The organism is Paracoccus aestuariivivens (genome assembly GCF_009711225.1).
GTDB classification, from domain to species: Bacteria; Pseudomonadota; Alphaproteobacteria; order Rhodobacterales; family Rhodobacteraceae; genus Paracoccus; species Paracoccus aestuariivivens.
The window spans coordinates 1-400,214 of record NZ_WMIE01000002.1 but is presented as its reverse complement, the minus strand read 5'-3'; the positions used below and the strand labels follow the sequence as shown (position 1 = coordinate 400,214).

Below are 400,214 nucleotides of genomic sequence, written 5' to 3'. Positions count from 1 at the left end.
TTCTGCATTCGGTCTCTCCCCCATTCTTGAGGCTCGGCACCAGCCGACCTGGTGCAACCCTCGAACGGAGAATGCCGCGGGAGAGGCCGCCAACCCAGTCAGCTCACCTCCCGATCATCGGGTCTAAAGCGTTCGGACCGGCGCTTCGCACGCACGATAACGGGACAGGCTATACCTCCACCATCAGGCCCGCCTTTGGCTCGCGCGTCATCGCAACTTGAGCGCAGCCAACTTTACAGTCTCCGCTCGTCGCTATAGCCAAGGCGCACAGGCACAGATCGCTAGCTTATTGGAAGGCGCTCTGATTGCCCTCGTCGCGCAGATGAGGGTCGGAACCGACAAATGACATACATCAAGGGCTGACTTATGACCTCACGCAAACGTTCGCGCCATGTTGCTCTTGTGCTGGCCGGCGCCGCTACTTTGGCTTTGACAGCCTGCGAGGATGACCGCGTCGATGCGCAGGCGTTCCCTGATCTGGAAAGCTGCATCGCGGCGACTAAGGATAACGGCCTGTGGTTCACCGAGGACGACTGCCGCAAGAACTTCGAAGCCGCACAGAAAGAGTTCGTCGAAACCGCCCCGCGCTATGCCTCGAAAGAATTGTGCGAACAGGAACACGGTGCGGGCAATTGTGGCGACGATCAGGCCACAGCCCAACAGTCTGGCGGAGGCTTTTCCTTCATGCCTTTGCTCATGGGCTATATGATGGGATCGATGATGTCACGGGGCGGCGGCATCTTTTCGCAGCCGATGGTTCGCACGGCCAGCGGTGGCTATTCGACCCCAAAGGGCGATCAAAGCTTCGCCACCAACCGCGGCGCGGGCAAGGTCTCGCCGCAGACATTCCAACGCGCTCCGACGACACTAGGTAAACCGCCAATGTCCGCCAGTCAGGTGCAACAGCGGGGCGGCTTTGGCGCAGCCCGCACGGCGCGCCCCTCGATGGGGGGCGGCGGGCGGATGTTCGGGGGATAAGGCTTCAAGCCTCGGGCAGGTTGGTCGGGAAAATGATCTGCATCGGCAGGATCGTCGAATAATCCTGCCGAGAGGATTGCAGCTGATCCAGCAGGACTTCGAACATGGTCTGGTGACGATGGGTCAGAACCGCCGTCATCAATCCCTGCTCAAGTGCTTTTCGCGTGCCGGGACTTAGTCCGTGACCGATCAGGGCAACCTGGCCCGCGCATCCGGCACGGCGCAGCGCCAAGGCGATTCCCTCGGATGATCCGCCGACATTATAAATTCCGCAGAGATCCGGAAATCGGTCGAGCAAATCCTCGGTCAGGCGGGCGTTCGTAAAGGGATCGTCCTTGCCTTCGATAGTCCCTGCCAATGTCAGGTGCGAATAGTCGCGCAGGATCAATTCCTGAAACCCCAACTCGCGTTCGACATGGGCACGGAATTGTCGCGTCGCCGCAATGACGGCCAGCTTACCATTGGCATGGCCGTGCATCCGTGCCAGCAGAAACGCGGCGGTGCGACCCGCAGCCAGATTATCAATCCCGATATAGGTTTGTCGCTTGCTGCCCGTGATGTCGCTGATCAAGGTGATCACCTGCTTGCCGGATGCGACCAGCGCGTCGACCTCGTCGCGCACGTCGGGGTGATCGACGCCGAAAAAAGCGATCGCATCACAACGCTTTCCAAGACGGCGCAGATTGCGCGCAAGCTGGGTCGGGTCAATACAATCCAGCATGAAACTATGGATGCGCGCGCCGCGATCGCGCGCCTTCGCCCATAGCCGCATGTCGTGGTTGAGCTGACGCAGAAAGGCATTGGCGGTATGCGGCAGGATGACAGTCAAGCGTAACCGGTCGGGTCGGGTCAGTCGGGCAAGGGCGGCCTCGGGCAGATAGCGGCTTTCGGCGGCTGCGCGCAGGACACGCTCGGCGGTAGCCGGACGGACATTCGGACGACCATGCAGCACACGATCCACCGTCGCCTCGGAGACTCCGGCCAGGCGGGCCAGATCGCGCAATCCGGGCCGGTTGTTCATTATGACCTCAAAACCCGTCAAAATATTTGCGTTGCCAGTTTTTTGCCCCTTCCGTAAGCCTTTGGTCAAGCATGGGAAGGGGAGTCCCGTGCAACGCACTGTATGGGAGGAATAGATGACGACTTCGACCCGCCTGACCCGGCGCGGCCTGATGGTGGCCAGCGGTGCCGCCCTTGCCACCGCTTTCATCGCCAAAGGGGCCCGCGCAGCCACCACATTGCGCTATGGCCACATGCACACGCCGAATTCGATTGCCGGCGCGCAGGCGCAATGGTTCGCCGATGCGGTTACCGAAAAAACCGGCGGAGAACTGGTGATCCAGATTTTCCCGAACTCACAACTTGGCAAGTTGCAGGAACTGGCCGAGGCCGTCTCGACCGGAACCATTGCCTTCTCGCATAACACCGCGGGCGCAATCGGGTCGCTTTACGCCCCATTCGCGGCCTTCGACACGCCCTATCTGTACCGCGATGTCGATCACCTGATGAAGGTCATGGCAACCGACAGTCCCGTGATGCAGGAGTTGAACGAGGGGCTGATCGGAGCCTCGGGAACGCGCGCGCTTTACGCCTTCTATTTCGGGACGCGCCAGTTGACCGCCAATCAGGAGGTCAAGAAGCCCGCCGATCTGTCGGGCGTCAAGATCCGCTCGATCCCCTTCCCGATCTACATGGCCACCGTCGAAGGCCTGGGTGCCGTGCCTGTGCCAGTGGACTGGTCCGAGGTTCCGACCGCACTGGCAACCGGCGTGGTCGCCGGACAGGAAAACCCGTTGAACGTCCTTGTGACCGCAAACCTCGCCGATGTTCAAAGCCACCTGATGCTGACGGGTCATATCTCGGCGGCGCAGGTAGTGATGATGAACGACGATGTCTGGAACGGTCTGTCCGACGCCCATAAAACGGCCGTCGCAGCCGCCGCCGAGGAGACCCGTGCCCGTGCTTCGGCCGAGATGCTGGCCTCGGAGGAAAAGGACCTCGCCACCTTGCGCGAAAAAGGTATGACGGTCATCGGCGAGACCGAAGGGCTTGACGCTGCCGGTTTCCGCGACAGCGTCAAGGCGCGGATCTCGAAGGAATTCGACAGCCAGTATGGCGATCTTTACGGCAAGATCTCCGCGGTCGCCTGACATGTCCGATCCGCATACGAACCTGCCGGCACCCGTTCCCCGGGTGCTGGATGTCCTGTCACGCGCGCTGCTGACCGTGACCACCGGACTGATGCTGCTGATCGTGGCTCTGCTGGTGGCGCAGGTAGCCGCGCGAAACATCTGGCAGATCGGCCTGCCCCGCGCCGAGGAAATCAGCCGTCTGGCCGGCGTTCTTGCCGTCTATCTGACCGCTCCGGTCTTGGCGCTTCGCGGCCAGCATGTTGCGGTCGATGTCTTTACCAGCGCGATGCCTCGCCTGCCCCGCAAGCTTTGCCAACTGCTGGCAGAGGTCGCAACACTCGCGTTTGCGGCGCTGTCGATCTGGGGAGGCTGGCTGTATCTGCAGCGGGCGTGGAAGTTCAAAACTCCGGCATTGGGGCTGCAGAATATCTGGCTTTTCGCCCCCGTGATGTTCGCTTTTGCGCTGCTGATCGTCATCACGCTTTGGCGCATCCGCGAGTTGATGCGCGACAAAGGAACCAACGAATGACGCTGACCCTGCTTCTGGCCTTCGCCGTTCTTCTGGTGATTGGCGCGCCGATTGCGGTCAGCCTTGGCCTTTCCGCCGGTCTGACCATCCTGATCTATCAACTGCCTGCCGGCGTAATGCTGCAACGGGCCGTAAACTCGATCGACAGCGGACCGTTGCTGGCCGTGCCCATGTTCATCATGGCGGCAAGCCTGCTGACGGCGACCGGCGTGACGAGCTACATGTTCGATCTGGTCCGCATGATCGTCGGCCGCGTGCGCGGTGGAATGGCGCATGTGAATGTGCTGCTCTCGCTGATTTTCTCGGGTATGTCGGGGGCTGCGCTCGCAGATATCGGAGCCCTTGGCGGCATGCAGGTGCGCGAGATGGTTGCGCAGGGCTATACCCGCCGCTTCGCCGCCGGAATCACCATCGCTTCGGCGACGATTGGCCCGATCTTTCCGCCTTCGATCCCGCTGATCATTTTTGCGACCGCGGCAGAGGTCTCGGCCGTCAAGCTGCTGCTGGCGGGGATCGTCCCGGCGATCCTGATTGCCGCGATGCTGATGGGCTACATCGCCCTGATCGCCAAGCGTCAGGGCCTGCCCCGCGACGATGTTCGCCCCACGCTTCCGGCCTTCCTGCGGCTTGCGGTGATCTCGTTCCCTGCACTCCTGACGCCGGTTCTGCTGATCGGCGGGCTGTTGTCGGGTGTGTTCGGCCCGACCGAGGCTGCGGGGCTGACCGTCGCCTATGCCATCTTTATCGGGCTGTTCATCTATCGCAAATTACGGCTGTCCACGTTGGTCGAAGCGGCCCGCGAAACGGTGCTGTCGACGGGTAATATCCTGTTCGTCGTCGCGGCAGCCTCGGTATTCGCATGGGTTCTGACGATGGATCAGGTGCCGGCCCGCGCCAGCGCGTGGCTGCTGGGCGTATCGGACAATCCGCTTGTCCTGCTTCTGATCCTGAACGTGGTCCTGCTGATCGCGGGAATGGTGCTGGAAGGGATCGCCGCGATCCTGATCATAGCGCCCATCGTCACGCCAGCACTGATACAGGCGGGCGCACCGGCCGAGCAGATCGGCATCGTCATGGTCCTGAACCTGATGATCGGGTTGCTGACCCCACCCGTCGGCATGAGCCTGTACATGATGTCGATCGCCGCGAAGATGCCCTTTAGCGAGGTCGTGCGCGGGGTCGCCCCCTTCTTTCTTCCGCTATTCGCAGCCCTTGCCATGGTCACGCTTTTCCCCGGCCTGACCGCCTGGCTGCCCAACTTCCTGATGGAGTAACCCATGAGCCGCTTTCTTGGCCCGATCCGCCAGCTTGGTTTCGTCGTCCCTGACATCGAAGAGGCGATGGATCACTGGTCCCGCGTGATGGGTGTCGGCCCGTTCTACTACAACCCGGCCGTTCCGATCGAAGACTACCTGTATGACGGTGTCAGCCACCAGCCGCAAAACTCGGTCGCATTGGCCAATGCAGGCTACATTCAGGTCGAACTGATCCAGTGCCGCAATGACGTGCCCTCGATGTACAAGGATTTCCGTGAAGCGGGGAACTGGGGGCTACAGCACACCGCCTACTGGACGCAGAATTACGACCGCGACCTTGCACGGATGCAGGATGAAGGCTTCCGGGTCCGCATGTCGGGTCGGGTCGGCGTCGATGGCCGTTTCGCCTATTTCGACCGCGAGACCCATCCCGGGACGGTCATTGAACTCTCGGAGGTCAAGGGCCCCAAGGGCAAGCTGTTCGACCTGATCCGCAGCGCCTCGGAAGACTGGGACGGAGCCGAGCCCGTCCGCCCCTTCCCTGACCTTGCGACGCTGTGACCGCGATGATCCGCGCAACCTATCATGTCGAGACGCCCTGCCCGATTGCCGAAGTTGCGGCGATGATGGCTGGCGAGCAAAGCGCCGGAACCTTCGTCAGGGTCGAAGGCGAGACCGACGAACTGCGCCAACGCTTCGGGGCGGTGGTCATTGAAACCGCCGAACTGGGTCAATCCCAGACTCCCAGCCTGCGCAGCGCATGGGCCGAGCGGAAGGGCCTGACCGGCCCGCGCGGCGTCTACCGCGTCGTGATCGACTACCCCGAGGATAATGTCGGGGTGAACCTTCCGACACTGGCCTCGGTGGTCGCGGGCAACCTTTACGATCTGGGCGAGGTTACCGGTCTGAAGCTTGTCGATGTCGCGCTGCGCCCCGAGTATCGCGTCCGTTACGAAATGCCTGCGCAAGGCATTGCGGGAACGCGCGCCTCGGTCGGTGTCCAGGGGCGGCCGATTTTCGGGACGATCATCAAACCGAATATCGGCCTGTCGCCCGACGAAATCGCAGGACTGGTCGACCGCCTTTGCGAGGCAGGCGCCGATTTCATCAAGGATGACGAGATCGCGGGCACTCACCTCCATGCTCCGGTCGATGCCCGTATCCGTGCCGTCATGGATCGCGTGCGCCGTCATCGTGACCGTACCGGACGGCTGGTCATGGTGGCCTTCAACATCACCGACGAAACCGACAACATGCGCCGCCACGCCGATCTGATCGAAGCCGAAGGCGGTAGCTGCGCCATGGTTTCGCTGAACTGGTGTGGACTTTCCGCCGTTCAGACCCTGCGTCGCCATACGGGACTTGCCATCCACGGCCATCGCAATGGCTATGGAGGCATGGGACGCCATCCGCTTTTGGGTATGGGTGTGCGGGCATATCAGGCGCTTTACCGGCTGGCAGGGATTGACCACATGCATGTGCATGGCATGGGAGGAAAGTTTTCTGATCTGGACGAGGACGTGACCGCAGCAGCGCGACATTGTCTCGAGCCGATGGCGGACCAAGATGATCGGGTGATGCCGATCTTTTCCTCGGGCCAATGGGCGGGAACCTTGCCGCACACGCTGGCTCAGATCGGCTCGGACGATCTGATGTTCCTGTGCGGCGGCGGCATCATGGCCCATCCGCAGGGCCCCGCCGCCGGACTTGCCAGCCTGCGTCAGGCCCATGAGGCGACACGCCTTGGCGTTCCGCTTGCCGAACACGCCCGTAGCGAACCCGAGCTTGCCGCCGCCCTTGCCCGTTTCGGCGCGCAAGGCTGAGGGCCTAGGCCATGACCTATGTCTTTGTCGCCGACGACTTCACCGGTGCATCGGACACATTGGCGACACTGGCCCGCGCGGGTTTCCGCGCGCGGCTGTTTCCTGTCGTGCCCGACCCCACCCAGATCGAAGGGCTGGATGCCTTCGGCATCGCGACCCACGCCCGTTCACTGACGCGAGGCGACATAACGGACCTTGCAGCGCGGATCGGGGCAGCACTGGCCAAGCTGGCCCCGCGCTTTCTGCACATAAAGGTCTGCTCGACCTTCGACAGCAGTCACGAAACCGGAAACATGGCATTGCTCGCGCATGGCTTGGCTGCAGCGACAGGCATCCAACGCATTGCCGTGATCGGGGGGCAACCGTCGCTGGGGCGCTATGCAGTTTTCGGGACGCTTTTCGCACGCGGACCCGACCGAGCGGTCCACCGCATCGACCGCCATCCCGTCATGTCCTGCCATCCGGTCACGCCGATGCACGAAGCCGACCTGATACGGCATCTGGGCCAGCTCGGCCTGACCGGATTGGTGCGCATTGATCGTGGAGCCGTCGAGACCGCACCTTTTCCGCGTTTCTACGATGCGCTCGATCAGCGCGATGTCGAAGCAGCAGGTCGCTCGCTGCTGGCCGAACATGAACCGGTGATCGTCCTGGGCGCCTCATCGGTTGCCGAGGCATGGATCGCCAACCAATCCGAACGACCAGTATCAACAATGCGGAATCTGGAACGAACCGGGCCGGTTTTTGCCTTTGCCGGTAGTCGTTCGTCCGCGACGACGGCGCAGATCGCCTCGGCCAAGGGGATTTCGCGCCTGCCAATCGCCCCCGGCGATCTTGCGGCAAACAGCCCCGCACGGGCAAATGCACTGGCTTGGGTCCGTGAACGACTGTCGCGCGGACAGGATTGCCTTGTCTACCTGACAGCCGAGGCCACGGCGACCAGTCCTGCAACTCTCGCCTCGGCCAGCGCCGATTTCGTTCTGGAAGCCTTACGCGATCTCGCGGTCGCGGGATTGACCGTGGCGGGCGGCGATACCTCCAGCGCCGTGATTACAGCACTCAGACCCGAAAATCTGGATTATGCCTGCGATCTTTGCGCCGGAGTGCCGATCCTGACGGCGCGGGTGAACGGGCTGACGCTGCCGGTGGCCCTTAAGGGCGGCCAGATGGGTGGGGCGGATTTCTTCGAGCAGGCAATCGCGCGGTTGAAGGGCCAGTCTTGAACCTCGGGCGGGAAAAGAGCAGTCTGCCGGCGATTTTGACCCGCTGCCCCGAGGAAACTATTATGACCCCCGAGATCCAATCCCAGAAAAGCCGTGCCCTCTGCCAGCTCGCCCCTGTGATCCCTGTTCTCGTGGTCAAGGATGCCACCAAGGCCGAAGGTCTGGCGACCGCACTCGTCGCAGGCGGACTTCCGGTCCTTGAGGTCACGTTGCGCACCCCCGCCGCACTGGACGTGATCCGCGAAATGTCCAAGGTCTCCGGCGGGCATGTCGGTGCCGGAACCGTCCTGACCCCCGAGGACGCCAAGCGTGCCAAGGATGCGGGCGCAAGCTTCGCCGTCGCGCCGGGCCTGACCGAGACACTGGTCCGCGCCTGCGAGGAACTGGAACTGCCGCTTCTGCCCGGCGCGGTCACTGCCTCGGAAGTGATGCGCGCGATGGAGTTCGGCTATTCGATGCTGAAATTCTTCCCCGCCGAAGCAGCTGGCGGCGTGAAGTCGCTCAAGGCAATTGGCGCTCCGCTGCCGCAAGTCAGCTTCTGCCCGACCGGAGGCATCACCTTGGCCAGCGCGCCGGAATACCTGTCGCTGTCGAACGTGATCTGCGTCGGCGGCAGCTGGATTTCGCCGGATGCAGATGTCGCGGCAGGAAACTGGCAAGCGATCACGAACCGCGCCAGCGAGGCCTACGGCCTGCGCTGAACATGGACAGCGCCGGCGCGAGACGACGGACCCGCAGGAATATCGTTGTCCTAATCTTCGCGCAGGCGGTGCTTGGGGCCCAGCTGTCGATGATCTTTAACGTCGGCGGCTTGGCCGGACAAATGCTAAGCCCGAATCCCTGCATCGCGACGCTGCCGCTATCGATGATGGTGCTGGGTTCGGCGCTGTCGGCTAGGCCTCTTGCCGGTTTCATGCGTCGGCATGGCAGACGCGCGGGTTTCCTGCTGGCATGTGGCCTGTCCGCCCTTGGTGCGACACTGGCGGCTCTGGCGTTGATCGGCGGGAATTTCTGGCTATTCACCGCCAGCGCGACCCTGACCGGCAGCTATATGGCGGCACAGGGCTTTTTCCGCTTTGCCGCAACGGATTGCGCCCCGCCCGACATGCAGGCCAAAGCGATCTCGTGGGTGCTGGCGGGTGGTCTTATATCGGCTTTCACCGGCCCGATGCTGGTCAAGCTGACCTCCGAGGTGACGGCGATACCGTTCCTTGCGACCTACGCGGCGATCATCGGGCTGAACCTGCTTGGACCGGTGATCTTCGCCTTTCTGGATATCCCGAAGCCGACCGCCATTCCTGCAGGTACAGCGCATGGGCGGCCATTGGCCGAACTGATCCGAGTACCGCAAATCGCTGTCGCAACGATCTGCGCGATGGTCGCCTATTCGCTGATGAATCTCGTGATGACCTCCGCACCGCTCGCGATGATCGGTTGCGGCTTTCAAACGACCGAGGCGGCCAGCGTCGTATCGTTCCACGTCCTAGCGATGTTCGCGCCGTCTTTCTTTACCGGCCATCTGATCGCACGTTTCGGTGCGACGCCGATCGTGATGGTGGGCTTGCTACTGCTTGCCTTGGCAGGCGGAACCGCGCTGGCCGGAGTGGATCTGGCGCATTTCTACGGCACGATGGTGCTGCTGGGCTTGGGTTGGAATTTCGGCTTCATCGGAGCGACCACGATGCTAACGCGCGCCTATCGCTCCGAAGAACGCGAGCGAGTTCAGGGATTGAACGATGCCGCCGTTTTTGGTGGCGTGTTCCTTGCCTCGCTTTCGTCGGGCGGATTGATGAACTGCATCGGCGGATCGGCGCGCGAGGGATGGTCGGCAGTCAATCTTGCCATGCTGCCGTTTCTGGTTCTGGCCGGTGGCGCACTGCTTTGGCTGGCGCTGCGCCCGCGGGATCGCGCCGAATAGGGGGATCAGAGGCGCTGCGCCCCCGGTCCACTCGACAAACGGATCTCAAAAAAGCGACTTCTGATCCTTCGACGACTTGCCAGCACGCGTGGGCTTGGTCGGCCCGCTGTCCGGGCGCACGGGTGTGCGGCCATCGGCAAACTCGATTTCGAAACGAGGAGTCTCGGCAGCTTGTTTTGCCGAAGTGATCAGGCCCGAAGGTCCATGCACGACAGCAAATCCGCGGCGCAGCGTCTCGGTATAACCCAAGGTCTGGCGCAATCGGTCAAGCCGCTCCAGACGCTCGCGGCGCGGCGGCAAAAGCCGGACCGCGGCAGCTTGCAACCGCAGCAAAAGCATTGAAAGCTCTTGCTTCTGCCGCGCAATATTCCGGCCCGCATCGCTAATCGTACGAGCGCGGGCGCGGGTCAGACGGGTTCCGATCTGGGTTAACGTCTCGCGCCGTCTCGCCTCGTCTCGGATAACTTCACGCTGTAAACGCTGTTGAATTGCGGTCAGGCGGTCGCGACGGTTCACCAAACCGCTACGCAGGACCGACAGCGAAAACGGCAACGCATTCAGCCTGTCGCGGCGGGTTCTGACAAAGCCCTTGAGCGCGGGCTCAAGCCGTTCGGCAAACAGATCGAAGCGTTGGCGTGCCGGATCAATCAGCGCCTGAGGCCGGCCCAATGCACGGGCCAGATCGGTCAGCCGCTGGCGTTGGCGTTGCTCTCGGGTCTGGTTCGCGCGGATCATCCGCGCCGAGCTTTCGGCCAATCGCGCAGCCAGATCGGCGCGAACCGGAACCGCCATTTCCGCTGCCGCCGTCGGGGTCGGCGCGCGGCGGGCCGAGGCAAAATCGATCAGCGTCGTATCGGTTTCATGCCCCACCGCCGAGATCAGGGGAATCTTGCTGGCAGCGGCGGCGCGAACGACGGATTCCTCGTTGAAGCCCCAAAGGTCTTCAAGACTGCCGCCCCCGCGCGCGACAATGATCAGATCGGGACGCGGGATCGGGCCGTCGGGATCAAGCGCGTTGAAACCCTGGATCGCGTTGGTGACTTGCGGCGCACAGGCCTCGCCCTGAACCGCAACCGGCCAGATCAGCACTCGGGTCGGAAAACGGTCGCGCAGTCGATGCAAGATATCGCGGATCACCGCACCCGAGGGCGAGGTCACAACCCCGATCACCCGTGGCAGATAGGGCAACGGACGTTTACGCGCTTCATCGAACAGCCCCTCGGCGGCAAGGGCCTTGCGGCGTTTCTCCAGCATCATCATCAACGCGCCAGCACCGGCGGGTTCGATCTCGTCGACGATCAGTTGGTATTTCGACTGGCCGGGGAACGTGGTCAGACGACCGGTGGCGATGACCTCGATCCCCTCCTCGGGACGGGTCGAAAGTCGGGCGGCCTGCCCCTTCCATGTGACGGCCGCAATGATCGACCGGTCGTCCTTGAGATCGAAATACAGATGCCCCGAGGAAGGGCGCGAAACGCGGCCGATCTCGCCGCGCACGCGGACGCGGCCAAACTCGCCTTCGAGCACGCGTTTGACCGCACCCGAAATCTCGGAAACGGTGAATTCTGGGGCGTTGCTGCCAGCCGGTGGGTCTTCGAACAGTTCCATGCCCCGGTTCTGGCGCGAGGCCACGCCGGGATCAAGAGACCTTTGCCGGAAGTTTCGGATTGATCCGAAGCGGGCCAGTTCCTAGAAGGCGCGAGATATCCGCAAAAAGGGCCTGTGCATGAATATCCTGATCCTCGGCAGCGGCGGGCGCGAACATGCGCTAGCTTGGGCGATCCGTCAGAATCCGAAATGCGACAGGCTGTTTGTCGCGCCCGGAAATGCCGGAATGGCCCCCTTGGCCGAGTTGGCCGATCTGGACATCCTGTCGGGCAGCGCCGTCATCGCGTTCTGCGAAGAAAATGCGATTGATCTGGTTGTCGTCGGACCCGAGGCTCCCTTGGCTGCCGGTGTCGCTGACGATCTGCGCGCGGCGGGAATTCTGGCCTTTGGTCCGTCAAAGGCAGCCGCCATGCTGGAAGCCTCGAAAAGCTTCACCAAGGAAGTCTGCGATGCGTGTGGCGCCCCGACAGCCGCTTGGGCGCGCTTTGATGCCGCCGAGCCGGCCCGCGCCTATATCGCCGAGAAAGGTGCGCCCATCGTCATCAAGGCAGACGGTCTGGCCGCAGGCAAGGGCGTGACCGTCGCTATGTCTGAATCCGAAGCCATCGCCGCCATCGACGACGCCTTTGGCGGAGCGTTTGGTGCTGCGGGCGCTGAGGTGGTGATCGAGGAGTTCATGGCAGGCGAGGAGGCCAGCTTCTTCATCCTTTGCGACGGTGTTGACTGCCTGCCCATCGGCACGGCTCAGGACCACAAGCGCGTCGGCGATGGAGATACCGGACCTAATACCGGCGGGATGGGGGCATACTCCCCTGCTCCGGTCCTGACGCAGGCCATTCAGGACGAGGTGATGGCCCAGATCGTGCGCCCGACCGTTGCCGAGATGGCCCGTCGCGGAACGCCCTTCCAGGGCATCCTTTACGCGGGACTGATGATCGAGAACGGCCATGCCCGATTGGTCGAATACAATGTCCGCTTCGGCGATCCGGAATGTCAGGTCCTGATGTTGCGTCTGGGCGCTCAGGCCCTGGACCTGATCCTTGCCTGCGCCGAAGGGCGTCTGGCCGAAACCGATGTCACATGGGCCGATGACCACGCCCTTACTGTCGTTCTGGCGGCGAACGGCTATCCGGGCGCATACGAGAAAGGCACCCCGATCAACGGGCTTGCCGATCTGTCCGAGGATTCCTCGCATATGGTGTTCCACGCCGGAACCGCTTTGCAGGACGGAAAACTGGTCGCGACGGGCGGGCGTGTTCTGGCGGCGACCGGACGCGGCAATACCTTGGCCGAGGCACATGAGCGGGCCTATGCGCTTGCCGACGCAATCGACTGGCCGGGCGGTTTCTATCGTCGCGACATCGGCTGGCGCGCACTCTGAAGGCGCGCCTGGAACCGCGAAGTCGGGTAAGGGCTTCAGAAGCAAGAACAACGGGCGGCGGTACATTCCTGTGCCGCCGTTTTCATATGTAATGGCAAAATTTTGGTCGCGAAGTAATTTCGGTCTTTTCAACTCGAACCAGCCGGTCTTATAGTTCGCGCCATGACTCGGAAGCGAAACATCGCCATTGCTCGGGACGCGCAAATCAGCGCGCCCTTCGTCATGAGCCCCCGCGGTCTCCTTCTTCTTACGCTGCGCTGAGCGGGTCTTCCGGGCCGCCGCTCAGCTTGGTTCGCGCCCGGACCAGACGAGCGTAAAGAAGGATTCCCGAAATGACCGACAAGAACCGCGTACTGATTTTTGACACCACCCTGCGCGACGGCGAGCAGTCGCCCGGCGCCACCATGACCCATGCCGAAAAGCTGGAAATCGCCCAGATGCTGGACGAAATGGGCGTGGACATCATCGAAGCGGGCTTCCCCATCGCATCCGAGGGCGATTTCGCCGCCGTGAGCGAGATCGCCAGACGCAGCCAGAACTCGGTGATCTGCGGTCTGGCCCGCGCGCAATTCCCCGATATCGACCGCTGCTGGGAAGCGGTGAAGTTCGCGAAACGTCCGCGCATTCACACTTTTATCGGCACGTCGCCGCTGCACCGCGCTATTCCCAATCTGGACATGGACCAGATGGCCGAGCGCATTCACCAGACCGTGACCCATGCCCGCAACCTGTGCGACAACGTGCAATGGTCGCCAATGGACGCGACCCGCACCGAACATGATTACCTGTGCCGCGTCATCGAGATCGCGATCAAGGCCGGTGCCACCACGATCAACATCCCTGACACCGTGGGCTATACCGCGCCGCGTGAATCCGCCGACCTGATCCGTATGCTGCTGGAGCGTGTGCCGGGCGCGGACGAGATCGTCTTTGCAACGCATTGCCATAACGATCTGGGCATGGCGACGGCGAACTCTCTGGCCGCAGTCGAGGCAGGCGCGCGCCAGATCGAATGCACGATCAACGGTCTGGGCGAGCGTGCGGGCAATACCGCGCTGGAAGAGGTGGTGATGGCGCTGAAAGTCCGTCACGATATCATGCCCTATGACACCGCCATCGACACGACCAAGATCATGGGCATCTCGCGCCGCGTGAGCCAGGTCTCGGGCTTTGCGGTCCAGTTCAACAAGGCGATTGTCGGCAAGAACGCCTTCCTGCACGAATCCGGCATCCATCAGGACGGCGTGCTGAAAAACGTCGAGACCTTCGAGATCATGCGCCCCGCCGATATCGGTCTGAACGAGGCCAATATCGTTCTGGGTAAACATTCGGGCCGCGCCGCCCTCCGCTCGAAGTTGAACGATCTGGGCTATGAGGTGGGCGACAACCAGTTGAAGGACGTTTTCGTCCGCTTCAAGGCACTCGCTGACCGCAAGAAGGAAGTCTATGACGACGACCTGATCGCACTGATGCAGGACAGCGCCGCCAATACCGACAGCGACTATCTGCAGGTCAAGCACCTGCGTGTGGTCTGTGGCAGCGACGGCCAGTCGGCGGATCTGACCATGATCGTCGGAGACGAGGAAAAAACCGTCCATGCCGAGGGCGACGGGCCGGTCGATGCCTGCTTCAACGCCGTTAAGGCGATCTGGCCGCATTCCGCGGTTCTGCAACTGTATCAGGTCCATGCCGTCACCGAAGGCACCGATGCGCAAGCGACCGTCAGCGTCCGGATGGAGGAGGACGGCCGCATCGCAACCGGTCAGGCCGCCGATACCGACACCATCCTCGCCAGCGTCAAGGCCTATGTCGGCGCGTTGAACCGCCTGAAGGTCCGCCGCGAGATGGTCGGGGAAGGTGCCGACGCCAAGCATGTCAGCATGTATTCGCACTGATCCTATACAGACCTGATGAACCCTTGGAAGGACGGCCTGATGCCGTCCTTTTGCATTCGGCGAAGGTCAGATCGACGCCTTCAAGGCGCGGATAATTGTCATTCAGCGCCCCCAGAAGCAGCGAGCATGGCGGCGGCAATTCGGGCAAGATCGGAATCCGGAACTCGAGTCTCTGGTCGGTCTAGGATCTGATCGTCGGCTAACACAGATTCTCGAACGCGTGGAAACGACGGGCAAGCCGCTCGGGCCAGAACAGGTTCAGCGCATGCTCTGCCAGAAATTTCGCCTCGTTTTCGGGGGCCTTCATCGTTCTGACCCAATCACATCGCACCCAAACCGAAAAACGGCAAATTCCAACAATATCGTCTTGCAAAAGAAAGCCTTTTCAGAACCTCGCGTCCGCGTGAGGAAGTCCAATGAACACCCATTTACCCGTAAAACGTGTGGCCTTTTTCAACGAAGCCCGTGCCAAAACGTCTCCGCTGAAATTTCGGGTTTTCGATTGCAAGGCCACGTCATATACGTCCGACAACTTCGACGAGGAGACTCATCGGGGCAATGGGACAATGGCCGTCGGCAAAACGACGGCAAACGGCCGTCATGGCAGGGACGGCAGAAGGGATATCATCATGGCCTTTGGCGGGTTGTTTTCCACCGACATCGCGATTGACCTCGGGACTGCGAATACGCTGGTCTATGTCAAGGGCAAGGGCATCATCCTGAACGAGCCTTCGGTCGTGGCCTATCACGTCAAGGACGGCAAGAAGCAGGTTCTGGCGGTGGGCGAGGATGCCAAGCTGATGCTTGGCCGTACGCCCGGCAGCATCGAGGCGATCCGCCCAATGCGCGAGGGTGTCATTGCCGACTTCGACAGCGCCGAGGAGATGATCAAGCATTTCATCAAGAAGGTCTTCCGCCGGACGACATTCTCGAAGCCGAAAATCATCGTCTGTGTGCCGCATGGCGCCACCCCGGTCGAGAAACGCGCGATCCGCCAGTCGGTCCTGTCCGCAGGCGCGCGCAAGGCCGGCCTGATCGCCGAACCGATCGCAGCCGCCATCGGCGCGGGCATGCCCATCACCGAGCCGACCGGCAGCATGGTTGTCGATATCGGCGGCGGCACCACCGAAGTAGCTGTCCTGTCGCTGGGCGACGTGGTCTATGCACGCTCGGTCCGCATCGGCGGCGACCGTATGGATGACGCGCTGATCAACTACCTGCGCCGCAACCACAACCTGCTGGTGGGCGAATCCACCGCCGAGCGCGTCAAGACCCAGATCGGCACCGCCCGCATGCCCGATGACGGCCGTGGCGCGACGATCATGGTTCGTGGCCGCGACCTGCTGAACGGTATCCCCAAAGAAATGGAGATCACCCAGGCAATGGTCGCCGAAGCGCTGGCCGAGCCGGTACAGCAGATCTGCGAGGCCGTCATGGTCGCGCTGGAAGCCACCCCTCCGGATCTGGCAGCCGATATCGTTGATCGCGGCGTCATGCTGACCGGCGGTGGCGCGATGCTGGGCGAGCTTGATCTGGCCTTGCGCGAGCAGACCGGCCTATCGATCAGCCTTGCCGACCAGCCGATGAGCTGCGTGGCGCTTGGCACCGGCAAGGCGCTCGAGTTCGAAAAGCAACTCCGTCACGTCATCGACTACGACAGCTGATCGGGGACCGACTTTGGCACGCAAGGGCCCTGATTATGTGGCTCCGGTCCGGCGTATTCTCGTTGCGCTGCTGACTTTGCTTCTGCTGTCGATTTTCCTTTTCTGGCAAATCGACAGCCCCCGTGCCGAGCGGATCCGATCCATGGTGATCGACCGTTTCGTCCCGGGCTTCGAATGGGCGATGGCCCCGGTGACACGGCTCAGCCGCATGGTCGCCGGGTTCGAATCCTATGCCCGCCTTTACGAGCAGAACCAGGAACTGCGGCGCGAGTTGCAGAAGATGTCGTCCTGGAAAGAGGCCGCCGTCCAGCTCGAGCAGGAAAATGCCAAGCTGCTGGCGCAGAACAGCGTCCGGATCGACCCTGCGTTGACCTCGGTTTCCGGCGTGGTGCTGACCGACAGCGGAACGGCGTTCCGCCAATCCGTGCTTCTGAATGTCGGATCGCGCGACGGTATCCTAGACGGCTGGGCGACGATGGACGGGCTCGGCCTTGTCGGCCGGATCTCGGGCGTCGGCGAAACGACCAGCCGTGTCATGCTGCTGACCGACCCTTCAAGCCGCATACCGGTCAACATCCTGCCCTCGGGCCAGAATGCGCTGCTGACAGGTGACAACACATCGTTTCCCGCGCTGGATTTCATCGAAAGCCCAGAGAACCTGCGTCCGGGTGATCGGGTGACCAGTTCGGGCGATGGCGGGGTCTTTCCGCCCGGCCTGCTGGTCGGTCAGGTCGCTCAGGCAAGCGACGGACGGCTGCGGGTGCGACTGGCTGCGGATTACGGACGGCTGGAGTTCCTGCGCGTGTTGCGCAGCCACCCGTCCGAGCGGTTGGCCGATACCGGCCTGCTGATCCCGCCGCCTCCGGCGGAGTTCATCGGCCCGCCATTGCCGCCCGCGATGGACGTCGATCCGGCTGCGGTCAAACCGGACGAGGCTGCCGCCCCTCCTGACGCTCCCGCCGACGAGCAAAGCAATGATTGAGCAGGCAAGGCGCAATCGGCTGGCCGGACAGATCCTGTTCGTCCTGCTGTTTCTGGCCATCCTGTTCCTGCGGTTGATGCCGCTCAATCCCGGGCGGGTGGTCTGGCCGGGACCGGATCTAGCGATGTGCCTGACGCTTGCCTGGACGCTTCGCCGCCCCGAGCAGGCTCCGGTCCTTGTCATCGCGCTTCTGTTCCTGCTTGAGGACATCCTGCTGCTGCGTCCCTTGGGTCTATGGGCGGCTGTCGTGGTCATGGGTACGGAAGCAGCACGACGCCGCGAGCAGCATTGGCGCGAGTTGCCATTCATGATTGAATGGCTGCGGGTGGCAACGCTGATGGCGATGATGATGCTGACCTATCGGTTTGCGCTCGCACTGTTCTTCCTGCCCCGTCCGCCACTGGGACAGGCCATCTTGCAATTCATCGCCACAACGGCGGCATATCCGCTGGTCGTGGGCCTGATGCGCTGGCCGCTGGGTCTGCGACGGGGGCTTTCCGATTCCGAAACGAGGCAACGCTAGAGCCATGCGCAAGTCGCAAAAGGAAATCGCCGAAAGCAGCCGCTCGATCTCGCGGCGGGTGCTGATGCTGGGTGTCATTCAGGCAGCCGTCATCAGTACGCTGGGCCTCAAGCTGCGGTCGATGCAGCTGGAACACGCCGATGAATACCGGCTGCTGTCGGATGGAAACTCGATCAAGATCCGCCTGCTGCCTCCGGCACGTGGGCTGATCCTTGACCGCAACGGCACGGTGATCGCGGGAAACGAGCAGAACTATCGCGTGACGCTGACGCGCGAAGACGCGGGCGATATTTCGACGGTCGTGGCGCGACTGCGCCGCATCATCCCGATGAACGACCGTCAGGCCGCCGATCTGATGGCCGAGATCCGACGCCGCAGCGCCGTCACTCCGGTCATGGTCGCGGATAGACTCACCTGGCAGGAATTCTCGTCTATCGCGCTGAACGCACCCGCCCTGCCCGGCGTGACACCAGAATCGGGCCTGTCGCGCAGCTATCCCCGCGGAGGCGATTTCTCGCATGTGCTGGGCTATGTCGGGCCGGTTTCCGATTACGACCTGTCCAAGATCGAAAACCCCGACCCCGTCCTGCGCCTTCCCGAGTTCCAGTTGGGCAAGATCGGGATGGAGGCCAAGCTTGAAGAACCTCTGCGCGGCAAGGCCGGCAACCGCCGCGTCGAGGTCAACAGTGCCGGCCGCGAAATGCGCGAACTCTCGCGTCAGGAAGGCCAGCAGGGCGCGACCGTCCAGACCACGCTGGACGCGCGGCTGCAAAACTTCGTCGCCCAGCGTCTGGGACAGGAAAGCGCCGCCGCCGTCGTTATCGACATCACCAATGGCGACATCGTGGCGATCAACTCGTCGCCCGTATTCGATCCGAACAAATTCGTGCGCGGCATCAGTTCGGGTGATTACAAGGAGTTGATGCAGCACGACCATCGGCCACTAGCCGACAAGACGGTGCAGGGGGCGTATCCGCCGGGTTCGACATTCAAGATGGTCACGCTTCTGGCCGGACTGGAAGCGGGGGTGATCAACCCCGGCTCGCGGTTCTTCTGCCCCGGCTATACGCAGGTCGCGGGTCGCAAGTTCCACTGCTGGAGCAAGGGCGGCCACGGCACGGTGGACGCGATCCGCAGCCTCGAACATTCATGCGACGTCTACTACTACGAACTCGCGCAAAAGGTCGGGATCGACCGCATCGCAGCGATGGCACGCCGTCTTGGGATCGGGGTTCGCCACGATCTGCCCATGTCCGCGATCACCGAGGGCATCGCCCCTGACCGCGCATGGAAAATGGCCCGCTACCAGCAGGAATGGCAGGTCGGCGATTCACTGAACGCCTCGATCGGGCAAGGCTATGTTCTGGCCTCGCCGCTACAGCTTGCGGTGATGGTCGCGCGCGTGGCCTCGGGCAAAGAGGTGATCCCGCGTCTGGTCCGCGCCATTGACGGCGTGGTGCAACCTGTACCGGAATTCGTCGATCTCGGGCTGAACCCGCTGAACCTGCGCACTGCGCGGGGCGGCATGGACGCGGTGATGAACTCCAGCCACGGAACGGCGCGTCGTGCGCGTATCGTGGCGCCGGAATGGCAGATGGCGGGCAAGACCGGAACCAGTCAGGTCCGAAACATCACCGCTGCCGAGCGCGCACGCGGCGTCATCTCGAACGATCAGCTGCCGTGGAACCGGCGCGACCACGCGCTGTTCGTCTGTTTCGCCCCCTACGAGATGCCCCGCTATGCCGTTTCGGTCGTGGTCGAGCATGGCGGCGGCGGCTCGGCGGTCGCGGCCCCGATTGCGCGTGACATTCTGCTGTTTGCCTTGGCTGACGGGCTACCGCCGCTGTCGGCCTATCCGGACGGCGAGCGTGCCAAGGTCGAGGAAATGTGGTCGAAGATGAACCTCATGCCCGAACCGCCCAACAAGACTGCCCGAGCGAAGGCCTGAGATGAGCTATCTGGACTACACGGTCGAGCGCGTCCCAACCGGATGGCGCAAGATCTTCTACCTTAACTGGCCGTTGGTTTTTCTCGTTACAGCAGTGAGTTGCATCGGATTCCTGATGCTGTACTCGGTCTCGGGCGGGGATATCGACCGCTGGGCTATGCCGCAGATGGAGCGTTTCGCGGCAGGCATGGCGATTATGTTCGCGCTGGCCTTCGTGCCGATCTGGTTCTGGCGATCTATCTCGGTCGTGTCCTATGTGACCTGCGTCCTGCTGCTGGTCGCTGTGGAGTTGATGGGCCATGTCGGTATGGGCGCGCAGCGTTGGCTGATCATCGGCCCGATCCGCATCCAGCCGTCAGAGCTGACCAAAATCGCTTTCGTGATGACGCTGGCGGCCTATTACGACTGGCTGCCGGTCGAGAAAGTCTCGCGCCCACTTTGGGTGCTGATACCGGTGCTGCTGATCTTGACCCCTACGGCGCTGGTACTGATGCAGCCCGACCTTGGCACCTCGATCATGCTGATCGCGGGCGGTGGCATCGTCATGTTCGTGGCAGGTGTGAGCCTCTGGTATTTCGGCGCTGTCATCGCCATCGTCGTCGCCCTGATCACCGCCGTGATGGAGAGCCGCGGCACCGACTGGCAATTGCTGCACGAATACCAGTTCCGCCGCATCGACACCTTCCTTGACCCCGGATCGGACCCGTTGGGCGCGGGTTATAACATCATGCAGGCCCAAATCGCACTTGGCTCGGGGGGCTGGTCGGGGCGCGGCTTCATGCAGGGCACGCAGTCGCGGCTGAACTTCCTGCCCGAGAAGCACACCGACTTCATCTTCACCTCGCTGGCCGAAGAATTCGGCTTTGTCGGCGCGGGGACGCTGCTGATGCTATACGTCCTGATCCTGGGCTTTTGTCTGCATTCGGCCCTGACAAACAGGGACCGGTTTGCCAGTCTGATGACCATCGGGATCGCGGGGACGTTCTTCCTGTACTTCTCGATCAATATGGCCACGGTGATGGGGATGTTGCCAGCCAAAGGCTCGCCCTTGCCGCTGGTCAGTTACGGAGGAACCTCGCTGATGATCTTGCTGATGGGTTTTGGCATCCTGCAATCCGCCCATGTCCATAGGCCGCGTTGATGCGGGTGCTGTTTGCCGCGCCCGCGCGTCTGTGGGACGATTGGGCACCGGCGCTGCGAGCCGCCTGCCCTGAAATCGACCTGTGCCGCGATGGAGATCCGGCAAGCTTCGATGCGCTGATCTACGCGCCGGGCTACCCCGAGGATGGCAGCCAACTGGACTTTTCGCCCTTCGTCAACGCGCGGGTGGTGCAAAGCCTCTGGGCGGGGGTCGAGCGGATCGTGACCAACCCGACATTGACCCAGCCGCTTTGCCGGATGGTCGATCCGGGGCTGGCTCAGGGTATGGTCGAGTTTTGCACCGGATGGGCCATGCGGGCACATCTGGGCATGGATCTGTATCCACAAGACGGGGTCTGGCGTCAGGGCGAAACGCCACCACTGGCCGCTGACCGCCGCATCACCGTGCTGGGCATGGGCGAATTGGGTCGGGCAGTCGCATCGACACTGTCTGGCCTTGGTTTCGACGTGACAGGCTGGTCGCAATCCGGCCGCGCGGTTCCGGAGATCAGCGTATTCTCCGGCGAGCGGTTGGATGACGCCATTTCCCGCGCCGAAATCCTGATCTGTCTGCTGCCGGATACGGCCGCAACCCGCGATCTGCTGAACCAGACGCGCCTTGGCCTGCTGCCACAGGGTGCCACTATCATCAATGCAGGGCGCGGCACGCTGATCGACGAAGCCGCGCTGCTGCATGTCTTGGACGAGAACCCGAGCGCCCGCGCGGTGCTGGATGTGTTCCGCACCGAACCCCTTCCCGCGGGTCACCCGTTCTGGAACCATCCCCGCGTCACGGTGACGCCCCATATCGCCGCCGAGACCCGTCCGGCAACTGCAGCTCATATCGCCGCGCAGAACCTGCGCCACGCGATGCGCAACGAGCCGTTAATCCACCTTGTCGATCGCCACCGCGGATACTGATCCAAACTGGTACATTGATGCAACTTGCGGGCTAGATTATCCCGTTGGATAAAGGCCTTGGCAGGTACAAACGAAACTGCTCCGAAGGAGTGATGGCATGGTGATAACCCCTGTTCTTCTGGCTGGCGGATCGGGCACACGGCTTTGGCCGGTGTCGCGCAAAAGCTTCCCCAAGCAATTCGCCCCCTTGATCGGAGAGGAATCGCTGTTCCAGGCCTCGGCCCGCCGCCTTGCCGGAGACCGCTTTGGCGCACCGCTGGTGATGACCAATGCCGATTTCCGCTTCATCGTGGCCGAGCAGCTGGACCAGATCGGCATCACCCCCTCGGCCATCCTGATCGAGCCGTCGGGTCGAAACACGGCCCCTGCCATCCTGACGGCTGCATTAAGCGTCGCGGCCACCGATCCTGATGGACTGCTGCTGGTTGCGCCCTCGGATCACGTCGTGCCCGATATCGAGGCCTTTGGTCGCGCGGTCGATCTGGGCGTGCCAGCGGCACAAGCCGGACGCATCGTGACCTTCGGCATCACGCCGACCCGCCCCGAAACCGGTTACGGCTATATGGAGGCCGAGGCCGCGGGCGAAGGACCGGTGGTTCTGAAACGCTTTGTCGAAAAGCCCGATCTTGCCAATGCCGAACAGATGATCGCGCAGGGCAATTACCTGTGGAATGCGGGGATCTTCCTGTTCTCGGCGCGTACGATGATCGACGCCTTCCGCGCCCATGCGCCGGAGTTCATGCCTCCGGTTCTGGCTGCTCTGGACGAGGCAAAGCGCGATCTGGGCTTCCTGCGCCTTGCGCCCGAGCCGTGGAACACCCTGCCCGATCTGTCGATCGACTATGCGGTGCTGGAAAAGGCCGACAATCTGTCGGTCGTGCGTTTCTCGGGCCATTGGTCCGACCTTGGCGGCTGGGATGCCGTCTGGCGTGAAGCTCAGGACGGCGCTCCAGCCGAACGCGGCGCGGTCAGCGACGAACGCTCGACCGCGATCGATTGCGACAATGTCCTGCTGCGCTCGCAGGACGAAGGCATCGAGGTTGTCGGCATCGGCCTGAAAGACGTGATGGTCGTCGCCACCAATGACGCGGTTCTGGTTGCCGGAATGGACCGCGCACAAGAGGTCCGCAAAGCCGTCTCGGCGCTGAAGTCGAAAGGCGCGCGTCAGGCCGAAACCTTCCTGCGCGACCACCGCCCTTGGGGCTGGTTCGAGACGCTGGCATTGTCGGACCGCTTTCAGGTCAAGCGCATCGTCGTCAACCCCGGCGCGGCGCTGTCCTTGCAATCGCATTTCCACAGATCGGAACATTGGATCGTGGTCAGCGGCACCGCGCGGGTCACGGTGGATGATCTGGTGACCTTGGTGACCGAGAACCAGTCGATCTATGTGCCTTTGGGGGCGGTTCACCGCATGGAGAACCCCGGAAAGGTTCCGATGGTCCTGATCGAGGTGCAGACCGGCGCCTATCTGGGCGAGGACGACATCGTCCGCTACGAGGATGTCTATTCGCGCGGCTGAGGCCGCAGCAGCCGCCGATACAGCAGGTCAAGGAACACCCCTGCCTCGACATAGGGATCATGCTCCGGGCCAAGCACGGCCCGGACCTGCACCTCGAAATCCGCGTAATGCTGGGTCAGCGCCCAGATCGAGAACAGCAGGTGGTGCGGATCGACCTGAGCAATCCGGCCATCCGCAATCCAGCGTGCGATCAGCGCGGATTTCTCGTCGACCAACTCGCGCAATTCGCCGCCAAGGATGGGGGCGAGGCGTTCGGCCCCCTGAAGCACCTCATTGGCAAAAAGGCGGCTTTCCTGCGGATAGTCGCGCGACAATTCCAGCTTGCGCTTCGCATAGGCAAGGATCTGGTCCTGCGGGTCGCCCTCTGCACGTAATTCGCGCAAGGGGTCCAGCCACAGATCCAGAAGTTCGCGAAGCAAGCTTTCGTGGATCGCGTCTTTGGACTGGAAATAATACAGCACATTGGGTTTCGACAGACCCGCCGCGTCGGCAATCTGGTCGATGGTCGTGCCCGCGAATCCCCGTGCTGAAAATTCGCGCAGCGCGGCGGTCAGGATCGCCTCGCGGTTCTTTTTCTGGATACGACTTTGGCGAAGAGGCTTGTCCTGCATAGGTTTTCCCTGAAAAGCGCGGGCCCCTCCGAAAGGCAGAAATCGCGGCGCTTGACTGACCATGGCCCCGTGCTAGCGTGATCCTGACCAGATGGTCAATAATTTGCGGCGAATGGGTCAGCGCGCCTTTTAGGCATGGCGCGTCCCAAGACCGATCCCGCCGACCGTCCGCAGAAGACGGCGGCAAGACAGGAAGGACGACGAGATGACCTCTGCCCCCGGCGGGTTGGATACGGCTGTCATGCCCGCAGCCAATATGAAGATCGACGGCGACCGGCTGTGGGACAGCCTGATGGAGATGGCCAAGATCGGCCCCGGCGTCGCGGGTGGCAACAACCGGCAAGCCCTGACCGACGAGGATGGCGAAGGCCGCCGCTTATTCCAATCTTGGTGCGAGGAAGCGGGCATGGCGATGACCGTCGACCAGATGGGTAACATGTTCTTCCGCCATGAGGGGACTGAGCCGGATCTCGATCCGGTCTATATCGGCAGCCATCTGGACACCCAGCCAACGGGCGGGAAATATGATGGCGTGTTGGGCGTGCTGGCGGGGCTTGAGGTCATCCGCTCGATCCGCGATCTGGGTGTACGGACCCGCCGTCCCATCGTGGTGACTAACTGGACGAACGAGGAAGGCACGCGCTTTGCCCCTGCCATGCTGGCCTCGGGCGTTTTTGCGGGCGTGATCGATCAGGATTACGCCTATGCCCGCCATGACGCCAAGGGCCGGACCTTTGGCGAGGAACTGGCCCGCATTGGCTGGAAGGGCAACGAGAAACCCGGCGACCGCAAGATCCACGCCATGTTCGAATACCATATCGAACAAGGCCCGATCCTTGAGGCCGAGAACACCCAGATCGGCGTCGTGACCCATGGTCAGGGCCTGCGCTGGATCGAATGCACGGTGACTGGCAAGGGCCAGCACACCGGCTCGACACCCATGCGGATGCGCCGCAATGCGGGACGCGGATTGGCGCAGTTGACCGAGTTGGTCCACGAGATCGCGATGAAGCATCAGCCTGCTGCCGTGGGAGCAATCGGCCATATCGACGTCTATCCAAACAGCCGCAATATCATAGCAGAAAAGGTTGTTTTCACGGTAGATTTCCGCAGCCACCTGCTACCGATCCTGTCGGAGATGGTCGAGGAATTCAACGCCAAGGCGCCCGCAATCTGCGAGGCTTTGGGTTGTACCTTCTCGGCAGAAACCGTCGGCCAATTCGATCCCCCTGCCTTCGATCCGGCTCTGGTCGGGCGGGTGCGTTCCGCCGCCGAGCGGCTGGGCTACAGCCACATGGATATCGTCTCGGGCGCGGGACATGACGCCTGCTGGGTGAACAAGGTCGCGCCGACGGTGATGATCATGTGCCCCTGTGTCGACGGTCTGTCCCATAACGAGGCCGAGGAGATCAGCCCCGATTGGGCCGCAGCTGGCGCAGATACGCTGCTGCATGCGGTGCTGGAAACAGCAGAGATCGTCACATGACAGCGCGGGGCACGGCCTCGCACTCGGGAATATTTTTACACGGAAGAAGGGATGAGGGATGAGCACGGTCATCAGGGGCGGCACCATCGTCACGGCGGATCTAAGCTACATGGCGGATGTGCTGATCGAGGACGGGCGCATCGCCGCCATTGGCGCGGGGCTAGCCGGCGACAAGGTTCTGGATGCCTCGGGCTGCTATATCATGCCGGGCGGGATCGATCCCCATACCCATCTGGAGATGCCCTTCATGGGCACCTATTCCGCCGATGATTTCGAATCCGGCACGCGGGCTGCGCTGGCAGGCGGTACCACCATGGTGGTGGATTTTGTTCTGCCCTCGCCCGGTCAAGGTCTGCTGGACGCGCTGAAGATGTGGGACAACAAGTCCGGCCGCGCGCATTGCGACTACAGCTACCACATGGCGGTGACATGGTGGGGCGAGCAGGTCTTTGACGAGATGGATGAGGTGGTGAAGCGCGGCATCACCAGCTTCAAGCATTTCATGGCCTATAAGGGCGCGCTGATGGTGAACGACGACGAGATGTTCTCGTCCTTCCGCCGCGTCGGCGATCTGGGCGGCGTGGCTTTGGTCCATGCCGAGAATGGCGATGTCGTGGCCGAGCTTTCGGCGCGGCTGTTGGCCGAGGGGAATACCGGTCCCGAGGGCCATGCCTATTCCCGCCCCCCTCAGGTCGAGGGCGAGGCCACAAACCGCGCCATCATGATCGCCGACATGGCGGGCGTGCCGCTTTACGTCGTGCATACATCTTGCGAGGACGCACATGAGGCGATCCGCCGCGCGCGGCAACAGGGCAAGCGAGTCTGGGGTGAACCGCTGATCCAGCATCTGGTGCTGGACGAAAGCGAGTATTTCAACGCGGATTGGGACCATGCGGCGCGGCGTGTGATGTCGCCTCCGTTCCGCAACAAGCTGCATCAGGACAGCCTGTGGGCCGGGTTGCAATCGGGCAGCCTGTCCTGCGTTGCCACCGATCATTGCGCCTTTACCACCCAGCAGAAGCGCTATGGGGTCGGTGATTTCACCAAGATCCCGAACGGGACGGGCGGCCTTGAGGATCGAATGCCGGTGTTGTGGACGAAGGGCGTTGGGACCGGGCGGCTGACGCCGAACGAGTTCGTGGCCGTCACCTCGACCAACATCGCCAAGATCCTGAACATGTATCCGAAGAAAGGCGCGGTTCTGATCGGCTCGGATGCCGATCTGGTCGTATGGGACCCCGAGGCGGAAAAGACCATCAGCGCCGGGACGCAGCAATCTGCCATCGATTACAATGTCTTCGAGGGGATCAAGGTCAAGGGCCTGCCGCGTTTCACCCTGACACGTGGTGTCGTCGCCGTGACCGAAGGCAAGGTCGACAGCCACGAAGGCCATGGCGAATTCGTCGCCCGCGAGGCACGGCCCGCCGTCAACCGCGCGCTATCAGCTTGGAAGGAACTGACCGCGCCCCGCCCGGTCGAGCGCTCCGGCATTCCGGCCAGCGGGGTCTGAGTTGTCGGTCATCGAGGCGCAGGGCGTCAGCCTGACTTTCCAGACCGCCGACGGCCCGGTCCATGCCCTGAAGGACGTGGACCTGACCATCGGCAAGGGCGAATTCGTCAGCTTCATCGGCCCATCCGGCTGCGGCAAAACCACCTTCCTGCGCACCATTGCCGCGCTGGAAACCCCGACCGAGGGCCGCATCCGCGTCAATAGTCTTGACGCGGATGCGGCGCGGCGGGCGCGGGCGTACGGTTATGTGTTTCAGGCTCCGGGGCTTTACCCGTGGCGGACGATTTCAGGGAATATCTCTCTGCCGCTTGAAATCATGGGCTTTTCAAAGACGGATCGCACGGATCGCATCGCCCGCGTGCTGGATCTCGTCGAACTGTCCGGCTTTGGCGGCAAGTTCCCTTGGCAACTTTCCGGCGGGATGCAACAACGCGCCAGTATCGCTCGTGCGCTGGCCTTCGACGCCGATATCCTGCTGATGGACGAACCCTTCGGCGCGCTGGACGAGATCGTGCGCGACCGCCTGAATGCCGCCCTACTGGAGCTGTGGGCCAAGACCGGCAAGACCATCAGTTTCGTCACCCATTCGATCCCAGAGGCGGTGTATCTCTCGACCAAGATCGTCGTCATGTCGCCGCGCCCCGGCCGCATCACGCGCATCATCGACAGCACTCTGCCGCACGAACGGCCCTTGGAGATCCGCGACACGCCCGAATTCATCCGCATCGCGCAGGAGGTCCGCGAGGGGCTACGCGAGGGGCACAGCTATGACTGAGTCCGCCTGCACAGCCCGTCCTCCGGGCGTACACCGCCTGTACACCGTTCGTGCACCGTTCTTCGGGGGGCACGCATGAACCGTGTCGTGCCGGTGCTGACGGTCCTGACGGCGCTGCTGCTGGTCTGGTATGTCGGGGCGGTGGCGCTGAACGCGCCTTGGGCGCGCGATCAGGCGTCGCGGGCGGGAGATAGCCTGACCCTGCCCGCATTGGTCCATGCCACCATGATGCAGGAACGTCCGGTCCTGCCCGCGCCGCATCAGGTTGCCAAGGGCGTCTGGGACGGGGTCGCGGGGCAGAAGATCACCTCGAAGCGCAGCCTTGTCTGGCATGCGGGCATTACCCTGTCGGCGACGCTGGCGGGGTTTGCGATTGGCAGCCTTGCGGGCATTCTGCTGGCTGTCGGGATCGTGCATAGCCGCGTCATGGACCTGTCGGTAATGCCATGGGCTATCGCCAGCCAGACCGTGCCGATCCTTGCCATCGCACCCATGGTCATTGTGGTCTTTGCCAGCATGGGGGTCACGGGATTGGTGCCCAAGGCGATGATCGCGGCGTGGCTATCGTTCTTTCCGGTGCTGGTCGGCATGGTGAAGGGGCTACGCACCCCCGACCGGATGCAGATGGACCTGATGCATAGCTGGAACGCCTCGGGCACGCAGGCCTTTTGGCGGCTGCGGTTGCCCTCGGCCATGCCCTACCTGTTCGCCAGCCTCAAGGTCGCGATTGCTGCGGCGCTGGTCGGCACTATCGTCGGCGAATTGCCCGCCGGTGCGACGGCGGGATTGGGGGCAAGGCTGCTCTCAGGCAGCTATTACGGCCAGACGATCCAGATCTGGGCCGCGCTTTTCGCTGCTGCCGCCTTGGCCGCCGCGCTGGTCGCTGTGGTCAGCGGGATCGAGCGTGTCACCTTGAGGAGAATGGGGCTGGCGCGATGAGTGCCGCCCTGCCCCTGATCGCGGTCTGGCTGGGCGCGCTTGGCCTGAACACATGGATCGCGCGGCATCGCGGCCCGATCCCCGCGATGCTGGTCCCGCTGATCTTTGGCGCGACCATCCTGATCCTGTGGGAGATGGCCTGTCGCAACTTCGCTATCCCTTCGGTGATCCTGCCCGCCCCCAGCCAGATCTGGGCTGCGTTCACCGGCAACCTGCCGCTGCTTTGGGGGGATTTCACCCAGACCATCCTGAAAGGCGCGCTATCGGGCTGGCTGATCGGCGCAGCCGCCGCAGTGGCCACTGCTATCGCTATCGACCGCTCGCCCTTTTTGCAGCGCGGCTTGCTGCCTATCGGGAATTTCGTCGCAGCCCTGCCGATTGTCGGCATCGCGCCGATCTTTGTGATGTGGTTCGGCTTTGACTGGCAGTCCAAGGCCGCCGTCGTCGTGGTCATGGTCTTCTTTCCGATCCTTGTGAACATGGTCGCGGGGCTGAAGGCGACCGACGCTCTGGCGCGTGACCAGATCGCGACTTGGGGGGCGAGCTACGCTCAGGCGCTGGTGAAACTGCGCCTGCCCGCCGCGATGCCCTTCCTGTTCAACGGGCTCAAGATCACCACGACTCTGGCGCTGATCGGGGCCATTGTGGCCGAGTTCTTTGGCAGTCCGACCCGTGGCATGGGCTTTCGCATCTCGACCGCTGTCGGCCAGTTGAACATGCCGCTGGTCTGGGCCGAGATCCTTGTCGCAGCCATTGCCGGAACAGCATTCTATGGAGTTGTCGCGCTGGTCGAGAAAAAGGTGACCTTCTGGCACCCTTCGCAGCGCCAATAACCGGGGCCAATGCCCCCAACAGTGGAGAGAGTGATGAAGAAATTCCTGATCTCGGCGGGTCTCGTGTCGCTGATGGCGGGTGCTGCCTCGGCTGCGGATGATCTGACGCTGCAATTGAAATGGGTGACGCAGGCCCAGTTCGGCGGCTATTACGTCGCCAAGGACAAGGGCTTCTACGAGGAAGAGGGCCTGAACGTCACCATCAAGCCGGGCGGGCCGGATATCGCTCCGGTGCAGGTTCTGGCCGGAGGCGGTGCGGATGTCACCGTCGAATGGATGCCCGCCGCCCTTGCCGCCCGCGAAAAGGGCCTGCCCATCGTCAATATCGCCCAGCCCTTCAAAAAGTCGGGGATGATGCTGACCTGCCTGAAGGAAAGCGGCGTCGCCGATCCCAAGACCGATTTCAAGGGCAAGACCTTGGGCGTCTGGTTCTCGGGCAACGAATATCCGTTCCTGAGCTGGATGAACCATCTGGGCCTGAAAACCGATGGCAGCCCCGAAGGCGTTACGGTCCTGAAGCAGGGCTTCAACGTCGATCCGATCCTGCAAAAACAGGCCGCCTGCATCAGCACCATGACCTATAACGAATATTGGCAGGTGATCGATGCGGGGATCAAACCCGAGGATCTGGTGACCTTCAAATACGATGACCAAGGCGTCGCCACGCTGGAGGACGGGCTTTACGTTCTGGAAGAAAAGCTGAACGATCCCGCGATGGAGGACAAGCTGGTCCGCTTCGTTCGCGCCAGCATGAAGGGCTGGAAATACGCCGAGGAACATCCCGAGGAAGCCGCCGAGATTGTCCTAGAAAACGACGAGACCGGCGCCCAGACCATCGAGCATCAGGCCCGCATGGCCGGAGAGATCGCGAAGCTGACCGCCGGATCGAACGGCGCGCTGGATGAGGCGGATTACAAGCGCACGGTGGACACGCTGCTGTCGGGCGGATCGGATCCGGTGATCTCGAAGGCCCCCGAGGGCGCATGGAGCAGCGCGATCACCGACAAGGCGTTGCAATAAGTCCCGTTGAAGGACCGGAAAAGCGGAGGGATAGCCCCCCGCTTTTCCGTAAGGCCGGACGGGTTACTCGTGGTCCGGCAAAGCTGGCAGGGTGCGCAGGTACAGCACGATGGCGTCCATGTCCTCGGGTGTCATTTTCGCCAGATAGGGATAGGGCATCGGTGGCAACATCGTGGTTCCGTCCGGACGCTGCCCACGAAGCATATTCTTGATTTCGTCGTCGCTATAATCGGCCAAGCCGTCCGGTCCATTGGTCAGGTTGGCCGCGACCGACACATTCCACGGGCCGTGGAACTCGAAGCCACCCGCGCCGAGACGGGTGTCCAGCAGCGGTCCCTGCGGTCCCATCGGGGTGTGGCATTCCATGCAATGGCTGACCGGACCGGCGAGATAAGCGCCGTATTCGACACTGACCCCGCGGGGCGGAGGCGTCACACTATCGACCGGAGGGCCATAGGCAGGTGGCAAGGGGATATTGTACTCGGACTTGCCCGGATCGTGTTCGACCGCGGGAATGCTGCGCAGATACAGGACAATCGAGGCCAGATCCTCGTCGCCCAGACCGCGATACATCGCAAAAGGCATCGGCGGGCCGATCAGAGTGCCATCGGGACGTAGCCCCTCGCGGATGGCGTGGACCAGATCGGCATCGCTCCAACCGGCGATCCGCGAGCCGGGGGTGATGTTCGGCGCGATGGCGGTGAAGGCCGGATTTTTATCGACCAGCCTGCCGCCCAGATCCTGACTCATATCGAAGCCGTTCGGCCCGATCGGAGTGTGACAGTTCCCGCAGCCAGCGGGCCCCTGCACTAGATATTCACCGCGCTCGAGACTAGGGGCCGCAATACCGGTATCAGGCAACAAGGCAACGGCAAAAAGCAGTGCAAAGCGGCGCATGGACAAATCCCCAGAAGGATGGACTGCCCCGTAATCTACCACGAGGCCCGACCGCAGCAGCTTGCGATCTGGACCTGCGCAGATATCTATTGGGTCAGGATTTCCATGGTTTGCCGCGAATCCGCCGACAAAAAATCCCGTCTGGCATCTTGCGGTTTCCCTCGGTGCGGGCCACAGCAGCGCCATGACGAAATCTACCGCCAAACACAGCATGATCGACGACGCGCAGGGGCTTGCCTATGGCAGCTTCATCGCATCGGTCGGTGTCGTTCTGATGACCCATATGGGCTTTGTCACGGGCCAGACCGCAGGGCTTGCGATCCTGATCTCGTACGCGACCGGCTGGGGTTTCGGTCCGGTATTTTTTGTCGTCAACCTGCCGTTCTATTGGCTGGGCTGCAAACGCTTCGGGCTGGCATTCACGCTGAAAAGCTTTGTCGCGGTTGCGATGCTGTCGGTGCTGGCCCAGTTCCTGCCGCAGCATCTGCAATTCGGTCATGTCCACCCCGCCGTCGCCGCGATCCTGCTGGGCTGCCTGACGGGATCGGCGCTGCTTGCGCTGTTCCGGCATGGTGCCTCGCTGGGCGGAATCGGCATTGTCGGGCTGTACATCCAGGATGCGACGGGATTTCGCGCGGGCTGGACGCAACTGATTTTTGACGCCTGCCTGTTCGCTTGCGCATTGTTGGTGCGCGACGTCAGGACCGTCGCCTTGTCGTTTCTAGGCGCGTTGGTCCTGAACCTTGTCATCGCCTTAAACCACCGGCGCGACCGCTATATCGTCGGCTGACGGCCCTTAGGCCGTCACCCCCAGCGCACGTTTGACATTGGCGGTCCAGCCAAGCAGGCGCAAATCGCCCTGAACAATCGCCGGACGTTTCATCAGCGACGGCTTGGCCGACAACATCTGAAGCGGCGTGCCTGCGCGTTCGTCCTCGGACATGGCGCGCCAAGTCAAGCTGGCGCGGTTCACCAGCTTTTCTCCGAATTCCGGGATCATCTTCTGCCACGCGTCCAATGGCAGAGGATCGCTTTTGACATCGTGGAACGAGACGGTCCAACCGGCGGCTTCAAGCTCGGTCTGGGCCTTTTGGCAGGTCGAGCAATGGCTCAACCCGTACATGGTCAAGGATTTGGTCATCAGATCAACGGCACAAGAGGAACATTGCAGGCGGACAAAGCCAGCACAGCCAACAGGGAAAGTGCAAGTCTCAAGGGAGGGCTCCGGATAGAATTCTGGCGGACTTATCGCGCGACGCGACCGGCGCGTAAAGCCATGCCGCTAGTGATCGTCATGCAATCGCGCCCTGATGCGGCGCATCGCGAACCAGACCGCCAGCACCACCGCCGGAGTCAGCACCGCAGTCAGTACCGCCTTGTCCAGATGTATCGCATGGGCAAGCGGATACAGCGCATAACCCATCAGCCCGACCGCATAATAGCTGATCGCCACAACCGACAGTCCCTCGACCGTGTGCTGCAGGCGCAGTTGCAGATCAGCGCGACGGTCCATGCGCTGCATGATCTCCTGGTTCTGGGCACCGCGCCAGACATCGACGCGGGTGCGCAGCAACTCGCCCGCGCGTTCGGCCCGATCCAGAAGTGTCGCCAGCCGCCGTTCGGTCGATTTCACCGTCCGCATGGCAGGCAGATAACGGCGGGACATGAACTCGGTCAGCATCTGTCCGCCCATGAACCGCGACTCGCGCAAGGCCGCGACGCGCTCGGTCACGATGGCTTCATAGGCTGCGGTCGCGCCAAAGCGGAAGCTGTGCTGGGTCGCAGCGTTCTCGAGCCGCGTGGAGACCGACAACAGGTCGTGCAGTACCTCGTCGGCGGGCCGGGAATCGTCGGTCATGCTTTGAAGGATATCGCTGAGCTGGACCTCCAGCCCGTTCATCTGCTCGCTCAGGATGCGCGCGCGGCCCAGACCCAGCATCGACATGGCGCGATAGGTTTCCAGATCCAGCAGCCGCTGGACGATGCGGCCGATCCGGCCCGAGGCGGTTCCGGGGCGAACGAAGACGGCAAACCGCATCCAGCCGCCCGAATCTATGCGGAAATCACCCGCCACCACGGCGGATTCGTCCAGCACCCAGACCGACGCGATGCTGTCGGCAGCGAACCATTCGGCAAGCCGCGGCGTGATCTCGCGCGGGTCATCGGGCAAAAGATCGACATGGACGATCACCGCCGCGACCCGCTTTCCCGGAGCGGCCGATTGCCATTCCAGCGGAAACACCTCGCCCACAGACGGGTCGAAAGGCCGCGGAGGAAGGCCGCGGGCGAAAGCCGTATAGGTCACGAACTCGGTATGGCTTTCCCAGCGCAGCTTGTGGCGTCCTAGCTGGGCGGCGTAATGCCCCGCCTGCGGATCGGGACTGGGCGAGCCGTGACGCCGGCATAGCTCGGCCAGATGGGCGACATCCAGCGACCGGTCGCGGCTGGCAGCGTCGCGCGGCTCTTTGATAGCAAGGAAAACAGCGGTGCAAGGCGCCTCGAGCCGCGGCGACGGCCGGGCGTGGAGTTCATTGACCAAGGCATAGCGCAGCGGGTGTTCGGCATCGTCATTCATGGGCGAATGATTAGCAGCCGCCCGCAAGCCCGCAAGAGGAAAGGCTTTCCGCCAACTTCGGGGCCTGCTGGCTCCTTGGCTCATCACTTCGTGAACGATGCACGATTGTTGACCGCGCCGGTTGCAGGCAAAATATAGCAAAACAACGCCGAGGGGACAGAGATGAGACGCTGGCTATCCGGATTCATTGTCGTCGGGTTGATGGTCGGGCTGTCCGCCTGTGCGCCCAGCAAGTTCAAACGCTATTCGGGCCCACCCGTCACCGAGGTTCTGGTCCAGAAAAGCGACCGCAAGATGTATCTGCTGAGCGGGAACCGCGCGCTCAAGGTCTATGACATCGGGCTTGGCAACGAGCCGATCGGCCACAAGCAGATCGAGGGCGACGGCAAGACGCCCGAGGGGATGTATTTCATCGACCGGCGCAATCCTGACAGCAAGTATCACCTGTCGATCGGCGTCTCGTATCCGGATGTGGTCGATCAGGCCACTGCAGCCGCGCTCGGACAGCGGCCCGGCGGCGATATCTTCATTCACGGCCAAGGCCCCGAAGGTCGCGCCCTTTCAAAGTACCGGCGCGACTGGACTGCGGGTTGCATCGCCGTCCGCGACGAGGAAGTCGAGGATATTTACGCAATGGTCCGGAACGGCACACCGATTCTGATCCGGCCCTGAAACGGAACGCAGGCCCCCTTCCCGGGGGCCTTTTTCGTTAACGAAGGTTAACAGAACTGACCTGTTCAAATGGTCAGATAGGCACGGTCTTCCATACAGGTTATTTCTTAATCGAAATTCCGACGTGCCGAAGGCCATGCAACTACCTCCTATCATTTCTGCAGAACAAATCGATTCCGAAGACACCGCTGGCTATGTGCCGGCGGCCATCGAGTCCGTCTTGCGTTTCGGTCCGAAATCCAGATGGCGTGCCGGCGCCATCGTACGGAGTTCGTCCGAACGTTCGCAGGCCGTAGCGACACGCTGCGCCCTGCTCATCCCGCGTAGGGGAAAGCGCACGCGCAAGCTGGCGCTGCATCCTGCGCTGCCCGCCGAAGTCGTCAAATCCATGCTCCAGGCTCTTTGATCACCACCAATAACTGAAGCGGCAAAAGAGAAAGGCGGGCCTGTTGGGGCCCGCCTTAATCATTCCTGAGAGACGTTTTCAGTCGATCATCGGCAGCAACGCGTCGATGGACTTCTTGGCATCGCCATAGAACATCCGCGTGTTGTCCTTGTAGAATAGCGGGTTCTCGATCCCCGAATAGCCGGTGCCTTGTCCGCGCTTGCTGACAAAGACCTGCTTGCCCTTCCAGACCTCCAGCACGGGCATACCGGCGATGGGGCTGTTCGGGTCTTCCTGCGCGGCAGGGTTCACGATGTCGTTCGAGCCGATGACGATGACCACATCGGTATTCGGGAAGTCCTCGTTGATCTCGTCCATTTCCAGAACGATGTCATAGGGAACCTTCGCCTCGGCCAGAAGCACGTTCATATGCCCCGGCAAACGACCGGCAACCGGATGGATGGCGAAGCGGACGTTCTTGCCCGCAGCACGCAGCTTGCGGGTCAACTCGCTGACCGATTGCTGGGCCTGCGCCACGGCCATGCCGTAGCCCGGAACGATGATGACCTCGTCGGCTTCGTTCAGCGCGGCGGCCACGCCTTCGGCGTCGATGGCGATCTGTTCGCCCTCGATCTCCATCGCGGGGCCGGTCTCTCCGCCGAAACCGCCAAGGATGACGCTGACGAAGTTCCGGTTCATCGCCTTGCACATGATATAGCTCAGGATCGCACCCGAGGAGCCGACCAGCGCACCGACCACGATCAGCAGGTCATTGCCCAGCGTGAAGCCGATAGCTGCCGCCGCCCAGCCTGAATAGCTGTTCAGCATCGACACGACGACCGGCATATCCGCGCCACCGATCCCCATGATCAGGTGGTAGCCGATGAACAGCGCGCAGGCCGTGATCAGCAGCAGCCACAGCACCGGAGCGCCAACGGTGCAGTAAAGCACCAGAGCCAGAGCCGACAGTGCCGCAGCGCCCGCGTTCAGCATATGGCCGCCCGGCAGCTTTTTCGGCTTGCCGTCGATTTTGCCCGCCAGTTTGCCAAAGGCTACAATCGAGCCGGTGAACGTCACGGCGCCGATGAAGATGCCCAGAGCGACCTCGACCTTGAGCATGGCCAGTTCCGCCGGAGTCTTATGCGCCAGCACGGCCGCAAAGCCGTGGAACTCGGCGGCGGCATCCGCGGCGCGCGCACGCAGCATCCGCGACAGTTCGAACTGGGCGTTGAAGCCGATCAGTACGGCGGCCAGACCGACAAGGCTGTGCATCGCTGCGACCAGTTGCGGCATCTCGGTCATCTGGACGCGCTTGGCCACGAACCAGCCGATCGCGCCACCGATTGCCAGCATCACCAGCGAAAGCAGCCAATTGCCCGCTCCGGGACCGAAAAGGGTCGCGACAACGGCAAGCGCCATGGCCGCAATTCCGTACCAGACCGCGCGCTTGGCGCTTTCCTGTCCCGAAAGCCCACCTAGCGACAGGATGAACAGGACGGCGGCAACCACATAAGCGGCGGTGGTGATTCCGTACTCCATCATCCCCTCCTTACGACTTCTGGAACATGGCGAGCATCCGGCGCGTGACCATGAAACCGCCAAAAATGTTGATCCCCGCCATGAGCACCGAAAGCGCGCCCAGCAGAACGATCAGCCACGAGCCCGAACCGATCTGCAACAGCGCCCCCACGATGATGATCGAGGAGATCGCATTGGTGATCGCCATCAGCGGCGTGTGCAGCGAATGGCTGACATTCCAGATCACCTGGAAGCCGACGAAGCAGGCCAGCACGAAGACGATGAAATGCGACAGGAACGAGACCGGAGCAAAGCTGCCGACCAGCAGCATCAGCACCGCTCCGATCCCCAGCAGGGTATATTGCGATCTGGTCTGGGCCTTGAAGGCCGCGAGTTCGTTCGCGCGTTTTTCCTCGGGGGTCAGTTCCTTGGCCTTTTCGCGCGGTTTCTGCGCCGCGATGGCCGCGACCTTGGGCGGCGGCGGTGGCCATGTAACATCGCCGTCATGCGCGACGGTCGAGCCACGGATGACGTCGTCCTCCATGTTCTGGACCAGCTTGCCATCCTTGCCCGGCGTCAGGTCGGCCAGCATGTGGCGGATGTTGTTGCCGTAAAGCTCGGAGGCCTGCGCCCCCATCCGCGACGGGAAATCGGTATAGCCGATGATGACAACGCCGTTTTCGGTTACGAAGCGTTCGTCGGGGACGGTCAATTCACAGTTGCCGCCGCGTTCCGCCGCAAGGTCCACAATGACCGAGCCGTTTTTCATCGCCGCGACCATATCGGCGGTCCACAGCTTCGGCGCATCGCGGCCCGGAATCAGCGCCGTGGTGATGACGATGTCCATCTGAGGCGCAAGCTCACGGAACTTCTCGAGCTGTTTTTCGCGGAATTCGGGGCTGGAGGGGGCGGCGTAGCCACCCGTCGTCGCGCCATCGGTCTGGGCTTCGGCGAAGTCCAGATAGACGAACTCGGCCCCCATGGATTCTATCTGCTCGGCGACTTCGGGGCGCACGTCGAAGGCGTAGACCTGCGCGCCAAGGCTGGTCGCGGCCCCGATCGCGGCAAGACCCGCGACACCCGCGCCCACCACCAGAACCTTGGCCGGCGGCACCTTGCCCGCAGCGGTCACCTGACCGGTGAAGAAGCGGCCGAAGTTATTCGCCGCCTCGATCACGGCGCGGTAGCCCGCGATATTGGCCATCGAGGACAGCGCGTCCATCTTTTGCGCGCGCGAGATCCGCGGCACCATGTCCATCGCGATTGCGGTGATGCCCTGCTCGCGCGCGACTTCCAGCAGATCCGCGTTCTGCGACGGATAGAAATGCGAGATCAGCGTCTGGCCATGGCGCATCTGCTTGATTTCGGCTTCGCTGGGTGGCCGGACCTTGACGACGACATCGACGTCGTTGACCAGCGCGGCAGATGTCGGCTCGACCGTGATTCCCGCCGCCTCATAGGCAGCATCGGAGAAACCCGCGCGAACCCCGGCTCCGGTTTCGACATAGACCTCGTGGCCCAGTTTCTTCAGATGGGCCGCGGAAGCCGGAGTGACGGCGACCCGCGCCTCTCCCTCGTAATTTTCTTTCAGAGCGCCGATCTTCACGAGGGCACCTCCCCTGTTAGCGTCTTACAGGCGGTTTTCTAGCATCGCGCAATTATCTTTCACAAGGGCGTGACCTCATGTCTCATCCGGAAATCGGACGTAGCGTCACATCGGGTTTTGCAATCAACACCCGCTGCCCCAAACAAATACGCCCCGGTTCCTCCGTCCTAAGACGGCGGAGCCGGGGCGAAAATGCGACCATCGGACCCGATCAGGCCGCCTGTTCGGCTTTGGCCTGCAGGCGACGTGCGTGCAGGACCGGCTCGGTATAGCCCGAGGGCTGGACCCGCCCGAGGAAGACCAGATCGCAAGCGGCCTGGAAGGCCACCCCGTCGAAACCCGGAGCCATGGCGCGATAGGCCGCATCACCTACGTTCTGGCGGTCCACGACCTGCGCCATCTTGCGCATAGTATCCATGACCTGCGATTCGGTGACCACGCCATGCAGCAGCCAGTTCGCCAGCGACTGCGCCGAGATGCGCAGCGTCGCGCGGTCTTCCATCAGACCGACATCGTTGATGTCCGGCACTTTCGAGCAACCGACACCCTGATCGACCCAACGCACCACATAGCCAAGGATGCCCTGACAGTTGTTTTCCAACTCGCGGGTGATATCGGCATCGCTGTAATTGCGACCACCGGCCAGCGGGATGGTCAGCAAATCATCCAGCCGCGCCGGACGTTTCAACGCGGCAATCTCAGCCTGACGGGCATGGACATCGACCTTGTGGTAATGCGTCGCGTGCAAGGTGGCAGCGGTCGGGCTGGGAACCCATGCGGTATTCGCGCCCGATTTCGGATGCGCGATCTTTTGTACCAGCATCTCGGCCATTAGATCGGGCATTGCCCACATGCCCTTGCCGATCTGCGCCTTGCCGGCCAGTCCGCAGGCCAGACCGATATCGACGTTGCGATCCTCGTAGGAACTGATCCACGGCTGGGACTTCATCTCGCCCTTGGCCAGCATCGCGCCCGCCTCGATCGAGGTGTGGATCTCGTCGCCGGTACGGTCAAGGAAGCCGGTGTTGATGAAGGCGACACGGTGCTTGGCGGCGCGGATGCATTCCTTGAGGTTCGCACTGGTGCGGCGCTCCTCGTCCATGATGCCCAGCTTGACGGTATGGCGCGGCAGGCCGAGCACATCTTCGACATGGTCAAAAATTTCGCTGGCAAAGGCCACTTCGGCAGGGCCGTGCATCTTGGGCTTCACCACATAGATCGAACCGGTGACCGAGTTCTTCGGTCCTTCTCGATCCAGATCGCGCATGGCGCAAAGCGCGGTAACCATCGCGTCCAGAAGCCCCTCGAAGACCTCGTTGCCCTCGCGGTCCAGAACGGCGGGGGTCGTCATCAGGTGGCCGACATTGCGCACCAGCATGATCGCGCGGCCCTTATGCGTCACGGTCGATCCGTCGGGCGCAGTGAAACTGACATCGGGGTTCAGCGCGCGGGTAAAGCTTTTGCCGCCCTTCGTGACCTCTTCGGTCAGGGTGCCGTCCATCAGGCCCAGCCAGTTGGAATAGGCCAGCGACTTGTCCTCACCATCGACGCAGGCGACCGAATCCTCGCAATCCATGATCGCCGACAGCGCGGATTCCAGCACGATGTCCGAGATCCCGGCCTTGTCCTGCCCGCCCACCGGCGTTGAAGCGTCGACCACGATCCGGATCAGCAGCCCGTTGTTTTTCAGGAACACGTCCGAGGGCTTGGCCGCATCGCCGATATGACCTGCGAACTTGCCCGCGTCGCCCAGCGCCGGAGCGAGAACACCGTCCTTCACCGACAGCGCGGCGATATCGGCCCACGAGCCTTCGGCAAGCGGCACGGCCTGATCAAGGAAATCCCTGCCCCACGCGATCACGCGTGCACCGCGACCGGCATCGTAACCCTTGCCCTGCGGCAGATCGCCCAGCGCATCGGTGCCGTACAGCGCATCGTACAGGCTGCCCCAGCGGGCATTGGCGGCGTTCAGCGCATAGCGCGCATTGGTGATCGGTACGACCAGCTGCGGACCTGCGACGCTGGCGAATTCGGGATCGGTTGCGGGGGTTTCGATCTGGAAGGCTTCACCCTCGGGGACGAGATAGCCGATCTCGGTCAGGAAATCGCGATAGGCTCCGGCGTCGGCAGGCTCACCACGGCGACCGAGATGCCATGCGTCAATGGTGGATTGCAGTTCGTCCCGCTTGTCCAGCAATGCCCGGTTCCGAGGGCCGAAATCATGCAGAAGCGTCGATAGCCCTTCCCAGAAGCGGCGCGGCTCCACACCGCTGCCCGGCAGGGCACGATCATTGATGAAGCTGGCCAGAGCTTCGTCCACCCGCAATCCTGCTTTCTCGACCCGCGCCATCTCGATCCCCTTCTGCGTCACTGATATGTTAGTTTCGGTGCACATTGGTATGCCAAAGCCGACCTCCATACAACCTTACGCACTATAAACACCTGATTGAAGGTCATTACTGACCAAATAGAAAACCGCCGCCGGGAATTCCGGGCGGCGGCTGTTTTTGCCCAAAACGGGATCAGTTTGCCGGAGGTGTCGTCGTAGCAGGCGGCGTCGTGGTTGTGGCCGGAGGCGTTGTCGGCTCGACGGTGATGGCATCCTCGACGGCTTTTTCGGCGTCATCCATCGCAGCACCAGCAGCACCTGCCGCATCGGAGGCGGCTTTCTCGGCGGCATCTACGGCATCGGACGCAGCTTCACCCGCAGCATTCGCCGCGTCGCTCGCCGCATTGGCCGCATCGGTTGCAGCTTCACCGACCGCAGCACCGGCGGCATCTGCCGCGTTCTGGGCGGCGTTGGCCGCATCGGTCGCAGCCTCACCCGCAGCGTTTGCCGCGTCGCTCGCGGCATCGGCAGCGCCGCTTGCCGCATCAGCCGCCGCTTCGGGCGCTGTCGTCGTCGCGGCCGGAGCGCTGGAGGTCTCGGCAGGCGTGGTCGTCGTCACGGCTGCGGGTTCGGTCCCCGTCGTCACGCTATTCGAATTCGTGAAGTACTGGACGACGAAATAGGCAATCGCCAAAGCAAGCAGGATGCCGATGATCAACGGCAAGGGCGAGGCACGACGTTCCACAGGCTCGACATAGGTCTGGTTCACCTGATCCGCATAAGGCGGATCTACAGGGTCTTTCCTGTTCGGATCATTCGGATCGTAATTGGCCATCTGGGCTCTCCTCAGCACAAGTTACATCGGGTCACCGCCAAGGATTGCGCCGCAGGGCAATTTTCCCGGTGGGTTGCGACCCGGATATCCTGCGATTAACAATCGAGTTTCCACGCGAGTTCCGTATCTTGCGATTTTTTTGAAGGTCCCCGACATGACCGCAACCCAATATCTCTCCGACTGGCGCCCCTTTCCCTTCGAGATCCTCGAGACTCGACTGGAGTTCCGGCTTGATCCGAACGCAACGCGCGTGCGCTCTCAGATCGATTTCAGACGCCTTGAGCAGGGCGATCTCGTTCTGGACGGTGTGGGGCTGAAGACCCTTTCACTGGCCATAAACGGACAGGCTTTGGACCTGTCGCTGATCCGCGAAGCCGAGGGCAAGCTGATTGTCCCCGCTGTCAGCCTGCCCGATAGCTTTACCTTCGAGGCCGAAGTCCAGATCGACCCCGAGGCCAATACCGCCCTTGAGGGGCTTTACCTGTCGGGCGGCATTTTCTGCACCCAATGCGAGGCCGAGGGCTTCCGCCATATCACATGGTATCCCGACCGCCCCGATGTGATGGCCCCCTTTACCGTGACGGTGCACTCCGACATGCCCGTGCTGCTGTCGAACGGGAACCCTGTCAGCGTGGAAAGCGGCAAGGCCGTCTGGCAAGACCCGTGGAAGAAGCCCGCCTATCTGTTCGCCCTTGTGGCGGGTGATCTGCGCGCCATCCCGGACAGCTTCACCACTATGTCGGGCAAGCATGTCGATCTGAACGTCTGGGTCCGCCCCGGAGACGAGCCGCGTGCGGGCTATGCGATGGAATCCCTGATCCGTTCCATGAAATGGGACGAAGAGGCTTACGGGCGCGAATACGACCTCGATGTCTTCAACATCGTCGCCGTCGATGACTTCAACATGGGCGCAATGGAGAACAAGGGCCTGAACATCTTCAACTCGAAGCTGGTCCTTGCCACTGCGGAAACCGCGACCGATGGCGATTACGAGCGCATCGAGGGCGTCATCGGGCACGAGTATTTCCACAACTGGACCGGCAACCGCATCACCTGCCGCGACTGGTTCCAGCTTTGCCTGAAAGAAGGTCTGACGGTTTTCCGCGACCAGCAGTTCACCTCTGACATGCGCTCGGCTGCGGTGAAACGCATCCATGACGTGCAGACCCTGCGCGCGCGCCAGTTCCGCGAGGATGCCGGGCCGCTGTCCCATCCCCCGCGTCCCGACCACTACCAAGAGATCAACAACTTCTACACCGCCACCGTCTACGAGAAGGGCGCCGAGGTCATCGGTATGCTCAAGCGGCTGATCGGGGACGACCAATACCGCAAGGCGCTGGACCTGTATTTCGACCGCCATGACGGGCAAGCCTGCACCATCGAGGACTGGATCAAGGTCTTCGAGGATGCGACATGCCGTGACCTGACCCAGTTCAAGCGTTGGTATACCGATGCGGGCACGCCGCGCCTGTCCATGACCGAGAAATGGGCCGATGGCGCGCTGACGCTCGATTTCGCCCAGCACACCGCCGCGACACCCGGACAGCCCGACAAGCCCGCCCGCGTCATTCCTGTGGCGCTTGGTCTGATCGGGCCGAATGGCGACGAGGTTCTGCCGACCACCGTGCTGGAGATGACCGAAGGCCAGCAAAGCTTCCGTTTCGACGGTCTGGGCGCGCGGCCGGTCGTGTCGCTGCTGCGCGGCTTCTCGGCCCCCGTCACCGTCGCACGCGAGGTCACCGCGGACGAACAGGCGTTGCTGCTTGCCCATGATACCGATCCCTATGCCCGTTGGCAGGCCGGTCACGATCTGGCGCTTGATGGCCTGATCGCGCGTTCGAATGGCGACGAAGGCGGGGCCGAGTTCATCCGTGCCATTGGTGGCGTCCTTGACGATGCCGAGGCCGATCCGGCTTTCGCCGCGCTTTGCCTTGCCCTGCCCGGTGACGAGGAAATCGCGACGACCATCGCAGCCTCTGGCACGGTTCCCGATCCTGACGCGATCCACGCCGCGCGTCGGGCCCTGACGCTGGATATCGCCAAGGCGCATAGCGACGCGCTGTCCCGTCTTTACGACGCGATGGCCCCGCGTGGCCCATACCAACCCAATGCCGATGGTTCGGGGCGCCGCTCGCTACGGCTGGCCTGCCTTGCCTATCTGAGCCGCCTCGACAACGCCGGACGGGCTGCGGCGCTGTTCGCAGAGGCGGAGAACATGACCGAACGTCAGGGCGCGCTTGAACAACTGATCGCCGCCGGACGCGATCAACAGGCACTAGCCGCATTCGAGGCCGAGTTCCGCGACAACCGCCTTGTCATGGACAAATGGTTCATGGTGCAACCCCTGCGCGCCGCATCGGATCAGGCCGTGGCGCGGGCGACCGAGCTGGCGAAGCGGGCGGATTTCGACTGGAAGAACCCGAACCGCTTCCGCGCGCTTATCGCGGGGCTGACCTCGAACCATGCCGGATTCCATGCCGCCGATGGCTCGGGCTACGACTTCCTTGCGGATTGGCTGATGCGGCTTGATCCGGTGAACCCGCAGACCACGGCGCGCACATGCTCGGCCTTCGAGACGATCACGCGCTATGACGCGGGGCGCCAAGCCAAGGCGAAAGCCGCCTTGCAACGCATCGCCGCCATGCCGGGACTTTCGCGCAACACCTCCGAGATGGTTACGCGTATCCTTGCCGCCGCCACCTGAGGTGGCAAGAAGCACCCTTGCAGCCGCCTCGCGGGCACGGCAATACTGCCGGTATGGATGCCCGCGAGGACATGAGACAACGACTTGATCCGCTGATAAACGAGCGGGCGTCTTGGCTTTTTTCCGGCAAGTGGCATCACAATCTGGCGCGGCAGGCATTGATGTGGCTGCTGCGCTATCCCCAGACCATCGAACTTGGCGCCGAATACCGGGATCTGCCCACCGACGAGATCATGCGTCGTCTGGCGCAACTGATCGTGCGGGATCTGACCGTCGATGGTCTGGAAAACATTCCCGCGACCGGACCCGCGCTGATCGTTTCGAACCATCCGACCGGAATCGCCGACGGGATCGTGCTGAACGCGGTTATCTCGGCGGTGCGCGACGATCTGTTCATCTACGCCAATCACGACATCATGCGCGTCCTGCCCCAATGTGGCAGCCTGATCGCGCCGGTCGAATGGCGCACCGAAAAGCGCAGCCACGCCAAAACCCGCGCGACGATGGACTACACGCGCCAGGCGCTTGGCCGTGGACGGATCGGATTGATCTTCCCCTCGGGTCGCCTTGCGAAACGTCGGGGCCTGACGCTGCACGAACGCCCGTGGATGGCCAGCGCCGCCATGATCGCGAAAAAATTCGACGTGCCGGTCATTCCCATCCATGTCAGGGCGCGGAACTCGACGCTGTTCTATCTGCTCGACGCGATCCACCCGACCGTCAGAGACGTCACGCTGTTCAATGAAGTTCTGAACAAGACCTCGCAGCCCTACCGTGTCACCATCGGCACGCCGATCCAGCCGTCCAGCCTGCCCGCCCGCAGCGAGGACGGGATCGCGATCCTGCGCGACGCCGTGCTTTCGCTGCCCGAGCCGACCGCGAACGCGGCCCGCCTGTCGCAGATCCGCAGGCTTTCGCAGGGCCGCCAGCACCTGTCGGATCCACGCCCGATCAAGTGAGTTGCAGGCGCGGCTCCGCGCCTGCAAAAGTCGCTATCTATGCCCTAGATCACCAGATCGTCGCGATGGATCAGCGCGGCACGTCCGGGGTAGCCCAGAATGGCTTCGATCTCGTCACTGCGGTGTCCGGCAATCGCGCGGGCCTCGATCGAGGAATAGCGGACCAGACCCGAGGCCAGCGTACCGCCGTTTCCGTCAAGGACCACGACCGGATCGCCCCGACCGAATCGGCCCTCGATCCCTGTCACGCCAGCGGGAAGCAGCGACTTGCCGTTACGCAGCGCATCGACCGCCCCCGCATCGACCCTGATCTGCCCTTTGGGCTTCATCGCCGCGATCCAGCGCTTGCGTGCGGCCTGCGGATCGGTATCGGGCAGGAACCATGTCACGCGGGCACCATCGGCCACGGCCCTGAGCGGATGCAGGACCGAGCCTTCGGCAATGGCCATGGCGCAACCACCGGCGACAGCGGTGCGGGCCGCCATCAGCTTGGTTTTCATTCCGCCCTTGCTGAGCCCCGAGATGGGATCGCCGCCCATCGCCTCTATTTCCGGCGTGATCTGCCCGACAACCGGCAGATGGTATGCGGTCGGATCGGTTTTCGGGTTGGCCGTGTAAAGGCCATCCACATCCGACAACAACAGAAGCTGGTCCGCCCCGCAGGTCACCGCGATCTGGGCGGCAAGGCGGTCGTTGTCACCGAAACGGATCTCGTCGGTGGCGACCGTGTCGTTTTCGTTCACGATCGGCACGACACCCAACCCCAGCAAGGTCTGCATGGTGGCGCGGCTGTTCAGATAGCGGCGGCGGTCCGTCGTGTCGTCCAGCGTGACCAGAAGCTGCGCGGTCTTGACCCCCAAAGGCACCAACGCCTCTTCATAGGCGCGGGCAAGGCGGATCTGGCCGACCGCAGCGGCGGCCTGCGATTGCTCGACACGCAGCGGACCGGCGGGCAGGCCCAGAACCTTGCGGCCAAGGGCGATGGCCCCCGAGGACACCAGAACGACATCCGTTCCGCGCGCGCGAGCGGCTGCGACATCGTCGCAAAGCGCCTTCAGCCACTCGGCACGCAGACCGTCACTATCGACCAGAAGCGCCGAACCGATCTTGACGACAAGTCGCTGCGCCTGCCCCAGTTCGGGGGTTAGGGCTGCCACGGTTTCTCTTCCTCGTCGGCGACGGGTTTGCGGCTGGGCTCGATCTCGGTCCACAGCGCGCGCAGGACATCGGTGACGCCCTCACGCGAGACGCCGGACATCAGATGGACCGGACCGCCGATCTCGGCCTCGAGCGCGGCACGTTTTTCCGCGATGGTCTCGGCATCCATGGCGTCGATCTTGTTCAGCGCCGTGACACGCGGCTTGCGGGCCAGTTCGGGCGAATAGGCCGCCAATTCGTTCAGGATCGTGCGCGCATCGACCGCGACATCATCCGCCGTGCCGTCGATCAGATGCAGCAGCACGCGCGAACGCTCGACATGGCCCAGAAACTGGTCACCCAGACCGCGACCTTCGGAAGCGCCTTCGATCAGACCAGGAATATCGGCGATCACGAATTCATGCGCGTCAACGCCGACGACCCCCAGATTCGGATGCAGCGTCGTGAAGGGGTAATCGGCGATCTTGGGGCGCGCGTTAGACACAGCCGAAAGGAACGTCGATTTGCCGGCATTCGGCAGACCCAGCAGACCCGCGTCGGCAATCAGCTTCAGGCGCAGCCACAGGGTCCGCTCGATCCCCGGTAGACCCGGATTGGCATTGCGCGGAGAGCGGTTGGTCGAGCTTTTGAAATGAAGGTTCCCGAAGCCGCCATTGCCGCCTTTGGCCAACAGCACGCGCTGGCCCGGCTCGGTCAGGTCGAACAGGACGGTCTCCTGATCCTCGTCAAGGATCTCGGTCCCGACCGGCACACGCAGGACCGCATCGTCCCCCGAGGCGCCGGTGCGCTGCGAACCCATGCCGTGCTGACCCGAATTGGCGAAGAAATGCTGCTGGAAGCGGAAGTCGATCAGGGTGTTGAGACCCTCGACCGCTTCGGCCCAGACATCCCCGCCGCGACCACCGTCGCCACCATCGGGACCGCCATATTCGATGAACTTTTCGCGACGGAAGGACACGCATCCCGCGCCTCCGCCACCCGAGCGGACATAAACTTTCGCGAGATCGAGGAACTTCACAACGCTATCCTTGGCAAAAAACTGAAGCAGAGCGTGGGATACGCCCTTGGCCCGCTTGGTTCAAGGGCGGCGTGACTTTTCGGCGGGGCTGATGATAAATCCCCCGAGCCTTTCCCAAAGCCCCGAGTCACCCATGCCCTTCGCGACCTATACCACGCTTGTTACCGCAATCGTCCTTGAAGTGATTGGCACCAGCTTTTTGCAGCGCAGCCAGCAATTCACGCAATGGCTGCCGACGCTGATGATGGCGATCTGCTATGCGGGTTCATTCTATTTCCTGTCACAGACGCTCAAGATCATGCCCCTTGGCATCGCCTATGCGGTCTGGAGCGGGCTTGGCATCGTCCTTGTCTCGATGATCGGGTTTGTGGCCTTTGGCCAAAAGCTGGACCTGCCCGCCGTGCTGGGGCTTGCCCTGATTGTCGCGGGCGTCGTGGTCGTGAATGTCTTCTCGAAAAGCATCCAGCACTGAGCCTGCCCTTAACATTTGCGCAATGAAGGCTAGATAAGGTCGAAAGGAGGGTCACGATGATCCACTTCAACAACAGCTACGCCCGCCTGCCCGAAGGCTTCTTCACCCGCACTGCGCCGACGCCGGTGCGCGACCCGAAGCTGGTCGCGCTGAATCTGCCCTTGGCCGAACGCCTTGGGCTTGACGCGGAATGGTTGCAATCGCCCGAAGGCTTGCAGGTGCTGGCCGGAAACGCGGTCGCCGAAGGCTCGGAGCCCATCGCGCAGGCTTATGCCGGTCACCAGTTCGGCGGCTTCTCTCCGCAACTGGGCGATGGTCGCGCGGTGCTTTTGGGCGAGGTCATCGCGCCCGACGGCGCGCGTTTCGACATCCAGTTGAAGGGCGCCGGCCCGACCCCCTTCTCGCGCCGTGGCGACGGGCGGGCTTGGCTGGGTCCGGTCCTGCGCGAATATCTGGTCAGCGAATTCATGGCCGCATTCGGCGTGCCGACCACCCGCGCCCTTGCCGCCGTCACCACGGGCGAGCAGGTCATCCGCGAGACGCTTCTGCCCGGCGCGGTCCTGACCCGCATCGCCGCGAGCCATATCCGCGTCGGCACCTTTGAATTCTACGCCGCCCGTGGCGACCGCGAGCGTCTGCGGCTGCTGACCGAACATGTCATCGCCCGCCATTATCCCGACGCCTCGGGTGCCGCCGACCTGCTGCAACGCGTGGTCGAGGCGCAGGCCTATACGATCTCGTGCTGGATGGGCCTCGGCTTCATCCATGGCGTGATGAACACCGACAATATGTCGGTCTCCGGCGAGACGATCGATTACGGCCCCTGCGCCTTCATGGATGGCTACCAGCCCGACAAGGTGTTTTCCTCGATCGACGCTTACGGGCGTTATGCTTGGAACGAGCAGCCGAATATCGCGGTCTGGAACCTTGCGCAGTTGGCCAGTTGCCTCGTCCCTTTGATGGGCGACAGCGACGAGGCCGTGGCCGAGGCCACCCGCATCGTCCATAGCTTCCCCGCACTTTACCAGCGCGAATGGCTGAAGCGTTTTGCCGCAAAGCTGGGCATCTCGCAGCCACGCCCCGAAGATCGCGCGTTGATCGAGAAATTGCTATCGCTGATGGCGCAGGAGCAGGTTGATTTCACCCGCGCATTTGCCGGATTGTCGGATGGCAAAGCACGGGACGAATTCATTGACCGCGACGCCTTCGACCAATGGGCCGCAGAATGGCAGGCCCGTATCGCCGGACTGCCGGATGCCGCCGAATTCATGGCCCGAGCCAATCCGCGCCGCATCCCGCGCAACCACCGGATCGAGCAGGCCATCGCATTGGCCCGGGACGAAGGCGATTACAGCCTGTTCCACCTTCTCGACGCTGCCCTGCGCCAGCCCTTTACCGACCGCGCGCAATGGGATGCGCTGGCCTTGCCGCCCGAGCCCGACGAAGTGGTGCAGCGCACCTTCTGCGGCACCTGAGCTAAGTTAGTCGCGATGTCTCCTCGCTCCGACCGGCTGAGACTGGCCAGTTACAACCTGCATAAATGCCGCGGCATGACCGGCCCCCGTGCACCCGAGCGCAATCTGAAGGTCATCTCGGACATCAAAGCCGACGTGATCGCGCTGCAAGAGGTGGACTTGCGCCTTGGCAACCGTCCCGAGGCCCTGCCCCGCGCCGCTATCGAGAATGCGACCGGTCTGATTCCGGCGGATTTCCTACCGACCGGAGCGACATCCCTGGGTTGGCACGGCCAGACCATCCTGATGCGCCCCGAACTTGCGGCGCAGGCCACCATCCGCCGCCTGCCCCTGCCGGGGATCGAGCCACGCGGCGCTTTGGCCCTGCGTCTGCCCGGCGTCACCATCATCGCGGTGCATCTGGGCCTTGTCCGTTCGTCGCGCCGGGCGCAACTGCGCCGGATCGTGGCACAGGCCGGACGTTTCGGAAATGACCGGCTGATCCTGACCGGCGATTTCAATGAATGGCATGACAATCGCGGGCTGGAGGCGCTGGAACCCATGCATGTCCTTGCCCCCGGCCCCAGTTGGCCCGCACCCTTCCCGCGCTTGCGCTATGACCGCATCGCCGTCTCGCGCGGGATCGAGGTGATGGATTCCGGCGTCTGGGACAGCGAGATCGCGCGTCAGGCCTCGGATCACCTGCCGATCTGGGCCGATCTGGCGCTGGAACCATGGTCTGCCGCGCCCGAGCCCGGAATTTCCGGTCGTGTGAGCGATAACCCTGCCGAATGAAGCTTTTCTGCATCTGCGAAGGGCGTTAGACAACGGCCAAACTTTGTCACGAGAGGGACGGAACATGACCGCCATCATCGACATTTTCGCGCGCGAGATCCTCGACAGCCGCGGCAACCCGACCGTCGAGGTCGATGTCACGCTGGAGGACGGCACCATGGGCCGCGCCGCCGTGCCCTCGGGCGCCTCGACCGGCGCGCATGAGGCCGTCGAGAAGCGCGATGGCGACAAGTCGCGCTACATGGGCAAGGGCGTCCTTGAAGCCGTCGCCGCCGTCAATGGCGAGATCGCCGAGAACCTGATCGGCGAAGACGTCACCGACCAGATCGGCATCGACCGGTTGATGATCGAGCTGGACGGCACTCCGAACAAATCGCGTCTTGGCGCGAACGCCATCCTTGGCGTCTCGCTGGCGGTGGCGAAAGCCGCAGCCGAGACCTCGGCCCAGCCGCTTTACCGCTATGTCGGCGGCACCGGTGCCCGCATCCTGCCGGTCCCGATGATGAACATCATCAATGGCGGCGAACATGCCGACAACCCGATCGACATCCAGGAATTCATGATCATGCCGATTTCGGCATCGAGCATCCGGGAAGCCGTGCGCATGGGTTCCGAGATTTTCCACACGCTGAAAAAGGAACTGTCGGCGGCGGGCCTGTCGACCGGGATCGGCGACGAGGGCGGCTTTGCCCCGAACCTGTCTTCGGCCCGCGATGCGCTGGACTTCATCCTGAAGGCCATCGAAAAAGCCGGCTACACCCCGGGCGATGACATCATGCTGGCGCTGGACTGCGCCTCGACCGAGTATTTCAAGAACGGCAAATACGAGATGAAGGGCGAGGGCAAATCACTGACCTCGGCTGAAAACGTCGCCTACCTGGAAGCACTCTGCAACGACTACCCGATCCTGTCGATCGAAGACGGTTGCGCCGAGGATGACTGGGAAGGCTGGAAACTGCTGACCGAAACGCTGGGCGACCGCGTGCAACTGGTCGGCGACGACCTGTTTGTGACCAATCCCGAGCGTCTGGCCGAGGGCATCGAGCAAGGCTGCGGCAACTCGCTGCTGGTCAAGGTCAACCAGATCGGCACCCTGACCGAGACGCTGGACGCCGTCCGCATGGCCGACCGTGCGGGCTATACTTCGGTGATGTCGCACCGCTCGGGCGAGACCGAGGACGCGACCATCGCCGATCTGGCGGTTGCCACCAATTGCGGCCAGATCAAGACCGGCTCGCTGGCCCGTTCGGACCGGCTCGCGAAGTACAACCAGCTGATCCGCATCGAGGAAATGCTGGGCGCATCGGCCGAATATGCCGGGCGTTCGATCCTGCGCGGGTGATCTGCCAGCGCGTGGAAAGCGGAAAGGGCGGCCAATTGGCCGCCCTTTTCATATCCACCAGCGATGGGTCAGCGTGAACATTCCCAAGGCGTAGCGTTTACGGAACTCTGACGGGACGGTCGCTGCCAGTGCCTCGATCCCCTTCGGGGCGGCCTCGAGCGCGGGTTTGACGCCTGCTCCGGCAAACTGAACCGGCGCGATACGACGCGGCACGGTTTTCCGGATGTCGCGCGCCTTCGTCAGCGCGATCCGCGCACGTCCCGCAAGATCGCCCAGTACTTCAGGCGATTTGTCCCACAACCCAAGACCCAAGCCCTGAAGCGCAGGCAGGGCCAGAAGCCAGTTCGCTAGCCCCACTCCTTCGGCTTGCGCGGCAATCGCAGGCATCGCCGCCAGCGGCGCATCGAGCGCCTCGGCGGCGAATTGGGCCAATGGCACCGATGTCGCGCGGATATAGGCCTGAACGCCATCTGCACCGTCATGCGGCTCGCGCGCGGTGTCCCGCCGGCGCGGCTCGGCAATCGCGGCAAAGGCGACAGCGCGCGTTCCCCATGCCTGGGCCAATGGTGTCAGCAATTCGTGGGTCTGCTCTTTGCCTTCGCCGATATCCTCGAGCCGTTCGATCCACCATTGCAGGCGCATTTCTGCAATCAGCGGCTCGTTCGATGCCAATGGTGCGCGCGCCAATTCGAGGTTCAGCGCATAAAGCGTCAACAGTTTTGGCCGCGCCTCGACCGGAGCCAATAGGCAGATGCCGAAACGATCCGGATCCTGTTCGCGTAGCAACTTCGCGCAATCGTCAAGGCTCATGCGGCTTGCACCCCGTCGCGGATCAGCTTCCAGCGGATCGCATCGACCAAAGCCTCGAAGCTGGCATCGACGATATTGTGCGAGACGCCGACCGTAGACCAGCGGTTTCCCTGCCCGTCCGCGCTGTCGATAATGACGCGGGTCACGGCATCAGTGCCGCCCGCGGTAATGCGGACGCGGAAATCGACCAGTTGCATGTCCTCGATATGGGACTGATACGGCCCCAGATCCTTGGCCAGCGCCCGAGACAGCGCGTTGACCGGACCGCGATCCTGCCCTTCTTCGTCCATGCTTTCGCTGACCGACAACATCCGCTCGTCGCCGATCCGGACCACCACGACCGCCTCGGAAACCGTGATCCGCTTGCCCACGGCGTTCTTGCGACGCTCGACGGTCACGCGATAACGCTCGACCGAAAACAGTTCCTGCAATTTTCCAAGTTCGGCCAGCGCGAGCAGCTCGAAACTGGCCTGAGCCCCGTCATAGGCATAGCCCTGATCCTCGCGCGTTTTGACCAGATCAAGAATACGGGCCAAAGCGCGATCGTCGCGCTCGACAACGATCCCCGCATCGGCAAGGCGGGCGCGCAGGTTTGACTGCCCCGCCTGATTGGACATGGGGATGATGCGTTCATTGCCGACGACCGAAGGCTCGACATGTTCGTAGGTCGCGGGATTTTTCAGGATCGCGCTGGCATGCAGTCCGGCCTTATGCGCGAAAGCCGAAGCGCCGACATAGGGCGCCGCGCGGACAGGGGCACGGTTCAGGATCTCGTCCAGACGGCGCGACATACGGGTCAGACCGGCCAGAGCCCCGTTCGATATACCGGTTTGCAGCGTTGTGGAGTACGGTTCTTTCAGCATCAGGGTCGGGATCAGGGTCGTGAGGCTGGCATTACCGCAGCGCTCGCCCAGACCGTTCAGCGTCCCTTGGATTTGACGCGCACCGGCATTCACGGCCGCCAAGGTACAGGCAACGGCGTTTCCGGTATCGTCGTGACAATGGATGCCCAGATAATCGCCGGGAATACCGCCCGCGATCACGGCACGGGTCACCTCGGCGACCTTCTCGGGCAAGGTGCCGCCATTCGTGTCGCATAGCACGACCCAACGCGCACCCGCGTCCAGCGCCGCGCACAAGCACGTCAGGGCATATTCCGGATCATCGGCATAGCCGTCGAAGAAATGTTCGGCATCGAACAGCGCCTCGCGGCCCTGCGCCACAAGATGCGCGACCGAGGCGCGGATGTTCTCGACGTTCTCGTCAAGGCTGATCCCCAGCGCCTCGCGGACATGGAAGGGGTGGGTCTTGCCGACCAGACAAACCGCGCCGGTTCCCGCATTCGTCACCGCCGCCAGCACATCGTCATTCTCGGCCGAGCGGCCCGCGCGCTTGGTCATGCCAAAGGCAGTCATGGTGGCGCGGGTATTGGGCGCATCGGCGAAAAAATCGCTGTCGGTCGGGTTCGCACCCGGCCAGCCGCCCTCGATATAATCGACGCCAAGCTGGTCGAGCATCTGCGCGATCTCGGCCTTTTCGCTGGCCGAAAATTGCACGCCTTGTGTTTGCTGCCCGTCGCGGAGCGTGGTGTCGTAAAGGTAAAGCCGCTCGGTCACAGAAGCGCCCCCAGCTTAGCCGGGTCAAGACGCGGACCGGCGAGCAGTTCGACGCCGGTCTTGGACATGCGGACCTCGATCCCTGCATCGGTCAGCGCGATTTTCAGCGCGTCGACGCCCGAGAAGTCCTTGGTCTGCATCGCGGCAGAGCGCAGATCCGTAAGGCGGATCGAGAGTTCCTCAAGCGCGCCCTCGACCGAGAAGTTCACATTCGCGATGCTCGTCAGGTCGTGCTGCATCCAGCCGCCCATGTCAGCTTCCAGCAGACCGAGGAAACGCGCCGAGGCCAACAGCAAGGCCGGATCGTCCTTAAGGCCGTAAAGCACCGAGATCGCACCGGCAGTGTTCAGGTCGTCGGCAAGCGCCTCGATCACGCGGGGATCGGGGGCGGCGGCCGGCTGCACGTCCTTGGTCAGGACGCGCCATTCCCACAAAGTATCCTCGGCGGCTTGGGCCTTTTCGCCGGTCCAGTCCATCGGCTTGCGGTAATGGGTCGAGAGCAGGACAAAGCGGATTACCTCGCCCGGCACGCGCTTTTCCAACAGGTCACGGACGGTGAAGAAATTTCCCAAGGACTTGGACATCTTCTTGCCCTCGACCTGCAGCATCTCGTTATGCAGCCACGTGCGGGCGAAATCGCCATGCGGATGGGCGCAGCAGCTTTGCGCGATCTCGTTTTCATGGTGCGGGAATTGCAGGTCGATCCCGCCCGCATGAATGTCGAAGCTTTCGCCCAGAAGCTCATAGGCCATGGCCGAGCATTCGATATGCCAGCCCGGACGACCCTTGCCCCAAGGGCTGTCCCAACCCGGCAGGCCGTCATCCGAGGGCTTCCAAAGCACGAAATCCATCGGATCGCGCTTGAAGGGCGCGACCTCGACCCGCGCGCCCGCGATCATGTCATCGACCGAACGGCCAGACAGGCGGCCATATTCGGGATAGGAGCGCACATCGAACAGGACATGCCCCTCGGCCGCATAGGCGTGGCCGCTGACGATCAGGCCCTCGATCATCTCGATCATCTGGGGGATGAAATCGGTCGCGCGCGGCTCATGATCCGGGCGGGTCGCGCCAAGCGCGTCCATATCGGCATGATACCAGCTGATGGTTTCTTCCGTGCGCTCGCGGATCAGGTCTTCAAGCGTGCCCTCGGCGCCGCGTTCCTTTCGGGCGACGGCGGTCGCGTTGATCTTGTCGTCCACGTCGGTGAAGTTGCGCACGTAGTTCACATGCTCCGCGCCAAAGACATGGCGCAAGAGCCGCACCAGCACGTCGATCACCACGACGGGGCGGGCATTGCCCAGATGGGCGCGGTCATAGACGGTCGGCCCGCACAGATAGAGCCGCACATTCTGCGGATCAATCGGGGCGAAGACCTCTTTCCCGCGGGTCTTGGTATTCGTCAGTCTGATATCGACCATGACTTCCCTCGAATTGGGTATCCCGAACCTATCCCGGCGCGGGCGTCATTGGTCACGAAGGAACGCCCGCCTGAAATTTCAGCCGGTAATAATGCAACGGATGGTGGCGGCGTGCAGCTTCATGCCGTTGCCATAAACCATCGTCTTGCCTCTGCCAAGAGAGGCTGCAAAACTCGTGCCATGAGCCGAGAACTGGTCAATGAAATATGTTCCGCACAGCCGGGGGCCGAATGGTCCGACCCCTGGGGCGGAGGGCATGACTGCTGGAAAGTCGGAGGCAAGACTTTCGCGGTGACCGGAACCGTAGGAACGCATGTTTCGGTCAAGACCGACAGTCCCGAACTGGCCACCTTCCTGATCGAGACCAATGTCGCCGAGCGCGCGCCCTATCTGCATCGCAGTTGGGTTGCCTTGCCGCTGGATTCCGCGCCGGATGAATTGGCGCACCGGATCAGGCATAGCTACAGAATCGTGCGGGAGCATCTGCCGAAAAAAGTTCAGGCCGGCCTGCCGCCGGTCTAGAATGCGCCCGCCCGATCCGGTTGGACGGGCGGGCCGCGTCTTGTCTCCGGTTCAGCTTGGAATCTGCGCTGCGAGTTGCTGCAGCAAAGTGTCCATCTGTTTGCACAGTGCATCTTCCGTTGTCTTCTGCTCGGTCGCCGCCTCGGAGAGGCTGCGTTCGACGCCCATGGCAGATACCGTCCCGCTTTTACCCTTGGTTTCGGCGGCATCCCCCTTGGCCGTGTCGCCAGCGGGAATCATCGCCAAAAGCTTGGTCTGGGTCTCGACCGCTTTTGCGTCGATAAAGCCTTTATCCTGACAATAAGTCAGTACACCCAACTGATTGCGCGCGCTTTCATAGGCGGCGCTGGTATCAGGCGGCGTGGGCGAGGTCGCCTGCGGCGTCTGCGCAGTGGCCTCGGCCGGATCGGGGGATGCAGGCACGGTCGCCTGTGCCAAAACCGTCGTTGCGGTGATGGCGGTAAATGCCAGTGCAGGAAGAATGGCGGATCGTGCGATCATTCCAGATCTCCGTCAGTTGCTTATACGAGGAACCTCGCACGGCCTTTCTGACACCGCAAATCACAGATGGCAATTTCCCGCTTAGATTGAGTGCGATCAGCGGAAAAGTACCAGTGACCCCGGCGACCAACTCACCTTTGCGCGAGTTCCGACATCCTGCACTTCCCGACCAAAGACGTTACGCATCGCGATCCGCACCGGACGGGCCTTGCCATCGAAGCTGGCCGAGCCATCAAGACGGACATCGTAATAGGTCATATCACCGTAATATACGACCTCGTCGATCACGCCTTCGGTGATCCGGCCCTGCGCAACCTGCCCTGCCCCGACCATCGAGACCGCTTCCGGCCGGAAGCCGACCTGCGGTCCGGCATCACCCGGATCGGAATGGCTGACATTGGCCGAGGGGATCTCGACGCGGCCAAAGCCCGGCACCTCGACCTCGACCCCGTTCGGCGTATCGCCCAGTACATGGGCAGGCAGAAAGTTCATCACGCCGATAAAATTGGCAACCCTACGGCTTGTCGGACGGGCATATAGCGCCTCGGGGCCGTCAAGTTGGGCAATCTGGCCATCGAACATGACGGCGATTCGGTCGGACATGACCAAAGCCTCTTCCTGATCATGGGTCACGAGAACGAAGGTGATCCCGACCTGCCGCTGCAGCTTGATCAGTTCGACCTGCATCTGTTCGCGCATCTTGCGATCAAGCGCGGATAGCGGCTCGTCCAGAAGCAGAACTTTGGGTTTCAGGATCAGCGCCCGCGCCAAGGCGACGCGCTGCCGCTGACCACCCGACAGTGCATGCGAGGCGCGCTTGCCATAGCCCTTGAGGCCGACCATCTCCAGCGCCTCCTCGACCGCAGCGGCCTTCTCGGCCTTGCTGCGCGGATCGCGGCGCAGACCGAAGCCGACATTCTCGGCGACAGTCAGATGAGGAAAAATCGCATAGGACTGGAACACCATATTGGTGGGGCGGCTGTTGGCGGGTACGCCCTCCATATCCTGTCCGTCGATCAGGATCACGCCGGACTGGATATCCTCGAACCCCGCGATGGTGCGCAGAAGCGTCGTCTTGCCGCATCCGGAAGGCCCGAGCAGCGAGAAGAACTCTCCCGCACGGATCGTCAGGTCGATCCCGCGCAAAGCATGGTAGTCGCCGTAATGCTTCTGGATCGCCCTGCATTCGATCATCGGTCGCGCGGCGGCGGTGCGGGCACGATGCGCGGCGGTACTGCTGGAAGTGGTCACAGGAAGCCTCCGGTATCCTTGGCGCCGGTCTTGGCGATGCCGCGACGGCGGAAATATTCGGCAATGGTCAAAAGGATGATCGACATGAGCACCAGCACCGTTCCCAGCGCCATGATCATCGGGATCTGTTTCGGGAAGCGCAGCTGGCTGTAGATATAGGTCGGCAGCGTCGGCTCATTCCCGGCAAGGAAAAAGGCGATGATGAATTCATCGAGGCTGATCGTGAAACTCATCAGCAAGGACGAGATGATACCCGGCATGACCAGCGGTAGGATGACCAGCCGGAACGCGCTCCATTTCGTTTCGCCAAGGTCATAAGCGGCTTCCTCCAGCGAACGGTCGAGCGAATTGAACGCCGTTGTCAGGATCACCGTGGCATAGGGCATGCAGATCAGGGTGTGGCCCAATATTACGGTCAGGATGTTCAACTGCACTCCAAGCGACAGCAGCACGACCAGCAGCGAGATCGACACGATGATTTCAGGCAGCACCAGCGGCAGCATGATCAGGCCCATGATCGGACCTTTGGCCGGAAACTCGAACCGCGTCGAGGCACGCGCCGCGAAAACACCAAGGCAGGTGGCAAAGATCGACGAACAGACCGCGATGGTCAGCGAGTTTCCCAAGGCCCGTCGCATCGAGGCATTCTCGAACATCTGCAGGAACCACTGGGTGGTGAAACCCTTCAGCGGAAACGCGATGATCGTGCCCGAGTTGAACGCGAATATCGGCAGCAACACGATCGGCGCATACAGGAACAGCAGGTAGCAGATCGCGTAGGCGCGCAGACCCCCGCCCTTCATTGCCGCACCTTCAGGAAGCGACGGTTCATGGCGACGAAAATCAGGCTGAACACGGCAACGATCAGCATCGCCGTCACCGCCAGCGCCGAACCCAGCGGCCGGTTATCAAGATCGAGCATCTGCGACTGGATCAGGTTCGCGATCATCGGGATCTTGCCTCCGCCGATCAGCGCCGGGGTGACGTAATCACCGATGGTCGGGATGAACACGATCAGCGACGCCGCAACCACGCCCGGCATCGCCAAGGGCAGCGTCACACGCCAGAATGTCATGGCACGGCTTTCGCCCAGATCGCGGCCAGCCTCAAGCAGCGAGCGGTCGATCTTTTCCAGAGCTATGAAAATCGGCAGGATGGCGAAGGGCGCATAGGCGTGTGCCAGCGTGATTACCATCGAATTGATATTGTACAGCAGGAAGCTCAGCGGCTGCTCGATGATGCCCAGCGTTTTCAGGCCGGAATTGACCACGCCATTATAGCCGAGGATGACTTTCCACAGAAAAACGCGGATCAGATAGCTGGTCCAGAACGGGATGGTAATCAGGAAAAGCCACATCGACTTTTTCGAGGGCGAGACGACGAAGCTCAGGAAATAGGCCACCGGAAATGCCAGCACCACGGTCACCAAGGTCACCAGCGCCGCCACCCCGAGCGAGCGCAGCATGACCGTTCGCACGATCGGGTCGGTCCATACCGCGCGGTAGTTATCCAGCGTGAACTCGCGGATGACGGTCAGATATCCGTCCTTGAGAAACGAGTACGCCAGAATGGTCAGCAGCGGCGCTGCCATGACCAGAAGGGCGTATCCCAACGGTGGCGCGATCAGGGTCAGGCCCTGAGCACTTTGTGATCGGTTACCTGAAGCCATCCCCGGTCCTTAAACTGCAACCCTGCCCGTTTGTTACGCAAGTTTTCATAACAAATTGTCAAGTGAAAGGAACTTCGAACCAACTGACTGCGACACTATTCAGTCTGCCTGAAACTTCACCAATACCTCGCGCCGATGTGGGGCACGGCGATGCTCGACAAGGTAGATCCCTTGCCAAGTCCCAAGCACCATCCGGCCCTTTTCGACCGGAACTTGCAGGCTGGTCGGCAACACCGCCGCCTTGAGATGGGCGGGCATATCGTCCGGCCCCTCGGAGCGGTGGGTGATCCATGCCATCGACGCATGGTCAGCAGAGGGTGCAATCCGGTCAAGCCAGTCCAGCAGGTCGCGCCGCACATCGGGATCGGCATTTTCCTGAATGAGCAGCGAACAAGAAGTGTGCCGCACGAAAACCGTGACAACCCCGTCTGTTGCCCCGTTCAAGACCAGAAACCTCTCGATCTCGTCAGTGATATCGTGGCAGGCAGCGCCTTGCGTCGCAACGATCAGGCGAAACAGCGTCATTCTGCAGCCTCTTCGGGCGCTGACAAAGTCGCGCCGTCATGATCCAGCCCGATCCGCTTTTGCGTCCGTGCGCCCAATTCGCGCAGCATCTCGGCCTGCCGGATGACATTGCCCGAGCCGCGCGTCAGCCGATCAATCGCAACCGCATGGCTTTTCTGCGCCTTGTCCAGCGCAGTGCCAACCTCTTCCATCGCGGCGACGAAGCCATGCAGCTTATCGTAAAGCTGCCCTGCCCGACCGGCAATCAGCGCGGCATTCGATTCGCGGCGCTCGACGGTCCAGATGTGATCGACCGTGCGAAGCGTCAGCATCAGCGTCGTCGGAGTCGCAAGCCCGACACGGTTCTCCATCGCATAGCGGGCAAGATCGGGATCGACCCGCAGGGCCTCGGAAAAGGCACCTTCGACCGGAATGAACATCAGGACATAATCGACCGAGCCTTCGTCCAGTGCCTGATAGCCTTTCGCGGCAAGCTGGGCGACGTGACCGCGAACCGACGCGACGTGACGACGAAGCGCCACTTCGCGCAGGTCCGGTTCTTCGGCATTCACCGCCTCTTCATATGCCACCAGCGAGACCTTGCTGTCGATCACCAGCACCTTTTTCTGAGGCATTTTCACGATCACATCGGGACGCCACAATTTGCCGTCGGCATCGCGCTGACTGGTCTGGGTCAGATAATGCGTCCCCGAAATCAGGCCGGAATCCTCAAGAATACGCTCAAGAATCATCTCGCCCCACGCGCCGCGCTTCTGGCTGTCGCCTTTCAGCGCGCGGGTCAATGCGACCGCCTCGTGCGAGATCTGCTCCGAGCGTTTGTGAAGAAATTCGATCTGCTCTTTCAGACGGGCGCGTTCCTCATCCGTCGCCTTGTTGCGGGCCTGCAATTCGGTCTGGAAACGGTTCACCTGCTCTTTGAACGGGGTCAGCAAGGCGTTCAACTGGTCGCCATGAGACTTCTGCATCTCGGCCCCCTGACTGCGCAGACTTTCATTGGCCATCAAGCGGAATTGACCGGTCATTTCCTCGCGCAGTTCGCGCAGGGTCTGGATGTCACGCTCGGCCGATTCGCGGTCCTTGTCGGCAGCAAGACGGGCCTCGGCCAATTCGCGCTGCAAATTTGACAGGTTGCCGCGCTCGCGGTGCAGTGCGTCGGTCAGTTCATCGCGTTCTTCGATCAGTTCCTGCAGTCGCTCCGACAGGCTCTCGGTCCGTGTCTCGCTGCGGCTCAAGGACAGAAGTTGTTCGCGTAGGGCTATGCTTTCCTGATCGAGACGATGGCGCAGATCCGTTTCGGCGGCCTGGAACCGCGCCGACAGCAGGCGGACATTCTCGCGGGAGCGGCGGACCGACCGCCACAGCGCGCCGACCAACCCGACCAAGACAATCAACAAGACCTGAAGATTTCCACTATCCTCAAGCCATGCAGGAATATTTTGCCCCACTGCTCGCACCCTTCAGGGCCGGCCCAGACCGGCCGTTTTTATGCCTTTGGAACGAGTGTTCACTTTTTACCCCGTGAAATCAAGGGTTCCGGCAGGCATGGGCCCGATACTGGCCGACGCCCGACCTGTTCCGGTCTCTAGCCGGATTTTTCGCGAAAACGAAATTGCATGAACTGCAGAAGGCCGGTGGCGAACAGTTTCAGATCGCTGACCTGAATACCTTGATCGGCCACATAATCGAACAACGTACCTGCGCTCGAAGTCCCGAAGCCCATTTGCCAATTCGGGAACCGCCGTTCGGTCTGGTTGCCACGCCACAGAAATTCGACATCGCGGTGGCGCTGGTCGCGGACAATCATCTGCCCGACATCGTCCAAGGGAAGCGCTGGTCCCTCGAGCCATTGGTAGAACCGGCCATCCTCAAGATGCAGATAGCCGGTTAAACCCAGTTCGAGATTCCGCGTTCTGGCCTCATGTAGAATATCCGCACATTGCGTTGATCTTGCGGTCAACTCTGTCCGGCTTCGATAAAGGAAGAACGCGGTCTCCAAATTATTGATCCAAGAACGACCGCAATTTACGCGAACGGGAAGGGTGCTTGAGCTTGCGCAGCGCCTTGGCTTCGATCTGGCGAATCCGTTCGCGGGTCACCGAGAACTGCTGCCCGACCTCTTCCAGCGTGTGGTCGGTGTTCATGCCGATGCCGAAACGCATCCGCAGAACCCGCTCCTCGCGAGGGGTGAGGCTGGCCAGAACGCGGGTCGTGGTTTCCTTCAGGTTTTCCTGAATGGCGGAATCCAGCGGCAGGACCGCGTTCTTGTCCTCGATGAAATCGCCGAGCTGGCTGTCTTCCTCGTCCCCGATCGGGGTTTCGAGCGAGATTGGCTCCTTGGCGATTTTCATCACCTTGCGAACCTTCTCCAGCGGCATCTGCAGCTTTTCTGCCAGTTCTTCCGGGGTCGGCTCGCGGCCGATTTCGTGCAGCATCTGGCGACCGGTGCGGACCAGCTTGTTGATCGTCTCGATCATATGGACCGGGATACGGATCGTGCGGGCCTGATCCGCGATCGAGCGCGTGATCGCCTGACGGATCCACCAGGTCGCATAGGTCGAGAACTTGTAGCCGCGGCGATACTCGAACTTGTCCACGGCCTTCATCAGACCGATATTGCCTTCCTGAATAAGATCAAGGAATTGCAGACCACGGTTCGTGTACTTTTTAGCAATCGAGATCACCAGACGCAGGTTGGCCTCGACCATTTCCTTCTTGGCCTGACGGGCCTCTTTCTCGCCGCGCTGGACCTGGTTCACGATGCGGCGGAATTCTTCGATATCCACGCCGACGTGCTGGCCGACCATGGCCATATCGCCGCGCAGGTTTTCGACCTGCGTGCGGGATTTCTCGAACAGAACCTGCCAGCCACGGCCTTTATTGGCCTCCATCCGGTCGATCCAGGTCGGGTCCAACTCGGCACCGCGATAGGCGTCGATGAACTCGCGACGGTTGATGCGGGCCGCGTCGGCCAGTTTCACCATGCCCGAGTCGATGGTCACGATGCGACGGTTGATGCCGTAGATCTGGTCGACCAGAGCCTCGATCCGGTTGTTGTGCAGGTGAAGCTCGTTCACCAGCCCGACGATACGCGAGCGCAGGTGTTGATAGGCGATCTCTTGTGCCGCCGAGAACGTGCCATCCTCGTTCAGCGTGGCGGACATGCGGTTGTCCTGCATATGCGCCAATTCTTCGTAACCGTTCGCAATCGCTTCGAGCGTTTCGAGGACTTTCGGCTTCAGCGAGGCTTCCATCGCCGAAAGCGACAGGTTCTGGCCGTCCTCGTCCTCTTCCTCGTCATCGGCGCGGCGCATCGGGTTGCCGTCGGCGTCGTATTCCTGCTCGTCGCGGGCAGCGCCGTTGCCGGCAGCACGCGGAGTCGCATCGGCCTCGGGGAGAACGACGTCTTCTTCGCCTTCCTCGTCCATCGAACGGCCGAAGGTGGTTTCAAGGTCGATCACGTCGCGCAGCAGGATGTCTTCGTCCAGAAGTTCCTGACGCCACATGGTGATGGCTTTGAAGGTCAGCGGGCTTTCGCAAAGACCCGCGATCATCGTGTTGCGACCAGCCTCGATCCGCTTGGCGATGGCGATCTCGCCCTCGCGCGAGAGCAGTTCGACCGAGCCCATCTCGCGCAGATACATGCGGACGGGATCGTCGGTGCGGTCCAGCTTCTCGGTTTCGGTGGTGGCGATGGCGACTTCGCGCGAGCCCGAGCCGGTCGTGGCCAATTGGCCGGCCGAATCGTTCTCGTCGGTTTCTTCATCCGATTCGACGACGCGGATGTCCATTTCGGACAGCATCGACATCACGTCTTCGATCTGGTCGGAACTGACCTGTTCCGGTGGCATGACAGCGTTCAGCTGATCATAGGTGATGTAACCGCGCTCACGCCCTTCGGCGATCATGCGTTTCACCCCAGCCTGACTCATATCCAGCGAGTGATCGTCGTCCTTGGTGTCGGGCTTCTGGTCGTCGTCATTGGCTGCCATGCTGGCTCCCTTAAGCGGTGATTCGCGAATCAGCGAATCGGGATCGGCGTATCGGCCGTTTCTAACCAAGTCGCGGACAGAATCAAAGCCCGCCCCATGGTGAAAGACCCTGGTGATTCGGCGCTGCCGATTCGCACGGCGGCGCACAGTGTCATCGGCGCGGTTTGCGCCATATTTCGTTCTCGAGCGCGGCTTTCAACTGCGCCGAAAGCGCTGCGCGGTCCTCGCCCAAATCGGACAGATCGGCAAGCGAGGGATGGTCGGCCTGCTGACGGGCACGGGCGGATTGCGCCACCCGCCAGGTCAGCCCCTCATCGGCAAGACCCTCGATCTCGGCTTCGGCGCGGGCGATTTCATCGCGGGCCGCACGGCGGGCCTCGATCCGGTCCAGAGCATTGGCCAGAATCCCTCCTGCCGAATCGTCCGGACTGGGGCGCAGAATGGCCGGAGCGGTCCTGACATGGGGCTCTGCCATGATGCTTTCAAGGGCGCGCTGCCCCGCCTGCGACTGGCTTCCGGCCAGCAAATCATGGACCAAGGCCGCCCGCTCGGGATCCGCTGGCTCCAACCGTTCCAGCCGCGGTTCGACCGGCTCGATCAGTTCCGGATGGGTAGCGCAGATCGCAAGGATCATTGCCTCGATCATCATTTCGGCGGTGCGATCATCCGCATCGGGCGAGGATAGCCACGAAGCCCGCGTCGATGCGACCGGCGCGACCGGCAGCACCTCTCCGCGCATGCCTTTGGGTTGCCAGGTCTGGCGTGGCCGCGCGGTCTGGGGCTCGCGGCGACGCTGGCCGAACAGCTCCCATTTCATCTGCTTGAGTGCCGAAAAGTAATGGTCGCGGGTGTCCTTGTCGGGGATTTTCCCGATTGCGTCCCCCAGCGCCTTGTCCAGCGCAGCCTTGCGTTCGGGACTGTCGAAAACCTTGCCATCCGTCTCGCGCCGCCACAGCAGATCGACCAATGGCTTGGCATCATCCAGCACCGTGGACATCGCGCCCGCCCCACGGGTCCGAATCAGATCGTCGGGGTCCTGCCCCTGCGGTAGAAATGCGAATCGCAACGCCTGCCCCGGTGCGGTCATCGGCAGCGCGAGGTCGATCAACCGGATCGCCGCGCGCAGGCCTGCGGTATCGCCGTCCAGAGATATCACCGGCTCGGGCGAGATCCGCCACATCAGGCGCAACTGATCCTCGGTGATCGCGGTTCCCAGAGGGGCGACCGCGCCATCGAAACCGGCGCGAACCAGCGCGATCACATCCATATAGCCTTCGGCGACGATCAACGGCTTGCCCTTGGCGACCGCCGCACGCGCCGGACCAACGTTGTAGAGGTTCCTGCCCTTGTCGAACAGAACAGTTTCCGGTGAGTTCAGGTACTTGGCCCGCGCATTCGGGTCCATCGAACGGCCACCGAAGGCGATGCAACGCCCGCGACCGTCGCGGATCGGGAACATGATCCGGCCACGGAATCGGTCAAAGGGCGCGCCACCGTCGTCAGGTTTCGCCGCCAGCCCCGCGTCGATGATCAGCGCGTCGGAAATACCCTTTGATCGCAGCGCGTTGAACAGGCCCTGACGCTGATCGGGGGCGTAGCCGATACCGAACTGCTCGCAGGCCGCATCGTCCAGCCCGCGCCGCGCCAGATAGGCCCGCGCCTCCGAGGCAAGCCCCATGCCAAGCTGCATCCGGTACCAGCGGACGGCTTGCTCCATGACCTCGACCAGTTCGGTGCGACGATCAGCGCGTTCGACCTGCCGCGGATCGCGCTCGGGCATTTGCAGACCGGCTTCTGATGCCAGAAGCTGCACCGCCTCGATGAAGCTCATCCCTTCGGCTTCGCGCAGGAAGGTCAGCGCATCCCCTTTGGCATGGCAACCGAAGCAGTAATAAAACCCCTTCTGGTCATCGACATGGAAAGACGCGGTTTTCTCGCCGTGGAACGGACAAGGCGACCACCAATCCCCCTTGGCCTGATTCGAACGGCGCAGGTCCCAGACGACCTTGCGCCCGATCACGCGTGAAAGGGGAATGCGGGCACGGATTTCATCAAGGAACTGGGGCGGAAGACTCATGCCCTCTTATATCCGCTCGCGCACCGGACTTGAAAAGGGAAATCAGGCCCCGACCGCGCCGCGAACCAGATCCCAATAGATTGCGACGACACGTTCCTGGTCCAGACGCCCGTCCTCGCGGTACCAATTGGTGACACCGGTCAGCATCGAGATCAGCGCCATCGTCGCCAGTCTGCGGTCGGGCAGTTTCATCGTGCCCTCGGCCTCGCCCGAGGCGAGAATCGCTTCCAGCGCATCCTCGTATTCACGCCGCAATGCTGCGATGGCGCGGCGATTCTCGGGGGCAAGGCTGCGCAGTTCCATATAGGACAGGAACACCGCCTCGGGGCGCTTCAGGCTGGTCTGGATGTGGAAGCGCAGGAAAGATTTCAAACGATCAAGTGCGGGAAGCGCCGGATCATCGGACCATTCGGCCAGCAATTCCTCCATATGGCCGCGCAGCAAATCGGCCAGCAATGCTTGCTTGTCGGCCGTATAGGCGTAAAGCGTACCGACCTGCACACCGACATCGGCCGCGATCTGGCGCATCGAGACGGCATCATAGCCGTGGCGCGCGAAAAGCCGTAACGCCGATTCGCGAACCAGCGGGCCGGTAATTTCTGCTTTGGAACCATGTGTTCGGGCCATGCCATGTTCTATGGTGCGGGCAATGGCAGGAAAAGACCGCATCTTGTATCCGGTCGCAACGCGCGACTATTGTGACACCCAACCGGACGGGGGAGAACATGACGGCGAGACAGATCGGTTGGGTGCTGGCACTGCTGGCACTGACAGGCTGCGACGACCGCATCGGGGACTATCCTGCCCTGCTTCCGACCAACCAGATTCTGGCCGAGCCTGCTTTGCCCGCCCATGCCGCAGATGCGGCCAAAGATCCCACCGCCACAACCGATGCCCTACGCGGCCGCGCGGCCGGCCTGACAGCCAGAGCCGCAGGACCCGTAGCGCATGATCCAGATCTGGCAGATCGGGCCGACGCCTTGCGGGCGCGAGCCAATGAACTGAGCAATGCCTCGCTGGATGCCTGCCCCAAGGGCGCGCCCTGCGATGACCCCGACATGCCACAAGACATCGACCAATAGGAGTAAGGCCAATGCCCGTGATCACCTGTATCGACGATCTCAAGACGATCTATCGTCGTCGGGTGCCGAAGATGTTCTACGATTATGCCGAAAGCGGCAGCTATACCGAGAGCACCTTCCGCGAAAACACCACGGACTTTGCCAAGATCAAACTGCGCCAGAAGGTTGCGGTCGACATGACGGGCCGCACCACCGATAGCACGATGATCGGGCAAAAGGTCGCCATGCCAGTCGGGCTTGCCCCGGTCGGTCTGACCGGCATGCAATCAGCCGATGGCGAAATCAAGGCTGCGCAAGCTGCCAAGAAATTCGGCGTGCCCTTTACGCTTTCGACCATGTCGATCTGCTCGATCGAGGACGTGGCCGAGGCGACGCAACATCCTTTCTGGTTCCAGCTTTACGTCATGCGGGATCAGGAATTCCTTGAGGCGATCATCGAGCGGGCCAAGCGGGCCAACTGCTCGGCGCTGGTGCTGACGCTGGATCTGCAAATTCTGGGGCAGCGCCACAAGGATCTAAAAAACGGCCTGTCCGCTCCGCCCAAGCTAACCCTACCGGTGATGATGGATCTAGCGACCAAATGGCGCTGGGGTCTTGAAATGCTGCAAACCAAGCGGCGTTTCTTCGGCAACATCGTCGGCCATGCGAAAGGCGTCGGCGACACGTCCTCGCTGATGAGCTGGACCGCCGAGCAGTTCGATCCGCAGCTTGATTGGGGCAAGATCGCCCGCATACGCGAGCTTTGGGGCGGCAAGCTGATCCTGAAAGGCATCAACGATCCCGAGGACGCCCGCATCGCCGCCGATTTCGGAGCAGACGCCATCGTCGTCAGCAACCACGGCGGACGACAGCTTGATGGCGCGGCAAGCTCGATCCGGATGCTGCCGGACATTGTCGAGGCCGTCGGCGACAAGATCGAAATCCATCTGGATAGCGGCATCCGCTCGGGTCAGGACGTCCTCAAGGCGCTCGCGATGGGTGCCCACGCGACATATATCGGTCGGGCCTTTATCTACGGTCTTGGCGCGATGGGCGAAGCGGGCGTCACCAAGGCGCTGGAAGTGATCCGCAAGGAGCTGGATATCTCGATGGCGCTTTGCGGCGAGCGTGACGTCAAAAACCTGGGGCGTCACAACCTGATGATCCCCAAGGATTTTCTGGAACCCTACCTGTAATCTGCCAGTCAAGGCTCCTGCATGGGAGCCTTTGACGTCCGCGTAGCAACCGCTGTTTTCCAGTAACGCATCAACACGGGTCGCAGCAGGACAAATACTTCTGCGACCAGCACAGATCCGACGACACCGACCAGCAAATATATCCAGATGTTGTCGATCCCGAAATGTCGCATCACCTGGATCAGAAAGATGTGCAGGAAATATATGCTGGACGACCACAGGCTTAGATCGACCGCAGGTTTGGGAAGATCAAGCCTGAGAAACCCGATGAACAGCAGGGCGACCGCAGGATAGGAAAGCAGAGGCAGTTCGGGAATTGCGGGCAACTTTGGCCCGTACATGAAAAACGAGATCGACGCCTCGAACAACCGAAGCGTGAAAAGAACGAACACGAGAGTCCAGACCACGCTGGTGCGTGGCAATGCCTCGATCCCCCGTTCGGCGACAAACTTTGCGATCAGGTAACCGATCGCCGCGAAGGGGAAGATCACCGTCAGCCCGTTCCGGACAACTTCCGTGGACAATTGCCAGATCGGGGCGAATGTCATCACCGCCAGCGTGATTTCCAGAATGCCCGCCAGCACGGCCCCCACGATTAGGGGCTTCACGCCACTGCCCGTCCTCTCCCCCACCCAGAGAAGCGCCAACAAGATCAGCGCCGCATGCAGCAGGCCCGCGACATACCAAAGATGCATCGGGCCCCAGAACATGTTCCAGAGGGCTTCGGACCACGGCATGTCGCCCCGCATCCACATCGGCGCGTAAAAGACAGTCCAGAACACATAAAGGAACACCAGCCCGCTCAGCCATTTATTGGTCTTTCCGCGCTGGTGAATGAAGAATAGCAGGAAACCGGACAGGATCGAAAAGGCCGGAACCATGCTTCGCAATAGCCCGATGCCGGTCACGAAGCTCCACCCGACGAGGTGGTTGTTGATCAGGATCGAATGGCCAAATACGACCCCGATCGCAAGGAACAGCTTCAGGTAATCGACCGAATAAAATCTCGCTAACATAATTACGCCCTGACCAAGCTGTCGGCCAACATGGCCCCACACGCTATGAGAGCGACTCCTTTTCCATTTTGGCAATAGGATTCGTTCTTCCCATTTTACCGGAGTTGGTCTATAGGCCCCCATTCCGGCCATGCACCCTTGGAGGATGGCCGCAATTTGTCACATGTAAGGAATACCGAAATGGCCAAAGAGATCCCTGATCTGGTCGTCGAGGCACGCGCGGGGACAGGCAAGGGGGCCGCCCGCCAAGCCCGTCGCGAAGGTAAAGTGCCCGGCATCGTTTATGGCGACGGCAAAGAGCCGCAGCCGATCCAAGTCGAGTTCAACTCGCTTCTGACCAAACTGCGCGCAGGCCGCTTCCTGTCGACGCTGTGGAACCTGAAAGTCGAAGGCCAAGAGGACGTTCGCGTCGTCTGCCGCGGCGTTCAGCGTGACGTGGTCAAAGACCTGCCGACGCATATCGACTTCATGCGCCTGCACCGCGACACCCGCGTGAACCTGTTCATCCACGTCACCTTCGAAAACCATGAAGCTGCTCCGGGCCTGAAGCGCGGCGGCACGCTGGTTGTGGTCCGTCCCGAAGTTGAACTGATGGTCACCGCGTCCGAGATTCCGGATCACATCACCGTTGACCTGACCGGCCGTCAGATCGGCGACACGATCCACATCAACGACATCGAGCTGCCGAAAGGCGTCAAGCCGACGATCGACCGCAACTTCGTCATCGCGAACATCGCAGCTCCCTCGGGCCTGCGTTCGGAAGACAATGCGGAAGCCGCCGAAGGCGACGCAGCCGAGGCATAAGCCTTGCGTTGACGCGTGCGGATTTCACGCGACCGGATTGGGCGGCATCCTTGCGGGTGCCGCCCTTTCTCTTGCCGGATACGGGTGCTATGACGCCCGCCTGACGCGAAGGGGTAAGACATGGAACCGATCCACATCATCGGCGCGGGCCTTGCAGGGTCCGAGGCGGCTTGGCAGATCACGCGCGCGGGCGTGCCCGTCGTGCTGCACGAGATGCGCCCCTCGATCGAGACCTTCGCCCATCGTACCGGCGATTGCGCCGAGATGGTCTGCTCGAACAGTTTCCGCTCGGATGACGACCAGATGAACGCCGTGGGCCAGTTGCATTGGGAAATGCGCGCGGCTGGTGGTCTCATCATGTCCATGGCCGACCGCCACCGCCTGCCCGCAGGCGGCGCTTTGGCCGTTGACCGCGACGCCTTCTCCGCTGCCGTGACCGAAGCCCTGCGTAACGAGCCGCTGGTTACCTTCGCCCCCGGCGAGGTGACAGAACTGCCGAGTGACGGTCGCTGGATCGTCGCCACCGGCCCGTTGACTTCACCGGCTCTGGGCAATTCGATCCTCGCTGCGACCGAGGAAGGCTCGCTCGCCTTTTTCGACGCCATCGCCCCCATCGTCCATGCCGAGACCATCGACATGTCGATCTGCTGGCTGCAAAGCCGCTACGACAAGGGCGAGACCAAGGAAGAGCGCACCGCCTATATCAACTGCCCGATGACGCGCGAAGACTATGAGGGCTTCATCGATGCCCTTCTCGCCGCCGACAAGACCGAGTTCCATGAGGGCGAGACCGCCGGCTATTTCGACGGCTGCCTGCCGATCGAGGTCATGGCCGAGCGCGGCCGCGAGACCCTGCGCCACGGTCCGATGAAACCCGTCGGTCTGACGAACACCCATAAGCCGACAGAAAAAGCCTATGCCGTTGTCCAGCTTCGCCGCGATAACGCCTTGGGCACGCTGTATAATATCGTCGGCTTCCAGACCAAGATGAAGTACGGCGCGCAGACCGAGGTCTTCCGCCGCATCCCCGGCCTGCAGAACGCCAGCTTCGCCCGTCTGGGCGGCATCCACCGCAACACTTTCCTGAACTCGCCGCGCCTGATCGACGACCGGCTGCGTTTGCGCTCGCGTCCGAACCTGCGTTTCGCGGGTCAGGTCACTGGCGTCGAAGGCTATGTGGAATCCGCCGCGATGGGGCTGCTCGCCGGTCGCATGGCCGCGGCCGAGGCGCTTGGCCGCGATCTTCCGCCGCCGCCCGTGACCACCTCGATGGGCGCGCTGGTCAATCACATCACTGGCGGCGCGGATGCAAAGACCTTTCAGCCGATGAACGTGAATTTCGGTCTTTATCCGCCGCTGGACGAAATGCGTGGCGGGCGCAAGGGCCGCAAGGATCGCTATCCGGCCTATACCGACCGCGCGAAAGCCGATTTCCAAGGCTGGCTCTCGGGGCAGAATTGAACCGCACGCGGTTCGCCCCCTCGCCCACCGGTCCCTTGCATCTGGGCCATGCCTTCGCGGCACTGACGGCAGCAAAACTGGCCGATTCCGGCCAGTTTCTGCTGCGGATCGAGGATATCGACCAAAGCCGCTGCCGCCCGGAATATGAGGCGATGATCTTTGAGGACCTGCATTGGCTGGGCCTAGACTGGCCCCTGCCCGCGATGCGTCAGTCCGACCGCCTGCCTGCCTATCAATCCGCTTTGGACCGCCTCACGGCACTGGGCCTAACCTATCCCTGCCAATGCCGACGCGCCGATATCCGCGCGGCGCTTGCGGCCCCGCAGGAAGGGGTCGAGCCGGTCATTGGTCCCGACGGCCCGGTCTATCCCGGCACCTGCCGACATCGGACAATGGCCGCGTCTGGCCCGGAAGACGCAATCCGCCTGAACATGGCCCGCGCGCTGGATCACCTGCGCGCTGATGGGATCGCCTTCGAGGATGAGAATATCGCCCCCCCGCACCACCTGTCAGCCGAACAGATGATCTCTGGCATCGGCGACGTGGTTCTGGCCCGTCGCGGCATGGGCACCAGCTATCACCTGTCAGTCGTGGTGGACGATGCCGAGCAGGGCATCACCTTGGTCACGCGCGGCAAGGACCTGCTGGATTCGACCTATATCCATGTCCTGCTGCAGCGCCTGCTGGACCTGCCCTTCCCGCGCTACCACCATCATCGCCTGATCCGCGACGATCAGGGCAAGCGGCTTGCCAAACGCGACGACGCCCGCGCTCTGCGGCTTTACCGCGAACAAGGCATGAGCGCCGCCGAAATCCGTCAGTCGTTGGGATTCTGAGGCTGCATGATCTCGACCTCGGCCCCCTCGCGGATCGCGGTATAGAAGCAGCTGCGACGGTTGGTGTGGCAGGCAGGTCCGACCTGCTCGACCAACACCAACAGGCAGTCGCGGTCACAATCGACCCGCATCTCCACCAACTTCTGCACGTGCCCCGAGCTTTCGCCCTTGACCCAGAAGCTTTGGCGCGAGCGCGACCAATAGGTGACTTTGCCGCTCTCCAGCGTGCGCGCCACCGATTCCGCATTCATCCATGCCATCATCAGCACCTCGCCGTTGCGATGGTCCTGCGCAATCGCCGGGATCAGGCCGTTCCCGTCGTATTTCAGTGTCGCAGCGTCGAACATCGGCTTTCCTTTCGGCTGGGTCGCCCCTATCTAATCGTGACCCGCACCAAGGAAAACCCCAAGGTCCGCCATGTCTGACAGCGATCTCATGCAGCTTTATTCCCGCCGGATTCTGGCACTTGCCTCGGATATTCCGCATCTGGGCAAGCTTGAGAACCCTGCGGGAAGCGCGCATCGCCGCTCACCGCAATGCGGAAGTTCGGTGACCGCGCATGTGGTGATGAACGGCGACCAGATCGCAGATTTCTCGCAAGAGGTGCGGGCCTGCGCATTGGGGCAAGCCTCGGCTGCGGTGCTGGGCGGCGCTGTCATCGGCCGCACACGCGACGAAATCGCCCATGCGATCGAGGAACTGACCGCGATGCTCAAGACCGAAGGCCCCGTCCCGTCCGAGCCCTTCGCGGAACTTGAAACCCTGCTGCCCGCCCGCGATTTTCCGAATCGTCACGCCTCGATCCTGTTGGCATGGCAGGCCACGCTGGACGCTATCGACGCCACGCAGGGCTGACGCAGCCGAAAAGAAAGGCCGACCCCGAAGGGTCGGCAGTTGCGCGCAATCTCACGACCCGGGGAAGGTCTGTGCGAAGCCGGGCGAGGGCTTCGCGAAGCGCGGGGCAGGACAAATACTTGGATCAGGCGACCATGCCCGTCGGGACGATGGTCGGAAGCGAGAATAGAAAAATCGCCATCAGCGAGATGGCAACGACACCAACGAGATCGGCAAGAGTTTCACGGCTCATGTCTGTTCTCCACGCTATGTTTGCACTTTGTTCTCACCGAATCGGAACAAAGTAAAGAACATTTTAAGAACATCGTGATTGACAGCTATCCGGCTGTGATCAGGCGTATCGCGCGGTCCTGTTCCATCAGCCAAAGCAGCAGCCTTACGGCCCGCCCGCGATCGCTCTCCATTTTGGGATCACGTTCTAGAAATGCCTGCGCATCCTTGCGGGCTATGGCCATCAACGCACCCTGTCGTTCAAGATCGGCAATGCGGAAACGCGGCAATCCGGATTGCGCCGTTCCGATCACATCACCCGCACCGCGCATGGCCAGATCTTCCTCGGCGATGCGGAAGCCGTCCTCGGTCTCGCGCAGGATGCCCAATCGACGGCGACCGGTCTCGGTCAGGGGCTCGTGATACATCAGCAAGCAGCTCGACGCCTTTGAGCCGCGACCGACCCGCCCACGCAACTGGTGCAACTGGGCCAAGCCGAAGTTCTCGGCCCGCTCGATCACCATGATCGTGGCTTCGGGAACATCGACGCCCACCTCGATCACCGTGGTCGCGACCAGAATGGCCGCCCGCCCCGAGGCAAAATCCGCCATTGCCGCGTCACGCTCATCGGCAGGCATCTGCCCATGAACCAGCCGGACCTGATCGCCAAAGCGGGCGCGCAGTTCCTTGAACCGCGCCTCAGCCGCTGTCAGATCGACGGCTTCGCTTTCCTCGACCAAGGGACAGACCCAATAGGCCCGCGCCCCTTCGTCGATAGCCCGTGCGAGATGTTCGATGATATCGCCCATCCGGCTGTCCGGGATCACGGTCGTCCTGATCGGCTGGCGACCCACGGGTTTTTCATCCAGCACCGACAGATCCATATCGCCGAACTGCGCCAGCGCCAACGAGCGCGGGATCGGCGTCGCGGTCATCACCAGCATATCGGGAGGAAGATGCGTGCCCTTGGTCCCCAGCTCCATCCGCTGGTTCACACCGAAGCGGTGCTGTTCGTCGATGATGGCCAAGCGCAGGTCGTTGAACTCGACCGTTTTCTGGATCACGGCATGGGTTCCGACCAATATGTCGATCCGGCCCTCGGCTAGGTCGGTCAGGATATTGGCCCGCGCGTCGCCCTTGTCGCGTCCGGTCAGCACCTCAAGGCGGACGCCCGCCAAACGGGCCAAAGGCTCCAGCGCACGGAAATGCTGGCGGGCAAGGATCTCGGTCGGCGCCATCATCACGCCCTGCCCGCCCGCCTCGACCGCGACCAGCAAAGACAGGAACGCGACCAAGGTCTTGCCCGCACCGACATCGCCCTGCAGCAACCGGTTCATCCGGCGCGGCTCGGCCATATCCTCGGCAATCTCGTGAACCGAGCGGGTCTGCGCTCCGGTCGGAGGCCAGGGCAGCCCCGCCAGAACCTTGCCGCGCAGACGACCGTCGCCATGGGTCGAAAGGCCGGTCTGACGCCTGCGATCGCGCCGGAGCAGCGCCAGCGTCATCTGATGCGCGAACAATTCGTCGTAGGCCAACCGCGCCCGCGCCGGATCGGTCGGCGACAGGTTCTGCGGTCCCTGCGGCGCATGGGCCTGCGTCAAGGCATCGACCCAACGGGGCCACCCTTCGCGCGAAACGACGCTAGGGTCGGCCCATTCCGCCACCTCGGGCAAGCGTGACATTGCGGCTGCCACGGCTTTTTGCACCACCCCTTGCGTCAGGCGACCAGAAAGCGGGTAGACCGGTTCGAACTCGGGCGGAGGCGCAGATTTTTCGGGGCCGACATGATCGGGATGCACCATCTGGGCCATGCCGTCGAACAATTCGATCTTGCCCGAGATCAGACGACGCGCTCCGACCGGAAACTGACCCTCGATCCACTCTTTACGCGCATGGAAAAAGACCAGTTGAATATCCCCGACCCCGTCCGAGCAATGCACCCGCCACGGCCGGCCTTTCGACGATGGCGGGTGATGCCGTTCGACGTTCAGGGTGACGGTGACAATTTCCGGCGGATGCGCCTCGGCCAGCCGCGTGATCGGACGGCGGCGGATGCCCGAATGCGGCAAGGTCAGCACGAGATCGCGCGGACGGGTCACGCCCATCTGCGCAAACGCCTCGGCTGCCTTGGGGCCGACGCCGGACAGGGTTTCGAGCCCGGCAAATAGCGGAAACAATGCGGGTGGACGTCCGCCTACCCCTTGGCGATCGCCAGCCATTCGTCCTCATCTATAACCTTGATGCCCAGATCGGCGGCTTTCTTTGCCTTGGAGCCAGCCCCCGGTCCAGCAATCAGCAGATCGGTTTTCGCCGAAACCGAACCCGCGACATGCGCGCCCAATGCCTCGGCACGGGCCTTTGCCTCGGCACGGGTCATTTTTTCCAGTGTGCCGGTAAAAACCAGCGTCTTGCCGGTAATTTCACTGTCGGTCGCACGCGCTTCGGGGGCAAGGATCGTCAAGAAACCGACCAGCCGATCAATCGCCGCGCGTTCCTTGGCATTGCTGAATGCTTCGGACAACGACATCACCAGAACGGGGCCGATTCCGTTTGCCGACAACGCATCCTCCCATGCGGCCCGCGCATCGGGAGGCAGATCGAACTGTTCCAGCACCGCAGCGCGCGCCTCGGAGATGCGGGCACGACGGCCTTCATGCTCGGCTGCTTCGCGCTCGGCCTCGGCAGCGAGATCGGCGGCGCGGTGGGCCTCGGCAGCAGGATGCAATCGATCCAGCGAAGCCGCCAAGGCGTCAAAACTACCATAGTGGCGCGCGACGTCCGCGGCCGCCACTTCGCCCAGATGACGGATGCCAAGCGCGAAAAGCAGCTTCGCCAAGGCGATCTGGCGCTGCTTGTCGATTGCGTTGAACAGGCTGGTCGCGCTTTTCTCGCCCCAGCCCTCACGGTTCTTCAACTGCCTTGGCTGGCCTGATCCAAAGCGATCCTGCAGGGTGAAAATATCGGCTGGCTCGGCGATCCAGCCATCGCGGAACAGCTCCTCGACCAGCTTCGCGCCCAGACCGTCAATATCGAACGCTGCCCGCGATACGAAATGCTTGAGCTTTTCGACAGCCTGCGCCGGACAGATCAACCCGCCCGTACAACGGCGGGCCGAGTCCCCCTCCTCGCGCACGGCGGGCGAACCGCATTCGGGACAGGTCTTCGGAAATGCGTAGCTAACGGCCTCGGCGGGGCGTTTCGCCAGATCGACATCGGCGACCTTCGGAATGACATCACCGGCGCGATAGACCTCGACCCAATCGCCGACGCGAATGTCCTTGCCGCCGCGGATCTCGCTGCCGTCAGCCCCGAGACCGGCAATGTAATCCTCGTTGTGCAGGGTCGCGTTCGAGACGACGACCCCCCCTACTGTCACGGGATGCAGGCGGGCGACCGGACTTAACGCACCGGTCCGACCAACCTGAATGTCGATTGCCTCAAGCCGGGTCCAAGCCCGCTCAGCAGGAAACTTATGCGCGATCGCCCAACGCGGCGTGGTCGAGCGCATCCCCATCCGGGCCTGATAGCCAAGGTCATTCACCTTGTAGACCACGCCATCAATGTCATAGCCCAATGTGGCGCGCATCTGTTCGATGCCTGACCAGACCGCGATCAGCTCGTCCACCGAATGACACAGCCGCATGTTGGGGTTGGTCCGGAAACCGAATTCGAGCATGCGCTCAACGGCCCCCATCTGCGTCACCGCCAAAGGCTGGCTAAGCTGGCCCCAGGCATAGGCGAAGAAGCGCAGCGGACGCGCAGCAGTCACCGCTGGATCGAGTTGCCGCAGCGAACCGGCAGCCGCATTGCGCGGATTGGCAAAGGTCCGGCCGCTATCCGAGGCGTTCAGTTTTTCGAAATCCTCGTGCGACATGTAGACTTCGCCACGGATCTCGACGACTTCGGGAATGTCGTCGCCAGAAAGCCGCTGCGGGATATCCGAAATCGTCCGCGCGTTGGGTGTGACGTTTTCGCCTAGCGCACCATCGCCGCGCGTCGCGGCCAACACGAGTTCGCCATGCTCGTAGCGCAGCGACAATGAAAGCCCGTCGATCTTGGGTTCGGCAGTCACTTCAACCGGAGCAGAGGACGGCAGGCTCAGGAAAGTCCGGATACGCTGGACGAATGCTTGGACATCTTCGGCGTCGAAGGCATTTTCCAATGACAGCATCGGAACGCTGTGCGCCGCCTTGGGGAAGCGGCCATCCGGTGCCGCACCGACCTTGGTCGTCGGGCTTTCCTGACTGGCATATTCGGGAAAATACTGTTCAAGCGCGGCCAGCCGACGCTTCTTGGCATCATATTCGGCATCGCTTAGCTCGGGAGCATCCTCGGTATGATAGGCCTGATCGGCTAGCAGCAACTCCTGTGTCAGATGCGCAATTTCATCCGCAGCAAGATCGGGGGCCATGCTTTCGGGCAATTCGGGCGCTGACCCTGCTGGTCCGGTCTCAGGGTGATCCTTATTGTCTTGGGCCATCCTTGCCTCCGCCACTAAGACCCGCGAAAGGTCGTTCTTCAGGGCCAAGGTGATAGCTTCTGGCGTAAGACCTTGTCCAGCGCCAGAGGTCAGGATCACGTCGTCAGGCGCGCAAGGCCAGGCGTTCGGGCGCTTGCGTCTCGGTGGCGGGATCGCGCAGCACATAACCGCGTCCCCAGACGGTTTCGATATGGTTTTCACCATTCAGCACCGCCGCAAGCTTTTTGCGCAACTTGCAAACGAAGACGTCGATGATCTTCAGCTCCGGCTCGTCCAGACCGCCATAAAGATGATTCAGGAACATTTCCTTGGTCAGCGTGGTGCCCTTGCGCAGACTCAGCAGCTCAAGGATCTGGTATTCCTTGCCCGTCAGATTGACCGGACGCCCTTCGACTTCGACCGAGCGCGCATCCAGATTCACGACCATGCCGCCCGTACGGATGATCGACTGGCTATGTCCCTTGGAGCGGCGGATAATAGCATGGATACGCGCCACCAGCTCATCCCGGTTAAAGGGCTTGGTCATATAGTCATCCGCACCGAAGCCGAAGCCGCGAAGCTTGCTTTCCGTATCGTCCGAGCCGGTCAGGATCAGGATCGGGCTGTCAATGCGCGACATGCGGATCTGACGCAGAACCTCCATTCCGTGCATATCCGGCAGATCAAGGTCCAGCAGGATCAGATCATAATCGTACAGGCGGGCCAGATCGATCCCCTCCTCGCCCATGTCGGTCCGGTATACGTTGTAGTTTGCGTGAGTCAGCATCAACTCGATGCTGCGCGCCGTGGTCTGATCATCCTCGACAAGAAGAATTCGCATGTCGTTGCCCCTCGTTGATCCGATTTCGGACTATTGGTTTCACGAAAGCGTTAATATCGCGTTACCGACGATCCAATCTCATCAAATGCAACTTAAGGTTGCTTAAATTTTTGCAACTGCGTGATTTTTAACGCATCCCTTCCATGGCGCTCGATCATATGCGCCCAGGTATCGAACTCCTCCTCGCTCAGATCGTAGCGTTTGATCACATCATCCTTGCTCAGCAGGCCGTATTTTACCGCCGCGACCACGATGGCTTTGCGTCTGGCGACCCATCGCATCCCGACTTCAGGAAGGTCGGCCAGCGTCAGGATCGAGCCGTCTGCCATATGCGCAGTCCGCGGACCGCGTGATTTCTTGACGAACATGTAAAATTCCCATCTTTCACATCTTCGCTTTTGCCAGAGAGTTCTTAAATGCGAGTGAAGCCAAAACGGTTTCCCATGTGCCCTGCCCTTGAGAATTCCGTCATTTTGCCTATAAATGTCGATAAATCCGGCGCGCATGATATCCGCCTGCGCCGCAAAAGGACGATCCATGACAAGCTGCAGCTCCGCCGCTCGCGCAGAAGCGCATGACACGCCATTGAACTCGCTCGGCTTTGCCAAGCCTCCGTCCGAAACCCGCGTGGTTGTCGCGATGTCGGGTGGTGTCGACAGTTCGGTTGTCGCGGCGATGCTGGCGGCCGAGGGCTATGACGTGATCGGCGTGACGCTGCAACTTTATGATCACGGCGCGGCTTTGGCCAAGAAAGGCGCTTGCTGCGCCGGTCAGGATATCCACGATGCCCGCCGCGTGGCCGAGCGTGTGGGCTTCCCGCATTACGTCCTCGACTATGAGAACAAGTTCCGCGAATCCGTGATCGAGGAATTTGCCGACGCCTATCTGGCGGGCGCTACTCCGGTCCCCTGCATCCGCTGCAACGAGCGGGTCAAATTCCGCGACCTGCTGCAAACCGCGCGCGAGCTTGACGCAGACTGCATGGCAACCGGCCATTACATCCGCCGCTTCTACGGTGAGAACGGCTCGGAATTGCATATGGCCGCAGATGCCAATCGCGACCAAAGCTACTTCCTGTTCTCGACCACCTCCGAACAGCTTGATTACCTGCGCTTCCCGCTGGGTGGCCTGCAGAGCAAGGCCGAGACGCGCGCGCTGGCCGCAAAATACGGCCTTGCCGTCGCAGACAAGCCTGACAGTCAGGATATCTGCTTCGTTCCCAATGGCGATTACGCCAGCGTAATCGAGAAACTGCGGCCCGGCGCAGCGGATCCGGGCGAAATCGTCGATCTGGACGGCAACGTGCTGGGCACACATCGCGGTGTCATCCATTACACGATCGGCCAGCGTCGCGGTCTGGGCATCGGTGGCCTTGGCGACCCGCTTTATGTCGTGCGACTTGAACCGGAAACCCGCCAAGTCGTCGTCGGCCCCAAACAGGCGCTTGCAACGAAAATCGTTCCCGTGACAGAGGTCAACTGGCTGGGCGACGAGCCGTTCGAAGGCGAGATCGCTGTGACCGCGCGCATCCGCTCGACGCGGCCTCCGCGTCCGGCGATCCTGCGCCCGACCGGAAAGAACCGCGCCGAGGTCGAACTTCTCGACCCCGAAGAGGGCGTCAGCGCCGGACAGGCCTGCGTGTTCTACGCGACCGAGGGGACGCGCGTTCTGGGCGGCGGCTGGATTACCCACCGCCGCGGCTGATCCTCAGGCGGCGGCCGCGAGCACTCTGATCCGCTCGACCATGGCGCGCAGCCCGTTCGAGCGTTGGGCCGACAGATGTTCCTCAAGCCCCAGCCGACGCAATTCGGATGTAGCGTCGATCTTGGCCACATCGGCAACAGGCACGCCCGAATACAGGGCGTGCAGGATCGCGACCAGACCGCGTACGATCAGCGCATCGCTGTCACCGTCGAAATCGAACCGACCGTCAGTGATGCGCGGCATAATCCAGACCTGACTGGCGCAGCCCTCGACCTTGGTGGCCGGAGCCTGCAAGGCGGGGTCCATCGCAGGCATCGCCTTGCCCAATTCGATGACATGGCGATAGCGCTCTTCCCAATCCTCGAGAAAATCGAAGGTTTCGGCGATTTCTTCAAAGGCGGGCGTGGCCATTTGGCTTCCTTTCGCATTCGTGCGACTTCCGGGCGGACTCGGGCATAGCGCTTCACTCGACCAAGGTCAAAGAGGCTTTCGCCTTTGTCGTCTTTGCCCTATCACTCTGCGGAAACTGGCAAGGAACGGGGGCAGCCAAATGCGGATCAGGACTTTGGGCCAAATTGGCTGCGTGATGCTGCTTGTGGCAGGGTGTGGCCGTTTTGGCGACAGCATGGGCGACAGCAGCTGGAACCCCGGAACATGGTTCGGCGGTTCGAATCAGCCGCAAAGCCTAGAGCCCGAAGGGGGCTATCCGACCACCAATCTCGATGGCCGGACCGGTATCGCGCATGTGGTTTCGGCCCGATGGGAACCGATGTACGAGGGCCGGCTGCTGGTCGTCACCGCCATTCCCGCGACCAAGGGTTGGTGGGATGTCGCGCTGATCACCGAGGAACCCTTGCCCAAGGGCCGCATCCGCGCCGACGACACCGGCGTCCTGCGCTTGCGACTGGTCGGCTATCCGCCGCAGCAGAATAGCGCCGCCAGCAGAAGTGCCGCCAATCCGGCCAGCGACACCATTACCGCCGCGTTGACAATCTCGAAAGAGGCGCTCGCCGGTATCAATCAGGTCGTCATCAGCGGCAGCGGAAATGCCGTTACCCTGAACAAGTAAAAAAGGGCGCCCTCGGGCGCCCTGATCCAACTCCAGTTCAGCCGATGGCCGTGATCAGGCCATCTTGCGCAGATAGGTCCAGGTCGGTACCCGCGCATTGCGCGCGATCGACCAGCTTTCGGCATCGCCAAGATATTCGAACCCGCTATTGGTCAGCACACGGGCCGAACCGGGATTGTCCTGAAATGCCTCGGCGAAAAGGGTCCGCGAGCCATGCGGGTTCGCCGCGACCAAAGCCGCCACAGCCTCGGTGGCGAAACCCGTGTTCCAGAATCCGGCGCCAACCCAGAAACCAAGCTCGGATTGGTCCGGTTCTATCCGCGTCAGAGACACGACGCCAAGCAGTTCAGCAAGCTTGTTCGCCGAGCCGTCGATTGCCCAGACATCTTCGTCACGCTCGGACGATATCGCGCGATTGACGTAAGCCTCTGACGCGCCCGGCGGCAGGGGATGGGGAATCGAGCGCGTGCCCTCGGCCACGCGGCGATCCTGAGTGTAATGCGCGATCAGTCCCGCATCCGACCGCCGCAGCGGCCGAAGAACGAAGCGTTCCGTCGCGATCTCGGTCTGCGGATGCAAAACCGGCGCGATCAGGTCAGTCATAGGTCATTCCTCCCTCGTACTCGAAATAGATATGCATGGTGTCCGGAATGCCGAAGGGGACCGGCTTGCGCCGATCCCCGAAATTTTAGCACCTGAGTGTTAAAACTGGTTTACTCGGCAGCCTCGAGATTGGCCGGCAGCACGGAAATGTAGGTGCGGCCCTTGAGGCCCTTGCGGAAAGTCACCTTGCCGTCGGTCAGCGCGAACAGGGTATGGTCGCGGCCCATGCCGACGTTCGCACCGGCCCACCAGGTGGTGCCGCGCTGACGCACGATGATGTTGCCTGCAACGGCAGCCTGGCCACCGAACAGTTTCACGCCAAGACGGCGACCGGCCGAGTCGCGACCGTTGCGGGACGAACCGCCTGCTTTTTTATGTGCCATGGGTCAGTCTCCTATGTCTTAGTTGGCGTCTGCAGCCGCGGCTTCAGCCTTGGCTTTTTTGGCTTTCGCCGGTTTAGCTGCAGCAGCTTCGACTTTCGTGCGCGCGCCGACGGCTGCTTTCACGTCCGACTTGTCAGCGCCTTTTTCCAGCAGCTCGGTGACGCGAACCAGCGTCAGTTGCTGACGGTGGCCACGGGTGCGCTGCGACGAGTGCTTCCGGCGGCGTTTGACATAGGTGATGACCTTGTCAGCCTTGATGTTGTCGATGACTTCGGCTTGCACACCGGCGCCAGCAACCAGCGGCGCACCGATGGTCGAACCGATCATCAGCACTTCGTTGAATTGCACTTTGTCGCCAGCTTCGGCGTTCAGTTTTTCAACGCGCAGCACATCACCGGCCTGAACCCGGTACTGCTTGCCGCCCGTTTTGAGAACTGCGAACATTCCGTCTTTCCTTGCTTCCATCGCGTCTTACGGCCCCTGCGTGACAGGTGTTCGTGGGTCTGGACCCGCCTTCGGACAGCGCACCCGCTTATCGGATGAGATTAAAATAACGCACCGGCAACGGGCAGATACCCGGCCGGTCGCGGGTATATGGCGGATCTGTCGCGGAAAGTCAACCGGATTGCGGCATGACACCGGCAAAGGTTAACGGCCTTGATCGACCAATTCTCCGGCCAGCGAGTTCGCCGCGCTATGGGTGATCCGGACCCTGACCAGATCGCCGACCTTCGCATCCGGAGCCTCGACGAAGACCGCATGCAGATAATCGGATTTACCGACCATCTGACCGGCCAGACGACCCGGTTTCTCGAAAAGAACGCCCATTTCGCGCCCGACCATGCCCTCTTGCGCGGCCTTTTGCTGGCTGCTTAGCAGGGCCTGAAGTTCTTGCAGGCGGGCATCGGCGACATCGCTATCCACCTCGGGCCGGTCATAGGCCGGAGTGCCCGGACGCGGAGAATATTTGAAGCTGAAGGCCGTGCCGAAATTCACGCGGGCCACCAGATCCAGCGTATCCTGATGGTCCTGATTGGTCTCGCCGGGGAAACCGACGATAAAATCGCTGGTCAGCATGATGTCGGGACGCGCATCGCGGATGCGGTCGATCAGGCGCAGATACTGGTCCACCGTATGCTTGCGGTTCATCGCCTTCAGAATGCGGTTGCTGCCCGATTGCACCGGTAGATGCAAATATGGCATCAGCTTCGGCTCGTTCCGGTGCGCCTCGATCAGATCGTCGGCCATGTCGTTGGGATGGCTGGTGGTGTAGCGGATACGGTCCAGCCCGTCGATTTCGGCGATGGCGCGGATCAGGCGACCGAAGCCCCATTCGCCCCCCTCGCTTGCCGCCCCGTGCCAGCCATTGACGTTCTGACCCAGAAGCGTGATTTCCCGCACCCCGCGTGAGACCAGATCACGCGCCTCGGAAAGGATACGGCTGACCGGACGGCTGACCTCGGCGCCGCGCGTATAAGGCACGACGCAGAACGCACAGAACTTGTCGCAGCCTTCCTGCACGGTCAGGAAAGCGGCGGGAGCCCGACGGGTCGCTGCGGGTTTCGGCAGATGCTCGAATTTATCCTCGGCAGGGAATTCGGTGTCCACGCCCCGACCAGCGCGCGCCATGGCCGGCAAGCGGTGGTAGGCCTGCGGGCCGACGACCAGATCGACGATCGGCATCCGGCGTTGGATTTCCTCGCCCTCGGCCTGCGCGACACAGCCCGCGACGCCGATCTTCAGGTCGGGGCGCTCGGCCTTGAGCGGCTTCAGGCGACCAAGGTCGGAGTACAGCTTCTCGGCCGCTTTTTCGCGGATATGGCAAGTGTTCAGCAACACCATGTCGGCTTGCGACTGATCCTCGGTCAGAACGTAACCTTCCGCGCCCATGGCCTCGGCCATGCGCTGACTGTCATACACGTTCATCTGGCAGCCATAGGTCTTGATGAAAAGCTTCTTGGCGGCCGGCTCGGGATCTTGAGCGGTTTTGCTGGCTAGGTCGGTCATGCCGTGCTGTCCTTGGAGTTCGGGCGCTGATACAGGATAGCGCCCGCTTTGGAAAGTCTGACAGGACATGACCGATCTGACCCAAATCCCGAATATCGGCCCCGCAACCGCGAAATCGCTGATCTCTGCGGGCATTCCCGATGCCGCGAGCCTGCGCAAACTGGGCGCACATGACGCCTATCGCGCGCTGCTGGCTTGTGGGGAACGACCGCATTTCATCGGCTATTACGTCCTGCACATGGCCCTGCAGGGCCGACCATGGAACGATTGCCGTGGCGAGGAAAAAGCCGCGCTCCGCCAGAGTTTCGACACATTGGTCGCCGAAACACGCGGCAAGGATATCTCGGGGATCGAGGCCGCATTGCGCGAAATCGGCCTGATCCCGTCTCAGCCATCGTCCCGTAACTGACGCGCAAGGAACAACGCGGCGCGGCGGTAGGCTTCGTCATTGTCGCCGCGAAAGTTCAGTTCCTTGTGATTCACGAGCTTTTCGGACCCGACATCGATCACGCTGGCAAAGACCTGCAGGATCAGCGTGCTGGTCTTTTGCACGATGATGAACAACCCGCGTTCTGCCCCCTTGTCGCGCAGCATCCCGACCAGACAAGCCGTCGTCTCGCGCGGGCAGGCCGAGGCAACCGCATCGCGACCCAAAATTTCTCCCGACAACTCGCTGGCCAGCACGTCGGCCATCATGTCCAGTCGCCGGATATGGTCCTGTTCCTGATCCTTCGTCTCGTGCGAGGTATCCAGCAACTTGATCGGCAGGATCAGAAGATCATCGGCGCAAGCCGGAGCCGCCCATGCCAAAGCCAAAGCCGTAAGCACTCTGCGCATGACATCCTCCGGATGATGCAAAGCCGTCAGATCCACTTTGCCCAACAAGGGTTAGCCCGCGCAATCCAGAGTTTCGTCTTATGACCGTGGCAGAATGATCCCCAAAGCAGCCGCATTCGGGCAGTCTGCCACCTCCCGTCTGCGCCCCATTGAACGGCTTGAGGCGCACGGATAGCCTGCCCGCAACATCGAACACGGAGGCAAATACCATGAACCAACCACAAAGCTGGGAAGCCCGCGCCGAGGAATACTCGCTATACGGTTTCACCGACATGCCCTCGGTGCACCAGCGTGGCACGGTCGTCGTCACCCATGGCGAAGGGCCCTACATCGTCGATGTGCATGGCCGCCGTTATCTGGATGCGAATTCCGGCCTGTGGAACATGGTCGCGGGCTTCGACCACAAGGGCCTGATCGAGGCCGCCAAGGCGCAATACGAGCGTTTCCCCGGTTATCATTCGTTCTTTGGCCGCATGTCCGACCAGACCGTGATGCTGTCCGAAAAGCTGATCGAGGTCTCGCCCTTCAACCGTGGTCGGGTCTTCTATACGAACTCGGGCTCCGAGGCGAACGACACCATGGTCAAAATCCTGTGGTTCATGCACGCCGCCGAAGGCAAGCCGCAAAAGCGCAAGATCCTGACGCGCTGGAACGCCTATCACGGCGTGACCGCAGTTTCGGCCTCGATGACCGGCAAGCCCTATAACTCGGTCTTCGGCCTGCCCCTGCCGGGCTTCCTGCACCTGACCTGCCCGCATTACTGGCGCTTCGGTGCCGAGGGCGAGACCGAGGAACAATTCGTCAAGCGCCTCGCCAAAGAGCTTGAGGACACGATCGAGCGCGAGGGCGCCGACACCATCGCGGGCTTCTTCGCCGAGCCGGTCATGGGCGCGGGCGGCGTGATCCCCCCGGCCAAGGGCTATTTCCAAGCGATCCTGCCGATCCTGCAGAAGCACGACATTCCGATGGTCTCGGATGAGGTGATCTGCGGCTTTGGGCGCACCGGCAACACCTGGGGCTGCCAGACCTATGACTACATGCCAGACGCGATCATCTCATCGAAGAACCTGACGGCGGGCTTCTTCCCGATGGGCGCGGTGATCCTTTCCGGCGCGCTTGGCGACCGCGTTCAGGCCGCCGTCGAGGCGATCGAGGAATTCCCGCATGGCTTCACCGCCTCGGGCCATCCGGTCGGCTGCGCTATTGCTCTGAAAGCCATTGACGTGGTGATGAACGAAGGTCTGGCCGATAACGTCAAGCGTCTTGCCCCCCGCTTCGAGGCCGGTCTGCAACGCATCGCGCAGAACCCGAACATCGGCGAATATCGCGGTGTGGGCTTCATGTGGGCGCTGGAAGCGGTCAAGGACAAGGCGACCAAGACGCCGTTCGACGGCTCGCTTTCGGTCAGCGAGCGCATCGCCAATACCTGTACCGACCTTGGCCTGATCTGCCGCCCGCTGGGCCAGTCGGTCGTGCTGTGCCCGCCCTTCATCATGACCGAGGGCCAGATGGACGAGATGTTCGAAAAGCTGGAAAAGGCGCTCGACAAGGTCTTCGCCGAAGTCGCCTAAGCCATCAGGGGCGATCTACCAAGGGTCGCCCCCTCCCAGAACCGCGCGGGCCATGACAACGCGCTGCGGTGCAAGTCCCGCAGATTGCGCGAATGCCAATACGCGCTGATCCTGCTCAAGCAGAAAATCCAGCACGAATTGCGCAAATTCCGGTCGTCCGGCCATCGCCGTCAAACCTGCGACATCCGTACCCGACTGGGCCATAAAAGCCGCGACCAGATCGCTATCGCCCGCGATATGGCTGAAGCCAGCATCGGCAATAGCGCGCGCTTCGGAAATATGCATTCGATCCTCGTGTTTTCTTGAACCGGCGCGACGGAAAGTCCCGACCGGAAACCGTTTTTTAACCAATATCCGCGAAACATGCGAACGAGGACAGCAGGTGTAAAGAACAACAATATGAATATCGCAGGGCGCATTCTGGTCGTGGATGGTGTGCCGACAAGCCGGATTACGATGAAGGTCAGGCTGATGTCGGCCTGCTACGAAGTTGCGGTCGCCTCGTCAGGTGTCGAAGCACTGAGAATGATTCCCGTCCTGCAACCCCAGATCGTTCTGATCGGCGCCAGCCTGCCGGACATGCCCTCAGACCAGCTATGTCTGGAACTGCGCTCCCGTCCGGAACGCGCGGATCTGCCGATCATCATGCAGGCGAAAGGCCCCGACCGGATCGCGGCGTTGCGTGCGGGTGCGTCGGCCCTGATCGACGATCTGGACGATGACCTGATCCTGCTGGCCCGTGTGCGCGGCCTGATGCGCAACGACCCCGCAGGCGAGGGTGCGGTCCTGCAAGGTTGCTTGGCCGAGCCCTCGACCGAGTTTTTACGCGACACCCGCTCGCGCGCAGTCTTTGTCTCGGGGCAACCGGCGACCGCGTTAGGCTGGCGACACGCGCTGCAAGGGCGATTGGACTTCAACATGAAGGTCTGCGATGCCGAACGCGCACTTTCGGATGCCGCGCGCGGTGATGTTCCCGAACTTTACCTGATCGCGGCCGATATGCACCAACCGGGCGACGGGTTGCGGCTGCTGTCCGAGCTGCGTTCCCGCCCGCTGTCGCGCGACGCGGCTTTCGTCATCGTCCTGCGCCCCGAACGCGGCGACATGACGGCCGTGGCGCTGGATCTGGGCGCGGGAGATGTGCTGCCTTCGGATATGTCGGGTCCGGGTGCTGCAACCGAAGCCGCGATCCGGATCGAGGCCCAGCTTTCGCGCAAGCGCCAAAGTGATCTTCGTCGTCAGGAAAACCAACGCAATATACTATGGGCGATGACAGATCCGCTGACCGGCCTACATAACCGCCGCTATGCGCTGCCGCGGCTGGCGCAGCTTTTCGACCAGATGATCGGCGAGGAAAGCTCACTGGCGGTCCTCCTGCTTGATCTGGATCGCTTTAAGCAGGTGAACGACAATCACGGCCATGCGGCAGGCGATGCCGTGTTGCGCAACGTCGCGCAGCGATTGGCGCTGGCGCTGCCGCCCGACGCCTTGCTCGCCCGCATGGGGGGCGAAGAATTCCTGATCGCCCTGCCCCACCATTCGGCACAATCCGCCCTGGCCGTTGCCGAGGAAATCCGGCTGCAAATCCAGTCGACTCCGGTCCGGCTGCCAAGCGAATGCCAGATCTCCGAAATCCAGGTCTCGCTTTCAGCCGGAGTCGCGGTTCTGGGTTGCGGTCAGGCCGAGATCGACATTCCCGCGCCGGAACATCTGCTCGCACATGCCGATCGCGCGCTGCTGAACGCCAAAGCCATGGGCCGGAACCGGATCGTGATCGCCGCCTCGGCTCTTGCCGCGTGATCTGCGACACAGGTCCGTCTTCCGTTTTGCCCCGCGCCTGCCTAGATTTAGGATGAGCGGGGAACCGGAGGACCGAGATGGCTCAACCCAATGCCGAAGGCGACAGGCGCGTGAAACCTGCAATGCTGCGCGGCGCCGCAAGACGTTGCCCGAATTGTGGCAAAGGACGCCTGTTCGACGGTTATCTGGCCGTGCGGAACCATTGCGATTCATGCGGCGAGGAATTGTTTCACCACCGCGCCGATGACGGTCCGGCCTATCTGACGATCCTGCTGGTGTCCCATCTGGGCGCCCCGCTATTGCTTGCGGTCTATATGGCATTCCGCCCCTCGGCGATCTCGATGCTGATCGGCTTCGGTCTTGGTGCGATCATTCTGTCACTGGTCTTGCTGCCAGTGATCAAGGGCGGCTTCATCGGCTTCCAATGGGCGCGGCGGATGCATGGATTTGGCGGTGAACGGCAGGCCGAAAAGGCAAGCGCCGCGTGACCGACATCCCCATTCGCGATGCCGCGACACTGATCGTGCTGGACCGTACAGCCCGTGGCGGTCCAGCCGTCCTGATGGGGCAAAGGGGGGCTTCGGCGGCCTTCATGCCCTCGAAATACGTGTTTCCCGGTGGCGCGGTCGATCCCGCCGATACTTCGGCCAAGATGGCAGGACCGCTTGATCCGGTGACGCGACGCCTGCTTGCCTCGGTCAGCAGCGACAGCCCGACCTCGTCCCCTGAGGCGCTGGCCGCCGCCGCACTTCGGGAACTGGCCGAGGAAACCGGCCTGATGACCGGCCCCACCGGAGCCGCACCGCAAGATTGGCAGCATTACCGCGACGCTGGCCTAAGCCCCGACCCTTCGGCACTGATCTATGTGTTCCGCGCAATCACTCCGCCCGGAGGAACGCGGCGCTTCGACGCCCGCTTCCTGCTTCTGGATGCCGAGAAACTTCATGGCGACCGCCATGATTTCAGCGCGGCCTGCGACGAGCTTTCGCATCTGCACTGGGTTCCCCTGACCGAGGCGCGGGCCTTGAACCTGCCGTTCATCACCGAGGTCGTTCTGGCCGAGATTGCCAGCATCGCAAAGCGACCGGGACCGCTTAGCGGCCCCGCCAACGTGCCATTCTTTGACAATCGCACCCGAGATCCGCGTTTCTGCTGGATCACCTGAGCGTTAGCGTCCGGTGAACTTCGCCGAGCGTTTTTGCATGAAGGCGGCAACCCCTTCGGCGAAATCGGCTGTACGGGCCATCTCGGCCTGCAGTTTCGCCTCAAGCGCAAGCTGGGCAGGCATATCATTCGCCGCGCTTTCCGCCAGTGCCCGCCGGATCGCAAGGAACGAACGGGTCGGGCCATTCGCCAACGCCGCCGCACGGCCCCGAATCCGGTCCAAAAATTCGGCGTCCGGAACCGCTTCCCAGATCATCCCCCAATCGGCAGCCTGACGAGCCGGAACCGGATCGGCGAAAAGCATCATGCCCATCGCCCGTGCGGTCCCGACATTGCGCGGAATGATATAGGTTCCTCCGGCATCGGGGATTAGGCCGATCTTGCTGAACGCCTGCACGAACACCGCGCTTTCCGTTGCAATGACCACATCGGCCGCAAGCGCCAGATTGGCCCCCGCGCCTGCCGCGATACCGTTGACCGCCGCGATCACCGGCACCGGTGCGCCGGTGATGGCCGCCAGCATCGGCTCGTATTCCTCGCGCAGGATACGTTCGACATCCAGCCCTGCGGTCGCATCGCCCAGATCCTGACCCGAACAGAAGGCCCGACCGTTTCCGGTCAGAACGACGCAGCGCGTGTCATCAGGCAACGCGCCTAGCGCCTGCGTCAACTCGGCCCGCATGGCACGGTTCAGCGCGTTCATGACCTCCGGGCGGTTCAGCGTGATCTGGGTGATGCCGTCCTGTTGTCCGACGGTGATGGTTTGATAGGTCATGGCTCCTCCGCGTGTTTGGGAGACATCCTGACCGTGGCACCGGTATCACGGAAGAGGCGACCCGACGTCAGTCCCGCATCAACCGCTCGAGCCGCGTCTTTTCCTCGGGGGTCAGCGTGGTTGCGTCAGATTCCGGATCATTGCGCGAGCGGATGAAGCGCCAGCCGATCAGAAGCGCCAGTAGCGCCATCACCGGTCCGGCCAGATACAGCAACCAGTTGATCCCCCGCGCAGGCGGCTCGAACAGGACATATTCGCCGAACCGGTCGGTGACGGATTTCACGGCTTCGGAATCGCTATCTCCCGCAACCAGCCTTTCACGTAGATACAGCCGCAAGTCGCGACTGATCGGAGCATTGGATTCGTCGATCGTCTCACCCTGACAGACCGGACAGCGCAAGATCTTGGAAATTTCCCGCGCCCGTGCTTCGAGCGCGGGATCGGACAACACCTCGTCGGGCTGAACGGCCCAAGACGGGCCCGTAAGCAGCAAGGCAAGGCAAAGGATCAGATAGCGCATCGGATCACTCCGCCGGACGGATGGCATTGGCGGTTCGCACCGCGCCCGCAGCCACCCGGTAGCGCCGGTCGCTCAGGCTGATCAACCCGCCCAAGGCCATCAGTGCCGAACCCAGCCATATCCAGCTTGCGAACGGTTTGATATAGCTGCGAACAGCCCAGCCTCCGCCCTGTTGCGGGTCGCCGATCACCAGATAAAGGTCGCGGAACAAGCGGTTCTGGATCGCAGCTTCGGTCGTGGGCATGGCCTGAACCGGATAGACGCGCTTTTCGGGATGAAGCAATGCCACCTGCCGCCCGTCTTTCGCCACACTCATGGTGGCAACCGTCGAATCGTAATTCGGGCCGGGCAGTTCCTCGACATTTTCCAGTGTGATATTATAGCCCGCGACAGTAAAGGTCTCGCCGACCTGAGCCACGCGGATGTCCTCGACCTGCCAAGCCATCAGCAGGCTCACACCGATGAAGGTCACGCCCAGCCCGCCATGTGAAATCGCCTTGCCCCAGTCTGCGCGGGGCAATCTGAAAAGTCGGGACCAGCCCGAATTGCCCGTCCGAAGCCACAGATCGACAACCGAACCGCCGATCAGCCACGCCCCCAGCCCCGCACCGATCACGGCAAGGGCGGAATGACCTGTCGAGACGGCATAGACAAGCAGCATGACCGCAACGGCAAAAACCAGCGCGCTGCGCAATGGCGCAAAGACCCGATCCAGTTTGCCACGCTTCCACGGAATGATCGCGCCCAAGGGCAGCACGATTGCCAAGGCGATCATGAAGGGGGTGAACGCTTTCTCAAAAAAGGGCGGCCCGACCGAGAGTTTGCGATCCCATAGCATCTCGGCCAGCAGCGGCCAGATCGTCCCGATGAAAACGACGAATGCCGAGACGGCAAGCAGGATGTTATTCAGGACCAGCGCCCCCTCGCGCGAGACGGGGGCAAAGGCCCCTTTGGCCTGCATCGATGTCGCGCGGGCAGAGTAAAGCGTCAGCGCCCCGCCGACGAAAACCGCAAGAATGGCGAGGATAAAGACGCCACGCTCGGGGTCGTTGGCAAAGCTGTGGACCGAGGTGATGACGCCGGACCGCACGATGAACGTTCCGATCAGCGAAAAACCGAAAGCCATGATCGCCAGAAGAATGGTCCAGCTTTTCAGCACCTCGCGCTTTTCGACCACGATCGCCGAATGCAGCAAGGCTCCGGCCAGAAGCCACGGCATGAAGCTGGCATTCTCGACCGGGTCCCAGAACCAGAACCCGCCCCAGCCAAGTTCGTAATAGGCCCACCACGATCCCAGCGCGATACCGATGGTCAGGAAAACCCAGGCCGCCAATGTCCAGGGCCTGACCCAGCGCGCCCAAGCGGCATCGACGCGCCCCTCGATCAGGGCGGCGACTGCGAAGCTGAACGCCATCGATAGGCCGACATAACCAAGGTAAAGAAACGGCGGATGGAACGCGAGACCCGGATCCTGCAGCAGCGGGTTCAGGTCACGCCCGTTGAAGGGGGCCGACTCCATCCGCAGGAACGGGTTCGACGTGAACAGGATGAACGCAAGGAAGGCGACGCCGATCGCGCCTTGCACCGACAGCACCCGCGCCCGAAGACTGGGCGGCAGGTTCGCGTCGAACACCGCAGCCGCCGCTCCAAACAGCGCAAGGATCAGCACCCAAAGCAGCATCGAGCCTTCGTGATTGCCCCAGACGCCCGAGATTTTATAGATCAACGGTTTGGCTGTGTGCGAATTCTCGAACACGAGCTTGACCGAAAAATCCGAGGTCACAAAAGCCATCGTCAACGCGGCAAAAGAGATCGCGATCAGCCCCATCTGGGCCACCGCAGCAGGTCGGGCGCTTTCGATCCAGCCGGTCCAGCCCTTGGCCGCGCCAATCATGGGCACGATCATCTGGAACACAGCCACAGCAAAAGCGAGGATCAAGGCAAAATGGCCAATTTCCGCGTTCATGTGCTCCTCCGGGCAGTTGCGCGAAGGATAACGGCGGCAGGGCATTCAGGCCAGCCCTCGCCGCCGCCTATCTGGTCGCAATCACGTCATTCCGTTGCGCGTGACGCGGCCCAGTCCCGCAGTGCGGCATTATCGGGGAAGTCATTCGTGACCACGACAGCCGCGACGGGGGATGGCATAGCCGCCTGAGGCGCTTCACGCGGCGGGATCGGGATCCGCGGGCGCGCACGAAAATAATGCGCCTCGCGTGCGCCAAAATAGAAACTGATGATGGCACCCAGCAGCCACCACAGCGGTTCGGGCACCAGATTTAGGTTCTCCATCCGCAGGCCGAAACCGACGGGCTCGATCATGGCATAGGCGAACAGCCCTATGGTCCCCAAGGTCAGAAGCGGCCTTGGCATCCGGTTCAATGCATTCATCAAGCCATCGAACCAGCCATGCGGAGCCGTTGCGAATTCTCCGGCCAATTCGGTCATGGCGCGGGCATAGGCTTCTTCGTTCAATTCCATGCGGCGCGTCGAGTTTTCGCGGAAAACTTCGGCCATGCCGGTCGCCGCATTAGCAACCGTGGTGACGGCGCTGCCTGCGCCCAGAAACCGGTCCATCATCCCCATGCGGCGACCCTTGATTGATGTTCTGCCATTGTCAGATGATAGCGGGCCGAGACGAACTCTTCCGCCCGCGTGATCCAACCGCCCTTGCCCCCCGAACTGCTACGGGCAAACTTTCGGCTGGCGGGTCGCGCATCGGCCAGCGCGTAATAATAATTGCGCCGCGCTATGCCATAGGCATCGGCCAGAAAGGCACGGGCCGCTATCTCGGCCAAACGCGCGGCTTCGATGGTTTTGGGTCCGACAACCCCGTCGTCGGTCGTTGTGAATCCCATCTGACTTAGCAGGCGTTGCAGGATCTTCACGGCCGTTGCACCAGCATTGACCTGCATATCAAAGACCGAGGCCTGCAAAGCGGCAGGAAGTTCGCCCAGTCTTGGCTTGAGGAAATAGTGGTCAACGAAGATGCGAACAGCATCGGCCTTGTTGATGGCCTTCAGATCCGCAAGGTCGATTTTGCTATCGCCGGTCCGGTCAAGACCCAAGCGGCGCAACGTCGCCAGAGTGACGCCGAAATTGGTCGGGCCACCCGGATCGTCGGGGTCGTTGACGTAGCCCCCCTCACGCGCGACGATCTCGGCAGCGATCTGCTCGACGGTCTTCATGTTCAGCCCCCTTTGGAAGAACTGTCCAGAAGGCTGTTCTTAGGCAATTAATCCTTGGTTAAGCTGCCGCGCGTTGCGTCAGGAATTCGGATCCTCGTACACGCCCTGCTCCTTGAGCGAGTCGATGACTTCTCGGGGCATGTAGTTTTCATCGTGCTTGGCAAGGATTTCGCTGGCGACAAAGGTCGCGCCTTCCATCTTTCCGGTACCGATCATGCCCTGACCTTCGGCGAACAGGTCAGGCAGGACGCCGGTAAACCGTACCGGAACAGAGGCGCCGCCGTCGGTCACGTTGAAGCTGACCGTCTCGCCATTGCCGCGCTGCAATGTGCCATCCTCGACCAGACCACCGAGCCTGAAAACTTCGCCCACAGCGGGCGGATTCTCGGCCATCTGACTGGGTGAGCGATACAGGTTGATCCCATCGCGGAACCCGTAACCGATCAGCCCCACAGCAAGGATCAACGCCACTGCCGTGGCGATGAGAACCTGAATGCGGCGCTTTTTCTTGAGAGATTTCATCGCATAAAACCTGATATCTCAGGCTGCTTCGAACTTGATGGGATAGCGCAGGAACTGTGTCGCTTTGCCCGAGACCCGAACCGGATCGCCAGTCGTCAGAAAGCGCGACACCGTGCCCGAACCAACAAGTTCGGGGTGCCGCTTCAAGTAATCCTCAAGGCTTTCCGCAACGAGATTCGGCTGGGAATAGACCTTCACATTCTCGCCCAAGGCATTCTGGAATGCAGCCTGAACCAAAGGATAATGAGTGCAGCCAAGGATCGCGGCCTCGGGCCGCGGCATACGGCGCATCAGGGCTTCGACATGGCTGGTCACCAGCGCCTCGGCAAGGATTTCATCGCCCATCTCGATCGCATCGACGACGCCGCCGCAGGGTTGGGCTTCCACATCGACACCAATGGCCCGAAACGCCAGTTCGCGCTGGAAGGCGCGGCTGGCCACGGTCGCGGGCGTTGCGAACAACGCGACATGCTTCACCTCGACCTCGCGCGGAGGAGAATTGTCGCCCCAGCGACGCTCGGTCAGCGCCTCGATCATCGGAACGAACACGCCCAACACGCGCTTGTTCGGCGGCAACCAGCTTTCCTGCATGCGCTTCAGCGCCGCTGCGGACGCCGTGTTGCAGGCCAGAATCACCAGATCGCAACCCTCGGCCCAAAGGCGTTCGACACCCGCGCAGGTCAGGTTGAAAATGTCGTCGGCATCGCGGACGCCGTAGGGGGTATGCTTGTTGTCACCCAGATAGACCAAGGGCAGATCAGGCAAACGGGCGGCGATGGCGTCCAGCACCGTCAGACCACCAAGACCCGAATCGAATACACCTACCGCCATGACTAGCCTCCTGCTCGCGACGGGTCTTTTTAGGACGCGCCGCGAGGGATTGCCATGATTTATGTCATTCGGCGGCCTGCGCCATAGGCGTCCCGCCCTGCCGGATGGCATCCAGCAACTCAAGGCGTCGCTGGGCGGCGATACCTGCGGCGGCATGCTTGACAGCACCGTAGCCGCGCACCGACAGCGGCAATTCGGCCAGTTCGCGCGCCAACGCCAATGTTGCGGGCGTCACCGCTGGCAGTACTTCACGCATATCGGCTTCGTATTCGGCGATGGCCGCACGCTCGGCCCGTCGCTCGGCCGTATAGCCGAACGGATCAAGCACAGTTCCGCGCAAGGACTTCATCCGCGCCAGCAACCGGAAGAAAGGCAACACCCATTGTCCGAACTCGCGTTTGCGCGGACGCCCATCCGGATCAAGCCCCGGCATGAACGGAGGGGCCAGATGGAAGCTCAACTTGGCCTCGTCCTCGAACTCCTCGGCGACTTGGGCGGCACTGGACAGGTGCAGGCGCGCGACCTCGTATTCATCCTTATAGGCCAGAAGTTTGCAATAGCCCTGCGCGACGCTGTCCCTCAGCGATGATGGCGCCAGTGCGACCAGTTCAAGAAAACGCCCTTTCAACGCCTCTCCCTGATAATCGACAAGGTGCGCCGCGCGGTAGGCAACCGGATCGATCGCAGCATCCGCCTTCCCGGGTTCGGCCATGAACGTGGCGGCATCTACCGGAGCCAGCATCGCCCAACGACCGATCTGGAAGGCACGCTGGTTCTCGGCCACTTTCGCGCCGTTTAGCTCGATCGCTTTCAGGATCGCCTGTTCGCTCAGTGGGATCAGTCCCTGCTGCCATGCCGCGCCAGTAACCAGCATGTTCGAATAGATCGAATCCCCCAGCAACCGCAGCGCTAGGGTCGAAGCGTCGAAAAACTCGACTTTCTCGCCCAGCCGGGCCTGCAACGACACCCGCAGCCGATCTGCCGGAATCTGGAAATCGCGGTTGCGGGTGAACTCGCCGGTGATGATCTCGTGATCGTTCACCACCGCGCCAGAGCGCCCCTTTGTCATCAGACCGATGGTTTTCGCGCCTGCCGTCACCACCAGATCGCCGCCGATCACACAATCCGCCTCGCCCACGGCGACACGGATCGCGCTGATATCTTCGGGGCGGTTCGCAAGCCGCAAATGGATGTGGACCGCGCCGCCCTTCTGCGCAAGGCCCGCCATCTCCATCATGCCCGCGCCCTTGCCGTCGATATGCGCAGCCTGAGCCAGCACCGCACCGATGGTCACAACGCCAGTACCGCCGACTCCGGTGATGACCACATTATGTGTGCCGTGGATCGCGGGAAGTTCGGGCTGCGGCAAATGCGGCAAGTCCAGTGCAGCGGCCTTCGGACGCCGCAGCTTCGCCCCGCGTACCGAGACGAAGCTGGGACAGAACCCCTTCACGCAGGAGTAATCCTTGTTGCAGCTGGATTGGTCGATAGCACGTTTGCGGCCAAGCACGGTTTCCTTCGGCACGATCGAGACGCAGTTCGATTGCACCCCGCAATCGCCACAACCCTCGCAGACTTCGGGATTGATCCAGACGCGCCGGTCGGGATCAGGGAACTTGCCGCGCTTGCGGCGGCGGCGTTTCTCGGCGGCGCAGGTCTGGATATAGACGATGGCGCTGACACCGCCGACATGCTCCAGTTCCTTCTGCACAGACATCATCGAGGCGCGTTCCTCGAACCGCAGGCCCGAGGGGAACTGGTTGCGGTCGATTTCCTCTTTCTCGTCATAGACCGCGATCACCGGAGAAACGCCCATCGCCTGCAATTCGCGCACGATCTGCGGAGCGGTCAGCCCACCCTCGTTCGGCTGGCCTCCGGTCATCGCGACGGCGTCGTTGAACAGGATCTTGTAGGTGATGTTGGCATTCGCCGCCTTGGCCGCGCGGATCGCGAGCGAGCCTGAATGGTTATAGGTTCCGTCGCCAAGGTTCTGGAAAATATGCTTCCTTTTGCTGAACGGCCCTTCACCGATCCAGTTCGCCCCTTCGCCACCCATATGTGTGAACCCCGAGGTGTCGCGGTCCATCCATTGCACCATGTAATGGCAGCCGATACCGGCATAAGCACGCGCACCCTCGGGCAAACGGGTCGAGGTGTTATGCGGACAGCCCGAACAGAACCACGGCGTCCGCGTCGCGATTTCGGGCGCGTTGTCGTTGCGGCGCACTTCCGTCAGTCGCTGCAACCCCGCTTTGATCGCTTCGGTCCCGCGACCTTCCTCGATCAGGATGTTGCCCAATTTTTGCGCAATCATCACAGGGTCGAGCGCGTAGCGGGTCGGGAACAATTCTTCGTGAGTCCGGTCGTGCTTCCAACCCAGAACACGACGCCCGTGGCGATTGTCGAAGATCGCTTCCTTGACCTGAATCTCGATCAGTTTGCGTTTTTCCTCGACGACGACGATGACCTCCAGACCCTCGGACCATTCCTGAAAGCTTTTCATGTCCATGGGCCATGTCTGGCCCACCTTGTAGGTCGAGATGCCAAGCCGGTCGGCCTCGGCCTCATCAATACCCAGCAGCGACAGGGCATGGACCAGATCCAGCCAGTTCTTGCCGGCTGCGACAAAGCCGATCCTCGCACCGGGTTTGTTCCAGACCGGATGGTCGATGCGGTTCGCGCGGGCAAAGGCCTCGGCAGCAAAACGCTTGTAGTCGATCATCCGCGCCTCTTGCGCGACGGGAGTATCGCCAAGGCGGATATTGAGCCCGCCCTGAGGCAGCGCAAAGTCGGGCAAGACGAATTTCAGCCGGAAGGAATCCCCATCGACGACGCTGGTGGCCTCGATCGTATCCTTCATGGTCTTGAGGCCGGTCCACACTCCGGCAAAGCGCGAAAGGGCAAAACCATAAAGCCCGAAATCAAGGATTTCCTGAACGCCTGCCGGAGAAAGCACCGGAATATAGGCGTCAACCATGGCCCAATCGGACTGGTGCAACACGGTCGAGCTTTCGCCGGTATGGTCGTCGCCCATCGCCATGATGACGCCACCATGTGACGATGATCCAGCCATATTGGCATGGCGCATCACGTCGCCCGTACGGTCGACACCCGGCCCCTTGCCGTACCACAGCGCGAAGACACCGTCATGCTTGCCCTCGCCGCGTAACTCGGCCTGTTGGCTACCCCAGATCGCGGTAGCCGCCAGATCCTCGTTTAGGCCGGGCTGGAAAAGAACCTGCGCTGCGGTCAGCTCCTTTTTCGACTTCATCATCTGCAGATCGACACCCCCCAATGGCGATCCGCGATATCCCGTCACAAGCCCTGCCGTATTCAGGCCAGCCGCCTTGTCCCGGGCCGATTGCATCAGCATCAACCGGACCAATGCCTGAGTCCCGTTCAGCAACACGTGTCGCTTGGTCAGGTCGAACCGGTCCGATAAAGAAAATTCCTGCATGTTCATCTTGCCCTCCCAAGCGCGATGACTGGTCTTCATGCATTATAGGTCAGCAAAACTGACCGATAAAGAAAATTTCTGCATGGGGTCGCATATTGTCCCATTGCACCTATGTGGTAAGCGTTGCGAAAATTGCATGGCTGATGCCACAAGAAAGCTGGATCATGGACTGGGACAAGTTGAGAATTTTTCACGCCGTTGCCGATGCGGGGTCGCTGACCCATGCTGGTGACGTCCTGCATCTTTCCCAATCCGCAGTGAGCCGACAGATCCGCGCGCTCGAGGATTCACTGGGAACGACGCTGTTTCACCGACACGCGCGCGGCTTGATCCTGACCGAGCAGGGCGAATTGCTGTTCGATGCCACGTCGTCGATGGTGCGCAAGCTCGACACAACCGCCGCGCGAATCAGGGATAGCGAAGAAGAAGTCTTCGGCGAATTGAAGGTCACGACCACCACGGGCTTCGGCACGATGTGGCTGGTCCCGCGACTGGCAAAGCTTTACGAACGCTACCCTGATCTGAAAATCGACCTGATGCTGGAAGAGCGCGTTCTGGACCTTCCCATGCGCGAGGCGGACGTCGCCATCCGAATGAAGGAGCCTGCGCAGCAGGATCTGATCCGCCGCCGCTTGCTGAACATCCGGATGCGGCTTTACGCGTCACCCGAATATCTCGAACGGATGGGCACGCCGCACACGATCGAGGATCTTCGCCAGCATCGTCTGATCTGCCAAAGCCCGCAAACGCCTCAGGTCAGTTCGGGTGCCGTGCTGGTGCAGACGCTGCTGACCCACAACATGACCTCCATGCTGATGGTGAATAACTATTTCGGCGTGCTTCAGGGCGTCATCAATCATGTCGGCATCGGCGTATTGCCGGACTACCTGACGGCGGACTTCCCGCAACTGACCCGCGTCCTGCCCGAAATCGAGTCGGGTGAAGTGCCCGTGTTCCTCGCCTTCCCCGAGGAACTGCGCACCTCGCGGCGGGTCAGCGCCTTCCGCGATTTCGTGCTGGAGGAAATCCAGTCGATCCGCAAACTGCAAAACGAGACGGACAGCTAGGCTGTCCTCTCGACCCGTTTCCACATCCTTAAAATCTGTCGGCCGATACAGCCATGCCGCACATGCATATCGGACATTCCTTTTGTTTTTGTTTTCATCCTTGAACGGTTCGCAAACTGCACATATCTGAGGCGTCGAAGGAGATGGTTTGAGGAAACTCTCATCACCTTCAACCTCCCTGTTGGACTTAGGCCGGGCTTTATGCCCGGCTTTTTTTTGCCCGACAGCCATCGAATTGCCGCAACCATGCAGGGATTGCGCCACTCTTTCCGGCATGGCTGACGCACAAGCTGCGTGCGGCCTCTTTCCTAATGCCCCGCCCCCGCATAAAAGGCGCCAAACTCCGGGAAAAGGGCGCCAGCATGAACGAACCGCAGATCACCGAGGACCTGATTGCTTCCCACGGTCTGAAGCCTGACGAGTATCAGCGTATCCTTGAGATCATCGGCCGCGAGCCGACCTTCACCGAGTTGGGCATTTTCTCGGCGATGTGGAACGAGCATTGCTCGTATAAATCCTCGAAGAAATGGCTGCGCACCCTGCCCACGACCGGCCCGCAGGTCATTTGCGGCCCCGGTGAAAACGCAGGCGTGGTCGATATCGGCGACGGTCAAGCCGTGGTCTTCAAGATGGAAAGCCACAACCACCCCAGCTACATTGAGCCTCACCAAGGTGCCGCGACCGGCGTTGGCGGCATCCTGCGCGATGTCTTCACCATGGGCGCACGCCCGATCGCGGCGATGGACGCTTTGTCCTTTGGCCGTCCCCAGCACCCCAAGACCGCGCATCTGGTCAAGGGCGTGGTCGAGGGCATCGGCGCTTACGGTAACGCTTTCGGCGTGCCGAACGTGGGCGGCGAAGTGCGCTTCCACCAATCCTATGACGGCAACTGCCTTGTGAACGCTTTTGCGGCAGGTCTGGCCGATGCCGACAAGATCTTCTACTCGGCCGCTTCGGGCGTCGGCATGCCGGTCGTCTATCTGGGTGCCAAGACCGGCCGCGACGGCGTCGGCGGCGCGACCATGGCTTCGGCGGAATTCGACGACACAATCGAGGAAAAACGCCCCACCGTCCAAGTCGGCGACCCCTTCACCGAGAAATGCCTGCTGGAAGCCTGCCTTGAGCTGATGCAGACCGATAGCGTGATTTCCATTCAGGACATGGGCGCGGCGGGTCTGACCTGCTCGGCCGTGGAAATGGGCGACAAGGGCGGCCTTGGCATCCGGCTGAACCTTGAAAATGTGCCGCAGCGCGAAGCCAACATGACGGCCTACGAAATGATGCTCTCGGAAAGCCAAGAGCGGATGCTCATGGTGCTGAAGCCCGAGAAAGAGGCAGAAGCCCGCGCCATCTTCGTGAAATGGGACCTCGACTTCGCCATTGTCGGCGAGACCATTGCCGAAGACCGTTTCCTGATCCTGCATCACAATGAGGTCAAAGCCGACCTGCCGCTGTCGAAACTGTCCTCCAGCGCGCCGGAATATGACCGTCCGTGGGTGGAAACGCCCGCTGCCGAGCCCCTGCCCGCCTTGCCCGCGATCACCCCCATCGCGGCGCTGAAAGCCCTGATTGGCTCGCCCAACCATGCACATAAGGGCTGGGTCTGGGAACAGTACGACACCCAAGTCGGCGCCGACACCGTCCGCCGTCCCGGTCTGGGCGCTGGCGTCGTCCGCGTTCATGGCACGCAAAAAGCGCTGGCCTTCACCAGCGACGTGACCCCGCGCTACGTCAAGGCGAACCCCTTCGAGGGTGGCAAGCAGGCCGTGGCCGAGGCTTACCGCAACCTGACCGCCTGTGGGGCGCTGCCGCTGGCCACGACCGACAACCTGAACTTCGGCAATCCCGAAAAGCCCGAGATCATGGGCCAGCTGGTCGGCGCGATCAAAGGCATCGGCGAGGCCTGCGCCGCGCTCGATTTCCCGATCGTCTCGGGCAACGTCTCGCTTTACAACGAGACCGACGGCAAAGGCATCCTGCCCACGCCCACCATCGGCGGTGTTGGCCTGATCGCGCATCTGGACGATCTGATCGCGGGCCTGCCCGCCGCAGGTGATGTCGCGGTGGTCATCGGTGAGACCAAGGGCCATCTCGGCCAGTCGGCTCTGGCCGCAGAAGCCTTTGGCATCGAGGCCGGCGACGCGCCGAATGTCGATCTGGCCGCCGAGCGCAAGATCGGCGAGTTCCTGCGTGCCAATGGCAAGCTGCTCTCGGCCTCGACCGACCTGTCGGATGGCGGTCTTGCACTGGCCGGTTTCGAAATGGCCGAAGCCGCTGGTCTGGGCCTTGCGCTGGACGCCTCGGACATCGCCCAACTCTTCGGTGAGGATCAGGCCCGCTACCTCGTCGCCGCGACCGAGGCCAATGCCGCAACCCTGCTGGCAGCGGCCAACGCCGCAGGCGTTCCGGCAGCCGTGGTTGGCCGCTTCGGTGGCGAGACGATCAGCCTTGGTGGTGATGCCGCCGCGCTGTCCGAACTTTCGGCAATGTATCGCGGCAGCTTCGTCGAGAAACTGAACCTCGAAGTCGCCTGAAGTGCCAAAGGCCGGGCCAAGCGCCCGGCCTTTTCTTTATCGCCGCCCCTGCTATTTTCGTCCCAACTGAAAGGGAACGACATGAGCGGCTGCGCCTGCGGAAATCACCATCATCACCATGACCCCATCCCCGGCGGGACCGAGATCCCCCTGACCCAACCGCTGATCGCGTTGTCGGGCCATCTGACCTGCGCCGACATGTCCCAGATGATGCTGGCACTGGACCTGCTGCCCGATCATGTCGCCCTGAGCCGCGCCGAGCCGGCCAATCTGCGTTTCGATCTGTCCCAGACCGAAGACCCACTGGTCTGGCGTCTGGATGAGCTTTTCGCCGATGCAGATGCCTTTGCCGCGCATCAGGCCCGCACCAAGGACAGCGTCTGGGGCAAGCGCAGCACCTCGATCAAACGCGACTTTGTCCGAACCGAGGCCCTGCCCCGCATCCGTGCCGAGCACCCGCAGGAGCACGCCTCGATCTCGGCGCTGCTACGCGCGGCCTTCGGCGGCGAGGATGAGGTGCGTCTAGTCGAGGCCCTGCGCCAGCAGGACGATCTGCCCTTGTCGTTGGTCGCGGATGCCGCCGGAACGATCGTCGGCCATGTCGCCCTGTCGCCCTTGCAGGCCGAGGCTCCGGCCTTTGCCCTCGCCCCCGTCGCGGTCCACCCTGCCGCGCAGGGTCGAGGCATCGGCGATGCCTTGGTCCGCGCCGCATTGAAGGCTGTCGAAGGCCACACTGTCGTGGTTCTGGGTGATCCGGCCTATTATAGCCGCTTCGGCTTTGCGCCTGCGGACTTGGCCTCGCCCTATGCCGGTCCGCATCTGATGTCATTGGGTCCGGCACTGCCCGCAGGCAGCGCCATCACCCATGCCAAGGCTTTCGCAGGTCTTTAACCAGCGTCGGAAACCTGATCCGAACCCGCCGGTTGCGCCGCTTTGGCCTGGCGCAACCGCACCCGCTTCACGCGACGAGGATCGGCGTCGATAATCTCGAACTCGACTCCGGTTTCATGCGGAATGACCTCGCCGCGCACAGGAACCCGTCCCGTCAACATAAAGATCAACCCGCCCAACGTGTCGATTTCTTCCTCGTCCGAGGACAGCCGCAGACCAGTCTCGGCCTCGACATCCTCTAGCGGAGCGCGCGCCTGCACCAGCCACTGGCCCGGCTTTTCGGCGACCAGAAGGCCGCCCTCGATTTCGTCATGCTCGTCTTCGATTTCACCGATGATCTGCTCGATCAGGTCTTCGATCGTCACAAGCCCGTCGACGCCGCCATATTCATCAATGACCAACGCCATATGGATCCGCTTCTGCTGCATCTGTTGCAGCAACACGCCAATCGGCATCGACGGGGGAACGTAAAGTAGCGGCCTCAGCGAAGGGCGCAGCGCAAAACGGGTCGGAGTCGCCGCACCGAAGCCGTATTTGAGTGCCAGATCCTTGAGGTGGATCAGGCCAAGCGGGCTGTCCAACGTCCCTTTGAAAACAGGAACACGCGAAAAGCCGTGCTCACGAAAGATCTCGACCAGTTCGGGCAGGGTCGTATTGACCGGAACGGCAACGATTTCGGCTTTCGGAATAGCGACGTCATCGACGCGCATCCGTCGCAGGTTGACCATGCCAAGCGCCGATTTACTGGGGCTGCTGCTCAAGGCAGCCTTCTCGGCAGATTCTTCGGCCTCGCTCTCGCCCCCGCCAAAAGCGCCAAGGATACGCCCCAGAAAACCACGCGATTGTGGAAGATCCCGCCCATCCCCGCCGACTCCATCGGGCCACGAGGCCGGGTCGGCAGCAATGGGGGTGTCGGGACTTCGGTCGTTTGTCATGTTTCCAGTTCCAGATAGGGATCGGGGATGCCCAGCTTGCCAAGTATCGACCGCTCGGCATCCTCCATGGTTTCGGCATCCTGATCGTCGATATGATCGTATCCGGCAAGATGCAGCATAGCGTGAACAAGCAGATGTGTCGCGTGATCCGCAAACGGCTTGCCTTGCGCTTCGGCCTCGCGCCAGCAGGTATCGAAGGAAATTGCGATGTCACCCAATTCGTCGATATCGGGCAACAAAGGCCGCGCGCCCGGAGCCCGCTCGTCGAACTCGATAGCAGGCCAACTCAGGACATTGGTCGGGCGGGGCTTGTCGCGGAATTCCGCATTCAGCCCCGCGATGCGCTCATCGTCGCAGCCCATGACCACGACCTGAAAATTCTCGAGGCCCAGCCATTCGCCAACGGCAAGGGCAGCGCGTTCGGACATGCCGTATAGGTCCGCGTCCGCCCAGCGTTCGTCTTCGATCACCAGATCGACGATTCCGCCGGCCTCGCCCTCGTCCTCGTCCCCGAAGGGGTCATGCATCGCTCTGGCCCCCGGCGGTGGCAATGAAACGCGGCTCACGGCGCGGGATGCGTTGCCCGCGATCATCCACGACCTCGCCCCGTGCAAGGGCCAATTCTGCCTCGGTATCGTAGGCTTCGATGATGCGGGCGACCAGCGGATGGCGTACGACATCCTTGGCAGTGAAGTAGCTGAAGCTGATACCTTTGATATCCTTGAGGATCTTTTCGGCATCAACCAGACCGGAATGCACGCCGCGCGGCAGGTCGATCTGGGTGCGGTCGCCGGTGATCACCATGCGCGAGCCCTCGCCCAGACGGGTCAGGAACATCTTCATCTGCATGGTGGTGGCGTTCTGCGCCTCATCCAGCACGACAAAGGCGTTGGACAGGGTGCGTCCACGCATGAAGGCCAGAGGCGCGATTTCGATGCGCTTTTCCTCCATCAGCTTCTGCATCTGCTTGCTGGGCAGGAAGTCGTTCAGCGCGTCGTAAAGCGGCTGCATATAGGGGTCGACTTTTTCCTTCATGTCGCCGGGCAGAAAGCCCAAACGCTCGCCCGCCTCGACGGCGGGACGCGACAGGATGATCTTGTCGACCAGCCCGCCGATCAGCATCGTCACGCCGACGGCGACGGCCAGATATGTCTTGCCCGTACCCGCCGGACCGATGCCGAATGCCAGTTCGTTGGCGAACAGGTTGCGAACATAATCCTTTTGCGCCTCGGTGCGAGGTTCGACCGTCTTTTTGCGGGTGCGCAGCTCGACGTGGCCGGTCTGGAACATCTCCAGCTGCTCGGCGGGCGTCATCGGCTCGGCGGCCTGTTCGACCCCCATGCGCAGCGCCGTCTCGATTTCGGGAAGCTCGACATGGCGGCCCTGCTCCAGACGGGCATAGAGCCCGCGCAGAACCTGCGCTGCCTCGGCTTGGGCATCGGCTGGGCCGACGACGGACAGAAGGTTGCCGCGGCGCAGGATGTGAACCTTGAGCGCTTCCTCGATCCGCGCCAGATGGCGGTCATGAGGGCCGCAAAGGTCGATCAGCAGCCTGTTGTCGTGGAACTCCAGCAGGGTTTCGCCAGCAGTGGATGTCGCGGGGGCAGTCGGGGAAAGACCCAAATTCGTCTCCGGTCAGGTCAAGAAGTACAGGTTCATGGTCGCAACTGCGCGGGATTCGCACAAGACCCGCAGGATGCGTGACGCGCAATTGCGCAGAGCATGTCACATATATAAGCAATCACGCCTCGGGATGCGAGTGGTTCGGCCTGGCATGGCCGGCGATGAAGTCCTGCAGATATTCATCTTGCGCGTGATCCATCTGCGACACATCGCCTTGCCAGCGCACGCGGCCACGATCCAGCAAGGCGACGCGGTCTCCGATACTGCGGACCGAGGTCATGTCATGCGTGATGGTGATCGCGCTTGCGCCGGTCTCATCGACGATGCTGCGGATCAGGGCATTGATCGCTGCAGCGCGGATCGGATCAAGGCCGGTGGTCGGCTCATCGAAGAAGATGACCTTCGGATCCGCGGCAATCGCCCGCGCCAGACCTGCACGCTTGCGCATCCCGCCCGATAGCTCCGCCGGAAAAAGATCGGCCACCTCGGGGCCAAGCCCGACGCGCGCCAGTTTCTCCAAGGCAATGGCGCGGGCCTGCGCCTTGCCCGTCTTGCGCAGCAAGCGGAACGCGACATTGCGCCAGATGGGTAGGCTGTCAAACAGCGCCGCGTTCTGGAACAGCATCCCGAACCCATCCATGAATGCCGCGCGCTGTTCCGATAGCGGCCGACCGTTCCACAGGATTTCGCCGCGATCAGGTGTCTCGAGGCCAAGGATGCAGCGCAGCAGCACCGATTTGCCCGTTCCCGAGCCGCCGATCACGACAAGGCTTTCGCCCTTGGTCAGGGACAGATCCAACCCGTCTAGCACCTGCTTGGCGCCGAAGCTTTTGGAAAGGCCGCGCACCTCGATCATCAGAAGAACAGCCCCGTCAGCAGGAAGTTCGCCGCCAGAATCCCGACCGAGGCCGCCACGACCGCGTTGGTCGTCGCCCGACCGACCCCCGCTGCACCGTTACCGGCGGTCATGCCGAACCAGCAACCCGACATCGCCACGACGAATCCGAAGAATGCGCCCTTGATGATCCCCGACACGACATCCCATTGCTCAAGATAGGCCCAGCTGTTCGACAGATAGGTCGAGGAGTTGAAGCCAAGTGCGTTCACCCCGATCAGCCAGCCCCCCATGATGCCGATGATGTCGCCCACTCCGACCAGAAGCGGCAGGCACAGGATCGCGGCCCAAAGCCTTGGCGCAACCAGCCAGCCCATCGGATCGGTCGATAGCGTTTCGAGCGCGTCGATCTGTTCGGTCACGCGCATGGTGCCAAGCTCGGCGGCAATGGCGCTGGCGACGCGCGCGGCCACCATCAGTCCGCCTAGCACCGGACCCAGTTCGCGGGCCATGCCGATGGCGACAATCGCCGGAACCACGTCCGAGGCCTGAAACCGTTCGCCGCCGGAATGGATCTGTAGCGCCAATGCGGCTCCGGTGAACAGGGCCGTCAGTCCGACCACAGGCAAGGACAGCCAGCCGATATGCAGCATCTGACGCGCAAGTTCCGAGGGATGGGCCGTGACACGGCTCAGCCCGCGCGCCGCAAAGATCGCGACGCGCCCTGTCATACGAGCCAGCCCGATACCGACCCGACCCGTAAGGCGAACTGGGTTCACCGATAGATCCGCGTGTAGCGTCGTCCCAGCGAGGTCAGGATCTCGTAGCCGATCGTGCCCGACAGCTCGGCCAGCGCATCGACGCCCTGATGGTCGTTCAGGATCTCAAGCTCTTTCGGCACATCCGGCAGATCGGTCACGTCAACCGTGATCAGATCCATCGAAATGCGACCGATGACAGGGCAAGGACGATCCTTGGCCCAAAGCTTCAACTTGCCCTGACGCGCCAACGCGCGGGCAAGACCGTCAGCATAACCCGCAGCGACAGTCGCAACCTTCGAGGGACGCTCGGCGGTCCAGTTATAGCCGTAGCCAACCGATTCACCGGGCTTCACGTCCCGCGTCTGGATCACCGGCAGCCCCAGCGTGACCACAGGCTTCGATTCCGCAAATGGCTGCCCGCCATAAAGACCGACCCCCGGACGCACGATATCGAAATGGAAATCCGGCCCAAGCAGGATTCCCCCCGTCGCCGCCAGCGAGCACGGAACAGTGACTCCCATGGTCATGGCGCGGAACGAGGCCAGTTGCTCTGCATTGGCGCGGTGATCCGGTTCGTCGGCACAGGCCAGATGGGACGAGATCAGGCGCGGACCGGCAGCCAGTGCCTCGGTCCGGATTGCGGCCCATTCGCCCGGCTCAAGACCCAGACGGTTCATGCCGCTGTCCAGCTGGATGCCGAACGGCCCGCGCGGGCGCAAGGCGCGGTCGCGGAAGAACTGCTCGGGGCTGTTCAGAAGCGGTGTCAGTCCGGTCAGATCCTCGCCTTCCAGATGGCCGGACAGCACGAAGATCTGCGCGTCATCGGCCAGATGGGGACGAATCGCACGCCCTTCGGATGCCAGAGCCACGAAGAAATCCCGTGCCCCCGCTTCGTATAGCGCCGGCGCGACGCGCTCGGCTCCAAGGCCATAGGCATCTGCCTTGACCACTGCCCCTGCCCGCGCCTTGGGCGCGAGATCGGCAAGGGCTTTCCAGTTGGCCTGAATGGCCGAAAGATCAATGATAAGTCCCATGTGCAACGCCATGCCCCTTGCCCCTTGCGCCGTCAAGGTCTTTGCGCCCATTGGCGTAAAAGCCTCAGCGCGGCTGTGTTTTGCGTGGCTTCCGCTTTTCCCTTTCCGCATCAGGGCGCAGGTTTTAACCTGACAGGAACCAAGAAGAACGGGCAGCAGGGACAGACCATCCGGCGCAAATAGGGCCGGATCAGGACCAATCCATCTGTCCAATCACCGGAAAAAGAACAATAATATTCCGACCTGACGACCGGCGATACCGAGGAGTGAAATGAAGGCACGTTCGACCACGCTTTGCGCAGCTTTCACGGCACTGACCTTGCCGGCAAATGCGGCGCAAACCGACAATGTCATCAAGCTTCCTTCAGGCGCCGAGGCGCGGTGGATGGAAACCTTGCATGACGACTCGGGCGGGTCCGGCCTGACCTATCGTTTCCGCTTCCTGATGAGCGATCTGGCCGATCGCGTTCCCTCGACAACCGGCCCGGCCAGCGAACCCGATGTCGACGCCGCGCGTGCGCCGGTAGAAATCGACACCGAATCCGAAGAAGTCTCGGGTGACGGCGACAGTCAGGACGGCCAATATATCGATGACGGCATGGTCGATCCGCTCACGCTGGACCTGAGTCCGGTCGAGGCCGACGACGCCGCCGAAGTCGAGGCCGACAACATGCTGGATGAACCCGCCCTGCCCGCGGCTCCCGACGTGCTGGCGCAAGATCCGCTTCATGACGATGTCGTGTGGCTATGCCAGAATTGGGTCCTGCCCCGCCTTGCCGGAACCGGACCCCGGCCAAGGGCGATCATGATCAGCATCGCCGACAAGGACATCCCGTTTGGTGCCTATGACCCCGACGTTCTCCAGCTATTCGAGGCATTCCGCTTGCCGCCGGATCGCGACGAATGTCAGTGGGAACCGTTCTGATGCGTGGCCCGCACGCTGATGTAACCCTGCCACAGCGCCCCGCGGGCCCGAACATGCCTGTCCGCCCCTTCTGTGCCTTTCCGCCAGATGCCGTTAAGGTCGTGCCGCGGCCGCAACAAACGGCCGAATCTCAAACGAGCAGTCGGGGCCAACGCGCCTCGCAATACAGGAGCACGACAGCATGTCGAAAAAACTTGCACTCGCTCTGGTTCTTATCGGTCTTGCCGCCGCTTGCGCCAAGAAAGAACCCGAAGTCATCACCCCTGCGCCGGTCACCACCGAGCCGGTTTACCAGGGCAAATACGGCGCCAACTAAGCGCCTGGCCAAGCGCGGGCTGCTTGGCGGCCCGCGACATTCGCGTCCGTCCCGTCGCCTGCCCGAATTTTTACAGCAGAAACGGGGTATCTCATGCTAAAGCACCGAGGCTTTCCCGGCCGACTTCCCTCGACCGACTTCCAGTTCACCATCCGTCGCGCCAACAAGAAGGGCGCAACGCCCTTGGTCCGCCGCGAGCGCTTCCGCGATCGCCGTGCGCCCGACCGAAAAGCCGACGAAGGCTTCATGGCGGCGCTGATACAGGTCTTTGGCGATGCCGAATTCGTGCGCGGCAATCTGGACGCCGGTCGCTTGTCCTGGCTCATCGGCCGCGAGGTGGTTCCGGTCGGAAAGCTGAACCCGACCGACTATGACCAACTGCTGCGCATCGACATGAAAAAGGCCGAAGCCAGCTTCCCGGCGCTGTTCGCATCAACGCCTGTCGCCTTCGAATGGGACGATATCGACTGGGGCGACGACGACGATTGGGACGAGGACGAGGACTGATGAGCGGATTGCCGCGTAGCGCTGATTCATCACATTGTTGTCTGTTTTTTCCGACAAGCCTACGTGTATTACTGCCCGCACCTTATTCACAAATGGCTCGGAATCGGGCCGAACGTACAGGCAAAGAGCAATGCAAAACTCCGTTATCCTTCGTCTCTCGGGCGCTGCACTTCTTATCGCTGGCCTCGCCGCCTGCGAACCCGGACCCTATGGTGGCTCGACCATGTCGCCCGACGCGCAGCGCGCTGCTGGCGGCGCGCTGGCTGGCGCTGCCGTCGCGAAGGTTCTTGACGAAAACGTTGCGACCGGCGCCCTCATCGGTGCTGCTGGCGGCGCACTTTGCGACGACGCCGGCGTCTGCCAACGCCGCTACTAATACAACCTTTTCGGATAGTCGCGGGGCCATACCGGTCATCGCGGCCCGAAATACGGAGCATATCCAATGTCGAAGAAAATCGCTCTCGTTCTCGGTCTTGGCCTCATGGGTCTGGCCGGCTGCACGCAAGGCATCAACCCGACGGACACCGACCGCGCCCTTATCGGTGCCGGCACCGGGGCGCTTATCGCTGACCTCTCGGGGCACAACGTTCTCGGCGGCGCCGCTGCTGGCGCAGCCGCAGGCGCGCTTTGCAACGACGTCAAGCTTTGCCAGTAACGGGCCGGTAAGCGGCACGCATCCCTTGCTGCCGCTTAACGTTCTTCCCAGCCGCCCCGGTCATGCGCCAGGGCGGCTTTTTCATGCGGGACCGCGATCAGGAACCGCCATGGGGTTTCGCTGCGCCGCACGAATCGGCAGCCGGTCGGGAAGCGTCTGAGCATGTTCGAACGGTTTCTCGATATGCTGAACCCGACCGTCGTGGCCTCGCTGGTTGCGGCCGCTGTGGCTGTTCTGGCGTGGCCGGTCAACGACCTGCTCAATCGCCGCCGTGCACGGGAGCTACGCTTCGAGCGGGTCAATGACGTCCAGCGCGCCTTGCTGGCCGAGATCCGCGCCCATGTCGTCAGCCTCGAGATGCAGCGCATGGAAAGCGACGAGGCCGAGGCACTGATCCGCCAACTCCGCGAGGGGCGCTATCTGCATCTGAGCCCGACCGAGGCGAATGACAGGATCTATGCCGCCATCATCAACGACGTCCATGTCCTGCCCTATTGGGTGATAGATCCGGTGGTGACCTATTACCGGCAGATCGCGGTGATGACTTCGATGGCCCGCGATGTGCAGCACCAGATAGAGACCAACCCCGTTCGCGCCGCAGAAATGTTCAGGGATTATCTGGAATTGACCGACGCGGCCCGCGACTCGGGTCAGGAGGCCATGCGGCGCCTGATCGCGAGTATTGTCGGAGGAGAGGCCGCAGCGCGCGAGTTGATCGAACGCGAGGAAGAGAACGCCCGCCGCCGCATCCTGTCCACGCTACCCGACGAATTGGCCGGACTGCGCGATAGGCTTGATCGGCGAAGTTGGTAGGTTCAGTAAGCGATCTTCGGACCCGAACGACCGGTAATCGGCTTGAGGCCAATGACATTGGTCATCTCGTTGGCGGTGCGGGCGCGGATCAGACGCTCGACAAGCGACTCGCGGGCAGGCTCGGCCTTGGGCCGCTCGGTCGGGACCGCAGCCGTTTCGGTTTTGCGCAGTGAGGTCGATTTCGCCATCGCTTTTCCCCGTTGCCACAGACGCGGAACGCGCCTTGATCCAAAGATAGTGGTCCGTGCGCGGATTCTCAATGAGAATGCGAAAATGCCTTGCGGAAATTCCGGGCCGTCAATGCATCGCCGCACGGCCGATTTCCTGCAACCGCAGCGGAAACTTGTCGATCGCACGCGAAATCTCGCGGGTGGACCACGGCGCGGGCTTGCGCTGCTTCACCTGACCATCCTTGTCGAGAAGTACCAACGAGAACCCCTCGGGCCGCAATTGACGCCGCCATGTCGTAGCTGCCGACGGATCGGCATCCGTGATCACCACGACATCCCGCAGAATCAACGAACGCGGATCACGCTTTAGCGCGGCGATTTGCTCGATATAGGCCGGATCGGCCGGAGTATCGGCAAAGATCACTACGGGGCGCGCCTGCCAGACGAAGTCGGAAGGCTCGGCCTCGGACGCGGAAAGGACGGTCAGCTGCGATTGCGCCCGCCCTTGCCCCTCGCCCACGGTATCGCGCGCGGCAGGAACCTCGCCGCGGACATAGGGCTGGTGGGCGCTGTCGCCACCTTGCGGCTTCGGTCCCATGGCAGCGATCAATGGCACAAGGGCAATCAGGACAAGTCGTTTCACATTCGCCAACTTTCTGTCATTGCCCCAATATAAGGCGCATCGGACCAGAGGAAAGGCCACAGGTCCACGCCGTAGGGTGATCTTACTGTTGCGATCGACCTTGCATCGGTATTTGTGAAACAAACGCAATGAATGAGCCGCCACAAAGGCGACGAGGCCCCCATGATCATCCGACCCGCCACGCAACAGGATCTGCCGGTGATCCTTGCCTTCTGGAATCCACAGATCCGCGAGACAACGATCACTTTCTCGTCCGAGGAAAAGACGCTTGCGGGACTTGAGCAGATGATCGCGACCCGTCGCGCTGCAGGGCGCGAGTTTCTGGTCGCCGAAACAGAAAACGGGGTCTTGGGTCTGGTCACCTATGACCAGTTCCGCGGCGGGAACGGCTATGTCCATGCCATGGAACACACGATCATCCTTGCGGACGGCGCGCGCGGCAAAGGCATCGGCCGCGCCCTGATGGCCGCAATCGAGAACCACGCCCGCGCGGGCGGAGCCCATACCATGGTCGCCGGAGTCTCGGGTGAGAATGACATGGCCATCGCGTTCCATCAGGCCGTCGGTTACGAACCGGTCGGACGGTTGCCGCAATCGGGCCGCAAGTTCGACCGCTGGCTGGATCTGGTCCTGCTACAGAAGATCCTGTGAGGTCCGCTTGCCAGTGACATGGGCCTGTGAAAGACTCGGCGAAAAATCGAGGACGGCATGAACGACGGTCGCAACGGCACGGTCAAGCAGATCATCTGCATCAAATGGGGCACGAAATTCGGTCCCGAATATGTGAACCGCCTGCACGGGATGATCACGCGCAACATCACGCCGCCATTCCGGCTGTTCTGCTTTACCGATGACGGCACCGGCCTGCACCCGGACATCGCCGTGCGGCCGTTGCCCGAGTTCGAATATCAGGCCCCCGTCAACACGCGGGGCAAATGGCCGAAATCACGGCTTTGGGGCGATCTGGGTGACGTGACCGGCGTCGTGCTGTTTCTGGATCTGGACGTGATCGTCACCGGCAGCCTTGACGACTTCTTCACCTTTGGCGATCCCGACGACACCATCGTCGGGCTGAACCCGAACACTCCGCTTGAGAAAATGGGCCAGACCTCGGTCTACCGGATGCGGGTCGGCAAGCTGAAACCGCTGCAGGATATTTTCCGCGCCGATCCCCAGGCCGCTGCCGATAAATTCAAATACGAGCAGCGCTTTGTCACCCGCAACGCTCCGGGCGGGGTGAAATTCTGGCCCAAAGGCTGGCTGGCGCATTTCCGGATGCATTGCGTACCGAACTTCCCGCTGAACTATTTCCGCGAGGCGCATATCCCGCGCGGGACCAGGATCGTCATTTTCCCGGGCAATCTTAACCCGCCGGACGCGATCCTTGGCCGTTGGGATCACAAGGACACGCATCGCGGTGCCAGCGACCACCTCCGGGCGGCATTCGACGGGCGGCGGCGCGAGAGTTTCTTCAAACACATCCGCCACTACCTGCGACCGGTCAGCTGGGTCGAGAAGCTGTGGCGCGAATAGGCGCCCCGCCGGAAACGCATTACACCCTGCCCGCCGATTACGCGGCGATGCTGGGGCAATGCGTGGCGAATTTCGGCTGGCTGGAAGAAATCATCAAACGCACGATCTTTGCCTTGGATAAGGCGCATCTGGCCGATGATCTGACCCATAAGCAGATGCAAAGCTGGATGGCGCGGATGGGCCATCTGGCCGACGATTCCATGGGTACGCTGATCGAACAACTCGACTCGGCCATGCGTCGCCACCCCGGTCTTGGGGACCGCGACGACATCACCGACCGGTTGAACGAGATCAAGCAAAGCCGCAATCTGCTATGCCATGCCTCGTGGCGACCGACCGAACTGCCCGATACTTGGCATCCGGCATTCGTCAGCACCAAGGGGCAGGTCTATGGCGAAGACCTGTCGCTGCAGGATCTGGACGCCATTCGCCAATCCACCGTCCGGATCGGGATGCAGGTTCTGCAGGTCATGCGCGCCACAGGCGTGCAGGGATACTGGGCCGGAGACGACCAGACCTAAGCGGCGCGTTGCAACACCGCCCGCCATCCGCTAACACCGCCTCACCCACAAATATGAGCTTCACATGTCCGCCCAGAACTCGGGGCAAAATGCCTCTCCGCTTCGTCTCGGCATCGCTGGTCTCGGGACGGTCGGTACCGGCACCGTCAAGATCATCCAGAAGCACGCCGAACTGCTTTCGGCACGCGCAGGTCGCCCGGTGACGATTACCGCCGTCAGCGCCCGCGACCGAATGAAAAACCGCGATGTCGATCTGTCCGCTTATGGCTGGGAAGCCGATGCCCGCGACCTTGCCGTGCGCGATGACGTGGACGTATTCGTCGAACTGGTCGGCGGCGACGAAGGCATCGCCCGCGAGGCCGTGACCGCCGCGCTGCAAGCCGGCAAGGACGTCGTCACCGCCAACAAGGCGCTTCTGGCGATCCACGGTCAGGAACTTGCGGAACTGGCCGAAGCCAATGGCTGCGTCCTGCGCTTCGAAGCCGCCGTCGCCGGTGGCATTCCCGTGATCAAAACCATGACCGAGTCGCTGGCCGGAAACGAGATCCGCCGCGTCATGGGCGTGATGAACGGCACCTGCAACTACATCCTGACCCGGATGGAAAACGCGGGCCTGCCCTATGAAACCGTCTTCGAGGAAGCGCGCCAGCTCGGCTATCTTGAAGCCGACCCGACGCTGGACGTGGGCGGGATCGACGCCAGCCACAAGCTGGCCATCCTGTCCTCGATCGCTTTCGGCACCCGTCCGGCCTTCGGCTCGGTCGAAATCGAGGGGATCGAGCGCGTCAGCATCGACGATATCCGCCGCGCCGCCGATATGGGCTATCGCATCAAATTGCTGGGCGTCGCGCAGATGACCGGTCGCGGGTTGGAACAGCGCATGTCGCCCTGCCTCGTGCCCGCCGACAGCCCGTTGGGCCAGCTTCAGGGCGGCACGAACATGGTCGTGATCGAAGGCGACTCGGTCGGCCAGATCGTCCTGCGCGGCGCCGGTGCTGGCGAAGGCCCGACGGCCAGCGCCGTGATGTCCGATATCGTGGAAATCGCGCGCGGCGTGCGTATGCCCGCCTTTGCCCAGCCTGCAACGAAACTCGCGAAACCCATCGCGGCCCGCACCGCGGTTCCGGCGGCCTATTACATCCGCCTTGCGCTGGCCGACAAGCCGGGTGCGCTCGCGAAGGTCGCGGCAGTCCTCGGCGATGCGGGGATCTCGATCGACCGCATGCGCCAATATGGCAAGCACGATCTGGAAGGCATCGCGCCGGTCCTGATCGTCACGCACAAGACCACGCCCGAGGCCATCGACATCGCCATCGAGGCCCTGCCCCGCACCGGTGTCATCACCGGCGAACCGGTCGAGTTGCGGATCGAGGAAGTCTGAAATCGAAACGCCCGCCGATCCGGCGGGCGTTTTCAGTTCTGGGACAAATGGCGCAGCCCGTGGGTCACATCCGCCCTGACCGCGATCCGCAGCCCCGGCTCGTCCCCTGCCCGCAGCGCGGCCAGAATGATGCGGTGATGGCGCGGCGGCTCTTGCCGCTTCACACGGCCGTAAAGCGCTCGCATGGTCGGTCCAAGTTGCAGCCAGACCGTCTCGAGGATCGCCAGCATCGCGGGGGCCTGCGCGCGCAGGTAAAGCGTGCGGTGGAATTCCAGATTGGTACGGATATAGCCCACCGCATCATGCGCCTCGGCGGCCTCGCCGATCGAGGCATTGATCAGCGCCAAGCGGTCGATCAGCGCCTGATGCGCGCGGGGCAAGGCGCGCGTCGCGAGTTCAGGTTCGATCAGGGCACGCAGGGCGGCCAGCTCCTCGATCCGCTCGACCGACAGTTCCGGCGTGGTGATCCGCCCCGAGGAGGACAGCGTCAGCGCCCCTTCGGCCACCAGCCGCCGCACCGCCTCGCGCGCAGGAGTCATCGAGACGCGATGCTCGGCGGCAAGGCCGCGCAGGGTCAGGGGCAAACCGGGCGGCAATTCGCCCAACATGATGCGACCGCGCATGTTGCGGTATAGCCGCTCATGCGCCGATGTTTCCGAGGTCCGGACAGGAGAAATACTCATCCGGCATCTGTGATCACAAATTAATGCGGCGTCAATCCGTCATTCGCGAAATCGCCACGCCAAAATTTCGTGACCATGCTTGCGCAGCCAACTGCGCTGTACCTGATAGCCGGGATACAGCCGCTCGGTCGCCGCCCAGAACGCATCCGAGTGATCCATATGCGCCAGATGCGCGACCTCATGCGCCGCCACATAGTCCAGCACCGTGGGCGGAGCCATCGCCAAGCGCCACGAGAACATCAGCCGTCCGTCATGCGTGCAACTGCCCCAGCGCGAGCGCGTGTCGCGCAGCGCCAAAGCGCGAAAGTGGCGGCCCAGATGGGCGGCGTGCCGGTCGCAGGCCGGAATAAGACGCGCATGGGCCAGATGCTTGAGATAAGCCGCAACCACCGTCCCGACGGGACGCCCCTTCGGAACCAGAAGCCGGTCGCCTTCGATGCGCGCGCTGCGGACAGGGGCCAGCGTGATCAGAAACGGCTGGCCTTCGATCGGGATCAGCGCGTCCGCAGCGGCGATACTGGCAGGGGGCATTTCAGCGCGGATGCGACGCAACCACTCGGCGCGGGATTCGGCGAATGCCCGTCCCTCAAGCAGACTGGCCCGCAAGGGAAGGGTCAGCACCACCTGCCCTTCGGCGCGGGTCACGCGCAAGGTCATCCGTCTCGCCCGCGACGACCGGCGCAGCAGGACCGGAATGTCTCCTCCGACAAGAATTCGCTCGTGCCGCTCTGGCATGGTCTTGTACCCGCTTCTGCCCTACTTTACCTATAGCGCCTTGACCGATGCCCGCCCGCAAGGGAAAAGGCTTTGACAGCCTGCACCACCTGTGGCAGGGGACAGCGGATTTATCTAACTGCGGCGGAAAGAGAATACCATGCCCAAAGAGGAATGGGGCACGAAGCGCCTGTGCCCCCACTGCGCGACCCGCTTCTACGATCTGACCAACGACCCGATGACCTGCCCGGCTTGCGGCAATGTCATCACCCTCGAAAGCCTGACCAACGGTCGTTCGCGTTCGCTGATCTCGGAAAAAACCGCAGCCCGCGGCAATGATCAGACCGATCTGGTCGATGACGACGATCTGGACGATGACGCCGACAATGGCGATCTGGACGATGATCTGCTGGACGATGACGATGACGATGGCGACGTTTCGCTGGACGACATCGCCGACGTTCCGGAATCGGACGACGACTGATCCGAAGCGCCGCAAGGCGCCAAGGACACCGCAGAATAATTCCCCGGCCAGCCTGTCTGACCGGGGTTTTTCATTGCCTTAGGCCCGAGACATGAAAAAGGGCGCCCCGAGGGACGCCCGTTTCACACCGGATGGGGATACCGATCAGGCCGCGCGGGTCACCAGAACCTCGCCAACGCGCTTCTGTGCGCCAGCCTCGTCGATACCGCCGACAGCCGCGACTTCGCGGGTCAGGCGGTCCAGAGCGGCTTCGTACAGTTGACGTTCGGAATAGGACTGCTCACGCTGGTCATCGCTGCGATGCAGGTCGCGCACGACTTCGGCAATCGACATCAGATCGCCCGAGTTGATTTTCTGTTCGTATTCCTGGGCACGACGCGACCACATCGCACGCTTCACGCGGGCCTTGCCTTTCAGGGTCGCCAGCGCCTGCTCGACCAGATCCGGGGTCGACAGGCTACGCATACCGATTTCGGAAGCACGCGCCGTCGGGACGCGCAGGGTCATCTTGTCTTTCTCGAACGAGATCACGAACATCTCGAGGCGCAGGCCAGCAACCTCTTGCTCTTCGATCGAAACGATGCGACCCACGCCATGGGTCGGATACACCACGAAATCATCGGGGCGGAATTCGGTCTTCTTGGCTTTCGACATTGAGCTTCCTTCGCAGCGGCGCCTGTGATCGGCGCAAAAAACCCAGAAGGCGGGATCACCCCGACCTTATGGGTCACCATAAACGTTTGTGCATTCCAGACCGGGGCAGTCGGTCTGGGTAAGGCAGCATCACCAAACAGGCCACAAAAGCAGCCTGTGCGGCGATTATGTCAGAAACATATCACAAAAATCGCCTCAAATCAAAGCGCAGCTCAATTCCGGCGATCACAAGTTTGGGGATAAGTATTCTCTTTGCATATCAAAGAGATGATTTTTATTCCTGACGAACTCTGCTAGGCCACGCTGCCCGAATCATGGGCGGCGTGACGTCAGGTCGGTTATTCGCGGCACGCGTTTCGACAACCGGTGCCTGCGTCGGATCAATCACCCTCGCCGGGCGCTTCCGAGAAGTACTTCTCGAGTTTACCGGTCTGGCCGTCCATTTCGGCATAGCCAGGCATCGGATCTTTCTTACGGGTGATCACCGGCCATTGCTCGGAATATTTCCGGTTGAACTCGACCCATTTGTCCATATCCGGCTCGGTATCGGGGCGGATCGCGTCTGCCGGACATTCCGGTTCGCAAACGCCGCAGTCGATGCATTCGTCGGGATGGATGACCAGCGTGTTCTCACCCTCGTAGAAGCAATCCACGGGGCACACCTCAACGCAGTCGGTGTATTTGCACATGATGCAGTTATCTGTGACGACGTAGGTCATGGCGGCAAGCTATCCTATTTCTTGGCGGCTAATTACGCTCGTGGACAAAATCATTCAAGGCCAGCCGGACGGAAAAGACCTGCATTGCCACAGTGCGTGAACTGGCAGAACGGCAGTCTAACCAAGTGACATTTTGTAGGAAAATGCTTCCCCCTGCCCGCTGCAGTCAGTGGTCCAGTTCTTCGTAAAGAACCGCGGCATCGGTGGCAGAGCCGCGACGCTCGCCCAACATCAGAACCCGCAGCACACGGACCTGACCATGCGCAGAAACCGTCACGGTATCGCCGTGTCGGACAATCTGCGCCGGTTTGAGACAGGGCTTGCCGTTGAGCCGGATCCCGCCCCGACCGATCGCATCGGCGGCAAGGGTGCGGGTCCGGAACAAACGGGCGTGATGCAGCCAGCGATCCAGACGGATGCTGGCTGCGAGTCCGGTTTCGCTCACGACTTGTTCTTGAGCGATGCCAGAATTGCGAAGGGGTTATCGGGATCGATCTTCTTTTCGGCTTTCGGAGGACGCGCCTCGAAGCTTTTCGGTCCCTCGTGGCGCGGCTTGCCCTTGCCTTCGAAACGCGGCTTGCCCTTGGGTCCACGTTCGCCACGGTTCTCGTCGCGACGCTTGCCACCCTCGCGGCCTTCGCGCGGCTTGCCTTGCGGCGCATCGCCGGACGCGGCTTCGCGGTCGCGACGCGGGCCGCGTTCGCCCTGCGCACGGCCACCTTGGCCCTGTCCACCACCCTGACGCTCGCCGCCACGCTCGGGACGACGGTTGCCACGCGGACGCGGAGCCCAGGTGAAGGTGTAGAACGTCTCAAGCTCGGCAGCGGCAACGGCGGTGTCCGCGGCTTCGGCATCCGACGCTTCCGGCTCGCCCGCTTCGGTTTCGGCGGCTTTGCGGGCGGCCTGCTCGGCTTCCCACTTGGCGCGGGTTTCGGCGGCCAGAACGCTTTCCTCTTCGGTCAGCGGGCGGTCGTGATCGGCAGACTCGGGCGCGGCTTCGACGACAGGTGCCGCTTCGACACGGGCCTTGGCGCGCTCGCCTTTTTCGGCGCGATACCCCAGACCCTGCATCAGGCCGGAGAACTGCTCAAGCGTCATGCCGGTGATCGACAGCATATCGGCAGTCGCTTCGAAACCGGCGCGGCTGTCCTGCGTGCGCAGCATGTCGGCCAGACGCTCCAGCATGTCGATGCGGATCGCGCGGTCGCCAGCCGGATGATAGCCCGACAGCGTGTAATAGCCCTTGGGAACCGAAGGCAGGTTCGGAATGGTCACCAGACCCGGAGGCGGGCTTTCGGGGAACTCGCCCATGCCCTGATCCAGCCCCCACAGCACCAGCCGCAGGCGCGTCGGCGCGGGCTTCAGCAGCGCGGGCTGGAAGATAGTGAACTGCCCGAAACGGACGCCATGCTTGCGCAGAAGCCCGCGCGAATCCTGATCCAGTTCCTTGACCTCGTTTGCCACACCTTCACGCGGCAGAACGCCCAGCGCCTCGACCAGACGGAAGGCGAAACCACGGGCCAGACCGGTCAGCGTTTCGTCATTCTTCAGCGTCAGCAGCGGCTCGAACGCGGTCGCAACCTTGCGGTCGATGAAGTGCTGCAGACGGCGACGCACTTTCTCGATGATTTCGGGACTGGCTTCTTCGTCCACGAAGGGCTCGACGCCGGGCTTCATCGCCTCGGAGCCCTTGACCAGCTTGCCGACCGCCGAACTGCCCCACATCAGGCCGCCCTGTTCGGTAAAATCCAGCTCGGTATCGGGAGCGTTATAGAACCTGTCGGCCCGAAGATGGAATTCGGGGCGCAATGCCTCATAGGCAGCGCGGGTCAGCATACGTGCCTCATCCCCGGTCGCACTCGGATCGGCGTGGAAGCGGAAACCTTCCAGACGGCCGGCGAATTCGCCTTCTACCGTCACTTCGCCCTTGTCGTTCACCTCGGCCACAAGGCTCTCCTTCTGCTTGAGCCGGCGCAAGAGCACTGATGTGCGCCGGTCCACGAATCTTTGCGTCAGTGCAGCATGCAGCGCATCCGACAAGCGATCTTCTACAGCGCGTGTCTCGGCGCGCCAATGGCTTTCGTCCGACACCCAGCCTGTACGCTGAGCGACATAGGTCCAGGTCCGGATAAATGCCAGCCGTTTCGACAAAGTGTCGATGTCACCTTGCACCTTGTCGATGCGCCTGATCTGCGTCTCCAGCCATTCGCTGGGCACGCCGCCTTCCTGCAGGAAGCCGTAGATCCGCGCCAGCAGCGTCGAATGCTCGGCCGGAGAGATGCCGCGAAAATCCGGAATCCGGCAGACATCCCATAGCAGACGCACATCTTTCGGATGGCGCAGACGATCCAGAATCTCGGGCATCGCTGCCAGAGATTTCAGCGCACGCAGATCGTCCGCCTCGCGGCCGCGCGTCAGCCATTCCGACTGCGGCGATGTTTCCAGACTAGCGATCAGCCGTTCGATCGTGCCGAATTCCAGCGCCGAATTGCGCCACATCAGACGACTGATCGGCTGGAAGCGGTGATTCTCGATGGCGTCGATCAGGCCCTCGTCCAACTGCCCCGCATCGCCGGTGACGCCGAAAGTGCCGGGTTCGGTATGCCGCCCGGCGCGTCCGGCGATCTGGCCCAACTCATGCGGGAACAGCGGGCGATAGCGGCGACCGTCGAATTTCTCGGTCCCCGAGAAGGCCACATGCTTGATGTCTAGGTTCAGGCCCATGCCGATAGCGTCCGTCGCCACCAGATAATCGACCTCGCCATGCTGGTACATCGCGACCTGAGCATTGCGCGTGCGGGGCGACAGCGCCCCCATGACCACCGCGCAACCGCCCTTCTGCCGCCGGATCAACTCGGCGGTGGCGTAAACCTCATCGACCGAAAAGCACACGATGGCCGAGCGCGGCGGCATCCGGCTGATCTTCTTCGATCCCGACCAGGTCAGCGTCGAGAACCGTTCGCGGCGCATGAACTGCACATTCGGGACCAGCGCAGCAATCGCGGGCCGCATGGTGTCGCTGCCCAGAAGCAGCGTCTCGTGCAGGCCCCGCATGTTCAGCAGCCGGTCGGTAAAGACATGGCCGCGCTCGGGGTCCGCACAAAGCTGGATCTCGTCGATGGCAACAAAGTCCGCACCGACCTCGGGCATGGCCTCGGTGGTGGCGACCCAGTATTGCACCCGCTCTGGGACGATGCGCTCCTCGCCTGTGACCAAAGCCACGACCGAGGGACCGCGTGCCTTCACGATGCGGTCATAGACCTCGCGCGCCAGCAGACGCAGCGGCAGTCCGATGACCCCCGTGCGATGTGCCAGCATCCGTTCGATTGCGTAATGCGTCTTGCCAGTATTGGTCGGGCCGAGAACGGCCGTGACCCTTGATCTGTCCTGCATGTCAGGCGTCCGTACCCTTTGTTTTTTCTTCCAGACGCTTCACGGCGTCGGCTGCATCTTCCTGATGCGGGTGGATCTTGAGGCTCGCGCGATACGCCGTCAGGGCGCGCGCGTCATCCCCCAATTCCTCGAACATGGTGCCAAGCTGGGTCAGCGCGCCGAAATGGCGTGGCTCCAGCGCCAGCACCTGCGCCATGTCCGCTATGGCGGGGCCAGTCTGGCCTTGCAGGTAGAACGCCACCCCCCGCAAGTACCACCCCGAGGCGAATTGCGGCGCATGATCGGTCAATGCGGTCAGATGGCCGATGGCTTCCTCGACATTACCGGCGTCCAGCGCCGCCTCGCCGCGCTTGTACAGCATATCCATACTGGCCGAGCCCGAACGCGACCAGATACGCAGGATATCGGTTTCCGCCCGTGCCCAAGTCTCGCCACCGGTCTGCCCCAATTCGCGGAACAGCAGGTCCAGATCCTCGCGTTCCTGCAAACGCGCTTCAGCGGTCGGTTCCGACGGTTCGGCAGGCGCGAAACCGGGATCGGCGCTTTCGCCTTCGGACGATTCGCCGTCCGGAGCTTCGTCATCGGGCATGATCTCGCCATCCGGGGCGGATTGCGCCGGTGGTTCATCCTGTCCGGGCAGCGGCAAATCCTGCTGCGCAAATACCTGTCCCGGCAACGCCAGCCACAGGCTGAACGCTGTCGTAACGGCAATTTGGTAATGGGGCCCTAGCCAACGCATATCCACTATGTAACTTTCCACCCAATCCATTTCCAGACACAGTCAGGGGAGAATTCTGATGAGCAAAGTGGTCAACGCAGCCGTTGCCGCCTTGGACGCCAAAGCCAAGGGCTTTGACGGCACCGCCAAATTCGTCATCGAGGGCGAAGGCAGCGTCTATATCGACGCAGACGGCGCCCGCGCGGACGACGCCGAAGCCGATGTGACCCTGACCGCCAGCCGCGAGACCTTCGAGGGCCTGCTCAACGGTGAAGTGAACCCGACCATGGCCTTCATGACCGGCAAACTCAAGGTTGACGGCTCGATGGGAACCGCGATGAAACTGGGTTCGATCCTGAGCTGAAGCCTGCGCGAGACATCGTGACGCCCGCCGAATTCCGCACCCTTCCCGGAGATTCCCCGCCGCAGGCGAAAGCCTTCTGGCTACGGACCGAAGACGGCGTGCGCCTGCGGGCGGCACTTTGGCGATCGGACAGCCCGCAAGGCAGCGTCCTGCTGTTTCCGGGCAGGACCGAATACATCGAGAAATACGATCCTGTCGCCCTGCAGCTTAACGCTGCGGGGTTTGATGTTATTTCGGCCGATTGGCGCGGTCAGGGCCAATCCGACCGCCTGATTGCCGATCCCCGCCCCGGCCATATCGCGCATTTCCTCGACTACCAGCGCGACGTGATCGAACTGGTCGTTGCGGCCAAGGAATTGGGCCTGCCCCGACCGTGGCACCTGCTTGCCCATTCCATGGGCGGTGCCATCGGATTTGCCGCGCTGCAAGACGGGCTTCCGGTCGTGTCGGCGGCCTTCTCGGCACCGATGTGGGGGCTGAACCGGACATGGCCGGTGCTGCAACTGGCGCGCCTGATCACTGCACTGGCCGAAAAGACCGGCTATAGTGAGTGTCCCGCTCCGGGCTCGGGCGGCTACGACCCCTTCGTGCTGCGCGCGTCGTTCCGCAAGAACCTGCTGACCACCGATGGCCCGCGCTGGGGCAGGATCGTGGCCGAGGCGGCATCCTGGCCCGAGCAGGCGATAGGCGGCGTCTCGAACCATTGGCTGTCCGAGGCATTGGCCGAATGCACCCGCATGGCCGCGCTGCCCTCGCCCGCACTGCCCGCCCTTGTCGGGCTTGGCAGCGATGAACGCATCGTCTCGCCGGACGCTATCCGCCGCCGCGTCCGGATGTGGCCGGAGGCGCGGCTGATGCTGCTTCCCGGCTGTCGTCACGAACCCATGATGGAGCGTGATCGCATCCGCACCCTTTTTCTTGATGCCGTCCTGACCCATTTCAGAACGGCAGCCCAGCGCCCCGATCCGCCAAACGGTGAGGGCAGCGGTATATAAGCACCCCTACGGGTTGCAGCTTGGCCCCGAACCCGTCAAATCTTGGGGCAATCGAAAGGACTGACCATGACGACCCTTGCCGCGATTCGCCTGTTGTCCCCGCTTTCCGGACGCAGCGTCCCCCATGATGACAACGCCCTGCCGGTTTCGGCGCAAGCCGTTGATCTGGGCGATCTGCCCGATTGGGATCTGACCGACCTGTATCCAGCGCCGGATTCGCCCGAACTGACGCAGGACATGGCCGATCTGCGCAAGGAATGTTGCCAGTTCTCGCGCGATTACGAAGGCAAGCTTGCCTCGCTGGACGGGCCGAAGATGCTGGAATGCATCGAACGCTACCAGCAGATCGACATCCTTGCCGGCCGGATCATGTCCTATGCGGGCCTGCGCTACTACCAGAACACCATGGACGGCGCGCGCGCCAAGCTGATGGGCGACCTGCAGGACCAGATCACCGAGCACACGACGAAGCTTGTCTTCTTCAGCCTCGAATTCAACCGCATCCCCGACACCCGCTACGAGGAAGTCTTTGCGGCGGCGAACGGTCCTGCCCGCTACAAGCCCGTCTTCGACCGTATGCGCGCCATGCGTCCCTATCAACTGTCGGACGAACTGGAACGCTTCCTGCACGACAATTCGGTCGTCGGTGCTGCCGCGTGGAACCGCCTGTTCGATGAAACCACCGCTGGCCTGACCTTCGACGTGAATGGCGAGGAACTCGGCATCGAGGCGACGCTCAACCTGCTGACCGATCACGACCGCACCAAGCGCGAGGCGGGCGCCCATGCGCTGGCCAAGGTCTTTGGCAAGAACATCAAGCTGTTCGCCCGCATCCATAACACGCTCGCCAAGGAAAAGGCGGTCGAGGACAAATGGCGCAAGATGCCGACGCCCCAGACCGGGCGGCACCTGTCGAACCATGTCGAACCCGAGGTGGTCGAGGCGCTGCGCAACGCCGTCACCTCCGCCTATCCGCGCCTCTCGCATCGCTACTACCGCCTGAAAGCGAAATGGCTGGGTCTGGACAAGCTGCAGGTCTGGGACCGCAACGCGCCCCTGCCCGGCGAAAGCCCGCGCCTTGTCGACTGGCCCGAGGCCCGCGCCACGGTCCTTGACGCCTATGCGGGCTTCTCGCCGAAACTCGCGGAACTGGCAGAACCCTTCTTCGACAAGGGCTGGATCGACGCGGGCGTGAAACCCGGCAAGGCTCCGGGCGCTTTCGCGCATCCGACCGTGACGACCGTGCATCCCTATGTGATGCTGAACTATCTGGGCAAACCGCGCGACGTGATGACCTTGGCGCATGAGTTGGGCCACGGCGTCCACCAGCGTCTGGCAGCAGGTCAGGGCGAGTTGCTGGCCTCGACGCCGCTGACGCTGGCGGAAACCGCATCCGTCTTTGGCGAGATGCTGACCTTCCGCGCGCTGCTGGCCAAGACCACAGATCCCGCCCAGCGCAAGACGCTTCTGGCCGGCAAGGTCGAGGACATGATCAACACGGTCGTGCGCCAGATCGCCTTCTACGATTTCGAATGCAAACTGCATGCCGCCCGCGCCCAAGGAGAACTCACCCCCGAGGATATCAACGCGCTGTGGATGTCGGTGCAGGGCGAAAGCCTTGGCGATGCCTTCGAGTTCATGCCGGGCTATGAAACCTTCTGGACCTATGTGCCGCATTTCGTGCACTCGCCCTTCTACGTCTATGCCTATGCCTTTGGCGACGGCCTCGTGAACGCGCTTTACGCGGCGTATGAGGAAGGCCTGCCGGACTTCCAGCAAAAATACTTCGCCATGCTCGCGGCGGGCGGCTCGCAACATCACAAGGAACTGCTGGCCCCGTTCGGTCTGGATGCATCGGACCCCGCCTTCTGGGACAAGGGCCTGTCCATGATCGAAGGCTTCATCGACGAGTTGGAAGCGATGGAGGCATGATCGCCCTTCAGGCATTGGGTCGGCACGAATACGACCGTGTCGCCCATATTGCCGTCGCCCCCGAGCAGGAAGGATTCTGCGGCACGATCGCGGGCCATTTCGAGATGGACGAGGCGGGTTGCGATTTCCACATCGTGACCCGTGACGATCATCCGGTCGGCTTCTTCAAGATCGATACCGCCTATCCGACCCGCTACGACTTCGCCCGCCCGGGCGAGGTCGGTCTGCGCGGCGTGATGATCGACCACAAGGAACAGGGCAAGGGCACCGGCAAAGCGGCGATGAAACTGCTGCGCTCCTACCTGCTGCGTAACTATCCTGTGGCGCGGACCTGCGTCCTGACCGTCAACGTCGTCAACCCCGTCGCTCGCGCGGTCTATCTTGCCGCGGGCTTTCAGGACGAGGGCGGCCTGTTCCACGGCGGTCGCATCGGCCCGCAACACATCCTGCGGCTGTACTTGTCCAAAATGGCGGTCGCCTAGTCCCGACCGCTCGCATATCCTGCACAAGCACGCAAACGGAGGAACGCCGTGATTAGGCGCATTTTTTCGGGCCTCATCGTCCTTATCATCCTTGCCACCATCGCAGTCGTGGTCTGGGGTCCCGCCTATGTCGAGCGCAGCCTCAATCCTGTCACCGGTCCCGCCGAGGGCTGGCCGGTCTCGCCTCAGGCGCAGGCGCTGCATGACAGCCTGACCATCGGCGACCTGCATTCGGACGCCCTGCTATGGGATCGCGACCTCCGCACAAGGGTCGATCGCGGCCATACCGACATCCCCCGACTGGCCGAGGGCAATGTCGCGCTTCAGGTCTTCACCACCGTAACGAAAAGTCCGCGCGGCCAGAACTATTCCCATAACGAAACCGAAGCGCCCGATAATATCACGCCGCTGTTCATCGGTCAGCTTCGTCCGGTCCATAGCTGGTTCAGCCTCAAGGAGCGCGCCTTGGCGCAAGCCGCAGACCTGAGCCGCGCCGCCGCGGAATCTCCCGAGCAACTGTTGATCATCCGCTCGCCCGAGGATCTGCAAACCCTGCTCGAAACCCGACGGAACGGGGCCAAGACCGTCGGCGCCATCCTTGGCATGGAGGGCGCGCATCCGCTTGAAGGCAAGCTCGACAACCTGCGCGTTCTTTACGGCGCGGGCTTCCGTTTGATCGGGTTGACGCATTTCTTCGACAACGAGATTGGCGGCAGTCTGCACGGCAAGGGCGGCCCGAATTCCGGCCTGACCGAATTTGGCCGCGAGGTCGTGCGCGAAGCGGTCGCGCGACGCATGATCATCGATCTGGCCCATGCCAGCCAACAGACGGTGCGCGACGTGCTGGCCATGCCGGGAACCCATCCGGTCCTGTCCCATACCGGCATCTACAGCCATTGCCCCAGCCCGCGTAACCTGTCTGACGAACTGGTCAAGGCCATCGCCGCCAAAGGTGGGCTGATCGGCATCGGTTACTGGTCAGATGTGGTTTGCGGCAATACGCCCGCCGATATCGCCAAGGCGATCCAGACCGCGATCCGTCTGGTCGGCGACGATCACGTCGCGCTCGGCTCCGATTTCGATGGCTCGGTCGATGCGCCGTTCGATGCCTCGGATCTGGCGGTACTGACGCAGGCGCTGATGGATGTGGGCCTGAATGACGACCAAATTTCGAAAGTCATGGGCGGCAATATGATACGCTATCTTGCCGAGACGCTCTAACCGCGTCAATCTCCGGAAAAATGTCGAGGAATCAATGCTGACCATCTACGGAGTGACGCGCTCGCGCGCCTCGCGCATCATCTGGCTCTGCCACGAACTCGGGCTGCCGTTCCAGCAGGTTCCTGTGATTCAGGCCTATCGCCTGCCCGATCCGGATTCGCCCTCGGCGCCGCTCAACACCCGCTCGGAAAGTTTCCTGAAACTATCCCCCGCAGGTGCGATTCCCGTCATCCGCGACGGAGAGCTGACGTTGTCGGAATCCCTCGCCTGCACCCTGTATCTGGCCCGCAAGCACGGTCAGCCCTTCGGTCCCGCCAATGCCTCCGAAGACGCGCAGATGCTGCAATGGGGGTTTTACGCCGTCTCATCGATCGAACAGGACGCGCTGACGATCCTTTACCTACACAAGCAGGGGCAACAGCAATCGGGGGCCGATCAAGCCGCGATTGCCAATGCCTCGGAACGTCTGATCCGTCCCCTGACCGTGCTGGAGGGCCATCTCGCCCGCCGCAGCTACCTTGTCGCCGACCGCTTCACCGTCGCGGATATCAACATGGCCGAGGTGCTGCGTTACGCACAGGGCCATCACGCGCTGCTCGACCAGTTCCCCTCGGTGACGGCATGGCTGAACGACTGTCAGGCCCGTCCCGGCTTCCGCAAGATGTGGAACGAACGCCTGAACGAACCCGAATAACGACAATCGCAGCGGGGGGTAGGCCCTCCGCTGCGACCCGATCGTGAACAGCTGACTCATCAACACCCGCCGCCTGCCGCATTCGGTCGCATCTGTCCTTGATGCACGTCAAATTTTACGCCGATATCGGCCTTACCCCTACCATCTGTTGCGGTCCCCGAATCTCGTGACGCTTCCCCTTGCTCCGCGCCCCCGCAACGTGAGATAACCCCGCCTCAGAAGAACAAGACGAGCAGGTGCGATGGCAGACGATCTTTTCCCGATCTCGGACAAGGCAACCGAGAGCTATTCCGCTGCCTCCATCGAAGTCCTTGAGGGGCTGGAACCCGTCCGCAAGCGCCCCGGCATGTATATCGGCGGCACGGACGAACGCGCGCTGCACCACCTCGTCGCCGAGATCCTCGACAACTCGATGGACGAGGCCGTCGCTGGCCACGCCTCCCGCATCGAGGTCGAGCTTTGCGCCGATTTCTCGGTCATCGTCCGCGACAATGGCCGCGGCATCCCGATCGACCCGCATCCGAAATTCCCCGGCAAATCCGCGCTGGAGGTGATCCTTTGCACCCTTCACGCGGGCGGCAAGTTCTCGGGCGACGCCTACCAGACCTCGGGCGGCCTGCACGGCGTCGGCGCATCCGTGGTGAACGCGCTGTCCGACAGCATGGTGGTGCAGGTCGCGCGCAACAAGGAACTGTTCCAGCAAAGCTTCTCGCGCGGCATCCCGCAAGGCCCGGTCGAGAAAATCGGCGCCGCCCCGAACCGCCGCGGCACCACCGTGACCTTCCACGCCGATGAGCAGATCTTCGGCCATCACCGTTTCAAGCCCTCGCGGCTGATCAAGATGGTGAAGTCGAAAGCCTACCTTTTCTCGGGCGTCGAGATCCGCTGGAAATCCGAGATCGACGACGGCGAAACGCCCACCGAGGCCACCTTCCACTTCCCCGGCGGCCTCGCCGACTACCTGACCGAGACGCTGGGCAAATCCTCGACCTATGCCGACCGCCCCTTCGCGGGCAGCGTGGATTTCAAGGAAAAGTTCAACGTCCCCGGCAAGGTCGACTGGGCGATCAACTGGACCCCCGCCCGCGACGGCTTCATCCAGTCCTATTGTAACACCGTCCCCACCCCCGAGGGCGGCACCCACGAAGCCGGTTTCTGGTCCGCGATTCTCAAGGGCATCCGCGGCTATGGCGAACTCATCAACAACAAGAAAGCCGCGAACATCACGCGCGAGGACCTGCTGACCGGCGGCTGCGCCCTTGTCAGCTGCTTCATCCGCGAGCCGGAATTCGTCGGCCAGACCAAAGACCGCCTTGCCACGACCGAGGCCACCCGCCTTGTCGAAGGCGCGGTCCGCGACCATTTCGACAACTGGCTGGCGGCGGATACGAAATCGGCAGGCGCGATCCTCGACTTCCTGATCCTGCGCGCCGAGGAACGCCTGCGCCGCAAGCAAGAAAAGGAAACCGCCCGCAAGACCGCCACGAAAAAGCTGCGCCTGCCCGGCAAGCTGGTCGATTGCTCGGCCACCAACCGCGAGGGGACGGAACTGTTCATCGTCGAGGGTGACTCGGCAGGCGGCAGCGCGAAAATGGCCCGTGAACGCCAGACCCAAGCCCTGCTGCCGCTCCGCGGCAAGATCCTGAACGTGCTGGGCGCGGCGTCCTCGAAGCTGGGCTCGAACCAAGAGATCAACGACCTCTGCCAAGCCCTCGGCGTCAGCATGGGCTCGAAATTCAACGTCGAGGATCTGCGCTACGACAAGGTCATCATCATGACCGACGCCGATGTCGACGGCGCGCATATCGCCTCGCTTCTGATGACCTTCTTCTTCACCCAGATGCGCCCGATGATCGACAAGGGGCATCTGTATCTGGCCTGCCCGCCCCTCTACCGCCTGACCCAAGGCGCGCATCGCGTCTATGTCGCCGACGATGCCGAGAAAGAGGCGATGCTGGCCAAGGGCCTTGGCGGCAAGGGCAAGATCGACGTGCAGCGCTTCAAGGGTCTGGGCGAGATGGACGCCAAGGACCTGAAGGACACGACGATGAACCCCAAGACGCGCAAGCTGATCCGGGTCTCGATCGATGAGGACGAAGGCGGCGAGACCGGCGATCTGGTCGAGCGCCTGATGGGCAAAAAGCCCGAGTTGCGTTTCCAGTTCATCCAGGAAAACGCGCAATTCGCCGATACCGAGAATCTCGACGTCTGATGACCCTGCTCGCGCCGCTTGGCCTCTACCTGCTGGCGGCGCTTGCCGAAATCGCCGGCTGCTTCGCCTTCTGGGCATGGCTGCGGCTGGACCGCTCGCCGCTATGGCTCCTCCCCGGCATGTTGTCGCTCGCGCTTTTCGCTTGGCTCCTGACCCGCGTCGACGTGGACTACTCCGGCCGCGCCTATGCGGCCTACGGAGGCATCTACGTCTTGGCCTCCCTCGGCTGGCTCTGGATCACCGAGGGCCAAATCCCAACGCGGTGGGATCTGCTGGGCGGAGCGTTATGCGTGCTGGGGGCTGTGGTGGTGCTAGTGGGGGCGCGGGCGTAATGAGGCGCCCGCGCGCCTAAGGGATTGCGTGACAAACCACACACTCTCTACTTGCAAACTCTATCCCGCCAAGGATCAGTTTCGAACCAGAATGAGTGCACGCCGCATAAGAAAACGAAACTATTCCGCTCCGTATGCGAACTGCGCCATATCGTACACATACTTATTGGCTGAACGTTGATCACGGATCAGGCCCCACTCTCCCGTGTCAGTGATGACTCGATTCATCGCAGTAGCAGTTTTCCTGCCCCAAACCCCGTCCGCTGAATACAGGCCCGCCCCCGAAGCGATGAGATTGTTTTGAACGGCTAGGCGTTCTTCGCGGCTTAGGCTGCGAAAGGCCGTTTCGATCATGTCCATTTTGGTCGCCGACGCCGAGGCAGGAAGTGGGGCGGCCGTTGTGGCTTGTGGAGCGGCACCTGAACCAACTTGACCTGTGATCATGCCAATGGCTGCTGCTGCCGCAAGTCCTTTCAATACGTCCTTCTCGGTCTCTCCAATGGCATGCGCCGGAGACGCGATCTGCCCAGCGAGCAATAGACCAGTGGACACGGACAAGAGCGTTTTGCGAATAGTCATTGTATTTCCTTAATTAAATCTTGTCGAAGTTATCAAAGAAAGACAATGCGGGTCCAGACTGATTTGCTGGGCTGTCTTGCGGTTGGACTCGTGCCTTTCCACAAATTCCGCACCTGACTGCGCCATTCGGGAATCCTGCCGCGACTTAATCACTCAAGTGCAAAGCACTCAAAACCGCATCCCCACCTCAAACCGCGCTTCTTCGGACCCGATCCCGAAGCTCGCGGCGCCCAAGGAAAACCCAATCAGCGCGCCCGTCCAGGCCTGTTCGGGCGTATGCTCTCCGGCATGGACGCGGCTCCAACCGGTCAGGCCCGCCGCGCCATAGGCCAGCGCGCCCGCTGCCTCCTCATCCTCGAAGCATTTCCCCGCAAGGTCCGAGGCTCCGAAAAACGCCGCCGCCGTATGGCCTGACGGAAAGCCCTTGCCCTCGCCCGAGGGGCGCTGCGAGATCGGCGAGCCGTCGAAATATTCCTTCATCCCCCAGACCAGGGCCGTCTGCAAAATGCCTCGGACCGCGAAATCCTCCAGCCGGTCCTGATCCGCCGCGCAAACCGCCGCCGCCAAGGGCAGCCCGTATTTCATCGTCGTACCGAATTGCTCGAACGGGTCTGCCGCAACTGGCCCCGCCAGACCAAGGACTGACACCGCCGCCACCGCCTTCATCACATTTTCCTCCGCTTTTTCGGTGTACGCCCTGTGTACAGCCGGTGTACGCGCGCTGCACAGATGTCACAGCAAAAATGCCAGCAAATGCTGGCATTCCCGCATCACGCTCCCTGCGCCGTGCATCACGCAACGCGCGCAGGCGTTGCCTCACTCGCCCAGACGGATCACCCGATCCATGCGGGCGGCGAGGTCCATGTTATGGGTCGCGATCAGGGCCGACAGGCCGGTCTCGCGCACCAGCGTCATCAGCACGTCGAAGACCTTGTCCGAGGTCGCCGGATCAAGGTTCCCCGTCGGCTCATCCGCCAACAAAAGCGAGGGCGCATTCGCCAGCGCCCGACAAAAGGCCACCCGCTGCTGCTCGCCCCCCGACATCTGTGCGGGGCGATGATCGGCGCGATGGCTTAAGCCCACGCGCCCCAGCAAATCCAGCGCCCGCGCCTGCGCGGCGCCCGATGACACGCCATTCGCCAATTGCGGCAGAACGATATTTTCCGCCGCCGAGAATTCCGGCAGCAGATGGTGGAACTGGTAGACAAAGCCAAGATCCTCGCGCCGCGCCTCGGTCCGGGCGCGGTCGGGCTGGCCGCTCATGTCGCGGCCATTCAAGAGAACCCGCCCGCTATCGGCCGTGTCCAGCAGCCCCGCAATATGCAGCAGCGTCGATTTCCCGGCCCCCGAGGGCGCGACCAAAGCCACCACCTCGCCCCGACCAACCGACAGCGACAGGTCCTGCAAGACCGCGACCGGGGCTGGCCCATCCTTACCATAGGTCTTTGAAATCGCGTCAAGAACCAAAACATCACTCATAGCGCAGCGCCTCGACAGGGTTCATGCGGGCCGCCCGGCGCGCGGGGAAAATGGTGACGATGAAGGACAAGGCCAGCGACAGCGCCACGGCCTTCGCAATATCCGCCCCGCGCAGTTTCGCGGGCAGCTCATAGATGCCGCGCACCGAAGGGTCCCATGCCCCTCCGCCCGAAAACCAGTTCACGAAGCTCATGATATGGTCGACATTCAGCGCGAAAATCACGCCCAACACGACCCCCGCGATCGTCCCGATCACCCCGGTAAACGCCCCGCACAGGAAGAAGACGCGCAGCACTGCGCCCTCGGTCAGGCCCATCGTCCGCAGGATGCCGATGTCGCGGCCCTTGTTCTTGACCAGCATGATCAGCCCCGAGGTGATGTTCATCGAGGCGATCAGCACGAGGATCGACAGGATGATGAACATCACGTCGTCCTCGACATCCAGCGCCTTGAGGAAGCTCCCCGAGGCATCGCGCCACGTCCAGACCTGCGCCCGTTCACCCGCCGTCTGGATCAGCGGCATGGTGAAATCGTCAACCTTTTCCGGATCTTCGACAAAGACCTCGATTTCATCCGCGACGCCTTCGCGGTTGAAATAGCTCTGCGCCTCGGGCATCGGCATGTAGATCCGCGTGCGGTCGATATCATAACGTCCGGCGGTAAAGACATAAGTCACGTCATAGCTCTCGACGCGCGGAGTCGTCCCGACCGCCGTCTGCGCCCCATCGGGCGAGATCAGTCGCACCCGATCCCCCACGCCTACACCCAACTCGCGCGCAAGACCCGAGCCGATGGCGATGCCCTTGTCGAAATCGTCGATATTGCCCATGCCGGTCTCGGGATCGGCGATGCGCGGGATCGCCTTCAGCGCGTCCAGCGTCAGGCCATAGACCTCGGCCACGTTGTTCGCGTCATTCTGGCTGGCCATGACCTGCCCGCGCACCACCGGGGTCGCGCGGGTCACGCCCGGCAGCGCCGCGATCTTGGCCGCAAGCCCATCGTAATCCTCGATCCGGCCGGGGGTGACATAGGTTTCCTCGGTCAGGTCGTTATAGATCGAGGTCGGGCTGTAATAGACCGTGCTATGGGCATTCGCGCCAAGGATCGTATCCACGAACTCGGCACGAAAGCCCGCCCGCACGGCCAAGGTCGCGATCAGCGCCATGACGCCCAAGGTGATCCCGATCAGGCTGATCCATGTCATCACGCTGACGCCGCCCTCGGCCCGCCTTGCGCGTAAGTAGCGCCAAGCGATCATGAATTCATAGCGCGAGAACGGAGCCGGACTGGCCATCGGTCACCTGTCAGTTGGGTCGCAACTGATTGGCGTGTCGGACCTGAATATGCAAGCCAACAACCGTGTGAAGGTCAGGCACTGACCCGAGGAGCGTCCAGCATCCGGCGGGTAAACAAATGCAGCGCCGCCTGGGCCGTCGCCAGCGGCGAACGATCCGGCAGCCAGCGCGACAGGTCGCCGCTCAGCATCTTGACCGTCAGCCCATGTGCAAAGGCATAGGCCACCGGGACCAGCAACCCGACATCCTCGTCAGGTGCCAGATGGCCATCTTCCTGCGCACGCCGCAAAATCCGCCCCATGAGCACGTGCAGGCCGTGTTCGTAGCGCGTCAGGTCGGGATACTCACGGAACTCGTCATCCGGCATCTTGCCGATAAGCTGGAATTCCCGCGGATGGTCATGCGCCCATTCCACATAGGCATCGGCAAGCGCCTCGAACTGCGTGAGCCAGCCCTCTTCGCTGACGGCAGCCATCGAGCGCACACATTGGTCATGCAGCAGCAGCATCGCGTTACGCATCGTCGCGTCAAGAAGTTCGCCCTCGTCGTCGAACATCGTTGACAGGCCGCCACGCTCGAGCCCGAGCCGTTTCTCGACTTCGGCAAGGCTTGGATGCATGCCGGTCGCCCCCGTCAATGCGGTAAACGTCTCGACGGCATCGACGTAAAGATTGCTCCCGGGCCGAACTGCGTAACCCATTGCCCATCCTCCAGTAGGACCGCCAAGCGCGACGGCCCATGCCTTTTGTCCACCCTCGGTCCATCTGGTCGAATTAACCAAGATTATGCATTGCGGCGCTGTTTTGAAACGAGAAACGCCGAAACCCCTGCCAACCGGCAAGATGCAGCCTAGACAAGCGGGTTGCTGCCGATAATCAGAACCTGCTGACGGTTTCCCTTGCCGGTTTTGCCCGTTACTGTTCGTCCAGTTGAAGCGGATTAGGAGTTCGGGCCATGCAGGTCGCCTTCCATTGTGGTGTCCACGGCACTGACCTCTATCGCATGGTCAAGACACTGATGCAGAACCGTGACTGGCTGCATGAGAACGGTGTCGAGCCTTTGACCCCGAACAAGCACCGCGATGTCTTCGGCGAAGCGCTTTCGGCACTGAAAGGCGGCGCGGCCTCGCCCGAAATGGAACAGGTGATGCTGGACGCCATCCTTGATACGGACGAGCCGCAGCGCATCGTCTTCAGCACGCCGACATTTCTGGGCAAGGCCGAACGCGCGATCTCGAGCGAGGGGCTGTACGCCACGGCGGGCACCAAACTGGCCGCACTGGCCAATCTTTTTCCCAATGCCGAGGTCGAGTTCTTCATCGGCATGAAGAACCCCGCCACGCTGATCCCGTTTGTCCTGAGCCAAGAGGGCAGCGGAACCTACGAACAGGTGATGGGCGCGACCCCGCCCGAGTCGCTTCGCTGGGCTCCGGCGATCAAGCGCATCGTCGCCGCAACACCGGGTTGCCATCTGGTCGTCTGGTGCCATGAGGACACCTCGCTGATCTGGCCCGAGGTCGTGCGCCGTGTCGCGACCATGCCCAGCGATGTGCCGTTGAAAGCGGGTCTACAGGTTCTGGCCGATATCCTGCACCCCGACGGGATCGAGATGGTCCGCGAGGAAATGTCCAAGCAGGATCGTCTGACGATCGAGACTCGCCGCACCATATTCGCGGCGGCGCTACAGCGTCACGCCCTGCCCGCGCAAATCGAGATGGAGGTCGATCTGCCGGGCTGGGATCAGGATCTGGTCGACCACATTAGCAATCTTTACGACGAGGATGTCGCTGAAATCGCGGAAATGGCCGAGGTCGAATTCATCGCGCCCTGACACCTTGCCACAAAAAAGAAAGGGGGCCGTGGCCCCCTTTCGTCAGATCATGCCAAGTGCAGCCTTGTACATGTCCATGATTGCCTCTTCCTCGGCGATGTCGTCCTTGTCGCGCTTGCGCAGCGCGATGACTTTACGCATCACCTTGGTGTCGTAGCCGCGTGCCTTGGCTTCAGCCATCAGTTCTTTCTGGCGTTCAGCCACGTCTGCCTTCTCAGCGTCGAGCGCTTCGAACTGCTCGATGAACTGGCGCAGCTCGCCGGCTGCGATGCCATAGGCGTTGTCGTCCTGCATGGTCCGCTCCTTTGTGGTAGGCAGCGGTCTAGGCCGTCTTGCAGGCTTGTGCAATCGCCGCTAGTCCGCTGCTGGACATTGGACGGAGAGCGGGAATGACGATCTGGGACGGGCTGATCTGGGGTGGCACGACACTGACGGTTCTGGGCCTGGCTGCGCTATGCTGGTGCATCCTGACCGCAGCGAAAGCCAAGGCGAAGCAAGCCGATGACGAGGCGATGCGCAAGATCATGCGCAAGGTCGTCACCGTCAACATGGCGGCGCTGGCAGCTTCGGTCTTTGGCCTGATGTTCGTGATCCTTGGCATCATGCTGGGCAAGTAACATGCGCGCCCTGATCCAGCGTGTCGCCGAGGCCGACGTCAAGGTCAGCGGCGAAAGCATCGGCAAGATCGACGCGGGTCTGCTGGTTCTGGTCTGTGCCATGCAGGGCGACCCGGACGACGCCCCCGAGAAACTGGCCGCCCGCATCGCCAAGCTGCGCATTTTCCGTGACGAGGCAGACAAGATGAACCGCTCGGTCACCGATATCGGCGGCGCGGTTCTGGTCGTCAGCCAGTTCACGCTGGCCGCCGATACCCGCACCGGTAACCGGCCCGGATTTTCCTCGGCCGAGGCTCCTGCGCGCGGCGAGGCGCTGTATCTTCGCTTTGTGGAAAGCCTGCGTAATCTGGGCCTTCCGGTTCAGACCGGCAGCTTCGGGGCGGATATGAAAGTGTCGCTGGTCAATGACGGGCCGGTGACGATCTGGATGGATTCCACAGACCGCGCTTGACTTTCTGGGCTTGCGGCCTCATTTGCTGGTCGATGCCGCCCGCTGCCGCGTGAGTAGCCGACGCCTTTGCGTCAGGTGGCCCTGACTTTCGGTTTCCCATTCACGCGGGGAGGCTAGCGGGCAATCCGTATCTCGCCCGCCCCTCGCAATCGCCGCGCATGACGCGGCCCCTTGTCATGCGCGCAGATACGCGGGCGGCATGGCCGAAAGATGTTATGACGAACGAAACCTCGCGCCCGAACCGTTCGGGCAAACCCCGCCACCATGGCGAGAACAAACCCCGTGGCGATCAGGGCGGCAAACCGCCGTTCCACCGCGATGGCAAGCCCAAACCCAACCCGAACCACCGTCGCATGCGCGCCGAGCCGGAAGAAAAATTCATCCGCCGCGCCATTCCCGATATCGACACGCCCTTCACCCAAATGGGCATTGATGCGCGCGTCGCGATCAACCTGCCTCCGATGGGCATCGAGGCCCCCTCGCCCATTCAGGAAAAAGCCATTCCCGGGATCGTCGCCGGTCGTGACCTGCTGGGCCTTGCGCAAACCGGTACCGGCAAGACGGCGGCCTTCGGCCTGCCGATGCTGACCCGCCTGCTGAATATCGGTCGTAAACCCGAGCCCAAGACCTGCCGCGCGCTGATCCTTGCGCCGACCCGCGAACTGGCCACCCAGATCGCCGAAAACATCGACGTCTATGCGGCTGGCACCGCCATCCGCCAGTTCCGCGTCGTGGGCGGCGCCTCGATCAATGTTCAGGTCATGCGCCTAGAACGCGGCGTTGATGTGCTGATTGCCACTCCGGGCCGTCTGATGGATCTGATCGAACGCGGTGCGCTGGATCTGTCGCAGACCAAATATCTGGTTCTCGACGAGGCGGACCAGATGCTGGACATCGGATTCATCCACACGCTGCGCCGGATCGCGAAAATGTTGCCACGCGAGCGTCAGACGCTGCTGTTCTCGGCCACCATGCCGAAGCTGATGGAAGAACTGGCCGAAAGCTACCTGACCGACCCGCTGAAAGTCGCCGTGAACCCTCCGGGTCAGGCTGCAGCGAAGATCGAGCAAGGCGTCCACTTCGTCAATCAGGGCGACAAGGCGACCTTGCTGGCCGAATATCTTGCCAAGCATCGCGACGAGTTGGCGATCGTGTTCGGCCGCACCAAGCATGGCTCGGAGAAGCTGTCGAAACTGCTGGAGAAATGGGGCTTCAAGGTCGCATCCATCCACGGCAACAAATCGCAGGGCCAGCGCGAGCGTGCGCTGTCGGGCTTCCGTAACGGCGAAACCAAGGTTCTGGTCGCGACCGACGTGGCCGCGCGTGGCATCGACATTCCCGATGTCGCCCATATCTACAACTACGACCTGCCGAACGTGCCGGAAAACTACGTCCACCGCATCGGCCGCACCGCGCGTGCCGGTCGCGACGGTCGCGCCATCGCGTTCTGCGCCCCCGCCGAGATGGGCGAACTTCGCGCCATCGAAAAGGCCATGAAAGCGCAGATTCCGGTGGTCGGTGGCGAAGTCCCGTTCGAGGCTAGCAAGATCCGCGAACGCGGCGGACCTGTCGGCCGTGGCGGTGCGCCGGGCAATGCTCAGGGTGCGCGCAAACGTCCGGCACGTCGCCCTTCGCGTGCGCCCAAGTCGGCTCACCACGACTAAACAATACGTGAGCCGCCGCGGGCAACGCGCGCGGCGGCTTGCGGCTCTTGTCAGGCCAAGGCTATCTGCCTGCATGGCCAAGCTTTATTTCCATTACTCCACCATGAACGCCGGCAAGAGTACGCTCTTGCTGCAAGCAGCGTATAACTACCGCGAGCGCGGCATGGAGACACTACTTCTGACCGCTGCGCTGGACAGCCGCGCAGGTCAGGGCGTCATCGCCAGCCGCATCGGAATTGCCGAGCGCGCAACCGCATTCAGCCCCGAAGCCGATCTCTTCGACCTGATCCAGACCAAAGGTCGGGATTGCGCCTGCGTGTTCATCGACGAAGCCCAGTTCCTGACCGAGGCTCAGGTCTGGCAACTTGCCCGCACCAGCGACGACCTTGGCCTACCCGTGATGTGCTACGGTCTGCGGGTGGATTTCCGCGGCCAGCTGTTCCCCGGCTCGGCCGCGCTGCTGGCCTGGGCAGACGACCTGCGCGAGGTCCGCACGATCTGCCACTGCGGTCGCAAAGCCACCATGGTCATCCGTCAGGACGAACAGGGCCGCGTCCTGCATGAAGGGGCGCAGGTCCAGATCGGTGGAAACGAAACATATGTCTCGCTCTGTCGCCGTCACTGGCGCGAAGCCATGGGAGAAGCCTGATGACTGCCGCAAATACCGCCCGAAGCTATGGTTGGGTCGCCCGCCTGTTCCATTGGAGCATCGCCGTGCTGATCCTGACCGCCATCGGGCTTGGCCTTTACGCAGGCAGCATGCCACGCGGCACCGAAGCCGAGTTGCAAGCGATCTTCGCCACCTTCTCGGTCCACAAGACCGTCGGAGTCGCCGCGCTGTTTCTGGCAGTCCTGCGCATCCTTTGGACCCTGACCCAGACGAAACCCCGACCATTGCATCCCGAACGCCTGATCGAGCACTTCGTCGCCGAAACCGTGCATTGGGCCCTATGGATCGGCATGGTGATCATGCCGCTGACCGGCTGGCTGCTGCATTCGTCGGCCCCGGGCGGGTTTTCTCGGATCCTGTGGCCGCTGGGGCAACGCCTGCCCTTCGTCCCCGAGGATGCCGCGCTGTCCGAGAGCTTTGCCCATTTCCACGAAACAGGCTGGTGGGTGCTTGCCGCGCTCATCGTGCTGCATGTCGCAGGCGCGATGAAACATGCGTTGGTCGACCGCGACGGCACGCTGAACCGTATGGCCGGACCTGCGGATCGCGCCCCCGAACCTCCGCATTCCGTATCAAGATCTTTCTTGCCCCATGCCTTGGCGGCAGTTGCGGCGCTTGCCTTGTGGACTGGCACCGTGATTGTTTCGGCCCAAGCCCCGGAAAAGGCGGACGCGCCCGTTGCCACGACGGCTCCCGCTTCCGGTTGGGTGGTCCAGCAGGGCACGTTGTCGATCGAGGTCAAACAAGGCGGCAGCCCGATTCAGGGCCAATTCTCGGGTTGGAGCGCTAACATCGCCTATGATCCCGAAACGCAGACGGGCAAGGTCGGGGTCGATATCGACGTGACTTCGCTGACACTCGGCGCGGTCAGCGACTCGGCCAAGGGACCGGATTTCCTGAACGCGCCGCAATTCCCGACAGCCCGTTTCGAGGCCGATATTCAGGCCGACGGGGCGTCACACATCGCCAAGGGCAACCTGACAATTGCGGGTAAGACGATCCCCGCCGAGATGCCATTCGAATTGACGGTCGATGGCGATTTGGCCAAGGCCAAGGGCGAGTTGCAGGTGGACCGCCGCGATTTCGGCATCGGCGCGAGCTATGCCGATGAAAGTACGGTGGGCTTTCCGGTCCTGATCCGCTTCGATCTTGAAGCCAAACAGCAATAATGAAAAGGGCCGCCCCGAAAGGGCGGCCCTTGGAATTCATGTAACAAGAAGGCCAGTCAGGCCATCCCTGAATTAGCCGACCAGTTCGAGGCCCGAGAAGAAGAAGGCGATCTCGCGGGCAGCAGCTTCCGGGCTGTCCGAACCGTGGACCGAGTTCTCGCCGACCGACAGAGCGAACTCTTTGCGGATGGTGCCTTCATCGGCGTTCGCCGGGTTGGTGGCGCCCATGACTTCGCGGTTTTTCAGGATAGCGCCTTCGCCTTCCAGAACTTGCACGACGACCGGCTCGGACACCATGAACTCGGTCAGTTCACCGAAGAAGGGGCGCTCTTTGTGCTCGGCATAGAACTGACCGGCTTGAGCCAGGGTCAGTTGGATGCGCTTCTGTGCGACGATGCGCAGGCCCGCATCTTCGAACTTAGCGTTGATCTTGCCGGTCAGGTTGCGCTTGGTGGCGTCGGGTTTGATGATCGAAAGCGTGCGTTCGGTCGCCATGTCAGATGTCCTTTTGCAAAGTCGGGCCAGATTGCCCTGAAATCCGCGCTCGGTTACCACGCGGGACGTGCGATGAAAAGGCGGCGCGGCATTGACGCGACACGCGCCTTGCTCCATGCCGTGCTTCATGCTGCGCATCGATGACATATCCTATTCAATCGCCGGTCGACCGCTTCTCGAGCAGGCTTCGGCTTCCATTCCCTATGGCCACAAGGTGGGCCTTGTCGGTCCGAACGGGGCCGGAAAAACGACGCTGTTCAAGCTGATCCGTGGCGAGCTGACTTTGGATGGCGGCGAGATCAGCCTGCCCTCGCGCGCTCGCATCGGCGGCGTCGCGCAGGAATCGCCTGGCAACGAGATCAGCGTGCTGGACACCGTGCTGGCCGCCGACACCGAGCGCGCGGAATTGCTGGCCGAATCCGAGCACGCAATCGACCCGACCCGCATCGGAGAGATCCACGCCCGCCTTGCCGATATTGACGCATGGTCCGCCGAAGCCCGCGCGGCGTCCATCCTGAAGGGGCTTGGCTTCTCGACCGAGGATCAGGCCCGCCCGACCAGCGACTACTCTGGCGGATGGCGGATGCGCGTGGCACTGGCGGGGGTCCTGTTCTCGCAGCCCGACCTGTTGCTTTTGGACGAACCGACCAACTATCTGGATCTGGAAGGCGCGTTGTGGCTGGAAAGCTATCTCATGCGCTATCCGCACACCGTGGTCGTCATCAGCCACGACCGCGATCTGCTGAACCGCGCCGTGAGCCACATCCTGCATGTCGAGGATCGCAAGCTGACGCTTTACACCGGCGGCTACGACACCTTCGCCCGCACCCGCGCCGAGAAACGCGCCCTGCAAGCCGCCGAGGCCAAAAAGCAGGACGCCCGCCGCGCGCATCTGCAAAGTTTCGTGGACCGCTTCCGCGCCAAGGCCAGCAAGGCCGTTCAGGCGCAGGCCCGCATCAAGATGCTGGCCAAGATGGAGCCGATCACGGCACCTGAAGAAGCCAAGTTCCACCGCTTCACCTTCCCGCAGCCCGACCAGTTGTCGCCGCCGATCATCTCGATGGAGGATCTGGCCGTCGGCTACGATGGCCGCGCCGTGCTGCGCAAGCTGAGCCTGCGGATAGATCAGGACGACCGGATCGCGCTGCTGGGCCGCAACGGACAAGGCAAATCGACGCTGTCGAAACTACTAGCCGAACGGCTTGATCCGCAGGAGGGCAAGATCGCCCGCTCGGGCAAGCTGCGCATCGGCTATTTCGCCCAGCATCAGGTCGACGAACTGGACCTGGACGAAACGCCATTGGATCACGTCCGGCGTCTACGCCCCGGCGAGACTCCGGCCAAGCTGCGCGCCCGTCTTGCCGGTTTCGGCCTGATGGAGGCACAGGCAGCAACCAAGGTCGGACAGCTTTCGGGCGGTCAGAAAGCACGGCTCTCGCTGCTGCTTGCCACGATCGACGCGCCGCATCTGCTGATCCTCGACGAACCGACCAACCACCTCGACATCGAGTCGCGCGAAGCCCTGACCGAGGCGCTTAACGATTACACCGGCGCCGTGGTTCTGGTCAGCCACGACATGCATCTGCTCAGCCTTGTTGCCGACCGGTTGTGGCTGGTCGATCAGGGCAAGGTCGAACCGTGGCAGGGCGATCTGGACGACTATCGCCGGATGCTGCTTGCCGGTGACGACAAGCCCGCCGCGAAGCCCGAGGAAAAGCCTGCGCCCAAACGTCCCTCGCGCGACAAGTTCATCGAATTGCGCGCCGACCTTCGCAAGGCCGAAGAGCGGATCGAGAAGCTGACCGAGATGACGAAGAAGCTGGACGCGATCCTTGCCGATCCCGCGACCTACGAGGATTCTCTCAGGGCCAAGCAATTCGGGCGCAAGCATGCCGAGGCGGTCGAAGCGATGCAGCGCGCCGAAAGCCTGTGGTTGCTGGCATTGGAGCGGCTGGAGCAAGCCGAAGGAACCTGAATGCAACAGTCGGGAAATATCGTGTTATCCCGGCTGTTCAACGGTTGTTGGTGAGATAAGAATCGTCAATAGGTTGCGGCAACAAGTTCCCGGATTAAATGATGCGCCACCTGTTTGCTATTGCCCTATTGACCGCCACATCGTTCGCTCTGCCAGCAAGCGCGCAATGGATCAATAATATCAGCGAAGCATCATTCGATGTCGGCGCCGGTATCAGCTATGGTCCAAGCTATTTCGGCTCGGACGATGCCGAACTGGGTCCGTGGGGAACGATGCGCAACCTGACGCTGGGTGTCGAGGACGGCACCGAAAAGCAAGGTTTCTCGCTGATCCCGTCCTTCGGCTATATCGGGGATCGCGACGCCAAGGACCATGACGAACTGGAAGGCATGGACGACATCGACTGGACCGGCGAAGTCGGTCTGCGTCTGAACTATGTCGCAGGCGACGCGACCAGCTACGGCGCAGTCCGCGTCGGCGTGGGCGGGCATGACGGTCTGGTCGGCGAAATCGGGACCAAATACCGTTTCATCGTCAACGACAAGCTGACCCTATGGACCACCGCCGAACTGCAACTGGGCGACGATTCGTTCACTGGAACCTATTTCGGCGTGACCGAGGATGAGGCCGCCGCCTCGCCCAATTTCGATGCCTATGATCCGTCTGGCGGGATCTACGCGGCCAATATCGCGCTTGAAGCGCGCTATAGCTTGACGCCCAAGACCTCGATTCTGGGCAAGGTCACCTTCGGACGCCTGCTGAACGATGCGGGCGACAGCCCGATCGTACAGGAACGCAACCAGCCGGAAATCAATCTCGGTATCGCGCGCCGGTTGAACTTTCGTTTCTAATCACGTCTTGCTTGCACACTGGACCCCGACGGTCCGGAGTCCTATATAATCCGCAAGCATTGACAGGACGTGCCGCATGACGACCGAAAATCTCAAGGAAGGTGATCCGTTGATCGCCCCCTCCACGACCGAGCACCCGCTTTATGACAGCGTGGTTGAGGCCTGCAAGACCGTCTATGACCCCGAAATCCCGGTCAATATCTTTGACCTCGGGTTGATCTATACGATCGACATCAACGATGAGAACGTCGTTCGCGTCATCATGACCCTGACTGCGCCGGGTTGCCCCGTCGCGGGCGAAATGCCCGGTTGGGTCGCCGACGCTGTCGAACCCCTTCCCGGCGTCAAGCAGGTCGATGTCGAGATGACCTTCCAGCCGCAATGGGGCATGGACATGATGTCCGACGAGGCCCGACTGGAGCTTGGCTTCATTTGACCGCGCGCGAGGACATGCTGGCCGGCCACACCTACGCGCCGGGTGACGGGGAATTGGTGGCCATGCGCAAAACCGCGCAGGGGCTGATGCGCGACTACAACCAGACCATCGTGGGCGACAAGACGCGCGCACGGACTTTGACCCAGTTGCTTGGCACATGGAACGGTGCGGTGATCCGCGCGCCGTTCTCGGTCGATTATGGCAAGCACATCCATTTCGGACCGGATTGCTTCGTGAATTTCGGCTGCGTTTTTCTGGATGTGTGCGAAATCCGCATCGGCGCACGTTGCCAGTTCGGGCCTATGGTGCAACTGCTAACCCCCGATCACCCGCGCGACGCCGACAAGCGCCGACGCGGCATCGAATACGGTGCGCCCATCACGATCGGAGACGATGTCTGGATCGGTGGTGGGGCGATCATCCTGCCAGGTATCACGATTGGAAACGGTGCCATTGTCGGGGCTGGCTCGGTCGTGACGCATGATGTGTCGCCCGGCGTGACTGTCGCCGGCAACCCGGCCAGAGTCGTTAAATCGGCTGAATGAATGAACGCCGCACTCGGGTGCGGCGTTTTCGTTTCAGACCCATTTCGCTAGCGGCGGCAGGCTCATCAGCACCGCATCGGCGTCATGGCCCGTGGCCAGACCGAATTTCGTGCCGCGATCATAGACAAGGTTATACTCGGCATACAGTCCGCGATGCACAAGTTGCACGTCGCGGTCGGCCTCGGTCCAGTCTTGCTTCATCCGCGCCTCGGCCAGCGGCAGGAAGGCCGGCAGAAACGCCTCGCCGACAGCTTTGGTAAAGGCGAAATCCGCCTGCCAGTCGCCGGTATTCAGGTCGTCGTAGAAAATGCCGCCCACCCCGCGGGCGCGTTGCCGATGCGGGATATAGAAATATTCATCCGCCCAATCCTTGAACCGGTCATAATAATCCGCGCCATGCGGAGCACATGCGGTTTTCAGGGTATCGTGGAAATGCGCGGTATCCTCGGCATATTCCAGACAGGGGTTCAGGTCGGTTCCACCACCGAACCACCATGCGGCAGGAGTCCAGAACATCCGCGTATTCATGTGGACTGCCGGTGCATGCGGATTGCGCATATGCGCCACAAGGCTGATCCCAGAAGCCCAGAAACGCGGATCGTCCTCGATCCCAGGCACGCCCCGCGCGGCCATGGCGCTGCGGGCAGAGGCGGACAATTCGCCATGAACGGCCGACCAGTTGACGCCGACCTTCTCGAATACGCGACCGTCACGCATGACGGACATCAGTCCGCCGCCACCGCCATCCGCTCGGCGGGTTTCGCGGACCTCGAATCGACCGGATGGAAGCTGATCAGGACCGCGATCCTCGAGCCCTTCGAAGGCCGCGACAATCCGGTCGCGCAATTCGCGGAACCAAGCCGCTGCGGTCTCTCGTTCAAGCTGCATCTGCATCGCGATATTCCCTGCATTCGTGAATTGCCCGGATCAGGAACCGGCCATATCCTGTTCCAAACAACTAGAGATACCGTCCATGCCCCGCAATATCGCGCTTGGTCTGCTGCCCGTCCTGATCCTGACCGCATGCGGCACCCCCCAAGAGCGGTGCATCGGACGAAATACCAGTGAATACAGAACTGTATCCCGTCTTCTTGCGGAGGTTGAAGGCAATCTCGCGCGCGGCTACGCTTGGGAGGAACGGCAGGTGGTCCGCACCGAGGTCGACGATTGTCCGTACTTCTTCGTTGATCGGGACGGAAACCGGCGCGTGGCCTACCGGACCTGCCTGCGCGACGTCACCGATATCGAGCGCTACCGAGTCCCCATCGACCCCGCATCCGAGACACGCAAGCGAGATAACCTTGTTGAAAGGAAAAAGGCACTGACCCCTTCCGCAGTCAATGCCGTCAATACCTGCAAAGCAGCCTTCCCCGAGGAGAAAAAGGGTTAGAAAGCGTCCTGTCCCAACGGATCGCAGATGCTGCGCCCGCCATCGACCCGCAGGATCTGGCCGGTGATGAAAGCAGCACCGTCGCTGGCCAGAAACTGCACTACCGGTCCCAATTCATCCGCCGCGGCGATCCGTCCCAACGGTGTCGCGGCCACCAGACGGTCGCGCAGCCCCGGATCCTCGCGCAGGTTCAGTTGAAGCTGGTTCGACAACATCGAGCCGAAAGCGATTCCGTTGACCCTGATCCGTTTCGATGCCAGCGCCATCGCCATTGAACGCGTCGCCTGCGCCTGCGCGGCGCTGGCAATCGAATATGCCAGCATCTGGGGCTGGGGCCGATCCGCAGCCAGTGACGTCAGGTTGATGATCGCACCGTTCTGCGAGGTGGCAACGCCCGACTCGGCATCGGCCTCGGCCTGCGCGACCATGCGTTTGGCGACCATTTGTGTCAGTTTCAGACCGGCCGTCATGTTCTCGCGCATCATGTCGCCCATGATCTCGTCGGTGATCGCCAACGGATCGCAGGGCTGCACGGCGCGATGTGCGTTTACAAGAATGTCGATCCGGTCGAACGCATCAATGGTCGCCGAAACCAGATTGGCCATCGTCAGCTTTTGCCCCAGATCGCCGGCAAAAGCGCGAATAGGCCCGTCAGTCAGGGCTTCACCGCTCAGCTCGGCTTCAAGCGCGCTTTCATCACTGTCGGCGAACATGACATTCGCACCCGCATCGGCCAGATGGCGGGCGATAGCAAGGCCAAGTCCCCGTGCCGCTCCGGTGACAATGGCGGTGCGGCCCTGTACTGATAGGCTCATCTGCGGCGCCCTTTCGGCGATGGCTGCGGTTTTCCCGGACGCTTCGCGCCGGTGGCAGTCAAGATTTTGAAGCGGGAATCTCCGCCCAGTTCCTGCACATCGCCAAATACGTCGCGCAGGGTCTGTTCATAAGGCAAATGCCGGTTTGCAACCATCCAGAGCCGCCCTGAACCTGTCAGCAACTTAGCAGCGGCACGGATGAAGCCAGCGCCCAGCTTGGGATTGGCAATGCGCCCCTCGTGGAAAGGCGGATTCATCACCACGCCATTCACCGGCTCGGGCAGGCGGAAATCCAGCGCGTCGGCCCAATGGAATTGGGCGCGCGGATCAGTGAGGTTGCGCTTGGCGCAATCCAATGCGACCGAATCGGCCTCGACCAGATGAAGCGTGCTAACGCCGGGATGTTTCAGGATCTGCGCCGAAAGCCAGCCCCAACCCGCACCCAGATCGACGATGCGGCTTGGCAGTTTTTCGGGCAGGTGCGCCGCCAACGCCTCGGATGCAGGGTCCGGCGCATCCGCCGAAAAAACACCGGGGCGGGTCACAAAGCCCGGAGCAGGCTCATGGTCGCGGGCGGCCCAATCTTCGGGAATCCAGTCGGATTTCGGCAAGGTTACGCGGAAGATCTTGCCATGGGCGCGGGAGTGCACCTCTTCGACTTCAGCAAGGCCGCGCAATTCTTTCAGAACCGCGTCAACACCGTCGGTTTTCTGTCCATCGATCCAAAGCGAGGCGCCGTCAGCCAGATGAGCCACGGCCTCGGCGATACGCGCGCGGGCTTCGGCTCGGGCGCGGGGAAGAAAGACAACGGCTGCGTCAAACTCGCCCTCGGCCTGACTGACGGGCGCGAAGCCCTGCCCTTTCAGCGCCTGAACATCGGGAAACATCCGCTGGACGATCTGCGTCCGTGCGGTGTCGAAATGGATCATATCGCTCTCGGCACTTGCGCCAATCAGCAACAAGCGACCTTCAGGCGGCAAGCCGCCAAATACGAGCTCCAGCCGGGAACCTGCCACGTTTTACTCTTTTTCCATTGTACATTGCAGCGGATGCTGCTGACGGCGCGCAAGCTCCATCACCTGCGCCACCTTGGTTTCGGCGATCTCGTGCGAGAACACGCCGACAACCGCCACACCTTTGCGATGGACGGTCAGCATGATTTCGATGGCCTGCGCATGCGTCATGTTGAACAGGCGCTCAAGCACATGCACGACAAACTCCATCGGAGTGAAGTCGTCATTCAAAAGCAGAACCTTATACAACGGAGGGCGCTTCGTGCGCGGCTTTGTCTTGACCGCAAGTTCGACATCCTCACGGTCATGGGGAAGATTGGTCATGAACGGATCTGTCACGTCGGCTGCAATGGGGTCAGTTTGATCAAGACACGAATATAGGGCCTTTCTGACCCGATGTAAGCCCCCGTTCGCAAATGCATTAACGTCTCCAGATGCCGGATTTACTGGGAATCAACGTAAAGTTACAGTTTTCGAACCACCGAAGCCGTGATATTGTCCAAATATTAATGAAGGGTCGGCATGTTGAACCGACCCTCAGAGGCAGAAGAGACCGGGACAGTGAGCAGAATCACCAAACAGGTCCGAGTCGGACTGATGATCCTATTTGCATGGGCCCTGCCCATGTCCGTTGCGGCAGCACCCTTCGCCGCTTTCGTGATGGATGCACGCTCCGGCAAGGAGATCTATTCGCAGAACGCCGATACGCGGCTGCATCCGGCCTCTCTGACCAAGATGATGACGTTGTATATGGCGTTCACCGCCATCGAACGCGGTCAGGTTCGTCTGGATTCCAAGTTCACCGTGACGAACCATGCGGCAGCGCAACCGCCGTCGCGGCTGGGTCTAAAGCCCGGCCAGAAAATTGAGCTGCGCTATCTGATCCGTGCCGCTGCCGTGAAATCGGCCAACGACGCGGCAACGACCATCGGAGAAAACCTCGCGGGATCCGAAGCCAAATTCGCCGCGCAGATGACGGCGATGGCCAGGGCTCTGGGGATGCGGAACACCAACTTCCGCAACGCCAACGGCCTGACGATCGAGGGCCATTATTCGACGGCACGCGACATGACCACGCTGGGTCGCCGCTTGTTCTACGATTTCCCGCAATATTACTCGATCTTCTCGCGGCGTTCGGCCGATGCCGGAATCGCGACCGTCTCCAGCACCAACAAGCGCTTCCTTGACAGCTACGAGGGAGCAGACGGCATCAAGACCGGATATACCCGCGCGGCCGGCTTCAACCTGACGGCCTCGGCCAAGCGCGGCTCGAAGCGGATCATCGCAACCGTCATGGGCGGCAATTCGACCGCGCATCGCAATCAGGTCATGGCCCAGCTTCTGGATGCCGGATTTGGAAGTGCGCCAAAAAACGTTCGCGAGGTAAAGCCCGCCGCACCTGAACTGCTGATGGTCGAGAAAAAAGTCGCCCGTCGCGTTCAGGTCGCCCGCGTCGAGCCGACGCCCGTTGCTGCGGCACCTGTGGCTCAGACCCCGGCGCTTTCTGCTTCGGACCGACCTGTTGCCCGCGCTTCGACGGTCGCAATCGTGACACCGGCCGCTATTTCGGCTGCCGTCGCCAAAGCCCAGGCGCGTAACCGAAAGACTGAGGGCGATGCCCGTCCTGCCCGCAAGCCGCTGCCGCCAGTCGCTTCCGCCTCGACGAAAGGCACCGACGATCTTGGCGCGACCTCTGCCCGCCCGAGCAGCCGCCCCGAAGGGGACGCCCCCGCCGATACGACCTCCGAGGAACAAATCCTCCGGCCGGTCGCATCGCCACTGCGTGACAAATCGGCAAGTCTCGCCCAGCCGGGAACGCCCTCGCTATTCATGCTCAGTGCGGCTCGGGCATCAGATGAGCCCGCCGAACAACCTGATTCCATCATCCTCGCCTCGCGTGAGCCGAACGGTATTGCAGCGCCCGAGGCGACCCAGATCGTCAACCGCAACAGTGCCAATGGCAGCGCCTATGGTGTTTCGCTTGGTCTTTACCGCTCGCAACGCGAAGCGGAACAACTCCTTCTGCGCACCGCCCTGCAAGAAAACTCCTCGCTGGGCAATGCAGCCAGCCGCGTCGAAACGAACTCGCGCGGATACGAAGCAATTTTCGTCGGTATCTCGAAAGAGATGGCGGAGCTGGCTTGCGGACGACTTGCTGCGCGTCAGCAAAACTGCACGGTGACCGGACCTTAACCGATCCCGAGGCAAACTGCGCAGATAAACTTCACCGCCCGGTCAATTGCCGGGCGGTTTGTTTTTGGACCGCTCCAGCCCCGTTCAGGGCTTTGGGTGCTCGTCCCAATCCTTGCGCAGGATACGCTCTGCATCGCCCTTGGGATCGTCATACTGCCTGCCGCGCAACGCCCAGATAAAAGCTGCCAGCCCAGCAGCGCCGAGGCCAAGTGAAACCGGAATGAGGATCGCCAGAATTTCCATGCCAACCCTTTCAGCGTAGTCGCAACGCGTTCAGCGTCACGCTGATCGAGCTTAGCGACATCGCCAATGCCGCCATCAAGGGAGTCGCGAACCCCAGAATGGCAAAAGGAACCGCGACTATATTGTATAGAATCGAGATGCCAAAGTTCTCTTTGATCCTCGACCTTGCGCGACGTGCAACAGCCAGCGCCTCGGCCACCGGAGCAAGATCATTGCCCAGCATCACCATATCCGAGGCGGTTCGCGCTGCATCCAGCGCCGAGGCGGGTGACAGCGAAACATGCGCGACGCTCAGTGCGGCGGTATCATTAAGGCCATCGCCGACCATCAGCACCTTTTGCCCCTGATCGGACAGGGCCCGCACCGCCTCGGCCTTGCCCTGAGGCGAAATGCCCGCCCGCCAATCCTTGATCTCGAGCCTGTCCGCCAGATCGCGTACGACCGGCGGAGCATCGCCAGACAGCAGCAGAACGCGCCTACCCGATTGCAGGATCTGCGCCACGCAATCCTTGGCTCCGGGTCGAAGGCGGTCGGCAAATTCCAGTCGAATCGCGGGTGAATCTCCCATCTGGAACCAACTGGCCGAAAGCGTCGCATCGCCATGACTGGCCCCGAGCCATTCCGCCCGACCAAGCCGGATAGGGACACCCTTCGCCAGCGCGCTTACTCCGTCACCCGGCAATTCGCGCAGATCGGTCACTTGGGCGGCACTGACCCCATCTTTTAGCACCGCCTGCGCCAGGGCCTGCGCCAGTGGATGGGACGAGCCTTGCGCCAGAACCAAGGCGAACGGGCGAAGCGCCACAGGCAACGGGTCCAGCGAGACAAGCTGCGGTACGCCCATCGTCAGCGTTCCGGTCTTGTCGAACACAACTGTATCGACCTCGGCCAGACGTTCCAACGCGGTACCATCCTTGATCAGCAAGCCACGCCGGAACAAACGCCCCGATGCCGCTGTCACCACCGTAGGGACCGCCAATCCCAGCGCGCAAGGACAGGTGATGATCAGCACCGCCGCCGCGATATTCACCGCGTGACGCAGATCACGGGTCACCCAGAACCAACCCAGAAAACTCGCAAATGCCAGCAGATGCACCATGGGCGAGTATAGCCGCGAGGCACGCTCGGCCAGCGAGGTATAGCGACCCCGCGCCGATTCCGCCGCCGCGACCAGCGCCGTCAAACGGGCGAGCGAACTGTCCCGCCCCGCCGCCGTGACGCGCATGATCATCTGGCCGGTCAGATTTCCCTCGCCCGCCGAAAGCGCCATGCCCGGAGCGGCGGGAACCGGAATACTTTCGCCGGTTAGCAGCGAGCGGTCGATGTCGCTCGTGCCCTGCACGATCTCTCCGTCGGCGGGAACGCGCGCGCCGGGGCGCAGCCGGATCAGATCGCCGGGGACAAGATCTGCGATCGGCACAGCCTCATCGCCCGAGGGAGTGATGCGGAAGGCGCGCGGCACCTCGAGCGCGGTCAGTTCCTCGGCAGCGGAACGCGCGACGGCGCGGGTGCGGTAGTCCAGATAGCGCCCGATCAGCAGGAAAAAGCACAGCATCACTGCCGCGTCGAAATAGGCGTGATGGCCGGAATAGATCGTCTCAAAGACCGAAATGGCGCTTGCAAGGATTAGCGCCAAAGAAATCGGCACATCCATCCCCAGCCGCCCCGCACGCAGCGAACGCCATGCGCTGGAGAAAAAGGGCTGTCCGGCAAAGGCGACGGTCGGCAGCGCAATCGCGCCCGAGATGAAATGGAACATGTCCCGCGTCGCGGCCTCGGCCCCCGACCAGACCGCAACGGACAGGATCATGATGTTCATCATCGCGAATCCCGACACGCCGATGCGCATCAGGATATCGCGCCCCTGCCGATCGGCGACCGAGGCGCTGAGTGCGGCAGGGTCAAGCTCGTGCGCCTCATAGCCCGCGCGCTCGACCACGTTGATCAGTTCCTGCGCCTCAAGGCCAGGTGCATCGACAGTCACGCGGCGCAGGGTCAAGTTCACGCGGGCATCGCGTACACCGGAATGACGGCGCAGCGCGCCCTCGACATCCGAGATGCAGGTCGCACAATGGATCGTCGGCAGAGACAGGATCAGATCGGGCTGCACCGCCCCTGCCCGATCTGCTAGCTGACGCGCCAAGGGGGCGGCATCACAGGCGGGACAGGCCGAAAGACGTGCATCGTGAAGCGAAGCGTCGCTCATCTAGTTCACCCGACTGCCGTGGTAATGATCGAGGCGCTGGCGGAACTCAGTCCCGTCGCGCGAAACCGCGCGGACATGAATGGTCCACAGACCCGAAGCCAGTTGAAGGGGCGCTACATATTGCCCGCCCTGATAGGTGAATTGCGGATGCTGGTCGTCCTTGACATAGGTCGGCCGCCCCACCGTCACCGCGAGGTCGCGGATCGGCGCGGGGTTGCCCTGAGCCTCGCGGATCGTCAGCACCAGCCGCGTCCCGTCATAGTCGGGCGTCACGGTCCAGCCCAAGGCCTGCTGGGCCTGCCTCTCGCGGTCAAAGACCTGCGAGGCGACATAGCTGTTCGCAACCTCAAGCCCCGGAAATGTGCCGACGGCCTTGACCGCCATGACGATATTGACCCCGATGATCGTGGCAAAAGCCGCGACAGTAATCGCCAGCACATGCTTGCCGGTAAGCTCTCGGGTCATTGCTCGCCCTTTCCGTGGAAGACGGTTTCGATATGGGATTTGACGCCATCGCTGGTATCCTCGACCCATAGGGTCAGTTCGGCCTGTCCGCCCTCGGCAAGGGTCGAGCCGGGCGCGGCGGTCAGATAGACGCGCTGGCTGTGGGTGGTGTCGGCAGGCACTGACAGGACCGTGCTTTCGATCCCTTCGAGCTGTAGCACCGCGCCCTCAGGCGCAGCACCATCCGGGCCAGTGACACTGATCCGGAAATCATGCGCCGCGCCCTGCTTGTTGCGCAGCCGCAGGACATAGGTATTGCGCAGCGCACCATCCGACATGGTGACGTAAAGCGGATTACGCACCGGCGTCACGTTCAGGTCAAAGGGAGAACGCATGAACAGCGCCACGACAAGCGCAATCCCGATGCCGGACCAAAGCGTGAAATACAGCAGAGTGCGCGGTCGCAGGATATGGCGGATAACGGGCTTCGGCTTCTCTCCGGCGCGCTCGGCAGTTTCGTCCTTGAGCGCCATATAGTCGATCAACCCGCGTGGCTTGCCTATCTTGGCCATGACATCGTCGCAGGCATCGATGCACAGCGCGCAGGTGATGCATTCCATCTGCTGCCCGTCGCGAATGTCGATGCCCATGGGGCAGACGTTCACGCAAGCCATGCAGTCGATACAATCGCCCTTGGTCCCGCCATCCGAGCGGGTGGCCTCGCCCTTGGCGATCTTGCCGCGCGGCTCTCCGCGCCAGTCACGATAGGCAACCGTCAGCGTGTCCTCGTCCATCATGGCGGCTTGGATGCGCGGCCATGGGCAGGCATAGATGCAGATCTGCTCACGCGCGAAGCCGCCAAAGACAAAGGTCGTCGCCGTCATCACCGCCATGGTGATATAGGCGACGGGATGCGCCTGTCCGGTAAACAGGTTGCGCAAAAGCGTCGGCGCGTCGGTGAAATAGAAAATCCATGCCCCGCCGGTCATCACCGCGATCACCAGCCAGATCGCCCATTTCGTCAGGCGCAATCGGATCTTTTGGGCGGACCAAGGCGCATTCCACAGCCGGATACGGGCATTGCGGTCGCCATCCACCCAACGCTCGGTCAGGATGAACAGATCGGTCCAGACAGTTTGCGGGCAGGTATAGCCGCACCAGACCCGCCCAAGGGCCGAGGTAAAGAGGAACAGCCCCAGCCCCGCCATGACCAGAAGGCCCGCGACGAAGTAGAATTCATGTGGCCAGATCTCGATCCAGAAGAAGAAAAAGCGGCGGTTGGCTAGGTCCACCAGAACCGCCTGATCGGGCAGGTTCGGGCCTCGGTCCCAGCGGATCCAAGGGGTGACGTAATAGATCCCCAGCGTCACCGCCATGATGATCCATTTCAGGTTGCGGAACCAGCCATGCACCCGCCGTGGAAAGATCGGCTCGCGAGCAGCGTAAAGTTGCGGTGGCTCAATGTCGGATTGCGACATGTCTGGCTCCTTTAGCGACGGGGTCCAGCCTAGTGGCGCGGCCCCCTCTCGCCTTGATCTGCGTCAACGGTCACGCATCAGATGAACGTTCCGGGCCCGTTGCGGGCCCGGGATCGCAAGCTTACTCGCCGCCGCCAAGGCCGTGGACATAGGTGGCAACGGCCCGGATATCGGCTTCGGACAGGCGGCCCGACCAAGCGGGCATGACGCCGAATGGCCCGTCATGCACGATACGCGTGATCGTCGCCGGATCCGAGCCATACAGCCAGACCGCATCGGTCAGGTTCGGCGCGCCCTGTGCACGGTCGCCCGTCGCGTCCTCACCGTGGCACGAGGCGCAGTTATCGGCAAAGACCTGCACCCCCTCGACCGCAAGCGCGGGGTCATGCGGCTTGCCGGCGAGTTCCAGAACATGGTTCACGACCTGCGAGATCTGGGTCCGGTCCAGCAGCGCATCGGTGCCGAAACGCGGCATCTCGGAATAACGGGTATCGCCATCCTTTGGATCGCGGATGCCGTGCTGGACGGTGGTATAGACATCTTCCAGCGTTCCGCCCCACAGCCAGTCATTGTCCAGAAGCGAGGGGTAGCCCGTTGCCCCTCCTGCCCCCGAGCCGTGACATTGCGCGCACCACGTCCGGAAGATCGCGCCACCGGCATTGGCAGTGTAATTCGCAAGCTCGGGATCGGCGGCGATCTGGTCCAAAGGCGTGTCGACCAGCTTGGCCTGAACGGGGGCGTTGGCCTCGGCAAAGCGCTGGATATCGGCGGCCACCTCGGCGCGGTTGTTCGTCCCCAGCAGACCCTGAGTCGCCCGCGTGACCAGAGGAATCGCGGGGTAAAGCAGCATATAGATGACCGCCCAGACCACCGTCGCGTAAAAGGTCCATAACCACCAGCGCGGCAGCGGGTTGTCATATTCCTCGATCCCGTCCCAGCTATGGCCGGTCGAAGGGACCTCGACGACGATCCGCGCGCCCTTGCGGTCGCGGACCACGCGGGTGCTGCCCGGCTTGTGCAAGGGTTCGCCATCCGGCCCTTCAGGAGGGTTGGCGGCAATCTGCGCCTCGTGCTTTTTGTCGGCGGCGACGCGCTCTAACTCGATGCGGTTGTCGGGGTTTTGGGGGCTGGTGTGCTCGTCTTTTTCGTCGGCCATCACTCGACCTCCTCTTCACCCTCGGGCGCGGGGCGTTTCTCGTTGCGGAAGATGCTTTCGGCGGCGTCGCGATGCAGGGGGCGCGATCCCGGACGCCACGCAAAGATGATGGCGCCAATGAAGAACAGGACCAGAGTCAGCAGGACCCAACTGTCGGCCAATTGGCGCAGGAAGGAATATTGCTCCATCCCATCCCCCTAGCGGTTCGCGTCCGGCTCGAAGGTCGAGAAGTCGACCATCGTGCCCAGAACCTGCAAATAGGCGACCAGCGCATCCATTTCCGACACACCCGCGCGGCGGTCGAAATTGCGCTGCTGCACGCCGGGATAGCGCTCCTCAAGCCCCGAGGCGTCGGCATCGGGATCGGCCTGCGCGCGGAAGTCGGTGATCGCGGCTTCGACCATTTCCTCGCTGTAAGGCACGCCGACGATCGCATCGGTCGCCAGACGGTCCCGCATGTTCGAGGGGTCGATCTGACGATCATGCATGAAGCCGTAAGCGGGCATGATCGATTCCGGCACCACGGCCTGCGGATTGGTCAGGTGGTCGATATGCCATTCATCCGAATAGCGCCCGCCGACCCGCGCCAGATCCGGCCCTGTGCGTTTCGAACCCCATTGGAACGGGTGATCATACATCGATTCAGCGGCCAGGCTGTAATGGCCGTAGCGCTCGACCTCATCGCGCATCGGGCGGATCATCTGGCTGTGGCAGACATAGCAGCCTTCGCGGACATAGATGTCGCGGCCCTTCAACTCCAAGGGCGTATAGGGACGCATCCCCGTCACCTTCTCGATGGTGTTTTCCAGATAGAACAGCGGCGCGATCTGCACGAGGCCGCCGATCGTCACCACGACGAACGAGAGAACCAGCAGCAGCGTGGCGTTCTTTTCAAGGATCTTGTGCTTTTCAAGGATTGCCATGATCGATCCTCACTCGGCGGGAACGGCGATGGTGGTCGCCTGCGTCTTGGGCTGGCGATTGACCGTGGCCCAAAGGTTGTAGCACATGATCACTCCGCCGGTCAGATACAGGACCCCGCCCAGCGCGCGCACCACGTTCATCGGGAATTTCGCGGCCACCGTGTCGGCGAAGGCGTTAACGAGGAAACCTTGGGCATCAACTTCGCGCCACATCAGCCCCTCCATGATCCCCGAGACCCACATCGAGGCCGCGTAAAGAACCAGACCGATGGTCGCGAGCCAGAAATGCCAGCTGACCAGAGCGTCGGAATAAAGCCGCTCGCGCCCCCAAAGCCGGGGCGTCAGGTAGTAAAGCGCGCCAAAGGTGATCATGCCGTTCCAGCCCAGCGCGCCGGAATGCACATGCCCGATGGTCCAGTCGGTGTAATGCGACAGCGAGTTCACGGCCTTGATCGACATCATCGGGCCTTCGAAGGTCGCCATGCCGTAAAAGCCCACGGCCACGACCATCATGCGCAGCACCGGATCGGTGCGCAACTTGTCCCAGGCCCCCGACAGCGTCATCAGGCCGTTGATCATGCCACCCCAACTGGGCATCCACAGCATGATCGAGAAGACCATCCCCAAGGTCGAGGCCCAGTCAGGCAGCGCCGTGTAATGCAGGTGGTGCGGACCGGCCCAGATATACAGGAAGATCAGCGCCCAGAAGTGGATGATCGACAGCTTGTAGCTATAGACCGGACGCTCGGCCTGCTTGGGGATGAAGTAATACATCATCCCAAGGAAGCCCGCGGTCAGGAAGAAGCCCACCGCGTTATGGCCATACCACCATTGCGTCATCGCATCCTGCACGCCCGAGAATAGCTGCACGGATTTCGAACCAAGGAAGCTGACCGGAACCGACAGGTTGTTGACGATATGCAGCATGGCGATCGTCACGATGAAGGACAGGTAGAACCAGTTCGCGACGTAGATATGGGGCTCTTTCCGTTTCAGGATCGTGCCTAGGAACACTGCCAGATAGGCGACCCAGACCACGGTCAGCCACCAGTCCACATACCATTCCGGCTCGGCATATTCCTTGGACTGCGTCGCGCCCAGAATATAGCCCGTCGCCGCCAGCACGATGAACAGGTTATAGCCCCAGAAAACGAACCACGCGGCATTCCCGCCCCAAAGCCGTGCCGCCGAGGTCCGCTGCACGACATAGAAGGATGTCGCGATCAGCGCGTTGCCGCCAAAGGCAAAGATCACCGCCGAGGTATGCAGCGGACGCAGCTTGCCGAAATTCGTGTAGCCGTGTGTCAGGTCGCTGAGGTTCAGGACTGGAAAGGCCAGTTGGAACGCGATCACCACGCCGACAAGAAATCCGACGACTCCCCAGAAGGCGGTGGCGACCACACCTGCCCGCACAACGCTGTCGAAATATTCGGTCTCGGGATGCGGTTCCAGCGCGGGCTGTTCATTTCCCATCTGCCGCAGCACACGGATGAACAGGAAACCTGCAACCAGCATGATGATCATGGCGTTGGCTATATAGGCCGGATCATCGGGGCGCGCCCAGTTGGCAGCAATGGCGGCAAGCACCGCGATCACCCCCAACACTATCAGCTTGATGGAGTCCAACATGCGAATCGTGTCCCTTCGTGCTCAGTCAGGGGCGCCAATTGCACGCGCTTTTGCGTTCATCCGACGGGCCCGACGGAATGAGGCTACACAGGAAACGTCTCACGGCTCTTTGATCTGCGTCAACCTTGACGGGGCCAAAGCCGTGTAATCTTGCACTATTGCCGAACAAATTTTCCGAAACGAGAGTATGTTCGGACTATCACGACGCCGCGTTTTTCGCGGAGAGAGGAGTGACCATGCCGTACAAGTCCATCCTGACAGTACTGACCAGCGATCAGCAGCACGACCAGCTGGAATCAGCCATCGCCATGACCCGTCGCGAAGAGGGTCATCTGGACGTTTTCTGCCTTGGCATCGACCATACCCAAAGCGGTTACTATTACGCCGGTGCCTCGGCCTATGTGTTCCAGGAATCAATCGATCAGGCTGTCGCAGCCGCGTCGAAGCTGGAGGAAAAGGTCCGCGAACGCCTGCATGCCGAAGATATCCGCTGGGCGGTCGATTCGGCGGTGGCCCAATTGGGCGGGCTTTCGACTCTGGTCGGGATGCGGGCGCGCTACGCGGACCTTGTCGTTCTCAGCCAACCTTATGGCCATGACGCGCCGACCGACTCCGAGGCGATTACGGAAGCTGCCCTGTTCGAAGGCTCGGTTCCCGTGCTGGTCGTCCCCGGCACATTGCACGAACCTTTCGGCCGCAAGATCCTGATCGCGTGGAACCAGTCTGCCGAGGCGATGACCGCGGTACGCCGTGCGCTTCCCCTGCTGCAAGCCGCGGATCAGGTCGAGATCACCGTCATCGACCCGTCGCCGAACGGCCCCGAACGCTCTGACCCCGGTGGAGCGCTATGCCAGATGCTGACCCGACAGGGCGTCAAAGCCGAAATCGCCGTTCTCGCCCGCACGATGCCCCAGATCAGCGAGATCATGAACCGCCGTGCCACGGAAATCGGCGCCGACATGATCGTAATGGGGGCCTATGGCCACTCGCGCTTCCGTCAGGCGATCTTGGGTGGCGCGACGCGCAACATGCTGGAAAAGGCCACTGTCCCGATTTTCATGGCCCGCTAGCAGGGTCAACTGGGCAAGCCGCCGTCCGAATCCTCGCCGCTTTCGATGACCAGGTCCTCGAATGACGGGATGATGACGCGGCGCTTGCCCTCAAGCTCGATAACACCTTCGCGCTTGAGCGTGTTCATCTGACGGCTGACGGTTTCAAGGGTCAGCCCCAGATAATCCGCCATCGCCTCTCGGGTCAAAGGCAGTTCTACGGCGAAGCGCCCCTTGGGTCGCTGCCGCGCCAAAGCGGCCTCGCGCCGCGCAAGGATGACAAGGAAAGAGGCGATCTTTTCGCGTGCGGATTTCCGGCCGAGCAGCAGCAACCAGTCGCGCGCCGCGTCCAGTTCATCCAAAGTCATCTCAAGCAGACGTCCGGCCAGATGCGGCGTCTCGGCCAGCAGTTTCTCGAACGGCTTGCGGCGGAAGCAGCACAACACGATCTCGGATGTCGCAGTAACGGTGTAGCTGGCGATCTGCCTGCCCGGACGGCCCAGAAAATCGCTGGGCAGCAGCAGGCCGACCATCTGGGTGCGGCCGTCTTCAAGCTGCTGGGTCAAGCCGGCCATGCCGGACACGACCGAGCCGACGAAGTCCATCTGGTCTCCAGCCCAGACGATGACCTGCCCCGCCTCGAAACTGCGATAGTATTTCATACCCTCCAGCTCGGCCAGATCGTCGCCTTCGCAATGGGCACAAACGGCTCGGTTACGGATTGGGCAAACATCGCAGGCTGGCTGCAACGTCAGTGTAGCTACGTCAGCGGGCATGATTTGATCTGGGTCAAGGAAAAAGGGGATCGTTAGGTCCAAAGATAGACATATGGAACAGCAATCGCAACTTCAGCGGCTGGGATTGTTCGACGCACGCGTGCCGCGCTACACCAGCTACCCGACCGCTCCGCATTTCGGTGTTAATGTTGACGAAACCCGCTTTCGCGAGTGGATCACGGCTATCCCCGAGGGGGCCGCGATCTCGTTATACGTGCATGTGCCATTCTGTCGCAGGCTCTGCTGGTTCTGCGCCTGTCGCACCCAAGGTACCCAATCCGAGGACCCTGTCCGGTCCTACGCCAAGTCGCTTCTTGCCGAATTCGACCTGCTGAAAGCGACTCTCGCGCCCGGAGTTAAGTTGTCGCGGCTGCATTGGGGCGGCGGCACACCGACCTTGCTGCCCGCCGATGTGATCCGCGAATTGTCGGCGGCGATCCTGTCGGCCTTTCCGCTGGCCGAGGGGGCGGAATTCTCGGTCGAGATCGACCCCAACGAAATCGACGAAGCCCGCATGGACGCGCTGGCCGAAGCCGGTCTGACCCGTGCGTCAATCGGCGTGCAGGATTTCGATCCCGAAATCCAGAAGGTGATCGGACGCGAGCAAAGCTTCGAGCTGACCAAGCGCGCCGTCGATATGATCCGTGATCGCGGCATCGCCAGCCTGAACGCCGATATCCTTTACGGCCTGCCGCATCAGGACCCGCAGCGCATCTCGAAGACGGTGCAGGACCTGTTGGCACTGTCGCCGGATCGCGTGGCGCTTTATGGCTATGCCCATGTGCCGTGGATGGCCAAGCGTCAGGTGATGATCCCCGAGGACAGCCTGCCCGGTCCGCATGAACGTCTGCATCTGTTCGCGCAAGCCCGCGAACTGTTCCTTGCCGATGGCTATGACGAGATCGGGATTGACCATTTTGCCCGACCCGGAGACGGTCTTGCCCGCGCACAACGCGAAGGCAAGCTACGCCGCAATTTCCAAGGCTACACCGATGATCAGGCCAAGGTGCTGATCGGACTGGGCGCGTCCTCGATTTCGCGATTCCCGCAAGGCTACGCCCAGAACACGCCAGCCACCGGCGGCCATGTCGCCCAGATCCGTGATGGCCGTTTCTCGACCAAACGCGGCCATGTCTTCTCGGCCGAGGACACCTGGCGCAGCCGCATGATCGAGGCGCTGATGTGCGATTTCGAGATCAGGGCCGACGAATTCATCCGCGATCACGGTTTCACCAATGAAACGCTTGCGGCGCTGTTCGCCCCCGTCGTCCAGAAATTCGGTGACATGGTTGAGGTCGACAGCGCCGGTCTGCATATCCCGTTGGCTGGCCGCGCCCTGACCCGAATGATCGCAAGGATGTTCGACGCCTATGATATGGCGGCGTCGGGTCACTCTTCGGCGATCTGAACCCTAGTGACGATTGCCATGGCCATGGTTATGGCCGTGATCGTGATCGTGATCGTGATCGTGATCGTGATCGTCGCTGTGTTGCGGATCACCGCAAGGCTCGCCCAGCCATTCGCTTTCGATCGTGGCGTGGTCGATTCCGAACTTGGCCTTCAGCATCGTCTTGGCGTTCCGTACAAGATCCGAGGGAATCGCCCCCGGCTCCATCACCAGATGGGCCGATAGTGCCGTGCGCTTTTCGTCGATCTGCCACAGATGCACATGATGCACACCGGTGACGCCCGCAATCCGGTGCAATGATTGATCGACCTCGTCATGGTTGATCCCCGCAGGGGCCGCCAGCATCAGCATCCGCGTGACAGGGCCGATTTCCATCCCGACATGCCACATGATCACGACCGAAATCGCCACCGTCAGAAGCGGGTCGGCAATCTGCCAGCCAAAGGCCCAGATCAGCAGGCCTCCCAGAATGACCGCGATCGAGACCGCCGCATCCGCCAGATTATGCAGGAACGCCGCGCGGATGTTGACGCTTTCCTGCGCCGCCCGCCAAACCAGTGCGGCTGTCGCAAGATCAATGACCAGCGCAAGACCGGCCAGTGCCATCACCAGCCCGCCCTGCACCTCAGGCGGGTCAAAAACCCGCCCGAAAGCCTCGATTGCCAACCAGACCGACACCGCGATCAGCGCGATGTAATTCACAAAGGCCGCAACGATTTCGGCCCTGCTCCAGCCGAAACTCATGTCCGGACTGGCGGGACGCCGTGCCAGACGTCGCGCACCGAATGCCAGAACCAAGGCCAGCGCGTCCGAGAAGTTATGCACTCCATCCGCGATCAGCGCCGTCGAATCCGCGACATAGCCGCCGATGACCTGCGCGAGCGTCAGGCCAAGATTGACGATGACCGCGATCAGGATCGTGCCGTCGCCTGCTCCGGCGGGCATATGCGAATGTCCTGGATGATCGTGGCCATGTGCCATATCGAAATCTCCTGCGCCACGACCGAACCATGACGGTGCGGTCGGGCAAGCTTCATGTTTTCCGAATTTCCGGCTGCCGCAGCGAAAGGCGCGGCAGCCCGAAACTCAATGGGCCTCCGCCCAGTTCGCGCCCACGCCCGCATCGACGATCAGCGGAACGTCAAGTTTGATGGCCGGTTCGGCTGCGTTTTCCATCACATCGCGGGCGATGCGGATCAGGTCGTCGACGGCACCTTCCTCGACCTCGAAGACCAGTTCGTCATGGACCTGCAGCAGCATCTTGGCGGGCAGGTCGCGGATCGCATCCGGCATACGGATCATGGCACGGCGGATGATATCTGCCGCCGCCCCTTGGATCGGTGCGTTGATCGCGGCGCGGCGCGCGCCACCTGCGGCGGGGCCGCTTTGGTTGATCCCCGGCGTCTTGATCCTACGTCCGAACAGGGTCCGCACGAAACCATCCTGCTTCGCCTCGGCCACGGTGCGGTCCATATAAGCGCGGATCTCGGGGAATCGCTCGAAATAGGTGTCGATAAAGGCCTGAGCCTCGGCGCGCGGGATACGCAGGTTGCGCGCAAGACCAAAGCCAGAGATACCATAGATCACGCCGAAGTTGATCGCCTTGGCGCGACGGCGGATCATCGGGTCCATGCCGTCGACCGGCACGCCGAACATCTGGCTGGCGGTCATGGCGTGAATGTCGATGCCGTCACGGAAAGCCTGTTTCAGCGCCGGAATCGAGGCGACATGCGCCAGAATTCGCAACTCGATCTGGCTGTAATCGAGGCTGATGATTTTCATCCCCGGTCCGGCGACAAAGGCCTCGCGGATGCGGCGGCCCTCGTCGGTGCGGACGGGGATATTTTGCAGGTTCGGATCGGTCGAGGCCAGACGTCCGGTCTGCGCCCCCGTAATCGAATAGCTGGTATGAACGCGGCCCGTATCAGCATTCACATGCGTGGGCAGCGCGTCGGTATAGGTCGATTTAAGCTTCGAGATGCCGCGCCAGTCCAGCACGCGCGCGGGCAGGTCGTGCCCCTCGGCTGCCAGATCCTCGAGCACATCGGCGCTGGTCGAGAAGGCCCCCGTCTTGCCCTGCTTACCGCCCGAAAGCCCCATGCGCTCGAACAGGATCTCGCCCAACTGCTTAGGGCTGCCGACGTTGAAGGGACCGCCGGCGAGGCCGTGGATCTCCTCCTCCAGCGCGGCCATTTTCTGGGCAAACGCGCTCGACATCCGACGCAGGTGATCGGCGTCGATGCGAATGCCCGCCATTTCCATCTCGGCCAGAACCGGAACCATGGGGCGTTCCAGAACCTCGTAGGCGGTCGCCACATGTTCGCGCGACAGCAGAGGGCGGAAGTGGTGCCACAGCCGCCACGTCACCTCGGCATCCTCGGCGGCATATTCGCCGGCCCTCTCGACCGGAACCTGAGCGAAGCCAATCTGCGACTTGCCCGAGCCGATCAGATCCTTGATCGGCACGCATTTATGCCCGAGATAGGTTTCCGAAAGCTCGTCCATGCCGTGGTTATGTTCACCGGCATTCAGGGCATAGGACATCAGCATGGTGTCCTCGATCGGGCCCATTTTCAGGCCCAGCCGCGCGAGGATCTTGCAGTCGTATTTGATGTTCTGCCCGATCTTCAGCACAGCCTCATCGGCCAGCACCGGTTTCAGCAGCGCCAAGGCGCGTTCAAGCGGCATCTGCCCTTCGGCCAGCGTCGGGCCACCGAACAGATCGCCCGCTGCACCCTCTCCGACATGGCCCAAGGGGATATAGGCGGCGCGGCCCGGACCGGTGCAAAGCGAGACACCGACCAAATCGGCCTGCATTTCGTCCAGCCCCGTCGTCTCGGTGTCGATGGCGACGATGCCCTTTTGCGTGATCTCGGCCAGCCATTCGGCCAGCACGGTTTCGTCGCGGATGATGGTGTAAAGGCTGCGGTCGATTGGCGGCAGTTCCACCTTGGCCGAGGCCGTCGCCACCGTGGCGGCTTCCACGATGACCGGAGCTTCGGCACCGAAACGGTCGGCAACGCGCTGGGTCAGGGTGCGGAACTCCATCCGGGTCAGGAAGTCCAGCAGCGCCTCGGGATCGGGATCGCGCAGTTCCAAGGATTCCAGCGTGAAGTCCAAGGGGGTATCGCAATCAAGCTGCACCAGTTGCTTCGAGATGCGGATCAGATCCGCATTGTCGATCAGGGTCTGGCGGCGCTTGGGTTGCTTGATCTCGACAGCGCGTTCAAGAAGTGTTTCAAGATCACCATATTCATCAATAAGTTGCGCGGCAGTCTTAATCCCGATTCCAGGTGCGCCCGGGACATTATCGACGGAATCGCCCGCAAGCGCCTGCACATCGACGACACGATCCGGCCCGACGCCGAATTTCTCGCGCACCTCGTCGGGGCCGATATCCTTGTTCTTGATCGGGTCGAGCATGCCGACGCCGCCGCCAACCAGTTGCATCAGATCCTTGTCGGAGCTGACGATGGTCACCCGCCCGCCCGCATCCCGCGCCTTGCAGGACAGCGCCGCGATAATGTCATCGGCCTCGTAACCCTCGGTCTCGATACAGGCGATATTGTGGGCGCGGGTCGCCTCGCGGGTCAGCGGGAATTGCGGGCGCAGGTCCTCGGGGGCCGGAGGGCGGTTGGCCTTGTAAAGCGGGTAGATGTCATTGCGGAAGGTCTTGGACGAATGGTCGAAGATCACCGCAAGATGGGTCGGCTGGTCCGACGGCTTGCCGCCTTGGATGTATTTCCACAGCATATTGCAGAAACCGGCGACCGCACCGATGGGCAATCCGTCCGATTTGCGCGTCAGCGGCGGCAGCGCGTGATAGGCGCGAAAAATAAAGGCCGATCCGTCGATCAGATGCAGGTGGTGCCCCTTGCCGAATGCCTCAGTCATATGCGCCGATCCTTTCCTGCATCTTCCGATGCCCCCTTCTGCCACGAAGGCCGCCAAGGGCCAAGTCCACGCGCCATGGCAGGCCCGCGACAAATGAAAAGGACCGCCGGATCAGCCCGACGGTCCCGAATAGCCTAGCGGCGATACTGCCGATCAGTGATCGTCATGCGCGTGTTCGCGGTCGATCACGAAGCGCTTGTCGCAATAGCCGCATTCGACCTCGCCCGAATCCTGCGGGATCGCCAGCCAGACGCGGGGGTGGCCCAAGCCACGCGCTTCATCTCCCTCGCACGCCACTTTCCAAGAGGTGACGGTCTGGGTCTCGGGGGCCGGGAGGGTCATGGCGTTTCCTTGAGCTCTGACGACAAACGGGTTTAAACAGGCGAGCATCATAATGACTGGAATGAACCGATGCCAGCCCCCCAAAGCCCTGACGACATCGCGAATGCAATCGAGATCCGCGGCCTGACCAAGACCTATGCGGCTTCGGGCAATGCGGCCCCGAAACTCGCGCTCAAGGGACTGGACCTGACAATCCCCGCCGGATCGATATTCGGTCTGCTAGGTCCGAACGGCGCCGGAAAGTCGACGACGATCAACATCCTTGCAGGTCTTGTACGGAAGACGGCCGGAAAAGTGACGATCTGGGGATTCGATCAGAACGTCAACCCGCGCCAGTCGCGCGCCGCCATCGGGGTCATGCCACAAGAACTGAACATCGATCCGTTCCTTTCCCCCCGCGCCAGCCTCGAGGTGCAGGCGGGCCTGTACGGCGTCCCCAAGCGCGAGCGCTGGACCGACGAATTGCTCGATCTGGTCGGACTGACCGAGCAGGCCGAAAGCTATACCCGCCATTTGTCGGGCGGCATGAAGCGCAGGCTTTTACTGGCAAAGGCGCTGGTCCACCGCCCCCAGATCCTTGTCCTTGACGAGCCGACCGCAGGAGTCGACATCCAGCTTCGCGACATGCTGTGGAAGAATGTGCGCCGCCTGAACGAGCAGGGCATGACGATCATCCTGACGACCCATTACCTAGAAGAGGCCGAGCAGATGTGCGACCGGATCGCGATCATCGACCGCGGCGAATTGCTGCTGTGCGAAGACACCCGCACGCTGCTTGGACGCGCCGATTCCAAGACGCTGATTGTCGATACCGGAGACAACCAGACCATCCCCGCGCTACCTGACGATATCCGCGCGACGAGGCGTCCCGACGGTCGCCTTGCGATGAGCTATACGCCGTCGCGCATTCCGACCGACATCCTGATCGACGCGCTTCGCAACGCGGGGCTGCCGATCAAGGATGTCGCGGTCGAGGCTCCGGATCTTGAAGACGTGTTCCTGCAACTCACGACCAGAGCCTGAAACAACATCATGCCGGATTGACCATCCGGCCGATATTGCGGCCCCCCAGAATGTGCATGTGGAAATGCGGCACTTCCTGCACGCCGTGCTCGCCCGCATTCGCGATCGCGCGGAAGCCCTGTCCCTGATCCAGATCCACTCCCAATTCGCGCGTCACCTGAGCGACGGCCCGGGTGAAGTCGACGATCTCGGCCTCGGAGGCATTGGCCGCGAAATCGTCGTAGCTGACATAGGCGCCCTTAGGAATCACCAGCACATGCACCGGAGCCTTGGGCATGATGTCATGGAAAGCCAAAGTATGTTCGGTTTCCAGAACGGTCTTGTTCGGGATCTCGCCACGCAGGATTCGGGCAAAGATATTGTTCGGGTCATAGGCAGGCATGCGCCCCTCCGGTCCTTAATCGGTGAATAGATATTCCGTGCTGGCAAGCTTATGCGCCGTGTCGGGCAGGACATCGAGGAAGCCCGCCAGTTGAACGGCATTTTCCTCGGTGCTGCGCCATGGGGCGATGGCGTAGAACTGTGCGAATTCCATATCGCGCAGTCGCTCTGATTCATGCTCCAGATCAGCGCGCACGGTCGGCAACAGCCGGTCGACAACCTCGGAGGGTGTCTCAGGTCCGGCCAGACCAACGCGGCCGATATGGCCCCTGATGTAACCCTCATCGAATTCGGAATCGATCAGAAGGATGCGGGTGTCTGCCTTGTCCTTCATCAGATCCTCGATCAGGTGCAGCGCCGAAGGGTCCAGACAGATCACCAGACGGTTCGATTCGAATTGCTCGAAAAGCAAGCGCAACAAGGCGCGCCGGTGGCGTTGGCGCTTGGCGACCGTTGTCTCGACTCCGCCCAGATCCGGCAGATTCGCCCGCCATTCGTTGAACAGATAATCCACCGCCGGAATTTCCGTGCTTTTGCGGATCGCATCGGTGAGGCGCTTCGCGACATGCCATTTTTTCGCGACCACAAGGCGCAACGAATTCTCGCGACCCAGACTGCTCTCGGTTTCCCAGAAGCGCGGCGCAAACCTGCGGCCAACCCGACCCCGTCCCGTCAGGAACTTGAACAAGCCCGTCGCCTCGTTAGAGATCGGAAAATGCACGCCTTTCGCCGCCCAAAGCGCGCCGAGTCGCTCGCGCAGGCGCAGAGCTTCGGGGCTGATCTTGCGGGCAAACAGATAGTTTTGCCCCATCAGCAGATCATACTGATCGTTATAAAATGTGACTGGCATACCGTAATCGGTAAAAACCAGATATGTCAGCGTTCGGGTGCGCAATTCCTTGCGGGCGACAACGTGACGGACGATGGTCTGGAAAAAGGTCTCGTCCGGAATCCAGGTTGTGGCAAAAAACCGCATCACATCGGGACGGCTTGCGCAAAAATTAAGCACCTTCTCGACCGTGCGGCGACGCAGGCACCACCATTGCGAACCGATCATGACCTGAATATCCGCCGGAATCGGCCGCTTCAGGTTGAAGCGTTTCTGGATCTCGTAGCTGGCATAGAAGCGCTTCGCCTGTGTGCGCTCATTGAACCAGTGCCGATAGATCAGACGTTCTTCCTTGAAACCGGTCTTGATCCAATCGGATTCGAAGAAATCGAATGACTCGATGTAGTCGCAATCCTCGGCGTCCAGAAACGCATGGGCATATTCAGCCGACTTGATCGGCATGCAATCGCCTGAAAGCATGTAGAAATGCGTTGCCTGCGGGAAGGCCCCGACTGCGGCTTTCACGGCCTCGAGCGTCGCACCGACCAGCGACCACTCGCCCCAACCGCATCGCCAGCGTTTCGCGGCAAATACCACCGAAGGATTATCGGCCAGCGCCTGCCGGATCAGATCAAAGTCGCGCGGATTTGCGCGGCCATCGAAATGGATGGAAACATAATCCCCCGAGGCCGCCAGCCGGTTCGCCTGTGCGATGACACCCTTGGGATCCTTGTGACAGAGTAGAATGAAGGCAATGCGCGCCATTTATCTCATCAGTCCGTTCATCACGTCAGTCGAACTCCACACGAGGTTGAAACTCCGCCAGCGATTTGCTTTCTGTGTCTAACGATTTTGGCAAGGTCGGCAACCCGACCCCAGCCCCAAAAAAGGAATAACTCATGGGCTTTCCCGGAACCTGGATGACTGAAAGCGAAAGCATGGTCTATCGCGTCGTCCCGAAATGCGCCTGCTCATCAATCGGTCAGATCATGTTTTATTCCGACCACGGGCGATATTTCGACGGAGACATCCACGATTCCACGAGCGGGCTTCATAAATGGAGCCAGGAAGCCAGCCAGTCCCCCATCGAGAAAACCGTGCGGTCGCATAACGCACTGACCTTCACTTGTGTCCGCAACCCCTACGCGCGCATCCTGTCGTCCTTCTTCGACAAGATCGCCGGCATCCAGCGCAACGGCAAAAGGTATCGCGGCAATCTGGTGCCGCAACTGATGCAGCGCTACGGTGTCGATGTTGGCAGCCCGGAAAACAACTTCGCATTCGACCAGATCGCCAGTTTCCGACGCTTCCTGCTTTTCGCACGCGATACCATCCGCTGGCGCCGCCCGATGGAGCCCGATATCCACTGGTCCGCAATGTCAGGCCATATTTCGACCTTCATCGTGAATGGCGGTCGTTACGACCAGATCTTCTTCACCGAGAAGTTCAATGACGGCATGCAGAAAGTCCTGAACGCCGCGCCGACTCCGGTGAAGCTCGACGTCAACGACGTGCCGAAATTCAACGAATCCGAAGGCCATGGCCCGAAGCGCGCCCATAAGGTCAGCGAATATTTCGACGACTTGTCGCGCCACCTCATCTGGGAAATCTACAAGAAAGACTTCCAGCTGTTCAAATATGACTTCGACAATCCGGACAACAAGTTCCCTAAGGGCGAAGTCGATATCAACGAAGTCCACGCCAAGCTGGGACGTTAGTCCCCGACCGTTTCCGACCGGCCGCGGGCAGTCACAATGACTGTCCCCGTGGCCCACATCATAGGCTGCGGCGCACCCAGCGCCGCATTTTCGAATACTCCAAGATTTCCCTTGCGATTCGGCAAATTTTCGCTATTTTCGCGCGTTCATTCGACCGGCGGGGGATGACCCGGACCGCGGCCCCCTGCGTGAGACATCGTTTCGTGCCTTGCGGCTGACGCTCCATTGGCCTATGCCCCGCCCCAGACCCGATATCAGAATCCGGGGCCATCGTGAGATTGCCCCCCGAACCACTTGAGGTTGTGACATGGCCGTCCCTCAGAACCGAGTTACCCGTTCCCGCCGCAACATGCGCCGTTCGCATGACGCTCTGGTCGCCGGCAACCCGAACGAATGCACCAACTGCGGCGAGCTGAAGCGCCCGCACCACGTCTGCCCGTCCTGCGGCCACTATGCCGACCGTGAGGTCGTGGCTCAGGCGAACGAAGTCGACCTGGACGAAGACGCGGCATAAGCGGACTTACCGAGGACATGACTTCGGCGGAGAATTCGACCGGCCCACGCTCCCCTCAACACCAGGGCAGCGTGGTTATATCTGTCGACGCTATGGGCGGTGATCGCGGACCTTCTGCGGTCGTGGCCGGTATCGCGCAGAGTGCCGAGAAAAATCCCGAGATCCGTTTCATTGTCCACGGTCCGATAGCCGAGCTTGAACGTCTGATCTCCCGTCGCGACGGGTTGGCTGCGCGTTGCGATATTCGCGATGCGGCCGGCGTCGTTACGATGGATGACAAGCCCAGCCAGGTGCTTCGCAAAGGCGAAGGCACCTCGATGTGGTCGACGGTCGAATCTGTCCGTAAAGGAGAGGCGACGGTAGCCGTATCCTGCGGTAATACCGGTGCCTTGATGGCGCTTTCGATGCTGCGGCTGCGCAAGCTGCCCGGCGTCAACCGTCCGGCAATTGCCTGCCTTTGGCCCTCGCGCAATCCGCAGGGGTTCAATGTCATGCTCGACGTCGGAGCAGACATCCGTGCCGATGCGCAGGATCTGCTGACCTATGCGCTGATGGGCGCATCCTATGCCCGCAACGGCCTTGGCCTCGCCCGTCCACGGGTGGGGCTTTTGAACGTCGGGACCGAGGAACACAAAGGTCGGGCCGAACTCAAGCAGGCCCATGAACTGATCGGTGCGGCTGCTGAAAGCGGCAGCTTCGAATATGTCGGCTTCGTGGAAGGCGGTGACCTGCCGTCCGACCGCGTCGACGTGATCGTGACCGACGGCTTCACCGGAAACATTGCCCTGAAAACCGGAGAAGGCACGGCCAAACTGGTCGGTGACTTTCTCAAGGAAGCTTTCGGCAATTCCGTGATGTCGAAATTCGCGGCCCTTCTGGCGATGACCTCGCTCAAGAGACTGCAAAAGCGGATCGACCCGCGTCGCGTGAATGGCGGGGTTTTCCTTGGCCTGAACGGTACTGTGGTGAAATCACACGGCTCTGCCGACGAAACCGGTATATCGGCGGCGATCAAGCTGGCTTTCCAGCTGGCGCAATCGGGCTTTCATGATCGCCTTGCCGCGCGGGTGGCCCAGTCCCTTGCGCATGAGGCAGCCGGGCGGACCGGCACTGAAAAAGAAGAATACAAGGGGACGTCCTGATGCGGCGTGCGGTTGTCCGGGGCACGGGTCATTACCTGCCCGAACGAGTGGTCGAGAACAGCTGGTTCGAAGACAAGCTTGAGACCAGTGACGAATGGATTCGGACGCGCACCGGTATCGAGCGGCGTCACTTTGCTGCCGACGACCAGCGCACCTCGGATCTGGGCATCGCCGCCGCGAAAGCTGCGCTGGAAAACGCAGGCATGACGGCCGACCATATCGATGCGGTCGTCGTGGCGACCTCGACACCCGATTTCACCTTCCCGTCAGTCGCAACCATGGTTCAGGCCGGAATCGGCATGAAGCGTGGCTTTGCATTTGACGTTCAGGCTGTTTGCGCGGGGTTCGTGTTTGCCTTGGCCAATGCCGACGCCATGATCCGTTCGGGTCAGGCCGAGCGCATTCTGGTCATCGGAGCCGAGACCTTCAGCCGCATCATGGACTGGAGCGACCGCGGAACCTGTGTCCTGTTCGGCGACGGCGCTGGCGCGATCATTCTTGAAGCTGTCGAAGGCAACGGAACCGTCGATGATCGCGGCATCCTTGCGACCGACCTGAACAGCGACGGCCAGTATCGCGAACTGCTTTACGTTGACGGAGGCGTTGCGTCGACCGGAACCGCCGGCCATTTGCGGATGCAGGGCAACCTCGTCTTCCGCCATGCCGTCGAGAAGCTTGCAAACACCGCCCATCACGCGCTTGATCTGGCGGGCATTGCTCCGGAGCAAGTCGATTGGCTGGTTCCGCATCAGGCAAACCTTCGCATCATCGAAGCAACCGCCAAGCGCATGCATCTGCCGATGGAAAAAGTCGTCCTGACGGTCGCCGATCACGGCAATACCTCGGCAGCGTCCATCCCGTTGGCGCTTTCGGTCGCCAATTCGCAAGGTAAATTCCAGCCGGGTCAGGTCCTTGTCGCCGAAGCTATCGGCGGCGGGCTGGCATGGGGTTCGGTCGTTCTGCGCTGGTAATCACCGCAGCTGCGAATCTTTCGAGCCGCGCCGGTTGATCCCGCCACTCGGGCGCCATGCCTTGTCATGGCCTGACTGGCAATTGACGCATAGATGCACTCCGGGAATCGCCTGACGGCGGGCCTCGGGAATTGGTTCGTCACATTCGGCGCAAAATTCCGCGCTTTCCCGCGCGCCTCGCAGCGAATTGCGCAGCCGCATCCTCTCGATCGCTTCCTGATTCGAGACGTCGATTTGGTCGTTCACCGCTTCATCGCGTGCCCATCCACCAGCCATCTCTGCCTCCTTCCTGCCTTTCGGTATGAAGATAGGATTGAATCCTGCCCTTACAAACCGCGATCAGATAGGAAATTGCGGGAAAGGCTAGAATAAGGCGAATGAATTCCGCTGTTTGGGAACCATGCATGGCCTGTTCCGGTTGACAGGTCACGGCAAAAAAATCATCCTTGGCATCAAGAGAGAGGTTTCCCCCATGAGCGAATCCACCCTGACCCGCATGGATCTGGCAGAAGCTGTATTCCGCGAGGTGGGTCTTTCCCGTCACGAATCGGCCCAACTGGTCGAAAGCGTCCTTGGCCACATCTCAGACGCATTGGTAAAAGGCGAACAGGTCAAGATTTCTTCGTTCGGCACGTTTTCCGTGCGCGACAAGAACGAACGGATCGGCCGCAATCCCAAGACCGGCGAAGAGGTCCCGATCACACCCCGTCGCGTTCTTTCCTTCCGCCCATCGCATCTGATGAAAGATCGGGTCGCCGCCGGAAACAAGAACGGTAGCTGATGGACAAATCGCCCGACGCCTTCCGTTCCATTGGCGAGGTCTCGAACCTCGTTGGCGTCGCGCCTCATGTCCTGCGCTATTGGGAGACGCAGTTCAGCCAACTGTCGCCGGTCAAACGCGGCGACGGTCGGCGTTATTATCGTCCCGACGATGTCCGCCTTGTCGCCGGCCTATGCCAGATCATGCGCGAGGACGGACTAAGCATACGTGGTGCCAAACGCATGATATCGGCGGATCGTGGCGCCGCCGTGCGCCGCATCGGTGCCGAACGGCTTGGTGAAGCTCAAGGTGAAAGCGCCGCACCTGTGGCAACAATCACCCCCGAGCCTCCGCCACCCGCCCCACGACGCAGTCCCGAGAAAAGCCTTCAATCGCTGCCGCTATTCGCTGAGCCTGTCGCACATCAGCCGCAGTCGTGGTTTGAACGGCTTTGCGCGACGTCACGGGCGCTTCGCGATCTGGAAAATAACAAAGCCACCCTGCCAGCGCCGGCAGCAGCGCTGCGCGAACGGCTGAACTCCGCCCTGTAAAAGCATGTTTTTTCGTGATTTCCGTCAGGCGGAATATTTTCTTGCCGATATCGGAATTAATCCCCAGAAATCGGCGCGCGCCCCCTTGTGCTGCCCGCCTGCTTCGCTCTATATGACCCCCGTCGGGCCGTGGCGCAGCCTGGTTAGCGCGTCCGTCTGGGGGGCGGAAGGCCGAGAGTTCGAATCTCTCCGGCCCGACCATTCCGAAAACGCCCATCTCTTTTCAGAGGTGGGCGTTTCCCCTTTTCCGAAAGGAATTTTCCTTGAACGGTGTTCTGCCCGACAGCGCCCTGCGCCAGTTGATCGAGAACGGGGCCATTTCGGCCGAACTTCCGATTCTTCCCGAACAGGTCCAACCTGCCAGCCTTGATCTTCGCCTTGGCACGACCGCCTGGCGGTTGCGCGCCTCGTTTCTCAGCGGCCGTGGCCGCAAGGTCAGCGAACGGCTCGCGGATTTCGAAATGCACCGCATGGATCTGACGGACGGCGCAGTGCTTGAAAAGGGCTGCGTGTATCTGGTGCCGTTGATGGAGCGTCTGACGCTGCCAAAGGGGCTAGATGCGGTCGCAAACGCGAAAAGCTCGACCGGACGTCTGGATCTGCTGACACGCCTTGTCACGGATGAAGGCACCGAGTTCGACCGCCTGCCCGAGGGCTATGACGGCCCGATCTATGCCGAAATCTGCCCGCGCAGCTTCTCGGTCCTTGTCCGCCCGGGCATGCGGCTGAACCAACTGCGGTTGCGGCAGGGTCAGGCGGTACTGTCGGACAACGATCTGCGCGCCCTGCACGCGCTAGAGCCGTTGGTGACGGGCGATGCGCTGATTGATGACGGCCTTGGTTTCTCGGTCGATTTACGGCCCACGCAAGGCGATCTGGTCGGCTACCGTGCGCGGCCGCATAGCGGCGTCATCGACCTTGACCGGATCGGGGCGTACCGAGCCTCGGATTTCTGGGACGAGTTGCATACCACCGACGGCCAGCTGATTCTGGACCCCGGCGCATTCTACATTCTGGTCAGCCGCGAAGCTGTCTCGATCCCGCCGGAATACGCGGCCGAAATGGCGCCCTATCTGGCGATGGTCGGGGAATTCCGCGTCCATTACGCAGGCTTTTTCGATCCGGGCTTTGGCCACGGCCAAGCGGGCCTTGGCGCACGCGGCGTGCTTGAAGTCCGCTGCCACGAGGCCCCCTTCGCGCTGGAACATGGACAGGTCGTCGGGCGGCTGGTCTATGAGCGGATGGCCGAACGGCCCCGGCAGCTTTACGGGACCGGAATCGCCTCGAACTATCAGGGTCAGGGCCTGAAACTTGCCAAGCAGTTCGTGGCGGGCTAACGGCCCAGCCTGCGGGTGATGCGCGCCGCCTGTCGGGCGCGCTTCACCATCTGCCGCGCGGATTTTTCGCGCTTGCGCTGCTGCGCCGTCTGCTTGCCGCCATCCGAGTTCATCTGGCGCAGCCCCTTGTTGATCCCCCAGTTCAGCAACCGGTTGGTCAGCATGCGGCTCATCATGTTGAAAAACTGATTCATATTCATGTTCTGACTCTTTCTGCCCTATTCGTCTTCGAACAGGTCTTCGGTACTCGGCTCATCGATCAGATCATCATCGAGGTCCGGTTGCAGCGGAATGCCCGCATCCCCCGGAGGCCGCGATTCCAGAAGTCCGGCAGCCCGCAGCTCTGCCAGTCCCGGCAAATCGCGCGCACTTTCCAGTCCGAAATGGTCAAGGAAATTCTCGGTCACCACGAAGGTCACCGGACGGCCGGGTGTCTGACGCCTACGCCCGACGCGCACCCAGTCCAGTTCGATCAGGTGATCCAGCGTGCCCCGACTGACCGCCACACCGCGAATCTCTTCGATTTCAGTGCGTGTCACCGGCTGGTGATAGGCAATGATCGCCAGAGTTTCGGTCGCCGCCCGCGACAGGCCGCGCTGCTCGACAGTCGATTCTTTCATCAGGAAAGCCAGATCGGCGGCGGTGCGGAACGCCCAGCGATCACCCACACGTGTCAATTGCACACCACGCGATTCGTAGCGCGCGCGCAGGCTTTCCAACGCCTCGGCCACATCGCTGCCTTCGGGCAGACGCGAGGCAATGTCGCGCAGGCTCAGGGGATCGGCACTGGCAAACAGGACAGCCTCAACCATCCGCTCCTGTTCGGAAAGCGACAAGGGCGCAGTTGCACCCGCATTCAGGGTTTCGGTCGTCGTCATTCTGTGCGCCTGCGGATCGTGATGGGGGCAAAAGTCTCGGTCTGGCGCAATTCGATACGGCCCTGCTTCGCCAATTCCAGTGTGGCGGCGAAAGTCGCCGCGGTGGCCGAGCGGACCCGCTCGGGGTCGTTGTCCCAGCCATCGGGCAGGAACGCAACAAGCGCCGTCCAGTCGCCGGAATAGCCGATCATGCCGCGAACGCGATCAAGCGCCTGTTCCATGGTGAAAACATTTTTGCGATCAAAGGCATAGGGCCGGAATTCATCCTTGGTGCGTAGTCGCGCATAGGCCCGCATCAGGTCGATCAGACTGGACTGCCATGCCACATTGCGCGTGCGCGTCACGGTCTCGGGGGCGCCGCGCGGGAAACGCTGATGCCCCAGACGATCACGCGCCATGAGCCGAGCAGCGGATTCGCGCATGGCCTGTAGACGTTCAAGCTGGAAAGCCAGATGTGCCGCCATATCCTCGGCCGAAGGGCCTTCGGTTTCCGGATCGGGTGGCAACAGCAAACGCGATTTCAGGAACGCGAGCCATGCCGCCATGACAAGGTAGTCAGCGGCAAGCTCGATCCGCAAGGCGCGGGCTTGCTCGACAAAGGCCAGATACTGGTCTGCCAGTTGCAGGACCGAGACCTGCATAAGGTCCACCTTCTGCGTTCGCGACAATGTCAGCAGCAGGTCCAGCGGACCTTCGAAGCCCGAAACGTCGACAACTAGCACTTCTTCGGCCTGCCGCTCGGCCACGCCCGAACTCTCCGCGACCGGAGGCGGCGGTGTCTCGCCCATGGCTTCCTTGTCGGGAACGGGCATCAGATAGGGAACTTTGGTCATATTGGATCAGGCCGATTGGATCGGCCGAGAATCGGTCATGGTGAACTGCAAGTCAATCTTATGCGGCAAGCCCGCCAAGAACGCGCAATTCGTCACGCATCTGCGCGGTTTCAAGCGTATCTGCGGATTTGCGCATGGCCAGCGCCCGTTCGCCGCGCCGCGCCGTCTGGACCGAGATCCGGCCCGCCGCCGCGACGATGCTTTCCATCTGAGCAAGCGTCTCGTTGCAGGACAGAACCAGATCGCAACCGGCGGCGATGGTCGCGGCAGCACGTTCTGCTGGAGTGCCCGACAGCGCCTCCATCCCGATATCGTCCGACATCAACAGCCCGTCAAATCCAAGGCGCTCGCGGATCAGCCTGATCACCGGTGCCGAAGCTGTCGCCGGTGCTTCGTCGATGGACGTGAAACGGATATGCGCCGTCATGGCCATCGGCAAATCGGACAATGTCCGGAACGGCGCGAAATCGGTCGCGTCGAGTTCGGCCAGATCCGCCTCGACGATGGGTAAGTCCTTGTGGCTATCGACACGGGCACGGCCATGGCCCGGCATATGCTTGATCACCGGAAGCACCCCTGCGGCCAGCATCGCGTCCGCCGCGATCCGGCCCAGCCGAATGACGGTTGCCGCATCCTTGCCAAGGCAGCGATTGCGCAGGAAGGGATGGGTGTCGTCGCGCGCGATATCCAGAACCGGCGCACAATCCGCGTCGATTCCCGCGTCACGCAACTCGCGTGCCATCAGATGATGATGCAGCCAGATCGCACGATCACCATTCGCCGCCTGATCCAGCGGCGCGGGCCAGTCAGTCCAATGCGGCGCACGCATACGCTGGACGCGACCGCCCTCTTGGTCGATCAGGATCGGAGCGTCACGTCCGATCGCATCGCGCAGATCCGAGGTCAGCCTCCGCAGCCTGTCGGGCGTGTCGATGTTCCGACCGAACAGGATAAAGCCCCATGGGTTGGCCGCACGGAAAAAGTCGCGCTCTGCCGCCGAAAGGTCGGGACCGGCAATACCGCCGAGGATCGTCGCACCAGTCATGTCGTCACTTCGCAGTTGCGGGGATGCAGTCGATGCCACCAGCGATCAGAGCCGCGCAAAACTTGCGGGCCTCATCCTTGGATTCAAAGCCACCGGCACGCAGACGCCAGAACGTGCGACCTCCACTTTGGGCCTCCTGCACGATGCGGGATTTTCCCGAGAACAGGTTTCCGAACTTGCCCGAAACCCGCTTCCACTCGCCCTTGGCCAACGCGTCGCTGTCAAACGCACCAATCTGGACCAGCGTCGAACCCGAAGCCACCTTGGCCGGAGCCGGTTCGTCAGGCTCGGCGGTCGGCGCGGCAGCGGGGCGGCTGGCAGCAGCGGCTGGCGCGGCATCCGTTGCCGTCGTCGCAGCAGCAGCGGCGACACGACGCGGGCGCGGCGTGGGACGGCTTGACTGCTGCACGGCAGCAGCAACCGGAACCGGCAGTTCGGCATGGGCCTCGGCCAAAGCCTGATTGATCGCGGTATCCTGCGTCTCGCGGCCAGCCAGATCGGTCAGAACCTCGTTCACCGGAGCCTCGGTCGTCGGAGTGTCGGAAACGGCAACCTCGTCCACGGCCTCGGGCTCGATGGTCGACTCGGCCAATGCCGCAGCCTCGCCATCGGGCAGAGGAATGACACGGGCGGCTTCATCGAGAAGCGGAAGCTCGACCGCGCTGGACGGTTCCTGCGTGGTTGCGCCGAACTGGCCCATCGCAAGATCCTGTTCGACAAGTCCGGTCGCGGCGGGCGCAATCGCAACTTCGTCGGCGACTTTCGCCGTACCGCCTGCTGCGACCGAGTTTACGGCCAGTCCGGTGCGGTCGGTCAACTCGCCACCCGGATCGGATGGGGCGCTGCGGGCCTCGCCTTCCATTGAACGGATCAGCGGCACGCCCGAGACGTCACGCACCGCCAGCTTGAAGCCCCAGACCGCCAGCACGACGATCAGCCCGACCGAGACCAGCGCGCCCACATAATGGGTCAGGCGCGACAGGCGTCCCAGCAGCGTTTGCGGTTCGACCATGACCCCACGATGCGCATCGGCATAGCGCGGGTCGTCCCAGTCCTCTTCGTGAAGTTCGTCTTCATAGCCGGAACTCTGCGCGTGTTGGCCATAGGGAAAGTCCTGCGCGTACCGCTGGGGTCGCGCGCCCTGAAACCCGCCAGAGCGGAAGTCTACGGTTGTCATTCCTGCCTGCCTGCCGGTTCGCCCGGTGTCTATTCGTTACACTGCTCGACACCGGCAGGGCACTGTTCTCAGCGCATCTCTTTGGCCGGAGTCACGCCCAAGATACCAAGACCGGCTGAAATGACAACGCCAACAGCCCGTACCAATGCGATTTTCGCCGATGTTGCGGCAAGATCGCCATCCTGCACGAAGCGCAGCGAGGTCTCGTCATTGCCGCGATTCCACAACGAGTGCAGTTCGGACGCGATATCATACAGATAGAACGCAATCCTGTGAGGTTCATGGGCGCGGGCCGCGATCTCGACGGTGCGTGGCCATTCGGCAACTTTTTTCGCTAGCTCAAGCTCGGCAGGATGGTTCAGCAGGGCCAGATCCGCACCGGCAAGCGCCGCGTCATCGGTCGCAACCCCAAGTTCGGACGCCTTCTTCAACACCGAATTGATGCGTGCATTGGCGTATTGGACGTACCAGACCGGATTGTCTTTCGACTGTTCCAGCACCTTGTCGAAGTCGAAATCCAGCGCAGCGTCGTTCTTGCGGGTCAGCATGTGGAAGCGGGTGACATCCGCGCCCGCCTGCTCGACGACGTCGCGCAGGGTGACGAACGTCCCCGCCCGCTTCGACATCTTAAAGGGCTCGCCGTTCTTGAACAGCTTCACCAGCTGGATCAGCTTCACGTCCAGCGGCACACGGCCATTCGACAGCGCAGCGACGGCTGCGGTCATCCGCTTGACGTATCCGCCGTGATCCGCGCCGAACACGTCGATCAGCTGATCGAAGCCACGGTCGATCTTGTCCCAGTGATAGGCGATATCGGGCGCGAAATAGGTCCATGCGCCGTCCGATTTCATCACCGGGCGGTCCACATCATCGCCATGCGCGGTCGAGCGGAACAGCGTCTGTTCGCGCGGCTCCCAATCCTCGGGGGTTTTGCCCTTCGGCGGCTCAAGCACGCCTTCGTAAATCAGTCCTGCAGCGCGCAGACGGTCGATGGCAGCCTCGATCCGGCCGGTGCCGTAAAGCGCCTTTTCGCTGCTGAACACGTCCATGCGGACGTTGAGCAGCGCCAGATCCCCGCGGATCATGTCCATCATCGCATTGGTGGCGAACTCGCGGATCTCGACCAGCCATTCGGATTCCGGCTTGTCGAGCAGGCTGTCGCCATATTTCGCCTTCAGCGCCTCGCCGACCGGGATCAGGTAATCGCCGGGATAAAGACCCTCGCGGATCTCGGGCTCAAGGCCGTTGGCCTCGCGGTAACGCTCATAGGCCGAGCGCGCCAGCACATCGACCTGCGCGCCGCCGTCATTGATGTAATATTCGCGCGTAACGTCATAGCCCGCGAAATCCAGCAGCGCCGCCAGCGCGTCGCCGAACACCGCGCCGCGCGTATGGCCGACATGCATCGGACCGGTCGGATTGGCGCTGACAAACTCGACGTTGATCTTTGTGCCGTCACCCAGCGTCGAGCGGCCGAAATCCGCGCCTTGCCCCAGCGCGACCTTCAGCACGTCAAGCCATTCGCCAGATGCAAGACGCAGGTTCAGGAAGCCCGGACCAGCCACCTCTGCGGCGCTGATCCGTGGATCGGCGGTAAGGCGGGTCGCAAGGACGTCGGCGATCTCGCGCGGCTTCTTTCCGGCAGGCTTGGCCAGTACCATGGCGGCATTGGTCGCCATGTCACCATGCGCGGCGTCTCGCGGCGGCTCGACGGTCACGGCTGCGGTTTCGAGGCCCGGGGGCAGCTCGCCCGCCTGTTCCATCTGGGCCAGCGCGTCGATCACGAGCGCACGGATATCCGAAAAGAGGTTCATGGCTTCCATCCATAATGTCGGTGCGGGATAACGCCTGCCCTTGGGGGCCGTCAACCGCAGCAATGCCAGAGAAACGGCACGAAAACGGGCATCATCGCCCTGACAACACATCCCGCGCGGAAGCTGCGGCGACCGATGCCACGGCTGGCATTGTCTCGGCAAGCGGGATTTCGCGCCCCTCCTCATCGGTCGGTTCGGATTGAAGCCCGGCATCGGATGGCATCAAGGCAATGATCCTGCTTCCCGGTCGGGGTTCGAGCCGCGCCCCGTCCGAGACAAAAACGACCTTGCCGCGTTCTACGACGGCCAGCGCGATGGCCTCGGGGCGGGCCGCGCGCCACTGCTCGATGGTGTAGGCCTCGGTCAGGCGCGTCGTGCGAAAGGTCCAGCCTTGCGCCAGAAGATCCAGATATTGCGAAAGCGTCCGGTTGCCATTGATGGCCCGACCGCCAAGTTGGCTGGGCAGCGCATGACGGGCAAGGTCTTCCTTGTGGCGCGTGACCTGCCAGATCGCCTCGCGTCCCAGATCCGGCGCAAGATCGGTCGCGACCAGCGTATTATATGCGTCATTGTCCGACGCCGCGAGCAGCGTGGTATAAGCGATGAATTCGACGCTGAGTTCGGCGGCATCCGACAGAATGTCGCCGTCGTAGCACGGAACGCCCTCGGATCGGGCCGAGCGCAAATGCACGCGGTTCGGATCGGCGATCAGGACGCGGACATCCGCCTTTTCCAGCGCTTTGGCCAGACCGGTTGCGAATTGCGAGCCTCCGACGATGATCAGCCCTGGCCTGTCGCCAGAGGTCAGACCCAGCCAACGCGCCATCGGGGCCAGCGTGAAGCCGTGCAGGACAACGGTCGCGACCACCAAAACAAAGGCCAAGGGGACCAGCAAGGCGCCGTCCTGTATACCTTCATGCAACAAACGCTCGGCGAAAATTCCCGAAACCGCGACCAGAACCACGCCGCGCGGGCCGGTAAAGCCGATCAGGAACTTCTCTTGCCATGGCATCCCTGTACCCGTCAGCGAAATGAATACGGTCAGGGGACGCACCACGAAGATGACGCTGAGCACAAAGGCCACCGCGCGCCAATCCAGCATCGCCAGCGTCTCGAAGCGAAAGTTCGCGCCCAGCAAGATGAAAACGCCAGAAACCAGCAAGATCGTTGCCGTTTCCTTGAAGCGGTGAATCTCGGTATAGCTGGGCAAGTCGGCATTGGCGATCAGCAGTCCCATGACCGTGACCGTCATCAATCCGCTCTCGTTCAGCACCGAATTGGCACCCGTAAATACGCCAAGGACCGTCACAAACAGCAGCGGGACTTTCATGTATTCGGGCACGAGATTGCGGCGGAACGCCCTAACAATGCCCCAACCCGCCGCCAGCCCCAGACCCAAAGCAAAGCCGACGCCAACGATCAGCGTCAGAAACGCCTCGGTCTGGCCGAGGTTCTCGTAGCGCACCAGAACGACAAGCAAAGCCAGAACGGCGGCCAAAGCCCCTAGCGGATCATTGACGATCGCCTCCCATTGCAGGGTCTGTGCCGGACGGGTGCGCAACCGCGCCTGACGCAGCAATGGTGCGATCACGGTCGGGCCGGTCACGATCATAATGCCGCCAAAGACGATGGCGGCCTCCCATTGCAGGCCAGCGACAAGGTTCAGCGCCAATGCCGACAGCGCCCAGCCCAGCGGCGCGCCGATATAGACAAGGTGACGTACAGCGGCCTTGGCGTCATGCAGTTCGCGAAAGTTCAGGGTCAATCCGCCCTCGAACAGGATTAAGGCCACGGCCAGCGAGATCAGCGGCTCGAGCAGCGGCCCCAGCACGTCCTCGGGCACGAAAATTCCCGTCACCGGCCCCAGCAGCAGACCCGCCGCCAGCATCAGGACGATGCCCGGCATCCGGAAACGCCATGCCAGCCATTGCGCGCCAACGCCCGCCACCCCGACGATTGCGAAAGCCTCCATCGGACTCAGCCCAGTCACTTCGGTCACCATCAATGCCCTCACAATCGGATCGGTCCGGAACGCCCGCCATCACTATAATGTTTCCTCACGCAAGGTCGGTCATTGTCAATCGGCGAGCAGATTGACGTCGCGCGGGTTTTCGGCTAGGCCCCTACCCGTCTGCATCCGGCAGACAAGGCGAGGGGCGTGCGGAGATTGCGTCCCGAACCGTCGCATTCGGACCTTCGATCATATCTTGGGACCGTTCGCGGCGATGGACGCAAGACTAGCGCAGACAGTGTTTCTGCGCATTTATACGAAAGCCCCGAATGACCAAATTTTCCGACCTGAAGCTGGACCCCAAGGTTCTTAAAGCCATCATCGAGGCAGGCTATGAAAGCCCGACTCCGATTCAGGCAGGCGCGATTCCTCCCGCTCTGGAAGGCCGTGACGTGCTTGGGATAGCCCAGACCGGAACTGGCAAGACCGCCAGCTTCACCCTGCCGATGATCACGCTGCTGGGCCGTGGCCGGGCGCGTGCGCGGATGCCGCGCAGCCTTGTGCTGTGCCCGACGCGCGAATTGGCAGCGCAGGTCGCCGAGAACTTCGACATCTATGCCAAGCACACCCGCCTGACCAAGGCGCTGCTGATCGGCGGCGTCAGCTTTGGCGAACAGGACAAGCTGATCGACCGCGGCGTCGACGTGCTGATCGCGACGCCCGGCCGCCTTCTGGATCATTTCGAGCGCGGCAAACTGCTGCTGACCGGCGTCCAGATCATGGTCGTCGACGAAGCCGACCGGATGCTCGACATGGGGTTCATCCCGGATATCGAGCGCATCTTCCAACTGACGCCCTTTACCCGCCAGACGCTGTTCTTCTCGGCCACTATGGCGCCGGAAATCGAACGCATCACCGACACGTTCCTGCACGCCCCCGAGCGTATCGAGGTCGCGCGTCAGGCCACCACCAGCGAGACGATCACCCAAAAGCTGGTCGAGATCACGCCCACCCGCAAAGACCAGACCGCCAAGCAAAAGCGCGAGCTGCTGCGTGCGATGATCCGTGCCGAGGGTGAGGAACTCAAGAACGCGATCATTTTCTGCAACCGCAAGACGGATGTGGACATTGTCGCCAAGTCGCTGAAGGCGCATGGCTTCGACGCCGCGCCGATTCACGGCGACCTCGATCAGCGTCACCGCATGGCGACGCTGGACGACTTCCGCGAAGGCAAGCTGCGCTTCCTCGTGGCGTCGGATGTGGCCGCGCGCGGGCTGGATATCCCGGCCGTCAGCCATGTCTTCAACTTCGACCTGCCCTCTCATGCTGAGGATTACGTCCACCGCATTGGCCGCACTGGCCGCGCCGGACGCCTTGGCACGGCCATCTCGATTGCGACCCCCATGGACGAAAAATACCTTACCGCCATCGAGACTCTGGTCAAGCAGGCGCTGCCCCGCACCGACCTTCCCGAAGGCTTCGCGCTGTCCACCGCCGCCCAGAATGCGCCGCGCCCGCAGCGCGAGAACGGCCGCCGCGAGCACCGGGGCCGCGATCGTGACCGCCGTGGCCGCCGCGACGACACCGAGCAACGCGCCGAGCACACCGAGGAGACCAAGCCAATCGAGAACCGTGCCCGCGAAGAACGCCGTGAGGAGCGCAAGGACGAACGTCGGGATGAGCGTCGTGACGACCGGCAACACCGCGGCCATGATCGTTCGGTCGAGCGTGGAACCGAACGCAGCCATGACCGCCGTGACGACCGTCGCGGCGACAACCGCCCGGACCGGCACGCGGTGATGGGCATGGGCGATCACATGCCCGAATTCATGACGCGCAGCTTCCGTCCGTCGGTTTTCGAGCCGGTCGAAGACAACCGCCCCGCTGCAGCCGAGCCCCGGTCCGAGGCCGCCGCCGCGCCCGAACCGGTCGCCGTGCAGGAAATGGTCGCGCCGGTCGAGGCTGTCGAAGCAGCCGCGCCCTCCAAGCCCAAACGGACCCGCTCGCGCAAAACTGCTGCGAAAGCAGTCGCGTCAGCGCCTGTCGAGGCCGTTGAAGCGCCCATCGCCCAAGAGGTCGTTTCCGAACCCGTTGTCGAACCCGTCGCGCCGGTCGTGCCGGTCGAAAAGAAGCCGGCCCGCACCCGCAAACCGCGTACGACCAAGGCAAAAGCCGCGGCTGAAACTGTAGCCGAGGCGCCTGTCGTGGAGGCGCCTGTCGTGGAAGCGCCGGTCGTGGAAGTGCCTGCTGTCGAAGCCGCACAAAACGAAGAAGCACCCGCGCCCGCAGCCGAAAAGCCCAAGCGCAAGCCCTCGACCCGCAAGGCGGCCGCCAAGCCTGCGGAAGCCAAAGCCACGAAGCCGCGCGCGCCGCGCAAGGCCTCGACCCGCAAAACTGCTGCCACCAAGGCCAACGTGGATGCCGCCGCACCCTCGGATGCCGAGGCTCCGGCCGCTGCTGCCCCGACGCCAACCGCCGAGGTCTGAGCGAATCCCATGCCCGCGCCGGCGCGAATGCCTGCATTTGACCGGCGCGGCCGCCCGCCGCTCCGGTCGCTTGCCTTTGATCTGGGCCTTGGCGCGATCGCCGCGCTGGGACAGGCACCATGGAACCTGTGGTTTCTGTCCGTCACCGCGCTTGGTGTTCTGTGCTGGCGGATAGGTCGGGCCAAGACCGCCCGTGACTCGGGTTGGCACGGCTTTGCCGCCGGTTTCGGGCAATTCGCCGTCGCCATGTCGTGGATTGTCGAGCCGTTTCTCGTCGAGCCCGATGTCTATGGCTGGATGGCCCCCTTTGCACTGTTTTTCATGGCCTCCGGCGGCGCGTTGTTCTGGGCCGCACCCGCATGGCTGTCCGGTCGCACGACTTTGGAGATGCAGCAACGCGGACTGAGTTTTGCGGCACTCATGGTCTTGTCGGACTGGTTGCGCGGCTGGATTTTCTCCGGCCTTCCTTGGGCGCTGACCGGCCATATCTGGATTGATACACCTGCAGCGCAGATGGCCGCGCTGTTCGGCGCCATCGGGCTTTCCGCGCTGACGATGCTTGCAGCTGCCCTGCCGACGATTTTCTGGCGGCAAGGCAAGGCTCCGCATCCCGCATTCGCTGGAACCGTTTTATCGGTTCTGCTGATCGGCACCGCCTGGACCTCGGGGATGGCGCGGCTTGGCCGGCCGATGCCTGCCGATACCAGTATCAACCTGCGCCTTGTCCAGCCGAACGCAACGCAGGCATTGAAATGGGACCCTTACTGGTCCGAAGTGTTCTTCCGTCGCCTTCTGGACCTGTCGGCCGCCCGCGATCCTGACCGTCCCGCCCCCGACACCGTGATCTGGCCCGAAACGGCGGTGAATTTCCTGCTTGAGCAATCGGCCAGCGCACCGCAGGACATCGCGTCCTATGTCGGCGCGCCGGTTCTGCTGGGGATCCAGCGTGTCGAGGGCGCGCGCTATTTCAACAGCCTGACCGAGTTCTCGGCCAAGGGAATCGGCGCGATCTACGACAAGTTCCATCTGGTGCCCTTCGGTGAATACACGCCGTGGGGCGATCTGATGTCGCGCTTTGGCATTCGGGCCTTCGCGGCGCAGCACGGTTTCGGCTATTCCGCTGGCCACGGTCCGGCGACGTTGCGTTTCGGCGGACTCCCTCCGGTCCAGCCGCTGATCTGCTACGAGGCCGTCTTCTCGCGCCACCTGCTTTCGGGCAACGACCGGCCCGAATGGTTGTTGCAGGTGACAAACGACGCGTGGTTCGGAAACCTGTCCGGCCCGTGGCAACATCTGGCGCAGGCCAGACTCAGGGCCATCGAATCCGGACTTCCGCTGATGCGTGCCGCGAATACTGGGGTTTCGGCAGTGATAGACGCGCATGGAGAACTGCGCGCGACGCTTGGCCTGAACCTTTCGGGGCGCATCGACAGCCCGCTGCCCGCCGCATTGCCCCCGACGCCGTGGTCGCGTTGGGGGGACTGGCCTACCCTGCTTGCAGCTCTGGCATGCGTCTTGCTTTCGGCACGGTATCGTAGGTTGACTGGCCGAAGGGGCTGATCTATCGCTTCGTTTTGACCGTCACAACGGCTTCCTGGCGTGGCGGCGTCAACTCAACGGAGCACTTCAATGGCCAGACAGAACTATGTGTTCACCTCGGAATCCGTCTCCGAGGGGCACCCCGATAAATTGTGCGACCAGATCTCGGATGCGGTGCTGGACGCGCTGCTGGCCGAGGATCCGGCCGCCCGTGTGGCCTGCGAGACTTTCGCCACCACCGGAACTGTCGTGATCGGTGGCGAAATCGGACTGACCGACCAGAAAAAGCTGGGCGAGTATATGGGCCGCATTGGTCAGATCGCCCGCGATACCATTCGCGACATCGGCTACGAGCAGGAAAAGTTCCACTGGAACACCTGCCACGTCCATAACTACCTGCACGAGCAATCCGCCCATATCAGTCAGGGCGTCGACCGCGACGGTGCAGGCGATCAGGGCATCATGTTCGGCTTTGCCGTAGATGAAACGCCCGAACTGATGCCCGCCCCGATCCAGTATTCGCATGCGATCCTGCGTCGTCTGGCCGAGGCTCGCAAATCCGGTGCCGAGCCGATGCTGGGTCCCGACGCGAAATCGCAGATCAGCCTGCGCTATGAAAACGGCAAGCCGGTCGAGGTGACGAGTCTGGTCCTGTCGCACCAGCACCGCGACGTCGAGCAAACCTCGGACGATATCCGCGCCATCGTCGAACCCTATATCCGCGAGGTTCTGCCCGCCGAATGGCTGACCGAGAATACCGAATGGTGGGTCAATCCGACCGGTACCTTCGTGATCGGCGGACCTGACGGCGACGCGGGCCTGACGGGCCGCAAGATCATCGTCGATACCTATGGCGGGGCTGCCCCGCATGGCGGCGGCGCGTTCTCGGGCAAAGACCCGACCAAGGTGGACCGCTCGGCGGCCTATGCCGCGCGCTATCTGGCGAAGAATGTCGTCGCGGCAGGTCTTGCCCGCAAATGCGTGATCCAGCTGAGCTATGCAATCGGCGTGGCGAAACCGCTGTCGATCTACGCCGATACTTTCGGCACCAGCGAGGTCCCCGAGGCGGAAATCGAACGCGCCATCTCGCGTGCCATGGACCTGACGCCCCGCGGCATCCGCGAGCATCTTGACCTGTGCCGCCCGATCTATCGCCGCACGGCGGCTTATGGCCATTTCGGCCGCGAGCCCGAGGCCGATGGCGGCTTCTCGTGGGAGCGTACCGATCTTGCCGAGGCGCTGAAGCGCGAACTTTGATCGCAGTAGACAAATAGAAAAGGCCCGGAGCATGCTCCGGGCCTTTTTCATGTGCCGCGCATCAGTCCTTGAAGCTGCGGCTGTCCTTGATCTGGTCCCATGCCCAGACGACTTCCTGCAAGCGGTCCTCGTCCGAACGGTCGCCCCCGTTCATGTCGGGATGCAGATCCTTGACCAGCGATTTATACTGCTTGCGGATCTCGGGACGGGTCCAGCTGTCCTTGGCCTCGAGGATCTCGAGCGCGCGACGTTCGGTCGGCGGCAGCTTGCGGGTGGCCTTGGTGCGGACTTCCGGGTTGGTGCCGTTCGCGCCAAGAATCTCCAACGGGTCGTCGATGCCGTGACGCGCCCATTTCTGTTCCTGCGTCGAGCGGCCAAAGGGCTTCGTCGGACGTTCCCAGACGGTCGCGTTGTCCAGAAACTCCTGGAACTCGGCCTCGGACTGACCCTGGAAGTAGTTCCAGTTCAGGTTGTATTCGCGCACGTGGTCCTTGCAGAACCAGAAATAGTCGTCGAGGTTGCGCGGAGATTTCGGCGCACGATACTGGCCGGGCTCGTTGCAGCCTTCCTTGTCGCATCTGCGGGTCGACGTCTCGAATGCGCCCGACATGCCACGCCGCCCCTTGGACCGTTTTTTCTTGTCCGAGGCCGCGGAAATGTCGAAGCCGAACGGGTCGCTATTGCTCATTTACCTGCCTTGTCCTGATCGGGAGGCGTAGTTTAGGCTATTTCGCGCGACATGAAAGGGCCTAACTTATGATTGCCGACGAGATGCGGGAACGCCTGCGTGAACTTGAGCCTTCGCGGCTGGAAATAATCGATGAAAGCGAAGGACATCGCGGACATGGCGGTTGGCGCGAAGGAGGCGAGACGCATTTTCGCATCCGGATGGCCAGCCCGCGATTTGCCGGACTGGGTCGGGTCGCACAACATCGACTGGTTCATGGCACTTTGGGCGATATTGTGCCCAGAATTCACGCGCTGGCGCTGGAGCTGGCGGAAAGCTAATCCGTTAGCGCACGCAGCCTTGCCGCGTTCGGACCCGCCGCGTAGAAGCCAACCAAGCCGTAATCACAAGGATTTTCAAGATGACCCCGCCCAAGGATTTCAACGACCGTATGCTGTCTCTGGGATTGGCCCGCGTCAGCGAGGCTGCTGCCCATGCTTCGGCCCGCCTGATCGGTCGCGGTGACGAAAAAGCCGCCGACCAGGCCGCCGTGAACGCCATGCGCGAACAGTTGAACATGCTGGACATCAAGGGCGTCGTCGTCATCGGCGAGGGCGAGCGCGACGAAGCCCCGATGCTGTATATCGGCGAGGAAGTCGGCACCGGCGAAGGCCCGGAAGTGGACATCGCCCTTGACCCGCTGGAAGGTACCACGCTGACCGCCAAGGACATGCCGAACGCGCTGACCGTGATCGCCATGGCCCCGCGTGGCACGCTTCTGCACGCGCCGGACGTCTACATGGAGAAACTGGCGATCGGTCCGGGCTATGCCAAGGATGTGGTCAGCCTTGAGATGTCCCCCGCCGAGCGTGTCCGTGCGCTGGCCAAAGCCCGTGGCGTTCAGGACAGCGACATCACCGTCTGCATTCTGGAACGTCCCCGTCACGAAGATCTGATCGCCGAAGTCCGCTCGACCGGCGCAGCGATCCGCCTGATCACCGATGGCGACGTCGCTGGTGTCATCCACTGCGCCGAGGCCGAACTGACCGGCATCGACATGTATATGGGTTCGGGCGGCGCCCCCGAGGGGGTTCTGGCCGCATCCGCGCTGAAATGCATGGGCGGCCAGATGTGGGGCAAGCTGCTGTTCCGCAACGACGACGAAAAAGGCCGCGCCTACAAGGCCGGGATCACCGATCTGGACCGCATCTATTCGCGCGACGAACTGGTGACCGCAGACGTGATCTTTGCCGCAACCGGCGTCACCAATGGCTCGATCGTGGCGGGCGTCAAGCGCGAGCCGGGCTTCCTGCAGACCGAAACGATTCTCATGCGCTCGAAAACCGGTTCGGTCCGCCGCATGATCTATCGCAACCCGATCAAGTAAACCGGACTCTGCGCACTTGAACGAAAGGCGGTCATGGGGGACAAGCACCCATGACCGCTTTTCTTTCCGTAGACTCGTCACTGACCGGCCGTTTCTGGCGCGGTCCCGATGCCACGCTGGACCGCGCCGCCGAGGCGCTTGCCCAGGACAGCCGCATACCCCTGCCCGTCAGCCGCGTTCTGGCGGCACGCGGCGTGGCCGCGCCCGAGGCCCAGTCCTATCTTGACCCCAAGCTGCGCGACCTGCTTCCCGACCCGCTGACCCTTCGCGACATGGACAAGGCTGCCGAGCGTATCGTCACAGCGGTCCTGAAACGCGAGCGGATCGCGATCTTTGCCGATTACGATGTGGACGGCGGCTCATCGGCGGCGCTGTTGATCGACTGGCTGCGCCAGCAAGGCTTGGCGGCCACGTTGTATATCCCCGACCGCATCGACGAGGGCTACGGCCCGAATGTCCCTGCCATCACGGGACTGGCCAAGAATCACGACCTCATCATCTGCGTCGATTGCGGCACGCTGAGCCACGAGGCATTGGCCGCCGCCGCTCCGCGCGACGTGATCGTACTGGACCACCACCAGGGCGGCGAGACGCTTCCCCCTGTTCTGGCTGTCGTAAACCCCAACCGTCAGGACGAGGATGGCGCACTGGGGCATCTTTGCGCTGCAGGCGTCGTTTTCCTGACCTTGGTGCAATGCAATCGCTTGTTGCGCGAAAGCGGGCAGCCCCAACCCGATCTGATCTCGTTGCTGGATCTTGTGGCGCTGGCGACCGTGGCCGATGTCGCGCCGCTGATTGGCGTGAATCGTGCATTTGTCCGTCAGGGCCTGACGGTGATGGCACGGCGCGAGCGGCCAGGGTTGATCGCGCTATCCGATGTCGCGCGCCTTGATTCGGCACCGACGGCATTTCATCTGGGCTTCCTTCTGGGTCCGCGTATCAATGCCGGAGGCCGCGTCGGCAAAGCCGATCTGGGTGCGTTGTGTCTGTCCTGCACCGATCCGGCACAGGCCGAACGCCTTGCCGCCCAGCTTGAGGATCTGAACCGCGACCGTCGCGCCATCGAAGCCGCCGTTCGCGAAGCGGCCCTAGCCCAGATCGAAGCACGCAGCGGCGAAAGCCTTGTCTCATGGGCGGCTGGCGAAGGCTGGCATCCGGGTGTGGTCGGCATCGTCGCCGCCCGCGTGAAAGAGGCGACGAACCTGCCTTCGGTCGTGATCGGCGTCGATCACGGGATCGGCAAAGGCTCGGCGCGCTCGGTTCCGGGGGTGGATCTGGGCCGCGCCATCCATCGCCTTGCCGCCGAAGGGCTGCTGCTGAAAGGCGGCGGCCACGCCATGGCTGCGGGCCTGACCGTTGAAGAGGCCCTGATTCCCGTCGCAATGGAACGCCTCTCGGAACTGCTGTCGCGCGAAATGGCCGAACGATCAGGTGCTGGAGAGTTGCGGATCTCGGGCCTGCTGGATCCGGCAGGCGCCACCGTTGAACTGATGCAACTGCTCGAGAAGGCCGGTCCCTTCGGTCAGGCCGCCCCTGCCCCCAGATTCGCATTTGCCGACCAGATGGTCGACAGCGTTTCCACAATGGGGGACAGCCACCTGCGCCTGCGCTTCCGCAGCCCCGGCAGCGCCCCGATTGAGGCCGTCGCATGGGGCGCGATGACCGGACCGCTGGGGCCTGCGCTAATCGGGGCCAAAGGCCGTCGCTTCCATCTGGCAGGCAAGCTTGAACTGTCGCAATGGGGCGGGCGCGAGCGTGTCCGCCTGCGTCTGGACGATGCTGCAGCAGTGAATTGAGGCGCCTCGCGGTATTCGTGAAAAAACTTCATCGGCTTGTCGTTTTTCCGCTTGCAGGTACCGCGAGCCTGCCCTAAACACCGCCCCACGCCGCAGGGTACAACCCGGCGGAAACAGAAAGTGGCCCGTTCGTCTATCGGTTAGGACGTCAGGTTTTCAACCTGAAAAGAGGGGTTCGACTCCCCTACGGGCTGCCACTTCCTTTAGTCTGACACCAGGCTGTACGCCGCGATCTTGATGATCGACGGCGTTTTTTCTTTTCATTGCCGGCATTTAAGTCGCGTCAAAAATAATTCGACTTACCCACAGAAACTGTGAAAATGACTCTTGCGGCTTCAGGGAAGCTGGCCTAGATACCGCCTCACACCGCAGGGCACAGCCAAGCGGAAACAGAAAGTGGCCCGTTCGTCTATCGGTTAGGACGTCAGGTTTTCAACCTGAAAAGAGGGGTTCGACTCCCCTACGGGCTGCCACTTCTTTCCCCTGACATATCGAAAGAAAAAGGGCGCCGAAGCGCCCCGATCCCTAGACCTCTTCAATCCGTCGCATCAGCAGCAGGGCCAAAGCCGAACAGATCAGCGTCGCCAGAATGATCGGTTGAGCGGTCCCGTCGTACAGCAACCCGATCGGCGCGGCGATCATCACGGCCCCAATGGTCGAAACCGCCGCGATGACCGACGCAGCCATTCCCGCGACATGGCCCATGCGCTGCAACGCCATGGCATTCAGATTGCCAAAGGTCACGCCGGCCATGAAGAATACGCTGACGGCCCAGATGAAGAAGGCCGGAAAGCGCAATGCCTCGGGCAATAGACCACCCATCACCAGCACCGTCATGACCAACGAGACGACGACCTGCATCGCATAGGCCGCCGTCACGATCCGACGCATTCCCAGACGCACGACGTAGCGCGCATTCAGCACCGTCCCGATGCCCGACAACAGCGCCATTGCCGCGAACCACATCGGGAATTGCGCGCCTTTGTGATATGCCTCGGAAAACAGCTGCTGTGCCGAACTGAGCAGCGCGAACATCTGGCCAAAGCCCAGCGTCATGACGATCGTGACCAGTTGCACCTGCCTGTTCCCCATCACTTCGCGCGCCGAAGCGGCTAGGTTCGAGATATTCAGCGGGCGGCGGCGTGCGGGCGGCAGCGTCTCGGCTTGCCGCAGGTTCAGCCACAGTGAGCCGACCAGCGCGAGCAGGATGAAAGACCCGAAGATCCCGTGCCAGCCCACGAAATGGATGACGACGGCCCCAAGTGAAGGCGCGATTGCAGGGACAAGAATAAAGATCATCATGACAAAGCTGGTGATCCGCGCCATTTCGCGGCCCTGATACAGGTCGCGCACAAGCGCCTGTGACACGATCCGCGGCCCGGCTGCGCCAAGCCCCTGCACGAATCGCGATATCAGCAGCATCTCTAGCGAATTGGCAAAAATCGCGACCAAAGAGGCCAGCGCATAGATCGCAAAACCCAGCGTGATGATCGGCTTGCGCCCATAGGCGTCGGAAAGCGGACCGGCGACAAAGACCCCAACTCCCATGCCACCCACGAAGGCGGTCAGGACCAACTGGGCGCGATTGACGTTATCCGGACTTAGGGCCTGTGCAATCTCGGGCAGCGCCGGCAACATCGAATCGATGGAAAACGCGATGACCGCCAAAACAAGCGCCAACATCGCGATGAATTCAAACTGGGACTGCCTTGGTTCAGACGGTGCGACCTGTTCGGACATGTTCCCCTCTATTTGCAAGAATACGGGCGGGCCTACGCTTGTTATCCACAGGGCGCAAGGTCGCGACGTTGCACATTCCCGCGTGGGGGATATATCTCAGGCATGAGCAAGACCCTTCACCTGATCAAGCTATGCGTCGGATGCGACAGTCCGGCAGAACTCGACGAATGGCAGCGCCACCGCTGGCAGGGCAAACCTGCCCAGCACGTGACCCGCATGTGGCCCAAGCGCGAGGCCGAACTGCTGGATGGCGGCTCGATCTACTGGGTGTTCAAAGGGGTCATGCAAGCCCGCCAGCGTATCCTGCGCCTTGACGAGGCCGAAGGCGAGGATGGCATCCGCCGTTGCACGCTGATCCTTGATCCCGGCCTTGTCCGCACCGCAGCCGTACCGCGCCGACCGTTTCAGGGTTGGCGCTATCTGAGTGCCACGGACGCCCCGCCGGATCTACCGTCGGATCGCGCCGAGGAACCCAGCCTGCCGCCCGAAATCGCCCGCGCACTGGCCGAAATGGGTCTGCGCTGATCTGGAAGCGCAAACTATAGCTCGACTGCTAACCGGGTGACTGTTTGTCCGAGGCGTGGCTCGGCGTGCTGCCCGAAGCCTAGCTCGGCCAACCGCCGTGCAGACGGCAGCGGATTGCCTCGGCTTTTGCCTGCACGGGCCACTGGGAAAATCGGAGAATCTGGAGCGGGTGAAGGGAATCGAACCCTCGTCATCAGCTTGGGAAGCTGCGGCTCTACCATTGAGCTACACCCGCGTCGCTGCATCCGATACCATCTGCCCGATCCCTCCTGCAACCCCAATTCGCGGCGGCTCGCCATCGGCCCTGATCGCGGTTGCCCACCTGACGGCACGGGTGCCAAGCAGGTGGCAAGTTGGTCACATTTCGGACGTGGACATGACAGGACTCGGCCCGCATCCTGCAATTTGGGATTGATCATCGCCATCAAACAATCGTTATTACCACTAAGGTCAGCACAAGCCCCGGAGCAAGAACATGTCAGCGCTCAAGCGCGGGATAGCCCTTTCCGTCTTCCTGCCGCTCGCGGCGGGGCTGTTTCCCTCGTTGGCGGCCGCGCAGCAACCGCCGGGCAACGCGCCGCCTCCGACAGTCACCGTCGTTACGCTGCATTCGCAGGATGTGACACTGACAACCACCCTGCCCGGTCGTGTCACCGCATCGGCCGAGGCCGAGGTCCGGCCGCAGGTCAACGGCATTGTCGCCGAACGGCTTTTCGACGAAGGTAGACGCGTCAAGGTAGGCGATCCGCTGTTCCGCATCGACAAGACCACCTATGAAGCTGCCGTCGCCCAAGCCGAGGCCGCCGTGGCGCAAGCCCGCGCTCAGGCACTGAACGCCCGCAGCGAAGCCGATCGTGTCGCGACCCTGCGCGACCGCCGCGTGGCCAGCGAAAGCACCAGCGAAAGCGCCATTGCCGCGCGGGACGCTGCCGATGCGGCCGTGGAGGTGGCCGAAGCACTGCTGCGGACCGCCAATATCGAACTTGACCGCACAACCATCCGCGCCGAGCTGGATGGAGAGATAGGCCTTGCGCAAACCAGCCAAGGCGCTCTGGTTACCGCCTCGCAAGCCAATCCGCTGGCCGTGATCCGCACCCTCGATCCCGTCCATGTTGACGTGACGCAATCCGCTGCCGAGGTGATCCGCTGGCGCCGCGAAGTGGCGACCAAAGCCGCCGACCAGCAACCCGACCGCACCGTGATGCTGCGCCTTGCCGATGGCTCGGACTATACCGAAACCGGCACCCTGACTGCCGCCGAACCCTATGTGAACGAAACGACCGGCGTCATCACCCTGCGTCTGGCCTTTGCCAATCCCGACCACATCCTTCTGCCCGGGATGTATGTCCAAGCCGTCGTCCAGCAGGCAAAAGCGCAAAACGTCATCCTTGCACCGCAAGAGGGCGTCGCCCGCGACCGCCGTGGCCAGCCGATCGCGCTTGTGGTCAACGCCGAAAATCAGGTCGAGCAGCGCGAACTGACCATCCTGCAGGACATGGGCAATAATTGGGTCGTAAGCGAAGGGCTAAACGACGGTGACCGCCTGATTGTCGAGGGCGTGCAGCGCATAGGCCCCGGCATGCCGGTGAATCCGGAAGAACGTCAGGCCACCGCGCCGGAAGGTGCAGCAGCGCCTGCCAAAGCCGAAGAAGCCGCCGGAAGCGACGCTGCGCCTGCGCAAGGCGACCCCAAGGACAAGACCCCCTCGGACGGCTGAACCCCCGAGGATAGAGGAACAGGAACCCGTTATGGCGCGCTTTTTTATCGACCGTCCGGTTTTTGCCTGGGTGATCTCGATCCTGATCATGGGTCTGGGGGTGCTGTCGGTCTACAACCTGCCCGTGGCGCAATATCCCCAGATCGCACCGCCCACGGTCGAAATTCAGGCGACCTATCCGGGCGCTTCGGCCGAGACGGTCGCGAACACGGTCACGCAGGTGATCGAGCAGCAGATGACCGGCCTTGACGGGTTGCGATACTTCAAGTCCAGTTCGACCTCGGCGGGATCTTCGACCACGACCCTGACCTTCGAGACGGGAACCGATGCCGATATCGCGCAGGTTCAGGTCCAGAACAAGCTGGCGCAGGCCACCTCGCTGCTGCCCGAAGCCGTGCAAAGACAGGGCGTGTCGGTCGAGAAGACCTCGTCCAGCTTCCTGATGGTGATCGGTCTGATCTCGGATGATGGCAGCCTCGAAGAGGTCGATCTGTCCGACTATATGATCTCGAACCTCGTGAATGACCTCAGCCGCGTCGAAGGCGTCGGCTCGGTGCAGGTATTCGGCGCGCAATATGCGATGCGGATCTGGCTGGACCCTTCGAAACTGGCCGCGTTCGAACTGACGCCCAGCGATGTCGTCGCTTCGGTTTCGGCGGAAAACGCGCAGATCTCGGCGGGGGCATTCGGAACCCAGCCCGCCCCGAAAGGGCAGATGCTGAACGCGACGATCACCGCGCAATCGCTGCTGACCTCGCCCGAGGATTTCGAGCAGATCGTCCTGCGCGCCGAATCCGATGGCGGTTTGATCCTGCTGAAGGACGTCGCGCGGGTCGAGATCGGCGCGGAATCCTATGCGACGGCCGCCAAATACAACGGCAAGCCCGCCGCAGGTATCGCGATCAGCCTCGCCTCGGGGGCCAACGCGCTTGATACGGCCGACCGGATCAAATCCCGTATGGCCGAGTTCGCGCGCTTTTTCCCCGAAGGCGTCAGCTATGTCATCCCCTATGACACCACCCCCTTCGTGCTGATCTCGATCGAGGAAGTGGTCAAGACGCTGGTCGAGGCCATCATTCTGGTGTTCTTCGTCATGCTGCTGTTCCTGCAGAACTGGCGCGCGACACTGATCCCTACTCTGGCGGTTCCGGTCGTCATCCTTGGCACATTCGGCATCCTCGCGGCGCTTGGCTTCACCATCAACACCCTCACCATGCTGGCCCTTGTCCTTGCGATCGGCCTGCTCGTCGACGACGCCATCGTCGTTGTCGAGAACGTCGAACGGATCATGGAGGAGGAGGACATCGAGCCGCATGAGGCGACCCGCAAGTCCATGGGCCAGATCACGGGCGCACTGGTCGGGATCGCTCTGGTCCTGTCGGCGGTTTTCGTGCCGATGGCGTTTTTCGGCGGTTCGACCGGCGTCATCTACAAGCAATTCGCCATCACCATCGCATCGGCCATGGGGCTGTCGGTAGTCGTGGCGCTGACCCTGACTCCGGCGCTATGCGCGACGCTGCTGCGCAACGAACACAGCCACAAGACCCGTGGCATATTCGGACTGTTCAACCGCGGTTTCGACGCCACCACTTCCGGCTACGGGAAATGGGTCAACTGGATCATCCGTCGCCCACTGCGGATGCTGCTGATCTATGCCGCCATCGGCGCGGCGATGATCTTCCTGTTCCTGCGCACACCGACCGGTTTCCTGCCCGACGAGGATCAGGGCATCATGTTCGTGCTGGTGCAGGGACCGACCGGCGCGACCACCGAACGGACCGAAGCCGTACTTGGCCAGATCCAGCAGTATTTCTCGACCGTCGAGGCCGAGAATGTGGATTCCATGTTCGGCGTCTCGGGCTTCAGCTTCGCCGGAGCCGGTCAGAACATGGGGATCGCTTTCGTCCGGCTCAAAGACTGGAAGGAACGTCCCGGCCCCGCGCAATCGGTGCAGGCAATCGCAGGTCGCGCCTTCCCTGCACTCAGCCAGATCCGCGATGCGATGGTCTTCCCCATCGTGCCGCCCTCGGTCATCGAATTGGGGAACGTTTCGGGCTTCGACTTCTACCTGCAAGCCCGCGCCGGACAGACGCATGAACAATTGCTGAACGCGCGTAACCAGATGCTTGGAATGGCGGGGCAAGACCCGCGCATCGCCTCGGCCCGCCCGAACGGGCTCGAGGACGCGGCCCAGTACAATCTGGACATCGACTGGCGCAAGGCGGGGGCGATGGGGGTTTCGGCCACTGATGTCGGAGGACTGCTGTCGATCGCGTGGGCCGGAAACTACGTCAATGACTTCATCGACCGTGGCCGGATCAAGCGGGTCTATGTTCAGGGCGAATCCGATTCACGTTCGGTGCCGACCGATATCGACAAATGGCGCGTCAGGAATAGCTCGGGCGGTCTGGTACCGTTCTCGAACTTCGCCGAGGGCAACTGGACGTATGGACCACAGGGCCTGACCCGCTACAACGGCGTGCCCGCGATGCAGATCCAGGGCGGACCTGTGCCCGGGGTATCAAGCGGCGAGGCAATGGCCGCGCTGTCCGAGATGGGGACCAAACTGCCGACCGGTTTCGATATCGCATGGACCGGCCTGTCGCTGGAAGAACAGGAATCCGGCAGCCAGACGACACTGCTTTACACGCTGTCACTCGCGGTGGTGTTCCTGTGCCTTGCCGCGCTTTACGAAAGCTGGTCGATCCCCTTCGCGGTCATGCTGGCCATGCCGATCGGGGTTTTAGGCGCGCTTGTCGGCGCTTGGTTGGGCGGATTCGACAATGGTGTGTTCTTCCAGGTCGGCTTGCTGACCGTGATCGGCCTGACCGGCAAGAACGCCATCTTGATTGTCGAATTCGCACGCGAACAGGCCGAGGAATCCGGCAAGCCGCTATACGAAGCCGTCGTCGAAGCGGCCCGCCAGCGTTTCCGGCCTATCATGATGACCTCGGTCGCGTTCTCGCTGGGCGTGTTGCCGCTGGTTCTGTCATCGGGGGCCGGTGCGAACGGTCGTAACACCATAGGAGCGACCGTGCTGGGCGGAACAATCGCGGCAACTGTGCTGGGCATCCTGTTCGTGCCGCTGTTCTTCGTCCTCGTTCGTCGGCTTCTGGGCCGAAAGGAAGTCCCCGAAAGCGCGCAAAATCCGGTTTGACCGGCTCGCGCGTAAGGCGAAGCTTGCCCGATCCGCGCCCCGGCCCTACTGTTCTGGTCGAGGGATTGCCGATCTCGGCAATGAGGGGGGGAATGGACGCAACGGGCCAGATCGGCGCGATGCGTAAGGCGGGAACCGCCTTGCGTCAGCGTAACCTGCCACTGAGCGCGATTGCGCTTGGCGGTTCGGCATTGGCCTGGATCGCGACATTCTCCATCACGGTCTCGGTCGTGATCTGGAACGCGCGGGACTCGGTCAAAAACGAGACCGACTCGGCATTCGGTCTGGCCATTGCCGCAGCGACCCTGCGCCTGCCGACGTCCTTTGACCGCAAGGACATGATGTCCGAGGCAATCCGCATTGCGGCGGACATCCGCGGACAGCGTCACGTCACTGCCGGATTGCGTGATGCCCAAGGCAAGACGGTCGAGCTTCCGCCACCTCCGGCCGGCACGGACCATGCGCCGGACTGGTTCGCCGATATGCTACGCCCCGAGCCGCGCAGTCACCTTCTACCGATCACCCAATATCCGAACGTGCTCGGCGTGCTCGAGATCCGCACCGAAGCTTCGGACGAGATCGCCGAGGTCTGGCGCGATCTGCGTGTATTGTTGCCGCTTCTGTTGATCACCGCGCTGGTGGCGATTGGCGTTACGATGACGATCACCGGACTGGTTCTGCGCCGCCTGCGCCAAATTGGCGATGCGCTGGGACGCATGCAAGCAGGCGATCTTGGTCATCGCGCGCCCCATACAGGATTGACCGAACTGAACGATCTGGGTGCTGGCGTCAACGCGCTTGCCGACCATCTTGCGGCCGAGCGTCGCGAGAATCGCGATCTTCAGGCGCGGATGATGACCTTGGCCGAGGCCGAGCGCGCCCGCATCGCGACCGATCTGCATGACGAGATCGGACCGCAGCTTTTTGCCCTTCATGCCGCTGTCGGTCAGGCACGACGTCACGATGCCGATCCCGATCCCGATCTGGCAGACAACCTTGCCGCCATTGCCAGACATTCGGATGCGATCCGCAAAAGCGCCCGCACAGCCATCGACGATCTGCGCCTCAGCCCGACCGAAGGTGTGGTCTTGTCCGACATGATCCACGAATTGCTGATCGAATTCGAAGACATTGCCCCGGATACCAGCTTCACGCTGCAAGCCGAGCCGGATCTGCCCGAACCGGATGATGCTGGCCGCATCGCGATTTACCGCTTCATTAGGGAAAGCGTGCTGAACGCGTTGCGCCACGCCGCGCCCGGACAAATCGAGGTTGTGCTGGCGCGAGCGGGCGGCTCGTTGCTGGCTCGGGTCGTCGATGACGGCAACGGCCCGTCACCGGCTTCCCGACGGGGCCTTGGCCAAAGCGGGATGCGCGACCGCGCGATTGCCCTTGGCGGCGACTGGCACCCGCCCGAAAGGCATGACGGCCGCACCATCACCGAGTTCAGGATGAACTTCCCATGACCCAGCCAGCCACCGCATCCTCGGCCAGACCATTGCGCGTACTGATCATCGACGATCATCCGGTCGTCGCCGAAGGTTGGGATCGCATCACCAAAGGCCGGATCGACTGCGAGGTCATTGCGGCCTCGGGTCCGCAAAAGGGGTTTCGCGCCTGGCGACACGAAGCACCCGATGTGATCGTGGTCGATCTGACCATGGGCGATGCGAAGCTGGCTGGCGTTCGGCTGATCGAGCGGTTGCGCGCTTGCGGCGCAACACAGCCACTCTTGGTTTTCACGATGCATCGCAGTCCGATCATTGCGCGGCGGGCGCTGCAAGCCGGCTGCAACGGCATCATCATGAAAGATTCTCCGTCGGATGAAATCTGCGAGGCCCTGGCCGAGGTGGCGCAGGGCGGCGACTATGTTCCCTCGGATCTGGCCCGCAAGATCGCCTTGATGGAGCGCCCCGGCTCGACCCTCGCGCGTCCCCGCCTGACACCTCGCGAAATGGACATCCTGCGCGCCATATCAGAGGGGCTGGCTTATCGAGAGATCGCCGAGCATGTGGGGATCAGCTACAAGACAGTCTCGAATGTCAGCCAGACACTGAAAGAAAAGTTGGGCGCGACAAGCTTTGCCGATCTGGTCGTAAAAGCGATCCGCCATCTGCAATCGGTCGAGGACGGTATCTGACCCATGAACCGAGGGCCGCAGAATCAAACCTCGGGCCGGAGCAATTCGATCCGGTCGTCAGCCAAACGCGCCCTGATCGGCACGCGCATCCGCGAACGTCGTCTGGCGCAAGGCTGGCGTCAGACCGAGGTTGCACAACGCGCCGACATCTCGGCTGCATATCTCAACCTGATCGAACACAACCGCCGCCCCGTCAACGAGGCTTTGCTGAACCGGCTGGCATCGGCTTTGCAAATCGACGTGACCGAATTGGCGTCGGATCGCGAGGAAGTCCTGATCGCCGGATTGCGCGAGGCCGCAGCCCGGATGCAGCCGCAAAAGCAGCCCGTCGAGATCGAGCATATCGCGGAATTCGCCGCCCGTTTTCCGGGCTGGGCGGGCGCACTCGCCTTGGCTATCCATCGCGCCGACGCGCTTGAACGGCGGCTGGTTTCGCTGTCCGACCGCATGACCCGCGACCCCTATCTGCTGGCGACGCTGCATGAAGTGCAGTCGGCGGTCACCTCGGTTCGGACGACCGCCTCGATTCTAGCGGAAACGCCCGAGATCGAGCCGGAATGGCGCGACCGCTTCCATGCCAATCTTGACGGAGACAGCCAGCGCCTGTCGCGAACGGCGCAATCGCTGGTGGCCTATCTCGATACGTTCGAGGACGAGGCCGTCCCGATGTCACCGCAGGAAGAGGTCGAAAGCTGGATCGCAGCGGGCCAGCCCGACCCCGCCGATTCGCCCGAACTGGCCTCGGACGCCGCACGCATGTTGGCTTGGGACCTGATCGATGCGCAATCGCGCGACCGGCGATTGTTACCCGACGACGAATTGACCCAAGCCGTGCAAAGCCTGCCTCGGCCCGATCCGGCGCAGCTTGCCGGACGGCTGGGCAAGCCTTTGGATCTGGTCCTCCGGCGGCTTGGCGTCCTGCGGAAGGGGATTTGGGCTCAGGCCGGTCTGATCATCTGCGACGGCTCGGGCGCGGCATTGTTCCGCTTTGCCCCGCCTGGCTTCCGGCTGCCCCCACCCGGCGAAGGCTGCGCGCTTTGGCCATTGTTCGAGGCCCTGACCCAGCCGCAGCTTCCGGTGGCCCGACTGGTCGAAATGGCCAGCGGCGCGCGCTATCTGGCCTGGGCAGTCAGCGAGCGGCTTTTGCCCATGGGGTTTGACGGCCCGCCGCTGACCCGCGCGCAAATGCTGCTGCTTCCGGCCCCGCCAGACGATCCGCGCGAGGCGCTGGCCGTCGGCCCTGCCTGCCGGATCTGCCCGCGCAGCGCCTGCCCTGCCCGCCACGAGCCCTCGATTCTGGGGCCCGCCTGACGATGCCGACTCGCCGCCTTTTCCTTGGTCGAGAAGCATATCGCCGCCGCCGCATGATCGACGCGACGCGAATTCTTCCGGTCGTGCTGGCTGTCGTGGTGCTGCTGCCGATGGTCTGGCTGCCACGGCAATTCAGCTTCGCCACCGGTGCGCTGTGGCTGGGCTTTGGCTGGCTTGCCACGATCCTTGTGACGGCCCTGCTGCATCGCGCGATCGGCAGCACGGCGGAGGACGACGATGATTCCTGAAATGCTGGGCATCGCCGCGATTCTCTATGTCGCGGCGATGTTCGTGCTGGCCCATGCGGCTGATCGCGCCGCCGCCGCCGGACGCTGGCAATGGATGAACCGGCCCATCATCTACACGCTGTCACTGTCGGTCTATTGCTCGGCTTGGACCTTTTACGGCGCGGTGGGCTATGCCAGCCGCTCGGGCCTTGAATATCTGACCATCTATCTGGGGCCGGGAATTGTATTCGCGGGCGCATGGTGGGGACTTCGCCATCTGGTGCGGGTGGCGCGCATGCACCGCATTACCTCGGTGGCGGACCTGATCTCCAGCCGCTTCGGAAAATCGGCCGGATTGGCCGCGCTGGTTACGCTGATCGCGATCACGGCCGCCACACCCTATATCGCGCTGCAATTGCAGTCGGTCTCGATGGCATTGTCGGCCTTTGCCACGACCGATGTCCGACCGCCGAACAATATCCCGTTCTGGACCGCGCTGGGGCTGGCGATTTTCACCATTTTGTTCGGCACCCGAAACCTTGCTGCGGATGAACGTCACCACGGCGTTGTCATGGCCATCGCCCTTGAGGCCGTGGTCAAGCTGCTGGCCTTTATCGCCGTCGGAGTGTTCGTGTTATGGGGAATGGCCGATGGCCCCGCAGACGTGCTGGCCCGCATCAACCGCATGGCCGAGCGGCCCGAAGGTGCGGGCTGGTTCATCGAACCCGAGCGTTGGGTGGTCCTGATCGGCCTGTCGGCCTCGGCTATTGTCGTGTTGCCGCGCATGTTCCACGTCATGGTCGTCGAGGCGAATGACGACGACCGATTGCGGCAGGCCGGTTGGGCGTTTCCGCTTTATCTGTTCATCATGTCATTTCTGGTCTTGCCGATCGCCGTCGTGGGGCATGACATGTTGCCTGCCGGATCGAATCCCGACCTTTTCGTCCTTGCTCTACCCCTGTCTCAGGGCAAGGACATGCTGGCTGGATTTGTCTTTATCGGCGGCTTTTCATCGGCCATGTCGATGGCTGTGGTCAGCGCCATCGCTCTATCGACGATGATGGCAAACCACTGGCTCGTTCCGTTCTGGCTTTGGCTGCGTCATGGCGGCTTCCGCGCCAGACGCCTGCCCGGCGCAGCCCGCGACGATCTCAAGGCATTGATGCTGAATGCAAGGCGCCTTGCCATCGTGCTGATCATGTCGGCGGGCTTGGCCTACCATCAGATGTCGGGAGGGACTTCGGCGCTGGCGGTGATGGGCATCGTCGCCTTTTCGGGCATGGCGCAGGTGCTACCGGCACTGGTCGCCGGACTGGTCTGGAGAGGCGCGACAAGGCGCGGCGCGGTTGCCGGAATCTCTGCAGGTTCGCTGATCTGGTTCGGGATGATCTTCCTGCCCTCGCTCGGCCTTGTCGCCCAGCCCGCCATACCGGTCGGGATCGACCCGTTCGCGGGCGCGGTGCTGCTGGCTTTGGCAACCAATGTCAGTCTGCTGATCCTGATCTCGCTGCTCGATTTTCCCAACCCGGTCGAGCGGATGCAGGCCCTGTCATTCGTCCATGCCATCGCACCCGACAGCACGCCAACCGAACGGGGCAGCACCGTTCCCGCCGAATCGCTGTTGACCCTTTCGAGCAGACTTTGGGGCAGCGAGCGCGCTTTGGAAATATTCCGAGCCGCCTGCAACGAGCAGGGAAAATCGGGATATCTACCCGATCTCACACCCAGATTCCTGTCGGATTTCGAACGCGAGATGGCTGGCACGGTCGGCGCGGCTACCGCGGTCGCCTTGATGGGACAAGTCGCGGGGCGTGGCAGCATCACGGTATCGGATCTGATGGATGTCGCCGGAGAGGCAAGCCGCACCCTTGCCGACCGCACGAGGCTGGAGAATGCGACAGAGGAACTGGAACGCACAGCCCGTATGCTTCAGGAAACCAACGACAAACTGACGGCCCTTTCCTCGCAGAAAGACGCATTCCTCAGCCAGATCAGCCATGAATTGCGCACCCCGATGACCTCGATCCGGGCGTTCTCGGAAATCCTGCGCGAGCCCGACCTGCCCGCCGCTGATCGCTTGCGTTTTGCTGGAATCATCCACGAGGAAACCGGGCGGCTGACGCGTCTGATCGACGATCTGCTTGACCTTTCGGTGCTTGAAGGGGGCCGCGCGCGCCTTTCGCTTTCGGTCGTGAACCTGCACGATCTGATCGAGCGGGCGCTTGCTTCGGCCCAAGCGACTGCCGCGCGGCGGAATTTCTCCATTCTGCGCGATCCTCCGTCCGAACATCTCATGCTGATGACCGATTCCGACCGGCTGTTGCAGGTACTGATCAACGTCATCGCCAACGCGCGCAAATATTGCGATTCGCCTTCGCCGCAGATCCGCATCCAGACCCGCCGCAAATCCGATGGCCGCGTCGAGATCGACATCTCGGACAATGGTTCAGGCATCCCCGCCGCAAAGGAATCGCTGATTTTTGAAAAGTTTTCCCGCCTGAACGACGCCTCGCGGGCGGGTGGCGCTGGTCTGGGGTTGGCGATCAGCCGCGAAATAATGACCTTTCTTGATGGAGAAATCACCTATTTGCCCGGGCAAGGAGGTGCATCCTTTCGCCTGGACCTGCCCTACCGTCCGCGCCATCTGCGCGAAGCCGTCAACGGGTAAACACTTCCGCAACCAATCCCTGTCAAATTCAAAGCGGGGCAGATGATTCGGATTTGGAATGACTGGCATCACAGACAAGACACAGGCCGATCCTCCGGAAAAGCCGAGCGGATCAGTGCTGCTTGGCATGATCGCCGCGCGCGCGGCCATGCGTGCCCCCGAACAGAATGAAATCCAGCGACTGAGTGAAAAGGACAGTGAACGCGCCGCGGCGATAGCGCTAGGACGGGCCGCCGAGCGGACACATGGGCTGCCGCTTTTTTCGGGCACGATCCGCTTTTCGACCATGTCCGTGCCTGAAATGCCGGAATTCCTGCCGGAACGACCTTTGCTTGCAATTGTCGAAGATCGCAGCGGCAGAATCGGGTTTGTCGCCCTTTGCCCGAATCTTCTGGCCTCGATGATCGAGATGCAGGCATTGGGCCGCGTAACGTCACGTCCGGCCCAGATCCGACGGCCGACACGGACCGACGCAGTGATTTCGGCAGAATTCGTCAACGCATTGCTCGAAGAACTGGGTCGCGAACTTTCCGGCCAATCCGAAACTGCCAATTATGCCGACTTCCGCTACGTCGCCTATCTGGACGACCCGCGCCCACTTTCTCTGATGCTCGAGGACGGCAACATGATCCGCCTGTCCTACGGCTTTCGAATCGGTAGCGGCGGACAGCGCGACGGACAGATCCTGATCGGTCTGCCTAGCGACATGGTACAGCCTCAGCCATCGCCACGTCAGAAACTTACCCAGCTTTCGCCGCCCGAACCGGAGCCCGTCGCGCCTCCGCCCACGAAAACCCTTGCCGAGGCCGTTCACAAGACACCAATCGCCCTTTGCGGCGTACTTTACCGGCGCAGCATGACGCTCAAGGCAATCCGTGCGCTGCAACCGGGGTCGTTACTGCCGATGCCAAACGACATCATCGATCAGGTTCGAGTCGAAACGGCCTCGGGCCAGCTTCTCGCGCGTGGGCGACTGGGTGAAAAGAACGGTTATCGTGCGATCAAATTGCAGCCTATCGATTCGGCAAGCCCGGAAGGGCCTGCGTTCGCGCAACCTGCCGAGTCTACCGTACCCGACACCGCCCAGAACCCGGACCCTCCGCCCCCGCTAGGCGATCTGAACCAGCCTGATCCATTTCGCCAGTCAAGCACCGAAGACGACCTCGCGCAGCCTGCGACGCGTTCCGCTGGCACATGAAACCATGTCCAATCAGGCAAAAAGAACCTATAAGAACGCCTCTCCGCGGCCAAGAACGTCAGATTCCCCTTGAAAATCCGAGCGTCCGGACGCATGTAGCATGCGCCCGCCGAACCCGCGGGTATTCCCTACAGGAGAAGACATGGCCAAGGAAGAAATGCTCGAATTTCCCGGCGTCGTAAAGGAACTCCTGCCCAACGCGACATTCCGGGTCGAGCTAGAGAACGGCCATGAGATTATCGCGCATATGGCAGGCAAGATGCGCAAAAACCGCATTCGAGTTCTGGCCGGTGACAAGGTCCAGGTGGAAATGAACACCTATGACCTGACCAAAGGGCGGATCAATTACCGCTTCAAGTAAGCTCTCTGCCTCGTCTGCGGCCCAGCCGCAGATGCAGGGCAAGCCGCAAGGCATACTGACATGACCGAACTGAACACCCCCCGCCCGGACGCAACGCCCAGCGGGGCTTTTGACATCCGACCACCCCTGATCCTCGGTTCGGCCAGCCCGCGCAGGCTTGAACTGTTGGCACAGATCGGAATCCGTCCCGACCGGATCCTGCCTGCCGATATCGACGAAACGCCACACCGTCATGAAGATGCCCGCGACTACACCCGCCGCATGGCACGCGAAAAGGCGACTGCGCTTCGGGGCAGTGCCGATGGCGCGATTCTTTGCGCCGATACGTCGGTCACGGCGGGACGCCGCATTCTGGGCAAACCGACCGATGCCGACGAGGCCAGTGCCTTTCTGCGCCTGCTTTCCGGTCGCCGCCACCGCGTGATGACTGCGGTTGCTCTGGCGCATGACGGACGTTTGCATGAACGGCTGGTTGAAACCACGATCCGCCTGCGCCCCCTCACAACTGCCGAAATCGAGGACTACATCGAATCGCAGGAATGGCAGGGAAAAGCCGGGGGATACGGTATCCAAGGCCGCGCCGGAGCGTTCGTCCAATGGATTCAGGGCTCTTACACCGCCGTTGTCGGTCTGCCTTTGGCCGAAACCGCAACATTGCTTGCTCATGCAGGAATTCGGGGAACACAGAAATGAAGGGACGTCAGATCGTTCTTGGGCAGATCTTTGGCCGCGACGCCGCCGCATTGATGCAGAACGGCCAGCTTGAAGATCTTATCATTGATCCCGGCCATGTGACGCCGCTGATACCCGGAGCGATCTGTCGGGCGCGCGTGGACCGTCTGGTCAAGGGACAGGGCGGTGTCTTTCTGCGCCTGCCGAATGGCGAAAGCGGCTATCTGCGCGACCGCAGCGGCTTGCGTGAAGGACAATCGCTACTGGTCCAGATCAGCGGCAGCGCTGAGGATGGCAAGGCCATCCCGGTTTCGTCCCGCCTGAACTTCCGTGGCCGCTATGTCATCGTCACCCCCGCAACACCGGGCGTGAACGTCTCGCGCCGCATCCGCGACGAGGACGCGCGCAACGCGTTGTCGCAAATGGGCGAGGTCGCACTTGACGGTATGACCGATGCTCCGGGTCTTGTTTTCCGCAGTGTCGCGGAAATCGCCGCTCTTGAGGATATTGCCGACGAGCTGAACCAGCTGCTTGAGCTAGCGGGCAATGTTCTGGCCGACCGCGACGGGCAACCCGAACTGCTGCTGGACGCGCCCGAACCTTCCGAGGCCGCCTGGCACGATTGGGCCGAGCCTGCGCCCGATTCGATCGAAGACGCACCCGATTCGTTTATCGCGACCGGAGCGGCCGATGCGGTCGAATCATTGCTCTCGACGCGGGTCGAACTGGGCGGCGGCGCCTGGGCGGAAATCGAGCCGCTGCGCGCGCTTGTCGCGATCGACGTGAATACCGGTTCGGATCACTCGCCGGCGGCGGGCCTCAAGGCCAATATCGCGCTGGCACGCGATCTTGCGCGACAATTGCGCCTGCGTGGACTGGGCGGCCAGATCGTCGTCGACTTCGCGCCCATGCCCAAACGCGACCGGGGCACGCTGGAGCAGATCCTTCGCGCCGCATTCAGAACCGAATCGTCCGAAACGGTCCTGATCGGCTGGACCGCGATGGGCCTGTTCGAAATCAGCCGCAAACGCGATCGCCTGCCGCTGAGCCGACTGGCTTCGAGCGGTGCCGACTGATGGCCTGTCCGATTTGTGGCAAGCCGGCGGATGAAAAATACCGCCCTTTCTGCTCGCGCCGCTGTGCGGATATCGACCTCGCGCACTGGCTGCGCGGGGATTATCGCATCCCCGGCGAGCCGATCGCAGAGAAAGAGAAGGAAGATTGAAATTTCTGCTTTTTCGCTCTGGACACCGCCGGTTGGGTCGCCTAATTAGCCGCCTATCGAAAGCGAGACGCTAGAGAGCGAAACGCAGAGATGCCCGGATAGCTCAGTTGGTAGAGCAGCGGATTGAAAATCCGCGTGTCGGTGGTTCGAATCCGCCTCCGGGCACCACTTTCCCCTTAAAGTTTGATGTCAGTTCAGACTTGGCGAAAGTCAGGTGGTCTAACCCCCCAAAGACCAAACTGTGGCGTTTCGAGCCATCATCAAGCTATCAAGCGGTTGCCGCCACGCGCGATGACCGCTCGCCATACTTAGCGCCAAACGTCATCCCGAGGTTTCGCCAATGCATTGTGGTCGGGTCATGGCTGATTGCCATCTCCAAGGAACCACTAAACTTTTCGTTACCAGCTTTGCAGGTTACGGATTAGGCTTTGAGCAAGGAAATATCTCGCGAATCTCTCATCATTAGACGAAGGGACAGACCAATGGATATCGCCTCGATCATTGCTCAACTCATCGGCGGAGCCGCAGGCGGCACCGCAGGGTCCAAGATCGTCAAAGACTCGGACCTCGGAGCGATCGGCAACCTCATTGCCGGCGCAATCGGAGGAATCGGGGGCGGCAACATCCTTGGCTCGCTGCTGGGCTCGGGTGCTGCTGCGGCGGCCGGTGGCATGGATATCGGCGCTTTGGCAAGCCAGCTTGTCGGCGGCGGTGTCGGCGGGCTGGTTCTGCAGGTTGTTGTCGGTCTGGTGAAGAACAAGCTGCTGGCAAAATAGCGGCCGGACCCCAAGTGCCGATTGCCGACGTCCGGTCAGGAAAAGTGGCCGCTACATTAGCTGCGGCCACTCGAAACAATCTACAGCACGGAAATCATGCCACCATCGGCATAGATGATCTGGCCGGAGACATAGTTCGACGCATTCGACGCCAGAAAGATCGCGATGCCGGCCAGTTCCTCGGGTTGGCCCCAACGGCGCATCGGTACGCGACCCTTCACCCAGGCGTCAAACTCGGGATTCGATAACAGCGCCTCGTTCATGTCGGTCACCATATAGCCCGGACCGATGGCATTGGACTGAATGCCAAGCGCGCCCCATTCCGCTGCCATCGCCTTGGTGAGCATCTTGATACCGCCCTTGGCGACCGTGTAGGGCGCGATCGTCGCGCGAGCCAGTTCCGAGGTCAGCGAACCGATATTTATGACCTTGCCATAGCCCCGTGCCGCCATGCGTTTGGCGGCCTCGCGCCCGATGACGAAGGCCGAGGTCAGGTTCGCATCAATCACGCGCTGCCAGTCCGCGGTCGCAAGGTCCAGCATAGGACTGCGGAACTGAATTCCCGCATTGTTCACCAGAATGTCCACGTCCTGCCCCGACTGGTCGAGCGCCTGGAACGCCGCGATGACGGCGGCTTCGTCGGTGACATCGAAAGCCATCGCCCCGACATCAAGGCCGGTCGCCCGCATTTCAGTCGCGGCCTCTTCCAGTCGCGCGACATTCACGCCGTTCAGGATGACGCGCGCGCCTGCTTTGGCCAAACCTTCGGCCATTGCCCGTCCCAGTCCACGGGACGAGCCCGTGACCAGCGCCGTACGGCCCGACAAATCGAACAAGTCTTTGCTCATGATGAAGCCTCCCTCAGAATAGCATCGGCTCGGCCCTCAATGTATACATTGACTCACGAAGAGCCATTGCCTTTTTGACCGGATGCGCGCATAAGCCTGCGCTTTCCGAACCATCTCAGGTCTGCCGTGAACAAGCCCGCTCGCCCGCTGACGACCGTATCGGCCCTTGTCGGGGCAGGATTGGCCGCGCCCGACGAGGCCATTTCCCTGCAGGCTGTTGCGGAAGAGTTCCGTATCCGCATCACACCCTCGATGCATGCCGCTATCCGCGAGACGGGCGACGGGGTCGCCGCGCAATTCGTCCCCGATGCGCGCGAGTTGAACATCCGACCCGAGGAACTGGCCGACCCGATCAGCGACGAAGCCTATAGCCCCACCCCCGGCCTGACCCATCGCTATCCCGATCGTGTGATCCTCCACATCACCCGCACCTGCGAGGTCTATTGCCGCTTCTGCTTCCGCCGCGAGGTCGTGGGCGAGGAAGGCACCCTGCCCGACGCCGATCTGACCGCCGCGCTGGACTATATCGCCCGCACCCCCGCGATCCACGAGGTCATCCTGACCGGCGGCGACCCGATGGTGCTATCGGCGCGCCGTATCGCGGTGCTGATGCAGCGGCTGGAAGCGATCCTGCATGTCGAACTGGTCCGCTTCCACACCCGCATCCCCGTCGTCGCGCCTCATCGCATCGAAGATGCCATGCTAGAGGCGCTGCAGACCCAGCGCGTAGCCGTCTGGGTCGTGCTGCATACCAACCATGCGCAGGAACTTACCCCTGACGCCTGCGCAGCCCTGCGGCGTCTATCGGGCGCGGGCATCCCACTGCTGTCTCAGACGGTTCTGCTGAAGGGGGTGAATGCCGATCCCGACACGCTGGCCGATCTGTTCCGGGCGCTGCTGCGCAACCGGGTGAAACCCTATTACCTGCATCATTGCGATCTGGCGCGCGGGACCAGCCATTTCCGCACCACGATTGCCGAGGGTCAGGCGATCATGGCCGCACTGCGCGGGCGGCTGTCGGGGACGGCGCTGCCGACCTATGTGCTGGACCTGCCGGGTGGCTATGGCAAGGCCCCTTTGGGCAGTGGCCATGTCGAGGAAACCGGCCCGGGCAGCTATCGCATCCGCGATTGGCGTGGAAACCACCACGACTATTATGACCTGAAATGAAAAAGGCCCGGTGCGAACCGGGCCTTTTCGTTTATGCGGTTGCCGCGCGCATCGCCTTGCGGCGGGCGACGCGTTCGCGGATCGCCTCGATATCCGTGATCGGGGTCGCGGCGAACAGCTCGCGGGTATAGGGGTGCTTGGGGGCGGCGAAAAGTTCCTCGCGGCTGCCCTGCTCGACCGCTTCGCCCTTGTTCATCACCAGCACATCATCGGCGATATAGCGCACAACCGACAGGTCATGACTGATAAAGACATAGGCCAGATTGAACTCTTCCTGCAGGTCGCGCAGCAGGTTCAGCACCTGCGCCTGCACCGATAGGTCAAGCGCCGAGACCGGCTCGTCCAGCACCAGCAGCGTGGGCTTCAGCATCAACGCCCGTGCAATCGCGATCCGCTGGCGCTGCCCGCCCGAGAACATATGCGGGTAGCGGTTGAAATGCTCGGCGGGCAGGCCAACCTTGACCAGCATTTCCTCGGCGCGGCGGCGACGCTCGGCGGCGGGGATATCGGTGTTCAGAAGCAACGGCTCCATCAACACATCGCCGATCTTCTGGCGCGGGTTCAGCGATCCATAGGGGTTCTGGAACACCATCTGCACCTTGGACCGCATCTCGCGCGTGGGCTTTTGCTTGGCAATGTCGATTGCCTTGCCCTCGATCTTCAGTTCGCCGCCCGAGGATTGGTCGATCAGCGCGATGATCCGCGCCAAGGTCGATTTCCCCGAACCGGATTCGCCGACAATCGCCAGCGTCTTGCCGAGCTCGACCGAGAAGCTGATCCCCTTGACCGCGCGCACCGTTCTTGCGGGACGCATGAAGCCGCCGGGGATGTGATAGTCGCGGATGATGTTCTTGCCTTCGACGACCACAGACATCACTTCACCTCGCCTTCAAGGAAGCTTGCCACGGTGGGCAGCCGGTCGCCCGTCGCATTTTCCGGCAAAGCCGAAAGCAGCGCGCGGGTATAGGGGTGCTTGGGCGCTTCGAACAGCGACAGCACATCCGCCTCTTCCATCTTCTTGCCCTTGTACTGGACCTGCACCCGGTCGGCGGTTTCCGCGACCACGCCCATATCATGCGTGATCAGGATCAGGCCCATGCCGGTCTTTTCCTGAAGCTCCATCAGCAGATCAAGGATCTGCTTCTGGATGGTCACGTCCAGCGCGGTGGTGGGTTCGTCCGCGATCAAGAGGCGCGGGTTGGTGGCAATTGCCATGGCGATCATCACGCGCTGGCATTGCCCGCCCGACATCTGATGCGGATAGGCTTTCAGCTTTTCTTCCGGATCGGGAATGCCGACCTGTTTGAAAAGCTCAAGCGCGCGGGCGCGGGCGGCTTTCTTGGACAGACCCGCATTGTAGCGCAGGACTTCCTCGATCTGGTAGCCGGTGGTGAAGGACGGGTTCAGCGAGGCGATCGGTTCCTGGAAGATCATGGTGATCTCGCGACCGATGATCTGGCGACGTTCTTTCGGGGACATGCGCAGCAGGTCCTTGCCGTCAAAGGTCATCTCATCGGCGGTGACCACGGCGGTGTCGGGCAAAAGCCCCATCGCCGCCAGCATCGACACGGATTTCCCCGAGCCGGATTCGCCCACAATCGCCAGAACCTCGCCCTTGTCGACGCGGACATCTACCCCATCGACCGCCGTAAAGCTGCCGGTCGAGGTCGCGAAGCGGACGGTCAGATTGCGAATGGTAAGAAGTGCCATACCCTCAGCTCCGCTTCAGTTTCGGGTCAAGCGCGTCGCGCAGACCGTCGCCCATCAGGTTGATCGCCAGAACCGAGATCAGGATCGCCAGACCCGGGAAGGTCACGACCCACCATGCGCGCAGGATGAACTCGCGCGCTTCGGCCAGCATCGTGCCCCATTCCGAGGCCGGAGGCTGCGCGCCCATGCCAAGGAAGCCAAGCGCGGCCGAATCCAGAACCGCCGACGAGAAGCTCAACGTCGCCTGAACGATCAGCGGCGCAAGGCAGTTCGGCAGGATGGTCTTGAACATCAGGCGCATATTGCCAGCACCGGCCACGCGGGCGGCGGTGACATATTCGCGGGCCTTCTCGCCCATCACCGCGGCGCGGGTCAGGCGCGCGAAGTGCGGCTGGTAGACGATGGCGATGGCGATCATCGCATTGGTCAGGCCCGGCCCGAGGATCGCGACCAGCACCAGCGCCAGCAGCAGCGACGGGAAGGCGAGGATCACGTCCATGACGCGCATGATGACGCTGTCGACCCAACCGCCGAAGAAGCCGGCCAGCAGGCCAAGGATGATCCCGCCCAGCAGCGCGATGGCGACGACGACGATGCCGATGAACAGCGAATATTGCGCGCCATAGATCAGGCGAGACAGCATGTCACGACCGACCGCATCGGTGCCCAGAAGGAACTCGGGGCGGCCACCTTCCTGCCAGAACGGCGGGATCAGCAGCGCGTCGCGATACTGGTGCACCGGATCATGCGGCGCGATCAGCGGCGCAAAGATCGCCAGCGCGACCAGCAGCAGGAAGACAGCAAAGCCGACGACAGCGCCGCGGTTTTGGCTGAAATAGAACCAGAACTCCTTCACCATCCGGCGGCGGATGGCAGAGTCCGAAATCTTGACGGAGGTATCGGTCATTTGTGGCGGATCCTCGGGTTGATGAGACCATAGGTCAGGTCCACAAGCAGGTTCACGATCATGACGATGCCCGCGATCAGCAGCAGGCCCGATTGCACGACCGGGTAGTCACGGCGCGAGATCGAGTCGATCATCCATTTGCCGATGCCCGGCCACGAGAAGATCGTCTCGGTCAGGATCGCGCCCGCCATCAGCACGCCGATCTGCAGGCCGATGGTGGTGATCACGGGGATCATCGCGTTACGCAGCGCATGAACGCCGATGACGCGGCCCAGCGACAGGCCCTTGGCCTTGGCGGTGCGGACGTAATCCTCGCCCATGACCTCAAGCATGGCCGAGCGCGTCTGACGCGCGATCACGGCTAGCGGGATCGTGGCCAACACGATCGAGGGCAGGATCAGGTGGCTCAGCGCCGAGCCGAAGGCCCCCTTCTGCCCCGAGATCAGGCTGTCGATCAGCATGAAGCCGGTCACCTGCGGGAAGAAATACATCAGCGAGATGCGGCCCGAGACAGGCGTCCATTGCAGGATGCCCGAGAAGAAGATGATGAGCAGCAGACCCCACCAGAAGATCGGCATCGAGAAGCCGATCAGCGCCCCGGTCATCGAAATCTGGTCGAACCAGCTGCCGCGCTTGATCGCGGCGATGACGCCCACGGGCACGCCGATGACGGTCGCGATGATGATGGCCACGATGGCAAGCTCGACCGTCGCCGGGAACAGCGCCAGGAACTCGGCCAGAACGGGCTTCTTGGTGACGATGGAGTGGCCCAGATCGCCATGCATCAGGTCGCCCAGATAGGTAAAATATTGCTGCCAGAGCGGCTTGTCATAGCCAAGCTGGGCCGAGATCTCGGCATAGCGCTCGGGCGAGACGCCACGTTCGCCGGCCATCAGCAGGACCGGGTCGCCGGGCAGAAGGCGGATGAAGCTGAAAGCCACCAGCGTGATCCCGAGCATGGTCGGGATCAGGTAGAGAAGCTTCGAGAGGATGAATCTAAGCATCGAACCCTAACCTAAGGGCCGTGCAAGGGGGCGTCCCCTGCACGGCCGCATTACTTGAAAACCGGTTTGGCTTATTCAGCCAGGTCAACCGTTTCGAAGGTGTAGTCGCCCAGCGGCGACTGAACGAAACCGGTGACGTTTTTCGCCATCGGAACGTATTGCGTCGAGTGCGCCAGCGTCGCCCACGGAGCCTGATCCTTGAAGATGGCCTGTGCTTCTTCGTAAAGCTTCACACGCTCTTCGTGGTTCGAGCTTGCCTTGGCTTTCGCCAGCAGCGCCGAGAACTCTTCGTTGCACCAGAAGGCACGGTTGGCACCGCCCTCTTTCGCAGCGGCGCAGGACAGCAGCACCGACAGGAAGTTGTCCGGATCGCCATTGTCGCCGGTCCAGCCAAGGATGACGGCGCCTTTGCGGCCCGCTTCCATCGACTTTTTCAGGTACTCGCCCCACTCGTACGAGACGATCTCGACCTTGACGCCGACCTTGGCAAAGTCGCTTTGGATGATCTCGGCGGCGCGACGCGCGTTCGGCATGTAGGGACGCTGCACCGGCATCGCCCAGACTTCCATCGACAGATCCTTGACGCCGGCATCTTCCAGCATCTTTTTCGCCGCTTCGGGATCGTATTTCTCGTCCTCGGTGGCGGCGCTGTAGGACCACATGGTCGGCGGGATCGGGTTCTTGGCGACCTCGGCATTTCCCTGGTAGACGGCGTCGATCAGCGCTTTCTTGTCCATGGCCATGTTCAGGGCCTTACGGACTTCCGGCTTGTCGAAGGGCGCGACCGTAGTGTTGTAGGCCAGATAGCCCACGTTCAGACCGGCTTGCTCGTCAAGCTTCAGGTTGGTGTCAGCCTTGATGTCGGCCAGATCGGCCGGGGCCGGATACGGCATCAGGTGGCATTCGCCAGCTTTCAGCTTCTGCAGGCGCACCGAGGCGTCCGGGGTGATCGCGAAGACCAGATCGTCGATCTTGGGCGCTTCGCCCCAGTAATCGGCGTTCTTCTGGTAACGGATGACCGCGTCTTTCTGGTAGGCGACGAACTTGAACGGGCCGGTGCCGATCGGCGCGTTGTTCAGGTCTTCCATCGTGCCGGCAGCTTGCAGCGTGTCGGCGTATTCTTTCGAGACGACCGAGACGAAGGGCATGGCGACGTTGGCAAGGAACGGCGCTTCTGGGCTATTCAGGGTGAACTTGACCGTGTTGTCATCGACCTTCTCGATCGACTTGATCAGTTTGTCCATCTCCATCGAGCTGTAATACTCGTAGGTGACGCCAGCGATATAGGCGTGCCACGGATCGTCGGCCTTGGCCTGACGGTTGAACGTGAAGATCACGTCATCGGCGTTGAAGTCGCGCGAGGGCGTGAACTTGTCGTTCGAGTGGAACTTGACGCCTTTGCGCAGGTGGAAGGTATAGGTCAGACCGTCTTCCGACACGTCCCAGCTTTCGGCCAGCGCCGGTTCGATCTCGGTCGAGCCGGGCTTGAACTGCACCAGACGGTTGTAAATCGCATGGCCCGAGGCGTCGAAGGTCGTGCCCGAGGTGTAGGGCGCGGGATCGAAGCCTTCCGGCGAGCCTTCCGAGCAATAGACGAAGGTCTTGGCATGCAGCGGAGCCGCAGCCATCAGCGCAAGCGCCGAGGCGGCCAGGAACCGGGTGGAGAAGATGGACATATTGCCTCCCAGCAAGAGATTTTTTCTTCGTGTCCGATGCAAACGAAACAAGCCTTCAGGTCAAGGGCCACGTTTCCAAACTTTGGCAAATTTATGGAACGAATGCTACGAAATCGTTAAAAAAGACGACACAACGGGCGTTCTGCCCAAAAAAAACGGGAACCAATTCCGCCAGCGAATATCTGCTATTGCAGAAACAGATGGGGCGGTCGCCCGCGCGACCGCCCCAATTTCGTCCTAATCGCGATGGCAATCCGCCAACCGGCCGCGGGAGGAGCTAGCCGGTTGGCGGGGCCGTGGGCGGCTTAAAGCGCGCCTTCGTATTCCAGCGAGGCCCCGATCAGCTCGCGCGCATAGGGATGGGTAGCGTGGTTGCCCTGAATAGCGGCGCGCGGCAGCACCTCGGTCACCTCGCCGCGCAGCATGACGGCAAAGCGGTCGCACATGTGATCGACCACGGCCAGATCATGGGTCACCATCAGATAGGTCAGCCCCCGTTCCTCACGCAGGCGCACCAGCAGATTCAGGATCTCTGCCTGAACCGACACGTCCAGCGCCGAGGTCGGCTCATCCAGAAGCAACAGCGACGGCTCAAGGATCAGCGCGCGGGCGATGGCGATACGTTGGCGCTGGCCGCCCGACATCTGGTGCGGGAAACGGTCGATGAAATCCGCCGTAAGACCGACATCGCGGATCACCCGGCGCATCCGGCCCTCGTGATCATCGAGGCCGTGGATTTTCAGCGGTTCCGACAGCGTCGTGCGGACCGATTGGCGGGGATGCAGGCTGCCATAGGGGTCCTGGAAGACCATCTGCAGCAGGCGGCAGCGCTCCAAGCGCGGAATGTCGCGAACATTGCGCCCACCGATGCTGATCTGGCCCTGCCAGAAATCGGTCAGCATCGAGATGCAGCGCAGCACCGTCGATTTGCCCGAGCCGCTTTCGCCGACCAACCCGAAACATTCGCCCGCCTCGACCGAGAAATTCACACCCGGCAGAACCTTTACCGCCGCAGGCCCCTCGCCAAAGCTGATCGACAGGTTGCGGATTTCGACATTGCTCGTCATGCGGTGACCTCCTGACTCCATTCGGGACGGCGATCCAGCACGGAAAGCATCTTACGACGATCCCCGATGCGCGGCTGGGCCGCGAGCAGCCCCCGCGTATAGGGGTGCTGGGCATTATCGAGTTCGCTGGCCCTCAGCGTCTCGACCACCTGCCCGTCGAACATGATCAGCACGCGGTCGCAGAAATTCCGCACAAGGTTCAGGTCATGGCTGATCATGATCAGCCCGATGCCGCGATCGCGCACCAGACCGTTCAGGATTTCCAGCACCTGCAAGCGCACGGTCACGTCCAAGGCCGAGGTCGGCTCATCGGCGATGACCAACTCGGGCTCGGCCAGAAGCATCATCGCGATCATGATGCGCTGACCCATGCCGCCCGAGATCTCGTGCGGGTAAAGGTCGTGCACGCGCTCGGGGTCGCGGATCTTCACGGCCTCGAGCATGGCAAGGGTCTTTGCCTTCGCCTCGGCCTTGGTCGCGGGGAAGTGGCGCATGTAAGTTTCAGCCACCTGCCGTCCGACGCGCTGGATCGGATTCAGCGAGTATTTCGGGTCCTGCAGGATCATCGACATGCGACGGCCGCGGATCTTCAGCATCTCGCGTTCGCTGGTCTTCAGCAGGTCGATATCCTCGAACTGCATCCGGTCGGCGGTGATCTGCGCGGTCGGCAGCAGCTTCAGGATGGCGCGGCCAACGGTCGATTTGCCCGAGCCGCTTTCGCCGACAATGCCCAGACGCTCGCGCCCAAGGGTGAAGCTGACGCCCCGGACCGAGTCCCGGCTGGCCCCGGCATAGCGGATGGCAAGGTTGCGGATATCCAGAACTGGCTTTTCCATATTACCTCCGGTTCATCTGCTTCGGGTCCAGCGCATCGCGCAGCCCGTCGCCCAGCAGGTTGAAAGCAAGGCTGACGGTCAGGATCGCGAGACCCGGGAAGGTCACCAGCCACCAGCTGTCGATCATGTAGCGCCGCCCCGTGGCGATCATCGCGCCCCATTCCGGCATCGGCGGCTGTGCGCCAAGGCCAAGAAAACCCAGACCCGCCGCCGTCAGGATCACCGTCGCCATGTTCAGCGTCAGGCGGATCAGGACCGAAGGCAGGCACATCGGCATGATCGACTTGAAGATGATCCGCATATCCGACGCGCCTTGCAGGCGGGCGGCGGCGATGTAATCGGCCTTGCGGAAGGTCATCGCCTCGGCCCGCGCCAGACGCGCGATCGGCGGCCATGCGGTCAGCGCGATGGCGATGATCGCGTTGTTCAGGCTTGGCCCCAGCGCCGCCACGAAAGCCAGCGACAGGATCAGCGAGGGGAAGGACAGGAAGATGTCGGTGATCCGCATCATGATCGTATCCAGCCGCCCGCCCATATAGCCGGCGGTCGTGCCCACGATCATCCCGATAGGTCCGACCACGATGGACACAAGGAAGATGATCGTCAGCGAGATGCGCGAGCCCCAGACGAGGCGGCTGAAGATATCGCGGCCCAGTTCATCGGTCCCGAAGTAATGGCCATTCCCCGGCGCCTTCAGCGTATTCGCCAGATCCTGCGCATAGGGATCATGGGTGGCGATCAGCGGCGCGAACGCCGCGATCACGATCAACAGGCCCAGCACGATCAGCCCGAAGGCCGAGGTCGGCGACCGCATGAGAAAGGTCAGGATATTGCGCAGCACAAGCAGCGAGGACGGCAATTGCGAGGCCTGACGTGGCATGTCTGTATCTTTCACGGTCATTTCGTCCTCGGGTCAAAGGTACGGTACAGCAAATCCGAGAGCAGGTTCAGCACGATGAAGATGACGCCGACGATCAGCACACAGGTCATGACAGCATTCATGTCGCCGATGATCAGGTTGTTCGTCAGATACTGCCCGAACCCGGGCCATGCGAAGACGGTCTCGATCAGCACCGCCCCTTCCAGAAGCGAGCCGTAAGCCAAAGCTACGATGGTCACCAACTGGACGCGGATGTTGCCGAAGGCATGCAGCCAGATCGTCTGGCCGCGCGACAGGCCCTTCACGCGGGCCGTCGTCATATATTCCTGCCCCAGCTGGTCCAGCATGAAGCTGCGCGTCATACGGGTGATATAGGCCGAAGAGGAATAGCCCAGAAGCGAGGCCGGCAGGATCAGGTGGTTCACGGCGGACCAGAAGACATCCATCTCTCCGGCCAGCAGGCTGTCGATCAGCAGGAAGCCGGTGCGTTCATCGACCATGCCGATATAGAACTGCTCCATCCGCCCCGAGCCGCCAACCCAGCCCAGATGGGCATAGAAGACGATCAGCGCGATCATCCCGGTCCAGAAGATCGGCATCGAATGCCCGAACAGGCTGAAAACGCGGATGATATGGTCCTGCCACTTGTCCTTGTTCACCGCAGCCGTCACGCCCAGCGGAATGCCAAGCCCCGCGCCGATCAGGATGGCGAAGGTGGCAAGCTCGATGGTGGCAGGCATGGCGCGCAGGATATCCTGCATCACCGGCTGGCCGGTGCGGATCGAGGTGCCGAAATCTCCGGTCAGCACGTCGCCCAGATAGCGCAGGAATTGTTCCCAGATCGGGCGGTCAAGGCCCAATTGGTGATAGACCATCTCATAGGTCTCTCGCGTCGCATCCTCACCGACGATGGCCCGAACCGGATCGGCGGGCATCATTCGGCCGATCACGAAGGTCAGAACCAGAAGCCCGAGAAGCGTGATGAGGATGGTCGTCGCCTGCGACGAAACGCTTTTCAGGCGCAGCTGTGCATTCTGCATAGATCCTCCCTGATGGCAAAGCCGGCCTCCCCCGCTATGCCACCTAACTAAAACCTGTCAGACAAGCGACGGTTGCGCGCCGCTGTTCGGATTACAAGAAGTCGTCTCGACGCGGAGTGAAGCAGTCGATCAGTTCACCGCTATCCAGACATTCGCAGCCATGCGTCACATTGGAAGGAATGACGATGCTGTCGCCGACGTTCAGCACAAGGGTTTCGTCGCCGCGGAAGAACTTGAAGCTGCCCTTCGCGACATAGGTCGATTGCGTATGGGGATGATTGTGCAACGCACCACATGCGCCGGTTTCGAAACGGAACGAAACAACCATCAGATCGGAGTTCTCGGCCAATACCTGCCGCTGGACGCCTTTGTCCGGAGTTGCGACGGGATATTCGGGACGGGACATAGGGAATCTCCTCACTCGTGCAAGATGTCTTATAATACCAGACATCCTGTAAGACAAGTTATATCTAAGCTGCCGAGCCACCTGCCCGCAGCAATTCCTGGTAACGTTCGAGGCTGCCGCGCAGATGTTCTTTCATCCGCTGGGCAGCCGCAATGCCGTCAGCCTCGAGAATGGCGTCAACTATGCGACTATGCTCGTCTTGCAAATGCAAATTATAGTCGCGGGGACGCTCTCCGGGTTGCCCGCCCTGCAATTCTCCACGCGGAATAATGCCGGAACGGATCAGCTGCAGGAATTCGGGAAAGCGGCGGTTCTGTGTCGCATTGGCGATGGCAAGGTGGAATTCGAAATCGGCATCGCGGGTCGGCTGACCCTCGCGCAGGCAGCGTTCGACGACGCGGTGCGCGTCCAGAATGGCCTCTAGTTGGGACGGAGACCTGCGGGTAGCAGCCAAGGCAGCCGATTCCACTTCGCAGGCGGTGCGCAATTCCAGCAATTCGATGACCGAAGAAATCCGCGCGGTCGTCAGCCCGTCAAAGGGGCGCGCCTCTCGCGTCGCCGGATCAAGGGCAAAGACCCCTGCCCCTTTCCGCGCCTCGACCAGACCATCGGCGCGCAATGCGGCGATGGCCTCGCGCACGACAGCGCGGCTGACCGAATGGATTCGGGTCAGTTCATGTTCGCTCGGCAAGCGATCTCCAGGCCGGAAGTTGCCTGCCTCAAGTTCGCGACGCAGCGAGTCGCTGATACGGTCCACCATGGACTCGCGCATGGGGGGAACTGCGGCTAATTCTGGTTTCATGCTAGTTCTCCGGTTTACGCCTGACTTGTCTAGCATATTTCCGAGCCTGTTATAGCCGTATCAGACACGCCAAATGCCTGCCCTAACCAAAGTAACGCCGTGTCCTGCCGGAGTTTGCCGAATGCGTGCCCGCCCGGCGGGCGCTCGAGCCGCAGGTTTTGCACGACTCCTGCCGCCGTCCAGATAGCGCCAAGCTGTTCATATGCAGCCGCGACCGCAGCCGCAGGAAACAGGTGATCCTGATCGCCAACTTCGAAATACAACGGTTTTGGCGCGGCCAGTCCGGCCAGATCCGGCAGGTCCAGATGTGCGTGCAGTCCCGGATGGGTCATCCAGAATGCCGACTGCCCGCGCATCTGGTTGTTCCCCGGAACGGCCAGCCCCGGTAGACTTGCCATCCAGCCCGAAGCCACCGCTGCCGAGATATGCGGCGACAGTGCCGCGAGCTGCCATGCCCGAAATCCGCCCAACGAAAAGCCGACTGCGCCGATCCGCTGCGGATCGACCCCCGACAATCCGGCCAAAAACCGTGCCGCTGCGATATCCTCGGCAGCCAGGATACCGGCGGGACTGGTCCCGATCTGCATCAGGTTGCAGGCCAGCGCCTGCTGTGCCTCGTAGCCGTTGCCCTGCCGCGCGCCCCAACCAAGCGCATCGACTGCCAGCACCAGATACCCCCGTTCCGCCAGGCGGTCACCCGGCCAGACACCGTCGAAGAACCGGTCGGCCCAAGCCTGCGCTGGCCCCGCATCCGGTCTGAGCGGACGAATGCATTTTTCCTTGCCGATGCGGAATTCCGAGCCGTGATCATGCAACATCAACGCTGCGGGATGAGGCGCGGCAGATTTCGGACGCAGCATCAATGCCGGCCATTCGTCATCGTCCTCAAGAAGGATCGCCCCCTGATGCGCGACATAGCCACCCCGATCCTCGGTCGCGTCGGTGCGCCAGCCGCAAGGCTGTTCCCGCAAAGCCGGATCGGGCAGGATATGGCGCTCTGCCAAGGCGCGCGCGGCATTTTGCCAATCGGCAAACCCACCGCCAGTTTGCGCCCAGCCCGCGGGAAACCCACGGGCCAAGGCCATTTTCTGCAGCCGTAACACCAGATTATCTGCGGTGATCCCGGCCATAATGCTGGATTACCGCGTTTTGGTGACGGTCTCGAAGCGGGTCAGCCACGGGTTCACAGTCAGACCTTCGATGTCCGAACGGAACGCCGCACTGTCCACCACTTCCGAGAACGGAATGATCGAGGTCACGGTTTTGTCCATATAATTCTGGATTTCTTCGTAATCGGTCTTTTGCTTGGCCGCATCGCGTTCCAGCAGCGCCGCCTCGATCATCTCATTCAGCTTGGCGTCGTAATAGCTGGTGCGCCAACCTTGATAGTTGGTCAGCTTCGCCTCGTCCGCGTTGTCGGGGTTATAAGCCAAGGCGCGCAGGTTGCTGTCCGGGTGCGGCTGCTGGCCGCCGCCGCCACGACCGACGAGCAGTTCAAAGTTACGCTCGCGCATCGCGCCATAGATCTGGTCGCCCGAACCGGTGATCATCTCGGCCTGAATGCCCGCCTGCGCCAGAGTGTTCTGGATCGCGGTCGCGGCCTTGATGAACGGGTCTTCCGACAGCACGCGCAGGGTGGTCTTGAAGCCGTTCGGATAGCCCGCCTCGGCCAGCAATTCCTTGGCCTTGGCGACGTCCAGCTTGTAGCCCTGATCGGGCAACTGGCCCAGAACGCCGGTGGTCAGCGGACGCTGGTGCAGTTTGCCGTAGTAAGGCATCACGGCCTTATCCAGACCTTCGTAATCGATCAGCAGCCGCAGCGCCTCACGCACTTTCGGATTGGCGAAGCGCTCGTCCTTCATCGAGACGGACAGGTAGTAGAAGCCCGCGCCGGGGGTCGAGGCGATCTTGATATGCTCGTCCTTCTCAAGGGCGGTCAGATCGGGTGCCTGCATCGAATAGGCAACGTCGATATCGCCTTTTTCCAGCATCAGGCGCTGCGATTGCGATTCCGGCAGGTGGCGCATCAGAACGCGGTCCATCGCCGGAGCGGTGCCCCAGTAATTATCGCTCTTGGTCAGGATGATATATTCGTTCGACGCCCATTTGGTCAGGACATAGGGCCCCGAACCGGCCGAGTTCAACGTCAGCCATGCCTGCCCCTGATCGCCGTCTTTCTCGTTCTCAAGTACGGTCTTGCTGTCAAGGATCGAGCCGGGACCGTTCTGCGCAAGGATCATCAGGATCATCGCCGGATCATCGGGCTTCGCCAGCTTGAAGGTGAAGGTGTTAGCGTCGTCGGCGATGAAATGCTCGGCGGCGTTCTCGGCAGTGACGCCGCGCGATTTAAGGAAGCTCGCCTGTGCGAGGTTCAGCGTCATCACACGCTTCAGGCTCCAGACTACGTCATCGGCGGTCACCGGATTGCCCGAAGCGAATTTCGCGTCCTTGCGTAGGTGGAAGGTGATCGACATGCGATCCTCGGCCACGTCCCAGCTTTCAGCCATGCGCGGCTGGATCGAGCGATCCTCGGGGGACAGGGTGACCAGAGTGTCGTAAAGGTTGTTCAGAACCTGAACCGTCTCGCGACCGGTGATCGCAGCAGGATCGAGGGTCAGGATGTTGCTCATCGTCGTCGCGACGATCAGCTGATTGTCAGGCGTTTCGGCCCATGCTGCCGGAGCCGCACCAATCATCAACGCGCCAAGTGCTACGGATGCCAGAAAACGTTTCATCATTCCTCCCTTTGGTGCCGCGTCAGTGGCGTGCGGCTCGCCGTGGGACCAACCTGTCGGGCAGGTTGGTCGAATTTGATCACGCGAGCAAGTCCGCTACCGGTCCTGCCAGCGCCTTGCCGATCGCAATGGTATTTGCGGCGTCTAGATGCACACCATCCTCGACCGAGGGGTTGGCCACGGTCGCCGCATCGAAGAAGCCGCAACCCAGTTCGCGGGCAAGACTTGCGTAAAGCGGCGCGAAAAGCTGCGATTCAGCAATGATCCGCCCGCCCGCAGGTCCGCCGGAAGCGGTGGGACCACAAAATGGCGGTGCGACAATCAACAGCTTCGGCACGGCCTTGCGTGGCTTGTAGGGGAAGGTCTCGACAATCTCGGCCAGACGGCGGATGCCGCTTTGCGCCGAGATCGCCTGGCCGCCATGCACGGGCTTCAGATCGTTCGTCCCCAGCATGAGGATCACCAGATCCAGCGGCATATGTACGCCAAGCGCCATTTGCAGCGCCCATGCCCCATTGCGGCTGGCGGCACCGGAATGGTCGTCACGGATGGTCGTCCTGCCACCCAGACCGTCGCCGATGACGCGGGCATTGCCAAGCTCGGCTTCCAGCACCATCGGCCATTGCGCGGCAGGCGGGTGACGCAGACCCGTGACCGGATCAGCACCCCAGGTCAGGCTGTCTCCGAAGGCAAGGATCTGCTTCATCTTCCCCTCACTTCAAGCGGTTGTTTTCGATGAAGTCGAAGTCGATGTCTTCGCCCAGACCCGGACGGTCCGGCACATGGACAAAGCCGTCGCGGTCCATCGGGTCCGAAAGCGATTTCAGGTAATCGTGCCCGTCATCATATTCGAGGAACGGATGCAGCAGCCCGCGCTCGTACCAGCGGCAGTTCTTGGTTGCGGCAACGACATGCAGGTTCATCGCCGTGTTGCCGTGAACCTCGCATTCCATGCCGAACGCTTCCGCCATATGCATGGTTTTCAGCGCCGGAGTAATGCCGCCGACATCGTTCACGCCGGTGCGCAGGATGTCGCAAGCACCAAACTTGACCCATTCCGCGCGGTGCCAATGCTTGCCCGCGGCGCTTTCAGGACCCACGACCGGAATGTCCAGATTCTCGGAGAGCCACTTATAGGAGGACATCGACTGTTCATCCATCGGCTCTTCGATCCAGTCAAAGCCCAGCTTTTCCAAGCCCTTGCCAAGCGCCAGCGCGTCCGAGCGCGAATACCAGTGGAAGGCGTCGATCATCAGGCGGATATCGGGTCCGACCGCCTCGCGCACGGCGGCGCAGGCTTTCAGGTCCATGCGGACATCCGGAGCCCAGCTGACCGGAGGCATCCATGTATGAAGTTTGATGCCCTTGTAGCCGCGCTTGACCAGCGTTTCGGCAAAGCGGCCATAATCCTCGGGGGTGGCAAGGCCGCCCTCGAGTTCGTCGCCACACATGATCGAGCCGTAAGCCAGAACCTTGTCGCGATAGCCGCCGATCAGCTTATAGACCGGCTGGTTCAGCGCACGGCCTGCCAGATCCCACAGCGCGCAATCGACAACAGCCAGAGTGCGGTCGGTCAACTGCGCCGCCGAACCACGCTGCCAATGCGCCAGTTCCTGCCACAGACGCTCGCGGTCGCGGGCATCCTGTCCGACAAGCACCTTACGGACGAATTTCTCAAGCACATGCTCGCGCACGATTTCCGGTGCGGTAAAGGAGTGCCCCTCGTGTCCGTCCTCGGTGCGAATGGTCAACATCGCCTGCTGGACTTGGTGGGCAGGCCCCGGATGGGCATGGCCCGCGCTGTCCGAGTGACGGCGCGTCGTGGTCTTGAAGACGCGCGCCTCTACATGCGTGATGATCATGGCAACTCCTCGCAGGCTTCGATTTTCTGCAATATGCGTACCCAATCTGCCGAGTACCTGTCAAGACTTGTCTTACATGTTGGCAAACATGCTTGAGTGGACATGAAAAAAAGGCGCGGCCGAAGCCGCGCCTTGATCCATTTTGATTCGAAAGCCGTCTATTCGGCGGCCAGTGACGCCACATATTCGGCTTCGGCGCTGGCCATCATCAGCGGGCCGACACCCTTGGCATCGTCGGCGACGACAGCCTCGGTCAGGTAGTATTCCGGCGTGCCGTCACGATAGACGCCGCTGAACCCGCCCAGACCGGCGACCGAGCAGATCCCCGAGAAATGCCGCTCGCCGCTTTCCGACACGACACAACGCGTCTCAAGCGCATGCAACGCCTTCAGCCCCGCATCGCGCAAACGGTCCGCATCCGCGCTGGAGACCACCCCCAGCCTTGCCGCCCGCAGGAACGCATAGGCAAACATCGCCGAAGCCGAGCTTTCTTCATAGTTTCCTTGCAGATCGGGCGCTTCCAGCACCTGCGACCATAGCCCGCCCGCTGTCTGTAAATCCGCGAGTTTCAGCAACATACGCTTGGTCCGCAGCCGCAACCCGGCCGTCGTCTCGTCGTTTGGCAGCATAACCAGCGCATCGACCAGCGCCATGGCGAGCCACCCCATAGCCCGCGACCACACCGCCGGAGACTTGCCGGTTTCGGGATCGGACCAACGCTGCTCGCGGCTTTCGTCATAGCCATGGGCGTATAGCCCGCTGGGCGTTTCAGTCAGATCCAGCGCCGACTGGAATTGGGCCAAAGCGTCCTTGATCCGGTCGGTTTCGCCAGTCGCTTGCCCGAATTCGATCTGGAACGGCAGCGCCATATACAACCCGTCCAGCCAGACCTGATGCGGATAGCGCAGCTTGTGCCAGTAGTTTCCGGTGCTGATACGAGGATGCCGATCAAGCTGTCCGACAAGCAGGCGCGCTGCGGCCAGATAGCGGTCATCGCCGGTTTCGCGCCATAGCGGGAACAGGACACGACCCGACAGGATATTGTCGATGTTGAATTCCTCGGGATCATAGCCCTTCAGGCTTCCGTCCGGCCCGATCTGCGCATCGACAAAGCGATGCAGATGCGCACGCCAGCGTGGGTCACGGGTGGCATCGGTCAGCAGGTCCAGACCGCGATAGATGCAACCATCTTCGTAGCACCACGGTCCGCCCTTATACGCCTGATATTTCCGGCAATAAGCATCGAAGTAATCGGTCAAAGACATGGGGTAACCTCAGGCAAGGGTAATCGGCGCAAGCGACACCAGTTTGGCGTCGTCGCAATCAAGCATGGCCTGTTCGGCCAGCAGCGGTTCATGCAGCATCGGACGGACCCGATCGGCCATATCAGGCGGAGTCGGCACCGCATCGGCATCAAGCGATCCGATATTCAGGCGCCGGATGCGGACGTCTTCGATAGGAGCCTCGGGCAGTCCAAGGAAACAGCCCGCCGCGTGGGCAAGCCCGTCCAAGGTCACGTCCTCGACCGTGATGCCGCGGATATGCGGCGTGCGATCATCGACCGGAGCAGGCGCGCGATCTTGCACCCATGCCGCATGTCCGTCGGGGTCGCAGTGATAATGCGCGTTGACCGACAGGGCCGTCTGCACGCCCTTCATCGTGACGCGGCGCATGGCGATATCCGACACCACGCCGCCCCTGCCCCGACGCGTCTTGATGCGCAAGCCGCGATCCGTGCCCAGCATTTCGCAATCCTCGACCGCGACGTCATACACGCCGCCCGACATTTCCGAGCCGATGACCAGCCCGCCATGTCCGCGCTCCATCAGGCAGTGCCGGACGCGGATATTGCGTGTCTCGGCCAGATGATCGTCCTGACCTTCCGGACCGCGCTTGCCCGCCTTGACCGCGATGCAATCGTCACCGACCGAGAAGCGGACCCCTTCGATGGTGACGTCCCAGCACATTTCGGGATTGAACCCGTCGGTGTTCGGGCTGTCCGCCGGAGCCTGAATGTTCAGCCCCACCGCCTTGATGCGGTCGCAGCCTTGCGGGTGGATCGTCCAGCTCGGCGCGTTGCGGATGGTAAAGCCAAGCAAGGTCACGTCGCTGCAACCGATCAGATGCAGGCCGCGCGGGCGGCGGGCGCCGTCGCGGGTTTCCTTTGGCCAAGTCCACCAATCGCCCTTGTCGCCCGAGCCATCAACGCAACCTCTGCCCGCAATCACCAGCCTGTCCGCACCAATGGCGTGCAGCGGAGCAGCAAAACAGTTGGCGGGTAAACCTTCCCAGCTGCCCAGCATCTGGCCTTGTCCATCACGCGCGGGCAAGATCGGCCAACCGTCGCGCAAAGATGGCGCGCGCAGAAAAGCACCCTCGGCAAGATACAGGGTCATATCGGATTTCAGCGCGACGGGCATCGTGACCCAATCGCCTTTCGGCAAATAGACCGTGCCGCCGACCGAAACAGTCGCCACGGCGTCGGCCAGAATCGCAGCATTGTGCCGCGCCGTCGCCAGATCATCATGCGGCGCGCCCTCGATCATCCCTTCGGGACGGATCAGCCCGGCGCAAACCGGTGTCCGGAATTCGATTTCGTCCAGCCCTTCGACCCGCAACCGGTAGCTGGTCGCAGGTTCCAGATCGTCCAGCAACAGGACGACGCTTTCGGCCTTACCCTGCCGCTCGGGCTGGTTCGAAACCGCTAACCGCCAGTTCAGAGGCTGCGGCAAATGGTAAAGCGCTCCGTTGACGGGAAGCCGCAAGGCGACGGCCCGCGCCGACACGGCGAGAGGGATAGGGCTGTTCATCGTGATGCCTTTTGCGAATTACCCGCCGCACCTGACGCGGCACGGCGGGCGGGGATCGTCAGTCGAACTCGGCCAGAACGTCGTTCGTGCCGTCGATGATCTGCTGGGCCGCGTCTTCGGCCGAGATCTTGCCATAGGCGAACTCTTCGAGCGTATCGATGAAGTTGCCGCGAACCTCGGGATGCTCGTTGAAGGGCGAGATCACCGGACCCGATGCCGCAACGACAATCGCGTTCGCCGCGCGCACTTCAGGCTCGCCCTCGCCAGCCAGCCGCTCGGCTGCGACTTTGGACGACGGCAGACCGCGCGACGTACCCAAGGCGTCGATACCTTCCGGCTCGTTCAGCAGGCAGTTCACGATCTGCGCCGCTGCTTCCTGATTCTTCGAGTTCTTCGAGATCGAGAACAGCATCGACGGTTTGCGATAGACACCATCCGTCACCGCGCCTTCGATATGCAGCATCGGGAACGGCTTCAGGACCTGCCCCTCTTGCAGCGGATCGGCGTATTTCGAGAAGGTCGAGTCCCACTCATACGAACCGGCGATCTTGCCCGCAGCCCAATCGGGCTTCTCGAACAGGTTCACATTGCCGTCCGAGGCTTCCTGCTTCTGCGAGCGGATTGCGCCGATTTCGACCAGATGACCAAGGAAATTGATGCCCGCAGTCAGATCCTCGGGCGTCCATGCGACGCGGTTGGTCTCGGGATCGACCAAATCCTTGCCGGTCTTCTGGACCACGGCCAGCGTGACCAGAAGCTGCGCCGTCTCTTTCACCGCGTTGAAGGTGTAATAGTCGTCGCCCAGCTTTTCCTTGATAGTCTTGGTGGCGGCTTCCAGTTCGGCCCAGTTGGTCGGAACAGCGACACCGGCCTTCTGGAAGGTCGTTTCGTTGAAGAAGAAGGTCCGGCCCGTGGTCGAAACCGAGATCCCCTGCAACTTGCCATCGACCGAACCAGAGTTCAGATCGGCTTCGCTCCATTGCGTCAGATCCAAACCCTTGAGCGTGCCCAGATCGGCAAAGCCCGTGCCATCGCGCGAGAACAGCGGCATCCACGGCCAGTTGATCTGGACGATATCGGCCTCGGTTCCGCCAGCCATCTGCGTGGTCAGCTTTTCCAGATAGCCGTCAAAGCCGGTGAACTCGCCCTTGATGGTGTGGCCGTGCTTGGCGCCGCAGGCTTCCAGCGCCTTTTGCGTCGCGACATGGCGGCTGTCGCCTCCCCACCAGGACATGCGCAGTTCGGCGGCGGACGCGGCTTGCGCGACCGTCATCGAAATCAGCGCGGTGCTGGTCAGAACAGCCGCAAAGCGTTTCAGTTTCATGGTTTCCCTCCTCTGTAGCCTCGAAATCAGGCGGCCAACCTGTGCCGATCCAGCGAAACATTGCTGCCATCGGACTTGTCAAAAATGTGCATGTGCTCGGCAAGAGGCCTTAGCCCGATCATGTCCGCGCGGCCCAGTTGCTCGTATTCGGCGGTCCCGATCACGGCGATGATCTTCTGCCCCTCCAGATCGGCATGCAGATAGACCTCGTGGCCCATGAATTCGGCATTGGTCAGACGCGCTTTCAACCCGTTCGGGTCAAGCACCAGATGCTGCGGACGCACGCCCAGAACCCCGTCAGCCGGTTGCGAGGCCAGACGCGACAGGACCTCGTCACCCAAAGTCAGGCGCTGGTTGCCGATGACGAACTGGCCGCCCTGCAAATGGCCGTCGATCAGGTTCATCTCGGGGCTGCCGATAAAGCCTGCGACGAACAGGTTCGCGGGGTGGTTATACAGTTCTTTCGGGGTCGCGACCTGCATGATGTGTCCGGCCTGCATGACGCAGATGCGGTCGCCCATGGTCATGGCTTCGGTCTGGTCATGGGTGACATAGATCACCGTCGAGGAAAGCCCCTCGGCCTTGAGACGCCGATGCAGATCGGTGATCCGCACCCGCATCGAAGCGCGAAGTTTCGCGTCAAGGTTCGAAAGCGGCTCGTCGAACAGGAACACGCTGGGCTTCTTGATCAGCGCGCGACCAAGGGCCACACGCTGGGCCTGACCGCCGGAAAGCTGCTTCGGCAAGCGGTCCAGAAGCGGCTCGATTTCGAGGATGCGGGCCACGTCATTGATCGCGGTCTCGATCTCGGGCTTGGACTTGCCGGCGATCTTCAGCCCGAAGGCCAGATTACCGCGCACTTTCATATGCGGGTAAAGCGCGTAGTTCTGGAACACCATGGCAATCGAGCGCTTGCCCGGAGGCAGGTCGTTCACCCGCTGGCCACCGATGATCACCTCGCCGCCGGTGATATCCTCAAGGCCCGCGATCATCCGCAGGGTGGTGGATTTCGCGCAACCCGAGGGGCCGACGAAGACCATGAACTCGCCGTCCTCGATGTCAAGATTGATGCCGTGGACGGCCTTGACCGATCCGCCATAGACTTTTTCGATGTTGCGAAGCTGGACGCGTGCCATCAGCCCTTCACCCCCCCTGAGGAAATACCTTCGATGAAATAGCGCTGCGCGGCGAAGAAGATGATCAGCGCGGGCGCGATGGTCAGGACCGACATCGCAAGGATGCGGTTCCACTCGAAGGCTTCGGTTGTATCGATAGAAAGCTTGAGCGCGAGGCTGACCGGATATTTGTCCACCGAGGACAGATAGATCAGCGGCCCAAGGAAGTCGTTCATGGTCCACATGAACTGGAACAGGCAGACCGAGATCAGCGCCGGAGCCAGCATCGGCACCACGATATAGATCAGCGTCTGCAGGCTGTTCGCACCGTCAACACGTGCGGCTTCCTCCATGTCCGAGGGCAGCGAGCGCAGGAACTGCACCAGCATGAAGACAAAGAACGCATCCCCAGCCAGTGCCGACGGCACCCAGAGCGGCAGGAAGCTGTCGAGCCAGCCCAGATCACGGAACAGCAGATATTGCGGAATGCGCGTCACCACGTTCGGCAACAGCAGCGTCGCGATCACGGTCGTGAACAGGATCTTTTTCAGCGGGAAATCGAAGCGCGCGAAAGCATAGGCCGCCATGGTGCAGCTGATCGCCGTGCCGATGGTTTTCGGCAGGATGATCAGGAACGAATTCCAGAAAAAGCGCCCGAACGTATAGGGGGTCGAGGTCTCCCAACCCTTGATATAACCGTCCAGCGTCGGTTCACGCGGGATGAAGCCCGCGCCCGAGAAGATCTCGGAATTGGTCTTGAAGCTTGCGCCGACCAGCCAGATCAGCGGGTAAAGCATCAGGATGCCGACCACGAAAAGCAGGACGTAACGAATGGTCGCCGATATCATCCGCATCCGGGCGCGCTTGGCGGCCTGAGCGTCGTTGAAGGCATCCATATCCAGCATGGCATTGGTGTCCATGGCTCAGCTCCTTTTATCGCCGGCGTAATAGACCCATTTCTTCGACGACCAGAAGGCGATCAGGGTCAGGACCATGATGATGCCGAACAGCACCCAGGCGATGGCAGAGGCGTAGCCCATGTTGAACTTCTTGAAGGCCTCGTCGTAGATATACAGCGGCAGCAGATAGGTCGATTTCAGCGGGCCGCCCTGCGTGATGATGTAGGGGCCGTTGAACTCCTGGAACGCCTGCACCATCTGCATGATCAGATTGAAGAAGATCACCGGCGTCAGCAGCGGCAGTGTGATCGAGAAGAACACCCGCGTCTTGCTGGCCCCGTCGATGGCCGCAGCCTCGTACAGCGACTTGTCGATGGATTGCAGCGCCGCCAAAAAGATCACCATGGCCGAGCCGAACTGCCAGCAGCGCAGCAGCGTAATGGTGAACAAGGCGTTGGTGGGGTCTCCGAACCAATCGACCGGACCCAGCCCGATCATGCCCAGCCCCATATTGGCCAGACCCTCGGACGCGAAGATGTAGCGCCACAGCACCGCGATCGCGATCGAGCCGCCAAGGATCGACGGGACGTAGAAAGCGGTGCGGAAGAAATTGATGAACTTGAGTTTGTAGTTCAGGATCGCCGCGATAAACAGCGCGAAGGCCAGTTTCAGCGGAACGGTCAGGAACACATAGGTCAGCGTGACCCACAGCGACTTCTCGAAAGTCCGGTCGCGGGTCAGAAGCTTCTCGTAGTTTGCCAGCCCCGCCCAGCGAGGCTCGCTCATCAGGTCATATCGCGTGAAGCTCAGGTAGAACGACGCAATGAACGGGATCGCGGTAAAGACCAATAGGCCAAGGACATAGGGCGCCAGATAGGCCAGACCCAGAAAGCGTTGCCGTTTCATGCGCAGCCCCTTTCGGGACACGCGACGGTCCAAGTTGCGGAATCGTGCAAGTGTAACCTCCAGATCGGGCGAAGCGGATTGGGCACGAGATGTGTCCCAAGGCTTGTCCCCGATCCCTCCCTGTCAGAATTCGGTAAGCGACTTCTTGTCAGGAGGTGGAATAACCGAAATCTAGGGGCAGACTGAATTGACAAACGAGGAAAAAAAAATGGACGAAATCGAAGGTGGGATTCTGGCCTCGATTCCGCCTTCCGCGCTGTCGCTGACGCTGACCCGCGCGGCGATCCGGATGGAGCATTCGACCACCTGGGCCATCGACAAAACGAACCCTGTCGATGACCTCGTGATCTGCCTCGAAGGCCGCGGGCATTACCTGATCGACGACGAGGCCCGCGTGCTGGAGTCGGGCGACGCCATGCTGATCCGCCGTGGCCAGCGTTTCCGCGGCCATAACGAAGGCCCCGCCACCTATCGCGGTGTGGCCCAGCACTTCACGCTGAACATCTACGGCTTGCACGACCTGATCGGCCAGATGGACCTGCGTCCGCATCTGCATCTGTCGCGCTGGCCGTTGCTGGAACCGATGGCATGGCATTACCGCCAAAGCGCCCCGCCTGAATCGGTGACACTGGGCCAACATCACCTGTTCATGGTGCTTCTGATCGCCTTTATCGAGGATGCCTTCATCGGCTGGCGCGACAGCGCGACCTATCTGCCCGAAGGGACTCATGCGCTGGATCTGGCGGTGATGAAGGCCGCGACGATGATCTCGGCCAATCCCATCGACCCGGATATCGCGGTTCGCGCCGTTGATTCGGCGCCTTATAACCGCGACTATTTCCTGCGCGAGTTCCAGCGCCGCGTCGGCCGCACGCCGCGCAAGTATCAGGAATACCGCCGGATGGAGCGCGCGATGCATCATCTGGAATCGGGGCTGAACGTCTCGGCCACCGCGGCAGAGGTCGGTTATTCCGATCCCTATTACTTCTCGCGCATGTTCAAGCGGACGTTGGGCCTGTCACCGCGCGAACATATGCGCCGGATCGAAAAAAGCCGCCATGGCGGCTTCATGCGGCTGGACGAGGACGAACAGGAATCCAAGCTGGCCGGAAACTGAAAGGGCCCGCCAAACCGGCGGGCCCCTTGATTATTTGAAGACCGAAGGCAGCCACAGCGACAGCGCCGGTATGTAGGTTACCAGCATCAGCGTGCCGAAGGCCGCGCCGTAAAACGGCCAGATCGTCTTCATCACCTGCCCGATGCCAATCCTGCCAACGGCGCAACCGACGAACAGGACCGAACCGACAGGCGGCGTACACAGCCCGATGCCAAGGTTCAGGATCATGATGACGCCGAAATGGATCGGATCGACCCCGAAAGCCATTGCGACCGGCAGGAAGATCGGCGTGGTGATCACGATCAGCGGCGACATGTCCATGAACGTGCCAAGAATCAGCAACGTGATGTTGATCAGCAGCAGGATCACGATCGGGTTGTTCGAGATCTGTTGCAGGAACTCGATCATCTGGGTCGGAACGCGCAGATAGGCCAGAAGCCAGCCGAAACATGCCGCCGAACCGATCACCATCAGCACCATGGCCGTGGTGCGGACCGCACCCAGCGTGGCCTCGATGAAGTCCTTCATGCTGAGCGTGCGATACAGGAACACCGTCACCAGCAAGGCATAGACCACCGCGATGTTCGAGCTTTCCGAGGCGGTGAAAATTCCCGAGCGCACACCACCGAAGATGATCGCGATCAGGATCAGCCCGGGAATGGCGCTCATGAACAGCTGGCCAAGAATGGCGAAACCGGGGAACGGCTCGGTCGGGTAGCCGCGCTTGCGGGCAACCAGCCAGGCGACGACCATCAACGACAGCGCCAGCAACAGGCCCGGAATGATGCCTGCCGTAAACAGATCGGCAATCGACAGACGACCACCGGCCGCGATCGAATAAATGATCATGTTATGCGACGGCGGGATCATCAGCGCGATGATGGCCGCGGTCACGGTGATGTTCACCGCATAATCCACGCTGTAGCCACGCGCCTTCATCTGCGGCACCATCAGGCCGCCGATGGCCGAAGCATCAGCCGTTGCCGAGCCGGAAATCCCGCCGAACATCACCGAGGTCAGGATGTTCACCTGCCCCAGACCGCCGCGCAAATGGCCGACTATCGCGCCAGCCAATGCGACAAGCCTTCGGGCAATGTCACCCCGCACCATCAGGTCGCCCGCATAGATGAAGAACGGAATCGCCATCAACGCATAGACCGACACACCCGAGTTCAGGCGCTGGAACACCACCACCGGCGGCAGCCCCATATACATGACGGTCGCGAAGCTCGCGATACCAAGGCAAAAGGCGACCGGCGTGCCGATCAGCAGCAGGAACGTGAAGCTGCCGAAAAGAATGATAAGTTCCATGGCCTTATTCCTCGACCAGATCGCCGAAACGCAGAGTACGCAGGCCGACAAGGCGGCGCAGAATGCGTTCGAAGGCAAAGATGACCAGCAGGACACCCCCGCCGATGATCGGGGCAAAGTCGAAGGCGCGCGACAGGCCAAGCCCCGGAATCACGTTATCGGCGGCCTTCGCCGCAAGGCTCCAGCCGTAATAGGTCATGCCGACGCCGAATGCCGCGATAGCGATATCCGAAATCGTGTGCATCCACCCCTGCAACCATTCCGGCATGATCATCAGCAGAACGTCAAAGGACAGGTGCGTCCCCTCGCGGATTCCGACTGCGGCACCAAGAAAGATGAACCAGCCCATGATCAGAACCGATCCCGGCTCGGCCCAATGCAGGCTGCTGTTCATGACATAACGCACGAACACCTGCGCGAAGACGAAAACGGTCATCAAGGTCAGCCCGATGCCGGCCACCCAAAGGGCAACCGATGCCAGACGACCAGTAAACCGTTCCGCCGCAAGCAAAAAGTCACGCATCACGCGCTCCTTGGAATGAATGGGCGGTACCGAAATGGCACCGCCGCGCAGGCTTACTCAGTAGCTTGGATCTTGGCGACGAGGTCTTTGGCTTCCGGGGTCGCGACATATTTCTCGTAGACCGGAGCCATCGCGTCGATGAAGGGTTGCTTGTCGATATCGCGGGTGATCTCGGCACCGGCTTTCACGACCGCAGCTTCCGACTCGGCGACCTTCTTGTTCCATAGGTCACGCATGACCGGGACGGATTCCTGGCCGACTTCTTTCAGCAGGGCCTGATCTTCGGGCGAGAGTTTCTCCCACGACAGTTTCGAGACCGCCAGAACCTCGGGCATGATCAGGTGTTCGTCGAGGGTGTAATACTTGGCAACCTCGGCATGGCCCGACGTGTCATAGGACGGCTGGTTGTTCTCGGCCCCGTCGATGACGCCGGTCTGGATCGAGGAATAGACCTCGCCGTAAGGCATCGGCGTCGCATTGGCACCAAGCGCCGACATCATGTCGACGAAGACGTCCGACTGCATGACGCGGAACTTCATGCCCTTCAGGTCGGCGACTTCTTTGATCGGCTTCTGGCTGTTGTAGAAGCTGCGTGCGCCACCGTCGTAATAGCCCAGCACGACCAGATCATGCTTGGCGAAGCCTTCGGCGATCTGATCGCCGATCGGGCCGTCCATGACCTTATGCATGTGGTCAGCCGAGCGGAAGATATAGGGCAGCGAGACGATCTGCGTTTCCGGCACGAGGTTGTTGAACGGACCGAACGAGGCGCGGACCATGTCGATCACGCCGAACTGGGTCTGCTCGATCGCGTCCTTTTCTTCGCCCAGGGCCGAAGCCGGGAAAACTTCCACGCAGATGCGACCCTGCGAGCGTTCCTTGAGCTGCGTACCCAGCCAACGCACCGCCTCGACGGTCGGATAACCATCGGGGTGGGTGTCGGCGGAACGCAGTTGTACTTCGCAATCCGCCGCAAAGGCAGCACTGGCCCCTCCGGCCAGAATAGTGCCACAAATCAGAAGCGTACGGGTCAGTTTCATATTCATCCCTCCCAAGGTCTGAGTATTTTTGGTTTCTTCCCTTACCGCCTCAGACTGGCGGCAATCCATAGAGTTCTTCGGGATTGGTCACCAGAACGTCACGACGCGTTCCCTCTGGCAGCCATCCCAAGGACAATTCTGCAAGCTTCACGTCGTCCGGATAATCCTCGGTGCGTGAAATGCCGTTATGCGGCCAATTCGTACCCCATACGATTCGCTCGGGCGCATGCGCAGCGATTCGGCGCGACAGGCCGGCGATATCCTCGTAGGGCCAGCTTTCCTGGCTGCTTTCGTAGACCCCGGCGAATTTGAACCAGCAATTTCCCTTGTCGATCAACTGCAACACCGCGTCGATCTCGGGGCTGTCAGCCGCCGCGCCACGGAAAAACTTGCCGTGGTGATCGAAGACCCAGCGCGATTTCATCGCCAACAGGCGCGGCAGATGGGTCAGGATATCCGAACCGTTGAACTGCACCGCCACCATCCAGCCCGCTGCATGGGCGCGGGCATCGACGGCCTCCAGATGCTCGAGGTTGAGCGCGCCACCGGGCAGATCCATGATCCGCGCGCCGACAATGCCCTTGTCCGACAGATCGGCCATCTCGGCATCCGAGGTGTTGCCGTCAATGATCCCGACGCCGCGCGCGCAGTCGCCCATTTCGGCGATGCTGGCCAGCAGGTTCGAGTTGTCGCGCTGATGGGCATTGCCCTGCGTGATGATGACGCGATCCAGCCCCATCCATTTCATCAACTGCCGATAGTCATCCGCGCCCGGCAACGGGTCGGCGGGCAAGGCCGGACCTCCCGGCAGCGCGGGATATCCGGGCAGATACATGTGCATCTGCGTGTCGACAGCACCACGTGGAAAAGGGACGCTCGGAGGCGTCCCTGTCAGCTTGCGCTCAATCATGCGTCTTTCATCCTGAATTCGGCCAAAGCATCGCGGTTGACCTCGATCCCCAGGCCTGGCCCGTTTGGAATGGCGACCGTGCCATGCACCGCCTCGATCGGGGTGTTCAGCACCGCCTGACGGAACGGGTTATGGGTGCGGTCGAATTCCATGATCGGCTCGACCGGATTGACGCGGACGGGGTCCGGCGTCTGCGCCGCCATGAATTGCAGGGCAGCAGCGATATGGACGCCCGTGCCCCAGACATGCGGCACAATCCGCACGCCGTGAAGGCTGGCCACCGTCGCGATCTTCATCGCCTCGGACAAACCACCACAACCGGCCATATCGGGCTGCAAAATATCGACCGCGCGGGCTTGCAGGGCCGCGTTCATGCCCCAGCGCGTGTGCCACGTCTCGCCGCCCGCGACGGGGATCGGCTGGTTCGCGCGCACCTCGGCATAGGCCGAAAGCTGTTCGGGGACGACAGGCTCTTCGAACCAGTCGATGTCATATTCGGCGGCGGCGCGGCCGACCTTGATCGCCTCGGCGACCGTATAGCCGTGGTTCGCGTCGATCATCAGGCGCATGTCGGGGCCGATGGCCTCGCGCACGGCGCGGATGACGCGCATATCCTCGGTAACGCCAAAACCGATCTTGATCTTGCAGGCGTGGAAGCCGTCAGCGCGGCGCTGCGCCATTTCGGACGCGTTGTCCTCGACGCGGTCCACGCCGTCGCGCTTGAAGCTGCCAGTGGCATAGGCGCGCACGGATTCGCGCCAGCGCCCGCCCAGCAGGGTCGAGACCGAGACACCAAGCGCCTTGCCCTTGATGTCCCACAACGCCATGTCGATGCCCGACAGTGCCGTGATGGTCAGCCCGCGCTGCCCTTGATCGCGCAGCGCGTTGTAAAGCGTCGCCCAATGCCGTTCGGTGGCCCGCGGGTCTTGGCCAATCAGCCAGCCCGCGTAGGAGGCGACCACCGCGGCATTGGGGCGTGCCGGGCCAAGGCATTCGCCCCAGCCCACCGTGCCGTCATCACACTCGACCTCGACCAGAACATGCGCCCGGCGGTCGAACCGCATCGAAGCACTCTCGAAGGGCACTTCCAGACGATGTTCCAGAAGGTGCGTGCGAATGGCGGCAATTTTCATCAGGCGGCTTTCTTGCGCTGATAGGGCTCGATCAGAGCGGCCATCATGTCCATTTCGGCTGCGTCCAGATCTTTCAGCGGCGAGCGGACGGCACCTGCGTCGAAGCCTTGCAGACGGACGCCTGCTTTAATGGCCGAAACGGCGTAGCCTTTGGAGCGGTTGCGGATCGCCATGAACGGGTAGAAGAACTCGTTCAGGATGCGCTCGCAGTTTGCACGCTCACCGGCGCGCAGCGAGTTGTAGAACTCGTTGGCCAGACCCGGAACGAAGTTGAACACCGCCGAGGAGTAGGTGGTGAAGCCAGCGCCCAGATAGGCTTCGGCGAACAGTTCCGCGGTCGGCATGCCACCCAGATAGGTCAGGCGGTCGCCCATTTTCGCGGTGATCTGGCGGACCAGACCGATATCGCCGGTGCCGTCTTTGAAGCCGACCAGATTCGGGCAGGCGTCGCACAGGCGGGCCAGCGTGTCGGCGGTCAGAACGGCGTTGTCGCGGTTGTAGACCATGACGCCGAAATCGACCGAGTCACAGATTTTCTTGACGTGGGCGTACAGGCCCTCTTGCGGCGCGTCGATCAGGTAGTGCGGCAGCAGCAGGATGCCGTCAGCGCCGATTTTCTGGACCGATTGCGCGATCTCGACAGCCATTTCGGTGCCGTAACCGCAGCCCGAAACGATCGCGGTCTTGCCAGCGACTTCTTTCGCGGCACCGACGATTTCCGGGATTTCTTTCGGGGACAGCGAGAAGAACTCACCGGTGCCGCCAGCAGCGAACAGAACCGGAGCGTCATAGCCAGCCAGCCATTCGACATGGGCGCGATAGCTGTCGCCAGCAAATTTGCCTTCACCGTCGAAATGGGTGACCGGGAAGGAAAGAAGGCCGGAGCCGAGGGCGATTTTGAGCTCTGCAGGCGTCATGAGACTGTCCTCTGGTTAGGGTTCGCCAGAGGCATACGCGATGCCCCTGACAGGTGTCAACAACTTATCATACGAGTTGTGTGATAAGTTAGCGGGCGAGCCAGCCGCCATCCACGTTCAGCACCGCGCCATGCACATAGGAAGCAGCCGCCGAGCACAGGTAGACCGCAGTCCCCGCGATGTCCTCGGAGCGGCCCCAGCGACCCGCCGGAATGCGCTCGAGGATCGAGCGGCTGCGGTCGGGATCGTTGCGCAGGGCCTCGGTGTTGTTCGTCTCGATATAGCCCGGAGCGATGGCGTTGACGTTGATGCCCTTGGCGGCCCATTCATTCGCCATCAGCTTGGTCAGGCCTGCGACGCCATGTTTGCTGGCGGTATAGGACGGCACGCGGATGCCACCTTGGAAGCTCAGCAGAGAGGCGATGTTGACGATGCTTCCCGGTTTGCCCAGCGCGATCAGCTCTTTCGCGAAAGCCTGACAGTTGAAGAACACCGCCTTCAGGTTGACGTCCATCACGTCATCCCAATCGGCCTCGCCGAATTCGACAGCATCGGCGCGACGGATGATACCCGCATTGTTGATCAGGATGTCGTAGCCCTGCCCCGCGAAAACGTCCTTCGCGGCCATGGGATCGGCAAAGTCGATCAGCAATTCGCTGCCCTTGCCCCCCGCCGCAGCGATCTGCGACAGGGTTTCCTCGGTGCTGCGACGCGCGGCGCAGACGACCTCGGCTCCGGCTTGTGCCAGACCGACGGCAATTGCCTGCCCAAGACCCGTATTGGCGCCAGTCACCAGTGCCTTGCGGCCTTCCAGCGAAAAGGGGCTCAACGCAGATCCTCCGGCTGGATGAAGTCCATATCGGTGTAATCGACGTTGTCACCGGCCATCGCCCAGATAAACGTGTAGGAACCGATACCTGCGCCCGAGTGGATCGACCAAGGCGGCGAGATCGCGCCTTCTTCGTTGCCGATGAACAGGTGGCGGGTTTCCTGCGGCTCGCCCATCAGGTGCAGGACGCGGGATTTCTCGTCCATGCCGAAATACAGATAGGCTTCCATGCGCCGGTCATGGACGTGGCTCGGAATGGTGTTCCAGACCGAACCGTCTTCCAGCTGGGTATAGCCCAGAACCAGCTGGCAGCTTTGCATGACCAGCGGGTGGATGAACTGGTTGATCTTGCGCTTGTTCGACGTCTCCACCGAACCGGTTTTCATCTCTTTGCTTTCGCCGAGAGTGATCAGCTTGTTCGGATAGGTGTGATGGGCGGGGCAGGAGGTGATGTAGAAACGTCCCTGCCCTGCGAAGGTGACGGCCCCAGCGCCCATGCCCAGATACAGCACGTCGCCGCGCTCCAGCGTCCAGGTCTCGCCACCCGCCGAAACGGTGCCGGTCTCGCCGACGTTGACGATGCCCATCTCGCGACGCTCAAGGAAGGTCGCGGTCTTGGTTTCGGCGACCTGATCCAGCACGAGGCTGCCACCGGCAGGAACGGCAGCGCCGATGACGAAGCGGTCATAATGGGTGTAGATCAACCGGATCTCACCCTCGCGGAACATGTCCGACGCCAGAAAGTTCTGACGCAGCGCAGCCGTGTCCATGGTCTTGGCATGGCTCGGGTGAACGGCCTGACGTGTCTCGACGGTCAGCATGGAATCCTCCTACAGGGTATTAATCATATAGGTTGACACTTGTTGTAGTATATGTTGACTACGTCAAGGACCATCTGACGGAAAAGACAGGGCAGGGCCTGTTGCCGTCACGGCAGACTGGCCCGGACAGCCTCTCGTCACAAGTTGGTGGCGATGACTTTTCATCCGGGAGGAAATTCATGCTCAAGCGACTGTTGATCACCGGTGCCGCGGGCGCGCTTGGCCGTGCGCTGACGCCACGCCTGCGCGATATGGCTGAAACCCTGCGTCTGGCCGACATCGTTCCCGTTCCGGACGCCCTGCCCCAAGATGAGGTCGTGCAATGCGATCTGGCCGATGCGGCGGCGGTCAATGCCATGGTCGCGGGCTGTGACGGCATCCTGCATCTGGGCGGCATCTCGGTCGAGCGTCCCTTCGATCCGATCCTGCAAGGCAACATCGTCGGCGTCTACAACCTGTACGAAGCTGCCCGCGTCCATGGCCTGCCCCGCATCCTGTTTGCCAGCTCGAACCACACCATCGGCTTCTACAAGCAGACCGAGCGCCTTGGTCCGGATTGCACCTACAAGCCCGACAGCCTGTATGGCGTCTCGAAAATATTCGGCGAGGCCGTGGCCCAGCTTTACTTCGAGAAATTCGGACAGGAAACCGCCCGCGTCCGCATCGGTTCCTGCACGCCGACGCCGGAAAACCACCGCGCCTTGGGAAGCTGGTTCTCGCATGACGACTTCCTGTCGCTGATTCGCGCCGTGTTCGAGGCGCCCTCGCTGGGTTGTCCGGTGATCTGGGGCGTGTCCGACAACGACGCCGGTTGGTGGGACAACAGCCATATCGCCGGACTGTGGCAAGCCAGTGACAATGCCGAGACGTTCCGCGCCAAAATCGAAGCGACCGTCGCCCTGCCCGCTGCGGACGAAGCCACGCGCGTCTATCAGGGTGGTATCTTCACCACCTACCCGATCTACCAGAAGACCGACGCATGACGTTCGCCACCCCGGCCCGCCATATGGCAACCAAGGTATGAGAACCAAGATGAAAGCGGATGACAGCCTTGCCCCGCCCGGCGCGACCCTTGTCGTGACCGTCCGGGATGAGTTGCGGCGCCAGATTCTGGCCGGGGATTACAAGCCGGGCGACCGTTTGCCCTCGGAATCGCGGCTGACGCAGGAATTCGGTGTCAGCCGCACCGTCGTGCGCGAGGCCATCGCGGCCCTGCGCGCCGATGGCATTGTCGAATCCAAACAGGGCGCAGGGGTTTTCATCCTGCCCCCGTCCGAGGCTGGCCCTCCGGTCTTTCGCGATGTCGATCCCGACCGCGTTTCCTCGATCATCGAGATTCTCGAATTGCGCACCGCTCTGGAATGCGACGGCGCAGCTTTGGCCGCCACCCGCCACTCGCCCGCACAAGAGGAAGAAATCCTCGAGGCCTTCCAGCGCCTGACCGAGTTGGCGCGCCAGCACAGGCCCACGGCCGAAGCCGATTTCGCTTTCCACATGGCCATCGCCCGCGCCTCGAACAATTCGCGCTTCGCCGAGGTGCTGCAACTGATCGGCAGCGCCATGATCCCGCGACTCGCGCTAAGCCGCGAAAAGGATCTGCCCGCGCCGCCCGACTACCTGAAGGTACTCGAGCAAGAGCACGGCGCAATCCTTGCGGCGATCCAGAACTCGGATCCCGAAGGCGCACGGCTGGCCATGGCGACGCATCTGAAAAACAGCCAGATGCGCTACCGCCAGCAATTGCGGAATGGGCGTCTCCCGTCGTGAAAAGGTGTCATAGGATGGCACCAAAAAGCACCTCGCGACCTCAAATCAGGAATATCGGATAAGCTGAGCAAACTGGCCTTTGACCAGCGACTGAGGGACTCAATTTCAGTGGCACCATCCGCCACTCTCGCGGCTTGCTCAAACGGCCTCCCCCCGCTCCGGGGAAAGGAAGCTTCGTCCCCTCGCGAATTGCCCAATCAGACCCTTGTTTTTTCTTTTTATTACAATAAGATACCCATGTGACGTACATGCTTCACAGATTTTCCACGAATGGACTTATTTTGAGAAAAACTCTGTTTGCCGCCAGCATCTTCCTGACTGCTTATTCCCTGCCTGCCTCGGCCGCTCCAACTTGGACCTTCTGGTCGGGCCCCATGAGCCAATATGAAGGCGGACTCAAGCTCTCCAGTGATAATAGAATCTCCTATGGCTGCACGGACTTCTCCAGTTCGTACGATATCGTTGTGCCCGGGAAGCACACTGGCGTCGCCTCCCTCTACATCGACGGCAAAGAGTTCCGCGAGGTCATCATGAACGCAGCTCCAGACGGGCAGAGTAGCAATTTTCACACGCGCGTGACCTATGAGGACACGAAGAGTGCCAAGCGCAGCATCAACAACCTGATCGACGCCCTCGCCGCAGGCCGTGAAGCATCGCTGCGCAGTCGCGACGGCATAACCACCTATGGTAGTTTCCCCCTGAATGGCTCGGCCAAGGCCAAGGTCTGCAAAATCGACTGAGTCTTACAAATCCAGCTGCCGTTGAACGCAACGAGCGCCAGATTTGGCATAGCCCCTGTCTTAAATGTTGAAATCAACCGAAGCTGCCGAAAATTCGGCGGTTTCTTTTCATTACGTAGAAAGAAAGCACCATCACTGCATAGTCAGAACATGTCTCGAAAGTTTCGTTGAAAGGGCGTGTTAGAGCTAAAATTCACCAAGCATTGATACAGAGTGAAGAATGAGCGCCATGTCATAGCGCTCACTACATTCATCAGTATTCATGGCATCGGTTAGTGCCCACTGACGCCCTTTCCCTTTCTTTCAAGCCAGTTCTTCGGCAAAGGGGTAGTCGGTGTAACCCTCGGCGCCGCTGGTATAGAAGGTCGCAGGATCGATCGGGTTCAGTTCCAGCCCCTCGCGCAAGCGGCGCGGCAGGTCGGGCGTGGCGATGAAGTTGACGCCAAAGGCCACCGCATCGGCGCGACCCTCGGCCACCAGTTCCGCCGCCGCCTCGCGTGACAGGCGCTCGTTGGCGATGACCGGACCGGCGAAAGCCGCCTTTACGTCGCCCAGCACACTGTCTTCCGCCAGATGCTCGCGCAGGGCAAGGAAGGCCACGCCGCGCGCGCGCATCTGCTCGGCCACGCGGACGAACAAGGCGCGCGGATCGCTATCGCCCATGTCATGCTGATCGCCGCGCGGCGACAGGTGGACGCCGACGCGGTCCGCGCCCCAGACGCCGATCACGGCATCGGTGACTTCTTCCAGCAGGCGGGTACGGTTCTCCAGCGAGCCACCATAGGCATCCGTACGCTGGTTCGTCTTGTCTTGCAGGAACTGGTCCAGCAGATAGCCATTCGCGGAATGTACCTCGACCCCGTCGAAACCGGCGCGCTTGGCGTTTTCCGCGCCTTGGCGGTAAGCCTCGACCACGCCCGCGATCTCATCGGTTTCCAGTGCGCGGGGCGTCACATATTCGCGTTTCGGGCGGACAAGGCTGACCGTGCCCGCAGGCTTGATCGCGCTTGGCGCGACAGGCGCAGCCCCGTCAAGGAAGATCGGGTCCGAGATCCGTCCGACATGCCAAAGTTGCAGCATGATCAGCCCGCCGCGGTCATGCACGGCCTTGGTGACCTGCTTCCAGCCCTCGACCTGCGCATCGCTCCAGATTCCGGGGGTATTGGCATAACCCACGCCCATCGGCGTCACGGCGGTCGCCTCCGACAGGATCAGGCCCGCCTCGGCGCGCTGGCCGTAATATTCGGCCATCAGGGCGTTCGGGACGCGGTCCTCGATAGCGCGGCTGCGCGTCAGCGGAGCCATCACGATGCGGTTCTTCAGCGTCAACGCGCCCAGCTTCAAAGGTTCGAATAGCGTCGGCATCTGTGTGCCCTTTCGTTCAAATCATGTCGGTTAGAATTGGGCACGATGCCGCAACGCCGCAATGACAGGCGCCGCAAAGCGGCATCGCACAAGATGCATGGCTCTCAAGCGCCTCCACTTTTCTGGAAGTCGTCGAGCGTGACTCTTTGGCGGGATAGTTCGCGAAACACGTCTATGAAGCAGCAAGGACGCGCCCTGAAAATACCAGTTCCATCCATCATTGTTCCATCAGGAAAATCACGATACAGCCGCAACTGGAGCGCGATAAATCGACGTAATCCAATGTTATATCTTTAGGAATATTATGAAAATCAGCAAATTTTTCTTTGTCACGGCGCTACCGCTTACCTTGGGCGCGTGCATTTTTGGCGGAAGCTCTCTTTCCGGAACTTACACTTCGTCCACCATCGGGGCAATCGAGTCGCTCACCTTTGATGGTAGCGAAGTGACCATGAAAGCAATGGGGCAGATCTCGACCGGAACCGTCGAATACAAGGATGGTAGGGCGATTGTCACAACCAGTGGCGGCAAGTTGGAGTTCGCAGTTGACGATAACTGTATCGTCGCAACGGGCCCCGTGAGCTTGCGCCTGTGCAAGAACTGACGCCTTCCGGCTAACGGGCACGGGATCGTTGGGATGCTTGCAAAGCCCTCAACGATCACCGTCGCTCACAAGGGGTCCACATCTTCATATTTCGACTAGGCGGCCTCCCTGATCGGGAACTCCTGTAGCGCCGCTTTTTGCTCGGGGTTCAGATCCTCCTCGCGGATGACAGATGTATGGATCGAGAACACCACCGCCCCCGTTTCCGGCAACCGGAACAGGCATTGCCGCTCGACGCGGATATAGGGCAGCGGGCCTTCGGGTGCGCGACCCTGTTCCTCGGTGCGGGGATTGTGCAAGGGCGCGTTCGAGTGATGGGCCGTCCCGCGCATCATCCCGATCCCCGGCCGGATGCCGTCCAGCAGGCGCTGCACCCGCTTGCCGATATCCTCGGTATATTTCTCGACCGGCTTATGGATACGCATCATCGGGCGCATGAATTTCTGCTCAAGCGTCCAGCCCGCCGGAAAACACAGGATCGCCCCGCCAAGGATATGCTCGTCGCCCTCGCCCGGAACCATCAGGCACAGATCCTCGGCGACCAGCCGACCCAAAGTCAGCAAGGGTTGCTCCGGATCGGCGCGGACTGTGCCGCCATCGGGACGGCGGATCATCTCGCCCATCTCGTAGCCATGCGCGGGAAGCAGCCGCATGATCCAGCGGTACAACTCGTCCGCGGCCGGACGACAGCCGGTGTACAGACGGTGTACGGCCTGTGTACGCTCGGTGATCAGCTTTTCACGCAATTCCATCTGCTTGGCAAAGGCGTCGTCCCTCACCAACCAGTCATTTTCATCGACCGGAATGACCCCCGGCAGCCGCCGCGTCCGCGGATCGACCCATGGCGCGAAGCCCAGATGTTTCTGCAATATCTCACTCATGTGGATATCATGCTTACGGCAAGGTTGCGGGCAAGGGGTCTTGCGGCTATCAGGCCTGCAAATACAGGAGAATCCGATGATCCCGCGTTATTCCCGCCCTGAAATGGTCGCCATCTGGTCGCCCGAAACCAAATTCAAGATCTGGTACGAGATCGAGGCCCATGCCTGCGACGCCCAAGCCGATCTGGGCGTGATCCCGCGCGAAAACGCCGAAGCGGTCTGGAAAGCCCGCGATGTGCAGTTCGATGTCGCCCGCATCGACGAGATCGAGGCCGTAACCAAGCATGACGTCATCGCATTCCTGACCCATCTGGCGGAACATATCGGCTCGGATCAGGCGCGCTTTGTGCATCAGGGCATGACCTCATCGGACGTGCTGGACACCACGCTGAACGTGCAACTGGTCCGCGCCGCCGACATCCTGCTGGCCGATATGGACCGCGTTCTGGCCGCCCTGAAGACGCGCGCCTATGAGCATAAGGACACCGTCCGCATCGGCCGCAGCCACGGCATCCACGCCGAGCCGACCACGATGGGCCTGACCTTCGCCCGCTTCTACGCCGAGATGGACCGCAACCGCACCCGCCTGCAGGCCGCGCGTGAGGAAATCGCGACCGGCGCAATCTCGGGCGCTGTCGGAACCTTCGCCAATATCGATCCGGCGGTTGAAGAGCATGTCTGCGCGAAACTCGGCCTGAAGCCCGAGCCGATCAGCACGCAGGTCATCCCGCGCGACCGCCACGCCATGTTCTTCGCGACTCTGGGCGTCATCGCGTCCTCGATCGAGAACGTCGCAATCGAGATCCGCCACATGCAGCGCACCGAAGTCCTTGAAGCCGAAGAGTTCTTCTCTCCGGGCCAAAAGGGTTCCTCGGCCATGCCGCATAAGCGCAACCCCGTCCTGACCGAGAACCTGACCGGCCTTGCCCGCCTTGTCCGCATGTCCGTGGTTCCGGCAATGGAGAACGTCGCCCTGTGGCACGAGCGCGACATCAGCCATTCCTCGGTCGAGCGCGCAATTGGTCCCGACACCACGATCACGCTGGATTTCGCGCTGAACCGTCTGGCCGGCGTGATCGAGAAACTGGTCATCTACCCCGAGAACATGCTCAAGAACATGAACAAGTTCAAAGGTCTGGTCATGTCGCAGCGCGTTCTGCTGGCGCTGACGCAGGCTGGCGTGTCGCGTGAGGATGCTTACCGTCTGGTCCAGCGCAACGCGATGAAGGTCTGGGAACAGGGCGCGGATTTCAAAACCGAACTTCTGGCTGATGCAGAAGTCACCGCCGCGCTTTCCCCCGCCGAGATCGAGGAAAAGTTCGACCTTGGCTACCACACCAAGCATGTCGACACGATTTTCGGCCGTGTCTTCGGTGAAAACGGCACGCATTAACCGCCCGTTCTTCATTTGATGCCAGACTGTCCCCGAAGCCAATGGAATCGGGGGCGGTCACATGATCCCACTCATCACGACACAACCGCTCAGCGCCCGCCAGAAAGCCGCGATCATCGTCCGCGTGGTGCTGGGCGAAGGCGAGGAACTGGATCTGTCGAAACTGCCGCCCGATTTGCAGACCGATCTTGCACAGGAAATGGCGCTGATGGGCCTTGTGGATCGCGACACCCGCAACGCCGTGCTGTCCGAATTCTGCGACAAGCTGGAAGCGGTCGGTGTCAGCTTTCCAGGCAATATCGACAGCACGCTTGACCTGCTCGATGGCCATCTTTCCGCCGATACGAACGACCGGCTGCGACGCCTTGCAGCCCTGAACGGCACCGGCGATCCATGGGAGCGGATCGCGAATTTCTCGCCGCTACTGCTCGCCGAACTGGCCCGCACCGAGTCAGTCGAGATTGCTGCCGTGATGTTCTCGAAACTTCCGGTTCCCCGCGCGACCGAAGTCTTTGGCCTGCTCGATCCGCAACGCTCGCGCCAGATCGCATATGCCATGTCCCTGACCAGCTCGATCGAGGAAAAGGCCCTGCACCGCATTGGTCGCGCCCTGATACAGGCCGCCGACGCTGTGCCCCGCCCCGCCATCGAAGGAAAGGCCGTCGACAAGGTCGGAGCCATCCTGAACGGCGCGACCTCGACCACACGCGAAGAAGTGTTGACGGGTCTGGACGAGGACGACACCGACTTCGCGACCGAAGTGCGCAAAACCATCTTCGCGTGGGCGAACATCCCCGCACGTGTCGATGTACGCGACATTCCCCGCATCATCCGTGAAGTCGAAGGCCCGACGATGATCTCCGCCATGGCCGGAGCCAAGGGCAAGAACAAGCCAACCGTCGATTTCCTGCTGGCGGGGCTTCCCACCCGATTGGCCGAAAGCCTGCGCGAGGAGGTCGAGACGATTGGCACGGTCACATCGAAGGACGCCGAAATCGCCATGAGCAATGTCGTCATGACCATCCGGCGCATGGAGGCCGATGGCGATCTGTTCCTCATCGCTCAGGATGCCGAGAGCGACGAACAGATAGACTGACCGCTTGCCGCCCTGCGCTGGCTGGCCTAGCTCTGTTCGCACTTTCGTTCCGAACTGGATGAACAGATGACCAATGTGATCGCCATATGCCTCGGCCTGTTGATTCTCGCATTATTCGCGGCCGACGCCCTTTTTCTGCATTGGGACTTGCCGGTATTTCTGGGCAAACAATTCGCCGAGTTGATCGAGTATCTCAGCTTCTGGCGCTAACATCCGGAAAGACCGGCAGCCGACCCGAAACTCTCGGCGCTAACATGATTAATTGACAAAACTTTTGGCCGAACCGGGCGTCCAGCCATTTGCATTTCCCGAAGTTTGCGGTCTATCTGCCTTCCAAACATCATCAGCGCCCGGAGGGACACCATGGCTGTAAAGGTGGCAATCAACGGTTTTGGCCGCATTGGTCGGAACGTTCTGCGCGCGATCATCGAATCGGGCCGGACCGATATCGAGGTCGTCGCAATCAACGATCTGGGCCCGGTGGAAACCAATGCCCATCTGCTGCGCTACGATTCGGTCCATGGCCGCTTCCCGGCCAAGGTGACGACGACCGAGGACACCATCGACGTTGGCCGCGGCCCGATCAAGGTCACCGCGATCCGCAACCCGGCAGACCTGCCTTGGGGCGATGTCGACGTCATCATGGAATGCACCGGCATCTTCACCTCGAAGGAAAAAGTGCAGGCGCACCTGTCGACCGGCGCGAAACGCGTGCTGATCTCGGCCCCCGGTGACAATGCCGACAAAACCATCGTCTTCGGTGTGAACCACGACACGCTGACCAAGGACGACATTGTCGTCTCGAACGCCAGCTGCACCACCAACTGCCTGTCACCCGTCGCGAAAGTGCTGAACGACACCATCGGCATCAACCGCGGCTTCATGACCACGATCCACAGCTACACCGGCGACCAGCCGACGCTGGACACGATGCACAAGGATCTTTACCGCGCCCGCGCCGCCGCGCTGTCGATGATCCCGACCTCGACCGGTGCCGCCAAGGCCGTCGGCCTTGTTCTACCGGAACTGAAGGGCCGTCTGGACGGCGTTGCGATCCGCGTGCCGACCCCGAACGTCTCGGTCGTCGACCTGACCTTCGAGGCTGCGCGCGACACCTCGGTCGAAGAAATCAACGCCGCGATCAAAGCTGCGGCTGACGGCCCGCTGAAAGGCATCCTCGGCTATACCGAAGAGCCGCTGGTCTCAACCGACTTCAACCACGACCCGCATTCGTCGGTCTTCCACATGGACCAGACCAAAGTCATGGAAGGCAGGCTTTGCCGCATCCTGACCTGGTACGACAACGAATGGGGCTTCTCGAACCGCATGTCGGACACCGCCGTTGCGATGGGCAAGCTGATCTGAAGCGCCTACCTTCGCCGAAAATGACGAACGCGCCCCAATTCGGGGCGCGTTTCGCATTCGTCAGGCGCGTGTACCGCGTCCGAGGTCACTTCTTGTTCGACAGGCGCTTCACATTAGCTTTGGTCCGGCGCCGATATGGACGCAGCGCCGCCGCCATCACCCGATCGGCTCGTTCGCCGCGCCCAGCAGCCCGCAGTGCCGCAACCATTGCCTCGGATGCGGCATCGGCCTTTTCGACCACCATCCGCGTCGGCTCATTCGCATCCTGCCGCACCAGCCCCATCATTCCGGCCGTGCGCATCGCAATCACCATCTGCGATTCCCAGGCGATCCGCGCCATCTGGGTCCACAGCACCATCGGATTGCCCATTGCAAACGGGTCAAGCTTGCCATTCGCCATTCTGACCTCCGTCGATTGATATATTAGCAAGCGAACCTGCGCCTCGCCGCCAAGATTGCCAAGTCATTCTTTCGAGTGATGCCCGTGAGCTATTTCCATGCCGTTTCTGCCGGTATAGAGGAAAGCCATGACAAATTCCGTGACGCTTCGCCGCCCTGACGACTGGCATCTGCATCTGCGCGACGGTGAGATGCTTGCTGCAGTTGCAGCATATTCCAGCCATTTCGGTCGGGCCATCATCATGCCGAACCTTGTGCCTCCGGTTGTCACCGGAGCTCAGGCGGCTGCCTATCGCGACCGCATTCTTGCGGCCCTGCCCGAAAATGTGACGCTGCGTCCGTTGATGACGCTGTATCTGACCGAGGCGACCGATCCTGCCGATCTGGTTGCCGCTCACCAGCAGGGAATCATCTCGGCGGTGAAATTGTATCCGGCCGGCGCGACGACGAACTCGGCCTCGGGCGTGCGTGATTTCGACAAGGTCCGTCCCGTGCTTGACGCGATGGCCGAAGCAGGCATCCCGCTTTGCATGCACGGAGAGGTGACTGACCCCGCCGTCGATATCTTCGACCGCGAGGCTGTCTTCATCGACCGAGTGCTGGACCCGATCCGCCGCGCCACTCCCGGTCTGCGGGTGGTCATGGAACATATCACCACGGCGAACGGCGTCGAATACGTCTCATCAAACGAGAACATCGGCGCAACGATTACGACGCATCATCTGGTGATCAACCGCAACCACATTCTCGTCGGCGGCATACGCCCCCATTATTATTGCCTACCGGTCGCCAAACGCGAGACGCACCGTCTGGCGCTGTTGAAGGCCGCGACCTCGGGCGATCCGCGTTTCTTCCTTGGTACCGACTCGGCACCGCATCCCGACCGCGCCAAGGAATCGGCCTGTGGCTGCGCGGGATGCTTTACCGCACCGAACACCATGTCGATCCTTGCGCAGGTCTTCGAAAACGAAGGAGCACTTGATCGGCTCGAAGGGTTTACCTCGCTGCATGGTCCTGCATTCTACCGGCTGCCGGTGAACGAGGACTCCATCCGGCTTGTCAGACGCGACATTCCGGCGGAGTACCCCACCCATATCCCCGCCGGAGACGAGACCGTCACCGTTTTCGATCCCGGCTTCCCGCTGTATTGGCATGTCGAGGACCCCGCATGACCCTGCCCTTCCCCCCGCGTGAGGAAATCGCGCGCCTGACCGCCCGGATGCTGCTTGAGATCAAGGCCGTCCATTTCAACGCGGCCGAGCCCTATACCTATGCTTCGGGTCTGAAAGGCCCGACCTATATCGACTGCCGCAAGCTGATCAGCTTCCCGCGCATCCGCTCGACGCTGATGGATTTCCTGTCGGCGACGGTGCTGCGCGATGCGGGTTTCGACGCTTTCGACAATATCGCCGGTGGCGAGACGGCGGGCATTCCCTTCGCGGCTTTGGTCGCCGAGCGGCTTGAACTGCCGATGACCTATGTGCGCAAGAAGCCCAAAGGTTATGGCCGCAACGCCCGCATCGAAGGCGCCATGTCCGAGGGCGAGCGCGTGTTGCTGGTCGAGGATCTGACCACCGATGGCGGCTCGAAGCTCAGCTTCGTCGATGCGATCCGCGAGACCGGTGCCTCCTGCGCCCATACCGCAGTGATCTTCTATTACGGCATCTTCCCGGAAACGACCCAGCGCCTTGCCGATCACGGCGTGCAGCTGCACTACCTCTGCACTTGGTGGGACGTTCTGGCCGAGGCCAAGGCGCAGGGCTTCTACGATGAAGCCACGCTGAACGAGGTCGAGAGCTTCCTGACCGATCCGCGCGCATGGCAGGCCGCCCACCCGTAAGCCGTAACGCTGCGGAAACATCACGCCGCCCGTGCCACAAGCGCGGGCGGCAATCTTGTCCCCAGCTTATCCACAAGATATCCAGATGGACCCCAGACCATCTAGGGTGGATAACAACCCTCACCCGAGTCGAACATCCGGAGCCCACAAGGGATGAGCGAGCTACGCGCCGTCGAAATCAGAAACCCAAGCGAGATCGCCGAGGCCGCCGCCGCGCAGGCCGTGCCCTTCTCGATCGAGGCCGAACAGCAATTGCTGGGCGCACTGCTCACCAATAACGAGGTCTATGACCACGTTTCGCGCATCATCCAGCCCAAGCATTTTTACGATCCGGTCCATCGCCGCATCTATGAGATCTGCATCGAGCGCATCGCCAAGAACGCCCTTGCCAGCCCGGTGACGATCAAGGCCTTCATGGAAAACGACGCGGGCCTCAAGGAACTGGGTGGTCCGGCCTATCTGGCGCGTCTGGCCGGTGCGGCGATCTCATCCCATGCCGCGCGCGACTATGCGCAGATGATCCGCGAATTCGCGCTGCGCCGCGACCTGATTACGCTCGGACAGGACATCTCTTCCCGTGCCTCCACCGTTTCGGTTTCCGATTCCGCTGAAGAGCAGATTAAGGAAGCCGAGCAAACGCTTTACAAGCTGGGCGAACAAGGCACCGCCGAGCGCGGCTTCCAAAGCTTCCTGTCGGCGGTCAGCGGCGCGCTGAATGCGGCGAACGCGGCCTTCAGCCGGGGCGGCGGGCTTTCCGGCGTCTCCTGCGGCCTGATCGATCTGGACGCCAAGATGGGCGGCTTGAACCGCTCGGACCTGATCATTCTGGCCGGTCGCCCCTCGATGGGGAAAACCTCGCTGGCCACTAACATCGCCTTCAATGTCGCCAAGGTGCATCGCATGGGCGAGCAGTCGGACGGCACACATGGCACGGTGGCGGGCGGCGTCGTGGGCTTCTTCAGCCTTGAGATGTCGGCCGAGCAGTTGGCCGCACGTATCCTTTCAGAAGCCGCCGAGGTTCCTTCGGAATCGATCCGTCGCGGTGACATGACCGAGGATGAGTTCCGCCGCTTCGTCAAAGCCGCGCATGACCTGCAGAACTGCCCGCTTTACATCGACGACACGCCCGCTTTGCCGATCAACCAGCTTGCCGCCCGCGCGCGCAAGTTGAAACGGACGATGGGCCTCGACGTGTTGATCGTGGACTATCTTCAACTTCTGCGCGCAGCGACCGCCAAGGACAGCCGCGTGAACGAGGTGTCCGAGATCACGCAGGGCCTCAAAGCCATCGCCAAGGAGCTGGACATCCCCGTCATCGCCTTGTCGCAGCTGTCGCGCGCCGTCGAAAGCCGCGAGGACAAACGCCCGCAGCTTTCGGACCTGCGCGAATCCGGCTCAATCGAGCAGGACGCCGACATCGTGATGTTCGTCTTCCGTGAGGAATATTACCGCGAGCGCGAAAAGCCCGCCGACCATGAGTTGGACAAGATGGCCGCATGGCAGCAGATCATGGAATCCTGCCATGGCAAGGCCGAGGTCATCATCGGCAAGCAGCGTCACGGTCCGATCGGTACGGTGGAACTGTCCTTCGAGGGCCGCTTCACCCGCTTCGGCAACCTCGAAAAGCATCGCAGCTGGGATCACAACTGATGACCCTGCCCGTCCCGGCCCTGACCATCGGGCTACTGCTGGCCTCGAACGTCTTCATGACTTTCGCGTGGTATGGGCACCTGAAGTTCAAGGCCGCGCCGCTTTTCGTCGTGGTCTTGGTCAGCTGGGGCATCGCGTTTTTCGAGTATCTGTTGCAGGTTCCTGCCAACCGGATCGGCTACGGGCATTTCAACGCGGCGCAGTTGAAAACCATCCAAGAAGTCATCAGCCTGTCGGTCTTCGTGGTCTTCTCATGGGCCTATCTGGGCGAGAAAATCACCTGGAACGTGCTGGCGGGCTTTGCCCTGATCTGCCTTGGTGCGTTCCTGATCTTTTCGAATTTCGGCGGTTCCTCGCATAAGGAAGAAGCACTTCCATACAATCAGCCGGTTGTCATTCCCGCGGAGACGCGCGAATAGATCGGCATGACGCCGAAAACCGATATGGCCGCCCCGCGGCCCAGCCTTCTGACGCTGGTTTCGATTACCGGCGTGGGCGCGCTTGCGATGAACATCTTCTTGCCCTCGCTGCCCGGGATGGCGCGGGATTTCGGCGTGGATTACGCCGTCATGCAGCTTTCCGTCTCGGCATTTCTGGGCGTCAGTGCAGTGCTGCAACTGCTTTGCGGACCGGTCAGCGATCTGTTCGGACGCAGGCCAGTGATCCTTGGTGCATTCTCGATCTTCCTTGTCGCGACGGCTGGCACGCTGCTGGCGCCAACGGCGGGCTGGTTCCTGTTCTTCCGCATGTTGCAAGCGGTGATCACTGTCGGCTTCGTCCTGAGCCGCGCCGTGGTGCGGGACATGGTTCCCGCGGAAAACGCCGCAAGCATGATCGGCTATGTCACCATGGGCATGTCTCTGGTGCCGATGATTGCACCGACAATCGGCGGTGTGCTGGATGAAAGCTTCGGCTGGAAGGCCAGTTTCGCCACGATGGGCATCCTCGGCAGCGTCGTTCTGGTCGTCTGCTGGTTCAATCTGCACGAGACCGCCCGAGGCGCGGGCGTTCCATTGCGCCAGCAGATTGCCACCTATCCCCAGCTTGCCCGCTCGCACCGGTTCTGGGGCTATGCCTTGGCAGCAACCCTGAGTGCAGGCGCCTTTTACGCCTATCTGGGCGGCGCACCGTTTGTCGGCCAAAGGGTCCTGCACCTGACACCCGCCGAGGTAGGTTACTGGTTCGCCGCGCCCTCGCTGGGCTATGCGTTGGGCAACTTTCTGTCGGCGCGGTTCTCGATCAGGATCGGCATGAACCGGATGATACTGGCAGGGGCCATCATCTGCACGATACCGTTGGCCATCGCCCTGCTCATCGATATCATCGGCAACCAGACGCCGCTGATCTTCTTCGGATCAGTCGCGGTTATGGGGCTGGGTAACGGTATGTTGCTACCGAACGCCAATGCCGGAATGATGAGCGTCCGCCCCGAACTGGCGGGCACCGCCAGCGGTCTTGGCGGTGCCATGGCGGTGGCAGGAGGCGCGGGGCTTGCCGCTTTGGCCGGTGCGTTTCTACACGACGAAGCCGGCGCGGCCCCGCTGCTGGTCATCATGGTGACGGTCTCGGCTGGATCGATCTTATCGACGCTGTGGGTCATGGCGCGCGAAAGGCAGCTGCTGCGGCAGGGCTGATCGCCGCAACGCGGACGCTGCAACGCAGCGTCATCTTCAAAGTTCCCACCTCGCACGTCGTTTCTGCCCGATTGCAGGGCATAAATGGAGCGAAAGCTAAACGAACCGGTTTTCCGCCCGACGCTACGGTATATGGCGGCATGTCACGGAGTTTTCCAAAAAACCTCAGAGATCTATGGCGAAAACCTCACGAAAGGCTCAGAACTTCGTGAATCAACTATGGGTTGAGTAGTGGCAAATCTTGACTGATTTGCCTGAAAAAGATCGGCGTCAATCCGCCCATATTCAAAGCAGTATTTCTCCAAATGTTGCGCTTTGAGCACAGCTCGGATTTATGAATGGCAACCGCGGCCGCCTCTGCTCGGTCAGGTCGCGAAGCAAACAGAATGGATCAGGGACATTGCGCATCACACACAGTCTGAATTCGGTGCTAGAGCGCTGGCTGCCAGAACAGCGTCTCTTTCTGAAATCGGACAGTTCGACCCGCTTCGTCAGGCTTAGCCCGGCGGTCCAGCTTGTTGCCTTGGGGGGCGCGGCTGTTCTGTTCGGCTGGACGATCATCGCCAGCTCAATCCTGGCGATTGACGCCATCAGCGCCCAAGGAACACGCGATCACGCCCGTCGTTCCCAAGGTGCGTTCGAGGCCCGCCTGACCGATCTATCGACCGAACGCGATGCCCGCGCTGCCGAGGCGGTCGCTGCGCAGAACCGCTTTACGGTCGCGCTTGACCAGGTCTCGGACATGCAGTCGCAACTTCTCGACTCCGAGGCCCGTCGCCGCGAACTGGAAACCGGCATGGACGCGATCCAAAGCAGCCTGCAGGTCGCTCTGAAGCAGCGCGATGATGCTTTGGGGGTCAACGCATCGGACAGCAAGGCGGTTCCGCTTGAACGCACCGCCGAACTGCAAGCCGCATTCGATATCCTGTCCGGCGAATTGAAGCAGGCCGTCGATGACCGCAGCAAGGCATCGGTCGAAGCCACCGAAGCCAAGCGCACTGCCGAGGCACTGACCGTCGAACGCGACCAGATTATCGCCCATAACGACGAGATCATGTCGCAGCTGGAAGATGCCGTGACGATCTCGGTCAAGCCGCTGGACGAGATGTTCCGCAATGTCGGCATGAATCCCGACGACGTGTTGAAAACCATCCGTCGGGGCTATTCGGGCGAAGGCGGTCCGTTGAACCCCGTCAGCTATTCATCGAGCGGCGACGCCGCGATCTCTCAGGGCGAAGCTAAAGCCAAAGAGATCATGATCACGCTCGACAAGATGAACACCTACCGCATCGCGGTCGAAAAGATGCCGCTGGCGATGCCGGTGAAAAGCGCCTTCCGCTATACCTCGCCCTTCGGGCGTCGTTGGGGTCGCGCGCATGAGGGGATCGACATGGCTGCGCCGGTCGGAACTCCGATCTACTCGACGGCAGAGGGGACAGTGATCTACGCCGGTCGAATGGGTGCCTATGGAAACCTCATCAAGATCCAGCATGAAATGGGCGTCGAGACCCGGTTCGGGCACCTATCCAAGATTAAGGTCAAGGTGGGTCAAAAGGTATCGCGCGGAAGCCTGATCGGTGCTATGGGCAGTACCGGTCGATCGACCGGTCCGCATCTTCACTACGAAGTCCGCGTGAACGGTCGTGCCATGAACCCTATGACCTTCATCAAGGCAGCCCAAAATGTTTTCTAAGACGCGAGTCACCGAACCCGGACCCAGGACCCAGCCCCAACCGGCGACCGAACCCGAAAGCACCCGGAACTTGGAAAGCAACTTCGACATCCCGGCCTCGCCTGCTTCGACTCCGCGCACGCGTACCGCTCCGTCGATCCTGTCCTCCGATCTGACGGTTACGGGCAATATCAAAACCCAGGGCGATATTCAGGTCGAAGGCACCATCGAAGGTGACATTCGTGCCCATCAACTGATCGTCGGCGAAAGCGCGACCATCCGTGGCGAGATCGTCGCCGAAGAGGTCGTCGTGAATGGCCGCGTCGTCGGTCGTGTCCGCGGCCTGAAGGTCCGCCTGACCGCCACCGCGCGTGTCGAGGGCGACATCATCCACAAAACCATCGCCATCGAATCGGGCGCCCATTTCGAAGGCTCGGTGCAGCGTCAGGAAGATCCGCTGGCCAATGGCATTACGCCCAAACTGGCTCCGCCGGTTGCCAAGCCTCAAAGCACCGAAGACTGACCGTTCGGGCACAGGGATTGAAGGGCGGCTGAATGGCCGCCCTTTTTTGTTGGATCAGGTCGATTGTTCGTCCTGGCCGGGATCGGGCAGAGGATCGGGCAAAGGCGGCCGATCCGGATCAGGGATCGGCATCGGGATAGGCTGCTTCGGGTCGTCAGGCATGGTCTCTCCTGCGGGATGGCCCGAGCGCCATAGCGTCAGGCCGGAAAGCGGGCGATCAGCGCGTCGTTCACGGCGGGTGGCACGAACTTGCTGACATCCCCACCAAGTCGCGCAATTTCCTTCACCAGCTTCGAGGCAATGGCCTGACGACGCGCATCGGCCATCAGGAATACCGTCTCGATGGTGGAATCAAGCGTCCGGTTCATCCCGACCATCTGGAATTCGTACTCGAAATCCGCGACAGCACGAAGCCCGCGCACGATGACCGTCGCCCCGACATCACGGGCGCAATCGATTAGCAGGTTCTCGAACGGATGGACCAGAATCTCGCCGCCGAGTCGCTTGGTGATCATGTCGCATTCGCGCCGGACCATATCGACCCGTTCGTCCAGTGGGAAAAGCGGTCCCTTGTCGCGATTGATCGCGACGCCGATCACCAACCGGTCAACCAGCGCCAACGCGCGTTCGATAATGTCCACGTGACCCAGCGTGATCGGATCGAAAGTCCCCGGATAAAGTCCGATACGCATGGACCTGCCCCCCTGTTTAACGAAACGGCCAACCGAAACAGGTTTTAGCGGAAATTTGCAAGGGGCTCCGCGCCCAAGGGCGATGCGGACAAGGCTAGTTCCCCATAATCATTCCGGTCAGTGCGTCGCGCTCGGCGCGCAATTCCTTGAGGCGGGCCGAAACCGCATCCCCGATCGAGACCAGCCCGATCATCGTTCCCGAGGCATCAACGACCGGCAAGTGCCGGAAGCGGCCTTCGGTCATGCGTTCAAGAACGGCGCGGGTGTCTTCTCCGGTTGTGCAGGTGACAAGCTTGCTGGTCATCAGGTCCGCGACCACCGCGTCCATCACCGCCGCGCCACGCTTGCCCAACTCGCGCACGATGTCGCGTTCCGAGATGATCCCCAGCGCCTGCTTGCCGTCTTCCGAGACGATGATCGCACCGATGCGCTTGTCCGACAGCATGCGTGCGGCATCTGCCACGCTAGCGGTCGGGGCGATGGTGTAGACATCGCTCGTTGGCTTCATCGACAGGATCTGCTTCACGAGCATAGTCATTCCTCCTCGGCGATAGCTACTTGATTTCAGCGTTGCGCTGCTGCGGCCTTGCGTCAAGTGCGCTCTTGGGTTGAACCTTCCGAGGTCAGCAACCCTTGCAAACGTGCCACCTCCGACCGGATGCCCTGCCCCAGCGCGTCGGCCAGACGGTTCATCCGCTGCGACCGGCGATCATCGGCATGACGGATCAGCCAGAAACTTCGGGTCAGTGAAATCTGACCAGTCAGAATGCGCCGGACCCCGGGGCAAAATGGAATGGCGAAGTCATGCACGATCCCCAATCCCGCCCCTGCCCTGATCGCCTGCATCTGCACCGAGACTGAATTCGAGGTCAGTTGCGCCCATTCCGCACCTGTCTCGGTCAGGTAATCCAGTTCGCGGTCAAAGATCATGTCGGGGATATAACCGATCATCCGGTGGCCCCGAAGATCGTCGCGGGCAAGGATCGGTGGGCGGCTGCGCAGGTAGTCCTCGTGCGCAGCCAGGTGCAGTTGGTAATCGGTCAGACGCTGCACCACCAACCGGCCCGCCTGCGGCTGGGATACCGCAATCGCCATATCCGCCTCGCGCCGCGACAGGTTGAAAACGCGTGGCAAGGCGATGATCTGGATTTCCAGTCCCGGATGGGTTTCGCAAAGACGGGCGCAGATCTGGGGAAGCAGATAGTTGGCACAACCGTCCGGCGCACCGATGCGGAACTGGCCGGTAAGGTTGTCGGGGCCGGACAGCGCCTCTTTGGCGCCGCTCAGGGCCAGTTCGGCGGATTCGGCATGGGGCAGCAAGCGCTCGCCCTCGGGGGCCAAGGCATAGCCCTGCGGGGTCTTCACGAACAGTTTCGCGCCAAGAGTGCCTTCCAGCCGCGCGATGCGCCGTCCCACTGTCGAGGCATCTATGTTCAAACGCTTGCCCGCGCCCGACAGGCTATCGGCCCGCGCCACTGCAAGAAAGATGCGAAGATCGTCCCAGTCCATGCCGTACCTTTGCAAAAACGCAAAACGCTTTTGCCAGACTTTCGCTTTATCCAGCAATGCTGCAAGCCTATTATCCGCCCAAACACAAATCCCTGCGGGAGGCTCGCTATGCAAGAACTGTGCCACTGGATCGACGGCAAAGAGGTCAAAGGCACCTCGGGTCGTTTTACCGATGTGATGAACCCGGCCACTGGCGAGGTTCAGGCCCGCCTGCCGCTGGCAACTCCGGCCGAGCTTGACGCCGCCATCGCCAGCGCCGAGCGCGCCCAGCAGGTCTGGGGCGCGACCAACCCGCAGCGCCGCGCCCGCGTGATGATGAAATTCGGCCAACTCATCAACGACAATATCGACAAGCTGGCCGAGATCGTCTCGCGCGAGCATGGCAAGACCCTGCCTGACGCGCGCGGCGACGTGCAGCGCGGCCTTGAGGTGATCGAGGTCTGCATGGGCACCCCCGCCCAGTTGAAAGGCGAGTTTACCGACAGCGCCGGCCCCGGAATTGATCTGTATTCCATGCGTCAGCCGCTTGGCGTCGTTGCTGGCATCACCCCCTTCAACTTCCCCGCCATGATCCCGCTGTGGAAAATGGGGCCGGCGTTGGCCTCGGGTAATGCGATGATCCTGAAACCGTCCGAGCGCACGCCCTCGACCGCGATTGCGCTGGCGAAACTGGCGCAAGAGGCCGGTCTGCCCGATGGCGTTCTGCAGGTCGTGAACGGCGACAAAGAAGTCGTCGATGCGATCCTTGACCACCCGACCATTCAGGCCGTGGGCTTTGTCGGCTCGACGCCCATCGCGCAATATATCTATGGCCGCGCCGCGAATAACGGCAAACGCGCGCAATGCTTCGGCGGTGCCAAGAACCACATGCTAATCATGCCGGACGCGGATCTGGATAAGGCCGCTGACGCGCTGATCGGCGCGGGCTATGGCGCTGCGGGCGAGCGTTGCATGGCGATCTCGGTCGCGGTTCCGGTCGGCCAAAAAACCGCCGATGCGCTGATCGAGCGTCTGATCCCGCGCATCGAGAAACTGAAAGTCGGCCCCTATACCGCCGGCGACGACGTGGATTTCGGGCCGGTCATCACCAAGGCCTCGCAGGACCGCATCAATGCACTGATCGCCTCGGGCGTGGAACAAGGCGCAAAGCTGGTCGTCGATGGTCGCGGGCTGAAAATCCAGGGCTACGAGAACGGCTTCTTCTGCGGCCCGTCGCTGTTCGACAACGTGACCCGCGACATGGACATCTATAAGGAAGAAATCTTCGGGCCGGTCCTGTCCACCGTCCGCGCCGAGACCTATGAAGACGCGCTGAGCCTCGTCATCGACAACGAATATGGCAATGGCACGGCGATCTTCACCGCCGATGGCGACACCGCCCGCGATTTCGCGAGCCGCGTCAATGTCGGGATGGTCGGGATCAACTTCCCGATCCCCGTGCCGCTCAGCTACTACACCTTCGGCGGCTGGAAGAAATCGGCCTTTGGCGACCTGAACCAATACGGACCCGACGCCTTCCGCTTCTATACCAAGACCAAGACGGTCACCGCCCGCTGGTTCTCGGGCATCAAGGAAGGTGCCAGCCTGAACTTCAAGGCGCTGGATTAAGACGACAAGGCGGGGGCATTTGCCCTCGCCTTTCCTTTTGGGGCGCTGCAAAACTGGCGCAACATTTTCCGGTTTTAACCGGACAGCCAATAACGAAAACCATGAGGGGGAGAGCATGGATTTCGCGCTGAGCGAAGAACAGCAGGCCATTTTCGACATGGCCCGCGAATTCGGGGCCGAGCATATCGCGCCCTTCGCGCAAGACTGGGAGGCCGAGGGGACGATTCCCCGCGCGCTTTGGGGGAAAGTCGCCGAACTGGGCCTTGGCGGGCTTTACGTCAGCGAGGAATATGGCGGATCGGGCCTTTCGCGACTCGACGGGACGCTGGTTTTCGAGGCGCTGTCGATGTCCTGCCCTTCGGTCGCGTCGTTCCTGTCGATCCATAACATGTGCGGCGGCATGATCGAGAAATTCGGCTCAGCCGAGGCCAAGGCCCGCTGGTTGCCCGATCTGTGCCGCATGTCCAAAATTTTTTCGTATTGCCTGACCGAACCCGGCTCGGGCTCGGACGCCGCCGCCTTGCGCACCCGCGCCGAGCGCAGCGATCAGGGCTGGCGACTGAATGGCACCAAGGCCTTTATCTCGGGTGGCAGCTATTCCGATGCCTATCTGTGCATGGTCCGCACGGGTGAGGCCGGGCCTAAGGGGATTTCCTCGGTCGTCGTCGAAGCAGGCACGGCGGGCCTCAGCTTCGGCGCACTCGAACGCAAGATGGGCTGGAAATCGCAGCCGACCTCGCAGGTGCAGTTCGATGATTGCGTGGTTCCTTTGGGAAACCTTCTGGGTGAGCAAGGGCGCGGCTTCTCCTATGCCATGGCGGGTCTGGATGGCGGGCGGCTGAATATCGCCGCCAGCGCCCTTGGCGGGGCGCAAGCAGCGCTCGACGCCACCCTGCGCTATATGGGCGAGCGTCGCGCCTTCGGGCAGTCACTCGACCAGTTCCAAGCCCTGCAATTCCGGTTGGCCGAGATGGAGACCGCGCTGCAATCCTCGCGCGTCTTCCTGCGGCAAGCGGCATGGAAGCTGGATCACGGGGCCAAGGATGCCAGCAAATTCTGCGCCATGGCCAAACTGCATGTCACCGACCGCGCTTTTGACGTCGCGAACCAATGCCTGCAACTGCATGGCGGCTACGGCTATCTCGCCGATTACGGGATCGAGAAACTTGTGCGCGATCTGCGCGTCCACCAGATCCTTGAAGGGACGAACGAAATCATGCGCCTGATCGTCAGCCGCGCCCTGCTCGCGGAACGCGCCTGATGGGCGATATCCTGATCCGCAAGGACCGCCGCGCCGGTCGCATCACCTTTACCCGCCCGCAGGCCCTGAATGCTCTGAACCACGAGATGGCACTGGCCATCCATGCTGCCTTGGCCATCTGGCAGGACGATTCCGACGTGTCGCTGGTCATCATAAACGCAGAAGGAGAGCGGGCATTCTGCGCTGGCGGCGACATCGCCGCCGTCTATCGCGCTGGCCTTAAGGGCGACCATCAGGTCGGGCGGGACTTCTTCCGCGACGAATATCTGATGAATGCGCGGATCGCAGACTATCCCAAACCGATTGTCGCCTTCATGCAGGGTTTCGTCATGGGCGGCGGGGTCGGAGTCGGCGGCCATGCCAGCCATCGCATCGTCTGCGAGTCCACGCAGGTCGCCATGCCTGAAACCGGAATAGGCTTGATCCCCGATGTCGGAGGCAGTTGGCTGCTGGGTCATGCTCCGGGGCGTATCGGCGAGTATTTGGGGCTGACCTCGGGGCGAATGGGTCCGGGCGATGCCATCCATGCCGGTTTCGCCGACACCTATCTGCCCGAAAAGGAATGGCCCGTCCTGATCGACCGACTGGCGGCAACCGGCGATGTGGATCTGATCATCGGCCAGGAACCACCCGAGGCGCCGCTGGAAACCGCCGATCTGTCGGCCTTTGGCGGACGCACCGTCGCCGAGATTATCGCGGCATTGGAAACGTCGGGCGATGAAGCCAGCCTCAAGGCATTGCGGCGCAATTCGCCCTTGTCGATGGCGGCAACGCTGGCGCTTGTGCGCGCGGCGCGCGGCGACCGCTCGGTCCGCGACAGTCTTGCGCGGGAATACCGCTTCACATGGCGGGCCACGGCTGAAAGCGATTTTCTTGAGGGCGTCCGTGCCCAGATCATCGACAAGGACCGCAAGCCGAAATGGGCCGCCGACCATCAGGACGCCAAAGTCAGGGCGATCCTTGAGCCGTTGGGCGATGCGGATCTGAAATGGGGGGAAGACAATTGAAAATCGGTTTCATCGGGCTCGGCAATATGGGCGGGCCAATGGCCCTGAATCTGGCGCGCGCAGGACATGAGGTCACGGGCTTCGATCTGAGCGCCCCCATGCCCGATGGGGTTCAGCCTGCGGCCAGCGCAGCTGACGCTGCCGCCGGAGCGGATGTGGTGGTCACCATGCTGCCGGACGGTGCAATCCTGCGCCGCGTCGCCGCCGAAGTCATCCCCGCAATGCAGCATGGGACAGTACTGTGCGATTGCTCGACGGTCGATGTCGAAAGCGCCAGAGAGGTTGCGGGGCAAGCCGCCCATGCGGGGCTGGGGTCGCTTGACGCACCCGTCTCGGGCGGGATCACGGGCGCTGCGGCCGGTACACTGACCTTCATGGTCGGCGGGGCGACCGAAGCGTTCGATACAGTCAAACCGCTATTCGAGATCATGGGTCAGAAGGCGGTCCATTGTGGCGGATCGGGCGCCGGACAAGCTGCAAAAATCTGCAACAACATGATCCTCGGCGCGACGATGATCGCGACCTGCGAGGCATTTGCGCTGGCCGACAAACTGGGGCTGGATCGTCAAAAAATGTTCGACGTCGTATCGACGTCATCGGGCTATAGCTGGTCGATGAACGCTTATTGCCCCGCGCCGGGGATCGGGCCGACCTCCCCCGCCGATAACGGCTACAAACCGGGCTTCGCGGCTGAACTGATGCTCAAGGATTTGCGTCTGAGCCAGCAAGCCGCCGAAGTCGCGGACGCCTCGACGCCAATGGGCCAACTCGCCGCAAGCCTGTATGCCCGCTTCGTCGAACAAGAGGGCGGGCGCGGCAGGGATTTTTCGGCCATGCTGCCTTGGCTTGTCGGGATGCATCGCCCCAACTGATGTATCAGAGACACAGTTCGCGTCGTTGCGAGCAAAATCGCGTGAGCTACCGGATCCATCCGGCCTAAACGCTCGTTTGCCTGACGAAGTGTTAGCCGGTCACCGGTTAACGATTTGGCAAGAAACGAGTGCTAGACTGTAACGATCATGACCGCCCATATCCGCAAATATCTCATAGCCGCTGCAATGGCAGTCGCGGCTTGTACCATGGCCCTTGCGCAACATAGCCAAAACAATGATGTGCAAGGAACGAACGCTCAAACCGCGGCACTTTCTGCGCCAAAGGCTTTGCGCGTCGGACAGCAGATCGAACCTGCGCATCTGCACCGGATCAACCGTCCGGGACTATACGGGATCAGCCAGGCACCGAACGGCAGCGGCTACGGGGTCATCGACGGACGACTTATCCGCTATGACGCGCAAACCATGCGGGTCCAGTCGATTATTCGCCAGATCGACAATATTCTGGATTGATCAACCCTGAAGCAGCACGCGAGCCGCCTCTCGCGCAGCCGTAGTGATTTCCTCACCGGCAAGCATTCGGGCGATTTCATCTACCCTTTGCGACGAATCGAGGGCCGCGACCCGCGACGTCGTCATTCCCTTACTGACCGATTTTGCGACACGGAAATGGTGTCCCCCCAGCGCTGCAACTTGCGGACTGTGGGTCACGACAAGGACCTGCGCACCATCCGCAAGTCGCGCAAGCCTGCGACCGACCGCATCGGCAGTTGCCCCACCTACACCTCGGTCGATCTCATCGAAGATCAGCACCAAGGCATCGTTACCGCGTGCCAGACAGACCTTGAGCGCCAGCAGGAAACGCGACAATTCGCCACCTGATGCGATCCTGTCCAAGGGGCCAGCTGGTGCGCCCGGGTTGGTTGCGACAGTAAAGGCAACGGCGTCCCTGCCCTCGGGTCCCGGTTCCGCGTCGGCCAGCCGTGTTTCGAACACGGCGCGTTCCATCCTTAATGGCGCAAGTTCGGCCGCCATCGCGGCATCGAGCCGCTTGGCCGCCGCCGCCCTTCGGGCGGTCAGTGCTGCAGCGATCTTGTCGTAATCTGCGTCGGCAGCAGCCACCGCCTCGGTCAACCGCGCAAGATTTCCCTCGCCCGCATCGATGCTGACCAGTCGCGCCCGCAAATCGTCGGCAAGGCTGGCAAGATCATCGGCCAGCACATCATGTTTTCGCGCCAAGGCCCGCAACGCAAACAGTCGCTCCTCGGTCAGTTCCAGATCGTGCGGATCGAAGTCCAGCGATTCGAGCGCAGACTCGACACCAGCCACCGCATCGGACAATTCGATCAACGCACGTTGAAGTGCCGCCACCGGAGCCTCCAGTTGCCCGCCCGCCCGTTCGGCAGCGCCATCCAGCCAGCGCCCCGCATCGAGCAGCGCACCTTCTGCCCCGTCAGAGCCCATCGCCTGCAGTGCACGAGCGACATCGTCGCGGATCCGCTCGGCCCCTTGCATCGCGCGGCGGCGTGTATCGAGTTCAACTTCTTCGCCGGATTGGGGATCAAGCTTATCAAGTTCGGCGACGGCGTGGCGCAGGAAATCCTCTTCGCCTTTCGCAGCCAGCAATGCGGCTTCGGCTGCCGCGAGATCAGCTCGTGCATCGCGACGGGCCGCCCATGCCGCGCGTACCGGTGCCAGATCGACAGCTGCAAAGACGTCCAGCAGTATCCGATGCCCGCGCGCATTCAACAGGCCGCGATCATCGTGTTGGCCGTGCAATTCGACCAGAGTTTCCGAAAGCGCACGCAGTACCTCGCCAGAAGCACGGCGGTCATTGATAAAGCCGGTCTTGCGCCCGTCGGCAACGTTCACACGACGCAGAATCAGTTCGTCCGTTACGGGAAAGCCGGCCTCGGACAGAAGCGCACGAGCGGGATGTCCCTCGGGCAAGTCAAAAACAGCGGTAACCTCGCCTTGGCTGGCGCCGTTACGGACCAGATCGGCCCGACCCCGCCAGCCCAGCACGAAGCCAAGACAGTCCAGCAGAATGGATTTGCCAGCGCCGGTCTCTCCAGTCAGAACGTTGAGTCCCGGCTGGAATTCCAATTCCAGCCGATCGATCAACAGCATGTCGCGAATATCAAGATGCCGCAGCATCAGACGATTACAGCCATTTGCCCTGGATGACCTGACGGTAGACCCCAGTCAGCCAGCTGTTGCCCGCAGCTTCGGGGGCAAGACCTGCACCGCGCAGCTGAGCAAACGCATCAAGATAGAACGGCGACGAGCGGAAGTTATGGCCTAGAATCGCGCCCGCGGTCTGCGCCTCGTTGTTGAGACCAAGCGCAAGATAGGCCTCGACCAGACGCATCAGCGCTTCGGGCGTATGGGTCGTGGTCTGGTAATCCTCGACCACGACACGGAAGCGGTTGATCGCGGCAGAGTAATGCCCGCGTTTCAGGTAATAGCGCCCGATTTCCATCTCTTTGGCGGCAAGGTGATCGAACGCCAGATCGAATTTCAGGATCGACGAGCGGGCGTATTCGCTTTCGGGATATTCCTCGATCACTTCGCGCAGGGATTGCAGCGCCTGGAAGGTCAGGCCCTGATCGCGGCCCACCTCGTCGATCTGGTCATAATAGCTCAGCGCCAGCAGGTATTTGGCGTAGGCGGCATCCTCGTCACCGGGATAGGTGTCGATGAACCTCTGCGCCGCGCCGCGCGCTTCTTCGTAGTCCTTGGCGCGATGATAGGAATAGGCCTGCATGATCAACGCGCGTTTGGCCCATTCCGAATAGGGATAAAGCCGTTCGACTTCCGAAAAATACCTTACGGCACCTTCGGGTTTGCGCGTGTTCTCGAGTTCGTACTCGCCGCGTTTGTAGATTTCCTCGGCGGTGAAGCTTTCGAGCGATTCGGGAGCCTTGCTAGTCGAACTGCCACCGCAACCTGCCAATAGCCCGACCGACAGTGCCACCACGACCAATGAACCCGCCGATCTGATGCCCGTCATGTCTGCTACCTGCCCGTCAAAATAACTTTCAAGCGCGCGGGGTTGCCCCACACAGCCCGGTCGTCCTAGCACAGAAAATCTGGGGGCGCAAAATGACAAAATACCACTGCGAGCATCAGATTGAGCACCTTTTCGCCATCAATGCAAATTTGACGTTACGCGACGGCGAGATGCTCGACCGGATCAAGCAGCCCACCCATCTCGGCCACGACACCCGCACCGGGAAGTTTACGCTGCATCGTGGGCGTCAACGTGACCCACTCCCATGCGTCCGGTGCGGCGAAAAGTGCGCGCAGCAGCTTGTTGGTCATGGCGTGACCGGCGCGGTGTCCGGTATAGCGGCCCAGCAACGGCGCACCGGCAAGAGCCAGATCGCCCACGGCATCCAGCATCTTGTGGCGTACAGCCTCATCCGAGTGGCGCAGGCCGCCCGGTGACAGGATGCGGTCGCCGTCGATGACGACGGCGTTCAGATAGGTCCCGCCCAAAGCGAGGCCGTTCTGCTGCATCTGCACCACATCCGACTGGCGGCAGAACGTGCGGCTGTCCATCAACTCGTGAATGAAGCTGCCATTCGCCATATCCAGACGTTTTTCCTGATGTCCGATCGCGGCATCTTCGAAATCGATGTCGAAATGGATCTCAAGATGATCGGCAGGCGAAAGGCGAGCGAAGCCCTGACCATGATGCACCTCGACCGGACGGAGGATACGGATAGCCCGCATCTCGGTTCCGTTCAGGGTACGGATGCCAGCCCGCACGATTCCCTTGACGAAAGGCTCGGACGAGCCATCGAGAATCGGAACCTCGGGGCCGTTGACCTCGACGATGGCATTGGTGATTCCGGTACCGGCCAGCGCGGCCATGACGTGTTCGACCGTCGAGACGGTTGCGCCCTTGCCGTTGTCCAGAAGCGTGCACAGTTGCGACGGGGTGACATGGTCCCAACGGGCGGGGATCCGGACGCCGCCCAGATCGACGCGTACGAAGACAATGCCGTGATTGGCCGGAGCCGGCAGGATCGCAAGGCGGACCGCTGCACCCGAGTGCAGCCCGACTCCGCGGAACTGAGCTTTCTGAGCGATGGTCGTTTGCATGATCTTGCCTGTCTTGTCTTCTTTGGTCGTCTGAGGGATGCGAAAGGGGCATATGCCCTTTGGCCTTGTCCTGAGTTAGGGCCGCCACCGGAAAGTCACAATTAACGAATTGTGACGAGATGAAACAAACCGGCCCCGCTTTCCGCCACCAACCGGAACACGGCCACAACTATCTGATAAAATGAAAGAAAAGGACCGCCTGAGCGGTCCTTCTCATCATTCCAGAGCGAAATTTGTGATCGGTTCAGTTTGCCTGACGACGCAGAAATGCCGGAATTTCGACATTGTCTTCTGCCCGATCAGGGCTTGCCAGATCGTCGAAACCCGCATCGTAACCGGTGTTGCGACGTGCGGCGACCCGATCATTCACGCGTTCGGCGATGGTCGACGCAGCGGGTTTTTCGGCAGAATGGTCGCTATGGCCTGAGATGCGCTCAAGCATCCGGCTCAGCCCGCCCATGCGGCTATGCACGCGGCTGGTTACGTCCTGCTGCGGTTGCGCTTGGGCTGCCGGTCGCTGTTGTGGAGCGGCCTGACGTTCCGGCGCGCGCTGCACGGCTTGGGCAAGGCGCTGCATCGTCGCGTCCGACGGAGTTCCGGGCGTTGCCGGACGGCGCGGCGGGATGAAACTACCCGAGTCGCCGTGCAATGCGTCGCTATGCTGTTGGCTCGGCTGACGAACCTCCGGCTGATAGGCCGGACGGGGCATTTCGTCCTCTTCATAACGCGCCGCCGGTGCTGCATGCTGCGTACGGGCCGCGGCGGGCTGATGCGCCGGTTCGACATGATCGGCAACCGGAGCGCGGCGCGGCGGAACCGGCGCGACCTCTTCGACCTTCTGCGTGACCGTCGGGGTCTGCGTCAGCGGCTCTTTCATGCCACGGCGCGGTGCAGGGATTTCGGCAGCCGAAGCGTCGATACCGGTCGCCACGACCGAAACGCGGATCGAACCCTCCATCGACGGATCGAGAGTCGAACCCACGATGATGTTCGCGTCGGCATCGACCTTCTCGCGGATCTTCTCGGCCGCTTCGTCCATCTCGAACAGGGTAAGGTCGTAGCCGCCGGTGATATTGATAAGAACGCCCTTGGCACCGTTGAGGCTGATCTCGTCCAGCAGCGGGTTGGCGATGGCTTTCTCGGCGGCCTGAACGGCGCGGTTCTCGCCCGAGGCTTCGCCCGTCCCCATCATCGCCTTGCCCATCTCATCCATCACGGCGCGGACGTCAGCAAAGTCGAGGTTGATCAGGCCCGGACGCACCATCAGATCGGTCACGCCCTTGACGCCCTGATACAGAACATCATCGGCCATGGCGAAGGCCTCGGTAAAGGTGGTCTTTTCGTTCGCCAGACGGAACAGGTTCTGGTTCGGAATGATGATCAGGGTATCGACGACCTTTTGCAGGGCCTCGACGCCCTCCTCGGCCTGACGCATCCGCTTGGTGCCCTCGAACTGGAAGGGCTTGGTGACGACGCCGACGGTCAGGATGCCCATCTCGCGCGCTGCTTGGGCGATGATCGGGGCCGCACCGGTGCCGGTGCCGCCGCCCATGCCCGCGGTGATGAAGCACATGTGAGCGCCCATCAGATGGTCGACAATGTCCTCGATGGTTTCTTCGGCGGCCTTGGCACCGATCGACGGTTTCGCGCCGGCGCCAAGGCCTTCGGTCACTTTCGGACCGATCTGGATGCGTTGTTCCGCTTTCGAATTCGTCAGCGCTTGTGCGTCGGTATTCGCAACGACGAAATCGACACCCTCCAGCTGCTTGTCGATCATGTTGTTGACCGCGTTGCCACCCGCACCACCGACGCCAAAGACGGTGATGCGCGGCTTCAATTCCTGGTCATCAGTGAGCATCAGGTGGATCTGCCGTTCCATGTCGCCTGCCTTGTTTGTTGCGCCGGACAGTGCGGAGTCCGGTCGAATCCCCGTATCAATAAAAGCCTAGCCAGATTCGGCCCCAGCGTCACCCAAAAATCACGCGCATTCCACAAAATATGGTCGAGCGCCAGAGAAATTCGGCGGTATCTTGCCCATTCTTCAGCATGTGGTGGGCGAATGTAACGCCTACCACTTTATCAAGATTTTATTCAACTACCAGTTGTTTTTGAACCACCTGTAAGCGCGCCGGATACTTCCTGCTGGATAAGCTTCGGCCGGCATTTCGAAATCCCACCATTCGTCCTGTGGATGTGCAGTCAGCAGCGACAATCCGATCGCCGAGGAAAAGCCCGGAGCAGTGGCCGTATGCGGCAACCCCTGAATGCGCAGCGGGCGTCCGATCCGCACGTTATGCCCAAGCATCCGCGCCGCCAGCACATCGAGGCCGGGGATCTGGCTGCCGCCACCGGTCAGGACGACCTGACGCGAAGGCATGAAGTCAAACCCCGCCGCCTCGAGGATCTCGGCAACATTCTCCAGAATTTCCTCGACCCGTGGCCGCATGATACCGATCAGATCCGACCGGCTGACCTGACGTCGATCGGTTTCCCAGTCGCCGGTATCGCCGCCCAGATCGATCATTTCACGGTCATCGCGCCCCGTGGCCTCGACCCCGCCATGCAGGGTTTTAAGCCGCTCGGCCTGCGCGTAGCTGACCCGCAAACCTTTGGCGATATCCTGAGTGATCAGATCTCCGCCGAAACGCACCGCATCGGCAAAGATCATGTGCTTTTTGATGAAAACCGAAACGCCCGTCGTGCCGCTGCCCAGATCGATACAGGCAGCGCCCAGTTCTTGCTCATCCTCGACAAGTGCAGCCAAGCCCGAGGCATAAGAGGCAGAAGCCACCCCGGCCAGTTCCATGTCGCAACGGCGGATACAGTGGACCAGATTGCCCGCCGCGTCGCCGTCGATAGTCAAAACATGCATATCGACCGCAAGCTTTTCGCCGCTATGGTCGCGCGGATCGGACAAGCCTGAACGGCCATCGACCGCAAAATTGACCGGCTGGGCATGCAGGACTTCACGCCCGCGCCCGAATTCGGGCACCTCGCAGGCTCCTAGCACCCGAGCCACGTCATATTGAGCGACCTTGCCCGCTTCCAACGAGACCTCGCCCGCCAGCCCGTACGAAGCCGGACGCGCACCCGAGATACAGGCAATCACATGATCGACCCGGACTCCGGCGTCTTTCTGCGCCTGCTGGATGACGGTCCGGATAGCCCGCTCGGTCTCGGCCATGGTCTGGATTTCGCCGCAACGCATCCCGCGCGAGCGGGTGTGGGCCGTGCCGACGACTCGGAAATTGGACTGACCGGCCATCGGACCAACACCGTCCGTCTCGCGGAACTGGCCCGGCCCGTCAAACTGAAGCACAAGACATGCAATTTTCGAAGTCCCGATGTCCAGAACAGCAATAACGCCGCGCTGCATGGCCTGACGGCGCATGTTCCGCATTGATCGCTGGCCCTGGTAGAGATCCTTCATTTCCCTGCCTCTTCAGTATGTTATTAGGTTTTTTTTGCGTCAGTTCCGGTCTTAGAAGTAATTTTCCCGCCTGCCGATGCCTTGGATTTTTCGTCAAGCGGTTGTCCATCCGGGCCGATTTCGACCTGACCCCGTGCACGGCGGATGGCGTTCTGGGCCTCCAGACCGATCTGGACGACCGGCCGGATGGAATTGCGAAGGTCGACGACGAGAACGTCGCGCGACAGAAGACTTTGGGCGCGATCCATGGCGACAACACGTTCCAGCGCGCGCAGGGCCCCGTCCTCGGGCAGTTTGATGCGCTGATCATTGTCCAGCACCAGATCCCAGCGCCGTTCACCCACCCGCTCGAGACCGCGCAGACGTGGCAGGATGGGGCCTGCGGCGTCGATCAGGGCAAGCGCCTCGGGGGCAGCGCGTTCCGCACCTTCACCGGCGATGATGGGCAAATCCTTGCGAACATCGCGCGCGGTGACCGAGGCAACACGGTGGCCGGTCTTGTCCAGCAGTTCGATACCGCGGGCGTGACGCCACATAATGGCCGGAACCCGCTCGGTCACGACGGCGGACAGGACGCCACCGGGCGTGATGCGCAGATCGACGGCCTCGACGGCGTCCAGCATCCGCACCTTTTCGCGCAGCTTCGCCAGATCGATGTCAAAGCTCGATGCGGGCAGCGTGACCGGCAGCATGGCCCGCAACCCGTTCGCCACCACATCCGAGGCTCCTTCGATCCGCATCGAATGGACCATGAACGCATCACGGTGCTGCACCTTGTCGACCAGTCCTTCGACGCCACTGGTCAGGTTGGCGCGGCGCGTGTCGTCAGACAGCCAGATGCCACCAACCATCGCCATCAGAAACGCGGGCAGACCGACGCGAATCAGACGGCGCATCAGCGGGCGCAGCATCATCCGGTTCAGACGGTAAGCGAAACGCGACGGCGCCGGATCGCGGCGCGGTGTCACTTTTTCGGGTTGGGGCGCAGGCCGCAACGGCGCGTGGCGCACAGGCGCGGGACGACCCTGTTCGGCATTGCGATGCCCGAAGGGGTTCAATCCCTGCATAGCGCCTCCTCGACGATCCAGCCGCACAAAGCGGGGAAATCCATCCCGACATGGGCAGCCTGCTCGGGGGCAAGCGAGGTCGGGGTCATTCCCGGCTGGGTGTTGACCTCAAGGATGATCAACCCGTCCAGACCACGGCTTTCATCCCAACGGAAATCGGTGCGGCTCAGTCCGCGACATCCCAGCGCATCATGGGCGCGAACCGCATAATCGCGACAGGCCTGCATGATCTCGGCAGGAATCTGGGCGGGGATGACGTGGCGCGAACCGCCGGGCTTGTACTTGGCGTCGTAATCGTACCATCCCTCGGTCACGATCTCGGTGACGCCAAGAGCGCGGTCACCCAGAACGGCCGTCGTCAGTTCCCGACCCGGAGCATAGGTCTCGACCATCACACGAGCGGGCATCCTGTCCGAGAGTTGCGGCGGAGAGTTCGCCGCTTCATGCACGATATAGACGCCGACGGACGAGCCCTCGTCATTCGGCTTCACGACATAGGGTGGCGACATCACATGCCTTGCGCGCACCTCGTCAGCATCGGCGATCAGGCTTTCGACGACCGGCAATCCCGCCTCACGGAAGGCTTGCTTGGCGCGGCTCTTGTCCATCGCAAGGGCCGAGGCCAGCACACCCGAATGGGTGTAGCGGTAACCCAGCCAGTCCATCAGGCCCTGAACGCAACCGTCCTCGCCCCAGCGGCCATGCAATGCATTGAATACGACATCGGGCGCGGCCTCGGCCAGACGCTGGGGCAGATCACCACCCGCATCAATCTCGATTACGTCGTAGCCCGCCTGCCGCAGCGCCTGCGCGCATTCATGCCCAGAGGACAAAGACACCTCACGCTCGGCCGAGGGTCCGCCTTTGAGTACTGCGACTTTCGGGGCTGTCCTGCTCGACCTGCCCGTCAATTTCTGCCTCATTTACCCGGTTGATCCGGGCTTTATACAATGAGGATAGCCGGTGATCTCTTTTCGCAAAAGTCCCTTTTCGCGTTTTACGCGATTTTTCCAGTCAGACCGGCGGGTTACGGCTCACCTATGCGAATGACTTCCCATTGCAACTCGTGGCCGCTGGTTTCCTGAACACGTTTGCGCACCAACTCGCCCAAGGCCTCAAGCTCCGCCGCCGTCGCGGCTTCGGCGTTCAGCAGGAAATTCGGATGTTTCTCAGACATTTGCGCGCCACCAAGGCGATGGCCACGCAAACCGGCTGCATCGATCAGCGACCATGCTTTCAACTCATGCGTGTCATCAGCCTTGCCGGTCGACGAAAACCCTGCCGGATTGCGGAAAGTCGAACCGGCGCTGCGATCCTTGGTAGGCTGGCTGGCATCGCGACGGGCAAGTTGATCGGCCATGCGGGCCTGCAGTTCCTGCGGATCACCTCGTCCGGCGCGGAATCGGGCCTCGGTGACGACCCATCCCTCAGGCAATTCCGAGTGCCGGTAGCCAAATCGCAGGTCAGCGGCCATGATTTCATGGCGCGATCCATCGCGGGCAACCGCGCGGACCGAGATCAGGTGATCTGCCACATATGCGCCGTAACACCCTGCATTCATGCGCACAGCACCGCCGATACTGCCCGGAATTGTGCGCAGGAAGGTCAGATCAAGACCGGATTCGGCGGCGCGACGAGCAGCATGCGCGTCCAGCGCCGCTGCGCCTGCTGTCACGGTATCGCCCTCGCAACTGATGCCATTGAAGCCGCGACCAAGCCGGATCACCACGCCACGAATGCCGCCATCGCGGACGATCAGGTTCGATCCGACGCCGATCGGGAACACCGGAACCGTAGGATCAAGCTTTTGTAAAAACTCTGCAAGATCGTCCTCGTCTGCCGGTTGGAACAGCACATCCGCAGGCCCGCCGACACGCAGCCATGTCAGGTCGGACAGCACGCGATCCGGCGTCAGCACGCCACGGACTTGCGGCAAGGCGTCATGGATCGGGGCGCTGGTCGGCATTGCGGGCTCCTTAGGCAATCGGCGCGCTTGGTAAACCAAAGCCGCGCATGGCGCAAACCCGGACTATTGCGCGCCGTGGCCAGCCGCACGACGGCGGCGACGTTGCAACCAGTCCAGCGGAGGCCAAACCAGTATCGACAGACCCAAGGCAAGGAACAGGACGCCAAGCGTCGGGCCGCACAGATAGGTCAGCCAGCCCAGCAAAGGTACGCCGGGCATGACCAAAAGCCAGATCGCAGCATGTCTGCGATGATGTCGGATCAAAGGCATCGCACAGGCAAGGACCAGCCAGCCGGCCGCGCAAAGCGCGGCTGCGCCGGGATGGGTTCCCAATGCAATCATGCCGCGACCTCGCTTAACCGTTCCGGCAGATTGTTGGCCCAGGCCGAGATCGTCCCCGCGCCAAGGCAGACCACCATGTCGCCGGGACGGGCCTGTTCACGAACCAACCGCGCCAGGTCGTCCTCATCGATGACGGCGCGAGCGTGGCGGTGGCCATGGGCGATGAGGCCCGCAACCAGATCATCGCGCGATGCGCCCGGAATGGGGTCTTCGCCTGCCGAATAGACCTCGGCGATACCGACGACATCAGCCTCGTTGAAGCAGGTGCAGAAATCGTCGAACAGGCTCGACAGGCGGGTATATCGATGCGGCTGATGAACGGCGATGACGCGGCCCTTGGTCGCCTGTCGCGCGGCTTTGAGAACGGCTGCAATCTCGACCGGATGGTGGCCGTAATCGTCGATGATGGTGACGCCATTGACCTCGCCGACGCGGGTAAAGCGACGACCGACGCCCCCGAACTTGGCCAGTGCGTCACGGATCTGCGAGCGTTTCATGCCCAGATGGCGCGCGACAGCTACAGCGGCCAGCGCGTTCGAGACGTTGTGATCGCCCGGCATCGGCAGGGTGCAGCCCTCGATCACCGGCGCGACACCCTCATTCGCGGCAGCTTCGCCCTGCAGTGCGATGTCGAAATGCGCAACGCCGTTCTCATAGGTCAGGTTCACCGCCCGCACATCGGCCTGCGCGTTGAAGCCGAAGGTCACGATGCGGCGGTCGCTGACCTTGCCGACCAGAGACTGGACTTCGGCATGGTCGGTGCAGCAGACGGCCAGACCGTAGAACGGAATGTTCGAGACGAAATCCTGAAACCCTTTGCGCAGGGCATCGAACGAACCCCAATGCTCCATGTGCTCGGGGTCGATATTCGTGACGATCGCGATGGTCGCGGGCAGGCGGTTGAACGAGCCGTCGGATTCGTCGGCTTCGACCACCATCCATTCGCCCGCACCGGCCCGCGCGTTCGAGCCGTAGGCATGGATCACGCCGCCATTGATCACGGTCGGGTCGATCCCTCCCGCATCCAGAAGGGTCGCCACCATGGTCGTGGTCGTCGTCTTGCCATGCGTCCCGGCAATGGCGACGTTCGACTTCAGGCGCATCAACTCGGCCAGCATCTCGGCACGGCGCACGACGGGCAGGCCGCGGCGGCGGGCTTCTTCAAGCTCGGGATTGCCCTTCTTGATCGCGGTCGAGATGACGACCACGCCCGCCTCGCCGATATTCTCGGCGCGCTGACCCTCGAACACGGTCGCGCCAAGGCTTTCCAGCCGGTCGGTGATTTTCGAGCGCTTCGCGTCCGAGCCCTGGACCGCATAGCCCAGCGTCATCAAGACCTCTGCAATGCCGGACATTCCGATACCGCCGATGCCGACGAAGTGGATGGGGCCAAGCTCGCCCGGCAGTTTGGTCGCTGCGTTCATGCGGTCAATTCCGTAACTAGATCTGCAAGTCGCTGCGCCGCATCAGGGCGGCCAAGGGCCAAAGTCGCCGCAGCCATATTGGAGGCCCGTGAGCCATCCGTAAGGATTTCACGCATGTCGCGCCTGAGGCTCTCGGCGTCAAGCACGGATTCCGGCAGCACCATGGCCGCCCCGCTTTCACCAAGTGAGCGCGCGTTGGCGGTCTGGTGATCCCCTGTTGCCGCAGCAAAGGGGATCAGGATGGAGGGTCGGCCGATCACGGTGATATCGGCCAGAGACGACGCCCCCGCCCGACTGACGACCAGCTGACATTCGGCCAGACGGCGCGGCACATCATCGAAAAAGGGCTTCACTTCGGCAGCAATACCCGCCTGCCGATAGGCCACGGAGACCCGTTCCATGTCCTCGGCGCGGGCCTGCTGGCTCAGACGAAGACGGGCGCGGATCTCTTCGGGCAGGCCGATGATCGCATCGGGCACCACATCCGACAGCACGCGCGCGCCCTGACTGCCGCCGATGACCAGCACGTTCAGGGGACCGTCTCCCGCAGGGGCATAGGGCACACCGGTCTGTTCGAGCACCGATTGGCGAACGGGATTTCCGGTATGGGTTCCTTCAACTCCGGTCGGAAGCTGCGTCGGCCAAGTGCCGCAAGCGACCTTGTTCACATAGCGCGCAAAGGCGGTATTCACCCGCCCCATGACACCGTTCTGTTCATGGATCATACGCGGTATCCGCAGTGCCAGCGCCGCCGACATGGCGGGGATTGTAGGGTATCCACCAAATCCCACCACGATTGCAGGACGATCCTGTTTCATCGCGCGCAGTGCGGCCATCACGCCTTGGCTGATCCGGAACGGCACGGCCAGCTTTGCCGCGGCCCCGCCCCGTGCCGTAGTGGCCGAACTGACCACTTCGCGCACCACGTTATCAGGAAAGGCCGAGGCATAGCGCGCGCCACGCTCATCGGTCGAAAGCTTCACCCGCCAGCCACGGGCCAGCAAGGTCTCGGCCAGCGCCTGCGCCGGGAACATATGCCCGCCCGTGCCACCGGCAGCGATCAGGCAGTAAGGTAGTTTCACAGTCATGTACGTCCCCTGCCCAGCACGTCCGCAATGCGGCCCTGCGGGCGCGAGCGCGTCAACGCCAGCAGCATGCCAAGCGCAATTCCCGAGGCGATGACGGACGACCCGCCATAGCTCACGAATGGCAACGTCATGCCTTTGGCGGGCAGCAAGCGTACTGCCACGCCCATATTGATCAGGGCCTGCACGCCGAAGGCGCAGGCAAGTCCGGTTCCGGCGATCCGCACAAAGGGATCACGCTCATCGCGCAACCGCAGCAGCGAGCGCACGACCACCGTCATATACAGGGCAATGATCGCAAGTACCATGATCAGGCCGTATTCTTCGGCAGCGACGGCGATGATGAAGTCGGTATGCGCGTCCGGCAGCGACCATTTCACCGAACCTTCACCGACGCCGACACCGAAGAAACCGCCTTCCTGGATGGCATTGGTCGCATAACCGATCTGCGTCCTTGGATCGACCTCGGCGGCAAGGAAGCCGTCGATGCGGCGGGCGAAGTGCTCGGACGCTCCGTAGGCGAAAAAGCCACCCACGGTCGCCAGCCCGATCACCGAGAAGACCAGAGCAATCGGAGCGCCCGCGATGAAATACATCACGCACCACGAGAACAAGACCAGCGAAGCCTGACCGAAATCGGGCTGCATCGCCAACAGCAGGACCACGATTGTCGCCACGCAGAAGGAATAGATCTTGCCGGGTGGCCCGCCGACCTCTTGGCTGGCGGCCATGAACCACGCGCAGATCGCGACAAAACATGGCTTCAGGAACTCGGAGGGCTGCACCGACATCCCCCCCGGCAGGCGCAGCCAACGAACGGCTCCCTTGCCGAAATCCGTGCCGATGAACGGCAGCAGGATGATCGCCGTGATCGCGAAAGCAAAGCCCAGAACGCCCAAGCGTCGCACGAAAGCCGGCGAGAAGGTCGATACGACCAGCATCACGCCGATCGCCATACTGCCAAAGATCGCCTGTCGCGTCACATAGTAGAATTGTGGAAGGTTGTTTTTCTCGGCCAAAGGAACCGAGGCCGCAAGCCCCAGCAACAACCCCATGGCAAACAACCCCAGCACGCAGGCCAACGACCATCGGTCGACGGTGCGCCACCAGCGTGGAAGAATCGGATCACCAGCCCGCACGGGCGTAGTGCCAAAGACCATTTCGGTCATGGATGAACCGCCGTCACTGCCTCTAACAAATCCCGTTTCCGGGTGCCCGTTTTTCCGGGTCTGTCGAGGATGATAGCGCGATTGAATTGGTCGCGCTACCACGGATTCTCCAATTCGTTACCGCGCAATTTCCAACGGTCCTGCCACCGATGACCCTGCCCCCTTTTCACAGGCCGCTCAGAGTTCTAACTAACGCCTGACCGCAAAAGGATGTCCCATGCTTTACAAGACAAAAGCCGAATGGCTCTCGGCACCGCGCAAGCGGGTGCTTTTCTTCGGGATGTCCGGACTTGGGAAAACCTATCTTGCGACGATGCTGCGCAATGCGGGAAACTGGTTCCATTACTCGGTCGATTACCGCATCGGCACGCGCTACATGGGCGAATACATCGCCGACAACTTCAAACGCGAGGCGATGAAGGTTCCGTTCCTGCGTGAGTTGCTGCTGTCGGATTCCGTCTATATCGCCAGCAACATCACCTTCGAAAACCTTGCGCCGCTCTCGACCTATCTGGGCAAGCCGGGCAGCCAGTCCCGTGGCGGTCTTGAATTCGAGGAATACATGCTCCGGCAGGACCAGCACCGCTCCTCCGAGATTTCGGCTCTGCTGGACAGCAGCCAGTTCATCCGGCGCGGGCAGGAAATCTACGGCATCCCGAACTTCGTTTGCGACTCGGGCGGCTCGATCTGCGAAGTGGTTGATCCCTTTGCCGAAGACGAACCGCTGCTCGACGCATTGGAAAGGGACCAGCTGCTGGTCTGGATCAAGGGCTCGGACGCTCATACAGCGGAACTGGTGCGCCGCTTCGACCGCGCGCCGAAGCCGATGTATTACCAGCCGCAATTTCTTGATCGGGCATGGACCGATTACCGGGTTGAAAAGGGCCTGACCGAAGAACAGGTCAATCCCGACGATTTCATCCGCTGGACCTATTCCCGCGCCTTGGCCCATCGCCAGCCGCGCTACGAGGCAATGGCCCGTCGCGGCGTGACGCTGCTGGCCGAGGAAGTCGCCGAGGTGAAATCGCCCGAGGATCTGATCCAGCTGATCGGCCTCGCCATCGACAGAAAGGACGCATAATGCCCATTACCCTGCCAAATGACCTGCCCGCTTTCGACATCCTGTCGGATGAGGGCGTCATGGTCATGTCGCCGGGTCGTGCGGCGACTCAGGACATCCGTCCCTTGCGCATCGGTCTGCTGAACCTGATGCCGAAAAAGATCCAGACCGAGAACCAGTTCGCCCGGCTGATCGGCGCGACCCCCTTGCAGATCGACTTTCAACTGATCCGCATGTCGGACCATGAAAGCCGCAATACGGCGGCCGATCACCTGCAGTCCTTCTATCGCCGCTTCTGCGATGTCGAGGCGGCGGGCGAGAAATTCGACGGCCTGATCATCACCGGCGCGCCTATCGAGCATCTGCGCTTCGAGGACGTGACCTATTGGGACGAGTTGACCCGCGTCTTCGAATGGACCCAGAGCCATGTGCATTCGACCTTCGGCGTCTGCTGGGGCGGCATGGCGATGGCGTGGCATTTCAACCGGCTGGAAAAGCACATCCTCGACCACAAGGCCTTCGGCTGCTTCCGGCATCGTAACCTTGCGCCCGCCAGCCCCTATCTGCGCGGCTTCTCGGACGACGTGCTGGTTCCGGTCAGCCGCTGGACCGAGGTGCGTCAGGATGAGGTCGATGCCATACCTGCCCTGCGTACCCTGATCGCCTCGGAGCAATCCGGCCCCTGCCTGATCGAGGACCCAAGCCGCCGCGCGCTCTATGTCTTCAACCATTTCGAATATGACAGCACGACGCTGAAGGACGAATATGACCGCGACGTCATCGCCGGGAAACCGATCAACGTTCCAGTGAATTACTATCCTGATGATGACCCGAGCCTTGCGCCCACGAACCGCTGGCGCAGTCATGCGCATCTGCTTTACGGTAACTGGATCAACGAGATCTACCAGACGACCGAATACGATATGGATCTGATCGGGAAAGGGTAAGCCGTGGCGAAAAACTCCGAGAAAAAGGCACTATCCAAGGACCATCCCGATCTGCCCTTTGTTGGCGCGATCACCCGGTTCTTTGAAAAGGACGCGCCCTCGGAGATCCGAAAAGCCATCGAAAAGGCTGACAAGGACGACATCCTCAGCGACAGCTATCCTTACCCTGAGGAGATGAAGTCCAAGGACTACGACGCGCATATGGAGGTGCTGCAACAGCAGCTTGTCCGCATGATGCGCGATGTGATCCATACCGGCAAACGTGTCGTGGTCCTGTTCGAGGGCCGCGACGCCGCCGGCAAGGGCGGCACCATTGAGCGCGTGCGCGAAAACCTGAACCCGCGCTCGGCCTATATCGTGGCCCTGCCCAAGCCCAGCGAGCGCGAAGCCGGGCAATGGTACTTCCAGCGCTATGTCGACTGGTTGCCCGCGCGGGGCGAAATCGCGCTGTTCGACCGCAGCTGGTATAATCGCGGCGTCGTCGAGCGAGTCTTCGGCTTCTCCGACAAAGACCAGCGCGAGACCTTCTTCCGCCAGCTTCCGCCCTTCGAAGCGATGTTCGCCGATGACGACATCACGCTGGTCAAGCTTTGGCTCAGCGTGGACCGCGCCGAGCAGCTGAAGCGTTTCCTTGACCGCGAGAAAGACCCGCTGAAGCAATGGAAGCTTAGCTCCATCGACGTGGACGGGTTGGCGAAATGGGACGATTACACTGACGCCATCCATGACACGCTGAAGCGCAGTCACACCAAGGTCGCCCCTTGGACAGTGATCCGATCCGACGACAAGCGGCGGGCGCGTATCGCGGCGATCCAGACCATCCTGCATGCGGTGGATTTCCATGGTCGCGACGATGCGTTGATTGGCCAGCCCGATCCCAAGATCGTCGGCGGCCCCGAGATCCTGACGGATTGATGCGCGGGCTGTTCGCCCTGCTGATTTTGCTTCTGCCGTTGTCGGCACTGGCCCAAGACCTGCCCAAACCGCTCTCGACGGAGGTCAGCGATTACGCCCAGATCATCGCGCCGGATGACGAGGCCGCAATATCCCGCGCGCTGACCGAACTTCGCAACACGACCGGCGTGCAGGGCACGGTCGTCACGCTGGAGGATCGCGCGCAATATGGTGGCAGCGACGGGCTAGAGACTTTCGCCACGCGCCTGTTCAACCATTGGGGTGTGGGCGACGCCTCGCGTAACGACGGCTTCATGATCCTCGTCCTCGCCGAGGATCGCGAGGCGCGGATCGAACTGGGCGCGGGCTATCCGAACGATACCGATATCCGCGCCCAAGACATTATGCGCGGCACCATGCTGCCCGCCTTCCGTGAACACCGCCTGTCGAAAGGAACCCGCGACGGAACCGAGGCTGTTATCAACCTGATCGCCCGCCCCCATGCAGCGGGCCTGCCCCCGCCCGAGGCTTCGCACCGCAACCTGATCGACCGTGCGATGGGCCTGATCTTTTTCGGCGCCTTCGCGGCGATCTTCGGGATGATCGGGCTGAAGCACTGGCGGCGGCGGCATTGCCCGCAGTGCGGCAAGGGCGGACTGGAAACCACGCGCGAGCCGAACCGTTTGCCCGCCGAGCATGGCAGCTACACCGTCTCGGATACAAGGATGACGAAATCCTGCCCGCATTGCGGCTGGTCCGAGACGCGGCTTCTGCCCCTGCCGCAGCGCATCTCTTATGGCCCGGACAATCGAGAACTGCGGCGCGAACGCAATCCGGCCTATCGCAACCGTTCAAGCGGCGGCGGTTCGGGTTTTGGCGGTGGATCGTCACGCGGCGGAGGCGCATCGGGGCGCTGGTAACCTGCCGAATTCTTCATCACTGCCGTGTGGACGGGCAACCATAAATGCGTCCAGTGCTTGCGAGGCAGCAGATGCGCCGCTAGCGTCCAAGGCATCCACTACGCATCCAAAGGTCACAGATGAAACTTCTGCGCTCCTCCGCCCTGGCCCTCGTCCTCAACGGCATGGCCATTCCCGCCCTTGCCGCGGATTCCGAACTGACCGTCTTTGACTGGGCGGGTTTCGAGGAACCCTCTATTTTTCAAGGCTATATCGACAAATATGGCGACAGCCCGACCTATGCCTTCTATGGCGATGACGACGAGGCCTACCAGAAACTCGCCTCGGGTTTCAAAGCCGATGTCGCCCATCCCTGCTCGCAGATGATCTCGAAGTACCGCGATGCGGGCCTGATCGAGCCGTGGGATGTCTCGAAGATCCAGAACTTCAAGGATATCGACCCGAAATTCCTGAACTCGCCGATCTTCAAGGACGATCAGGGCGTCTGGTTCATCCCGACCGATTGGGGCGCGACCGCGATTGCCTATAACTCGGAAACCGTCCCAGCCGAGGATGTCGCCAGCCTGAACGTCTTCATCGATCCCAAATATCAGGGCCGCACCTCGCTGCCCGATTCGGCCGATGACGTTTGGGCCTTGGCCTATCTCGCAACCGGCGTGACCGACTGGACCAAAGTCACGGACGAGCAATTCGCGGCCGCCGCCGACTGGCTGCGCAAAGCACATGTGAACGTCGCGGCCTATTGGGCCGACCCCTCGGAACAGGCACAGCTGATGGCCTCGGGTGCGGTCGATATCGCATGGTCGTGGAATGACGGCGTCGTGCTGCTGCAGAATGACGGCTTCCCCGTCGGGTTCCAGCGCGCGCCGAAAGAGGGCTCGTCGACCTTCTTCTGCGGCTACATCAACATGAAGAATGGCCCCGGAAGCGAAGAAAAAGCGCATGAGTTCATGAACGCTTGGCTCGCTCCGACCTCGGCCAAGGCGCTGCTAGATACGATCGGCTACGGACACACCTCGACCGTCGCGATGGAAACGATCAAGGACGAACCCGCCGTCAAAGACGGCCTTGCCGAAGTCGACGCGCCGATTCTGGCACAGACGCCGAACGATCCGGCCCAACGCGAAAAGCAATTGGCCGAATTCGAGAAAATCAAAGCGGGCTTCTGATCCAAGATCGGAAATTACGACTACCGGGGGGGGGGCAATCGCCCCCCTTCTTTGTTTGGAGAATTCGTCAATCGGATCAAGTGGATTGACCTTGGGACAAGCGAAAACACGACGTTCCCCTCCTTGCGCCTGCCCGATGCCACGCCTATATTCGCCTCGTTCGGGTTCGCTCGGACTATGGACATAAACGCGCAGGTAATAAGCGGATCGGACCCGGGGGCGGTACCCGGCGACTCCACCAAACTCCTTCGTTGGGGGCACTTGGGGTCGAAACAGGATCGACGAACGTCTAAAGCTGTTTGCTTTGTCTCGGTGAGCTACCACCGATATCGGTGCAAATTGTACAGTTGCCAACGACAACCGTGCTCCGGTCGCTCTGGCTGCGTAAGCAGTTCGAGTTACCGAAACTTAAGCCCTTGCGCCTAGCAGCGTAAGGCGGGGCCCGCAGGAGCCTGGCAACAGAATCCTGCACTTTCCCCTTCCCTCTGGTTTTCTGCACCGCTCCGGCCTATTTCATGGCCAAGCAAGGGGAATGCCGCCATGAAAGACCTGACCCAGAACGATGCCGATGCCCTGATCGCCAAACTTGGTGCGGCTGCGCGTGACGCCGCGATCGTGCTGGCCGAAGCCACAGCCGAGCGTAAGCACGCCGCCTTGATCAGTGCAGCGGACGCGATCATCGCCTCGGAAGACGCCATTCTCGACGCAAATGCCGAGGATATGCGCTTCGCCGAGGCAAAGGGGCTTTCGCCCTCGATGCTCGACCGGCTCAAGCTGGATCCGGCCCGCATCCGCGCCATGGCCGAAGGATTGCGTTCGGTCGCGGCCCAGCCCGACCCCGTTGGCCGCGTTCTGACCGAATGGGACCGCCCGAACGGCTTGCATATCCAGCGTGTCGCGACCCCGCTTGGCGTGATCGGCGTCATCTATGAAAGCCGCCCGAACGTGACCGCCGATGCAGCCGCGCTGGCGTTGAAATCCGGCAATGCAGTTATTCTGCGCGGTGGTTCGGAAAGCCTGCACTCCTCGGCCGCGATCCATAAGGCGCTGGCCACCGGCCTGAAGGATGCCGGCCTGCCCGAGGCCGCGATCCAGCTTGTCCCCACCCGTGACCGCGAGGCGGTGGCTGCCCTGCTGCGCGCCCAAGGGCTGATCGACGTGATCGTGCCGCGCGGAGGCAAGGGGCTGGTCGGCCTTGTCCAGCGCGAGGCGCGGGTGCCGGTCTTTGCCCATCTCGAAGGCATCTGCCATGTCTACGCTGATGGTGACGCCGATTTGGAAAAGGCCCGTCGTGTCGTGCTGAACTCGAAAACCCGCCGCACAGGCATCTGCGGGGCGGCTGAATGCCTGCTGATCGATCGTGCCTTCTTCGCCAAACATGGCGGCGTGCTGGTGCAGGATCTGCTTGATGCGGGCGTCGAAGTTCGCGCTGACGGTGAATTGTCCGCCATTTCAGGGACGGTCGCGGCCGATCCCTCGGATTTCGGACAGGAGTTTCTGGACAAGATCATCGCGGTCAAACTGGTTGATGGGGTGCCCGACGCGATCACGCATATCCGCCGCTACGGTTCGGGCCACACCGAGTCGATCCTGACCGAAAACGACGCCACCGCCGAGCGCTTCTTCAAGGGCCTCGACAGCGCGATCCTGATGCGCAACGCCTCGACCCAGTTTGCGGATGGCGGCGAGTTCGGCATGGGAGCGGAAATCGGCATCGCCACCGGCAAGATGCATGCGCGTGGACCGGTCGGCGCCGAGCAGTTGACCAGCTTCAAATATCTCGTCACCGGTGACGGCACGGTCCGGACCTAAGGATAGTTTATTGCGCCATCCCGAAAGGCTACATGGCGACGGCCGCCATCGGGTAACGCTGTTCCGGACTCCCAGCGGCAGTGCGAAGGCGGTCGTCTGCTTCGAGCCGGGGCGGGATCTCATGAACGGTTTCGAAACGCCCCACTGCCCCGCCTTTGCCGAGCGCCTCGGGGTGGATGCGCTGATGGTCCAGACCGCCCGCCGCGACTGGTTTCTATCGCGCAACAACTACAAGCTGGCGAATGCTTTAAGCCGCGCCACGGCGGGTTATAACGATGTGACCGGTTCAGGCTTTTCGATGGGCGGATACGGGGCCTTACTGTTCTCGGCGGCAGCGCGGCTCAGACGCGTGCTGCTGGTCTCGCCGCAATACAACATCGACCCCGATATCGTCACCTATGATCCGGATCGCGCGAACAAGTTCCGTCGTATCGGATATGCGATGCCCTGCCCCGAAACACTCGGCGACACCGCGCTTCGCGGGCTGTTGATCTATGACCCTACGATTCCCGCGGATCGGGGCCACGCGGCTTGCGTCGCCAAGGCATTCCCCAAGCTTCGTCCTGTTACCCTTCCCTTTGGCGGCCATCCCGCGACCAGCGTGATCGGGGACGCCAAGAAGGTCGGACGACTGTCTACGATGCTGGTCGACGGCAAGCTGAACATCCGTGTCGTCCGCCGTCTGCATCGCGACGCGCGGCGGCAATCGGACAAGTACCGCCTGAATCTGGTACGCGCGGCCGTGGTCAAGCACCCTGCCACCGCACAGACCGAGCTGCACGACCTTGCGCGATCTGGTACGCCCTATGTCCGCTTCGAGGCCGGCATCGCACTTGTCGGTCTGGACGAGCCTCTGGCCGTTCGGATGCTGACCCAGCTTTTGGCAGATGTTCCCGATCCCCCGCCGCATTGGGCAGGACGCATGCAGGAAGCGCTGGATCATGCGGACTAAAAGGAAATCTCGCCGCCGCTTTCGTCCAGTTCCCAACTGATACCGCGTCCGGCGCTTTCGGCACAGGCGGCAAGCAACGCGAAATGGACCTCGGATGGCACGGGATCGGGGCGCTCTCGTCCCGGCTTGGGGTCCAGCCATGCCCATAGCGCGGGATCAATCTTCGCACGGGTCGCTTCGGCCACCAGACGCCAGCCTTGCGGCCCGCGGCAAACCAGAACCGAGCCGCCCCATGGCAAGCCGGTCTCGAAGCACATCAGTGCCAGCAGGATCATACGGGCCTCGATACGGGGCAGATCACCCTCGGCCTCGATACGGGCACGCAGGCGCCCGCCCTTTTCGAGATCCGACAAGATCCCCGTCAACTCTGACAGACTGACCCGCTGTTCGCTGGAGGCCGTCCCGAAAGCCATCCTGAACCAGCGTACCCTTGACCGCGACGCCTCGACACTTTCGGCGATCAGGGCGTATTCCGCGCTTTTCACCACGCCTTTGAATGCATCCGACATCTGCAACAGTTCCAGCCCGTTGCCGATCGCACCCAAAGGCGAGATCAGGTCATGGCACAGGCGCGAGCTGACCAGTGCCGCCAACCGCTCGGGCGAGAGCGGTTCGTGAGAAGTTGAAGTTCTGCCGATTGTCAGATCGTCCATCGAGGTCTAGCCTTGGCTGCGCCGCTGGAAAGGTCGCGACATGAATGAAATACTTGAACCCGGAATGATCGTCCGCCACCCCGGAGCCCCTGACTGGGGAATTGGACAGGTGCAGTCCCGCATCGGCGATCGCATCACGGTCAATTTTACAAATGCCGGAAAGCAGGTTGTGGATGGTCGCCATGTCGATCTGCAACTGGTTACGGATCACTCTTAAGTTATATATTTGCAGGCTAATACAACTTATGCGGGTGTCAACTGATGAACAGGCCTTCCTTTTCCCGAAACGGGCGCGTGTTGCAATGAATTCGGCCTGCGCCTAGACACGGGACAAGAAACCAATGGATCAGATTCCGCAGCCGACGATGACGCCCGACAGTTCGTATCTGGAAACGCGCCTTGCCTCGACCGAGAAAGACCTGCTGTCGGCGCAACGCCTGCGCTACCGTGTTTTTGTCGAGGAACTGGGTGGCGACGGCGATTTGGTCGATCACCAGAACCGTTTCGAGCGGGACGAATTCGACGAAGTGGTCGATCATCTTGTGCTGATCGACAACCGCCGCTCGGAAGCCGATCTCGACCATGTCGTCGGCGTTTACCGCCTGCTTCCGGGTGATCGCGCCGAACGCTTTGGCCGGTTCTATTGCGATTCCGAATACGATCTGGACCCGCTGCGCCGGTCAGGCCGTTCGCTGCTGGAACTGGGCCGCTCCTGCGTTGATCCCGGCATCCGTGGTGGCACGGGAATGTACCTGCTTTGGAACGCGCTGGCTGAATATGTTCTGGGGCGTGGTATCGAACTTCTGTTCGGCGTCGCCTCGTTTCATGGTACGGACGCGATGGCGCTCGCGCAGCCGCTGACATGGTTGCATCGCAACCATCTGGCCGATGCAAGCATCCGGCCGGTGGCGCGAGCTTCGGGTTATCAGAGCATGGACCTCATCGCACCCGAGGCCATCGACCGCCGCGCCGCGATGACCAGCATGCCTCCGTTGATCAAGGCCTATCTGAGGCTCGGAGGCACCATCGGTGAAGGTGCGTATCTCGACCATGCATTCAACACGACCGACGTGTTCCTGCTGGTGGATACGGCGGCCATGTCCACAAAGCACAAAAAATTCTACGAGACACGGTGGCAGTCACAATGACCGAGGTGATGGGCGATCCGCCCGGCGGTTCCCGCCATGCATGGTACGGAGACGACCCCATTCCCGCGCATCCCCGCCCTACCGCCTTGGGTTGGCTTCTGGTCGCCACGCGCGGGTTCGGCATCATATCGGTGCTGCTGATCGGCGTCCTGCTGATCCTGCCCCTGCGCGGGATAGAGCGCCTGTTCGCCGGTCCCCGCCGGCCTGTCACCGGCCCTTGGGTGCAGGGCGTTTGCAGGCTTTGCCTGTGGATCTTGGGCCTTGGCTGGCACCGAGAGGGACAACCTTTGCGCGGTCCCGGCGCGGTGGTCGCGAACCATTCGGGCTGGCTCGACATTCTTGTCCTGAACGCCGCCATGCCCGTATTTTTCGTCTCGAAAGCCGAAGTCGCGGGTTGGCCGGGGATCAATATCCTGACCCGCGTGACCAATACCCATTTCGTCACGCGCGACCCGAAACTTGCCCGCGCACAGGCTCAGGAGTTCGCCGAGCGCACGCGGGCGGGCCATCGACTGTTGTTCTTTCCCGAGGGCACCAGCACCGATAGCCGCCGCGTCCTGCCTTTCAAGCCGACACTGTTCCAGGGCTTCCTTGATCCGGCATTGCCCGAAGATCTGGCCATCCAGCCACTGACGGCGGTCTATCACGCCCCGAAGGGACGCGATCCGCGCTTTTACGGTTGGTTTGGCAATATGGGACTGGGGCCGCATCTTTTGTCGGTCCTGGCGCAACCGCGCCAAGGCAGCGTCACGGTCCGGTTGCTCGAACCGATCCCGGTCGCGGGCGAGAACCGCAAGACCCTGTCCCAGAAAGCCGAGACTGCGATCCGCGAAGGTTTCGAAAAAGGCTGAAGGGCCGGAGCAGGTTCCGGCCCGACAGGCTTACAGCGGCCAGATCAGCGGAATGGTCAGACATGCGACGATACCCGTGAGGATATCAAGCGGAATACCGACCCGCATAAAGTCGCTGAATTTATATCCACCCGGACCATAGACCATCATATGGGTCTGGTAGCCGATCGGGGTCGCAAAGGCGACCGTGGCCGAGAACATCACCGCCACCACATAAGGCCGCGGATCGTGGCCCAGTGATTGCGCCAAAGCGATTGCAATCGGCGTCAAAAGGACAGCAACCGCATTGTTCGACAGGATCTCGGTCATCAGCAGACCAAGGAAATAGACGCAGACCAGCGTCATGAAGGGCGGCAGTCCGGACAACCAGGGCGCCACAAAATCGACGATCAGATTGACCGTGCCGGTATGCTCCAGCGCCTCGCCGACGGCCAGCATGGCAAAGATCATCGCCAGCAGACGCCCGTCAACGAACGAAAACGCCTCTTCGGCATCGACACAGCGGGTCACAAGGATCACGGCCGAGGCGATGAAGGACAGTGCAAGGATCGGGGCCACGTCCAGCGCGGCAAGGATCACGACCGCAAGCAGCGCGAGGATCGCGATGGGCGCACGCTCGCGGCGATAGGCACGGGTCGAAGGACGCGAGACGTCCACCAGCTCCATATCGGCAGCCAGACGGGCGATATCTTCGGGCGCGCCTTCCAGCAGCAGAGTGTCGCCGACGCGAACGACCAGATCGTCAAGCTGACGCCCGATATTCTGGCTGCGGCGATGGGCGGCCAGAACATAGACGCCATAGCGACGGCGCAGGCGCATATCGCCCAGACGACGCCCGATCAGACGCGCACCGGGCGAGATCAGCACCTCGACCGTCTCGGTCGCGACCGAACTGAGTTTGTCGACCATTTGCAGGTTCTTGTTGGCCTGCATTTCCAGCAGATAGGCCATCTCGGTACGCAGAACGACGCGGTCACCCGGCTCCAGCACGACCTCGGCCAGATTTCGGCGCAAAGACGCATCGCCGCGCAGGACGTCGACCAGCCGCACGGCCTCGCGCTTGAAAAAGGGAACTTCGGTCACGCTTTGCCCGACAAGGCTTGAATCTTCGGGGATGGCGACCTCGGTGAAGTATTTCATCTCGCGCGGTGTGCCAAGGAAGCCAGCCAGCGAGGTGCGGTCAGGCAGAAGCTTGCGCCCGAACAACACGAAATAGGCAATCCCCGCCACAGTGACCGCAGCACCGACCGGAGCAATTTCGAAGATCGAGAAATGCTCCATCCCGGCTTTACGCGCAACGCCGTCGACCAGAAGGTTGGTCGACGTCCCGATCAGGGACAGCATCCCGCCCATGATGGTGAAGTAGCTGAGCGGCATCAGCAGCTTGGACGGCGCAAGGCCGATGCGCAGCGCCAGCTGGATAAAGATCGGAATCATGACAGCGACGACCGGTGTATTGTTCATGATGGCCGACGCGACGATCACGAAACCGAACAGCGCGCAGACGGTCAGGATCGGGCGATCCGCTGCATGGGCCGAAACCGCGCGCGACATGATCTCAAGCGCGCCGGTCCGCAGCAAGCCGCCCATGATCAGGAACATGAAGGCGATGGTCCATGGCGCGGCGTTCGAAAGCACGCCAACGGCCGCGTTCACCGGCAAAAGCCCGAGCAGCATCATCGTCGCTGCCGAGCCGATCGCTACGACCTCGGGGGGATGCTTTTCACGGATGAACTGGATGAAGGTAATTCCGACAATCACAAGCATTGCAATTGCCGCGTTGGTTCCGGTCAGTTCGAATCCGAGCATCAGGTCCCTGTCGAATGCGCCGATAATACACGGCTGTTTCGATGGGTTTTAGAATTTTTTAACTGCATGCCGCAAGCGAAAGCGGGGGAGTTTCCCCCTTTTCAACTCATGCGTGTGTCTGGGACAGGCGCCCGCCTTGACGAACCGCCTCGATAGCAGTGGCCTTTCCGGTGCGATCGTCAGTCGTCACCAGCACACCCGAAAGTGTGGCCTCGCCTTCGGCCGGAGTAAAGCGTTCGGAAACCATGCCGGTAATGAAACGGCGCAGCGGTTCGGCCTTGTCCATGCCGATGACGCTGTCATAGTCGCCGCACATACCCGCATCGGACTGATAGCCCGTCCCGCGCGACAGGATCATGGTGTCGGCGGTCGGCACATGGGTATGGGTTCCGACCACAAGGCTTGCGCGCCCGTCGCACCAATGACCGATGGCCATCTTCTCGCTTGTGGCTTCGGCATGGATATCCACAACCGACGCTTGCACCAAACCACCCATCGGATGCGCGCGAAGCACGGTATCAATGGCCGAGAACGGATCGTCGAAGGGCCGCTTCATGAAGACTTGCCCCAGGATCTGTGCGACCAGAACCTTGCGACCCCGAGTCGCCTCGAAGACACGTGCACCCTTACCGGGCGCTGCTTTGGAAAAGTTCAGTGGCCGGATGATGCGAGGCTCGGACTCGATATAGGTCAGCATCTCTTTCTGGTCGAAAGCGTGATCGCCCAGCGTGATGCAATCGGCCCCTGCATCAAGGATCAGTTTGGCATGACCGCCCGTCAGGCCCATACCCCCCGAGGCATTTTCCCCGTTCACAATAGTGAAATCCACCCCGAGCCGCTGTTTCAGCGGCTGGAGCCCTTCGACTATGGCGCGACGGCCCGCACGGCCCATCACGTCCCCAAGATAAAGAATGCGCATGCCGCTTCCGTTAGGACAAAGCGGCGTTCTGCTCAAGTCCCAGCATGTGCGGTCAACCCAGCCATGCGCCCAGAAACGCCGAGCCTAGCGCCAGAACCGCCCCGATGGCCATTCCGGCGGCAAGGCCGAAACGACGCTCGCGGCGACTGTCCGATGCGGATTCCTGCTCGCGCAGCATCTGCGGCATCCGGCGTTCTAGAAATTCGGGCAGCAGCGGCGCGAACCGCGCCAGAACCTGCACCGAGCGGCCCAGATCGCGCGCCGCAGCTTTCGGACCAAGATTGTCGCGAATATAGCTTTCGACCACGGGACGCGCGACCTCCCAGATGTTGATCTGGGGATCGATCGAACGCGACACACCTTCGACCACGACCATGGTGCGCTGCAACAGGATAAGCTCGGTGCGGGTCCGCATTCCGAACCGTTCCGTCACCTCGAACAGGTAGGCCAACAGGTTCGCCATCGAAATCTGGCTGGCATCCGCGCCGAAGATCGGCTCGCCCACCGCGCGCAGGGCGCGGGCGAATTCGGCCATGTCGCGATCGGCAGGAACGTAGCCTGCCTCGAAATGGACGCGGGCCACGCGCATATAGTCGCGGCGGATGAAGCCCATCAGGATCTCGGCATAGACGCGGCGGGTATATTCGTCGATCTCGCCCATGATGCCGAAGTCATAGATGATGACGTCGCCATTCGCCGCGACCTTCAGGTTGCCCTGATGCATGTCGGCATGGAAGAACCCGTCGCGCAGTGCGTGCTGCAGAAACAGTTGCAGCACACGGGATGCCACAGCGGGCAGATCCTGCCCTGCGGCTTTCAGGCCCGCGACATCGCCCATCGGCAGCCCCTCGGCCCAGTCGCTGGTCAACACGCGGCGGGCGCTGAGATGCCAATGCGGATGCGGCACGCGCATGCCGTCATCGTCGCGGGTGTTTTCGGCAAATTCCGAGGCGGCGGCGGCTTCGCGGCGCAGATCCAACTCGCCATCTACCACGGATTCGAAATGGCTGACCACGTCGCGAGGACGCAGCCTGCGTGTAGCGGGCGAGATGAACTCGATCATCGAGGCGGCAAAGTGGAAGGCATCGATATCGCGGCGGAACCCCGCCTCGACCGAGGGTCGCAGCACCTTGACCGCGACCTCGCGGCCATTGTCGGCGCGGCGGGCGCGGTGGACCTGCGCGATGGAGGCGGCGGCGACCGGTTCCGAGAACTCGGTGAACAGGACCTCGACCGACTTGCCCAAGGCATCCTCAACGATGCGGCGGGCCTGCTCCTGCGGGAAGGGCGGCAGCCGGTCCTGCAGCATCGAGAGTTGCTCGGCCAGTTCCGGGCCGACCACGTCGGGACGGGTCGAAAGGATCTGGCCGAACTTGATATAGGCCGGACCCAACGCGGTGATGGCGCGGGTGATCGGCGGCAGGTTCGCATCACCCTTGTAGCCCAGCCATGCAAAGGGCCAGCCCAGCACATGCGCGGCCAGCCGCACCCGCGCGGGGGCGTTCACCGCATCCAGCACCGCGCGCATCGCGCCCGTGCGCTCGAAAGTCGCGCCGGTGCGGATCAGGCGCCAGATGTTATGAGGGCCGCGCATGGGTCAGACCTTCCAGCCGGAATGCAGAGCGGCGATCCCCATGGACATGTTGCGATATTGCACGCGACCGAAACCGGCATGGCGGATCATCGTGGCGAAGGTTTCCTGATCGGGGAATTTGCGGATGGATTCGACCAGATACTGATAGCTGTCGCGGTCATTGGCGACGATCTCGCCCATCTTCGGGATGACGTTGAAGCTATAGCGATCGTATAGCCATTGCAGCATTGGGACCGGGATCTGGCTGAACTCCAGCACCATCAACCGGCCACCGGGCTTCAGAACGCGGCGCGCCTCGGCCAAGGCATCGGGGATGCGGGTGACGTTGCGGATGCCGAAGCTGATCGTATAGCGGTCGAAGCTTTCGTCGGCGAAGGGCAGCTTCATCGCATCGCCCGTGACCCAAGCCAGACGGTCGGCAAGGCGGCCCGCCTCGGCGCGCTTGCGGCCCTCGACCAGCATGGATTCGGTCATGTCGCAGACGGTGACGCGCGCCCCTGAAGCGCGTTGCAGGAAACGGAAGGCGACGTCGCCCGTCCCGCCCGCGACATCCAGCAGGTGCTGACCATCGCGCGGCGCAAGCCAATCCATCATCGCGGTCTTCCAGACGCGGTGGATACCCACGCTCATCAGGTCGTTCATCACGTCGTAACGCGAGGCCACCCGAGAGAAAACGCCGTGGACCAGACCGGCCTTTTCCTCTTCCGCAACAGTCCGGAAGCCGAAATGGGTTTCTTTGCGCTGGTCGTCGGTCATCATGCTTGTCCATTCGTCGTTTCGCGCCCAGATAGGCCATGCGCGCGCGGCGCACCATGCGACGAATGGAAAAGAAATGCCAGAACTGCCTGAGGTAGAAACCGTCCGACGGGGCTTGGCCCCGCATCTTGAAGGACGCACGATCACCCGCGTCGAGGCCCGTCGGCCCGATCTGCGCTGGCCTCTGCCTCCGGATCTGGTGCAGGTCGTCACAGGCGCCAAAGTGACCGGCCTGCGTCGACGCTCGAAGTATATTCTGGTCGATCTGGAAAACCGTGGCAGCGTGCTACTGCACCTTGGAATGTCGGGCCGGATGTTGATCGAAGGCGCGATACAGGGCGACTTTCACCGCGACCCCTCGATCCTGTCTCGCCATGATCACGTGGTGTTCTGGAACGACGAGGGCACGCAGATCACGTTCAACGACGCCCGACGCTTCGGAATGGTCGATTTGGTTGGCCCCGACGGGACGCATCCCATGTTGTCGCGCCTTGGCCCCGAACCCTTGGCCGATGATTTCACGCCCGATGTCCTGATCCACGCATTCGCGGGCAAGAAGGCTCCGGTGAAATCGGCACTGCTGGACCAGAGTCTGGTGGCGGGGCTGGGCAACATCTATGTGTCCGAGGCGCTATACCGGGCGGGCATAGATCCGCGCCGTCTGGCCGGACAAGTTCCCGAGCCGCAGGTCGGGGCATTGGTCGGCCATATCAAGGAGGTGCTGACCGAAGCCATCGCGGCGGGCGGATCGAGCTTGCGCGATCACCGGCAAGCTACCGGCGAACTCGGCTATTTCCAGCACTCGTTCCGCGTCTATGGTCGCGAAGGTGGTCCCTGCCCCACATCGGGCTGCACAGGCACGATCGAGCGCATCGTCCAATCAGGCCGATCCAGCTTTTTCTGCCCAATTTGTCAGAAGTAGCGCAGCACATTTGCGCTGCCGCCTCGGACTGGGGTCACCGAAAGACGGTCGCCCCAGCACGGAACTAGCCAGATGCTCGCGGCTTTGTTACGAGTCGCGACCAGCTTGAATGCGAAAGGCTAGGTTTGAATGGCTTACCAGACCCTCACCGTCGAGATCGACGACTATGTAGCGCTGATCCGGCTGAATCGGCCCGAGGCGCTTAACGCCCTGAACGCCCAGTTGGTGAGCGAACTCGGCAATGCGCTGGCCGATGCCGACCAGAACGAGAAAGTGCGCTGCATTGTCCTGACCGGCTCTGAGAAGGCGTTTGCAGCTGGCGCTGACATCAAGGAAATGGCCGCGAAATCCTATGTCGATGTCTATACCGAGGACCTGTTCGGCGCAGATATCGACCGCATCACCGCGACCCGCAAGCCGATCATCGCAGCGGTCGCCGGCTATGCGCTGGGTGGCGGCTGCGAGTTGGCCATGGCCTGCGACTTCATCATCTGCGCCGAAAACGCCAAATTCGGTCAACCCGAGATCAATCTGGGTGTTATCGCCGGAATCGGCGGCACGCAGCGCCTGACCCGGTTTGTCGGCAAGTCGAAATCGATGGAGATGCATCTGACCGGCCGCTTCATGGATGCGACCGAGGCCGAGCGTTCTGGTCTGGTCAGCCGCGTTGTTCCCACGACAAAGCTGATCCCCGAGGCAGTCGCTGCCGCGAAGAAGATCTCGGAGAAGTCCCAGATTGCCGTTCTCGCCGCCAAAGAGGCCGTGAATCGCGCCTACGAGACGACCCTGCGCGAAGGCATCCTGTTCGAGCGCCGCAGCTTTCAGGCGCTGTTCTCGACCGAGGATCAAAAGGAAGGCATGGCCGCTTTCCTTGAAAAACGCGAGCCGCAGTTCCGCGACCGGTGATTTCCGCTTGGCAATCGGCCCTACCCCCTATATAGGGCCGAGCTTACATGCGCGTGGGCCCGCTTAAGGCATGAATCATGACCGTCCGATTCGGACGGTGCCATGGGCTTTGCGTCATCGAGATTAGACATAGACAGACAGGATCGCACCCATGGCCAATTCGCCCCAGTCCAAAAAACGCGCTCGCCAGATCGAGCGTCAGACCGCCGTCAACAAAGCGCGCCGTTCGCGCATCCGCACCTTCCTGCGTGGCGTCGAAGAAGCAATCGCCAGCGGCAACGCTGAAGCTGCTCGCGCCGCACTGCAAGCCGCTCAGCCCGAACTGATGCGTGGCGTCACCAAAGGCGTCGTCCACAAGAACACCGCCTCGCGCAAAATCTCGCGCCTGTCGGCACGCGTAAAGGCACTGAGCGCAGCGTAATCGCTGCGGCATTTACGCAACTACCAGTAGAATTGGCCTGGGCGCGTTCGTTCCGAGCGTGCCCTTTTCCATTAAACCTGATGGGTCAATTCATTGAAATAATTAGGCATTTGCGCTGTCACAGATCTGTCACCCGCTCGTGAGATTCGAGCGGCAAACTTTTCTGTCAAGCGCGAAGATCGGTTGTCGGCGGAGCATCCTTCTTGCTAGCTTCGGTCCAGCGATTCACTTCGCACCTGGGGGACACGCCCGGAGGACCGGCTCTGCCGCCGGACGACGGGCAGGACGCATGATCGGGGGACGATCAGCGGCCATTGATACGTGAAGCGGTCGCTGCTGGCCGCATTTCATGTTTGGAGACAAAGCCGCGAACCGGCTTTCACGTCGCATTTGCGGCGTGCGGTTCTGTCGTTTTGTCTTCTGTCCGTCCGGGCGCCGATGCCGAATCAACTAACCGCCGGGCGAACCGTGCGGACATGGGCAACGAAACGGACTTGGGCGAGATGGACAATATTTGGGGGCAGGCGCGTGAAGAACTTCAGAAAATCGTCGGAACCGACAGTTTTGCGACCTGGATCGAGCCCCTTCGCCTGACCGGCGTGGATGAGGGCACGGCAACCATTGCCTGCCCGACGCGATTTCTTTCGGACTGGGTCTCGCGCCATTACAGCGACGATATCCTGAAGGTGCTGGACCGTCTGAACGGGCCGGTGCATCGGGTCAGCTTCGAAACGCGCAGCCAGACCAGCCGTCAGGTTGCTGCCGCGAACTCCGAGCCCAAGCGCCCTGCCCCGCGCGCTGCCGTCGATGAGGAATTGACCGCGCCGCTGGACCACCGCTTCACCTTCGACAACTTCATCGTCGGCAAGCCGAACGAGTTGGCCCATGCCGCCGCCCGCCGCGTCGCCGAAGGTGGCCCCGTCACCTTCAACCCGCTGTTCCTCTATGGCGGCGTCGGGCTGGGCAAGACCCACCTGATGCACGCCATCGCGCGCGAAATCCAGATCCGCCAGCCAGAGGCTAAAGTCCTGTATCTGTCGGCCGAGCAGTTCATGTATCGCTTTGTCCAGGCGCTGCGTGACCGCACGGTGATGGACTTCAAGGAACTGTTCCGCACGGTCTCGGTGCTGATGGTCGATGACGTCCAGTTCATCGCCGGCAAGGATTCAACGCAGGAGGAATTCTTCCACACGTTCAATACCTTGGTCGATCAGGGCAAGCAGATCATCATCTCGGCCGACCGCGCGCCGGGTGAGATCAAGGACATGGAAGACCGGATCAAGTCGCGCCTGCAATGCGGTCTGGTCGTCGATCTGCATCCGACCGATTACGAACTGCGTCTGGGCATCCTGCAATCCAAGACCGACAGTTTCCGCGTGCAATATCCGGGCCTGCAACTTGCGCCGGGCGTGCTGGAATTCCTCGCGCATCGCATCACCTCGAACGTCCGCGTTTTGGAAGGGGCGTTGCAGCGTCTGTTCGCCTTCGCCAGCCTGATGGGCCGCGAGATCACGTTGGATATGACGCAGGAATGCCTTGCCGACATCCTGCGCGCCAATGACCGCAAGGTGTCGATCGAGGAGATCCAGCGCAAAGTCGCCGAGCATTACAATATCCGCCTGTCGGACATGATCGGCCCCAAGCGCGTGCGCACCGTCGCCCGCCCGCGCCAGATCGCGATGTACCTGTCCAAACAGATGACCTCGCGCTCGCTGCCCGAAATCGGGCGTCGCTTTGGCGGCCGCGATCACACCACGATCATGCATGGCGTGCGCAAGATCGAGGAACTGCGCACGGCCGATCGCAGCCTCGCCGAAGACATCGATCTTCTTCGTCGTCTTCTCGAGGCTTAAGGCCCTCGATCTGCTTGACCAACCGGGCAAATCTGCGAGATTGCCCGGCACCGGGTTGGGCCTTATAGTCGGCCTCCCGCCGCGAACGACATATAAGGACCGACCATGAAATTTGCTATCGAACGTGCCGATCTGGTGAAGGCGGTTTCTCAGGCCCAGTCCGTTGTCGAGCGGCGCAACACGATCCCGATTTTGGCTAACGTCCTGATCGAGACGACGCCCGATGGCGTCAGCTTCCGAGCAACCGATCTGGACACCGAAATCGTTTATCTGGCCAACGCGCAGGTCGAACGCCCCGGCTCGACCACCGTTTCTGCCAGCATGCTCAATGACATCGCCCGGAAACTGCCGGATGGCGCGCTGGTACAACTTGATCTGGACGGCAGTTCGGGCCGCCTTTCGGTCCATGCCGGTCGCTCGAGCTTCAGCCTTGCAACGCTGCCGCGCGAAGATTTTCCGGTCATGTCCACCTCGGAATATTCGGCGAATTTCTCGGCCCCCGCTTCGGTGCTGCGTCGCCTGTTCGACAAATCGAAATTCGCCATCTCGAACGAGGAGACCCGTTACTATCTGAACGGTGTCTATATGCATGTCGCGCAATCTGACGACGGCCCTTGCCTGCGTTGCGTTGCGACAGATGGTCACCGTCTGGCCCGCATCGACGCCTCTCTGCCCGCGGGCGCGAACGAAATGCCCGGCGTGATCGTACCGCGCAAGACCGTGGCCGAGTTGCGCAAACTGCTGGACGACGATTCGACCGAAATCGCGGTTTCTGTTAGCGAAACCAAGGTCCGTTTCGCGACGCCCACCATCACGTTGACCTCGAAGGTCATTGACGGGACGTTCCCGGATTACAGCCGCGTCATCCCCTCGGGCAACACCCGCAAGCTGGAAGTGGATGCCGGCGATTTTGCCAAGGCCGTCGACCGCGTCGCCACCGTCAGCAGCGAGCGTTCGCGCGCCGTGAAGCTGTCGCTGGATGAGGACCGTCTGGTCCTGTCGGTCAACGCCCCCGACGCCGGTGCCGCCGAGGAAGAACTGCCCGTGGCCTATGCCGACGAGCCGCTGGAAATCGGCTTCAACGCCAAGTACCTGCATGAGATCGCGGGCCAGATCGACCGCGAGAATGCCGTCTTCCTGTTCAACGGCTCGGGCGATGCGGCGCTGATCCGCGAGGGTGGCGACACCACCGCCGTCTATGTCGTCATGCCGATGCGCGTGTGACGCTCACACGCCTGCATCTGACCCAGTTTCGTAGCTGGGCCCGTCTTGAGATCGATACCGACCAGCGGCCCGTGGCAATCCACGGGCCTAATGGTGCTGGCAAGACGAATATCCTTGAAGCCATTTCCATGCTCTCGCCCGGTCGCGGGATGCGGGGGGCCGCTCCTGCCGATCAGGCCCGCAAGGGGCCGGATGTCGGCTGGCAGATCCGTGCGACCGTGGGCGAGCGTCACATCCTGACCCGCGCCTTGCCCGGCCAGCCGCGTGAGGTGGCGCTGGACGACAAACCCTCGACTCAGATGGCGCTTGGCAGCCTGATGCGGGTGATCTGGCTCACCCCCGCGATGGACCGGCTCTGGAGCGACGCGCCGGAACAACGCCGCCGTTTTCTTGACCGCGTGACGCTAAGCTTCACCCCCGGCCATGCCGAGGATGCCTTGGGCTATGACAAGGCCATGCGCGAGCGCAACCGGCTGCTGAAGGACGGGGTCCGCGACGCTGGCTGGTATCGCGCGCTGGAATTGCAGATGGCCGACATGGGGGCTGCGATCACCCGCAACCGGCTTGACGCGATTGCCCGGATCACGGCCGCGCAAGACGGGGCCGAAACCGCCTTTCCCGCCGCCACCCTGACGCTTCTGCCGGGCGAAGGCGCGGCGGATGACCCGGACCCCGACAGCATCGCCCAGCGGCTGGCCGAAGGCCGCAGCCGCGACATGGCAGCGGGCCGCACCCTGACCGGCCCGCATCGCGCCGATCTGGGGGCGTATTGGGGACCGCAGGACATGCCCGCCGCTCTTAGCTCCACCGGCGAGCAAAAGGCCTTGCTCTTGTCGCTGATCCTCGCCAATGCCCGCGCGCTTTCGGACGAATCCCCGGTCCTGCTGCTGGATGAGGTCGCGGCGCATCTGGATGCCGACCGCCGCGCCGCGCTGCATGACGAAATCTGCGCGCTTTCCGCGCAATGCTTTCTGACCGGCACCGGCCCCGAACTGTTCGACACACTTCGGGACCGGGCGCAATTCCTAAGCGTCGCCCGCGACGGCGACGCCTCACGCCTTAGCTGACGATCAGATCAACCAGTTCAAAGCTGCGCACATCGACAATGCCCAGATCCGAGATGCGCAGTTCCGGGATCACCACCAGCGCCAGCAGCGAATGCTGCATATAGGCGTTGTTCAGGCTGCAGCCGCAATCCTGCATGGCCTGCACGATGGCTTGCGCGGCCTCGGCCACTTCTTCGGCGGGACGGTCGGACATCAGGCCACCGATGGGCAAAGCGACGCTTGCCAGTTCCGCGCCGTCGCGGAAGACGGTGACGCCACCGCCCAACTGCCCCAGATGGTTCGCCGCCGCCGCCATGGTCTCACGATCCGTGCCCACGACGATCATGTGATGGCTGTCATGCGCGACCGTCGAGGCCACCGCCACCCGGCCCTGATAACCAAAACCCGAGACGAAGCCGTTGACGACCCCACCCGTGCCCTGATGACGCTCGACCAGCGCGATCTGGCAGGTGTCGCCCTGCCCCTCGACCACGCCGTCGCGGATCGGCAGATCGGCCTCCAGAGCCTTGGTCGGAGCCTGATTCTCAACCACGCCGATGACACGGACGCGGGCCTGATCGCCGCTCGCGCGGACCTCGAAATCCGCGCCCGCCAGTTCCTTGCCCAAGCGGATAGATTTCCGCGCGCGTTCAGGCCAGTCGATACGCGGGCAGGCGACCAGCAATTTGCCGTCCTCGGCGACCAACTGGCCCTGCGCGATTACCATTTCGATCGGCAGCGACCGCAGGTCCGAGGTCAGGATCACATCCGCCCGCCGACCGGGGGTGATCGAGCCAAGCTCGCGTTCCTGCCCAAAATGGCTGGCGCTGTTGATCGTAGCCATCTGGATCGCGATCAGCGGGTCGCAGCCGCATGCGATGGCATGGCGCACGACGCGGTTCATATGGCCGTCATTCACCAGCGTGCCGGAATGGCAATCATCGGTGCACAGGATGAAAAAGCGCGGATCAAGGCCCTTTTCGGTGATCGCGGTGATCTGGGTTTCGACGTCATACCAAGCCGAGCCAAGCCGCATCATGCAGCCCATGCCCTGACGCACGCGGGCAATGCCCTGCGCCTCGCTGGTGGTCTCGTGGTCATCCGCCGCGCCGCCCGCGACATAGGCGTGGAAAGGGCGGCCCAGATCGGGGCTGGCATAATGGCCGCCGACGGTCTTGCCCGCCGCGCGGGTCGCCGCGATCTCGCCCAGCATCTGCGGATCGCCCGCCGCGACGCCGGGGAAGTTCATCATCTCGCCCAGACCGATGATGCCCTCCCAGCCCATGGCTTGGGCCACCTCGCCCTCGGTGATCGGGGCCCCGGTGGTTTCCAGTCCGGGCGCGGACGGCGCGCAGCTGGGCATCTGGGTGAACATGCTGACCGGCTGGATCAGCGATTCGTCCCGCATCAGCCGCACGCCCTCAAGGCCCAGAACGTTCGCGATCTCATGTGGGTCGTGGAACATCGTCGTCGTGCCATGCGGGATCACGGCGGCGGCGAAACCGGCAGGCGTCAGCATCCCCGATTCGACATGCATATGCGCGTCGATCAGGCCGGGCATCATGTAGCGGCCTTTGGCCTCAATCACCTGAGTCTCGGGGCCGACCGAAGTACCGGCATCTGGCCCGACATAGGCCACGCGGCCATCGGCCACGGCGATATCCATGCCCTCGATCAACTCGCGGGTATGGACATTGACCCAGACCCCGCCCCGGATGACCAGATCCGCATAAGCGCGTCCGGCAGCGACTTCGACCAGCCTTGGCTGCGCCTCGATCCAGGGTTTCAACATGACAGTCTCCTTGTTCCAATGAGCTAATTTGCGGCAGGGTGAGGCCGAAGGGAAGGCATGACGATGGAATGGCAGGGCGAAGCCAGCGTGATGACGCAGCGCAAACACGGCGAGAATGCCGTGATCCTGACCGTGCTGACGCGCGATCTGGGGATTCTGTCGGGCTTGGTACCGGGCGGGGCCAGCGCCAAGCGTGCCGCGATGCTGCAACCCGGCAACCGCGTCAGCCTGCGTTGGCGGGCGCGAACCGACGATCAACTCGGGGGATTCGCGGTCGAACCCGCCCGCGCTAGATCGGGGCTGATGGCCAACGGGGTCGCTTTGGCGGGGGTCAATGCGGTGACGGCGCTGCTGGTCTATGCCCTGCCCGAACGTGATCCCCATACGGCATTGACCGACGCGACCGAGCGGCTGCTGGATCTGATGGACGAAGGCAGGCTATGGGCCGAAGCATATCTGCACTGGGAAATGCGACTGCTAGACGAGTTGGGCTTCGGGCTGGATCTGGCAAGCTGCGCCGTCACCGGCTCGCGCGAGGGGCTGGCCTATGTCAGCCCGCGCTCGGGGCGCGCGGTCAGCGCCGCTGCGGCCGGCGAGTGGGCTCCGAAGCTTCTGCCGCTACCCGCGATGATGGGTGGGCAAGGCAATGGCGGTCTGGCCGATGCCCTGCGCCTGACCGGCTATTTTCTGGAAACCAGACTAGCCGAAACCCATGCCGGAAAGCCGCTTCCCGCCGCCCGCGCGCGGCTGGTGGCACGACTTAGTGGACAGGACGCCAGCGGATCGTGACCTCGGGGCCGGTCATTACCAGATCCTCTCCGACGAATTTGGCATGTCGGACCGCAGCTAAAGCGGCAAGGAAATCGGCCTCTCCGCCTTCGACCAGACAGGCGCGGCGAGTCGATATCATGGCCTTGTACAGCAACCCGGGAAGTTCAGCGTGATTCGCGCCACGATAGGTGTTGCAGGGCCCCTGCCCCGAAATCGAGCCGTCCGCCTCAAGACGGGCGGTCGGCGAATTCAGAATCGTTTTGCCCTCGACCTCGATCAACTGGTAATCGCCGGTGACAGGGCGGGTCTCTGCCTGCGCGGCAACGCCTGCGCAGCCCAAGGTGACAGCGAAAGCGATACCGCGCATAAGCATGATTTATTCCTTCCGGTAGCCCGGCTCGAAGGTCAGATAGACCGGACCGGTGATCTGCAGAACACCGCCGTCATAGGAGATGCCGTTCGCCTGACGGAGCGCGTCAAAATAGCTGGCCTCAAGCCGTCCGGCATTCCCGCTGCAAGAGGCGCCGCTGGTCGTGATCGAGCCGATCTTGAAGCCCGGAGGCATCGTCGTCTGCGGCGCGGCATAGTGATTGCACGGCGCCTGACCCGAGATCGAGCCGTCGGATTCGATGGTCAGACCGACATTGCGTTGCGGGACCGTATCCGAGCCGATCCCGACCAGAACATATTTTCCGGTCGGAACGTTAGTGCCGCCGCCCCCGCCGGCAGTCGGTTCGCAAGCGGCAAGCGCGGTTAGGCAGGCCGCGGCAGCGGCTAAGGTGATGATGCGGCTCATGGCAGCTCCGATCTGTTCAATTACGCCTATAATGCCTGAACACATGAAACTGTCCAGCACGCCCCAAATTTTCGCGACGGGACAGTGGCCTACGCGCAATGGCCCGACGGGCTTTCACCGATCTTGGTCGTGATGCCATTGCATCCGGACGGCGCGTGGGTATGGGTTGCGCCATGTTCGGAATCGACCCCACCCTATTCTGGATCTCGATCGCCATCACGCTGTTCTCGGGCTTCGTGAAGGGTGCGATCGGTTTCGCCATGCCCATGATCATGATGTCGGCGCTTGGCTCGTTCCTGACCGCCCAACAAGCGCTGGCGGCAGTGATCCTGCCGGTTCTGGTCACCAATATCCGCCAGATGCTGCGACAGGGGCTTGGTCCGGCTTGGCAAGCCACTTGGGCCTATCGCTGGCATATCGGCATGGTCGTGCTGTTCATCCCGATTAGCGCCGCCTTTGCCACCCGCGTGCCGCAATGGGTGATGTATGCCCTGCTGGGCCTGCCGATCACGTTTTTCGCCTTGTGGCAGCTGGCGGGCAAAAGCCTAGCGATACCGATCCACCACCGCCGCCGCGTCGAGATTGTCACCGGCATCATCGGCGGGCTTTACGGCGGGATCTCGGGCATCTGGGGTCCGCCGCTAATCGTCTACCTGCTGTCGATCCGCGCCCCCAAGGACGAACAGATGCGGGTGCAGGGAGTCGTCTTTTTCATCGGCGCGGCAATCCTGACCGTCTCGCACCTGTTCTCGGGCGTGCTGAACGCGCAAACCTTGCCCCTATCGGCCATCATGGTCATTCCGGCGCTGGTCGGCATGGGCTTGGGCTATCTGGCGCATGACCGGCTGGATGTGGCGCAATTCCGGCGCTGGACGCTGGTGCTTCTGGTCGCAACGGGCTTCAACCTTGTACGGCGGGCGCTGGAACTGTTCGGCGGACCGGTGTAACGGGTCGCCCGAATACAGGAGATCATGATGACCTCAATCACGGATGCCGCCGACCTGACGGCCCGCTTGATTCGCTGCCCGTCGGTCACCCCCGAGGAGGGAGGCGCGCTGCAACTGCTGGAACAGATGCTGACCAATACCGGTTTCGAATGCCACCGCGTGGACCGCAACGGCGTTCCGAACCTGTTCGCCCGCTGGGGTACCAAAGGGGCCAAGCGCACCTTCGGCTTCAACGGCCATACCGATGTGGTCCCGCCCGGAGACGTGGCAAGCTGGACCCATCCCCCCTTCTCCGGCCATGAGGAAGACGGCTGGATCTGGGGCCGCGGCGCGACGGACATGAAATCCGGCGTCGCGGCTTTCGCCTCTGCGGCGATCGGCTTTGCCAACGAATGCCCCGCGGACGGCGCGATCATCCTGACCATCACGGGCGACGAGGAAGGTCCCGGTAAGGACGGCACCAAGGCGCTGCTGGATTGGATGGGTGCGCAAGGCGAGCAGATGGATGTCTGCATCGTCGGCGAGCCGTCGAACCCCGACCGCATGGGCGAGATGATCAAGATCGGCCGTCGCGGCTCGATGACCTTACAGATCGCGGCCAAGGGCAAACAGGGCCATGCCGCCTATCCGCATCGCGCCAAGAACCCGCTGCATGCGCTGGTGCGGCTGCTGAACGAATTGACCGCCGAGCCGCTGGACCACGGGACCGAGCATTTCGACCCCTCGGGCCTGCAAATCACCACCGTCGATTGCGGCAACCCGGCCTCGAATGTGATCCCGGAAAAGGCCCGGGCCACGGTCAATATCCGCTTCAACGACGCCCATACCTCGCACACGCTGGACCGGATGATCCGTGACAAGGCGGCAGGCATCGCTGCGGAAACCGGCGTCGAATTCGACATCACGACCGATGTCTCGGGCGAAAGCTTCCTGACCCGTCCCGGCCCGTTTGTCGAAATGGTCCGCGACATTGTTCGCGATGAAACCGGCCTCGATCCGGTGCTTTCGACCTCGGGCGGGACTTCGGATGCGCGTTTCGTAAAAGACCATTGTCCGGTCCTTGAATTCGGACTGGTCGGGCATTTCATGCATCAGGTGGACGAGCGTGTCCCCGCCGAGCAGGTCAGGCAATTGTCCCGCATCTACCGCCGCATTCTGGAGCGTTACTTCGCATGATCGAAAAGACCGACGACATCGACACCTGCCGCGAGATCCGGCGCGAAGTCTTCGTGATCGAGCAATCCGTTCCCGAAGCCGAGGAATGGGACAATCGCGATGGCGAGGCGATCCACCTTCTGGCCCGCGACGACTCGGGACAGGCAGTTGGTACGGCCCGCATCCTGTTTGACGGCGCAACCGGCAAGATCGGTCGCGTGGCAGTGCGCAAATCGGCGCGCGGCACGGGACTGGGCGCGGCCCTGATCCGCGCGGCGATGGACGAACTGCGCACCTTTCCCGCCATTACCCACGCCAAGCTGGGCGCGCAGACCCATGCCATCGGCTTTTACGAAAAGCTGGGCTTCGCCGCTTACGGCCCCGAGTATCAGGATGGCGGTATCCCGCATCGCGACATGATCAGGGAGCTGTGATTGATCAGACCCGAGCTTGCCGAACGCCTGCGTCCTTGGGCCGAGACCCACTTGGCCCTTGCGCTGGTCGTTTTCGGTTTATGGGTCCTGTCTCTGGGCGGCTGGGTGTTCCAGCCGCTCGGCAGCCTGATTGCGATCATCGCGGCGGTCTGGGCACTTGATGCGCGTCGCCGGATGCGTTTTCGCAGCCTAGCGACCGCACCCGGCATCGTCGAACTTGACGAGGGCGCGATCCGCTACCTGTCCCCCGACCGCGTTCTGGGCGGCGAATTGTCGCTGCGCGACCTGTACGAGATCCGGCTTCTGCGCTTGAACGGACGGGTGCACTGGCGGTTGAAAAGCGTTGATGGTCAGGCAATTCTGATTCCGGTTGACGCAAAAGGTGCCGAGCTTCTGGCCAGCGCCTTTGCTTCGTTGCCCGGCCTCGACATGGGTCGGGTGGCGGCTGCACTTGCTGCCGACGGTCCTGCAATCCAGACCCTTTGGACGAGGTCCGAGCGCGCACGCTTGACTTGACGCGTGGCACTTGCCACCTGTGACACTCAAGGCAATTGAAAGGCCACCGATGTCCATTCCTCAACAGGGCGGCGGCCCGATCGAACGTCCCGAACAACTTGCTGAATACATCGCCTCGGGTGAGAAACCCGAGGAAAACTGGCGTATCGGGACCGAACATGAAAAATTCGGTTATCGCCATTCCGACCTCGCGCCCCTGCCTTATGACGGGCCGGCGGGGACGCCCACGGTCAAGAACATGCTGGAAGGCATCCGCGACCGCTTCGGCTGGAAACCGGTGCTGGAAGGCGAACACATCATCGGGCTTGAGAAGAACGGCGCGAATGTCAGCCTTGAGCCGGGCGGGCAGCTGGAACTGTCCGGCGCGCCGGTCGAGACGATCCACCAGACCTGCGACGAGGTGAACGGCCATTTGGCCGAGGTGAAAGCCGTGGCCGACGATCTGGGCGCGGGCTTCATCGGTCTGGGCGCGGCCCCGATCTGGAGCCAAGACCAGATGCCGATGATGCCCAAGGGCCGCTACCGGCTGATGACCGATTACATGGGCCGCGTCGGTGAGCTTGGCACGCAGATGATGTATCGCACCTGCACCGTGCAGGTGAACCTCGACTTCGGCTCGGAAGCCGACATGGTCCAGAAACTGCGCGTCGCGCTGGCGCTGCAGCCCGTCGCCACTGCGCTTTTCGCCAATTCTCCTTTCCTCGACGGCAAGGTGAACGGGATGAAAAGCTGGCGCGCCCATATCTGGCAGAACCTTGATGACGCCCGCACCGGCCTGCTGCCCTTCACTTTTGAATCGGGCATGGGCTATGAGGCTTGGGTCGATTACGTTCTCGATGTGCCGATGTATTTCGTCTATCGCGACGGCAAATACATCAACGCCTTGGGCCAAAGCTTCCGCGACTTCATGAAGGGCCAGTTGCCCGCACTGCCGGGCGAGATCCCGACGCTTTCGGACTGGGCCGACCACCTGACCACCGTCTTCCCCGAGGCCCGCGTCAAGAAATTCATCGAGATGCGCGGCGCGGATGGCGGCCCGTGGCGCAGGCTTTGCGCTTTGCCCGCGCTATGGGTCGGGCTGATCTATGACCAAAGCGCGCTTGATGCGGCATGGGACCTGTGCCGTGGTTGGTCAGCCGAGCAACGCAACGGTCTGCGCGTCGCTGCGGCGCGTGACGGGCTGCAAGGCGAGTTCGACGGGCTGCGGCTGCATGACATCGCCCGCGACGTGTTGGAGATCGCGGAATTCGGCCTGAAAGCACGCGGTCGTACCGGCGCGGGTGGTCTGGTTCCCGATGAGACGCATTTCCTCAACGCGCTGAAAGAAAGCGTCGATAGCGGCAAAGCCCCTGCCGATGAATTGCTTGCGAAATATCGCGGTGAATGGAACAGCGACCTGAGCAAGATCTACGGCGAATATTCTTACTAAAACAAAAGGGCCGGGTTATCCCGGCCCTTTTCGTATCACGATTGCAGTTCGCGAGGTTCGCTGCGGCCTTGCATGAACTGATCGAACTCGGCCTTGTCCTTGGCCTCGCGCAGCTTCTGCAGAAAGTCCAGAAACTCGCGGTGTTCATCCTCAAGCCGTTTCAGCGTTTCTTCGCGATAGGCATCGAAGGCGGCGTTTCCGGTCGGGGCCGAGAAACTGCGGGGCGAGAAACCGGAATGGCGGTCATGGCGGTGACGGCACGAAAACATGCGTTTGCTCCAGATCATGTAACCAAGAACTGCAAGGCCCACGGGCCAGCAGGCGACGAAACCAAGGATCATGGCAATGATCCATGCCCCCTTGCCGCGTTCGTCCAACCAGTCCCGGATCCCGGCCAAGGCCGAGCCGATCCGGTCCATCAAGGACGGCCGCGGGGCGATGTAGCTGTTCATTTACGGTCCCTTTCAATGTGAATGTTAATCACATTTACATAAATAAGGCGCCTGAACCGAGCTTCAATAGTCCCACTTTAAAAATCAGTCGGTAATGACGCCCAGCCCGCGCAGATAGATCAGCGTGCCGCTTTCCAGCATATCGGCGGGGGAAATGGGCGACCGCCCGCCAGGCTTGCCGCGGCTGAACAACTCGACCACGCCATGGCTGAGCGCCCAGATATGGTCGGCGGTCATGCCTGCGGGGGGGCGGTGTTCCTCGGGGATGCGCTGGAACAGGGATTCGGCGGCGCGGACAAGGATGCCTCGGGCGCGGTCGGCGGCCTGTGTCAGACCCGAGTTGCCCGCGATCGAGATGCCCGATTCAAACATCGCGATATAGTAACCACGACGCTCGGCAGCGAATGCCAGATAGGCTTGCCCCATGCCCAGAAACGCCGACAAGGGCGTGCGACCCTGCGCCAAGGCGGCCTCCAGACGGTCGGCGAATTCTTCGAAACCCTGCCGCGCTATTTCCTCGAGCAGTTCATCGCGACCGGTGAAATGGCGATAAGGGGCGGCGGCGCTGACACCAACCGCGCGCGCGGCCTCGGCAAGGGTAAAGCTTTGCGGGCCTTTTTCCTCGATCAGACTGACGGTCGCCTCGACCAAGGCCTGTCGCAAATTGCCGTGATGATAGGAATCGCGGGCCATGATCCGGCCCTTACATGCCTTCGCCGAAGAAATCCCCAACAAGGTTGGCCAATGCATCGGCAAGTTCCAATGCCTGCCCGCCCCGCGTCGTTACGCGGATCGTGCTGCCCCGCGGCGCGGTCAACATCAGCAGGCCCATGATGGAATCGCCCGAGACGCTCATCCCGTCCTTTTCGACGGTGGCCTTGGCATCGAATTTCTCGACCGTCTCGACGAATTTGGCGCTGGCCCGCGCATGCAGGCCCTTTTCGTTAATGATCTTGAGTTCGCGGGTAACGGACCCGTTGCTCATATCATTCATGAGACAGCGCGGTTCGGGACCGGAATGATATCGGCTGGCAATACATCATAGCTGTTGATGTATTTGCGGCCTGCATCCTTGGCAAGCGTGACTGCGTCAGCCACGGTCAGTTTTCGAGACTTGGCCAATTTTACCAGCATCGGCAGATTGGCCCCGTATAGAATCGAGCGGTTGCGGGCGTGACAGGCCATCAAGGACAGGTTCGATGGCGAGCCGCCGAACAGATCCGTGACCACGACCACGCCATCGCCAGTATCGACAGAATCAGCGGCGGCGCAGATTTCAGCCTGCTTTTCGCCGCGATTGTGATTCTCTTCGATGGCTACAGCCCGGATTCCCGCTTGTGGCCCCACCACGTGCTCGACTGCCGAGAGATATTCCCTGGCAAGCCCGCCATGCGCCACGATGACAATTCCGATCAATGTTTCCCACCACGCAAGGTCTGCCGTCAAAGCGTAGCGGTCACCGCGAGAGGTCCTGTCATAAGACCGTCATCAGGTGCCGGCGCCTTTTCACGGCGTTCAAGTTCCCTGTGTCTAATTGACACCTGCCAGCCGCCTTTCGCAAGCGCGTCTGCCATTTTTTCCGCCAATGTGACGGAACGATGTTGCCCTCCGGTGCAACCGAAGCCGATTACCAGATGGGCTTTACCCTCTTCTAGATGGGCTGGAAGGGAGAAAAGCACAAGATCCCTGACCCGTTCGAAGAACTCACCGAATCGGGGGTCGGACGTGACGTAACTTTGCACGGCGGGATTGCGCCCATCAAGGGGACGCAACGATGCATCCCAATGCGGATTGGCAAGGAAACGGCAGTCGAACATCATGTCGACACCGCGTGGAACCCCCCGTTTATATGAGAAAGACTGCACCGAAACCGTCAGCCTCCGCCCCGCGTCGCTTTCGAACCAGCGTGCCAGTTCTGCCTTCAGATCATGCGGGGACAGCTCGGACGTGTCGACCAGAACGTCGGCCCGCGCACGCACCGGAGCAAGCATGTCCCGCTCGGCCAGAATGGCGTCAAGCGGGGCGCCTTCGCTGCGAAGGGGATGCCGTCTGCGGGTTTCATTGAACCGTCGCAAAAGCTGCTCGGTGGCGCAATCAAGATACAGCACTTCGGGTTCGTAATCGGGAAGCCTTGTCAAACGGTCAATTAGCTCGATCAGGTTCGTCGCCGAAAAATCGCGGTTCCGGATATCGAGTCCCAAAGCCAGCGGCACGCCCCGCGCCGGACCATCCAGCAAACGCGGCACCAATGACAACGGCAGGTTGTCGATGGCCTCGTAGCCAAGATCCTCAAGGACGTTGATTGCGGTCGAGCGTCCAGCCCCCGACGGGCCGGTCACCAGCACGACCCGCTGGGTAGTTTCGTCCGGTGTGGCGTTCTCGGTCATGCCGTTCATCGTACGCTTCTGTTAGGCGGACAGTTCACATCGGGATGCCATCACGGGAGCGCATCATGTTTGGTCCCGATCCCAGCGTCCCGCAACAAGATATTGCAGCAATGCACTTGCAAGATGGTCCCGTCCCTTCCCGAGCACAAGCGGAAGTTTCCGCCCCAGAAAATCAATATGTCGGTGTGGCGGCAAACGGTCAGGCTCGGGTCGGTCCAGATCGACAGCAAGGACAACTTCGGCTGGCCCCGCAGGGTCGGCATTCAGAATGCCGACGCCCCGCGCCTCGATCCGGCCACGAATGGCTTCGGGGCAATCCGCGATCAACCTTAGATCGTCTTTTGTCAGCATCGTCCGGTCATCGGCCACCAATCCGGCCCCGAGCGCCATCAACTGCAGCGCCAGAGTCGATTTTCCCGAACCAGACGCGCCGAGAATCAGAAGCGCCCTGCGATTCTTTGCCACGCACGAGGCGTGGAGGATCAGATCGAAACCCATGCTCACGCTTGAAACTTCCTTTTCCATCTGATGAAAATGGCGCTCAGAGACTTGTCCTTTGGTCCACATAACGCATTTCTTATTCAAATGTTGGCGCGAACACGGGCTGGTTGCGCTAAACCTAGCACCTTGGTCGGTTCCGTCATCCTGCTGCCATGTTATAGCAATCGGGAAGACCCCAACGGGGTCAGACGATCATCAGGAGCTTTCAGGACATGTCCGAACCGCGCGTTAATCCGAATTGCCGTCTCGAAGATCAGGGGATCTCGGGAGTCGGTAATGTCTATTACAACCTGATCGAGCCCGCCCTGATCGACGCAGCCATCGCGCGCGGCGAAGGCAAGCTGGGCCAAGGCGGAACCTTCCTCGTTTCGACCGGCGCGCATACCGGTCGTTCGCCCAAGGACAAGTTCGTCGTCCGCACCCCTTCGGTCGAAGACTCGATCTGGTGGGAAAATAACAAGCCGATGTCCGAAGAGGCCTTCGACACGCTCTATGCCGACATGCTTGAGCACATGAAGGGCAAGGACTACTTCGTTCAGGACCTGTTCGGTGGCGCCGATCCCGCGCTGCGTCTTGACGTGCGCGTCGTGACCGAACTGGCTTGGCACAACCTGTTCATCCGCCACCTGCTGCGCCGCCCCGAGGCCGCGGAACTGGCGACCTTCCTGCCGGAATTCACCATCATCAACTGCCCCAGCTTCAAGGCCGACCCGGCTCGCCACGGCTGCCGCAGTGAAACGGTGATCGCGCTGAACTTCGACAAGAAACTGATCCTGATCGGCAACACCGCTTACGCCGGTGAGAACAAGAAGTCGGTCTTCACCCTGCTGAACTACATCCTGCCGGCAAAAGGCGTGATGCCGATGCACTGCTCGGCCAACCACGCGATCGGCAATCCCGATGACAGCGCCATCTTCTTCGGCCTGTCGGGCACCGGCAAGACCACGCTTTCGGCCGATCCCTCGCGCACGCTGATCGGCGACGATGAGCATGGCTGGTCGGATCACGGCATCTTCAACTTCGAAGGCGGCTGCTACGCGAAAACGATCAACCTGTCCGCCGAAGCCGAGCCGGAAATCTACGCGACCTGCTCGAAATTCGGCACCGTGATCGAGAACATGGTCTTCGACGAGGACACGCTGGAGCTGGACTTCAACGACAACTCGATCACCGACAACATGCGCTGCGCCTATCCGCTGGAGCAGATCTCGAACGCCTCGGAAACCTCGCTGGGCGGGATGCCGAAGAACGTGATCATGCTGACCTGCGACGCTTACGGCGTCCTGCCGCCGATCGCGCGCCTGACGCCTGCACAAGCGATGTATCACTTCCTGTCGGGCTTCACCTCGAAGACCCCGGGCACGGAAGTCGGCATCGTCGAGCCGACCCCGACCTTCTCGACCTGCTTCGGCGCGCCCTTCATGCCGCGTCGCCCGGAAGTCTATGGCAAGCTGCTGCAGGAAAAGATCAACGCCACGGGCGCGACCTGCTGGCTGGTCAATACCGGCTGGACCGGCGGCGCTTTCGGCACCGGCAAGCGGATGCCGATCAAGGCCACCCGTGCCCTGCTGACCGCGGCACTTGACGGCTCGCTGAACGAAGTCGAGTTCCGCAAGGACCCGAATTTCGGCTTCGAGGTTCCGGTCTCGGTTCCGGGCGTCGAGGACAAGCTGCTGGACCCGCGCCAGACTTGGGTCGATGCCGATGCCTATGATGCGCAGGCCAAGAAACTGGTCGGCATGTTCAGCGACAACTTCGCCCAATATGCCGACAAGATCGACGACGACGTGCGCGCCGCCGCGATTGGCTGATCTTGAAGAGGCGGGGCTTAGGCCCCGCAGCCTATCCCGAACAGAAAAGGGCGGCCCTAGGGCCGCCCGTTTTCATTTCAGCATCACTTGGTGTTTCGCACGCGCTTGCGCTTCTGGGCGCGCTTGACCTCGGACAGGCGCGATTGGGTCGCGCGTTTGCGGAAGGGGCCCTTGCCGCGACGGCCCGCACCGCCTTGCGGCATGGGCTTGCCCTCGACCTCCAGCAGTTCCAGCATCAGCCCGCCGGTCAGCGGCACGGCCTCGGACAGGCGCACGGTGACGCGCTGGCCGATGCCAATCTCCATGCCGGTTTCCGAGCCGATCAGCATCTGGGCTTCCGGGTCAAAATGGAAATATTCGCGCCCGATTTCGCGGATCGGCAGCAACCCGTCCGCGCCCGTCTCATCCAGACGGATGAAGGCACCGAATTTCTGCACGCCGCTGACCCGGCCTGCGAACTCGGCCCCGACCCGGTCGGCCAGATAGGCGGCCAGATAGCGGTCGGTCGTATCGCGTTCAGCCGCCATCGAGCGGCGCTCGGTGTCCGAGATCTGCTTGGCGGTCTCGGAGAGGTTCTCGATATCCCAATCCGACAGCCCGTCGCTGCCCCATTTATGGCCAAGGATCAGCGCGCGATGCACGATCAGGTCGGAATAGCGCCGGATCGGCGAGGTGAAATGCGCATAGGACCGCAGCGCCAGCCCGAAATGGCCGTAATTTTCCGGGTGATAATAGGCCTGCTGCATCGAGCGCAGCGCGGTCATATTGATCAGTTCATCGAAATCCGAGCCCTCGGCCTGTTCCAGAAGCCGGTTCAGGTGGCGGGTTTGCAGCACCTGTCCCTTGGCCAGCGTAAAGCCGGACGCCTCGGCGACCTCGCGCAGAGCGTCGAGTTTCTCGACGCTGGGTTCTTCGTGGACGCGGTACAGCAGCGGGCGGCGCAGATGTTCCAGTTCCTCGGCGGCGGCGACATTGGCCAGCACCATGAATTCTTCGATCAGCTTATGGGCGTCGAAGCGTTCGCGGAAATTGACCGATTTCACCCGTCCATCGGCGGTCAGGATGATCTTGCGTTCCGGCAGGTCCAGTTCCAGCGGCTGACGGCGGGCACGAGCGGCTTTCAGCAACTCATAGGCGTGCCACAGCGGTTTGATCACCGAATCCAGCAAAGGCGCGGTCTGGTCGTCGGCATTGCCATCCGCCGCCGCCTGCGCCTGCTCATAGGACAGGCTGGCCTGCGAATGCATCATGCCGCGATGGAAGGTATGGCTGGTCTTGTTGCCCTGCGCATCCAGCCGCATCCGCACGGCGATCACCGGGCGATCGACGCCCTCGTGCAGCGAACACAGGTCGCCCGACAGGATATCGGGCAGCATCGGCACGACCCGATCGGGGAAATAGCTGGAATTGCCGCGCTTCCTCGCCTCGCGGTCAAGGGCCGAGTTCGGGCGGACATAGGCCGCGACATCGGCAATGGCGACCCAGATATCGGCCCCGCCATCCTCGCGGATTTCGGCGGCGACGGCATCGTCATGGTCGCGCGCATCCGAGGGGTCGATGGTGACCAAGGGCAGATGACGCAGGTCTTCGCGGCCCTTCATCGTCGCGGGTTTCGCGGCATCAGCCTCGGCCATGACCTCATCGGGGAAGTCATCGGGAATGCCGTGCTGATGGATCGCGATCAGGCTGACCGCGCGAGGCGCAGACGGATCGCCCAGCCGCTCAAGCACGCGCGCCACCGGCAGGCCGATGCGACCGCGCGGGCCGATCTGCTCGGCCTCGACCAACTCACCATTCTGCGCGCCGTGGATCTCATGCGGCGGGACCTGCCATTCCTTGTCCGAGCCCTTGTCGATGGGCAGGATGCGCCCGCTGGCCTCGGGGCCGGCGGAACTGCGGCGGAAGATGCCGACGATCTTGTGCTGGACGGTGCCGATGCGGCGGATCAGGCGGGCCTGATATTGGTGATCTTCGCCATGGGTCTCGATCAGGCGGGCAAGGATGCGCTCGCCCGGCGCAAGGGCGGGATCGGCCTTCAGCGGCGCGTAAAGGATGCGCGGCATCGGGCCGTCGCCATTCCATTCGAGCGGCTTTGCGAAGATATCGCCATCCATGTCGGGCGGCAGAAGCTGGATCACCGTGACCGGCGGCAGACGCTCGGCGTCGTGATAGTGACGGCGGCGGCGTTCAAGCTGGCCCTCGGCCTCAAGCTCTTTGAGCATACGCTTCAGCTCGATGCGTTCCGCACCTTTGATGCCGAAGGCTTTGGCGATGTCGCGTTTCGCGGTGGCGTCCGGGTGCGCGTGGACCCAGTCGAGAATCTGTTGTCGGGAGGGAAGCTGTGCCATGCGGCCAAGCTATCATGCCCCCCGACCGGTTGGCAGAGGCAAAATCAGGCCCTTGCCGGCGTCTGTTCCGGCAGACGCACAAAGCGCGCCGCGTCACGAACGATGGGATCGGCCTCGGCCCCCTCGGCCAGATGGCGGACGAAATCCTGCCGCATCCGGGGCGTCCAGAAGGCGTTGATATGGCCCGCCACGGCCTCGGCGGGGGCGCCGGGCTGGCTGCGAAAGAAATCCGCCATCTGTCCGGCCATGCGGATCAGCTTGTCGTCGCTATTGGTCATCGTGGTCTCGGGTTGCGGCAATGCGCCGGGGATGGGTGTAAAGGTCAAAGGCATCGCCGCGCGCGCGAGCGATCAGGGTGATCCCGGCGCGCTCGGCCCAAGCCAGCGCCAGATCGGTCGGCGCGCTGGCCCCGATCAGCACCGGCGCGCCGATCCGCGCAGCCTTCTGCACCAGATCGACCGACAGGCGCGAGGACATGACGATTGCCCCCTGCCCGCCCGATCTGCCCGCACGGGCCAAGGCCCCGGCCAGCTTGTCCAGCGCATTATGGCGCCCGACATCCTCGCGCACGATTGCGCTGCTGCCGTCCCAGAAGCCTGCGCCATGGATCGCGGGCGTGTCGCGGCGCAGGATCTGGCCCTGCCCCAGCGCCTGCATGGCGGCAATCACCTGCGCAGGCGTCATGGCCCAATCCGAGGCGACCGTCCTGACCTTAGGCAGGGCCGCCGCGATGCTGTCGACACCACATAACCCGCAGCCGACCGGACCCAGCATGTTGCGCCGACGCTCGGCCAGCCCGGCGGCCAGACCGGGGCGCAGCCACAGGCGCGCCTCACGCGCGGGAAAGCCGCCTGCCTCGACCGCGGCATCCTCGAAATCGGTCACGTCGGCGGGGCTGGCGATCAGCCCTTCGGTCAGGGCAAAGCCGATGGCAAAATCCATCAGGTCGGCGGGCGTGGCCATCAGCACCGCCTGCGACATGCCGTCGATGACCACCGCCACCGGACATTCCTGCGGTGTGGGCGGCGGGGCGGCATGATGCCAGCCCCCGTCCCAGCGCAGCGGGCCTGTTGCTTGATCCTTCATCCTTGCCTCACTCGGCGGCGGCGGGAAGGATGCGGCGGGATTGTTCGGAATGGTGACCATACTCCTCTTGCCATTCCGACGGGCCGTTCGAGGGGCTGACCTGCACGGCCGTCACCTTAAATTCGGGGCAATTGGTGGCCCAGTCGGAATTATCCGTGGTCACCACATTGGCCTGAGTCGTCGGGTGATGGAAGGTCGTATAGACCACCCCCGGCGCGACACGTTCCGTCAAAAGCGCCCGAAGCGTGGTTTCCCCGGAGCGCGAGGCCACCCGCACCAGATCACCATCCCTGACGCCGCGGTTCTCGGCATCCGAGGGGTGGATTTCCAGAATATCCTCGGGGTGCCAGACGAGGTTGTCGGTCCGCCTTGTCTGCGCGCCGACATTGTACTGGGACAAGATCCGCCCGGTGGTCAGCAAAAGCGGGAAGCGCGGCCCGCTGCGTTCCTCGGTCGCGACATATTCGGTATGGATGAAATGCCCCTTGCCGCGCACGAAACCATCGACATGCATCAAAGGCGTGCCCAAGGGGGCCTTCTCGTTGCAGGGCCATTGCACCGAGCCTTCGCGGTCCAGCAGATCATAGCTGACACCGGCGAAACTGGGCGTGGTCAGGGCGATCTCGGACATGATCTCGCTGGGATGCGTATAGGTCCAATTCGCGCCCATGCGGTTCGCCAGCATCTGGGTAACCTGCCAATCCTCGAACCCGTTCTTGGGCGTCATGGCGCGGCGGACCATATTGATGCGGCGCTCGGCATTGGTGAAGGTCCCGTCCTTTTCAAGGAAGGACGAGCCGGGCAGGAAGACATGCGCGTAATTCGAGGTCTCGTTCAGGAACAGGTCCTGCACGATGACGATCTCCATCGAGGACAAGGCCGAGGTCACATGCCGCGTATCCGGGTCGGATTGCACGATATCCTCGCCCTGACAGTAAAGGCCGCGGAAGCGACCGGCCAAGGCTTCGTCGAACATATTGGGGATGCGCAGACCGGGTTCGGGCGACAGCGGCACGCCCCAGACGCGCTCGTAAAGCTCGCGCGTGGCCTTGTCCGAGACATGGCGATAGCCCGGATATTCATGCGGGAAGGACCCCATATCACAGGAACCCTGCACGTTGTTCTGACCGCGCAGCGGGTTCACACCCGTCCCCGGCACGCCGATATTGCCGGTCATCATGGCAAGGTTCGCAATCGACATGACCGTGGTCGAGCCTTGCGAATGCTCGGTCACGCCAAGCCCGTAATAGATGCTGGCGCGGGGGGCGCTCGCATAGGCGCGGGCGGCGGCGCGAATACCATCGGCGGGAACGCCGCTGAGCTTTTCGACCTCTTCGGGGGAATGGCGCGGGTCCAGCAGGAACTCGGCATAGGCAAGGAACTCGTCCCAGTCGCAGCGGGTCTTGATGAACTCTTCGTCGTAAAGCTTTTCGGCGACGATGACCTGCGCGATCGAGGTCAGCACGGCGACATTGGTGCCGGGCCGCAAAGGCAGATGCAGCCCCTGCCCCATATGCGGGGTTTTCAGCAGGTCGATCTCGCGCGGGTCAAGGACGATCAGCCCCGCCCCCTGCCGCAACCGCTTCCTCAGCCGCGAGGCAAAGACCGGATGCCCATCGGTCGGGTTCGCGCCGATCACCAGCGCCAGATCGGTTTCCTCGACCGAGTCGAAATCATGCGTCCCCGCCGAGGTCCCGAAGGTCGTGCGCAACCCGTAACCCGTGGGCGAGTGGCAGACCCGCGCGCAGGTATCAGTGTTGTTGGTGCCCAGAACGGCGCGGGCCAGCTTCTGGACCAGATAGGTTTCCTCATTGGTGCAGCGCGACGAGGTGATGACGCCGACGGAATCCACGCCGTGATCGGCCTGCGCCTTGCGCATCCGGGTCGCCGCGAAATCCAGCGCCTGATCCCATGTCACGACCTGCCACGGATCGGTGATCTTTTCGCGGATCATCGGGTTCAACTGGCGGTCCTGATGGGTGGCATAGCCCCAGGCGAAGCGGCCCTTGACGCAGCTATGGCCCCGGTTCGCCTTGCCGTCCTTGCTGGGTACCATGCGCACGACTTCTTCGCCGCGCATATGGGCGTCAAAGGAACAGCCGACACCGCAATAGGCGCAGGTCGTCTTGACGATATGCTCGGGCGTGCCGATCTCGATGACCTTGTTCTCTATCAGGGTCGCAGTCGGGCAGACCTGCACGCAGGCCCCGCACGAGACGCAATCGGAGGACAGGAAACTGTCCGAGAACATCCCCGCCGAGACGCGGCTGTCAAAGCCACGCCCCTCGATGGTCAGCGCAAACGTCCCCTGCACTTCCTCGCAGGCCCGGACGCAGCGCGAGCAGACGATGCATTTCGCGGGATCAAAGGTGAAATAGGGGTTCGACTGGTCCTTGGGCCGGTATTCCGGGTTCGGCCCTTCGGCATCGCGGCGGGCGAAATGGTTCGCGCCCGGCTCATAGCGGACCTCGCGCAGGCCGACCGCCCCTGCCATGTCCTGCAATTCGCAATCGCCATTGGCGGCGCAGGTCAGGCAATCCAGCGGGTGGTCGCTGATATAAAGCTCCATCACGCCCTTGCGGATGCGGGCAATGTCATCGGTCTGGGTATGGACGACCATGCCTTCGGCCACAGGCGTGGTGCAGGATGCCGGCGTGCCGCGCATCCCTTCGATCTGGACGACACACAGCCGGCAGGACCCAAAGGCGCTGACGTGATCGGTGGCACACAGCTTCGGGACCGAGATCCCGGCCACCGCCGCCGCCCGCATCACCGATGTTCCCGAGGGCACCGAGACCGCAATGCCATCTACCAACAGGTTGACCGTCACGTCGGATTTCGCCGCAGGCGTGCCGTAATCGCGGTCGGGGATAATGAAGTCTTTCATTCTGCGGCCTCCTTACGCGGCGTCCCGCGCCCGCTGAATTCGTCAGGGAAATGGGTCAATGCGGACATGACCGGGAAGGGCGCAAAGCCCCCCAGCGCGCAAAGCGAGCCCCATTTCATCGTGTTGCACAGATCGGTCAGCACCGGGATTGCATCCGCATCCCCCGCCGCGATCCGGTCGATGGTCTCGACGCCCCGGACCGAGCCGATCCGACAGGGTGTGCATTTCCCGCAGCTTTCCACCGCGCAGAATTCCATCGCAAACCGCGCGAGCTTCAGCATGTCGGCGCTGTCATCGAAAACGGTGATGCCCGCATGCCCCAGCAGCCCTTCGCGCCCGGCCAGCTCCTCATAGCCAAAGGGTACGTCGAAATCCTTGGCCGGGATATAGGCCCCCAAAGGACCCCCGACCTGCGCCGCCTTCACGGGACGTCCACTGGCGGTCCCGCCGCCGATCTCATTGATGATCTGGTCCAGCGTCAGGCCAAAGGCCGCCTCGAACAGCCCGCCATGTTTCACATTGCCCGCGATCTGGATCGGGATCGTGCCCTTCGACCGCCCGATGCCGAGCTTGGCATATTCCGCCCCGCCATTGGCCAAAATCCACGGGATCGTGCCCAGCGAGATTAGGTTATTGACCACCGTGGGCTTGCCCAGAAACCCCTCCAGCGCCGGGATCGGAGGTTTCGCGCGCACCGTACCCCGTTTGCCCTCAAGGCTGTTCAGCAGGCTGGTTTCCTCGCCGCAGACATAGGCACCGGCACCGACACGGACCTCCATGTCGAAGGCATGGGCCGAACCCAGCACTGACCCACCCAGCATCCCCTCCTGACGGGCAAGCGTGATCGCGGCTTCCATCACACGGATCGAATCCGGATATTCGCTGCGGATATAGCAGTAACCGCGCGTCGCCCCGACCGCGATCCCGGCAATCGCCATGCCCTCGATCAGGGTCAGAGGATCGCCCTCCATCAGCATCCGGTCGGCAAAACTGCCGCTGTCGCCCTCATCGGCATTGCAGACGATGTATTTCTGCGTGGCCTTGGCCCCGGCCACCGTCTTCCATTTGATGCCCGTGGGGAAACCCGCGCCGCCCCGCCCGCGCAGGCCCGATTGGGTGACCTCATCGACAATCGCGTCCGGCCCCAAGGCAATCGCCCGGCGCAACCCGGAAAAACCGCCATGCGCCTCGTATTCGGCAAGCGAAAGCGGGTCGATCACGCCGACACGGGCAAAGGTCAGGCGCTTTTGCGCCTTCATCCAAGGCAGATCCTCGACCGGCCCCAGCGCCAGCGGGTGATCCGCACCGCTGCGCAAAGCCTCAATCAGCCCGGCCACGTCGTCCGCTTCGACCGGACCATAGCCGTAGCGAACCCCGTCCCGCTCGACCTCGACCAAAGGTTCAAGCCAGACCATGCCGCGCGTGCCATTGCGCGTCACCTCGAAGTCGCGCGTAAGCGCCTTGGCCACCTCATCCGCGCCAAGGGCCTTTGCTGCGGCATCCAACGGAACCCAGACCCTCATGCGCCCGCCTCCGCCACCAACTTCTGCACCTTGGCCAGATTGGCCCGGACCAGCAGACGATCCCCCATCTGCGCGGACGGCCCACAGGCGCAAAGCCCCAGACAAAAGACCGGCTCCAGCGTCAGCCGCCCATCCGGAGTCGTCTCATGGAAATCGATCCCCAAAGCCGCGCGGACCTGATCGGCAAGCGCATCCGCCCCCACCGACTGGCAGGCCTCGGCCAGGCACAGGCGCAGCACATGCCGCCCCGAGGGATGATCGCGGAAATCGTGATAAAAGCTGACGACGCCATGCACCTCGGCACGCGTCAGACCCAAGGCTGCGGCAATCTGGGGCTGGGCTTCTTCAGGGATATAGCCCCATTCCGCCTGAATATCGTGCAGGATCGGCAAAAGCGGTCCTTCGCGATCCTTGTGGATGTCAATGATCGCGGCGAGGCGTTCTGAAAAATCAGCGGAAATCGCTGGAGTCGTCATGGCTGGGTCGATCCGGGCTCTGCTCTATTTCCAGCAGATTAGGCCCCGGCGATAGGCGCAACAATGGCGACATCCCGTCTATTGATTGATGTTTTCTATCAAACCCGCCGAGCGCAGCAGCGCATCGACCAAAGGCGGATGTGGCTCGCGCCGGGCGGTGACCAGACCGACCAGATGCCCCTCGCCGCTCAGGTCACGCGCCCGCACCCCCTCGGGCAAGGGCAGGCCCCGCGCCAGCGCGCGCGGCAGGATCGCCGCCCATTCGCCGGTCGCGACATGGGCCAGAATCGCCAGCATCGAGGTCGACTCGACCCGTGGCAGAGCCTCGGCGCCGGCATCCATCAGGTGGCGGGTGACGATCCGGCGGTTCTGCATGTCCGGGGTCAGCAGGCACAAGGGCAGCCGCGCGGCCTCGGCCCAGCCGACCGGGCCGGACTGGGCGTTGCGGGAAATCAGGCAATAGGTCTCGCGGTAAAGCGGCACGCTCTGGACCCGGCCCAACGGCTCGCTGTCCAGATAGGTGACGCCGGCATCCAGCTCCAATGCCTCGATCTGCTCGCGGATCTCATCGGAGGAGCGCGACAGGATCGACACCCGGGCATTGGGATGGCGCTTGAGGAAAGGGCCGGTCAATTCGGCGATGCGCGGCATGGCTGTCGGGATCACGCCGATCCGCAACAGGCCCGAGACGCCCTTGCGGCTTGCCTGCATCTCGGCCTGCATGGCGCGGGCGTCGCCAACGATGCGCCGGGCCCAGCCCAGGACGCGCTCGCCCTCGGGGGTCAGGCCCTGAAAACGCGAGCCGCGACGGACAAGCTGGACTCCCAACTGGTCTTCAAGCGACTTGATGGCGGATGACAAAGTGGGTTGGGTGATTCCAAGGGTCTCGGCCGCGCGACCGAAATGGGCTTCGCGCGCAAGGACCATGAACATCGACAGCTTGTCGATCAAGTGGCGCGTCCCCCTCCAAGGCGCCTCGTGCCGCCCGGCCCGAGGGCCGGACGAAGCCGGGGGTCAGCCCCCGGTCCGCAGCGGATCAGACGATCTCGACGGCGTATTTCTCGATGACCGTGTTGGCCAGAAGACCCTCGCACATGCGGGCAACTTCGGCCTTGGCGGCATCTGCATCGCTAGATGCCAGATCCAGCTCGATCACCTTGCCCTGACGGACGCCATCGACGCCCGAAAAGCCAAGCCCGCCAAGCGCGTGGCGGATCGCCTCGCCCTGCGGGTCGAGAACGCCATCTTTCAGCATGATGGTGACACGGGCTTTCATGGGCAGGCCTTTCAGTTGATCAGGGTAGGCTTCGAGATATTGGTCGTGTTCGCGGGCATAAGTCCCAGCCGGCGCGCCACCTCGGTATAGGCATCGGTCAGGCTGCCCAGATCGCGGCGGAACACGTCCTTGTCCAGCTTCTGGCCGGTCTTGACGTCCCACAGGCGGCAGCTGTCGGGGCTGATCTCGTCGGCGACGACAAGACGCATGAAATCGCCGTCCCAGATGCGGCCGATCTCGATCTTGAAGTCGATCAGCTTGATGCCGACACCGAAGAACACGCCCGACAGGAAGTCGTTCACGCGCAGCGCGAGGCTGACGATATCGTCCAGATCCTGCTGGCTGGCCCAACCGAAGGCGATGACATATTCTTCCGAAACGAAGGGATCGCCCAGCTCGTCATTCTTGTAGCTGTATTCGACGATCGGACGCGGCAGAGGCGTGCCCTCGTCCATGCCCAGACGCTTGGCGATCGAACCGGCGGCGAAGTTGCGAACGATCACTTCCAGCGGGATGATCTCGACCTGACGGATCAGCTGCTCGCGCATGTTGATGCGGCGGATGAAGTGGTTCGGGACACCGATATTGGTCAGTCCGGTCATGAAGTATTCGGACAGGCGGTTGTTCAGGACGCCCTTGCCTTCGATCGTGGCTTTCTTCTGGGCGTTGAAAGCGGTCGCATCGTCTTTGAAATACTGGATCAGAGTGCCCGGCTCGGTGCCTTCGTAAAGGATCTTCGCCTTGCCTTCGTAGATTTTCTTGCGCCTTGGTGCCATGCTGCGCGTCTCCCGTCCGCAAGGTATGTGAATTTCTTCTCGGGCTATAGGCCAGAAACGGGGTCAGGGGCAATACGGGCTTGCGATACGACCTTGGTCGGGCATACCGTATTTATGTGTCCGGAGAACACACGACTGGGGGGCCACATGACCACTTTCGACGACCGCGAGCGCGCATACGAGGCCAAATTCGCCCAAGATGCCGAGCTGAACTTCAAAGCCGAAGCACGCCGGAATCGACTATTGGGTGAGTGGGCCGCAAAACTGCTGGGCAAGACCGGCGACGACGCGCGTTCCTATGCGCTGACCGTCGTCACCTCGGATTTCGACGAACCGGGCGACGAGGACGTGTACCGCAAGCTTGCCAAGGACTTGGCCGAGATCGTGGATGAGCCTACGCTTCGCGCCAAAATGTCGTCAATGCGCCTGACCGCACGCGAGCAGATCCTGAACGAAAACTAGGATCACACGACAAACCAATTGAACCGTATGGATTTTATCGGGGGTGACGCGGCTTAAGCGGCTGCGGCCTCGACGCGCGGATATAGCCGCCACAGGGTCAGGCCGCGCAGCAGGCTCAGCACCGTCAGCGCGGCCCATAGTCCGTGATTGCCGAACTGCTGCGGCAATACGATCAGCACCGGCACATAGATCGCGACCGAAAGGATCATGGCGCGGCGCATCTCTCGGGTGCGGGTCGCGCCGATGAAGATGCCGTCCAGCATCCACGCCGCGACTCCGACAACCGGTGCGGCGATCAGCCACGGAAGATATTCCCGCGCCACCGAACGGACCTCGGGCGAAGTCGTCAGAAGGTCGATGATCGCCGGACCGCCAAGCGCAAAAACCAACGCAAGGGCCACCGCGCCGCCGACTCCCCATTGCGAAGTCAGAGTTGCGGCGCGGCGCAGATGATCGGGCCTACGCGCGCCGACGGCCTGACCCACAAGCGATTCGGCGGCAAAGGCGAAGCCATCCAGCGCAAAGGCAACCACGGAAAGGAACTGCAAAAGCACCTGATTAGCGGCCAGCGTCACATCGCCCTGCCCCGCGGCCATGAACATGAACGTGGTGAACGACGCCTGTAGCAGGACGGACCGAACCATGATGTCGCCATTGACCTGCAACAGGCGATGCAGCTTGTCGGCGGCAAACAACCCCGAACAATGCCCCCCCGCGCGGATCGCGTCACGGGCAAACAGCAGCCCCAATGCCAGACCGGACCACTCGGCGATCAGGGTCGCGATGGCGACACCCTCAACACCCCAGCCCAGCCCCAGCACGAACCACAGATCCAGCACGACATTCAGCCCGTTCATCAGCAACTGAAGCACCAGAACGTGTCGCGCACGCTCTAGCGCGATCAGCCAGCCGGTGATCGCATAAAGCGCGATAGCCGCAGGCGCGCCCCATATACGGATCGAAAGATATTGTCGGGCCAGCCCCTCGACCTCGTCCGAGGCAGGGGCCAGACGAAACGCTCCGTCAAACAGCGGGCGCTGTAGCAGGATGAAGACCAGCCCTGCCACGAAGGCGATAACCAATGCGCGCATCAGATGGGCTCCGGTCTCGGCAGTATCGCGCGCGCCATACGATTGCGCGACCAGCCCCGATGTGCCCATGCGCAAAAAACCGAACACCCAATAGATCGACGTCAGGATCACTGCGCCAATCCCGACCGCACCGATTGAAGCGGCATCGCCCATCTGGCCCACGACGCCGGTATCGACCGCTCCCAGCAGCGGTACGGTGGCATTCGACAGGACGATGGGCAATGCGATCGACAGGACGCGGCGATGCGTCAGGGCCCGCCCGCCCGCCACATCGCCCGTCCGTTCAGCCATTCTGCGGCATCAGGAAATGTCCGGTCGCCTGTGCGAATAGGCGAGTGCGCTGGTCCTGCCACGCCTCGACCTGCACGCTGGCATAGCGCCGCCCCGAGCGCACCACCCGCGCCCGCGCATAGGCATCCCGCGGCAGTCCCGAACGCAAATAATCCACGGTGAAATCGATGGTTTTGGGCAGGCGCGGCATGCTTTCGGGCACGGCGGCATTCGGCGCGATGCGGCCCTGCTCCATATCCTCCCAGATCTCGGTCCAGGTCAGTTCGACAATCGCGGCGACCTCAAGGAAAGCCGCCGTTACGCCGCCATGGATCGCGGGCAGCATCGGGTTGCCGATCAGCTTTTCGTCAAAGGGCAGGATCGCGGTCAGCTCGTCGCCGCGCCGGTCGAACTGGATTCCAAGCCAGCGGATATAAGGCACGCCCTCGACCAATGCGCTGAGCGTGTTGTTGCGGCGGGTCTTGATCGCGGCAAGCGGTTCGTTGCGGTCGGCCATATCAACGCTCGAAGGTAAATGCGCCGGTGGCCGAGGCCACGGGTCGGGTTTCGTCCTCGTCCATCGCCCATGCGCGCACGAATGCGACCGAGCGGGTGACATGATAGCATTCGGCCCGCGCCCTGATCCCCTGCCGTGGCGTGGCGCTGCGCATATAGTCGATGCGCAGGTCGATTGTCGCGGTGATCAAAGGTCCGTCGGGATGGGCCATAACCGCCGCGCCCGAGCAGGTGTCCATCAATGCCGAAATCACGCCGCCATGGATCACCCCGCTGCGCGGATCTCCAACCAGATCGGGGTTCCACGGCAGCGAGATCACCGCCCCCGCCGGAGAAAGTTCGTCCAGCGTCATCCCCAAGGCACGTGCATGGGGGATCGCTTCGATGAACTGGCGGGCAATCCGCTGCTGCTGTTCATTGGCGGCTTCGGGGTGGTCTTCCATCATTTTCCCTTGCTCGTTTCGGGGCACTACCGGGCTTAGCCCCAGGGTCAATATGTCACAAGTCCGCGCCGCGCCGTACGGTTGAGTTTGGATCAACCCTCGGATAATCTCGCGCCAATCCTGACGGGACCTTCCATGACAGATAGCGATTACATCAGTTTCAAAGAGATGTGCGCACGTTTCGACGTGACTCCGCGCACCTTGCGTTATTACGAGTACATCGAACTGCTCAGCCCCAAGAAAGAGGGCCGATCACGGTTCTATGGCCCGCGCGAGCTTGCGCGGATGACGTTAATCCTTCGCGGGCGACGCTTCGGTTTCTCGCTAGAAGAGATCCGGCAATGGCTGCAGATCTACGAGGAGAAAGGCACGCATGAGCAATATCGTGTCTGGATCGACCTTGCCAACCGGCAGCTCGAAACGCTGAAGAAGCAATTCGAGGAAATCGAGACCTCCATGTCAGATCTGCGCGACTTGCGGGACGAAACCCTGCGCTTGCTGGCCGCGATGGAAAGCGAGGACCAAAGGTCCGCCTGAAACATCCTTCGCACATCACCTCGCAAGACCTTGAAAAGACGGCGACCATCCAAGTGATCGCCGTCTTTTCTATTGCATCTCGCCGCTTAGTGACAGGCTGACGCCACGTCGGGGCTTACGTGAACGTAAACCTCGCCTATATTCGGTCCAGATGCACTTGGAGCCTTGGGGAGGGACGGCCATGAGCGAACGGTTGATAACCATCCGCGAGATGTGTGACGAGTTCGACGTCACGCCGCGGACCCTGCGCTTTTACGAATCCCGCGAACTGATCTTTCCGCTGCGCCGCGACATGAACCGCTTTTACGGGCGGTCGGACCGGGCGCGGCTGAAGCTGATCCTGCGCGGCAAGCGCTTCGGATTTTCCCTCGAGGAGATCCGGCAGTTACTCGAACTCTACGATCCGACCGAGCGGAACGTGACGCAAACCCGCGCCACGATCGCGACCGCCCATGACCGGCTGGCCGATATGGAGCGCCAGTACGACGAACTGGCCACCGCCATTCTGGAACTGCGCCACCAGATCGCCGAGGGCGAAAAGTGGCTTAACTCGATCCAAACCGACGCGCGTCAAACAGCCTGAATTTCCGGAGGAAACATGCCTGCCTATACTGCCCCCGTCCGCGATATCCAGTTCGTCCTGCATGACACGCTTGAAGTCTCGCAGCAGGATATCCCCGGCTATGCGGAACTGGACCCGGAAATCACCGAGGCCATCCTTGACGCCGCGGGAAAGCTTGCCTCGGAAGTGCTTGCCCCACTGAACCTGACCGGCGACCAGCAAGGCTGCCGGTTAGAAAACGGCATCGTCCGTACTCCCGACGGCTTCAAGGATGCCTTCGATCAGGTTCGCGAGGGCGGTTGGCCCGCGCTTGATTGCGACCCCGAATATGGCGGTCAGGGCATGCCCCGCGTCATCGGACTGGCCATTGGCGAGATATTCACCGCCGCCAACATGGCTTTCTCGATGTATCAGGGCCTGACCCACGGGGCTTATTCCGCGATCCACACCCATGGCACGGCCGAGCAGAAGGCGACCTATCTGCCCAAGATGGTCAGCTGTGACTGGACCGGCACCATGAACCTGACCGAGCCCCATGCGGGGACGGATCTGGGCTTGCTGCGCACCCGTGCCGAACCGCAAGAAGACGGCAGCTACGCCATCACCGGCCAGAAGATCTTCATCTCGGCGGGCGACCACGACATGGCCCAGAACATCATCCACCTCGTCCTTGCCAAGGCTCCGGGTGGCGGAGAGGGCACGAAAGGCATCTCGCTGTTCATCGTGCCGAAGTTCCTAGTGAATGCCGATGGCTCGCTGGGTGATCGCAACGCGGTCACGGTCGGCAGCATCGAGCACAAGATGGGCATCCACGGCAACGCGACCTGCGTGATGAACTATGACGGCGCGAAAGGCTGGCTGCTGGGCGACTTGCACAAGGGCATGCGCGCCATGTTCACCATGATGAACGAAGCGCGCCTTGGCGTCGGGGTGCAGGGATATGCGGTGGCTAGCGCGGCCTATCAGAACGCCGCGGCCTATGCCTGTGACCGCCTGCAAGGACGCGCCGTCACCGGCGCCGCGACGCCGGGCGCCCCCGCCGACCCGCTGATCGTCCATCCCGATATCCGCCGCAGCCTGATGGATCAGAAAAGCTTCGTCGAAGGCGCGCGGGCCCTGTCGTCCTGGTGCGCCCAACTGATCGACCGCAGCGAGCTTGGCAATGACAGCGATGCGGATGGCCTCGTTTCGCTTCTGACTCCGGTGGTCAAGGGCTTCCTGACCGACCGCGGTTTCCTGACCACGATCCAGGCGCAGCAGGTTTTTGGCGGACACGGCTACATCGAAGAACATGGCATGTCGCAATTCGTTCGCGATGCGCGGATCACCATGCTGTACGAAGGTGCGAACGGTGTGCAGGCGCTTGATCTGGTCGGACGCAAACTGGCGGCCGATGGCGGCAAACCGATGATGGCGTTCTTCGAACTGGTCAAACGCACGATCAAGGAACTGGAAGGCGATGAGGACCTGAAAACGGGCTTCCTCGATCCGCTCAAATCGGCATCGAAAGACCTGCAAAGCGCGACGATGTTCTTCGTCGAACATGGCATGAAAAATCCGAACGCGGCGCTTTCCGGTTCGTATGATTTCATGCACCTGTTCGGCCATGTCACCCTCGGGCTAATGTGGACGCGCATGGCAGCCGCCGCACGCAAAGCATTGCGCGACAACACCGCAAGCCTTGATTTCTACGAAAGCAAGCTGGCGACCGGACGTTATTACATGGCGCGTCAACTGCCGATCACTGCGACCCATCTCGCGCGGATCCGGACCGGCAGCGACACCGTCATGGCGCTGGCCGAGGATCAGTTCTGAGCGGGCAGGACATCAGCGAGAATGTGGGGATGCTGGCGGAAATGTCGCCGGATTGTTACGCCTCGAACCACCTGATCCGTCGGGGCGAAGGATCTGGCCGCAGCATGTGACATCGCGGTTCCGCAACCTCGCCCGTAACAGGATAATCCGCGCGGCAACGTCTGAAAGGAAACACATATGACGGCAAAGCTTCATTGTTTCGGGGAATCCGGCCACTCGTACAAGGTAGCGCTGATGATGCAGCTGACCGGTTACGACTGGCAGCCCGTCTTTGTCGATTTCTTTGGCGGTGCGACCCGCAGTCCGGAATATCGCGCCCTGAACGACATGGCCGAGGCACCTGTCTTCATCGAAAATGGTGAAATGCTGACGCAATCCGGCGTGATCCTGCTGCATCTGGCGGAACAGACCGGTCAGTTTTCCGATGGCGACCCGAACGAGATCCTGCGCTGGCTGTTCTGGGACAATCACAAGGGCTCGGGGCAGTTCGGGACGCTGCGCTTCCTGATGAACTTCCTGCCGCCCGAGAAGCGCCCCGCCGAGGTGATCGCCTTCCTGCAGGGCCGCGTGCGCGCGGCCCTAAAAACCCTTGATGCCCATCTGGACGGGCGCGACTGGCTGGCGGGCGATCAGCCCACCATCGCGGACCTGTCCTGCTGCGGCTATCTTTTCTACTCCGAGCCCTTCGGTTTCGACCGCGCCGAATGGCCCCATATCGACGGCTGGCTTTCGCGCATCGCGGCGCTGCCCGGCTGGAAACACCCCTATGATCTGATGCCCGGCAACCCTGCGGACCGGGCCGCGAAGGAGGACGCATGACCGAAGCCTATATCTATGACGCCGCCCGCACGCCGCGCGGCAAGGGCCGCCCCGACGGCAGCCTGCACGAAGTCACCTCGGTCGCGCTGTCCGCCCGCCTGCTGAACGCCGTCAAGGAACGTAACGGGCTAGAAGGCCACGCCGTCGAGGATGTGATCTGGGGCAATGTCACGCAGGTCAAGGAACAGGGCGGCTGCCTTGCCCGCTCGGCGGTGCTGGCATCAGAACTGGATCAGTCGATCCCCGGCCTTGCGATCAACCGCTTCTGCGCATCCGGCATGGAGGCTGTAAACCTTGCCGCGAACCAAGTGAAGGGCGGCGCGGGACAGGCCTATATCGCCGGCGGCGTCGAGATGATGGGCCGCGTGGCGATGGGCAGCGATGGCGCGGCGATTGCCGTCGATCCCAGCCTGACCTTTGGCACCTATTTCGTACCGCAAGGCATCTCGGCGGATATCATCGCCACCGAATACGGTTTCAGCCGCGAGGAAGCCGATGCGCTGGCCGTCGAATCCCAGCGTCGCGCCGCACTGGCTTGGGGCGAGAACCGCTTTGCCAAATCGATCGTTCCGGTGCTGGACCAGAACGGCCTGACCATCCTTGACCGCGACGAATACATGCGTCCCGGCACCAGCCTTGAGGATCTTGGCAAGCTGAAGGCCAGCTTCAAGGACATGGGCGAGTCGATGCCCGGCTTCGACAAGGTCGCGATGCTGAAATACCCGCATCTCGACCATATCGAACACATCCACCATGCAGGGAACTCCTCGGGGATCGTGGACGGGGCGGCTGCGGTGCTGATCGGAAACGCGGAATTCGGCAAAGCTTATGGCTTGACGCCCCGCGCCCGCATCCGTTCGACCGCCAAGATCGGCACCGATCCGACCATCATGCTGACAGGCCCGGTTCCGGTGACCGAAAAGATCCTGCGCGACAGCGGCATGGCGATTTCCGACATCGACCTGTTCGAGGTCAACGAGGCCTTCGCCTCGGTCGTGCTGCGCTTCCAGCAGGCGTTCCAGATCGAACCGAGCATCGTCAACGTCAATGGCGGCTCGATCGCCATGGGCCACCCGTTGGGCGCGACCGGCGCGATCATCATCGGGACGCTGCTGGATGAGCTTGAGCGTCAGGACAAGAACGTGGGTCTTGCGACGCTCTGCATCGCATCCGGCATGGGTGCCGCGACGATTATCGAGCGAGTCTGATGGCAATTTTCCGCAAGGACAGCGTTCCCGAGGTGCATGCCACCTCGTCTTACCCCGAGCCCTATAATCTGGGCTCGGGAAACCTGTCCTATCGCCACATTTCCGAAGCAGGCGGCCTCAGCCAATACGGCGTCGCGCTAGAGACTTTGCATCCCGGCGGGCAAAGCTCGCAGATGCATTGGGAGGAGCATGAGGACGAGTTCCTTTACATGCTCTCGGGCGAGTTGACGGTGATCGAGGACGGCAACGCCACGATCATCGGCCCCGGCGACGCCTGCTGCTGGAAGGCGGGCGAGCCCGTCGCCCATTGCCTCAAGAATCACACCGACCAGCCCGCGACCTATCTGATCGTGGGCAGCCGGAACCCCGACAATATCTGCCATTATCCGGGCCTCGACATGCTGGCGACGCCCGAGGGGTACACGCATCTGGACGGTACCCCCTACCCGAAGCAGGGAGAGACAGAATGACCGATTTCACCATGCAGAAGGACGCCGACGGCGTCGCCATCATCACCTGGGACGTGCCCGGCAAGTCGATGAACGTGCTGTCCTTGGACGGTGCCGCCACGCTGAACGGGCTGATCGACGACGCGCTGGCTGACGCCTCGGTCAAGGGTGTGGTCATCACCTCGGGCAAAAAGGACTTTGCCGGAGGGATGGACCTGAACGTGATTGCCGGCATGAAGGCAGGCGGCGCGCAGGGTGTCTTTGACGGGGTTATGACCCTGCATCACCTGCTGCGCAAGATCGAGCTTGCGGGGATGGACCCCAAGACGAAAAAGGGCGGCAAGCCGGTCGCCACCGCGCTGCCCGGCACCGCGCTGGGGATCGGGCTGGAGCTGCCGCTCGCCACGCATCGCATCTTTGCCGCCGACAACCCCAAGGCCAAGATCGGCCTGCCCGAGATCATGGTCGGCATCTTCCCCGGCGCGGGCGGCACCACCCGCCTGACCCGCAAGCTGGGCGCGATGATGGCGGCACCCTTCCTGCTGGAGGGCAAGCTTTCCGACCCCTCCAAGGCGAAATCCGGCGGGCTGATCGACGAGGTCGTGGCCGATCCGGTTGAGGCCGCCCGCGCATGGGTGCTGCAGGCCACGGGCGCCGATCTGGTGAAACCTTGGGACGCCAAGGGCTACAAGATGCCCGGCGGCGAGCCATACCATCCGGCCGGTTTCATGACCTTTGTCGGGGCCTCGGCCATGGTGCATGGCAAGACCTTGGGCGTTTATCCCGCCGCCAAGGCGCTGCTTTCGGCGGTCTATGAAGGCGCGCTGGTGCCCTTTGACACCGCGCTGAAGATCGAGGCGCGCTGGTTCACCAATGTGCTGATGAACCCCAGCTCTTCGGCGATGATCCGCAGCCTGTTCATCAACAAAGAGGCGCTGGAAAAAGGCGCGAACCGCCCCGAGGCCCCGGATCAGACCGTGAAAAAGGTCGGCATCCTTGGCGCGGGCATGATGGGCGCGGGCATCGCCTATGTCAGCGCCATGGCGGGGATCGAGGTCGTGCTGATCGACGCCGCCCAAGACGCCGCCGAGCGCGGCAAGGCCTATTCCACAGCCCTTCTGGACAAGGCGATCAGCCGCCGCAAATCGACCGAAGAGAAAAAGGCCGAGGTGCTGGCCCGCATCACGCCGACGACCGATTACGCGGCCCTTGCCGGTTGCGATCTGGTGGTCGAGGCGGTGTTTGAGGACCCCGCCGTCAAGGCCGATGTCACCAAGCGCGCCGAAGCCGCCATGCCCGAGGATGCGATTTTCGCCACCAATACCTCGACCCTGCCGATCAGCGGTCTGGCCAAGGCCAGTTCACGCCCCGCGCAGTATATCGGCATCCACTTCTTCAGCCCGGTCGACAAGATGATGCTGGTCGAGATCATCAAGGGCAAGGAAACTGGTCCCCGCGCGGTCGCCAAGGCGCTGGATTTCGTGCGCCAGATCCGCAAGACGCCCATCGTGGTGAACGATGCGCGCTTCTTCTACGCGAACCGCTGCATCATCCCCTATATCAACGAAGGCATCCGCATGGTGGCCGAAGGCGTCAGCCCGACGCTGATCGAAAACGCTGCCAAGATGATGGGGATGCCGCTGGGTCCGCTTCAACTGGTTGATGAAATCTCGATCGATCTGGGCATCAAGATCGCCAAGGCGACCAAGGCCGCGATGGGCGACGCCTATCCCGACGCTGCGGTTGATGCGGTGATCTTCAAGCTGGCCGAGCAGGGCCGCATGGGTCGCAAAAGCAAGTCAGGCTTCTACGACTATGACGAGGCGGGCAAGCGTCAGGGCTTCTGGTCGGGACTTTCGACCGAATGGCCCGAGGCCGAGACCCAGCCCGAACTGACCGACATTCAGCACCGGTTGATGTTCATCCAGTCGCTGGAGGCGGTTCGCGCGCTTGAGGAAGGCGTGCTGGAAGACATCCGCGAAGGCGATGTCGGCGCGATCCTTGGCTGGGGCTTTGCGCCTTGGACCGGCGGTCCCTTCGGCTGGCTCGACATGCTGGGCGCGCCGCGCAGTGTCGCGATCACCGAGGATCTGACCGCGCGCTTTGGCGACCGCTTCGCCACGCCGCAGATGCTGCGCGACATGGCGGCCAAAGGGGCCAGCTTCTATCCCGGCGCGGGCAGCAAGGCCGCCTGAGAAAAGCAAAAGGGCAGAGGCGCTAGGCCCCTGCCCTTTTTCCATTCGCGGATGGGTTCAGATCAGCCCTTCGGCGCGGAAAGCGGTCTTCAGATCGCTTTCAGGACGTGCACCGACATGGCCGATGACCTCGGCGGCGGCGATGCAACCCATACGCCCCGCGACCGCCAAAGGCGCGCCAGTCGCAAGTCCATAGATCAGCCCGGCAGCAAATTGGTCACCCGCGCCGGTCGCGTCGACCGGAACGATGCGGTTCACCGGGGCGGTCACGCGTTCATCGCCACGGATCAGGATCGCATCCTCGCCCGAGCGGGTGCAGATCACCGTGCCGCAATCGGCGCTTGCCAGACGCAGCGCTTCCTCAAGATCGGTGACCTGATAAAGCGAGGTCCATTCATGGACATTGCCGATCACGTAATCCATCGGACCGGCGACCAGACGGCGGAAACCATCGCGGTGGCGGTCGACGCAGAACGGGTCGGAAAGCGCGATGCCCGCCTGACCGCCCGCCTTGTGGCAGGCATCGGCAGCTTTCAAGAAGGCCGCTTTGCCCATGTCCTTGTCGAAGAGATAGCCTTCAAGGAACAGCCAATCCGCGCCGCTGAAGGTCGCGGGGTTCACGTCATCGGTGCCCAACTCGGCCGAGATGCCCAGATAGGTGTTCATCGACCGCTCGCCATCGGGCGTCACGAAAATGATCGAACGCGAGGTCGGCAGCACCTCACCCGCGACGGGCGGGTTGACGAAAACGGTACCCGATGCCTCGGTCTGCTCAGCATAGGACAGGCCCAGCGGATCGCCCGCGACGCGTCCGATAAAGGCGGTGCGCAGCCCCATCATGCCAAGACCTGCCAGCGTGTTCGCGACCGAACCACCGGGAACCAGACGGGATTTTTCATTCTCGGCGGCCTGCGCGCCGGTCAGAACCTCGGCCCGGTCGCGGTCGATCAACTGCATGATCCCCTTTTCGATGCCAAGGCGCGCAAGGCTTGCATCCGAGGTGGGCGCGATCACGTCCATGATCGCATTGCCGATCCCGATCACATAAGGGGTCGTCATTCGGTTTTCTCCTCAAAGGGACAGAGGTCTTCGATGGGGCAGATCTTGCAGCGCGGACGTCGCGCCTGACAGACATAGCGTCCGTGCAGGATCAACCAGTGGTGGCAGTTCTGCTGGAACATGGCGGGGACATTGTCCTCGATCGCGCGTTCAACGGCATCGACATCGCGACCCGGAGCAATCCGGGTGCGGTTACCAACGCGGAAGATATGCGTATCGACCGCCTGCGCGGGAAAATTGAAGGTGCTGTTCAGGACCACATTCGCGGTCTTGCGCCCGACACCGGGCAGCGACATCAGCGCGGCGCGGGATTGCGGAACCTCACCGCCGAATTCGTCGACCAGCCGTTGCGACAGCGCGATGACGTTCTTGGCCTTTTGGCGGAACAGACCAATGGTCTTGATTTCGTCGGTCAGCGCCTCAAGCCCCAGATCCAGCATCTGGCGCGGTGTCGTGACCCTGCGAAACAGGTCCTTCGTCGCCTTGTTCACGCCCACATCGGTCGATTGCGCCGACATCGCGACGGCGACCAACAGGGTGAAGGCATTGACATATTCAAGTTCCGTCACCGGAGACGGGTTCGCCTCGCGGAAACGCGAAAAGATCTCGACCTGCGTGCCATAGGGCAAGGCAGCGGGGGTTCTGGAAGCGGGTGAACGGGCCATGGCGATCAGATGCCTCGCGCAGCCCCACAGTTCAAGCACTGAACGCATGGACGTCGCGCAGCCAACCGGAAACGCGCGCATTTGGTCACGACAAACACGAATTTGTCACGTCTTCCTGTGGAGTTGCTCAGGAACCCGTGCCATTGTCACCACGTTTGGGCATCGGCGCCGGTCCAGAGGTGGGACCGGCAGCGTCGTTAGGACAGGCGGCGTCCGATCGCCCGAGAAGGAAAGGCATAATAAAATGAATACCCGTTTCTCTCTGCTTCTTGCCACGACCGGTGTACTTGCCCTTGGTGCCTGTGCAACCACGACCGACCCCTATGGCAATCCGACCACCGGCGGCATGAGCAAAGCCCAACAGGGCGCAGTTGCCGGCGCGGTCGTCGGCGGTCTGATCGGCGCAGGCGAAAGCCGCGAAAATGCGATCAAGGGCGCGGTCATCGGCGCGACTGCGGGCGCAGTCGGTGGCTCGATCCTTGATCAGCAGCAGAAAGCCCTGCAACAATCGCTGAACAATCCCAACATCCGCATCGTGAACAACGGCAAGTTCCTGACCGTCGTCATGCCGGAATCGACCCTGTTCGCGACGGATTCGGCAGCAGTCGGCGCACAAGGCCAGAACGATCTGTACACGATTGCGCAGAACCTGAACCAGTATCCGAACAGCCGCATTCAGGTGATCGGTCACACCGACAGCACCGGCTCGGCAGCCTACAATCAGGACCTGTCCGAGCGCCGCGCCCGTTCGGTCTCGGGTATCCTGTCGGCTGGCGGTGTATCGACCTCGCGCCTGACCACGACGGGTCGCGGAGCCTCGGCTCCGGTGGCGTCCAACGACACCACGGCTGGTCGTGCGCAGAACCGTCGCGTCGAGATCCTGATCATCCCGAACACCTGATCCCGATATCAGATGCCTAACAGAAGGGCTGGCATTCGCCGGCCCTTTTTCATTGGCACCTTGAGGGCGGATACAGAAAAACCCCGGATGTTGCCATCCGGGGTCAGGTCACTGTCCGTTGGACCGATTGATCGGCCCTTATCGTTCTTCAGTTCAGGCGACGGGCGACGTCATCGATCGCCTTGTCGATGCCAGAGCTACGCTCGGCCGCAGTTGCCTGCTTACCAAGGATCTCGGTCGCAGCCGCAATGGCCGTCTGGATCGCACGGTCACGCACGGCACGAACCGCATCTGCCTCGGCACCAGCGATCTGATCTTCGGCCGCTTTAAGGCGGCGTTCGATCGAGACTTTCAGTGCGTTCTTGGCCTTTTCGGCCTCGATGGTGGCTTCGCGCTTGGCATTGGCGACGATGTCAGCCGCCTGCGATTTCACTTCGCGCTGACGACGTTCATAGTTCGCATAGATCTCCTGGGCTTCTTCGCGCAGGCGACGAGCTTCGGCAAGATCATTACGGATCGATTCGGCGCGCTTGTCCAGCAACCCGCCGACCAGTTGCGGAACCCGGTAGTAAACCAGGATCGCAATGAACAGCAGGAATGCCAGGGTAACGACGAAATCCGTATTCCGCAGCGAGAAGAACGGACCAGACGCCGCGAATGCGGGGCTGGCGAGCAGGACAAAAAGAAGGCTCAGACGTTTCATTGCAGTGCCCCCTTCAGCCGCTGGTCGACGGCATCGTTGATCAGGTTCTGATCGACATTGCCACCAAACGACTGCACCAGAGCCTCGGTCACGTCGCGAGCGACGCTGCGGGCATCTTCGACAGCCGACGCACGGATCTCGCCGATGCGTTTCTCGGACTCACCAGCACGAGCAGCGATTTCGGCATCGGCATGAGCGATAGCCGCGTCGAGCTCTTTCTGGATCTCGGCCTTGTTGGCAGCGATGATCTTGTTCGCTTCGGCACGGGCATCCGCCAGCGCCTTGTCATAGGCAGCTTCGGCGTCCTTGGCTTTCTGCTTGAACTCCTCGGCGGCCATCAAATCGCCGGTGATGGCGCCCTGACGATCGCTGATAACACCGCTGATACGCGGCAGAGCCACACGCGACAGAACCCAGTAGATCACGGCCAGAACGACGAGCAGCCAGAAAATCTGGTTGCCGAACGTGCTGATGTCCAACTGCGGCATGCCAGCGTTGCTGGCACCATGCGCAGCATCAGCTGCGGCATGGGCCGCGTCAGCACCGTGCGCCGCTGCTTGGGCGGTCTCGGTGTGAGTCACCGTTTCTGAGTGTTCGACCACGACAGGCGCGGTCTGTTGCAACAGGCTGAACATTTCCTACCCCATGCCGGTCGTTTCACAATCGGGTGGGCGCATCACGCCCCCACCCAACCGCAAGGATGGCAAAGGATCAGACTGCGAACAGCAGAAGCAGAGCGACCAGGAACGAGAAGATGCCCAGAGCTTCGGCGAAGGCCATGCCGATGAACAGCGTGGCGGTTTGCGAAGCAGCAGCCGACGGGTTGCGCAGGGCGCCCGACAGGTAGTTGCCAGCAACGTTGCCCACACCCATGGCTGCGCCAGCCATACCGATGCAAGCCAGACCGGCGCCGAGGTACTGTCCCAGTTGACCCAGATTTTCCATATTCATGCTCCTTGAGGCTTTGGAAAGGGTTTCGAATTACCTGATTGCGGTCCGGGGCTTAGTGCCCCGGATGCAGGGCGTCCTTCAGATAGACGCAGGTCAGGATGGTGAAGACATAGGCCTGGATCAGTGCGACGAGCACTTCGAGGCCATACATAGCGGTGATCGCGACGATCGAGACCGGGGCGATAGCAGCGACAGCGGCGAAGGCGGCGAACACCTTGATCACCGCGTGACCGGCCATGACGTTGCCCGCAAGTCGGATCGAGTGGCTGACCGGGCGCACGAAATACGAGATGAGTTCGATCACGGCCAGGACCGGACGCAGCGCCAACGGTGCCGAGCTGACCCAGAACAGGCCGAGGAAATGCGTGCCGTTCTTGACGAAGCCCAGAACGGTGACACCGACGAACACCAGAAGCGCCAGAGTGGCGGTCACGGCGATATGCGAGGTCGACGAGAAGGATTTCGGCAGCAGCGCCAGGAAGTTCGCGAACAGGATGAAGCAGAACAGCGTCATCACATAGGGAAAGTACTTCAGGCCGTCCTTGCCCGTGACGTCCTCGACCATCTTGTGAACCATGCCGTAAAGCAGTTCGGCAATCGACTGCAGGCGGTTCGGAATGATGGCGCGGCCACGCGTACCAAAGACCAGAAGTCCGATGATGCACAGAGCGGCAAGAGCCATCCACAGCGTCGCGTTGGTCGGCGTGAACCAATGAACGTCACCACCGCCGAACAGCGGCTTGATGATGAACTGGTCCATCGGGTGGAATACCAGACCTTCAACTTCTTCTTCTGTCACCGCCATCGTCATTCACCCTTGTCGTCGCCGGGTTTCCCCGGTGCACTGCCTATTTCTTTCGCCGTCCGCATCATCGTCTTGATCCCGGCCGCCAGGCCCAGCAGGACGAAGACAACCATCAGAAGCGGCGTCGTGCCGAACAAATAGTCCAGCCCAAATCCGATCCCGAACCCTATGCCCAATCCGGCCACAAGCTCGGTCACCATGCGCCACGCCATATTGGCCTGGCTGAAATGTTCCTCACCGCGCGAACCCGGTTCCTTTGCCGCCCTGTCGCCCAGTTTGGCTTCAAGCTGCCGCAACCGCTCGGCGTCCCGGGCACGTGCGGTATCATGGTCGTCATCTTCGGCCATGCTCACACCCCCGTTATCGGTTGGCGCGGTGATAGGTGCTGCAGCCGTTCAAGTCAAGCAACGAGGAGTTCATCACAACATACTGTAATCACGCCATTTAGCGCAATCTTCGAACCATGCCCGACCGCTCTTGAAGCCTCGACGCACAAAGGCCAATATTCAACCCATCAGTTAAGTAAGCTTTGATGGCCCCACAGAACCCCAATCTGGACACGATTTTCGCCGCCTTAGCCGATCCGACGCGTCGGGCGATCCTTGGCATGCTGCTGGAAGACGACATGTCGGTGACCGATGTCGCGGCTCCGTTCGAGGTCAGTCTGGCCGCTATCTCCAAGCATCTGGCAGTCCTCGTCGCGGCGGGCCTGATCGGACAGGAGCGCCGCGGCAGGATCATCTGGTGCAAACTCGAGCCCGAAGGGTTACGCAGCGCTTCGGTCTGGATGCAGGGTTTCGGACAATTCGAACCCGTCGATCTGGACGATTTCGAGCGTTTTCTGCTGACCGAACTTGAGGCTGCCCATCCAGATCCGGACGAGCAGCCCTGATCGGCCCGAAAGCTACCGACTATTTGACGGTGATCCGCCCATCAATCACAGGGGCAAAGTTCGGACCGGCCTTGGCCAGAAACTCGGCCAGCACATCGGCCAGATCGGGACCGAAATCGTAAGCGCTCGTTCCATTGGCGGCGAACACCTTGTAGCCGTCCCCTCCGGAACGCATGTAGTTGTTGGACACGACGCCGTAGGTTTCGGACGGATTGATGGACTTCCATCCGTCTCCATCCTTGACCTGAACATCCGAGATCCGCTTGCCCGCTTCGGCGGCGGGATCAACCGTGTATTTCAGCCCGCCGACCTGAGCAAATCGTCCGGCCTTTTCCTCGAACTGGCTTGCCCCGTTCTCGAGCGCCGCAACCACATCCGCACCTTTCAACTGAAAGGTCGACAGGGTGTTCTGGAACGGCAGAACGGACAGAACCTCACCCATGGTCACAGGTCCAGCGTCAATCGAGGCGCGAAGCCCACCGCCATTCGCGATAGCGATGCTGATACCCTGGTCCTTGACCCGCATCAGCATGGCATCTGCAACCACGTTGCCCATCTCGCATTCCCGCTGACGGCAACTGTCACGACTACCGTCAATTGGTGCCTTGATTTCCGCGACAAGCTTCTGCTTCAGTTCCTCGATCGGCGCGCCCATCTCTTTGACCCGCGCAGCAATAGTGGGGTCCTGCGTGACCGAACTATCCAGCAGGATCGGTTGGCCTTCGGCTTTGGTCAGCTTGCCGTTGTCATCCCAAGTCAGCGTCAGGTGTCCCAGATACTTGCCATAGGCGTAGGCGGTCGCGACCGGAACCTCGGCGCCGTCCGCACCTTTGACCATCGTGGGATACGGTCCTTCGGCCCCTTCCATATCGCCCAGCAGCGTATGGCTGTGACCACCGATCAACGCATCCAGTCCCGGCACCCCAGCTGCGAGCTCCTGATCGCGCTTGTAACCTTCGTGGGTCAGCGCGATGACCTTGGTCACGCCCGCATCCGTCAATTGCTGAACATCAGCCTTGAGGCTGTCCATGTCGTCCTGGAAAATAACCTTGTCACCCGGCGAGGCCGTTTCGGGTGTGTCCATCGCCAGAGCAGAGACAATTCCGATCTTCTCATCTCCGACATCCAAGGTCAGGACGTCTCCCACCTTGCCCTTGAGCTCAGGCGACTGCGACAAGTCCAGATTTCCCGATATGATGGGGAATCTGGCACCCTCGGCCAGGACTTGCAGCCCGGCGGGTCCATCGTCGAACTCGTGGTTCCCGACCGCCATGGCATCGAAGCCGATGGCGTTCATGAACTCGACCGTGTCCTTGCCCTTATAGGTCGTGTAATAAAGGCTGCCCTGATACTGGTCGCCCGCGTCCAGAACGATCACATTCTGGCCGTCGGCTTTCAGTTGGTCTCGCATCTCGCTAATCTTGGTCGCAAGACGTGCAACCCCGCCAAAGCATTCGTTCTTGGCCTCGGTTTCCGCATCGCAGGTCGCGTCGAACTTGTTGATCGGCTCCATGCGGCTGTGGAAATCATTGATATGCAGGATGTGCAGCGTGTAATCCGCATGTGCGGCACCCGCACCAAGGGCAAGACTCGCCCCCGAGACCAAAAGCCAGCGTTTCATAGTCACCTCTCGTCACCGATGTTTGGACAAGAGGCAGCTTCAGGGAAGGCGTGCGAAGCGTCAACTGACGATGCCGTCGTGTTCGCGCTTGACGCCGGAGTGGCTCGGGCGCAAGAACCCAGCCATGCTGATTTATAAAGTCTTCCGCGCTTCGGAATTCGAGGCATTTCGTCGCAACGGCACAAGCGCAGGTGCACCTGTCGATCTGGCCGATGGCTATATCCACATGTCAACGGCAGAGCAGTTGCCCGAAACGCTATCCAAGCATTTCGCCAATGCCGAGGATCTGCAGCTTCTCGCAATCGATGCCGACACCTTGACCGATTGTCGCTGGGAGCCCTCGCGCGGGGGTGCGCTTTTCCCGCACCTTTATCGCACTCTTGAGGCGACCGACGTGATCTGGTCACGTCCCATCGCACTCGGCCCTGAAGGGCATGACATCGGAGACCTCGGATGAACTTTATCGAACGGTTCGGCCTTTCGGCTCTGCACCTGCTGGATCCGGAACGGTCACATGATCTGTCGATCATGGCGCTGGAATATGGTCTGGCACCGCTGCCCGGCAAGCCTGCGACTTCGGAACGACTCAAGGTGAAGCTGGCAGGGCTTGATCTACCTAATCCGGTGGGGCTGGCGGCGGGGCTGGACAAGAACGCTCGCGCCTTGCCCGCTTTGATGAAAGCAGGCTTCGGCTTCGTCGAGGTTGGTGCCGCAACGCCGCGTCCTCAGCCCGGCAATCCCAAGCCGCGCCTGTTCCGCCTGACCGAAGATCGCGCCATCATCAATCGCTTCGGGTTCAATAATGAGGGAGCCGAGCGGATCGGCGCACGATTGTCCCGACGCCCGAATGCCTATCCCAAAGGCATTCCGGTCGGCCTGAACATCGGTGCGAACAAGGATAGCCAGGACAAAAGCGCGGATTTCGCATCGGTGGTGCGCATCGCTGGCGGTTCGGCAGATTTTCTGACGGTAAATGTCTCGTCGCCAAACACCGAAAAATTGCGAGACCTGCAGGGCCCCCAGGCGCTGGCAGCTTTGCTGGATGGCGTTATTGAAGCACGCGACATGCTGCCCAACCGACCACCGGTGTTTGTGAAGATTGCGCCGGATCTCGACGATGCGGGGATTGCCGATATCGCCGCGGTATCCATCGCGGCGCCCGTTGACGGGATCATCGCGACAAACACGACACTGACGCGCAATGGCATCGGTCCGACCTATGCAGGGGAAGCGGGCGGGCTGTCGGGCGCGCCGCTGACCAAGCTATCGACCCATGTCTTGGCCAAGCTCAGCCACCTAGTCTCAGGACGTCTGCCGATTATCGGAGTGGGGGGGATTTCCTCGACCGAGGACGCCTGGCAGAAACTGCGTGCCGGCGCCTCCGCCGTCCAGATCTATTCGGCACTGATCTATCAAGGGTTTTCGCTAGCCGATCAAATCACCCATGAACTGGACGATCGCCTTGCGCGCGAAAAAATCAGTATTGCCGAACTGACAGGCAGCGGGATCAACGACTGGATCTGAGCCGATAACGGCTCAGAACAGGTCTTCGTGCCCCAATAACTGGTTCATGCTGTTGGACGGATCGGTGCAGCCTGCATCACCGACGATCCTTGCAGGCACTCCAGCGACCGTTTTGCAGGGCGGAACAGCGGTCAGCACAACCGAACCCGCCGCGATACGGGAGTGGTGGCCGACCTGGATGTTGCCTAGGACTTTCGCGCCTGCTCCGATCATCACGCCATTGCCGATCTTGGGATGACGGTCGCCATCCTCCTTGCCGGTCCCGCCCAGCGTAACCGAATGCAGCATCGAGACATCGTTCCCGACCACCGCGGTCTCTCCGATGACGATGGAATGTGCGTGATCGATCATAACACCGGTGCCGATACGCGCAGCAGGGTGGATATCGACACCAAATACTTCCGAGCAACGCATCTGCACGAAATAGGCCATGTCGTGGCGCCCCTCTTGCCACAACCAATGCCCGATCCGGTAAGCCTGTAATGCTTGGTAACCTTTGAAGAACAGGATCGGCTGCATCAGCCGATGGGTCGCCGGGTCACGGTCATAGACAGCAACCAGATCGGCTTGTGCGGCGCGGCTTAATTCCGGCGCGCGCGAAAAGGCGTCATCCGCGATTTCACGCAGGATTTGTTCGCTCATTTCGCGCGACGCGAGCTTAAGCGAAAAGCGATAGGCCAGTGCTGCCTCGAAGGTCGCGTGATGCAAAAGCCCTGCATGAATCAGCGCACCAAGAAGCGGCTCATCCCTGACGGCAATCCGTGCCTCGCGTTGAATTCGCGTCCAGACCGAGACGCGCGATCGCTCGCCCGTCTCGTCGATCCGCGGTTCAACAATTTCGTTTTGCAGGTTCATGGCAGATCGCCTGTCAGTTTGGTTCCTGCGAAATCTTAGCCCAATATGACGCAGGCCGAAAGGCCCGCTCAGTTGGGCAGCCGCAACTCCAACCAATGGACGACAACACGAACCTTGCCACCCGAAAACTGGCCACCGGCAGCAGTCAGGCGCAGCGGGGTCGGGCTCCAATAGGTCATCGGCGTGCCGAGTATCCCGCGCGACCATGAGCCAACTGCCTTACCCAGCCCTTCGCCAAACCGGTTGGTGGAATCGGCATTGCCCAAGGACCAGGTGGTCAAAGTGCCCGTAATCGCAGTCAGAACCTTGGCTGTCGCACCGATGACCATCGCGCCGGTTGGAATGACCATCAAGGTGGTGACAGTAGCCCCCGCGCTAATGTTCACGTCTTCGGTCAACTGACTCGCGATCATACCCGAGCCATGCAGCCCCATACTGATTGCCCCCGGCACCCAGACCAAGCCGTCATGAACGGCCATCATGCCGCGATCTGCGATCATCGCCCGACGGCCGAAAGTTGGTGCCACAAAGACCCAACCACCGTTTGCACCTATCGCGATCTTGCCGGCCTGCCCCTCCCATTCATTGATAGCGCCTGCTGGAACGCCCCAGCACTGGCCCTCGACAACCGGCGAAGGTGGAGCTGTCCGCGACACGCTTTGCAGCACAAGATCAACCATGCCGTCCAGACGCATCAAAGCATCATTCACCGTAACGTGCTTTTGCGCTTGCGCAGGCAGCAACAGCGGCAGCGTCAGGTTCGTGGTAGAGTTCTCAGACATTGATCATCATCCTTGCAAATGGACCCGCGCCGAAGACGTCGGACAGTTGAGCTACTTCAACGGCAAAATCACCTCCGGAACGGGCCCGAGTCCATTCCGCCGACGGAACGCTCCAACGCGCTTCCGATGTCAGGGCCTGCGCCAAAATCGTCCCGTCACGCACAAGTCGGACCGTGTAGCGTTCCTCGGCTTCTCCCAAGGGAACATCCGGTCCTTCCCACCCATCGCCCTGAATGCGCGTGCGACGAACCCATGTGACCAGACTGCCCGACACGCTAAGATGACAAGGTGACAGCGGTCGCAACCCTGCGCCTCGACATGCAATCGAAACCGAGCGATAACTCGGATCGTCTGGACTGCGCATCGCAGGTCCGACACGCCAGTATCGCATCTGGTTGCGCGCGCTAGGAGGAAGGTCAACCTGCTCCGCCGATCCGTCCAGCAGCACGACCATACTGCCATTGGGCCAGACCGGAGGCATAAAAGCATCTGTCCCCGCCTGCCCCCGCAAACGGTGCGAAATCTCCCAGATCCCCGGTGAAATCAACTTCGCATCCCGGAATTGTAGCAGTTCCCATGCCTCGGCAGTCCCGTCCCCGATTGCCAGAAGATTGGCCCCGCTTCTTAGAGCGGTTTCGGTCGCACCTTGCAAAGTTCCGCCCTTGATCTGGACACGCAGCGGAGAACTCAGATCCCAAACACCGGGACGGGCGGCCGCCAAGGGGCCATGAGTCACACCGACGATCGAAGGCGAGGTGACTACCATGTTCCGTACATAACCTCCCGCACTCTCCGGGGCGACATAAACGGCGGCGGCTCCGGGCCAAGGCGTGGCAGTGACGGCAATATGTGGGGCGTGAGGGGCCTCATCTCCTCGCAGCAACGGCAAATCAAGGAAAATCGGTAACATTGGTATCGGCGAAACAAAGGCCCGAGAAAGGTCGCTGTCTTCGACCTCGAGTCCAGGGCGGTATACCCCTGGTTCAACCCTGACCGCCTCGACGACCAAAGCCCCGCTCCGCTCGACCCGATCGATGCGCCACCTTCGCTCTGTTCCATGTGTGTCAGTCAGCGCAACGACGTCGCCGGGACCCAATTCACCGCGAGATGGTGGCAAAGCGAACCGTACTGTATCGCGCGACACCGCAGTCTCGGAAAGCCAGCGATCCGTCATGGATTGCCCTTCGGCGCGGGTCAGCGACATGGGCAGTTCGCTATCCGAGACCGTCAGAAATTCGGCGCCTGGCGCCAAAGTCTCGGTAGTACGGGTTGTGTAATCACCACCCGCATCGACATGCGTCAAACGGACCCGACCGGGCTGTTCAGTATCGCCGGATCGTATGCTTTCGATACCCGAAAGCTCGTCAGAACAGGCAAGATCATCAACTCCAAGAACGGCATCAATCTTCCCATCACGCATGATGAACCGCAGGATGCCATCGCGCTCGACCGCGTCGAAACCATGTGCCAGCATCAGGGGCTGCAGGGCGGCGCGACCACTCTCGGCGTCATTGATCGCGTAACCACGCACCAGACCAGAGAGCCCCTCGGCATCGAAAGCAACCACGCCCGCATCGCGGCAAATCTCAGCAACTACGTCGGCAAGAGGAACAGCACCCGCTCGCCCGTTCAACCAATGGCCCCTTTCCCACGCAGCACCATCGGACCAGACGTCGCGTCGCACGGGAAACTCCGGAAATGGACGAGCATCCCAGCACCAGACGTGAGCGCGGTCCATATCGATCATTCGCCCTGCTTCCATCCGGCCAAAAGCTGCGCGCACAGGATTGTTCTCTGCATCGGACCAGAACTCGGTCATTGCGCGAACGTAGGCCGCTTGCATCAGATCATCGCGTCGACCGGTCGAAAAATGTGGCAGCGAGGACTCCGAACTCAAAGCGTCCAAGAATTTGTTCGGCTGGTTGGTCCCCTTATCGATGGCGGCGCAACCCATCTCGGTGAACCAGATCGGTTTCGATCCGGGCACCCATTCAGTCGGACGCTCCTGGCGTACTCCCCCGATACGTTCATGGTGCTCGTTCAGCCACCAATTTCGGATGTCCTTGTAGCGCCACAGCCAATGCTCGTCGAACAGCCCGTCTCTGATCTCGGTACGGACTTGTGTGGCCCGATCCTCATCGCGGGCGTAGTACCAATCGTACCCCTCACCACCAAGCACATTGGTTTTAAGATAGGCTGGGTTATCGATCCGGCCCCAATGCGCGTCACTATGCGCCTCACCCTCACGCCAATCCGAGAGCGGCATGTAATTGTCGATACCGATGAAATCGACATTTTCGTCAGCCCAAAGCGGATCGAGATGGAACAGCGCATCGCCATTCGACGGATGGTAGCCGAAATATTCCGACCAGTCGGCCGCATAGCCGATCTTGACCTGCTCACCCAGAACCTCTCTCACGTCCCTTGCAAGACGGCGCAGTTCGGCGACGGCAGGAAAGCTTGTTCCGGCCCCCTGAATTTGGGTTAGTCCGATCATCTCGGAGCCGATCAGGAACGCGTCAATTCCACCCGCAGCGGCGCAAAGATGTGCGTAATGCAAGATGAAGCGGCGATAGGACCACTCGTCCGGTCCGGAGTAAGTGATCCGGTCCCCCGTTCTGGTAAAATGCGCCGGCTGAGCAGCTCCGAAAAACCTCGCCACCTCAACTGCCGCGGCCTCAGTTCCGGCGGGACTGCCTGTATGACCAGCAGCGACGCTTGTTGTGATCCTTCCCCGCCACGGCATGACGGGTTGATTCGAGGCTCCGGTCCAAGGGTCGGCCTTGCCGTTACCGGCCAACTGCTCCATCAAGATGAATGGATAGAAAACGGCTTTGCGACCGCTGGCAGCAACCTCGCGCAAAGCTTCGATAACCGATCCGTCCGAGGGTGTGCCACCGTAGATCGGTCTGCCATCGATCTGGGTGACAGCAATCGCCTGATCGCGGCCAATCCCGCCAGAACGCCAAGCCATTTCCTGACCATCACGCGACGGATCTTCGACTTTAGGGCGAATGGAGCAGTTGTTGACCCGCAGGTCATCGCCGAACCACGACACGACCAGCGACACGGAACCGACATTTGGCAGCTCACGGCCCAGAGTTCGCATCGAGGCGAGAAAATCCGTCTGCGCCATCGGGGTGTTGCGATTGACCACCCGTCGTTCACCCAACCCAAAATCGTGGCTGACCGGCGTTGTCGCAAGGGCGTATTCGCCGGTGCCGGGAATCATGGCAACCGCTTTGACCTCACGCGACAGCCCGCGGCCCTCATTTGCTTGCCGTGTCACCTCGAAGGAGAGTTGAGGGACTCGGTTGCCCCAACGATCAAGGGCCAAATCTTCGAGGACGACATATGCGACCCCCCGATATGCCGGAGCGTCCTCACCTTCCTGCGCCTGAACGGCGGGATCAGGAAGTTGGGCCTCGTCCCCCAGATAAACGCGCATATTCAGATCGTCAGGCGAAACCTCTTCTCCGTCAGCCCAAACGCGTCCGACGCCAAGTATCGGCCCTTCACACAATGCAAGCGCAAAGCTCAGCCGGTATCCGATCTCGGTAACACTGGGGGTAGCACCCTTGCCGCCGCTTTGCTTGCGCCGCAACTCGACCAGCGGACCGGCCCAGATGACATGGCCCGGCAACCGCATCTGACCCCAGATCCGTGGGATAGGCGCGCCCTCACCCGCCGTTTGAATCCGCATCCGGTCCACGCGACCGGTCTCGACGGCCTTTGACCCCGAGCCCAACAGCCGTTGATCCAGTGCACGACCAATGGTCGCGCCGACGGCTCGGCCGATCATCGCGCCCGACAGGCCAAGAACAGTTCCGCCGAAACCAGCACCCAACGAGGCACCGGCAGCAGCCAGCAGTAACGTCGCCATCGCGCTAATTCCTTGTCAATTCAGTGGTGGAAACCGAAACCGCCCCGCGATTCTTGACCGCCAAGGGATCGAAAGCGGGCTTTCGACGACGCCACGCCGGTCATAAGAATGGATAAATGTCGCGCGGTCCCCGATCTGCGCCAGAATACCCATATGTTTCGCGATCACTCCGGACCGCATCCGAAAGATCAAAACGTCTCCCGCCGCCTCGATATCCGAAGTCAACAATAAACGCCGTGCTCCGCCAATAAGTAGTTCTTCACCGAGCATCTCGCCCCAGTCCGGCGTGTAGGCAGGCAAAAGCTCGGGTTCGTCACCGTATAGCTCCCGCCAAACTCCTCGGACCAACCCCAGACAATCCGTCCCCGCCCCTCTGGCAGATGCCTGATGTACATAAGGCGTGCCGATCCATGCCCGAGCCGCTTTCACGATCGCATCCCTCATCGGCTCACCTGTGGAGCAATCAACCAGTCTTCCGGCGGAAGGTGCGGGAATCCCCGGAAATTGAGGAAATTCAGGAATTTCAGCCGACACGTCTCTGCCCGCTTGTCGCAGCCGGCAATCAACTTTACGCGGTCCCCGACTTGCGGATGCTGACCAAGTCCGCTCCACAATTCAACGTCACGACGGCTGCCCGAAAGCGGCAGGTCGATCTTGATCGAACCGCGCAATCCTTCGGCAGCACCCGATTGCACGACAAACGTACCGCGCTCGAACCAACGCGCGTCATGGCCTGAGACACCCGACAGGATGAAGCGTTGCCCCGCATCATGGCTTTCGATGACGCCTTCGGACCAATAACCCGGCTTCGACAATTGGAAATGACACCGTCCATCGCCCAATTCTGCCGAGCATCGCTGGTGATAGACCCGACCGAGTACCCTGTTCAACGGCTCGGAAAGCCCCCTCAGCTCTGCCCTGAACGCCCCACCGCTTCGAGATACTTCGCCCAACCGGCCCCGAAAGATCAGCCTCCGGTTCGAGGGGGCGTTCCAATCGACATCCCATAACCTGACATCTGCGCTGTCCCAGCGCCCCGCCAGCAAATCCACCTCAGTGATCGCACTGTCGGAAAGCGCTCCCATGGCTTCGGTATTGTCGACCGACAGACCCGAGGCTTGAACTACCGCCTTCGCGCTCAGCCCGCTGTCTGGGCGAAATGAGATACCTTCGAAATTCAGCGTCTGATCGTGATCGGTGAAGCCAAGGGTCAGCCCATCGTGACGAACAACCGCCCAAGCGCGCGCGACTGTTTCACTTTTCATACCCGCACCTCGACGACCGGAACCTGAGGCAGATCGCCAGCCTGAAATGACGCGACGGACACGGCGATGCGATCGGTGTCGAAGCGTACGGGCACCTCGAACTCGAAACCTGCCGTAACCTCGGCGCCATCCTCGGGTGGGGCAAGAAAGCTGACGATACCCGACGCCGGATCGACACTGTAATCAAGCGTGTCGCGCAGTTCGACTCCGCCCACGGCAACAAGCACCGTGCCCTGAACCGGTTTCACGATGGGCCGCAGATACTGCGCAGGACCGGACCGATAGGATTTGTGAAGCGTGAATGCCTTGCGCACCCCGTCACCGCGCCCCAGCTTTTGATCCATCGCGCTGACATACGCGCTAGGAGTAGCCGACTTGTAATCGGCCCAGTCTTTCCAGCGAAAACCGTGCAATTGTCCGGCTCGGGCCTCGAAAAAGGCGATCAGTTTCGCCACATCGTCCAGAGATCGCAGGCCCATTCCTGCATCATAGCGACGCCGCGAATGTGCCCAAGGAGATCGGCGTTCCTCATGGCCATTTGTCATCGCGACGATCTCGGTGCGACGCTCGGGGCCGCCGACACAACCGAATGACAGGTTCGCGGGGAAACTCACTTCGTGGAATGCCATATGTCACCTGTTCCTTTCGCCTTGCGCCAGCATGCGCCCAAGCTGGGCGGCGATCTGGGATTGCGAACGCTGGAAACTGCCCACATCCGGGGTCGAGATATTGAACGTCACGTTCATCGGACGACCGCCGCCCGCCGAGGCAACGCCCAGTTTTCCATCTGGTCCGCGCCGCAGCGGCATGATTGCTTCCGGGCCTGCCTCACCCATCAGACCCGTCGCGCCGCGCATCGGGAAATAGGTTGGCTGGCTCACGACACCCCCCTTCGCAAAGGGCATCACGCGGCCTTGGGTGAAGGCCCCGCCATCGGCAAAGGGCAATGCCTCGGATGCGAGTCCGGCTACGCCTTGCGAGATCGCACCCGCCATCGCCTGATTGATCGGTTTCATCGCAATCGAAAACGCCGTGTCCACCATGCTGCGCGCGACTGTTTGCAGCGCGTCCGATAGCTTCATTCCGTCAAATACCAGCCCGGCGAATGCTTGCCGCAGACCGCTGCTGATCCCCGAACTCAGCGAATTGACCTCGCGGCTCGTATACAGCATCGACTCTCGCAGGCGGCTTAGCTCGCGTTCGAAAGTCGTGATCGCCTGTTCGCCTTCGTCAAAGCCGCGCTCGATCGAGCCACCTTGACCGCCGCCAAGTTCGCTATCCTCCAGACCCATCGCCCGGCACTCCTGTTCACTATCAGTTTTCGTTACCCGACGGCCGCGGAATATCTGGATAGCGCGCTGCAAGTTCCGTCAGGCGATTGCGCGTCATGCCCGAGCTGCCAGCCTCGATACCCAGCATCAAAGCCAACTCGGCGGGCGTTAACGACCAGAAGGTCGACGGAGCCAAGCCGAGGCCACCTTGCCGTTCCGGCCCCAGTCCCATTTTCATCAGTCCAAGCCAGTCCAGCCCGCGCGCCATCAGGCACCATCGACCCGAAACGCGCGTCCCAGAAGCGTCGCAGCCAAATGCGCGGCCTGAACCGGACCACCTTTCAGTTCGGCCAACAGAAACTCGTCCATCCCTCCGGACCAGCCCCCGCCTCTCAGACCGGCCACCAGAACCGCCACGACATCGCGGCTTGAAAACGTGCCGCCCTCGAAGCGTTCGATCATCGCGATCATGCTGGTGACACCCAGAGACTCCTCCAACTCGGCCAAGGCCCCCAGCGTCAGCTTGGCCCGATGCGAGACGCCATCCAGCCAGATCTCGACTTCTCCGGCCCAGGGGTTTGCCATGTCAGATCGAGACGAAGTTGAGCGCGCCCGCGCTTGCCAAGGAAATCTCATAGCTTGCCTCGCCATTATAGCTGCCGGAGTACTCCAGACTGGTGATCTGGAACGGGCCTTCCACATTTCCGAAATCGGGGATCACCACCTGAAAGCGCGGGATCTCGCCATCGAAAAAGACCTGTCGCGCGCGCTCATCGGTAGTGCCGTCGCGGAACACCCCCGAACCCGCGATCACGGCGGAACGGACCCCTGCACCACCCAGAAGCTCGCGCCAGCGGCCCTCGCTTTCGATGCTGGTGACGTCCACCGTCTCGGCGTTGAAGGATATGCGCGACGCGCGCAGACCCGCGATTGTCTCGAAATGCCCGTCGCCGGTCATGTCCATCTTGATCAGCAGGTCGCGTCCTTGCTGCACCGCCATGTCGTATCTCCTCAACCCAGATCAATGCGAGCGCGAAAGGTCAGATCGACCTGCCTTCCTGCGCCGTTATCGGTTCGTTTCGCGCGTGATCGCAGGAACCACAGGCCAACCAGATGGCCGCGCCCCAAGGAAATCCCCGTATCTTCCAACACCTGAGCGACCGCCGAGGCAGCCGCTTTCACGGCGGCAAATCCACCGCCGCCATCGGCCCCCGAAAGGACCGATACGGTGAAGTCATGGACAGACCCCGCCCCCGTCATGTCGCCCGCATCGCGGACATTTTCGGGGCCCAATGCAACATATGTGCCGGTGGGCGCGTCGACCGGTTGGGCATCAAAGATCGCGTCCCCGACCAAAGCGGTCAGCCCTTCATCCTGCCGAAGAGCCTGAAACACGGCCGCTTGAAGCGCAGCAGCTGCAACAAGGGTCATGCGGCAACCTCCTCTTTGGCGAAGCAGACAAGATAGCGCTGCTTGGGGTCACTCTCCGCGACGGCCACGATACGGAAACAACGTTTGGTCTTCCCTTCCCCCATCACAAAGCGTTGGTCGGGACGCGGTCGCCTTGGATCACCGGAGCGCGCCGCCCTGACCGTGATCCGCCAACTCACGACGCTTTCCGGCCCAAGACCTGCTTTTTCGCCCCCCGAGCCCGAACGCATCTCGGCCCAAACGCGGCCCAGAACATTCCAGTCCTGTCGGTATCCGCCCATGTCGTCCGGAGTCCGGACCATTGCCTCAAGCTCAAGCGGGACCATCAAACGAGCCGCTGTCATGCGCGACGGCGCATCCCGCTGCGCCCTCCCAACACGCGTACCGACCGCCAGCGCTCGATCAGCGCGCTGACGCCGAAAGGCATCGCTGCCTGCGATCCCTCATAGCTGCGATCCTCGTAATAGCGGGCAGCAAGCAGAAGAACGGCATGTGCCAGATCCGCCGGAACCGCGTTCCAGCTTGTGCCGAAACCGGCCCGGAACGTCACAGTCACAAAACCAGCATCCGGAACGACCGGCAGATACATGCCCTTGGGCATCAGCGCCGGCCGCTGCATATCCGCAAGCAATCGCCATGACGCCGGATCGACGGACACGACCTGCCCCGCGCCGCTGTCGATCTCGACCTGATCAATCGCGCTGACGGGGGCAAACGGCAAAGGCTGGCCCGTCGGATCGCGCCAGTCATCCAGTCGCATCCGGAACTGGCGAGCCAACAATACCTTTCCGGTCCTCGCCTCGATTGTCGCAATCGCTGCGCGCAGGAACCCTGCCAATGCGGCCGCCTCGGCGGGATCGTCAGCAATCTCGAACCCCGCCCCCAATCGCAGGTGATCGCGCAACGCAGCGACCGGCAACGCATCCGCTGCCGGAGCCGTCAATTCCACAAGCATCATCTTCGAACCTCACCTCTCAAGGGGCGCTGAAACTATCGGGACGAAACTGGGGCCGCGCTGATCCACTCTCGCGCGCGCGGACAGTGCTTAGCCGGTCAAGTGGACTGGCGATACGCGGCCCCCTCCGGCCTTGGATCAGCCGAAGATCATCAGTTTGATAGCGCGAGCGTCGATTACGCCGCCGCCGACACGCTTGGTCGCATAGAAAAGGACATGCGGCTTGGCCGAGAAGGGATCGCGCAGAACGCGCAGATCGGGATGCTCGACGATGGTGTAGGCCGATTTGAAATCACCGAACGCGATCGAGGCCGAACCGCTGGCAATATCGGGCATGTCCTCGCACAGAAGCACCGGATAGCCCAGCAACTGCGGAGGCTGCCCCATGGCCAATGAATCGCTCCACAGGAAGCGCCCGTCCGTGTCCCGCATCTTTCGCACGGCAGCGGCGGTCTTCGAGTTCATCACGAAGGTGCCATTGGCGCGGAATTGTGCGCCCAGCGCATAGACCAGATCAATCAACGCGTTGGCGGGGTTCGTTGCCGCGAAGTCACCGGTTGCGCCCGACGGGATTGTTCCGATCTGCACATTCGTGGCCGAGGCATTGGCCGCGCGTGCGTGGGTCAGGAACCCCTTGGGCTTGTTGACACCGTCGCCACTGATGAACGCGGTCGCCTCGGCACGGGCGAATTTCTCGGCAATGCGGCCCGCCAGCCAGGATTCGACGTCAAAGGCCGCGTCGTCCAGCAGGCGCTGGCTTGCCTTAGGCATTGCCGACAACTCATGCACCGGAATGACCACGCGTTGCACGGTCGACGTGCCGGTTTCTGCCTGAGCGGTCGCCTCGGTCGACCAGCCACTGGCGATGTCACCCATATCGACCAGCATTTCGAAATTGGCCGACTCGACCGTGACAACGTTCGCCACGCGGCGCAGCGATGCGGTCACGTTCAGTGCATCCTGCACCTGCAGCGCAACCGTCGGTGCCGCAAGGAAACCACCGTCGCTCGTGGTTGACATCGCCTTGCCTTCCAGCGGCAGGCCACGCAGGGCGTCATCGTCTCCGTGACGGATATAGGCGTCAAAGGCCTTCTGATGCGGCGCTCCGGCATCGGCTTCGATCGACAAAGGAGCGCGGCTGCGGAGGATATTCTTGCGGTCCAGCATGGTCATGCGTTCTTCCTGTGCTTCCAGTCGTTTCTGAATGTCGGTACGGAATGCTTTGAGTTCATTGACGAACCCCAGCATCTCGTTTCCCAGATCTCCGGGCATGTCCGCCCCGGCCGCGGCCTTCGCCTCGGTCATGGTCTTCTCCAACCTGATCATCCTCACTCGGCGCGCAGCGCCATGGTCGCGGCTCGGAACGCCGCCGCCATCTCGAAAGCCTGATCGGATTTTTTTCCAACCTTGGCCTCGGCCAGCATCGGGAAAGTGACCAGAGACACTTCCCAAAGCTCGACCTCACTCAGCAGGCGCCTGCCCTTGGCATCGCGCTCTGCGGAAACGGTTCGATAGCCGATCGACAAGCCGTCGATCGCGCCAGCGGAGATCAGCGCCGCAGCCTCGCGGGCCTGCGCGATCTCGGGCAGAAGCCGCCCCTTGACCCACAGGCCCTTCTCATCTTCACGGATCTCGTCCCAGACGCCGATGGGGCGGGTCGGATCGTGCTGCCACAGCATCCGGATCTTGTAGCCCCGATCCGCAACACGCTTCAGGCTGGCAGCGTAGGCCCCCTTCACGACGACATCACCGCCCTGATCGACTAGCCCGAACAAGCTTGCATAGCCCTCGACCTGCGTGCCGTCAGACAAAAGCTGCGAACCCGTAGCGTGCTTCAACTCAAGCCCGTAATTCATTGAACACACGTCAGCCTCCTTTCGGCGCGTATTGCAGGATGGACTGCACCGCTTGCGTCAGGATCACGGCGACCACGCCGTAAACCGTCATCCACAACCGTCGCTCGAGTCCCTCGATCAGCGACTCGATCCGTTCCAGACGTCGGTCGACCTGTCCGAACTGCAGCGCCATAATCCGCTCTTGCGTGTCGAAACGCTGGTCGTGCCAATCGAAAGGCTCCTTGACGAAACGCGAGCCCTCCATCAGCCCACCTCGGCCAGAGGCGGTAGCCCCAAAAGCGCGCGCTTCTCGGCCTGCGTCAGGAAAACCGCCTCGCCGACCCGCCGCCATTGCTGGTCGCGCTCTTCAGCCAGCGCCGGAACCTGATCAGGATCGGCCCGCAGATCCATCTCCGCGCCAAGATGCTCGCTCAGCCACCAGGCCAACGCACTGGCGACCCGAGATACCAGAGGCAGCACCGTCAGCCGGTAAAAAGCGCGATGCGCCTCGGCGTAGTTGGCGTAGGTCGCCTCTCCGGGGATGCCAAGCAGCATGGGCGGCACGCCAAAAGCCTGCGCGATCTCACGCGCGGCGGCCATCTTGGTCTCGTGGAACTCCATGTCACTGGGGCTGAACCCCATCGGCTTCCAGTCCAGACCACCCTCCAGCAGCATCGGGCGCCCGGCATTGCGCGCGCCCTGATGGTGCATCTCCATCTCGGTCACCAGCCGGTCATACTGGTCCGGCGACAGGCTGCCCTGCCCATCCGCCCCCTTGTAGATGATCGCCCCCGAGGGTCGCGCCGCATTATCCAGCAGCGCCTTGGACCAGCTTGATGCGCTGTTATGGACATCGACCGCCACCGCCGCCGCCTGCATCGGAGACAGACCGTAATGGTCGTCCAGCGGGTGAAAGCTGCGGATATGGCAGATCGGGTCAGGACTGCCCGTCATGTCGAAACGATAGCTTCGCCCGCCGACGCCATATTCGTAGGCGACAGGCCAGCCATCCGCCCCCGGAACGATGGACATCCGGTCTGACCGCAGCACGTGCAGCTCGGACGGCAAGCCCTTTGCGCCTTCGCCCACAGCCTCAAGATAGCCGCTGCCGCTCAGCAGGATCTGACCGATCAGAGCCTCGAACAGCTCGGCCCTACCCTGACCCGCATTCGGTCTCCGCAACAGATCCAGCACCGGATGGGTTTCGTAACGCCGCTCGCGATCCTGACAGATCAGCGGCACCGCAGCAGCCGCCTCGGCGATCAACCGCACGGCACGAAAGCCCACGGGATTGTTGACAAAGCCAGACCGGGTCAGCGACACCGTATCGCGCGGCGACCAGACCACCCGCCCCGAGCCAGCAGCCAACGCCACCACCTTGCCGGTGGCACTGGCCTTTTTCTCGACATCGACAGGCGTTGCTCGGGCTCGCCCGAACCAATGAAATGCCATCGGTTTCCTCCTGAAATCGCAAGAAAAAAGGGCCGCTTGCAGCGACCCTCTCCGGACCAACGGCCCATCTATTTCCAATCCGCCGTGGCTACAGCGCCCGAACCTGAGGGCGCCTGTAACTGGCCGCAGGCTCGATCATCAATTCATGGATCGCCCAGACCAAAGCATCCAGCCGATCCGGAGAGCCACGGCCCTCATAACCCCGCACCGTCATCCGGCACATCTGGTCCTCAAGCGCGCCAAGCCCGCGCAAATGCTTGATCCGCCCCTGTTCGTACAAAGCGGCGACGGGCTCGGCGCGTAGCCCCTTGCCACGCCCGGCGCGCAAGGCACGGAATGGCACCAATGGATCTATCTGCCGGATCACGCTTTCCACCAGATCGCCGCCTTGGTTGACTTCCGCGACCAGCCGCTCGGCACCGTGCCGGTCCATTGCAGCAATCGCAGCCCTCGCCCAATCCGTAGGGCCGCCACGAATGGTCGCGTCCTCCAACACATAGGCGCGCCATTCGGTAACGGCGCCTTCACAAACGACGCCCGCAACAACGATGCCACATTCATCCGATCCGGCACTCCCCGTCACCGCCGGATCGACGGCGACAACTATCCGCGACATGCGCGGCGCCGCGTCGATCCGGCAGGCCTCGATGGTGGCTGTGCTCCACAGCGCACCCTCGACATCATCAAGCAGCAACCCCTCCAGCTCCTGCCGCCCCAATCGGGTTCCGGCATAGCGGCTTTCGACCTCGGTCAGGAAACTCTCGGCCAGATAAGCCCTGTTCGCCTCGGTCGGGGCATGCGTCGTCACGGTCGAGGCATTGCCCAAAATCCGCTTCAGCACCGCAACATTGCGTGGCGTCGTGGTCACGACCTGCTGCGGATGATCCCCAAGACGCAGCGCGAATTGCAGCATATCCCAGCTTTCCTCGGCCTTTTTCCACTTGGCCAACTCGTCCACCCAGGCCGCGTCGAATTGCGGACCGCGCAGGGCCTCGGGTTCATGCGCCGAAAAGACCTGAGCAGTTGCACCATTCGGCCAGACCAGCCTGCGCCGTCCGGCCTCCCATACCGGACGGCGATCGGGTGGAGAACACGCCAGAATGCCCGAATCCCCGAACACCATCACATCGCGTGCCTGATCGAATGTCTCGCTGACCAGCGCGACACGGCTCGCGCGTCCGGGCGCGTCGGGGGTTGCCCCCTCGACCTGCGTCCGGACCCATTCGGCACCGGCGCGGGTCTTGCCCGCACCGCGCCCGCCCATGATCACCCATGTTTTCCAATCGCCCTCGGGGGCGATCTGATGCGGCAATGCCCAGAACTCGAAGATCCACGGCAATGCCGCCAGCGCGTTGTCGCTGAGCCCCCCCAGAAACTCGTCAACCTCCTCCGGCTCGGCGGAGGCGAGCCAGACGGAGCCGGATTTCATCTCTTGCCGCGGCAAGGTCGAGGATACCTGTCCCGACATTTCCGGCAGCGTCCTTGCGAAGCTTGTCAACCTTGCTCCTTTCTTCCAGCACCATATGGGCTGCGGCCCGAAGGTCGCGCACCAGCTTGCCGGATTCTTTCAACTCGTCAGTCTCGCCCGCCTGTATTTTCAGGCGCAGCTTGTGCAGATCCACCGCGTAGGACCGAAAAATTCCGTCCGCGATCTCCAGAACGCTCGTGTCCAAAGCATCGGCTTCGGGCACGAATGGCCCTTCCAGGGCACTTGGCCCCGGATCGAAGTTCATCGTCATCGTATATCGCCCTGCCCTCGTGTGCCTGTCCGCACGAGCGAGACATGAAAAAAGCGGCCTCAGGTCCCTCGACCCGGCCGCTTGCCCATTTCTCCCAGCATGTATACTTTCTACCTTAGGGCGTTCAATAGGTCAACGAAAAACCATAGGTTGTAATTCTACATTCGGAAACTGTTTGGCAAACAAAGACTTAAACCGCGCAACACCCATACGCGCGCCCTGCGCAACGGGTGGCGAATCCCCCCGAAATCAGACCGAATCTAGTCGCCCTGAACCGGAGACAGCGCCTGTCCACGCTCCCGTTCGATCTTGCGCCAATTCGCGACATTCTGGTTGTGCTCCTCCAGACTGCGCGCAAACGCATGCCCCCCCGAGCCATCCGCCACGAAGAACACATATTCCGAACTTTCGGGATTCAGCGCCGCCTCGATCGAAGCCTTGCCCGGATTGGCAATCGGCGTCGGCGGCAGACCGGGGATCTGATAGGTGTTGTAGGGCGTCCGACGCCGCAGTTCCGAACCGCGCAAACCACGATCCAGCACGCTCTCGCCTTTGGTGATGCCGTAGATCACGGTCGGGTCCGTCTCTAGTCGCATGCCCCGTTCCATCCGGTTGACAAATACGCTGGCCACCATGCGCCTTTCATCGGGAATACCGGTTTCCTTCTCGATGATCGAGGCCATGATCAGGGCCTCTTGCGGGTTCTTGTAGGGCAGGTTCGCGACGCGCTTTTCCCATGCCTGCGTCAGGAAATCCGATTGCCGCTTTTCCATCTCGGCCAGCAGGACGCCACGATCCGAACCTTGCTGCACGTCATAGGTGTCTGGGGCAAGGCTGCCCTCGGCAGGAACCTTGGCAATATTTCCGGTCAGGAACGGTGCCTTTTTCAGCGCATCGACCACCTGCCAACTGGTCACACCTTCGGCCATGGTGATTCGCAGCCGCGACTCGGGGGCCTTTTCGGCGGCGGCGATGCGTTCCGGCGCGGGTTCGGTCGCCGGATTGTACTTCGCCTGCTCGGCCATCTGTCCCGTTTCAGGATCGATGTCGCGCAGAATGACCGAGTTCTCGCGCACGCCGACACGCAGGACCAGTTCGGTCCCACAGGTCGAAGGGCCTCCGGTCGACAAGACATCAACGACCTGCTCCATCGTGGCGTTCGGGGGGACAAGGTGCGAGCCGTATTTCAGACCATGCGCCTTGCCCAGATAGTCCGTCCCCGCGCGGAAGATATAGCCATTCGAAACGACTCCCTGCTCGGCAAGCTGGTCGCTGACCGTAGCCAGACTTGCCCCCGGAGCGATGCGCACGCATTGCGCGACAGCGCTGGGTCCGGGGCCGAAATACTGGTGCTTGGCCCATGCGACCGCAGCCGCGATGGCGATCAGGATGACGATCAGCAGCGTCAGGAAATTCGAAACGATATGGCGCCAGATCATTACTTGACGCGCCCCATCACAAGGCTGGCGTTGGTCCCGCCAAACCCGAAGCTGTTGGACAGGACGTAATCGACCTTGCGGCGCACGGCCGCGTTGGCGGCCAGATCAACCGCCGTCTCGCGCGCCGGATTGTCCAGATTGATCGTCGGAGGACAAATCTGGTCACGGATCGCAAGAATGCAGAAGATGGCTTCAACCGCACCCGCCGCGCCCAGCAAGTGACCGATCGACGATTTGGTCGACGACATCACCACATTTCCGGCAGCGTCACCCAACATGCGCTCGACCGCGCCCAGTTCGATCACATCGGCCATGGTCGAAGTGCCATGCGCGTTGATGTAGTCCAGATCGGAGGCCGAGATATTGGCACGCTTGAGGGCGCTGTTCATGCTGCGGAACCCGCCATCGCCATCCTCGGAAGGGGCGGTGATGTGATAGGCGTCGCCCGACATGCCATAACCCAGCACCTCGGCATAGATCTTGGCGCCACGCGCCTTGGCGTGCTCGTATTCCTCAAGAATGACAACGCCGGCGCCTTCGCCCATGACGAACCCGTCTCGGTCCTCGTCCCAGGGCCGGCTTGCGGTCTTCGGATCGTCTTCGCGTTTGGTCGACAGCGCTTTGCAGGCGTTGAAGCCCGCGACGCCGATCTCGCAGATCGGGCTTTCGGCGCCGCCTGCGACCATGACATCGGCATCGCCCAGCATGATCAACCGCGCCGCATCACCGATGGCATGCGCGCCGGTTGAACAGGCGGTGACGACCGCGTGGTTCGGGCCCTTGAAGCCGAACCGGATCGAGACCTGACCCGATACAAGGTTGATCAGCGCGCCGGGGATAAAGAAGGGGGAAACCCGCTTCGGCCCGCGTTCCTTGATCAGCACGGCCGTTTCCGCGATCGAGGCCAAGCCGCCGATCCCCGCACCGATCATGACGCCGGTGCGTTCGAAATCCTCGGTGGTCTGTGGCTCCCAGCCCGAGTCCTTCACCGCCTGCGTTGCCGCAGCCATGCCGTACAGGATGAAATCATCGACCTTGCGACGGTCCTTCGGCTCCATCCACTCGTCCGGGTTGAATGTGCCGTCCGTGCCATCGCCAAAGGGAATCTCGCAGGCATATTTGGTCGTGACGTCTTTCGTATCGAAACGGGTGATCGGACCCGCGCCGGATTCTCCGGCCAATAGGCGCTTCCAGGTCTCCTCGACCCCCGAGGCCAGCGGTGTGACCATCCCAAGGCCGGTGACGACAACTCTGCGCATAGACGGCTCCTTAACCTTCTTTTAATTCGGTCAGGTTCTACACGTCGCCGGACTTTGGCGCAACGTCATGGCAACCATGACCCGTTCGGGCGCGTTGGATGGCGGACCTCGGGCGGGAAACCGCATTCTTCATTTCTGGGTGCGGCGTCTTCGACGGCATTGAACAACCCCGAAAAGGGCATATCATTTTCGAAAGGTCCTGAATGAAAAACCGAAAGGACGACGGATGACCACCCAGACCAAGGCCAGCGCAGAAGCAGCATTGGACGAAATCAGGACCGTGACCTCGGTGGTCCTGCCCGACCCCGTTCCCGAACTTCCGCCGCTTGCCAACGTCCAAGGCGACGCCGCCGATGAAATCCGCCGCCGCATGGCCGAGATCGACCTGAAAGATACCGGCTCGATCGTCCATTTCGGCGCACGCGCCCAGAACGAGTTGCAAGAGATCAGTCAGGCGATGCTGGCCGATGTGAAAAACAAGGATGTCGGTCCGGCGGGCGAATCCCTGCGCGACATCGTGACCACCATCCGTGGCTTTTCGGTCAGCGAACTGGACGTCCGCCGCGAGCGTAGCTGGTGGGAACGCCTGACCGGTCGCGCTGCTCCCTTCGCGAAGTTTGTCGCCAATTACGAGGAAGTGCAGGGCCAGATCGACAAGATCACCTTCGATCTGGACCAGCACCAGCACACCTTGCTCAAGGACATCCGTTCGCTCGACCTGCTTTATGACCGCACGCTGAACTTCTACGACGAACTGGCGCTGTACATCGCCGCCGGAGAGGAAAAGCTCAAGGAAATCGACGCGACCGATATTCCCGCCAAGGAAGCGGTCATCGAAACCCTGCCCGAAGAACAGAAAGTCATGGCCGCGCAGGAGCTTCGCGACCTGCGCTCATCGCGCGACGATCTGGAGCGCCGCGTGCATGACCTGAAGCTGACACGTCAGGTGACGATGCAATCCCTGCCCTCGATCCGGCTGGTGCAGGAGAATGACAAGTCACTGATCACCAAGATCAATTCCACGCTGGTGAACACCGTTCCGCTTTGGGAAACCCAGCTTGCGCAGGCTGTCACCATCCAGCGCAGCGCACAGGCCGCCCGTGCCGTCAAAGAGGCGAACGACCTGACCAACGACCTGCTGACGCGCAACGCCGAAAACCTGCGGCAGGCGAACCAGCAGATCCGCACCCAGACCGAGCGCGGCGTTTTCGACATCGAATCCGTGCGTAGCGCCAATGCCGAACTGATTGCCACAATCGAGGACAGCTTGCGCATCGCCGACGAAGGCAAGGCCCGCCGTGCCGCGGCCGAGGAAGAACTGACCCATATGGAAAGCGAATTGCGCAATTCTCTGGCCGCCGCCAGTGCACCGCAGCGCCAGATCCAGCCTCAATCCTCCGCTGCTTCGGGAAAATCGTGACAAGACAGCTTGCCCTCAACACCGGCTATGGCGGTTTTCCATCCTCTCCGGGTCTGGCCTGCGTCGCCTTCGCCCTGCTCACCGCCTGTTCCGAGCAGACGATCGACCTGACGCCCCCCCCGGCGATAGATGCGACCGCCCCCGTCCCCCGCCCCGAGCGGCCCGAGGTGACGCAGGCGTCCTTGCGGCAGGCGCGCGCCGAAAAAGCCCGCGATGCCGGAAAAATCGCCAGCGCCGCCGCCGATACGCCGGCCAGCCGCAACATGAGCAGCTATCTCAAGGGCGTCGAGGAAGCCCTGATCGGTCGCGGCCTGTTGCGGACCGATGGCGGCACCGAGATCCAGCTTACGCCCGAGCGGCTGACCGACGATTTCGTCCAGATCGCGCTGCATGACGAATATGTGCGTGACGGCGAAAAGCTGATCTCGCGCAGCACGCCCGCACCGCTGCGCCGGTGGTCGCGACCGGTGCAGATGCGGATCGAATTCGGCGACTCGGTCTCGCCCGCCCAGCGCGCGCGGGACCGTTCTGACATCGCGGCCTATGGCGCGCGTCTGCAAAGCGCCTCGGGGCTGCCGATCTCCCTTGGGGAAGACGAAGGCAACCTGACCATCCTGATTCTCAGCGAGGACGAGCGCCGCAAGATCGGCCCGCGCCTCAGCGCAATGGTTCCCGGCATTCCCGATAGCGACGTGCGGGCTTTGACGGACCTTGCACCGCAGAACTATTGCACGGTCTTCGCCTATTCGCGCGGCAATGCAGTGAGCTACGATCAGGCGGTAGTGCTGATCCGCTCGGAAACCCCGCCCCGTCTGCGACGGTCATGCATCCATGAGGAGATCGCGCAGGGCTTGGGTCTGGCCAATGACAGTCGCATGGTGCGACCCTCGATCTTCAACGACGACGAGGAGTTCGCCTATCTCACTCCGCATGACGAATTGCTGCTGAAGATCCTGTATGATCCCCGTCTGCGCCCCGGCATGAACGAGGCCGAGGCCCGCCCGATTATCCTGCAGATCGCGCGCGAGCTACTGGCCACTCAAACCTGAGGCAATTCGGCGAAAACCGCACAAGACTTGACGCAGGTCATCGTCTTGGCACTATCGGACACGGCAAACCTCCGGTTCAAAACGGCACCGCGAAAGGCATGGTCATGAGTATCCTCGACATTTTCGGCGGCGAGTTCATCGACATCATCGAATGGACCGACGACACGCGCGATACGATGGTTTATCGCTTCCCCACCGTCGGAAAAGCGATCAAATACGGCGCTAAACTGACCGTGCGCGAAGGTCAATCCGCCGTTTTCATCCATGAAGGGCAACTGGCCGATGTCTTCGGCCCCGGCCTTTACATGCTGGAAACCAACAACCTGCCGATCCTGACACGGGTACAGCACTGGGATCACGGCTTCCGTAGCCCCTTCAAATCCGAGATCTATTTCGTCAACACCACCCGTTTCAACGACCTGAAATGGGGAACCAAGAATCCGGTCATCGCGCGCGATCCCGAATTCGGCCCCGTCCGCCTGCGCGCCTTCGGCACCTACTCTATGCGCGTAACCGATCCCGGCAAGTTCATGCTCGAGATCGTCGGCACGGACGGCGAATTCACCAAGGACGAGATCACCTTCCAACTGCGCAATATCATCGTGCAGGAATTTTCCCGCATGATCGCGTCTTCGGGGATTCCGGTCCTTGATATGGCTGCGAATACCGATCAATTCGGCAAGCTCGTCGCCAAGGCGATTAGCCCCACTGTCGCTGAATACGGCCTGACCATCCCCGAATTCTACATCGAGAACATTTCACTGCCCGATGAGGTAGAAAAGATGCTCGATAAGCGGACTTCCATCGGGATCGTCGGCGACCTGAACCGCTTCGGCCAATATGCGGCGTCCGAGGCCATGCTAAACGCTTCGAACCAGCCCGGCGGCGGAATGGGCGCGGGGCTTGGCGCTGCGATGGGCGCAGGAATGGGAATGGCGATGGGGGGCCAGCGTGGGCCTTGGGGGACCGCCCCGCAACAAGCTGCTCCGCAAACCCCTCCGCCGCTGCATCCCGAAACTGTCTGGCACATCGCGATCGACGGCCAAGCCGACGGCCCCTACGGGCGCGCCCATCTGGGCCGGCTTGTGCGCGAGGGGAAATTCACCCGCGACACGCTGGTCTGGACCCCCGGGCAGGACGGCTGGAAAACCGCCGACGATGTGGCCGAACTGGCGCAGCTTTTCACCATCGCGCCGCCTCCACCCCCGCCGCCGTTGCCCAAGCAGGACGGCTGAGCGGGTTCTGAATGCCTACCCCTCCGTCAGAGTTCCGTTACCCATGCGAGAATTGCGGGGCGAGCCTCGAATTCTCGCCCGGCCAGCGACGACTGGTCTGCCCCTATTGCGGGCATGAGCAGGATATCAGCCCCGGCGCGACCCGCGCCCCCAGCCGCCAAGCCAAGGAAGGCCCTTGGGGCGATCAGATCATCCTGCGCGACCCAGCGACGGGCCGTGCGCTGCAATGGGATGCCAGCCACAAGGCCCCCGAACTGGTGGAACTGCCGCTGGAACAGGGCCTGCGCATCGACCGCGACAGCGATCTGACCGAAACCGTCCGCACGCTCTCCTGCCCGAATTGCGGGGCCAAGATCGAGGCCACAACCGACAGCCACGCCTCGACCTGCCCCTTCTGCGCCACAGCGGTCGTGACCGATACCGGCACGACCCGCCTGATCAAGCCGCAGGGCGTGCTGCCCTTTGTCATCGGCGAGAGCGAGGCCAAGGCCGCATTGGACAGCTGGATGAAGGGCCTGTGGTTCGCCCCCTCGGGGCTGATGGCCTATTCGCGGCGTGGACGCAAAATGACCGGAGTCTATTCCCCCTTCTGGACCTTCGACGCCGCGACCCGCTCGGCCTATTCGGGCGCGCGAGGCGATTGGTATTACGAAACAGTCTGGGTCACCGAAGAGGTCAATGGCGAATTGCGCCGCGTCGCCCGTCAAGTCCGCCGCACCCGCTGGACGCCCGTCTCGGGTCAGGTCGCGCGGCATTTCAACGATGTGCTGGTTTTGGCCGCGAGTTCCCTGCCGCGCCGTATTACGGACGCGCTGACACCTTGGGACCTGTCGCATCTGACGACCTACCAGCCCGAATATCTGGCCGGATTCACCGCCGAGGGCTACACCATCCCCCTCGCCTCGGGCCATGATATCGCGCGGCAGGAAATGGCGGGCGTCATCGCCATGGATGTGCGCCGCGATATTGGCGGCAATGAACAGCAGATCGCCCAGATCCGCACCGCCCATGAGGCCGAGACCTTCAAGCATATCCTGCTGCCAATCTGGACCGCCGCCTATCGCTATAACGGCAAAAGCTACCGGTTCGTCGTCAATGGCCAGTCGGGACGCGTTCAGGGTGAGCGCCCCTATTCGATCTGGAAAATCGCCTTCGCCATCCTTTTCGCACTGCTCGTCATCATGGGTCTGCTCTGGCTGAACGAACGGGGCGGATATGTGCAAATCAACACCGGCGGCTATTCGGTCGATCTTAACAGCGGCGGCAGTTACCGCTATCACCCTCCATGACTGCATGAATGGAGGACAGGCATGATCCTGTGTGCTGGCGAATCGCTGATCGACATGGTGCCCGAGGCGGGCGCGTTCCGACCCCTTGCCGGAGGCGCGGTTTATAACACCGCCATCGCTCTGGGCCGGATCGGTGCTGAAACCGCCTATCTTTGGCCGATCTCGCGCGACCCGTTCGGAGAGATCCTGCTGCGTCCCTTGGCCGATGCCAATGTCGATATCTCGATTTGCCCCCGCTCGGACCGGCTGACGACGCTGGCCTTCGTCACCCTGACGAATGGCGAGGCGCGCTATTCCTTCTATGACGAAGGTTCGGCGGGCCGGATGCTTGCCCCCGCAGACCTGCCCGCGATCCCCGATACCGTCTCGGCGCTGTTCATCGGCGGGATCAGCCTTGTTCCCGATCCCTGCGGCGCTGCGATCGAGGAACTGGCCGCCCGCCTGAAGACCCGCGTGCCTGTCATCCTTGATCCCAACATCCGCCCGTTCTTCATCGCCGATGCCGAAGCCTATCGCGCCCGCCTTAACCGGTTGATCGGCATGGCCGATATCGTGAAGCTTTCCTCGGACGACCTCGAATGGCTTGCCCCGAACAGAAGCTTCGACGAGGTTGCGGCCGATCTTCTGAAGCGCGGCGTCAAAGTGCTGCTACAAACCGGAGGCGCTGCCGGTGCCCGCGCCCATTGGCAGGGCGAGCCGATCTCGGCCCCCGCCACCCGCGTCGAGGTCGCCGACACCATTGGCGCAGGCGACACGTTCAATGCAGGCGTCTTGGCCTCGCTGGCAGCCGACGGCGCGCTAACCCGCGACGGCATCGCCAATCTTTCCCCTGAATCCCTGCTGCGCGCGCTGACCCTTGGCACGCGGGCGGCGGCGATCACCGTCTCGCGCCCCGGTGCGAATCCGCCTTGGGCGCATGAACTAGCGGCCCTGCCCGCTTGAAATGCTCAGGGCCGCGCCCAAAATGCGCGGCCCTGATACTGTTGATTACGAATGACGAGCAGCAGGCGGCCGGTTTTCGCTAGGCTCGCAAAGAAGCGAATTGCGCCTTCTGCCGCTCGGTCCAGCGCACGACCAATCGCACGCCGGTCTCCTCGATGGTTTCGGATGTGACGATGCCCTGACCGTGAAGCCAGGCACGGCGGCGGCCATCCTCATGTCCAAGATGTAGTTCGGCAACCTCGCGCGGCTCGTCCAGCGTCTCGGCCAGACGTTCCTCGACCAAGGCCAGCAGATCGTCCAGACCCGCGCCGGTCAGCGCGCTGATCGCCTGCACACCTTCGGTACGGGCATCGGTGCGCTGCAAGGCGTCGCGCTGATCGTCGGATAGCAGATCGATCTTGTTCCAGACCTCGACCAGCGACACGTCATCCTCGACACCCAGACCATCAAGGATTTCAACGACATCGCCTGCCTGCTCTTCCGTCTCGGGATGCGAGATGTCCCGCACATGCAAGATCAGATCGGCAGCCAGAACCTCCTCCAAGGTCGCGCGGAAGGCAGCGACCAGTTCATGAGGCAGATCACTGATGAAGCCCACCGTATCGGACATGATCACCCGCCGACCGCTGGGCAGGGTCAGTTGCCGCATCGTCGGATCGAGCGTGGCGAACAACTGGTCCTTGGCCATGACATCAGCGCCGGTCAGATGATTGAAGAGCGTCGATTTTCCCGCGTTGGTATAGCCCACCAGCGCGACAATCGGATAAGGCACCTTGGCCCGCGCCTTGCGGTGCAATTCGCGGGTCTTGACCACCCGCTCAAGCTGGCGACGCAGGCGGATCATCTGGTCGTCAATGGCGCGACGGTCGGCCTCGATCTGGGTTTCCCCCGGACCGCCGACAAAACCGAAGCCACCGCGCTGACGCTCAAGGTGGGTCCATGCCCGAACCAGTCGCGTGCGCTGATAGGCGAGCGCAGCCAGTTCGACCTGCAACACGCCTTCGCGCGTGCTGGCCCGATCGGCGAAGATCTCGAGGATCAGGCCGGTCCGGTCAAGGATCTTGACGCCCCATTCCTTTTCAAGGTTGCGCTGCTGGACCGGAGTCACCGGCCCATCGACCAGCACAAGCTCGGCCCCCTCGCCTTCGGCGGCGGCCTTGAGATGTTCTCCTATTTCGGCGCGTTTTCCCTTGGAAAACAGCATTCCGGCTTCGGGCTTGCGAAGCTTCACAACTTCGGCACCCGCCACTTCGATTGCCGAAAGCGCGTGGGCCAGCGCCACCGCTTCCTCCAAGGCCAGCTCGGGCGAGCGGCGCGTCCGCGAATTCCCCAAATCCGGATGGATCACATATGCGCGTGTGGGGCGTTCGCGGGTCTCTGTCAGTTCAGCCAATCAATCCTCGCCGTCGTAAAGGCTGATCGGCTGCCCCGGCATAATGGTCGAAATGGCATGCTTGTAGACCAGCTGCGACTGGCCATCACGGCGCAGCAGCACGCAAAAATTATCGAACCAGGTGATCACACCCTGCAGCTTTACGCCGTTGATCAGGAAAATCGTAACCGGAACCTTGCCCTTTCGGACGTGGTTCAGAAACGCATCCTGGAGATTCTGTTTGTCGCCGGCCATTCCATGCACCTTGTTCTTATCGCTGTTTTTCAAGACTTAGGCGAGGCTTACGGGGCTTGCAAGCACAGGTTCTGACAAGGCCCCGACGGCGTTGCATGAACGCCATGTAACTTATTTTCGCCAGTATTCCGGCGAAAGCAACGCAAGTAATGCCAGCGTTTCGATGCGCCCGAGGATCATCGCTCCGGCAAGGATCGCCTTGGTCATCGCCGGAAGCCCTGCCCAACCCTCCCAAGGGGCACCGGCCATGCCCGCCGAGCCCTGAAAAGTGGGTGTCAACGGGATCACGCCAGCCAGCGGTCCGGTATTTGTCAATGCGGCAACAGAAAGGATGGTCGCGCTGTCGAACTCGATCTGCTGAAGCGAGATCAGGATCAGGATGACCGCCAGCGAACAGGCAAATAGCATGAAAAAGATGAAGGCCAGATAGGCACCTTCGCGCCGCAACCGCCGCGCCATGCGACCACCGCCGCCGACCGACGCCGGATGGACGATCTTTTCCAGCTCGCGCTCGCTATGACGGGCCAAAGCATAAACCCGCAGCAGCTTGACCCCACCTGCGGTTGTGGCAACGCCTCCGCCCATGATCGCAAGGCCCGCCAGCATCAATCCCGGCGAACTGATGCCCGACCAGTTCCGCGCGCCCTGCCACTCGACCGAGTTCCAGCCCGTCGTGGTCAGATAGCTCAGGCCATTGAAAATCCCGCCCCACGCCGCCGAGGCGGCACTGTCCAGCGTGTCCATCAGGCCCCTTGCCCCGCCCGGCGAAACGCCGATCGCACCGATGAAGTGACGCAGGAACAGCATCGAGGCGACCATCAGAACCACTGCCGCGGCCAGCAGCAATTCGGGGTCCGACCGCAATTTGTCCGAGGTCTTCAACTCACCCCCGCCCGGCCAGAACCGCCGCGACAAGGCGGGGATCAGGAACAAAAAGATCACCATCTCGCCGAAGACACCGCTTTGCTGCGCTGCTGGGCCATTTACCGGACTGATTCCGCTGGTCGAAAGTGTGCCCATGGCACGGGTCAGGGCCAGAAAGCCCGACTCGCCAAACATCAGAAGAATGACCCACATCGCGAGGGTCAGACCGGCATAAACCGGAAAAACCTGCCAGAACGCCCGGATCGAGCGGCTTGCCGGATCGCCGAGCCCCGAGCGGAACGAGGGCGCGGACAGATGCGTCACCACTCTTGGCCGATGGGCAGACTTGGGCAGGCGTTCGAAGTTCTCGTTGCGGCCATAGGGCGACGATAAGATCTCGAACCCGCCGACCCGCAGCGGCGCCAGCAAGGCGACCGCCGCAACCAGCATGAACAGCCCCCCCATCCAGCCCACCATCGAGCGCCATAGATGCAGCGGCGCCACCAGCAGATCGGCGGCATAAAGCGTCGCTCCGGTGGTTGTCAGGCAGGAAATCATCTCCCACCACGCGTTGAAAAAGCCGGTATCGGGCAGGCCAAGCAAAAAGGGGACCGCCATCATCGCGGGCAGAAGCGTCATCGCCCCCAACATGGTCAGCAGGACGCTGCGCGGGCGCGCACGGCGCGGATCGCTTGCCGTCGCGATCCCCAGAAGCGCCGAAATGATCAGGAAAACCGCAGCGCAGCTCATGAAGGCCGAGCCGAGCCGGTGCTGGTCCAGCACATGGGCATAGCCTCCCGGCACCAGCATCGCCAGCGACACGATCCCCATCAGGATCACCAGAAGCGGCAAATGGGCCAGACGCTGCATCCGGACCTCAGAAGAAGTCGATCGAGACCTGCAACAGGCGCTCGACCTCGGGGACATCCTTGGCGAGGGCAAAGATGATGATGATATCGCCCTCTTCGATGCGCAGATCGCCGGTCGGTTTCACCACGCGGTCGCGCTTCAATACGGCCCCGAGCAACGCGCCCTCGGGGAAGTCGATATCGCGGATCGGACGCCCCGCAATCGGCGAGGTCGACAGCACCTGCGCCTCGATCACCTCGGCCTCGGCATCGCCGATCGAGTAGATATCGCGCACCCGCCCGTGCCGGATATGGCGCAGGATGGTCGAGACCGTGCTGGCGCGCGGATTGATAAAGGCGTCGATCTCCAGCGTGTCCATCAGCGACATCAGCGTCGGATCGTTCACCAGAGAGATGACCAGCTTCGCTCCGGCCTGCTTGGCGCGGACAGCCGCAAGGATGTTCGTCTTGTCGTCGTCGGTGACCGCCAGAACCGCATCGGCGCGCGGCACGGCGGCTTCTTCCAGCAGTTCGGCGGCCAGACCGTCGCCATTCAGGACAATGGTCCGGCTGAGCGCATCCGCCGCGTCTTCGGCGCGCGAGCGGTCGCGCTCGATCACCTTGACGCGGACGCGCTCGGGGCTGGCCTCCAACGCCTTGGCGACTTCCAGCCCGACATTGCCCGCACCGATAATGACAACGCTTTCCTGCCGGGCGGCGGGTTTGCCGAAGATTTCCAGTGTGCGCGGCACGTCCTGACTAAGGGTGAACACATAGATCTGGTCGCCGTCGAACAGTTGATCGCCCGGCTCTGGCGCGAACAGCTTTCCGCCGCGCCGCACACCCGCAACGATGGCGCTGAGGCTGGAGAACATTTCATCCAGCTGCCGCAGGGGCGTGTTCAGCACCGGACTATCGGGATCAAGCGCGATGCCCAGCAGATGCACCCGTCCGTTCAGGAATGTCTCGGCGTCGAATGTCGAGGGGGCCGACAGCCGCTGCAATGCCGCCCGCGCCACCTCGCGCTCGGGACTGATCACGACATCGATCGGCAGGTGGTCGGTCCGGTACAGATCGGAATAGATCGCATCCAGATAGGCCGAGGACCGCAGACGGGCGATCTTGCGCGGCACCTGAAATACCGAATGCGCGACCTGACAGGTGACCATGTTCACCTCGTCCGAATAGGTCGCGGCGATGATCAGGTCGGCGTCGCGCGCGCCCGCACGGTCCAGAACGTCGGGATGGCTGGCAAATCCGGTCACGCCCTGCACGTCCAGCGCATCTGTGGCGCGACGGATCAATTCTGCATTGGTGTCGATGATCGTGACATCGTTGCGTTCTCCGGCGAGATGGCGTGCGATATGCCAGCCAACCTGCCCTGCTCCGCAAATGATGATCTTCATCGCCGCCTCGTGCAATTCTTCGTCGCAACGGCGATCCTAACCCGCCGGATGCGATGCGGATACAGCAAAAGATCGCCGACAGCAAAAGGCGTAACAGCGCAGCCTGTCGCAGCCCCCGCATCCAGCGAGGAGCTGCGGGTGAACAGCGACATCCCGGGGCCATCGTTGGAAGCGCGATGGCCACTTTGAACCGAGTATTCCAGCTACCGGCCAACCATCCGATCACTTCCTGCCAGTGCAGTGATGGCAGGAAATGATCGAACTTACTTGCCCATCATTTCCTCTTCGACGCGGACACCGCCCACCACGCCCAAGGACTTGAGTTTACGGTGCAAAGCCGAGCGCTCCATCCCGACGAATTGTGCGGTACGACTGATATTGCCGCCAAAACGGTTGATCTGGGCAAGCAGGTATTCCCGCTCGAACAACTCGCGTGCGTCACGCAAGGCAAGGCTGGTGATCTGCGGCCCAAGGGCCAGCGCCTCGCCCGAACCATTCGTCGTGCTTTGGCTTTCAAGCTCGGAAGGCTGGATCGGGCCGGTGCCATCGCCAAGGATCAGCACGCGTTCGATGACGTTGCGAAGCTGGCGAATATTCCCCGGCCAGGCCATGGATTGCAGGGCCGCGACGGTTTCCTCGGGCAGCGCGCGCTGGGGAAGCCCCTGCGAGGCGTGGAACTGCTCGATGAAATGCTCGGCCAGATGGTGGATGTCCTCGCGCCGCTCGGAAAGCGAAGGCACCGCCACGGGAACCACGTTCAGCCGGTCATACAGTTCCTGTCGGAAACGACCGGTCGCGATTTCGGTCGCAAGATCGCGGTTGGTGGATGAGATCACCCGCAAATCCACCCGCACCTTGTCAGTGCCACCGGCGCGCTGGAACTGCTGCTCGGTCAGGACGCGCAGGATCTTGGTCTGCGTGCCCAACGGCATATCGGCGACCTCGTCGAAATAGATCACCCCGCCATGCGCCTGCTCGAGCAAACCCGGCTCGATCCCGCGCTCGGGCGTTTCGCGGCCAAACAGCACTTCTTCCATGCGGTCAGGCTCGATCGTGGCGCAAGGCACGGCGATAAAGGGATCGCGACCGCGCTGGCTGTGGCCGTGGATATAGCGGGCGGCCATTTCCTTGCCCGCCCCCGGCTCGCCCGTCAGCATGACACGGCCATTGGATTTGGACACCTTGTCAAGCTGTTCGCGAAGCCGCCGGAACGCCGCCGAATTGCCCAGCATCTCGGCGGCCCGCGCCTCGCCGCGCTTCAGGGTCGAGTTCTCGCGCCGCAAACGCGAGGCCTCCATCGCACGGCGGATCACCACCAGAAGCTGGTCGATGTTGAAGGGCTTTTCGATGAAGTCGTAAGCGCCCTGTTTGATAGCCGCGACAGCTATCTCGATATTGCCATGCCCCGAGATGATCACAACGGGCACGTCAGGATTGTTGCGCTTGACCTGTTTGAGGATGTCGATCCCGTCCATCTTGCTGTCCTTGAGCCAGATGTCGAGGATGATCAGCGCAGGCTCCGCGATGTTGATCTCGGCCATGGCCTGATCCGAATTGGCGGCCAGACGTGTCGAGTAACTCTCGTCCCTGAGGATGTCCGAGATCAGTTCGCGAATGTCTTTTTCGTCGTCAACGATGAGAATGTCGGTCATTTCACGTGGTCCTGCTCAAGTTTCTGGCGCCGTGCCGTCAGGCGCACGGGCTGGCGTTCGCGAGGCAGACGGATCTGCGCCATCGCACCCGGTTGCCCCGGTGCGTCGGTCAGGATGAAGTTCCCGCCATGTTCCTCGACGATTTTTTTCACAATGGGTAGGCCCAGCCCGGTACCCCCCTGCTTCATGGTGACATAAGGCTCGAACAGCCTTGAACGGTCCTCGGGCAAGCCCGGGCCGTTGTCGATGATCCGGATGGTCACCGCATCCGGTGCTGCATTCATTTCGACCCTGATCCGCGGCGTCCACCCCTCGGGCGGGTTGGGCCGTAGCTCGTCCAGCGCCTCGCCCGCGTTTTTCAGAAGATTGGTAAAGACCTGCCGCATCATTCCGGCATCGGCATCGACGATGACCGGCTCCTCGGGAATATCCGAGACCAGCGCGCCTTGCAGGGCATCGCGCTGCATCAACTCGCTGTCACGCAGCAACTTGGAGATGTCGGTTTCCTTGCGATCCGGCTCGGGCATGCGGGCAAAGCGCGAGAATTCGTCCACGATCCGGCGCAGATCGTTGGTCTGCCGGATGATGACTTCGGTATATTGCTCCAGCGCCTCGCGATCATCGCCGGCGATAGGCCCGAATTTCCGCTTGAGCCGCTCGGCCGACAATTGGATCGGAGTCAGCGGGTTCTTGATTTCATGGGCGACACGGCGGGCGACATCACCCCATGCCGCCATGCGCTGCGCCGAAACCAGATCCGTCACATCATCGAGCGCGACCACATATCCCTCAAGCCCGCCTGCGGTGCCCCTTCGGGCGGCCATACGGACCAGCAGGCTTTCGACGCGGCCCTCACGGTTCAGGCGAATCTCGTCCTGCACGGATTCATTGACCGATTGGGCAAGCCGATCGAAAAGCGGCGCGAATTCCGGCACCGCCTGCCACAGCAAACGGTCATGCACCTGCGCCGGATCAAGCCCCAACAAGCGCGTGGCCGACCGGTTCAGGAAGTCTATCTCGCCTGCGGCATCCAACCCGATCACCCCTGCCGTCACCGAGGACAGCACGGAATCGAACAACCGGCGCTGATCGTCGGCGGCGCGGTAGCTTTCGACAAGTTCCTCGCGTTGGGTCTTCAACTGGCGGGTCATGCGGTTGAAACTTTGACCCAAAGTCTGGATCTCGTCTCCGGTGTCGGCTTCGGGGATTTGTAGGTCCAGATTGCCTTTGCCGACCTGCTCGGACGCTTCTGCCAAACGGCCGATCGGTCGCGACAGCCGGTCAGCGAACCACAGCCCCAGCCACATCGCGGCAGCGACCAGCAGCAGGGCAAAGCCCAGATACAGCAGCGAGAACTCCAGGAGCACCCGTCCGCGTTCCTGTTCGAGCCGCTGATATTCGCCAACGCTTTGACGCGTGTCGTCCAGCAGTCCCAGCAATTTCCCGTCCACATCGCGGGTGACGTACAGATAGCGATCCGACAGCGGCGTCAAAGGCAGAAGCGCGCGGAACTCGTTGTTCTGCCAGTCCTGAATCAGGACCAGACCGTCGGTCTGCGCCTGATCGAATTGCGGCTGCGAGGGTTGTTCGTACCAGAACTGGTAGCTGCGTTCACCGCGTGCCCGGATCGCTCCACCACCGTCGATGACATAGGCCTCGCGCAGGCCGCGCTGGATCAGCGCCTGTCCCTGCCCCAGCAGCAACCGCAATTCGCCATCATCCAGCATCGGATTTTGCCGCGCGGCCTGTGTCAGCGCCCCCGCCAGCATCTTGGCATCGCTGGTCAGATCGCGGCGGTGTTCTTCCTGATAGGCCTCGGCGGCGGACAAGGAGCTGCGCACCACTTGCTGCACGCGGTTCGAGAACCAGCCCTCAAGACCAATATTCAGCGTGATTCCGGCGAAAAGCGCGACCAGAACCGTCGGGACCAGCGCGATGGTGGCAAAGACGCCCACCAGTCGCATATGCAGGCGCGATCCGGCGGCCGAACGTCGCCTGGCGGCAACGATGCCCGTCATCCGCGTCACAACCAGACCGGTCAGAACGATCAGGTAAAGCAGGTCGGCCAGCAGCACGAGGCGCAGCCACGCGCTGCCCGATTCGACTCCGGCCAGCGGCCCCATCACGACAAAGGTCAGACCCGCCAGCAGCGGTCCCAGAACGACCAATCCCAATGTCGCGTAATTACGAACGCGGCGCGCGCGCCGCAAACGCGCGACGCGTTCCCATGTGCCCCTGGACAGCGTTCCCGCCAACTCGCCCGACCTCACGGTTTCGCCGCTGTGCCGCGGCGTTCCTGTGGCTGCTACGAAACGCTCATGCAACCATCTGTGGCCGTTTTACATCAGCTTGCGACGTCGTGTCACCTCGATATTCAGATCCGTGAGCTTCTTGCGCAACGTATTGCGGTTGATGCCAAGCAGATCAGCACATCTCAGCTGATTGCCGCCTGTCGCGTCCAGCGCGATTTCCAGCAAGGGTTTTTCAATTTCCCGCAGAATCCGGTCGTAAAGACCGGGCGGAGGAAGCTGATCGCCATGCAGATCAAAGTAGCGTTGGAGATGCATTTCGACCGATTGCGACAAACGCGCATTGGACGGTTCGGCCATCGCCGTGACCGGTGCGGCGGGGCTTGGCGCGGCGGTTCCGGTCGGCGCAGCCACCCGCGGCTGCATCGGCGTGACCGCAGCGGCAGGGGCGCCAAGCGGTACTGATTCGGAAAGGGCGGCGCGCGCCTCGGCATCGCTGATTTCGGCTCCGGCGGCCGTAAGCGCCAGACGACGCATCAGATTTTCCAGTTCGCGCACGTTTCCCGGGAACGGGTACGAGCGGATCATCGCCGTCGCGCCTTCGGACAAGCTGCGCTGCGGCAGACCTTGCGTCGCGGCCCGCGCCAGCAGGTGACGCGCCAGCGGCGGGATGTCATCGACCCGCGACCGCAGCGGCGGTACTGTGATCGTGACCCCTGCAAGACGGTAATACAGATCGGCGCGCAGCCGCCCGTTCGCGACATCGGCCTGCGGCTCGGCGCCGGTGGTGGACACAAGGCGCGGCATCTGGTTCCGGCCCGGTCCGACCTCCCATGCCTCGATCAGACCGATCAGACGTGCCTGCGCCGATGCGCCAAAACCCGCCGGATCCTCGATCAGCAACGTGCCGCCATTAGCACGTTCGGCTGCGCGGTGGATGGCTTCCTCGGACAGATCGGCCGAGGTCAGCACCGCAAAACCCGAATCACGCCGGTCGGAAAGATCATGGAACGACCGCGCGATGACGGTCTTGCCGACCCCCGCTTCGCCCGCGATCATCACCGGAAGATCCGCGTTCAGCACCCGCGCGACCATACGGAACAGGTTCTGCATCGCCGGAGCATGCCCGATCAGCGGCAGGGTCGGATCGGCGGTGTTCTCGGGCGAGGGGATACCGGTCGGGGTCGGATCGGATTTGCGGGCGCGGCGCGACAGGGCCTGTCCCGCCCGCACCATCAGATCGGGCAGATCGAAGGGCTTGGGCAGGTAGTCGAAGGCGGCGGCCTCGGTGGCACGGATCGCGGTGACGATGGTGTTCTGCGCCGAGATCACGATGACCGGCAGATCGGGTCGTGCCGTGCGGATCGCCGGAATCATGTCGATCCCGTTGCCGTCGGGCATCATCACATCGGTGATGACCAGATCGCCGCGGCCTTCCTCGACCCAGCGCAGCAATTGAGCCAATGAACCGGTCGCGTGGACACGACATCCCGCCCGGGTCAGGGCCTGAGTTAAGACGGTGCGGATGGTGCGGTCGTCATCTGCGATCAGAACGGTGCCGTCCATGGATTACCTCAGGCTTTGGGAAGGGAAAGTCGAAAAATTGTACGTCCGGGGCGGGAATCCAACGTGATCCACGCCCCGTGATCGGTGATGATCTTCGAGACCAGCGCCAGCCCAAGGCCGGTGCCGTTCTCGCGACCCGAAACAAAGGGTTCGAAGACCTGATCGGCGATAGATTCGGGAATGCCCGGACCGTCATCCTCGATCTCGATCTGAAGTGGCAGGCTGCGGCCATGCGGCTCGGCCTCGGTCGGAGCCATGCGCAAGGTGCCGTCATAGAAGCTGCGGATGCGGATCACGCCGGTTTCGCGCCCGTCGCGATGGATCGCCTCGGCGGCGTTCTTCACCAGATTCAGGCAAACCTGCACCAACTGGTCATTGTCGGCCAGTGCGGGCGGCAGCGAGGGATCGTAATCCGGCACGATCTTGAGCGCCTTGCCGAAACCCACCATCGCCGAGCGGCGGACGCGCTCCAGCACGTCATGGATGTTCACCTCGGTCAGCTTCGCGCCTGACGTGTCGCCGAAGCGCTCGACCTGATCCAGCAGCTCGACGATGCGGCGCGATTCCACGACGATCAGATCGGCCAGATCGCGGTCTTCGGGCGCAAGGTTCATGCCGATCAGCTGCGCCGCACCGCGAATGCCGGCCAGCGGGTTCTTGATCTCATGCGCCAGCATCTCGGACATGCCGATGGCCGAGCGCGCGGCCGAGCGGACCGCCCGCCCCTGCCCCAAGCGGCTGGAATTCTCGCCCGGCGTGATCAGAAACACGATGCCACCCGCAGGGCTGGGCACCGGACCGGCATAGATCGATCCCATCCGTTCCACATGACCGCCAAGCCGATCACCGATCTCGAAGCGCACGGCGGAACGGTTCAGTGCGTCATGCCCCTCTCCGACCCGTTCAAGAATTTCGGAGATCGGCGGCACGATCCGCATCCGCTTCAACATCTCGGGGCCTTCGATGTGGTGGCCCATGGCCGACCGGCGCGAGACGTTCAGAAAGGATTCCGCCAGATCGTTGATCGCCGCGATCCGCCCTTTCGAATCGACGATGACGGCGGGAATGGGCAATGCGGACCAGTTCGGACCTACCTCTGCCGGAATAAAATCAGACGGTGGCTCTGGCGTATGTTGCGCCGTGGAGCGGGACTTCATGTACTTGTCTCCATCGGAGGAAGGCCGGCCTGTCCGGCATCGGCAAAACCGGCCCTGATCGCGGCCAAGGTCGCCTCGGGCGACGCAGCGCGAAGCAATTCGGCGCGGTTCGGCGCGCCGTTCGCTTCGGCGTACCAGCCCAGATGCTTGCGTGCGACGCGCAGGCCCAGTTCGGTGCCGTAAAGGGACAGGATGTCCTGATAATGTTCCGCGATGTCATCGGCCAAAGCCGCGCCCTGCGGGATCTCCGGAGCAGTTGTGCCCCAAAGCTCGTGCGCGATCTGGGCAAGCTTCCACGGCTGGCCTTGCGCGCCGCGTCCGACCATGACCGCTTCCGCGCCGGATTGCTCGAGTGCCGCGCGGGCCGAGGCCGCATCGACCACATCGCCATTGGCCACGAGCGGCGGACGACCCGCGACATTCGCAACCTTGCGGATCCGCTGCCAGTCGGCGGTTCCCGTATAGAATTGCGCCCGCGTCCGGCCATGCACGGTCAGCATCCGGACCCCCGCCGAGGTGGCGCGGGTGGCAAGTTCGGGCGCGTTCAGGCAATCCTCGTCCCAGCCAAGGCGCATCTTCAGCGTCACCGGCAGATCGGGAACCGCGCCAACGACCGCATCGACCAGTTCCAGAGCGTGATCCAGATCGCGCATCAGCGCCGCGCCCGACAACCCGCCGGTCACCTTCTTGGCCGGACAACCCATGTTGATGTCGATGATCCGCGCACCCATTCCGGCAACGATACGGGCGGTTTCCGCCATCGCCCCTGCTTCGCGGCCAGCGATCTGGACCGAAACCGGCAAATCGCCCTCGGTCATCGCCTTGGCGCGCACGGCCATGCGGGTCGAGGGCCGAGGCGTCACCATCTCGGTCGAGGCGACCATCTCGCTGACCATCAGCCCTGCACCGCCGTGGCGGGCGACCGCGCGGCGGAAAGGCAAATCGGTGATGCCGGCCATCGGCGCCAGAAAGACCGGCGGGCCAAGTCGCGTATCGCCAAGGATGATCGGATCAGGAAGGCTCATGGGAAACTCGTAAGACGGGGCGCAGGAATGCGGAAGAATGGGGCGACTGCCTTTTCGACAGGCTTAACGCACCGCATCACGTTTGCTTAATAAACAGGCTCGATGACTGGATATAGTGCAGAGGACGTTTCGTCAAATGTCGCGGAACTGCCTGACGGGTGACGCAGCGCCTCTGGTAGGCCGGATGGGTCCGCACTAGCTTGGACCCAAGCCAGCAATTTGGCCAGCAAAGGTGGAATGCGATGTTTCTGTCGGTTTTCGACATCTTCAAGATCGGGGTCGGCCCCTCGTCCTCGCATACGATGGGACCGATGGTGGCCGGAGGCCGCTTTCTGGAGGCGCTTCGCGCCCAGCCCTTCCGCCCTCACGGTCTGCGCGCCAGCCTGCATGGCAGTCTGGCTTTCACCGGCAAGGGGCATGCGACCGATCGCGCTACCATACTTGGACTGGCAGGATTTCTGCCAGAAACCATGGATGCCGAGGCAGCCGAGACGGCGTTGGCGGCAAACCGGAATTCCCGCACCCTTACGCCTGCGGATCTGGGCGAACTGGCCTTTGATCCCGATGCCGACCTGATCTTCGACTACGACCATGCCTTGCCCGGCCATGCCAACGGCATGACGCTGATGGCGACCGACGCGCAGGGCGATGTCATCTATCAGCAGGTCTATTACTCAATCGGCGGTGGCTTCGTTCTGACCGAGGACGAGCTAGCCTTACGCGGCGACCGGACGCGCGGTGATGACGGTGACACCGTGCCATGGCCGTTTGTCTCGGCGGCCCAAATGCTGGATATGGCCGAAAAATCAGGCAAATCCATCGCAACCCTGAAGCGCGAGAACGAGCGGAAGTTCCGGTCCGATGCCCAGATTTCGACCGGCATCCGGCGGTTGTGGCAGGTGATGCGCGACTGCATGGATCGCGGCCTTGCAACCGGCGGAACCCTGCCCGGAGGGCTGTCGATCCGGCGCCGCGCCTCGGGCATCCATAGTTCGCTCAAATCCGAGGCCGGGATGAACCTGACGGCGCCCCATGTCATCAACGACTGGATGTCGATCTATGCCATGGCCGTGAACGAGGAGAACGCCGCAGGCGGACAGGTCGTCACAGCACCGACCAATGGCGCGGCGGGCGTCGTTCCGGCGGTGATCCGCTACTGGCTGGATCACGTTCCCGGCGCATCCGAGCGCCAGTTGGACGATTTCATGCTGACCGCCGCAGCCATTGGCGGACTGATCAAGCACAACGCCTCGATCTCGGGGGCCGAATGCGGCTGTCAGGCCGAAGTCGGCGCAGCCAGCGCCATGGCGGCAGCGGGCCTGTGCGCCGTCTTGGGCGGCACACCCGCGCAGGTCGAGAACGCCGCCGAAATCGCGCTCGAGCATCACCTTGGCATGACCTGCGATCCGGTCCGCGGTCTGGTGCAGGTCCCCTGCATCGAACGCAACGGCATCGGAGCAATCAAGGCGGTCGCAGCCGCCAGCCTTGCGCTACGCGGCGATGGCAAGCATTTCGTTCCCCTTGACGCCGCAATCGAGACGATGCGGCAGACCGGTCGGGACATGAACGAGAAATACAAAGAGACATCTTTGGGTGGACTTGCGGTGAACGTCCCCAACTGCTGAGGCAAAAACCGCGCAAATCTCCGCGCAGATTGGCCTGCAAGGCCGTTGCGGGGCGCTGGACGCTTGCCCAAAGCGGGGGGTTCCTGTAGCGATTATGACAAAGCAAAACTCCAAGGAACCGGGACAGAGCAGATGAAATTCCGTTCGGCTTTTGCCGTACTGGCGATGTCGGTGGCCGTGACCGCTTGCGGTGAGCTGCCTTTCCAGAAGAACACCCCCGAAGAGGCCCCCGCAGTCGAGAAGCCTGCTGGACCGCCCGCCGTGTCGCCGATCGACTCGCCAATCGAGACCGGAGAAGAAGGACGGCCGCTCGCTACCGCCGAGGCCAACACGGCGAATATCGCCATGTTCCGCGCCGCAGGTGCGGGCTGGACCGTCACCGCGAACAATTCCCGCGCCGTTTACGAGCGCTCGGGCGCGAAATCGACCGCCGTCTCGGTGCGTCGCATGACCTATGCCCGCGGCGTCGAGTTCATCGGCACGATGAACGGCTCGGTCTTCTCGCTGAACGTTCAGGCGGCCGAATGTCAGGCTGGCGACGTCAAGACCCCCTTCACCGCCAAACTGCGCGTCGGCAGCCAGCGCCTGTCGGGTTGCGCCGCCGCCACCGACACGATGCCGAAAGCGCAAGTGACCGCATCGTCGGCCGCGCCGAAGCCGAAATCGACCGCAAAGCCCAAGCCCGCTGCCGCGCCCGTGGCGAAACCGGCTGATCCGGCAACCACCACCCCGAGCACGGCGACGACCCCGGCTCCGGCGGCGACGGAAACCGCTCCGGCGACCACGGCTCCGGTCACCAGCACACCGCTGGCACCTGCCGTGACGACACCTGCGCCCGCAGCCGAGACGCCTGCGGCCACGCCCGCTCCGGCAACCACTCCGGCTCCGGCGGCCACGACGACCCCCGAAGCACCGGCTGCGACCACGCCAAGCGATGCTCCGGCCACGTCGGGAGTTCCGGCTCCGCAACTGATCCTGCCGCCCACACCTCCGGCAACGACCCAGTAATTCAGCTTCTGGCCCGTGCGATCCCAAGTCGCGCGGGCCTTGCCTAACCGCAGCCTCTCAGCCTGCGGGACGACATGTTAGAAGGACCCGCCGATGCGCGCCCATTCGACCCTGACCCGCCGCCTGCTGGCTTCGACCGTGCCGGTGGCTCTTTTGTTGGGACTGGGGGTATCTCCCGGTCTTGCCGATCCGCTGATCGGAACCAAGTTCAACAGCTACGGCCTGCCGGGCGGTATCGACACACCCACGGCGGAAATGCTGCCGGACGCGACCCTGAGCGCGACGTTGAACTATTCGGACCTCGCGCGCAAAAACGCGCTGGTCTTCCAGATCCTGCCCCGCCTGACTGTCGCGCTGCGCTACGCCCGTTTCGACTCGCAGGCGAACGGTGTTTCCCAATCGCGCGACTATATCTGGGACCGCAGCTTCGACCTGCGTTACCAGTTCCTTGACGAGAACCCGAACGGTTGGATGCCCGCTGTGGCCATCGGCCTTCAGGATTTTATGGGCACCGGCTATTACAGTGCTGAGTATCTGGTCGCGACCAAGACGATCAACCCGCGCCTGCGCGTCAGCGCCGGTCTTGGCTGGGGTCGTCTGGCGCAAAGCGGCGATATCGGCAGCCCCTTTGGCGACCGCCCCGGACCCGACGAGGAAGAAGGCGGCAAGCCCAATACCGACCAGTGGTTCAAGGGTGACATGGCACCCTTCGTCAGCGCGACGTGGCAAGCCACCGAGAAGCTGGCCTTGACCGCCGAATACTCGGGCGACAATTACGCCTGCGAAACCGGTATCGCCGAGGACTGCGCCCGCGATGTCTGGCTGAGCGACAAGGACGAGCTGAAGAACCACATCAACCTTGGCGCAAGCTACCAATGGGGCCAGAACTACCAGTTGGGTGCCTACCTGCTGGGTGGCCGGCAACTGGGGCTGCAGTTCTCGGTCGCGATGGATTCCAGTCAGGCCCCCTATCCTTCAGGGATCGAGAAGGCACCAGCACCGGTTCGCCCGCGCCCGTCTCCCTCGGCTGATCCCGAAGGTTGGTCCGGTGCATGGTCTGCCGACCCGACGGCCCAACCCGCGATCCAGAAAGTCCTGAGCGATGCCCTGGACAAAGAGGGGCAGACCCTCGAGTCGATGTCGCTCGACGCCAACCGCGCCGAGGTGCGGATCCGCAACCGCCGCTACATGCAGCATTCGCAGGCCATCGGTCGCACCGCGCGCCTGATGACGCGCGCCCTGCCTCCATCGGTCGAGACGCTGGTGATCACCACATCCGCCGACGGGCTACCGACATCCTCGGTCACGGTCCGCCGGTCCGATGTCGAGCGGCTCGAGAACTCGGAGGCGGGTCAGATCGCAGCGGCAGCGCAGCTGACCGATGCCGATCCGCGGCCGGGTAACCTGACCTTTACCGAAGGGTTATTCCCGCGCTTCAGCTGGGCCGTGAAACCCTATCTCTCGACGTCGATCTTCGATCCGGACGAGCCCTTCCGCTACGAAATCGGCGCAGAGGCGGTGGCCGAATACGAGTTCACCCCCGGACTGGTTGTCTCGGGGACCGTGCGCCAGCGCGTGCTCGGCACGACTGAACAGGAAGGCCCCGGAAGTCTTTCCGCCGAAGAATATGAAGCGCTGGACACGGATTACGCCTCGAACGGCGTTCCGCGCGTCCGCTCGGACAGCCGGATGTATTCGGGCAATGACAGCCCGACTATTCCGCGTCTGACCCTTGCATGGTACGCGAAGCCGACCGAAACGGTCTATTCGCGTGTCACCGTCGGCTTGCTCGAACGGGCCTATGGCGGCGCCTCGACCGAGGTCCTGTGGTGGCCGACCAACTCGTCTCTGGCGCTTGGTGCCGAGTTGAACCGCGTCAAGAAACGTGACTTCCGCGACGTCTTCGGCTTCCGCGACTACGAGGTCACTACGGGTCATGTTTCGGCCTATTACCAGTTCACCGACGGCATCCGCGCACAGCTTGATGTCGGTCAGTATCTGGCGGGCGACAAGGGCGCGACCATCACGGTCGAGCGTCAGTTCGCCAACGGTTGGCGCGTTGGTGCATGGGCCAGCAAGACCGATCTCAGCGACGAAGATTTCGGCGAAGGATCGTTCGACAAGGGCGTGAGCATCTCGATCCCGCTGGGCTGGGGCACGGGCGAACCCTCGCTGCGTCGTGTCGGCGGCGACATCCGTTCGCTTTCGCGCGACGGCGGCAGCAAGCTGCGCGTCGACGGGCGGCTTTACGACAAGGTCCGCGACAGCCAGTCCGGACAACTCTATCAAGGCTGGGGGAGGTTCTGGCGATGAGCGGGACGAAGATGCGCTTCATGCTGGGAGCCGCCGCACTCGCGATGCTGAGCGCCTGCGGCAATGTTGACAGCGACGAGGGCTCGATACCGGGCCTTCTGGCCGAGGCGGCGCGTCAGAGTGTCGCCCAGCGCAACCGTACCGAGGTCGCCGAAAAGGTCAGCCCCAGCGACATGGCTGCCACAGCACTTCGCGTCAACAAGGGGCCACTGATCCTTGTCGGGCTCGAGAATGCGGCCACGACACAGGTACTGGCCATGACGGGCGAGAACTCCGGTCAACGCACCTACATGACCACCAACGAACAGGCGATCATCCTGCGCGATGGCATGCTGGCCGGAACCCGAGGTTTGGGCCATGACTTGTCGGTTGCCGAAATGGCACCGTCCTCGGCGCTGATCCGTTCCGGTCGCAGCGGACAGGCCAATCGGGTGATGCGCTACTGGACCGGAGACGGGCTAGAGCGCCCGCTGCGGCTTGAATGCAGCATCGGTCCCGGACCGAAAGCGGGAGTCATTTTGGAAAGCTGCAAGAACGGCCCACTGGAAATCCAGAACAACTACATCGTTCAGGGCGGGCGGGTGACGGTCTCGCGGCAATGGATCGGGCCGGATCTGGGCTATGTGACCATTCAGGAACTGCGTCCCTGAAAATCAGGGCAGTCAACTCGAAAAAGCCCGCGGCAACGCGGGCTTTTTTCATGACGCGGCAACAGATGTGACCGAGGCGAGCGGACTGGCAAGATACGCGTTCGGCCGCGTCAGGGGCAGACAAAAAGAAATGGGCTGACCCGAGAGCCAGCCCATGAACCAAACTTCCCTAGGGAAGATTAGTTGGAGTCATCGTCATCGTCGTCGTCATCCGAAGCGACTGCAGCGATAACGCCGAGCAGCAGCAGAGCCGGAACAACGAGGCCAGCATTCGACGAAGCGGGCTTCTCGTCAACGACGACCGGCTCGACGTCAACGACGGGGGCGACGTAGCCACCGGCGAGGGCGGACGATGCCGTGAGGCCAAGGGCCAGGGCAAAGGTAGCAATTTTGGTCATGATCATGCTCCGTTCAGTAAATTTGAAAGCTGCCGTTTCCGACAACATCGGTGCAACAGTCGCATAAACCCAATGGCTTGGAAAGCGGTCTTGATGGCGCACTTTTCGTGCCGAAGTCGACTGTTGCATATTAGCCAACACATTTGAAGTCCGGCGGCAAGCTGCCAATGAGCCGGCCGATTCCCGCTTATACGGGAACCCCGACAGTTGATCACTCTTTGCCATAAAATACTAGAGTTAAAGCATAAATCGCCGCAGAAATGACAATGATCGAAGGACCGGCCGGCGTATCGAAGCGAAGGCTGCCCCAAAGCCCACCGCAGACCGAGATCGCACCGATAAACGTAGCGGAACCTGCCATCTGCTCAGGCGTTCTAGCGAGTCCACGGGCCGCTGCGGCCGGAATGACCAGTAACGCAGAAATGAGCAAAGCGCCCACAATTCGAATCGCGATTGCCACAACTATGGCCAGCGCGAGCGACAGTATCAGGCGTTCGGTCTCGGGGTTGATACCCGAAGCAAGGGCAAGTTCCTCGTTAACCGAGGCTGTGACCAGCCTTTGCCAGCGCCACAGCATCAGCCCCAATACAGCCGCCGCCCCAATCCAGATCCAGACCAGATCGGCTTTTGTCACGGCAAGAATGTCGCCGAACAGGTAGCTTTCCAGATTGACGCGCAACGACGGAACAAAGCTGACAGCCACCAGACCGGCGGCCAGCGCGGTATGTGCGATAACCCCAAGAACCGTGTCCGCGCTTTGGCCGCGTCCGGTCAGCCATGCGACCAGCAGCGCCATGGCAACCGCAACGGCCATGGTTCCGGCATAGAAAGGCAGCGAGAACGCAAAGCTCAGCGCCACGCCAAGGATCGCCGCATGCGACGTCGAGTCGCCGAAATACGCCATCCGCCGCCACACCACGAACGAGCCCAGTGTGCCGGTCGCCAGAACCAGCCCCAGTCCGGCGATCAGGGCACGGATCAGAAAATCATCTAGCATGTTCAGCCTTTGGCGTGGTCGTGAGCGTGAGCGTGATCATGGGCGCAGTCGGGGCCATGCACATGTTCATGGACGTGACCGACATCGTCATGGTCGTGGTCGTGATGGTGGCGATACAGTGCCAGAGTGCCCCGCGACTCGGCTCCGAACAGGGCGCGGTAGGCGGGGGCCGCGCTGACGGCCTGCGGCGTGCCCTGACAGCAGACATGCCCGTTCAGACACACCACGCGATCCGAGGCCCGCATCACCACCAGAAGATCATGACTAACCATCAGCACAGCGGCACCGGTCTCGGCGCGAACTTCCTCGATCAGCTTGTAAAAGGCGACGATGCCCGGCTGATCCAGACCCTGTGTCGGCTCGTCCAGAACCAGCAGTTGCGGCGCGTTCAGCAACGCCCGCGCCAGCAGAACCCGCTGGAACTGTCCCCCCGAGAGCGAGATGATCTGTCGCGACTCGAGCCCCGGCACGCCCGTGCGCTCCAACACTTGGGCTGCCTGAGCGTCATTGACCCGCAGCGGCAGGGACAGGAAGCGACGCACCGTCATCGGCATCGCGCGCTCGATATGGACCCGCTGCGGGACATAGCCGATACGCAGACCGGCCAGCCGCTCGACCTTGCCCGAGGACAGGGCCACCTGCCCTAGCAGCGCGCGGACCAGCGTCGATTTCCCCGAACCGTTCGGACCGACCACGGTCACGATCTCGGCCGGATCGATATGCATATCGATATGCGAAATCACCGGCCGATCCGCACCGGGATGGTTGACCGAAAGATCGCGGGCATCGATCAGGGCGTTCATACGTCCTGCGCCTTGGCTTGTTCGGCCTTTGCGCAGCGGGCACATATGCCAAGGATCTCGACAGTGCTGCGCTCGATGGTCAGGTCATGCGCGGCGGCCAAGGCGGCAAGCGCCTCGCGCATCTGCGGCGTATCGGCCTCGGCGACCTGCTCGCACAGGCGGCAGATCAGGAACGCGGGGGTGTGATCGCGCTGGTTCGACAGACAGGCGGCATAGGCGTTGAGCCGGCGCACGCGATGCGCCAGGCCTTGCTCGACAAGGAAATCCAGCGCACGATACGCCACCGGAGGTTGCTTGCCGAAGCCTTCCAGCGCCAGCCGCTCGAGCACCTCATAGGCCCCCATGGCGCGATGCGACTCGAGCAGGATTTCCAGCACACGGCGACGCACAGGGGTCAGGCGGACGCCTTCCTGTCGGGCCTGTTCCTCGGCACGGCGCAGCACGCTGGCCGCACAATGGTCATGGTCATGGGCATGGAACGGGTCCTGCGTTTCGGATTTCGACTCATGGCTCATTTTGTTATACTATCACAATTCACTTGACGCGTTACGATATAACATAAATAACCGCGCCGTTTCCGCAAGAGAGTCAGGATCATCCGCATGAAATCCCTTCGCCTTCCCTTGTTGGCCTCGGTCGCGTCACTGTCGTTTTGCGCCATGGCCAGTGCCGAGGTTCCTGTCGTCGTGACCGATATCCCCGCCATCGGCGCGCTGGCCCAGCAGGTCATGGGAGATCTTGGCACCCCCGAGGTTCTGCTGGAGGCGGGGGGCGATCCGCACCATTACCAGCTGCGTCCCAGCCAAGCCCGCACCCTGCAATCCGCAGGGCTTCTGATCTGGGTCGGCCCCGAACTAAGCCCGTGGCTGACGCGCGCAAGTGAAGGCATGAGTGACGGGACGTCGCTGCCGCTATTGATCCAGCCGGGAACAAAGCTGCGGGAATATAGCGCGGATCACGGCGACCACGACCACGACCACGACCACGACCACGACCACGACCACGACCACGACCACGACCACGACCACGACCACGAAGATACCGCCTCCGGCCATGAAGGCCACGATCATTCAGGTGTCGATCCCCATGCCTGGCTTGATCCGGCCAATGGTAAGCTCTGGCTTTCGGCGATCGCGGATGCCTTGGCCGCCCGTGACCCAAGCAACGCCGCGACCTATCGCAGCAACGCCGAGGCAGGGGCCGCCCGCATCGAGGCGCTGGACGCCCGCATTGCCGCAAGTCTGGCGCCTGTGAAGGAAAAGCATTTTGCCGTCTTCCACGATGCCTATGGCTATTTCACCGATCATTACGGGCTGGAGCCCGCTATCCCCGTTAGTCTGGGCGATGCCTCGACGCCTGCTGCCGCACGGTTAAAGGAGGTGCAGCAAACCATCACGGCCCGTCAGGTCGCCTGTGCATTCCCCGAGATCAACCACGATCCGAAACTGATGCATGTCGCGATCGAGGGAACGCAGGCCAAGCTTGGCACGGCGCTTGATCCCGAAGGAACGCAACTGCCCCAAGGCGCTGGCCTGTATGAAGCGATCCTTGAAAGTCTCGGTGATGCTTTGGCTGGATGTCTGGCTGGAAAATAAGCGATGTCGATTAATGGAAGTAGTCGGAGAATTAATTCCGACTATTTTCCTTTGACATGCCCAAGTATTTTTGTCAGGTTGTAGCTATCGCGACCGCTCAACGAGGATCTGGACATGACTGCGACCCGCCCCGCCGAATTCACGCGCCCCGGTGTGACCGCACTGCAGCGCCTGCCCCAATATGATGCCGAAGCCCTGACCGCCGGTGGAAACCAAGCCCTGATCGTTCTGGGCGACCAAGTCTACAATCTGCGCATCACCCGCGCCGGCAAGCTGATCCTGACAAAATAGGGCCGCAACCGGACAAGCCGAGAGCGACATGCGAAAAGGGCGCGGTGGTACCGCGCCCTTTTCGTAGTTCAGATTGAACGATCAGCCGCGACGCGGCCCCTTGGCCGGACCGCGGTCAGAGCCGCCACGCGGACCGGACTTCGGGCCGGGTTTCCCGCCAAAGCCGCCCGGTTTTCCACCCGGCTTTCCGAAAGGCTTGCCGCCACGGGCCTCCGGTTTGCCGTAGCTTTTGCGATCCCCGTCTTCGCGGCGAGCGAACGGCTTACGGTCGCCATCCTCACGCTTGGCGTAGGGTTTACGATCCCCATCCTCGCGACGGGCGAACGGCTTGCGGTCGCCATCGTCACGCTTGGCGTAGGGTTTACGATCCCCATCCTCGCGACGGGCGAACGGCTTGCGGTCGCCGTCCTCACGCTTGGCCCAAGGCTTGCGGTCGCCGTCTTCGCGCTTGGCGTAGGGTTTACGATCCCCGTCTTCGCGGCGGGCGAACGGCTTACGGTCGCCATCCTCACGCTTGGCCCAAGGCTTGCGATCACCTTCCTCGCGCTTGGCGTAGGGTTTGCGATCCCCGTCTTCGCGGCGGGCGAACGGCTTACGGTCGCCATCCTCACGCTTGGCCCAAGGCTTGCGGTCGCCGTCTTCGCGCTTGGCGTAGGGTTTACGATCCCCGTCCTCACGACGGGCGAACGGCTTGCGGTCGCCATCCTCACGCTTGGCCCAAGGCTTACGGTCGCCGTCCTCACGCTTGGCGTAGGGTTTACGATCCCCGTCCTCACGACGGGCGAACGGCTTGCGATCGCCATCCTCACGCTTGGCCCAAGGCTTACGATCACCGTCTTCACGCTTGGCGTAGGGTTTACGATCCCCGTCCTCACGACGGGCGAACGGCTTGCGGTCGCCGCGCTCAGATTCGCTGCGGCTGGCACCGTGATCCCGGAAGCTACGGGGCTTTTCGTCCATATCTCCGGTCAGCAGTCCGCCAAGCTGGTCGCGCAGCACCTTGCGTTTGATCTCGCGGACCTCGTTCTCCTCCATGCCGGTCAGCTTGAAGGGACCGTAACCGACACGAATCAGCCGGTTCACGATCAGACCGACATGCGACATGGCACGGCGGATTTCGCGGTTCTTGCCCTCGCGGATGCCGACGGTCAGCCAGGCATTTGCCCCCTGCTGGCTGTCGAGCGCGATCTCCATCGGCGCGAAATCCTCGCCGTCGATGGTGACGCCGCGACGCAGCGGCGCGAATGTCAGGTCATTGGGCGTACCGTTGACGCGAACGCGGTAGCGGCGCAGCCATCCGGTCGTCGGCAGCTCCAGACGGCGCTTCAGCTCACCGTCATTGGTCAGCAGCAGCAGCCCTTCCGAGTTAAGGTCGAGACGACCGACGGTCATCACCCGCGGCAGATCGCGTGGCAGGGCGTCGAACACCGTCTGGCGGCCTTTTTCATCCGCCTCGGAGGTGACCAGTCCGACCGGCTTGTAATACATCCACAGGCGGGTTTCCTGCGGCTCGTCCATTTTCTTGCCATCGATCGTGATCCGGTCCGAGGGCACGACGTCCAGCGCCGGACTGTCGATTTTCTTGCCGTTGACCGTCACGCGACCCTCAAGGATCATGCGTTCGGCTTCACGACGGCTGGCAACGCCCGCACGCGCCATCACTTTGGCGATCCGGTCGGCGTCGCCTTTGGGCGCACCGGAATCGGCTGCCGTTTCAACGGAAGCCTCGGGCGCGGATTCGGTGGTGGGGTTCTCCGGAAGTTCCGGGTTTTCTGGTGTATCGGTCATGGCGATCTCCTGCGCATCTCTGCGGTAGCAAAAGCGGCGCTCTATGCCAAAATATCCTACAATGAAAGCGGTTCTTGCGCGATGCGGCAAGTCGCGCCAAAAACCCGCATGGAATTTTCATCTTACATGCCCGTCGCCATGGCCGAGGCCCATGCCGCCGCCGCCCGCGGCGAGGTGCCCGTCGGTGCGGTCCTGATCGGAGCGGACGGGCAAATTCTGGCGCGCGCCGGCAACCGGACGCGTGAATTGTCGGACCCGACGGCGCATGCCGAAATCCTTGCCATCCGCGAAGCCTGCCGCAGCGTCGGCTCGGAACGGCTGCCCGGCGCACGGCTTTGGGTCACGCTGGAACCTTGCCCGATGTGTGCCGCAGCCATCTCTGCCGCGCGGATCGCGGTGGTCTATTACGGTGCGGACGATCCACGCATGGGCGGGGTGCGACACGGCGCTCGGGTGTTCGATCATCCGCAATGTCATCACCGCCCCGAGGTTTTTGAAGGCATCTCTGCCGCGGAATCACGCGAATTGCTGCGCAACTTCTTTCAAGAGCGTCGCTGACTGATACCTTTGGTCGCGTATGATGAACGCCCTCTTGCGCTGCAATGCAGCATGACTACCATGCCGGATGGCAATGTCGGGGGAGAGACGATGTTCAACAAGATTCTGGTCGCCAACCGTGGTGAAATCGCGATCCGTGTGATGCGGGCGGCGAATGAACTGGGCAAGAAAACCGTCGCCGTTTACGCCGAGGAGGACAAGCTGGGCCTGCACCGCTTCAAGGCGGATGAGGCCTACCGCATCGGCGAGGGCCTCGGCCCCGTTGCCGCCTATCTGTCGATCCCCGAGATCATCCGCGTTGCCAAGCTGTCAGGCGCCGATGCGATCCATCCCGGCTATGGGCTGCTGTCCGAGAACCCCGATTTCGTCGATGCCTGCGTGGCAGCGGGTATCACCTTCATCGGCCCCAGCGCCGACACGATGCGCGCGCTCGGCGACAAGGCCAGCGCGCGGCGCGTCGCGATCAGCGCCGGCGTTCCGGTCATCCCCGCGACCGAGGTGCTGGGCGATGACATGGAGGCGATCAAACTTGAAGCCGCCGAAATCGGCTATCCCCTGATGCTGAAAGCCTCATGGGGCGGCGGCGGTCGCGGCATGCGTCCGATCATGGGCCCCGAGGAATTGCCCGAAAAGGTCCGCGAGGGTCGCCGCGAGGCCGAGGCCGCCTTCGGCAATGGCGAGGGCTATCTGGAAAAGATGATCCTGCGCGCCCGCCACGTGGAAGTGCAGCTTCTGGGCGACAGCCATGGCGGACTTTACCACCTGTATGAGCGCGACTGCACCGTGCAGCGCCGCAACCAGAAGGTCGTCGAGCGCGCACCCGCCCCTTACCTCACGCCCGAACAACGCGCCGAGGTCTGCGGTCTCGCCCTGAAAATCGGGCAGGCCGTCGGTTACCAGAACGCGGGTACGGTCGAGTTCCTGATGGATATGGACAGCCAGCGCTTCTACTTCATCGAGGTGAACCCGCGCGTGCAGGTCGAACATACCGTGACGGAAGAGGTCACCGGCATCGACATCGTACAGTCCCAGATCCAGATTGCCGAGGGCGCGACCTTGGCCGACGCCACCGGAGCGGCCAGTCAGGACGATGTCCATCTGTCGGGCCACGCATTGCAATGTCGGGTCACGACCGAAGACCCGCTGAACAATTTCATCCCCGATTACGGCCGCATCACCGCCTATCGCTCGGCCACCGGCAACGGCATCCGGCTGGACGGTGGCACTGCCTATGCGGGCGGCGTCATCACCCGCTATTACGACTCGCTTCTGGTCAAGGTCACCGCCCATGCCCAGACTCCGGCCAAGGCCATCGCGCGGATGGATCGCGCCCTGCGCGAGTTCCGCGTGCGCGGCGTTGCGACGAATATCGACTTCGTCATCAACCTGCTCAAGCACCCGACCTTCCTGAACGACACCTATACGACCAAGTTCATCGACACGACCGAAGACCTGTTCCATTTCAGCAAGCGCCGCGACCGTGCAACGCGCATCCTGACCTATATCGCCGATATCTCGGTCAATGGTCATCCCGAAACGGCAGGCCGCCCCCTGCCCGCGGCGGATGCGAAAACACCGGTCCCGCCCAGATCCCGCGCCGAACCCGCACCCGGAACACGGCAATTGCTAGAGGAAAAAGGCCCGAAAGCCGTCGCTGACTGGATGCTGGCGCAAAAACAGCTGCTGATCACCGACACATCGATGCGGGACGGGCACCAGAGCTTGCTCGCGACGCGGATGCGCTCGATCGACATGATCCGGGTCGCGCCGACCTATGCCGCGAACCTGCCCGGCCTGTTCAGCGTCGAATGCTGGGGCGGCGCGACCTTTGACGTGGCCTACCGCTTCTTGCAGGAATGCCCGTGGCAGCGGCTGCGTGACATCCGCGCGCGCATGCCGAACCTGATGACCCAGATGCTGCTGCGGGCCTCGAACGGCGTCGGCTATACCAACTATCCCGACAATGTGGTGCAGGCCTTTGTGAAGCAGGCAGCATTCACCGGCATCGACGTTTTCCGCGTCTTCGATAGCCTGAACTGGGTCGAGAACATGCGCGTCTCCATGGATGCGGTCGTGGAATCCGGCAAGATCTGCGAAGGCGCGATCTGCTATACCGGCGACCTGCTGGACCCGGAACGCGCCAAATACGACCTGAAATACTATGTCGCCATGGGCCGCGATTTGCGCGATGCCGGAGCGCATGTGCTGGGCCTCAAGGACATGGCGGGACTGTTGAAGCCCGCCTCGGCCGGAGTGCTGATCAAGGCCCTGAAGGAAGAAGTCGGCCTGCCGATCCATTTCCACACCCACGACACCGGAGGCATCGGCGGTGCGACCATTCTGGCCGCGGCGGCGGCTGGGGTCGATGCGGTCGATTGCGCGATGGATGCGCTGTCGGGCAATACCAGCCAACCGACGCTCGGCTCGATCGTCGAGGCCCTGCACCGCACCGACCGCGATACCGGACTGGATATCAGCGCCATCCGCGAGATCTCGAACTACTGGGAGGCCGTGCGCGCCCATTACGCCGCATTCGAAAGCGGCTTGCAGGCCCCTGCCTCGGAGGTGTGGCTGCATGAAATGCCGGGAGGCCAGTTCACCAACCTCAAGGCGCAGGCCCGCAGTCTGGGGCTCGAGGACCGCTGGCATCAGGTCGCGCTGACCTATGCCGAGGTGAACAAGATGTTCGGCGATATCGTCAAGGTCACGCCCTCGTCCAAGGTGGTGGGCGACATGGCGCTGATGATGGTGGCGCAGGGTCTGACCCGTGCGCAGGTCGAGGACCCCTCGGTCGAGGTCTCGTTCCCCGATTCCGTCGTGGATATGATGCGCGGCAATCTGGGCCAGCCCCCCGGCGGATGGCCCGAAGCGCTGCAGAAAAAGATCCTCAAGGGCGAAACGCCGATGACGACGCGTCCCGGTGCCTCGATGCAGCCGGTCGATCTCGAGGCCGTGCGGGCCAAGCTCTCGGCCGATCTGGATGGCGCAGAGATCGACGACGAGGATCTGAACGGCTACCTGATGTATCCCAAGGTCTTCACCGACTACATGTCGCGGCATGAAACCTATGGCCCCGTCCGCACCCTGCCGACCAAGACCTTTTTCTACGGCATGGACCCCGGCGACGAGATCGAAGCCGAGATCGACCCCGGCAAGACGCTGGAAATCCGCCTGCTCACCTTGGGAGAGACGGACGAGAATGGCGATGTGAAGGTGTTCTTCGAGTTGAACGGCCAGCCCCGCGTCATCCGTGTGCCGAACCGCATGGCCAAGGCCCAGACCGTCGCCCGCCCCAAGGCCGACCCTGCCAATGACGGCCATGTCGGCGCGCCCATGCCCGGCGTCGTCGCCTCGGTCGGGGTGACAACGGGCCAGAAGGTCCATGCCGGTGACCTGATGCTGACCATCGAGGCGATGAAAATGGAAACCGGCATCCACGCCGACCGGGACGGCACCGTCAAAGCCCTGCACGTCTCCCCCGGCCAACAGATCGACGCCAAGGATCTGCTGGTCGAGATCGAGTGAAAAGCCGAAGGGCGCTTGTCGCCCTTCGGACTTCCCCTTGTCAGAATTAAGAAAATCCGCTCAGATTTGTCCGGATCTGGAACCTTCCCTAGCGGAGAGCATCACTGCATGAGTGCCGCGCCTGACGTTACGGGCTTCTACGAGAAGCAAACCGGCTCGATCCAATATGTCGTGGCATGCCCCGAGACGGGACATTGCGCGATCATCGACCCCGTACTGGATTTCGATGAAAAATCGGGCGCGACAGCCACAATCGAGGCGGACCGGATTTTGCGGTTCATCGCGGATCGCGGCTATGATCTGCAATGGATTCTGGACACCCATCCGCATGCCGATCACTTTTCCGCCGCAGACTACCTGAAGCATCGTACCAATGCGCCGACCGGTATCGGCGAAAAGGTCGTCGAGGTGCAGAAGCTTTGGAAGGGTTTCTACAACTGGCCCGAATTCCCGACTGACGGCAGCCAATGGGACAAGCTATTCGCTGATGGCGAGACGTTCATGCTGGGCAATCTTCCGGTACAGGTGATCCATTCCCCCGGGCATACGCTGGCATCTGTGACCTATGTGATCGGCGACGCCGCGTTCATCCACGACACGATGTTCATGCCAGACAGCGGCACGGCACGCGCGGATTTCCCCGGCGGAAGCGCGCACGCCCTTTGGGCCTCGATTCAAAGAATTCTCGGCCTGCCCGACCGCACGAGGCTGTTCACCGGCCATGACTATTGCCCTTCAGGCCGCCCACCCGCATGGGAATCGACCGTGGCCGAGCAGCGAACCACAAACGTTCATGTGGCGCGCTACCTGACCGAACCAGAGTTCGTCGCCGCCCGCGAGGCCCGTGACAGCACCCTGCCGATGCCTCGCCTGATCCTGCAGTCACTGCAGATCAACACCAACGCCGGACGTCTTCCCCAGCCCGAAGCAAATGGGCGAAGCTATCTCAAGATTCCACTGAATCTGCTGCAGTCGCCCTGGGGGTGAAATCGGAGGGCTGCCTAGCTGTTTGCACCTTGAACAGAGCAACTCGCCACTTTGGAAGCGACTCTGCCCCCAATCGAAGGGCGTAGACCAGTTCCCAATGACGGTGCCAAAGCTGTCAGGTGGAACCACGTCGGAGTACCCGTTTTTGTCGACATCATTTGGACTCAGACGAGAGGCTGCGGATATCAGGCAGGGTTGCGCGCAGACTTCTCGGCCCTCTGAAGCTGGATCGTATGAAGCTGGATTTTTCAGCTAACCTTCTCAAAGGGAGTGGCAAAGGCGCATCGGTGTCCAGGAATTGCCTCAAAGCTGTGATCGGCCACCTATTCTGCCTGGAAAAAGAAATTGGCGTACTGCTGTCCGGCAAGATGCATCGGTTGAAGCAACTCGAGGGTGTGAACGCGCGATTGAAGTAAATCGTCGCGGATCCGACGCTCGATCGGCAGATGTTGCAAGACGTCACTCGACAAAAGTTCCGAAGCCGACACGGACGCAAGAACTGTTTCACGGGATCTGCGCAGATTGGGCGGTCCCGATCGGCGGGGCATGTGGCGCTGCGAGGATCGACTGTTCATGCTATCATTACAATTCGCGCCGACCGATCCGGCAGAGCTAAAACAGCGAATCAACGAGATCTGCGCTAGACGTGTGCGCTATGGCGATCACCGCGGTTGGTCAGCATTACGATGGTCAACAATGTTTACGGGGCCGTGGGACTACAACGGCGAATCAAAACCCCGAAACAACTGGCGAAGGTCAAGCTGCGCGAAATCGCGCTGAGACCATTGGGCCGAACGACGCTTGGGTAATGGAATTTGTCTACGGCCAGTTGGCCCGAGGTAAGAAGCTGCGTATCCTGACCATCTTCGACACACATTCCTGCTATTTGGTCCGCTCTGAACAACCGTTTCAGGCGAGTGCCAATGCACCCTGACGTCTGTTTGCATCCCGGATGGTCGTCGCACCCAGCTTAAGGAATAGAGAGCAAAGCGCCCGGAGATGAGCCCGTATCTTGCGGATGTTGTGACCGCAGG

At 62.1% G+C, this 400,214-nt stretch carries 394 protein-coding genes, 5 tRNA genes, 1 other RNA gene, 2 pseudogenes and 1 riboswitch; of the genes and pseudogenes, 187 read left to right on the top strand and 215 right to left on the bottom strand.

All coding sequences use genetic code 11. The features are described from left to right. Positions 1–366: 366 nt before the first annotated feature. A complete protein-coding gene (locus GL286_RS07450; RefSeq protein WP_155094896.1) occupies positions 367–978 on the top strand; it encodes a DUF1190 domain-containing protein in 612 nt (203 codons plus the stop codon). 4 nt (positions 979–982) lie between these two features. Here the strand turns inward: GL286_RS07450 and GL286_RS07445 are convergent, their stop codons facing one another. Then, positions 983–1,999 carry a LacI family DNA-binding transcriptional regulator gene (locus GL286_RS07445; protein WP_155094895.1) on the bottom strand — a complete coding sequence of 339 codons (1,017 nt, stop codon included), beginning with the start codon at positions 1,997–1,999 and terminating at the stop codon, positions 983–985. Positions 2,000–2,114: 115 nt separating this feature from the next. Here GL286_RS07445 and GL286_RS07440 point away from each other — a divergent pair, with 115 nt between their 5' ends. The 8 genes from GL286_RS07440 (at position 2,115) to GL286_RS07405 (ending at position 9,859) form a co-directional block, all read left to right on the top strand. Further along, positions 2,115–3,128, top strand: coding sequence for a TRAP transporter substrate-binding protein (locus GL286_RS07440; RefSeq protein WP_155094894.1), 1,014 nt, complete (start codon positions 2,115–2,117; stop codon positions 3,126–3,128). A 1-nt stretch (position 3,129) separates the two neighbouring features. Next, positions 3,130–3,639: a TRAP transporter small permease gene (locus tag GL286_RS07435; protein WP_155094893.1), complete on the top strand. Its 510-nt coding sequence runs from the start codon at positions 3,130–3,132 to the stop codon at positions 3,637–3,639. Further along, complete coding sequence (locus tag GL286_RS07430; RefSeq protein WP_155094892.1) at positions 3,636–4,913, top strand: TRAP transporter large permease; 1,278 nt, start codon at positions 3,636–3,638, stop codon at positions 4,911–4,913. The genes GL286_RS07435 and GL286_RS07430 overlap by 4 nt, the downstream gene beginning before the upstream one ends. A gap of 3 nt (positions 4,914–4,916) precedes the next feature. Further along, positions 4,917–5,456, top strand: a complete 540-nt coding sequence (locus GL286_RS07425) for a VOC family protein (protein ID WP_155094891.1) — start codon at positions 4,917–4,919, stop codon at positions 5,454–5,456. A gap of 5 nt (positions 5,457–5,461) precedes the next feature. After that, complete coding sequence (locus GL286_RS07420) at positions 5,462–6,718, top strand: RuBisCO large subunit C-terminal-like domain-containing protein (protein ID WP_155094890.1); 1,257 nt, start codon at positions 5,462–5,464, stop codon at positions 6,716–6,718. Between the two features lie 11 nt (positions 6,719–6,729). Beyond that, complete coding sequence (locus GL286_RS07415; protein WP_155094889.1) at positions 6,730–7,941, top strand: four-carbon acid sugar kinase family protein; 1,212 nt, start codon at positions 6,730–6,732, stop codon at positions 7,939–7,941. A gap of 62 nt (positions 7,942–8,003) precedes the next feature. After that, entirely contained in the window at positions 8,004–8,642 is a 639-nt protein-coding gene (gene eda / locus GL286_RS07410) for a bifunctional 4-hydroxy-2-oxoglutarate aldolase/2-dehydro-3-deoxy-phosphogluconate aldolase (RefSeq protein ID WP_155094888.1), read from the top strand. Positions 8,643–8,644: 2 nt separating this feature from the next. Continuing rightward, positions 8,645–9,859, top strand: coding sequence for an MFS transporter (locus GL286_RS07405; RefSeq protein ID WP_155094887.1), 1,215 nt, complete (start codon positions 8,645–8,647; stop codon positions 9,857–9,859). Positions 9,860–9,904: 45 nt separating this feature from the next. On the opposite strand, the gene xseA is transcribed toward GL286_RS07405, so the two are convergent. Continuing rightward, positions 9,905–11,467 (bottom strand): exodeoxyribonuclease VII large subunit, encoded by a 1,563-nt coding sequence (gene xseA, locus GL286_RS07400; RefSeq protein WP_155094886.1) that lies wholly within the window; start codon positions 11,465–11,467, stop codon positions 9,905–9,907. A gap of 118 nt (positions 11,468–11,585) precedes the next feature. On the opposite strand from xseA, the gene purD reads away from it, so the two are divergent. Together purD and GL286_RS07390 are read left to right on the top strand one after the other, a co-directional pair. After that, complete coding sequence (gene purD, locus GL286_RS07395) at positions 11,586–12,848, top strand: phosphoribosylamine--glycine ligase (protein ID WP_155094885.1); 1,263 nt, start codon at positions 11,586–11,588, stop codon at positions 12,846–12,848. A 332-nt stretch (positions 12,849–13,180) separates the two neighbouring features. Next, positions 13,181–14,743 (top strand): 2-isopropylmalate synthase, encoded by a 1,563-nt coding sequence (locus GL286_RS07390; protein ID WP_155094884.1) that lies wholly within the window; start codon positions 13,181–13,183, stop codon positions 14,741–14,743. Between the two features lie 199 nt (positions 14,744–14,942). On the opposite strand, the gene GL286_RS22780 is transcribed toward GL286_RS07390, so the two are convergent. Further along, complete coding sequence (locus GL286_RS22780) at positions 14,943–15,116, bottom strand: glycosyltransferase (protein ID WP_155094883.1); 174 nt, start codon at positions 15,114–15,116, stop codon at positions 14,943–14,945. A gap of 256 nt (positions 15,117–15,372) precedes the next feature. Between GL286_RS22780 and GL286_RS07380 the strand changes: the two genes are divergently transcribed. The 7 genes from GL286_RS07380 (at position 15,373) to GL286_RS07350 (ending at position 23,440) form a co-directional block, all read left to right on the top strand. Further along, positions 15,373–16,407: a rod shape-determining protein gene (locus GL286_RS07380; RefSeq protein ID WP_155094882.1), complete on the top strand. Its 1,035-nt coding sequence runs from the start codon at positions 15,373–15,375 to the stop codon at positions 16,405–16,407. A gap of 13 nt (positions 16,408–16,420) precedes the next feature. After that, complete coding sequence (gene mreC, locus GL286_RS07375) at positions 16,421–17,389, top strand: rod shape-determining protein MreC (RefSeq protein ID WP_155094881.1); 969 nt, start codon at positions 16,421–16,423, stop codon at positions 17,387–17,389. Beyond that, positions 17,382–17,912 (top strand): rod shape-determining protein MreD, encoded by a 531-nt coding sequence (locus GL286_RS07370; protein ID WP_155094880.1) that lies wholly within the window; start codon positions 17,382–17,384, stop codon positions 17,910–17,912. The genes mreC and GL286_RS07370 overlap by 8 nt, the downstream gene beginning before the upstream one ends. Before the next feature lie 4 nt (positions 17,913–17,916). Further along, the gene (gene mrdA, locus GL286_RS07365) at positions 17,917–19,860 is read left to right on the top strand and encodes a penicillin-binding protein 2 (RefSeq protein ID WP_155094879.1); all 1,944 of its coding nucleotides are present in this window, start codon (positions 17,917–17,919) and stop codon (positions 19,858–19,860) included. A 1-nt stretch (position 19,861) separates the two neighbouring features. Next, entirely contained in the window at positions 19,862–21,001 is a 1,140-nt protein-coding gene (rodA, locus tag GL286_RS07360) for a rod shape-determining protein RodA (protein WP_155094878.1), read from the top strand. Beyond that, complete coding sequence (locus GL286_RS07355; protein ID WP_155094877.1) at positions 21,001–21,921, top strand: 2-hydroxyacid dehydrogenase; 921 nt, start codon at positions 21,001–21,003, stop codon at positions 21,919–21,921. The genes rodA and GL286_RS07355 overlap by 1 nt, the downstream gene beginning before the upstream one ends. 97 nt (positions 21,922–22,018) lie before the next feature. After that, on the top strand, positions 22,019–23,440 hold the full coding sequence (locus GL286_RS07350) for a mannose-1-phosphate guanylyltransferase/mannose-6-phosphate isomerase (protein ID WP_155094876.1): 1,422 nt from the start codon (positions 22,019–22,021) through the stop codon (positions 23,438–23,440). On the opposite strand, the gene GL286_RS07345 is transcribed toward GL286_RS07350, so the two are convergent. After that, positions 23,425–24,051 carry a TetR family transcriptional regulator C-terminal domain-containing protein gene (locus tag GL286_RS07345; RefSeq protein ID WP_155094875.1) on the bottom strand — a complete coding sequence of 209 codons (627 nt, stop codon included), beginning with the start codon at positions 24,049–24,051 and terminating at the stop codon, positions 23,425–23,427. The two genes, GL286_RS07350 and GL286_RS07345, sit on opposite strands and share 16 nt — an antisense overlap. 205 nt (positions 24,052–24,256) lie before the next feature. Between GL286_RS07345 and GL286_RS07340 the strand changes: the two genes are divergently transcribed. From GL286_RS07340 to GL286_RS07315, 6 genes are all read left to right on the top strand, one after another. Then, positions 24,257–25,537: a Zn-dependent hydrolase gene (locus GL286_RS07340; RefSeq protein ID WP_246184866.1), complete on the top strand. Its 1,281-nt coding sequence runs from the start codon at positions 24,257–24,259 to the stop codon at positions 25,535–25,537. Positions 25,538–25,595: 58 nt separating this feature from the next. Continuing rightward, positions 25,596–27,047 (top strand): dihydropyrimidinase, encoded by a 1,452-nt coding sequence (gene hydA / locus GL286_RS07335; protein ID WP_155094874.1) that lies wholly within the window; start codon positions 25,596–25,598, stop codon positions 27,045–27,047. Position 27,048: 1 nt separating this feature from the next. After that, complete coding sequence (locus GL286_RS07330; protein ID WP_155094873.1) at positions 27,049–27,822, top strand: ABC transporter ATP-binding protein; 774 nt, start codon at positions 27,049–27,051, stop codon at positions 27,820–27,822. 75 nt (positions 27,823–27,897) lie between these two features. Further along, a complete protein-coding gene (locus tag GL286_RS07325; protein WP_155094872.1) occupies positions 27,898–28,761 on the top strand; it encodes an ABC transporter permease in 864 nt (287 codons plus the stop codon). Then, positions 28,758–29,594 carry an ABC transporter permease gene (locus tag GL286_RS07320; protein ID WP_155094871.1) on the top strand — a complete coding sequence of 279 codons (837 nt, stop codon included), beginning with the start codon at positions 28,758–28,760 and terminating at the stop codon, positions 29,592–29,594. The genes GL286_RS07325 and GL286_RS07320 overlap by 4 nt, the downstream gene beginning before the upstream one ends. 33 nt (positions 29,595–29,627) lie before the next feature. Continuing rightward, on the top strand, positions 29,628–30,614 hold the full coding sequence (locus GL286_RS07315; protein WP_155094870.1) for an ABC transporter substrate-binding protein: 987 nt from the start codon (positions 29,628–29,630) through the stop codon (positions 30,612–30,614). 63 nt (positions 30,615–30,677) lie between these two features. Here GL286_RS07315 and GL286_RS07310 read toward each other — a convergent pair whose 3' ends face one another. Next, positions 30,678–31,511: a cytochrome c gene (locus GL286_RS07310; protein WP_246184865.1), complete on the bottom strand. Its 834-nt coding sequence runs from the start codon at positions 31,509–31,511 to the stop codon at positions 30,678–30,680. A gap of 184 nt (positions 31,512–31,695) precedes the next feature. Between GL286_RS07310 and GL286_RS07305 the strand changes: the two genes are divergently transcribed. Then, positions 31,696–32,301: a YitT family protein gene (locus GL286_RS07305; protein ID WP_155094869.1), complete on the top strand. Its 606-nt coding sequence runs from the start codon at positions 31,696–31,698 to the stop codon at positions 32,299–32,301. 6 nt (positions 32,302–32,307) lie between these two features. On the opposite strand, the gene GL286_RS07300 is transcribed toward GL286_RS07305, so the two are convergent. Together GL286_RS07300 and GL286_RS07295 are read right to left on the bottom strand one after the other, a co-directional pair. After that, complete coding sequence (locus GL286_RS07300; protein ID WP_246184864.1) at positions 32,308–32,652, bottom strand: arsenate reductase family protein; 345 nt, start codon at positions 32,650–32,652, stop codon at positions 32,308–32,310. 141 nt (positions 32,653–32,793) lie between these two features. Next, positions 32,794–34,086, bottom strand: coding sequence for a DUF3422 family protein (locus GL286_RS07295; RefSeq protein ID WP_155094868.1), 1,293 nt, complete (start codon positions 34,084–34,086; stop codon positions 32,794–32,796). A gap of 162 nt (positions 34,087–34,248) precedes the next feature. Between GL286_RS07295 and GL286_RS07290 the strand changes: the two genes are divergently transcribed. Further along, on the top strand, positions 34,249–34,758 hold the full coding sequence (locus GL286_RS07290) for a L,D-transpeptidase family protein (RefSeq protein ID WP_155094867.1): 510 nt from the start codon (positions 34,249–34,251) through the stop codon (positions 34,756–34,758). Between the two features lie 484 nt (positions 34,759–35,242). Here the strand turns inward: GL286_RS07290 and GL286_RS07285 are convergent, their stop codons facing one another. The 4 genes from GL286_RS07285 to GL286_RS07270 form a co-directional block, all read right to left on the bottom strand. Continuing rightward, the gene (locus tag GL286_RS07285; protein ID WP_155094866.1) at positions 35,243–36,682 is read right to left on the bottom strand and encodes an NAD(P)(+) transhydrogenase (Re/Si-specific) subunit beta; all 1,440 of its coding nucleotides are present in this window, start codon (positions 36,680–36,682) and stop codon (positions 35,243–35,245) included. A gap of 10 nt (positions 36,683–36,692) precedes the next feature. Beyond that, positions 36,693–38,267 carry a Re/Si-specific NAD(P)(+) transhydrogenase subunit alpha gene (locus tag GL286_RS07280; RefSeq protein WP_170295088.1) on the bottom strand — a complete coding sequence of 525 codons (1,575 nt, stop codon included), beginning with the start codon at positions 38,265–38,267 and terminating at the stop codon, positions 36,693–36,695. A gap of 211 nt (positions 38,268–38,478) precedes the next feature. Further along, positions 38,479–40,617 carry a malate synthase G gene (locus tag GL286_RS07275; RefSeq protein ID WP_155094865.1) on the bottom strand — a complete coding sequence of 713 codons (2,139 nt, stop codon included), beginning with the start codon at positions 40,615–40,617 and terminating at the stop codon, positions 38,479–38,481. Between the two features lie 172 nt (positions 40,618–40,789). Beyond that, entirely contained in the window at positions 40,790–41,431 is a 642-nt protein-coding gene (locus tag GL286_RS07270) for a hypothetical protein (protein ID WP_155094864.1), read from the bottom strand. Positions 41,432–41,585: 154 nt separating this feature from the next. On the opposite strand from GL286_RS07270, the gene pepN reads away from it, so the two are divergent. Continuing rightward, positions 41,586–44,135: an aminopeptidase N gene (gene pepN / locus GL286_RS07265; RefSeq protein ID WP_155094863.1), complete on the top strand. Its 2,550-nt coding sequence runs from the start codon at positions 41,586–41,588 to the stop codon at positions 44,133–44,135. 71 nt (positions 44,136–44,206) lie between these two features. Continuing rightward, positions 44,207–45,094 (top strand): 1-acyl-sn-glycerol-3-phosphate acyltransferase, encoded by an 888-nt coding sequence (locus GL286_RS07260; protein WP_246184863.1) that lies wholly within the window; start codon positions 44,207–44,209, stop codon positions 45,092–45,094. Between the two features lie 44 nt (positions 45,095–45,138). Here GL286_RS07260 and proB read toward each other — a convergent pair whose 3' ends face one another. Together proB and obgE are read right to left on the bottom strand one after the other, a co-directional pair. After that, positions 45,139–46,251 carry a glutamate 5-kinase gene (proB, locus tag GL286_RS07255; protein WP_170295086.1) on the bottom strand — a complete coding sequence of 371 codons (1,113 nt, stop codon included), beginning with the start codon at positions 46,249–46,251 and terminating at the stop codon, positions 45,139–45,141. Continuing rightward, positions 46,239–47,270 carry a GTPase ObgE gene (gene obgE / locus GL286_RS07250; protein WP_170295085.1) on the bottom strand — a complete coding sequence of 344 codons (1,032 nt, stop codon included), beginning with the start codon at positions 47,268–47,270 and terminating at the stop codon, positions 46,239–46,241. Before obgE ends, proB begins: the two co-directional genes overlap by 13 nt. Before the next feature lie 133 nt (positions 47,271–47,403). On the opposite strand from obgE, the gene GL286_RS07245 reads away from it, so the two are divergent. The 4 genes from GL286_RS07245 (at position 47,404) to eno (ending at position 51,333) form a co-directional block, all read left to right on the top strand. After that, entirely contained in the window at positions 47,404–47,742 is a 339-nt protein-coding gene (locus tag GL286_RS07245) for a DMT family transporter (protein ID WP_155094938.1), read from the top strand. A 56-nt stretch (positions 47,743–47,798) separates the two neighbouring features. Beyond that, positions 47,799–49,217, top strand: a complete 1,419-nt coding sequence (locus GL286_RS07240; protein WP_155094861.1) for a protein adenylyltransferase SelO — start codon at positions 47,799–47,801, stop codon at positions 49,215–49,217. 15 nt (positions 49,218–49,232) lie between these two features. Beyond that, positions 49,233–49,991: an endonuclease/exonuclease/phosphatase family protein gene (locus tag GL286_RS07235; protein ID WP_155094860.1), complete on the top strand. Its 759-nt coding sequence runs from the start codon at positions 49,233–49,235 to the stop codon at positions 49,989–49,991. Positions 49,992–50,055: 64 nt separating this feature from the next. Beyond that, positions 50,056–51,333 (top strand): phosphopyruvate hydratase, encoded by a 1,278-nt coding sequence (gene eno, locus GL286_RS07230; protein ID WP_155094859.1) that lies wholly within the window; start codon positions 50,056–50,058, stop codon positions 51,331–51,333. Positions 51,334–51,381: 48 nt separating this feature from the next. Here eno and GL286_RS07225 read toward each other — a convergent pair whose 3' ends face one another. The 3 genes from GL286_RS07225 to cysS are packed head-to-tail and all read right to left on the bottom strand — an operon-like array spanning position 51,382 to position 55,180. Next, a complete protein-coding gene (locus GL286_RS07225) occupies positions 51,382–52,143 on the bottom strand; it encodes a squalene/phytoene synthase family protein (RefSeq protein ID WP_155094858.1) in 762 nt (253 codons plus the stop codon). Further along, positions 52,140–53,759 carry a citramalate synthase gene (gene cimA / locus GL286_RS07220; RefSeq protein ID WP_170295084.1) on the bottom strand — a complete coding sequence of 540 codons (1,620 nt, stop codon included), beginning with the start codon at positions 53,757–53,759 and terminating at the stop codon, positions 52,140–52,142. The genes GL286_RS07225 and cimA overlap by 4 nt, the downstream gene beginning before the upstream one ends. Continuing rightward, positions 53,756–55,180, bottom strand: coding sequence for a cysteine--tRNA ligase (cysS, locus tag GL286_RS07215; RefSeq protein WP_155094857.1), 1,425 nt, complete (start codon positions 55,178–55,180; stop codon positions 53,756–53,758). Before cysS ends, cimA begins: the two co-directional genes overlap by 4 nt. Positions 55,181–55,360: 180 nt before the next feature. On the opposite strand from cysS, the gene GL286_RS07210 reads away from it, so the two are divergent. Next, positions 55,361–55,702 (top strand): MmcQ/YjbR family DNA-binding protein, encoded by a 342-nt coding sequence (locus GL286_RS07210; protein ID WP_155094856.1) that lies wholly within the window; start codon positions 55,361–55,363, stop codon positions 55,700–55,702. 51 nt (positions 55,703–55,753) lie between these two features. On the opposite strand, the gene GL286_RS07205 is transcribed toward GL286_RS07210, so the two are convergent. From GL286_RS07205 to GL286_RS07160, 10 genes are all read right to left on the bottom strand, one after another. Further along, positions 55,754–56,203 carry a pore-forming ESAT-6 family protein gene (locus GL286_RS07205; RefSeq protein WP_155094855.1) on the bottom strand — a complete coding sequence of 150 codons (450 nt, stop codon included), beginning with the start codon at positions 56,201–56,203 and terminating at the stop codon, positions 55,754–55,756. A 96-nt stretch (positions 56,204–56,299) separates the two neighbouring features. Further along, positions 56,300–57,397 (bottom strand): ABC transporter ATP-binding protein, encoded by a 1,098-nt coding sequence (locus GL286_RS07200; protein ID WP_155094937.1) that lies wholly within the window; start codon positions 57,395–57,397, stop codon positions 56,300–56,302. A 53-nt stretch (positions 57,398–57,450) separates the two neighbouring features. Further along, positions 57,451–58,257: an ABC transporter permease gene (locus GL286_RS07195; protein ID WP_155094854.1), complete on the bottom strand. Its 807-nt coding sequence runs from the start codon at positions 58,255–58,257 to the stop codon at positions 57,451–57,453. Further along, the gene (locus GL286_RS07190; protein WP_155094853.1) at positions 58,254–59,123 is read right to left on the bottom strand and encodes an ABC transporter permease; all 870 of its coding nucleotides are present in this window, start codon (positions 59,121–59,123) and stop codon (positions 58,254–58,256) included. Before GL286_RS07190 ends, GL286_RS07195 begins: the two co-directional genes overlap by 4 nt. A gap of 99 nt (positions 59,124–59,222) precedes the next feature. Beyond that, a complete protein-coding gene (locus GL286_RS07185; RefSeq protein WP_155094852.1) occupies positions 59,223–59,648 on the bottom strand; it encodes a secondary thiamine-phosphate synthase enzyme YjbQ in 426 nt (141 codons plus the stop codon). Further along, positions 59,645–61,093, bottom strand: coding sequence for a DNA recombination protein RmuC (locus GL286_RS07180; RefSeq protein WP_170295083.1), 1,449 nt, complete (start codon positions 61,091–61,093; stop codon positions 59,645–59,647). The genes GL286_RS07185 and GL286_RS07180 overlap by 4 nt, the downstream gene beginning before the upstream one ends. Before the next feature lie 137 nt (positions 61,094–61,230). Next, positions 61,231–61,644, bottom strand: a complete 414-nt coding sequence (locus tag GL286_RS07175) for a BLUF domain-containing protein (protein ID WP_155094851.1) — start codon at positions 61,642–61,644, stop codon at positions 61,231–61,233. A 1-nt stretch (position 61,645) separates the two neighbouring features. Further along, entirely contained in the window at positions 61,646–63,637 is a 1,992-nt protein-coding gene (gene rpoD, locus GL286_RS07170; protein ID WP_155094850.1) for an RNA polymerase sigma factor RpoD, read from the bottom strand. Positions 63,638–63,788: 151 nt separating this feature from the next. Beyond that, positions 63,789–65,714, bottom strand: a complete 1,926-nt coding sequence (dnaG, locus tag GL286_RS07165; RefSeq protein WP_155094849.1) for a DNA primase — start codon at positions 65,712–65,714, stop codon at positions 63,789–63,791. Positions 65,715–65,756: 42 nt separating this feature from the next. Continuing rightward, a complete protein-coding gene (locus tag GL286_RS07160; protein WP_155094935.1) occupies positions 65,757–66,341 on the bottom strand; it encodes a TetR/AcrR family transcriptional regulator in 585 nt (194 codons plus the stop codon). 98 nt (positions 66,342–66,439) lie between these two features. Between GL286_RS07160 and GL286_RS07155 the strand changes: the two genes are divergently transcribed. Then, the gene (locus GL286_RS07155) at positions 66,440–66,796 is read left to right on the top strand and encodes a hypothetical protein (protein WP_155094848.1); all 357 of its coding nucleotides are present in this window, start codon (positions 66,440–66,442) and stop codon (positions 66,794–66,796) included. Between the two features lie 11 nt (positions 66,797–66,807). After that, positions 66,808–67,971 (top strand): alpha-hydroxy acid oxidase, encoded by a 1,164-nt coding sequence (locus tag GL286_RS07150; protein WP_155094847.1) that lies wholly within the window; start codon positions 66,808–66,810, stop codon positions 67,969–67,971. Between the two features lie 8 nt (positions 67,972–67,979). On the opposite strand, the gene GL286_RS07145 is transcribed toward GL286_RS07150, so the two are convergent. Next, a complete protein-coding gene (locus GL286_RS07145) occupies positions 67,980–68,987 on the bottom strand; it encodes an acyltransferase family protein (protein WP_170295081.1) in 1,008 nt (335 codons plus the stop codon). 180 nt (positions 68,988–69,167) lie between these two features. Here GL286_RS07145 and GL286_RS07140 point away from each other — a divergent pair, with 180 nt between their 5' ends. The 3 genes from GL286_RS07140 to gluQRS all read left to right on the top strand — a co-directional run bounded on the left by GL286_RS07140 (position 69,168) and on the right by gluQRS (position 72,088). Continuing rightward, positions 69,168–69,791: a 50S ribosomal protein L25/general stress protein Ctc gene (locus tag GL286_RS07140; RefSeq protein WP_155094845.1), complete on the top strand. Its 624-nt coding sequence runs from the start codon at positions 69,168–69,170 to the stop codon at positions 69,789–69,791. Positions 69,792–69,911: 120 nt separating this feature from the next. Further along, positions 69,912–71,252 carry a methylenetetrahydrofolate--tRNA-(uracil(54)-C(5))-methyltransferase (FADH(2)-oxidizing) TrmFO gene (gene trmFO / locus GL286_RS07135; RefSeq protein WP_155094844.1) on the top strand — a complete coding sequence of 447 codons (1,341 nt, stop codon included), beginning with the start codon at positions 69,912–69,914 and terminating at the stop codon, positions 71,250–71,252. Then, entirely contained in the window at positions 71,249–72,088 is an 840-nt protein-coding gene (gene gluQRS / locus GL286_RS07130; protein WP_155094843.1) for a tRNA glutamyl-Q(34) synthetase GluQRS, read from the top strand. The genes trmFO and gluQRS overlap by 4 nt, the downstream gene beginning before the upstream one ends. Here gluQRS and hisI read toward each other — a convergent pair. Continuing rightward, positions 72,070–72,435, bottom strand: a complete 366-nt coding sequence (hisI, locus tag GL286_RS07125) for a phosphoribosyl-AMP cyclohydrolase (RefSeq protein WP_155094842.1) — start codon at positions 72,433–72,435, stop codon at positions 72,070–72,072. The genes gluQRS and hisI overlap by 19 nt on opposite strands. Positions 72,436–72,505: 70 nt before the next feature. Between hisI and GL286_RS07120 the strand changes: the two genes are divergently transcribed. Next, positions 72,506–72,943 carry an iron-sulfur cluster assembly scaffold protein gene (locus GL286_RS07120; RefSeq protein ID WP_155094841.1) on the top strand — a complete coding sequence of 146 codons (438 nt, stop codon included), beginning with the start codon at positions 72,506–72,508 and terminating at the stop codon, positions 72,941–72,943. A 317-nt stretch (positions 72,944–73,260) separates the two neighbouring features. On the opposite strand, the gene recG is transcribed toward GL286_RS07120, so the two are convergent. The 4 genes from recG to sciP form a co-directional block, all read right to left on the bottom strand. Further along, complete coding sequence (gene recG, locus GL286_RS07115) at positions 73,261–75,372, bottom strand: ATP-dependent DNA helicase RecG (protein WP_155094840.1); 2,112 nt, start codon at positions 75,370–75,372, stop codon at positions 73,261–73,263. Beyond that, positions 75,348–77,633 (bottom strand): NAD-dependent DNA ligase LigA, encoded by a 2,286-nt coding sequence (gene ligA, locus GL286_RS07110; protein ID WP_425496090.1) that lies wholly within the window; start codon positions 77,631–77,633, stop codon positions 75,348–75,350. Before ligA ends, recG begins: the two co-directional genes overlap by 25 nt. Before the next feature lie 103 nt (positions 77,634–77,736). Beyond that, on the bottom strand, positions 77,737–78,453 hold the full coding sequence (ctrA, locus tag GL286_RS07105; RefSeq protein WP_155094839.1) for a response regulator transcription factor CtrA: 717 nt from the start codon (positions 78,451–78,453) through the stop codon (positions 77,737–77,739). Positions 78,454–78,545: 92 nt separating this feature from the next. Next, positions 78,546–78,821: a CtrA inhibitor SciP gene (gene sciP, locus GL286_RS07100; protein WP_155094933.1), complete on the bottom strand. Its 276-nt coding sequence runs from the start codon at positions 78,819–78,821 to the stop codon at positions 78,546–78,548. Positions 78,822–78,990: 169 nt separating this feature from the next. Here sciP and mnmA point away from each other — a divergent pair, with 169 nt between their 5' ends. Then, positions 78,991–80,157: a tRNA 2-thiouridine(34) synthase MnmA gene (gene mnmA, locus GL286_RS07095; protein WP_155094838.1), complete on the top strand. Its 1,167-nt coding sequence runs from the start codon at positions 78,991–78,993 to the stop codon at positions 80,155–80,157. Between the two features lie 3 nt (positions 80,158–80,160). Here the strand turns inward: mnmA and GL286_RS07090 are convergent, their stop codons facing one another. Then, the gene (locus GL286_RS07090) at positions 80,161–80,568 is read right to left on the bottom strand and encodes a SufE family protein (protein WP_155094837.1); all 408 of its coding nucleotides are present in this window, start codon (positions 80,566–80,568) and stop codon (positions 80,161–80,163) included. A 139-nt stretch (positions 80,569–80,707) separates the two neighbouring features. Here GL286_RS07090 and GL286_RS07085 point away from each other — a divergent pair, with 139 nt between their 5' ends. Beyond that, positions 80,708–81,226: a hypothetical protein gene (locus GL286_RS07085; protein WP_246184862.1), complete on the top strand. Its 519-nt coding sequence runs from the start codon at positions 80,708–80,710 to the stop codon at positions 81,224–81,226. A 54-nt stretch (positions 81,227–81,280) separates the two neighbouring features. Here the strand turns inward: GL286_RS07085 and GL286_RS07080 are convergent, their stop codons facing one another. From GL286_RS07080 to miaB, 4 genes are all read right to left on the bottom strand, one after another. Next, positions 81,281–81,829 (bottom strand): GNAT family N-acetyltransferase, encoded by a 549-nt coding sequence (locus tag GL286_RS07080; protein WP_155094836.1) that lies wholly within the window; start codon positions 81,827–81,829, stop codon positions 81,281–81,283. 110 nt (positions 81,830–81,939) lie between these two features. Next, a complete protein-coding gene (gene rpmA, locus GL286_RS07075) occupies positions 81,940–82,212 on the bottom strand; it encodes a 50S ribosomal protein L27 (protein ID WP_134679265.1) in 273 nt (90 codons plus the stop codon). An 18-nt stretch (positions 82,213–82,230) separates the two neighbouring features. After that, the gene (rplU, locus tag GL286_RS07070) at positions 82,231–82,656 is read right to left on the bottom strand and encodes a 50S ribosomal protein L21 (protein WP_155094835.1); all 426 of its coding nucleotides are present in this window, start codon (positions 82,654–82,656) and stop codon (positions 82,231–82,233) included. Between the two features lie 204 nt (positions 82,657–82,860). Then, positions 82,861–84,219, bottom strand: coding sequence for a tRNA (N6-isopentenyl adenosine(37)-C2)-methylthiotransferase MiaB (miaB, locus tag GL286_RS07065; RefSeq protein WP_155094834.1), 1,359 nt, complete (start codon positions 84,217–84,219; stop codon positions 82,861–82,863). 67 nt (positions 84,220–84,286) lie between these two features. On the opposite strand from miaB, the gene GL286_RS07060 reads away from it, so the two are divergent. Beyond that, the gene (locus GL286_RS07060; RefSeq protein ID WP_155094833.1) at positions 84,287–84,628 is read left to right on the top strand and encodes a TfoX/Sxy family protein; all 342 of its coding nucleotides are present in this window, start codon (positions 84,287–84,289) and stop codon (positions 84,626–84,628) included. Here the strand turns inward: GL286_RS07060 and GL286_RS07055 are convergent. Next, complete coding sequence (locus GL286_RS07055; protein WP_155094832.1) at positions 84,607–85,056, bottom strand: DUF2380 domain-containing protein; 450 nt, start codon at positions 85,054–85,056, stop codon at positions 84,607–84,609. The two genes, GL286_RS07060 and GL286_RS07055, sit on opposite strands and share 22 nt — an antisense overlap. A gap of 209 nt (positions 85,057–85,265) precedes the next feature. On the opposite strand from GL286_RS07055, the gene GL286_RS07050 reads away from it, so the two are divergent. Beyond that, positions 85,266–86,627, top strand: coding sequence for an aminotransferase (locus tag GL286_RS07050; RefSeq protein WP_155094831.1), 1,362 nt, complete (start codon positions 85,266–85,268; stop codon positions 86,625–86,627). A 15-nt stretch (positions 86,628–86,642) separates the two neighbouring features. Here the strand turns inward: GL286_RS07050 and GL286_RS07045 are convergent, their stop codons facing one another. Next, positions 86,643–86,912 carry a DUF3572 domain-containing protein gene (locus tag GL286_RS07045; protein WP_155094830.1) on the bottom strand — a complete coding sequence of 90 codons (270 nt, stop codon included), beginning with the start codon at positions 86,910–86,912 and terminating at the stop codon, positions 86,643–86,645. 114 nt (positions 86,913–87,026) lie between these two features. Between GL286_RS07045 and GL286_RS07040 the strand changes: the two genes are divergently transcribed. The 3 genes from GL286_RS07040 to GL286_RS07030 all read left to right on the top strand — a co-directional run bounded on the left by GL286_RS07040 (position 87,027) and on the right by GL286_RS07030 (position 89,592). Continuing rightward, the gene (locus GL286_RS07040) at positions 87,027–88,427 is read left to right on the top strand and encodes a diguanylate cyclase (RefSeq protein WP_155094829.1); all 1,401 of its coding nucleotides are present in this window, start codon (positions 87,027–87,029) and stop codon (positions 88,425–88,427) included. Positions 88,428–88,504: 77 nt separating this feature from the next. Further along, positions 88,505–88,915: a DUF983 domain-containing protein gene (locus tag GL286_RS07035; RefSeq protein ID WP_155094828.1), complete on the top strand. Its 411-nt coding sequence runs from the start codon at positions 88,505–88,507 to the stop codon at positions 88,913–88,915. Beyond that, positions 88,912–89,592, top strand: a complete 681-nt coding sequence (locus GL286_RS07030) for an NUDIX hydrolase (RefSeq protein ID WP_170295080.1) — start codon at positions 88,912–88,914, stop codon at positions 89,590–89,592. The genes GL286_RS07035 and GL286_RS07030 overlap by 4 nt, the downstream gene beginning before the upstream one ends. A 3-nt stretch (positions 89,593–89,595) precedes the next feature. Here GL286_RS07030 and GL286_RS07025 read toward each other — a convergent pair whose 3' ends face one another. The 8 genes from GL286_RS07025 to GL286_RS06990 all read right to left on the bottom strand — a co-directional run bounded on the left by GL286_RS07025 (position 89,596) and on the right by GL286_RS06990 (position 98,887). Beyond that, positions 89,596–90,366, bottom strand: a complete 771-nt coding sequence (locus GL286_RS07025) for an enoyl-CoA hydratase-related protein (protein ID WP_155094827.1) — start codon at positions 90,364–90,366, stop codon at positions 89,596–89,598. Between the two features lie 67 nt (positions 90,367–90,433). Next, a complete protein-coding gene (locus tag GL286_RS07020; RefSeq protein ID WP_155094826.1) occupies positions 90,434–90,886 on the bottom strand; it encodes a cytochrome c-type biogenesis protein in 453 nt (150 codons plus the stop codon). A 4-nt stretch (positions 90,887–90,890) separates the two neighbouring features. Beyond that, entirely contained in the window at positions 90,891–92,852 is a 1,962-nt protein-coding gene (locus tag GL286_RS07015) for a heme lyase CcmF/NrfE family subunit (protein WP_155094825.1), read from the bottom strand. 86 nt (positions 92,853–92,938) lie between these two features. Further along, positions 92,939–93,469 carry a holin family protein gene (locus tag GL286_RS07010; protein ID WP_170295079.1) on the bottom strand — a complete coding sequence of 177 codons (531 nt, stop codon included), beginning with the start codon at positions 93,467–93,469 and terminating at the stop codon, positions 92,939–92,941. After that, positions 93,460–94,071, bottom strand: a complete 612-nt coding sequence (locus GL286_RS07005) for a holin-associated N-acetylmuramidase (protein WP_155094824.1) — start codon at positions 94,069–94,071, stop codon at positions 93,460–93,462. Before GL286_RS07005 ends, GL286_RS07010 begins: the two co-directional genes overlap by 10 nt. 78 nt (positions 94,072–94,149) lie before the next feature. Further along, a complete protein-coding gene (gene ccmE / locus GL286_RS07000; RefSeq protein WP_155094823.1) occupies positions 94,150–94,593 on the bottom strand; it encodes a cytochrome c maturation protein CcmE in 444 nt (147 codons plus the stop codon). 18 nt (positions 94,594–94,611) lie between these two features. Further along, the gene (locus tag GL286_RS06995; protein ID WP_155094822.1) at positions 94,612–95,424 is read right to left on the bottom strand and encodes a glutamate racemase; all 813 of its coding nucleotides are present in this window, start codon (positions 95,422–95,424) and stop codon (positions 94,612–94,614) included. Between the two features lie 64 nt (positions 95,425–95,488). Next, entirely contained in the window at positions 95,489–98,887 is a 3,399-nt protein-coding gene (locus GL286_RS06990; protein WP_155094821.1) for an indolepyruvate ferredoxin oxidoreductase family protein, read from the bottom strand. 158 nt (positions 98,888–99,045) lie between these two features. Between GL286_RS06990 and GL286_RS06985 the strand changes: the two genes are divergently transcribed. The 3 genes from GL286_RS06985 to GL286_RS06975 all read left to right on the top strand — a co-directional run bounded on the left by GL286_RS06985 (position 99,046) and on the right by GL286_RS06975 (position 103,373). Next, positions 99,046–99,948 carry a LysR family transcriptional regulator gene (locus tag GL286_RS06985; protein WP_155094929.1) on the top strand — a complete coding sequence of 301 codons (903 nt, stop codon included), beginning with the start codon at positions 99,046–99,048 and terminating at the stop codon, positions 99,946–99,948. 362 nt (positions 99,949–100,310) lie between these two features. Beyond that, a complete protein-coding gene (purL, locus tag GL286_RS06980) occupies positions 100,311–102,482 on the top strand; it encodes a phosphoribosylformylglycinamidine synthase subunit PurL (protein ID WP_155094820.1) in 2,172 nt (723 codons plus the stop codon). Between the two features lie 81 nt (positions 102,483–102,563). Beyond that, positions 102,564–103,373, top strand: a complete 810-nt coding sequence (locus GL286_RS06975) for a GNAT family N-acetyltransferase (protein WP_155094819.1) — start codon at positions 102,564–102,566, stop codon at positions 103,371–103,373. Here GL286_RS06975 and GL286_RS06970 read toward each other — a convergent pair. From GL286_RS06970 to alr, 6 genes are all read right to left on the bottom strand, one after another. Continuing rightward, entirely contained in the window at positions 103,370–104,308 is a 939-nt protein-coding gene (locus GL286_RS06970; RefSeq protein WP_155094818.1) for a CBS domain-containing protein, read from the bottom strand. The genes GL286_RS06975 and GL286_RS06970 overlap by 4 nt on opposite strands. Beyond that, positions 104,305–104,835: an rRNA maturation RNase YbeY gene (ybeY, locus tag GL286_RS06965; protein WP_155094817.1), complete on the bottom strand. Its 531-nt coding sequence runs from the start codon at positions 104,833–104,835 to the stop codon at positions 104,305–104,307. Before ybeY ends, GL286_RS06970 begins: the two co-directional genes overlap by 4 nt. Continuing rightward, positions 104,828–105,931 carry a PhoH family protein gene (locus GL286_RS06960; RefSeq protein ID WP_155094816.1) on the bottom strand — a complete coding sequence of 368 codons (1,104 nt, stop codon included), beginning with the start codon at positions 105,929–105,931 and terminating at the stop codon, positions 104,828–104,830. The genes ybeY and GL286_RS06960 overlap by 8 nt, the downstream gene beginning before the upstream one ends. A 118-nt stretch (positions 105,932–106,049) precedes the next feature. Continuing rightward, positions 106,050–106,787: an ABC transporter ATP-binding protein gene (locus GL286_RS06955; RefSeq protein ID WP_155094815.1), complete on the bottom strand. Its 738-nt coding sequence runs from the start codon at positions 106,785–106,787 to the stop codon at positions 106,050–106,052. After that, a complete protein-coding gene (locus GL286_RS06950) occupies positions 106,787–107,545 on the bottom strand; it encodes an MlaE family lipid ABC transporter permease subunit (RefSeq protein ID WP_170295078.1) in 759 nt (252 codons plus the stop codon). The genes GL286_RS06955 and GL286_RS06950 overlap by 1 nt, the downstream gene beginning before the upstream one ends. Further along, positions 107,542–108,561, bottom strand: a complete 1,020-nt coding sequence (alr, locus tag GL286_RS06945; protein WP_155094814.1) for an alanine racemase — start codon at positions 108,559–108,561, stop codon at positions 107,542–107,544. The genes GL286_RS06950 and alr overlap by 4 nt, the downstream gene beginning before the upstream one ends. A 271-nt stretch (positions 108,562–108,832) precedes the next feature. On the opposite strand from alr, the gene GL286_RS06940 reads away from it, so the two are divergent. From GL286_RS06940 to GL286_RS06920, 6 genes are all read left to right on the top strand, one after another. Further along, complete coding sequence (locus tag GL286_RS06940) at positions 108,833–109,486, top strand: DUF6497 family protein (RefSeq protein WP_155094813.1); 654 nt, start codon at positions 108,833–108,835, stop codon at positions 109,484–109,486. A gap of 181 nt (positions 109,487–109,667) precedes the next feature. Beyond that, positions 109,668–109,802 carry a hypothetical protein gene (locus GL286_RS22775; RefSeq protein WP_281352087.1) on the top strand — a complete coding sequence of 45 codons (135 nt, stop codon included), beginning with the start codon at positions 109,668–109,670 and terminating at the stop codon, positions 109,800–109,802. A 93-nt stretch (positions 109,803–109,895) separates the two neighbouring features. After that, positions 109,896–110,309 carry a hypothetical protein gene (locus tag GL286_RS06935; protein ID WP_155094812.1) on the top strand — a complete coding sequence of 138 codons (414 nt, stop codon included), beginning with the start codon at positions 109,896–109,898 and terminating at the stop codon, positions 110,307–110,309. A 130-nt stretch (positions 110,310–110,439) separates the two neighbouring features. Beyond that, positions 110,440–110,685 (top strand): hypothetical protein, encoded by a 246-nt coding sequence (locus tag GL286_RS06930; protein WP_155094811.1) that lies wholly within the window; start codon positions 110,440–110,442, stop codon positions 110,683–110,685. Positions 110,686–110,751: 66 nt separating this feature from the next. Next, positions 110,752–110,964, top strand: a complete 213-nt coding sequence (locus GL286_RS06925) for a hypothetical protein (RefSeq protein WP_155094810.1) — start codon at positions 110,752–110,754, stop codon at positions 110,962–110,964. A gap of 162 nt (positions 110,965–111,126) precedes the next feature. Beyond that, positions 111,127–111,777 (top strand): hypothetical protein, encoded by a 651-nt coding sequence (locus tag GL286_RS06920; protein WP_155094809.1) that lies wholly within the window; start codon positions 111,127–111,129, stop codon positions 111,775–111,777. Positions 111,778–111,779: 2 nt separating this feature from the next. On the opposite strand, the gene GL286_RS06915 is transcribed toward GL286_RS06920, so the two are convergent. Together GL286_RS06915 and GL286_RS06910 are read right to left on the bottom strand one after the other, a co-directional pair. Further along, complete coding sequence (locus tag GL286_RS06915) at positions 111,780–111,965, bottom strand: hypothetical protein (protein ID WP_155094808.1); 186 nt, start codon at positions 111,963–111,965, stop codon at positions 111,780–111,782. A 109-nt stretch (positions 111,966–112,074) separates the two neighbouring features. Then, the gene (locus tag GL286_RS06910; protein ID WP_343038847.1) at positions 112,075–112,590 is read right to left on the bottom strand and encodes a DUF4174 domain-containing protein; all 516 of its coding nucleotides are present in this window, start codon (positions 112,588–112,590) and stop codon (positions 112,075–112,077) included. A gap of 162 nt (positions 112,591–112,752) precedes the next feature. Here GL286_RS06910 and GL286_RS06905 point away from each other — a divergent pair, with 162 nt between their 5' ends. The 4 genes from GL286_RS06905 to GL286_RS06890 all read left to right on the top strand — a co-directional run bounded on the left by GL286_RS06905 (position 112,753) and on the right by GL286_RS06890 (position 116,025). Next, a complete protein-coding gene (locus GL286_RS06905; protein WP_155094926.1) occupies positions 112,753–113,241 on the top strand; it encodes a GNAT family N-acetyltransferase in 489 nt (162 codons plus the stop codon). Positions 113,242–113,298: 57 nt separating this feature from the next. Next, positions 113,299–114,123 carry a glycosyl transferase gene (locus tag GL286_RS06900; RefSeq protein ID WP_155094807.1) on the top strand — a complete coding sequence of 275 codons (825 nt, stop codon included), beginning with the start codon at positions 113,299–113,301 and terminating at the stop codon, positions 114,121–114,123. Next, the gene (locus GL286_RS06895; protein WP_170295077.1) at positions 114,111–114,644 is read left to right on the top strand and encodes a hypothetical protein; all 534 of its coding nucleotides are present in this window, start codon (positions 114,111–114,113) and stop codon (positions 114,642–114,644) included. The genes GL286_RS06900 and GL286_RS06895 overlap by 13 nt, the downstream gene beginning before the upstream one ends. Before the next feature lie 64 nt (positions 114,645–114,708). Then, complete coding sequence (locus GL286_RS06890; RefSeq protein ID WP_155094806.1) at positions 114,709–116,025, top strand: homoserine dehydrogenase; 1,317 nt, start codon at positions 114,709–114,711, stop codon at positions 116,023–116,025. 32 nt (positions 116,026–116,057) lie between these two features. On the opposite strand, the gene GL286_RS06885 is transcribed toward GL286_RS06890, so the two are convergent. Continuing rightward, the gene (locus GL286_RS06885) at positions 116,058–116,708 is read right to left on the bottom strand and encodes a GntR family transcriptional regulator (protein ID WP_155094805.1); all 651 of its coding nucleotides are present in this window, start codon (positions 116,706–116,708) and stop codon (positions 116,058–116,060) included. Positions 116,709–116,747: 39 nt separating this feature from the next. Beyond that, entirely contained in the window at positions 116,748–117,443 is a 696-nt protein-coding gene (locus GL286_RS06880) for a M48 family metallopeptidase (protein ID WP_155094804.1), read from the bottom strand. A 139-nt stretch (positions 117,444–117,582) separates the two neighbouring features. Here GL286_RS06880 and GL286_RS06875 point away from each other — a divergent pair, with 139 nt between their 5' ends. Beyond that, positions 117,583–117,906 carry an FYDLN acid domain-containing protein gene (locus GL286_RS06875; protein WP_155094803.1) on the top strand — a complete coding sequence of 108 codons (324 nt, stop codon included), beginning with the start codon at positions 117,583–117,585 and terminating at the stop codon, positions 117,904–117,906. A gap of 144 nt (positions 117,907–118,050) precedes the next feature. Here GL286_RS06875 and GL286_RS06870 read toward each other — a convergent pair whose 3' ends face one another. The 5 genes from GL286_RS06870 to GL286_RS06850 all read right to left on the bottom strand — a co-directional run bounded on the left by GL286_RS06870 (position 118,051) and on the right by GL286_RS06850 (position 123,411). Beyond that, entirely contained in the window at positions 118,051–118,560 is a 510-nt protein-coding gene (locus GL286_RS06870) for a CarD family transcriptional regulator (RefSeq protein ID WP_155094802.1), read from the bottom strand. 380 nt (positions 118,561–118,940) lie between these two features. Further along, positions 118,941–119,279 carry a ferredoxin FdxA gene (gene fdxA / locus GL286_RS06865; protein ID WP_155094801.1) on the bottom strand — a complete coding sequence of 113 codons (339 nt, stop codon included), beginning with the start codon at positions 119,277–119,279 and terminating at the stop codon, positions 118,941–118,943. A gap of 166 nt (positions 119,280–119,445) precedes the next feature. Next, positions 119,446–119,724: a S4 domain-containing protein gene (locus GL286_RS06860; protein ID WP_170295076.1), complete on the bottom strand. Its 279-nt coding sequence runs from the start codon at positions 119,722–119,724 to the stop codon at positions 119,446–119,448. Then, complete coding sequence (locus GL286_RS06855; protein WP_155094800.1) at positions 119,721–122,672, bottom strand: helicase-related protein; 2,952 nt, start codon at positions 122,670–122,672, stop codon at positions 119,721–119,723. Before GL286_RS06855 ends, GL286_RS06860 begins: the two co-directional genes overlap by 4 nt. Position 122,673: 1 nt before the next feature. Beyond that, the gene (locus GL286_RS06850) at positions 122,674–123,411 is read right to left on the bottom strand and encodes a tetratricopeptide repeat protein (RefSeq protein WP_155094923.1); all 738 of its coding nucleotides are present in this window, start codon (positions 123,409–123,411) and stop codon (positions 122,674–122,676) included. Between the two features lie 58 nt (positions 123,412–123,469). On the opposite strand from GL286_RS06850, the gene GL286_RS06845 reads away from it, so the two are divergent. From GL286_RS06845 to GL286_RS06810, 8 genes are all read left to right on the top strand, one after another. After that, the gene (locus GL286_RS06845; RefSeq protein WP_155094799.1) at positions 123,470–123,754 is read left to right on the top strand and encodes an SCP2 sterol-binding domain-containing protein; all 285 of its coding nucleotides are present in this window, start codon (positions 123,470–123,472) and stop codon (positions 123,752–123,754) included. A gap of 17 nt (positions 123,755–123,771) precedes the next feature. After that, entirely contained in the window at positions 123,772–124,749 is a 978-nt protein-coding gene (locus GL286_RS06840) for an alpha/beta fold hydrolase (protein ID WP_170295075.1), read from the top strand. A 66-nt stretch (positions 124,750–124,815) separates the two neighbouring features. Then, on the top strand, positions 124,816–126,681 hold the full coding sequence (locus GL286_RS06835; RefSeq protein ID WP_155094797.1) for a M3 family oligoendopeptidase: 1,866 nt from the start codon (positions 124,816–124,818) through the stop codon (positions 126,679–126,681). Continuing rightward, positions 126,678–127,163 (top strand): GNAT family N-acetyltransferase, encoded by a 486-nt coding sequence (locus GL286_RS06830; protein WP_155094796.1) that lies wholly within the window; start codon positions 126,678–126,680, stop codon positions 127,161–127,163. Before GL286_RS06835 ends, GL286_RS06830 begins: the two co-directional genes overlap by 4 nt. A 48-nt stretch (positions 127,164–127,211) precedes the next feature. Further along, entirely contained in the window at positions 127,212–128,384 is a 1,173-nt protein-coding gene (locus GL286_RS06825) for a membrane dipeptidase (RefSeq protein ID WP_170295074.1), read from the top strand. A gap of 34 nt (positions 128,385–128,418) precedes the next feature. Next, positions 128,419–129,078 (top strand): glutathione S-transferase family protein, encoded by a 660-nt coding sequence (locus GL286_RS06820; RefSeq protein WP_155094795.1) that lies wholly within the window; start codon positions 128,419–128,421, stop codon positions 129,076–129,078. Between the two features lie 241 nt (positions 129,079–129,319). Beyond that, the gene (gene parE, locus GL286_RS06815; protein ID WP_155094794.1) at positions 129,320–131,290 is read left to right on the top strand and encodes a DNA topoisomerase IV subunit B; all 1,971 of its coding nucleotides are present in this window, start codon (positions 129,320–129,322) and stop codon (positions 131,288–131,290) included. Beyond that, positions 131,290–131,622 carry a YnfA family protein gene (locus GL286_RS06810; protein WP_155094793.1) on the top strand — a complete coding sequence of 111 codons (333 nt, stop codon included), beginning with the start codon at positions 131,290–131,292 and terminating at the stop codon, positions 131,620–131,622. Before parE ends, GL286_RS06810 begins: the two co-directional genes overlap by 1 nt. A 120-nt stretch (positions 131,623–131,742) precedes the next feature. On the opposite strand, the gene GL286_RS06805 is transcribed toward GL286_RS06810, so the two are convergent. The 5 genes from GL286_RS06805 to GL286_RS06785 all read right to left on the bottom strand — a co-directional run bounded on the left by GL286_RS06805 (position 131,743) and on the right by GL286_RS06785 (position 135,675). Further along, positions 131,743–132,201: a hypothetical protein gene (locus GL286_RS06805; RefSeq protein ID WP_155094792.1), complete on the bottom strand. Its 459-nt coding sequence runs from the start codon at positions 132,199–132,201 to the stop codon at positions 131,743–131,745. A 168-nt stretch (positions 132,202–132,369) separates the two neighbouring features. Next, positions 132,370–132,867 (bottom strand): phosphatase PAP2 family protein, encoded by a 498-nt coding sequence (locus GL286_RS06800; protein WP_246184861.1) that lies wholly within the window; start codon positions 132,865–132,867, stop codon positions 132,370–132,372. 150 nt (positions 132,868–133,017) lie between these two features. Next, positions 133,018–133,680: an ABC transporter ATP-binding protein gene (locus GL286_RS06795; RefSeq protein WP_155094791.1), complete on the bottom strand. Its 663-nt coding sequence runs from the start codon at positions 133,678–133,680 to the stop codon at positions 133,018–133,020. Continuing rightward, positions 133,673–134,974, bottom strand: a complete 1,302-nt coding sequence (locus GL286_RS06790; protein WP_155094790.1) for a lipoprotein-releasing ABC transporter permease subunit — start codon at positions 134,972–134,974, stop codon at positions 133,673–133,675. Before GL286_RS06790 ends, GL286_RS06795 begins: the two co-directional genes overlap by 8 nt. Positions 134,975–135,048: 74 nt before the next feature. Continuing rightward, on the bottom strand, positions 135,049–135,675 hold the full coding sequence (locus GL286_RS06785; protein WP_155094789.1) for a TetR/AcrR family transcriptional regulator: 627 nt from the start codon (positions 135,673–135,675) through the stop codon (positions 135,049–135,051). 254 nt (positions 135,676–135,929) lie between these two features. Here GL286_RS06785 and GL286_RS06780 point away from each other — a divergent pair, with 254 nt between their 5' ends. Then, complete coding sequence (locus GL286_RS06780) at positions 135,930–136,805, top strand: hypothetical protein (protein WP_155094788.1); 876 nt, start codon at positions 135,930–135,932, stop codon at positions 136,803–136,805. Positions 136,806–136,847: 42 nt separating this feature from the next. Here GL286_RS06780 and GL286_RS06775 read toward each other — a convergent pair whose 3' ends face one another. Next, on the bottom strand, positions 136,848–137,099 hold the full coding sequence (locus tag GL286_RS06775) for a DUF2312 domain-containing protein (protein ID WP_155094787.1): 252 nt from the start codon (positions 137,097–137,099) through the stop codon (positions 136,848–136,850). A 95-nt stretch (positions 137,100–137,194) separates the two neighbouring features. Here GL286_RS06775 and GL286_RS06770 point away from each other — a divergent pair, with 95 nt between their 5' ends. From GL286_RS06770 to GL286_RS06750, 5 genes are all read left to right on the top strand, one after another. Beyond that, positions 137,195–137,422, top strand: a complete 228-nt coding sequence (locus GL286_RS06770) for a hypothetical protein (protein WP_155094786.1) — start codon at positions 137,195–137,197, stop codon at positions 137,420–137,422. Between the two features lies 1 nt (position 137,423). After that, the gene (dtd, locus tag GL286_RS06765; protein ID WP_155094785.1) at positions 137,424–137,873 is read left to right on the top strand and encodes a D-aminoacyl-tRNA deacylase; all 450 of its coding nucleotides are present in this window, start codon (positions 137,424–137,426) and stop codon (positions 137,871–137,873) included. Between the two features lie 215 nt (positions 137,874–138,088). Further along, a complete protein-coding gene (locus tag GL286_RS06760; protein ID WP_246184860.1) occupies positions 138,089–139,537 on the top strand; it encodes a DEAD/DEAH box helicase in 1,449 nt (482 codons plus the stop codon). A gap of 73 nt (positions 139,538–139,610) precedes the next feature. Continuing rightward, positions 139,611–140,186, top strand: coding sequence for a thymidine kinase (locus GL286_RS06755; protein WP_155094784.1), 576 nt, complete (start codon positions 139,611–139,613; stop codon positions 140,184–140,186). Then, complete coding sequence (locus GL286_RS06750; RefSeq protein WP_155094783.1) at positions 140,186–141,376, top strand: cytochrome b/b6 domain-containing protein; 1,191 nt, start codon at positions 140,186–140,188, stop codon at positions 141,374–141,376. The genes GL286_RS06755 and GL286_RS06750 overlap by 1 nt, the downstream gene beginning before the upstream one ends. 72 nt (positions 141,377–141,448) lie before the next feature. On the opposite strand, the gene ndk is transcribed toward GL286_RS06750, so the two are convergent. Further along, positions 141,449–141,871, bottom strand: a complete 423-nt coding sequence (gene ndk / locus GL286_RS06745) for a nucleoside-diphosphate kinase (protein ID WP_134680709.1) — start codon at positions 141,869–141,871, stop codon at positions 141,449–141,451. A 127-nt stretch (positions 141,872–141,998) separates the two neighbouring features. Between ndk and GL286_RS06740 the strand changes: the two genes are divergently transcribed. The 4 genes from GL286_RS06740 (at position 141,999) to GL286_RS06725 (ending at position 145,678) form a co-directional block, all read left to right on the top strand. Beyond that, positions 141,999–143,846, top strand: a complete 1,848-nt coding sequence (locus GL286_RS06740; protein ID WP_155094782.1) for an ABC-F family ATP-binding cassette domain-containing protein — start codon at positions 141,999–142,001, stop codon at positions 143,844–143,846. Positions 143,847–143,947: 101 nt separating this feature from the next. Beyond that, the gene (locus GL286_RS06735; protein WP_155094781.1) at positions 143,948–144,697 is read left to right on the top strand and encodes a MipA/OmpV family protein; all 750 of its coding nucleotides are present in this window, start codon (positions 143,948–143,950) and stop codon (positions 144,695–144,697) included. A 76-nt stretch (positions 144,698–144,773) separates the two neighbouring features. Continuing rightward, positions 144,774–145,133: an SUF system Fe-S cluster assembly protein gene (locus tag GL286_RS06730; RefSeq protein ID WP_155094780.1), complete on the top strand. Its 360-nt coding sequence runs from the start codon at positions 144,774–144,776 to the stop codon at positions 145,131–145,133. Then, positions 145,130–145,678, top strand: coding sequence for a sugar O-acetyltransferase (locus GL286_RS06725; RefSeq protein WP_246184859.1), 549 nt, complete (start codon positions 145,130–145,132; stop codon positions 145,676–145,678). Before GL286_RS06730 ends, GL286_RS06725 begins: the two co-directional genes overlap by 4 nt. Positions 145,679–145,711: 33 nt before the next feature. On the opposite strand, the gene hemF is transcribed toward GL286_RS06725, so the two are convergent. Next, positions 145,712–146,572, bottom strand: a complete 861-nt coding sequence (gene hemF / locus GL286_RS06720; RefSeq protein ID WP_155094779.1) for an oxygen-dependent coproporphyrinogen oxidase — start codon at positions 146,570–146,572, stop codon at positions 145,712–145,714. A 79-nt stretch (positions 146,573–146,651) separates the two neighbouring features. Here hemF and GL286_RS06715 point away from each other — a divergent pair, with 79 nt between their 5' ends. Next, positions 146,652–147,068, top strand: coding sequence for a hypothetical protein (locus GL286_RS06715; protein WP_155094778.1), 417 nt, complete (start codon positions 146,652–146,654; stop codon positions 147,066–147,068). Here GL286_RS06715 and GL286_RS06710 read toward each other — a convergent pair. From GL286_RS06710 to clpS, 3 genes are read right to left on the bottom strand one after another with little or no spacing between them, the layout of a single operon-like run. Then, positions 147,065–147,883 (bottom strand): SDR family NAD(P)-dependent oxidoreductase, encoded by an 819-nt coding sequence (locus GL286_RS06710; protein WP_155094777.1) that lies wholly within the window; start codon positions 147,881–147,883, stop codon positions 147,065–147,067. The two genes, GL286_RS06715 and GL286_RS06710, sit on opposite strands and share 4 nt — an antisense overlap. Beyond that, positions 147,880–148,899 (bottom strand): methyltransferase, encoded by a 1,020-nt coding sequence (locus tag GL286_RS06705; protein WP_170295073.1) that lies wholly within the window; start codon positions 148,897–148,899, stop codon positions 147,880–147,882. Before GL286_RS06705 ends, GL286_RS06710 begins: the two co-directional genes overlap by 4 nt. A gap of 3 nt (positions 148,900–148,902) precedes the next feature. Continuing rightward, complete coding sequence (clpS, locus tag GL286_RS06700; RefSeq protein WP_155094776.1) at positions 148,903–149,220, bottom strand: ATP-dependent Clp protease adapter ClpS; 318 nt, start codon at positions 149,218–149,220, stop codon at positions 148,903–148,905. Positions 149,221–149,493: 273 nt separating this feature from the next. Here clpS and GL286_RS06695 point away from each other — a divergent pair, with 273 nt between their 5' ends. Beyond that, positions 149,494–151,089: a D-alanyl-D-alanine carboxypeptidase family protein gene (locus GL286_RS06695; protein ID WP_246184858.1), complete on the top strand. Its 1,596-nt coding sequence runs from the start codon at positions 149,494–149,496 to the stop codon at positions 151,087–151,089. Between the two features lie 84 nt (positions 151,090–151,173). Here the strand turns inward: GL286_RS06695 and ccoS are convergent, their stop codons facing one another. The 8 genes from ccoS to ccoN form a co-directional block, all read right to left on the bottom strand. Then, positions 151,174–151,332, bottom strand: a complete 159-nt coding sequence (ccoS, locus tag GL286_RS06690) for a cbb3-type cytochrome oxidase assembly protein CcoS (RefSeq protein ID WP_155094775.1) — start codon at positions 151,330–151,332, stop codon at positions 151,174–151,176. A 10-nt stretch (positions 151,333–151,342) separates the two neighbouring features. After that, on the bottom strand, positions 151,343–153,538 hold the full coding sequence (locus tag GL286_RS06685; RefSeq protein WP_155094774.1) for a heavy metal translocating P-type ATPase: 2,196 nt from the start codon (positions 153,536–153,538) through the stop codon (positions 151,343–151,345). After that, the gene (locus tag GL286_RS06680; protein ID WP_155094773.1) at positions 153,539–154,003 is read right to left on the bottom strand and encodes a FixH family protein; all 465 of its coding nucleotides are present in this window, start codon (positions 154,001–154,003) and stop codon (positions 153,539–153,541) included. Continuing rightward, positions 154,000–155,460 carry a cytochrome c oxidase accessory protein CcoG gene (ccoG, locus tag GL286_RS06675; protein WP_155094772.1) on the bottom strand — a complete coding sequence of 487 codons (1,461 nt, stop codon included), beginning with the start codon at positions 155,458–155,460 and terminating at the stop codon, positions 154,000–154,002. The genes GL286_RS06680 and ccoG overlap by 4 nt, the downstream gene beginning before the upstream one ends. A gap of 121 nt (positions 155,461–155,581) precedes the next feature. Next, the gene (gene ccoP / locus GL286_RS06670) at positions 155,582–156,616 is read right to left on the bottom strand and encodes a cytochrome-c oxidase, cbb3-type subunit III (RefSeq protein WP_246184857.1); all 1,035 of its coding nucleotides are present in this window, start codon (positions 156,614–156,616) and stop codon (positions 155,582–155,584) included. Further along, on the bottom strand, positions 156,616–156,804 hold the full coding sequence (locus tag GL286_RS06665; protein WP_155094771.1) for a cbb3-type cytochrome c oxidase subunit 3: 189 nt from the start codon (positions 156,802–156,804) through the stop codon (positions 156,616–156,618). Before GL286_RS06665 ends, ccoP begins: the two co-directional genes overlap by 1 nt. A gap of 9 nt (positions 156,805–156,813) precedes the next feature. Continuing rightward, complete coding sequence (gene ccoO / locus GL286_RS06660) at positions 156,814–157,539, bottom strand: cytochrome-c oxidase, cbb3-type subunit II (protein WP_155094770.1); 726 nt, start codon at positions 157,537–157,539, stop codon at positions 156,814–156,816. A 9-nt stretch (positions 157,540–157,548) separates the two neighbouring features. Beyond that, complete coding sequence (gene ccoN / locus GL286_RS06655) at positions 157,549–159,168, bottom strand: cytochrome-c oxidase, cbb3-type subunit I (protein WP_155094769.1); 1,620 nt, start codon at positions 159,166–159,168, stop codon at positions 157,549–157,551. A gap of 236 nt (positions 159,169–159,404) precedes the next feature. Between ccoN and GL286_RS06650 the strand changes: the two genes are divergently transcribed. Continuing rightward, positions 159,405–160,238 carry a universal stress protein gene (locus GL286_RS06650; protein WP_155094768.1) on the top strand — a complete coding sequence of 278 codons (834 nt, stop codon included), beginning with the start codon at positions 159,405–159,407 and terminating at the stop codon, positions 160,236–160,238. A 5-nt stretch (positions 160,239–160,243) separates the two neighbouring features. Here the strand turns inward: GL286_RS06650 and fnrL are convergent, their stop codons facing one another. Continuing rightward, the gene (gene fnrL, locus GL286_RS06645) at positions 160,244–160,993 is read right to left on the bottom strand and encodes a transcriptional regulator FnrL (protein WP_155094767.1); all 750 of its coding nucleotides are present in this window, start codon (positions 160,991–160,993) and stop codon (positions 160,244–160,246) included. 52 nt (positions 160,994–161,045) lie between these two features. Here fnrL and hemN point away from each other — a divergent pair, with 52 nt between their 5' ends. Beyond that, positions 161,046–162,401: an oxygen-independent coproporphyrinogen III oxidase gene (gene hemN, locus GL286_RS06640; protein ID WP_155094766.1), complete on the top strand. Its 1,356-nt coding sequence runs from the start codon at positions 161,046–161,048 to the stop codon at positions 162,399–162,401. Positions 162,402–162,404: 3 nt separating this feature from the next. On the opposite strand, the gene GL286_RS06635 is transcribed toward hemN, so the two are convergent. From GL286_RS06635 to GL286_RS06625, 3 genes are all read right to left on the bottom strand, one after another. Beyond that, on the bottom strand, positions 162,405–163,346 hold the full coding sequence (locus GL286_RS06635) for a cation diffusion facilitator family transporter (RefSeq protein WP_246184856.1): 942 nt from the start codon (positions 163,344–163,346) through the stop codon (positions 162,405–162,407). A gap of 141 nt (positions 163,347–163,487) precedes the next feature. Beyond that, on the bottom strand, positions 163,488–166,295 hold the full coding sequence (polA, locus tag GL286_RS06630; RefSeq protein WP_155094764.1) for a DNA polymerase I: 2,808 nt from the start codon (positions 166,293–166,295) through the stop codon (positions 163,488–163,490). A 153-nt stretch (positions 166,296–166,448) separates the two neighbouring features. Further along, on the bottom strand, positions 166,449–166,637 hold the full coding sequence (locus GL286_RS06625; protein WP_155094763.1) for a zinc-finger domain-containing protein: 189 nt from the start codon (positions 166,635–166,637) through the stop codon (positions 166,449–166,451). A gap of 69 nt (positions 166,638–166,706) precedes the next feature. Between GL286_RS06625 and GL286_RS06620 the strand changes: the two genes are divergently transcribed. Next, the gene (locus GL286_RS06620; protein ID WP_155094762.1) at positions 166,707–167,660 is read left to right on the top strand and encodes an ABC transporter ATP-binding protein; all 954 of its coding nucleotides are present in this window, start codon (positions 166,707–166,709) and stop codon (positions 167,658–167,660) included. Positions 167,661–167,667: 7 nt separating this feature from the next. On the opposite strand, the gene GL286_RS06615 is transcribed toward GL286_RS06620, so the two are convergent. Continuing rightward, a complete protein-coding gene (locus GL286_RS06615) occupies positions 167,668–168,042 on the bottom strand; it encodes a histidine triad nucleotide-binding protein (protein WP_155094761.1) in 375 nt (124 codons plus the stop codon). A gap of 15 nt (positions 168,043–168,057) precedes the next feature. Beyond that, positions 168,058–169,635, bottom strand: coding sequence for a DUF5928 domain-containing protein (locus GL286_RS06610; protein ID WP_155094760.1), 1,578 nt, complete (start codon positions 169,633–169,635; stop codon positions 168,058–168,060). 134 nt (positions 169,636–169,769) lie between these two features. Here GL286_RS06610 and GL286_RS06605 point away from each other — a divergent pair, with 134 nt between their 5' ends. From GL286_RS06605 to GL286_RS06590, 4 genes are all read left to right on the top strand, one after another. After that, positions 169,770–170,588: a sulfotransferase family protein gene (locus GL286_RS06605; RefSeq protein ID WP_155094759.1), complete on the top strand. Its 819-nt coding sequence runs from the start codon at positions 169,770–169,772 to the stop codon at positions 170,586–170,588. Positions 170,589–170,895: 307 nt separating this feature from the next. Next, complete coding sequence (gene rpmF / locus GL286_RS06600; RefSeq protein ID WP_155037761.1) at positions 170,896–171,102, top strand: 50S ribosomal protein L32; 207 nt, start codon at positions 170,896–170,898, stop codon at positions 171,100–171,102. A 17-nt stretch (positions 171,103–171,119) separates the two neighbouring features. Next, entirely contained in the window at positions 171,120–172,244 is a 1,125-nt protein-coding gene (gene plsX / locus GL286_RS06595) for a phosphate acyltransferase PlsX (protein WP_155094758.1), read from the top strand. After that, on the top strand, positions 172,244–173,215 hold the full coding sequence (locus GL286_RS06590) for a beta-ketoacyl-ACP synthase III (RefSeq protein WP_155094757.1): 972 nt from the start codon (positions 172,244–172,246) through the stop codon (positions 173,213–173,215). Before plsX ends, GL286_RS06590 begins: the two co-directional genes overlap by 1 nt. Here GL286_RS06590 and GL286_RS06585 read toward each other — a convergent pair whose 3' ends face one another. Further along, positions 173,216–173,491, bottom strand: coding sequence for a DksA/TraR family C4-type zinc finger protein (locus GL286_RS06585; protein ID WP_155094756.1), 276 nt, complete (start codon positions 173,489–173,491; stop codon positions 173,216–173,218). Positions 173,492–173,687: 196 nt separating this feature from the next. Between GL286_RS06585 and ihfA the strand changes: the two genes are divergently transcribed. From ihfA to GL286_RS06565, 4 genes are all read left to right on the top strand, one after another. Continuing rightward, positions 173,688–173,996 (top strand): integration host factor subunit alpha, encoded by a 309-nt coding sequence (gene ihfA, locus GL286_RS06580; protein ID WP_155094755.1) that lies wholly within the window; start codon positions 173,688–173,690, stop codon positions 173,994–173,996. Next, positions 173,996–174,526 (top strand): MerR family transcriptional regulator, encoded by a 531-nt coding sequence (locus GL286_RS06575; protein ID WP_155094754.1) that lies wholly within the window; start codon positions 173,996–173,998, stop codon positions 174,524–174,526. Before ihfA ends, GL286_RS06575 begins: the two co-directional genes overlap by 1 nt. A gap of 123 nt (positions 174,527–174,649) precedes the next feature. Then, positions 174,650–174,727, top strand: a tRNA-Pro gene (locus GL286_RS06570). A gap of 62 nt (positions 174,728–174,789) precedes the next feature. Then, complete coding sequence (locus tag GL286_RS06565; RefSeq protein ID WP_155094753.1) at positions 174,790–175,863, top strand: 2'-deoxycytidine 5'-triphosphate deaminase; 1,074 nt, start codon at positions 174,790–174,792, stop codon at positions 175,861–175,863. Here the strand turns inward: GL286_RS06565 and GL286_RS06560 are convergent. The 7 genes from GL286_RS06560 to GL286_RS06530 all read right to left on the bottom strand — a co-directional run bounded on the left by GL286_RS06560 (position 175,860) and on the right by GL286_RS06530 (position 183,612). Further along, positions 175,860–176,063 (bottom strand): hypothetical protein, encoded by a 204-nt coding sequence (locus tag GL286_RS06560; RefSeq protein WP_155094752.1) that lies wholly within the window; start codon positions 176,061–176,063, stop codon positions 175,860–175,862. The two genes, GL286_RS06565 and GL286_RS06560, sit on opposite strands and share 4 nt — an antisense overlap. 18 nt (positions 176,064–176,081) lie before the next feature. Further along, positions 176,082–176,741 (bottom strand): SMC-Scp complex subunit ScpB, encoded by a 660-nt coding sequence (gene scpB / locus GL286_RS06555; protein ID WP_155094751.1) that lies wholly within the window; start codon positions 176,739–176,741, stop codon positions 176,082–176,084. After that, positions 176,738–177,529, bottom strand: a complete 792-nt coding sequence (locus GL286_RS06550) for a segregation and condensation protein A (RefSeq protein ID WP_246184871.1) — start codon at positions 177,527–177,529, stop codon at positions 176,738–176,740. Before GL286_RS06550 ends, scpB begins: the two co-directional genes overlap by 4 nt. Positions 177,530–177,632: 103 nt before the next feature. After that, the gene (nagZ, locus tag GL286_RS06545; protein ID WP_155094749.1) at positions 177,633–178,619 is read right to left on the bottom strand and encodes a beta-N-acetylhexosaminidase; all 987 of its coding nucleotides are present in this window, start codon (positions 178,617–178,619) and stop codon (positions 177,633–177,635) included. A 4-nt stretch (positions 178,620–178,623) separates the two neighbouring features. Next, positions 178,624–179,796 carry an SPOR domain-containing protein gene (locus GL286_RS06540; protein WP_155094748.1) on the bottom strand — a complete coding sequence of 391 codons (1,173 nt, stop codon included), beginning with the start codon at positions 179,794–179,796 and terminating at the stop codon, positions 178,624–178,626. Positions 179,797–179,864: 68 nt separating this feature from the next. After that, positions 179,865–181,610, bottom strand: coding sequence for an arginine--tRNA ligase (gene argS / locus GL286_RS06535; RefSeq protein WP_155094747.1), 1,746 nt, complete (start codon positions 181,608–181,610; stop codon positions 179,865–179,867). A gap of 91 nt (positions 181,611–181,701) precedes the next feature. After that, entirely contained in the window at positions 181,702–183,612 is a 1,911-nt protein-coding gene (locus tag GL286_RS06530) for a cation:proton antiporter (protein WP_155094746.1), read from the bottom strand. A gap of 278 nt (positions 183,613–183,890) precedes the next feature. Between GL286_RS06530 and GL286_RS06525 the strand changes: the two are divergent. The 3 genes and pseudogenes from GL286_RS06525 to metK form a co-directional block, all read left to right on the top strand. Next, positions 183,891–185,489, top strand: a pseudogene (locus GL286_RS06525) (DEAD/DEAH box helicase); the annotation flags it as partial. Between the two features lie 585 nt (positions 185,490–186,074). Beyond that, a complete protein-coding gene (gene lnt / locus GL286_RS06520; RefSeq protein ID WP_155094744.1) occupies positions 186,075–187,607 on the top strand; it encodes an apolipoprotein N-acyltransferase in 1,533 nt (510 codons plus the stop codon). 15 nt (positions 187,608–187,622) lie between these two features. Next, a riboswitch (SAM-SAH riboswitch) is annotated at positions 187,623–187,671 on the top strand. Between the two features lie 5 nt (positions 187,672–187,676). After that, entirely contained in the window at positions 187,677–188,843 is a 1,167-nt protein-coding gene (metK, locus tag GL286_RS06515) for a methionine adenosyltransferase (protein ID WP_155094743.1), read from the top strand. 61 nt (positions 188,844–188,904) lie between these two features. Here metK and GL286_RS06510 read toward each other — a convergent pair whose 3' ends face one another. Beyond that, entirely contained in the window at positions 188,905–189,531 is a 627-nt protein-coding gene (locus GL286_RS06510; protein ID WP_155094742.1) for a J domain-containing protein, read from the bottom strand. Between the two features lie 68 nt (positions 189,532–189,599). On the opposite strand from GL286_RS06510, the gene GL286_RS06505 reads away from it, so the two are divergent. The 5 genes from GL286_RS06505 to GL286_RS06485 all read left to right on the top strand — a co-directional run bounded on the left by GL286_RS06505 (position 189,600) and on the right by GL286_RS06485 (position 193,166). After that, a complete protein-coding gene (locus GL286_RS06505; protein WP_155094741.1) occupies positions 189,600–189,851 on the top strand; it encodes a BolA family protein in 252 nt (83 codons plus the stop codon). An 80-nt stretch (positions 189,852–189,931) separates the two neighbouring features. Beyond that, positions 189,932–190,897: a class II fructose-bisphosphatase gene (gene glpX / locus GL286_RS06500; RefSeq protein ID WP_155094740.1), complete on the top strand. Its 966-nt coding sequence runs from the start codon at positions 189,932–189,934 to the stop codon at positions 190,895–190,897. A gap of 50 nt (positions 190,898–190,947) precedes the next feature. Beyond that, complete coding sequence (gene recJ / locus GL286_RS06495; RefSeq protein ID WP_155094739.1) at positions 190,948–192,693, top strand: single-stranded-DNA-specific exonuclease RecJ; 1,746 nt, start codon at positions 190,948–190,950, stop codon at positions 192,691–192,693. Positions 192,694–192,815: 122 nt separating this feature from the next. Then, positions 192,816–192,890, top strand: a tRNA-Glu gene (locus tag GL286_RS06490). Between the two features lie 201 nt (positions 192,891–193,091). Next, positions 193,092–193,166: transfer RNA gene (locus GL286_RS06485), tRNA-Glu, on the top strand. A gap of 52 nt (positions 193,167–193,218) precedes the next feature. Here the strand turns inward: GL286_RS06485 and GL286_RS06480 are convergent. Then, positions 193,219–194,433, bottom strand: coding sequence for a multidrug effflux MFS transporter (locus GL286_RS06480; protein ID WP_155094738.1), 1,215 nt, complete (start codon positions 194,431–194,433; stop codon positions 193,219–193,221). A gap of 102 nt (positions 194,434–194,535) precedes the next feature. Here GL286_RS06480 and GL286_RS06475 point away from each other — a divergent pair, with 102 nt between their 5' ends. Further along, entirely contained in the window at positions 194,536–194,958 is a 423-nt protein-coding gene (locus GL286_RS06475; protein ID WP_155094737.1) for a DUF1489 family protein, read from the top strand. A gap of 161 nt (positions 194,959–195,119) precedes the next feature. Here GL286_RS06475 and GL286_RS06470 read toward each other — a convergent pair. After that, positions 195,120–195,193, bottom strand: a tRNA-Gly gene (locus GL286_RS06470). A 240-nt stretch (positions 195,194–195,433) separates the two neighbouring features. On the opposite strand from GL286_RS06470, the gene GL286_RS06465 reads away from it, so the two are divergent. The 14 genes from GL286_RS06465 to GL286_RS06400 all read left to right on the top strand — a co-directional run bounded on the left by GL286_RS06465 (position 195,434) and on the right by GL286_RS06400 (position 210,410). Continuing rightward, on the top strand, positions 195,434–196,675 hold the full coding sequence (locus tag GL286_RS06465) for an efflux RND transporter periplasmic adaptor subunit (RefSeq protein WP_155094736.1): 1,242 nt from the start codon (positions 195,434–195,436) through the stop codon (positions 196,673–196,675). Between the two features lie 31 nt (positions 196,676–196,706). Continuing rightward, positions 196,707–199,832, top strand: a complete 3,126-nt coding sequence (locus GL286_RS06460) for an efflux RND transporter permease subunit (RefSeq protein WP_155094735.1) — start codon at positions 196,707–196,709, stop codon at positions 199,830–199,832. Between the two features lie 92 nt (positions 199,833–199,924). Then, complete coding sequence (locus GL286_RS06455) at positions 199,925–201,298, top strand: LapD/MoxY N-terminal periplasmic domain-containing protein (RefSeq protein WP_155094915.1); 1,374 nt, start codon at positions 199,925–199,927, stop codon at positions 201,296–201,298. Then, positions 201,295–201,972, top strand: coding sequence for a response regulator transcription factor (locus tag GL286_RS06450; RefSeq protein WP_155094734.1), 678 nt, complete (start codon positions 201,295–201,297; stop codon positions 201,970–201,972). The genes GL286_RS06455 and GL286_RS06450 overlap by 4 nt, the downstream gene beginning before the upstream one ends. 3 nt (positions 201,973–201,975) lie before the next feature. Further along, complete coding sequence (locus GL286_RS06445; protein ID WP_155094733.1) at positions 201,976–203,283, top strand: XRE family transcriptional regulator; 1,308 nt, start codon at positions 201,976–201,978, stop codon at positions 203,281–203,283. Positions 203,284–203,285: 2 nt separating this feature from the next. Beyond that, positions 203,286–203,531 carry a hypothetical protein gene (locus GL286_RS06440; RefSeq protein WP_155094732.1) on the top strand — a complete coding sequence of 82 codons (246 nt, stop codon included), beginning with the start codon at positions 203,286–203,288 and terminating at the stop codon, positions 203,529–203,531. Next, on the top strand, positions 203,521–206,178 hold the full coding sequence (locus tag GL286_RS06435) for an ATP-binding protein (protein WP_155094731.1): 2,658 nt from the start codon (positions 203,521–203,523) through the stop codon (positions 206,176–206,178). Before GL286_RS06440 ends, GL286_RS06435 begins: the two co-directional genes overlap by 11 nt. 58 nt (positions 206,179–206,236) lie before the next feature. Continuing rightward, positions 206,237–207,376: a FliM/FliN family flagellar motor switch protein gene (locus GL286_RS06430; RefSeq protein WP_155094730.1), complete on the top strand. Its 1,140-nt coding sequence runs from the start codon at positions 206,237–206,239 to the stop codon at positions 207,374–207,376. A 142-nt stretch (positions 207,377–207,518) separates the two neighbouring features. Then, a complete protein-coding gene (gene infA, locus GL286_RS06425) occupies positions 207,519–207,737 on the top strand; it encodes a translation initiation factor IF-1 (RefSeq protein ID WP_010397442.1) in 219 nt (72 codons plus the stop codon). Positions 207,738–207,797: 60 nt separating this feature from the next. Beyond that, positions 207,798–208,430, top strand: a complete 633-nt coding sequence (locus tag GL286_RS06420; protein ID WP_155094729.1) for a Maf family protein — start codon at positions 207,798–207,800, stop codon at positions 208,428–208,430. After that, on the top strand, positions 208,427–209,485 hold the full coding sequence (locus GL286_RS06415; protein WP_155094728.1) for a ribonuclease E/G: 1,059 nt from the start codon (positions 208,427–208,429) through the stop codon (positions 209,483–209,485). Before GL286_RS06420 ends, GL286_RS06415 begins: the two co-directional genes overlap by 4 nt. After that, positions 209,485–209,634 carry a DNA gyrase inhibitor YacG gene (locus GL286_RS06410; RefSeq protein ID WP_155094727.1) on the top strand — a complete coding sequence of 50 codons (150 nt, stop codon included), beginning with the start codon at positions 209,485–209,487 and terminating at the stop codon, positions 209,632–209,634. The genes GL286_RS06415 and GL286_RS06410 overlap by 1 nt, the downstream gene beginning before the upstream one ends. Positions 209,635–209,726: 92 nt before the next feature. Further along, positions 209,727–209,802, top strand: a tRNA-Phe gene (locus GL286_RS06405). A 314-nt stretch (positions 209,803–210,116) separates the two neighbouring features. Next, the gene (locus GL286_RS06400; RefSeq protein ID WP_155094726.1) at positions 210,117–210,410 is read left to right on the top strand and encodes a hypothetical protein; all 294 of its coding nucleotides are present in this window, start codon (positions 210,117–210,119) and stop codon (positions 210,408–210,410) included. Between the two features lie 80 nt (positions 210,411–210,490). On the opposite strand, the gene GL286_RS06395 is transcribed toward GL286_RS06400, so the two are convergent. Next, positions 210,491–211,258, bottom strand: a complete 768-nt coding sequence (locus GL286_RS06395; RefSeq protein WP_155094725.1) for an SDR family oxidoreductase — start codon at positions 211,256–211,258, stop codon at positions 210,491–210,493. 126 nt (positions 211,259–211,384) lie between these two features. On the opposite strand from GL286_RS06395, the gene GL286_RS06390 reads away from it, so the two are divergent. Then, positions 211,385–212,428, top strand: a complete 1,044-nt coding sequence (locus GL286_RS06390) for a lysine-2,3-aminomutase-like protein (RefSeq protein ID WP_170295072.1) — start codon at positions 211,385–211,387, stop codon at positions 212,426–212,428. A gap of 31 nt (positions 212,429–212,459) precedes the next feature. Here the strand turns inward: GL286_RS06390 and GL286_RS06385 are convergent, their stop codons facing one another. The 21 genes from GL286_RS06385 to GL286_RS06285 all read right to left on the bottom strand — a co-directional run bounded on the left by GL286_RS06385 (position 212,460) and on the right by GL286_RS06285 (position 234,407). Continuing rightward, entirely contained in the window at positions 212,460–213,302 is an 843-nt protein-coding gene (locus tag GL286_RS06385; protein ID WP_155094724.1) for an ATP-binding cassette domain-containing protein, read from the bottom strand. Continuing rightward, the gene (locus GL286_RS06380) at positions 213,302–214,138 is read right to left on the bottom strand and encodes an ABC transporter ATP-binding protein (protein ID WP_155094723.1); all 837 of its coding nucleotides are present in this window, start codon (positions 214,136–214,138) and stop codon (positions 213,302–213,304) included. The genes GL286_RS06385 and GL286_RS06380 overlap by 1 nt, the downstream gene beginning before the upstream one ends. A gap of 4 nt (positions 214,139–214,142) precedes the next feature. Next, positions 214,143–215,045 carry an ABC transporter permease subunit gene (locus GL286_RS06375; RefSeq protein WP_155094722.1) on the bottom strand — a complete coding sequence of 301 codons (903 nt, stop codon included), beginning with the start codon at positions 215,043–215,045 and terminating at the stop codon, positions 214,143–214,145. Beyond that, complete coding sequence (locus tag GL286_RS06370; RefSeq protein WP_155094721.1) at positions 215,042–216,049, bottom strand: ABC transporter permease subunit; 1,008 nt, start codon at positions 216,047–216,049, stop codon at positions 215,042–215,044. Before GL286_RS06370 ends, GL286_RS06375 begins: the two co-directional genes overlap by 4 nt. Positions 216,050–216,120: 71 nt before the next feature. After that, positions 216,121–217,725 carry an ABC transporter substrate-binding protein gene (locus GL286_RS06365; RefSeq protein WP_155094720.1) on the bottom strand — a complete coding sequence of 535 codons (1,605 nt, stop codon included), beginning with the start codon at positions 217,723–217,725 and terminating at the stop codon, positions 216,121–216,123. Positions 217,726–218,030: 305 nt separating this feature from the next. Further along, on the bottom strand, positions 218,031–218,792 hold the full coding sequence (locus GL286_RS06360) for an ABC transporter ATP-binding protein (protein WP_155094719.1): 762 nt from the start codon (positions 218,790–218,792) through the stop codon (positions 218,031–218,033). Further along, complete coding sequence (locus GL286_RS06355; RefSeq protein WP_155094718.1) at positions 218,789–219,628, bottom strand: ABC transporter ATP-binding protein; 840 nt, start codon at positions 219,626–219,628, stop codon at positions 218,789–218,791. The genes GL286_RS06360 and GL286_RS06355 overlap by 4 nt, the downstream gene beginning before the upstream one ends. A 1-nt stretch (position 219,629) precedes the next feature. Beyond that, positions 219,630–220,508: an ABC transporter permease gene (locus GL286_RS06350; RefSeq protein ID WP_155094913.1), complete on the bottom strand. Its 879-nt coding sequence runs from the start codon at positions 220,506–220,508 to the stop codon at positions 219,630–219,632. A 17-nt stretch (positions 220,509–220,525) separates the two neighbouring features. Next, positions 220,526–221,548, bottom strand: coding sequence for an ABC transporter permease (locus GL286_RS06345; protein WP_155094717.1), 1,023 nt, complete (start codon positions 221,546–221,548; stop codon positions 220,526–220,528). A 91-nt stretch (positions 221,549–221,639) separates the two neighbouring features. Beyond that, positions 221,640–221,954, bottom strand: a complete 315-nt coding sequence (locus GL286_RS06340; protein ID WP_155094716.1) for a cupin domain-containing protein — start codon at positions 221,952–221,954, stop codon at positions 221,640–221,642. A gap of 64 nt (positions 221,955–222,018) precedes the next feature. Then, complete coding sequence (locus tag GL286_RS06335; protein ID WP_211596229.1) at positions 222,019–222,756, bottom strand: FadR/GntR family transcriptional regulator; 738 nt, start codon at positions 222,754–222,756, stop codon at positions 222,019–222,021. Between the two features lie 29 nt (positions 222,757–222,785). Beyond that, positions 222,786–223,886, bottom strand: a complete 1,101-nt coding sequence (locus GL286_RS06330) for a dienelactone hydrolase family protein (RefSeq protein WP_155094715.1) — start codon at positions 223,884–223,886, stop codon at positions 222,786–222,788. 9 nt (positions 223,887–223,895) lie between these two features. Beyond that, a complete protein-coding gene (locus GL286_RS06325) occupies positions 223,896–225,491 on the bottom strand; it encodes an ABC transporter substrate-binding protein (protein WP_155094714.1) in 1,596 nt (531 codons plus the stop codon). 79 nt (positions 225,492–225,570) lie between these two features. Beyond that, positions 225,571–226,197: an SGNH/GDSL hydrolase family protein gene (locus tag GL286_RS06320; protein ID WP_155094713.1), complete on the bottom strand. Its 627-nt coding sequence runs from the start codon at positions 226,195–226,197 to the stop codon at positions 225,571–225,573. Positions 226,198–226,204: 7 nt separating this feature from the next. Continuing rightward, on the bottom strand, positions 226,205–227,353 hold the full coding sequence (locus GL286_RS06315; protein WP_155094712.1) for a mandelate racemase family protein: 1,149 nt from the start codon (positions 227,351–227,353) through the stop codon (positions 226,205–226,207). A 158-nt stretch (positions 227,354–227,511) separates the two neighbouring features. Further along, positions 227,512–228,618 (bottom strand): glycoside hydrolase family 88/105 protein, encoded by a 1,107-nt coding sequence (locus GL286_RS06310; RefSeq protein ID WP_155094711.1) that lies wholly within the window; start codon positions 228,616–228,618, stop codon positions 227,512–227,514. 9 nt (positions 228,619–228,627) lie between these two features. Next, on the bottom strand, positions 228,628–230,163 hold the full coding sequence (gene pglA / locus GL286_RS06305; RefSeq protein ID WP_155094710.1) for a polygalacturonase PglA: 1,536 nt from the start codon (positions 230,161–230,163) through the stop codon (positions 228,628–228,630). Positions 230,164–230,221: 58 nt separating this feature from the next. Then, positions 230,222–231,487, bottom strand: coding sequence for an ABC transporter substrate-binding protein (locus GL286_RS06300; RefSeq protein ID WP_155094709.1), 1,266 nt, complete (start codon positions 231,485–231,487; stop codon positions 230,222–230,224). A gap of 26 nt (positions 231,488–231,513) precedes the next feature. Beyond that, complete coding sequence (locus GL286_RS06295) at positions 231,514–232,623, bottom strand: ABC transporter ATP-binding protein (protein WP_155094708.1); 1,110 nt, start codon at positions 232,621–232,623, stop codon at positions 231,514–231,516. Continuing rightward, complete coding sequence (locus tag GL286_RS06290; RefSeq protein WP_211596227.1) at positions 232,623–233,522, bottom strand: carbohydrate ABC transporter permease; 900 nt, start codon at positions 233,520–233,522, stop codon at positions 232,623–232,625. Before GL286_RS06290 ends, GL286_RS06295 begins: the two co-directional genes overlap by 1 nt. A gap of 3 nt (positions 233,523–233,525) precedes the next feature. After that, positions 233,526–234,407, bottom strand: a complete 882-nt coding sequence (locus GL286_RS06285) for a carbohydrate ABC transporter permease (protein ID WP_155094707.1) — start codon at positions 234,405–234,407, stop codon at positions 233,526–233,528. Positions 234,408–234,615: 208 nt separating this feature from the next. Between GL286_RS06285 and GL286_RS06280 the strand changes: the two genes are divergently transcribed. Next, on the top strand, positions 234,616–235,524 hold the full coding sequence (locus GL286_RS06280) for an AraC family transcriptional regulator (RefSeq protein ID WP_155094706.1): 909 nt from the start codon (positions 234,616–234,618) through the stop codon (positions 235,522–235,524). Positions 235,525–235,554: 30 nt separating this feature from the next. Here GL286_RS06280 and GL286_RS06275 read toward each other — a convergent pair whose 3' ends face one another. The 8 genes from GL286_RS06275 to kduI all read right to left on the bottom strand — a co-directional run bounded on the left by GL286_RS06275 (position 235,555) and on the right by kduI (position 243,008). Next, the gene (locus GL286_RS06275) at positions 235,555–236,835 is read right to left on the bottom strand and encodes a TRAP transporter large permease (protein WP_155094705.1); all 1,281 of its coding nucleotides are present in this window, start codon (positions 236,833–236,835) and stop codon (positions 235,555–235,557) included. Between the two features lie 4 nt (positions 236,836–236,839). After that, entirely contained in the window at positions 236,840–237,358 is a 519-nt protein-coding gene (locus GL286_RS06270) for a TRAP transporter small permease (protein ID WP_155094704.1), read from the bottom strand. Between the two features lie 53 nt (positions 237,359–237,411). Further along, the gene (locus GL286_RS06265) at positions 237,412–238,392 is read right to left on the bottom strand and encodes a TRAP transporter substrate-binding protein (RefSeq protein WP_170295091.1); all 981 of its coding nucleotides are present in this window, start codon (positions 238,390–238,392) and stop codon (positions 237,412–237,414) included. 55 nt (positions 238,393–238,447) lie between these two features. Then, positions 238,448–239,308 (bottom strand): amidohydrolase family protein, encoded by an 861-nt coding sequence (locus GL286_RS06260; RefSeq protein WP_211596225.1) that lies wholly within the window; start codon positions 239,306–239,308, stop codon positions 238,448–238,450. Further along, positions 239,305–240,441: a mandelate racemase/muconate lactonizing enzyme family protein gene (locus tag GL286_RS06255; protein ID WP_155094702.1), complete on the bottom strand. Its 1,137-nt coding sequence runs from the start codon at positions 240,439–240,441 to the stop codon at positions 239,305–239,307. Before GL286_RS06255 ends, GL286_RS06260 begins: the two co-directional genes overlap by 4 nt. Next, positions 240,441–241,358 (bottom strand): 5-dehydro-4-deoxyglucarate dehydratase, encoded by a 918-nt coding sequence (kdgD, locus tag GL286_RS06250; protein ID WP_155094701.1) that lies wholly within the window; start codon positions 241,356–241,358, stop codon positions 240,441–240,443. Before kdgD ends, GL286_RS06255 begins: the two co-directional genes overlap by 1 nt. An 88-nt stretch (positions 241,359–241,446) precedes the next feature. Further along, on the bottom strand, positions 241,447–242,187 hold the full coding sequence (gene kduD, locus GL286_RS06245; protein WP_155094700.1) for a 2-dehydro-3-deoxy-D-gluconate 5-dehydrogenase KduD: 741 nt from the start codon (positions 242,185–242,187) through the stop codon (positions 241,447–241,449). Continuing rightward, complete coding sequence (gene kduI / locus GL286_RS06240; RefSeq protein WP_155094699.1) at positions 242,184–243,008, bottom strand: 5-dehydro-4-deoxy-D-glucuronate isomerase; 825 nt, start codon at positions 243,006–243,008, stop codon at positions 242,184–242,186. The genes kduD and kduI overlap by 4 nt, the downstream gene beginning before the upstream one ends. Positions 243,009–243,187: 179 nt before the next feature. On the opposite strand from kduI, the gene GL286_RS06235 reads away from it, so the two are divergent. From GL286_RS06235 to GL286_RS06225, 3 genes are all read left to right on the top strand, one after another. Then, complete coding sequence (locus tag GL286_RS06235) at positions 243,188–243,991, top strand: NAD-dependent epimerase/dehydratase family protein (RefSeq protein ID WP_155094698.1); 804 nt, start codon at positions 243,188–243,190, stop codon at positions 243,989–243,991. Between the two features lie 49 nt (positions 243,992–244,040). Next, complete coding sequence (locus GL286_RS06230) at positions 244,041–244,775, top strand: FadR/GntR family transcriptional regulator (protein ID WP_155094697.1); 735 nt, start codon at positions 244,041–244,043, stop codon at positions 244,773–244,775. A 248-nt stretch (positions 244,776–245,023) separates the two neighbouring features. After that, complete coding sequence (locus GL286_RS06225; RefSeq protein ID WP_170295071.1) at positions 245,024–245,515, top strand: hypothetical protein; 492 nt, start codon at positions 245,024–245,026, stop codon at positions 245,513–245,515. 303 nt (positions 245,516–245,818) lie between these two features. Here GL286_RS06225 and GL286_RS06220 read toward each other — a convergent pair whose 3' ends face one another. After that, complete coding sequence (locus GL286_RS06220) at positions 245,819–246,880, bottom strand: alkene reductase (RefSeq protein ID WP_155094695.1); 1,062 nt, start codon at positions 246,878–246,880, stop codon at positions 245,819–245,821. A gap of 304 nt (positions 246,881–247,184) precedes the next feature. On the opposite strand from GL286_RS06220, the gene GL286_RS06215 reads away from it, so the two are divergent. Next, a complete protein-coding gene (locus GL286_RS06215; RefSeq protein WP_155094694.1) occupies positions 247,185–247,484 on the top strand; it encodes a hypothetical protein in 300 nt (99 codons plus the stop codon). A 95-nt stretch (positions 247,485–247,579) separates the two neighbouring features. Here the strand turns inward: GL286_RS06215 and GL286_RS06210 are convergent, their stop codons facing one another. Further along, entirely contained in the window at positions 247,580–248,365 is a 786-nt protein-coding gene (locus tag GL286_RS06210) for a heme-dependent oxidative N-demethylase family protein (RefSeq protein ID WP_155094693.1), read from the bottom strand. Between the two features lie 76 nt (positions 248,366–248,441). Between GL286_RS06210 and purB the strand changes: the two genes are divergently transcribed. From purB to gap, 4 genes are all read left to right on the top strand, one after another. After that, positions 248,442–249,758, top strand: a complete 1,317-nt coding sequence (gene purB, locus GL286_RS06205) for an adenylosuccinate lyase (protein WP_155094692.1) — start codon at positions 248,442–248,444, stop codon at positions 249,756–249,758. Between the two features lie 61 nt (positions 249,759–249,819). Then, positions 249,820–250,854 carry a FliG C-terminal domain-containing protein gene (locus GL286_RS06200; protein WP_155094691.1) on the top strand — a complete coding sequence of 345 codons (1,035 nt, stop codon included), beginning with the start codon at positions 249,820–249,822 and terminating at the stop codon, positions 250,852–250,854. A gap of 66 nt (positions 250,855–250,920) precedes the next feature. Then, on the top strand, positions 250,921–251,064 hold the full coding sequence (locus tag GL286_RS22145; protein ID WP_170295070.1) for a hypothetical protein: 144 nt from the start codon (positions 250,921–250,923) through the stop codon (positions 251,062–251,064). A gap of 153 nt (positions 251,065–251,217) precedes the next feature. Beyond that, a complete protein-coding gene (gene gap, locus GL286_RS06195; protein WP_155094690.1) occupies positions 251,218–252,219 on the top strand; it encodes a type I glyceraldehyde-3-phosphate dehydrogenase in 1,002 nt (333 codons plus the stop codon). 85 nt (positions 252,220–252,304) lie between these two features. Here the strand turns inward: gap and GL286_RS06190 are convergent, their stop codons facing one another. Beyond that, positions 252,305–252,619, bottom strand: a complete 315-nt coding sequence (locus GL286_RS06190; RefSeq protein WP_155094689.1) for an antibiotic ABC transporter — start codon at positions 252,617–252,619, stop codon at positions 252,305–252,307. A gap of 127 nt (positions 252,620–252,746) precedes the next feature. Between GL286_RS06190 and pyrC the strand changes: the two genes are divergently transcribed. The 7 genes and pseudogenes from pyrC to GL286_RS06155 all read left to right on the top strand — a co-directional run bounded on the left by pyrC (position 252,747) and on the right by GL286_RS06155 (position 259,937). Continuing rightward, a complete protein-coding gene (pyrC, locus tag GL286_RS06185) occupies positions 252,747–253,790 on the top strand; it encodes a dihydroorotase (RefSeq protein ID WP_155094688.1) in 1,044 nt (347 codons plus the stop codon). Continuing rightward, entirely contained in the window at positions 253,787–254,458 is a 672-nt protein-coding gene (locus tag GL286_RS06180; protein ID WP_155094687.1) for an orotate phosphoribosyltransferase, read from the top strand. Before pyrC ends, GL286_RS06180 begins: the two co-directional genes overlap by 4 nt. A 153-nt stretch (positions 254,459–254,611) precedes the next feature. Beyond that, the gene (locus GL286_RS06175) at positions 254,612–256,108 is read left to right on the top strand and encodes a replicative DNA helicase (protein ID WP_155094686.1); all 1,497 of its coding nucleotides are present in this window, start codon (positions 254,612–254,614) and stop codon (positions 256,106–256,108) included. Next, positions 256,108–256,455: pseudogene (locus GL286_RS06170) on the top strand (DMT family protein); the annotation flags it as partial. The gene GL286_RS06175 and the pseudogene GL286_RS06170, both read left to right, overlap by 1 nt. Before the next feature lie 78 nt (positions 256,456–256,533). After that, a complete protein-coding gene (locus GL286_RS06165; protein ID WP_155094684.1) occupies positions 256,534–257,742 on the top strand; it encodes a multidrug effflux MFS transporter in 1,209 nt (402 codons plus the stop codon). Positions 257,743–258,142: 400 nt separating this feature from the next. Beyond that, entirely contained in the window at positions 258,143–259,435 is a 1,293-nt protein-coding gene (locus GL286_RS06160; RefSeq protein WP_155094683.1) for a M23 family metallopeptidase, read from the top strand. Next, on the top strand, positions 259,425–259,937 hold the full coding sequence (locus GL286_RS06155; RefSeq protein WP_155094682.1) for a bactofilin family protein: 513 nt from the start codon (positions 259,425–259,427) through the stop codon (positions 259,935–259,937). The genes GL286_RS06160 and GL286_RS06155 overlap by 11 nt, the downstream gene beginning before the upstream one ends. 197 nt (positions 259,938–260,134) lie before the next feature. Here the strand turns inward: GL286_RS06155 and coaD are convergent, their stop codons facing one another. From coaD to GL286_RS06140, 3 genes are all read right to left on the bottom strand, one after another. Beyond that, positions 260,135–260,629: a pantetheine-phosphate adenylyltransferase gene (gene coaD, locus GL286_RS06150; protein WP_155094681.1), complete on the bottom strand. Its 495-nt coding sequence runs from the start codon at positions 260,627–260,629 to the stop codon at positions 260,135–260,137. Between the two features lie 94 nt (positions 260,630–260,723). After that, complete coding sequence (locus GL286_RS06145) at positions 260,724–261,161, bottom strand: CBS domain-containing protein (protein ID WP_155094909.1); 438 nt, start codon at positions 261,159–261,161, stop codon at positions 260,724–260,726. A 59-nt stretch (positions 261,162–261,220) separates the two neighbouring features. Beyond that, on the bottom strand, positions 261,221–262,138 hold the full coding sequence (locus GL286_RS06140; RefSeq protein ID WP_155094680.1) for a LysR family transcriptional regulator: 918 nt from the start codon (positions 262,136–262,138) through the stop codon (positions 261,221–261,223). A gap of 108 nt (positions 262,139–262,246) precedes the next feature. On the opposite strand from GL286_RS06140, the gene GL286_RS06135 reads away from it, so the two are divergent. The 5 genes from GL286_RS06135 to GL286_RS06115 all read left to right on the top strand — a co-directional run bounded on the left by GL286_RS06135 (position 262,247) and on the right by GL286_RS06115 (position 267,360). Continuing rightward, positions 262,247–263,746 (top strand): CoA-acylating methylmalonate-semialdehyde dehydrogenase, encoded by a 1,500-nt coding sequence (locus GL286_RS06135; protein ID WP_155094679.1) that lies wholly within the window; start codon positions 262,247–262,249, stop codon positions 263,744–263,746. A gap of 115 nt (positions 263,747–263,861) precedes the next feature. After that, complete coding sequence (locus tag GL286_RS06130; RefSeq protein WP_155094678.1) at positions 263,862–265,007, top strand: acyl-CoA dehydrogenase family protein; 1,146 nt, start codon at positions 263,862–263,864, stop codon at positions 265,005–265,007. Beyond that, positions 265,007–266,014: an enoyl-CoA hydratase/isomerase family protein gene (locus GL286_RS06125; protein ID WP_155094677.1), complete on the top strand. Its 1,008-nt coding sequence runs from the start codon at positions 265,007–265,009 to the stop codon at positions 266,012–266,014. Before GL286_RS06130 ends, GL286_RS06125 begins: the two co-directional genes overlap by 1 nt. Beyond that, positions 266,011–266,886 carry a 3-hydroxyisobutyrate dehydrogenase gene (gene mmsB / locus GL286_RS06120; RefSeq protein ID WP_155094676.1) on the top strand — a complete coding sequence of 292 codons (876 nt, stop codon included), beginning with the start codon at positions 266,011–266,013 and terminating at the stop codon, positions 266,884–266,886. Before GL286_RS06125 ends, mmsB begins: the two co-directional genes overlap by 4 nt. Positions 266,887–267,033: 147 nt before the next feature. Beyond that, complete coding sequence (locus tag GL286_RS06115; RefSeq protein WP_155094675.1) at positions 267,034–267,360, top strand: hypothetical protein; 327 nt, start codon at positions 267,034–267,036, stop codon at positions 267,358–267,360. Here the strand turns inward: GL286_RS06115 and recN are convergent, their stop codons facing one another. The 12 genes from recN to GL286_RS06055 all read right to left on the bottom strand — a co-directional run bounded on the left by recN (position 267,361) and on the right by GL286_RS06055 (position 281,440). After that, positions 267,361–269,004, bottom strand: a complete 1,644-nt coding sequence (recN, locus tag GL286_RS06110; protein WP_155094674.1) for a DNA repair protein RecN — start codon at positions 269,002–269,004, stop codon at positions 267,361–267,363. Positions 269,005–269,011: 7 nt separating this feature from the next. Continuing rightward, on the bottom strand, positions 269,012–269,860 hold the full coding sequence (locus GL286_RS06105) for an outer membrane protein assembly factor BamD (protein WP_155094673.1): 849 nt from the start codon (positions 269,858–269,860) through the stop codon (positions 269,012–269,014). A 155-nt stretch (positions 269,861–270,015) separates the two neighbouring features. Beyond that, positions 270,016–270,957: a UDP-3-O-acyl-N-acetylglucosamine deacetylase gene (gene lpxC / locus GL286_RS06100; RefSeq protein ID WP_155094672.1), complete on the bottom strand. Its 942-nt coding sequence runs from the start codon at positions 270,955–270,957 to the stop codon at positions 270,016–270,018. A gap of 244 nt (positions 270,958–271,201) precedes the next feature. Further along, the gene (gene ftsZ, locus GL286_RS06095; protein ID WP_155094671.1) at positions 271,202–272,836 is read right to left on the bottom strand and encodes a cell division protein FtsZ; all 1,635 of its coding nucleotides are present in this window, start codon (positions 272,834–272,836) and stop codon (positions 271,202–271,204) included. A 216-nt stretch (positions 272,837–273,052) separates the two neighbouring features. Further along, positions 273,053–274,387 carry a cell division protein FtsA gene (gene ftsA / locus GL286_RS06090; protein WP_155094670.1) on the bottom strand — a complete coding sequence of 445 codons (1,335 nt, stop codon included), beginning with the start codon at positions 274,385–274,387 and terminating at the stop codon, positions 273,053–273,055. A 23-nt stretch (positions 274,388–274,410) separates the two neighbouring features. Then, positions 274,411–275,454, bottom strand: coding sequence for a cell division protein FtsQ/DivIB (locus tag GL286_RS06085; protein WP_155094669.1), 1,044 nt, complete (start codon positions 275,452–275,454; stop codon positions 274,411–274,413). After that, entirely contained in the window at positions 275,442–276,377 is a 936-nt protein-coding gene (locus tag GL286_RS06080) for a D-alanine--D-alanine ligase (RefSeq protein WP_155094668.1), read from the bottom strand. Before GL286_RS06080 ends, GL286_RS06085 begins: the two co-directional genes overlap by 13 nt. 104 nt (positions 276,378–276,481) lie before the next feature. Next, the gene (gene murB, locus GL286_RS06075; protein WP_155094667.1) at positions 276,482–277,420 is read right to left on the bottom strand and encodes a UDP-N-acetylmuramate dehydrogenase; all 939 of its coding nucleotides are present in this window, start codon (positions 277,418–277,420) and stop codon (positions 276,482–276,484) included. 63 nt (positions 277,421–277,483) lie between these two features. Beyond that, positions 277,484–277,762 carry a DUF2484 family protein gene (locus tag GL286_RS06070; protein WP_155094666.1) on the bottom strand — a complete coding sequence of 93 codons (279 nt, stop codon included), beginning with the start codon at positions 277,760–277,762 and terminating at the stop codon, positions 277,484–277,486. Then, positions 277,759–279,186: a UDP-N-acetylmuramate--L-alanine ligase gene (gene murC, locus GL286_RS06065; protein ID WP_155094665.1), complete on the bottom strand. Its 1,428-nt coding sequence runs from the start codon at positions 279,184–279,186 to the stop codon at positions 277,759–277,761. The genes GL286_RS06070 and murC overlap by 4 nt, the downstream gene beginning before the upstream one ends. After that, positions 279,183–280,274, bottom strand: coding sequence for an undecaprenyldiphospho-muramoylpentapeptide beta-N-acetylglucosaminyltransferase (murG, locus tag GL286_RS06060; protein WP_155094664.1), 1,092 nt, complete (start codon positions 280,272–280,274; stop codon positions 279,183–279,185). Before murG ends, murC begins: the two co-directional genes overlap by 4 nt. Continuing rightward, complete coding sequence (locus tag GL286_RS06055; RefSeq protein ID WP_155094663.1) at positions 280,271–281,440, bottom strand: peptidoglycan glycosyltransferase FtsW; 1,170 nt, start codon at positions 281,438–281,440, stop codon at positions 280,271–280,273. The genes murG and GL286_RS06055 overlap by 4 nt, the downstream gene beginning before the upstream one ends. A 217-nt stretch (positions 281,441–281,657) precedes the next feature. Here GL286_RS06055 and GL286_RS06050 point away from each other — a divergent pair, with 217 nt between their 5' ends. The 8 genes from GL286_RS06050 to GL286_RS06015 all read left to right on the top strand — a co-directional run bounded on the left by GL286_RS06050 (position 281,658) and on the right by GL286_RS06015 (position 289,194). After that, on the top strand, positions 281,658–282,521 hold the full coding sequence (locus GL286_RS06050; RefSeq protein ID WP_155094662.1) for an ATPase: 864 nt from the start codon (positions 281,658–281,660) through the stop codon (positions 282,519–282,521). Next, positions 282,521–283,447 carry a homoserine O-succinyltransferase gene (locus GL286_RS06045; RefSeq protein WP_155094661.1) on the top strand — a complete coding sequence of 309 codons (927 nt, stop codon included), beginning with the start codon at positions 282,521–282,523 and terminating at the stop codon, positions 283,445–283,447. The genes GL286_RS06050 and GL286_RS06045 overlap by 1 nt, the downstream gene beginning before the upstream one ends. A gap of 3 nt (positions 283,448–283,450) precedes the next feature. Continuing rightward, positions 283,451–284,362, top strand: coding sequence for a polyphosphate kinase 2 (gene ppk2, locus GL286_RS06040; RefSeq protein ID WP_170295069.1), 912 nt, complete (start codon positions 283,451–283,453; stop codon positions 284,360–284,362). Then, positions 284,362–285,261, top strand: coding sequence for a TPM domain-containing protein (locus tag GL286_RS06035; RefSeq protein WP_246184855.1), 900 nt, complete (start codon positions 284,362–284,364; stop codon positions 285,259–285,261). The genes ppk2 and GL286_RS06035 overlap by 1 nt, the downstream gene beginning before the upstream one ends. 119 nt (positions 285,262–285,380) lie before the next feature. After that, positions 285,381–286,430, top strand: coding sequence for an ABC transporter substrate-binding protein (locus tag GL286_RS06030; RefSeq protein ID WP_155094659.1), 1,050 nt, complete (start codon positions 285,381–285,383; stop codon positions 286,428–286,430). Positions 286,431–286,549: 119 nt separating this feature from the next. Further along, positions 286,550–286,903, top strand: a transfer-messenger RNA (tmRNA) gene (gene ssrA, locus GL286_RS06025). Between the two features lie 67 nt (positions 286,904–286,970). Beyond that, positions 286,971–288,242 (top strand): glutamate-5-semialdehyde dehydrogenase, encoded by a 1,272-nt coding sequence (locus GL286_RS06020; RefSeq protein ID WP_155094658.1) that lies wholly within the window; start codon positions 286,971–286,973, stop codon positions 288,240–288,242. Positions 288,243–288,252: 10 nt separating this feature from the next. Further along, positions 288,253–289,194 (top strand): HEAT repeat domain-containing protein, encoded by a 942-nt coding sequence (locus GL286_RS06015; protein ID WP_155094657.1) that lies wholly within the window; start codon positions 288,253–288,255, stop codon positions 289,192–289,194. On the opposite strand, the gene GL286_RS06010 is transcribed toward GL286_RS06015, so the two are convergent. Then, entirely contained in the window at positions 289,191–289,847 is a 657-nt protein-coding gene (locus tag GL286_RS06010; RefSeq protein WP_155094656.1) for a histidine phosphotransferase family protein, read from the bottom strand. The two genes, GL286_RS06015 and GL286_RS06010, sit on opposite strands and share 4 nt — an antisense overlap. A gap of 40 nt (positions 289,848–289,887) precedes the next feature. On the opposite strand from GL286_RS06010, the gene GL286_RS06005 reads away from it, so the two are divergent. From GL286_RS06005 to olsA, 3 genes are all read left to right on the top strand, one after another. Beyond that, the gene (locus tag GL286_RS06005; protein ID WP_155094655.1) at positions 289,888–290,064 is read left to right on the top strand and encodes a DUF3553 domain-containing protein; all 177 of its coding nucleotides are present in this window, start codon (positions 289,888–289,890) and stop codon (positions 290,062–290,064) included. A 148-nt stretch (positions 290,065–290,212) separates the two neighbouring features. After that, positions 290,213–290,995, top strand: coding sequence for an L-ornithine N(alpha)-acyltransferase (olsB, locus tag GL286_RS06000; protein ID WP_155094907.1), 783 nt, complete (start codon positions 290,213–290,215; stop codon positions 290,993–290,995). An 8-nt stretch (positions 290,996–291,003) separates the two neighbouring features. Then, positions 291,004–291,846, top strand: a complete 843-nt coding sequence (olsA, locus tag GL286_RS05995; protein ID WP_155094906.1) for a lyso-ornithine lipid O-acyltransferase — start codon at positions 291,004–291,006, stop codon at positions 291,844–291,846. Positions 291,847–291,876: 30 nt separating this feature from the next. Here olsA and GL286_RS05990 read toward each other — a convergent pair whose 3' ends face one another. The 4 genes from GL286_RS05990 to ubiE all read right to left on the bottom strand — a co-directional run bounded on the left by GL286_RS05990 (position 291,877) and on the right by ubiE (position 296,924). Continuing rightward, positions 291,877–293,655 (bottom strand): SLC13 family permease, encoded by a 1,779-nt coding sequence (locus GL286_RS05990; protein ID WP_155094654.1) that lies wholly within the window; start codon positions 293,653–293,655, stop codon positions 291,877–291,879. Between the two features lie 106 nt (positions 293,656–293,761). After that, entirely contained in the window at positions 293,762–294,574 is an 813-nt protein-coding gene (locus GL286_RS05985) for a TIGR00282 family metallophosphoesterase (RefSeq protein WP_155094653.1), read from the bottom strand. Positions 294,575–294,626: 52 nt separating this feature from the next. Then, the gene (gene ubiB, locus GL286_RS05980; protein ID WP_155094652.1) at positions 294,627–296,168 is read right to left on the bottom strand and encodes a 2-polyprenylphenol 6-hydroxylase; all 1,542 of its coding nucleotides are present in this window, start codon (positions 296,166–296,168) and stop codon (positions 294,627–294,629) included. 3 nt (positions 296,169–296,171) lie between these two features. Next, positions 296,172–296,924 carry a bifunctional demethylmenaquinone methyltransferase/2-methoxy-6-polyprenyl-1,4-benzoquinol methylase UbiE gene (gene ubiE, locus GL286_RS05975; RefSeq protein WP_155094651.1) on the bottom strand — a complete coding sequence of 251 codons (753 nt, stop codon included), beginning with the start codon at positions 296,922–296,924 and terminating at the stop codon, positions 296,172–296,174. 76 nt (positions 296,925–297,000) lie between these two features. On the opposite strand from ubiE, the gene mutM reads away from it, so the two are divergent. From mutM to recF, 6 genes are all read left to right on the top strand, one after another. After that, positions 297,001–297,846 (top strand): bifunctional DNA-formamidopyrimidine glycosylase/DNA-(apurinic or apyrimidinic site) lyase, encoded by an 846-nt coding sequence (gene mutM, locus GL286_RS05970; protein WP_155094650.1) that lies wholly within the window; start codon positions 297,001–297,003, stop codon positions 297,844–297,846. 129 nt (positions 297,847–297,975) lie between these two features. Continuing rightward, positions 297,976–298,752, top strand: coding sequence for an enoyl-CoA hydratase (locus GL286_RS05965; RefSeq protein ID WP_155094649.1), 777 nt, complete (start codon positions 297,976–297,978; stop codon positions 298,750–298,752). 151 nt (positions 298,753–298,903) lie between these two features. Then, on the top strand, positions 298,904–299,173 hold the full coding sequence (rpsT, locus tag GL286_RS05960) for a 30S ribosomal protein S20 (RefSeq protein ID WP_155094648.1): 270 nt from the start codon (positions 298,904–298,906) through the stop codon (positions 299,171–299,173). Between the two features lie 476 nt (positions 299,174–299,649). After that, positions 299,650–301,026 (top strand): chromosomal replication initiator protein DnaA, encoded by a 1,377-nt coding sequence (gene dnaA, locus GL286_RS05955; protein WP_155094647.1) that lies wholly within the window; start codon positions 299,650–299,652, stop codon positions 301,024–301,026. Positions 301,027–301,131: 105 nt separating this feature from the next. Beyond that, the gene (gene dnaN, locus GL286_RS05950) at positions 301,132–302,250 is read left to right on the top strand and encodes a DNA polymerase III subunit beta (protein ID WP_155094646.1); all 1,119 of its coding nucleotides are present in this window, start codon (positions 301,132–301,134) and stop codon (positions 302,248–302,250) included. Next, positions 302,247–303,317, top strand: coding sequence for a DNA replication/repair protein RecF (gene recF / locus GL286_RS05945; RefSeq protein ID WP_170295068.1), 1,071 nt, complete (start codon positions 302,247–302,249; stop codon positions 303,315–303,317). The genes dnaN and recF overlap by 4 nt, the downstream gene beginning before the upstream one ends. On the opposite strand, the gene ade is transcribed toward recF, so the two are convergent. Next, positions 303,310–305,088 (bottom strand): adenine deaminase, encoded by a 1,779-nt coding sequence (gene ade / locus GL286_RS05940; RefSeq protein WP_155094645.1) that lies wholly within the window; start codon positions 305,086–305,088, stop codon positions 303,310–303,312. The genes recF and ade overlap by 8 nt on opposite strands. Positions 305,089–305,151: 63 nt before the next feature. Here ade and recO point away from each other — a divergent pair, with 63 nt between their 5' ends. Further along, complete coding sequence (recO, locus tag GL286_RS05935; RefSeq protein ID WP_155094903.1) at positions 305,152–305,877, top strand: DNA repair protein RecO; 726 nt, start codon at positions 305,152–305,154, stop codon at positions 305,875–305,877. Here the strand turns inward: recO and GL286_RS05930 are convergent. Both GL286_RS05930 and GL286_RS05925 read right to left on the bottom strand, forming a co-directional pair. Continuing rightward, the gene (locus tag GL286_RS05930; protein WP_246184853.1) at positions 305,849–306,232 is read right to left on the bottom strand and encodes an META domain-containing protein; all 384 of its coding nucleotides are present in this window, start codon (positions 306,230–306,232) and stop codon (positions 305,849–305,851) included. The two genes, recO and GL286_RS05930, sit on opposite strands and share 29 nt — an antisense overlap. A 3-nt stretch (positions 306,233–306,235) precedes the next feature. After that, complete coding sequence (locus GL286_RS05925) at positions 306,236–306,655, bottom strand: META domain-containing protein (RefSeq protein ID WP_155094644.1); 420 nt, start codon at positions 306,653–306,655, stop codon at positions 306,236–306,238. A 173-nt stretch (positions 306,656–306,828) separates the two neighbouring features. Here GL286_RS05925 and GL286_RS05920 point away from each other — a divergent pair, with 173 nt between their 5' ends. The 5 genes from GL286_RS05920 to GL286_RS05900 are packed head-to-tail and all read left to right on the top strand — an operon-like array spanning position 306,829 to position 311,136. Beyond that, entirely contained in the window at positions 306,829–307,602 is a 774-nt protein-coding gene (locus GL286_RS05920; RefSeq protein ID WP_155094643.1) for a sulfite exporter TauE/SafE family protein, read from the top strand. A 27-nt stretch (positions 307,603–307,629) separates the two neighbouring features. Continuing rightward, complete coding sequence (gene dapE, locus GL286_RS05915) at positions 307,630–308,778, top strand: succinyl-diaminopimelate desuccinylase (RefSeq protein ID WP_155094642.1); 1,149 nt, start codon at positions 307,630–307,632, stop codon at positions 308,776–308,778. Next, positions 308,775–309,191 carry a GNAT family N-acetyltransferase gene (locus tag GL286_RS05910; RefSeq protein ID WP_155094641.1) on the top strand — a complete coding sequence of 139 codons (417 nt, stop codon included), beginning with the start codon at positions 308,775–308,777 and terminating at the stop codon, positions 309,189–309,191. The genes dapE and GL286_RS05910 overlap by 4 nt, the downstream gene beginning before the upstream one ends. Next, positions 309,192–309,707, top strand: a complete 516-nt coding sequence (locus tag GL286_RS05905; RefSeq protein WP_155094640.1) for a hypothetical protein — start codon at positions 309,192–309,194, stop codon at positions 309,705–309,707. It begins immediately after the preceding gene. A gap of 49 nt (positions 309,708–309,756) precedes the next feature. After that, the gene (locus tag GL286_RS05900) at positions 309,757–311,136 is read left to right on the top strand and encodes a glutamate--cysteine ligase (RefSeq protein ID WP_155094639.1); all 1,380 of its coding nucleotides are present in this window, start codon (positions 309,757–309,759) and stop codon (positions 311,134–311,136) included. A gap of 35 nt (positions 311,137–311,171) precedes the next feature. On the opposite strand, the gene GL286_RS05895 is transcribed toward GL286_RS05900, so the two are convergent. From GL286_RS05895 to GL286_RS05870, 6 genes are all read right to left on the bottom strand, one after another. Then, positions 311,172–311,588, bottom strand: coding sequence for a DUF2852 domain-containing protein (locus GL286_RS05895; protein ID WP_155094638.1), 417 nt, complete (start codon positions 311,586–311,588; stop codon positions 311,172–311,174). 84 nt (positions 311,589–311,672) lie between these two features. Beyond that, on the bottom strand, positions 311,673–312,281 hold the full coding sequence (locus GL286_RS05890) for a TetR/AcrR family transcriptional regulator (RefSeq protein WP_155094637.1): 609 nt from the start codon (positions 312,279–312,281) through the stop codon (positions 311,673–311,675). A gap of 10 nt (positions 312,282–312,291) precedes the next feature. Continuing rightward, entirely contained in the window at positions 312,292–312,582 is a 291-nt protein-coding gene (locus GL286_RS05885; protein WP_155094636.1) for an HPr family phosphocarrier protein, read from the bottom strand. Continuing rightward, positions 312,579–313,004: a PTS sugar transporter subunit IIA gene (locus GL286_RS05880; RefSeq protein WP_155094635.1), complete on the bottom strand. Its 426-nt coding sequence runs from the start codon at positions 313,002–313,004 to the stop codon at positions 312,579–312,581. The genes GL286_RS05885 and GL286_RS05880 overlap by 4 nt, the downstream gene beginning before the upstream one ends. A 26-nt stretch (positions 313,005–313,030) precedes the next feature. Then, a complete protein-coding gene (gene rapZ / locus GL286_RS05875) occupies positions 313,031–313,975 on the bottom strand; it encodes an RNase adapter RapZ (RefSeq protein WP_155094902.1) in 945 nt (314 codons plus the stop codon). Positions 313,976–314,038: 63 nt separating this feature from the next. Continuing rightward, positions 314,039–314,473: an HPr kinase/phosphorylase gene (locus tag GL286_RS05870; RefSeq protein WP_155094901.1), complete on the bottom strand. Its 435-nt coding sequence runs from the start codon at positions 314,471–314,473 to the stop codon at positions 314,039–314,041. A gap of 215 nt (positions 314,474–314,688) precedes the next feature. Between GL286_RS05870 and GL286_RS05865 the strand changes: the two genes are divergently transcribed. Beyond that, positions 314,689–316,287 (top strand): phosphoenolpyruvate carboxykinase, encoded by a 1,599-nt coding sequence (locus tag GL286_RS05865; protein WP_155094634.1) that lies wholly within the window; start codon positions 314,689–314,691, stop codon positions 316,285–316,287. Positions 316,288–316,370: 83 nt separating this feature from the next. Here the strand turns inward: GL286_RS05865 and rnr are convergent, their stop codons facing one another. The 9 genes from rnr to purC all read right to left on the bottom strand — a co-directional run bounded on the left by rnr (position 316,371) and on the right by purC (position 326,659). Beyond that, entirely contained in the window at positions 316,371–318,635 is a 2,265-nt protein-coding gene (gene rnr / locus GL286_RS05860; protein WP_155094633.1) for a ribonuclease R, read from the bottom strand. A 44-nt stretch (positions 318,636–318,679) separates the two neighbouring features. Beyond that, positions 318,680–318,913: a formate dehydrogenase subunit delta gene (locus tag GL286_RS05855; protein WP_155094632.1), complete on the bottom strand. Its 234-nt coding sequence runs from the start codon at positions 318,911–318,913 to the stop codon at positions 318,680–318,682. Continuing rightward, complete coding sequence (gene fdhD / locus GL286_RS05850) at positions 318,903–319,721, bottom strand: formate dehydrogenase accessory sulfurtransferase FdhD (protein WP_155094631.1); 819 nt, start codon at positions 319,719–319,721, stop codon at positions 318,903–318,905. Before fdhD ends, GL286_RS05855 begins: the two co-directional genes overlap by 11 nt. Before the next feature lie 7 nt (positions 319,722–319,728). Continuing rightward, positions 319,729–322,608: a formate dehydrogenase subunit alpha gene (gene fdhF, locus GL286_RS05845; protein WP_155094630.1), complete on the bottom strand. Its 2,880-nt coding sequence runs from the start codon at positions 322,606–322,608 to the stop codon at positions 319,729–319,731. Further along, positions 322,605–324,131, bottom strand: a complete 1,527-nt coding sequence (locus GL286_RS05840) for a formate dehydrogenase beta subunit (protein ID WP_155094629.1) — start codon at positions 324,129–324,131, stop codon at positions 322,605–322,607. Before GL286_RS05840 ends, fdhF begins: the two co-directional genes overlap by 4 nt. Further along, the gene (locus tag GL286_RS05835; RefSeq protein ID WP_155094628.1) at positions 324,128–324,607 is read right to left on the bottom strand and encodes a formate dehydrogenase subunit gamma; all 480 of its coding nucleotides are present in this window, start codon (positions 324,605–324,607) and stop codon (positions 324,128–324,130) included. Before GL286_RS05835 ends, GL286_RS05840 begins: the two co-directional genes overlap by 4 nt. Positions 324,608–324,685: 78 nt before the next feature. Beyond that, positions 324,686–325,558, bottom strand: coding sequence for a LysR family transcriptional regulator (locus GL286_RS05830; protein ID WP_155094627.1), 873 nt, complete (start codon positions 325,556–325,558; stop codon positions 324,686–324,688). An 85-nt stretch (positions 325,559–325,643) separates the two neighbouring features. Further along, positions 325,644–325,883, bottom strand: a complete 240-nt coding sequence (gene purS, locus GL286_RS05825) for a phosphoribosylformylglycinamidine synthase subunit PurS (protein ID WP_155094626.1) — start codon at positions 325,881–325,883, stop codon at positions 325,644–325,646. A gap of 11 nt (positions 325,884–325,894) precedes the next feature. Further along, entirely contained in the window at positions 325,895–326,659 is a 765-nt protein-coding gene (purC, locus tag GL286_RS05820) for a phosphoribosylaminoimidazolesuccinocarboxamide synthase (protein WP_155094625.1), read from the bottom strand. 147 nt (positions 326,660–326,806) lie between these two features. Here purC and GL286_RS05815 point away from each other — a divergent pair, with 147 nt between their 5' ends. Beyond that, positions 326,807–327,121: a DUF1476 domain-containing protein gene (locus tag GL286_RS05815; RefSeq protein ID WP_155094624.1), complete on the top strand. Its 315-nt coding sequence runs from the start codon at positions 326,807–326,809 to the stop codon at positions 327,119–327,121. A gap of 53 nt (positions 327,122–327,174) precedes the next feature. On the opposite strand, the gene GL286_RS05810 is transcribed toward GL286_RS05815, so the two are convergent. The 3 genes from GL286_RS05810 to GL286_RS05800 are packed head-to-tail and all read right to left on the bottom strand — an operon-like array spanning position 327,175 to position 329,441. After that, a complete protein-coding gene (locus tag GL286_RS05810) occupies positions 327,175–328,503 on the bottom strand; it encodes an MATE family efflux transporter (RefSeq protein ID WP_155094623.1) in 1,329 nt (442 codons plus the stop codon). Beyond that, positions 328,496–328,999, bottom strand: coding sequence for a PaaI family thioesterase (locus GL286_RS05805; RefSeq protein ID WP_155094622.1), 504 nt, complete (start codon positions 328,997–328,999; stop codon positions 328,496–328,498). Before GL286_RS05805 ends, GL286_RS05810 begins: the two co-directional genes overlap by 8 nt. 1 nt (position 329,000) lies before the next feature. After that, positions 329,001–329,441 (bottom strand): PaaI family thioesterase, encoded by a 441-nt coding sequence (locus GL286_RS05800; RefSeq protein ID WP_425496089.1) that lies wholly within the window; start codon positions 329,439–329,441, stop codon positions 329,001–329,003. Positions 329,442–329,576: 135 nt separating this feature from the next. On the opposite strand from GL286_RS05800, the gene GL286_RS05795 reads away from it, so the two are divergent. The 7 genes from GL286_RS05795 to GL286_RS05765 all read left to right on the top strand — a co-directional run bounded on the left by GL286_RS05795 (position 329,577) and on the right by GL286_RS05765 (position 337,026). Beyond that, the gene (locus tag GL286_RS05795) at positions 329,577–329,978 is read left to right on the top strand and encodes a MerR family transcriptional regulator (RefSeq protein WP_155094620.1); all 402 of its coding nucleotides are present in this window, start codon (positions 329,577–329,579) and stop codon (positions 329,976–329,978) included. 181 nt (positions 329,979–330,159) lie between these two features. After that, entirely contained in the window at positions 330,160–330,561 is a 402-nt protein-coding gene (locus GL286_RS05790; RefSeq protein ID WP_155094619.1) for a MerR family transcriptional regulator, read from the top strand. Positions 330,562–330,576: 15 nt separating this feature from the next. Continuing rightward, on the top strand, positions 330,577–332,355 hold the full coding sequence (locus GL286_RS05785; protein WP_155094618.1) for an acyl-CoA dehydrogenase: 1,779 nt from the start codon (positions 330,577–330,579) through the stop codon (positions 332,353–332,355). 177 nt (positions 332,356–332,532) lie between these two features. Further along, positions 332,533–333,174 carry a glutathione S-transferase family protein gene (locus GL286_RS05780; protein WP_155094617.1) on the top strand — a complete coding sequence of 214 codons (642 nt, stop codon included), beginning with the start codon at positions 332,533–332,535 and terminating at the stop codon, positions 333,172–333,174. Continuing rightward, on the top strand, positions 333,171–334,382 hold the full coding sequence (locus GL286_RS05775) for an acetyl-CoA C-acetyltransferase (protein WP_155094616.1): 1,212 nt from the start codon (positions 333,171–333,173) through the stop codon (positions 334,380–334,382). The genes GL286_RS05780 and GL286_RS05775 overlap by 4 nt, the downstream gene beginning before the upstream one ends. Then, positions 334,382–334,852, top strand: a complete 471-nt coding sequence (locus GL286_RS05770; RefSeq protein WP_155094615.1) for a cupin domain-containing protein — start codon at positions 334,382–334,384, stop codon at positions 334,850–334,852. The genes GL286_RS05775 and GL286_RS05770 overlap by 1 nt, the downstream gene beginning before the upstream one ends. Next, positions 334,849–337,026, top strand: a complete 2,178-nt coding sequence (locus GL286_RS05765; RefSeq protein WP_155094614.1) for a 3-hydroxyacyl-CoA dehydrogenase NAD-binding domain-containing protein — start codon at positions 334,849–334,851, stop codon at positions 337,024–337,026. The genes GL286_RS05770 and GL286_RS05765 overlap by 4 nt, the downstream gene beginning before the upstream one ends. 57 nt (positions 337,027–337,083) lie before the next feature. Here the strand turns inward: GL286_RS05765 and GL286_RS05760 are convergent, their stop codons facing one another. Next, positions 337,084–338,085, bottom strand: coding sequence for an adenosine kinase (locus GL286_RS05760; RefSeq protein WP_155094613.1), 1,002 nt, complete (start codon positions 338,083–338,085; stop codon positions 337,084–337,086). Next, positions 338,082–338,750, bottom strand: a complete 669-nt coding sequence (gene nth, locus GL286_RS05755) for an endonuclease III (protein WP_155094612.1) — start codon at positions 338,748–338,750, stop codon at positions 338,082–338,084. The genes GL286_RS05760 and nth overlap by 4 nt, the downstream gene beginning before the upstream one ends. Positions 338,751–338,994: 244 nt before the next feature. Between nth and GL286_RS05750 the strand changes: the two genes are divergently transcribed. Beyond that, positions 338,995–339,651, top strand: a complete 657-nt coding sequence (locus GL286_RS05750) for a YiaD family glycine zipper/OmpA-like lipoprotein (protein ID WP_155094611.1) — start codon at positions 338,995–338,997, stop codon at positions 339,649–339,651. A gap of 148 nt (positions 339,652–339,799) precedes the next feature. Here GL286_RS05750 and GL286_RS05745 read toward each other — a convergent pair whose 3' ends face one another. The 5 genes from GL286_RS05745 to GL286_RS05725 all read right to left on the bottom strand — a co-directional run bounded on the left by GL286_RS05745 (position 339,800) and on the right by GL286_RS05725 (position 342,457). Further along, on the bottom strand, positions 339,800–340,354 hold the full coding sequence (locus tag GL286_RS05745) for a F0F1 ATP synthase subunit B (RefSeq protein WP_155094610.1): 555 nt from the start codon (positions 340,352–340,354) through the stop codon (positions 339,800–339,802). After that, positions 340,351–340,989 (bottom strand): F0F1 ATP synthase subunit B', encoded by a 639-nt coding sequence (locus tag GL286_RS05740; RefSeq protein ID WP_155094609.1) that lies wholly within the window; start codon positions 340,987–340,989, stop codon positions 340,351–340,353. Before GL286_RS05740 ends, GL286_RS05745 begins: the two co-directional genes overlap by 4 nt. Before the next feature lie 76 nt (positions 340,990–341,065). Continuing rightward, positions 341,066–341,299, bottom strand: coding sequence for a F0F1 ATP synthase subunit C (locus GL286_RS05735; RefSeq protein WP_036740245.1), 234 nt, complete (start codon positions 341,297–341,299; stop codon positions 341,066–341,068). A 58-nt stretch (positions 341,300–341,357) separates the two neighbouring features. Further along, positions 341,358–342,110, bottom strand: a complete 753-nt coding sequence (locus GL286_RS05730; RefSeq protein ID WP_425496088.1) for a F0F1 ATP synthase subunit A — start codon at positions 342,108–342,110, stop codon at positions 341,358–341,360. Positions 342,111–342,112: 2 nt separating this feature from the next. Next, positions 342,113–342,457 carry an AtpZ/AtpI family protein gene (locus tag GL286_RS05725; RefSeq protein ID WP_155094607.1) on the bottom strand — a complete coding sequence of 115 codons (345 nt, stop codon included), beginning with the start codon at positions 342,455–342,457 and terminating at the stop codon, positions 342,113–342,115. A 185-nt stretch (positions 342,458–342,642) separates the two neighbouring features. Between GL286_RS05725 and GL286_RS05720 the strand changes: the two genes are divergently transcribed. After that, positions 342,643–343,002: an ArsR/SmtB family transcription factor gene (locus GL286_RS05720; RefSeq protein WP_155094606.1), complete on the top strand. Its 360-nt coding sequence runs from the start codon at positions 342,643–342,645 to the stop codon at positions 343,000–343,002. A 19-nt stretch (positions 343,003–343,021) separates the two neighbouring features. Here the strand turns inward: GL286_RS05720 and GL286_RS05715 are convergent, their stop codons facing one another. Further along, positions 343,022–344,623, bottom strand: a complete 1,602-nt coding sequence (locus GL286_RS05715; RefSeq protein ID WP_155094605.1) for a bifunctional metallophosphatase/5'-nucleotidase — start codon at positions 344,621–344,623, stop codon at positions 343,022–343,024. A gap of 124 nt (positions 344,624–344,747) precedes the next feature. Here GL286_RS05715 and GL286_RS05710 point away from each other — a divergent pair, with 124 nt between their 5' ends. Together GL286_RS05710 and GL286_RS05705 are read left to right on the top strand one after the other, a co-directional pair. Beyond that, positions 344,748–345,080, top strand: a complete 333-nt coding sequence (locus GL286_RS05710; protein ID WP_155094604.1) for a DUF952 domain-containing protein — start codon at positions 344,748–344,750, stop codon at positions 345,078–345,080. Beyond that, positions 345,077–346,147 carry a quinone-dependent dihydroorotate dehydrogenase gene (locus GL286_RS05705; RefSeq protein ID WP_155094603.1) on the top strand — a complete coding sequence of 357 codons (1,071 nt, stop codon included), beginning with the start codon at positions 345,077–345,079 and terminating at the stop codon, positions 346,145–346,147. Before GL286_RS05710 ends, GL286_RS05705 begins: the two co-directional genes overlap by 4 nt. Positions 346,148–346,159: 12 nt before the next feature. Here GL286_RS05705 and cysE read toward each other — a convergent pair whose 3' ends face one another. The 21 genes from cysE to fabF all read right to left on the bottom strand — a co-directional run bounded on the left by cysE (position 346,160) and on the right by fabF (position 364,313). Continuing rightward, on the bottom strand, positions 346,160–347,002 hold the full coding sequence (cysE, locus tag GL286_RS05700; protein ID WP_155094602.1) for a serine O-acetyltransferase: 843 nt from the start codon (positions 347,000–347,002) through the stop codon (positions 346,160–346,162). Between the two features lie 68 nt (positions 347,003–347,070). Further along, positions 347,071–347,784 (bottom strand): DUF2793 domain-containing protein, encoded by a 714-nt coding sequence (locus GL286_RS05695; protein WP_155094601.1) that lies wholly within the window; start codon positions 347,782–347,784, stop codon positions 347,071–347,073. Beyond that, a complete protein-coding gene (locus tag GL286_RS05690) occupies positions 347,777–351,667 on the bottom strand; it encodes a baseplate multidomain protein megatron (RefSeq protein ID WP_155094600.1) in 3,891 nt (1,296 codons plus the stop codon). The genes GL286_RS05695 and GL286_RS05690 overlap by 8 nt, the downstream gene beginning before the upstream one ends. 15 nt (positions 351,668–351,682) lie before the next feature. Beyond that, entirely contained in the window at positions 351,683–352,111 is a 429-nt protein-coding gene (locus GL286_RS05685; RefSeq protein WP_155094599.1) for a C40 family peptidase, read from the bottom strand. Beyond that, on the bottom strand, positions 352,108–352,932 hold the full coding sequence (locus GL286_RS05680; protein WP_155094598.1) for a DUF2163 domain-containing protein: 825 nt from the start codon (positions 352,930–352,932) through the stop codon (positions 352,108–352,110). The genes GL286_RS05685 and GL286_RS05680 overlap by 4 nt, the downstream gene beginning before the upstream one ends. Next, on the bottom strand, positions 352,929–353,561 hold the full coding sequence (locus GL286_RS05675; RefSeq protein ID WP_155094597.1) for a DUF2460 domain-containing protein: 633 nt from the start codon (positions 353,559–353,561) through the stop codon (positions 352,929–352,931). The genes GL286_RS05680 and GL286_RS05675 overlap by 4 nt, the downstream gene beginning before the upstream one ends. 3 nt (positions 353,562–353,564) lie before the next feature. Then, on the bottom strand, positions 353,565–354,224 hold the full coding sequence (locus GL286_RS05670) for a phage tail tape measure protein (RefSeq protein ID WP_155094596.1): 660 nt from the start codon (positions 354,222–354,224) through the stop codon (positions 353,565–353,567). Between the two features lie 22 nt (positions 354,225–354,246). Beyond that, positions 354,247–354,471, bottom strand: coding sequence for a phage tail assembly chaperone (locus GL286_RS05665; protein ID WP_155094595.1), 225 nt, complete (start codon positions 354,469–354,471; stop codon positions 354,247–354,249). Then, positions 354,471–354,788, bottom strand: a complete 318-nt coding sequence (locus GL286_RS05660; RefSeq protein WP_155094594.1) for a gene transfer agent family protein — start codon at positions 354,786–354,788, stop codon at positions 354,471–354,473. Before GL286_RS05660 ends, GL286_RS05665 begins: the two co-directional genes overlap by 1 nt. A 1-nt stretch (position 354,789) precedes the next feature. Beyond that, entirely contained in the window at positions 354,790–355,203 is a 414-nt protein-coding gene (locus GL286_RS05655; RefSeq protein ID WP_155094593.1) for a phage major tail protein, TP901-1 family, read from the bottom strand. 11 nt (positions 355,204–355,214) lie between these two features. Next, positions 355,215–355,634, bottom strand: coding sequence for a DUF3168 domain-containing protein (locus tag GL286_RS05650; protein ID WP_155094592.1), 420 nt, complete (start codon positions 355,632–355,634; stop codon positions 355,215–355,217). After that, positions 355,631–355,978: a head-tail adaptor protein gene (locus GL286_RS05645; RefSeq protein ID WP_155094591.1), complete on the bottom strand. Its 348-nt coding sequence runs from the start codon at positions 355,976–355,978 to the stop codon at positions 355,631–355,633. The genes GL286_RS05650 and GL286_RS05645 overlap by 4 nt, the downstream gene beginning before the upstream one ends. After that, complete coding sequence (locus GL286_RS05640; protein WP_155094590.1) at positions 355,975–356,592, bottom strand: head-tail connector protein; 618 nt, start codon at positions 356,590–356,592, stop codon at positions 355,975–355,977. Before GL286_RS05640 ends, GL286_RS05645 begins: the two co-directional genes overlap by 4 nt. Before the next feature lie 135 nt (positions 356,593–356,727). After that, positions 356,728–357,894, bottom strand: a complete 1,167-nt coding sequence (locus GL286_RS05635) for a phage major capsid protein (protein WP_155094589.1) — start codon at positions 357,892–357,894, stop codon at positions 356,728–356,730. Positions 357,895–357,917: 23 nt separating this feature from the next. Then, positions 357,918–358,445 carry an HK97 family phage prohead protease gene (locus GL286_RS05630; RefSeq protein ID WP_155094900.1) on the bottom strand — a complete coding sequence of 176 codons (528 nt, stop codon included), beginning with the start codon at positions 358,443–358,445 and terminating at the stop codon, positions 357,918–357,920. Between the two features lie 10 nt (positions 358,446–358,455). Further along, positions 358,456–358,689 (bottom strand): GTA head formation protein, RCAP_rcc01685 family, encoded by a 234-nt coding sequence (locus GL286_RS05625; protein ID WP_155094588.1) that lies wholly within the window; start codon positions 358,687–358,689, stop codon positions 358,456–358,458. Next, a complete protein-coding gene (locus tag GL286_RS05620; RefSeq protein WP_155094587.1) occupies positions 358,689–359,876 on the bottom strand; it encodes a phage portal protein in 1,188 nt (395 codons plus the stop codon). Before GL286_RS05620 ends, GL286_RS05625 begins: the two co-directional genes overlap by 1 nt. Before the next feature lie 88 nt (positions 359,877–359,964). Further along, a complete protein-coding gene (locus tag GL286_RS05615; RefSeq protein WP_155094586.1) occupies positions 359,965–361,305 on the bottom strand; it encodes a DNA-packaging protein in 1,341 nt (446 codons plus the stop codon). After that, positions 361,256–361,615, bottom strand: coding sequence for a permease (locus tag GL286_RS05610; protein WP_155094585.1), 360 nt, complete (start codon positions 361,613–361,615; stop codon positions 361,256–361,258). The genes GL286_RS05615 and GL286_RS05610 overlap by 50 nt, the downstream gene beginning before the upstream one ends. A gap of 260 nt (positions 361,616–361,875) precedes the next feature. Further along, positions 361,876–363,054, bottom strand: a complete 1,179-nt coding sequence (gene mltG, locus GL286_RS05605) for an endolytic transglycosylase MltG (RefSeq protein ID WP_155094584.1) — start codon at positions 363,052–363,054, stop codon at positions 361,876–361,878. Then, on the bottom strand, positions 363,054–364,313 hold the full coding sequence (gene fabF / locus GL286_RS05600; RefSeq protein WP_155094583.1) for a beta-ketoacyl-ACP synthase II: 1,260 nt from the start codon (positions 364,311–364,313) through the stop codon (positions 363,054–363,056). Before fabF ends, mltG begins: the two co-directional genes overlap by 1 nt. Positions 364,314–364,539: 226 nt before the next feature. Between fabF and GL286_RS05595 the strand changes: the two genes are divergently transcribed. The 5 genes from GL286_RS05595 to GL286_RS05575 all read left to right on the top strand — a co-directional run bounded on the left by GL286_RS05595 (position 364,540) and on the right by GL286_RS05575 (position 370,248). Further along, entirely contained in the window at positions 364,540–365,733 is a 1,194-nt protein-coding gene (locus tag GL286_RS05595) for a toxic anion resistance protein (RefSeq protein WP_155094582.1), read from the top strand. Beyond that, positions 365,730–366,782, top strand: coding sequence for a DUF2927 domain-containing protein (locus GL286_RS05590; RefSeq protein ID WP_343038841.1), 1,053 nt, complete (start codon positions 365,730–365,732; stop codon positions 366,780–366,782). The genes GL286_RS05595 and GL286_RS05590 overlap by 4 nt, the downstream gene beginning before the upstream one ends. A 104-nt stretch (positions 366,783–366,886) precedes the next feature. Continuing rightward, the gene (locus GL286_RS05585) at positions 366,887–368,017 is read left to right on the top strand and encodes an SPFH domain-containing protein (RefSeq protein ID WP_155094581.1); all 1,131 of its coding nucleotides are present in this window, start codon (positions 366,887–366,889) and stop codon (positions 368,015–368,017) included. Positions 368,018–368,028: 11 nt separating this feature from the next. Further along, positions 368,029–369,306, top strand: a complete 1,278-nt coding sequence (locus GL286_RS05580; protein WP_155094580.1) for a TFIIB-type zinc ribbon-containing protein — start codon at positions 368,029–368,031, stop codon at positions 369,304–369,306. Positions 369,307–369,327: 21 nt separating this feature from the next. After that, complete coding sequence (locus GL286_RS05575) at positions 369,328–370,248, top strand: carbohydrate kinase family protein (RefSeq protein ID WP_155094579.1); 921 nt, start codon at positions 369,328–369,330, stop codon at positions 370,246–370,248. Positions 370,249–370,327: 79 nt separating this feature from the next. On the opposite strand, the gene hflX is transcribed toward GL286_RS05575, so the two are convergent. The 9 genes from hflX to dusB form a co-directional block, all read right to left on the bottom strand. Continuing rightward, the gene (hflX, locus tag GL286_RS05570) at positions 370,328–371,641 is read right to left on the bottom strand and encodes a GTPase HflX (RefSeq protein ID WP_155094578.1); all 1,314 of its coding nucleotides are present in this window, start codon (positions 371,639–371,641) and stop codon (positions 370,328–370,330) included. Beyond that, positions 371,642–371,875 (bottom strand): RNA chaperone Hfq, encoded by a 234-nt coding sequence (gene hfq, locus GL286_RS05565; RefSeq protein ID WP_017999735.1) that lies wholly within the window; start codon positions 371,873–371,875, stop codon positions 371,642–371,644. Positions 371,876–371,986: 111 nt separating this feature from the next. Continuing rightward, the gene (locus GL286_RS05560) at positions 371,987–373,609 is read right to left on the bottom strand and encodes a TrkH family potassium uptake protein (protein WP_155094577.1); all 1,623 of its coding nucleotides are present in this window, start codon (positions 373,607–373,609) and stop codon (positions 371,987–371,989) included. 7 nt (positions 373,610–373,616) lie between these two features. Beyond that, complete coding sequence (trkA, locus tag GL286_RS05555) at positions 373,617–374,993, bottom strand: Trk system potassium transporter TrkA (protein ID WP_155094576.1); 1,377 nt, start codon at positions 374,991–374,993, stop codon at positions 373,617–373,619. Positions 374,994–375,256: 263 nt separating this feature from the next. Further along, the gene (gene ntrX / locus GL286_RS05550; protein WP_155094575.1) at positions 375,257–376,645 is read right to left on the bottom strand and encodes a nitrogen assimilation response regulator NtrX; all 1,389 of its coding nucleotides are present in this window, start codon (positions 376,643–376,645) and stop codon (positions 375,257–375,259) included. After that, positions 376,642–378,900: a sensor histidine kinase NtrY-like gene (locus GL286_RS05545; protein WP_155094898.1), complete on the bottom strand. Its 2,259-nt coding sequence runs from the start codon at positions 378,898–378,900 to the stop codon at positions 376,642–376,644. The genes ntrX and GL286_RS05545 overlap by 4 nt, the downstream gene beginning before the upstream one ends. Positions 378,901–378,984: 84 nt before the next feature. Then, on the bottom strand, positions 378,985–380,460 hold the full coding sequence (locus GL286_RS05540; RefSeq protein ID WP_155094574.1) for a response regulator: 1,476 nt from the start codon (positions 380,458–380,460) through the stop codon (positions 378,985–378,987). 8 nt (positions 380,461–380,468) lie between these two features. Then, entirely contained in the window at positions 380,469–381,617 is a 1,149-nt protein-coding gene (locus GL286_RS05535) for a two-component system sensor histidine kinase NtrB (RefSeq protein WP_155094573.1), read from the bottom strand. Beyond that, the gene (dusB, locus tag GL286_RS05530) at positions 381,614–382,642 is read right to left on the bottom strand and encodes a tRNA dihydrouridine synthase DusB (RefSeq protein WP_155094572.1); all 1,029 of its coding nucleotides are present in this window, start codon (positions 382,640–382,642) and stop codon (positions 381,614–381,616) included. The genes GL286_RS05535 and dusB overlap by 4 nt, the downstream gene beginning before the upstream one ends. A gap of 242 nt (positions 382,643–382,884) precedes the next feature. Here dusB and GL286_RS05525 point away from each other — a divergent pair, with 242 nt between their 5' ends. The 4 genes from GL286_RS05525 to GL286_RS05510 all read left to right on the top strand — a co-directional run bounded on the left by GL286_RS05525 (position 382,885) and on the right by GL286_RS05510 (position 388,238). Further along, a complete protein-coding gene (locus GL286_RS05525) occupies positions 382,885–384,267 on the top strand; it encodes an L-serine ammonia-lyase (protein WP_155094571.1) in 1,383 nt (460 codons plus the stop codon). 132 nt (positions 384,268–384,399) lie between these two features. Further along, positions 384,400–385,275, top strand: a complete 876-nt coding sequence (locus GL286_RS05520; protein WP_155094570.1) for a hypothetical protein — start codon at positions 384,400–384,402, stop codon at positions 385,273–385,275. 93 nt (positions 385,276–385,368) lie between these two features. Then, a complete protein-coding gene (locus GL286_RS05515; RefSeq protein ID WP_155094569.1) occupies positions 385,369–387,588 on the top strand; it encodes a YjbH domain-containing protein in 2,220 nt (739 codons plus the stop codon). Further along, positions 387,585–388,238, top strand: a complete 654-nt coding sequence (locus GL286_RS05510; protein WP_155094568.1) for a YjbF family lipoprotein — start codon at positions 387,585–387,587, stop codon at positions 388,236–388,238. The genes GL286_RS05515 and GL286_RS05510 overlap by 4 nt, the downstream gene beginning before the upstream one ends. 179 nt (positions 388,239–388,417) lie before the next feature. Here GL286_RS05510 and GL286_RS05505 read toward each other — a convergent pair whose 3' ends face one another. From GL286_RS05505 to GL286_RS05490, 4 genes are all read right to left on the bottom strand, one after another. Continuing rightward, complete coding sequence (locus GL286_RS05505; RefSeq protein ID WP_425496087.1) at positions 388,418–388,636, bottom strand: hypothetical protein; 219 nt, start codon at positions 388,634–388,636, stop codon at positions 388,418–388,420. A gap of 211 nt (positions 388,637–388,847) precedes the next feature. Further along, positions 388,848–389,633 carry an iron chelate uptake ABC transporter family permease subunit gene (locus GL286_RS05500; protein ID WP_155094566.1) on the bottom strand — a complete coding sequence of 262 codons (786 nt, stop codon included), beginning with the start codon at positions 389,631–389,633 and terminating at the stop codon, positions 388,848–388,850. Between the two features lie 2 nt (positions 389,634–389,635). Next, the gene (locus GL286_RS05495; RefSeq protein WP_155094565.1) at positions 389,636–390,436 is read right to left on the bottom strand and encodes a metal ABC transporter ATP-binding protein; all 801 of its coding nucleotides are present in this window, start codon (positions 390,434–390,436) and stop codon (positions 389,636–389,638) included. Then, the gene (locus tag GL286_RS05490) at positions 390,433–390,951 is read right to left on the bottom strand and encodes a Fur family transcriptional regulator (RefSeq protein WP_155094564.1); all 519 of its coding nucleotides are present in this window, start codon (positions 390,949–390,951) and stop codon (positions 390,433–390,435) included. The genes GL286_RS05495 and GL286_RS05490 overlap by 4 nt, the downstream gene beginning before the upstream one ends. Positions 390,952–391,038: 87 nt before the next feature. Between GL286_RS05490 and GL286_RS05485 the strand changes: the two genes are divergently transcribed. Then, positions 391,039–392,031 carry a zinc ABC transporter substrate-binding protein gene (locus GL286_RS05485; RefSeq protein WP_155094563.1) on the top strand — a complete coding sequence of 331 codons (993 nt, stop codon included), beginning with the start codon at positions 391,039–391,041 and terminating at the stop codon, positions 392,029–392,031. A 114-nt stretch (positions 392,032–392,145) separates the two neighbouring features. Continuing rightward, positions 392,146–392,322 (top strand): hemin uptake protein HemP, encoded by a 177-nt coding sequence (gene hemP / locus GL286_RS05480; protein ID WP_155037975.1) that lies wholly within the window; start codon positions 392,146–392,148, stop codon positions 392,320–392,322. Positions 392,323–392,403: 81 nt separating this feature from the next. Here hemP and GL286_RS05475 read toward each other — a convergent pair whose 3' ends face one another. Then, positions 392,404–394,110, bottom strand: a complete 1,707-nt coding sequence (locus GL286_RS05475; RefSeq protein ID WP_211596223.1) for a pseudouridine synthase — start codon at positions 394,108–394,110, stop codon at positions 392,404–392,406. A 108-nt stretch (positions 394,111–394,218) separates the two neighbouring features. Between GL286_RS05475 and GL286_RS05470 the strand changes: the two genes are divergently transcribed. The 4 genes from GL286_RS05470 to GL286_RS22290 all read left to right on the top strand — a co-directional run bounded on the left by GL286_RS05470 (position 394,219) and on the right by GL286_RS22290 (position 399,596). Then, positions 394,219–394,668, top strand: coding sequence for a nucleoside deaminase (locus GL286_RS05470; RefSeq protein ID WP_155094562.1), 450 nt, complete (start codon positions 394,219–394,221; stop codon positions 394,666–394,668). Positions 394,669–394,758: 90 nt separating this feature from the next. Continuing rightward, positions 394,759–398,193 (top strand): pyruvate carboxylase, encoded by a 3,435-nt coding sequence (gene pyc, locus GL286_RS05465; protein WP_155094897.1) that lies wholly within the window; start codon positions 394,759–394,761, stop codon positions 398,191–398,193. A 108-nt stretch (positions 398,194–398,301) separates the two neighbouring features. Then, on the top strand, positions 398,302–399,180 hold the full coding sequence (locus GL286_RS05460) for an MBL fold metallo-hydrolase (RefSeq protein ID WP_155094561.1): 879 nt from the start codon (positions 398,302–398,304) through the stop codon (positions 399,178–399,180). Between the two features lie 233 nt (positions 399,181–399,413). Next, positions 399,414–399,596: a hypothetical protein gene (locus tag GL286_RS22290; protein WP_155094560.1), complete on the top strand. Its 183-nt coding sequence runs from the start codon at positions 399,414–399,416 to the stop codon at positions 399,594–399,596. Positions 399,597–400,214: the final 618 nt, after the last annotated feature.

Coding starts and splice junctions, on each gene's coding strand:
- GL286_RS07450 (WP_155094896.1), top strand. CDS start 367: ATGACCTCACGCAAACGTTCGCGCCATGTTGCTCTTGTGCTGGCCGGC.
- GL286_RS07445 (WP_155094895.1), bottom strand. CDS start 1,999: ATGAACAACCGGCCCGGATTGCGCGATCTGGCCCGCCTGGCCGGAGTC.
- GL286_RS07440 (WP_155094894.1), top strand. CDS start 2,115: ATGACGACTTCGACCCGCCTGACCCGGCGCGGCCTGATGGTGGCCAGC.
- GL286_RS07435 (WP_155094893.1), top strand. CDS start 3,130: ATGTCCGATCCGCATACGAACCTGCCGGCACCCGTTCCCCGGGTGCTG.
- GL286_RS07430 (WP_155094892.1), top strand. CDS start 3,636: ATGACGCTGACCCTGCTTCTGGCCTTCGCCGTTCTTCTGGTGATTGGC.
- GL286_RS07425 (WP_155094891.1), top strand. CDS start 4,917: ATGAGCCGCTTTCTTGGCCCGATCCGCCAGCTTGGTTTCGTCGTCCCT.
- GL286_RS07420 (WP_155094890.1), top strand. CDS start 5,462: ATGATCCGCGCAACCTATCATGTCGAGACGCCCTGCCCGATTGCCGAA.
- GL286_RS07415 (WP_155094889.1), top strand. CDS start 6,730: ATGACCTATGTCTTTGTCGCCGACGACTTCACCGGTGCATCGGACACA.
- eda (WP_155094888.1), top strand. CDS start 8,004: ATGACCCCCGAGATCCAATCCCAGAAAAGCCGTGCCCTCTGCCAGCTC.
- GL286_RS07405 (WP_155094887.1), top strand. CDS start 8,645: ATGGACAGCGCCGGCGCGAGACGACGGACCCGCAGGAATATCGTTGTC.
- xseA (WP_155094886.1), bottom strand. CDS start 11,467: ATGGAACTGTTCGAAGACCCACCGGCTGGCAGCAACGCCCCAGAATTC.
- purD (WP_155094885.1), top strand. CDS start 11,586: ATGAATATCCTGATCCTCGGCAGCGGCGGGCGCGAACATGCGCTAGCT.
- GL286_RS07390 (WP_155094884.1), top strand. CDS start 13,181: ATGACCGACAAGAACCGCGTACTGATTTTTGACACCACCCTGCGCGAC.
- GL286_RS07380 (WP_155094882.1), top strand. CDS start 15,373: ATGGCCTTTGGCGGGTTGTTTTCCACCGACATCGCGATTGACCTCGGG.
- GL286_RS07370 (WP_155094880.1), top strand. CDS start 17,382: ATGATTGAGCAGGCAAGGCGCAATCGGCTGGCCGGACAGATCCTGTTC.
- mrdA (WP_155094879.1), top strand. CDS start 17,917: ATGCGCAAGTCGCAAAAGGAAATCGCCGAAAGCAGCCGCTCGATCTCG.
- rodA (WP_155094878.1), top strand. CDS start 19,862: ATGAGCTATCTGGACTACACGGTCGAGCGCGTCCCAACCGGATGGCGC.
- GL286_RS07355 (WP_155094877.1), top strand. CDS start 21,001: ATGCGGGTGCTGTTTGCCGCGCCCGCGCGTCTGTGGGACGATTGGGCA.
- GL286_RS07350 (WP_155094876.1), top strand. CDS start 22,019: ATGGTGATAACCCCTGTTCTTCTGGCTGGCGGATCGGGCACACGGCTT.
- GL286_RS07345 (WP_155094875.1), bottom strand. CDS start 24,051: ATGCAGGACAAGCCTCTTCGCCAAAGTCGTATCCAGAAAAAGAACCGC.
- GL286_RS07340 (WP_246184866.1), top strand. CDS start 24,257: ATGACCTCTGCCCCCGGCGGGTTGGATACGGCTGTCATGCCCGCAGCC.
- hydA (WP_155094874.1), top strand. CDS start 25,596: ATGAGCACGGTCATCAGGGGCGGCACCATCGTCACGGCGGATCTAAGC.
- GL286_RS07325 (WP_155094872.1), top strand. CDS start 27,898: ATGAACCGTGTCGTGCCGGTGCTGACGGTCCTGACGGCGCTGCTGCTG.
- GL286_RS07320 (WP_155094871.1), top strand. CDS start 28,758: ATGAGTGCCGCCCTGCCCCTGATCGCGGTCTGGCTGGGCGCGCTTGGC.
- GL286_RS07315 (WP_155094870.1), top strand. CDS start 29,628: ATGAAGAAATTCCTGATCTCGGCGGGTCTCGTGTCGCTGATGGCGGGT.
- GL286_RS07310 (WP_246184865.1), bottom strand. CDS start 31,511: ATGCGCCGCTTTGCACTGCTTTTTGCCGTTGCCTTGTTGCCTGATACC.
- GL286_RS07305 (WP_155094869.1), top strand. CDS start 31,696: ATGACGAAATCTACCGCCAAACACAGCATGATCGACGACGCGCAGGGG.
- GL286_RS07300 (WP_246184864.1), bottom strand. CDS start 32,652: ATGACCAAATCCTTGACCATGTACGGGTTGAGCCATTGCTCGACCTGC.
- GL286_RS07295 (WP_155094868.1), bottom strand. CDS start 34,086: ATGAATGACGATGCCGAACACCCGCTGCGCTATGCCTTGGTCAATGAA.
- GL286_RS07290 (WP_155094867.1), top strand. CDS start 34,249: ATGAGACGCTGGCTATCCGGATTCATTGTCGTCGGGTTGATGGTCGGG.
- GL286_RS07285 (WP_155094866.1), bottom strand. CDS start 36,682: ATGGAGTACGGAATCACCACCGCCGCTTATGTGGTTGCCGCCGTCCTG.
- GL286_RS07275 (WP_155094865.1), bottom strand. CDS start 40,617: ATGGCGCGGGTCGAGAAAGCAGGATTGCGGGTGGACGAAGCTCTGGCC.
- GL286_RS07270 (WP_155094864.1), bottom strand. CDS start 41,431: ATGGCCAATTACGATCCGAATGATCCGAACAGGAAAGACCCTGTAGAT.
- pepN (WP_155094863.1), top strand. CDS start 41,586: ATGACCGCAACCCAATATCTCTCCGACTGGCGCCCCTTTCCCTTCGAG.
- GL286_RS07260 (WP_246184863.1), top strand. CDS start 44,207: ATGAGACAACGACTTGATCCGCTGATAAACGAGCGGGCGTCTTGGCTT.
- GL286_RS07245 (WP_155094938.1), top strand. CDS start 47,404: ATGCCCTTCGCGACCTATACCACGCTTGTTACCGCAATCGTCCTTGAA.
- GL286_RS07240 (WP_155094861.1), top strand. CDS start 47,799: ATGATCCACTTCAACAACAGCTACGCCCGCCTGCCCGAAGGCTTCTTC.
- GL286_RS07235 (WP_155094860.1), top strand. CDS start 49,233: ATGTCTCCTCGCTCCGACCGGCTGAGACTGGCCAGTTACAACCTGCAT.
- eno (WP_155094859.1), top strand. CDS start 50,056: ATGACCGCCATCATCGACATTTTCGCGCGCGAGATCCTCGACAGCCGC.
- GL286_RS07225 (WP_155094858.1), bottom strand. CDS start 52,143: ATGAGCCTTGACGATTGCGCGAAGTTGCTACGCGAACAGGATCCGGAT.
- cysS (WP_155094857.1), bottom strand. CDS start 55,180: ATGGTCGATATCAGACTGACGAATACCAAGACCCGCGGGAAAGAGGTC.
- GL286_RS07210 (WP_155094856.1), top strand. CDS start 55,361: ATGAGCCGAGAACTGGTCAATGAAATATGTTCCGCACAGCCGGGGGCC.
- GL286_RS07205 (WP_155094855.1), bottom strand. CDS start 56,203: ATGATCGCACGATCCGCCATTCTTCCTGCACTGGCATTTACCGCCATC.
- GL286_RS07200 (WP_155094937.1), bottom strand. CDS start 57,397: ATGATCGAATGCAGGGCGATCCAGAAGCATTACGGCGACTACCATGCT.
- GL286_RS07195 (WP_155094854.1), bottom strand. CDS start 58,257: ATGAAGGGCGGGGGTCTGCGCGCCTACGCGATCTGCTACCTGCTGTTC.
- GL286_RS07190 (WP_155094853.1), bottom strand. CDS start 59,123: ATGGCTTCAGGTAACCGATCACAAAGTGCTCAGGGCCTGACCCTGATC.
- GL286_RS07185 (WP_155094852.1), bottom strand. CDS start 59,648: ATGACGCTGTTTCGCCTGATCGTTGCGACGCAAGGCGCTGCCTGCCAC.
- rpoD (WP_155094850.1), bottom strand. CDS start 63,637: ATGGCAGCCAATGACGACGACCAGAAGCCCGACACCAAGGACGACGAT.
- dnaG (WP_155094849.1), bottom strand. CDS start 65,714: ATGAGTCTTCCGCCCCAGTTCCTTGATGAAATCCGTGCCCGCATTCCC.
- GL286_RS07160 (WP_155094935.1), bottom strand. CDS start 66,341: ATGGCCCGAACACATGGTTCCAAAGCAGAAATTACCGGCCCGCTGGTT.
- GL286_RS07155 (WP_155094848.1), top strand. CDS start 66,440: ATGACGGCGAGACAGATCGGTTGGGTGCTGGCACTGCTGGCACTGACA.
- GL286_RS07150 (WP_155094847.1), top strand. CDS start 66,808: ATGCCCGTGATCACCTGTATCGACGATCTCAAGACGATCTATCGTCGT.
- GL286_RS07145 (WP_170295081.1), bottom strand. CDS start 68,987: ATGTTAGCGAGATTTTATTCGGTCGATTACCTGAAGCTGTTCCTTGCG.
- GL286_RS07140 (WP_155094845.1), top strand. CDS start 69,168: ATGGCCAAAGAGATCCCTGATCTGGTCGTCGAGGCACGCGCGGGGACA.
- trmFO (WP_155094844.1), top strand. CDS start 69,912: ATGGAACCGATCCACATCATCGGCGCGGGCCTTGCAGGGTCCGAGGCG.
- hisI (WP_155094842.1), bottom strand. CDS start 72,435: ATGTTCGACGCTGCGACACTGAAATACGACGGGAACGGCCTGATCCCG.
- GL286_RS07120 (WP_155094841.1), top strand. CDS start 72,506: ATGTCTGACAGCGATCTCATGCAGCTTTATTCCCGCCGGATTCTGGCA.
- recG (WP_155094840.1), bottom strand. CDS start 75,372: ATGGCTGGCGATCGCCAAGGGGTAGGCGGACGTCCACCCGCATTGTTT.
- ligA (WP_425496090.1), bottom strand. CDS start 77,633: ATGGCCCAAGACAATAAGGATCACCCTGAGACCGGACCAGCAGGGTCA.
- ctrA (WP_155094839.1), bottom strand. CDS start 78,453: ATGCGAATTCTTCTTGTCGAGGATGATCAGACCACGGCGCGCAGCATC.
- sciP (WP_155094933.1), bottom strand. CDS start 78,821: ATGTTCGTCAAGAAATCACGCGGTCCGCGGACTGCGCATATGGCAGAC.
- mnmA (WP_155094838.1), top strand. CDS start 78,991: ATGACAAGCTGCAGCTCCGCCGCTCGCGCAGAAGCGCATGACACGCCA.
- GL286_RS07090 (WP_155094837.1), bottom strand. CDS start 80,568: ATGGCCACGCCCGCCTTTGAAGAAATCGCCGAAACCTTCGATTTTCTC.
- GL286_RS07085 (WP_246184862.1), top strand. CDS start 80,708: ATGCGGATCAGGACTTTGGGCCAAATTGGCTGCGTGATGCTGCTTGTG.
- GL286_RS07080 (WP_155094836.1), bottom strand. CDS start 81,829: ATGACTGACCTGATCGCGCCGGTTTTGCATCCGCAGACCGAGATCGCG.
- rpmA (WP_134679265.1), bottom strand. CDS start 82,212: ATGGCACATAAAAAAGCAGGCGGTTCGTCCCGCAACGGTCGCGACTCG.
- rplU (WP_155094835.1), bottom strand. CDS start 82,656: ATGTTCGCAGTTCTCAAAACGGGCGGCAAGCAGTACCGGGTTCAGGCC.
- miaB (WP_155094834.1), bottom strand. CDS start 84,219: ATGACCGACCTAGCCAGCAAAACCGCTCAAGATCCCGAGCCGGCCGCC.
- GL286_RS07060 (WP_155094833.1), top strand. CDS start 84,287: ATGACCGATCTGACCCAAATCCCGAATATCGGCCCCGCAACCGCGAAA.
- GL286_RS07055 (WP_155094832.1), bottom strand. CDS start 85,056: ATGCGCAGAGTGCTTACGGCTTTGGCTTTGGCATGGGCGGCTCCGGCT.
- GL286_RS07050 (WP_155094831.1), top strand. CDS start 85,266: ATGAACCAACCACAAAGCTGGGAAGCCCGCGCCGAGGAATACTCGCTA.
- GL286_RS07045 (WP_155094830.1), bottom strand. CDS start 86,912: ATGCATATTTCCGAAGCGCGCGCTATTGCCGATGCTGGCTTCAGCCAT.
- GL286_RS07040 (WP_155094829.1), top strand. CDS start 87,027: ATGAATATCGCAGGGCGCATTCTGGTCGTGGATGGTGTGCCGACAAGC.
- GL286_RS07035 (WP_155094828.1), top strand. CDS start 88,505: ATGGCTCAACCCAATGCCGAAGGCGACAGGCGCGTGAAACCTGCAATG.
- GL286_RS07025 (WP_155094827.1), bottom strand. CDS start 90,366: ATGACCTATCAAACCATCACCGTCGGACAACAGGACGGCATCACCCAG.
- GL286_RS07020 (WP_155094826.1), bottom strand. CDS start 90,886: ATGCGCTATCTGATCCTTTGCCTTGCCTTGCTGCTTACGGGCCCGTCT.
- GL286_RS07015 (WP_155094825.1), bottom strand. CDS start 92,852: ATGAACGCGGAAATTGGCCATTTTGCCTTGATCCTCGCTTTTGCTGTG.
- GL286_RS07010 (WP_170295079.1), bottom strand. CDS start 93,469: ATGGGGATGATGGACCGGTTTCTGGGCGCAGGCAGCGCCGTCACCACG.
- GL286_RS07005 (WP_155094824.1), bottom strand. CDS start 94,071: ATGAAGACCGTCGAGCAGATCGCTGCCGAGATCGTCGCGCGTGAGGGG.
- ccmE (WP_155094823.1), bottom strand. CDS start 94,593: ATGAAATCTCTCAAGAAAAAGCGCCGCATTCAGGTTCTCATCGCCACG.
- GL286_RS06995 (WP_155094822.1), bottom strand. CDS start 95,424: ATGGCGGTAGGTGTATTCGATTCGGGTCTTGGTGGTCTGACGGTGCTG.
- GL286_RS06990 (WP_155094821.1), bottom strand. CDS start 98,887: ATGAACATGCAGGAATTTTCTTTATCGGACCGGTTCGACCTGACCAAG.
- GL286_RS06985 (WP_155094929.1), top strand. CDS start 99,046: ATGGACTGGGACAAGTTGAGAATTTTTCACGCCGTTGCCGATGCGGGG.
- purL (WP_155094820.1), top strand. CDS start 100,311: ATGAACGAACCGCAGATCACCGAGGACCTGATTGCTTCCCACGGTCTG.
- GL286_RS06975 (WP_155094819.1), top strand. CDS start 102,564: ATGAGCGGCTGCGCCTGCGGAAATCACCATCATCACCATGACCCCATC.
- GL286_RS06970 (WP_155094818.1), bottom strand. CDS start 104,308: ATGACAAACGACCGAAGTCCCGACACCCCCATTGCTGCCGACCCGGCC.
- ybeY (WP_155094817.1), bottom strand. CDS start 104,835: ATGCATGACCCCTTCGGGGACGAGGACGAGGGCGAGGCCGGCGGAATC.
- GL286_RS06955 (WP_155094815.1), bottom strand. CDS start 106,787: ATGATCGAGGTGCGCGGCCTTTCCAAAAGCTTCGGCGCCAAGCAGGTG.
- alr (WP_155094814.1), bottom strand. CDS start 108,561: ATGGGACTTATCATTGATCTTTCGGCCATTCAGGCCAACTGGAAAGCC.
- GL286_RS06940 (WP_155094813.1), top strand. CDS start 108,833: ATGAAGGCACGTTCGACCACGCTTTGCGCAGCTTTCACGGCACTGACC.
- GL286_RS22775 (WP_281352087.1), top strand. CDS start 109,668: ATGTCGAAAAAACTTGCACTCGCTCTGGTTCTTATCGGTCTTGCCGCC.
- GL286_RS06935 (WP_155094812.1), top strand. CDS start 109,896: ATGCTAAAGCACCGAGGCTTTCCCGGCCGACTTCCCTCGACCGACTTC.
- GL286_RS06930 (WP_155094811.1), top strand. CDS start 110,440: ATGCAAAACTCCGTTATCCTTCGTCTCTCGGGCGCTGCACTTCTTATC.
- GL286_RS06925 (WP_155094810.1), top strand. CDS start 110,752: ATGTCGAAGAAAATCGCTCTCGTTCTCGGTCTTGGCCTCATGGGTCTG.
- GL286_RS06920 (WP_155094809.1), top strand. CDS start 111,127: ATGTTCGAACGGTTTCTCGATATGCTGAACCCGACCGTCGTGGCCTCG.
- GL286_RS06915 (WP_155094808.1), bottom strand. CDS start 111,965: ATGGCGAAATCGACCTCACTGCGCAAAACCGAAACGGCTGCGGTCCCG.
- GL286_RS06905 (WP_155094926.1), top strand. CDS start 112,753: ATGATCATCCGACCCGCCACGCAACAGGATCTGCCGGTGATCCTTGCC.
- GL286_RS06900 (WP_155094807.1), top strand. CDS start 113,299: ATGAACGACGGTCGCAACGGCACGGTCAAGCAGATCATCTGCATCAAA.
- GL286_RS06890 (WP_155094806.1), top strand. CDS start 114,709: ATGTCCGCCCAGAACTCGGGGCAAAATGCCTCTCCGCTTCGTCTCGGC.
- GL286_RS06885 (WP_155094805.1), bottom strand. CDS start 116,708: ATGAGTATTTCTCCTGTCCGGACCTCGGAAACATCGGCGCATGAGCGG.
- GL286_RS06880 (WP_155094804.1), bottom strand. CDS start 117,443: ATGCCAGAGCGGCACGAGCGAATTCTTGTCGGAGGAGACATTCCGGTC.
- GL286_RS06875 (WP_155094803.1), top strand. CDS start 117,583: ATGCCCAAAGAGGAATGGGGCACGAAGCGCCTGTGCCCCCACTGCGCG.
- GL286_RS06870 (WP_155094802.1), bottom strand. CDS start 118,560: ATGTCGAAAGCCAAGAAGACCGAATTCCGCCCCGATGATTTCGTGGTG.
- fdxA (WP_155094801.1), bottom strand. CDS start 119,279: ATGACCTACGTCGTCACAGATAACTGCATCATGTGCAAATACACCGAC.
- GL286_RS06855 (WP_155094800.1), bottom strand. CDS start 122,672: ATGCAGGACAGATCAAGGGTCACGGCCGTTCTCGGCCCGACCAATACT.
- GL286_RS06850 (WP_155094923.1), bottom strand. CDS start 123,411: ATGCGTTGGCTAGGGCCCCATTACCAAATTGCCGTTACGACAGCGTTC.
- GL286_RS06845 (WP_155094799.1), top strand. CDS start 123,470: ATGAGCAAAGTGGTCAACGCAGCCGTTGCCGCCTTGGACGCCAAAGCC.
- GL286_RS06835 (WP_155094797.1), top strand. CDS start 124,816: ATGACGACCCTTGCCGCGATTCGCCTGTTGTCCCCGCTTTCCGGACGC.
- GL286_RS06830 (WP_155094796.1), top strand. CDS start 126,678: ATGATCGCCCTTCAGGCATTGGGTCGGCACGAATACGACCGTGTCGCC.
- GL286_RS06820 (WP_155094795.1), top strand. CDS start 128,419: ATGCTGACCATCTACGGAGTGACGCGCTCGCGCGCCTCGCGCATCATC.
- parE (WP_155094794.1), top strand. CDS start 129,320: ATGGCAGACGATCTTTTCCCGATCTCGGACAAGGCAACCGAGAGCTAT.
- GL286_RS06810 (WP_155094793.1), top strand. CDS start 131,290: ATGACCCTGCTCGCGCCGCTTGGCCTCTACCTGCTGGCGGCGCTTGCC.
- GL286_RS06805 (WP_155094792.1), bottom strand. CDS start 132,201: ATGACTATTCGCAAAACGCTCTTGTCCGTGTCCACTGGTCTATTGCTC.
- GL286_RS06800 (WP_246184861.1), bottom strand. CDS start 132,867: ATGAAGGCGGTGGCGGCGGTGTCAGTCCTTGGTCTGGCGGGGCCAGTT.
- GL286_RS06795 (WP_155094791.1), bottom strand. CDS start 133,680: ATGAGTGATGTTTTGGTTCTTGACGCGATTTCAAAGACCTATGGTAAG.
- GL286_RS06790 (WP_155094790.1), bottom strand. CDS start 134,974: ATGGCCAGTCCGGCTCCGTTCTCGCGCTATGAATTCATGATCGCTTGG.
- GL286_RS06785 (WP_155094789.1), bottom strand. CDS start 135,675: ATGGGTTACGCAGTTCGGCCCGGGAGCAATCTTTACGTCGATGCCGTC.
- GL286_RS06780 (WP_155094788.1), top strand. CDS start 135,930: ATGCAGGTCGCCTTCCATTGTGGTGTCCACGGCACTGACCTCTATCGC.
- GL286_RS06775 (WP_155094787.1), bottom strand. CDS start 137,099: ATGCAGGACGACAACGCCTATGGCATCGCAGCCGGCGAGCTGCGCCAG.
- GL286_RS06770 (WP_155094786.1), top strand. CDS start 137,195: ATGACGATCTGGGACGGGCTGATCTGGGGTGGCACGACACTGACGGTT.
- dtd (WP_155094785.1), top strand. CDS start 137,424: ATGCGCGCCCTGATCCAGCGTGTCGCCGAGGCCGACGTCAAGGTCAGC.
- GL286_RS06760 (WP_246184860.1), top strand. CDS start 138,089: ATGACGAACGAAACCTCGCGCCCGAACCGTTCGGGCAAACCCCGCCAC.
- GL286_RS06755 (WP_155094784.1), top strand. CDS start 139,611: ATGGCCAAGCTTTATTTCCATTACTCCACCATGAACGCCGGCAAGAGT.
- GL286_RS06750 (WP_155094783.1), top strand. CDS start 140,186: ATGACTGCCGCAAATACCGCCCGAAGCTATGGTTGGGTCGCCCGCCTG.
- ndk (WP_134680709.1), bottom strand. CDS start 141,871: ATGGCGACCGAACGCACGCTTTCGATCATCAAACCCGACGCCACCAAG.
- GL286_RS06740 (WP_155094782.1), top strand. CDS start 141,999: ATGCTGCGCATCGATGACATATCCTATTCAATCGCCGGTCGACCGCTT.
- GL286_RS06735 (WP_155094781.1), top strand. CDS start 143,948: ATGCGCCACCTGTTTGCTATTGCCCTATTGACCGCCACATCGTTCGCT.
- GL286_RS06730 (WP_155094780.1), top strand. CDS start 144,774: ATGACGACCGAAAATCTCAAGGAAGGTGATCCGTTGATCGCCCCCTCC.
- hemF (WP_155094779.1), bottom strand. CDS start 146,572: ATGCAGATGCAGCTTGAACGAGAGACCGCAGCGGCTTGGTTCCGCGAA.
- GL286_RS06715 (WP_155094778.1), top strand. CDS start 146,652: ATGCCCCGCAATATCGCGCTTGGTCTGCTGCCCGTCCTGATCCTGACC.
- GL286_RS06710 (WP_155094777.1), bottom strand. CDS start 147,883: ATGAGCCTATCAGTACAGGGCCGCACCGCCATTGTCACCGGAGCGGCA.
- clpS (WP_155094776.1), bottom strand. CDS start 149,220: ATGACCAATCTTCCCCATGACCGTGAGGATGTCGAACTTGCGGTCAAG.
- GL286_RS06695 (WP_246184858.1), top strand. CDS start 149,494: ATGATCCTATTTGCATGGGCCCTGCCCATGTCCGTTGCGGCAGCACCC.
- ccoS (WP_155094775.1), bottom strand. CDS start 151,332: ATGGAAATTCTGGCGATCCTCATTCCGGTTTCACTTGGCCTCGGCGCT.
- GL286_RS06685 (WP_155094774.1), bottom strand. CDS start 153,538: ATGAGCGACGCTTCGCTTCACGATGCACGTCTTTCGGCCTGTCCCGCC.
- GL286_RS06680 (WP_155094773.1), bottom strand. CDS start 154,003: ATGACCCGAGAGCTTACCGGCAAGCATGTGCTGGCGATTACTGTCGCG.
- ccoG (WP_155094772.1), bottom strand. CDS start 155,460: ATGTCGCAATCCGACATTGAGCCACCGCAACTTTACGCTGCTCGCGAG.
- ccoP (WP_246184857.1), bottom strand. CDS start 156,616: ATGGCCGACGAAAAAGACGAGCACACCAGCCCCCAAAACCCCGACAAC.
- GL286_RS06665 (WP_155094771.1), bottom strand. CDS start 156,804: ATGGAGCAATATTCCTTCCTGCGCCAATTGGCCGACAGTTGGGTCCTG.
- ccoO (WP_155094770.1), bottom strand. CDS start 157,539: ATGGCAATCCTTGAAAAGCACAAGATCCTTGAAAAGAACGCCACGCTG.
- ccoN (WP_155094769.1), bottom strand. CDS start 159,168: ATGTTGGACTCCATCAAGCTGATAGTGTTGGGGGTGATCGCGGTGCTT.
- GL286_RS06650 (WP_155094768.1), top strand. CDS start 159,405: ATGCCGTACAAGTCCATCCTGACAGTACTGACCAGCGATCAGCAGCAC.
- fnrL (WP_155094767.1), bottom strand. CDS start 160,993: ATGCCCGCTGACGTAGCTACACTGACGTTGCAGCCAGCCTGCGATGTT.
- hemN (WP_155094766.1), top strand. CDS start 161,046: ATGGAACAGCAATCGCAACTTCAGCGGCTGGGATTGTTCGACGCACGC.
- GL286_RS06635 (WP_246184856.1), bottom strand. CDS start 163,346: ATGCCCGCCGGAGCAGGCGACGGCACGATCCTGATCGCGGTCATCGTC.
- polA (WP_155094764.1), bottom strand. CDS start 166,295: ATGACTGAGGCATTCGGCAAGGGGCACCACCTGCATCTGATCGACGGA.
- GL286_RS06625 (WP_155094763.1), bottom strand. CDS start 166,637: ATGACCCTCCCGGCCCCCGAGACCCAGACCGTCACCTCTTGGAAAGTG.
- GL286_RS06620 (WP_155094762.1), top strand. CDS start 166,707: ATGCCAGCCCCCCAAAGCCCTGACGACATCGCGAATGCAATCGAGATC.
- GL286_RS06615 (WP_155094761.1), bottom strand. CDS start 168,042: ATGCCTGCCTATGACCCGAACAATATCTTTGCCCGAATCCTGCGTGGC.
- GL286_RS06610 (WP_155094760.1), bottom strand. CDS start 169,635: ATGGCGCGCATTGCCTTCATTCTACTCTGTCACAAGGATCCCAAGGGT.
- GL286_RS06605 (WP_155094759.1), top strand. CDS start 169,770: ATGGGCTTTCCCGGAACCTGGATGACTGAAAGCGAAAGCATGGTCTAT.
- rpmF (WP_155037761.1), top strand. CDS start 170,896: ATGGCCGTCCCTCAGAACCGAGTTACCCGTTCCCGCCGCAACATGCGC.
- plsX (WP_155094758.1), top strand. CDS start 171,120: ATGACTTCGGCGGAGAATTCGACCGGCCCACGCTCCCCTCAACACCAG.
- GL286_RS06590 (WP_155094757.1), top strand. CDS start 172,244: ATGCGGCGTGCGGTTGTCCGGGGCACGGGTCATTACCTGCCCGAACGA.
- GL286_RS06585 (WP_155094756.1), bottom strand. CDS start 173,491: ATGGCTGGTGGATGGGCACGCGATGAAGCGGTGAACGACCAAATCGAC.
- ihfA (WP_155094755.1), top strand. CDS start 173,688: ATGAGCGAATCCACCCTGACCCGCATGGATCTGGCAGAAGCTGTATTC.
- GL286_RS06575 (WP_155094754.1), top strand. CDS start 173,996: ATGGACAAATCGCCCGACGCCTTCCGTTCCATTGGCGAGGTCTCGAAC.
- GL286_RS06560 (WP_155094752.1), bottom strand. CDS start 176,063: ATGAATATGAATCAGTTTTTCAACATGATGAGCCGCATGCTGACCAAC.
- scpB (WP_155094751.1), bottom strand. CDS start 176,741: ATGACGACGACCGAAACCCTGAATGCGGGTGCAACTGCGCCCTTGTCG.
- GL286_RS06550 (WP_246184871.1), bottom strand. CDS start 177,529: ATGGGCGAGACACCGCCGCCTCCGGTCGCGGAGAGTTCGGGCGTGGCC.
- nagZ (WP_155094749.1), bottom strand. CDS start 178,619: ATGACTGGTGCGACGATCCTCGGCGGTATTGCCGGTCCCGACCTTTCG.
- GL286_RS06540 (WP_155094748.1), bottom strand. CDS start 179,796: ATGACAACCGTAGACTTCCGCTCTGGCGGGTTTCAGGGCGCGCGACCC.
- argS (WP_155094747.1), bottom strand. CDS start 181,610: ATGAACCTCTTTTCGGATATCCGTGCGCTCGTGATCGACGCGCTGGCC.
- GL286_RS06530 (WP_155094746.1), bottom strand. CDS start 183,612: ATGGTGACCGAAGTGACTGGGCTGAGTCCGATGGAGGCTTTCGCAATC.
- lnt (WP_155094744.1), top strand. CDS start 186,075: ATGCCTGCATTTGACCGGCGCGGCCGCCCGCCGCTCCGGTCGCTTGCC.
- metK (WP_155094743.1), top strand. CDS start 187,677: ATGGCCAGACAGAACTATGTGTTCACCTCGGAATCCGTCTCCGAGGGG.
- GL286_RS06510 (WP_155094742.1), bottom strand. CDS start 189,531: ATGAGCAATAGCGACCCGTTCGGCTTCGACATTTCCGCGGCCTCGGAC.
- GL286_RS06505 (WP_155094741.1), top strand. CDS start 189,600: ATGATTGCCGACGAGATGCGGGAACGCCTGCGTGAACTTGAGCCTTCG.
- glpX (WP_155094740.1), top strand. CDS start 189,932: ATGACCCCGCCCAAGGATTTCAACGACCGTATGCTGTCTCTGGGATTG.
- recJ (WP_155094739.1), top strand. CDS start 190,948: ATGACCGCTTTTCTTTCCGTAGACTCGTCACTGACCGGCCGTTTCTGG.
- GL286_RS06480 (WP_155094738.1), bottom strand. CDS start 194,433: ATGTCCGAACAGGTCGCACCGTCTGAACCAAGGCAGTCCCAGTTTGAA.
- GL286_RS06475 (WP_155094737.1), top strand. CDS start 194,536: ATGAGCAAGACCCTTCACCTGATCAAGCTATGCGTCGGATGCGACAGT.
- GL286_RS06465 (WP_155094736.1), top strand. CDS start 195,434: ATGTCAGCGCTCAAGCGCGGGATAGCCCTTTCCGTCTTCCTGCCGCTC.
- GL286_RS06460 (WP_155094735.1), top strand. CDS start 196,707: ATGGCGCGCTTTTTTATCGACCGTCCGGTTTTTGCCTGGGTGATCTCG.
- GL286_RS06455 (WP_155094915.1), top strand. CDS start 199,925: ATGGACGCAACGGGCCAGATCGGCGCGATGCGTAAGGCGGGAACCGCC.
- GL286_RS06450 (WP_155094734.1), top strand. CDS start 201,295: ATGACCCAGCCAGCCACCGCATCCTCGGCCAGACCATTGCGCGTACTG.
- GL286_RS06445 (WP_155094733.1), top strand. CDS start 201,976: ATGAACCGAGGGCCGCAGAATCAAACCTCGGGCCGGAGCAATTCGATC.
- GL286_RS06440 (WP_155094732.1), top strand. CDS start 203,286: ATGCCGACTCGCCGCCTTTTCCTTGGTCGAGAAGCATATCGCCGCCGC.
- GL286_RS06435 (WP_155094731.1), top strand. CDS start 203,521: ATGATTCCTGAAATGCTGGGCATCGCCGCGATTCTCTATGTCGCGGCG.
- GL286_RS06430 (WP_155094730.1), top strand. CDS start 206,237: ATGACTGGCATCACAGACAAGACACAGGCCGATCCTCCGGAAAAGCCG.
- infA (WP_010397442.1), top strand. CDS start 207,519: ATGGCCAAGGAAGAAATGCTCGAATTTCCCGGCGTCGTAAAGGAACTC.
- GL286_RS06420 (WP_155094729.1), top strand. CDS start 207,798: ATGACCGAACTGAACACCCCCCGCCCGGACGCAACGCCCAGCGGGGCT.
- GL286_RS06415 (WP_155094728.1), top strand. CDS start 208,427: ATGAAGGGACGTCAGATCGTTCTTGGGCAGATCTTTGGCCGCGACGCC.
- GL286_RS06410 (WP_155094727.1), top strand. CDS start 209,485: ATGGCCTGTCCGATTTGTGGCAAGCCGGCGGATGAAAAATACCGCCCT.
- GL286_RS06400 (WP_155094726.1), top strand. CDS start 210,117: ATGGATATCGCCTCGATCATTGCTCAACTCATCGGCGGAGCCGCAGGC.
- GL286_RS06395 (WP_155094725.1), bottom strand. CDS start 211,258: ATGAGCAAAGACTTGTTCGATTTGTCGGGCCGTACGGCGCTGGTCACG.
- GL286_RS06385 (WP_155094724.1), bottom strand. CDS start 213,302: ATGTCTGTGGTCGTCGAAGGCAAGAACATCATCCGCGACTATCACATC.
- GL286_RS06380 (WP_155094723.1), bottom strand. CDS start 214,138: ATGGCACTTCTTACCATTCGCAATCTGACCGTCCGCTTCGCGACCTCG.
- GL286_RS06375 (WP_155094722.1), bottom strand. CDS start 215,045: ATGACCGATACCTCCGTCAAGATTTCGGACTCTGCCATCCGCCGCCGG.
- GL286_RS06370 (WP_155094721.1), bottom strand. CDS start 216,049: ATGCTTAGATTCATCCTCTCGAAGCTTCTCTACCTGATCCCGACCATG.
- GL286_RS06365 (WP_155094720.1), bottom strand. CDS start 217,725: ATGTCCATCTTCTCCACCCGGTTCCTGGCCGCCTCGGCGCTTGCGCTG.
- GL286_RS06360 (WP_155094719.1), bottom strand. CDS start 218,792: ATGACGAGCAATGTCGAAATCCGCAACCTGTCGATCAGCTTTGGCGAG.
- GL286_RS06355 (WP_155094718.1), bottom strand. CDS start 219,628: ATGGAAAAGCCAGTTCTGGATATCCGCAACCTTGCCATCCGCTATGCC.
- GL286_RS06350 (WP_155094913.1), bottom strand. CDS start 220,508: ATGCCACGTCAGGCCTCGCAATTGCCGTCCTCGCTGCTTGTGCTGCGC.
- GL286_RS06345 (WP_155094717.1), bottom strand. CDS start 221,548: ATGCAGAATGCACAGCTGCGCCTGAAAAGCGTTTCGTCGCAGGCGACG.
- GL286_RS06340 (WP_155094716.1), bottom strand. CDS start 221,954: ATGTCCCGTCCCGAATATCCCGTCGCAACTCCGGACAAAGGCGTCCAG.
- GL286_RS06335 (WP_211596229.1), bottom strand. CDS start 222,756: ATGAAACCAGAATTAGCCGCAGTTCCCCCCATGCGCGAGTCCATGGTG.
- GL286_RS06330 (WP_155094715.1), bottom strand. CDS start 223,886: ATGGCCGGGATCACCGCAGATAATCTGGTGTTACGGCTGCAGAAAATG.
- GL286_RS06325 (WP_155094714.1), bottom strand. CDS start 225,491: ATGAAACGTTTTCTGGCATCCGTAGCACTTGGCGCGTTGATGATTGGT.
- GL286_RS06320 (WP_155094713.1), bottom strand. CDS start 226,197: ATGAAGCAGATCCTTGCCTTCGGAGACAGCCTGACCTGGGGTGCTGAT.
- GL286_RS06315 (WP_155094712.1), bottom strand. CDS start 227,353: ATGATCATCACGCATGTAGAGGCGCGCGTCTTCAAGACCACGACGCGC.
- GL286_RS06310 (WP_155094711.1), bottom strand. CDS start 228,618: ATGTCTTTGACCGATTACTTCGATGCTTATTGCCGGAAATATCAGGCG.
- pglA (WP_155094710.1), bottom strand. CDS start 230,163: ATGAACAGCCCTATCCCTCTCGCCGTGTCGGCGCGGGCCGTCGCCTTG.
- GL286_RS06300 (WP_155094709.1), bottom strand. CDS start 231,487: ATGAAACTGAAACGCTTTGCGGCTGTTCTGACCAGCACCGCGCTGATT.
- GL286_RS06295 (WP_155094708.1), bottom strand. CDS start 232,623: ATGGCACGCGTCCAGCTTCGCAACATCGAAAAAGTCTATGGCGGATCG.
- GL286_RS06290 (WP_211596227.1), bottom strand. CDS start 233,522: ATGGACACCAATGCCATGCTGGATATGGATGCCTTCAACGACGCTCAG.
- GL286_RS06285 (WP_155094707.1), bottom strand. CDS start 234,407: ATGAAACGGCAACGCTTTCTGGGTCTGGCCTATCTGGCGCCCTATGTC.
- GL286_RS06280 (WP_155094706.1), top strand. CDS start 234,616: ATGGACGAAATCGAAGGTGGGATTCTGGCCTCGATTCCGCCTTCCGCG.
- GL286_RS06275 (WP_155094705.1), bottom strand. CDS start 236,835: ATGGAACTTATCATTCTTTTCGGCAGCTTCACGTTCCTGCTGCTGATC.
- GL286_RS06270 (WP_155094704.1), bottom strand. CDS start 237,358: ATGCGTGACTTTTTGCTTGCGGCGGAACGGTTTACTGGTCGTCTGGCA.
- GL286_RS06260 (WP_211596225.1), bottom strand. CDS start 239,308: ATGATTGAGCGCAAGCTGACAGGGACGCCTCCGAGCGTCCCTTTTCCA.
- GL286_RS06255 (WP_155094702.1), bottom strand. CDS start 240,441: ATGAAAATTGCCGCCATTCGCACGCACCTTCTGGAACATCGTCTGGAA.
- kdgD (WP_155094701.1), bottom strand. CDS start 241,358: ATGACGCCTGCAGAGCTCAAAATCGCCCTCGGCTCCGGCCTTCTTTCC.
- kduI (WP_155094699.1), bottom strand. CDS start 243,008: ATGCTGACCGTCGAGACACGTCAGGCCGTTCACCCGAGCCATGCCAAG.
- GL286_RS06235 (WP_155094698.1), top strand. CDS start 243,188: ATGCTCAAGCGACTGTTGATCACCGGTGCCGCGGGCGCGCTTGGCCGT.
- GL286_RS06230 (WP_155094697.1), top strand. CDS start 244,041: ATGAAAGCGGATGACAGCCTTGCCCCGCCCGGCGCGACCCTTGTCGTG.
- GL286_RS06225 (WP_170295071.1), top strand. CDS start 245,024: ATGCTTCACAGATTTTCCACGAATGGACTTATTTTGAGAAAAACTCTG.
- GL286_RS06220 (WP_155094695.1), bottom strand. CDS start 246,880: ATGCCGACGCTATTCGAACCTTTGAAGCTGGGCGCGTTGACGCTGAAG.
- GL286_RS06215 (WP_155094694.1), top strand. CDS start 247,185: ATGAAAATCAGCAAATTTTTCTTTGTCACGGCGCTACCGCTTACCTTG.
- GL286_RS06210 (WP_155094693.1), bottom strand. CDS start 248,365: ATGAGTGAGATATTGCAGAAACATCTGGGCTTCGCGCCATGGGTCGAT.
- purB (WP_155094692.1), top strand. CDS start 248,442: ATGATCCCGCGTTATTCCCGCCCTGAAATGGTCGCCATCTGGTCGCCC.
- GL286_RS06200 (WP_155094691.1), top strand. CDS start 249,820: ATGATCCCACTCATCACGACACAACCGCTCAGCGCCCGCCAGAAAGCC.
- GL286_RS22145 (WP_170295070.1), top strand. CDS start 250,921: ATGACCAATGTGATCGCCATATGCCTCGGCCTGTTGATTCTCGCATTA.
- gap (WP_155094690.1), top strand. CDS start 251,218: ATGGCTGTAAAGGTGGCAATCAACGGTTTTGGCCGCATTGGTCGGAAC.
- GL286_RS06190 (WP_155094689.1), bottom strand. CDS start 252,619: ATGGCGAATGGCAAGCTTGACCCGTTTGCAATGGGCAATCCGATGGTG.
- pyrC (WP_155094688.1), top strand. CDS start 252,747: ATGACAAATTCCGTGACGCTTCGCCGCCCTGACGACTGGCATCTGCAT.
- GL286_RS06180 (WP_155094687.1), top strand. CDS start 253,787: ATGACCCTGCCCTTCCCCCCGCGTGAGGAAATCGCGCGCCTGACCGCC.
- GL286_RS06175 (WP_155094686.1), top strand. CDS start 254,612: ATGAGCGAGCTACGCGCCGTCGAAATCAGAAACCCAAGCGAGATCGCC.
- GL286_RS06165 (WP_155094684.1), top strand. CDS start 256,534: ATGACGCCGAAAACCGATATGGCCGCCCCGCGGCCCAGCCTTCTGACG.
- GL286_RS06155 (WP_155094682.1), top strand. CDS start 259,425: ATGTTTTCTAAGACGCGAGTCACCGAACCCGGACCCAGGACCCAGCCC.
- coaD (WP_155094681.1), bottom strand. CDS start 260,629: ATGCGTATCGGACTTTATCCGGGGACTTTCGATCCGATCACGCTGGGT.
- GL286_RS06145 (WP_155094909.1), bottom strand. CDS start 261,161: ATGCTCGTGAAGCAGATCCTGTCGATGAAGCCAACGAGCGATGTCTAC.
- GL286_RS06140 (WP_155094680.1), bottom strand. CDS start 262,138: ATGGACTGGGACGATCTTCGCATCTTTCTTGCAGTGGCGCGGGCCGAT.
- GL286_RS06135 (WP_155094679.1), top strand. CDS start 262,247: ATGCAAGAACTGTGCCACTGGATCGACGGCAAAGAGGTCAAAGGCACC.
- GL286_RS06130 (WP_155094678.1), top strand. CDS start 263,862: ATGGATTTCGCGCTGAGCGAAGAACAGCAGGCCATTTTCGACATGGCC.
- GL286_RS06125 (WP_155094677.1), top strand. CDS start 265,007: ATGGGCGATATCCTGATCCGCAAGGACCGCCGCGCCGGTCGCATCACC.
- GL286_RS06115 (WP_155094675.1), top strand. CDS start 267,034: ATGACCGCCCATATCCGCAAATATCTCATAGCCGCTGCAATGGCAGTC.
- recN (WP_155094674.1), bottom strand. CDS start 269,004: ATGCTGCGGCATCTTGATATTCGCGACATGCTGTTGATCGATCGGCTG.
- GL286_RS06105 (WP_155094673.1), bottom strand. CDS start 269,860: ATGACGGGCATCAGATCGGCGGGTTCATTGGTCGTGGTGGCACTGTCG.
- lpxC (WP_155094672.1), bottom strand. CDS start 270,957: ATGCAAACGACCATCGCTCAGAAAGCTCAGTTCCGCGGAGTCGGGCTG.
- ftsZ (WP_155094671.1), bottom strand. CDS start 272,836: ATGGAACGGCAGATCCACCTGATGCTCACTGATGACCAGGAATTGAAG.
- ftsA (WP_155094670.1), bottom strand. CDS start 274,387: ATGAAGGATCTCTACCAGGGCCAGCGATCAATGCGGAACATGCGCCGT.
- GL286_RS06085 (WP_155094669.1), bottom strand. CDS start 275,454: ATGCAGGGATTGAACCCCTTCGGGCATCGCAATGCCGAACAGGGTCGT.
- GL286_RS06080 (WP_155094668.1), bottom strand. CDS start 276,377: ATGAGGCAGAAATTGACGGGCAGGTCGAGCAGGACAGCCCCGAAAGTC.
- murB (WP_155094667.1), bottom strand. CDS start 277,420: ATGCCGACCAGCGCCCCGATCCATGACGCCTTGCCGCAAGTCCGTGGC.
- GL286_RS06070 (WP_155094666.1), bottom strand. CDS start 277,762: ATGATTGCATTGGGAACCCATCCCGGCGCAGCCGCGCTTTGCGCGGCC.
- murC (WP_155094665.1), bottom strand. CDS start 279,186: ATGAACGCAGCGACCAAACTGCCGGGCGAGCTTGGCCCCATCCACTTC.
- murG (WP_155094664.1), bottom strand. CDS start 280,274: ATGACTGTGAAACTACCTTACTGCCTGATCGCTGCCGGTGGCACGGGC.
- GL286_RS06055 (WP_155094663.1), bottom strand. CDS start 281,440: ATGACCGAAATGGTCTTTGGCACTACGCCCGTGCGGGCTGGTGATCCG.
- GL286_RS06050 (WP_155094662.1), top strand. CDS start 281,658: ATGCTTTACAAGACAAAAGCCGAATGGCTCTCGGCACCGCGCAAGCGG.
- GL286_RS06045 (WP_155094661.1), top strand. CDS start 282,521: ATGCCCATTACCCTGCCAAATGACCTGCCCGCTTTCGACATCCTGTCG.
- GL286_RS06035 (WP_246184855.1), top strand. CDS start 284,362: ATGCGCGGGCTGTTCGCCCTGCTGATTTTGCTTCTGCCGTTGTCGGCA.
- GL286_RS06030 (WP_155094659.1), top strand. CDS start 285,381: ATGAAACTTCTGCGCTCCTCCGCCCTGGCCCTCGTCCTCAACGGCATG.
- GL286_RS06020 (WP_155094658.1), top strand. CDS start 286,971: ATGAAAGACCTGACCCAGAACGATGCCGATGCCCTGATCGCCAAACTT.
- GL286_RS06010 (WP_155094656.1), bottom strand. CDS start 289,847: ATGGACGATCTGACAATCGGCAGAACTTCAACTTCTCACGAACCGCTC.
- GL286_RS06005 (WP_155094655.1), top strand. CDS start 289,888: ATGAATGAAATACTTGAACCCGGAATGATCGTCCGCCACCCCGGAGCC.
- olsB (WP_155094907.1), top strand. CDS start 290,213: ATGACGCCCGACAGTTCGTATCTGGAAACGCGCCTTGCCTCGACCGAG.
- olsA (WP_155094906.1), top strand. CDS start 291,004: ATGGGCGATCCGCCCGGCGGTTCCCGCCATGCATGGTACGGAGACGAC.
- GL286_RS05990 (WP_155094654.1), bottom strand. CDS start 293,655: ATGCTCGGATTCGAACTGACCGGAACCAACGCGGCAATTGCAATGCTT.
- GL286_RS05985 (WP_155094653.1), bottom strand. CDS start 294,574: ATGCGCATTCTTTATCTTGGGGACGTGATGGGCCGTGCGGGCCGTCGC.
- ubiB (WP_155094652.1), bottom strand. CDS start 296,168: ATGCGCGGCCCTCATAACATCTGGCGCCTGATCCGCACCGGCGCGACT.
- ubiE (WP_155094651.1), bottom strand. CDS start 296,924: ATGACCGACGACCAGCGCAAAGAAACCCATTTCGGCTTCCGGACTGTT.
- mutM (WP_155094650.1), top strand. CDS start 297,001: ATGCCAGAACTGCCTGAGGTAGAAACCGTCCGACGGGGCTTGGCCCCG.
- GL286_RS05965 (WP_155094649.1), top strand. CDS start 297,976: ATGGCTTACCAGACCCTCACCGTCGAGATCGACGACTATGTAGCGCTG.
- rpsT (WP_155094648.1), top strand. CDS start 298,904: ATGGCCAATTCGCCCCAGTCCAAAAAACGCGCTCGCCAGATCGAGCGT.
- dnaA (WP_155094647.1), top strand. CDS start 299,650: ATGGGCAACGAAACGGACTTGGGCGAGATGGACAATATTTGGGGGCAG.
- dnaN (WP_155094646.1), top strand. CDS start 301,132: ATGAAATTTGCTATCGAACGTGCCGATCTGGTGAAGGCGGTTTCTCAG.
- ade (WP_155094645.1), bottom strand. CDS start 305,088: ATGTTGAAACCCTGGATCGAGGCGCAGCCAAGGCTGGTCGAAGTCGCT.
- recO (WP_155094903.1), top strand. CDS start 305,152: ATGGAATGGCAGGGCGAAGCCAGCGTGATGACGCAGCGCAAACACGGC.
- GL286_RS05930 (WP_246184853.1), bottom strand. CDS start 306,232: ATGCTTATGCGCGGTATCGCTTTCGCTGTCACCTTGGGCTGCGCAGGC.
- GL286_RS05925 (WP_155094644.1), bottom strand. CDS start 306,655: ATGAGCCGCATCATCACCTTAGCCGCTGCCGCGGCCTGCCTAACCGCG.
- GL286_RS05920 (WP_155094643.1), top strand. CDS start 306,829: ATGTTCGGAATCGACCCCACCCTATTCTGGATCTCGATCGCCATCACG.
- dapE (WP_155094642.1), top strand. CDS start 307,630: ATGACCTCAATCACGGATGCCGCCGACCTGACGGCCCGCTTGATTCGC.
- GL286_RS05910 (WP_155094641.1), top strand. CDS start 308,775: ATGATCGAAAAGACCGACGACATCGACACCTGCCGCGAGATCCGGCGC.
- GL286_RS05900 (WP_155094639.1), top strand. CDS start 309,757: ATGTCCATTCCTCAACAGGGCGGCGGCCCGATCGAACGTCCCGAACAA.
- GL286_RS05895 (WP_155094638.1), bottom strand. CDS start 311,588: ATGAACAGCTACATCGCCCCGCGGCCGTCCTTGATGGACCGGATCGGC.
- GL286_RS05890 (WP_155094637.1), bottom strand. CDS start 312,281: ATGGCCCGCGATTCCTATCATCACGGCAATTTGCGACAGGCCTTGGTC.
- GL286_RS05885 (WP_155094636.1), bottom strand. CDS start 312,582: ATGAATGATATGAGCAACGGGTCCGTTACCCGCGAACTCAAGATCATT.
- rapZ (WP_155094902.1), bottom strand. CDS start 313,975: ATGACCGAGAACGCCACACCGGACGAAACTACCCAGCGGGTCGTGCTG.
- GL286_RS05870 (WP_155094901.1), bottom strand. CDS start 314,473: ATGGGTTTCGATCTGATCCTCCACGCCTCGTGCGTGGCAAAGAATCGC.
- GL286_RS05865 (WP_155094634.1), top strand. CDS start 314,689: ATGTCCGAACCGCGCGTTAATCCGAATTGCCGTCTCGAAGATCAGGGG.
- rnr (WP_155094633.1), bottom strand. CDS start 318,635: ATGGCACAGCTTCCCTCCCGACAACAGATTCTCGACTGGGTCCACGCG.
- GL286_RS05855 (WP_155094632.1), bottom strand. CDS start 318,913: ATGACCAATAGCGACGACAAGCTGATCCGCATGGCCGGACAGATGGCG.
- fdhD (WP_155094631.1), bottom strand. CDS start 319,721: ATGAAGGATCAAGCAACAGGCCCGCTGCGCTGGGACGGGGGCTGGCAT.
- fdhF (WP_155094630.1), bottom strand. CDS start 322,608: ATGAAAGACTTCATTATCCCCGACCGCGATTACGGCACGCCTGCGGCG.
- GL286_RS05840 (WP_155094629.1), bottom strand. CDS start 324,131: ATGAGGGTCTGGGTTCCGTTGGATGCCGCAGCAAAGGCCCTTGGCGCG.
- GL286_RS05835 (WP_155094628.1), bottom strand. CDS start 324,607: ATGACGACTCCAGCGATTTCCGCTGATTTTTCAGAACGCCTCGCCGCG.
- purS (WP_155094626.1), bottom strand. CDS start 325,883: ATGAAAGCCCGTGTCACCATCATGCTGAAAGATGGCGTTCTCGACCCG.
- purC (WP_155094625.1), bottom strand. CDS start 326,659: ATGGCACCAAGGCGCAAGAAAATCTACGAAGGCAAGGCGAAGATCCTT.
- GL286_RS05815 (WP_155094624.1), top strand. CDS start 326,807: ATGACCACTTTCGACGACCGCGAGCGCGCATACGAGGCCAAATTCGCC.
- GL286_RS05810 (WP_155094623.1), bottom strand. CDS start 328,503: ATGGCTGAACGGACGGGCGATGTGGCGGGCGGGCGGGCCCTGACGCAT.
- GL286_RS05805 (WP_155094622.1), bottom strand. CDS start 328,999: ATGGCCGACCGCAACGAACCGCTTGCCGCGATCAAGACCCGCCGCAAC.
- GL286_RS05800 (WP_425496089.1), bottom strand. CDS start 329,441: ATGGAAGACCACCCCGAAGCCGCCAATGAACAGCAGCAGCGGATTGCC.
- GL286_RS05795 (WP_155094620.1), top strand. CDS start 329,577: ATGACAGATAGCGATTACATCAGTTTCAAAGAGATGTGCGCACGTTTC.
- GL286_RS05790 (WP_155094619.1), top strand. CDS start 330,160: ATGAGCGAACGGTTGATAACCATCCGCGAGATGTGTGACGAGTTCGAC.
- GL286_RS05785 (WP_155094618.1), top strand. CDS start 330,577: ATGCCTGCCTATACTGCCCCCGTCCGCGATATCCAGTTCGTCCTGCAT.
- GL286_RS05780 (WP_155094617.1), top strand. CDS start 332,533: ATGACGGCAAAGCTTCATTGTTTCGGGGAATCCGGCCACTCGTACAAG.
- GL286_RS05775 (WP_155094616.1), top strand. CDS start 333,171: ATGACCGAAGCCTATATCTATGACGCCGCCCGCACGCCGCGCGGCAAG.
- GL286_RS05770 (WP_155094615.1), top strand. CDS start 334,382: ATGGCAATTTTCCGCAAGGACAGCGTTCCCGAGGTGCATGCCACCTCG.
- GL286_RS05765 (WP_155094614.1), top strand. CDS start 334,849: ATGACCGATTTCACCATGCAGAAGGACGCCGACGGCGTCGCCATCATC.
- GL286_RS05760 (WP_155094613.1), bottom strand. CDS start 338,085: ATGACGACCCCTTATGTGATCGGGATCGGCAATGCGATCATGGACGTG.
- nth (WP_155094612.1), bottom strand. CDS start 338,750: ATGGCCCGTTCACCCGCTTCCAGAACCCCCGCTGCCTTGCCCTATGGC.
- GL286_RS05750 (WP_155094611.1), top strand. CDS start 338,995: ATGAATACCCGTTTCTCTCTGCTTCTTGCCACGACCGGTGTACTTGCC.
- GL286_RS05745 (WP_155094610.1), bottom strand. CDS start 340,354: ATGAAACGTCTGAGCCTTCTTTTTGTCCTGCTCGCCAGCCCCGCATTC.
- GL286_RS05740 (WP_155094609.1), bottom strand. CDS start 340,989: ATGTTCAGCCTGTTGCAACAGACCGCGCCTGTCGTGGTCGAACACTCA.
- GL286_RS05735 (WP_036740245.1), bottom strand. CDS start 341,299: ATGGAAAATCTGGGTCAACTGGGACAGTACCTCGGCGCCGGTCTGGCT.
- GL286_RS05730 (WP_425496088.1), bottom strand. CDS start 342,110: ATGGCGGTGACAGAAGAAGAAGTTGAAGGTCTGGTATTCCACCCGATG.
- GL286_RS05725 (WP_155094607.1), bottom strand. CDS start 342,457: ATGGCCGAAGATGACGACCATGATACCGCACGTGCCCGGGACGCCGAG.
- GL286_RS05720 (WP_155094606.1), top strand. CDS start 342,643: ATGGCCCCACAGAACCCCAATCTGGACACGATTTTCGCCGCCTTAGCC.
- GL286_RS05715 (WP_155094605.1), bottom strand. CDS start 344,623: ATGAAACGCTGGCTTTTGGTCTCGGGGGCGAGTCTTGCCCTTGGTGCG.
- GL286_RS05710 (WP_155094604.1), top strand. CDS start 344,748: ATGCTGATTTATAAAGTCTTCCGCGCTTCGGAATTCGAGGCATTTCGT.
- GL286_RS05705 (WP_155094603.1), top strand. CDS start 345,077: ATGAACTTTATCGAACGGTTCGGCCTTTCGGCTCTGCACCTGCTGGAT.
- cysE (WP_155094602.1), bottom strand. CDS start 347,002: ATGAACCTGCAAAACGAAATTGTTGAACCGCGGATCGACGAGACGGGC.
- GL286_RS05695 (WP_155094601.1), bottom strand. CDS start 347,784: ATGTCTGAGAACTCTACCACGAACCTGACGCTGCCGCTGTTGCTGCCT.
- GL286_RS05690 (WP_155094600.1), bottom strand. CDS start 351,667: ATGGCGACGTTACTGCTGGCTGCTGCCGGTGCCTCGTTGGGTGCTGGT.
- GL286_RS05685 (WP_155094599.1), bottom strand. CDS start 352,111: ATGAGGGATGCGATCGTGAAAGCGGCTCGGGCATGGATCGGCACGCCT.
- GL286_RS05680 (WP_155094598.1), bottom strand. CDS start 352,932: ATGAAAAGTGAAACAGTCGCGCGCGCTTGGGCGGTTGTTCGTCACGAT.
- GL286_RS05675 (WP_155094597.1), bottom strand. CDS start 353,561: ATGGCATTCCACGAAGTGAGTTTCCCCGCGAACCTGTCATTCGGTTGT.
- GL286_RS05670 (WP_155094596.1), bottom strand. CDS start 354,224: ATGGGTCTGGAGGATAGCGAACTTGGCGGCGGTCAAGGTGGCTCGATC.
- GL286_RS05665 (WP_155094595.1), bottom strand. CDS start 354,471: ATGGCGCGCGGGCTGGACTGGCTTGGACTGATGAAAATGGGACTGGGG.
- GL286_RS05660 (WP_155094594.1), bottom strand. CDS start 354,788: ATGGCAAACCCCTGGGCCGGAGAAGTCGAGATCTGGCTGGATGGCGTC.
- GL286_RS05655 (WP_155094593.1), bottom strand. CDS start 355,203: ATGGCGGTGCAGCAAGGACGCGACCTGCTGATCAAGATGGACATGACC.
- GL286_RS05650 (WP_155094592.1), bottom strand. CDS start 355,634: ATGACCCTTGTTGCAGCTGCTGCGCTTCAAGCGGCCGTGTTTCAGGCT.
- GL286_RS05645 (WP_155094591.1), bottom strand. CDS start 355,978: ATGACAGCGGCTCGTTTGATGGTCCCGCTTGAGCTTGAGGCAATGGTC.
- GL286_RS05640 (WP_155094590.1), bottom strand. CDS start 356,592: ATGATGCTTGTGGAATTGACGGCTCCGGCAGCGGATGCGTTGCCGGTC.
- GL286_RS05635 (WP_155094589.1), bottom strand. CDS start 357,894: ATGACCGAGGCGAAGGCCGCGGCCGGGGCGGACATGCCCGGAGATCTG.
- GL286_RS05630 (WP_155094900.1), bottom strand. CDS start 358,445: ATGAATTACGGGCTTGAGTTGAAGCACGCTACGGGTTCGCAGCTTTTG.
- GL286_RS05625 (WP_155094588.1), bottom strand. CDS start 358,689: ATGGAGGGCTCGCGTTTCGTCAAGGAGCCTTTCGATTGGCACGACCAG.
- GL286_RS05620 (WP_155094587.1), bottom strand. CDS start 359,876: ATGGCATTTCATTGGTTCGGGCGAGCCCGAGCAACGCCTGTCGATGTC.
- GL286_RS05615 (WP_155094586.1), bottom strand. CDS start 361,305: ATGAAATCCGGCTCCGTCTGGCTCGCCTCCGCCGAGCCGGAGGAGGTT.
- GL286_RS05610 (WP_155094585.1), bottom strand. CDS start 361,615: ATGACGATGAACTTCGATCCGGGGCCAAGTGCCCTGGAAGGGCCATTC.
- mltG (WP_155094584.1), bottom strand. CDS start 363,054: ATGATCTGGCGCCATATCGTTTCGAATTTCCTGACGCTGCTGATCGTC.
- fabF (WP_155094583.1), bottom strand. CDS start 364,313: ATGCGCAGAGTTGTCGTCACCGGCCTTGGGATGGTCACACCGCTGGCC.
- GL286_RS05595 (WP_155094582.1), top strand. CDS start 364,540: ATGACCACCCAGACCAAGGCCAGCGCAGAAGCAGCATTGGACGAAATC.
- GL286_RS05585 (WP_155094581.1), top strand. CDS start 366,887: ATGAGTATCCTCGACATTTTCGGCGGCGAGTTCATCGACATCATCGAA.
- GL286_RS05580 (WP_155094580.1), top strand. CDS start 368,029: ATGCCTACCCCTCCGTCAGAGTTCCGTTACCCATGCGAGAATTGCGGG.
- GL286_RS05575 (WP_155094579.1), top strand. CDS start 369,328: ATGATCCTGTGTGCTGGCGAATCGCTGATCGACATGGTGCCCGAGGCG.
- hfq (WP_017999735.1), bottom strand. CDS start 371,875: ATGGCCGGCGACAAACAGAATCTCCAGGATGCGTTTCTGAACCACGTC.
- GL286_RS05560 (WP_155094577.1), bottom strand. CDS start 373,609: ATGCAGCGTCTGGCCCATTTGCCGCTTCTGGTGATCCTGATGGGGATC.
- trkA (WP_155094576.1), bottom strand. CDS start 374,993: ATGAAGATCATCATTTGCGGAGCAGGGCAGGTTGGCTGGCATATCGCA.
- ntrX (WP_155094575.1), bottom strand. CDS start 376,645: ATGACCGACATTCTCATCGTTGACGACGAAAAAGACATTCGCGAACTG.
- GL286_RS05540 (WP_155094574.1), bottom strand. CDS start 380,460: ATGGACGGCACCGTTCTGATCGCAGATGACGACCGCACCATCCGCACC.
- GL286_RS05535 (WP_155094573.1), bottom strand. CDS start 381,617: ATGAAGTCCCGCTCCACGGCGCAACATACGCCAGAGCCACCGTCTGAT.
- dusB (WP_155094572.1), bottom strand. CDS start 382,642: ATGAGCCTTCCTGATCCGATCATCCTTGGCGATACGCGACTTGGCCCG.
- GL286_RS05525 (WP_155094571.1), top strand. CDS start 382,885: ATGTTTCTGTCGGTTTTCGACATCTTCAAGATCGGGGTCGGCCCCTCG.
- GL286_RS05520 (WP_155094570.1), top strand. CDS start 384,400: ATGAAATTCCGTTCGGCTTTTGCCGTACTGGCGATGTCGGTGGCCGTG.
- GL286_RS05515 (WP_155094569.1), top strand. CDS start 385,369: ATGCGCGCCCATTCGACCCTGACCCGCCGCCTGCTGGCTTCGACCGTG.
- GL286_RS05510 (WP_155094568.1), top strand. CDS start 387,585: ATGAGCGGGACGAAGATGCGCTTCATGCTGGGAGCCGCCGCACTCGCG.
- GL286_RS05505 (WP_425496087.1), bottom strand. CDS start 388,636: ATGACCAAAATTGCTACCTTTGCCCTGGCCCTTGGCCTCACGGCATCG.
- GL286_RS05500 (WP_155094566.1), bottom strand. CDS start 389,633: ATGCTAGATGATTTTCTGATCCGTGCCCTGATCGCCGGACTGGGGCTG.
- GL286_RS05495 (WP_155094565.1), bottom strand. CDS start 390,436: ATGAACGCCCTGATCGATGCCCGCGATCTTTCGGTCAACCATCCCGGT.
- GL286_RS05490 (WP_155094564.1), bottom strand. CDS start 390,951: ATGAGCCATGAGTCGAAATCCGAAACGCAGGACCCGTTCCATGCCCAT.
- GL286_RS05485 (WP_155094563.1), top strand. CDS start 391,039: ATGAAATCCCTTCGCCTTCCCTTGTTGGCCTCGGTCGCGTCACTGTCG.
- hemP (WP_155037975.1), top strand. CDS start 392,146: ATGACTGCGACCCGCCCCGCCGAATTCACGCGCCCCGGTGTGACCGCA.
- GL286_RS05475 (WP_211596223.1), bottom strand. CDS start 394,110: ATGACCGATACACCAGAAAACCCGGAACTTCCGGAGAACCCCACCACC.
- GL286_RS05470 (WP_155094562.1), top strand. CDS start 394,219: ATGGAATTTTCATCTTACATGCCCGTCGCCATGGCCGAGGCCCATGCC.
- pyc (WP_155094897.1), top strand. CDS start 394,759: ATGTTCAACAAGATTCTGGTCGCCAACCGTGGTGAAATCGCGATCCGT.
- GL286_RS05460 (WP_155094561.1), top strand. CDS start 398,302: ATGAGTGCCGCGCCTGACGTTACGGGCTTCTACGAGAAGCAAACCGGC.
- GL286_RS22290 (WP_155094560.1), top strand. CDS start 399,414: ATGAAGCTGGATTTTTCAGCTAACCTTCTCAAAGGGAGTGGCAAAGGC.